This is a genomic window from Xanthomonas rydalmerensis (assembly GCF_033170385.1).
In the GTDB taxonomy this organism is placed as follows: domain Bacteria; phylum Pseudomonadota; class Gammaproteobacteria; order Xanthomonadales; family Xanthomonadaceae; genus Xanthomonas_A; species Xanthomonas_A rydalmerensis.
Map to the genome: position 1 here is coordinate 1,324,256 of NZ_CP126170.1, position 461,373 is coordinate 1,785,628.

At 68.9% G+C, this 461,373-nt stretch carries 361 protein-coding genes, 1 tRNA gene, 1 other RNA gene, 5 pseudogenes and 1 riboswitch (2 of these 369 only partly in view); of the genes and pseudogenes, 174 read left to right on the forward strand and 194 right to left on the reverse strand.

What is annotated here, in order from left to right; all coding sequences use genetic code 11:
- A protein-coding gene (locus QN245_RS05530; protein ID WP_184645461.1) for a sensor histidine kinase crosses the window boundary here: on the forward strand, window positions 1-117 show its 3' portion. Its footprint begins 1,218 nt before the window's first position; 117 of the gene's 1,335 nt are visible here — the last part of the coding sequence; its start codon lies off the left edge, out of view; its stop codon occupies window positions 115-117.
- A gap of 218 nt (window positions 118-335) precedes the next feature.
- On the opposite strand, the gene coaE is transcribed toward QN245_RS05530, so the two are convergent.
- The 3 genes from coaE to QN245_RS05545 are packed head-to-tail and all read right to left on the reverse strand — an operon-like array spanning window position 336 to window position 3,102.
- Complete coding sequence (gene coaE / locus QN245_RS05535; protein WP_317844762.1) at window positions 336-959, reverse strand: dephospho-CoA kinase; 624 nt, start codon at window positions 957-959, stop codon at window positions 336-338.
- A gap of 13 nt (window positions 960-972) precedes the next feature.
- Window positions 973-1,836: a prepilin peptidase gene (locus tag QN245_RS05540; protein ID WP_317844763.1), complete on the reverse strand. Its 864-nt coding sequence runs from the start codon at window positions 1,834-1,836 to the stop codon at window positions 973-975.
- A 6-nt stretch (window positions 1,837-1,842) separates the two neighbouring features.
- Window positions 1,843-3,102: a type II secretion system F family protein gene (locus QN245_RS05545; protein ID WP_184447443.1), complete on the reverse strand. Its 1,260-nt coding sequence runs from the start codon at window positions 3,100-3,102 to the stop codon at window positions 1,843-1,845.
- A 360-nt stretch (window positions 3,103-3,462) separates the two neighbouring features.
- Between QN245_RS05545 and QN245_RS05550 the strand changes: the two genes are divergently transcribed.
- Both QN245_RS05550 and pilB read left to right on the forward strand, forming a co-directional pair.
- A complete protein-coding gene (locus tag QN245_RS05550) occupies window positions 3,463-3,870 on the forward strand; it encodes a pilin (RefSeq protein ID WP_184447007.1) in 408 nt (135 codons plus the stop codon).
- Window positions 3,871-4,065: 195 nt separating this feature from the next.
- Entirely contained in the window at window positions 4,066-5,796 is a 1,731-nt protein-coding gene (pilB, locus tag QN245_RS05555) for a type IV-A pilus assembly ATPase PilB (protein ID WP_317844764.1), read from the forward strand.
- A gap of 230 nt (window positions 5,797-6,026) precedes the next feature.
- Here the strand turns inward: pilB and QN245_RS05560 are convergent, their stop codons facing one another.
- Window positions 6,027-7,415, reverse strand: coding sequence for a sigma-54-dependent transcriptional regulator (locus QN245_RS05560; RefSeq protein ID WP_160967705.1), 1,389 nt, complete (start codon window positions 7,413-7,415; stop codon window positions 6,027-6,029).
- A gap of 75 nt (window positions 7,416-7,490) precedes the next feature.
- Window positions 7,491-9,110 (reverse strand): sensor histidine kinase, encoded by a 1,620-nt coding sequence (locus QN245_RS05565; RefSeq protein WP_317844765.1) that lies wholly within the window; start codon window positions 9,108-9,110, stop codon window positions 7,491-7,493.
- Between the two features lie 401 nt (window positions 9,111-9,511).
- Here QN245_RS05565 and sucC point away from each other — a divergent pair, with 401 nt between their 5' ends.
- The 4 genes from sucC (at window position 9,512) to QN245_RS05585 (ending at window position 16,005) form a co-directional block, all read left to right on the forward strand.
- Window positions 9,512-10,681 (forward strand): ADP-forming succinate--CoA ligase subunit beta, encoded by a 1,170-nt coding sequence (gene sucC / locus QN245_RS05570; protein ID WP_160967709.1) that lies wholly within the window; start codon window positions 9,512-9,514, stop codon window positions 10,679-10,681.
- A 22-nt stretch (window positions 10,682-10,703) separates the two neighbouring features.
- Window positions 10,704-11,579, forward strand: coding sequence for a succinate--CoA ligase subunit alpha (gene sucD / locus QN245_RS05575; RefSeq protein WP_184447004.1), 876 nt, complete (start codon window positions 10,704-10,706; stop codon window positions 11,577-11,579).
- A gap of 377 nt (window positions 11,580-11,956) precedes the next feature.
- A complete protein-coding gene (locus tag QN245_RS05580; RefSeq protein ID WP_184447003.1) occupies window positions 11,957-14,014 on the forward strand; it encodes a pyrroloquinoline quinone-dependent dehydrogenase in 2,058 nt (685 codons plus the stop codon).
- Between the two features lie 353 nt (window positions 14,015-14,367).
- A complete protein-coding gene (locus QN245_RS05585; RefSeq protein ID WP_184447002.1) occupies window positions 14,368-16,005 on the forward strand; it encodes an NAD+ synthase in 1,638 nt (545 codons plus the stop codon).
- A gap of 174 nt (window positions 16,006-16,179) precedes the next feature.
- Here the strand turns inward: QN245_RS05585 and egtD are convergent, their stop codons facing one another.
- Window positions 16,180-17,163 (reverse strand): L-histidine N(alpha)-methyltransferase, encoded by a 984-nt coding sequence (gene egtD / locus QN245_RS05590; protein ID WP_317844766.1) that lies wholly within the window; start codon window positions 17,161-17,163, stop codon window positions 16,180-16,182.
- Complete coding sequence (egtB, locus tag QN245_RS05595; RefSeq protein ID WP_160967720.1) at window positions 17,160-18,449, reverse strand: ergothioneine biosynthesis protein EgtB; 1,290 nt, start codon at window positions 18,447-18,449, stop codon at window positions 17,160-17,162. Before egtB ends, egtD begins: the two co-directional genes overlap by 4 nt.
- Window positions 18,450-18,519: 70 nt before the next feature.
- Here egtB and QN245_RS05600 point away from each other — a divergent pair, with 70 nt between their 5' ends.
- On the forward strand, window positions 18,520-19,728 hold the full coding sequence (locus QN245_RS05600) for an aminotransferase class V-fold PLP-dependent enzyme (protein WP_317844767.1): 1,209 nt from the start codon (window positions 18,520-18,522) through the stop codon (window positions 19,726-19,728).
- A gap of 241 nt (window positions 19,729-19,969) precedes the next feature.
- Here QN245_RS05600 and QN245_RS05605 read toward each other — a convergent pair whose 3' ends face one another.
- The 4 genes from QN245_RS05605 to QN245_RS05620 form a co-directional block, all read right to left on the reverse strand.
- A complete protein-coding gene (locus QN245_RS05605; protein WP_425612945.1) occupies window positions 19,970-21,427 on the reverse strand; it encodes an ABC transporter permease/substrate-binding protein in 1,458 nt (485 codons plus the stop codon).
- Window positions 21,428-21,468: 41 nt separating this feature from the next.
- Window positions 21,469-22,206, reverse strand: a complete 738-nt coding sequence (locus tag QN245_RS05610) for an ATP-binding cassette domain-containing protein (protein WP_317844768.1) — start codon at window positions 22,204-22,206, stop codon at window positions 21,469-21,471.
- Between the two features lie 55 nt (window positions 22,207-22,261).
- Window positions 22,262-23,212, reverse strand: a complete 951-nt coding sequence (locus QN245_RS05615; protein WP_317844769.1) for a glycoside hydrolase family protein — start codon at window positions 23,210-23,212, stop codon at window positions 22,262-22,264.
- Between the two features lie 324 nt (window positions 23,213-23,536).
- Window positions 23,537-24,412: an outer membrane protein assembly factor BamD gene (locus QN245_RS05620; RefSeq protein ID WP_160970943.1), complete on the reverse strand. Its 876-nt coding sequence runs from the start codon at window positions 24,410-24,412 to the stop codon at window positions 23,537-23,539.
- Between the two features lie 116 nt (window positions 24,413-24,528).
- Here QN245_RS05620 and rluD point away from each other — a divergent pair, with 116 nt between their 5' ends.
- The 4 genes from rluD to QN245_RS05640 all read left to right on the forward strand — a co-directional run bounded on the left by rluD (window position 24,529) and on the right by QN245_RS05640 (window position 27,382).
- Window positions 24,529-25,536 carry a 23S rRNA pseudouridine(1911/1915/1917) synthase RluD gene (gene rluD / locus QN245_RS05625; protein WP_160970941.1) on the forward strand — a complete coding sequence of 336 codons (1,008 nt, stop codon included), beginning with the start codon at window positions 24,529-24,531 and terminating at the stop codon, window positions 25,534-25,536.
- Between the two features lie 112 nt (window positions 25,537-25,648).
- Window positions 25,649-26,425 carry a peptidoglycan editing factor PgeF gene (pgeF, locus tag QN245_RS05630; protein WP_317844770.1) on the forward strand — a complete coding sequence of 259 codons (777 nt, stop codon included), beginning with the start codon at window positions 25,649-25,651 and terminating at the stop codon, window positions 26,423-26,425.
- Window positions 26,410-26,952, forward strand: a complete 543-nt coding sequence (locus tag QN245_RS05635; RefSeq protein ID WP_317844771.1) for a DUF4166 domain-containing protein — start codon at window positions 26,410-26,412, stop codon at window positions 26,950-26,952. The genes pgeF and QN245_RS05635 overlap by 16 nt, the downstream gene beginning before the upstream one ends.
- Window positions 26,939-27,382 carry a thiol-disulfide oxidoreductase DCC family protein gene (locus QN245_RS05640; protein WP_317844772.1) on the forward strand — a complete coding sequence of 148 codons (444 nt, stop codon included), beginning with the start codon at window positions 26,939-26,941 and terminating at the stop codon, window positions 27,380-27,382. Before QN245_RS05635 ends, QN245_RS05640 begins: the two co-directional genes overlap by 14 nt.
- Before the next feature lie 19 nt (window positions 27,383-27,401).
- Here the strand turns inward: QN245_RS05640 and QN245_RS05645 are convergent, their stop codons facing one another.
- From QN245_RS05645 to QN245_RS05670, 6 genes are all read right to left on the reverse strand, one after another.
- Window positions 27,402-29,264: a methyl-accepting chemotaxis protein gene (locus QN245_RS05645; protein ID WP_317844773.1), complete on the reverse strand. Its 1,863-nt coding sequence runs from the start codon at window positions 29,262-29,264 to the stop codon at window positions 27,402-27,404.
- 314 nt (window positions 29,265-29,578) lie between these two features.
- Window positions 29,579-32,011, reverse strand: coding sequence for a membrane-bound PQQ-dependent dehydrogenase, glucose/quinate/shikimate family (locus QN245_RS05650; protein WP_184447442.1), 2,433 nt, complete (start codon window positions 32,009-32,011; stop codon window positions 29,579-29,581).
- A 355-nt stretch (window positions 32,012-32,366) separates the two neighbouring features.
- Window positions 32,367-33,737 carry an alpha,alpha-trehalose-phosphate synthase (UDP-forming) gene (gene otsA / locus QN245_RS05655; RefSeq protein ID WP_160970931.1) on the reverse strand — a complete coding sequence of 457 codons (1,371 nt, stop codon included), beginning with the start codon at window positions 33,735-33,737 and terminating at the stop codon, window positions 32,367-32,369.
- Window positions 33,734-35,515 carry a glycoside hydrolase family 15 protein gene (locus QN245_RS05660; protein WP_184446990.1) on the reverse strand — a complete coding sequence of 594 codons (1,782 nt, stop codon included), beginning with the start codon at window positions 35,513-35,515 and terminating at the stop codon, window positions 33,734-33,736. Before QN245_RS05660 ends, otsA begins: the two co-directional genes overlap by 4 nt.
- A 76-nt stretch (window positions 35,516-35,591) precedes the next feature.
- Window positions 35,592-36,344 (reverse strand): trehalose-phosphatase, encoded by a 753-nt coding sequence (otsB, locus tag QN245_RS05665; protein ID WP_184446989.1) that lies wholly within the window; start codon window positions 36,342-36,344, stop codon window positions 35,592-35,594.
- 299 nt (window positions 36,345-36,643) lie between these two features.
- The gene (locus tag QN245_RS05670) at window positions 36,644-39,082 is read right to left on the reverse strand and encodes a TonB-dependent receptor plug domain-containing protein (RefSeq protein ID WP_317844774.1); all 2,439 of its coding nucleotides are present in this window, start codon (window positions 39,080-39,082) and stop codon (window positions 36,644-36,646) included.
- 243 nt (window positions 39,083-39,325) lie between these two features.
- Here QN245_RS05670 and QN245_RS05675 point away from each other — a divergent pair, with 243 nt between their 5' ends.
- The 4 genes from QN245_RS05675 (at window position 39,326) to QN245_RS05690 (ending at window position 43,207) form a co-directional block, all read left to right on the forward strand.
- Window positions 39,326-39,805, forward strand: a complete 480-nt coding sequence (locus QN245_RS05675; protein ID WP_184645885.1) for a DUF3574 domain-containing protein — start codon at window positions 39,326-39,328, stop codon at window positions 39,803-39,805.
- 70 nt (window positions 39,806-39,875) lie between these two features.
- Window positions 39,876-40,334, forward strand: coding sequence for a GNAT family N-acetyltransferase (locus QN245_RS05680; protein ID WP_317844775.1), 459 nt, complete (start codon window positions 39,876-39,878; stop codon window positions 40,332-40,334).
- 99 nt (window positions 40,335-40,433) lie between these two features.
- On the forward strand, window positions 40,434-42,032 hold the full coding sequence (locus QN245_RS05685; protein ID WP_317844776.1) for a hypothetical protein: 1,599 nt from the start codon (window positions 40,434-40,436) through the stop codon (window positions 42,030-42,032).
- 341 nt (window positions 42,033-42,373) lie between these two features.
- Complete coding sequence (locus tag QN245_RS05690; RefSeq protein WP_317844777.1) at window positions 42,374-43,207, forward strand: DUF3014 domain-containing protein; 834 nt, start codon at window positions 42,374-42,376, stop codon at window positions 43,205-43,207.
- 310 nt (window positions 43,208-43,517) lie between these two features.
- On the opposite strand, the gene QN245_RS05695 is transcribed toward QN245_RS05690, so the two are convergent.
- Window positions 43,518-44,222 carry a glutathione S-transferase gene (locus tag QN245_RS05695; RefSeq protein ID WP_317844778.1) on the reverse strand — a complete coding sequence of 235 codons (705 nt, stop codon included), beginning with the start codon at window positions 44,220-44,222 and terminating at the stop codon, window positions 43,518-43,520.
- 215 nt (window positions 44,223-44,437) lie between these two features.
- On the opposite strand from QN245_RS05695, the gene clpB reads away from it, so the two are divergent.
- Both clpB and QN245_RS05705 read left to right on the forward strand, forming a co-directional pair.
- A complete protein-coding gene (gene clpB / locus QN245_RS05700) occupies window positions 44,438-47,023 on the forward strand; it encodes an ATP-dependent chaperone ClpB (protein WP_160969132.1) in 2,586 nt (861 codons plus the stop codon).
- A 68-nt stretch (window positions 47,024-47,091) separates the two neighbouring features.
- Entirely contained in the window at window positions 47,092-47,682 is a 591-nt protein-coding gene (locus tag QN245_RS05705) for an HAD-IA family hydrolase (protein ID WP_317844779.1), read from the forward strand.
- A gap of 215 nt (window positions 47,683-47,897) precedes the next feature.
- Here QN245_RS05705 and QN245_RS05710 read toward each other — a convergent pair whose 3' ends face one another.
- Window positions 47,898-48,647 carry a hypothetical protein gene (locus tag QN245_RS05710; RefSeq protein ID WP_317844780.1) on the reverse strand — a complete coding sequence of 250 codons (750 nt, stop codon included), beginning with the start codon at window positions 48,645-48,647 and terminating at the stop codon, window positions 47,898-47,900.
- Window positions 48,648-48,831: 184 nt separating this feature from the next.
- On the opposite strand from QN245_RS05710, the gene QN245_RS05715 reads away from it, so the two are divergent.
- A complete protein-coding gene (locus tag QN245_RS05715) occupies window positions 48,832-50,118 on the forward strand; it encodes an O-acetylhomoserine aminocarboxypropyltransferase/cysteine synthase family protein (RefSeq protein WP_317844781.1) in 1,287 nt (428 codons plus the stop codon).
- Window positions 50,119-50,322: 204 nt separating this feature from the next.
- Here QN245_RS05715 and QN245_RS05720 read toward each other — a convergent pair whose 3' ends face one another.
- Window positions 50,323-51,261 (reverse strand): LysR family transcriptional regulator, encoded by a 939-nt coding sequence (locus QN245_RS05720; RefSeq protein WP_317844782.1) that lies wholly within the window; start codon window positions 51,259-51,261, stop codon window positions 50,323-50,325.
- 59 nt (window positions 51,262-51,320) lie between these two features.
- Between QN245_RS05720 and QN245_RS05725 the strand changes: the two genes are divergently transcribed.
- Entirely contained in the window at window positions 51,321-53,357 is a 2,037-nt protein-coding gene (locus tag QN245_RS05725) for an FUSC family protein (protein WP_317844783.1), read from the forward strand.
- A gap of 66 nt (window positions 53,358-53,423) precedes the next feature.
- On the opposite strand, the gene QN245_RS05730 is transcribed toward QN245_RS05725, so the two are convergent.
- Window positions 53,424-54,173 (reverse strand): SDR family NAD(P)-dependent oxidoreductase, encoded by a 750-nt coding sequence (locus QN245_RS05730; RefSeq protein ID WP_160969100.1) that lies wholly within the window; start codon window positions 54,171-54,173, stop codon window positions 53,424-53,426.
- 96 nt (window positions 54,174-54,269) lie between these two features.
- Here QN245_RS05730 and QN245_RS05735 point away from each other — a divergent pair, with 96 nt between their 5' ends.
- The gene (locus tag QN245_RS05735) at window positions 54,270-54,641 is read left to right on the forward strand and encodes a winged helix-turn-helix transcriptional regulator (protein WP_167087993.1); all 372 of its coding nucleotides are present in this window, start codon (window positions 54,270-54,272) and stop codon (window positions 54,639-54,641) included.
- A 135-nt stretch (window positions 54,642-54,776) separates the two neighbouring features.
- Here the strand turns inward: QN245_RS05735 and QN245_RS05740 are convergent, their stop codons facing one another.
- Window positions 54,777-55,607, reverse strand: a complete 831-nt coding sequence (locus QN245_RS05740; RefSeq protein WP_255421549.1) for an AraC family transcriptional regulator — start codon at window positions 55,605-55,607, stop codon at window positions 54,777-54,779.
- 30 nt (window positions 55,608-55,637) lie between these two features.
- Between QN245_RS05740 and QN245_RS05745 the strand changes: the two genes are divergently transcribed.
- Entirely contained in the window at window positions 55,638-56,876 is a 1,239-nt protein-coding gene (locus QN245_RS05745; RefSeq protein WP_317844784.1) for an MFS transporter, read from the forward strand.
- 101 nt (window positions 56,877-56,977) lie between these two features.
- A complete protein-coding gene (locus QN245_RS05750) occupies window positions 56,978-58,069 on the forward strand; it encodes a sterol desaturase family protein (RefSeq protein ID WP_317844785.1) in 1,092 nt (363 codons plus the stop codon).
- 36 nt (window positions 58,070-58,105) lie between these two features.
- Here the strand turns inward: QN245_RS05750 and QN245_RS05755 are convergent, their stop codons facing one another.
- The 12 genes from QN245_RS05755 to ybaL form a co-directional block, all read right to left on the reverse strand.
- The gene (locus tag QN245_RS05755; protein ID WP_317844786.1) at window positions 58,106-59,704 is read right to left on the reverse strand and encodes a hypothetical protein; all 1,599 of its coding nucleotides are present in this window, start codon (window positions 59,702-59,704) and stop codon (window positions 58,106-58,108) included.
- Between the two features lie 80 nt (window positions 59,705-59,784).
- Entirely contained in the window at window positions 59,785-61,476 is a 1,692-nt protein-coding gene (locus QN245_RS05760; RefSeq protein WP_184446978.1) for a molecular chaperone HscC, read from the reverse strand.
- 36 nt (window positions 61,477-61,512) lie between these two features.
- Window positions 61,513-63,207 (reverse strand): J domain-containing protein, encoded by a 1,695-nt coding sequence (locus QN245_RS05765; protein ID WP_255421547.1) that lies wholly within the window; start codon window positions 63,205-63,207, stop codon window positions 61,513-61,515.
- A 426-nt stretch (window positions 63,208-63,633) separates the two neighbouring features.
- The gene (locus QN245_RS05770) at window positions 63,634-63,948 is read right to left on the reverse strand and encodes a PsiF family protein (RefSeq protein WP_160969092.1); all 315 of its coding nucleotides are present in this window, start codon (window positions 63,946-63,948) and stop codon (window positions 63,634-63,636) included.
- 54 nt (window positions 63,949-64,002) lie between these two features.
- Window positions 64,003-65,256, reverse strand: coding sequence for a type III PLP-dependent enzyme (locus tag QN245_RS05775; protein ID WP_317844787.1), 1,254 nt, complete (start codon window positions 65,254-65,256; stop codon window positions 64,003-64,005).
- The gene (locus QN245_RS05780; RefSeq protein ID WP_317844788.1) at window positions 65,253-67,010 is read right to left on the reverse strand and encodes an IucA/IucC family protein; all 1,758 of its coding nucleotides are present in this window, start codon (window positions 67,008-67,010) and stop codon (window positions 65,253-65,255) included. The genes QN245_RS05775 and QN245_RS05780 overlap by 4 nt, the downstream gene beginning before the upstream one ends.
- Window positions 66,988-68,160: an MFS transporter gene (locus tag QN245_RS05785; protein WP_317844789.1), complete on the reverse strand. Its 1,173-nt coding sequence runs from the start codon at window positions 68,158-68,160 to the stop codon at window positions 66,988-66,990. Before QN245_RS05785 ends, QN245_RS05780 begins: the two co-directional genes overlap by 23 nt.
- Window positions 68,157-69,953 carry an IucA/IucC family protein gene (locus QN245_RS05790; protein WP_317844790.1) on the reverse strand — a complete coding sequence of 599 codons (1,797 nt, stop codon included), beginning with the start codon at window positions 69,951-69,953 and terminating at the stop codon, window positions 68,157-68,159. The genes QN245_RS05785 and QN245_RS05790 overlap by 4 nt, the downstream gene beginning before the upstream one ends.
- Window positions 69,950-71,176 (reverse strand): ATP-grasp domain-containing protein, encoded by a 1,227-nt coding sequence (locus QN245_RS05795; RefSeq protein WP_317844791.1) that lies wholly within the window; start codon window positions 71,174-71,176, stop codon window positions 69,950-69,952. The genes QN245_RS05790 and QN245_RS05795 overlap by 4 nt, the downstream gene beginning before the upstream one ends.
- Before the next feature lie 249 nt (window positions 71,177-71,425).
- The gene (locus QN245_RS05800) at window positions 71,426-73,504 is read right to left on the reverse strand and encodes a TonB-dependent receptor family protein (RefSeq protein ID WP_317845310.1); all 2,079 of its coding nucleotides are present in this window, start codon (window positions 73,502-73,504) and stop codon (window positions 71,426-71,428) included.
- Between the two features lie 79 nt (window positions 73,505-73,583).
- Window positions 73,584-74,315, reverse strand: coding sequence for an HpcH/HpaI aldolase family protein (locus QN245_RS05805; RefSeq protein WP_317844792.1), 732 nt, complete (start codon window positions 74,313-74,315; stop codon window positions 73,584-73,586).
- Between the two features lie 205 nt (window positions 74,316-74,520).
- The gene (gene ybaL, locus QN245_RS05810) at window positions 74,521-76,200 is read right to left on the reverse strand and encodes a YbaL family putative K(+) efflux transporter (RefSeq protein ID WP_160969078.1); all 1,680 of its coding nucleotides are present in this window, start codon (window positions 76,198-76,200) and stop codon (window positions 74,521-74,523) included.
- 530 nt (window positions 76,201-76,730) lie between these two features.
- On the opposite strand from ybaL, the gene QN245_RS05815 reads away from it, so the two are divergent.
- On the forward strand, window positions 76,731-78,242 hold the full coding sequence (locus QN245_RS05815; RefSeq protein ID WP_184447438.1) for an MASE1 domain-containing protein: 1,512 nt from the start codon (window positions 76,731-76,733) through the stop codon (window positions 78,240-78,242).
- Here QN245_RS05815 and QN245_RS05820 read toward each other — a convergent pair.
- The 4 genes from QN245_RS05820 to QN245_RS05835 form a co-directional block, all read right to left on the reverse strand.
- Window positions 78,232-78,663, reverse strand: coding sequence for a hypothetical protein (locus QN245_RS05820; RefSeq protein WP_184446971.1), 432 nt, complete (start codon window positions 78,661-78,663; stop codon window positions 78,232-78,234). The genes QN245_RS05815 and QN245_RS05820 overlap by 11 nt on opposite strands.
- A gap of 819 nt (window positions 78,664-79,482) precedes the next feature.
- Window positions 79,483-81,867, reverse strand: a complete 2,385-nt coding sequence (locus QN245_RS05825; protein WP_317844793.1) for a TonB-dependent receptor plug domain-containing protein — start codon at window positions 81,865-81,867, stop codon at window positions 79,483-79,485.
- A gap of 599 nt (window positions 81,868-82,466) precedes the next feature.
- Window positions 82,467-84,857 carry a TonB-dependent receptor plug domain-containing protein gene (locus QN245_RS05830; protein WP_317844794.1) on the reverse strand — a complete coding sequence of 797 codons (2,391 nt, stop codon included), beginning with the start codon at window positions 84,855-84,857 and terminating at the stop codon, window positions 82,467-82,469.
- 331 nt (window positions 84,858-85,188) lie between these two features.
- Complete coding sequence (locus QN245_RS05835; RefSeq protein ID WP_317844795.1) at window positions 85,189-87,579, reverse strand: TonB-dependent receptor plug domain-containing protein; 2,391 nt, start codon at window positions 87,577-87,579, stop codon at window positions 85,189-85,191.
- 254 nt (window positions 87,580-87,833) lie between these two features.
- Here QN245_RS05835 and QN245_RS05840 point away from each other — a divergent pair, with 254 nt between their 5' ends.
- Window positions 87,834-89,693, forward strand: a complete 1,860-nt coding sequence (locus tag QN245_RS05840; protein ID WP_160969073.1) for an ABC-F family ATP-binding cassette domain-containing protein — start codon at window positions 87,834-87,836, stop codon at window positions 89,691-89,693.
- A 168-nt stretch (window positions 89,694-89,861) separates the two neighbouring features.
- On the forward strand, window positions 89,862-90,296 hold the full coding sequence (locus QN245_RS05845) for a YcxB family protein (RefSeq protein ID WP_317844796.1): 435 nt from the start codon (window positions 89,862-89,864) through the stop codon (window positions 90,294-90,296).
- Between the two features lie 312 nt (window positions 90,297-90,608).
- Here QN245_RS05845 and QN245_RS05850 read toward each other — a convergent pair whose 3' ends face one another.
- A complete protein-coding gene (locus tag QN245_RS05850; RefSeq protein WP_260302979.1) occupies window positions 90,609-90,899 on the reverse strand; it encodes a hypothetical protein in 291 nt (96 codons plus the stop codon).
- A 206-nt stretch (window positions 90,900-91,105) separates the two neighbouring features.
- A complete protein-coding gene (locus QN245_RS05855) occupies window positions 91,106-91,984 on the reverse strand; it encodes a LysR substrate-binding domain-containing protein (RefSeq protein WP_317844797.1) in 879 nt (292 codons plus the stop codon).
- A 98-nt stretch (window positions 91,985-92,082) separates the two neighbouring features.
- Between QN245_RS05855 and bla the strand changes: the two genes are divergently transcribed.
- Genes bla through QN245_RS05870 form a run of 3 tightly spaced genes read left to right on the forward strand, consistent with a single transcriptional unit; the run spans window position 92,083 to window position 94,176 of the window.
- Window positions 92,083-92,991 (forward strand): class A beta-lactamase, encoded by a 909-nt coding sequence (bla, locus tag QN245_RS05860; RefSeq protein ID WP_317844798.1) that lies wholly within the window; start codon window positions 92,083-92,085, stop codon window positions 92,989-92,991.
- Between the two features lie 55 nt (window positions 92,992-93,046).
- On the forward strand, window positions 93,047-93,187 hold the full coding sequence (locus tag QN245_RS05865; protein WP_317844799.1) for a hypothetical protein: 141 nt from the start codon (window positions 93,047-93,049) through the stop codon (window positions 93,185-93,187).
- Window positions 93,188-93,228: 41 nt separating this feature from the next.
- The gene (locus tag QN245_RS05870; protein WP_317844800.1) at window positions 93,229-94,176 is read left to right on the forward strand and encodes an alpha/beta hydrolase; all 948 of its coding nucleotides are present in this window, start codon (window positions 93,229-93,231) and stop codon (window positions 94,174-94,176) included.
- Between the two features lie 146 nt (window positions 94,177-94,322).
- Here the strand turns inward: QN245_RS05870 and QN245_RS05875 are convergent, their stop codons facing one another.
- Together QN245_RS05875 and QN245_RS05880 are read right to left on the reverse strand one after the other, a co-directional pair.
- A complete protein-coding gene (locus QN245_RS05875; RefSeq protein ID WP_317844801.1) occupies window positions 94,323-96,479 on the reverse strand; it encodes a phosphocholine-specific phospholipase C in 2,157 nt (718 codons plus the stop codon).
- A 70-nt stretch (window positions 96,480-96,549) separates the two neighbouring features.
- Entirely contained in the window at window positions 96,550-98,946 is a 2,397-nt protein-coding gene (locus tag QN245_RS05880; protein WP_317844802.1) for a TonB-dependent receptor, read from the reverse strand.
- A gap of 494 nt (window positions 98,947-99,440) precedes the next feature.
- Between QN245_RS05880 and QN245_RS05885 the strand changes: the two genes are divergently transcribed.
- Entirely contained in the window at window positions 99,441-100,715 is a 1,275-nt protein-coding gene (locus tag QN245_RS05885) for a cation:proton antiporter (protein WP_317844803.1), read from the forward strand.
- A 71-nt stretch (window positions 100,716-100,786) separates the two neighbouring features.
- Window positions 100,787-101,128, forward strand: a complete 342-nt coding sequence (locus QN245_RS05890; RefSeq protein WP_317844804.1) for an FmdB family zinc ribbon protein — start codon at window positions 100,787-100,789, stop codon at window positions 101,126-101,128.
- Window positions 101,129-101,296: 168 nt separating this feature from the next.
- On the opposite strand, the gene QN245_RS05895 is transcribed toward QN245_RS05890, so the two are convergent.
- On the reverse strand, window positions 101,297-102,244 hold the full coding sequence (locus QN245_RS05895) for a DUF3011 domain-containing protein (RefSeq protein ID WP_160969057.1): 948 nt from the start codon (window positions 102,242-102,244) through the stop codon (window positions 101,297-101,299).
- A gap of 157 nt (window positions 102,245-102,401) precedes the next feature.
- On the opposite strand from QN245_RS05895, the gene aspS reads away from it, so the two are divergent.
- The 5 genes from aspS (at window position 102,402) to QN245_RS05920 (ending at window position 106,060) form a co-directional block, all read left to right on the forward strand.
- Entirely contained in the window at window positions 102,402-104,153 is a 1,752-nt protein-coding gene (gene aspS / locus QN245_RS05900) for an aspartate--tRNA ligase (protein ID WP_184446960.1), read from the forward strand.
- Window positions 104,154-104,186: 33 nt separating this feature from the next.
- Entirely contained in the window at window positions 104,187-104,492 is a 306-nt protein-coding gene (locus QN245_RS05905) for a DNA primase (protein WP_184645560.1), read from the forward strand.
- A gap of 3 nt (window positions 104,493-104,495) precedes the next feature.
- Complete coding sequence (locus QN245_RS05910) at window positions 104,496-105,014, forward strand: GNAT family N-acetyltransferase (RefSeq protein WP_160969054.1); 519 nt, start codon at window positions 104,496-104,498, stop codon at window positions 105,012-105,014.
- 100 nt (window positions 105,015-105,114) lie between these two features.
- Window positions 105,115-105,426, forward strand: a complete 312-nt coding sequence (locus QN245_RS05915; protein WP_317844805.1) for an I78 family peptidase inhibitor — start codon at window positions 105,115-105,117, stop codon at window positions 105,424-105,426.
- A 7-nt stretch (window positions 105,427-105,433) separates the two neighbouring features.
- Window positions 105,434-106,060, forward strand: coding sequence for an esterase/lipase family protein (locus QN245_RS05920; protein ID WP_184645562.1), 627 nt, complete (start codon window positions 105,434-105,436; stop codon window positions 106,058-106,060).
- 94 nt (window positions 106,061-106,154) lie between these two features.
- On the opposite strand, the gene QN245_RS05925 is transcribed toward QN245_RS05920, so the two are convergent.
- Entirely contained in the window at window positions 106,155-107,057 is a 903-nt protein-coding gene (locus QN245_RS05925) for a hypothetical protein (protein ID WP_317844806.1), read from the reverse strand.
- Between the two features lie 282 nt (window positions 107,058-107,339).
- On the opposite strand from QN245_RS05925, the gene QN245_RS05930 reads away from it, so the two are divergent.
- The 16 genes from QN245_RS05930 (at window position 107,340) to QN245_RS06005 (ending at window position 120,606) form a co-directional block, all read left to right on the forward strand.
- Window positions 107,340-108,074, forward strand: a complete 735-nt coding sequence (locus tag QN245_RS05930) for a YebC/PmpR family DNA-binding transcriptional regulator (protein ID WP_160969051.1) — start codon at window positions 107,340-107,342, stop codon at window positions 108,072-108,074.
- Window positions 108,075-108,156: 82 nt separating this feature from the next.
- Entirely contained in the window at window positions 108,157-108,759 is a 603-nt protein-coding gene (gene ruvC / locus QN245_RS05935) for a crossover junction endodeoxyribonuclease RuvC (RefSeq protein ID WP_317845312.1), read from the forward strand.
- A 124-nt stretch (window positions 108,760-108,883) separates the two neighbouring features.
- Window positions 108,884-109,468: a Holliday junction branch migration protein RuvA gene (gene ruvA, locus QN245_RS05940; RefSeq protein WP_160969820.1), complete on the forward strand. Its 585-nt coding sequence runs from the start codon at window positions 108,884-108,886 to the stop codon at window positions 109,466-109,468.
- A 59-nt stretch (window positions 109,469-109,527) separates the two neighbouring features.
- Window positions 109,528-111,441, forward strand: coding sequence for a potassium transporter Kup (locus QN245_RS05945; protein ID WP_160969818.1), 1,914 nt, complete (start codon window positions 109,528-109,530; stop codon window positions 111,439-111,441).
- A 131-nt stretch (window positions 111,442-111,572) separates the two neighbouring features.
- Complete coding sequence (gene ruvB / locus QN245_RS05950; protein ID WP_184645566.1) at window positions 111,573-112,607, forward strand: Holliday junction branch migration DNA helicase RuvB; 1,035 nt, start codon at window positions 111,573-111,575, stop codon at window positions 112,605-112,607.
- The gene (gene ybgC / locus QN245_RS05955; RefSeq protein WP_425612916.1) at window positions 112,604-113,107 is read left to right on the forward strand and encodes a tol-pal system-associated acyl-CoA thioesterase; all 504 of its coding nucleotides are present in this window, start codon (window positions 112,604-112,606) and stop codon (window positions 113,105-113,107) included. The genes ruvB and ybgC overlap by 4 nt, the downstream gene beginning before the upstream one ends.
- Window positions 113,104-113,880, forward strand: coding sequence for a protein TolQ (gene tolQ, locus QN245_RS05960; RefSeq protein ID WP_160969814.1), 777 nt, complete (start codon window positions 113,104-113,106; stop codon window positions 113,878-113,880). The genes ybgC and tolQ overlap by 4 nt, the downstream gene beginning before the upstream one ends.
- A 37-nt stretch (window positions 113,881-113,917) precedes the next feature.
- Window positions 113,918-114,355 (forward strand): protein TolR, encoded by a 438-nt coding sequence (gene tolR, locus QN245_RS05965; RefSeq protein ID WP_160969813.1) that lies wholly within the window; start codon window positions 113,918-113,920, stop codon window positions 114,353-114,355.
- A complete protein-coding gene (gene tolA / locus QN245_RS05970) occupies window positions 114,345-115,346 on the forward strand; it encodes a cell envelope integrity protein TolA (protein WP_160969812.1) in 1,002 nt (333 codons plus the stop codon). The genes tolR and tolA overlap by 11 nt, the downstream gene beginning before the upstream one ends.
- A gap of 175 nt (window positions 115,347-115,521) precedes the next feature.
- Complete coding sequence (gene tolB, locus QN245_RS05975; protein ID WP_048491897.1) at window positions 115,522-116,841, forward strand: Tol-Pal system beta propeller repeat protein TolB; 1,320 nt, start codon at window positions 115,522-115,524, stop codon at window positions 116,839-116,841.
- A gap of 68 nt (window positions 116,842-116,909) precedes the next feature.
- Window positions 116,910-117,428, forward strand: coding sequence for a peptidoglycan-associated lipoprotein Pal (gene pal / locus QN245_RS05980; RefSeq protein ID WP_048491898.1), 519 nt, complete (start codon window positions 116,910-116,912; stop codon window positions 117,426-117,428).
- A gap of 6 nt (window positions 117,429-117,434) precedes the next feature.
- Entirely contained in the window at window positions 117,435-118,262 is an 828-nt protein-coding gene (gene ybgF / locus QN245_RS05985; RefSeq protein ID WP_317844807.1) for a tol-pal system protein YbgF, read from the forward strand.
- Window positions 118,263-118,308: 46 nt separating this feature from the next.
- Window positions 118,309-118,986 (forward strand): 7-carboxy-7-deazaguanine synthase QueE, encoded by a 678-nt coding sequence (gene queE, locus QN245_RS05990; protein ID WP_317844808.1) that lies wholly within the window; start codon window positions 118,309-118,311, stop codon window positions 118,984-118,986.
- 113 nt (window positions 118,987-119,099) lie between these two features.
- Window positions 119,100-119,765: a 7-cyano-7-deazaguanine synthase QueC gene (gene queC, locus QN245_RS05995; RefSeq protein ID WP_317844809.1), complete on the forward strand. Its 666-nt coding sequence runs from the start codon at window positions 119,100-119,102 to the stop codon at window positions 119,763-119,765.
- Window positions 119,766-119,829: 64 nt separating this feature from the next.
- Window positions 119,830-119,905 (forward strand) — tRNA-Lys (locus QN245_RS06000).
- Window positions 119,906-120,225: 320 nt separating this feature from the next.
- Window positions 120,226-120,606, forward strand: a complete 381-nt coding sequence (locus tag QN245_RS06005; protein WP_184645574.1) for a hypothetical protein — start codon at window positions 120,226-120,228, stop codon at window positions 120,604-120,606.
- A gap of 233 nt (window positions 120,607-120,839) precedes the next feature.
- Here QN245_RS06005 and QN245_RS06010 read toward each other — a convergent pair whose 3' ends face one another.
- A complete protein-coding gene (locus QN245_RS06010; protein ID WP_160969809.1) occupies window positions 120,840-121,457 on the reverse strand; it encodes a LysE/ArgO family amino acid transporter in 618 nt (205 codons plus the stop codon).
- A 105-nt stretch (window positions 121,458-121,562) separates the two neighbouring features.
- On the opposite strand from QN245_RS06010, the gene QN245_RS06015 reads away from it, so the two are divergent.
- Complete coding sequence (locus QN245_RS06015; RefSeq protein ID WP_317844810.1) at window positions 121,563-122,471, forward strand: LysR family transcriptional regulator ArgP; 909 nt, start codon at window positions 121,563-121,565, stop codon at window positions 122,469-122,471.
- 298 nt (window positions 122,472-122,769) lie between these two features.
- On the opposite strand, the gene QN245_RS06020 is transcribed toward QN245_RS06015, so the two are convergent.
- The 4 genes from QN245_RS06020 to QN245_RS06035 all read right to left on the reverse strand — a co-directional run bounded on the left by QN245_RS06020 (window position 122,770) and on the right by QN245_RS06035 (window position 127,256).
- The gene (locus tag QN245_RS06020; RefSeq protein WP_317844811.1) at window positions 122,770-123,396 is read right to left on the reverse strand and encodes a TetR/AcrR family transcriptional regulator; all 627 of its coding nucleotides are present in this window, start codon (window positions 123,394-123,396) and stop codon (window positions 122,770-122,772) included.
- Window positions 123,397-123,821: 425 nt separating this feature from the next.
- On the reverse strand, window positions 123,822-124,316 hold the full coding sequence (locus QN245_RS06025) for a hypothetical protein (protein ID WP_184446946.1): 495 nt from the start codon (window positions 124,314-124,316) through the stop codon (window positions 123,822-123,824).
- A gap of 154 nt (window positions 124,317-124,470) precedes the next feature.
- The gene (recQ, locus tag QN245_RS06030) at window positions 124,471-126,279 is read right to left on the reverse strand and encodes a DNA helicase RecQ (protein ID WP_160969805.1); all 1,809 of its coding nucleotides are present in this window, start codon (window positions 126,277-126,279) and stop codon (window positions 124,471-124,473) included.
- Window positions 126,280-126,689: 410 nt separating this feature from the next.
- Window positions 126,690-127,256, reverse strand: a complete 567-nt coding sequence (locus QN245_RS06035; RefSeq protein WP_160969804.1) for a Dps family protein — start codon at window positions 127,254-127,256, stop codon at window positions 126,690-126,692.
- A gap of 92 nt (window positions 127,257-127,348) precedes the next feature.
- Between QN245_RS06035 and hrpA the strand changes: the two genes are divergently transcribed.
- A complete protein-coding gene (gene hrpA, locus QN245_RS06040) occupies window positions 127,349-131,539 on the forward strand; it encodes an ATP-dependent RNA helicase HrpA (protein WP_317844812.1) in 4,191 nt (1,396 codons plus the stop codon).
- Window positions 131,540-131,970: 431 nt separating this feature from the next.
- Here the strand turns inward: hrpA and QN245_RS06045 are convergent, their stop codons facing one another.
- Both QN245_RS06045 and QN245_RS06050 read right to left on the reverse strand, forming a co-directional pair.
- Window positions 131,971-133,746 (reverse strand): chloride channel protein, encoded by a 1,776-nt coding sequence (locus QN245_RS06045; protein WP_317844813.1) that lies wholly within the window; start codon window positions 133,744-133,746, stop codon window positions 131,971-131,973.
- A gap of 11 nt (window positions 133,747-133,757) precedes the next feature.
- Window positions 133,758-134,270, reverse strand: coding sequence for a hypothetical protein (locus tag QN245_RS06050; RefSeq protein WP_184645586.1), 513 nt, complete (start codon window positions 134,268-134,270; stop codon window positions 133,758-133,760).
- 279 nt (window positions 134,271-134,549) lie between these two features.
- Here QN245_RS06050 and QN245_RS06055 point away from each other — a divergent pair, with 279 nt between their 5' ends.
- The 3 genes from QN245_RS06055 (at window position 134,550) to QN245_RS06065 (ending at window position 137,579) form a co-directional block, all read left to right on the forward strand.
- Window positions 134,550-135,605, forward strand: a complete 1,056-nt coding sequence (locus tag QN245_RS06055) for a sensor histidine kinase (RefSeq protein WP_317844814.1) — start codon at window positions 134,550-134,552, stop codon at window positions 135,603-135,605.
- Window positions 135,602-136,342 carry a LytR/AlgR family response regulator transcription factor gene (locus QN245_RS06060; RefSeq protein ID WP_184446940.1) on the forward strand — a complete coding sequence of 247 codons (741 nt, stop codon included), beginning with the start codon at window positions 135,602-135,604 and terminating at the stop codon, window positions 136,340-136,342. Before QN245_RS06055 ends, QN245_RS06060 begins: the two co-directional genes overlap by 4 nt.
- Window positions 136,343-136,445: 103 nt before the next feature.
- The gene (locus QN245_RS06065) at window positions 136,446-137,579 is read left to right on the forward strand and encodes an acyltransferase family protein (protein WP_317844815.1); all 1,134 of its coding nucleotides are present in this window, start codon (window positions 136,446-136,448) and stop codon (window positions 137,577-137,579) included.
- A gap of 191 nt (window positions 137,580-137,770) precedes the next feature.
- Here the strand turns inward: QN245_RS06065 and pqqE are convergent, their stop codons facing one another.
- The 5 genes from pqqE to pqqA form a co-directional block, all read right to left on the reverse strand.
- Window positions 137,771-138,892: a pyrroloquinoline quinone biosynthesis protein PqqE gene (gene pqqE / locus QN245_RS06070; RefSeq protein ID WP_317844816.1), complete on the reverse strand. Its 1,122-nt coding sequence runs from the start codon at window positions 138,890-138,892 to the stop codon at window positions 137,771-137,773.
- Entirely contained in the window at window positions 138,889-139,167 is a 279-nt protein-coding gene (pqqD, locus tag QN245_RS06075; RefSeq protein WP_160969795.1) for a pyrroloquinoline quinone biosynthesis peptide chaperone PqqD, read from the reverse strand. The genes pqqE and pqqD overlap by 4 nt, the downstream gene beginning before the upstream one ends.
- Complete coding sequence (gene pqqC, locus QN245_RS06080; RefSeq protein WP_317844817.1) at window positions 139,164-139,910, reverse strand: pyrroloquinoline-quinone synthase PqqC; 747 nt, start codon at window positions 139,908-139,910, stop codon at window positions 139,164-139,166. Before pqqC ends, pqqD begins: the two co-directional genes overlap by 4 nt.
- Before the next feature lie 34 nt (window positions 139,911-139,944).
- The gene (gene pqqB / locus QN245_RS06085; protein ID WP_317844818.1) at window positions 139,945-140,844 is read right to left on the reverse strand and encodes a pyrroloquinoline quinone biosynthesis protein PqqB; all 900 of its coding nucleotides are present in this window, start codon (window positions 140,842-140,844) and stop codon (window positions 139,945-139,947) included.
- Window positions 140,845-140,908: 64 nt separating this feature from the next.
- Window positions 140,909-140,989 carry a pyrroloquinoline quinone precursor peptide PqqA gene (gene pqqA, locus QN245_RS21500; protein WP_010344287.1) on the reverse strand — a complete coding sequence of 27 codons (81 nt, stop codon included), beginning with the start codon at window positions 140,987-140,989 and terminating at the stop codon, window positions 140,909-140,911.
- A 264-nt stretch (window positions 140,990-141,253) separates the two neighbouring features.
- Between pqqA and QN245_RS06090 the strand changes: the two genes are divergently transcribed.
- Window positions 141,254-143,407, forward strand: a complete 2,154-nt coding sequence (locus QN245_RS06090; RefSeq protein ID WP_317844819.1) for a RelA/SpoT family protein — start codon at window positions 141,254-141,256, stop codon at window positions 143,405-143,407.
- A 114-nt stretch (window positions 143,408-143,521) separates the two neighbouring features.
- Complete coding sequence (locus QN245_RS06095) at window positions 143,522-145,045, forward strand: hypothetical protein (protein WP_425612946.1); 1,524 nt, start codon at window positions 143,522-143,524, stop codon at window positions 145,043-145,045.
- Window positions 145,046-145,342: 297 nt separating this feature from the next.
- On the opposite strand, the gene QN245_RS06100 is transcribed toward QN245_RS06095, so the two are convergent.
- Complete coding sequence (locus tag QN245_RS06100) at window positions 145,343-147,439, reverse strand: glycosyltransferase (RefSeq protein ID WP_317844821.1); 2,097 nt, start codon at window positions 147,437-147,439, stop codon at window positions 145,343-145,345.
- A gap of 93 nt (window positions 147,440-147,532) precedes the next feature.
- Between QN245_RS06100 and mrcB the strand changes: the two genes are divergently transcribed.
- The 5 genes from mrcB (at window position 147,533) to QN245_RS06125 (ending at window position 154,379) form a co-directional block, all read left to right on the forward strand.
- Entirely contained in the window at window positions 147,533-149,965 is a 2,433-nt protein-coding gene (gene mrcB / locus QN245_RS06105) for a penicillin-binding protein 1B (protein WP_317844822.1), read from the forward strand.
- A gap of 23 nt (window positions 149,966-149,988) precedes the next feature.
- The gene (locus QN245_RS06110; protein WP_317844823.1) at window positions 149,989-150,510 is read left to right on the forward strand and encodes a tetratricopeptide repeat protein; all 522 of its coding nucleotides are present in this window, start codon (window positions 149,989-149,991) and stop codon (window positions 150,508-150,510) included.
- A gap of 179 nt (window positions 150,511-150,689) precedes the next feature.
- A complete protein-coding gene (gene yoaA, locus QN245_RS06115) occupies window positions 150,690-152,696 on the forward strand; it encodes a DNA repair helicase YoaA (protein WP_317844824.1) in 2,007 nt (668 codons plus the stop codon).
- Between the two features lie 61 nt (window positions 152,697-152,757).
- On the forward strand, window positions 152,758-153,462 hold the full coding sequence (tsaB, locus tag QN245_RS06120) for a tRNA (adenosine(37)-N6)-threonylcarbamoyltransferase complex dimerization subunit type 1 TsaB (RefSeq protein WP_317844825.1): 705 nt from the start codon (window positions 152,758-152,760) through the stop codon (window positions 153,460-153,462).
- A complete protein-coding gene (locus QN245_RS06125; protein ID WP_317844826.1) occupies window positions 153,459-154,379 on the forward strand; it encodes an ADP-ribosylglycohydrolase family protein in 921 nt (306 codons plus the stop codon). The genes tsaB and QN245_RS06125 overlap by 4 nt, the downstream gene beginning before the upstream one ends.
- A gap of 148 nt (window positions 154,380-154,527) precedes the next feature.
- On the opposite strand, the gene QN245_RS06130 is transcribed toward QN245_RS06125, so the two are convergent.
- The 3 genes from QN245_RS06130 to gshB all read right to left on the reverse strand — a co-directional run bounded on the left by QN245_RS06130 (window position 154,528) and on the right by gshB (window position 160,324).
- Window positions 154,528-157,527, reverse strand: a complete 3,000-nt coding sequence (locus QN245_RS06130) for a TonB-dependent receptor (protein ID WP_317844827.1) — start codon at window positions 157,525-157,527, stop codon at window positions 154,528-154,530.
- A 968-nt stretch (window positions 157,528-158,495) separates the two neighbouring features.
- Entirely contained in the window at window positions 158,496-159,377 is an 882-nt protein-coding gene (locus QN245_RS06135; protein ID WP_167087983.1) for an energy transducer TonB family protein, read from the reverse strand.
- On the reverse strand, window positions 159,374-160,324 hold the full coding sequence (gshB, locus tag QN245_RS06140) for a glutathione synthase (RefSeq protein WP_184446929.1): 951 nt from the start codon (window positions 160,322-160,324) through the stop codon (window positions 159,374-159,376). Before gshB ends, QN245_RS06135 begins: the two co-directional genes overlap by 4 nt.
- 241 nt (window positions 160,325-160,565) lie before the next feature.
- Between gshB and pilG the strand changes: the two genes are divergently transcribed.
- From pilG to QN245_RS06235, 19 genes and pseudogenes are all read left to right on the forward strand, one after another.
- Window positions 160,566-160,967 (forward strand): twitching motility response regulator PilG, encoded by a 402-nt coding sequence (pilG, locus tag QN245_RS06145; RefSeq protein ID WP_003472648.1) that lies wholly within the window; start codon window positions 160,566-160,568, stop codon window positions 160,965-160,967.
- 18 nt (window positions 160,968-160,985) lie between these two features.
- The gene (locus QN245_RS06150; RefSeq protein WP_026144622.1) at window positions 160,986-161,348 is read left to right on the forward strand and encodes a response regulator; all 363 of its coding nucleotides are present in this window, start codon (window positions 160,986-160,988) and stop codon (window positions 161,346-161,348) included.
- Between the two features lies 1 nt (window position 161,349).
- A complete protein-coding gene (locus QN245_RS06155; RefSeq protein ID WP_160965644.1) occupies window positions 161,350-161,880 on the forward strand; it encodes a chemotaxis protein CheW in 531 nt (176 codons plus the stop codon).
- A gap of 40 nt (window positions 161,881-161,920) precedes the next feature.
- On the forward strand, window positions 161,921-163,957 hold the full coding sequence (locus QN245_RS06160; protein WP_317844828.1) for a methyl-accepting chemotaxis protein: 2,037 nt from the start codon (window positions 161,921-161,923) through the stop codon (window positions 163,955-163,957).
- A 111-nt stretch (window positions 163,958-164,068) separates the two neighbouring features.
- Window positions 164,069-171,331: an Hpt domain-containing protein gene (locus QN245_RS06165; RefSeq protein ID WP_317844829.1), complete on the forward strand. Its 7,263-nt coding sequence runs from the start codon at window positions 164,069-164,071 to the stop codon at window positions 171,329-171,331.
- Window positions 171,318-172,655, forward strand: a complete 1,338-nt coding sequence (locus QN245_RS06170) for a chemotaxis protein CheB (RefSeq protein ID WP_317844830.1) — start codon at window positions 171,318-171,320, stop codon at window positions 172,653-172,655. Before QN245_RS06165 ends, QN245_RS06170 begins: the two co-directional genes overlap by 14 nt.
- 73 nt (window positions 172,656-172,728) lie before the next feature.
- On the forward strand, window positions 172,729-173,205 hold the full coding sequence (locus QN245_RS06175; RefSeq protein ID WP_317844831.1) for a chemotaxis protein CheW: 477 nt from the start codon (window positions 172,729-172,731) through the stop codon (window positions 173,203-173,205).
- Between the two features lie 515 nt (window positions 173,206-173,720).
- A complete protein-coding gene (locus tag QN245_RS06180) occupies window positions 173,721-178,217 on the forward strand; it encodes an RHS repeat-associated core domain-containing protein (RefSeq protein ID WP_317844832.1) in 4,497 nt (1,498 codons plus the stop codon).
- 2 nt (window positions 178,218-178,219) lie between these two features.
- Window positions 178,220-178,588: a hypothetical protein gene (locus QN245_RS06185; RefSeq protein WP_317844833.1), complete on the forward strand. Its 369-nt coding sequence runs from the start codon at window positions 178,220-178,222 to the stop codon at window positions 178,586-178,588.
- Between the two features lie 93 nt (window positions 178,589-178,681).
- A complete protein-coding gene (locus QN245_RS06190; RefSeq protein ID WP_317844834.1) occupies window positions 178,682-179,047 on the forward strand; it encodes a hypothetical protein in 366 nt (121 codons plus the stop codon).
- 59 nt (window positions 179,048-179,106) lie between these two features.
- Window positions 179,107-179,490, forward strand: a complete 384-nt coding sequence (locus QN245_RS06195; RefSeq protein ID WP_317844835.1) for an ankyrin repeat domain-containing protein — start codon at window positions 179,107-179,109, stop codon at window positions 179,488-179,490.
- 96 nt (window positions 179,491-179,586) lie between these two features.
- Window positions 179,587-180,036: pseudogene (locus QN245_RS06200) on the forward strand (isoaspartyl peptidase/L-asparaginase); the annotation flags it as partial.
- Window positions 180,037-180,042: 6 nt separating this feature from the next.
- Window positions 180,043-180,297, forward strand: a pseudogene (locus tag QN245_RS21505) (type IV secretion protein Rhs); the annotation flags it as partial.
- Window positions 180,298-180,375: 78 nt separating this feature from the next.
- Window positions 180,376-180,549 (forward strand): annotated as a pseudogene (locus QN245_RS06210) (N(4)-(beta-N-acetylglucosaminyl)-L-asparaginase); the annotation flags it as partial.
- Window positions 180,547-180,771 (forward strand): annotated as a pseudogene (locus tag QN245_RS06215) (chemotaxis protein CheW); the annotation flags it as partial. The pseudogenes QN245_RS06210 and QN245_RS06215, both read left to right, overlap by 3 nt.
- A 167-nt stretch (window positions 180,772-180,938) precedes the next feature.
- A complete protein-coding gene (locus tag QN245_RS06220; RefSeq protein WP_317844837.1) occupies window positions 180,939-185,696 on the forward strand; it encodes an RHS repeat-associated core domain-containing protein in 4,758 nt (1,585 codons plus the stop codon).
- Window positions 185,693-186,004, forward strand: coding sequence for a hypothetical protein (locus QN245_RS06225; RefSeq protein WP_317844838.1), 312 nt, complete (start codon window positions 185,693-185,695; stop codon window positions 186,002-186,004). The genes QN245_RS06220 and QN245_RS06225 overlap by 4 nt, the downstream gene beginning before the upstream one ends.
- A gap of 515 nt (window positions 186,005-186,519) precedes the next feature.
- Complete coding sequence (locus tag QN245_RS06230; RefSeq protein ID WP_317844839.1) at window positions 186,520-187,581, forward strand: glycosylasparaginase; 1,062 nt, start codon at window positions 186,520-186,522, stop codon at window positions 187,579-187,581.
- Window positions 187,582-187,595: 14 nt separating this feature from the next.
- A complete protein-coding gene (locus tag QN245_RS06235) occupies window positions 187,596-188,315 on the forward strand; it encodes a copper homeostasis protein CutC (RefSeq protein WP_317845314.1) in 720 nt (239 codons plus the stop codon).
- A gap of 361 nt (window positions 188,316-188,676) precedes the next feature.
- Here the strand turns inward: QN245_RS06235 and QN245_RS06240 are convergent, their stop codons facing one another.
- Complete coding sequence (locus QN245_RS06240; RefSeq protein ID WP_317844840.1) at window positions 188,677-189,783, reverse strand: sialidase family protein; 1,107 nt, start codon at window positions 189,781-189,783, stop codon at window positions 188,677-188,679.
- A 112-nt stretch (window positions 189,784-189,895) separates the two neighbouring features.
- Between QN245_RS06240 and QN245_RS06245 the strand changes: the two genes are divergently transcribed.
- From QN245_RS06245 to QN245_RS06260, 4 genes are all read left to right on the forward strand, one after another.
- Window positions 189,896-191,272, forward strand: coding sequence for an alpha-L-fucosidase (locus tag QN245_RS06245; RefSeq protein ID WP_317844841.1), 1,377 nt, complete (start codon window positions 189,896-189,898; stop codon window positions 191,270-191,272).
- A gap of 786 nt (window positions 191,273-192,058) precedes the next feature.
- Window positions 192,059-192,706 (forward strand): hypothetical protein, encoded by a 648-nt coding sequence (locus QN245_RS06250; RefSeq protein WP_317844842.1) that lies wholly within the window; start codon window positions 192,059-192,061, stop codon window positions 192,704-192,706.
- 43 nt (window positions 192,707-192,749) lie between these two features.
- Window positions 192,750-193,319 (forward strand): hypothetical protein, encoded by a 570-nt coding sequence (locus QN245_RS06255; RefSeq protein ID WP_317844843.1) that lies wholly within the window; start codon window positions 192,750-192,752, stop codon window positions 193,317-193,319.
- A 242-nt stretch (window positions 193,320-193,561) separates the two neighbouring features.
- A complete protein-coding gene (locus QN245_RS06260) occupies window positions 193,562-193,888 on the forward strand; it encodes a RebB family R body protein (RefSeq protein ID WP_317844844.1) in 327 nt (108 codons plus the stop codon).
- Between the two features lie 636 nt (window positions 193,889-194,524).
- Here the strand turns inward: QN245_RS06260 and QN245_RS06265 are convergent.
- On the reverse strand, window positions 194,525-194,911 hold the full coding sequence (locus QN245_RS06265; RefSeq protein WP_317844845.1) for a winged helix-turn-helix transcriptional regulator: 387 nt from the start codon (window positions 194,909-194,911) through the stop codon (window positions 194,525-194,527).
- A gap of 150 nt (window positions 194,912-195,061) precedes the next feature.
- Here QN245_RS06265 and QN245_RS06270 point away from each other — a divergent pair, with 150 nt between their 5' ends.
- A complete protein-coding gene (locus QN245_RS06270) occupies window positions 195,062-196,069 on the forward strand; it encodes a zinc-dependent alcohol dehydrogenase family protein (RefSeq protein ID WP_317844846.1) in 1,008 nt (335 codons plus the stop codon).
- Between the two features lie 118 nt (window positions 196,070-196,187).
- Here QN245_RS06270 and QN245_RS06275 read toward each other — a convergent pair whose 3' ends face one another.
- From QN245_RS06275 to QN245_RS06360, 18 genes are all read right to left on the reverse strand, one after another.
- The gene (locus QN245_RS06275; protein WP_317844847.1) at window positions 196,188-196,523 is read right to left on the reverse strand and encodes a hypothetical protein; all 336 of its coding nucleotides are present in this window, start codon (window positions 196,521-196,523) and stop codon (window positions 196,188-196,190) included.
- On the reverse strand, window positions 196,520-196,966 hold the full coding sequence (locus QN245_RS06280) for a hypothetical protein (protein ID WP_317844848.1): 447 nt from the start codon (window positions 196,964-196,966) through the stop codon (window positions 196,520-196,522). The genes QN245_RS06275 and QN245_RS06280 overlap by 4 nt, the downstream gene beginning before the upstream one ends.
- Before the next feature lie 265 nt (window positions 196,967-197,231).
- Window positions 197,232-199,472, reverse strand: a complete 2,241-nt coding sequence (locus QN245_RS06285) for an AAA family ATPase (protein ID WP_317844849.1) — start codon at window positions 199,470-199,472, stop codon at window positions 197,232-197,234.
- 183 nt (window positions 199,473-199,655) lie between these two features.
- A complete protein-coding gene (locus tag QN245_RS06290) occupies window positions 199,656-200,435 on the reverse strand; it encodes a DUF6988 family protein (RefSeq protein WP_317844850.1) in 780 nt (259 codons plus the stop codon).
- Between the two features lie 1,248 nt (window positions 200,436-201,683).
- The gene (locus QN245_RS06295; RefSeq protein ID WP_317844851.1) at window positions 201,684-203,534 is read right to left on the reverse strand and encodes a glycoside hydrolase family 35 protein; all 1,851 of its coding nucleotides are present in this window, start codon (window positions 203,532-203,534) and stop codon (window positions 201,684-201,686) included.
- A 137-nt stretch (window positions 203,535-203,671) separates the two neighbouring features.
- Window positions 203,672-206,014, reverse strand: coding sequence for a GH92 family glycosyl hydrolase (locus QN245_RS06300; RefSeq protein WP_317844852.1), 2,343 nt, complete (start codon window positions 206,012-206,014; stop codon window positions 203,672-203,674).
- Between the two features lie 113 nt (window positions 206,015-206,127).
- A complete protein-coding gene (locus QN245_RS06305) occupies window positions 206,128-207,567 on the reverse strand; it encodes a glycoside hydrolase family 125 protein (protein WP_317844853.1) in 1,440 nt (479 codons plus the stop codon).
- 171 nt (window positions 207,568-207,738) lie between these two features.
- Window positions 207,739-209,181, reverse strand: coding sequence for a 6-phospho-beta-glucosidase (locus QN245_RS06310; RefSeq protein WP_317844854.1), 1,443 nt, complete (start codon window positions 209,179-209,181; stop codon window positions 207,739-207,741).
- Window positions 209,156-210,091, reverse strand: coding sequence for a carbohydrate kinase family protein (locus QN245_RS06315; protein WP_317844855.1), 936 nt, complete (start codon window positions 210,089-210,091; stop codon window positions 209,156-209,158). Before QN245_RS06315 ends, QN245_RS06310 begins: the two co-directional genes overlap by 26 nt.
- The gene (locus tag QN245_RS06320; protein ID WP_317844856.1) at window positions 210,088-211,464 is read right to left on the reverse strand and encodes an APC family permease; all 1,377 of its coding nucleotides are present in this window, start codon (window positions 211,462-211,464) and stop codon (window positions 210,088-210,090) included. The genes QN245_RS06315 and QN245_RS06320 overlap by 4 nt, the downstream gene beginning before the upstream one ends.
- Window positions 211,461-213,380 carry a beta-galactosidase gene (locus QN245_RS06325; protein WP_317844857.1) on the reverse strand — a complete coding sequence of 640 codons (1,920 nt, stop codon included), beginning with the start codon at window positions 213,378-213,380 and terminating at the stop codon, window positions 211,461-211,463. Before QN245_RS06325 ends, QN245_RS06320 begins: the two co-directional genes overlap by 4 nt.
- A gap of 726 nt (window positions 213,381-214,106) precedes the next feature.
- Window positions 214,107-217,088, reverse strand: a complete 2,982-nt coding sequence (locus QN245_RS06330; RefSeq protein WP_317844858.1) for a TonB-dependent receptor — start codon at window positions 217,086-217,088, stop codon at window positions 214,107-214,109.
- A gap of 630 nt (window positions 217,089-217,718) precedes the next feature.
- Window positions 217,719-220,394, reverse strand: a complete 2,676-nt coding sequence (locus QN245_RS06335) for a glycoside hydrolase family 3 C-terminal domain-containing protein (protein WP_317844859.1) — start codon at window positions 220,392-220,394, stop codon at window positions 217,719-217,721.
- 11 nt (window positions 220,395-220,405) lie between these two features.
- On the reverse strand, window positions 220,406-223,105 hold the full coding sequence (locus QN245_RS06340; RefSeq protein ID WP_317844860.1) for a beta-mannosidase: 2,700 nt from the start codon (window positions 223,103-223,105) through the stop codon (window positions 220,406-220,408).
- Window positions 223,106-223,121: 16 nt separating this feature from the next.
- The gene (locus tag QN245_RS06345) at window positions 223,122-225,614 is read right to left on the reverse strand and encodes a family 20 glycosylhydrolase (RefSeq protein WP_317844861.1); all 2,493 of its coding nucleotides are present in this window, start codon (window positions 225,612-225,614) and stop codon (window positions 223,122-223,124) included.
- Window positions 225,615-225,733: 119 nt separating this feature from the next.
- On the reverse strand, window positions 225,734-226,789 hold the full coding sequence (locus QN245_RS06350; protein ID WP_184446903.1) for a glycosyl hydrolase family 18 protein: 1,056 nt from the start codon (window positions 226,787-226,789) through the stop codon (window positions 225,734-225,736).
- Window positions 226,786-228,480 carry an alpha-L-fucosidase gene (locus QN245_RS06355; protein ID WP_184446902.1) on the reverse strand — a complete coding sequence of 565 codons (1,695 nt, stop codon included), beginning with the start codon at window positions 228,478-228,480 and terminating at the stop codon, window positions 226,786-226,788. The genes QN245_RS06350 and QN245_RS06355 overlap by 4 nt, the downstream gene beginning before the upstream one ends.
- A 99-nt stretch (window positions 228,481-228,579) precedes the next feature.
- Window positions 228,580-231,264 carry a TonB-dependent receptor gene (locus QN245_RS06360; protein WP_317844862.1) on the reverse strand — a complete coding sequence of 895 codons (2,685 nt, stop codon included), beginning with the start codon at window positions 231,262-231,264 and terminating at the stop codon, window positions 228,580-228,582.
- Window positions 231,265-232,137: 873 nt separating this feature from the next.
- Here QN245_RS06360 and QN245_RS06365 point away from each other — a divergent pair.
- Complete coding sequence (locus tag QN245_RS06365; protein WP_317845315.1) at window positions 232,138-233,160, forward strand: glucokinase family protein; 1,023 nt, start codon at window positions 232,138-232,140, stop codon at window positions 233,158-233,160.
- Between the two features lie 277 nt (window positions 233,161-233,437).
- On the opposite strand, the gene QN245_RS06370 is transcribed toward QN245_RS06365, so the two are convergent.
- Window positions 233,438-234,169: a 16S rRNA (uracil(1498)-N(3))-methyltransferase gene (locus tag QN245_RS06370; protein WP_317844863.1), complete on the reverse strand. Its 732-nt coding sequence runs from the start codon at window positions 234,167-234,169 to the stop codon at window positions 233,438-233,440.
- Entirely contained in the window at window positions 234,160-235,551 is a 1,392-nt protein-coding gene (gene bioA / locus QN245_RS06375) for an adenosylmethionine--8-amino-7-oxononanoate transaminase (RefSeq protein WP_160965568.1), read from the reverse strand. Before bioA ends, QN245_RS06370 begins: the two co-directional genes overlap by 10 nt.
- An 86-nt stretch (window positions 235,552-235,637) precedes the next feature.
- Between bioA and nudE the strand changes: the two genes are divergently transcribed.
- The 11 genes from nudE to QN245_RS06430 all read left to right on the forward strand — a co-directional run bounded on the left by nudE (window position 235,638) and on the right by QN245_RS06430 (window position 244,187).
- Window positions 235,638-236,180 (forward strand): ADP compounds hydrolase NudE, encoded by a 543-nt coding sequence (gene nudE / locus QN245_RS06380; protein ID WP_202394582.1) that lies wholly within the window; start codon window positions 235,638-235,640, stop codon window positions 236,178-236,180.
- Window positions 236,177-236,977 carry a 3'(2'),5'-bisphosphate nucleotidase CysQ gene (cysQ, locus tag QN245_RS06385; protein WP_160965564.1) on the forward strand — a complete coding sequence of 267 codons (801 nt, stop codon included), beginning with the start codon at window positions 236,177-236,179 and terminating at the stop codon, window positions 236,975-236,977. Before nudE ends, cysQ begins: the two co-directional genes overlap by 4 nt.
- Window positions 236,978-237,106: 129 nt before the next feature.
- The gene (gene mazG, locus QN245_RS06390; protein WP_260302993.1) at window positions 237,107-237,883 is read left to right on the forward strand and encodes a nucleoside triphosphate pyrophosphohydrolase; all 777 of its coding nucleotides are present in this window, start codon (window positions 237,107-237,109) and stop codon (window positions 237,881-237,883) included.
- Complete coding sequence (locus QN245_RS06395; protein WP_160965562.1) at window positions 237,880-238,203, forward strand: YnfA family protein; 324 nt, start codon at window positions 237,880-237,882, stop codon at window positions 238,201-238,203. Before mazG ends, QN245_RS06395 begins: the two co-directional genes overlap by 4 nt.
- 500 nt (window positions 238,204-238,703) lie before the next feature.
- A complete protein-coding gene (locus tag QN245_RS06400) occupies window positions 238,704-239,006 on the forward strand; it encodes an Mpo1-like protein (protein WP_160965560.1) in 303 nt (100 codons plus the stop codon).
- Window positions 239,007-239,074: 68 nt separating this feature from the next.
- On the forward strand, window positions 239,075-240,037 hold the full coding sequence (locus QN245_RS06405; protein WP_160965558.1) for an SPFH domain-containing protein: 963 nt from the start codon (window positions 239,075-239,077) through the stop codon (window positions 240,035-240,037).
- Between the two features lie 3 nt (window positions 240,038-240,040).
- Window positions 240,041-240,472: an NfeD family protein gene (locus tag QN245_RS06410; RefSeq protein ID WP_160965556.1), complete on the forward strand. Its 432-nt coding sequence runs from the start codon at window positions 240,041-240,043 to the stop codon at window positions 240,470-240,472.
- 428 nt (window positions 240,473-240,900) lie between these two features.
- Window positions 240,901-242,007: a glycine cleavage system aminomethyltransferase GcvT gene (gene gcvT, locus QN245_RS06415; protein ID WP_317844864.1), complete on the forward strand. Its 1,107-nt coding sequence runs from the start codon at window positions 240,901-240,903 to the stop codon at window positions 242,005-242,007.
- 100 nt (window positions 242,008-242,107) lie between these two features.
- Window positions 242,108-242,503, forward strand: coding sequence for a glycine cleavage system protein GcvH (gcvH, locus tag QN245_RS06420; RefSeq protein ID WP_010344201.1), 396 nt, complete (start codon window positions 242,108-242,110; stop codon window positions 242,501-242,503).
- Between the two features lie 530 nt (window positions 242,504-243,033).
- The gene (locus tag QN245_RS06425) at window positions 243,034-243,417 is read left to right on the forward strand and encodes a hypothetical protein (RefSeq protein ID WP_317844865.1); all 384 of its coding nucleotides are present in this window, start codon (window positions 243,034-243,036) and stop codon (window positions 243,415-243,417) included.
- 314 nt (window positions 243,418-243,731) lie between these two features.
- Window positions 243,732-244,187 carry a hypothetical protein gene (locus QN245_RS06430; RefSeq protein WP_010344200.1) on the forward strand — a complete coding sequence of 152 codons (456 nt, stop codon included), beginning with the start codon at window positions 243,732-243,734 and terminating at the stop codon, window positions 244,185-244,187.
- Between the two features lie 1,603 nt (window positions 244,188-245,790).
- Here the strand turns inward: QN245_RS06430 and QN245_RS06435 are convergent.
- Window positions 245,791-247,179 carry a serine hydrolase domain-containing protein gene (locus tag QN245_RS06435; protein WP_160965548.1) on the reverse strand — a complete coding sequence of 463 codons (1,389 nt, stop codon included), beginning with the start codon at window positions 247,177-247,179 and terminating at the stop codon, window positions 245,791-245,793.
- A 370-nt stretch (window positions 247,180-247,549) separates the two neighbouring features.
- Complete coding sequence (locus QN245_RS06440) at window positions 247,550-249,148, reverse strand: GMC family oxidoreductase (RefSeq protein ID WP_317844866.1); 1,599 nt, start codon at window positions 249,146-249,148, stop codon at window positions 247,550-247,552.
- Window positions 249,149-249,355: 207 nt separating this feature from the next.
- Between QN245_RS06440 and QN245_RS06445 the strand changes: the two genes are divergently transcribed.
- Window positions 249,356-250,702 carry an NTP/NDP exchange transporter gene (locus QN245_RS06445; RefSeq protein WP_160965544.1) on the forward strand — a complete coding sequence of 449 codons (1,347 nt, stop codon included), beginning with the start codon at window positions 249,356-249,358 and terminating at the stop codon, window positions 250,700-250,702.
- Window positions 250,703-250,780: 78 nt separating this feature from the next.
- Window positions 250,781-251,134, forward strand: a complete 354-nt coding sequence (locus QN245_RS06450; protein WP_010344196.1) for a DUF1304 domain-containing protein — start codon at window positions 250,781-250,783, stop codon at window positions 251,132-251,134.
- 40 nt (window positions 251,135-251,174) lie between these two features.
- Here QN245_RS06450 and QN245_RS06455 read toward each other — a convergent pair whose 3' ends face one another.
- The 3 genes from QN245_RS06455 to QN245_RS06465 all read right to left on the reverse strand — a co-directional run bounded on the left by QN245_RS06455 (window position 251,175) and on the right by QN245_RS06465 (window position 255,123).
- A complete protein-coding gene (locus tag QN245_RS06455; protein ID WP_237475259.1) occupies window positions 251,175-251,594 on the reverse strand; it encodes a hotdog fold domain-containing protein in 420 nt (139 codons plus the stop codon).
- Window positions 251,595-251,719: 125 nt separating this feature from the next.
- Window positions 251,720-254,206: an acyl-CoA dehydrogenase gene (locus QN245_RS06460; protein WP_160965542.1), complete on the reverse strand. Its 2,487-nt coding sequence runs from the start codon at window positions 254,204-254,206 to the stop codon at window positions 251,720-251,722.
- Complete coding sequence (locus tag QN245_RS06465) at window positions 254,203-255,123, reverse strand: alpha/beta fold hydrolase (protein WP_317844867.1); 921 nt, start codon at window positions 255,121-255,123, stop codon at window positions 254,203-254,205. Before QN245_RS06465 ends, QN245_RS06460 begins: the two co-directional genes overlap by 4 nt.
- 139 nt (window positions 255,124-255,262) lie before the next feature.
- Here QN245_RS06465 and QN245_RS06470 point away from each other — a divergent pair, with 139 nt between their 5' ends.
- Window positions 255,263-255,874, forward strand: a complete 612-nt coding sequence (locus QN245_RS06470) for a TetR/AcrR family transcriptional regulator (RefSeq protein ID WP_160965538.1) — start codon at window positions 255,263-255,265, stop codon at window positions 255,872-255,874.
- 121 nt (window positions 255,875-255,995) lie between these two features.
- Here QN245_RS06470 and QN245_RS06475 read toward each other — a convergent pair whose 3' ends face one another.
- The 3 genes from QN245_RS06475 to hslO form a co-directional block, all read right to left on the reverse strand.
- A complete protein-coding gene (locus tag QN245_RS06475; RefSeq protein ID WP_317844868.1) occupies window positions 255,996-258,872 on the reverse strand; it encodes a TonB-dependent receptor plug domain-containing protein in 2,877 nt (958 codons plus the stop codon).
- A gap of 220 nt (window positions 258,873-259,092) precedes the next feature.
- Window positions 259,093-259,953, reverse strand: a complete 861-nt coding sequence (locus QN245_RS06480) for an XOO1806 family protein (protein ID WP_184447427.1) — start codon at window positions 259,951-259,953, stop codon at window positions 259,093-259,095.
- Between the two features lie 115 nt (window positions 259,954-260,068).
- On the reverse strand, window positions 260,069-260,962 hold the full coding sequence (gene hslO, locus QN245_RS06485; protein ID WP_160965532.1) for an Hsp33 family molecular chaperone HslO: 894 nt from the start codon (window positions 260,960-260,962) through the stop codon (window positions 260,069-260,071).
- 81 nt (window positions 260,963-261,043) lie between these two features.
- Here hslO and mtgA point away from each other — a divergent pair, with 81 nt between their 5' ends.
- From mtgA to QN245_RS06500, 3 genes are all read left to right on the forward strand, one after another.
- A complete protein-coding gene (gene mtgA, locus QN245_RS06490) occupies window positions 261,044-261,787 on the forward strand; it encodes a monofunctional biosynthetic peptidoglycan transglycosylase (RefSeq protein ID WP_317845316.1) in 744 nt (247 codons plus the stop codon).
- 524 nt (window positions 261,788-262,311) lie between these two features.
- The gene (locus QN245_RS06495) at window positions 262,312-263,334 is read left to right on the forward strand and encodes a glycosyltransferase family 2 protein (RefSeq protein ID WP_317844869.1); all 1,023 of its coding nucleotides are present in this window, start codon (window positions 262,312-262,314) and stop codon (window positions 263,332-263,334) included.
- Window positions 263,294-263,722 (forward strand): CBS domain-containing protein, encoded by a 429-nt coding sequence (locus tag QN245_RS06500; RefSeq protein WP_317844870.1) that lies wholly within the window; start codon window positions 263,294-263,296, stop codon window positions 263,720-263,722. Before QN245_RS06495 ends, QN245_RS06500 begins: the two co-directional genes overlap by 41 nt.
- 141 nt (window positions 263,723-263,863) lie before the next feature.
- On the opposite strand, the gene QN245_RS06505 is transcribed toward QN245_RS06500, so the two are convergent.
- The 4 genes from QN245_RS06505 to QN245_RS06520 form a co-directional block, all read right to left on the reverse strand.
- Window positions 263,864-265,825, reverse strand: coding sequence for an AsmA family protein (locus tag QN245_RS06505; protein WP_317844871.1), 1,962 nt, complete (start codon window positions 265,823-265,825; stop codon window positions 263,864-263,866).
- Window positions 265,826-265,878: 53 nt separating this feature from the next.
- Window positions 265,879-266,550 carry a PAQR family membrane homeostasis protein TrhA gene (trhA, locus tag QN245_RS06510; protein WP_160965524.1) on the reverse strand — a complete coding sequence of 224 codons (672 nt, stop codon included), beginning with the start codon at window positions 266,548-266,550 and terminating at the stop codon, window positions 265,879-265,881.
- 109 nt (window positions 266,551-266,659) lie between these two features.
- Window positions 266,660-268,264, reverse strand: coding sequence for a peptide chain release factor 3 (locus QN245_RS06515; protein ID WP_160965522.1), 1,605 nt, complete (start codon window positions 268,262-268,264; stop codon window positions 266,660-266,662).
- Window positions 268,265-268,418: 154 nt separating this feature from the next.
- Complete coding sequence (locus QN245_RS06520; RefSeq protein ID WP_425612917.1) at window positions 268,419-269,249, reverse strand: M23 family metallopeptidase; 831 nt, start codon at window positions 269,247-269,249, stop codon at window positions 268,419-268,421.
- A 148-nt stretch (window positions 269,250-269,397) separates the two neighbouring features.
- Window positions 269,398-269,516: riboswitch (SAM riboswitch) on the forward strand.
- Window positions 269,517-269,586: 70 nt separating this feature from the next.
- Here QN245_RS06520 and metX point away from each other — a divergent pair.
- Genes metX through QN245_RS06535 form a run of 3 tightly spaced genes read left to right on the forward strand, consistent with a single transcriptional unit; the run spans window position 269,587 to window position 272,920 of the window.
- Window positions 269,587-270,624 (forward strand): homoserine O-succinyltransferase MetX, encoded by a 1,038-nt coding sequence (gene metX / locus QN245_RS06525; protein WP_184446884.1) that lies wholly within the window; start codon window positions 269,587-269,589, stop codon window positions 270,622-270,624.
- The gene (locus tag QN245_RS06530) at window positions 270,621-271,838 is read left to right on the forward strand and encodes an O-succinylhomoserine (thiol)-lyase (protein WP_160965516.1); all 1,218 of its coding nucleotides are present in this window, start codon (window positions 270,621-270,623) and stop codon (window positions 271,836-271,838) included. The genes metX and QN245_RS06530 overlap by 4 nt, the downstream gene beginning before the upstream one ends.
- A gap of 32 nt (window positions 271,839-271,870) precedes the next feature.
- Window positions 271,871-272,920, forward strand: a complete 1,050-nt coding sequence (locus QN245_RS06535; protein WP_425612947.1) for a homoserine dehydrogenase — start codon at window positions 271,871-271,873, stop codon at window positions 272,918-272,920.
- Between the two features lie 133 nt (window positions 272,921-273,053).
- Here QN245_RS06535 and QN245_RS06540 read toward each other — a convergent pair whose 3' ends face one another.
- From QN245_RS06540 to QN245_RS06560, 5 genes and pseudogenes are all read right to left on the reverse strand, one after another.
- Entirely contained in the window at window positions 273,054-274,298 is a 1,245-nt protein-coding gene (locus QN245_RS06540; protein ID WP_317845318.1) for a glycoside hydrolase family 18 protein, read from the reverse strand.
- Between the two features lie 393 nt (window positions 274,299-274,691).
- Window positions 274,692-275,105 (reverse strand): annotated as a pseudogene (locus QN245_RS06545) (Ig-like domain-containing protein); the annotation flags it as partial.
- A gap of 444 nt (window positions 275,106-275,549) precedes the next feature.
- A complete protein-coding gene (locus tag QN245_RS06550; RefSeq protein ID WP_317844873.1) occupies window positions 275,550-276,560 on the reverse strand; it encodes an alpha/beta fold hydrolase in 1,011 nt (336 codons plus the stop codon).
- A gap of 68 nt (window positions 276,561-276,628) precedes the next feature.
- The gene (locus tag QN245_RS06555) at window positions 276,629-279,634 is read right to left on the reverse strand and encodes a ligand-binding sensor domain-containing diguanylate cyclase (RefSeq protein WP_317844874.1); all 3,006 of its coding nucleotides are present in this window, start codon (window positions 279,632-279,634) and stop codon (window positions 276,629-276,631) included.
- A gap of 195 nt (window positions 279,635-279,829) precedes the next feature.
- Entirely contained in the window at window positions 279,830-281,212 is a 1,383-nt protein-coding gene (locus QN245_RS06560) for an L-serine ammonia-lyase (RefSeq protein WP_048490425.1), read from the reverse strand.
- A gap of 86 nt (window positions 281,213-281,298) precedes the next feature.
- On the opposite strand from QN245_RS06560, the gene QN245_RS06565 reads away from it, so the two are divergent.
- Window positions 281,299-281,538, forward strand: a complete 240-nt coding sequence (locus tag QN245_RS06565) for a glutaredoxin family protein (RefSeq protein WP_317844875.1) — start codon at window positions 281,299-281,301, stop codon at window positions 281,536-281,538.
- Between the two features lie 76 nt (window positions 281,539-281,614).
- On the opposite strand, the gene QN245_RS06570 is transcribed toward QN245_RS06565, so the two are convergent.
- From QN245_RS06570 to QN245_RS06580, 3 genes are read right to left on the reverse strand one after another with little or no spacing between them, the layout of a single operon-like run.
- Window positions 281,615-282,184 carry a YceI family protein gene (locus QN245_RS06570; protein ID WP_317844876.1) on the reverse strand — a complete coding sequence of 190 codons (570 nt, stop codon included), beginning with the start codon at window positions 282,182-282,184 and terminating at the stop codon, window positions 281,615-281,617.
- Window positions 282,185-282,196: 12 nt separating this feature from the next.
- Entirely contained in the window at window positions 282,197-282,763 is a 567-nt protein-coding gene (locus QN245_RS06575) for a cytochrome b (protein WP_317844877.1), read from the reverse strand.
- A complete protein-coding gene (locus tag QN245_RS06580; RefSeq protein ID WP_317844878.1) occupies window positions 282,760-283,425 on the reverse strand; it encodes a YceI family protein in 666 nt (221 codons plus the stop codon). The genes QN245_RS06575 and QN245_RS06580 overlap by 4 nt, the downstream gene beginning before the upstream one ends.
- Before the next feature lie 231 nt (window positions 283,426-283,656).
- Between QN245_RS06580 and QN245_RS06585 the strand changes: the two genes are divergently transcribed.
- Together QN245_RS06585 and QN245_RS06590 are read left to right on the forward strand one after the other, a co-directional pair.
- Window positions 283,657-287,223, forward strand: coding sequence for a hybrid sensor histidine kinase/response regulator (locus tag QN245_RS06585; RefSeq protein ID WP_317844879.1), 3,567 nt, complete (start codon window positions 283,657-283,659; stop codon window positions 287,221-287,223).
- A gap of 109 nt (window positions 287,224-287,332) precedes the next feature.
- Window positions 287,333-290,893 (forward strand): hybrid sensor histidine kinase/response regulator, encoded by a 3,561-nt coding sequence (locus QN245_RS06590; RefSeq protein WP_425612918.1) that lies wholly within the window; start codon window positions 287,333-287,335, stop codon window positions 290,891-290,893.
- 164 nt (window positions 290,894-291,057) lie between these two features.
- Here QN245_RS06590 and mdtD read toward each other — a convergent pair whose 3' ends face one another.
- Together mdtD and QN245_RS06600 are read right to left on the reverse strand one after the other, a co-directional pair.
- The gene (gene mdtD / locus QN245_RS06595) at window positions 291,058-292,488 is read right to left on the reverse strand and encodes a multidrug transporter subunit MdtD (RefSeq protein WP_160965498.1); all 1,431 of its coding nucleotides are present in this window, start codon (window positions 292,486-292,488) and stop codon (window positions 291,058-291,060) included.
- Between the two features lie 211 nt (window positions 292,489-292,699).
- Window positions 292,700-293,374, reverse strand: a complete 675-nt coding sequence (locus tag QN245_RS06600; RefSeq protein WP_317844881.1) for an FMN-dependent NADH-azoreductase — start codon at window positions 293,372-293,374, stop codon at window positions 292,700-292,702.
- A gap of 124 nt (window positions 293,375-293,498) precedes the next feature.
- On the opposite strand from QN245_RS06600, the gene QN245_RS06605 reads away from it, so the two are divergent.
- Window positions 293,499-294,401, forward strand: a complete 903-nt coding sequence (locus tag QN245_RS06605; protein WP_317844882.1) for a LysR substrate-binding domain-containing protein — start codon at window positions 293,499-293,501, stop codon at window positions 294,399-294,401.
- Window positions 294,402-294,566: 165 nt separating this feature from the next.
- Here QN245_RS06605 and hemE read toward each other — a convergent pair whose 3' ends face one another.
- The 3 genes from hemE to QN245_RS06620 all read right to left on the reverse strand — a co-directional run bounded on the left by hemE (window position 294,567) and on the right by QN245_RS06620 (window position 296,918).
- Complete coding sequence (gene hemE / locus QN245_RS06610) at window positions 294,567-295,634, reverse strand: uroporphyrinogen decarboxylase (RefSeq protein WP_184446875.1); 1,068 nt, start codon at window positions 295,632-295,634, stop codon at window positions 294,567-294,569.
- Window positions 295,635-295,643: 9 nt separating this feature from the next.
- On the reverse strand, window positions 295,644-295,898 hold the full coding sequence (locus QN245_RS06615; RefSeq protein WP_160959941.1) for a WGR domain-containing protein: 255 nt from the start codon (window positions 295,896-295,898) through the stop codon (window positions 295,644-295,646).
- A gap of 66 nt (window positions 295,899-295,964) precedes the next feature.
- Window positions 295,965-296,918, reverse strand: coding sequence for a GlxA family transcriptional regulator (locus QN245_RS06620; protein WP_184446874.1), 954 nt, complete (start codon window positions 296,916-296,918; stop codon window positions 295,965-295,967).
- Window positions 296,919-297,010: 92 nt separating this feature from the next.
- On the opposite strand from QN245_RS06620, the gene QN245_RS06625 reads away from it, so the two are divergent.
- The 5 genes from QN245_RS06625 to QN245_RS06645 all read left to right on the forward strand — a co-directional run bounded on the left by QN245_RS06625 (window position 297,011) and on the right by QN245_RS06645 (window position 304,147).
- Window positions 297,011-297,634 carry a cysteine hydrolase family protein gene (locus QN245_RS06625; RefSeq protein ID WP_317844883.1) on the forward strand — a complete coding sequence of 208 codons (624 nt, stop codon included), beginning with the start codon at window positions 297,011-297,013 and terminating at the stop codon, window positions 297,632-297,634.
- Window positions 297,631-297,954: a cupin domain-containing protein gene (locus tag QN245_RS06630; RefSeq protein WP_317844884.1), complete on the forward strand. Its 324-nt coding sequence runs from the start codon at window positions 297,631-297,633 to the stop codon at window positions 297,952-297,954. The genes QN245_RS06625 and QN245_RS06630 overlap by 4 nt, the downstream gene beginning before the upstream one ends.
- Before the next feature lie 375 nt (window positions 297,955-298,329).
- A complete protein-coding gene (locus tag QN245_RS06635) occupies window positions 298,330-299,505 on the forward strand; it encodes an efflux RND transporter periplasmic adaptor subunit (protein ID WP_317844885.1) in 1,176 nt (391 codons plus the stop codon).
- Window positions 299,502-302,702 (forward strand): efflux RND transporter permease subunit, encoded by a 3,201-nt coding sequence (locus QN245_RS06640; protein ID WP_317844886.1) that lies wholly within the window; start codon window positions 299,502-299,504, stop codon window positions 302,700-302,702. The genes QN245_RS06635 and QN245_RS06640 overlap by 4 nt, the downstream gene beginning before the upstream one ends.
- Complete coding sequence (locus QN245_RS06645) at window positions 302,702-304,147, forward strand: efflux transporter outer membrane subunit (protein ID WP_317844887.1); 1,446 nt, start codon at window positions 302,702-302,704, stop codon at window positions 304,145-304,147. The genes QN245_RS06640 and QN245_RS06645 overlap by 1 nt, the downstream gene beginning before the upstream one ends.
- A 69-nt stretch (window positions 304,148-304,216) precedes the next feature.
- Here QN245_RS06645 and QN245_RS06650 read toward each other — a convergent pair whose 3' ends face one another.
- Complete coding sequence (locus QN245_RS06650; RefSeq protein WP_317844888.1) at window positions 304,217-305,242, reverse strand: alpha/beta hydrolase; 1,026 nt, start codon at window positions 305,240-305,242, stop codon at window positions 304,217-304,219.
- A 110-nt stretch (window positions 305,243-305,352) separates the two neighbouring features.
- Here QN245_RS06650 and QN245_RS06655 point away from each other — a divergent pair, with 110 nt between their 5' ends.
- Window positions 305,353-306,171, forward strand: coding sequence for an AraC family transcriptional regulator (locus QN245_RS06655; protein WP_184446868.1), 819 nt, complete (start codon window positions 305,353-305,355; stop codon window positions 306,169-306,171).
- Between the two features lie 76 nt (window positions 306,172-306,247).
- On the opposite strand, the gene aroB is transcribed toward QN245_RS06655, so the two are convergent.
- Complete coding sequence (aroB, locus tag QN245_RS06660; RefSeq protein WP_317844889.1) at window positions 306,248-307,357, reverse strand: 3-dehydroquinate synthase; 1,110 nt, start codon at window positions 307,355-307,357, stop codon at window positions 306,248-306,250.
- Window positions 307,354-307,896 carry a shikimate kinase gene (locus tag QN245_RS06665; protein WP_017910873.1) on the reverse strand — a complete coding sequence of 181 codons (543 nt, stop codon included), beginning with the start codon at window positions 307,894-307,896 and terminating at the stop codon, window positions 307,354-307,356. The genes aroB and QN245_RS06665 overlap by 4 nt, the downstream gene beginning before the upstream one ends.
- A gap of 134 nt (window positions 307,897-308,030) precedes the next feature.
- On the opposite strand from QN245_RS06665, the gene pdxH reads away from it, so the two are divergent.
- Window positions 308,031-308,630, forward strand: a complete 600-nt coding sequence (gene pdxH / locus QN245_RS06670; RefSeq protein WP_160965474.1) for a pyridoxamine 5'-phosphate oxidase — start codon at window positions 308,031-308,033, stop codon at window positions 308,628-308,630.
- 67 nt (window positions 308,631-308,697) lie between these two features.
- Entirely contained in the window at window positions 308,698-309,498 is an 801-nt protein-coding gene (locus tag QN245_RS06675; protein ID WP_317845319.1) for a cobalamin-binding protein, read from the forward strand.
- Window positions 309,499-309,690: 192 nt separating this feature from the next.
- Here QN245_RS06675 and QN245_RS06680 read toward each other — a convergent pair whose 3' ends face one another.
- On the reverse strand, window positions 309,691-311,076 hold the full coding sequence (locus QN245_RS06680) for an MFS transporter (protein WP_317844890.1): 1,386 nt from the start codon (window positions 311,074-311,076) through the stop codon (window positions 309,691-309,693).
- A 101-nt stretch (window positions 311,077-311,177) separates the two neighbouring features.
- Between QN245_RS06680 and soxR the strand changes: the two genes are divergently transcribed.
- Window positions 311,178-311,615, forward strand: a complete 438-nt coding sequence (gene soxR / locus QN245_RS06685; protein WP_160965470.1) for a redox-sensitive transcriptional activator SoxR — start codon at window positions 311,178-311,180, stop codon at window positions 311,613-311,615.
- Window positions 311,616-312,325: 710 nt separating this feature from the next.
- Here the strand turns inward: soxR and QN245_RS06690 are convergent.
- From QN245_RS06690 to QN245_RS06710, 5 genes are all read right to left on the reverse strand, one after another.
- Window positions 312,326-312,778 (reverse strand): DUF4426 domain-containing protein, encoded by a 453-nt coding sequence (locus QN245_RS06690; protein ID WP_184645712.1) that lies wholly within the window; start codon window positions 312,776-312,778, stop codon window positions 312,326-312,328.
- Window positions 312,779-312,799: 21 nt separating this feature from the next.
- Window positions 312,800-312,875, reverse strand: a non-coding RNA gene (locus QN245_RS06695) — sX9 sRNA.
- Between the two features lie 43 nt (window positions 312,876-312,918).
- Window positions 312,919-313,764 (reverse strand): pyrroline-5-carboxylate reductase, encoded by an 846-nt coding sequence (proC, locus tag QN245_RS06700; protein ID WP_184645714.1) that lies wholly within the window; start codon window positions 313,762-313,764, stop codon window positions 312,919-312,921.
- 129 nt (window positions 313,765-313,893) lie between these two features.
- Window positions 313,894-314,922, reverse strand: coding sequence for a hypothetical protein (locus QN245_RS06705; protein WP_160971027.1), 1,029 nt, complete (start codon window positions 314,920-314,922; stop codon window positions 313,894-313,896).
- Window positions 314,923-315,238: 316 nt separating this feature from the next.
- The gene (locus QN245_RS06710; RefSeq protein WP_317845320.1) at window positions 315,239-315,889 is read right to left on the reverse strand and encodes a YggS family pyridoxal phosphate-dependent enzyme; all 651 of its coding nucleotides are present in this window, start codon (window positions 315,887-315,889) and stop codon (window positions 315,239-315,241) included.
- Between the two features lie 121 nt (window positions 315,890-316,010).
- Here QN245_RS06710 and QN245_RS06715 point away from each other — a divergent pair, with 121 nt between their 5' ends.
- The 6 genes from QN245_RS06715 (at window position 316,011) to QN245_RS06740 (ending at window position 322,989) form a co-directional block, all read left to right on the forward strand.
- Window positions 316,011-317,048: a type IV pilus twitching motility protein PilT gene (locus tag QN245_RS06715; protein ID WP_160971019.1), complete on the forward strand. Its 1,038-nt coding sequence runs from the start codon at window positions 316,011-316,013 to the stop codon at window positions 317,046-317,048.
- Window positions 317,049-317,166: 118 nt separating this feature from the next.
- Window positions 317,167-318,297 carry a PilT/PilU family type 4a pilus ATPase gene (locus QN245_RS06720; RefSeq protein ID WP_160971017.1) on the forward strand — a complete coding sequence of 377 codons (1,131 nt, stop codon included), beginning with the start codon at window positions 317,167-317,169 and terminating at the stop codon, window positions 318,295-318,297.
- Between the two features lie 157 nt (window positions 318,298-318,454).
- Window positions 318,455-319,738 (forward strand): WD40 repeat domain-containing protein, encoded by a 1,284-nt coding sequence (locus QN245_RS06725; RefSeq protein WP_317844891.1) that lies wholly within the window; start codon window positions 318,455-318,457, stop codon window positions 319,736-319,738.
- The gene (locus QN245_RS06730) at window positions 319,735-321,234 is read left to right on the forward strand and encodes a GGDEF domain-containing protein (protein ID WP_317844892.1); all 1,500 of its coding nucleotides are present in this window, start codon (window positions 319,735-319,737) and stop codon (window positions 321,232-321,234) included. The genes QN245_RS06725 and QN245_RS06730 overlap by 4 nt, the downstream gene beginning before the upstream one ends.
- Before the next feature lie 365 nt (window positions 321,235-321,599).
- Window positions 321,600-322,139 carry an MFS transporter permease gene (locus QN245_RS06735; RefSeq protein WP_237475476.1) on the forward strand — a complete coding sequence of 180 codons (540 nt, stop codon included), beginning with the start codon at window positions 321,600-321,602 and terminating at the stop codon, window positions 322,137-322,139.
- A gap of 175 nt (window positions 322,140-322,314) precedes the next feature.
- On the forward strand, window positions 322,315-322,989 hold the full coding sequence (locus QN245_RS06740) for a YitT family protein (RefSeq protein ID WP_221236182.1): 675 nt from the start codon (window positions 322,315-322,317) through the stop codon (window positions 322,987-322,989).
- Window positions 322,990-323,070: 81 nt separating this feature from the next.
- Here QN245_RS06740 and QN245_RS06745 read toward each other — a convergent pair whose 3' ends face one another.
- The 3 genes from QN245_RS06745 to QN245_RS06755 form a co-directional block, all read right to left on the reverse strand.
- Window positions 323,071-323,973: a DUF72 domain-containing protein gene (locus QN245_RS06745; RefSeq protein ID WP_317844893.1), complete on the reverse strand. Its 903-nt coding sequence runs from the start codon at window positions 323,971-323,973 to the stop codon at window positions 323,071-323,073.
- Window positions 323,974-324,058: 85 nt separating this feature from the next.
- Entirely contained in the window at window positions 324,059-324,598 is a 540-nt protein-coding gene (locus QN245_RS06750) for a DNA-3-methyladenine glycosylase I (protein WP_317844894.1), read from the reverse strand.
- A gap of 14 nt (window positions 324,599-324,612) precedes the next feature.
- Entirely contained in the window at window positions 324,613-326,406 is a 1,794-nt protein-coding gene (locus QN245_RS06755; protein ID WP_317844895.1) for a DUF4153 domain-containing protein, read from the reverse strand.
- Between the two features lie 106 nt (window positions 326,407-326,512).
- Between QN245_RS06755 and QN245_RS06760 the strand changes: the two genes are divergently transcribed.
- From QN245_RS06760 to QN245_RS06790, 7 genes are all read left to right on the forward strand, one after another.
- Complete coding sequence (locus QN245_RS06760; RefSeq protein ID WP_184645727.1) at window positions 326,513-327,079, forward strand: YqgE/AlgH family protein; 567 nt, start codon at window positions 326,513-326,515, stop codon at window positions 327,077-327,079.
- A gap of 7 nt (window positions 327,080-327,086) precedes the next feature.
- On the forward strand, window positions 327,087-327,584 hold the full coding sequence (gene ruvX, locus QN245_RS06765; RefSeq protein WP_317845321.1) for a Holliday junction resolvase RuvX: 498 nt from the start codon (window positions 327,087-327,089) through the stop codon (window positions 327,582-327,584).
- Window positions 327,585-327,603: 19 nt separating this feature from the next.
- Window positions 327,604-328,551, forward strand: coding sequence for an aspartate carbamoyltransferase catalytic subunit (locus QN245_RS06770; RefSeq protein ID WP_184446855.1), 948 nt, complete (start codon window positions 327,604-327,606; stop codon window positions 328,549-328,551).
- Window positions 328,552-328,772: 221 nt separating this feature from the next.
- Window positions 328,773-330,773, forward strand: coding sequence for a M1 family metallopeptidase (locus QN245_RS06775; protein WP_160970786.1), 2,001 nt, complete (start codon window positions 328,773-328,775; stop codon window positions 330,771-330,773).
- A 420-nt stretch (window positions 330,774-331,193) separates the two neighbouring features.
- Window positions 331,194-332,258: a pectate lyase family protein gene (locus tag QN245_RS06780; protein ID WP_160970784.1), complete on the forward strand. Its 1,065-nt coding sequence runs from the start codon at window positions 331,194-331,196 to the stop codon at window positions 332,256-332,258.
- 453 nt (window positions 332,259-332,711) lie between these two features.
- Complete coding sequence (locus tag QN245_RS06785; RefSeq protein WP_317844896.1) at window positions 332,712-334,976, forward strand: methyl-accepting chemotaxis protein; 2,265 nt, start codon at window positions 332,712-332,714, stop codon at window positions 334,974-334,976.
- A gap of 802 nt (window positions 334,977-335,778) precedes the next feature.
- A complete protein-coding gene (locus tag QN245_RS06790; RefSeq protein ID WP_317844897.1) occupies window positions 335,779-338,049 on the forward strand; it encodes a methyl-accepting chemotaxis protein in 2,271 nt (756 codons plus the stop codon).
- 160 nt (window positions 338,050-338,209) lie between these two features.
- Here QN245_RS06790 and QN245_RS06795 read toward each other — a convergent pair whose 3' ends face one another.
- Entirely contained in the window at window positions 338,210-338,692 is a 483-nt protein-coding gene (locus QN245_RS06795; RefSeq protein ID WP_160970778.1) for a hypothetical protein, read from the reverse strand.
- A gap of 518 nt (window positions 338,693-339,210) precedes the next feature.
- On the opposite strand from QN245_RS06795, the gene QN245_RS06800 reads away from it, so the two are divergent.
- The gene (locus tag QN245_RS06800) at window positions 339,211-340,587 is read left to right on the forward strand and encodes an amino acid permease (RefSeq protein WP_317844898.1); all 1,377 of its coding nucleotides are present in this window, start codon (window positions 339,211-339,213) and stop codon (window positions 340,585-340,587) included.
- 473 nt (window positions 340,588-341,060) lie between these two features.
- Here the strand turns inward: QN245_RS06800 and QN245_RS06805 are convergent, their stop codons facing one another.
- From QN245_RS06805 to QN245_RS06885, 17 genes are all read right to left on the reverse strand, one after another.
- Window positions 341,061-342,329, reverse strand: coding sequence for an arsenic transporter (locus tag QN245_RS06805; protein WP_317844899.1), 1,269 nt, complete (start codon window positions 342,327-342,329; stop codon window positions 341,061-341,063).
- Between the two features lie 489 nt (window positions 342,330-342,818).
- A complete protein-coding gene (locus QN245_RS06810; RefSeq protein WP_317844900.1) occupies window positions 342,819-343,268 on the reverse strand; it encodes a hypothetical protein in 450 nt (149 codons plus the stop codon).
- A 337-nt stretch (window positions 343,269-343,605) separates the two neighbouring features.
- The gene (locus QN245_RS06815) at window positions 343,606-344,424 is read right to left on the reverse strand and encodes a carboxylesterase family protein (protein WP_160970896.1); all 819 of its coding nucleotides are present in this window, start codon (window positions 344,422-344,424) and stop codon (window positions 343,606-343,608) included.
- A 223-nt stretch (window positions 344,425-344,647) separates the two neighbouring features.
- Window positions 344,648-346,006: a magnesium transporter gene (gene mgtE / locus QN245_RS06820; RefSeq protein ID WP_160970894.1), complete on the reverse strand. Its 1,359-nt coding sequence runs from the start codon at window positions 346,004-346,006 to the stop codon at window positions 344,648-344,650.
- A gap of 375 nt (window positions 346,007-346,381) precedes the next feature.
- The gene (ptsP, locus tag QN245_RS06825; RefSeq protein ID WP_317844901.1) at window positions 346,382-348,088 is read right to left on the reverse strand and encodes a phosphoenolpyruvate--protein phosphotransferase; all 1,707 of its coding nucleotides are present in this window, start codon (window positions 348,086-348,088) and stop codon (window positions 346,382-346,384) included.
- 58 nt (window positions 348,089-348,146) lie between these two features.
- Entirely contained in the window at window positions 348,147-348,416 is a 270-nt protein-coding gene (locus QN245_RS06830) for an HPr family phosphocarrier protein (protein WP_010344110.1), read from the reverse strand.
- Window positions 348,409-348,801 carry a PTS sugar transporter subunit IIA gene (locus QN245_RS06835; protein ID WP_317844902.1) on the reverse strand — a complete coding sequence of 131 codons (393 nt, stop codon included), beginning with the start codon at window positions 348,799-348,801 and terminating at the stop codon, window positions 348,409-348,411. Before QN245_RS06835 ends, QN245_RS06830 begins: the two co-directional genes overlap by 8 nt.
- A gap of 147 nt (window positions 348,802-348,948) precedes the next feature.
- Window positions 348,949-349,827 (reverse strand): RNase adapter RapZ, encoded by an 879-nt coding sequence (rapZ, locus tag QN245_RS06840; RefSeq protein WP_317844903.1) that lies wholly within the window; start codon window positions 349,825-349,827, stop codon window positions 348,949-348,951.
- Window positions 349,824-350,774: an HPr(Ser) kinase/phosphatase gene (hprK, locus tag QN245_RS06845; RefSeq protein WP_160970886.1), complete on the reverse strand. Its 951-nt coding sequence runs from the start codon at window positions 350,772-350,774 to the stop codon at window positions 349,824-349,826. The genes rapZ and hprK overlap by 4 nt, the downstream gene beginning before the upstream one ends.
- A complete protein-coding gene (locus QN245_RS06850; RefSeq protein ID WP_160970884.1) occupies window positions 350,771-351,223 on the reverse strand; it encodes a PTS sugar transporter subunit IIA in 453 nt (150 codons plus the stop codon). Before QN245_RS06850 ends, hprK begins: the two co-directional genes overlap by 4 nt.
- Window positions 351,224-351,244: 21 nt before the next feature.
- On the reverse strand, window positions 351,245-351,562 hold the full coding sequence (gene hpf, locus QN245_RS06855) for a ribosome hibernation-promoting factor, HPF/YfiA family (protein ID WP_010344105.1): 318 nt from the start codon (window positions 351,560-351,562) through the stop codon (window positions 351,245-351,247).
- Window positions 351,563-351,610: 48 nt separating this feature from the next.
- Entirely contained in the window at window positions 351,611-353,056 is a 1,446-nt protein-coding gene (locus QN245_RS06860; protein WP_317844904.1) for an RNA polymerase factor sigma-54, read from the reverse strand.
- Between the two features lie 43 nt (window positions 353,057-353,099).
- Complete coding sequence (lptB, locus tag QN245_RS06865; RefSeq protein ID WP_160970880.1) at window positions 353,100-353,819, reverse strand: LPS export ABC transporter ATP-binding protein; 720 nt, start codon at window positions 353,817-353,819, stop codon at window positions 353,100-353,102.
- Window positions 353,819-354,412, reverse strand: a complete 594-nt coding sequence (lptA, locus tag QN245_RS06870) for a lipopolysaccharide transport periplasmic protein LptA (RefSeq protein ID WP_317844905.1) — start codon at window positions 354,410-354,412, stop codon at window positions 353,819-353,821. Before lptA ends, lptB begins: the two co-directional genes overlap by 1 nt.
- Window positions 354,390-354,956, reverse strand: coding sequence for an LPS export ABC transporter periplasmic protein LptC (gene lptC / locus QN245_RS06875; protein ID WP_184446842.1), 567 nt, complete (start codon window positions 354,954-354,956; stop codon window positions 354,390-354,392). The genes lptA and lptC overlap by 23 nt, the downstream gene beginning before the upstream one ends.
- On the reverse strand, window positions 354,953-355,501 hold the full coding sequence (locus tag QN245_RS06880) for a KdsC family phosphatase (RefSeq protein ID WP_017910666.1): 549 nt from the start codon (window positions 355,499-355,501) through the stop codon (window positions 354,953-354,955). Before QN245_RS06880 ends, lptC begins: the two co-directional genes overlap by 4 nt.
- 90 nt (window positions 355,502-355,591) lie before the next feature.
- The gene (locus tag QN245_RS06885; RefSeq protein WP_317844906.1) at window positions 355,592-356,593 is read right to left on the reverse strand and encodes a KpsF/GutQ family sugar-phosphate isomerase; all 1,002 of its coding nucleotides are present in this window, start codon (window positions 356,591-356,593) and stop codon (window positions 355,592-355,594) included.
- Window positions 356,594-356,645: 52 nt separating this feature from the next.
- Here QN245_RS06885 and QN245_RS06890 point away from each other — a divergent pair, with 52 nt between their 5' ends.
- The 3 genes from QN245_RS06890 to QN245_RS06900 are packed head-to-tail and all read left to right on the forward strand — an operon-like array spanning window position 356,646 to window position 358,522.
- Window positions 356,646-356,888: a BolA family protein gene (locus QN245_RS06890; protein WP_160970872.1), complete on the forward strand. Its 243-nt coding sequence runs from the start codon at window positions 356,646-356,648 to the stop codon at window positions 356,886-356,888.
- A 48-nt stretch (window positions 356,889-356,936) separates the two neighbouring features.
- Window positions 356,937-358,211: a UDP-N-acetylglucosamine 1-carboxyvinyltransferase gene (murA, locus tag QN245_RS06895; RefSeq protein WP_160970870.1), complete on the forward strand. Its 1,275-nt coding sequence runs from the start codon at window positions 356,937-356,939 to the stop codon at window positions 358,209-358,211.
- Window positions 358,208-358,522 (forward strand): EF-hand domain-containing protein, encoded by a 315-nt coding sequence (locus QN245_RS06900; protein WP_160970868.1) that lies wholly within the window; start codon window positions 358,208-358,210, stop codon window positions 358,520-358,522. The genes murA and QN245_RS06900 overlap by 4 nt, the downstream gene beginning before the upstream one ends.
- A 388-nt stretch (window positions 358,523-358,910) precedes the next feature.
- Here the strand turns inward: QN245_RS06900 and QN245_RS06905 are convergent, their stop codons facing one another.
- From QN245_RS06905 to purM, 6 genes are all read right to left on the reverse strand, one after another.
- Window positions 358,911-359,594 (reverse strand): DUF3108 domain-containing protein, encoded by a 684-nt coding sequence (locus QN245_RS06905; RefSeq protein ID WP_184446838.1) that lies wholly within the window; start codon window positions 359,592-359,594, stop codon window positions 358,911-358,913.
- A 2-nt stretch (window positions 359,595-359,596) separates the two neighbouring features.
- A complete protein-coding gene (locus QN245_RS06910) occupies window positions 359,597-360,451 on the reverse strand; it encodes a DUF3108 domain-containing protein (protein WP_317844907.1) in 855 nt (284 codons plus the stop codon).
- A gap of 62 nt (window positions 360,452-360,513) precedes the next feature.
- Window positions 360,514-361,167: a phosphoribosylglycinamide formyltransferase gene (gene purN, locus QN245_RS06915; RefSeq protein ID WP_317844908.1), complete on the reverse strand. Its 654-nt coding sequence runs from the start codon at window positions 361,165-361,167 to the stop codon at window positions 360,514-360,516.
- Window positions 361,164-361,610, reverse strand: coding sequence for a hypothetical protein (locus QN245_RS06920; protein ID WP_317844909.1), 447 nt, complete (start codon window positions 361,608-361,610; stop codon window positions 361,164-361,166). The genes purN and QN245_RS06920 overlap by 4 nt, the downstream gene beginning before the upstream one ends.
- An 8-nt stretch (window positions 361,611-361,618) precedes the next feature.
- Window positions 361,619-362,248 (reverse strand): DUF2238 domain-containing protein, encoded by a 630-nt coding sequence (locus QN245_RS06925; protein WP_317844910.1) that lies wholly within the window; start codon window positions 362,246-362,248, stop codon window positions 361,619-361,621.
- 6 nt (window positions 362,249-362,254) lie between these two features.
- Complete coding sequence (gene purM, locus QN245_RS06930) at window positions 362,255-363,277, reverse strand: phosphoribosylformylglycinamidine cyclo-ligase (protein ID WP_160971115.1); 1,023 nt, start codon at window positions 363,275-363,277, stop codon at window positions 362,255-362,257.
- Window positions 363,278-363,417: 140 nt separating this feature from the next.
- On the opposite strand from purM, the gene QN245_RS06935 reads away from it, so the two are divergent.
- Genes QN245_RS06935 through hda form a run of 3 tightly spaced genes read left to right on the forward strand, consistent with a single transcriptional unit; the run spans window position 363,418 to window position 366,415 of the window.
- The gene (locus QN245_RS06935; protein ID WP_317844911.1) at window positions 363,418-364,521 is read left to right on the forward strand and encodes a DUF2066 domain-containing protein; all 1,104 of its coding nucleotides are present in this window, start codon (window positions 363,418-363,420) and stop codon (window positions 364,519-364,521) included.
- The gene (locus tag QN245_RS06940) at window positions 364,518-365,687 is read left to right on the forward strand and encodes an AI-2E family transporter (protein WP_160970000.1); all 1,170 of its coding nucleotides are present in this window, start codon (window positions 364,518-364,520) and stop codon (window positions 365,685-365,687) included. The genes QN245_RS06935 and QN245_RS06940 overlap by 4 nt, the downstream gene beginning before the upstream one ends.
- On the forward strand, window positions 365,684-366,415 hold the full coding sequence (gene hda, locus QN245_RS06945) for a DnaA regulatory inactivator Hda (RefSeq protein ID WP_317844912.1): 732 nt from the start codon (window positions 365,684-365,686) through the stop codon (window positions 366,413-366,415). Before QN245_RS06940 ends, hda begins: the two co-directional genes overlap by 4 nt.
- Before the next feature lie 59 nt (window positions 366,416-366,474).
- Here the strand turns inward: hda and murU are convergent, their stop codons facing one another.
- The 4 genes from murU to QN245_RS06965 form a co-directional block, all read right to left on the reverse strand.
- Window positions 366,475-367,206 (reverse strand): N-acetylmuramate alpha-1-phosphate uridylyltransferase MurU, encoded by a 732-nt coding sequence (murU, locus tag QN245_RS06950; RefSeq protein WP_317844913.1) that lies wholly within the window; start codon window positions 367,204-367,206, stop codon window positions 366,475-366,477.
- Complete coding sequence (locus QN245_RS06955) at window positions 367,203-368,231, reverse strand: aminoglycoside phosphotransferase family protein (RefSeq protein ID WP_317844914.1); 1,029 nt, start codon at window positions 368,229-368,231, stop codon at window positions 367,203-367,205. The genes murU and QN245_RS06955 overlap by 4 nt, the downstream gene beginning before the upstream one ends.
- A gap of 73 nt (window positions 368,232-368,304) precedes the next feature.
- Window positions 368,305-368,574, reverse strand: coding sequence for a GlsB/YeaQ/YmgE family stress response membrane protein (locus tag QN245_RS06960; RefSeq protein WP_010344083.1), 270 nt, complete (start codon window positions 368,572-368,574; stop codon window positions 368,305-368,307).
- Window positions 368,575-368,825: 251 nt separating this feature from the next.
- Complete coding sequence (locus QN245_RS06965) at window positions 368,826-370,316, reverse strand: M20 family metallopeptidase (protein ID WP_160969992.1); 1,491 nt, start codon at window positions 370,314-370,316, stop codon at window positions 368,826-368,828.
- Window positions 370,317-370,520: 204 nt separating this feature from the next.
- Here QN245_RS06965 and QN245_RS06970 point away from each other — a divergent pair, with 204 nt between their 5' ends.
- The 3 genes from QN245_RS06970 (at window position 370,521) to QN245_RS06980 (ending at window position 372,518) form a co-directional block, all read left to right on the forward strand.
- On the forward strand, window positions 370,521-370,853 hold the full coding sequence (locus tag QN245_RS06970; protein WP_160969990.1) for a ComEA family DNA-binding protein: 333 nt from the start codon (window positions 370,521-370,523) through the stop codon (window positions 370,851-370,853).
- 210 nt (window positions 370,854-371,063) lie between these two features.
- Window positions 371,064-371,693 carry a HutD/Ves family protein gene (locus QN245_RS06975; protein WP_317844915.1) on the forward strand — a complete coding sequence of 210 codons (630 nt, stop codon included), beginning with the start codon at window positions 371,064-371,066 and terminating at the stop codon, window positions 371,691-371,693.
- 132 nt (window positions 371,694-371,825) lie between these two features.
- On the forward strand, window positions 371,826-372,518 hold the full coding sequence (locus QN245_RS06980) for a response regulator transcription factor (RefSeq protein WP_160970010.1): 693 nt from the start codon (window positions 371,826-371,828) through the stop codon (window positions 372,516-372,518).
- Window positions 372,519-372,885: 367 nt separating this feature from the next.
- Here the strand turns inward: QN245_RS06980 and QN245_RS06985 are convergent, their stop codons facing one another.
- The 5 genes from QN245_RS06985 to QN245_RS07005 all read right to left on the reverse strand — a co-directional run bounded on the left by QN245_RS06985 (window position 372,886) and on the right by QN245_RS07005 (window position 380,354).
- Complete coding sequence (locus QN245_RS06985) at window positions 372,886-373,806, reverse strand: FAD:protein FMN transferase (protein ID WP_317845322.1); 921 nt, start codon at window positions 373,804-373,806, stop codon at window positions 372,886-372,888.
- A 169-nt stretch (window positions 373,807-373,975) separates the two neighbouring features.
- Window positions 373,976-374,668: a Fe2+-dependent dioxygenase gene (locus QN245_RS06990; protein WP_317844916.1), complete on the reverse strand. Its 693-nt coding sequence runs from the start codon at window positions 374,666-374,668 to the stop codon at window positions 373,976-373,978.
- A 63-nt stretch (window positions 374,669-374,731) separates the two neighbouring features.
- Window positions 374,732-377,026 (reverse strand): catecholate siderophore receptor Fiu, encoded by a 2,295-nt coding sequence (locus QN245_RS06995; RefSeq protein ID WP_317844917.1) that lies wholly within the window; start codon window positions 377,024-377,026, stop codon window positions 374,732-374,734.
- 561 nt (window positions 377,027-377,587) lie between these two features.
- Window positions 377,588-378,631 carry a glycoside hydrolase family protein gene (locus tag QN245_RS07000; protein WP_317844918.1) on the reverse strand — a complete coding sequence of 348 codons (1,044 nt, stop codon included), beginning with the start codon at window positions 378,629-378,631 and terminating at the stop codon, window positions 377,588-377,590.
- 226 nt (window positions 378,632-378,857) lie between these two features.
- Window positions 378,858-380,354 (reverse strand): aminotransferase class III-fold pyridoxal phosphate-dependent enzyme, encoded by a 1,497-nt coding sequence (locus tag QN245_RS07005; RefSeq protein ID WP_317844919.1) that lies wholly within the window; start codon window positions 380,352-380,354, stop codon window positions 378,858-378,860.
- 128 nt (window positions 380,355-380,482) lie between these two features.
- On the opposite strand from QN245_RS07005, the gene QN245_RS07010 reads away from it, so the two are divergent.
- The 3 genes from QN245_RS07010 (at window position 380,483) to QN245_RS07020 (ending at window position 384,259) form a co-directional block, all read left to right on the forward strand.
- Window positions 380,483-380,914: an Lrp/AsnC family transcriptional regulator gene (locus QN245_RS07010; RefSeq protein ID WP_160969980.1), complete on the forward strand. Its 432-nt coding sequence runs from the start codon at window positions 380,483-380,485 to the stop codon at window positions 380,912-380,914.
- 133 nt (window positions 380,915-381,047) lie between these two features.
- Window positions 381,048-382,097, forward strand: coding sequence for a tRNA preQ1(34) S-adenosylmethionine ribosyltransferase-isomerase QueA (queA, locus tag QN245_RS07015; protein WP_317844920.1), 1,050 nt, complete (start codon window positions 381,048-381,050; stop codon window positions 382,095-382,097).
- Between the two features lie 314 nt (window positions 382,098-382,411).
- Window positions 382,412-384,259, forward strand: coding sequence for a S8/S53 family peptidase (locus tag QN245_RS07020; protein WP_317844921.1), 1,848 nt, complete (start codon window positions 382,412-382,414; stop codon window positions 384,257-384,259).
- A gap of 255 nt (window positions 384,260-384,514) precedes the next feature.
- Here the strand turns inward: QN245_RS07020 and QN245_RS07025 are convergent, their stop codons facing one another.
- On the reverse strand, window positions 384,515-386,329 hold the full coding sequence (locus QN245_RS07025) for a DUF885 domain-containing protein (protein WP_317844922.1): 1,815 nt from the start codon (window positions 386,327-386,329) through the stop codon (window positions 384,515-384,517).
- 281 nt (window positions 386,330-386,610) lie between these two features.
- On the opposite strand from QN245_RS07025, the gene QN245_RS07030 reads away from it, so the two are divergent.
- Window positions 386,611-387,423, forward strand: a complete 813-nt coding sequence (locus QN245_RS07030) for a DUF4349 domain-containing protein (RefSeq protein ID WP_317844923.1) — start codon at window positions 386,611-386,613, stop codon at window positions 387,421-387,423.
- Window positions 387,424-387,758: 335 nt separating this feature from the next.
- Here the strand turns inward: QN245_RS07030 and QN245_RS07035 are convergent, their stop codons facing one another.
- The 5 genes from QN245_RS07035 to QN245_RS07055 all read right to left on the reverse strand — a co-directional run bounded on the left by QN245_RS07035 (window position 387,759) and on the right by QN245_RS07055 (window position 392,130).
- Entirely contained in the window at window positions 387,759-388,052 is a 294-nt protein-coding gene (locus QN245_RS07035) for a hypothetical protein (RefSeq protein ID WP_317844924.1), read from the reverse strand.
- A gap of 66 nt (window positions 388,053-388,118) precedes the next feature.
- The gene (locus QN245_RS07040) at window positions 388,119-389,552 is read right to left on the reverse strand and encodes a DUF2867 domain-containing protein (RefSeq protein ID WP_317844925.1); all 1,434 of its coding nucleotides are present in this window, start codon (window positions 389,550-389,552) and stop codon (window positions 388,119-388,121) included.
- A 30-nt stretch (window positions 389,553-389,582) separates the two neighbouring features.
- Entirely contained in the window at window positions 389,583-389,897 is a 315-nt protein-coding gene (locus QN245_RS07045) for a metalloregulator ArsR/SmtB family transcription factor (protein WP_017909067.1), read from the reverse strand.
- A 161-nt stretch (window positions 389,898-390,058) separates the two neighbouring features.
- Window positions 390,059-390,838: a LytR/AlgR family response regulator transcription factor gene (locus tag QN245_RS07050; protein WP_317844926.1), complete on the reverse strand. Its 780-nt coding sequence runs from the start codon at window positions 390,836-390,838 to the stop codon at window positions 390,059-390,061.
- Window positions 390,835-392,130, reverse strand: a complete 1,296-nt coding sequence (locus QN245_RS07055) for a sensor histidine kinase (protein WP_237475437.1) — start codon at window positions 392,128-392,130, stop codon at window positions 390,835-390,837. Before QN245_RS07055 ends, QN245_RS07050 begins: the two co-directional genes overlap by 4 nt.
- A 21-nt stretch (window positions 392,131-392,151) precedes the next feature.
- On the opposite strand from QN245_RS07055, the gene QN245_RS07060 reads away from it, so the two are divergent.
- Entirely contained in the window at window positions 392,152-392,538 is a 387-nt protein-coding gene (locus tag QN245_RS07060) for a hypothetical protein (RefSeq protein ID WP_317844927.1), read from the forward strand.
- A 335-nt stretch (window positions 392,539-392,873) separates the two neighbouring features.
- Here QN245_RS07060 and QN245_RS07065 read toward each other — a convergent pair whose 3' ends face one another.
- Window positions 392,874-393,815 (reverse strand): LysR substrate-binding domain-containing protein, encoded by a 942-nt coding sequence (locus QN245_RS07065; RefSeq protein ID WP_317844928.1) that lies wholly within the window; start codon window positions 393,813-393,815, stop codon window positions 392,874-392,876.
- Window positions 393,816-394,031: 216 nt separating this feature from the next.
- Between QN245_RS07065 and QN245_RS07070 the strand changes: the two genes are divergently transcribed.
- Together QN245_RS07070 and QN245_RS07075 are read left to right on the forward strand one after the other, a co-directional pair.
- A complete protein-coding gene (locus tag QN245_RS07070; protein ID WP_425612919.1) occupies window positions 394,032-394,955 on the forward strand; it encodes a DMT family transporter in 924 nt (307 codons plus the stop codon).
- Window positions 394,956-395,055: 100 nt separating this feature from the next.
- Window positions 395,056-395,568: a DinB family protein gene (locus QN245_RS07075; RefSeq protein ID WP_317844929.1), complete on the forward strand. Its 513-nt coding sequence runs from the start codon at window positions 395,056-395,058 to the stop codon at window positions 395,566-395,568.
- Window positions 395,569-395,592: 24 nt separating this feature from the next.
- On the opposite strand, the gene QN245_RS07080 is transcribed toward QN245_RS07075, so the two are convergent.
- The gene (locus QN245_RS07080; protein WP_184446812.1) at window positions 395,593-396,513 is read right to left on the reverse strand and encodes a peptidylprolyl isomerase; all 921 of its coding nucleotides are present in this window, start codon (window positions 396,511-396,513) and stop codon (window positions 395,593-395,595) included.
- 101 nt (window positions 396,514-396,614) lie between these two features.
- Window positions 396,615-398,393 (reverse strand): XVIPCD domain-containing protein, encoded by a 1,779-nt coding sequence (locus QN245_RS07085; RefSeq protein ID WP_317844930.1) that lies wholly within the window; start codon window positions 398,391-398,393, stop codon window positions 396,615-396,617.
- A 170-nt stretch (window positions 398,394-398,563) separates the two neighbouring features.
- On the opposite strand from QN245_RS07085, the gene QN245_RS07090 reads away from it, so the two are divergent.
- Entirely contained in the window at window positions 398,564-398,929 is a 366-nt protein-coding gene (locus QN245_RS07090) for a PadR family transcriptional regulator (RefSeq protein WP_048492168.1), read from the forward strand.
- On the forward strand, window positions 398,926-399,846 hold the full coding sequence (locus tag QN245_RS07095; RefSeq protein WP_317844931.1) for a sensor domain-containing protein: 921 nt from the start codon (window positions 398,926-398,928) through the stop codon (window positions 399,844-399,846). The genes QN245_RS07090 and QN245_RS07095 overlap by 4 nt, the downstream gene beginning before the upstream one ends.
- A gap of 44 nt (window positions 399,847-399,890) precedes the next feature.
- Here the strand turns inward: QN245_RS07095 and QN245_RS07100 are convergent, their stop codons facing one another.
- Window positions 399,891-401,201, reverse strand: a complete 1,311-nt coding sequence (locus QN245_RS07100) for a polyhydroxyalkanoate depolymerase (protein ID WP_184446808.1) — start codon at window positions 401,199-401,201, stop codon at window positions 399,891-399,893.
- A gap of 63 nt (window positions 401,202-401,264) precedes the next feature.
- Window positions 401,265-401,870, reverse strand: coding sequence for a class I SAM-dependent DNA methyltransferase (locus QN245_RS07105; RefSeq protein WP_160969950.1), 606 nt, complete (start codon window positions 401,868-401,870; stop codon window positions 401,265-401,267).
- Window positions 401,871-401,951: 81 nt separating this feature from the next.
- Here QN245_RS07105 and QN245_RS07110 point away from each other — a divergent pair, with 81 nt between their 5' ends.
- Window positions 401,952-402,407 (forward strand): HemJ family protein, encoded by a 456-nt coding sequence (locus QN245_RS07110; RefSeq protein ID WP_317844932.1) that lies wholly within the window; start codon window positions 401,952-401,954, stop codon window positions 402,405-402,407.
- 155 nt (window positions 402,408-402,562) lie between these two features.
- Here QN245_RS07110 and QN245_RS07115 read toward each other — a convergent pair whose 3' ends face one another.
- The 24 genes from QN245_RS07115 to QN245_RS07230 form a co-directional block, all read right to left on the reverse strand.
- On the reverse strand, window positions 402,563-403,522 hold the full coding sequence (locus QN245_RS07115) for an acetyl-CoA carboxylase carboxyltransferase subunit alpha (protein WP_160969946.1): 960 nt from the start codon (window positions 403,520-403,522) through the stop codon (window positions 402,563-402,565).
- An 83-nt stretch (window positions 403,523-403,605) separates the two neighbouring features.
- The gene (locus tag QN245_RS07120) at window positions 403,606-404,469 is read right to left on the reverse strand and encodes a hypothetical protein (protein ID WP_317844933.1); all 864 of its coding nucleotides are present in this window, start codon (window positions 404,467-404,469) and stop codon (window positions 403,606-403,608) included.
- A 56-nt stretch (window positions 404,470-404,525) separates the two neighbouring features.
- Window positions 404,526-408,116: a DNA polymerase III subunit alpha gene (gene dnaE / locus QN245_RS07125; RefSeq protein ID WP_317844934.1), complete on the reverse strand. Its 3,591-nt coding sequence runs from the start codon at window positions 408,114-408,116 to the stop codon at window positions 404,526-404,528.
- Window positions 408,117-408,273: 157 nt separating this feature from the next.
- Complete coding sequence (locus QN245_RS07130) at window positions 408,274-408,966, reverse strand: ribonuclease HII (RefSeq protein WP_317844935.1); 693 nt, start codon at window positions 408,964-408,966, stop codon at window positions 408,274-408,276.
- Window positions 408,963-410,273: a lipid-A-disaccharide synthase gene (lpxB, locus tag QN245_RS07135; RefSeq protein ID WP_317844936.1), complete on the reverse strand. Its 1,311-nt coding sequence runs from the start codon at window positions 410,271-410,273 to the stop codon at window positions 408,963-408,965. Before lpxB ends, QN245_RS07130 begins: the two co-directional genes overlap by 4 nt.
- The gene (gene lpxA / locus QN245_RS07140; protein ID WP_160963990.1) at window positions 410,270-411,061 is read right to left on the reverse strand and encodes an acyl-ACP--UDP-N-acetylglucosamine O-acyltransferase; all 792 of its coding nucleotides are present in this window, start codon (window positions 411,059-411,061) and stop codon (window positions 410,270-410,272) included. Before lpxA ends, lpxB begins: the two co-directional genes overlap by 4 nt.
- A 19-nt stretch (window positions 411,062-411,080) precedes the next feature.
- Window positions 411,081-411,536, reverse strand: coding sequence for a 3-hydroxyacyl-ACP dehydratase FabZ (fabZ, locus tag QN245_RS07145; protein ID WP_160970832.1), 456 nt, complete (start codon window positions 411,534-411,536; stop codon window positions 411,081-411,083).
- Window positions 411,533-412,555, reverse strand: a complete 1,023-nt coding sequence (gene lpxD / locus QN245_RS07150) for a UDP-3-O-(3-hydroxymyristoyl)glucosamine N-acyltransferase (RefSeq protein ID WP_317844937.1) — start codon at window positions 412,553-412,555, stop codon at window positions 411,533-411,535. The genes fabZ and lpxD overlap by 4 nt, the downstream gene beginning before the upstream one ends.
- Window positions 412,556-412,908: 353 nt before the next feature.
- The gene (gene bamA / locus QN245_RS07155) at window positions 412,909-415,329 is read right to left on the reverse strand and encodes an outer membrane protein assembly factor BamA (protein WP_317844938.1); all 2,421 of its coding nucleotides are present in this window, start codon (window positions 415,327-415,329) and stop codon (window positions 412,909-412,911) included.
- Between the two features lie 80 nt (window positions 415,330-415,409).
- Window positions 415,410-416,768 (reverse strand): RIP metalloprotease RseP, encoded by a 1,359-nt coding sequence (gene rseP / locus QN245_RS07160; RefSeq protein WP_317844939.1) that lies wholly within the window; start codon window positions 416,766-416,768, stop codon window positions 415,410-415,412.
- Between the two features lie 26 nt (window positions 416,769-416,794).
- Window positions 416,795-418,000: a 1-deoxy-D-xylulose-5-phosphate reductoisomerase gene (locus QN245_RS07165; RefSeq protein WP_160970840.1), complete on the reverse strand. Its 1,206-nt coding sequence runs from the start codon at window positions 417,998-418,000 to the stop codon at window positions 416,795-416,797.
- 5 nt (window positions 418,001-418,005) lie between these two features.
- Window positions 418,006-418,830: a phosphatidate cytidylyltransferase gene (locus QN245_RS07170; RefSeq protein WP_317844940.1), complete on the reverse strand. Its 825-nt coding sequence runs from the start codon at window positions 418,828-418,830 to the stop codon at window positions 418,006-418,008.
- Window positions 418,827-419,567: a polyprenyl diphosphate synthase gene (gene uppS, locus QN245_RS07175; protein ID WP_160970844.1), complete on the reverse strand. Its 741-nt coding sequence runs from the start codon at window positions 419,565-419,567 to the stop codon at window positions 418,827-418,829. Before uppS ends, QN245_RS07170 begins: the two co-directional genes overlap by 4 nt.
- Window positions 419,568-419,605: 38 nt before the next feature.
- Complete coding sequence (gene frr / locus QN245_RS07180; protein ID WP_317844941.1) at window positions 419,606-420,163, reverse strand: ribosome recycling factor; 558 nt, start codon at window positions 420,161-420,163, stop codon at window positions 419,606-419,608.
- A gap of 203 nt (window positions 420,164-420,366) precedes the next feature.
- Window positions 420,367-421,089: a UMP kinase gene (gene pyrH / locus QN245_RS07185; RefSeq protein WP_160970848.1), complete on the reverse strand. Its 723-nt coding sequence runs from the start codon at window positions 421,087-421,089 to the stop codon at window positions 420,367-420,369.
- A gap of 81 nt (window positions 421,090-421,170) precedes the next feature.
- Window positions 421,171-422,664 carry a GGDEF domain-containing protein gene (locus tag QN245_RS07190; RefSeq protein ID WP_317844942.1) on the reverse strand — a complete coding sequence of 498 codons (1,494 nt, stop codon included), beginning with the start codon at window positions 422,662-422,664 and terminating at the stop codon, window positions 421,171-421,173.
- Between the two features lie 119 nt (window positions 422,665-422,783).
- Window positions 422,784-423,662, reverse strand: coding sequence for a translation elongation factor Ts (gene tsf, locus QN245_RS07195; RefSeq protein WP_160970852.1), 879 nt, complete (start codon window positions 423,660-423,662; stop codon window positions 422,784-422,786).
- A 151-nt stretch (window positions 423,663-423,813) separates the two neighbouring features.
- Window positions 423,814-424,611 carry a 30S ribosomal protein S2 gene (gene rpsB / locus QN245_RS07200; RefSeq protein ID WP_017908839.1) on the reverse strand — a complete coding sequence of 266 codons (798 nt, stop codon included), beginning with the start codon at window positions 424,609-424,611 and terminating at the stop codon, window positions 423,814-423,816.
- A 278-nt stretch (window positions 424,612-424,889) separates the two neighbouring features.
- The gene (locus QN245_RS07205) at window positions 424,890-425,594 is read right to left on the reverse strand and encodes a fimbrial biogenesis chaperone (RefSeq protein WP_317844943.1); all 705 of its coding nucleotides are present in this window, start codon (window positions 425,592-425,594) and stop codon (window positions 424,890-424,892) included.
- A gap of 23 nt (window positions 425,595-425,617) precedes the next feature.
- The gene (locus tag QN245_RS07210) at window positions 425,618-425,938 is read right to left on the reverse strand and encodes a hypothetical protein (protein WP_160970854.1); all 321 of its coding nucleotides are present in this window, start codon (window positions 425,936-425,938) and stop codon (window positions 425,618-425,620) included.
- 81 nt (window positions 425,939-426,019) lie between these two features.
- Window positions 426,020-427,042, reverse strand: a complete 1,023-nt coding sequence (locus QN245_RS07215) for a Csu type fimbrial protein (RefSeq protein ID WP_317844944.1) — start codon at window positions 427,040-427,042, stop codon at window positions 426,020-426,022.
- Window positions 427,039-429,408 (reverse strand): fimbria/pilus outer membrane usher protein, encoded by a 2,370-nt coding sequence (locus QN245_RS07220; protein ID WP_317844945.1) that lies wholly within the window; start codon window positions 429,406-429,408, stop codon window positions 427,039-427,041. The genes QN245_RS07215 and QN245_RS07220 overlap by 4 nt, the downstream gene beginning before the upstream one ends.
- Window positions 429,359-430,099: a fimbrial biogenesis chaperone gene (locus QN245_RS07225; protein ID WP_160965668.1), complete on the reverse strand. Its 741-nt coding sequence runs from the start codon at window positions 430,097-430,099 to the stop codon at window positions 429,359-429,361. Before QN245_RS07225 ends, QN245_RS07220 begins: the two co-directional genes overlap by 50 nt.
- A gap of 14 nt (window positions 430,100-430,113) precedes the next feature.
- Complete coding sequence (locus tag QN245_RS07230; protein WP_160965670.1) at window positions 430,114-430,617, reverse strand: Csu type fimbrial protein; 504 nt, start codon at window positions 430,615-430,617, stop codon at window positions 430,114-430,116.
- Window positions 430,618-430,843: 226 nt separating this feature from the next.
- Between QN245_RS07230 and map the strand changes: the two genes are divergently transcribed.
- From map to dapD, 3 genes are read left to right on the forward strand one after another with little or no spacing between them, the layout of a single operon-like run.
- Complete coding sequence (map, locus tag QN245_RS07235) at window positions 430,844-431,620, forward strand: type I methionyl aminopeptidase (RefSeq protein ID WP_237474207.1); 777 nt, start codon at window positions 430,844-430,846, stop codon at window positions 431,618-431,620.
- 29 nt (window positions 431,621-431,649) lie between these two features.
- On the forward strand, window positions 431,650-434,250 hold the full coding sequence (locus QN245_RS07240) for a [protein-PII] uridylyltransferase (protein ID WP_317845324.1): 2,601 nt from the start codon (window positions 431,650-431,652) through the stop codon (window positions 434,248-434,250).
- Window positions 434,250-435,254, forward strand: a complete 1,005-nt coding sequence (gene dapD / locus QN245_RS07245) for a 2,3,4,5-tetrahydropyridine-2,6-dicarboxylate N-succinyltransferase (protein ID WP_160965672.1) — start codon at window positions 434,250-434,252, stop codon at window positions 435,252-435,254. The genes QN245_RS07240 and dapD overlap by 1 nt, the downstream gene beginning before the upstream one ends.
- Window positions 435,255-436,224: 970 nt before the next feature.
- Here the strand turns inward: dapD and QN245_RS07250 are convergent.
- Window positions 436,225-436,446 carry a hypothetical protein gene (locus QN245_RS07250; RefSeq protein ID WP_317844946.1) on the reverse strand — a complete coding sequence of 74 codons (222 nt, stop codon included), beginning with the start codon at window positions 436,444-436,446 and terminating at the stop codon, window positions 436,225-436,227.
- Between QN245_RS07250 and QN245_RS07255 the strand changes: the two genes are divergently transcribed.
- From QN245_RS07255 to asnB, 5 genes are all read left to right on the forward strand, one after another.
- Entirely contained in the window at window positions 436,445-436,900 is a 456-nt protein-coding gene (locus QN245_RS07255) for a hypothetical protein (protein WP_317844947.1), read from the forward strand. The genes QN245_RS07250 and QN245_RS07255 overlap by 2 nt on opposite strands.
- 171 nt (window positions 436,901-437,071) lie before the next feature.
- Window positions 437,072-437,428 (forward strand): arsenate reductase, encoded by a 357-nt coding sequence (locus tag QN245_RS07260; RefSeq protein ID WP_160965674.1) that lies wholly within the window; start codon window positions 437,072-437,074, stop codon window positions 437,426-437,428.
- Entirely contained in the window at window positions 437,425-437,883 is a 459-nt protein-coding gene (locus QN245_RS07265; RefSeq protein ID WP_317844948.1) for a GNAT family N-acetyltransferase, read from the forward strand. The genes QN245_RS07260 and QN245_RS07265 overlap by 4 nt, the downstream gene beginning before the upstream one ends.
- 162 nt (window positions 437,884-438,045) lie before the next feature.
- Window positions 438,046-439,176 carry a succinyl-diaminopimelate desuccinylase gene (gene dapE / locus QN245_RS07270; protein WP_317844949.1) on the forward strand — a complete coding sequence of 377 codons (1,131 nt, stop codon included), beginning with the start codon at window positions 438,046-438,048 and terminating at the stop codon, window positions 439,174-439,176.
- 253 nt (window positions 439,177-439,429) lie between these two features.
- Window positions 439,430-441,124, forward strand: a complete 1,695-nt coding sequence (asnB, locus tag QN245_RS07275) for an asparagine synthase B (RefSeq protein WP_184645836.1) — start codon at window positions 439,430-439,432, stop codon at window positions 441,122-441,124.
- Window positions 441,125-441,250: 126 nt separating this feature from the next.
- On the opposite strand, the gene QN245_RS07280 is transcribed toward asnB, so the two are convergent.
- Window positions 441,251-442,297, reverse strand: a complete 1,047-nt coding sequence (locus QN245_RS07280; protein WP_184446785.1) for a right-handed parallel beta-helix repeat-containing protein — start codon at window positions 442,295-442,297, stop codon at window positions 441,251-441,253.
- 79 nt (window positions 442,298-442,376) lie between these two features.
- Entirely contained in the window at window positions 442,377-444,761 is a 2,385-nt protein-coding gene (locus tag QN245_RS07285; protein ID WP_317844950.1) for a penicillin acylase family protein, read from the reverse strand.
- A 192-nt stretch (window positions 444,762-444,953) separates the two neighbouring features.
- Between QN245_RS07285 and bfr the strand changes: the two genes are divergently transcribed.
- From bfr to QN245_RS07335, 10 genes are all read left to right on the forward strand, one after another.
- Window positions 444,954-445,445, forward strand: coding sequence for a bacterioferritin (gene bfr, locus QN245_RS07290; RefSeq protein ID WP_160965686.1), 492 nt, complete (start codon window positions 444,954-444,956; stop codon window positions 445,443-445,445).
- 584 nt (window positions 445,446-446,029) lie between these two features.
- Window positions 446,030-446,455, forward strand: a complete 426-nt coding sequence (locus QN245_RS07295) for a DUF2147 domain-containing protein (RefSeq protein WP_184645840.1) — start codon at window positions 446,030-446,032, stop codon at window positions 446,453-446,455.
- Window positions 446,456-446,573: 118 nt separating this feature from the next.
- Complete coding sequence (locus tag QN245_RS07300; protein WP_317844951.1) at window positions 446,574-447,467, forward strand: TorF family putative porin; 894 nt, start codon at window positions 446,574-446,576, stop codon at window positions 447,465-447,467.
- 3 nt (window positions 447,468-447,470) lie between these two features.
- Window positions 447,471-449,114, forward strand: a complete 1,644-nt coding sequence (locus tag QN245_RS07305) for a xylulokinase (protein WP_184645844.1) — start codon at window positions 447,471-447,473, stop codon at window positions 449,112-449,114.
- Window positions 449,101-449,742: a class II aldolase/adducin family protein gene (locus QN245_RS07310; protein ID WP_317844952.1), complete on the forward strand. Its 642-nt coding sequence runs from the start codon at window positions 449,101-449,103 to the stop codon at window positions 449,740-449,742. The genes QN245_RS07305 and QN245_RS07310 overlap by 14 nt, the downstream gene beginning before the upstream one ends.
- Window positions 449,743-449,791: 49 nt before the next feature.
- Entirely contained in the window at window positions 449,792-451,240 is a 1,449-nt protein-coding gene (locus QN245_RS07315) for an aspartate aminotransferase family protein (protein WP_317844953.1), read from the forward strand.
- Between the two features lie 3 nt (window positions 451,241-451,243).
- Window positions 451,244-451,882 carry a hypothetical protein gene (locus QN245_RS07320; protein WP_317844954.1) on the forward strand — a complete coding sequence of 213 codons (639 nt, stop codon included), beginning with the start codon at window positions 451,244-451,246 and terminating at the stop codon, window positions 451,880-451,882.
- Window positions 451,883-451,966: 84 nt separating this feature from the next.
- Complete coding sequence (locus QN245_RS07325; RefSeq protein ID WP_317845325.1) at window positions 451,967-453,118, forward strand: MFS transporter; 1,152 nt, start codon at window positions 451,967-451,969, stop codon at window positions 453,116-453,118.
- Between the two features lie 122 nt (window positions 453,119-453,240).
- Window positions 453,241-454,683 (forward strand): aldehyde dehydrogenase family protein, encoded by a 1,443-nt coding sequence (locus QN245_RS07330; RefSeq protein WP_317844955.1) that lies wholly within the window; start codon window positions 453,241-453,243, stop codon window positions 454,681-454,683.
- Window positions 454,684-454,848: 165 nt separating this feature from the next.
- Entirely contained in the window at window positions 454,849-455,520 is a 672-nt protein-coding gene (locus tag QN245_RS07335; RefSeq protein ID WP_317844956.1) for a TetR/AcrR family transcriptional regulator, read from the forward strand.
- 181 nt (window positions 455,521-455,701) lie between these two features.
- Here the strand turns inward: QN245_RS07335 and QN245_RS07340 are convergent, their stop codons facing one another.
- Window positions 455,702-456,598, reverse strand: a complete 897-nt coding sequence (locus tag QN245_RS07340) for an SDR family oxidoreductase (protein WP_184446776.1) — start codon at window positions 456,596-456,598, stop codon at window positions 455,702-455,704.
- Between the two features lie 97 nt (window positions 456,599-456,695).
- Between QN245_RS07340 and QN245_RS07345 the strand changes: the two genes are divergently transcribed.
- The gene (locus QN245_RS07345; RefSeq protein WP_317844957.1) at window positions 456,696-457,589 is read left to right on the forward strand and encodes a helix-turn-helix transcriptional regulator; all 894 of its coding nucleotides are present in this window, start codon (window positions 456,696-456,698) and stop codon (window positions 457,587-457,589) included.
- Between the two features lie 105 nt (window positions 457,590-457,694).
- Here the strand turns inward: QN245_RS07345 and QN245_RS07350 are convergent, their stop codons facing one another.
- The 3 genes from QN245_RS07350 to QN245_RS07360 all read right to left on the reverse strand — a co-directional run.
- Window positions 457,695-458,588: a hypothetical protein gene (locus tag QN245_RS07350; RefSeq protein ID WP_184446774.1), complete on the reverse strand. Its 894-nt coding sequence runs from the start codon at window positions 458,586-458,588 to the stop codon at window positions 457,695-457,697.
- A gap of 65 nt (window positions 458,589-458,653) precedes the next feature.
- Complete coding sequence (parC, locus tag QN245_RS07355) at window positions 458,654-460,897, reverse strand: DNA topoisomerase IV subunit A (RefSeq protein WP_317844958.1); 2,244 nt, start codon at window positions 460,895-460,897, stop codon at window positions 458,654-458,656.
- 57 nt (window positions 460,898-460,954) lie between these two features.
- A protein-coding gene (locus QN245_RS07360; protein WP_425612920.1) for an AraC family transcriptional regulator crosses the window boundary here: on the reverse strand, window positions 460,955-461,373 show its 3' end. It continues 466 nt past the right edge of the window; only the last 419 of its 885 coding nucleotides appear in the window; the start codon falls outside the window, past its right edge — the gene reads right to left on this strand; the stop codon is at window positions 460,955-460,957.

Below are 461,373 nucleotides of genomic sequence, written 5' to 3' on the forward strand. Positions count from 1 at the left end.
GGCGGCATCGGCCTGTCGATCGTCAGCCGGCTATGCGATCTCTATGGTTGGCAGGTCAACGTGCGTCCGGGCGCCACCAAGGGCGTGGTGGCGACGCTATGGTTCAAGCCGGCTTGAGGTGCTGGCGGGACGGTGCGTCTAAGCTTCCTTGTAGGATCGGCTTCAGCCGCGACCAAGCTTTCCGGGCAAGCCCGTCCCGTCGGGACTGAAGTCCCTCCCGCAGTGCAGTCGCAACCGCACTGCATTCGCTAAACATCCCTGATCTCATGCCCCGGCTTTTGTGGGAGCGGCTTCAGCCACGACGTCTTCGCAACGGATCGCGCTTGAGCGCGCTCCTAAAGGAGACGCTTGGCCGCCGCCAGCGCGCGGTACTGCCGATCCAGCGTTTCCACGGCTTCCTGGAGCTCTGCTGCGGCGCCGTCGTTGACCACCACATCGTCGGCAATGGCCAGGCGCGCGGCGCGGGTGGCCTGCGCCGCCAGCATGCGCTGCGCCAGGTCGGCGGTGATGCCGTCGCGCTGCATCAGGCGTGCGTGTTGCAGCGCCTCGGGGGCGTCGATCACCAGGATCCGGTCGAGCCAGGGATAGGCGGCGCGTGCGCCGACCTCGGTCAACAGCGGAATGGCCGCGATCGCATACGGCCCTAAGGCTTCGCGGCAGCGTTCCTGTAGCAACTGGCGGATGGCGGGGTGGGTGATCGCTTCGAGGTCGCGGCGTGCCGTCACGTCCTCGAAGACGCGCTGGCGCAAGGCGGCGCGGTCGAGCTGTCCATCGTCTTGCAGGATCTGCGGTCCGAAGCGGGCCACGATCTGCGCCAGGGCCGGATGGCCGGGCGCAACGACCGCGCGTGCGGCGAGGTCGGCATCGGCGACGACGATGTCCTTGGCCTCGAAGCGGCGACTCAGTTCGCTCTTGCCGGAAGCCACGCCTCCGGTCAGGCCGACGACGAAATCAGTCAAGCCGGGGACTCCGTCAGCGCAGTCCAGACCAGTGCATGTAGGTCTCCACGATCTCCGTGCCCCAGAAGAAGGTGATCCAGCCGGCGATGGCCAGATAGGGGCCGAACGGGATCGGCGTGGCGCGGTCGCGGCCCTTGGCAGCCAGCCACAGCGAACCCAGGATCGCACCGACCAGGGAGGAGATCAGGATGGTCGGCAGGATGCCCTTCAAACCGCACCAGGCGCCGATCGCGGCCAGCAGCTTGAAATCGCCATGGCCCATGCCTTCCTTGCCGGTGATCTGCTTGAACAGCCACCACACTGACCACAGCGAGAAATAGCCGACCGCCGCGCCAAGCAGGGCGGGTTTGGCCGGCATGTACAGGTTGTCCATGCTGCCGATCAGGCCGAGCCACATCAGCGGCAAGGTCAACTGGTCCGGCAGCAGGCGGGTGCGCAGGTCGATGCCGGACAGCGCCACCAGGAAACAACTGAACACGATCGCACCGAAGCCCTGCCAGCCGAAGCCGAAGCGCCACACGCTGGCGACCACCAGCAGGCTGGTGAGCAGTTCCACCAGTGGGTACTGCGGCGAGATCGGCGCATGGCAGTAGCGGCACTTGCCGCGCAGCGCCAGCCAACTGAACAGCGGGATGTTCTCGAACCAGGCCAGCTTGTGCTTGCAGTGCGGGCAGTGCGACGGCTCCACCACGATGCCGGGCGGCGGCGGATCGTAGATGTCCGGCAGCTCAAGGATCTCGCGCGAATCGCGCTTCCACTGCCACTCCATGCGCTTGGGCATGCGCAGGATCACGACGTTGAGGAAGCTGCCCACCAGCAGGCCAAGTCCGGCCGCGGCCGGGAAGCCGAGGCCGGGGTGTTGATCGAGAAATGCCATTAATGCTTATCCAACGACGGAGGCCAGCTTGAAGATCGGCAGGTACATGCCGATGACCATGCCACCGACGATGGTGCCGATGAACACCATGATCAACGGTTCCAGCAGGCTGCTCAGTGCATCGACCGCGTTGTTCACTTCCTGCTCGAAATACTCGGCCACCTTGAACAACATCGCGTCCAGCGCGCCTGCCTCCTCGCCGATCGCGGTCATCTGGATCACCATGTGCGGGAACAGATTGGTCTGTTTCATCGCCATATTGACCGGATAACCGACCGCCACATCGTCGCGCATGCGCAGCACGGCTTTTTCGTACACGCTGTTGCCGGTGGCGCCGGCGACGATATCCAGCGCCTCCACCAACGGTACGCCTGCGCGAAAGGTAACCGCCAGTGTCCGGGAGAAGCGGGCCACGGAGCTGTTGTGCATGATTTGGCCGATGATCGGTACCTTCAGAATCAAGCGGTCCATGCCATGTTGCATGGCCGGCGACCGCTTGTAGGCAAACATGAAGCCGCCGATGGTGCCGACCAGGATGAAGAGCACCAACCACCAGTAAGCCACCATGAAGCGCGAGGCGGCCACGATCATCTGGGTGAAGGCCGGCAGTTCCGCGCCAAAACCCTTGAACACGTCTTCGAACTGCGGAACCACGAAGACAAGCAGGATCGAGCTGACGATCAAGGCGACCGCCATCACCATGGCCGGGTAGAACAAGGCCTTCTTGATCTTGCCCTTCAACGCCTCGATGTTCTCTTTATAGGTCGCGACCGTCTCCAACACCGTCTCGAGCACGCCGGCACCTTCGCCGGCCTTGACCAGATTGCGGTAGAGCTCGTCGAACTGCACCGGATGCTTGCTGATCGCTTCATACAGCGACGAGCCACCCTCGATGTCGGTGCGGATCTGGTCCACCATCTTCTTCATGCGCGGGTTCTTATGCCCGCTGGCAATGATTTCCAGCGAACCCACGATGGGGACGCCGGATTTCATCATCGTCGCCATTTGGCGGCTGAAGAAGGCGATGTCCTTTGTGCCGATCTTGCTGCCGCTCGCCCCGAACAGCGGCTTGGGCTTGGGCTTGACTACCGAAGGCGTGATGCCCTGCCGGCGGAGTTCGGCGCGCAGCAAGTTGGCGCTTTTGGCGATCTGCTCGCCCTTCATCTTGACGCCGCGCTTGTCGGTGCCTTCCCAGACAAAGGGCACCTGCTGACTGGTGCTGCGTGCGACCGGCTCTTTCTTGACTGCGCTGCGCGTTGCGGACATCAGGTTGTCTCCCCCGTCCGGCCATCCCCGGGCGGACATACCCAGCATGGTATCGGTTTCCTGGACGTCTGGCATCCGTAGCGACCGTCATCCAGCCAGATCGCGTTCCATGGCGTGACGCAGGACGTCACTTTCTGCCCTGCATGGGCGGATGGCCCATTCTGTCGCAAATTCCTGATTTGCCTGCACCTTGGCCCTGTGGCTGAGGCATGATGCACTTCGGTAGGAGATTGGACATGCGCGAGAAGTTGGCACGCAGTCTGCTTCGCTTACCCGCACGTGGCGCTCAGCCGCGGCGCTCGGGGAGTAGGATCCGCGGGCGAGTGCCCACCACTTACATTCCATCTCTAGGGGTTTGTTATGAAGAAGCAGCAGGGCTTTACCCTGATCGAACTGATGATCGTGATCGCGATCATCGCCATCCTGGCCGCCATCGCGCTGCCGATGTACCGTGACTATGTCGCTAAGTCGCAGCTGGCTGCCGCGCTTGCTGAAGTGAGCCCGGCCAAGACAATGCTGGAATCCAAGCTGCAGGAAGATAGCACCTTCGTTCCGGCTACCGCCGCGGACGTCGGCCTGCAGACCACCTCGCCGCGCTGCACCACCTTCGGTGCCACCGCGACCACTCTTACCTGCAACACCATCAAGGGCAACGATATCGTCGCTGGCGCGACGTTGACGCTGACCCGCGCCAACACCGGCGTCTGGACCTGCACGATCACCGGTGGTTCGGTGCTCGCGAAGCACAAGCCGAGCAATTGCACCTAAGAAGTGCTTTTGGTTTCAAGTAGAAAAGGCCCTCACGGGCCTTTTCTTTTTTGTGTTCCACTGGATACGTACAACGCTATAGTCCTGACTAGGTAGATGTCGGTCCAGGCTTTGAGCCCGATCGCCACAAGTTGTGCGGACCGAGTTTGAACAGCCTGTCTATACATTCAAGTTGAAGCTTCCGAGCAGGTATTCATGAACGCAATGACGAGCAACCTTGTCGGCATCACCGGCATCGCCCGCCGCCTCGTGCAGGACGGTGCGCTGGAGGAAGCCGCGGCGCGGACCGCCATGGCCCAGGCGGCCGAGGCCAAGGTGCCGCTGCCGCAGTGGTTCTCCGAGAAGAAGCTGGTCACCGCCGCGCAGTTGGCCGCCGCGAACGCGGTCGAGTTTGGCATGCCGTTGATGGATGTCTCGGTCTTCGACGCCAGCCAGAATGCGATGAAGCTGGTCAGCGAGGAACTGCTGCAGAAGTACCAGGTGCTGCCGTTGTTCAAGCGCGGCAGCCGCCTGTTCGTCGGCATCAGCAACCCGACCCAGACCCGGGCGCTGGACGACATCAAGTTCCACACCAATCTGACGGTGGAGCCGATCCTGGTCGACGAGGACCAGATCCGCCGGACCCTGGAGCAGTGGCAGGCCAGCAACGACTCGCTCGGCAGCGCCTTGGGCGACGACGAGGGCATGGACAACCTCGATGTCGGCGGCGGCGACGAGGACATGGGCAGCGGTGGCGATACCGGCATCGACGCCAAGGGTGAGGACACCCCCGTCGTCAAATTCGTGAACAAGGTGCTGGTCGATGCGATCCGCCGTGGTGCGTCCGACATCCACTTCGAGCCCTACGAGGACGACTACCGGGTGCGCCTGCGCATCGACGGCCTGCTCAAGAGCGTGGCCAAGGCGCCGGTCAAGCTCAACCAGCGCATCGCCGCGCGCCTGAAGGTGATGGCGCAGCTGGACATCGCCGAGAAGCGGGTCCCGCAGGACGGCCGCATCAAGCTCAACCTGTCCAAGAACAAGCAGATCGACTTCCGCGTCAGCACCCTGCCGACGCTGTTCGGCGAGAAGATAGTGCTGCGTATCCTCGATGGCAGCGCGGCCAAGCTAGGCATCGACAAACTCGGCTACGAGCCGGAGCAGCAGAAGCTGTTCCTGGATGCGATCCACAAGCCGTATGGCATGGTCCTGGTCACCGGCCCCACCGGCTCGGGCAAGACGGTGTCGCTGTACACCGCGCTGGGCATCCTCAACGACGACACCCGCAACATCTCCACCGCCGAGGACCCGGTCGAAATCCGCCTGCCCGGGGTCAACCAGGTGCAGCAGAACAACAAGCGCGGCATGACCTTCGCCGCGGCGCTGCGCTCGTTCCTGCGCCAGGATCCGGACATCATCATGGTCGGCGAAATCCGCGACCTGGAGACCGCCGAGATCGCGATCAAGGCCGCGCAGACCGGTCACATGGTGCTGTCCACCCTCCACACCAACGACGCGCCGCAGACCATCGCGCGCCTGATGAACATGGGCATCGCGCCCTACAACATCACCAGTTCCGTGACCCTGGTCATCGCCCAGCGCCTGGCGCGGCGCCTGTGCAACAACTGCAAGCGCCCGGTCCAGTTGCCGGAGAAGGCCTTGCTCGCCGAGGGCTTCACCGAGGCGGAGATCGCCGCCGGCGTCCAGCTGTACGAGGCGGTCGGCTGCGACGAGTGCACCGAGGGCTACAAGGGCCGCACCGGTATCTATCAGGTGATGCCGATGAACGACGAGATCGCCGCGATCGTGCTGCAGGGCGGCAACGCCATGGACATCGCCAGCGCCGCGCAGAAGATCGGGGTCAAGGACCTGCGCCAGTCGGCCCTGCTCAAGGCCCGCAACGGCATCACCAGCCTGGCCGAGATCAATCGGGTGACGAAGGACTGAGAAGCTGGGATTGGGGAATCGGGATTGGGGAATGGCAAAAGCGGCTTTTCCGTCCCTATTGGTCTTCCGGTAGCCCAAGCCTTGTTCCCAGGCTTCTCGACGTTTAGCGCAGGCGGGCAATGCCGGTTGCGCCCAACGGAATCACCCCACTCAATCGGGCGAAGGACCAAGAGTAGCCAGGAGAGCGGCTCTTCCCATTCCCCAATCCCGATTCCCCAATCCCGGCCCTTCTACTCCATCCCCAGCTTCTTCAGCTTGTAGCGCAACGCGCGAAAGGTGATGCCCAGCTGCGCGGCGGTGCGGGTCTTGTTCCAGCGGTTCTCTTCCAGCGCCTTCTGAATGGCGGCGCGTTCGAGCTGTTCGATGTAGGACGGCAGCGCGGAGGAGGTCGGGTCGATGTCGACCACGCCGCGCGGCAGCGCCGGTGCAGCCTCGGCGGCGCTGCGGGCATGGTTGCCGGGCTGCGGCAGGCGCAGGTCGGCGGCGCTGATCTGGTCGTCCTCGGCCATCGCCAGGGCGCGTTCGAGGATGTTCTCCAGTTCGCGCACGTTGCCGGGGAAGGCGTAGCTGCTCAGGGCATCCAGCGCGGAGGGCGACAGCAGCGGGGTGGGGCGGCCGTGGCTCTTGGCCAGCCGCGCCAGGATCGCCGCGGCCAGTTGCGGCAGGTCGCCGCCGCGCTCGCGCAGCGGCGGCACGCGCAGTTCGATGACGTTGATGCGGTAGTACAGGTCGTGGCGGAAGCGGCCCTCGGCGACCAGGTCGGCCAGGTCCTTGTGCGTGGCCGAGAGGATGCGCACGTCGACCGGCACTTCGGTGGCGGCGCCGACCGGACGCACCGATTTCTCCTGGATCGCGCGCAGCAACTTGACCTGCATCGGCAGCGGCAGTTCGGCGACCTCGTCGAGGAACAGGGTGCCGCCGTGCGCGGCCTGGAACAGGCCGGCCTGGTCGGCGTGGGCGCCGGTGAAGCTGCCCTTCTTGTGGCCGAAGAATTCGCTTTCCATCAGTTCGGCCGGGATCGCGCCGCAGTTCACCGGCACGAAGGGGCCGGCCGCGCGGGCGCCCTGTTCGTGGATGGTGCGTGCGACCAGTTCCTTGCCCACGCCGGATTCGCCGAGGATGTAGACCGGCGCCTGGTTGCGCGCGACCTTGGCGATGGTGCTGCGCAGCGCGTCCATCGCCGCCGACGCGCCGAGCAGGCGGCTGGCCTGTTCCGGGGCCGGCTGCGGCGGCGCGGCGCGGCTTTCGTTGTTGAGTTCCAGCGCATGCTTGACCAGGCCACGCAGCACGTGGATGTCCACCGGCTTGCTGACGAAGTCGAAGGCGCCGGCCTTCAGTGCTTCCACCGCCAGGTCCATGCTGCCGAAGGCGGTGATCATTGCCACCGGCGTGCGCGGGTAGTGCTTGGCGATTTCGCTGACCAGTTCGATGCCGTTGCCGTCGGGCAGGCGCATGTCGGTGATGCACAGGTCGTAGGGATTGCTCGCCAGCAGTTCGCGCGCTTCGGCGAGGTTGGCGGCGGTGCTGATGCGCAGCCCCATCCGGCCCAGGGTCAGGACCAGCAACTCGCGGATGTCGCGCTCGTCGTCGACGACCAGGGCGCTTCGGGTTTCGTTCATGTGCAAAGAAGATAGCGTAGGAACCGGGGCATGTGCCAATTTACCGGCGCCGGCCGCGCGCTGGCGGAGCGATTCTCACCTGTCGCCGCTGAGCATGGTGTGCGGCCCGGGCAGGGCGACCCGGAAGCAGGCGCCGCCGGCCGGCACCGACACGTATTCCAGTCGCGCCTGGTTGGCCCGGCACAGCTCGCGGGCGATGTACAGGCCCAGTCCGGTGCCGTGCTCGGAGGTGGTGAAGAACGGCCGGAACAACTGCGCCGCCACCGCCTCGGGGATGCCGGGGCCACGGTCCATCACGTCGACGACGGCGTTGCGCTCCTGCATCGCCACGCGCAGGCGCACCCGTGCCGGCTCCTCCATCACCCGCCCGTACTTGAGCGCGTTGTGCACCAGCGCGCTGAGGATCTGGTGCAGGTGCTTGGGATCGACCAGCGCGTGCACCGGCTGCGGGGCGAGGATCGCCTCGAGGCTGTCGGTCTCGATCGACAGGGTCTGCCGGTACTCCAGGACGAAGCGGCGCACGAACGCGCCCAGGTCCAGGTTCTCCGGGTTGGAACGTTCGCGCCGGGCCAGGCCGAGCACGCTCTCGACGATGCCGTTGGTGCGCTGGCACTGCTGGTGGATGATCTGCAGCAGGCGGCGGTCGGCATCGCCGATCGCCGGCGATTCCTCCAGCAACTGCGAGGCGTAGTTGATCGCGGCCAGCGGGTTGCGGATCTCGTGGGCCAGGCTGGCCGAGAAGCGGCCCAGCGCCGACAAGGTCAGCGACTCGGCGCGTCGCGAGACCACCGTGGCGTCGTCGAGAAACACCAGGGTCAGGTCGCCCTCGGCCAGCAAACGGGCGAAGCGCGGCTGTACCTCCGGCTGGTCCGGCGACAGCTGCAGCGGGCTTTCGTCCTGGTTCCAGCCGTTGCGCCAGCGCTGCAGGCGCCGGGCCAGTTCCGGCGCGGCGCTGAGCAGGTCGAGCCGGCCGCTGCCGCTGTTGCCGTCGGTGTCGCCGAGCAGCGCCGACGCGGCCTCGTTGGCCAGGGTCACCCGGTTCTGCGCGTCCACCACCAGCACCCCGGTGCGCATGCGGCGGATGATCAGTTCGTTGATTTCGTAGAGATTGGCGACCTCGGCGCCGCGGCGTTCTGCCAGGCGCTGGCTGGTGCGCGCGCGCTGGCCGAGGCCGTTGCAGATGTAGGCCACCGCCAGATAACTGGTGGCGAACATCGCCAGTTCGGCCAGGCTGCGGGTGTTGTCGGCGCCATCCAGCACGCTCCACACGTACTCGGCCAGCGTCGCCGCCGAGGCGATCAGGGCAATGGCGAGGCCGCCGCGCAGGCGCAGCAGCATCGCCGCGGCGGCGACGTTGAACAGCAGCATCATCGCGATACCGGCGCTGGCCGCGGGCAGGGCATGTGCGGCGAGTGTCGCGGCGACGATGTCGGCGACGGCGCTGAAGCCGACGATCGGCGCCAGGTGAGCCTCGTTGCGCCCCCACATCAGCAGCGCCAGCGCCACTGCCAGGTAGGCGGTGGCCAGGGTGCTGGCCAGTTGCGGGTAGCGCGGCTCGCCGACCAGCACGCTGAGCGGGCTGAATACCAGGGCGGCGATCAGCCCGGCCACCAGCACCCGGTACAACGCGAAGAAGTACAGCTCGCGGCGCGGAATGGACTCGATGCGATCGATGAGCGAGGCGCTGGTGGGCAAGCCGGACTCCGGGCGGACAGCGGACGGCGCGAGTATAGGGGGGGCGCCGTCCACGCGGATGGCCGCTCGGGCCGGCGGCGGCCAGCCTGGGGCCGGTCTCACCGCGGTCATCGCGGTCACGACGGCGCAACCGCGATGGCCGCCGTCGGCGGTCCGGCGGCCTGTCTGGACAGGCAGGGGAAGGCGGCGGGATGAGCGCGGCAGGGCGCGCGCGGCCCCGCGTCACCCACCCGGCGACGCCACCGCGGACCTTCCCGGAGGCCGCAGCCGGGCCAGACCGCCGGTGCTTTTGCGCCGCCGCCCTGGGTCGGCGACAATAGGCGTCCCGTCCGTACCGCTCCCGGCCGCCACTCAGGGCCCGGATCGCTGCGGGACGGCCGTTCCTTTTCCCACGGTGACGCATGAATTTCCACGAATATCAGGCAAAACAACTGCTTGCCGAGTACGGCATCCCGGTCCCGGCCGGCAAGGTCGCGGCTACTGCGGAAGAAGCGGTTGAAGCCGCCAAGTCGCTTGGCGCTGGCCCTTGGATGGTCAAGGCGCAGATCCACGCAGGTGGCCGCGGCAAGGCCGGCGGCGTCAAGTTCTGCAAGACCACCGACGATGTGAAGGCCGTTGCCGAGAAGCTGCTCGGCACCAAGATGGCCACCTACCAGACCGCCGGCGTCGAGCTGCCGATCAACCTGGTGCTGGTGACCACCGCCGGCGAGATCGTCAAGGAGCTGTACCTGTCGGTGCTGGTCGACCGCGGCACCCGCACCATCAGCTACATCGCCTCCTCCGAGGGCGGCATGGAGATCGAACAGGTCGCCGCCGAGACCCCGGACAAGATCCACACGCTCAACGTCGACTTCGTCGAGGGCGTGCAGGGTTACCACGGCCGTGACATCGGCTTCAAGATGGGCCTGACCGCCAAGCAGGCCGGCCAGTTCGCCAACATCATGGTCAACCTGTACCGCATCTTCAACGAGAAGGACCTGGCGCTGGTGGAGATCAATCCGCTGGCCATCCTGGACGACGGCAACCTCTACGCGCTGGACGGCAAGTTCAACAGCGACGACAACGCCAACTTCCGCCACAAGGAACTGGTCGCCATGCGCGACAAGTCCCAGGAAGACGAGACCGAAGTGACCGCTTCGGAGCTGGACATCAACTACGTCACCATGGACGGCAACATCGGCTGCATGGTCAACGGCGCCGGTCTGGCCATGGCCACCATGGACGTGATCAAGCTCAACGGCGGCGAGCCGGCGAACTTCCTGGACGTGGGCGGCGGTGCCAACAAGCAGCGCGTGATCGAGGCGTTCAAGCTGATCCTGTCCTCGGACAAGGTCGAAGGCATCTTCGTCAACATCTTCGGCGGCATCGTCCGCTGCGACATGATCGCCGAGGGCATCATCGCGGCGGTCAAGGAAGTGGGCGTCAAGGTTCCGGTCGTGGTGCGCCTGGAAGGCACCAACGTGGAAGAGGGCAAGCAGCTGCTGCGCGACAGCGGCATGGCCATCATCCCGGCCGACAACATCAACGACGGCGCCAAGAAGGTCGTTGAAGCTGTCAAGAACGCCGCCTGATCCACGACACCAAGGAACTCCAATGTCTGTTTTGATTAACAAGAACACCAAGGTGATCGTGCAGGGCTTCACCGGCCAGCAGGGCACCTTCCACGCCACCCAGATGATCGAGTACGGCACCCAGGTCGTCGGCGGTGTCACGCCGGGCAAGGGCGGCACGACCCACATCGACCTGCCGGTGTTCAACACCGTGGCCGATGCCGTGCAGAGCACCGGCGCCGACGCCTCGGTGATCTACGTGCCGCCGCCGTTCGCGGCCGACGCGATCCTGGAAGCGGCCTCCGCCGGCATCAAGGTCATCGTCTGCATCACCGAAGGCATCCCGGTGCTGGACATGCTGCGCGTCAAGAACGTGCTGACCCGCTCCTTCCCGGAGACCGTGCTGATCGGGCCGAACTGCCCCGGCGTGATCACCCCGGGCGAGTGCAAGATCGGCATCATGCCGGGCCACATCCACAAGCCGGGCAAGATCGGCATCGTCTCGCGTTCGGGCACGCTGACCTATGAAGCGGTCAAGCAGACCACGGAAGTCGGCCTGGGCCAGTCCACCTGCATCGGCATCGGCGGCGACCCGATCAACGGCCTGAACTTCGTCGACTGCCTCAAGCTGTTCAACGAGGATCCGCAGACCGAAGGCATCATCATGGTCGGCGAAATCGGCGGCGACGCCGAGGAAGCCGGTGCCGAGTACATCGCCAAGCATGTCAAGAAGCCGGTGGTCGGCTTCATCGCCGGTGCGTCGGCGCCGGCCGGCAAGCGCATGGGCCACGCCGGTGCGATCGCCTCGGGCGGCAAGGGCACGGCCGAGGGCAAGTTCGCGGCGATGGAAGCGGCCGGGGTCAAGACCGTGCGTTCGCCGGGCGACCTGGGTGCGGCGATCGCTTCGCTGATGAAGTAAGCCGTCAGCGCCGCGGCAGCGATCCGCCTTCGGGTGCGTCGTTGTCGCCGCCGCTGTCCGGAAGGGCCTCGCGCGAGCGAGGCCTTTTTCGTTTCGAGGATCCGCTGCGCGGCACTGTGGCAGCTCCCCCGGTGGGACGGGACGGATGGGATGGGCATGCGATGCCCGCAGGCCCGTCCCTGCGCAATCAAGCAGTTGCGCCATCCCAGCGCTCGCCACTCGTCCCTGCCGCCCCGCCATTGGTCCCCTGACGTGGCGGTGCCGTCACTTGTTGCTGACAGGGCGCGGCGCAGTGCCGACACTGGCCCACTTTCTTCGGCAGCAACAGGGGTGGATGCGTGATCAGGCGATGGCGGGCAGCGGTATGCGGGGCGGGCATGGCGATGGGCATCGGTGGCATCTGCGCGGCGGCGCCGGGCGACTGGGCCAGTTATGCCGGCGCGCCCGGCGGCGGGCAGTACTCGCCGCTGACCCAGATCACCCCGGACAACATCGGCCGGCTGCGCATCGCCTGGTCGTTCCGCACCGGCGAACTCGGTGCGGGCCTGCCCGATCCGGAACGGCGGCGCTTCGAAGCCAATCCGCTGGTGCTGGGCGGGCGCATGTACCTCACCACCGGCACCGGCATCGCCTTCGCCCTGGATGCGACCAGCGGCCGCGAACTGTGGTCGTTCGACGCCAAGGTCGCGCGCGACAAGCACTACAGCGACCCGGCCTCGCGCGGGGTGAGTTTCTGGCGCGACACCCAGGCCACTGCAGGTGCGTGCCGCGAGCGCATCGTGTACGGCACCCTGGATGCGCGACTGATCGCGCTGGACGCCGCCGACGGCAAGCCCTGCGCCGGGTTCGGCAAGGACGGCACGATCGACCTGCATGCCGGGGTGGATGTGCACGATACGGCCAGCGATGCCTGGTCCAACTATGCGGTGACCTCGCCGCCGGTGGTGGCCGGCGACGTGCTGGTGGTCGGCAGCTCGATCGGCGACAACCGCGGGCATGCGCTGGAGCAGGGCGTGGTGCGCGGCTACGACGCGCGCAGCGGCCGTGAGCTGTGGCGCTGGGATCCGGTGCCGCGCGATCCGGCCAAGGCCACCGCGGCCGGCTGGCAGCCGGAGCAGGCGGCCACGGTCGGCGGCGGCAACGCGTGGGCGCCGCTGTCGGTGGACCCTGCGCTGGGTCTGGTCTACGTGCCGACCGGCTCGGCCAGTCCCGACTACTACGGTGGCGAGCGTCTCGGCGACAACCGCGATGCCGATTCGCTGGTGGCGTTGGATTTGCACAGCGGCCGCCGGGTATGGGCGCAGCAGTTGCTGCATCACGACCTGTGGGACTACGACCAGGCCTCGCAGCCGGTGCTGACCACGGTGCAGACCGCGCAGGGACCGCGCGCGGCGGTGCTGCAGGCGACCAAGACCGGCTTCCTGTTCGCCTTCGACCGCCGCGACGGCACGCCGCTGTTCCCGATCAGCGAGGTGCCGGTGCCGGCCTCCGACGTTCCGGGCGAACGTGCCTCGCCGACCCAGCCGATGCCCGAACCGGGTCTGCGCCTGGCACGGCATGCGCCGCTGACCGCCGCCGATGCCTGGGGGGCGACGCCGGGCGCGCGCCGCGAATGCGCCGCGCTGATCGCCGGGCTGCGTTCGGAAGGCCTGTTCACCCCGCCCAGCGTGCGCGGCACGATCGCGCTGCCCGGCTGGGCCGGCGGCGTGAACTGGGGCGGCATCGCGGTGGATCCGCAGCGACAGCTGGCGATCATGCCGGTGTCGGACCTGCCGATGCAGGTGGCGCTGATCCCGCGCGAGCAGTTCAGCGAGGCCGAGCGCGCGCGCCATCCGGACCAGCAGTTCAACGACATGGAAGGCACGCCGTACTACATGCGCCGCGGCATGTTGGGCTCGTCACGCGGCGTTCCCTGCGTCAAGCCGCCGTGGGGACGGCTGGTGGCGGTGGACCTGCGTACGCGCAAGATCGCCTGGGAACGCCCGCTCGGCACGCTGGAAGAAAGGCTGCCGTGGCTGCCACTGGACGTGGGCACGCCGCTGCTCGGCGGCGCGGTGACCACCGCCAGCGGTCTGACCTTCATCGCCGCGGCCGCCGATTCGCGCCTGCGCGCGCTCGACAGCGCCACCGGCAAGACCCTGTGGGAGGCCAAGCTGCCGGCCGGCGGCCAGGCCACGCCGTCGGTCTATGCGGTGGGCGGCAAGCAGTACGTGGTGATCGCCGCCGGCGGGCGCGAAGGCATGGGCACGATGGGCGACTACGTGGTCGCCTATACGCTCGACGGCGACGGCAAGGAAGTGGTGTTCCAGCACGGCGTCGGCGTGCGTATGGCGGTGCTGGGCCTCGCCGCGCTCGGGCTGTGTGCGGGATTGGTGTTGCTGGTGCGGCGTTGGCGCCGGCGGCGCCGCGCGCGCGCTGGCGCTGGCGCCCGCTGAAGCACATGGTCGTGGCTGGCCGGCGCTCAGGGATCGATGCAGTCGGGACTGAAGTCCCACAGTGCACCCGTCAGCACACGACATGTTGCTCCTTCTGGAAGCGGCTTCAGTCGCGACGCGGCGTCTGTCAGCGGCTGGCTTCGGAGCCAGTCGGGACCGGGGTCCTTCCAACAGTGCACCCGCCCGGTGACCGGCCCAGCATGAGGTGGGCAGGCTAATCGCCGGCCCCGGTGCGGCGCTACACTGCGCATTGCTGCCGCGCGCATCTCGGTGACGCTGCTGCTGGCAGCATGCTGTGAGCGGCCGCGGCGCGACCGCCGCGCTTTTCCCCTCCCGCTTCTGCAAGGTTGTCCATGTCTTCTTCTCTTCGCCTCGCCATGGCCCAGTTCGATTTCCCGGTCGGCGCCGTCGCCCAGAACACCGACCGGATCATCGCGTTGATCGAGGAGGCGCGCGACGAGTACGGCGCCGACGTGGTGCTGTTCCCGGAGCTGGCGGTCAGCGGCTACCCGCCGGAAGACCTGCTGCTGCGGCCGGGCTTCCTGGCCGATTGCGAGCGCGCGGTGCAGCGCATCGCCGCGCAGGTTCGCGGCATCGTCGCGGTGCTCGGCTGGCCGCAGAGCGCCGGCAGCGTGGTCTACAACGCCGCCAGCGTGCTGCGCGGCGGCCGCATCGAACGCACCTATCGCAAGCGCGAACTGCCCAACTACGCGGTGTTCGACGAGCGCCGTTATTTCGACGTGGATCCGGACGGCGAGAACTGCGTGTTCGAGGTCAACGGCACGTCGGTTGGTTTGGTGATCTGCGAGGACCTGTGGTTCCCGGAGCCGCTGGCGGCGACCGTGCGGGCGGGCGCGGAACTGGTGCTGGTGCCCAATGCCTCGCCCTACGAGCGCGGCAAGCACGCGCAGCGCGATGCCTTGCTGGCCGAGCGCAGCCGCGAGAGTGGTGCGGCACTGGCCTATCTCAACGTGGTCGGCGGCCAGGATGCGCTGGTGTTCGACGGCGCCTCGGTCGTGGCCGACGGCGACGGCACCGTGCATCCGGCCGCGGCCGCGTTCACCGACCAGTGGCTGGTGGTGGAATACGACACCGCCGCACGCCGTTTCGCGCCGCTGCGCTGGACCGACGACGGCGACGAGAGCATGGATGCGCTGGCCTGGCGCGCGGTGGTGCGCGGGTTGCAGGACTATTGCGCCAAGAATCGCTTTTCCAAGGTGTGGCTTGGCCTGTCCGGCGGCATCGATTCGGCGCTGGTGCTGGCGATGGCGGTGGACGCGCTGGGCGTGGACAACGTCACCGCGGTGCGCTTGCCGTCGCGCTACACCGCCGACCTGTCCAACGACCTGGCTGCCGATCAATGCCGTGTCCTCGGCGTGAAGCTGGAGACGGTGGCGATCGAGCCGGCGTTCGAGGGCCTGCTGAGCGCGCTCGGCCCGCTGTTCGCCGGCACCGAGCCCGACGTCACCGAAGAGAACCTGCAGTCGCGCAGCCGTGGCGTGATCCTGATGGCGCTGGCCAACAAGTTCGGCGGCCTGCTGCTGACCACCGGCAACAAGAGCGAGTACGCGGTGGGCTACGCCACCATCTATGGCGACATGTGCGGCGGCTACGCGCCGCTGAAGGACCTGTACAAGACCGAGGTGTTCGGCCTGGCGAAATGGCGCAACACGGTCGGCGGCACGCCGGTGATCCCGCCGGCGGTGATCACGCGGCCGCCCTCCGCGGAGCTGCGCGCCAACCAGACCGACCAGGATTCGCTGCCGCCGTACGACGTGCTCGACGGCATCCTGTATCGCTACGTCGACCAGGAGGAATCGCGCGACGAGATCGTCGCCGCCGGCTACGCCGCCGAGGTGGTCGACCGGGTGGTGCGGCTGGTGCGCATCAGCGAGTGGAAGCGGCACCAGGCCGCGCCGGGGCCGAAGGTGTCGCGCCGCGCGTTCGGACGCGAGCGGCGCTATCCGATCAGCAATGGGTATCAGGCCTGAGGCGGTTTTCGACCTGGCAGATAGTGTAGGAGCGGCTTCAGCCGCGACGCAGTCGATTGGGAAGCGTCGCGGCTGAAGCCGCTCCTATGAGGGAAGTCGTTGACAGGAAGCCGCCGCCGCGCGCGCCGCGCTCGCTTTTGCGAATCCCCAATCCCGACTCCCCAATCCCCACCCTCACACCACCTGCAGCAGTCGCAACCCAAACGCATCGTCCTGCGCATTCCAGCCGTGGCTGACGCGCAGGCCGGCCTCGGCGGCCATCGCCGCGAAGCTCTGGTCGGTGTACTTGTGGCTGTACTCGACCTGCATCGCTTCGCCCTCGGCGAAATCGAAGCGCTGCCCGGCCACGGTCACCTGCTGTGCGCACTGGCTGACCAGGAAGGTCTCGATGCGTTCGCGCGCTTCCGAATACACCGCATGATGGCGGAACTGCGCCAGGTCGAAGTCGCTGCCGATCTCGCGGTTGAGGCGGCGCAGCAAGTTCAGGGTGAACGCGGCGGTGACGCCGGCGGCATCGTTGTAGGCCGCCTCCAGCAATGCCGTGTCTTTGACCAGGTCGATGCCGATCAGCGCACAGCCGTCCGCGCCCATGGTCTGGCGCATCGAGCGCAGCAGGGCGATGCCGTCCTCGCGGGTGAAGTTGCCCAGGGTCGAGCCGGGGAAGAACACCAGGGTACGGCGCGCCCCGCGCTGCGGCGCCGGCAGCGCCACCGGCGCGGTGAAGTCGGCGCACACCGGCAGCATCTGGATGTGCGGGAAGCGCTCGGCCAGCCGCGTGGTGCTGGACATCAGCATGTCGCGGGAAATTTCGATGGGCGTGTAGGCCACCGGCATGCGCAGGCCGTCCAGCAGCAACTGGGTCTTGCGGCCGCTGCCGCTGCCCAGCTCCACCACATGCGCGCCGGTGCCCACCGCCTGCGCGATCGACGGCATCCGCGCTTCCAGCAGATCCAGCTCGGTGCGGGTCAGGTAGTACTCGGGCTGGCGGGTGATCGCCTCGAACAGGCGCGAACCCTCGGCGTCATAGAAATACTTGGACGGCAGCTGCTTGGGGCTGCATGACAGGCCGGCGATCGCATCGGCGGTGATGTCGTCCGCTTGCGGATGCAGGTCGGTCAGGGCGGCTTCGGTCAGGGCACGGGCGGTTGCGGCATTCATGCGGAATCCTTGGCCAGGCGCACGCCGGCGAACTGCCACCGCGCATCGGAGGGGAAGAAGTTGCGGTAGCTGGCGCGGATGTGATCGTGCGGCGTGGCACAACTGCCGCCGCGCAACACCCACTGCGCGTTCATGAACTTGCCGTTGTATTCGCCCAGCGTGCCCGACCATGGGCGGAAGCCGGGGTAGGGCAGGTAGGCGCTGCCGGTCCATTCCCAGACATCGCCGAACAACTGCTGCAGGCCGGTATCGGCCGGCGCCGCCGGCTGCGGGTGCAGCGCATCGCTCTCGACGAAGTTGCCGGCGATGGCGACGCCGGTAGCGGCCTGTTCCCACTCCGCCTCGGTCGGCAGGCGCGCGCCGGCCCAGCGCGCGAAGGCGTCGGCCTCGAACAGGCTGAGATGGCACACCGGCGCATGCGGATCGCGCTCGCGCCAGCCACCGAGGGTGAATTCGCGCACGCCATCGGCATGCCAGTACAGCGGGCGCTGCCAGTCCTCGGCGCAACGCTGCGCCCAGCCGTCGCTGAGCCACAGTCCGACCGTGCGATAGCCGCCATCGGCGATGAACTCGGCGTATTCGGCATTGCTCACCGGGCGGCTGGCCAGCGCGTGTGCCGGCACCAGCACGCGATGCCGCGGCGATTCGTTGTCGTAGGCGAAGGTCGTCTGCGCCGGCCAGGCGGCAGCCCCGATCTCGCTGATCTGTTCGTCGCGCTGCAGCCAGCGCAGCGGCGACGCCGGCGCGTGCTGTGTCGCCAGGTCCGCGCGATACGCCGGACCCAGCGGATTGCGCCAGAACGCGTGCTTGATGTCGGTGAGCAGCAGTTCCTGGTGTTGCTGTTCGTGCTGCAGGCCCAGTTCCAGGATCTGCAGGGTCTGCGGTGCCAGGGTGCCGGCCTGCAACTGCGCCAGCACGCGGGTATCGATCTCGCTGCGATAGTCCAGCACCTGCGCCAGCGATGGCCGCGACAGCAGGCCGCGATGCGGCCGCGCATGCGCCGGGCCGATGCTCTGGTAGTAGCTGTTGAACAGATAGTCCCACTGCGGATCGTGCGCGCGGTACGCCGGATCGGCGCCGAGCACGAAACGCTCGAAGAACCAGGTGGTGTGCGCCAGATGCCATTTGGTCGGGCTGGCGTCGTCCATGCTCTGCACCATCGCGTCTTCTTCGCTCAACGGCGCGGCGAGCTGACGGCTGCGCGCACGCACGCGACGCAGGCGGTCCGCCAGTGTCGCGACGGATGCGATGGGCGAGGGCGGTGACGCCGGAGAGATCGCTTGCATCGATGCAGTCTTAGCGCTACGGCGTGAACGGACCGTCACGCGTCGCGGACCACGGCGTTACCCTAGACACATGTCTACGACCGCCTCGCGCCCTGCTGCCAGTCCGGCTTCTGCGGAAGAGCTGGTCGACCTCGATGCCGCGGCGGATGCGTTCGCGCTGCCGGCCGGCGTGCGCTACCTGGACACCGCCAGCAAGGGCCCGCGGCTGCACCGGGCGCTGGCCGCAGGGCAGGCGGCGCTGGCCGATTCGATTGCGCCGTGGACGCTGTCCTTCGATGCCTGGCGCGCGCAGATCGAAGACCTGCGCACGCTGGCCGCGGCCACGGTGTTCTCGGGCGACAGCGAGGGCGTGGCGATGGTGCCGTCGGCCGCGTACGGCCTGGCCATTGCGGCGCGACAGGTGCCGCTGGCGCCCGGCGATGCGGTACTGCTGCTCGATGGCCAGTTCCCATCGAATTTGCTGGCGTGGCAGCAACGCTGCGCCGAGAGCGGCGCATCCCTGGCGGTGGTGCGGCGTGCACCTGGGCAGGACTGGACCGCGGCGGTGCTGGCGACGCTGGACACCCAGCCGCGCGTCCGCGTGGCGACCCTGCCCAACGCCTACTGGCGCGACGGCAGCTTGCTGGATCTGGACCGGATCGCGCCGCGCGTGCATGCGGCCGGCGCGATGCTGGTGCTGGACCTGAGCCAGAGCCTGGGCGTGCTGCCGGTGCGGCTGGATGCCTGGCGGCCGGATTTCGTGGTCTCGGTCGGGCACAAATGGCTGCTCGGACCGATGGGGCTGGCGTGGCTGTGGGCCTCGCCGCACTGGCGCGTGCATGGCGTTCCGTTCGAGCAGCACTGGCAGGCGCGCGATCCGGGCGGCGATTGGCAGTTTCCGGCCGAAGCGCCGCCGCCGTACCACAGCGGCGCGCGTCGCTTCGATGCCGGCGGTGTCGCCGATCCGCTGCGTCTGGCGATGGCCAGTGCCGCGCTGCAGCAGGTACAGCAGTGGCAGCCGGCGCGCATCGCGCAGCGGCTCGCCGACCTTGGCGGGGCCTTCGACGCGGAATTGCAGGCGCTGGGCGCGGGCGACTGGACCGTGCCCGGGCACGCGCCGCACCTGTACGCGCTGCGTCCACCGGCGTCGGCGATGCCGGCGCTGCTGCCCTGGTTGCAGCAGGCGCACGTCATCTGCACGCATCGTCATGGTGCCCTGCGCATCGCCCCGTACCTGCAGCTGACGCCGGAGGCGATGCGTGGCCTGGCACAAGAGATGGTGGCTGCGGCGCGTGCTTGAACGCACGTGCGTGCGTGCGTTGTCTATCTTCAGTTTCGATGGGGAAGGCAGTCGATTACCGGTCTGCATCGTCGATCCTGTTGGGTGCATGGCTTCGTTGGTCGCGGCTGAAGCCGCTCCTACGAGAAAGCGGCATGCACGCCGTAGGAGCGGCTTCAACCGCGACCGCATGCGGTTGTGATGCGTTTCGTGCGGGCGCCGATGGCCGGCCGCACCTCATGCCCGCGGCGAGGCGCCTGGTTTACCGCCGCGCCGCCAGGCGCAACCCGCGCGGGGTCAGTACCCGCTCCAGCAACTCGAACAGGCCCTGCACCAGCAGCGCCAGCAGCGCGGCCGGCACCGCGCCTTCCAGGATCAGGCCGAGATCGTCCAGGCGGATGCCGGTGAGGATCGGCTGGCCGTAGCCACCGGCGCCGATCAGCGCGCCCAGGGTCGCGGTACCGACGTTGATCACCGCCGCGGTCTTGATGCCGGCGAGGATGGTGCGCAGCGCCAGCGGCAGTTCGATCCGCCACAGCCGGGTGCCCGGCGGCAGGCCGAGCGCGGCGGCGGTCTCGCGCAGTTCGCGGGCGATACCGGTGATGCCGGCATGGGTGTTGCGCACGATTGGCAGCAGGCTGTACAGGAACAGCGCGGCGATCGCCGGTTTGGCGCCGATGCCGAACAGCGGGATCATGAACACGAACACCGCCAGCGACGGCAGCGTCTGCAGCACGCCGGTCAGGGCCAGCACCGCCTGGCCGAGCCGTGGCCGGTGTGCCGCCAGAATACCCAGCGGCAGCGCCACCAGCAGGGCCAGGCCCAGCGACAGCCCGACCAGCGCAAGGTGCTCGCGGGTGCGTTGCAGCAGCCGCTGCAGGCGTCCGTCCTGGGCCGGCGCGGCGATGCCCAACCAGTGCGCGGCGATGGCGCTTTCGGCACGCTTGTCGAGCTTGGCCTCGGCGTTGAGGCGCTGCATGGTCGCCGCGTCGATGCGTCCGCCCAGTCCCTGCAGCGCCTGCACGAAGCGCGGCGCGCGCTGCGCCAGGTCGGCGCGGTACAGGAACACTGCGGCGTAGCGCGGGAAGTAATGCTTGTCGTCCTGCAGCACCAGCAGGTCGTGCGCCGGGATCTCGGCATCGGTGCTGTACAGGTCGGTGAGGTCGATCGCGCCGCTGTCGAGCGCGCGGTAGGCGAGGTCGTGGTCCAGGCCGGTGGGGGTCTGCGGCAGGCGGTAGGCGTCGCGCACGCCGGGCCAGCCGTCGGCACGCGAGACGAATTCGTTGCTCAGCCCGAATTTGAGCGTTGGATGCGCGGCGAGGTCGGACAGGCGTGCGATGCCCAGCGCCTGCGCGCGTTGCCGGCGCATGCCGAACGCATAGGTGTTGTCGAAGCCCAGCGGCGCGCTCATCGCCAGGCCGCGCTGCGCCAGCGCGCGCCGCAGCGCGGCGTCGTCGGCACCCGGCATCTGCAGCAGCTCGGCGGCCAGGGTGCCGGTGTACTCGGCGTAGGCGTCGATCGAGCCCTGCTCCAGCGCACGCCAGAGGATGCGGGTGCCGCCGAGTTGGCGCCGGTGCTCGACCTCGACGCCGGCCTGGCGCCCGGCGCCGGCGGCGATCTCGCCCAGCACCACCGCTTCGGTGAAGTTCTTCGAGCCGACCACCACCTTGGCGTCGGCGGCCGCGGCCGGCGCGCCCAGCAGGTTGGCCAGGCCGCCCAAGGCGACCAGCGCGATCGCGCGCCAGCGCGCGCCCGGCGACGTCACCGCGCATCCTCCAGGGTGCGCTGCGCCTGCAGGAACTGGCCGACGAACGGATCGGCCGGCGTCTCCAGCAAGGTGCGTGCGCTGCCTTCCTGCACCACGCGGCCGCCGCGCATCAGCACCAGGGTATCGCCCAGGTAGGCGGCCTCGGCGACGTCGTGGGTCACCAGCACCACGGTCTTGCCGAGCAGCGCGAACAGCTCGCGCATCTGCGTCTGCAGCTCGTGGCGCACGATCGGGTCGAGCGCGCCCAGCGGTTCGTCCAGCAGCAGCACCGGCGGGTCCAGCAACAGCGCGCGGATCAGCCCAACGCGCTGGCGCTGGCCGCCGGACAGCTCGGCCGGGTAACGCGCCAGCAGCGCTTCCGGCAGGCGGCACAATTCGGCCAGCTCGTGCAGGCGCGCCTCGATGCGCGGCCGTGCCCAGCCCAGCGTGCGCGCCAGCAAGGCGGCGTTGTCGCGCGCGCTCAGGTGCGGGAACAGGCCGCCTTCCTGGATCACGTAGCCGATGCGCCGGCGCTGCGCCAGCAGAGTGGCGCGGCGCAGCGGTTCGCCCTGGAAGCGCACTTCGCCGGCGTCCGGCCATTCCAGCCCCAGCAGCAGGCGCAGCACGCTGGACTTGCCGGCGCCGCTGGGGCCGATCAACGCGGTGGTGCGGCCCGGGGCGATGCGCAGATCGACCCGGTCCAGTGCCAGCGTGTCGCCGTAGCGGCGGGTGACCCGATGCAGTTCGAACATCGCCGCAGCATAGCCGCAGGCGGCGACCACGCCGCGCGAAGACGCCGCCGCGGCCTCAGCGGGCGGCGCCGGTCAGCAGGTCCAATGTCGGTTTCGGCCGGCTCAGGTCGTACATCAGGCCGAAATGGGCTTCCGCGCCCTGCTGGTCCGGCTGGTCGAGCAATTCGTAGAGATTGACCTCGGCGACCACGTCGGCGTAATCGCTGCGCAGTGTCTGCAGGAGGTCCGCCACGCTGTCGTAGCAGGCGCCGTCGCCGGGATGGCCGCCATCGGTGTTGCCGGTGTACACCTCGGCGCAGTTGAGCTCGTTGACGTACACCTTGGTGCCGTACTTCTGCGCGGCGGCGCGCAGTTGTCCGAGATACAGATCCATCCAGTAGCCGCGCTCCCCGTGGAAGGCGTAGTAGTGGAAGCTGATGCGGTCGAAGTCGAAGCCGGCCGCCTTGGCCTGGTCCAGGAACCACAGCGAGCCGTTGCGGTCGCCGGGGCAGCGCGCGTTGGCCGAACGGTCGTCGCTGTTGCAGGCGGTGATGTTGATGGTGAACTGCAGGCCGGCGCCGAGTTCGTCGGATGCCTGCTTCATGCCGCGGTACATCGTGGTCATCGCCGCGATCCGCGCCGGGGCGGCGGCACGGTCCAGATCCTGCTCGTTGCCGATCTCCCAGACCTTGATGTCGTTGGCGTAGCGGCGCGCCAGCGCGTAGCCGATCTCGCGCGACATCGGATACACCATCGGCCGCAGCGCGATGTTGTACTTGCGCGAGAACTGCACCAACTGGTCGAGCACGGTGAAGTTGCGCGGGTCCACGTCGAACCGGTAGCTGCGCAGGTTGCGCTGGTCGAGCAGGCGGAACACCGCCTCGCTCTGGCTGAGCGGGTAGGCCTGGCGGCCGTCGTGGCCGTTGACCCCGTACACGATGGCCGGTGCCGCGGCGGCCGGAAGGGCGGCGGAGGCGAGAACGGCGGCGAACAACCACAGCAGCGGGCGCAGGATGGGCATGGGCATGGGTCCCAGCGGATCGGCACGGAGGAGGCGTGGAGGCAGCCTAGCAAGCGCGGCCGGCGGCGTCGGCACCAATTCCCGGGACTGCGGTGCGGGTCGCACTCCGCAGTGCCTGGTCTGGAAGCGCGCGCACACGGCTGTGCGCCCTGTGGCCAGGGCAGCCCTGCTGCGTAGGCACCGGCCTCTGTGCGCCCTGGCGCGTCGCCACAGTCTTCCGCGGCGGCCGAACACACGCGCCGACCAGTCGGCAGAGGTCCAATCGGCAGCCCTCAAACGCGACAGGGGCCTTGCGGCCCCTGTCGGTGTGCGTGTTGCCGGCGCGGTGGATCAGCGCTGCATCTGCGAGTTGGACTGTCCGGTGGCGGCGGACTTCTCGCCAGCGAACGGGTTGAGCTTGCGGATCATCCACGGGTACTTCGGCCAGTTGCCGGTCAGCCACGGATGCTGCGGGTCGTTGAGCTCGAGCACGCGGCGCGCGTCGGCGGCCAGGGTCTTGTTGCCTAGGTGGGTGTAGGCATCGGCCAGCACCGCCACTGCGTCGTACTGGTACGCGCTCTGCGGGTAGGTCTCCAGCAGGTAGGTGGCGCGCGAGGCGGCCGACACCCAGGCGTCGCGGCGCAGGTAGTACAGCGCGTTGTCCAGCTCGTGCTGGGCGAACACGTTGCGCAGGGCGATCATGCGCTCGCGCGCATCGGCGGCGTAGCGGCTGTTCGGGTAGCGCTCGGCGACGGTGTTGAAGTCGGCATAGGCCTGCTGCGGGGTGGACAGGTCGCGGCGGCTGGCATCCAGCGACCACACCCGGCGCAGGAACACCGTGTCGCGGTTGGAGTTGGACAACCCGCGCAGGTAGTACATGTAGGCGATGTTGCGCTGTGTCGGGTAGGTGCGGATGAAGCGGTCGATGGTGGACACCGCGTCGTCGTGCTTGCCGGCCTTGTACTGGGCGTAGGCGCTCTCGATCATCGCCTGCTCGGTGTAGTTGCCGTACGGGTACTGCGCGATCAGCCGCTTGAAGCTGCTCTCGGCGCCGGCCCAGTTGCCGCTCTCCATCTGCGCATGCGCCTTCTGGTAGAGCTGCTCCACCGGCATCCCCTCTTCGGGGTTCTTCTTCTGACGGTGGCAACCCGTCGCCACGACCAGCGTGACCAGCAGCAGGGCGATGAAACGGACGTGCGCGGACAGCGGGACGGAGCGTCGGATCATGGGTTCGGGCGCGGCAGGGCAGGAATACGAAGGGGCGATGATAGCCTAGTGGCCTGTCCTGCGACTGACTATGGCCGCCGCGACCCCCTTTTTCCGACCCAAGCCGTGCCTCTGCCATGCCCCATACCCCCCCGGATCTCCCCGAGGACGCCGTCAGCGACGGCCCGCGCCAGGCGCGCGTCCCCGATCATGCCGCCGGCCGCCGCTTCGACGCGGTGCTGGCCGAACTGTTCCCCGAGTACTCGCGGTCGCGCCTGGCCGAGTGGATCAAATCCGGCGACGCCCTGCTCGACGGCGCCCCGGCGCGGCCGCGCGATGCGCTGCGCGGCGGCGAGATCGCCAGCCTGCACGCGGTGCTGGACACCCAGACCCACGCCCTGCCCGAGGACATCCCGCTGGAGGTGCTGTACGAGGACGACCAGGTCATCGTGCTGAACAAGCCGGCCGGGCTGGTGGTGCATCCGGGCGCCGGCAACCCCAGCGGCACCCTGGTCAACGCCTTGCTGTACCGCGATCCGGGGCTGTCGGCGCTGCCGCGCGCCGGCATCGTGCACCGCCTGGACAAGGACACCAGCGGCGCCATGGTGGTGGCGCGGACCCTGCAGGCGCACACCTCGCTGGTGGCGCAGCTGTCCGCACGCGATGTGCACCGGCAATACCTGGCGGTGGTGGTCGGGGCGCTGGTCTCCGGCGGCACCGCCAACGCGCCGATCGACCGCCATCCGCGCGACCGCCTGCGCATGGCGGTGCGCGAGGACGGCCGCGACGCGGTCACCCACTACCGGCTGCGCGAGCGCTTCCGTGCCCACACGGCCCTGGAATGCCGCCTGGAGACCGGCCGTACCCACCAGATCCGCGTGCACATGGCGCACCTGAAGCACCCCATCGTCGGCGACCCGCTGTACGGCGGCCCGTTGAAGCTGCCCAAGGGCGCCAGCGAGGAGCTGATCGGCGAGCTGCGCGGCTTCAAGCGCCAGGCACTGCATGCCGAGACCCTGGAGTTCAAGCATCCGTCGAGCGGCGAGCCGGTGCGCGCCACCGCGGCGGTGCCGGCCGACCTGCAGCAGTTGATGGCCTCCTTGCGTGCGGATGCGCAGGCGGCCGCCGAGCGGACGCGGCGCTGAGCATGGCCAGGTCGCCCGTCTCCCGTGCCCTGCTGGCCTGCGGTCCGGCCCTGGCAGATGGCCGGCCGGTCCGCGGCGACGCGGCAGCCGCTGCCGGCCGAGCCCGCCGCCGATGACCGACTTCGCCCTGCACGCCGACTGGCCGGCCCCGCCGCGCGTACGCGCCCTGACCACGCTGCGCCACGGCGCCGGCGCCTCGCGGCCGCCGTTCGACCATTTCAATCTTGGCAACCGCAGCGCCGCCGACGGCGACGACCCGGCCACGGTGCAGCGCAACCGCGACGAGCTGGCGGATCGGCTGACGCTGCCGACGCCGCCGCATTGGCTGCGCCAGGTGCACGGCGTGCAGGTGCTGCGCTTCGACGGGCCGCCGCATGGTACCGGCATCGACGCCGAGCCGACCGCCGATGCCGCAGTCACCGCCGAAGCGGGCGTGGTGCTGGCGATCCTGACCGCCGACTGCCTGCCGGTGGTGTTCGCCGCGCGCGATGGCAGCGAGGTCGGTGCCGCGCACGCCGGCTGGCAGGGGCTGGCCGGCGGCGTGCTGGAGGCCACCGTGGCCGCGCTGCGCACGCCGGCTGCACACCTGCAGGCCTGGCTGGGCCCGGCGGCCGGACCGCAGCATTACGAGATCGGCAGCGAGGTGCGCGAGGCGTTCCTGCGCCACGATCCGGCCGCCGCCGCCGCCGCGTTCGTGGACACCCGGCCCGGACACTGGCGGGTGGACCTGTACGCGCTGGCGCGGCAGCGCCTGGTCGCGGCCGGCATGGCGCCGGAGCAGATCCACGGCGGCGGCCTGTGCACCATCGCCGATGCGCAGCGCTTCTACTCCTATCGGCGCGACCGCCGCAGCGGGCGCATGGCGACCCTGGCGTGGATCGCGCCCTGACCTCGCCGTTGTTCGCGCAGCTACTGGGGCCGGCGTTCGCGCAGTTGCCGCCGGTGCTGCGCGCGCTGCACACCCCGTCGTCTCAGTCGCGCTATGTCGGTCAGGCGGTGGTGCAGCGCGGCCAGCATCCGCTGCTGCCGCTGTGCGCGTGGCTGGTACGGCTGCCGCGCACCGGGCCGGCGACGCCGGTGGAGGTGGTGTTCCGCGCCGATGCGCACGGCGAGCGCTGGGAGCGCCGCTTCGGCACGCATGCCATGCCCTCGCGGCTGTGGTTGCACCGTGGCCGCCTGCGCGAGCGCCTGGGTGCGGTGGTCTTCGAATTCGCCCTGCGGATCGAGGGCGCCGGCATCGAATGGCGCGCGGCGCGGGCCTGGGCCTTCGGCGTGCTGCCGCTGCCACGGCGCTGGCTGGCCGGCGTGCACTGCCGCGAAGACCAGCGCGACGGCCGCTATGCGTTCGTGATCGCGGTGACCCTGCCGTGGATCGGGCCGTTCATCCGCTACGAGGGCTGGCTTGCGCCGGCCTGAGCCGCCGCCGGTCGCGACGCCCACGGCGCCGGAGGACGCGGCCATCGTCGTGTTCGACGGGGTGTGTGCGCTGTGCAGCCGCTGGGTGCGGTTCCTGCTGCGCCATGACCGCCGCGGTCGTTACCGCTTTGCGGCGATGCAGTCGCCGCGCGGCAGCGCCTTGTTGCGCGAACACGGGCTGGATCCGGCCGATCCGCTGTCGTTCCTGCTGCTGACCCGGCATGGCGCATTGACCGATTCGGACGCGGCGATCGCGGTGATTGCCGGGCTCGGTGGGGTGTGGCGCAGCGTCGCGGTGCTGCGCCTGCTGCCGCGGCGCTGGCGCGACGCCGGCTATCGGGTGCTGGCGCGCAATCGTCATCGCTGGTTCGGCACCACCGCGCAGTGTTTCCTGCCGGAGCCGGCGCAGCGGTCGCGGTTTCTGGACTGAGCGCGGCGCGCCGCCCGACTCAGCCGCTGCCGCGCGCGAACGGCACCACCTTGCCGTCGGTACCGCCGGCGCGGCCGCTGTCGAGGCGGAACACGCCGACCGCGGCGGCCAGGCCGCCAGCCTGTTCCTCCATGCTGCGCGCGGCGGCGGTGGCTTCCTCGACCAGGGCGGCGTTGCGCTGGGTCACTTCGTCCAGCTGCGCCACGGTGCGGTTGACCTGTTCGATGCCGCTGGACTGCTCGCCGCTGGCGGCGCTGATCTCGCCGATCAGGCCGGTCACGCGCTGCACCGAGCCGACGATCTCGTGCATGGTGGCGCCGGCGCGGTTGACCAGCGCCGCGCCTTCGCCGACGGTGCGCGTCGATGCCTCGATCAGGTCCTTGATCTCCTTGGCCGCATCGGCCGAGCGCTGCGCCAGCGAGCGCACTTCCGCGGCGACCACGGCGAAGCCGCGGCCCTGTTCGCCGGCGCGCGCCGCCTCCACCGCGGCGTTGAGCGCCAGGATGTTGGTCTGGAAGGCGATCCCGTCGATCACGCCGATGATCTCGCCGATGCGCTGCGAGGAGGCGCTGATCGCGCGCATCGTCGCCACCACCTCGTCCATCACCTGGCCGCCGGAACGGGCGACCTCGCCGGTGTTCTGCACCAGGCCGTTGGCCTGCTGCGCGTTGTCGGCGTTCTGCTTCACCGCCGAGGTCAGTTCCTCCATCGAACTGGCGGTCTCTTCCAGGCTCGCCGCCTGCTGTTCGGTGCGATCGGACAGGTCGGTGTTGCCCGCGGCGATCTCGGAGGCGGCGCGGCGGATGGTCTCGGCCGCGTCCTGGATGCCGACGATGATCTCGGTGAGCTTGGCGACGGTGCGGTTGGTGTCATCGCGCAACCGTGCGAACACGCCCTGCGCCTGGCCGTCGACGCGGTGGGTGAGGTCGCCCTCGGCCAGCGCCGTCAGCGCCCCGGCCAGTTCCGCCAGGTTGCGCTCCACCGCGTCGGCGATCCGGTTGACGCCTTCGGCCAGCGACTTGAGCACCCCGTCCATCGCCGCGGTGTCGATGCGCTGACTGAAATCGCCACGCGCGGCGGCCTCGATCACCGTGGCCAGCGCCTGTTCGGCGGCGACCTGTGCGGTCACTTCCTCCCATTGCGCGATGGTGCCCAGGCGGCGGCCGTCGGCGCCGTTGATCGGGCTGTACACGAAATCGATCTGGCGGCCGAAGAACGGCGCACGTACGCGCTTGGAGCCGGTCAGCGCGCGCATGCGGTCGATCGCCGCCTGACTGTCCGGGTAGATGTCGCCGATGCTGCCGCCGACGAACTGTTCGGCACGAAATTCCGGGCGGAAGCGCTGCACGTCCGGCTCGATGGTGCGCAGCATCTGCAGCAGCTTGCGGTTGGCGAAATGCACGCGGCCATCGTCGTCGGCGATGCGCACCATGGTGTCGAGATCGTCCAGCGCCTGGATGACGAAGCGGCCATGCTGCAGTTCCGCTTCGGTCTGCACCTGGCGCGCGGCCAGCGCCTGCTGCGCGTGCTGCACCGCGCGCAACAGCGCCACCTCGGCGGCGTCGCCGGTCAGGTCCACGCGCTGCTCGAAGCGGCCTTCGCCGAGCGCCTGCAGCGCCTGCGTGGCCCGCTCCAGCGAGCGCGGCGCGCTGCGTCTGCCGGCCCAGGCCAGCGTCGCCGCCACGGCTGCGGCACCCAGCAGTGCTGGCAGCAAGCGCGGTAGCGCCGAGCCGGTGGGCCCGGTCGCGCGACCCACATGTACGGCATAGCCGGCCAGCGCCAGCAGCACCAGCACATGGGCGAGGGCGAGGGCGAGCAGCGCCGAATGCGGGCGCAGCCAGGAAGGGGAGGTCGGGCGGAGAGCGGCAGATGGCGAGGGCATGGTGTGCACCGGTTAGGAAACAACGGGCAACGCCGCGGGGGCGACGCGATCTCGCGGGGGTACACCCAGTATCGGCGCATCGCCAGGCGTGCTTGATCGCAGGCGCCTGCCGTTCGTCGGAAACTTCACATGGCCTGGACACCCATCGCCCGCTGGGCAAGGTGCCATGGTGTGCTGCGCTGCAGCAGGATGGCGTCGCGGGCGGACGTGCAGTCGGCCGGGCGAGCGTGCCGGCCCAGCCATGGCCGGGCAGGCCGTCATCGCCACCGGCCGCATCTGCGCGGCCGGTGGCGGGGTGGTACGGGGCGGGCCGCTTACTTCGCCGGCGTCGCCGCGTCGGGCAGGGTCCAGGCGATCACGCTGTCGCCGGCCTTGGTGTCCATGCGGTCGTGGCCGCCGATCGCGGCGACGATGTACTGCTTGCCACCGACGGTGTAGCTCAGCGGCGCGGCCTGCGGACCGGCCGGCACGCGCACTTCCCACAGCAGCTTGCCGGTCTGGGTGTCGTAGCCGCGCAGGAAGTCGTCCAGCGCCGCGCCGATGAAGGTCACGCCGCCGGCAGTGGCCAGCGAGCCGCTGTTGTTGGGCGTGCCCAGCTCGAACTTCATCTTCGACGGAATGCCCATCGGGCCCTGGTCGTAGCCGGTGCCCAGCGGACGCCGCCAGATCACCTGCTGGGTGCGCAGGTCCACGCCGGAGATATAGCCCCACGGCGGCGCCACGCACGGAGTGTTCAGCGGCGACATCCACGGCTCCTTGCGTGCGCCGTACGGCAGGCCTTCCTGGGCCATGTAGCCGGGCGTCTTGCTCTTGCCGTTGAACACCGACACCACGCCCAGCGCCTGCATTTCCTGGCGCGGATACACGTGTTCGGTGTAGGGCAGGCGATTGCTGTTCATCACCATGATGCCGCGCTGCAGGTCCACCGACACGCCGCCCCAGTTGATGCCGCCGTGGTTGCCGGTGAAGGCCAGCGAGCCGCCCAGGCTGGGCGGGGTGAACATGCCCTCGTAGCGCAGCCGCTTGAACTGGATGCGGCACACCAGTTGGTCGAACGGGGTGATGCCCCAGGCGTCGGATTCGACGAGGGTCTCGTAGTCCTTGCTCGGCGCGCCGACGGTGTTGGGCATACCCGGCGACACCGGCTGGGTCTTGGCGGTCCAGTCGCCGTGGTCGGTGCCCTGCGGCACCGGGAGCTGCTGCACCGGCATGATCGGCGCGCCGGTCTCGCGGTCGAGCACGAACACCTGGCCGGACTTGGTGGCCTGGATCACCGCCGGGCGGGTGCCGCCGCCGGGCACCGGGAAATCCACCAGGTTCGGCTGCGGGCCGATGTCGTAGTCCCACAGGTCGTGGTTGATGGTGCGGAAGTGCCAACGCTCCTTGCCGGTGGCCGCATCCAGCGCGACCAGCGAGGCGGTGTACTCCTCTTCCTGCGGCGTGCGCTGCTTGCCGAAGAAATCGCCGGAGGCGTTGCCGGTGGGCAGATAGACCAGGCCCAACTGGTCGTCGGCGGCCATCAGCGACCACACGTTCGGGGTCGAGCGAGTGTAGGTCTGGCCGGCCGGTGGGGCCGCGTCGATTGCCGGATTGCCGAGGTCCCAGGCCCAGCGCAGCTGCCCGCTGATCGCGTCGAAAGCGCGCACCACGCCGGACGGCGCGTCGCGTTCCTGGCCGTCGCGGATCTGCCCGGTGGGCTGGATCACCACGCCGCGCATCACCACCGGCGGCGAGGTGGGGCCGACGAAGCCGGGCTTGGTGTTGCCGGTGTCCTTGTTCAGGTCGACATAGCCGTGCGTGCCGAAGCTGTCGCACAGCTTGCCGGTGAGTGCGTCGAGCGCGCCCAGGCGGCCATCCACCATCGGCCAGAAGATGCGCTTGGCGCATTCGGCGACCGGGGTGGGCGCTTCGAAATAGGACACGCCGCGGCAGGTGGTGGCGGCGACGCCGGCCATGGCCTTCGGATTGGTCTGCGGATCGAAGCGCCAGCGCTCCTTGCCGGTGGTGGCCTCGACCGCGATCACCTTCTGCGTGGGCGTGCAGATGTAGACCAGGTCGCCGACCTTCAGCGGGGTGTTCTGGAACGCATAGCCGAGCTTGGAGCCGGCCGGCTTGAGGTCGCCGGTGTGGAATTCCCAGGCGACCTTCAGATCCTTGACGTTGTCCGGAGTGATCTGTGCGCCGGGGCTGTAGTGGTTGGACAGGTTGGACCCGGCATAGGCGGTCCAGTTGCCCGCATCGTGGTTGCCGGCGACGTTGCCATCGGGGCTGTTCACCGTGGCGCGGCTGAAGGCGGCCTGCGGGCGCTGCGCGGCGAGGCTGGGATCGGCCAGTTCCACCGTGCGCGGGAACAGCAGCGGCGCGAACACCAGGGCCGCGCCCAGCACCGGCAGCACGCCGGCGACCAGCAGATAGCCGATGCCGGAGACGGGCGCCAGACGCCAGCGTGCGACCTTCCAGAACGGCAACAGCAGCAGGCCGAGCACCGAGATCATCGCCAGGCGCGGGATCAGCGCCCAGCCGTCCAGGCCGACCTCGGCCAGGGCCCAGGCGATGGTCGCGGCCAGGGTCACGCCGAACAGCCACAGGCCGACGCGGCGGCCGAGCGCGAGCAGCAAGCCGGACACGGCGAGTGCCACGCCGGCGAGCAGGTAGTACCAGGAGCCGCCGACGGCGACGAGTTGCCCGCCCATGACGGCGAGCGCGACGCCGATCACGGCGATGAGGACGGCGTAGCCGGCGAACAGCCAGCGACCGGGTCCGTGTGGGGAGGAAGAAGCAGTCATGAGCGAAACATCCGACGAGGATCCCTGGCGCGTGGCGCGAATGGCAGCGGTGCAGGCGGATCGTGGGGGGAGAGGCGAGGGCGGGGCCGCGAGGACGGCGCGCATCGCAAGGCAGCGACCGCGCCGCTGCGTTCTCGGAAAGCATGGAACCGGCGCGGCGCGTGGGGCCTATTTTAGGCTGCGCAGGTCGTCGGGCCGTGATGGCACGCGGAACACTGCGTCATGCGGCGCCGTGGTGGACGCCGCATGGCGATATCTTGAGGGGAGCGCGCGGCGCGCAGGGGCCGGCCGCGCGGCGTGCGAAAGCGCGCCGCCGCTAACGCAGGCTTTCCAGCGCCTGCAGATAGCGCTGGCGCCAGGCATTGATGTCGTGCTTGCGCAGGTGGTCCATCATCGCCTGCCAACGTTCGATGCGCTTGGCCTTGGGCAACGAGGCGCCGGTGGCGATGGCGTCGGCGACGCCGTCCAGGTCGTGCGGATTGACCAGCAGCGCTTCCTTCAGTTCGTCGGCGGCGCCGGCCAGCAGCGACAGCACCAGCACGCCGGGATTCTCCGGATCCTGTGCGGCCACGTACTCCTTGGCCACCAGGTTCATGCCGTCGCGCAGCGGCGTCACCAGGCCGACCTGCGCGGCGCGGTAGAAGCCGGTCAGGGTGGCGTGGGTGAAGTTGCGGTTGACGTAGCGCAGCGGGGTCCAGTCCGGCTCGGCATGCCCGCCGTTGATGTGCCCGGCGATCTGTTCGAGCTGGTTGCGCAGCTGCTTGTATTCGGTGACGTCGCCGCGCGAGACCGGGGCGATCTGCAGGTAGGTGAGGCTGCCGCGCTGGTCGGCATGCCGTTCCAGGTAGCGTTCGAAGCCGAGGAAACGTTCCGGCAGGCCCTTGGAGTAGTCCAGCCGGTCCACGCCGATCGCCAGCTGGCGATCGCGCAGACTGTTGCGCAAATCGCGTACCGCCGGCTTGCTCACTGCCGCGCGCGCCTGCTGCGCGATCAGGTTGGTGTCGATGCCGATCGGGAACATCGCGGCGCGGAAGCGGCGGCCGCCCGGGGCTTCCAGCACGCCGTCCTTGATCACCTTGCCGCCGCCGAACAGGCGCACGTAGGCCTGGAAACGGTCGACGTCGCGGCGGGTCTGGAAGCCGATCAGGTCGTAGGCGTAGAAGCCGGAGAACAGCCGTGCGTGGTCCGGCAGCGCCTGGATCAGGTCGGCCGAAGGGAACGGCACGTGCAGGAAGAACCCGATGCGGCAGCCGATGCCGCGTTCGCGCAGCAGCGAGGCCAGCGGAATCAGGTGATAGTCGTGGATCCACACCGTGTCGTCCTCGCGCAGCATCGGCGCGAGCTTGTCGGCGAACATGGCGTTGACCCGGCGGTAGCCTTCGCGCGTGGCGCGGTCGTAGTCGACCAGGTCCAGGCGGAAGTGCAGCAGCGGCCACAGCGTGCGGTTGGCGAAGCCGTTGTAGTACGCGTCCAGGTCGGCGCGATTCAGGTCCATGGTGACGAAGCGGATGTCGCCCTGGGTCTGCTCGTGCATGGCGCCGCTGTCGCCGCGCACGGTCTTGCCGCTCCAGCCGAACCACACGCCGCCGCGCTCCTTCAGCGCCGCCAGCAAGCCCACCGCCAAGCCGCCGGCACGGTTCTCGCCGGGCAAGGCCACACGGTTGGATACCACCACCAATCTGCTCATGATGCCTCCTGCCAACTGCGTGACAAGCGCATGGCGGCGATGATCAGGCCGACATGCGAATAGGTCTGCGGGAAATTGCCCCAGGCTTCGCCGTTGTCGAAGGCCAGATCCTCCGACAGCAGGCCCAGGTGATTGCGCCGGGCGAGGATGCGCTCGAACAGCTCGCGCGCTTCCTCCTTGCGGCCGATCGCGGCCAGGGCGTCGATGTACCAGAACGTGCAGATGGTGAAGCTGGTCTCCGGTTCGCCGAAATCGTCCGGCGCCACGTAGCGGTACAGCGCATCGCCATGCTTGAGGTCGCGGCCGATCGCCTCGACGGTGGCGATGAAGCGCGGATCGTCCGGGGCGATGAAGCCGATGTCCGCCAGCAACAGCAGCGAGGCGTCCAGCCGGTGGCCGTTGAAGGTGTCGGTGAAGTGCCCCAGCTCCGCGTTCCAGGCCTCGGCCAGCACGCGCGCGTGGATGCGGTCGGCGCGGTCGCGCCAGTGCGCCACGCGCTCGTCCAGGCCCAGCCGTGCGGCGATCTTGGCCAGGCGGTCGCAGGCGGCCCAGCACATCGCGCTGGTGTAGGTGTGCACCTCGGCGCGGCCGCGGAATTCCCACAGGCCGGCGTCGGGCACGTCGTGCAGTTCGAACGCGCGCTCGCCCAGCGGTTCCAGGCGCAGGAAGGTGTGGGTATCGCCGGGATCCTTCAGGCGCAGGTCGAAGAACAGCTGGGTGGAGGCCAGCACCACGCTGCCGTACACGTCGTGCTGCTTCTGGATCCAGGCCAGGTTGCCGCGCCGCACCGGGCCCATGCCGCGGTAGCCGGCCAGCGACTCGACCTCGTGTTCTTCCAGCGCCGCTTCGAAGCCGATGCCGTACAGCGGCTGCAGGCTGCCGTCGGTAGTGGCGATGTTGAAGATGTAGCCGAGGAACTGCTCCATGGTGCGGGTGGCGCCGAGCCGGTTCAGCGCGCGCACCACGAAGGCGGCATCGCGCAGCCAGCAGTAGCGGTAGTCCCAGTTGCGCGGGGTGTCCGGCGCTTCCGGGATGGAGGTGGTCATCGCCGCGATGATCGCGCCGCTGTCCTCGTACTGGCACAGCTTCAGGGTGATCGCGCTGCGGATCACCGCGTCCTGCCAGTCCAGCGGCACCGACAGGTAACGCACCCACTCGCGCCAGTATTCCTCGGTGCGTTCCTGCGCTTCCTGGATGTAGCCGGTCAGCGAGCGGGTCAGCGATTCGTCCACGCCCAGCATCAGGTTGACCGGGTGGTTGAGCACGAACGGCAGCTCGTCGCGGATGAAGCGCACCGGCACGTCGGTGGTCAGGCGCAGGGTGAAGTCCGGCAGCAGCCAGCGCACGTGATTGCTGCCCCAGGTGCGCTCCGGCTGGCGCGCGCCCCAGTCGGCCAGCGGCCTGGCCAGCACGCGGATGCGCGGGTTGCCGGCCAGCGGCCGCACCTGGCGGATGATGCTGACCGGGCGGTAGAAGCGGCCGTGGTTGCGCCAGCGCGGCGCGAAGTCGATCACCTCCACCGCGCCGCCATGGGCGTCGCGCAGCACCGTGCGCAGGATCGCGGTGTTGGCCAGGTAGTGTTGGTCGCTGTCGACGAAATCTTCCAGCTCGATGCTGAAGTCGCCGCCGGGATGCGCACGCGGGGAGAGCAGGGCGCAGAACGCCGGATCGCCGTCGAAGGCCGGCAGGCAGCTCCACACCACACTGGCCCGTTTGTCGATCAGGGCGCCGAAGCTGCCGTTGCCGATGACGCCGAGGTCGAGATTGGGGGAACTCATGGAGCGGACGGGTCCTTGTGCGGAAGCAGTGGGGGAAGCGGCCACGGGGCGCAGGCGGGCGGGCGCGGTGGCGCCCTCATCCAGCGTTATCGCGCAGCCAGGCGTGTACGCCGCGTGGATCGGGCAGCGCATAGGTGGCGACGCTGTCGGCGCGGGTGCCGACCAGCACGCTCCAGCCGCCGGCCTGGTTGGCCGCGGCGAAGCCGAATTCGTCGGTGAGATCGTCGCCGACGAACACCGGGCGGCGCCCGCGGAACGGCGGCTGCTGCAGTAGCGTGGTCAGCGCCACGCCCTTGTCGCTGCCCTCGGGCACGAACTCGACCACGTGGTCGCCGGGCTGCAGGCGGTAGCCGGGCAGGTCGGCGATCTGTTCGTGCGCGAACGCCAGCACCGCGTCGGCCGCGCTCGGTGCCGCACGCCAATGCAGCGCCATGCTGGCGCCCTTGTCTTCGACCAGCACGCCCGGATGCGCCTGGCGCAGGTGTGCGGCGCGCGCATGCAGCGCATGGAGAAACGCCGAGGTATCGGCGGGCATCGCCGCTTGCGCGTCGGCGTCGCTGCGCAACTCGTGGCCGTGCAGGCCGGCGGCGGGCAGCCGCAGCGGTGCGAACAAGGCGTCGAGCTGGGTCAGCGGACGTCCGCTGACCAGCGCCACCGCGCCGCCGAGGCGCTGGTGCAGGCGGCCGATCGCCTCGCGGACCTCGGGCAGCAACTGCACCTGGTCGGGGCGTTCGGCAAAGGCGATGAGGGTGCCGTCCACGTCCAGGAACAATGCGCAGGCATCGTCCAGACGCGGCGGCGGCGGTCGGAGGGGGAGCGCGTCTGCCATCGCCCCATGATGGGGTAACGGGCGTTAGCGTCAGGTGGATTGGGGGCGGGGATTCGGGAGTGGGGATTGGGGATTCGCAACAGCGGGCGCCCAGCGGCTGCGGCTGTCTGCAGATGCCGGGATTGGGAGTGGAGATTCGTGCTTGGTTAGCGCTCCACGAGTGCCGACGCGCCGCTTTTACGAATCCCCAATCCCCACTCCCGAATCCCGGCTGTTTTTACGAATCCCCAATCCCCACTCCCGAATCCCGGCTGTTTTTGCGACTCCCCAATCCCGACTCCCCAATCCCGGCACCTCAGTCAGAAGGTGTACCGCACCCGCCCATAGTAGTAAGCGCCGTTGCTGCCGATCGGCGACAGCACGTCGTAGGGCAGGTTGCCGAAGTAGGCGATGTCCGGTTTGGAGCGGTCGGCGTAGGCGTCGGTGAGATTCTGGCCGCCCACCGCCACGCTCCACTGCGGGGTGAGGTGGTATTCGACCTCGGCGTCGAGTTGCCACTTGGCGCGGTAGGTCTGCTCCGGGGCGAAGCCGTCGCCGAAGTCGAACACGCGGGTGGCGCTGCCGTAGCGGGTGACACGGGTCTGCAACGACCAGCGTGCATCGCTCCAGTTCGCCGCCAGCTGCGCGCGGGTGCGCGGGGTCGCCTCGGTCAGGGTGTTGCGCTCTTCCACGCCGAACAGCACGTAGTCCGGATTCAGCGCCAGCAACTGTGCCGGCGTGGCCACGACGTTCTCCAGCTCGGTCTTGGCGTAGCTCCAGGTGCCGGTCAACTGCAATTGGCCCTGGCCCAGCGCCTGCCGCCAGTTGCTGACCAGCTCGGCGCCGCGGGTGCGGGTGTCGGCGGCGTTGACGAAGAAGCTGGCGCTCTGCAGGCCGGTGATGCCGAAGCGCTGCGCGACGAAGTCGGTCAGGGCGTCGCCGTCGATGCTTTCCGACAGCGCGATGCGCTTGTCGATGTCGATCTGGAACAGGTCCAGCGACAGGTCGAAGTGGCTGCCGACGCGGCTGGTGAAGCCCAGGCTGTAGTTGCGCGACTTTTCCGGCTGCAGCGTGCGGGCGCCCAGCGCCTGCGCGATCGGGTTGTCGACCGAGAGCAGGCGGCCCTGCAGCAACTGCCCGTTGGCGTTGTAGCCGGTGGAACTGGCCTCGTAGCCGATCTGGCTCAAGGACGGTGCGCGGAAGTTGTTGGAGATCGCGCCGCGCAGGGCGAACGCCGGGACGAACTCGTAGCGCGCGGCCAGCTTGCCGGTCAGTTCGCCGCCGAAGTCCTGGTAGTGCTCGTAGCGCGCGGCCAGGTCGGTGGAAAGCTTGTCGCCGAACTGGCTGGACACGCTGGCGTAGACGCTGGCGACGTTGCGCGAGAGGTCGGCCGCATCCTGCGGGGTCAGGCCGCCGCCGGCCTGGGCGCCGGTGGGCCGGTCGGTGTAGGGGCCGGCGGCGTAGCTGGCCGGGTCGCCCGGACGGGTGCGGTAGTGCTCGCGGCGCAGCTCCACGCCGGTGCCCACGGTGTGGGTGGCCCCGGCGGCGTCGAAGCTGCGGCTCAGGTCGAGGTTGGCCACGCCCTGCTCGAAGGCGTAGTCGCCGGTCTTGAAGCGGGTCGGGCTGCCCGGGCCCAGCGAGGCGTTGAGCGAGTGCTTGAGCCGGTAGGTGAAGTCGTTGCGGCCGTAGTCGAGGCTGGCGTCGTAGGCCCATTCGCCCCACTGCCCGCGCGCGCCGAGCACGGCCTGCAGGTCGCGGTTCTCGCCCAGCGACACCGGGCGGTAGCCTTGCGGATACACCTGCGTCCAGTTGGCGGCGCCGTCGGGGTAGCGGAAGTAGTTGGCGCCCTGCGTGTCGCGCTGGTTGTAGGTGCCGAAGGCATAGACGTCGCTGCCCTGGCCGAACGGCAGCTTGCCGTTGATCCAGGCGTTGAGGTCCTTGCTGGCGCCGTCGCCGAGTTCATAGTTGCGCTTGCCGGCCAGCGCCAGGTTGGCCGGGGTCTGTTCCTCGAACGGCGGGATCTGGTCGAAGCCGGCGCGGTTGGTGGCCTCGTGGTTCTTCAGTTCCAGGCCGACCTTGAAGAAGCCGCCGTCCTCGCCCAGGCGCGTGCCGACCTTGCCGCTGGCATAGCCGGTCTGGCCGTCGGTGAGGGTGCGGTGGATCGGCTTGACGTCGGTGTGGTTGGCGCCGTAGCTGGCCTCCAGCGCGCCGCTGTCCGGGTCGTCGTCGAGGATCACGTTGATCACCCCGGCCACCGCGTCGGAGCCGTACTGCGCGCCGGCACCGTCGCGCAGCACTTCGATGCGCTTGATCGCGCTGATCGGAATGGCATTGAAGTCCACCGGCGTGGTGCCCTTGCCGATCTTGCTGTCGGTGTTGACCAGCGCCGAGGTGTGGCGGCGCTTGCCGTTGACCAGCACCAGCACCTGGTCGGGCGAGAGTCCGCGCAGCTGCGCGGCGCGCACGTGGTCGGCGCCGCCGGAGTTGGACTGGCGCGGGAAGTTGAAGGAGGGCAGCAGCGCCTGCAGCGCGCTGCCGAGTTCGCCGTTGACCACGCCGGCCTTGCGGATGTCCTCGGCGCTGAGCACGTCCACCGGGGCGGTGGATTCGAGCACGGTGCGGCCGCTGGCGCGGGTGCCGGTGACGATGACCGTGTCCAGGTTGGTCGCGGTGGCCGGGGCGGCCTCCTGGGCGAACGCGGGGGCCGCCAGGGCCAGGGCGATGGCCAGGCTCAGCGGCCTGACGAACGGGGACGACATGGGGGTTCTCTCCTGAAACGATGACCATCAAGACCGGCCGCGCCGGCCGTGGCGGCGACTGGGGTCGGCAAAGGTTGCTGCATCCATCCGGATGAAGCGATATATTAGCCCGACGTTAAGGCGATGTGCGAGCCGCGTATTCGGTGCTTCGGGCATGAGCTCATGCCCGGCAGTTATCCGGCCTCGCACCGCGCCTGGCCTACGATCGCCTGCTCCCTTTCCGTTCCGACCGAGACCCTGCCGATGCTGCTGCGTGCCCCGTTGATCGCCGTCCTCCTGGCCCTGAGCGCCTGCGCCAGCGTCGCGCCCACCGCGTCCACCGCGCCGAGCAAGGTCAGCGCGACGCTGCAGGGCGATGCGGCGCGGCCGGGGCAGGCCAGTGGTTGGGTGCGCAGCGAGCTGTACTTCGGCGTGGGCGAGGAGAGCGGCCCGGCCGACCGCCCGCAGGCCGAGCCGATCAGCGAGGCGCGCTGGCGCGCGTTCCTGGACCAGGAGGTCACGCCACGCTTTCCCGATGGCCTGACCGTGTTCGACGCCTACGGCCAGTGGCTGTTCCGCGGCGCCAAGGAGCCGAACCGGCTCAACACCAAGGTGCTGGTGATCCTGCACGAGGACACGCCGCAGCGCCGCGCCGACATCGAGGCGATCCGGTTGGCGTGGAAGCAGGCCACCGGCCACCAGTCGGTGCTGTGGGCGCGGTCGCCGGTGGACGTGTCGTTTTGACGGCGGGGATTCGTGAGTGGGGATTGGGGATTCGCAAGGGCGGGGTGCTGCGGTGATGGTGGGGCCGTTCGTGATTCGGCCCGGTGATCTCGACGATCCGGCGGTGCGTGGGTTGCTGGAGTACCACCTGCAGCAGATGCACGCGCAGTCGCCGCCAGGGAGCGTGTATGCGCTGGATGTTTCCGGTCTGCGGCGCACCGACGTACGGGTATGGAGCGTGTGGCGCGACGACGCGCTGGCTGCGGTCGGTGCGCTGCGCGTGCTCGGCGATGGCGGCGGCGAGCTGAAGTCGATGCGCACGCATCCGGCGTTCCTGCGGCAGGGTGCGGCCGCGGCGCTGCTCGAGCATATGATCGCGGTCGCCCGCGCCGAGGGTCTGCAGCGGCTGAGCCTGGAAACCGGCAGCGGCGCGGCGTTCGAGGCGGCGCTGGCGTTGTACCGGCGGCGCGGCTTCCGCAACGGGCCGGCGTTCGGCGACTACGTGCCGAGTGCGTTCAATCAGTTCCTGCATCTGCCGCTGTCGCCGTAGCGGCGCGTCGTCGCCGGAAAACGGCATCCTGCGCGTGCAGCGTTCTTGCGGCACCGCTTCCCCTTACCATCCCTCGACCCCCACGCCGCCACTGCCCGCATGTCCACTCCCGCTCCTGTCTCGCCGCGTCCGCGTTGGTTCGTCGCCGGCGACCTCAACGGCTTCTTCGGCCTGGTGGTCGACAACCTGTCGATCCTCGGTTTCATCACCCTGGCCCTGGTCGGCTTGTTCCAGTTCCCCGCCGAGGTCATCTACACCCGGATGATTCCCGGCACCGCCTTCGGCGTGCTGGTCGGCAATCTGCTGTACACGTGGATGGCGCGGCGGCTGGCCGCGCGCAGCGGGCGCAGCGACGTGACCGCGATGCCGCTGGGCCTGGACGCACCGACCAGCATCGGCATGGCCCTGCTGGTGCTCGGCCCGGCCTTCGTGCGCTACAAGCAGCAGGGCCTGGATCCGCAGGCCGCGGCGCTGGCCACCTGGCACCTGGGCATGGCCGCGCTGGTGGTGATGGGCGTGCTGAAGACGGTGCTGTCGTTCTTCGGCGACGCGGTCACCCGCGCGCTGCCGCGCGCCGCGCTGCTCGGCTCCATCGCCGGCATCGCGATCGTGTTGATGGGCTTCCTGCCGCTGCTGGAGACGCTGCGCACGCCGCTGGTCGGGCTGGTGGTGCTGGGCCTGCTGCTGTACGTGCTGATCGCCAAGGGGCGGCTGCCGTGGCGCCTGCCCGGGGTACCGCTGGCGCTGGCGCTGGGCACCGGCCTGTACTACTGGGCCAATGCGGCCGGCTTCGGCATTCCCGGCCACCAGGCGCCGCAGTGGATCGCGCCGCAGCTGGTGCTGCCGTGGCCGAGCCTGGGCTTCGTCGCAGGCCTGGCCGACACGGTGCCGTTGCTGCCGCTGCTGCTGCCGTTCGGCCTGCTGATGGTGGTCGGCGGCATCAACGTCAGCGAAAGCGCGCGCGCCGCCGGCGACGACTACCGCACCCGCGACATCCTGCTGGTCGAAGCCGGCGCGACCCTGATCGCCGGTGCCTGCGGCGGCGTCGCCCAGACCACGCCGTACATCGGCCAGCCGGCCTACAAGCACATGGGCGCGCGCAGCGGCTACACCCTGCTGACCGGCCTGTTCATCGGCCTGGGCGGCATGTTCGGGCTGGTCGCCGGCCTGGTGCAGTGGCTGCCGATGGCGGTGCTGGCGCCGATCATCGTCTACGTCGCCATCGACATCACCACCCAGGCCTTCCAGGCCACGCCCAAGCGCCATGCCGGGGCGATGGTGCTGGGTTTCCTGCCGTCGGTGGCGTACCTGCTGGCGATCAAGGCGCCGGGCTGGATCGCCCCGGAGCAGCTGGCCAAACTCACCACCACCCTGGATGGCCACGGGCTGCCCGAGCTGGCGGTGATCCTGACCCTGGGCAACGGCTTCATCATCACCGCGATGCTGTGGATCGCCACGGTGGCGGCGATGGTCGACGGCAGGCTGCGCCGCGCTGCGGTGTTCCTGCTGGTGGCGGCGGGACTGACCCTGTTCGGGCTGATCCATTCGGTGGACCCGCGCGGCGGCCTGTACCTGCCGTGGACCCTGAGCGGCGTGCCGAAGCTGATCGCCTGGCAGTTCGTCGGCGGCTACCTGGTGCTGGCCGCACTGCTCGGCCTGCTCTCGCTGCAGAAGCCGCGCGCGGTGCTGGTGGAGTGAGCGGCGCTGCGGCACGCTTTCCGCCTCGCGTGCGGTGGTCGTGCGGCTGCCGTTCGATCGCAAGCCGGCCGTGGTCGCTTCGTTGCTGGTGCGCGCGTCGCTGCGGCCTCCCGGATAGTGCCCAGCCGCCGCGCAGCTAGCGCCCTGCGGCGCGAGGATGCGTCGCAGACCGAATGCTTGAGGTCTGCCAGTCATCACCTCCCATGGCGCGCCGCACCGCGACAACAGTGAAAGCGTTCTTCGATTGATGTGCGCCCAGGCTGAACGCTGGCCGTCCCGCGCTGGAACCGGGGCGCACCGCCGCGGTCACAGCTTCACTGTCCAATGGAGATGTGCATCCCATGCAGCCGCGTCATTCGTTCTGGCCGTGGATCCTGGTCGCCGTGCTGGTGGCCGCCGCCGCGGCGTGGTTGTTCCGCGACAACATCGCGGCGCTGTGGCCCACCGCCGCGCCGGCACCTGCCGCGGTCGCGCCAGCGCCCGCCGCCGTCCCGCCTGCAGCACCCGACGCGCCGGCCGCGGCCGCAACGCCACCGCCGATCCAGCACCCCATCGATGCGGCGGAAGCCGCCGATGCGGCGATTCCGGCCCTGGCCGCCAGCGACGATGCCGCCTGGGCGGCACTGAGCGCGCTGGCCGGCGGCGATGGGACGCTGGCGCTGCTGCTGCGCGACCACCTGATCCAGCGCCTGGTGACCATGGTCGACAACCTGACCCAGCGCCGCGTCACCTCGCGCGCGTTGGCGCTCAAGCCGGTGCCGGGCGAGCTGCAGGTAAGTACCGATGCCAGCGGCGTCAGCGTCATTGCCGATGCCAACGCACAACGCTATGCGCCCTACGTGGAGGCGTTCACCCGCGCCGATCCGGCGACGGCGGTGGCGGCATACCGGCGCTTCTATCCGCTGTTCCAGCAGGCCTACGTGGAACTGGGCTATCCGCAGGGCTACTTCAACGATCGCCTGGTGCAGGTGATCGACCATCTGCTGCAGACCCCGACGCCCAAGGGTCCGCTGGCGGTGGTGGTCGATCCGGTGCGCGGCAAGTACGGCTTCGTCGATCCGGCGCTGGAGTCGCTGTCGATCGGGCAGAAGGCGCTGCTGCGCATGGGCCCGACCCAGGCCGCCGCGGTCAAGGCGCAATTGCGTGCGGTGCGCGAGGCGCTGACGCGGACCTGAGCGACAGGGCGAGCCAGGGGAGGCGCTTGCCGCGCCATGCGGCCGCGTCTGCGGGTTTTTTGTTTTTTGTAGGAGTGGCTTCAGCTGCGATGGGCATTACCGGTAACGCCCGTCGCGGCTGATGGTCCGAGGCCATGTCGAGCCGCTCCGGCGGGAAGTGCATATGGCCACGCCTGAAGCGCCCTTGTGGGAGGGACTTCAGTCCCGACGCGCTACACCATCCCTGTCATTGCCAAGTGGGAGATCACCACGGCATGACGGCTGTTTTTCAACCGGACGTGGCAGGCCGATGCCGGACGTACAGCCCCGCTCAACCATCCAACTCCGGGTAATGCCGGAAGATGCCGTTCTCGTTGAACGGCAGGCGCCGTGGCGAGGCCAGGTAGGTGGCGATGCCCGGACGCTCGCACACGCGCTGCTGCAACGCGCGCAGCCGCGGCAACTTCGGCGAGAGCCGTTTCATCGCCTGCGGGAACGCGTAGTCCAGCCCGCTCATCAGTTGGAACAACGACAGATCCACGTAGGAATGCTCGCGCAGCGCGTGGCGCCCGCCGCCCTGGTCCAGCACCTGCTCGAAATAGCCCAGGAACTTCGGCAGCCGCTGCGTGCGCAGGTCCTCGGCGCGGCGCCGCGCTTCGGCTTGCTGGTCTTCGTAGTAGAGCCCGCTGGCGATGGGGTGGTGGCTGTCGTGGATTTCGGTGACCAGATCGGCGATGGTCAATTGCAGTTGCAGTGCCTGCAGTCGCCGCGATTCGCTGTCCGGCACCAGGCCCAGCGATGGGCCGAGGAAGTGCAGGATGTTGGCGACCTGCGCGATCACCAACCGGCCGGCCTTGAGGAACGGCGGCGCGAACGGGCGCGCACCGGCATGAGCGCCGTCGAGGAAGGGCTGCATCGCCGCGTCGCCCTGCTCGCGGGCCACGTCGCGATAGCCGGCGCCGGCATCCTCCAACGCCAGCCGCACGAACTCGCCGCAGCCCTGGATGCCGGTCCAGTAGTAAAGCTCATAGTGCATGGCGGCTCCTGCGCGTGGGGACGAGAGCGCCGAGGGTAGCCGCCGTTCCGGTAGCGGCGTGTGACCGCCGGGAGGCGGCGGCCGTGGCGGTCCTGGACCGCGGCGATGGCCGTCCGCCGTCTACGGCGATCGCCGCCGGCCTTGAAACAGGGGCGGACAGCCGCATTTTGCTGGCATGCCGGCACGGCCGGCCCTTCATGACAGAGGACTTCCCGATGCGGATGGACAAGCTCACCTCGCGCTTCCAGCAGGCCCTGGCCGACGCGCAGTCGCTGGCCGTGGGCCGCGATCACACCATCATCGAGCCGGTACACGTGTTCGTGGCGCTGCTCGACCAGGCCGGCGGCAGCACCCGGCCGTTGCTGGCGCAGGCCGGCGTCAACGTGCCGGTGCTGCGCGAGCGGCTCGGCGAGGCGCTGGAAAAATTGCCCAAGGTCAGCGGCCAGCCCGGCAACCTGTCGATGGGCAACGACCTCAGCCGCTTGCTCAACCAGACCGACAAGCTGGCACAGCAGCACAACGACCAGTTCATCGCCAGCGAGTGGTTCGTGCTGGCCGCCGCCGACGACAGCGGCGCGCTGGGCCTGGCGCTGCGCGCCGCCGGCGCCGACAAGAAGAAGCTCGAGGCCGCCATCGACAAGCTGCGCGGCGGCGAGACCGTGCAGTCGGAGAACGCCGAGGAACAGCGCCAGGCGCTGGAGAAGTACACCATCGACCTCACCGCGCGCGCCGAGAGCGGCAAGCTCGATCCGGTGATCGGGCGCGACGAGGAAATCCGCCGTACCATCCAGGTGCTGCAGCGGCGCACCAAGAACAACCCGGTGCTGATCGGCGAGCCCGGCGTCGGCAAGACCGCGATCGTCGAGGGCCTGGCCCAGCGTATCGTCAACGGCGAGGTGCCGGAAGGCCTGCGCGGCAAGCGCGTGCTGTCGCTGGACATGGGCGCGCTGATCGCCGGCGCCAAGTTCCGCGGCGAGTTCGAGGAACGGCTCAAGGGCGTGCTCAACGACCTGTCCAAGAACGAAGGCCAGATCATCCTGTTCATCGACGAGCTGCACACCATGGTCGGCGCCGGCAAGGCCGATGGCGCCATGGACGCGGGCAACATGCTCAAGCCGGCGCTGGCGCGCGGCGAGCTGCACTGCATCGGCGCCACCACCCTGGACGAGTACCGCAAGTACATCGAGAAGGACGCGGCGCTGGAGCGGCGCTTCCAGAAGGTGTTCGTCGGCGAGCCGTCGGTGGAGGACACCATCGCCATCCTGCGCGGGCTCAAGGAGCGCTACGCGGTGCACCACGGCGTGGAGATCACCGACCCGGCGATCGTCGCCGCGGCCACGCTGTCCAATCGCTATATCACCGACCGCCAACTGCCGGACAAGGCCATCGACCTGATGGACGAGGCGGCCAGCCGCATCCGCATGGAGATCGACTCCAAGCCGGAGGAACTTGACCGCCTGGAGCGGCGCCTGATCCAGCTCAAGATCCAGCGCGAGATGCTGAAGAAGGAGAAGGACGACGCCTCGCGGCAGCGCCTGGCCGACCTGGAAAGCGACATCGACAAGCTCGAGCGCGAGTTCTCCGACCTGGACGAGGTGTGGAAGTCGGAGAAGGCCGCGCTGCAGGGCGCGACCAAGATCAAGGAGCAGATCGAGCAGGCGCGCGTGGAACTGGAGGCGGCGCAGCGGCGCCAGGACTATGCCAAGATGAGCGAGATCCAGTACGGCCTGCTGCCGAACTTGGAGAAGCAGCTGGCCGCGGCCAACGAGGCCGAGCAGCACGACTTCAAGCTGGTGCAGGACCGCGTCACCGCCGAGGAGATCGCCGAGGTGGTGTCGCGCTGGACCGGTATCCCGGTCAACAAGATGCTTGAGGGCGAGCGCGACAAGCTGCTGCGCATGGAGGACGAACTGCACCAGCGCGTGGTCGGCCAGGAAGAGGCGATCAAGGTGGTGTCCGACGCGGTGCGCCGCTCGCGTGCCGGCCTGTCCGATCCGAACCGGCCCAGCGGCTCGTTCCTGTTCCTGGGCCCCACCGGCGTCGGCAAGACCGAGCTGTGCAAGGCGCTGGCCGAGTTCCTGTTCGACAGCAGCGACGCGATGATCCGCATCGACATGAGCGAGTTCATGGAGAAGCACTCGGTGGCGCGGCTGATCGGCGCGCCTCCGGGCTACGTCGGCTATGAGGAAGGCGGTTACCTCACCGAGGCGGTGCGGCGCAGGCCGTATTCGCTGATCCTGCTCGACGAGGTCGAGAAGGCGCACAGCGACGTGTTCAACATCCTGCTGCAGGTGCTCGACGACGGCCGCCTCACCGACGGCCAGGGCCGCACCGTGGACTTCCGCAACACCGTCATCGTGATGACCTCCAACCTGGGCTCGCACCAGATCCAGGAGCTGAGCGGCGACGGCAGCGCCGAGGCCTACACGCAGATGAAGGCGGCGGTGATGGGCGTGGTGCAGGCGCATTTCCGCCCGGAGTTCATCAACCGCCTGGACGACATCGTGGTGTTCCATCCGCTGGACAAGGCGCAGATCAAGTCGATCGCGCGCATCCAGTTGCACGGCCTGGAGAAGCGCCTGGCCGAGCGCGGGTTGAAGATCGAGCTGGGCGAGCGTGCGCTGGAGTTGCTCGGCAATGTCGGCTTCGATCCGGTGTACGGTGCGCGCCCGCTGAAGCGCGCGATCCAGGCGCAACTGGAGAATCCGCTGGCGCAGCAGATCCTGTCCGGCCAGTTCCTCAGCGGCGACACCATCAAGGTCGAGGCCGAGGGCGGCCGCCTGGTGTTCGAAAAGGCCTGATGGGCCCCGTCGGGCAAGCGCTGCAGGCGCGTTCCGTCGCGTCTGCGGCGCGCGCGCTGCTGGTGGACATGGACGGCGTGCTGCGGCTGTGGCCCGACGACGACGCAGCATTGGAGCGCGCGCACGGCGTGCCGCCAGGCAGCCTGCGCGCGGTGGCGTTCGCGCCGGCGCTGCTGGAGCCGGCGATCCGCGGGGCGACCAGCGACGCGCAATGGCTCGCCGAGGTGGCCGCGCGCATCGCTGCGCTGGCGCCCGAGGCGGACGCCGCTGCGCTGGTCGCCGCATGGTCCGCGCCGACGGCGGCCCGCCTCAATCAGCCCGTGCTGGCGCTGTTGCGGGACGTGCGGCAGCGCATGCCGGTGGTGTTGCTGAGCAACGCCACTTCCCGGCTGCCGCGCGATCTGGACGCACTCGGCATCGCCGATGCATTCGATGCGGTGCTGAATTCGAGCGAGGTCGGCGCCATCAAACCGGAGCCGGCGATCTTCCTGCATGCGCTCGCGCAGCTCGGGATGGGCGCGGACGAGGTGCTGTTCGTCGATGACACCGCTGCCAATATCGAGGCCGCGCGCGCCTTGGGCCTGCGCGCCGAGCGCTACGTCGGCGCCGCGGCATTGCGGGCCTGGTTGCTCGCGCAGGGTGCGCTCGGCGAAGACTGAACCCGCTCGGCTACGGCAGCGACGCATCTTCCCGCACCCGCCGGCGCGGGGTTCGGTGCCGCAACGTCGAGTCTCTGGACCCGCGTGGCGTTGGCGACGCTGACAGCGAGCCGGATGGGCCCGGCCGGGGGCGATCCGCCCTTGCCGCCGCGCAAGACCGTCTCGGCCGTATCCGGCGCTGGCGTTCGTGTCTCGTCAGGTGCCGGCGCGTGCGCCTATTTCGCGAGGGACAGCGTGATCTCCGCGACGCAGGCCGCCTCCGGGTGGGCGCGCTGGTCGACGAACGGCCCCTGCAGCATGGCGCCGACGGCAAGGGCGTCGCGGCGGAAACTGGCGCTGACCCCGAAATCGGAGTCGGCAGCGTCCGGCGCGGGCGGCTCCAGCGCGTAGTACTCCTTGGAGAATCCGGCGGCTGCGAGCCTGTCCGCCAGTTGGCCCAGGCGCAATGGGCAGGCATCGCGCATGTCGCGATAGCGGAAGCCGAGCTCGCTCCCCGAGGCCACGGGCGCGTCCTCTGGCGAACTGATGGAGAGCGAGAGCAACGCCTGCTCCGGCGTATACGTGGCTTCGATCCGTTGCCGAAATGCCGTGCCGGCGGCCTCGGCATACGCGGTGAAGACGTAGCCGACTGGCGGCGGTGGCGAGGGATTCCACGGCTCGGGGCGCGACGGCGGCAGCACGCCGGCAACCAGATCGACATCGAGCCGATCGCACAGATGGGCCAGCTTCAGCGCCGTCGTGTCGCCGCCAACCACCGCGTCGAGCACGTCGAGAAAGCGCTGCATCAAGACCTGCGTGGAGACGTTGTCGGCGTGCGCCGCAGCGTCAAGCCGGCGCTGGTGCTGCGCCTGGCAGATGCCGGGCTGGCTCCAGGGTTCCATCGCGTAGGCCGGCGGCGCGGCTGCTGCAGTCGCGGGCAACGCCAGGAAACCCAGACAGAGCAGGCAGCGGATGGCGTCTTTCATCGCAAACGTCCCGCAGGAAGAGTGGTCCATCATAGGCCGCGCCGGCACTGTCGCGTCGTTGCGGCTGACCAACCGCACAGCCCGTGAGCGCTGACAACCCCACGGCATGGCCTCATAACCGCAGGTTTGCATTCGCTGCCGCGCGCGGCGCTATCGTCTGCGCTCCCGTTGCCGAGACCTGCCCATGTCCGACCCGAACTGGAAGCTGGAAACCATCGCTGTGCACGGCGGCTACCGTCCCGATCCGACCACCCGCGCGGTGGCGGTGCCGATCTACCAGACCGTGGCCTATGCCTTCGACGACACCCAGCACGGCGCCGACCTGTTCGACCTGAAGGTGCAGGGCAACATCTACAGCCGCATCATGAACCCCACCACCGACGTGCTGGAGCAGCGCATCGCCGCGCTGGAAGGCGGCATCGGTGCGCTGGCGGTGGCTTCCGGGCAGGCGGCGGTGACCTACGCCATCCAGACCATCGCCGAGGCCGGCGACAACATCGTCTCCTCCAGCGCGCTGTACGGCGGCACCTACAACCTGTTCGCGCATACGCTGCCGCTGTCCGGGATCCAGACCCGCTTTGCCGACTACCGCGATCCCGACGCGTTCGCCGGGCTGATCGACGACCGTACCAAGGCGATCTTCGTCGAGTCGATCGGCAACCCGCGCGGCAATGTCACCGATCTGGAAGCGGTCGCCGCCATCGCCCACGCGCACGGCGTGCCGCTGATCGTCGACAACACCGTGCCCACGCCGTACCTGCTGCGGCCGTTCGACTTCGGTGCCGACATCGTGGTGCATTCGCTGACCAAGTACCTGGGCGGCCACGGCACCAGCCTGGGCGGGGCGATCGTCGATTCCGGGCGCTTCCCGTGGGCGGCGCACGCACAGCGCTTCCGTCGCCTCAACGAGCCGGACGTGAGCTACCACGGCGTGGTCTACACCGAGGCGCTGGGCGAGGCCGCCTACATCGGCCGCGCGCGGGTGGTGCCGCTGCGCAACACCGGCGCGGCGCTGTCGCCGTTCAATGCCTTCCAACTCCTGCAGGGCATCGAGACGCTGCCGCTGCGCATGGACCGGATCAACCAGAACACGCTGGCGCTGGCGCGGCAGTTGCAGGGCGAAGCCAAGGTGGAGTGGGTCAACTATGTCGGCCTGCCCGACCATCCCGAACACGCGCTGGCGCAGAAGTACCTGCGTGGGCACGGCTCCGGCGTGCTCACCTTCGGCCTGCGCGGCGGCCGTGCCGCCGGCGCGCGCTTCCTCGACGCGCTGCAGTTGTTCACCCGCCTGGTCAACATCGGCGACGCCAAGTCGCTGGCCACGCATCCGGCGTCCACCACGCATCGCCAGCTCTCGCCCGAGGAACTGCAGCGCAGCGGCGTCAGCGAGGACACGGTGCGCCTGTCGGTGGGCATCGAGCACATCGACGACCTGCGCGCCGACCTGCAGCAGGCGCTGGCGCAGGCCTGAGTGCGAGGCCGCATCGCCGCGATGGCAGCTTCTGCAAACTGCTTGACGTCAGGGCACCTCTAATACCCCAAGGAAGTGTCCTGTAGGAGCGGCTTCAGCCGCGACGGGGCGTTGCCGGGAAGGCCCGCCGCCGCTGAAGCCGCTCCTACCGGGCAACTCGCGTCCGGCTCGATGGTGCCGGAGGCAGGTGATGAGAGGCGCCTTTCAATCGGACACGCGCCAATCGGCGAAGATCTCAAGCAGGAAGTCGACGAAGGCGCGGACCTTGCGTTCCTGGGTGGCGCGCCGCGGATACAGCGCGGTGATCTCCAGATCCGGCCAGCGCTGCCAGCTTGGAAGCAGTCGCACCAGCTCGCCTTGGTCCAGCCGTGCCTGGACCAGCGGCTGGGAGAGCAGGGCAATGCCGGCCCCTTGGACGACCTGGCGGATCACCGTGGTCGATTCGTTTGAAATCAGCACCGGCCGCAGGGTCAGCTCGATCGATTCGCCAGCGCTGTGCCGCAATGCCCAGAGGACCAACGGTGCATCCGCGCCCACCGCGAGCACGGCGTGGCCGAGCAGCTCCCTGGGGTGGGTGGGCGTGCCGGCGCGGGCCAGATACTCGGGGCTGCTCACCAGGATCCCGCGCGAGGCGCCCAATGGCCGCGCCACGTAGCTGGCGTGGGCCGGTGGCCCGACATGGACGGCAACGTCCAGGCCATGGCTGAGCAGGTCCAGCGGCTGATCGTCGTAGGTCAGCGCCAGTTGCACGCCTGGGTGGCGCTGGCGGAAGCGCGCCAGTTGCGGCTCCAGCACCAGCAGGCCCAGCGCATAGGGGGCAAGCACGCGCAGGGTGCCGCGCGCCTGAGCGCGCAGGTCGCGCGCGGCCTGCACGGCATCCTGCAGGGTCTGCTCGGCCTCCACGCAGCGCGCGTAGAAGGCGCGCCCGGCCTCGGACACCGCCAGCCGACGGGTGGTGCGGTGGAGGAGTTGCACGCCCAATGCCTGTTCCAGCGCCTTGATGCGACGGCTGACGCTGGTCAGCGGCACGCGTGCCTGGCGCGCGGCGGCGGTCAGGCTGCCTTGTTCGACCACGCGCAGGAACAGCCGCACGCTGTCGAAGTCCACGCTGGCGGCGCGCCTGGTTTCTCCCGTTTCTGGCAAGAGTCTATCCATCTGTGGCGCCATTATCCTGCAGACCGTCTGCTTCTACGATGACGGCCATGCGCCTGCCCTGCTTCGACCCGGTGTCGATGGTCCGTCTCCGTCCTTCGCCCGCGTTGTGGTTCGCGCTGCGGACCACGGCCGCCGCGCTGCTGGCGCTGGCCATCGCGCTGCTGTGTTCGATGGAAGACCCCAAGTGGGCGGCGATGACGGTCTTCATCGTGGCCCAGGCCGACCGCGGCATGAGCGTGGTCAAGGCACGCAACCGCATCGTCGGCACGCTGGCGGGTGCCAGCGTGGCGGTGGTCTTGATGGGCCTGTTCGGCCAGGCGCCCCCCTTGTTCATGATCGCGCTGGCGCTGTGGCTGGGCGCGTGCACCGGCATGGCCAACCTGGTATCGCCCTTCCGCAGCTATGGCGTGGTGCTGGCCGGCTACACGGCGATGATCGTGGGCATGTCCTCCACCGCCGATCCGCAGCAGGTGTTCGACATCGCCGTGGCGCGCGCCACCGAGATCCTGCTCGGCATCGTGGTCGAAGGGGCGATGGCGTCGATCTTCTCGCCGGCGTCGCCGCGCCCGGCACTGGAGTCGCGGCTGGAGGCGTACCTGCGCCAGGGCAGCGCGCTGGCCGCGCGCCTGCTGCGCGGCGAGGCGACAGGCACGCAGATCCATGACTTCTTCGCCAGCGCGTTGGCGCTCAACGATGCGGTCGACTATGCCGCCGCGCGCTCACGCGAGATCGCGCGGCTGGGCGGGCGCCTGCGCCACATCAGTTACCTGATGCTGGCGCAACTGTTGGCGGCGCAATCGTGCCGGATCGGCCTGGATGGACGCGCGCCTTCGCGTGCGTTGCGCGGCGTGCACGACGTCTTGGTCCAGCGTGCCGAGGGCCGGTTGCCCGGCCAGGAAGAACTGGCCGCCGCGCTGGGGTTGCTCGACCGGCGCCATCGCCGCCTGCGCCGGCTGTGTGCGCATCGGCGCGAGGCCTTCGACCGCGCCTTCGCGCTGGAACACGCGCGCAACATCGTGCGCGACATGCAGGCCAGCCAGCGCGAACAGGCGGCGTTCGAACAGGGCCAGCCGTCGCGCCGCCGTTTCGCCACGCGCCGCCATCGGGACCTGCACGAGGCGGTGTACAACGGATGGCGCGCCTTCCTGGCAGTGGGGGTGGCATCGTTGTTCTGGGTCTACAGCGGCTGGAGTGCGGGTTCGGGCATGGTGACCATCGTCGGCGTGGTGTGCGCGCTGTATGCGACCCGACCCGATCCGGTGTTCGGCAGTCTCGACTTCCTCAAGGGCGCCGGGCTGGCGGCACTGGCGGCCTTCGTGTGCATCGTCTGGCTGCTGCCGTGGGTGGAGGATTTCGCCGGGCTGGCGGTGGTGCTGGCGCCGTTCCTGATCCTGGCCGGTGTGGCGATGCGGCGGCCGTCGACCGCCGCGCTGGGCGCCAGTGGCTCGATCTTCTTCCTCGATCTGGTGGGGCCGCTCAATGGCACCAATACCGGGGTGGTGCAATTGTTCAACGGCGCGTTGACGCTCTTGCTGGGGATCGGCATCGGCGTGCTGATGTTCACCGTGCTGCTGCCCAGTGGGGCCGAGCGGTACGTGCGCAGGCTGCGACGTTCGGTCGATGCCGATCTCGCGGCGATCGCGCGTCATCCGGGGCGCATGAAACGACGGGCATGGTTCGGCCTGATGGCCGACCGCATGCGCGCGCGCCTGGGCCTGGCCGCCGCGTTGCCGGAGACGGCGCTGCAGCGCGACCTGGCTGCCTTGCTCGGCGCGCTGGGCGTGGGCAGCGACGCGCTTGATCTGGCGCGGACCGATGGCACGCCGGGGCCCCGCGTGCGTGCGGTGCTGCGCCGGCTCGCGCGCGGCGACCTGCCGGGCGTGGCGCACCAGGCCACGCGCGCGGCGCGCCACCATGCGGCGCTGGCCGGCGACCGCCAGGATGTGCAGGCCCAGGCGCACTGGCACACGGCGATGCTGCTGTGGGACATGGCGCTTTGCGCGCGCGAGTATCTCCAGGCCGGCGCGCAGCAAAGCGTGCAACTCCAGGCGCCGCTGACGCCCTCGGCGCCGCTGCAGTCCTGATCGGCGCGCGATTCGACCGACAGGCCGGGCTGCGCCGATCCAGGCCTGCTCCGGCGCCGGCTGGCGCTAGACCTGGGCGAGGCCGCCGTCCACGAACACTTCGCTGCCGGTCATGAAGCTGCTCTCGTCCGAGGCCAGGAACAGGGCCGTGGCCGCCACTTCCTCCGCACGGCCGATGCGACCCAGCGGCAATTGCGCGGTCATGTCGGCGAGGATCGCGTCCTGCTGGCCGGTGCCGGACAGGGCGGTGTCCAGGCCCGGCGTCGTGATCGGTCCCGGCGACAGCACGTTGACACGGATGCCGGTGCCCTTCAGATCCAGCGCCCAGGTCCTGGCGAAATTGCGCAGCGCGGCCTTGCTGGCGCTGTACACGCTGAAGGCCGGCGTGCCGGTGCTGCCGGCGGTCGAGCCGGTGAGGATCACCGAGCCGCCGGCACGCATCAGCGGCAAGGCCTTTTGCACGGTGAACAGGGTGCCCTTGACGTTGATGCCGAAGGTGCGGTCGAACGATTCCTCGGTGATCGCGCCCAGCGGCAGGAAGTCGCCCAGCCCGGCATTGGCGAACAGCACATCGATGCGGCCCTTTTCGGCCTGGATCTGGGCGAAGACGCGGTCCAGATCGTCCAGCTTCGAAATGTCGCCCTGAATGGCGATGGCGTCGGCGCCGATCAGGCGCAGCGCCTTGTCCAGTTCCTCCTGCCGACGCCCGACGATGACGACCTGTGCGCCTTCGGCCGCGAAGCGAATCGCGCTTGCCAGACCGATGCCGCTGTTGCCGCCGGTGATCACTGCAATCTTGCCGTTGAGCCTGCTCATGCTGCGCTCCAGAGAATGGGGAGGCGCCACTGTAGATCTGAGCTATTATTTTGAATAGTATGCACCATTTGGTAAGTGCCTTCGGAGCGAACGATCATGGCCAACCCCACATTCCGTTGCGGTCTCGAGGCCGCGCTGTCCGTGCTCAGCGGCAAGTGGAAGCCGCTGATTCTCTACAACCTGGCGATGAACGTTCACCGCTACGGCGAGTTGCGGCGTGCCATCGGCGGGGTGACCGACAAGGTGCTGATCCAGCAGCTCAAGGAGCTGGAACGCGACCTGATCGTTGCGCGCATCGATTTCCAGGAGATCCCGCCCAGGGTCGAGTACTCGCTGACGCCGTTCGGGCAGTCCCTGGCGGCGGCGCTGGTAGGGCTGTGCGAGTGGGGCACGCAGCACATGCAGATGGTCGAGCGCATCAGCGAGCGTCGCGCGTCCGCCGTCTCCGAATCCAAAGCTGACGCCTGATCGCCAGCGGCATGGCCGCTAGCGGTGCTCATGGTCTCGACGCATGCGCCTGGCTGCGCGAACAGCGCGGTCGTGTTGGCCCGGTGCTAGCCGTCGCCCTGTCGATGCGCCGTCGCCGCCGCGATGCCTGCGTCGCTAGCGGAAGAACTGGCTCGGCGGCTGCCCGAACTGGCGCTTGAACATGGCGGTGAACGCGCTGGGACTGTCGTAGCCCAGTTCCACCGCCACGTCGATGATGCGGTCGCCGGCGGCCAGCCGCTCCAGCCCGCGCAGCAGGCGCAGCTGCTGCCGCCACTGGCCGAAGCGCATCTGCAGTTCGCGCTGGCACAGGCGCTGGATGGTCTTGACGTCCACGCCCAGTTCCGCGGCCCAGGCGTGCAGGGTGGTGGCATCGGCCGGGTCGGCGTCGAGCGCGGCGGCGATGCGCAGCAGGCGCGGATCGCGCGGCTGCGGCAGGTACAGCGGCAGCGCCGGCAGCGCATGCAGTTCGTCCAGGATCAGCCGCATCAGCCGCCCGTCGCGCGAGTCGGCGGCATGGTCCCAGGGGATCTCCGCGGCGCTGCGGATCAGCGCTTCCAGCAGCGGCTCCACCGCCATCACCGCCGGCGTGTCGGGCATGCCGGCGATGGCGGTGGGACGGATGTACAGGCTGCGCATGTGCAAGCTGCCGATCCAGCGCACGCTGTGCTCGGTGCCGGCGGGGATCCACAGGGCCCGCGTGCTCGGCACCACCCAGTGGCCCTGGCCCGAACGCACCACCATCAGTCCGGACGCCGCGTAGATCAATTGATGGCGCGCATGCCGGTGCGGGGCGATCGCGCTGTCGGGTGCGTAGTCGACGGCCTTGCACACCACATCGGCCGGCGCGTCGTCCGCATTGCGGGTGGAGCGCGGTACCAGCGCGCCCTTTTTGCGATGGTTGCTGGGCATGTCGCGCAAGAAGGTCGGGGCAGGGAAGCCTACCATGCACGCACTTCCGGCAATGCCCGTCCCGCCATGTCCACTCTGCGTCCTGCCGCGCCCGTCGTTTCCTCAGCTACTGGCACCGCCGCCCCGCGCAAGCTCGCCTCCGGCGTCCTGGCCGCGATCACCTCCTCGCACCTGATCAACGACATGATGCAGTCGCTGATCCTGGCGCTGTATCCGGTGCTCAAGGGCCAGTTCCAGCTCAGCTTCGCCCAGGTCGGCCTGATCACCCTCACGTACCAGATCACCGCCTCGCTGTTCCAGCCGCTCATCGGGCTGCGCACCGACCGCCGGCCTGCGCCGTACTCGCTGCCGATGGGCATGGGTTCCACGCTGTGCGGACTGTTGCTGCTGGCCTATGCGCCCAGCTTCGGCATGGTGCTGCTGGCGGCGGCCCTGGTCGGGATCGGCTCGGCGATCTTCCATCCCGAATCCTCGCGCATCGCGCGGTTGGCCTCGGGCGGCCGCCACGGCCTGGCCCAATCGGTGTTCCAGGTCGGCGGCAACACCGGTACCGCGCTGGGGCCGCTGATCGCCGCGGCGGTGATCGTGCCCAACGGCCGCCACAGCGTGGCCTGGTTCGGCGGTGCGGCGCTGCTCGGTATCGCCTTGCTGTCCTACGTCGGCCGCTGGTACGCGCTGCACCTGCAGGCCGCGCGCGCGGCGCCGCGGCCGGTCGCCGCGGTGCCGGCGCTGCCGCGCGCCACGGTGGTGCGGATCGTCGGCATCCTGCTGCTGCTGATCTTCTCCAAGTACTTCTACATCGCCGGGCTGAGCAGCTACTACACGTTCTACCTGATCCAGCGCTTCGGCCTCTCGGTGCAGAGCGCGCAGCTGCACCTGTTCGCGTTCCTGCTGGCCTCGGCGCTGGGCACGCTGATCGGCGGCCCGGTCGGCGACCGCATCGGCCGCAAGCCGGTGATCTGGGTATCGATCCTGGGCGTGGCGCCGTTCGCGCTGGCGCTGCCGCACGTGGGCCTGCATGCGGCCACCGCATTGACCGTGGTGATCGGCTTCGTGCTGTCCTCGGCGTTCTCGGCGATCCTGGTGTACGCGCAGGAGATGATGCCCGGACGTATCGGCACTATCTCCGGGCTGTTCTTCGGCTTCGCCTTCGGCATGGGCGGGCTGGGCGCGGCGGTGCTGGGCCTGCTCGCCGACCAACGCGGCATCGTCTTCGTGTACCAGGTGATGTCGTTCCTGCCGCTGCTGGGCATCGTCGCGGCGTTTCTGCCGAGCCGGCGCCCGGGCGCCGCTGCGGCGCAGTAGCGCGGCGGTCGCGACCGGCCTCCGCCGGCACGGACAGCTTGGCGAAAGCCAGCGGCAGCATGCTGTCGCGCCGGCCGTCGCGCCCCCATCGCAGTCTTCGCATGCCTGTCATCGCCATGGTCTCGTCCATTGCCCACGCCTGGTCCACGCTGGTCGACCTGGTCGCCAGCCACGCCGTCGCGCCGCTGCTGGCGGCGCTGCACCTGACCGGGCTCAGCGACGATCCGCACGACATCGCCGCCTCGCTGCTGGTGGCGGCCCTGCAGCTGTCCATCATCGGCGTGCTGTTCCGGCCGCTGGAGAGCCTGTGGCCGGCCGAGCGCTGGGAACACCGGCGCCTGGCGCGCATCGACTTCCACTACACCTGGCTGATGCTGATCGGGGTGTTCCCGCTGTTCTCGTTCCTGATCCTGACGCCGGTGGTCAACGCACTGGGCGGCGCCGACCCCAATGCCGCGGCGGCGCCGGAGACGGGCCTGCGCCATGCCTGGCCGTGGCTGGACCAGCATCCGCTGGTGCTGTTCGCGCTGTACTACCTGGCCTACGACTTCACCTACTACTGGATGCACCGGGTGCAGCACTGGATGCCGTGGTGGTGGGCGATGCACAGCATGCACCACAGCCAACGCCAGCTCAGTTGCTGGGCCAACGACCGCAGCAACTACCTGGACGGCATGCTGCAGTCGTTCGTGCTTGCTGCGGTGGGCATCGCCTTCGGCATCGAGGCCGACGAGTTCGCCTGGTTGATGCTGCTCGGCGAACTGGTGCAGAACCTTTCGCACGCCAACGTGCGTTTCGGCTTCGGCCCGGTGCTCAACAAACTCCTGGTCGATCCGCCGTTCCATCGCCTGCACCACATGCGCGTGGACCCGGAGCGGCCCGGCCTGCACAACTGCAACTTCGGCCAGGTGTTCGCGTTCTGGGACGTGCTGTTCGGCACCGCGCTGTACGGCGAGCCGGTGCGGCCGACCGGAGTGGGCGATCCGATGGTGGACCGAGACAACGAGCTGGGCCTGGTCGCGTTGCAGTGGGAAGGACTCAAGCGCTTCTGGGGCGCGGTGCGGCGCCGCTCCGGATGGACGCCGGGCGAGGTGGCGTTCGGCGAGGACTACGCGCCGATCCCGGTGGACCATGCGGGGCTGCCGCTGCATGCCGAGGCGCCCGCGGTGCCGGTGTCGGCGCCGCGGGCGTGATTGGCTTGATGGCCGGCTGAGGGGCGCTCGATTCGCTCAGCGCAGCGCCTTCCTGCGCGCGTTTCGTTGCGAAATCAGATCGCTCAGCCACGCAATCGCGGTGGCGCCGAGGGTGGCTTGCGGATAGACGATCAAGACGCCGATGCCCAAGAGGCCGAACTTGAGACCAATGAACCCGAGCCACGCCCAACCCCAGTTCCACTGTAGTTGAAGCCGGAAGCCGGCGCGTCGCGCCCATCGCACAATGGCGATCACCAGCAATGGCAGCGCGATGGCTGCGGCGACATGGGGCTTGCCGGCCATGATCCAGGCGGTGGCCATCGCGGCGGCTACCGGGATGAAGAAGCGCTGCAACAGCGGGCGGCGGACGCATGGGTCGGCTTCGTGCCGCGATTGCCAACGCAGCAGCGAGCTGAAGGCGTCCCAGGCGATCCAGCCGCCGACGATGAGGGCGGCGGCATAGAAGCCGGCCTTCAGTACCGGCGACATTCCGGGTGCCGGGTTGCGGTCGATCATCGCCAACAGCAGGAACAGCAACAGGACGACCGCGGCGGCGATCAGGCTGCGCGCCACGCCGAGCATGGCGGCGATCGGCGTGAACCTGTTGCGTTCGCCGGCCAGATACCAGGCGGCGGCGCGACTGCGATCCAGCGGCCGCGGCGGCTTGCGGCCATCGGGCACGTAGCCGATCAGGTCGAGCAGCAGCCGCGCACTGGTGGGGCGGCCTGGCCGCAGCATGGCCGCCAGCACCGCGCCGTCCGACGGCGCAGACCCCAGCAGCGCCAGCAGTTTGCGCACATGCGGAACCGACGCCGCGCTGTCGCCGCGGCGCCGCAGCGCGTCACTCAGCTCCGCATGCCCGGCCGGTTGCAACAGCCAGCGCCGGTGCATCCGTGCGCAGGCATGCTGCACCAGGTAGGGATCGGGCGCATCCAGCGCGCCCTCCCAGTCGAAGAATTCGGCCAGCACCGCATAGTGGTAGGTGCTGAGCGCTTCCTCATCGTGGTCGAGCAGATGCTGTTGCAGGTCCGCGCCGATCTGCGATTTGCTTTCCAGCGACCACAGCTCCGGTTGCGCGAACAGCCAGGCGCGCAGCGGTTCCGGTTCCAGCCGCTGCGCCTGATGCAGGATGCGCAACTGCATCTGCGCGATGTCGAGGGGCGGCAGGTCCGCCGGGGTTGGCGCGAGCCACTCGGCGGCGACCGTGCGCGGCGCCGCGCGCGCGTCGGAGGCCTGCGGCGGTGGTGAAGGGGCGGCGCCAGGATCGGCGGCAGTGGCGGATGCGGCTTGCTGCGGAAGGGAGCGCGGTGCGGGCGCTTCCGCCACCTGCAGCTCCAGTAGTGCATCGTCGGCAGCGACCGTGCGCGTTGCCGCGTGCGTGTCGGAGACGTGCGGCGGTGGCGATCGGGCGGCGTCGGAATCGGCGACGGCGACGGATGCGGCTTCCTGCGGAAGGGAAGCCGCTGCGGCTGCGTCCGCCGCCTGCATCTGCAGTGCGTCGTCATCGGCGTGCAGCGCGTCGATGGAACGGTCGGCCGCGCGATCGGCGGCGAATTGCCGCGCCCATCCGAGCGCCGCCTGATAGGTCTCGTGCAGTTGCTGGAAGCCGGCTGGGTCATCGTCCGGGCGGGTCACCTTCAGGCGTGCCGCATAGGCGCGCTTGATGGCGCGCTCGTCCGCGTCCTCGGCCAGTCCCAGCGCCGACAATGCCCAGCTCATGCGCGCGCTTCCAGCTCGTCCAGGGCCTGGGCGAGTTCTTCGCGATGGCGTTCGATGCGCGTCAGGTCCTGGCTTTCCAGCACTTCGCGGAACTGATCGAGCCAGCGTTGCACCATCTGGCGTGCGTCGATGTACTCCTCGTACACACGCTCAACGCGCGCCAGCAATGCCAGGTTCTGCTGCTGGTCGCGCGGATGGACCTTGAGTTCGGCCAGCGCCTGCAAGCGCCTGGCGATCTCGTCGCGGTCGAGCAGGCCGGGATTCTGCTCGAGGATCAGTTCGTGGCGTTTGCCGGTGGCTTCCTCGATCACCTCGACCTGCAGCAAGCCGTCCACGTCGTAGGTGAAGCGGGTCAGCACGCTCTGCTCGCTGCGCGGGCGCTTGGGATCCAGGGCGATGCGCAACTCGCCCAGCTTGATGTTGCGCTCGACCATGGGGTTCTCGCCCTGGTACACATCGATGACCAACTGGGTTTGCTGCTCGTGGATGGGGTGGAAGCGGTCCTCGCGGCTCACCGGGACCACGCTGTTGCGCGGAATGATGGGGTGGAAGTAGCCGCTGCGCAGTTGCCCATCGCCGCCCTGGCGCGCCACCTGCGTGCCCAGCGTGTAGGGGCAGACGTCGGTCAGCACCACCTCGCGCAGGCTCTCGTCGCGGCTTTTCAGGCCCGCCGCCACCACCGCGCCCAGGGCGATCGCATGGTCGGGGTTGACATGACGCAGCGGCAGCCGGCCGAGCATGCGCGTGGCTAGCCGGCTGATCATCGGCATGCGCACCGCACCGCCGACCAGCACGATATCGTCCAGCTCCGAGGGCCGCAGCTTGGCATCCCGCAGCGCACGCTCGATCGGCAAGCGCATGCGCTGCAGCAAGGGTTCGGCCAGCTGGGCGAAACGGGACTCGTCGAGCTCCCAGCTGTAGGCCTGTCCGGCGATGTTCAGGCTCACCGCGCCCTGTGGCTGTGTGCTCAGGTCGCGCTTGAGTTGTTCGATGCGGCGCCGCAGTTGGGCGCTGTCCCCCGGCGCGAGCTTGGCGGGATCGAGCCGATGCTCGCTACAGAAGCCGTCGACCAGCACTTGCAGGAAGTCCTCGCCGCCGAGGAAGTTGTCGCCCGCGCTGGCATGGACTTCGACCACGCCGTCGAACATCTCCAGCAGGGAAACGTCGAAGGTGCCGCCACCGAGATCGAGCACCAGCACGCGGCCTTCGCCGCCGCGTTCCTGCAGCCCATAGGCCAGCGCGGCCGCGGTCGGCTCGTTGATCAGCCGTTCGACGCGGATGCCGGCCAACTCGCCGGCCACCCGGGTGGCCTTGCGTTGCGCATCTGAGAAATATGCCGGGACACTGATGACCGCTTCCTCGATCTTGCTGCCCAGCGCGGCTTCGGCATCGGCGATCAGCGAGCGCAAGATCAGCGCCGACAGCTCTTCCGGGCGAAAACTGCGTTGCCCCAACTTGGTCTCGCGCGGGCTTCCCATCCAGCGCTTGAATGCGGCCACGCTGTGGTGCGGATGGCTCACCAGGCGCTCGCGGGCGGGCTGGCCGACCAGCAGGGTGCCATCGTCGTCAATGCTGACCACCGACGGGGTCAGCAGGCTGCCGTGCGGATTGGCGAACAGGCGCCCCCCTTCGGCATCGTGCACGCCGATCAACGAGTGGGTGGTGCCGAGGTCGATACCTACAATCATGTGCGAATCCTTGTGTTCCGTCCGTTGCAAAAAGTGCTATCGCTGCCTTTGCAGCGCCTGACGCTGCGTGTCCTGGATGAACGAAATCGCCCAGAGCAGCAGGGCGAACAGGGTGCCGGGCCAGGCGCCCGCTTGCGCTGCAATTAGGGCAGGCGTGCCAAGTGCGACAAAGGTGAGCATGGGCATGCTCGCTGTTCGTGAATCGGCCTCCATGCGTCCGGTCACACGAAACACAGCGGCATACGCAAGCGCTGCGCTAATGGCAGCCCCATAGGTGCCACTGCGCATCACGGTCAAAACGAAGGCACTGGCTGCCGGCAGCGCCCAGCAGTGCGCTAGACGCTTGCCTGTGCCCGTTAGCGTGGTGCGTGCCTGCCAGCGGGCGGCCATCTGCGCCAGCACCAGCGCACTCCAGATCGCCAGTCCGGTCGCGAGCACAGGGAACGTCAGTGAAATGCTAGCTGTGCCGGCAAACGGCAGCATCAAGATTGCGCAGATGGCAACCAGGGCGGCGACCGCCAACCCGCGGGTCAGGTTGATGGCCAATTGCCAGCCATGCGGACGCTGCGGGTCGCCGAGCTGTTTCCAAAAACGCACGTGGCGCGGCTGCAGTGATGCTGGCAAGCCGTCGGGGAACCATTGCTCGACGATGCCGCAGAAGCGGTACATTCGCATCGGCCGCACCGGCAGCAAGGCGGACAGGAAGCAGCGCCAGCGCGATGGCGACCCCACCACACATGCTCTCAACGCTGCGGCCTGGCGCGGCGTCATCTTCTGCCAATGAGCCGCTTCCAACTCTTCGGCCAGCGCCGCCGAGTCACTGCCAGGGAGCAGCGCGGCCAGCCGTCGCTGCATGCGTTCTTGTATCCGCGCCGCTTTGCAGGCGTCGTGCAGCCATAAGCGATCATGCTGGTCGTAGTCGAACTGGCTCCATCGCAAGGCCTTCGACAGCGCCTTGATGGTCCCCAGTTGCGGCGAGGCCCGCTGTTCGCGCAGCGTGCGTAGCACGAGCGCACCGATCGCCCCATGCTCATCGTCGGAAAGCGTGGTGACCCGCTGCGACAGCCAGTGGTCCAAAAAGTCCGGCGACTGCCCCAGGGCGACCGCCAGCACGCGGCTGGTCCACAGCGCATGGCGGAATTCGCTGTCCTGCTCATCGGAAAAGCAGGTGATCAACGCGTCGAAGAGCGCATCTGACATGATCGTGTCATCGTCCGCGACGCGGCTGAGGATCGCCTGGCCGATGCGCGGACGCAGCTCAAAGGACCACAGCTCCGGCAGCGCGCGCAACCAGGGGCCGAACTTCGCCGCGGGCAGGGTCTGCGCCGCCGCAAGGATGCGCGTGGCCCGCTCCTGCACATAGGCATCGTCCTGCCATTGCGCCAGTTCGGCCTCCAGCGCGGGGTCGCGCACGGCTTCGGCTCGCGGGCGGGACCGTGGTCGCACCTGCGCCTCTTCGACGCGTGGGGTGGAGGCCAGGCGCGGCGCCGTGTCGACGTCCGCGTTTGCGTCTTCGACCCTCGTGCCGGCGCAAGGCGGCAACGTCGTCGTTTCGCTTTCCGCTTCCGTCTGCGCCCAGGCCAATGCTGCCTGATAGGTTTCATACAACTGCTGGAACGCGGCCGGGTCGTCGTCGGGCCGGGTGGTTTTCAGGCGTTTGGCATAAGCGCGCTTGATCGCGCGCGCATCGGCATCGGACGGCAGCCCGAGCGCCTCGGTCGCCCAACTCATCGACGGGACCCCGCTGCAGTGCCGTGTCGTTTGCTTTCCATTCCCGGCTTGCTCGTCGCCCCTGGCGACCGGTTATCGGCCGCGATCGCCGGAGCTTGATGGGGAATGCGTTCTCTCGCCAGCGCGGCCCGCCGCTGCCGATGGGCAGGCGTCCCGTGCAAGAGCCGTCGGGACTGAAGTTTCTCCCCCACCAGGCATTTGCGCTTATCCGGGCAGCCCGCATGTCACAGAGTCGGGAAGCTTCTGGTCTTGGACGCGGCAGGGCGATTCCGATCAGACCCGGCCGCGGCCGGAAGACGGCCGATACCTGCATCGGCGTTGGCCGCATCCGCGGCGGTTGGCGGAGATGCCAATGCTGCCTGTGCTGGCGCTGCGCGCCGTACCCTCACCCCAACCCCTCTCCCGATGGGAGAGGGGCTAGTGGGCTCATTGCTTCTTGAGGCAGCCGCTCATGAAGGTCTTGCGGGCATCGCCCTGCAGTTTCTGCGTGGCCGCCTGGGCGTTGCAGTCTTTCATGCGTTGCTGGGAGGCGTTGCCCGCCGCCGGGGCGGTGCCGCCGCTGAGGCAGGCCTTCTGCGCGCTCTTGTACTCATCGCCTTTCTTGCCCTTGTTCTGGGCCGAGCACTTGGCCATCAAGGTCTGTTGCGCGGTCTGCGGCTTGGTCGCGGCGGTGGCCAGCAGCGGGGCGGCGGTGAAGCTCAGCAGCAAACAGGTAGCGGCGAGACGGGCGCAACGGGTCATGGCGGCAGCTCCGGTTGGGTGTGCCGGCAGGGTGCGCCGGCACGGGTGACCGGATCATGACGCGGCGGCGGCCGGGTCGGCAATGCGGCGCTGCGGCATGGCATCGGGGGCCTGCGCCGGGCCGTCGAGGAACAGCATCTGCGGCGGCGGATGCATCAGGAATTGCTGGTGCGAGATGTTCCAGGCGTAGGCGCCGGCCAGCGGGAATGCCAGGCAGTCGCCCGGCGCCAGCGCGGCCACCGGCTGGTCGCGGGCCAGCACGTCCTTGGGCGTGCACAGCTGCCCCACCAGGGTCACCCGCGCATCGCGCAGCAGCGGCGGCTGCGTGCCGCGCAGCACCAGGAACGGATGATCGTGGCCTTGCGCGGCGGGCGTGCGGAAATGATGGGTGCCGCCGCGGCCGATGGCGAAGTGCGCGCCATGGCTGCGCTTGATGTCCAGCACCTCCATCAGGTACCAGCCGCAGGCGGCGCTGACGTAGCGGCCCGGCTCCAGGCGCAGGCGCAGGCCTTCGCCATGCGTGCGTAGCAGCGCCGGCAATCCCGCGCAGAACGCGGCCCAGTCGAACGAGGCCGCCGGATCGGCATAGTCGACACCGAAGCCGCCACCTGCGTTCACCGTCAGCGGTCCCAGGGCGTAGGCCTGGCGCCAGCCCTGCACGGTCTGCAGGTAGTGCGCGATCAGCCGCAACTGCAGCTGCGCATCGCGCTGGTGCGACAGCAGGTGGAAGTGGAAGCCGTCCAGGCGCAGTCCGGTCCCGCCGCGCAGCACCTGCATGGCCGCGTCCAGGTCGTCCACGTCCAGGCCGAACGGCGAGGGCCGCCCGCCCATCACCAGGCGCGTGTCCTGCATGCCCGGCACCACGATGTTCAGGCGCAGGAACACCGACAGCGGGCGGGGACCCGACGCGGCGATGCGGGCAAGCCGCTGCAGCTCGCCCAGGCTTTCCACGTGCACGCTGCAGTCGGGCAGGCTGGCGGCCAGCTGCAGTTCGGCGTCGAGCTTGCCGGGGCCGCCGAACAGCAGCCGGCGCCCCGGCTGATGCGTGTGCAGCCACTGCAGCTCGCCACCGGAGGCCGCCTCGAAGCCGTCCACCCACGGTGCCAGCGTGCGCAGCACGGGGGGCTCGGCGTTGGCCTTGGCCGCATAGAACAGGTCGCACTCGGCCGGCAGGTGCGCGCGCAGCATCGCCGCGTGCGCCTGCAGCGCCGCCAGGTCGTAGACATAGGCGCAGACCGGGCCGTCTGCCTGCGCGCGCAGCCGCGCCAGCGCCGCCTGCAGTGGGGCAGGATCGATGCGCAGACTCATGCCGCCGCCTGCCGCAGCGCGGCGCTGCCGATCGGGTTGGGCAGGAAGCTGTAGTCGGCATGGCGGTCGGCACGTTGCAGCAGGCGCAGGCGCAGGTTGTTCTTGGCCGGCAGCGGCGCGCCGTCGAGCAGGGCCTGCAGCGCCGGCTGTGCACCGTGGCGCTGCTGCCAGCGGCGGGCGATGTCGCCTACGATCTGCCACAGCTGGTGCTCGCGGCGGTCGTGGCCGTCGGCGAGGTGGAAGATCGCTTCGGCCAGGTTGTTGACCAGCGCGCAGTAGGCGATGCGGTTCCAGCCGCGTTCGGCGCTGTAGTACAGCGATTGCCGCGCGGTCTCGGACATGCCGGGCAGGCGCGCGGCCGGCCAACGCGACGGCAGCAGCTTGGTGCCTTCCAGGTCGCGGATCCACACCTGCGTCGGCAGGCCGTCTTCGCAGCCGATCACGGTGTTCTGCAGATGCGGCTCCAGCACGATGCCGTAGCCGAACCAGGCGCTCCACACCCCGTCCAGCAGCAGCTGTGCGTAGGCACGGAACCAGATCGCGGTGGCCGCGTCCGCGCTGCTGCCGGTGCGCTGCGCCAGGGTCTTCAGCGCAGTGGCGCAAGCCGGCTGGCCGCGCGCATCGTTGGTGAACAGCGCACCGGCCACCTGCGGGCGATAGCGCGCGCGCTGCGCTGCCGGGATCGCCTGCCGGTACAGCACGCCGAAGCTCTCGCCCAACTCGCGGCAGGCCTGCGCATCGGCGTCCAGTGCGGAGAAATCCAGGTCGGTGGCCGCCGGCTCCAGCAGCACGTGGAAGCCGGGCACGCGCTGCGCCAGCGCCTGCCAGTCCGGCGCCAGCAGACGGGTCAGCGCCACCGCGCTCTCCAGTTCGTACCAGGCGTTCTTGCGCACGCAGTTGGTCAGGCGCACGTGCACCGACAGCTTGAGGAAGTAATCCAGGTCGGCGTGGTACAGCGTGCGCACCGACGAGGTCGGGCGCAGCGCCAGGCCGCGTTCGCCCAGCGGTTCGATCCAGCCGCGCGCCTGCGCCTGGCGCAGCAGCGGATGCGCCAGGACGCGCTCGGCTTCCCACGGATGGCAGGGATACAGGTCGGCGCCACCGCCGGCCTGCGCCAGCGCGGCGCGCACGTCATCGCCCTGCGCGCGGTACAGGCGCGGGTCGATGCGGAACCAGAACAGCGGGAACGCGCTGCGCGCTTCCGGCGCGCACGCCAGCACCTGGTCCAGCGGCACGCCCTCGCGGCTCTTGGGCGTGGGATGGAAGGCGTGGCCCCACAGCATCGACTGCTCGGCATCGATCAGCGCCTCACCGGTGGGCGGCGCGGCGTCGGCCTGGCGCAGCAGCTGCGCGGTGATGGCGACGCTGTTGGCGCTCTGCGCCAGCAGTTCCAGGTTGGGCGCCTGCTCGCCTTCGCTGAGTTCCTGCAGCAGCAGGCGCACCAGCGCCTCTGCGTCCAGACAGTGCCACGGACGGCCGTCGGCCTTCAGGTAGGGCGCCGAAGCGAAGCGACAGCGGCCCAGGCGGTCGGCATGGGCCAGGCGCACGCACAGCGTCGCGCCCGAGGGCAGCTGCAGGCGTAGCCAGCGTTCGCCCGCAGCGGCCACACCGGGCCGGTCCCGGCCGCGATAGTCGAAGTCGGCCAGGCCGCGATCGAGCGCGACTTCGCGCAGGTAGCAGTTGAGCCAGCAGGTGATCGCCTGCGCTTGCGCCAGGCTGTCGTACCACGGGTCATGCATCGGCAACGGGGACATGGACGGTTCTCCGAACGGACGTGAGCATCAGGGCCGGCAGCAGTGCCAGCAGGGCAGCCGCGGCGGCGGCGAGGAACGGAACGGCCAGGCCATGGCCTTGCACCAGGGCACCGGCGAGGGCACCGCCGGCGACGCCGGCGTACTTGCCGGCGGCATCGAAGCGGCCGAACAGCTGGCCCGCGCCGCGCCCGCCCGCAACCTCGGCCAGGGTGCGGTTGAGGCCGCGCAACGCCATCCACATGCCCAGGCCGAACAGCAGCCGCGCCGCGATCAGCCAGCCGGGCGCCGGCGGCGCCATCTGCAGCAGGCAGGCCAGTGCGAACAGCGTCAGCCCCGCCGGCAGCGGCGACACGCGGTGGTCGCGACCGCGCCAGCACGGCATCAGCACCAGGTAGACCAGGTGCGGCAGGCTGTACAGCAGGCCGGCGACCGCAGTGCTGCCGATGCCGTGCGCCTGCGCGTACGGCAGGAAATAGGGAAAGGTCACCACCATCGCGAAGCAGAACAGGAACTGCGTGGCCCACAGCGCCCAGCGCTGGCGGCGCTGCGCCGCATCCGCGTGTGGCATGGCGGTTGTGGATGCGGCTGTCGCCGGCGCGCGTGGCGGATCGGCCGGCAACCGCCAGCTCAGCGCGAAGGCGAGCAGCGGCAGCAGCGCCAGATAGCGGTACAGCGATTGCGCCGGCCCCAGCGCGATGGCCAGGCCGAGCAGCGCCGGGGCGGTGACCATCGCCAGCCGCGCCGAGAACTGGGTCCAGTCCAGCGCCCGCGCCAGCGAGCCACTCTGCGCCTGGCTGCTGAGATAGGCGTTGGTCGCGGCCAGCGAGCCGCCGCAGGCGCCCTGCACGACCAGGCCGGCGACCAGCCAGCCCAGGTTCGGCGCGAAGCCGGCCATGAGGAAGCCCAGCGCCAGACCGAGTTGCGCGCGCAGCAGCGAGCGCTTGCGCCCGTAGCGGTCGGCCAGCCGGCCCCAGGCGCTGGCGGTGAGCGCGGTGCACAGGGTCGGCAGCACGTACAACACGCCGCTCCAGCCGATCGCCGCGCCCGGCGCGAGCTGCTGCAGCACCTGCGGCAGGAACAGCGGCATGCCCAGCGCGGTGAAGGCGGCCAGATAATGCGCGGCCAGCACCGGGCCGAGGAGGCGCTTCATCGCGCCGCCCCGGCCGCGACCGCGCGCGCCGCCAGCGCATCCTCGCGCAGCAGGTTGGGCGCGCTGTCGCCGTAGAACTTGTTGATGTCCGCCGCGCCGGTGATCTGCTTGCCGAGCAGGCTGCCGGCGCTGAGCAGGTACTTCACCGGCAGCGTGGGGGCGTCCAGCAGCGCCTGCGCCGGCGCGGTGTCGATGCCGTCCTCGCGCAGCGCGCGCAGGGTGCCGTGCAGGCGCGCGCGCAGCAGTGCGTACAGCGGCGCGCGCAGCCCCGGCTGCCATTCCGTCAGCCCTTCCAGCACCGCCTGCAGATCCAGTTGCAGGATGATGGTGCAGAACATCCGCGCCAGCGCGTCGTCGTCCTGCACCAGGATGCGCGCGTCGCGCGGCGCGCCCAACGCTGCAAGCGCCGGCCGTTGCGCGTGCAGCCGCGACAGCATCACCCGCGCCGCGTCGTTGTCCTTGAGCAGCAGTCGCGGCGCGCGGCCGGCGGCGTAGATCAGCACGCTGTTCTGCTGGTTGGCCTCCAGCGCGATGCCGTAGCGCAGCCACAGCCGCAGGTGCACCTGGCACATCAGCGCCAGGTAGCTATCCCACCAGGCGGTGAGGTCGCCGCCATGGAAGCGCTCGGCCAGGTGCACGGCCAGCGGCCGCCCGTCCGGCAGCGTCGCGCACAGGCCGGCCACCGGCACCAGGGTCGCCTCCGGGAGTGCCGGATAGCGGCGCAGCAGATAGGAGAGATGCCGTGTCTCGCCGACGTGGCCGGCATGCGCCTCGTCCACGTGCAGGTAGCGTTCGCCCAGCGCCGGATCGTGCGCGGCCAGGTCGCATAGCACGCGTTCGAACCAGTGCCCGTCGTACAGCGTGGACGGTTTGATCAGGCGCAGGTTGAGCGCGCCGAGGGTGCGCATCGGTACCGGCAGCTTCAGATGATGATCGGGAAACGCCAGCGGGATCACCGTGCGCAGCGACAGCGACGGGCGCACCTGCAGCCACGGCTGCGGCGCGGCGATCGCGCCGCCCGGCAGGGCGAAGCCGTCCTCGCCCAGCCGCGCGAAGATCAGTGGGTGCACGGGCCAGGCGACGTGGTCGGCGTCCAGCGCCGGGTCCAGGCCGAGCATGCCCGGGCGCGGCCAGAACGCCGGCGGCGGCGTGGTCTGGGTGACCTGCGCGGCCGGCAGCGCCAGCCAGCGCAGCGCGAAGCTGGGGCCGAACTCCGGTGCGTAGCGCGGCAGGTCGGCGTCGTCCAGGCCGAGCTTGGCGCGCGCGCTGGGATAGAACGGGTGGTCGCGGTGGCTGGCCAGCTGTTCGCAGCGGTAGGCGCGTTCGTGCGCGTCGGCGGCGTCCAGCGCGGTGGCCAGCAGCGGACGTTGCTGCGCGTAGGCCTGCCGCGCCAGCGCGCGCTGGCGCACCGCGCAGTCGGCTTCCTCGACATAGGCGCGGTGCAGCGCCTGGGTCTCCGCGTCGAGTCCGGCGCCCAGGCGTGCCAGCCACTGCGCGGCGCCGGATTCGTAGGCGCTGTGCTGCGCGGTGTGCAGGACCCAGCCGTCGCTGCAGGCGCTTACGGTCTGCAGGTAACCGGCGCGGCGCAGCGGCAGCCACAGCTCGCCGTCGGGCAGGTGCGCGATGCGCCACCAGGTGGCGTCCGCGGGCAGCGGCGCTTGCGCCCAGGCGGCGAGCACCGCTGGCGGCGGGGTGGCGGCGGCGCCACGGCTGACGATGCCGCGCAGGTCCTCGCGCAGGCAGGCATCGATCACGCGCAGGTCGATGTAACGGCGGTCGGCGTCCTGGCTCATGCCGCCACTCCGATGGTGGTGTCGATACGCCAGTGCAGCGACGCCTCGGTGCTGGCCAGCGCCTGCTGCAGGTCCGCCTCGGTGTCGGCGAGCACGTCCAGCACGCCCAGGTAATCCTTGTTGGAATGGCTCAGGCGGATCGCGTCGCCGGGTTGCCGCAGGCGCCGGTAGCGCGCTTCCCAATGCGTGTCGCTGCTGCCGTGGTCGGCGCTGGCCACCGCCAGCGTGCCGTCGTGCTCGGCCACGTAGTAGCGCACCAGCGCCTGCGCGCGGCGCGCCTGCAGCGTGGGCAGCGGCCGGCCCAGGTGCAGGCCGAGCACGCTGTCGAACCAGTGCCCGCCGAACAGGCGATCGAGCAGGAACTCGCGGCCGTCGCCGATGCTGCGGTAGTTGATCTCCACCAGCACCGGGCCGTCGGCGGTGAGGATGAACTCGCTGTGGCACACGCCGAAGCCGATGCCGAACGCCTGCAGTTGCGCCAGTGCCTGCTGCAGCACCGGGGTGTCGATGGCGCTACGCCAGCGCGCCTCGCACTCGACGAAATGCGGTGGCGCCGACAGTCGCACGTCGAAGCCGCCGACCGGCTGCAGGGTGCGCCCGTCGCCGAGCGTTTCCAGGGTGAACAGCGGGCCCTCCAGCACGCTCTCCAGCAGCACGCTGCGCTGCGGGTGGCGCTGCCAGAAATCATCGAGGTAAGCCTGCAGCGCCGCCGCGTCGGCGCAGTGGCGCACGTCCAGGCTGGCCACGCCTTCGCGCGGCTTGGCGATCAGCGGCCAGGGTGCCTGCGCCGGCGGCATCGCGCCCGGCGCCAGGCTGCAGAACCACGGCGCCGGCAGGCCGAGCGCGCGCAACCGCTGGCGCATCGCCGCCTTGTTCTTGGCCGCGTAGCAGACCTGCCAATCCTTGCCCGGCACGCCGAGCGCGGCGGCGACCACGGCGGCGCTGGTCTGCAGGTGGTCGCTGTTGCTGAACACCGCGCGCGGCGGCTGCGGCAGGCTGCCGAGCAGGTCGAGCACGCCCAGCGGATTGAACACGTCGCACTCCAGCACCTGCACCGGTGCGGCCGGCGGATGGCGACGGAAGTGGTCGAGGTGGGCGTGGCGATGGTCGGTCAGCAGCAGCACCGGCACGCCCAGGCGCTGCGCGGCGGGGAGGAAACCATCGGTCACCGCCGGGTGGCAGACGTGGCTGAGGATCAGCAGAGGAGCGTCGTGCGAGGTCATATGCGGGTCTCGTCGGGCGCAGGTGCACGCACGCCGCCGGCGCGGCCGCGCGGAGGCGGACACGGGAGGCATGCGCCGCGGCTGCGGCAGGGTCGCGTGGTTGCCTGGCGCATCGCATCGGGCGCGCGCTGGGTGGGAAAGGACGCGGCTGCGTCCGTTGCACTGGCCCGCGTCTCCCGCGGGCGGCGGCGCGCCGTGGTGGCGCGCGGTGGTGCGGCGGCCGGCGTCGTCGTCCGACGCCGGCGTGGATCAGAACGTGTACTCGAGGCCGACGGTGACGCTGCGGCCCGGCGCCGGCTGCCGGCCCCAGGGGCTGGTGTCGATGCCGCGGTACCAGTACTTGCGATCGAACAGGTTGTTGACCGCCAGCGACGCGCTGAGCTTGCCGCTGGCGCCTTCGCTGAGCACCTGGCTCAGCTGCGCGTTCCACACCCAGTAGGCCGGCAGTTCGCCGACCGAGCCGATCGCGTTCTCCTGCACGGTGTTGGCCGCATCGCTGAAGGCGCGACTGAAGTAATAGCTGGAAACGGCGACGGTGGTATGACCGGATTCGGGCTGGTACGACGCACCGAGGGTGAGCTGGTTGCGCGAGGTGTAGGGCACGCGCAGGCCGTCGTACACGCCCGATTTCTGCCGTGCGTCCAGGTAGGCGTAACCGGCGTTGAGGGTCAGCGCGCGCAGTTGCGCGGGGCTCCACTGCAGTTCCACTTCGCCGCCCTGGTGGCGGGTCTTGCCGAGGTTGCGGTAGGTGCGGGTGGTGTTGTCGAGCTGGATCTGCTGGTCGAAGTCGATCAGGTAGCCGCCGAACTGCACGCGCGTGCGCTCATTGGGCTGGTAGCGCGCGCCGGCCTCGTAGTTCCAGGCCAGTTCGGCGTCGAGGTTGTCGCCGAAGATGATCTGGGTGACCTGCGGCGCGCGCAGCGAGCGCTGGCCGTCGGCGTACAGGTACCACTGCGGGTTGGCCTGGACGCCCAGGGTCAGGCCGGGCAGCACGTCGTCGGTCTTGTTGCGCGTGCGTGCGCCGCTGGCCAGGTTGTAGTAGCGCGAATCGACCTGCTCGTAGCGCAGGCCGGGGGTGACGGTGATGCGGCCGTCGGCGAAGGCGATCGCGTCGCTGACGTAGGCGGCGGCGCCGCGGTCCTTGAAGCGCCAGTCGCGCACCAGGGTGTACAGGCCGTCGCTGAGGCGGGTGTTGCCGACCAGGAAGTCGATGTCCTCGTTGATCGCGCGCGCGCCGAGCGTCCATTGCTGGGTCACCGCGCCTGAGCCCATTTTCCAACTCAGTCGCGGCTCGCTGCCGTAGACGCGGAAATCGCGCGGCGCGCTCTGCCGCAGTTGCGGCGGCAGGTCGGGGCGCCAGGTCTCGCTGGCCGAAGAACGCATGCCGACGATGAAGTTGCGGCTGCTGCGAGCGCTGAAATTGCTCCAGTCCAGGCGCAGGTCCTGGAGCGGCCCCACGTCGCCGAAGTCCTGCTGGTAGACCAGCGAGGCGCGGGTGGTGCGGCCGGTGAATTCGTCCAGCGGCCGCGTCGACTGGCGCGGATCGCGCAGGTAGTCGGCGGTGGACAAGGCGCCGGCCATGTCCATGTCGGCGACGTAGCGCTGCACGCTGGCCTTGAGCAGCTTGTCCGGCGCCAGCCACCATTCCGCGCGCAGGCGCAGGTTCTTGATGTCGGTGGCGCTGTGCTCGCGCCAGTAGTCGCCCTTGGTCCAGTTGGCGTCCAGTTGCAGGCCGAAGGTATCGCTGGCATAGCCGCCGGTGCTGATCGCGGTGTCGCCCAGGTAATGCCCGGCGCCGCCGGCGGTGACCTTCTGCCCCAGCGTGGTGGTCCAGGTGGTGGGGATGTCCGGGCTGATCAGGTTGATCACCCCGCCGACGTTGTTGGGGCCGTACTGCACCGCCGCGCCGCCGCGCACGATGTCGATGCGGTCGACCTGGTTCAGGCCGACCGGGAACAGCGACAGGCTGGTCTGCCCGTATGGCGCCAGCGCCAGCGGAATGCCGTCCTCCAGCACCTGCACGCGGCCGCTGCGGCTCTCGTACAGGCCGCGCAGCATGATCTGCGGCAGCGCGCCGGTGCCGGTCTCGTCGAACACCTTGATCCCCGGCACCTTCTGCAGTGCGTCGTCCAGGGAGCGGTTGGCGCCGTTGCGCAGTTGCGCGTTGTCGATCACCTGGCGGCTGCCGGCGTAGTGCTGCACGTCTTCGACAGTGGAGCGGCCGAGCAGGCTGCCCTGCACCTGCACCGCGTCGAGCTGGCGGATCCGCGCCTGTGCGTCGGCGTCGGGCGGGGTGTCCTCGGCGCGCGCGCTGGAGGGGGCGAGCATGGCGGCGACGAGGGCGACGGCCAGCAGCGAAGGGGAAAGCGAAGCGATCAAGACGACGACTCCAAGGGCACGAAAACGGTCAGGGACTGCGCAGGTCGGCCGCGCGTTGGCGCAACGCGGCCTGCAGCAGCGCGCGGTCTTCGCCGGCGAACAGCCACTGCAGGCCCGCCTGCGCCAGCCAGTGCGCGCGTTGCGCGGCGTCGCGGGGATTGGGGCAGAAGGGAACGCCGGCGATGCGGCAGGCCGCGTCGATCGCCAGCAGTTGCTGCCAGACCTGCGGATGGGTGGGGTGCGGGCCGACTCCCAGGTCCAGCGCAAGATCCAGCGCCCCTTCCATCACCAGCGACACGCCGGGCACCTGCAGGATCTGCGGCAGCGCGCGCACGCCGGCAGCACTCTCGATCATCGGGATCACCCGCAGGCGCGCGCGGCTGCGGGCGATGTAGTCGGCCAGGCCCACGCTGCCGAAGCCGGTGACGCGGCCGCCGGTGATGCCGCGGCGGCCATGCGGCGGGAAGTGCGCGGCGGCGACCGCGCGCTCGGCCTGCTCGGCGCTGTCCAGCCCGGCCAGGACTACCCCGCGGGCGCCGGCGTCGAGCACCCGGCCGATCAGCTTGGCATCGACCTCGGGCACGCGCACCCAGGGTTCGCAGCCGCCCAGCTCACAGGCGCGGATGGCGTGTTCCAGCTCGGCCGGCGAGCGCAGCACGTGTTCCAGGTCGAGCACCGCGAAGTCGTAGCCGACATGCCCGAACATCTCGCACAGCAGGGCACTGGGCACGGAGTTGAGCAACCCGATCTTGCAGGCCATGGGGGAGGGCGAGCGGAACTGGGGAAGGGAGCGCAATCCTGCCGCAAACGAGAATGCTTATCAAGAAGATTCGCTGCGGGCCATTACAGCCGCGGTAGACGGTTTCTGTGCGCTACCGCGCTTTTCGCTCTGCGGCTCACCGTCCGAAGAGGAGCCGCTTTTGCGAATCCCCACTCCCCACTCCCCAATCCCTGCCGCCGTGCGCTTAGCGCGCGGCGGCCCGCATCCCCCGGTACGGCGGCGTCGCCATCACCATCTCCGCCAGCGAATAGGCCAGCTCGCGCTCGGCCATCACCGTGCCGTCGGCGCCGTGGTCGAGCAGATGCTTGACCTCGGCATCGCTGTGCGCGCGCGCCAGCAGGGTCAGCGCCGGGTTCAGCGCACGCAGCTTGGCCAGCGCTTCGCCGGCCTCCAGCGGTTGCGGGATTGCCAGGATCGCGATCTTGGCCCTGTCCGGATGCGCCTCGGCCAGCACCCGGTCGGCAGCAGCGCTGCCGCGGATGCCGGGAATGCCGTCGGCATGGGCGCGCTCGACGTGGTCGCGGTTGTCGTCGATCACCAGCACCGGCACGCCGCGCTCGCGCAGCACCGCCGCCAGCGCGCTGCCGACCCGGCCGTAGCCGATCACGATGGCGTGGTCGACCAGGTCCAGCGACGGGCCCGGCGGCAACTCCGGCTCCACGGTCACCGGCGCCTCCACCGCCTGCCGTGCCTGCCAGCGGTCCAGCCAGGTGAACAGCAGCGGGTTGGCGATGATCGACAGCAGTGCGCCGGCCAGGATCAGGTCGCGGCCGGTCTCGGGCAGGATCGCCAGGCTCACGCCCAGGCCGGCGAGGATGAAGGAGAACTCGCCGATCTGCGCCAGGCTGGTGGAGATGGTCAGGGCGATGCCGGTGGGATGGCCGAACGCACGCACGATCACGAACGCGGCCAATGACTTGCCGACGGTGATGGTCAGGAACGTGGCCAGCACCTGCCAGGGATGCTCGAGCAGGATGTGCGGATCGAACAGCATGCCCACCGAGACGAAGAACAGCACCGCGAAGGCGTCGCGCAGCGGCAGCGAGTCGCTGGCGGCCTTGTGGCTGAGCTCCGACTCCTTCAGCAGCATGCCGGCGAAGAACGCGCCCAGCGCAAACGACACGCCGAACAGGGTGGCCGAGCCGAACGCCACGCCCAGCGCGATCGCCAGCACCGACAGCGTGAACAACTCGCGCGAACCGGTCGCGGCCACCTTCTCCAGCGCCCACGGGATGGCGCGGCGGCCGACCACCAGCATCACCGCCACGAACGCGGCCATCTTCAGCAGGGTGATGCCGAGCGCGCCGAGGATCGCGCCGGTGTCGGCGCCCTTGCCGCCGAGCGCGTCGGCCAGCGCCGGCAGCAGCACCAGCGCCAGCACCATCACCAGGTCCTCCACGATCAGCCAGCCGACCGCGATGCGCCCGCGCAGGGTTTCCAGCAGGCGCCGCTCCTCCATCGCCCGCAGCAGCACCACCGTACTGGCCACCGACAGCGCCAGGCCGAACACCAGGCCGTGCAGGGTCGGCCAGCCCATGCTCCAGGCCAGCCCCCAGCCGAGCAGGGTGGCGACCGCGATCTGCGCCAGCGCGCCAGGGATCGCGATCCACTTCACTTCCATCAGGTCTTCGAGCGAGAAGTGCAGCCCCACCCCGAACATCAGCAGCATCACCCCCAGTTCCGACAACTGGTTGGCAAGGGCCTGGTCGGCGACGAAGCCGGGCGTGAACGGGCCCACGCAGATGCCCGCCACCAAGTAGCCGACCAGCGGCGAGAGTTTGAGACGGTGGGCGAGCGTGCCGAGGATGAAGGCGAGCGCGAGCCCGACCGCGATGATGTCGATGAGACTGGTGTCGTGATGCATTCAGGATCGCAGAACAAGTAGGCCCCGAGTGTCGCCGATCGGGGCTTTTGTCGGCAAATCGGTGTGGCGGGGTGGAGCGGCGGCAGTGGCTGCCCGCGCCTGGTGCGCGCGCGTCTGGGGCGTTGCGCGCGGGGCGGGTGGTTCGACTGACAGCGAGCGGCCAGCGTCCGGTGCCCGGCCAGGCTCAACCTGTCATGGCCTGAACGGATCAGTTGAGGCTGGCTGGAGGGTCTGGCCCGTCCCCGTGACGGGCCCGGGCGGTCCGGATCAGGCAGGGAAGGAGGGGCGGCCAGGCGTCCGTCGCTGCGCAGTTGGCCCGTGGCGGTCCCGCACCATGCCCCTGCAGGCCTGCTCCCTGACACCCTGAATGGGATGGAGGTCGCAGCGATCGGGGGGCGCACGCAACTCCCTGTCAGGAAAGGCATTACACCGCATGATGGACGTTAACTGTCTACTGTTTCGGCCCATTCCCTGGTGTATGTTTGCGCCACTTGTTGCGCCCCATCGGGCGTCCTGCAGGACAGGGTGGCATGGCTAGATTGACTACTTTCGCGAAGGGACTCCTCCTGAGCGCCGTGTACTGCGCCGGCTATCTGGTGGCGTGGCGGTTGTCTTTGGACCAATGGTTCTTGCCGGCCGGCCTGCGTGCGGCCGTGTTGCTGTTCATGCCGCTGCGGCTTTGGCCTTATCTGTTGCTCGGTGATGCCGCAGCGCTACTGGCGTTGCGTGTGCCGCTGATTGACGAGGGCCAGAGTGCGACCTGGGCATATCTGAGTCCGCTGCTGCTGATGCCGTTGTCGGCGCTAGTGCCGCTGTGGTTCCGACGCCGCGTGCCCGATGTGATGGTCTGGCAGCAGCGGTTGCTGCCGGTGGTGCTCGGCATGGCGCTGTGGGGCGTGCTGATCAACAAGGTGCTGAACTGGTTGCTGGATGGGCCGGTGACCGACATCAACGTCGAGAACGCGCTGAAGTTCTGGGTCGGTAATTATCTCGGCATCCTGGTGTTCGTGTTGCCGGCGCTACTGTGGGTACGTCGCGAAGGCACGGCGCTGATGTCGCGCGGCCTGATGCACGACAGCCTGCGCGCTGCGCTGATGGTGGGGGCCCTGTTCGCGGCGGCGATGAACGTACCGGACGGGGTCGCGCGGCAGTTCCTGCTGGTGATGATGATCGTACCGGGCTTCTGGCTGACCCTTGGCCACGAGTGGCGCGGTGCGGCCGTCGGCATCGTCATGGCCGACATCGCGGTGGCGATGGCGCTGGCGAAGTCGCATCAAGCCGGTGCGTTCGACCTTGAAATGTTCTACGTGCAGATGCTGGTGTCGTTCGCCGCCACTACGCTGTTCGTGCTTGGCACCCGTATCGCCGGGGTGATGGAGCAGGCCCGACGCCTGGGCTTCGCCGAACAGGAAGCGCTGCAGGTCGCCCAGGCAAGCTACATGTCGGCCGAGCGTACCCTCCGCAACCGGGTGATCGAGTACACCGACATCCACGTACACATCAACAAGCTGCGCCGCGACATCGCCACCACACTGAAGCAGCACGGCCATTATGCCGCGGCGATGGAAATGAATCGCACCGGGGTGATCCAGGCGCAACTGCTGGACGATTATGTTGCCGCCCTGTATCCGCTGGATATCGAAACCCATGGCCTGTACGGCGCGCTGAATTCGGTCGCCTTCGCCAACGCCTGCGATACCGAGGTCGAGGCGCGCCTGCACGGTGATTCGCGGCGGCTGTCGATCGGGCTACAGTTGGCGGCGTATCGCTGCGTGCTCAATGCCATGGAAATCCTGCCCGACGCGGGCCGGCATACGATCACGGCACGGGTCTGGTCGGCGCGTGGCAAGCGTGGCGTAGTGGTGACCCTGGAAGCCGATGCGGCGATGCCGGGTGCCGGCCGCAAGCACCACAACGCCGACGAGATGGACTGGGAGCTGGCCAGCCGGTTGAAGGCTCATGACGGCACCTGCCGGCGCCGTCATGAGCGAAAGATCAGTTTCCTGATCTCCGAACCGCTGGAAAGGACCGTTACTTCTTGACGGTCACCGTCCAGACGTCGCCGTTGGCGCTGCTGGCCAGCTGCACGGTGAAGTAGCGCGCGTCGTAGACCACGGTGCCGCGGCTGCTGTCGAAGGTATCGACGGTGCTCACGCGATCCACGTCCTTGCCCATCGGCGTCACCCATGCGGTGTCGCCGACCCGGCCGACCGCACCACGCACCTGGCCGGTGCTGTCGTTGATCTGCAGGTAGGTCACGCCGTTACGCTCGAACTGATAGATGCGCGCCGACGCATTGGTGGACAGATTGGTCGCCGCCGGCGCGCTTTCACCCAGGCCGCGGATGGCGATCGGACTACCGTTGCCGCCGCTCGGACAACAGCTTTGTGCATAGGCGCTCGACGCAAGCGCCGAACACGCCACGATGCCTGATAGCACCGCTATTTTCGAAGTTTTCCACATGACACGATCCTTCCCCTGTTGGGGTTTTTTTGCCTGCCGTTCAGGCGATTCCACATTACGCGAATCGCAACAGGCCACTGTTGACAAATAATCAATCGATTCATACTTGTGATGCGTATCACTTTTATATATTCGGGAATGAGTCCTGAAAAAGTGCGCCGCATCGACTGCTCAGGTATGGCCCCAAGGTCACGCACCATCGCGTGGGACCAGTCCGGCATCGCCGGGGGCGTCGGGCGCTGTGCTCACTGCAGTTTCCATGCCACTCAGGGCGGTCACGCCTGCGCGGCATAGCCGCCGGGTGCGGCCTGTCGCCTTGTCGCGCATGTGCGCATAGGCGGTCTTTGTTGGCGGTGCGCCGGATCGAATGCCGCCGTCTATCGCCTGCGTTCTATAGCGCTGGGAAAACAATCGCCGCCACAGGGAGTTTCTCGAACGCGGCACGGCGTCCCCGTGCCGGGCATCGCGCTGATTGAATGTGGCGAAGTGACTGTTACTCAATAACCTGATGTATTTCTATCGTGCGACGAATGCTTGACGCATTTACGTCGTGCTGCCGTGATCGGTCGAGGCGGCGGTTTAAAACGCAATGGGCATGGCGATGGCCAAGGTGCGCCGCGCGCTGCCGAACCGCGTCTGCCATGCCGGCGTACATGTGGCCTGCCGAATCTTCCTCGCCACGGCATTGCTGCGCATCCCAATTCCCAAGGCATGGCAGTGGCCTCGCCTGCCATCGCACACCGGCATCCCGCCGGTGCGGTCGCTATGTTGCCGGTGGCGAAGACGGCGGCGGTGCCGGAACACTGCCGCCGCATGCGCTTACCAACTGTAGTTGACGTTGGCGTAGGCGAACGCGCCGTTGAAGCCGAATGGCGAGGACGTGCTGTACGGCAGATAGGTGCGGGTGCCCGCGCCGGCGCGAGAGCGGTCGGGATATTCGTTGAGCACGTTGTCGCCGCCGACGGTCACGCGCCAGCGGCCCAGCGTGTAGGCGGCCGACAGATCCAGGGTCCATTTGGCCGCGTAGGTCTGGTCGGCGGCGGGCGTGGTGCCGAAGTCGGTGAACTCGCCCCAGCGCGTCGCGGTGGCGGTGAAGGCCCAGGCGCCGGGCGACCACACGCTGCTCAGGAAGAACTTGTCGCGCGGCGAACCGCGGGTGATGCGGCCGATCTCGGCGCGGCCGATGCGCACCGCGGTCGGGTCGATCGCTTCCAGCACCGCCGGGTTGCCGGCGATCTTCTCGATGTCGGTCTTGTTGTAGTTGTAGCCGGCGGTGAGGTCGAGGCTGCTGGCGGGCAGCGCGAGCTTGTAGGTGCCGATCGCGTCCACGCCCTGGGTCTTGGTGTCGATGGCATTGGTGAAGTAGCGGCCGCCGCCGATGCCGGCGTAGCCGTTGCCCTGCAGGTAGTTGCGCACGGCCGTGGAGGTGAGGTTCTCCGAGAGCACGATGCGGTCGTCGATGTCGATGCGGTAGGCATCGAGGGTGATGTACAGCGCGTCCACCGGCTGCAACACCAGGCCCAGGCCGTAGTTCTTGGATTTCTCGGCCTTCAGCGGTTCGGCGCCGAGCGCGATCGCCGCCGGGTTGTCGGTGCGGAAGGTGCCGATCTCGAACGGCGTGGCGGCGATGCTGCCGTCGGGCTGGGCGACGTTGATGAAGTTGGTGGCGACCGACTGGAAATACTGCTGCTGCAACGAAGGCGCGCGGAAGCCGGTGGAGGCGGTGGCGCGCAGCGCGACCTTGGGGCTGAAGGCGTAGCGCAGCGACAGCTTGCCGGTGGCGGTGTCGCCGAAGTCGCTGTAGTTCTCGTAGCGCCCGGCCAGGCCGGCGGAGAACTTGTCGGTGATGTCGCCTTCCAGATCGAGGTAGGTCGAATAGCTGTTGCGGTCGTAGTGGCCGGAATCGCTGGGCTTGAAGCCGGCGAACACCTGCGCGCCAGGCAGCAGGGTGCCGTTGGCCGAGGGGATGCCGCCGTTGACGTAGGACGCCGGCGCGCCCGGCGATTCGTTGAATTTCTCGCCGCGCCATTCGGCGCCGAAGGCCAGGGTCACCGGATAGGCCAGGCCGACCTCCAGCGATTTGCTGAAATCGGCGTTGAGCACGTTCTGCGTGACCTGCAGCGCGCCGGCATAGAACTCGGTGGGACTGGCCAGGCCCAGGCTGTTGTTGAGGCTGTGGCGCACGTCGAAACTCAGGTCGTTGCGGCCGTAGTTGTAGCTGAGGTCGATGGCCAGGCCGCCGGCGGTGCTGGACTTGACCCCGCCGACCCAGGACACGTCCTTGCTGACGTTGTAGATCTGCGGCAGGAAGCCGTCGGGATAGATCTCCGGGCGGTTGCGGTTGTCGCCGGACCAGCGGAAGTAGCCGTTGGACAGCACTTCGCGGCGGCTGAGCATCGCGTAGGAATAGAAGGTGATGTAGTCGGCCGGGCTGTACTGGCCGTTGTAGGAGAACGCGCCCTGGTCCACGTCCGGGTCGCCGTAGCGCTGCTGCACCTGGCCCTGGTACGGCGTGGCGCGGTCGGTCTGGTCCTGGTGTCCGGCCTGCGCGGCGAAGTGCACGCTGCCGGTCTCGGCGAAGGTGAGGCCGGCATCGCCGGAGAGCTGGTACTGCTCGCCGTCGCCGGCGCTGTACTTGCCGTAGCGCCCGGCCAGGCTGCCGCCCGTGCCGCTGCCCTTGAGCACGATGTTGATGACGCCGGCGATGGCATCGGAACCGTATTGCGCGGAGGCGCCGTCGCGCAGCACTTCGATGCGCTCGACCGCGGCGATGGGGATGGTGTTGAGATCGGCCGGCGAGGAGCCGCGGCCCTGCGCGCCGTTGAGGTTGACCAGGGCCGTGGTGTGGTAGCGCTTGCCATTGACCAGCACCAGCACCTGGTCCGGCGAGAGCCCGCGCAACTGCGCCGGGCGCACGGCATCGGAGCCATCGGTGATCGCCGGGCGCGGGAAGTTCAGCGAGGGCACGGCGCGCGACAGCGCGGTGGCCAGTTCGGTGGTGCCGGTGGACTGCAATGTTTCCGGCGAGATGATGTCGATCGGCGAGGCCGATTCGGCCACGGTGCGGTCGGCCACGCGGGTGCCGGTGACGATGACCGTGTCCAGCGTTTGCGCGTTGCCGGCGTTCTGTGCGTGGACGGAAACGGCGGACGTCGCCAGGCACAGGGCGACGGCATGGGCGAGCGGAGTGAGCGTGCGCGTCATGGGGGAGGCGGCTCCAGAAGTGGGGAAGGGCGCCGCTGCATGCGCACTCCCCTGTCCCCTGGCGGATGCGGCGACGCTCCTTAGGGATTACCGGTTGATGTCAGTGGAGTCAATATTCCGTTAAGGGCAGTGCTGAGGTTGCAATTGCAACCACCGCTGCAGGCGTTGCGGCAGCGCGAATCCCCGGATTTTCAGTCCTCGTAGACAAAATGCCGGCGCTGCGCGCGGACGTGGTGCACGCGGTCGTGCCTGCGCGCGGGCGCTGTGGCGTTTTTGCATCGCGATGCGCAGGAGGCTGGCTGCGCGGCACAGGGCAGAGCACGGTGTCGCGCGCGCGTGGTTGTACGGGCACCGCATGTCGCGAGCATGCCCCTGGTACCCCATAGGAACGGCTTCAGCCGCGACGCGGACTGCGCAGGGTCGCGGCTGAAGCCGCTCCTACAAGAAGCCACGGGCCGCCACAGCACGGCACGCTGCGAACAATCCCCAATCCCCAATCCCCAATCCCCAATCCCGAATCCCGAACACAACAACGGCCCGGAAACCCGGGCCGTCGTCATGCCGCTCAACGTAGGCGCGATCGACGCCCACTCATGCGATCACCAGCGGTAATTGATCCGCCCGTACACGTAGGCGCCGTTGAAGCCGTACGGCGAGTAGTTGCTGTACGGCAGCATGCCGTAGGTGGAGTTGATCAGGTTGTCGGTCTTGTCCGGGTACTGGTCGAACACGTTGTCCGCGCCCAGCGTCAGCGTCCAGTTCGTGCTCGGCTTGAAGCTGGCCGAGGCGTCGACCACCCAGTCCGCGCCGTAGGTCTGGTCGCGGGTGGCGGTGGCCGAATTGCGCACGGTGAACTCGCCGTAGCGGGTGGCGGCCAGGCTCAGGTCCCACTTCGGCAGCTTCCAGGTGCCGCTGAAGATCAGCTTGTCCTTCGGGTAGCTGTCCTCCAGGCGGCCGATCTCGTCGCGGCCCAGGGTGGTCTGGGTCGAGCCGATGGCGGCCAGCGCCTGCGGCTGGGTCACCGCATGGGTGATGTCGGTCTTGCTGTAGCCGTAGCTGGCGGTGAGGTCCAGCGTGCTGGCCGCCAACGGGATGCTGTAGGTGCCGACCACGTCGACGCCGCGGGTGCGGGTGTCGGCGGCGTTGCTGAAGTAACGCACGCTGGTGACGTTGCTGTAGCCGAGCTCGCGCAGTTGTCCCAGCACCGCCGCGTCGTTGAGGTTGGACGACAGCAGGATGCGGTCGTCGATCTCGATCTGGTACGCGTCCACGGTCAGGTACAGGCGCTCGACCGGCTGCAGCACCAGGCCCAGGCTGTAGGACAGCGAGGTCTCGGCCTTCAGCGGCGCGGCGCCCAGCGCCTGGGCCACGGCGCTGTTCACCGGGAAGGTGCCGGATTCGAAGAAGCTGCCGTTGATGTAGCTGCTGGTCACCGCCTGGTACTGCTGCTGCGCCAGCGACGGCGCGCGGAAGCCGCTGGCGACAGTGCCGCGCAGCGCCACCTTGTCGGTGAACGCGTAGCGCGCCGACAGCTTGCCGGAGGTCTTGCTGCCGAAATCCGAGTAGTCCTCGTAGCGGCCGGTGAGGCCGGCGGAGAACTTGTCGGTGAGGTCGGCTTCCAGTCCCGCATACACCGCGTAGTTGTGGCGGTCCGAATGCACGGCGTTGAGCGGCGCGAAGCCGGCGAAACCCTGCGCGCCGCCGGTGGTGCCGGTGTACGAAGCCGGCTCGCCCGGCGACTGGTTCCACTTCTCCTGGCGGTATTCGGCGCCGAAGGATAGCGTCACCGGATAGGCCAGGCCCCACTCCAGCGGCTGGGTGAAGTCGGCATTGACTGCGTTCTGGGTGTACTCCAGCGCGCCGTCGTAGAAGCGACTCGGGCTGTCGACGCCGAGGCTGTAGTTGATGCTGTTGGCGGTGTGGAAGTCGACCTTGTTGTAGCCGTAGTTGTAGCTGACGTCCCAGGTGAAGCCGCCGGCGATGCTGCCCTTCAGGCCGGCGACCAGCGAGCGGTCCTTGGAGTACTGCTCGATCTGCGGCACGTAGCCGTCGGGATAGACCTGCGCCAGCAGCGCGGTCTGGCCGTTGTGGTTGGGCGAGCGGTAGAACGCGAACGAGGTGATGTCGCGGTTGCTGGCGATCGCGGTAGCGTAGCCGGTGAGGTTGTCGCTGAAGCGGAACTCGCTGTTGGCCGAGACCGCGGTGGCGTCGACCTTGGGGTCGCCGTAGACGAAGGTGGTCTGGCCGATGCCGGGGTAGTTGCCGGTGTTCGGCGCGGTGCCCTGGTAGGGGCCGGCGCGGTTGGTGGCGTCCTGCTGGCTGATCTGCCCGGCCACGTGCAGGCTGCCGCGGCCGTCGCCGAAGCCGACACCGGCGTCGCCGGAGAGTTGCGACTTGGCGCCGTCGCCGGCCGAGTACTGGCCGTGCTCCACGGCCAGGCTGCCGCCTTCGCCGGCGCCCTTGAGCACGATGTTGACCACGCCGGCGATGGCGTCGGAGCCGTACTGCGCCGAGGCGCCGTCGCGCAGCACTTCCACCCGCTCGATCGCGGCGATCGGGATCGCGTTGAGATCCACCGCCGAGGAACCGCGGCCGATGGTGCCGTTGACGTTGATCATCGCCGAGGTGTGGCGGCGCTTGCCGTTGACCAGCACCAGCACCTGGTCGGGCGAGAGCCCGCGCAGCTGCGCCGGGCGGATGCCGCTGGTGCCGTCGGTCAAGGCCGGGCGCGGGAAGTTCAGCGAGGGCAGCGCGCGCGACAGCGCGGTCGCCAATTCCGAGGTGCCGGTGGCCTGCAGCGCCTCGGGAGTGATGATGTCGATCGGCGATTGCGACTCGGCGACGGTGCGGTCGCTGACGCGGGTGCCGGTGACGATCACCGTGTCCAGCGTGCTGGGCGTGCTGGGTGCGTCGGACGCGGTCTGGGCGAAGGAGGGGGCGGCGAGGGCGGCGAGCACGGCGCTCGTCAGCAGCGACAACGGACGGTTCATGGAAACTCCAGCAGGTGCCGAAACGGCAGGTGAAGCCGCGGCGGCCGGCAAGGCCGGCGGGCCGCGTCCTCAGGGATGTCTAATTATTTTTTAACATGCGTGCTGCGTCGCAGGATGCAAGCGCATGTTCTTATTCCATTACGTTCTAAGGGTCGGCAGAACGCCGTGTGCCGCCGCCGAGAGTGGACGGCAGTCGCAATGGCGAGGCGGCTATGCAGGCCGAGCAGCGCCCGCGCCCCATCGGGACAGCTGCGGCATCGGCCTGTTGGCCGCGCGAAGTCACGCGTGGCAAGGCGTCGCCGCTTGTCGCGGCGACGCCCGCCAGGTTCGCTCAGAAGCGGTAGCTCACCCGTCCGTACCAATAGCGCCCGTTGAAGCCGAACGGCGACAGCGGCGAGTACTGCAGGCCGTTGGGCCGGTCGTCGTAGATGTTGTTGAGCGCGGTCCGGGTCGGGTACTGGTTGGTGACGTTGTCGGCGCCGACGGTGAAGGTCAGGTCGTGCCAGGCATAGCTGGTGGACAGGTTCAGCAGCCAGCGTGCGGCGAAGCCCTGGTCCTGGCTGCCGTCGGCCTCGTCGCCGCGGCGGGTGATGGCGCCGTAGCGGGTGGCGTCGCCGTGCAGGGTCCAGCCGGCCAGGCTCCAGTCGCCGCTGAGCACGTACTTGGTGCGCGGCGTGGCATCGGTCAGCAGGCCCTGGCTGGCGCGGCCGAAGTTCGGATCGGAGATCTCCAGGATCTCGATCTTGTTGTAGTTGGCGCTGAAACTGAGGTTGAGCGTGCCGGCGCGGTCGAGGTCGAGCAGGTAATTGTTCACCCAGTCCACGCCGCGGGTGCGGGTGGTGGCGCCGTTGACGAAGAACTGTGCGGCGCTGACCTGGCCGATCGGCTCGGCCAGCGAGATCTGGTCCGAATACAGGATCTGGTCCCAGATGCGGATCTGGTACAGGTCCAGGGTGGCGTTGAAGCCGCCGCCCGGTTGCCAGACCGCACCGATGCTGTAGTTGGTGGATTTCTCCGGCGACAGCGGCTTGGCGCCGAGGGCGATGGCCACCGGATCGGAGGTGCGGTAGGTGCCGATCTGGCTGAGGACGCCGTCCACCGGCAGGGTCACCACCGAGGCGTAGTTCTGTTGCGCCAGCGAGGGCGCGCGGAAGCCGTTGGAGATGGTGCCGCGGATGGCGAAGGCGTCGTTGAGCTGGTAGCGCGCCGACAGCTTGCCCGAGCGGGTGGTGCCGGCATCGCTGTAGTCCTCGTAGCGCGCGGCCACGCCGCCGGACAGGCGCTCGGTCAGGTCCGCTTCCAGGTCGGCGTACACCGCCTTGCTGTGGCGCTGGAATTGCCCGGCCACGGTCGGCGACAGGCCGGGGAACACTTGCGAGCCGCCGGGGTAGGGCGCGCCGGTCTCGGGGTTGATGGCGTTCGGATCGAAGTAGATCGAGGTGGGTGAGCCGGCCACCACGGCGTACTTGTCCTGCCGGTATTCGGCGCCGAAGGCGAGGTTCACCGGGTAGGCCAGGCCCCAGTCCAGCGACTTGCTGAAGTCGGCGTTGAGCGCGTTCTGCTCGTTGCGGAAGCCGCCGGCGTTGAAGCGCGTCGGCGAGGCGCCGGTGCTCCAGTACAGGTTGGTGTTGATGGTGTTGCGCAGGTCGAAGGTGACGTCGTTCTTGCCGTAGTCGGCGGAGACGTCCCAGGTCCAGCCGTTGTCGGTGCTGCCCTTGACGCCGAGCACCGCGGCGCGGTCGTTGGAAGGGTTGTAGATCTGCGGCAGGTAGCCGTTGGGATAGACCGCCTGCACGTTGCGGTCGCTGTTGTCCCAGGCGCGGTAGTAGCCGTTGGACAGCACCTCGCGGCGGCTGAAGTTGGCGTAGCCGTACAGGTCGACGTGCGGGGTGAGCGCGTAGCCGAAATTGACCAAGCCCTGGTAGGTCTTGACCGCCGGGTCGCCGTAGCGCTCGTAGGGCACGCCGCTGGGGTTGGCGGCGCCGGCGAGGGTGGTGGCCTTGTCGGTGTTCTCGGCGCGATTGGTGTTCATCGCGTTCTGGTAGTTCCACGACACTCGCACCCAGCCCGGCGCCTCGCCGCCCGGCGCGCCGCCGAAGGCCAGACCGTAGGAGCCGTCGATACCGTTCTGCGCGCCGTCGCCCTTGTCCATGATGCCGCCGTTGACCGCGACGCTGTTGCTGCCGGCCTTGGCGCCATGTTTGAGGACGATGTTGATGACGCCGGCGATGGCGTCGGAGCCGTATTGCGCGGAGGCGCCGTCGCGCAGTACCTCGATGCGCGCGATCGCCGACATTGGGATCGAGTTGAGGTCGGCCGGCGCCGAGCCGCGCCCGACCGAGGGGTTGTAGTTGACCAGCGAGGTGGTGTGGTAGCGCTTGCCGTCCAGCAGCACCAGCACCGCATCCGGCGACAGGCCGCGCAGGGTCGCCGGGCGCAGCGCGTCGTTGCCGTCGTTGATCGCCGGGCGCGGGAAGTTCAGCGACGGCAACAACTTGCCGAGGGCGCTGGCGAGGTCGCTGGCGCCGGTGGCCTGCAGCGCCTCGGGCGCGATGATGTCGATCGGCGACTGCGATTCGGCCACCGTGCGGTCGGAGATGCGGGTGCCGGTGACGATGATGTTGTCCAGCGTGGTCGGTGCCTGCTGGGACTGGGCGAGGCTGTTGGCGGAGGCGAGCGCGAGCAGGACGGCACTGACGAGGTGGAGGCGGCGTTGCGTCATCGGGCGGAGACTCCAGTGGCTGGGAGGATTGGCGTGGGTCTGGCGATTTCCGGTGTGGGCGGGGCAATGCTGCGGTGCAGCGATTGCCATCGGATTGAAATCCGTTTTTCACGCCGGCGCGTATACAAAAACGGACCTGGGTCGGATTTTCTCGGTGCCCCGGGTGCCGCCCCGGACGCCGCCGCGTCGCCGCCCGGGTGGGCCGGCGTCGGCGAAGCGGCTACACTTCCGCCTCGCTAGCCGAGTGCCCTGCCTTGATTTCCCTACGTAATTTCGCCTTGCGCCGCGGCGAGCGGCTGTTGCTGTCCAATGTCGACCTCACCCTGCATGCCGGCTACCGGGTGGGCGTGGTCGGCCGCAACGGGGCCGGCAAGTCCAGCCTGTTCGCGGCGGTGAAGGGCGAACTGGAGGCCGACAAGGGCGACGTCGACCTGCCCGGCAAGGTGCGCATCGCCAGCGTCGCCCAGGAAACCCCGTCGCTGCCGGACCCGGCACTGAGCTTCGTGCTCGGTGGCGACACCGCGGTGGCCGCGGTGCTGAGCGAAGAGGCCGAGGCGACCGCGCGCGAGGACTGGGAGGCGGTCGCCGCCGCGCACACCAAGATGGCCGAGATGGGCGCCTACGACGCCGATGCGCGTGCCGGCAAGCTGCTGCATGGCCTCGGCTTCCCGGCCGAGACCCATCACCGCGCGGTGTCCTCGTTCTCCGGCGGCTGGCGCGTGCGCCTGAACCTGGCGCGCGCGCTGATGATGCCCAGCGACCTGCTGCTGCTCGACGAACCGACCAATCACCTCGACCTGGACGCGGTGTACTGGCTGGAGCAGTGGCTGCTGAAGTACCCGGGCACGCTGCTGCTGATCTCGCACGACCGCGAGTTCCTCGACAACGTCGCCACCCACACCCTGCACCTGCACGGTGGCGGCGCCAAGCTCTATCCGGGCGGCTATACCGATTTCGAACGTCAGCGCGCCGAACAACTGCGCCAGCAGCAGATCGCGCACGAGAAGGAACAGGCCGAGCGCGCCCACCTGCAGAGCTTCATCGACCGCTTCAAGGCCCAGGCCAGCAAGGCCGCGCAGGCGCAGAGCCGGATGAAGCGTCTGGCCAAGCTGGCCGGTACCGAAGCGGTGCGCGCCGAGCGCGAGTTCCGCATCGAATTCGCGCCGCCGGCCAAACTGCCGTTCTCGCTGATCCGCCTGAACCATGTCGAGGCCGGCTACGGCAGCGACGCGGTCATTCTGCACAACGTGGGCTTTGGCCTGGAAGCCGGCCAGCGCATCGGCCTGCTCGGCCCCAACGGTGCCGGTAAGACCACGCTGGTGAAGACCCTGGTGGGCGAGCTGGCGCCGCTTGCAGGGGAACGCGCCGCCCATCCGGACCTGCGCATCGGCTACTTCGCCCAGCACACGGTGGAGTCGCTGCATGAAGGCCAGTCGCCGATGGAACACTTCCGCGACCTGGCCCCGGATGCGCCGAACCAGGCGTTCCGCGACTTCCTCGGCAAGTGGAATTTCCCGGGTGACCGTGCGTTCGAGCCGGTGGACGGCTTCTCCGGCGGCGAGCGCGCGCGCCTGGCGCTGGCGCTGATCGCCTGGCAGCAGCCGAACGTGCTGCTGCTGGACGAACCGACCAACCATCTCGATCTGGAAATGCGCGAGGCGCTGGCCGAGGCGCTGGCCGATTTCGACGGCGCCATCGTCATGGTCTCGCACGACCGCCACCTGATCGGCCTGGTCTGCGATACCTTCTGGCGCGTGGCCGACGGCGTGGTGGAGCCGTTCGACGGCGACCTCGACGCCTACGCCGCGTGGCTACGCACCCGGCCGGCCGCGCAGGGCACCAAGCAGAAACTGGCCGAGGCCGCGCCGACCCCGCCGCCGCCGGTCAAGCCGCTGCCGGCGAAGAAGCCGCCGAACCCGCACAAGCTGGCCGCCGCAGAGAAGCGCGTGGGCGAACTGGAAGCCACCCTGGCCGAGCTCGATCGCCAGCTCGCCGACCCGCGCAGCTATGCCGATGCGGAGAAGATGGCGGTGCTGGGCCGCGACCGCGAAGCGACCGCGCGCGATCTGGCGCAGGCCGAGCAGGCGTGGATGGAGTTGATCGACGGCGCCTGATGGCGTCGCACAGGCCGGCCGCGCGCAACGCGGCCGACGCCCCATCCCGCAGGCCCGGCCGGCGCGGTCATGCCTTCATGGAGCGACGACGATGATCAGCGGCACCATCCGCCTGGACGATTTCCTGCGCAACGCCTGCATCATCGATACAAGCTGCGCCGCGCACTGATGCGGATGGGCGGTGCGTTCCTGCTCGGCGTATTGCTGTTGTTGTCTGACGCGCGCGGTGGCTGGGCGAGCGTCCTGGGCGAGGCGCTGGTCTTCTTCAGTTGCGGTGCTCCGATCTGGCTGGCCTTGTGGTACGGCTGGGTCGTGCCGAGCAAGCTGCTGTTCCTCTACACGCAGCAGGAGTCGCTGCGGCATCGCTTCACCTATGCATGGGACCAGGTGGGCATCCGCATCACCTGGCCGAACGGCGAGGTACACCGCCGCTGGCGCGATTACGTCCGGTATCGCGAGAGTCCGCGGGTGTTGCTGCTGTACCACAACGACGGCATGTTCGACGTGGTGCCGACGGCATGGTTTGCCGACGCCGCACAGCGCGACGCGTTCCGGCGGCTGGCGGCGCGGGTGGGAACCGGAACTGGCAAGTCCACCGTGTAGCAGGCGCTCAGGTTGCGGCGTGCGCTGGACATGCATGCGATGTGGATGTCCGCGCTTGGTCCAGGCACGCCGGAGCGCGAGTGGGCACACCCCCTGTGGGAGGGGCTTCAGCCCCGACGCCTCACTGTCCCAGCCGACGGAAAGCCCCACCCGCAAGGCATGCGCAAGCGCCCAGGGCCCGGGCGCTGCGCGTGGCCAGCGCGGACGCTCTGGCGGCAGTGACACACGTGCCCCAGCGCCATGGTCGCGATGGGTGTGTCGGCTAGAAGAGGACGGTCGGTTCGGCCGGCGCGTTGCGCCGGCCTGCGGTGCTCAGGCAGCGGCGCTGGCCACGACCAGCAAGCCGCCGGCGATCGCTGCCCAGTCCAGCGGCGTGCGCGAGCGCAGGCTCTTCAGTGAGGGGCGGGCGGTCGGCGTGGGTCGCAGGCCGGCCTTGAGCGCCATCAGCGCCAGGCCCGCGGCACTGAGCGCCCAATGCCATTCGCTGGCGCCACCGCGCAGGAAATAGGCCAGATGCAGCACACACAGACAGGCCAGTACGGCGGCCAGCACGACGTCACGCGAGACCAGGCCCGGACGGGTGGTCAGGACACCACGGTTCATCAACATGTTTCCCCCTGGACGATAGGCGCCTTCCCCGGCGCACACTGCGACTGCGACCGGGATCATATTTCGGGCTTGCACGGCCGCCAAGCGGCAGTGCACAAAATCTTCACATGGCTGTCAAAGCCTGCTGGTAGGCGTAGCAAGGCACGTGCCGGATGTGCGCAGGTGGCGTGGAAGGCGACGTGCAGCACTGGCCCTGCCGCTCAGTCGGGATGTGCGGCCTGCTCGGCCAGCAACCATTCGCGCAGCCGCCGCCCCGCGTCGCTTTCCGCCCGCGAGCGCAATCGGGTCAGCCAATAGCGGCCCAGGTCGATGCGGGTCGGAAACGGGCATACCAGGCGCCCGGCATCCAGGTCCTGGGCGAACAGCCGCAGCGGCAGCAAGGCCACGCCGTGGCCGGTCGCGGCGATGCTGGCCAGAGTCAGCGAGGCATCGCAGATCGGGCCGCCGGCCTGCACTTCGGGCGCGCCGGCGGCCTGCAGCCAGCGCGGCCATTCGTCCAGCCGGTAGGAGCGCAGCAGCGTGGTCCTGGCGAGGTCGGCGGGTGTGCGCAGCCGTGGCGCCAGCGCCGGCGCGCACACCGGCGCGAACGGCGCATCCAGGATCGGCGTGGCGTACTGGCCCTGCCAGTCGCCGTCGCCGAAGCGGATCGCCAGATCCAGGCCTTCGCCGGCCAGGTCGACCCGGTTGTTGTGGGTGTACACGCGCAGTTCGATGCCCGGGTGCGCGGCGTGGAAGGCGTCCAGCCGTGGCAGCAGCCAGCCCACCGCGAAGGTGCCGACCACGCCCACGCTCAGCGTCTCGCGATAGCGGCCGCCGGCGAAGCGCTGCAGGGTGGAGGCGATGCGGTCGAAGGCCTCGGTCAGCACCGGATGCAGGCGCAGGCCTTCGTCGGTCAGGGCCACGCCGCGCGGCAGGCGCTGGAACAGCACCACGCCCAGGCGCGCCTCCAGTTGCTTGATCTGGTGGCTCAGTGCGGCCTGGGTCACGCACAGCTCGGCCGCGGCGCGGGTGAGGTTCTGGTGCCGCGCTGCGGCCTCGAAGGCGCGCAGGGCGTTCAGCGGCAGGTGCGGACGGATCATTGCCAGGTATCAATTGGGCTCATGGGTGCGATTGAATAACCTCGCTGGTGGGGGCAGGTCAATGCGGCCATCATCCTGGCTCCCGACGGAGATGGACGATGCTGACGAGACGACGGTTCCTGCAGGGCGTGGGCATGGGCGCGAGCCTGCTGGCGGTGGCTGCAGTGCAGGCAAGAACGCCGCAAAACAAGGCGCCAACGCTACAGCAGCGACTGGCCGAGATCGAGCGGCGCAGCGGTGGCCGGCTCGGCGTGAGCCTGCTCGACGGCAGCGGCGCGGTGCTCGGCGGACAGCGCCAGGACGAGCGCTTCCCGCTGTGCAGTACCTTCAAATTTCTATTGGCAGGGGCGGTGCTGCAGCGGGTCGATCGTGGCGAGTTGACCCTGGAGCGGCGCCTGCCGGTGCGCAAGGCGGATCTGCTGGGGAATTCGCCGGTGTCCGAGCGCCATGTGGGCGGCACGCTCAGCGTGGCCGAGCTGTGCCGTGCGGCGATGATCTACAGCGACAACGCCGCGGCCAACCTGCTGCTGCCGCTGGTCGGCGACCCGCCCGGCGTGACCCGCTTCCTGCGTGCGCTGGGCGATACGCAGACCCAACTGGATCGCAACGAGCCGGGCATGAACGATTTTGTCGCCGGCGATCCGCGCGACACCACCACGCCGGCGGCGATGGCGGCGACGATGCGCACCCTGTTGCTCGGGGAGGCGCTGCAACCCGTCTCGCGGCAGCGCCTGATCGGCTGGATGCGCGACAACCGCACCGGCAAGGATTGCCTGCGCGCCGGCCTGCCGGCGGGCTGGCAGATCGGCGACAAGACCGGCAGCAACGGCACCGATACCCGCAACGACATCGCCATCGTGTGGGCGCCAGGACGGCCCACGCCGCTGCTGCTGACCGCTTATCTCAATGGCGCCACGGTCGACAGCGCCGCGCGCGATGCGGCGCTGAAGGCGGTGGCGCAGGCGGTGGTGGCCACGCTGCCGGCGCAGGCGCCGCGCGCCGGCTAGTCGCTCTCCGTAGGGCCGACTTCAATCGCGACGGGCTTTACCGGGAAGGTCCGTCGTGGCTGATCCCACAAAAGGCGACAACAGCGGTTCCTACCCGACGCCGCTCGCGATCATCGGCGTCGCCATTCTGTCCATGTCGCGCGCGATCGCCTGCGTTGTACCCAACGGCCACAGCCGCCGCGGCCGTGCCACCTGATCGTGCGGTCCCTTCCAGTCCCTTCCTGTTTGGAGCGTCCCATGCGTCGATTCGTATGCTGTTCGTTCGCCATCGCCCTCGGGCTGTTCGCCCACGCCGTGCACGCCCGGGTCTGGGAACCCACGCCGGGCCACGTGCAGGTGCCGATCTGGCCCCGCGCGGTGCCGTACGCCTTGCCGCATCCGAAGCCGGAAACAGGCGGTCCGGGGGCCAGGATCGACAACGTCAGCCGGCCGACCATGACGGTGTATCCGGCGCAGGGCCACAACACCGGCGCCGCGGTGGTGGTGTTTCCCGGCGGCGGTTATCAAATGCTGGCGATGGACCTGGAGGGCACGGAGATCTGCGACTGGCTGACCTCGCGCGGCATCACCTGCGTGCTGTTGAAGTACCGCGTGCCGAACTCGGGCCCGACCTGGGTCGATGGCCATCGTTACTACCCGAAGGTGCAGACCGCACTGCAGGACGCGCAGCGCACGCTGGGCCTGGTGCGCCAGCAGGCCGCGACCTGGGGCGTGGACCCGCACAAGATCGGGGTGATGGGCTTTTCCGCTGGCGGCCACCTGGTGGCCGCGGCGAGCACGCACTTCGCTCAGCGCACCTATCCGCTGGTGGATGCCGCCGATCGCGTCAGCTGCCGCCCGGACTTCGCCATCGCTGTGTATCCAGGCCACCTGTGGGCGCACGAGGACGAAGATGACGACACCCGCGATCCCACCGATCTGGCCTTGCGTCCGGACATCCGCGTCGTCGCCGACACTCCGCCCACCTTCCTGCTGCAGGCCCAGGACGACCACGTGGACGGCGTCTCGCAGGTGCTGGCGTATTACGTCGCCCTCAACCACGCCGACGTGCCGACGGAAATGCATATCTATGCCAAGGGCGGCCACGCTTTCGGCCTGCGTGCAAAGAACCTCCCGATCGCGCAGTGGCCGCAGCTGGTGGAGACCTGGCTGCGGACGATCGGGGTGCTTGAGAGCCGGGATTAGATTAGGGAGTCGGGATTGGGGATTCGTAAAAGCGGCTTCCGCGGGAGTCGGAGTTAGGTCGCACCATTCGGGATTGGCGGAAACGCATCAGCGTGCAGGCGCCGCCCTTGCCAATCCCCAATCCCGACTCCCCAATCCCGCCCGCCTCAGACGGGTCCCGGTCCTTGATAGTTGGGCGGGCCCTCCTGATACAGCCGCGCCGGCCCGCCCATCGCCGGATCGCTGATGCCGGGCTTGCCGGTTTCCATGCGGCCGGCCAGGCGCTGACGCGCGTGGTCCTGGACCAGCCACAGGTCGTACCAGCCGCCGCTCGGCTTGGCGCTCCAGCGCATGCGCTGCTCGGCACCAGGCGCCAGCGTCACCTGCTGGCGCGGCTGTGCCTGCGCATAGGCGGCCGGTTCCAGGGACACGCTGAGCGGGTCGGGGCCGGGATTGCGCAGCACCAGGCACAGCGTCTGCGCGTCGTCCGGGTCCTGGACGATGTCTGCCTGCAGCAGCGGAGCGCTCAGATCGCCGCGGTAGTGGCGATGGAAGCCGTTGGGGCCGAGCAGCCACAGGTCGTAGTCGCCGTCGTAGGTGGTCCAGGTGCCGTTCAGGCTTGCACCGGCGCCCACCGTGTAGCGGCGCGGGATCGACTCCAGCAGGTAGCGGTCGTAGACGTGCAGCACCGTCGCGGCGCCGGTGTTGGTCATGCGCAACTGCACTTCGCCGCGCTCGAGCACGTACTGCAACTGCACCGTCGGCCGATACGGTAGCGCGCGTGCGCGGCGCACGCCGAATGCCTGTCGTGGCGCCTGCAGCTGCGTCGGCAGCGGCGGCAGCGCATGCTCGCGCAGCGCCGCGGCGCGTGCCGCCGCCTCGCGCACGTCCGGCAGGTCGGCGACGAAAGGGCGCGTATCGATCTGGCGGAAATCGAAGGCGTCGAGCAGGTCGCCACAGACCGCGCGGCGCCACGGGGTCAGGCCGGTGGCGGCGACGCCGAAGCGGCGCTCCAGCAGGCGCAGCACCGAGGTGTGGTCGTAGACCTGCGAATCGACCCAGCCGCCACGGCTCCATGGCGAGATCACGTACAGCGGCACGCGCGGGCCGAGGCCGTAGGGCCGCCCGCGCAGCTCCGGCGGGTCGACCTTGGCATCGCCCGGTGCCGGGTGCAGGTGGTATTCGCCGTCGGTGGGGATGCTGGAGGCGCCGGCCCAGCCGCCGGCCGCGGACGGGTCGGGCGAGGGCGGGGCCGGCGGCGGCACGTGGTCGAAGAAGCCGTCGTTCTCGTCGAACATCAGCAGCAGCGCGGTGCGCGCCCACACCTTGGGATCGGCGGTCAGCGCGTCGAGCACGCGCGCGGTGTAGGCCGCGCCCTGCGCCGGGCTGGACGGATCGGGATGCTCGCTGCCGGCGGCGTCGGCGATGATGAAGCTCACCGACGGCAGCCGCGCGGCCAGCACGTCCTCGCGCAACTGCGCCAGGCTGCGGCTGGAGACGCCGCGTGCGCGCAACTGCGGATCGTGCCCGGGCGCACCGCGCCAGGCCGCGCGGAACGGCGCGAAGCCGGCCAGCGGGTTGTCGGTGAAGTTGTCCGCCATGTCCTGGTAGATCTGCCAGGACACGCCGGCCTGCTGCAGCGCCTCGACGTAGCTGGGCCAGCGGTAGTCGTCCGGGGCGCCGCCCAGTTCCGGGAAGTTGTCGTGCGAGTTGGCGATGATCGGGCCGCCGGCGCGGGCGTGCGGATCGTTCTGCCCGGTCCACAGGAACACGCGGTTGGGATTGGTGCCGGCCTGGATCGCGCAGTGGTAGGCGTCGCACACGGTGAAGGCTTCGGCCAGGGCGAACTGGAACGGCAGGTCGTCGCGTTCGTAGTAGGCCAGAGCGTGGTCGCGCTTGGCCGCCGGCCATTGGCCCATGCGGCCGTGGTCCCAGGCCTGCTGTGCGTTCGGCCAGGTATGCGGGGTGCCTTGCACGCGCATGGTGGCGAAGTTGTGCGCGGTGCGCAGCGGGAACGGTGCCAACGGGCGGCTGCCGTCGGCGCTGGGCTGCAGCCACACCGTGCGCGCGGCGATGCCGGGCAGCGTCGGTGCGGGGATCGGGAAGCGGTCGCCGAAGCCGCGCACGCCGGCCAGGCTGCCGAAGTAATGGTCGAAGGCGCGGTTCTCCTGCATCAGGATCACCACGTGCTGCAGATCGTCGAGGGTGCCGCTGCGCACGTCCGGGGCGATCGCCGCGGCGCGGGCGATGCTCGGCGGCAGCAGTCCGGCGGCGCTGGCGGTGAGGCCGGCGCGGAGCAGCCGGCGGCGGGTCTGGTCGGTCATGGCGGTCCGGGGAAACACAAAACGGCGGCAGCCGCGATCGGCTGCCGCCGCGAGACTGCCACGGCGCCGGTTACAGGTCGACCATGAAGGTCAGGCCGACCGTGCGCGGCGGCGCGATGAAGGCGCTGTCGCTGCCGTCCACGCCGTTGAGGTAGCGCTTGTCGGTGAGGTTGCTGATCACCAGGTCCAGCCTGGCCTGCTGCAGCTGCGGGCTCAGCCCGCCCAAGGCGATGCCGAGATTGGCGTCGAAGGTGGTCACCGCATCCAGCGACGCGCTGTTGGCCGCGTCCAGGTAGCGCCGGCCCAGGTAGCGGCCGGACAGGCCGCCGTGCCAGCGCTGGCCCTGCCAGTCGGCCGACAGCACCAGGGTCTGCCGCGGCTGGCCGATCACCTGCGAGCCCGGTGCGATCTCCAGTGCCTGGTCACGCGCGGCGTTGCCGCTGCCCAGGTAGGTCGCCTTGTTGTAGGTGTAGGCGCCGTTGAGCCGCCAGCCGTTGTCCCAGGCGTAGCCCAGCGCCAGTTCCACGCCGCGCGCGTGCACGCCGCCGAAGTTCTCGTAGACGCCGTCGGTCTCGCCCAGGTAGTCGATGCCGGTGACGAAGTTGGCCGGCACGTAGACGATGCGGTTGTCGAAGCGGATGTCGTACAGGGTGATGCTGCCGGTCAGCGGCCAGCGGCTCATGCGCAGGCCCACCTCGACGTTGTCGGCGGTTTCCGGCTTGACCTTGCTCAGCACCAGCGGATCGGTCTCGCCGAGCACGCCGGAGGGAATCGCGGCGAAGTTCTGCGAGAAGCCGGCGAAGGCCTCCACGCCCTTGAGCGGCGTGGTCCAGGTCAGGCCGGCGGAGAACAGCGGATCGGAGTGCGAATCCGATTCGATGTGCGCGGCGTCGCCGATGTGGCGGTCGCGGGTCTGGTCGACGAAGAACTGCTTCAAGCCCACGCGCCAGGCGAAGTCGCCATAGCGCATCACGTCCTCGGCGTAGTACATCTGCTCGTCGGTGCGGTAGTCGTCCTTGAACTGCACCCAGTACGGCACGTGGTCGAAGGCGATGTTGGTGCCGACGTCGAGCAGGCGGTGCCAGTCGCGGGTGACGCTGCGGTCGTAGCGTTCCAGCCACAGGCCGCCGCGCACGGTGTTGTGCAGCCCGCCGACGTCCTGCGCCCACTCCACGTCGGCGGTGACGCCGCCGCGCTGGTTGTCGTAGTGGCTGTGGCGGTAGGACTGCACTGGCAGCGAGCCTGTCGGGTAGCAGGCCGGGTTGGACTCGGCCGGCAGGGTCGCGGTGTCGGCGCAGCCCGGCAGCATGCTCGCGGCCGCGCCGCTGGGGGTGACGAAGTAGAGCTTGCCCAGGGCATTGCCGCCGTACACGGTGCGGCCGCCGGTGTATTCGGATTCCGGACGCCCGGCGCCGTCGTTGGTGACGTCCACCAGGTAGGGCGGGATCCAGTCGCCGCGGCCCTGCAGGCCGTGCCCATAGCCGGTCAGGGTGGCCTTGAAGCCGTTGCCGCCGTCGAACTGGCCGCGCAGGTAGCCGAAGGTGTTCTTGCGCAGCGCGCGCGAACCGGAGCGGTAGTTCTGGTCGTAGTAGGGGATGCCGGTGAGCCTGCCGGTGAGCAGGTCGTGGTCCGGATCGGTGGCGAACTGCGCCGGGGTGACGCTGCTGTATTCCGATTCGTTGGCGTCGTCGTAGGACAGGTACCCGCTGAGTGTCCATGCGCCGAGGTCGCTGACGAACTTGCCGGCCAGGTGGTCGCGGTTGGTGTGGCCGCTGCCGTCGATCCAGTCGTCGTTGCTGGCGTGCGAGCCACTGACCCAGGCGCGGGTGCCGCCGAGGTCGCCGCTGTCGTAGCGCGCGTAGTACTTGCGCGCCTGGTTGTCGCCGATGCCGAAGGCCATGCGCACGCGCTGCTGGTCCAGCGGCTCGCTGGTGAGGAAGTTGAGGGTGCCGCCCAGCGCTTCGTTGGAGCGCGAGGCGATGTCGGCGGTGCCCTGGCTGACCTCCACCGTCTCCAGGTCCAGCGTGTCGATGAAGCGGTTGGCCTTGGCGCCGCCGCCGTAGGCCGAGCCGCCGTTGGGCACGCCGTCGATGGTGGTGCCGATCTGCTGGTCGTCGCGGTTGGTGACGAAGCCGCGCATGCTGATCTGCGTGCCCCAGTCGGAGGAGCCGAACGCATCGGCCTCGGTGGCGATCACGCCGGGCAGCTCGTTGAGCGCATCGTTGACGCTGCTCATCGCGAACTGGCGGTCCAGCGCCTCCTTGCTGACGTTGATCTTGGCGTAGGTGGTGGCCTGGCCGAGCACCTGCACCTGGTCCAGGGTCGAGACCCGGTCGCTGCTGTCGGACGGGGCCGTGCCGTCGGCGCCGTCGCTGGCCTCGGCGGCGTGGGCGCAGCCGAGGCTGGTGGCCAGCGCCAGGGCCAGCAGGGTCGGGGCAGGGGTGCGGAAATACGCCGAAACGGTCATCGGGTGCGTGGCTTGCGTGAGGGGCGCTCATGGTCCGATCGAGCGGTTTCGTGCGTGTGACCGCGATCTTGCGAATTCATGCATCATGCGCAAATCGGCATGAAAGACGAGCCTGGCACGATGCGGCGGCATGCGCCGCGGCAACTGGCGGCCGGTAGCTGAAGCGGCGTGGCGGCGCTTGTGCCGCCTTCCGGGAGTGGGGCGTTGGCGCGCGCCACCCAGATGGTGGACGGCTGGCCGCTAGGATTGCGCTCCAGCGAGATCGCTGCGTGTGTGACGCCGCCGTTGGTGCCCGCGTCAGGCACGGCTGCCGGCATGCGCGATGGTTTCTTCGCAGCGAGGCCGTGTCCTCGCGTAGACGTGCAGCCGCACTCCGGCGCCGCACGGGCGCGCGACCGTGCCCGGGGTCCGGCCGTGATGGCGTACCACACGAGCAAACCGGCATCATCGCCCGCTGCCGCCGCCGGCGGGCCCGCACTGGAACCTCCTGCCCGATGAGTCACGAACTGATCTACCTGCTGCTGATCTTCGCCCTGCTGGTGATCCCGCGCGCGTTGCAGCGCTTCAAGATGCCGGCGCCGCTGACCTGCCTGCTGTTCGGCATCATCGCGATGCTGGCGATGGGGCCGCGTGCGCACGACCCGGTGGTGACCCTGCTGGCCACGCTCGGCATTTCCTCGCTGTTCCTGTTCGCCGGCCTGGAAGTGGACCCGAAGGCGCTGCGCCGCGGCTTGTGGCCGCTGCTGCTGCACCTGGTGGTGCGCGGCGCCACCCTGTTCGGTGTCGGCTGGCTGGCCTGGCGCCACGCCGGGTTGTCGTGGCAGGCGGCCGGATTGCTGGCGCTGGCCCTGCTGACGCCTTCCACCGGTTTCATCATCGAGTCGCTGGGGCGGCTGGGGCTGGACGAGGAAGAGCGGTTCTGGGTCACCAGCAAGGCCATCGCCGGCGAGTTGCTGGCGCTGGCGGCGCTGTTCGTGATCCTGCAGGCCGGCGATCCCTGGCAGATGGGCCTGTCCAGCCTGGCGCTGGTGGCGATGCTGGTCGGCCTGCCCCTGCTGTTCGTGGCCCTGGGGCGCTGGGTGGCGCCGCAGGCGCCGGGGTCGGAGTTCTCGCTGCTGGTGATGGTCGGCCTGATCGCTGCCTACATCACCTACTCGCTGGGCGTGTACTACCTGGTCGGCGCGTTCATCGCCGGGCTGGTGGCGCGGCTGCTGCGTCAGCGCATGCCGCTGCTGGCCTCCGACGAGAACCTGCAGGCGGTGCGCCTGTTCGCCTCGTTCTTCGTGCCGTTCTACTTCTTCAATGCCGGCACCAAGGTGCCGAGCGGGGCGCTGAGCCTGCAGGCGCTGGGCCTGGGCCTGGCCCTGACCGCCTGCGTGCTGCCGCTGCGCATCGGCATCCTCTGGCTGCAGCGGCGGGTGCTGTTCGGCGAGGGCGCGCGCAGCAGCCTGCGGGTGTCGCTGGCCCTGTCGCCGACGCTGATCTTCACCCTCGTCCTGGCCGGGATCCTGCGCGACCGCTTCGCCATCGCCGACGCGCTGTTCGGCGCATTGCTGCTGTACGCGGCCCTGACCACGTTGCTGCCGGCGCTGCTGCTGCGCATGCCCTTCGACGTCAGCCCGCTGGAAGCGGCGCCGCCTGCACCGGCGGATGCCGCGTCTGCGCAGGCGCCGGCCGAGCCGGTGGTGGAGGCGCCCGAGACGCCTGCGCCGACGCTGCCCGCGGGCGTGCCGGAGACGGCGCCGCGGCCCCAGCCCGGGCCGGCGTGAGCGAAGACGCTTGAAAGCCGGCGTGCGGCCCCCATACTGGCCGCCTCCGTTGCTCTCGCGTTTTTGCCGCCATGCCGATCTACGCTTTCCAATGTGCCGCATGCGGTCACAGCTTCGACCGCCTGCAGAAACTGTCCGATCCCGATCCGGAGACCTGTCCGTCCTGCGCCGCCTCGGCGGTCAAGCGCCAGCTCACAGCACCGGCGTTCCGCCTGTCCGGCAGCGGCTGGTACGAGACCGACTTCAAGAAGGACGGCGACAAGAAGCGCAACCTCGCCGAGTCGGGCAGCACCGGCGGTAGCGGGGACAGCAAGCCCGCAGCCGCAGCTGCGGCGTCCGACGCGCCGGCCAAGCCCGCGGCGGCGGCCACGCCCGCCGCGGCGCCCGCCGCAGCCAAGCCTGCGGCGACCTGAGTCTCGCCTCGGCCAACTGCCCGGTCGCTTAGCTCTTCGTAGGAGCGGCTTCAGCCGCGACCAGGCGTTACCCGGTCGCGGCTAATCCAAAAGAGCGGCAAGCGCCGCCCCTAACTCGACATATCACGCCATGCATCGGGCCGCGCGGGGCCCGGCGTTCGCCCTGGCTCAGCGCGCGCCGAAGCGTGCCCGGCAGCCGCCGTTGACCCACACCGTATTGCCTTCGTAGCCCCAGCTGCGGCCTTCCGCGCAGGTGGTGCCGGACAGTTGTTCGAGCAGCACCGGGCGGCCCTGGCGGCGATCCCAGGCGCAGGTGCGCAGGCGCTTGTCGTCGCTGCTGCAGGTCACCGTGTAACCGTTGTCCAGCGGCGGCCGGCCCGGTCCCCAGCCACCGCCGCCGCGGCCCTCGGCGAATTCGCCGCGACAGCCGTCGTCGACCCACACCGCGCCGTCGCGCGACCCCCAGGTGCGGCCCTCGATGCAGCGGGTGTCGGATAGCTGCCGCACCAGCGTGGCGTTGCGCCAGCCGGTCGGGCACACGCGCTGGCGCTGGTCCTGGCTTTCGCAGCGCACGGTGCCGGCCACGCCGCCACCACCACCGCCCCAGTTGCCGCCCGGTGCGCCGCGGCCTTCGACGAAGCGGCCGCGGCAGCCCTGGTCCACCCACACCACGCCGGGTGCCGAGCCCCAGGTGCGGCCTTCGATGCAGGGCGAATCGGACAGGGTGCCGACCAGCCGGGCTGGCCCGCGGAACGGCGTCGCGCATTGCTGGCGGCGGCGGTCGTTGCTGGAACAGGCGACGGTGCGGCCGTCGAAGCCCGGTTCCTGCCGCCAGCCATCGCCGCGGCCGCGCAGCGAAGTGGCGATGTCCTGCTGGATGTTGCCGAAGCCCCAGCCGCGGTCGATCTGGTCCAGGTAGAACTCGAGCTGATCGTCGGGGATCTGCCGGCCGCGCGACTGGTCGGCGTACTCGCGTTCGATCACCCGGACCCGGCCGGGGACCGACAGTTGCCGCAGGTCCTGCGGGGCGTAGGCGCGGGCGCTCTGGGCCGCCGCAGGTGCGCTGGTGAGGGCCAGTGCGGCGATCACCAGCCAACCGCCAAGGTGCTTCAACATGGGTTCTCTCCTCCCCGTGAATGGTGCGCGGACTATAGCCGCAGGCCAACTTAAGCCAGGATGAGCCATGCGCGATTTGCCCGCGCCGACGCGCCGCCGCAGAATACCGGGCTTGCTGGCGCCTTCTGCGCCGGCCGCCCCCTGTTTGGAGCTAGCGATGCGTACCCACTTCTGCGGCCTGGTCGACGAGACCCTGATCGGCCAAACCGTCACCCTGGCCGGCTGGACCGACGTGGCCCGCAATCTCGGCGGCGTGTGCTTCATCGACCTGCGCGACCACGAAGGCATCGTGCAGGTGATGGTGGAGCCGGAGAACGCGGAGGTGTTCAAGGTCGCCGCCAGCCTCGGCTACGAGGACGTGCTGCAGGTCGAGGGCGTGGTGCGTGCGCGGCATGCGGTCAACGACAAGCTGCGCAGCGGCAAGGTCGAAGTGATCGCCACGTCCATCACCGTGCTCAACAAGGCCGCGCCGCTGCCGTTCCATGCGCACGAGAACCCGGGCGAGGAAACCCGCCTGAAGTACCGCTACCTGGACCTGCGCCGTCCGGAGATGCAGCGCATGCAGCGCACCCGCATCAAGCTGGTGCAGGCGCTGCGCCGCTACCTGGACGAGCGCGGCTTCCAGGACATCGAGACCCCGATCCTGACCAAGGCCACCCCGGAAGGCGCGCGCGACTTCCTGGTGCCGGCGCGCATGCATCCGGGCGAGTTCTACGCGCTGCCGCAGTCGCCGCAGCTGTTCAAGCAGATCCTGATGGTGGCCGGCTTCGACCGCTACTACCAGATCGCGCGCTGCTTCCGCGACGAGGCGCTGCGCGCCGACCGCCAGCTCGAGTTCACCCAGCTCGACATGGAGTTCGCCTTCGTCCGCGAGCGCGACGTGCAGGACTTCGTCGAAGCCATGGTCCGCGCCATCTTCAAGGAGGTGGTCGACGTCGAACTGGCCGCCGAATTCCCGCGCATGACCTGGGCCGAGGCCATGCGCCGCTACGGCTCGGACAAGCCGGACCTGCGCATCGCGCTGGAGCTGACCGACGTGGCCGATCTGGTCAAGGACAGCGACTTCGCGGTGTTCAGCGCCGCGGCCGCCGATCCCGACGGCCGCGTCGCCGCGCTGCGCATTCCCGGCGGCGCCAGCCTCTCGCGCAAGCAGATCGACGAGTACGCCGCGCATGCCGCCAAGTACGGCGCCAAGGGCCTGGCCTACGTCAAGATCGCCGACAGCGGTGAGATCAGCTCGCCGATCCAGAAGTTCTTCGGCGAGGCCGCGTTCGCCGCGCTGCTCGCCCACGTCGGCGCCGGCAACGGCGACATCGTGTTCTTCGGCGCCGGCGCCTACGGCAAGGTCTCCGACTTCATGGGCGCGCTGCGCCTGAAGGCCGGCAAGGACTTCAACCTGGTCGCCGACGGCTGGCGGCCGCTGTGGGTCACCGACTTCCCGATGTTCGAGTGGGACGAGGAGGCGCAGCGCTACGTCGCCCTGCACCACCCGTTCACCGCGCCGGCGGTGGACGACATCGCCGAGTTGCGCACGCATGCCAAGACCGCGGTGTCGCGCGGCTACGACATGGTGCTCAACGGCAACGAGATCGGCGGCGGTTCGATCCGCATCCATCGCCCGGACATGCAGAGCGCGGTGTTCGAGCTGCTCGGCATCGGTGCCGAGGAAGCACGCGCCAAGTTCGGCTTCCTGCTGGATGCGCTGAACTACGGCGCGCCGCCGCATGGCGGCATCGCCTTCGGCATCGACCGCATCGCCGCGCTGATGGCCGGTACCGAGTCGATCCGCGACGTGATCCCGTTCCCCAAGACCACCGGCGCGCAGGACCTGATGACCGACGCGCCGTCGCCGATCGCCGACGCGCAGCTGGCCGAAGTGCACGTGCAGGTGCGCCCGCGGACGCAGTGACTCCTTTCCTCCAACCGTAGCGCAGGCCGACACATGAGCGAGACCGCATTCAATCTGGAGTGGGAAACCCTCGGCAACGAGGGCGCAATGGAGGCCATCGTCACCCAGCGCGCGCGCGTGTTCGGCGGCTGGCTGGTGCGCGCCGGCAGCGGCGCCAACGCGCCGCTGGCGTTCGTGCCGGATCCGGAGGGCCGTTGGGACGGCGAGGACTTCGGCGAGGACGATTACGAGTACGAGGAAGACGAAGAGGGAGAGGAAGAAGAGGACGAGGACGAGGAAGGCGACGACGAAGACGAGGACGACGTCGAGGACGCCGACCCCGCGCACCCGGCGCGCTGAGCCGTGCGCATCCGTCGCGCCACGCCGGACGATGCCGCGGCGGTGACCCGCATCGCCACGGCCACCTTCTGCGAAACCTTCGGCCATCTGTATCCCGCGCAGGACCTGCAGGCCTTCCTCGACGAGGCCTATTCGCTGGAGCGTGCCCAGGTCGTGCTGGCGCATCCGGACTACGCGATCTGGCTGGTCGAGCACGACGGCGCGGTGGTCGGGCACGCCGCAGCCGGCCCCTGTGGCCTGCCGCACGCCGAGGTGCGCCCCGGCGACGGCGAACTGAAGCGGCTGTACCTGCTGCGCGCACACCAGAACGGCGGTTGGGGCGCGCGGCTGTTCGATACCGCCCTGGCCTGGCTGGAACGCGACGGCCCGCGCACGCTGTGGGTGGGCGTGTGGTCGGAGAACCTGGGGGCGCAGCGTTTCTATGCGCGCTACGGCTTCGAGAAGGTCGGCACCTACGAATTCCCGGTGGGGCAGGTGCGCGATCTCGAATTCATCCTGCGCCGGCCGCCGCGCGCGGCCTGACGCCGTGCGGCCGGGCCAGGTCCCGGCACCGCCGCGTCGACATCGCGGCAACGAGGGCGCGTTAGAGTGCAGGCCTGTCCAGCCTGCAGGAGAACGCGCCATGTTCCGACCGTGGATGGGAATCGCCGCCGTGCTGCCGCTGCTGGCCGCGTGCGCGCCGCCGGCGGCGTTGCAGCCGGCCAGTGCCGGCCCCGCCGTGCAGGGCGATGGCCGCTGCAATGTCGACGCGGTGGCCTGGGCCGTCGGCCAGGAAGCCACCCAGGCGACCATGAGCCGGGTCTGGAAGGAGAGCGGAGCCGGCGTGGTGCGGCCGATCGCGCCGGGCCAGGCGGTGACTCGCGACCTGCGCCTTGACCGGCTCAATGTGTTCCTGGATGGCAGCAATCACATCGTCCGCACCACCTGCGGTTGAGCCGCCGATGGCCGCCGCGCCGCAGGTGCTGTTGCTGCACGGCATCTGGAACGCGCGGCCGTGGCTGCTGCCGCTGGCGCTACGCCTGCGCCGCGCCGGCTGGCGGGTCGCCAGTTTCGGCTATTCGACCGCCGTCGGCGGCGCCGAGGCCGCGCTGCCGCGGCTGCACGCGCGCATCGAGCGCCTGGCCGTTGCCGGCCCGGTGGCCCTGGTCGGGCATAGCCTCGGCGGCCTGATCGCGTTGCAGGCCTTGCGGCAGGCGCCCTCGTTGCCGGTGACCCGCGTGGTGTGCCTGGGCAGTCCGTTGGCGGGCAGTGCCGCCGCGCGCGCCCTGGCGCAGCGGCGGCTCGGCGTGGCGCTGGGCCGCAGCGCAGCGCTGTTGCAGCAGGGCGTGGCGCGTTGGGACGGGCCGGCCGAGGTCGGCATGATCGCCGGCACCGTGGCGCGCGGGCTGGGCGCTCGCTTCGCCGCGCTGGGGCCCGAGTCCGACGGCAGCGTGGCCCTGGCCGAGACCCGCGTGCCCGGTCTTGGCGATCACTGCCAGGTCCGCGCCAGCCACAGCGGCCTGCTGTTCTCGGCGGACGCCGCGCGGCAGACCGCCGCCTTCCTGCGCGACGGACGCTTCGCTGCCTGAGTCGATTTGTCGGAACCGACCATCCCGCGGCAGCGGCCGGCGCCGCGTCGGGGTGTCCGCCACGACGCGGCGCCAGCCGGGGCGATGCCGTCCCTCAGGGCGTCACGAAGGTCTTCAACCAGTCCAGCGTCGGGTTGAGCGCCCAGGCGGCGGTGCCGCTGCGGTAGTTGCCGTCGACCAGAATGCCCGTGCACTGGGTGCCGGGATAGCCGCCGAAGCCCATGAAGCAATGGTCGGCGTACAGGTCCTGCACCTCCCGGTCCTTGACGACGTACCAGCCGCTGCCGTTGCTGCGGAAGCACGACTGCTGCCCGTCGCAGCGCAGGCCGGTGACCAGTTGCGCCTGCGTGCGGGCGATGTTCTCGGTGCCGCCGACGAACATGTCGCGCTCGCCGTTGATGATGCGCAGGCGATCGGAGGGCAGGCTGTGGTTGCCGTCGGCGATGCAGGACGCCAGGTTGTAGTAGGCGGTGTAGGTCGTGCCGGTGCCCTGGCCGAACGAGGCGGCGACCCGGGGATCGTAGTCGTGCGCCAGCACCGAGATGATCGAGCCCTGGCTGAGGCCGCCGGTCACCACACCCTTGGAGCAGTCGGCCTTGCCGCGGGCGCAGAGTTGGGCGATGGCGCTGTTGAGATTCTGCGCATCGAAGATGGCCTTGGCGCGGTTGCCGATGACGCCACAGCTGCCGAAGCTGGCGTTGTCGTATTCCACCGAGGCGGCCACGAAGCCCTTGGCCGCCGCGGCATTTACTGCGGCCATCGCCCAATTGCTCTGGTAGTTCTCGCCGGTCCCGCCGATATGCACATAGACCGGGTACTTGCCCGCCGCGCGGGGTTCCTGGCCGCTGATCGAATAGGTGGTGAAGCCGGCCCTGTAGCTGCCCCTGAAGGCATCGGTCTGGGCGCTGGCGAGGCCTGGGGCGGCGAGGGCGAGCAGGCCCAGGCAGCGCAGGGCCAGCGACAGGAGCGGGGTGGGGGCGGAGGGGGTGCGGAACATGTGGGATCTCCTTTGGTGCGAAGGAACGCGGGCGCGATTTGCGCGTTCAGCCTCCAGGTGGGGCCTTACAGTTCTGGCAGCGATGTGGCGCGCACGGGTAGACAGTCCGCCAAGGATTGATGGGCAGCACGGGGCCGCGCGCGCTGGAGCGGGCGCCGCCGGGGGAACGGGCTACATGCGCCGGTCGCATGCGCGGTCGGTCGTCGGCGCGGCCGGACCCCGGGATGCCTGCGGCATCAGGTAAAATCCGCGCCTTGTCCTTACAACTGTCCGGAACGCCCCATGGGTAGAGGCCCCTCGATCGAAGCCCGCAAGAACGCATCCGATGCGAAGCGTGGCAAGATTTTCACCAAGATCATCCGCGAGATCGGCGTCGCCGCGCGCGCCGGCGGCGGCGATCCGTCCAACAACCCGCGGCTGCGCGTGGCGATGGACAAGGGGCTGGCCTCGAACATGTCCAAGGACGTCATCGAGCGTGCGATCAAGAAGGCCACCGGCGAGCTGGAAGGCGTGGAGTACGAGGAAGTGCGCTACGAGGGCTATGCCCCGGGCGGGGTGGCGGTGATCGTCGACTGCCTGACCGACAACCGCGTGCGCACCGTGGCCGACGTCCGCCACGCCTTCAGCAAGTGCGGCGGCAACATGGGCACCGACGGCTCGGTGGCCTTCATGTTCAAGCGCCTGGGCGTGCTCAGCTTCGCCGCCGGCGCCGACGAGGAGAAGATCACCGAGGCCGCGATCGAGGCCGGTGCCGACGACATCGTGGTCTACCCCGAGGACGGCGCGATCGACGTGCTGACCGCGCCGGAGGCGTTCCAGGCGGTCAAGGACGCCATGGACGCGGCCGGCCTGTCCCCCGACCACGCCGACATCACCTTCCGCGCCGACAACGACATCGCCGTGGACGGCGACACCGCGGTGCAGGTGCGCAAGCTGCTGGACATGCTGGAAGACCTGGACGACGTGCAGAACGTCTATTCCAACGTGGACCAGGCCGCGCTGAGTGACGGTGGCTGACACCATGAAACCCGGGGCCCGGGGCCCGGGACCCCGGACCCGGAAGGCCGCTGTGCCGATGCCGGAGGCATTGCAGACGTCGATGGCGGCCGCGGGCATCGCTGCCCGCACGGGCGCTGCTTTCCCGAATCCCGAATCCCGAATCCCGAATCCCGGCACCACCACCACCCGCATCCTCGGCATCGACCCCGGCTCGCAGCGCACCGGCGTCGGCATCATCGACGTGGACGCGGCCGGCCGCACCCGCCACGTGCACCACGCCCCGCTGCTGCTGCTGGGCGAGGGCGATTTCTCGCTGCGGCTCAAGCGCCTGCTGTACGGGCTGGATGCGCTGATCGAGGAATACCGGCCGCAGGAAGTGGCGATCGAGCGGGTGTTCATGGGCAAGAGCGCCGACGCGGCGCTGAAACTCGGCCATGCCCGCGGCGCGGCGATCTGCGCGGCGGTGCTGCGCGAGCTGCCCGTGCACGAGTACGCCGCCAAGGAGATCAAGCTCGCCGTGGTCGGCAAGGGCGCGGCGGAGAAGCAACAGGTGCAACACATGGTCGGTCTCATGCTGAGCCTGACCGGCAAACTTCAGGCCGACGCCGCCGACGCGCTGGCCGTCGCCATCACCCATGCCCACGTGCGCGCCACCGCGCAGCGCCTGGGCGTCAGCACGCAGCAGGCTTGGAGTAGAAAATGAGTGGAGCCGGGATTCGGGATTCGGGATTGGGGATTCGCCAAAGCGGAGCCGGCGCCTGCGCGCCCGGCTGTTGCCAATCCCCAATCCCCAATCCCCAATCCCGGCGCCTCCAAGGAGGCGCCCAATGATCGGCCGTCTGCGCGGGATCCTGGCCTACAAGCAGCCGCCGTGGCTGGTGATCGATGTGGGCGGGGTGGGCTATGAGCTGGAGGCGCCCATGAGCACCTTCTACGACCTGCCCGACGTCGGTCGCGACGTGATCCTGTTCACCCACTATGCGCAGAAGGAGGACAGCGTGTCGCTGTACGGCTTCCTGCGCGAGGGCGAGCGGCGCCTGTTCCGCGATGTGCAGCGGGTCAGCGGGATCGGCGCGAAGATCGCGCTGGCGGTGCTGTCCGGCGTCAGCGTCGACGAATTCGCGCGGTTGATCACTGCCGGCGACGTCACCGCGCTGACCCGCATCCCCGGCATCGGCAAGAAGACCGCCGAGCGCATGGTGGTGGAACTGCGCGACCGTGCGGCCGACTTCAGCGGCGGCGCGCCGGTGACCGGGCAACTGGGCCCCGACGCGGTCTCCGAGGCCACGGTGGCGCTGCAGCAGCTCGGCTACAAGCCGGCCGAGGCGGCGAAGATGGCGCGCGACGCCGCCGCCGACGGCGACGAGGTCGCCACGGTGATCCGCAAGGCCCTGCAAGCGGCCCTGCGCTGACCGCCCGGTCGGCTCGGCCTCCCGCTCTTTCTTCACGTTCTGGCGCTACTCTTCCCACCATGTCCAGCTCCTCCAGTTCCGCCGCCCGCCCGGGCAGCCACGATCCGCATGCCAAAACGGGCCTGGGGGTAATGCTGACCGCCATCGGCGTGGTCTTCGGCGACATCGGCACCAGTCCGCTGTACACGCTCAAGGAGGCGTTCTCGCCGCACTACGGCTTGTCCCCGGACCACGACACCGTGCTGGGCATCCTGTCGCTGGTGTTCTGGGCGCTGATGCTGGTGGTCACGCTCAAGTACGTCACCGTGATCATGCGCGCCGACAACGATGGCGAGGGCGGCATCATGGCGCTGACCGCGCTGGCGCAGCGCACCCTGCCGGGCGGCTCGCGCTCGATGTATGTGGTCGGCATCCTCGGCATCTTCGGCGCCTCGCTGTTCTTCGGCGACGGCGTGATCACCCCGGCCATCTCGGTGCTGTCGGCGGTGGAAGGCCTGGAGGTGGCCGCGCCCAAGCTGGAACCGTTCGTGGTGCCGATCACCCTGGTGGTGCTGGGGATGCTGTTCATGGCCCAGCGCTACGGCACCGAGCGGGTGGGCAAGGCGTTCGGGCCGATCACCCTGGTCTGGTTCGTGGCGCTGGGCGCGATCGGCGTCTACAACATGGCGCGGGCGCCGGAAGTGCTGCAGGCGCTGAACCCCTGGTGGGGCGTGCGTTTCTTCGCCGAACACAACTGGCACGCGGTGTTCGTGCTCGGCGCGGTGGTGCTGGCGGTGACCGGCGGCGAGGCGCTGTACGCGGACATGGGCCATTTCGGCGCCAAGGCGATCCGGCGCTCGTGGAATTTCCTGGTGCTGCCGATGCTGACCCTGACCTACCTGGGGCAGGGCGCGCTGGTGCTGCGCGACCCGGCCGCGGTCAGCAACCCGTTCTACGAGGCGGTGCCGGAGTGGGCGCTGTATCCGATGATCGTGCTGGCCACCGCGGCCACGGTGATCGCCTCGCAGGCGCTGATCACCGGCGCCTATTCGGTGGCCAGCCAGGCCATGCAGCTGGGCTACATCCCGCGCATGCACATCCGCCACACCTCGCATTCCACCATCGGCCAGATCTACGTGCCGGCGGTGAACTGGTGCCTGCTGGCGCTGGTGGTGGTGGCGGTGATCGGCTTTGGCGACTCGACCTCGCTGGCCACCGCCTACGGCGTCTCGGTCACCGGCACCATGCTGATCACCACCGTGCTGATGATCATCTACGCGCGCGCCAACCCGCGCGTGCCGGCGCCGCTGCTGTGGCTGTTCGGGCTGGTGTTCCTGGCGGTGGACTGCGCGTTCTTCTACGCCAACATCATCAAGTTCCTGGACGGCGCCTGGTTCCCGCTGCTGCTGGGCCTGATCCTGTTCACCCTGATGCGCACCTGGCGCCGCGGCCGCAAGCTGCTGCACGACGAGATCCGCAAGGACGGCATCAAGCTCGACACCTTCCTGCCCGGGCTGATGCTGGCGCCGCCGGTGCGCGTGCCCGGCACCGCGGTGTTCCTGACCGCCGACCCGATGGTGGTGCCGCACGCCCTGATGCACAACCTCAAGCACAACAAGGTCCTGCACGAGCGCAACGTGTTCCTGACCGTCGAAACCCTGCAGGTGCCGTACGCGGCCGCCGGGCAGCGGCTGAAGATCGACGCGATCGGCGACGAGTTCTACCGGGTCTACGTGCGCTTCGGTTTCATGGAGACCCCGGACGTGCCGTTGGCGCTGATGCGCTCCTGCGACCAGGGCGGGATCTACTTCGACCCGATGGACACCACCTATTTCGCCAGCCGCGAGACCATCGTGGCCAGCGCCAACCGCGGCATGCCGATCTGGCGCGACAAGCTGTTCGCGGTCATGCACCGCAACGCCGCCCCCGCCACCGGTTTCTTCCGCATCCCCGGCAACCGCCTGGTGGAGTTGGGCGCGCAGGTGGAGATCTGAGGCCGCCTGCGGCGGCCGGGATTGGGGAGTCGGGATTCGGGATTGGTCAAGGCCATGGCGCCGATACCGTCCCACAGCCGATACTATTGCGCTACCAATCCCGAATCCCCACTCCCCAATCCCGGCTTTAAATGGACCGCATCATCGCCAGCAGCGCCACCCGCGAGGATGAGGTCGCCGAGGCCAGCATCCGCCCCAAGCGACTGGACGACTACCTCGGCCAGCAGCCGGTGCGCGAGCAGCTGTCGATCTATATCGAAGCGGCCAAGGCGCGCGGCGAGGCGATGGACCATGTGCTGATCTTCGGGCCGCCCGGCCTGGGCAAGACCACGCTGAGCCATGTCATCGCCAACGAGCTCGGGGTCAACCTGCGGGTCACGTCCGGCCCGGTGATCGAGAAGGCCGGCGACCTGGCCGCGCTGCTGACCAACCTGCAGCCGCACGACGTGCTGTTCATCGACGAGATCCACCGGCTGTCGCCGGTGGTCGAGGAAGTGCTGTACCCGGCGATGGAAGACTTCCAGATCGACATCATGATCGGCGAGGGCCCGGCCGCGCGTTCGATCAAGATCGACCTGCCGCCGTTCACCCTGATCGGCGCCACCACCCGCGCCGGCCTGCTGACCGCGCCCTTGCGCGACCGCTTCGGCATCGTCCAGCGCCTGGCCTTCTACACCCCGGACGAGCTGGCGCAGATCGTGCGCCGCTCCGCCAGCATCCTCGGCATCGCCTGCAACGCCGACGGCTGCGCCGAGATCGCGCGCCGCGCGCGCGGCACCCCGCGTATCGCCAACCGCCTGCTGCGGCGGGTCCGCGACTTCGCCCAGGTGCGCGCCGGCGGGCAGATCGACCTGGCGGTGGCGCAGGCCGCCACGCAGATGCTCAAGGTCGACGCCGAGGGCTTCGACGAGCTGGACCGGCGCATGCTGCGCACCATCATCGAGTACTTCGACGGCGGACCGGTCGGCGTCGAGTCGCTGGCCGCCTCGCTGTCGGAGGAGCGCGGGACCCTGGAGGACGTGATCGAGCCCTTCCTGATCCAGCAGGGCTACCTGATCCGCACTGCCCGCGGGCGCATGGCCACCAACAAGGCGTATCTGCACTTGGGCTTGCAGCCCAAGCGGGATTCGGGATTGGGGATTGGCGATACAGGAGCGCTGTTTTGACCGCGATCGACCCGAACGCGCCTCTGCGCGGCGAATCCCCACTCCCGAATCCCCAATCCCCGCGGCTATTCAGTTGGCCGACACGCGTCTACTGGGAAGATACCGACGCCGGTGGCGTGGTCTACCACGCGCGCTACGTGGCCTTCCTGGAGCGGGCGCGCACGGAGTGGTTGCGGGCGTTGGGGTATGGTCAGGAGCGTCTGCGCCTGCAACACGATCTGGTGTTCGCAGTGCGCGCGATGCAGCTCGACTTCCTGCGCCCGGCACGCCTGGACGATTCCCTGCAGGTCGGCGTCGCGCTGTCGCAATGCAAGCGCGCCAGCCTGGTGTTCGCGCAGTCGATCCACCGCGACGACGGGGAGCTGCTGTTGCGCGCGCAGGTGCGGGTGGCGGCGCTCAGCGCCGGCAACTTCCGCCCGCGCGGCATGGACGACGCGCTGCACGATGTATTGAAAGTTCTTGAAATCACTGAAGCCGAATTACTGAGGAACGACGGATGATCGCATTGCTCCTGGCCCTGCAGGACACGGTGGTGGAGGCGCTGCCGCAGGACGTGACCCAGACCGCCACCCAGGCCGTCGCCAACACCGCCGCCCACGGCGGCATCAATTACCTGGACCTGATGGTCAAGGCCAGCCTGCCGGTCAAGGTGATCGTGCTGCTGCTGCTGCTCGGCTCGCTGATCAGTTGGGTCATCATCTTCCGCAAGGGCAAGGTGTTCAAGGACGCCAACCGCGAGGCCGACGACTTCGAGAACCGCTTCTGGTCCGGCACCGATCTCAGCAAGCTCTACGCCGGCGCCACCGACCGCAACCGCGTGGTCGGCGGGCTGGAGGCGATCTTCGAGGCCGGTTTCCGCGAGTTCGCCCGCCTGCGCGACAAGCGCCGGCTGGATGCGCGCATCCAGCTGGAAGGCGCGCAGCGGGCGATGCGCGCGACCTATGCGCGCGAGGTCGACCGCCTCGAGCGCAACCTGGAACTGCTCGCCAACATCGGCTCCACCGCGCCCTACGTGGGCCTGGTCGGCACCGTGTTCGGCATCATGGTGACCATGCACGACATGATCAACAGCGGCCAGCAGGCGGGCATCGCCGCGGTCGCGCCAGGCATCTCCGAGGCGCTGTTCGCCACCGCCATCGGCCTGTTCGTGGCGATCCCGGCGGTGTGGGCCTACAACCGCTTCACCACCCGCGTCGAGCGGCTGGCGGTGCGCTTTGAGACCTTCTCCGAAGAGTTCAGCTCCATCCTGCAGCGCCAGGCCAGCGGCGACTGAGCGTCGCCCGCCTGTCCCCGACTCCCAGGATTCCCGCATGACTGCCGCCATTTCCCGCCGCAAGCGCCGCAAGCTCAAGTCCGAGATCAACGTCGTGCCGTACATCGACGTGATGCTGGTGCTGCTGATCATCTTCATGGTCACCGCACCCTTGCTCAGCCTGAGCGTGGACGTGGACCTGCCCGATTCCACCGCGCGCTCGGTGGAAAGCAAGAAGGATCCGGTGATCGTCACCGTCGATGCCCAGGGCCACTACACGCTGACCCTGCAGGACGGCAAGCCGGAGAAGATCGCCGCGCCGGAACTGAAGGCGAAGATCCAGGCCTTCGTCGGCCAGAACAAGGACGTGCCGGTGTTCGTCGCCGCGCCCGGCAGTTCCAACTATCAACTGGTCATGGACACCATGGTCATGCTGCAGCAGGCCGGCGTTCCCAAGGTCGGCCTGATGAGTCAGCCCGGAAACAATGCACGCTGAAGCCGATTCCCGCCCGCCGCAGCACCGCGGCGACGACAAGGGGCTGATCTTCGGGGTCGCCCTGGCGTTGCTGGTGCATGTGCTGATCGCACTGCTGTTCTTCCTGGCCTGGTGGTGGTCGCCGGTGCGCCAGGTCGAACCGGCCGCCGGTTCGCCGATGGTCGAGGCCTCGCTGGTGGTCTCGGCCGCCGACGTGCGCTCGGCGCAGAAGGCGGTCAAGGACGCGCCCAAGCCCTTGCCCGAGCCGCTGCCCGAGCCGGTCAAGGACGTCGCCGAGGAAGACACGGTGCCGCCGCCGCAGCCGCTCCCCACGCCCAAGCCGCAGCAGGCGCCGACGCCGCAGCAGCAGAAGGCGCAGGACTTCGTCCCGGTGCCCGACAAGGTCGACCAGGACCGCGCCACCCGTACCGCGATCTCCCAGGAAAAGGAGAAGCAGGAGCAGGAGGCCAAGCGCCGCCAGGAACAGATCGACCTGACCGAGCAGAAGCGCCAGCAGGAGGCCGAGCAGAAGCAGCGCCTGGCCGCGCAGCAGGAAGAGGAGCGGCAGAAGAAGATCGCCGACATCCGCAAGCAGCGCGAGCAGGCCCAGCGCGAGGCCAAGCTGGCCGAGCAGAAACTGCAGCAGATCGCCGACCTGAACGCCAAGAAGGCGTCGGCGGCCGCGGCCACCACGCCGCAGCAGGCGCCGGGCCAGAACGGCACCAACACTGATCTGCTGGCGAAGTACAGCGCGGCGATCCAGCAGGCGGTGCTGAGCCAGTGGGTGCGCCCGGATTCGGTGCCGCTGGGGCAGAAGTGCAAGATCGTGATCACGCAGATTCCCGGTGGTCAGGTGATGGAGGCCAAGGTCAGCCCCGACTGTCCCTACGACGAGGCCGGCCGGCGCTCGATCGAAGCGGCGGTGTTGCGTGCGCAGCCACTGCCTTATCGGGGCTTCGAGACCGTTTTCTCGCGCACTCTGACCTTCAACTTCACCGCCCAGGACAAATGACCCCGGCGGGCGGCCGCCGCCGCGTTCGCGCGCGGCCGGCCATCCGCCGGACACGCGATGGGCGATAATGGAGCGCGTCCTGCCATCGGCTTCACATGGCGATGGTTCATGATTGCGAATACGTTCACCCGCGCATTGCTATCTCTTGCGCCTTTCCGATCCTGCTGAGCGACCCATGAAGAAACTGCCGCGCTGGCTTGCCGTTCTCACCGCCCTGTTGTTGCCGCTTGCCGCGTCCGCGCAGGACAAGGGCCTGGAAATCGACATCGTCGGCGGCAATGCCTCGGCGACCCCGATCGCCGTGGTCCCGATGCCTTACCAGGGCTCGGCGACCCCGCCCAGCACCGACGTCGCCGCGGTGGTCCGCGCCGACCTGGATCGCTCCGGCCAGTTCCGCAACCTGCCCGAGTCGCAGATCGTCGAGCGTCCGACCCGCGGGAGCGAGGTGCAGTTCGCCACCTGGCGCGCGCTCAAGCAGAGCTATCTGGTCGTCGGTCGGGTGATGGATGCCGGCGAAGGCGCTTACCGCGTCGAGTACGAACTGTTCGACGTGGGCAAGGGCGAGCGCATGCTCGGCCTGGCGATGACCGCCCGTGCCAACGCCATGCGCGACGTCGCCCACCAGATGGCCGATGCCATCTACGAGAAGATCACCGGTGTGCGCGGCGCGTTCTGGACCCGCATCGCCTACGTCACCGCCAGCGGCAAGGGCGGGGCGATGCGCTATGCGCTGATGGTCGCCGACTCCGACGGCTACAACCCGCAGACGATCGTCCGCTCGGCCGAGCCGCTGCTGTCGCCGAACTGGAGCCCGGACGGCAAGAAGCTGGCCTACGTGAGCTTCGAGCGCGGCAACTCCTCCATCTATATCCAGGACATCGCCACCGGCGCCCGCCAGCTGGTGTCCAGCTTCCGCGGCATCAACGGCGCCCCGTCGTTCTCGCCGGACGGCAAGAAGCTGGCGCTGGCGTTGTCGCGCAGCGGCAACCCGGAGATCTACGTGATGGATCTGGGCAGCAAGCAGCTGACCCAGCTGACCAACCACTTCGGCATCGACACCGAGCCGACCTGGGCGCCGGACGGCAACAGCATCTACTTCACCTCCGACCGCGGCGGCCGCCCGCAGATCTACCAGGTGCCGGCGACCGGCGGCAGCGCCACCCGCATCACCTTCCAGGGCAACTACAACGCCACCCCGAGCGTGTCATTCGACGGCAACAAGCTGGTCGTGGCCCAGGGCAGCGGCAACACCTACAAGATCGCGATGATGGACCGCAGCCTGGGTTCGCCGCGCTGGAGCACCCTGTCGACCGGTTCGCTGGACGAGTCGCCGAGCTTCGCCCCCAACGCCAGCATGGTGCTGTATGCGGCGCGTGAAGGCGGCCGTGGCGTGCTGTACGCGGTCTCGGCCGATGCCCGCGTGCGGCAGCGCCTGGTGCTCGCCGATGGCGACGTGCGCGAGCCGTCCTGGTCGCCGTATCGCACTGCACGTTGACATGTAAGTTTGGTGTTAATATTTCGCTGTTGAACCCCTCATCGGCCCAGGAGCCACAAGGTATCCCCATGAACAAGACCACCCGCGTTCTGCTTGTTTCGCTGTTGTCCGTTGCAGCTCTGGCCGGCTGCGCCAAGAAGGTCAAGGAACAGCCCCAGACCGACACCACCGGCACCACCGGCACCACCGCCCCGACCGGCCCGTCGACCTCCGGTCTGTACGGCCCGGGCGATCTGGAGACCGATTCCTGCCTGCGTCAGCGCGTGGTCTACTTCGATCTGGACAAGGATGCCGTGAAGCCGGAATTCCAGGCGATCATGGCGTGCCACGCCAAGTACCTGCGTGACCGTCCGTCCTCGCGCATCACCCTGCAGGGCAACACCGACGAGCGCGGTTCGCGCGAGTACAACATGGGCCTGGGCGAGCGTCGTGCCAACGCCGTGTCCTCGGCGCTGCAGGCCAACGGCGGCTCGGCTGCGCAGCTGACCGTGGTCAGCTACGGCGAAGAGCGTCCGGTCTGCACCGAGTCGAACGAGTCCTGCTGGTCGCAGAACCGTCGCGTCGAGATCGTCTACACGGCGCAGTAAGAAAAGATGCGTATCGGTGTCCTTACATCGATGATCGTCGCGGCGGCCCTCGTGGCCGCCGCGCCGGCTCATGCGCAGCGCGCGAGCCTGGCCGACCGCGTTTCCGCGCTCGAGCAGCAGGCCATGAATTCCCAGGCCAACACCGACATCCTGAACCAGCTCAACCAGCTGCGGACGCAGATGCAGTCGATGGAGGCCACGATCGAACAACTGCAGCACAACAACGACCAGCTCAAGCAGCAGATCAAGGACCAGTATCTGGACCTGGATGGCCGCGTGGGCCGGCTCGAAAGTGGTGCGGGGGCAGGGGCGACGCCGCCGTTGCCGCCGGCCAATGGCGCTGCACCGGCTGCCGCACCCGCCGCGCCTGCGGGCAAGCCGGCCGCCGCCGCCGAGCCGCCGCCGTCCGTGCACGGCGACGCCGGCACCCTGGCGGCCGCCGGCGACGAGCGGGCGGCCTACAACGTCGCCTTCGATGCGTTGAAGGCCGGCAAGTATGCCGACTCGGCAAACCTGTTCCAGAGCTTCCTGCAGTCCTACCCGAACGGCGTGTATGCGCCGAACGCGCTGTACTGGCTGGGCGAGAGCTATTACGCCACCAAGAACTTCCAGTTGGCCGAGGCCCAGTTCCAGGACCTGATCGGCCGCTACCCGACCCACGACAAGGCGCCGGGCGCCCTGCTGAAGCTGGGCCTGTCCCAGTACGGCGAAGGTCGCGTCCAGGACGCCGAGCAGACCCTGCAACAGGTCGGCGCGAAGTATCCTGGGTCCGATGCCGCGCGGACCGCGCAGGACCGTCTGCAGTCGATCCGTATCGGCCAGCAGTTGCGCTGAGCCCCTTACGCTGCCGCCGCTGTCGCGGGAGCACTCTTCTCCCGCCATGGCCGCCGTTCCCAGCGATATCGTCCAAAGCCCGCTGCCCCGCCTGAAGCTGACGGAGATCTTCCTGTCGCTGCAGGGCGAGGCCGAGAGCGCCGGCTGGCCCACCGTGTTCGTGCGCCTGACCGGTTGCCCGCTGCGCTGCAGCTACTGCGACACCGCCTATGCCTTCCACGGCGGGCAATGGTGGGACATCGACGCGATCCTCGAAGAGGTGGCGCGCCACGGCGTGCGCCACGTCTGCGTGACCGGCGGCGAGCCGCTGGCGCAGAAGCGCTGCCTGCAACTGCTGCAGCGTCTGTGCGACGCCGGCTACGACGTGTCGCTGGAGACCTCCGGCGCGCTGGACATCGCCCAGGTCGACCCACGCGTGTCGCGTGTCGTCGACATCAAGACCCCGGCGTCGCAGGAAGCGCATCGCAACCGCTGGGAGAACCTGCCGTTGCTGACCGCGCGCGACCAGATCAAGTTCGTCCTGTGCGGTCGCGCCGACTACGACTGGGCGCGTGGCGTGGTCGCCGAACATCGGCTCGATACGCGCTGCACCGTCTGGTTCTCGCCGAGCAAGAGCGAACTGACCGCGCGCGACCTGGCCGACTGGATCGTCGCCGATCGCCTGCCGGTGCGGTTCCAGATGCAGTTGCACAAGCTGCTGTGGAACGACGAGCCGGGCCGTTGAGAAGCCGGGATTGGGGATCGGGGATTCGGGATTCGTAGAAGCCCTCCCGGTCACCTGTCACGTGCTGTAGCTTTGCGAATCCCCAATCCCCAATCTCCAATCCCGGCCTCCCAATGAAAAATGCCGTTGTCCTGCTGTCCGGTGGCATGGACTCCGCCGTCGTCGTCGCCATCGCCCGTGCGCAGGGTTTCGCCGTGCATGCCCTGAGCGTGCGTTACGGCCAGCGCCATACGTCCGAACTGGAGGCGGCCGCGCGTGTCGCCACGGCGCTCGGCGCGGTGGCGCACAAGACCGTCAACGTCGACCTGCGCAGCATTGGCGGCTCCGCGCTGACCGACGACATCGAGGTGCCGGACGCTGGTGGCGACGGCATCCCGGTCACCTACGTGCCGGCGCGCAACACCATCATGCTGTCGGTGGCGCTGGGCTGGGCCGAGGTGTTGGGCGCGGCCGACATCTTCTGCGGGGTCAACGCAGTGGACTACTCCGGTTATCCCGACTGCCGCCCCGAGTTCATCGAGGCATTCCAGACCCTGGCCAACCTGGCGACCAAGGCCGGGGTGGAGGGCGCCGGACTACGCGTGCATGCGCCGTTGCAGCACATGAGCAAGGCCGACATCGTGCGCGAGGGCGTGCGCCTGGGCGTGGATTTCGGCCTGACCGTGTCCTGCTACCGCGCCGACGACGCCGGCCGTGCCTGCGGCCACTGCGACGCCTGCCGCCTGCGCGCGGCCGGCTTCGCCGATGCCGGCGTCGCCGACCCGACCCGCTACGCCTGATTTCGCGAAACGCCCCGCCCTGGGGTAGACTACGCGCCCCGGTGCAACGCCGGGGTCTTGTTTTGGGCCGTTAGCTCAGTCGGTAGAGCAGAAGACTTTTAATCTTTTGGTCGATGGTTCGAATCCATCACGGCCCACCACTCCTCTCAGCGGGTTAGGTATCGCCTTTGGCGGTTTTTTCACCACCTCCTGAAAATCCTCCTGAAAACTCCGGCAGTTTCGCTGGTTCCACGCTCGGCATCGCGTGTTCGTCGCGTTGCCGCATCGACTTGATTTTGGGCCGCCTGGGCCCTCGTCCTCCGAACCCATGGTGGCTTCGATGCGTCGGGGCCGTGCGCCGCAACGCGATGACCAGCGGCGATGACGCCGTCCTTGGCCGCACTTGGCGAAGCGCTTTTGCAGAAGCTGCCGATGCCATACGCATGTCCCCGCATCTGAACGCTGCGATGAAGCTGCTACCATGGGTTTTGTCTACAGGGGGCTTGCTATGCGATCGAAGGCCGTTGTTTTCACCGCCGTCCTGGCGGTTTTTTCCGTGTCCGTCCACGCCGCCCAATCTGACCGCTATATGGTCGTGCGCAAACAACTCACGATTGCCAGCATGCCGGACGACGACATGCGCCCACAGATCGTCGGGACCGTCGTTGAAGTCGGCGCGGGAAGCACCACCCTGAAAGGTGGTGCTCGCGTCCCTGCGACGGGTGCCAAGCTCGGCGACCTAGCGCGCTTCGTCTGTGCTTCGATCGACACGGGCAACCCGCCGGTCTCGACCAACTGCGAACTGGTCAGCTCCCAGGCACCAGACAAGAAGGCGCGCGACTACAACAACTTCTGGGACTGACCCGGCGGCGCGGCACGCGCCACCCCTCAGCACCTTCCGAACCCCGGCCACGCGCCGGGGTTTTTGTTGCGCGCTTCTCATCTGCGCGCAGGCGGACAGCGGAGAGCATGCAACCACGCCATCATCGGTCGGTATGAGCGTTTTGAATCGGGGAGCAATCCAGGGTAGGGCAGGCACGGCCTCGGACGTCGGCGTGGAAGCCATCGTATCGACCGCCGACGCCTCCCGGTCGCTCACCCCAAAGGCTGCAGCAGCAACGAGACGCACAGCCCCAGCATGAACAGTGCGACCGCCGCATCCAGCAGCCGCCATGCAGCGGGTTTGCGGAACACCGGCTGCAGTAGCCGCGCGCCATAGCCCAGGCTGCAGAACCAGGTCACGCTGGCCAGGCAGGCGCCAAGGGCGAAGGCCCAGCGCAAGTGTCCTGGGTAGCGGGTGGAGAGGCTGCCCAGCAGCACCATGGTGTCCAGGTAGACATGTGGATTGAGGAAGGTGAAGGCCAGGCAGGTCAGCAGGACGCGCTGCCAACTCCGCTGATCCTGGCCTTGCGCCAGCAGGCCGCCACTGCCGCGCCAGGCACGTCGCGCCGCCAGCAACGCGTACGCGCCGAGGAAGGCCGCGCCGCCGAAGCGCAATGCCTGCAGCACGCCCGGCCAGGCATCCACCACGGCCCCGATGCCGGATACGCCGAGGACGATCAGCGCAATGTCGCTGGCGGCGCAGACGGCTACGACCAGGCCGACATGCCGACGCTGCAGCCCCTGGCGCAGCACGAAGGCATTCTGCGCGCCGATCGCGACGATCAGGCCGGCGCCGGCGACGAGGCCGGCCAACAGTGCGTGCAGCCACATGCGCGATGTCCTGGTGGGTGGGGCGAGCATGCTGCACGCCACGCCATGATTAGCCAAACTCATTTTTCTGTAGGCTGTGAAGAATCCCTAATCTGTATCGCTGCCATGGACCTGCTCCACCCCCAGTTGTCCGCCTTCGCCGCCGTGCTGGAAGAAGGGAGTTTCGAGGCCGCCGCGCGCCGCCTGGCGCTGACCCCGTCGGCGGTGTCGCAGCGGATCAAGGCGCTGGAGGACCGGCTCGGCCAGGTGCTGATCGTGCGCCTGGCCCCATGCCGGCCTACGCCCGCCGGCGAGCGCCTGTTGCGTAGCGTGCGACCGATGCAGGTCTTGGAGACCGAGGCAGTGGCCGACCTGCTGCCCGCGCCCGCCGGCAGCGCCGCCGCGCGCAGCATCGCGATCGCGGTCAACGACGACTCGTTGCAGACCTGGTTCCTGGATGCGCTGGCGGTCCTGCACGACGCGCACGGGTTCCTGTTCGACATCCGCGTGGATGACCAGGACCACACGCTGGAGCTGCTGCGCAGTGGCGCGGTGCTCGGTGCCGTTACTTCCGTCGGTCAGGCCTTGCAGGGCTGCAATGTGCTGCCGCTGGGCGCGATGCGCTACCGCGCGATCGCCTCGCCGGCCTTTTTCGACCGCTATTTCGCCGACGGCCTGGATGCGGCGGCGCTGGCCCGCGCCCCGATGATCGTCTACAACCGCAAGGACGCGCTGCAGGCGCGCTTCGTGCGCCGCATCACCCGCTCGCGGCTGAGCCCGCCGATGCACTACCTGCCAACCTCCGTCGGTTTCGTCGAAGCGGCCGCGCGTGGGCTGGGCTGGTGCCTGGCGCCGGAACAGATGCTTGCGGCCGCCTTGCGCCAACGGCAGATCGTCGTCGTCGACCCGCAGCGCTGGCTCGACGTGCCGCTGTACTGGCAGCACGTCGCGGTCCGTTCCAGGACCCTGCAACAGATCGGCCAGGCCATACGCAGTGCGGCGCAGCGCATGCATGGGCACGTGCAGCCGGTCTGAACGGTTCTGCGCAATGCCGTGCGGCGGTGATGCGGGTTGAGCGCTTACGCGGTTGCGTTCTGGGATCGCGGAGATCGGGGATCGGATGCCGCTGTGGATCAACCGACATGCTTCCTTGACCGCTCATCGCGTCTCGGCAGCTCACCCACTTCGCCCACCACGCATGTATCGGCGGCGATCGACCATGCGCGATACACGCAATCAACCCGAACGTCGCGCTGGCTGGCACGCGGGTGGTTCATCGATGTCCCGCGCCGTAGACGCCCGAGGCTCGAGCGTCGAGCGGACCCAAACCGCGCTACCCGCGCGCGGTACTGAAGATCCCGGCCAGGCTTTCGCTGAGGATCAACTGCAGGTGCATGCGGTTGAGCTCCACGCCAGTGGTCATCATCATGTGCAGGCCGCCGCACATCGCCGCGACCGCGTAGACGCGGGCCTGGAACTCCGCTTCGCTGCCGCTCCAGCCATGGTCGCGCAGCATGCGCCGCAGCAGGTCGCCCAGGTTCTGCACCAGGGACACGTTGAGCCGGCGCGCGTACTGCGCCAGTTCGGGATCGCGCGCGGCGGCCAGGTCCATTTCCAGGTCCAGGCGGCGGCGCCGCTGGTTGGCGTCGGTCACCAGCCAGTCTTCGAGGGCACCGGCGATGAAGGCGGTCGCGTCCTGGTGCGGCGGCGGTTGCAGCAGCCACATCGTGCGGATCGCGCGCTCGTAGCCGCGTTCCATCAACGCCTGGACCAGGCTGCGCTTGTCGTTGAATTGTCGGCGCACCGCGCTGCACGAAACGTCGGCACTACCGGCGATCAGTTCGAAGGTGGTGGCGCCGAGGCCGTTCTCGACGATGCAGCGCTCGGCTGCATCGAGGACGTCATCGTGCAGGCGCTGCTCGCGTTCGCGGGCGCTGTGCAGCCGGACTACGTTGGACATGGCGTGAGCTCGGGGGGAAGCGGTGCCAATGAAGGGGGACATCTGCCCGGAGCCTGCCGCCGAGTACATGTGACCATCGCGCGCGGAACGCCGGTGCAGCGCGATTGTAGACGCGATGCGGCGTGGTCGCGCGTGCGGTGGCAAGTCGGTCGATCCCGTAGCCATGAGCGTGACCACCGGCACGCTTGTGCGACTTCTCGCGTCGCGCCTGCAATGAGAGCGGCAGGCATTGCGGCACGATCGGGCGCGTCGACTTGCGAAACAGCGTAGGCAGGGACGTGGCTGGATGCAGCGCTGCCGGCAACACATAAGGAGCTGCAGGGTGTGAAGACTGCGGACGGGAACAGGAAAGACTCGCTGCCGAAGCTTCCTGGCAGCGTTCGCACCCGCTTGGTGACGCGGTATCGCGCTGCGGTTGGCCGCGCTTACCAGCCGAACGGCGGCGGGCCGTAGGCGCCGGGGTAGTATCCGCGTCCGAATACCGGGCCATCGCCGCGGCCGACGCTGATGCTGATGCCCATCTGCCGCGGCTTGCCGTCGTCGGTATAGGAGGTCTTGCACAGGTTCAGATTGGCGGCCTGGTAGTTGCTGTTGCCGCCATGCGTGGAATAACCGATGCCGGTGGCGACGCTGCCGTGCACGTCGCCGTTGCAGCGGTCGGCCTGCGCCTGCAGGGCCTGGGCGCGCGCCTGCGCTGCCGCGGCCTTCTGTGCCGAGGCCGAGGTGCCGCTGGTATCGCCGTAGTAGGCGCCCGGCGGATCGGCCTTGGTGCCGGGATCGGCATAGGTGATCGGCTGCTGCGGCACGCTGAGGTCGAGCTTGCGCTTGGCCGCCTCGCTGTCGCTGGTGGCATCGGCGGTCTGGGCCAGGGCCGGGCCGGCAAGCAGGGTGCAGGCGAGGAGAAGGAGGCTGCGGTTCATCGGGCATCTGCCAGAAGAGAGGGGCCGGGCGGGGCCGGTTGCACGCTCCGCCATGACGCTGACGCTATCAATACCACGTTGAACCCGGCCTGTCGGCGCCGCGGGCGCTCTGCGCAGGGTCGACGGCCGGCGATGCAGGCGCCGGTGCCGCGCCTCAGCCCTGCGCGTGCACCACGTCGAGCAACTGCTGGCCATAGCGGGCCAGCTTGCTGCCGCCGATGCCGCCGACCCGCGCCAGTTCGTCCAGGCTGGTCGGGCGCTGCTCGGCGATGTTGCGCAGGGTGCTGTCGTGGAAGATCACGAAGGCCGGCACGTTCTGCTCCTTGGCCAGGCCGGCGCGCAGGTCGCGCAAGGCGTTGAACAGCGGCAGGTCCTGCGCCTGCACCGGCACGCCGGTACGTGGACTGCCGCTGCGGTCGCCGCGCTCGCGGCCGCGGCTGGGCAGTTCGCGGCGCATCATGATCTTGCGTTCGCCCTTGAGCACCTGGCGGCTGGCGTCGGTGAGGCGCAGGCCGCCGTAGGCGTCGCTGTCCACTTCCAGCAGGCCGGTGGCGACCAGTTGCCGGAACACGCCGCGCCAGGCGCGCGCGTCCAGGTCCTTGCCGATGCCATAGGTGCTGAGCTGGTCGTGGCCGAACTGCTTGATCTTCTCGCCCTCGTTGCCGCGCAGGATGTCGATCAGGTGGCCGACGCCGAACCGCTGGCCACTGCGGTAGACGCAACTCAGCGCCTTCTGCACCGCCACGGTGGCGTCCCAGGCATCGGCCGGCTGCAGGCAGTTGTCGCAGTTGCCGCAGGGCTGCGGATAGGTCTCGCCGAAGCTGGCCAACAGCACCTGGCGGCGGCACTGCATCGATTCGCAATAGCCCAGCAACTGGTCGAGCTTGCGTCGTTCCACGCGCTTGCGCTCTTCGCCGGCCTCGCCCTGCTCGATCATCTGCTTGAGCAGCACCACGTCGCCCAGCCCGTAGCACAGCCAGGCTTCGGCGGCCTCGCCGTCGCGGCCGGCGCGGCCGGTCTCTTGGTAGTAACCCTCCAGCGACTTGGGCAGGTCGGTGTGGGCGACAAAACGCACGTCGGGCTTGTCGATGCCCATGCCGAAGGCGATGGTGGCGCACATCACGATGCCGTCCTCGCGCAGGAAGCGGCGCTGGTTGTCGGCGCGCACCTCGGCCGGCAGGCCGGCGTGGTAGGGCAGGGCGTTCAGGCCTTCGCGGGCCAGGAATTCGGCGGTCTCCTCGACCTTGCGCCGCGACATGCAATAGACGATGCCGGCGCTGCCGCGGTGCGCGCGCAGGAAGTCCAGCAGCTGGCGCCGCGCATTGTCCTTCTGCACCACGGTGTAGCGGATGTTGGGGCGGTCGAAGGAGCTGACGAAGTGGCGGGCCTGCGCCAGGTCCAGGCGCTCGGCGATCTCGCGCTGGGTCGGCGGGTCGGCGGTGGCGGTGAGGGCGATGCGCGGGGTCTGCGGCCAGCGCTCGTGAAGCACGGTGAGCTGCCGGTACTCGGGCCGGAAGTCGTGGCCCCATTGCGATACGCAGTGCGCCTCGTCGATCGCGAACAGGGCGATGCGGCTGCGCTCGATCAGCGACAGGAAGCGCGGGGTCAGCAGCCGTTCCGGGGCGACGTACAGCAGGTCCAGCTCGCCGGCCAGCAGGGCACGCTCGACCCGCTGCGCGGTCTCGCCGTCCAGGGTGGAGTTGAGGTACTCGGCGCGCACGCCGAGCTGGCGCAGCGCCTCGACCTGGTCCTGCATCAGCGCGATCAGCGGCGAGATGACGATACCGGTGCCGTCGCGCAGCAGCGACGGGATCTGGTAGCACAGCGACTTGCCGCCGCCGGTGGGCATCAGCACCAGCGCGTCGTGGCCGGCAGCGACGTGTTCGACGATGTCCTGTTGCGGGCCGCGGAACTGGTCGTAGCCGAAGACGCGGCTGAGCAAGGCATGGGCGGGGGAAGACATCCGTCTAGGATACCTTGCCGCGCAAGGGCGGTTGGCTTCCGGATTTGCGCAAGCGGGTATCAGGCGAAGGTGCGGCTTTTTGTAGGATTCAACTGCCCTGCGGCCGTGACGAACCAAGTCTGCCTGGCCCGACCTTGCAAGGCGTCGGGACTGAAGTCCCTCCCACAGTGCACCCAGCTAGCGCCCTGCAGGTTCCGGTTGGAGCGGCGCTTGGCTCCTTTGAGGATCGGCCGCGACGGGGCCTGGTCACGCGCGCCGGTCGCGGCTGAAGCCGCTCCTACAAGGGAGCCAGGTGTGACGAGGCAGCGATCGGCATGCATTGCCGCCCAATCCGGGCGACGGAGCGAGCGCAGCGTCGCCTGGGCCCAGCTCGGCGTGCCCTGCCTGCCGAGCAGGCAGGGCGATACCCCTTACTGCAGCAGCGAGCGCAGCATCCAGGCGTACTTCTCGTGGGTCTGCAGGCGCTGGGTCAGCATGTCCACCGACGGGTCGTCGCCGGCGTCGTCGGCGGTCTTGAGCACCTTGCGCGCGGTGCGGCACACCGCCTCGTTGCCGACCACCAGCTGGCGCACCATCTCGCGCCAGTCGGCGCTGTCGCTGAGGCCTTCCTCTTCCGGGATCGAGGTCAGCGCGGCGTACTCCTTGTACGACCCCGGGGCGTTGAAGCCCAGGGCGCGGATGCGCTCGGCGACGTCGTCCAGCGCCGCCCACTGTTCGGTGTACTGGGTCTCGAACATCAGGTGCAGCGAGTTGAACATCGACCCGGTCACGTTCCAGTGGAAGTTGTGGGTCTTCAGGTACAGGGTGAAGGCGTCGGCCATGTAGTGCGACAGGCCGTCGGCGATCTTCTTGCGATCGCCGCCGCCGATCCCGATATCGATATTGGGCGCGGACGGCGCCAGCCCGGCCAGCGGCTGGCCGGCGAGGGCCTTGCTGGCGGAGTTCTTGGTCTTGCCGGGGGTCTTGCTCTTGGCCATTGGAGTTCCTCCTGGGGGTTACGGACGAGATGGCGTCACAATAGACAGACTAAAGCATGTGCTGTGATTCAACGTTCAATGGCATCCGATTGATGAACGCTATCGAAAAACCTTCCGTGCCGGCACGCCTGCGCGAACGCCGCGCCGCGATCGACGGCGCGCTGACCCGCGACCGCGGCCGCTTGCTGGGCCTATGGTCGCGCTGGCAGGCCGCGCCCGGCAATGCCGCGCTGGAGACGGCGTTCGAGCAGGCGCTGCAGACGTCGCAGGCGCGCTGTGCCGCGCGCGCGGCGCAACATCCGGCGATCACCCTCGACCCGCAGTTGCCGATCGCGCGCGAGGCCGAGCGCATCGTCGCGCTGATCCGCGAGCACCAGGTGGTGGTGATCGCCGGCGAGACCGGCTCGGGCAAGACCACGCAGTTGCCGAAGCTGTGCCTGGCCGCCGGTCGCGGCGCCGCCGGCATGATCGGCTGCACCCAGCCGCGGCGCATCGCCGCGCGTGCGGTGGCCAGCCGCGTGGCCGAGGAGCTGCGCACGCCGGTGGGCGAGACGGTGGGCTTCCAGGTGCGCTTCAACGACCGGGTTGGCGAGCAGACCCGGATCAAGTTCATGACCGACGGCATCCTGCTGGCCGAGATCGCCAGCGACCGCTGGCTGTCCAGCTACGACACGATCATCGTCGACGAGGCGCACGAGCGCAGCCTCAACATCGATTTCCTGCTCGGCTATCTGAAGCAGTTGCTGCACAAACGCCCGGACCTGAAGGTCATCGTGACCTCGGCGACGATCGACACTGCACGCTTCGCCGCGCATTTCGACGATGCGCCGGTGATCAGCGTGGAAGGCCGCACCTATCCGGTGGAGGTGCGTTACCGGCCGCTTGAGGAGCCGGGATTGGGGAGTGGGGATTTGGGATTGGAAGAAGCGCGCGAGCCCCAACGTTCGCCGCGAACCGCCTCAGCGAATCCCGAATCCCGAATCCCCACTCCCGGCCTCTCAGTCAACGACGCGATCGTGGCGGCGGTGGACGAGATCACCCGGCTGGATCCGCGCGGCGACGTGCTGGTGTTCCTGCCCGGCGAGCGCGAGATCCGCGATGCGCACCATGCGCTGGAACGGCGCAAGTACCGCGAGACCGAGGTACTGCCGCTGTACGCGCGTCTCTCCAACGCCGACCAGGACCGGGTGTTCAACCCCGGCCCGCGGCGGCGCCTGGTGCTGGCCACCAACGTTGCCGAAACCTCGCTGACGGTGCCGCGAATCCGCTACGTGATCGACCCAGGCTATGCGCGGGTCAAGCGCTACAGCCCGCGGCAGAAGCTCGACCGGCTGCACATCGAACCGATCTCGCAGGCCAGCGCCAACCAGCGCAAGGGCCGCTGCGGCCGCATCGCCGAGGGCATCTGCTACCGGTTGTATGCCGAGGCGGATTTCCAGGCGCGGCCGGCGTTCACCGATCCGGAAATCCGCCGCTCCAGCCTGGCCGGGGTGATCCTGCGCATGCTGCAGCTGGGGCTGGGCCGGATCGAGGATTTCCCGTTCCTGGAGCCGCCGGACGAGCGCGCGGTGGCCGATGGCTGGCAGCAGCTGGTGGAACTGGGTGCGGTCGGCGAGCCGGACCGGCATGGCCTGCGCAAGCTCACCGAGATCGGCCGCAAGATGGCGCGGCTGCCGGTGGACGTGAAGCTGGCGCGGATGCTGGTGGCGGCGCAGCAGCACGGCTGCCTGCGGCCGATGCTGGTGATCGCCGCGTTCCTGGGCATCCAGGACCCGCGCGAGCGCCCGCCCGAGGCGCGCGAGGCCGCCGACAACGCGCACGCCAAGTTCGCCGATGCGCGCTCGGAATTCGTCGGCATCCTGCGCCTGTGGGACGGCTACCGGCAGGCGCACGAGGACCTGACCCAATCCAAGCTGCGCGACTGGTGCGGGCGGCATTTCCTCGGCTTCCTGCGCATGCGCGAGTGGCGCGAACTGCACCGCCAGTTGCATCTGTTGTGCGCGGAGCTGGGCTGGGCCGAGGAACCGGCGGCGGCCTCGCTGCAACCGTTGCTGGCCGGCGCCGCCGCGCCGGCGCCGGCGCGCGATGCCGAGACCGCGGCGCGCGCCACCCGCGGGCAACTGCACCGTGCCGCGCGTCTGGCCCGCGAAGGGCGCAGCGCGCCCAACACGCCCGTGTCGGCGGCGGCCCCGACCCCAGCGCCGGCGCCCGCCGATGCGGGCGAGGCGCCGCGTGCCAGCGAACGCGAGCGCGCCGCGGCCTACCAGGCGTTGCACCGCGCCTTGCTGGCCGGCCTGCCGACCCAGGTCGGCCACCGCACCGAAAAGGGCGATTTCCTGGCGCCGCGGCAGCGTCGCTTCCTGCTGTTCCCCGGTTCGGCGCTTGCCCGCAAGCCGCCGCCGTGGGTGCTGCCGGCGACATTGCTGGATACGCAGAAGGTGTGGGGCCTGACCAACGCCGCGATCGAGCCGGATTGGGTGATCGCCGAGCTGCCGCACCTGCTGGCGCGCAAGCATTTCGATCCGCACTGGTCGCGCGCGCAGGGGCAGGTGCTGGCCTCCGAGCAGATCAGCCTGTTCGGGCTGGTGCTGGCGCCGAAGAAGCCGGTGCATTACGGCCGCATCGATCCGCCCGGTGCGCACGAGCTGTTCGTGCGGCAGGGCCTGGTGCCGGGCGAGATCAACACCCGCGCCAGCTTCGTCGCCGACAACCAGAAGGTGCTGGCGCAGGCGCACGAGGAAGAAGCCAAGCTGCGCCGTGCCGGCATCGTCGCCGACGAGGACTGGCAGGCGCGCTGGTACCTGGACCGGATTCCCGGCGAGATCCACTCCGCCTCCGGCCTGGACGCCTGGTGGAAGGCGCTGGCGCCGGAGCAGCGGCGCACGCTGCACTGGTCGCTGGCCGACCTGCTGCCGGGCGAGGGCAGCGAGGCCGAGCGTTATCCCAAGTACTTCCCACTGGGCGATGCGCGGCTGCCGCTGCGCTACCGGTTTGAACCGGGCGCGGCCGACGACGGCGTGACCCTGGAGGTGCCGGTGCATCTGCTCAACGCGCTGGACCCGACGCGGCTGTCGTGGTTGGCGCCGGGCTTCGTCACCGACAAGGCGGCGGCGCTGATCCGCAGCCTGACCAAGGCGCTGCGGCGCAACTACGTGCCGGCGCCGGACTTCGCCCGTGCGTTCTCCGAGGCGTTCCCGCAGCCCAGCGCCGACGATCTCCGCGGCGAGCTGGCGCGTTTCCTGCAGCGTGCCACCGGCGCGCCGCTGAGCGCGCTGGAGTTCGACGAGAGCACGCTGGAGCCGCATCTGCGCATGAACCTGCGCCTGCGCGACGATGCCGGCAAGGTGCTGGCCGAATCGCGCGACCTGGACGCGCTGCGTGCGCGCTTCGGCGAACGCGCCGGACAAGCCTTCGCCGCGCGGGCCGGCCGCGCCATGGCCGCGACCGGGCTGCGCGAGTTCCCGGCGACGCCGATCCCGCTGCAGGTCCCCGGCGAAGCCGGGGTGCCGGCCTATCCGGCCCTGGTGGACGAGGGCGACAGCGCCGCGCTACGCATCTTCGCCGATCGCGCGCAAGCCGAGGCCGCGCATCCGCGTGGCGTCCGCCGGCTGCTGGAGATCGCCCTGGCTGACAAGGTCAAGCAGGCGCGCAAGCAGTTGCCGGTGTCGCCCAAGACCGGGCTGCTGTATGCGGCGATCGAGTCGCAGGAACGCCTGCGCGGGGATCTGGTGGAGGCGGCATTGAACGCACTGCTGGAGCAGGGGCTGGAAGCGATCCGCGACGCGGACAGTTTCGCCCAGCGTCGCGACGCCGCCGCCAAGCAGCTGTTCGGCGAGGCGATGGAGCGGCTGAAGCTGGCCGAGGCGATCATGGGCGCGGCTGCGGAACTGAAACCGCAGCTGGAATCGCCGCTGATGGGCTGGGCCAGCGGCAACCTCGACGATCTGCGCGCGCAACTGGCGGCGCTGCTGCATGCGGGCTTCCTGCGCGAGACCCCGGCCACCGCGCTGGCGCAGTTCCCGCGCTATCTGCGGGCAATGATCCTGCGCGCCGAACGCGCCAAGCGCGATCCGGCTCGCGACCAGGCGCGCATGCTGGAGCTGAAGCCCTTCGTCGACGCACTGGCCGACGCGGCCGCGGCCGGCCGCAGCGGCGATCCACAGTGGCAGGCGCTGCGTTGGGACCTGGAAGAACTGCGCGTGTCGCTGTTCGCGCAGGAGCTGGGTGCCCGCGCGGGCATTTCGGCCAAGAAGCTGGCGCAGCGGGTGGCTGGACTGCGATGATGACCAGCCGTTCGGCTGTGGAAAGCCGGGAGTGGGGATTGGGGATTGGTGGCGGGGTTTCCGCGCTGTTTTCGGGCTGTCCGTGATGACCGCGCTGCCGGCGTTGGCAGCTTTCTTGTGGGAAGGACCGCAGCCCCGACGCTAAGGCGGTAATGCGTCGGGACTGAAGTCCCTCCCACAAAGAATATAGGCCGCATGGTTGTGGTGAAGGCCAACTGCCCTGCAACGATTCGTCGTTCTCGCTTCTGCGAATGCAGCAGATCGCCGTGGAGTCGTGCCGATACCGTCGTAGGAGCGGCTTCAGCCGCGACGCATGGCACCAACATGGTCGCGGCTGAAGCCGCTCTTACGGGATGCGGTGGCTGCGCTTCGACACTGCAGCTTGCAGGAATGCTGCGAATCCCCACTCCCGCATCCCCAATCCCCGCCCCTCAGTCATCCACCCGCTCGCCCATCAGCTCGCGCTGGCGCTTGTCCAGTTCCTCGGCGTAGCGCTTGCGCACGAAGCTTTCGCTGAGCACGCCCAGGACCTTGCCCTGGTCGTCGACCACAGCCAGTTCGTCGCTCTGGGTCAGGTCGAACTGGCGCATGGCGGTGACCACGTCGGTGTCGGCGGGCAGGGCCACGTCGCGGTTGCCGGCGTAGTCGACGATGGCTGCGTCGGCGTTGACGCCGTCGGCATAGGCGGCAGCCAGGGTGACCAGGCCGGCGTAGTGGCCGCTCTCGTCCTCCAGCACCACGCGGGTGCCCGAGCCGAGCGGGAAGCGGCGGCGGAACTCGGCCACGCTGGTGGTGGCGGCCAGCGGATGCACGTCCTTCTGCATCATCCGCCCGGCACTGAGGTGCTTGACCCAGCCCACGTCGCGCGCGCTCCTGATGGTCTCGCCGCGCAGGTGCAGGCGCCAGGTGGAGAACGAGTAGCCGAAGATCTGGCGGACGATGGTGTTGGCCACCAGCACCGCCACCATCACCGCGCTGGCCAGCACGAAATCGTGGGTGCCCTCCAGCACCAGCATCGCCATCGTCATCGGCGCGCCGATCACCGCGGCGGCCATCGCCGCCATGCCGGCCAGCGAAGCGGCAGTGCCGTCGACCAGGGCCATGCCGCTGCCGAGATTCAGCACGCCGGCGAACAGCCCGCCGACCAGCGAACCCATAAACAGCGAGGCGAAGAACAGGCCGCCGCGGAAGCCGAAGCCCAGCGAGATGGCCGAGCCCAGGCACTTGAGCAGCAACAGGATGCCCAGCCAGCGCAATGAGGTCGGGCTGGTCAGGTCCAGGTGCAGTGCGCCGTGGCCGGAGGACAGCACCTGCGGGGTGATCAGCGCCAGCGGGATCAGCAGCAGGCCGCCGGCGACCGGGCGCGCCCAGCGCGGCAGCGGGCTGCGGTTGATGGCCTGTTCGATCGCGCCGATCAGGCGCATCACCGCGACCGCCAGCAGGGCGCAGAGCACGCCCAGCAGCGCGTACAGCACGTAGTCGCGCGCCTCCAGCGCCGAGGCCGCCGAGGCCGGCAGCAGGTACGGCTGCACCCCGGCCAGTTGCGACACGAACACCGCGCCCAGCGAGGCCACCGCCACCGGCGCCAGTGCCGACGGCGAGTACGCGCCGATCACGATCTCGAAGGCATAGAACGCCCCGGCCAGCGGCGCACCGAAGGCGGCGGCAATGGCCGCGCCGGCACCGGCGCCGACCAGGGTGCGGATGTCGGCACGGCGCAGTCGCAGTACCCGGCCCAGATGCGAGCCGCTGCCGGCGCCCATCTGCGTATACGCCGCTTCCAGGCCGACCGAGGCGCCGACGCCGTTGGAGAACAGGGTCTGCACGGAGACGATCAGATTGTCGCGCATCGACATGCGTCCGCCGTACAGCGCGTTGGCTTCGACGGCGTCGACCAGTTGGCGCTTGCGCGCGCGCGCGGCCATGCCGAGCAGGCCCACCAGCAGCCCGCCCAGCGGCAGCACCAGCAACTGCTGCACGCTCAGGTCCGACATGGCGCTGAGCCGCTCGTCGGCCTCCAGGCCATACAGCCAGGCCTGCGCACCATGCGCCAGGCTGCTCTGCAGCAGGGTCAGCAGGCCGGCGATCACCCCGACCAGCAGGGCCAGGGCGATGAACCACACATCGCTGGCGCGCAGGCGCCGGCGCAGCGCATCGGCGAGGCTGTGCGAGGCGTCGGCCAGGCCCGGCCGCGGACGCAGGTTCACGACACGCGTTCCTATTTGACGCGACGAACTTTGGCGCGGGTGTTGTAGTTGTCGATCTGCATGTACCACACGCCCATGATCCCGGGGGTGATCTTCACCTTGGGCGCGCTGCGGTGCACGCCGGGCAGGCTCGCCGCTTCGGTCTGCTCCCACTCCTGGCCATTGGCCAGTACGTACTTGCGGCCCTTGGCGAAGCCGGAGAACTCGCCAACCAGGGTGCTCTCGATCGGCTCGGCGCTGCCGAAGTCGAAGAAGCCGCGGTTCTTGGTGATCACCTCGCGGCGGCCTTCCTCCTTGGCCTTTTCCAGCGCCACCGCGGTTTCCTTGGCGACCTTGCCCTGCAGCCAGTCGTTCAGCGCGGCCAGTTCCTGCGGGGAAAGCTTGTCCAGCCCGGCAGCCTTGAATTCCTGCGGCGACATCTGCGTCTGCAGATCGCCGGAGACGGTGCGCTGGGCGAGTGCCGGGGTTGCGGACACGGCGAGCGCCGCGCACAGGGCCAGGGGGGCGAGACGCGCAAGGGACATGGCGGGGATCCGGGCAGTGGGATGCGCCGTAGTGTAGTCGCAAGCGCGCGGTGTCTGACGCCCGCGGCGGCCAATCGGCCCAGCCCCGGGTCCGTTCGCGTCGCCAGCTGCCGGTCGATGGGTGCCACGGCGCTTGTCCACGCAATCGGCCCTTTCGCCCCGCATATGTCCCGCTCGCCCCACAGGGCACGCCCGCCTGGAACGCCGTGGGTACACTTGCCGATCATGAACCCGCCCTCTTGTCCGCCACGGGCAGGCGCCCTCGCTGCCGGCGGTGCGATGTCCACTCCGAAAGCGCTGACCGGGTTGTGGGTGGCGTTCTGGCTGCTCATGATCGGCGTGTCCGTGCAGGAGCGCCTGAGCAACCCGCAGACCCACTGGTGGGAAGGGGTGCTGTCGGAGGGAAGTTCCGCGGTGGTCGCGACCGGCTGGATCTGGCTCGCCGTGCGCGTGCGCGGACGTTATGCGGCCTATCTGGACCGGCCGCTGATCTGGTTCGGCAGCTACCTGCGCTGGTTGCCGGTGATCGCCGTCACCTTCATCGTGGCGGTGTATGCGCTGCGGCACGGGATCTATGCCGCAATGGGCTTCACCTACGAGCATCCGGGCTGGCGCTCCCTGTTCGTGTACGAGACCACCAAGCTGAGCGTCTTTGTCGGCCTGTGGCTGGGGATTCTGTTCGGGCTCGAGTCCCATGACCAGTGGCAACTGCAGCGGAACCGTCTGCTGCAGACGCAGAAGGCGCTGGCCGAGGCACAGCTGGCGCAGCTTCAGGGGCAGCTGCGGCCGCATTTCCTGTTCAACGCGCTCAACACGGTCTCCTCCGTGATGCACAGCGACGTGGAACGCGCCGACCGCCTGTTGGCCGCACTCGGCGACCTGCTGCGCACCAGCCTTGGCACCATCGAGAACGAGATGACGCCGCTGTCCGCGGAACTGCGCACACTCGAGCGCTATGCGGACATCATGCGAGAGAGGTTCCGCGATCGGGTGACGCTGACATGGCAGGTGGACCCCACACTGCTCGATGCCAGTGTCCCTGCGCTCCTGCTGCAGCCCTTACTGGAGAACGCGTTCAAACATGCCGTCGAGCCCACGTTGGTGCCCGTCGCCATTGCGGTCAGTGCGCGACACGCAGGCGGCTCGCTGGAGATCGTGGTCCACAATTCCTGCTCCGCCCTGCCGGCGCCGGGGACGCAGGACGGGGTGGGGTTGCGCACCTGCCGGGCGCGCCTGGGCATCCTCTACGGCGCTGCCGCCTCCTTGATTGTGCGTAACGAAGGCGACGGCGTTGCCGCGCGCGTCTCGATCCCGCTGGCGGAGCCCAGGCGATGATCCGCGCCGTGATCGCCGACGACGAAGCGCCCGCGCGCGAAAAGCTCGAGCGCTGGTTGGCGGAGCAGCCCGGCATCGCGGTGGTCGGATCGGCCGAGGACGGATTGTCCGCGGCCCTGTGCATCAAGCAGCAGCGCCCGCACGTGGCCTTTCTCGACATCCAGATGCCCACGCTGTCTGGGCTGCAGGTCGCGGCGCAGCTCGAGCCGTCGAGCGCGCCGCTGATCGTGTTCGTGACCGCCTTCGATGCGCATGCCGTGAAGGCGTTCGACCTCAATGCGATCGACTACCTGCTCAAGCCTTACGACCGCGACCGGCTCGCGCTGACCGTGCAGCGTGTGCGCGAGCGGCTCAGCGCGCACGAGTCCGGGGCCGCGGCGGTGGCGATGGGACGCGCGCGCACCCCTGCATGCGAGCGCCTGCTGGTGCCCGATGGCGAGCGGCTACAGTTGATCGATGCGACCTCGATCGAATGGCTGGAGGCAGACGGCAACTACGTGCATGTGCATACCGCCGCGCGCACCTATCTGATGCGCAGGACGCTGCAGGACCTACTGGCGCAGCTGGGCGAACAGCGCTTCGTCCGCATCCACCGGTCGGCCGCGGCGAACCTCGCCTGCATTGGATCGCTGACGCCGCTGTTCAAGGGCGACTACGACCTCCATCTCCGCAACGGCCGCACCCTGCGGCTCAGCCGGCGCTATCGCGACGCCTTGTTCGCGCGCATGGGCGGGTAGCGTCCGCCTCGCCCCGGCGGGCCTCCTTTCACCCCAAATCCGCTGCTGGCCGGCTGCCGTTCGCTCAGGCTCCCCGGTATCGCGGAGAACAGGGGCCCAATCGATGCTTGCCACCACACGCCCGCAGGAGCGTTACGATTTCCTGGACTGGTTGCGCGTCATCGCCATTTTCGTCCTGTTCTTCTTCCATACCGGGATGATCTTCGTCGGCTGGGGCTGGCATATCGTCAACAGCCAGACCATTCCGTCGCTGCAATGGCCGATGGATATCGCCCACCGCTTGCGCATGCCGTTGCTGTTCGTCGTCGCAGGGGCCGGCATGTGGTTCGCGCTGCAGCGGCGCAGTACCGGGCAGTTCCTGCAGGAACGGACGAAGAAGCTGCTTTTGCCACTGATCGTCGGCATGTTCCTGGTCGTGCCGCCGCAGATCTACTACGAGCGGCTGCTGCATGGACAATGGAGCGGACGCTATCTGGATTTCTACCTGACACGCGTTCTGCAATTGAAGTTCTACCCGGCCGGGGATTTCGGCTGGCACCACCTGTGGTTCATCCTGTACCTCTACGCGTACGTCCTGTTGCTGCTTCCCGGGATGCTGTGGTGGAGGCGAGCCGCAAGGCGGATCGCGCCAGGAACGTGGCTGTTCCTGCTGGGAATTCCGCTCGGCATCAACGAAGCCCTGCTGAAGCCGCGGTTCCCGGAGACGCACAATTTCGTCAGCGATTGGTACATCTTCGGCCAATACCTGCTGCTGACGGCATATGGATACTTCATGGCATCCATGCCCGGTGTCTGGAAGTGGCTCTCCGATATGCGCAGGTGGTCGCTGGTCCTGGGGCTGGCGGCGTTCTTCTTGTTGATCTCGCTGTTCAGTCTGGGGGTCATCGAGCACGACTCCCTGATCGATCAGGTGGGCGCCAATGTCTTCACCTGGCTGTGGATGATGGTGTTTCTCGGTTACGGCTACCGCTATCTCTCGCGGACGAACCGGGTGCTTGCCTGGGCGAAAGACGCAAGCTATCCCGTTTACATCCTGCACCAGACGATCATTGTCATCCTCGGCTACTACGTCATCCAGTGTTCGTGGGGGCCCTGGATCAAATACGTCGTCATCCTGCTCCTCAGCATGGCCGCGTGCCTTGTGCTCTACGAGGGAGGCCTGCGCAGGTTTGCATGGCTGCGCCTTGTTTTCGGGATGAGGGAAAAGCTTCCGCGCCCCGGTCGTCTTTCGAAATGACGGTTGCTTTTGGCCGCCTGTACTTTCCATCGTGGGTGCCGGCGCCGAAGAAGCCGTGGTTCTTCAACTTGGAAGCCAGGCGCGCAATGGCCGTGACGGCAATCCGGGCAGCGGAATGCGCTGCAATGTAGCCGCACGTCGTGACGGCGCGTGGCCGGCAAGATTGCCGCCGGCCACGCCGGCTCGACAGCTCAGTCGTCGGCGGCCGCGGCTGTGGCCGGCGCGCGCGGCGGCCGCCGGTATACGAAGGCCGGCGCCGGCGCGGCGGCCTCGCGCTGCGCCAGCGCCTGCAGCGCGGCGTGCGCCGGGGCGCGTTCGCAGACCGGGTCCAGCGTGGCGGCGTCGCCGCTCAGCGCCAGCGCCTGGCAGCGGCAGCCGCCCCAGTCGACCTCGCGCTTCGGGCAGCCCTGGCACACCTCCGGCATCCACGCGCTGCCGCGGAAGCGCACGAAGGCCTCGCCGTCTTCCCAGATCGCCGCCAGCGGCCGTGTGCGCAGGTTCTCGAACACCATGTCCGGCATGGTCTCGGCGGCATGGCAGGGCAGCACGTCGCCGCGCGGGGAGATGTTGACGAAGCGCTGGCCCCAGCCGCCCATGCAGGCCTTGGGCCGGTGCGCGTAGTAGTCGGGGGTGACGAAATCGATGTGCAGGCGGTCCTGCAGCCGCAGGCGGGCGGCGTCCACCGCGGCCACGGTGGCGTCGATCTGCGCGCGGCTGGGCATCAGCGCGGCGCGATTGCGCAGGCCCCAGCCGTAGTATTGGGTATGGGCCACTTCCAGGCGTTCGGCGCCGAGGTCCAGCGCCAGCTCGATCATCGCCGGCACGCGTTCGGCGTTGTGGCGGTGGATCACCGCATTGATCGTCAGCGGCAGGTCGAGGGCGCGCACTGCCTTGGCGAACGCGCGCTTCTTCGCCAGGCTGTCGCGGTAGCCGGCGATGCGGTCGGCACCGGCGGCGTCGGCGTCCTGGATGCTCAGCTGCACGTGTTCCAGCCCGGCCGCGGCCAGGGCGGCCAGCATCGGCGCGCCGCCGGCCACGCCGGAGGTGATCAGGTTGCTGTACAGGCCCAGCGCGCGCGCATGCGCGACCAGCGCGGGCAGATCCTTGCGCAGCATCGGTTCGCCGCCGGAGAAATGCGCCTGCAGCACGCCCATCGCCGCGGCCTGGTCCAGCGCCGAGCGCCAGCCGGCGGTGTCCAGTTCCTCGCGCAGGCCGGCCAGTTCGATGGGGTTGGAGCAGTACGGGCAGGCCAGCGGGCAGCGGTGGGTCAGCTCCAGCAGGATCGACAGCGGCGGCGGCACCGGCGCGCTCATGCGCGCAGCAACCGCTTGGCGTGCAACTGCTGCGCCAGCTCGCACACGTCGCGTGCGACCTCGTCCGGCTCGGCCTCGAATTCGGCGGCCAGTTCCGCGGCGATCGTCGCCAGGCTGCGATTGCCATCGCAGCGCGAGACGATGGCGTGGGCGATCTCGTCCAGTTCGATCACCCGCTCCGGCGCCAGCAGCACCCATTGCGCGCGGGCGCGGTCGTGCTGCAGGCGCACGCCGGCGGCGAGCCGTGGCTGGCTGCTGGCGTCCAGTACGCTCATGCCGGGGCCTGCGCCGGGTCCGGGGCGAACGCGTCCGGCCAGGCCACGCCCGGCTGCACGTAGGCGAAGTGCAGCGCGTCCAGTTGCGACCACAGCACGCCGCACTTGAAGCGCAACGCGTCCTGCACCAGTTGCTGCTTCTCCACGGTGTCGGCGTGGTGCTTGACGTAGTCGAGGGCGAAGTCCGAATCGCGCGGCGCCTCGTGCAGGCGATGCTCGAAATACGCCAGCGCCTCGCGCGAGACGAAATCGTAGTGCTGCAGCATGCCGGCGACGCGGTGGCTGATGATGCCCGGCGCGAACAGTTCGGTGAGCGACGACGCGATGGCCTCGAGCAGGCTCTTCTCGCGCACGAAGTGCAGGTAGCCCTGCACCGCGAAGCGGGTGCCGGGCAGCAGGCCGCGGCCGGACTGCACCAACTCGCGATCCAATCCCAGCGCGTCGGTCAGGTGCAGCCAGCGGGCGATGCCGCCTTCGCCGTCGGCGCTGCCGTCGTGGTCGACGATGCGCTGGCGCCAGATCCGGCGCAGCGCCGGGTCGTCCATGCGCGCCAGGATCGCCGCGTCCTTGAGCGGGATGCAGCGCTGGTACTCGTAGCGGTTCAGCGCCCAGGCCTGGACCTGGCCGCGGTTCAGGCGCCCGCTGTGCAGCAGGGCGTGGAAGGGATGCTGGTCGTGGTACAGCCGCGCGCCGATCGCGCGCAGCGCGGTTTCCAGCTGCTCGGGGCTGAGCAATGTGGTCACGGGCTCGGTCTCGCAGGGGCTGTGTGGTGCGGGATCACAGTGCGATCTCCATGCCGTCGTGGGCCACGTCCCAGCCGTGCGCGGCGACCGTGGCGCGCTCGGGGGAGGCGGCGTCGAGGATCGGGTTGGTGGTGTTGATGTGGATGAAGACCTTGCGTGCCACCTGCAGGTCGGCGAAGGCGCGCAGGGTGCCCGCCTCGCCATCGATGCTCATGTGGCCCATGCGCTGGCCGGTCTTGGCGCTGACGCCAAGCTGCACCAGTTCGTCGTCGCGCCACAGGGTGCCGTCGAAGAACACCAGCTCGGCGCCGCGCAGGCGCTCGCGCAGGGCATCGGTCAATACGGCGCAGCCGGGGATGTAGTGCACGCGGTGCCGGCCGTCGTCGATGGTCAGGCCCAGCGTCTCCTCGGCGGAGCCGGCCAGGTCGCCGCTGTGGCGGCTTTCCATGAACAGCGGCACCTTGCCCGGCACCGCGAACGGCGTGACCTGCAGCCCCAGCAGCGACAGCGGCGTGTCCAGGGAGAAGGGGTGGCGATGCACATAGGCAGGGTGCAGCGCGTCGAACACCGGGTTCTGCGCCAGCAGCTCGAGTACACGGCCACTGGCGTACAGGTCGAAGCGCTGGCTTTCGCGCATCGACAGCAGGCCGGCAATGTGGTCGATCTCGCCGCTGGTCAGCAGCACCGCCTCGATCGGCGAATGGCGCTGCTCGCGTTGCGGCCACAGCGCTGGGGTGGCCAGCACCTGCTGGCGGAAATCGGGCGAGGCGTTGATCAGCAGCCAGCGCTGGCGGTCGACGCTGACCGCGATGCTGGCCTGGGTACGGCGTTGGGCACCCGGATGTTGCTGCCACGCGCGTTGGCTCGCGGGCGTGTGGCAGTTCCACTGCGGGTGCCCTCCGCCTGCCGCCGATCCCAATACGATGAGGTGCATCCGGTCTCCGTCTTTAGCGCATGGCCGGTCGCGCGTCGGTCGCGGGAAGGGAGGAGCGCGCGGGTCAGAGCTCGCCGGAGGCGTAGCAGTTGATTTCCGCGCCGACGCAGATCTCGCGGATCACAGGCTTGTTCCACTTCTTCATGTGCGTTCCTCTTCGAGTCGGTCTAGGGGTCGACGGCCGCGGCGCATGCAGGACAGAAGCGGGTGGCCGTCGCGTTCGAGCATAGGCGCGGGGGTCGGGGCGGTTGTGAAATTCCGGTAAAAGCGCCGCAAGTCGCAACCGGGTCACAGTGAGCTGGCGGTGCGTATCTGCGCCGCACGCCGCGGGCGCGCCGTCGGCGCAATTGTGAGAACGCGCACAAGCGCGCTAGTGTAGGCGGCACCGTTTCGTCGACTGCGTCCGTCCTTGAACCACACCGCCCACTCCGGCCTGGAGGCGTTGCTGCAGCGCCCGGCGGCCGCGACCCTGGCGCCCGCCCTTCGCGCGGCGCTGTTGCAAGCCTGGCAGGACCAGCCCGAGCCACCGCGGCTGCCGTGGCCGGTGCTGGCCGATACCCTGGACGCGCTGGCGCTGCTGTCCGCCGACGAGGCCGCGCTGCTGGCCGCGCTGCTGTTCGACCTGCCGGGCCTGCGCGCACAGTTGCCGCAGCTGCCGGTGGAACCGCCGGCACGGGCGCAGGCGGTCACCGGGTTGCTGGACGCGCAGGACGCCGCCGACCAGGTGTGGGCGCTGCACGCCGGGCGCGAGGCCGGGCGCAACAGCGAGGGCCTGCGCCGGCTGCTGCTGTCGATCGTGCAGGACCTGCGGGTGGTGCCGATCCTGCTAGCGCGGCAATTGGCGCAGATGCGCGTGGCCGACAAGGCACCGGAGGCGCAGCGCCGCGCACTTGCCCAGCTGACCCGCGACATCCACGCGCCGCTGGCCAACCGCCTGGGTATCTGGCAGCTGAAATGGGAGCTGGAGGACCTGGCGTTCCGGCACCTGGAGCCGGACACCTACCGGCGCATCGCCCGCGAGGTCGACGAGAGCCGGGTGGCGCGCGAGCGCTACATCGAGGCGGTCAAGAAGATCCTGTCCAAGGCGCTGGCCGAGCAGGGCCTGCGCGCGGAGATCAGCGGGCGGCCCAAGCACATCTACAGCATCTGGCGGAAGATGCAGAAGAAGCGGCTGGCCTTCGACCAGCTCTACGACCTGCGCGCGGTGCGGGTGATGGTCGACGATGTCGCCGCCTGCTATGCGGCACTGGGCGTGGTGCACGCGCTGTGGGCGCCGGTGCCCAGCGAGTTCGACGACTATATCGCCCGGCCCAAGGCCAACGACTACCGCTCGCTGCACACCGCGGTGGTCGGCCCGGAAGGGCGCACGATCGAGGTGCAGATCCGCACCCACGACATGCACGCGCAGGCCGAGCTGGGCGTGGCCGCGCACTGGAAATACAAGGAAGGCGGCAAGGGCGCGGAGAAGGCCTTCGACCGCAAGATCACCTGGATGCGGCAGCTGCTGGAGCAGTCGCAGGACGGCGAGCAGGGTGGGCTGGCCGGCGCGCTGGACGCCGAACTGGTCGAGGACCGGGTCTATGCGTTGACCCCGATGGGCGAGGTGATCGACCTGCCGCAGGGCGCCACCCCGCTGGATTTCGCCTACCACGTGCACACCATGGTCGGGCACCGCTGCCGCGGCGCCAAGGTCAACAACCGCATCGTGCCGCTGACCCACAAGTTGCGCAGCGGCGACCGCGTGGAGATCCTCACCGGCAAGGAGGCCGAACCGCGCCGCGACTGGCTGCTGCCGGCCAACGGCTACCTGGCCAGCGGACGCTCGCGCGACAAGGTGCGCGCCTGGTTCCACAAGCTCGACCGCGCGCGCAACGTGCAGGCCGGCAAGGAACTGCTGGAACGCGAACTCAAGCGCCTGGGACTGCAGCAGGCCGACCTGCTGCCGGCGGCGAAGAAGTTCCATGCCGATGGCGTGGAGGAGCTGTACATCCAGGTCGCGCTGGGCGACGTCGGCCCCAGTCAGGTCGGGCGCGCCCTGCACGAGGCCGAGCGTGCCGCGGCGCAGCCGGCCGTGCCGGCCATGCCACGGCCGACCGCCCGCCGCACCGGGCTGGGCAAGTCCAAGTTCACCGTGCAGGGCGTGGGCAATCTGCTGGTGCAGCTGGCGCGCTGCTGCCAGCCGGTGGCCGGCGAGCCGATCGCCGGCTACCTGACCCGTACCCGCGGCGTCACCGTGCACCGCAGCGACTGTGCCGCATTCGCGCGGCTCGCCGCGGGCAACCCGCAGCGCGTGCTGCCGGTGGAGTGGGGCCAGGCCGGCGGCGGCTACGAGGTCGACGTGCTGGTGCGCGCGGTGGACCGGCGCTGGCTGCTGAAGGACATCACCAACCTGATCGCCCAGGAAGAGGCGCACGTGCTGGAGATCAACAGCGACAACGTGCGCGACAGCGGCCTGGCGCAACTGCGGTTGCGGCTGAAGGTCGGCGATTACGGGCAACTCTCCACCTTGCTCGGCAAGCTCGATGCGCTGCCGGGCGTGCACGAGGCGCGGCGGCTGGGCTGAGGCGGCTGCGGGGCGGCCTCAGGCGTGCCCGCGGCCGGTCCGCCACCCAGGCGGGTGGCTGGCGCCACGCACAGCTGTTCGTCATCGGCGCACCGCTAAGCTTGCGCGGTGAGCATGCCGCCAGATCAGGTCAGGGACGAACCCGAGCGCAGGCAGCGGCCAGTGCCGCCGTGGCGCGATCGGCGTGTCTGGCGCTGGGCGCTGGCGGTGCTGCTGGTGCTGGGCATGGCCGTGGTGGTGTTCCGCCGCCCGCTGGCCGACCTGATCTGGCCGGAGACGCGCATCCAGCAATTGCTCGACCAGGGCCACGCGGCACTGCGCGCGGGCCGGCTCAGCGCCGCCGACGGCAGCGGCGCGCGCGAGCGTTTCGAGGCCGCGCTGGCGCTGGACAGCGACCGCATGCAGGCGCGCGTCGGGCTGGCCGCGACCGGGCGCGCGGCGCTCGGGCAGGCGCGCGCGGCGCTGGCCGCCGGCCGCTACCCGCAGGCGCACGCGGCGCTGGCCCTGGCGCGCGCGCTGCAGGTGCCGCGCGCCGATGCCGATCGCATCGAGGCGGCGTTGCGCACGCGCGAGGCCGCGCACGCCGGCATCGATCAACTGCTGCAGCGGGCGGCGCAGGCGCGCCGCGACGGGCATCTGGACGATGGCCCGGACGCGGCGCTGCCGCTGTACCAGCGGGTGCTCGAGTTCGCCCCGGAGCGCACCGCGGCGCTGGAAGGCCGCGAGGATGCGCTGTCGGAACTGCTGCAGCACGCGCGTACTGCGCTGGTGCGCGGCGACCTGGCAGGCGCCGCGGCGCTGGTGGAGCGCGCGCGCGGCTACGACGCCGGCCATGTCGACCTGCCCGAGACCCAGGCGGAGCTGAATCGGGCGCTGGAGCGCCTGCAGCGCGAGGCCGAACAGGCCCTGCGCCGGCAGCGCCTGGACACGGCGGCGCGCGCCTTCGCGCAGTGGCGCGCGGCGGTGCCGGATGCGGCCGGCGCCAACGACGGCCTGGAGCGGGTGGCCGCGGCCTATGCCCTGCAGGCGAGCCGTGCCGCCGCCGATTTCCGTTTCGGCGAGGCCGAGCGCGCGCTGCGCAAGGGCCAGGCGCTGGCACCCGACAGTCGCGCTCTGGCCGATGCCAGGCAGGCGCTGCAGCGCGCCCGTCAGAGCCAGGCGACGCCGCAATCGCGGATATCGCCGGCCGAGCGCGAGCGGCGCCTGCAGCGCCTGCTGGCCGATCTGCAGGCCGCCGAGGCGCGAAGCGACTGGTTGACCCCGCCTGGCGCCAGCGCCTACGACAGCTTGCTGGCGGCGCAGATCCTGGCGCCGCGCGATGCGCGGGTGCGCGCGGCCGAGCAGCGCGTGCTGGCGGCGCTGCGGCGCTGTTTCGACGATGCCATGCGCGGCAACCGGGTGCTGGCGGCCAGCGCCTGCTACGACGCCTGGCGCGCATTGGCGCCGGGCGGCAACGGCCTGGCCAGCGCCCGCCGGCGCCTGGCGCAGCGCTGGCTGGCGGTCGGCGACGAGCGCCTGAGCGGCGGCGATGCCGCCTTCGCGCGGCAGGCGCTGCAGCGCGCCCGCGCGATCGATCCGGCCACCCCGGAACTCGCCGCGTTCGAGCGTCGCCTGCGCAGCCTCAGTCCGGGGCGCTAGCGTGTGCGATGCAGGTGAGGTCTTGCGTTGGCCGAGGCGGTGAGGCGTCGGGGCTGAAGCCCCTCCCGCAGGGAGCGCTCGGATGTTCCTGCGAGCGTCGCGTGTGTGGAGACGCCGCCTGCCTCGTTGCCTGTATCGTCGTTCGTATCGTCCGTAGGAGCGGCTTCAGCCGCGACGAAGCGTTACCGGAACACCTGTTCTGTGCGGCGCGCGCGTGCAGCTGCGCAGCACGGCCCGAGCAGCGGCGATGCGAGGGACTTCAGTCCCGACCCGATAGACCGCAACGCCCGTCGGGGCTCAGTCCAGGAACGCCTCGCGCACGGTGGCGCGGGCGGCGTCCAGCGAGAAGTGGGTCTCGATGTTGCGCAGGCCGTTGTCGGCCAGCCGCTGCCACAGCACCGGATCGGCGTAGAGCCGCGCGATGGCGTCCGCGAACGCCGCGGCGTCGTCGGCGATGAGCACGTCCTCACCGTCGCGCAGGTGCATGCCTTCCACCGCGCACGCGGTGGCCACCACCGGCTGGCCGTGGGCCATGCTCAGGTTGACCTTGCCCTTGACCCCCGCGCCGAAACGCAGCGGCGCCACGGCGATGCGCATGCCATCCATGTAGGCGGCGATGTCGGGCACGTGGCCGAGCAGTTCGACACCGGCGGTGGCCTCGCCGAGGCGGCGGATGTCCTCCGGCATGTCCGCGCCGATGCAGTGGAAGCGCACCTCCGGCAGGCGCATGCGCACCGCCGGGAACACCTCCTGCAGGAACCAGCGCACTGCGTCCACGTTGGGCGCATGGCGGAAGCCGCCGACGAACACCAGGTCGCGACGCTGCGCCCACGGCAGGCCGGGGCCGGCGACCTCGTGCAGGTTGGAGATCAGCGCCGTGCGCACCTGCGGCGCCTCGCGCTGCAGCTGTTCGCGTTCGACCGCGCTGACCAGCACGGTCACATCGACCTGCGCCATCACCTCCAGCTCGCGCATGCGGGTGCGCTCGGCCTCGCGCAACAGGCGCGCATCGCCGGCGAGTTCGGCGCCGCGGCGCTCGCGCAGGTAGTGCAGGTCCACGGTGTCGAACAGCCGCCGCGCCTGCGGGGCGAACCGGCGCAGCAGCGGCAGGCAGGCGTGGGCGACGTGGTGGCGCACCAGCAGCACGCTGTGGAACCGCGTGCCGTGCTGCTGCAGGAACCAGGTGAGGTTCTTCAAATAGGGCGCGTACCACACCTCCACGCCGAGCCGCTGCAGCGCCTCGCTGTGGCGGCTGGCATAGCTGCGCTCGCTGGGCACGAACACCACGTGCGCGCCTTCCTGCAGCAGCAGGCGGATCAGGTTGAGCTGGCGCAGCGAAGCGGAGTCGCGGTCCGGCTGCGGCAGCGCTTCGTCCAGGATCAGCACCTGGCGCTGCTGCCGGTGCAACAGGGCCGGCGTCGGCACCTCGCCGGGCGCGAGGTGTTGCGGCAGCACCTCGGCCCACTTGGCGGCGAAGATCGCGCGGTTGCGCACCTGGTAGGCCTTGACCCCGCTGCTGGTGTCGGTGCCGTTGCTGGTGCCTTCGTCGTGCACCACGCGGCTGGCCGGCTGCACCAGTGTGCGCAAGCCGGCGGCGCGCACCGCGAAGGCGAGGTCGGTGTCTTCGTAGTAGGCCGGCATGTAGCGGGTGTCGAAGCCGCCCAGTGCCAGGAAGCGCGCGCGTTCGATCGCCAGTGCCGCGCCGCTGCCGTAGTCGACGTCGCGCAGGTAGGCGTAGCGCGGATCGTCGGGCGATTCGAAGCGGCCGTAGCTCCACGCGCTGCCGTCGGCGAAGACCGTGCCGCCGGCGTCCTGCAGGCGGCCGTCGGGATACAGCAGTTGCGCGCTGACCAGGCCGGCCTCCGGCACCTGCGCGAAGGTGTCCAGCAGCGCGTCCAGCCAGCCCGGCTGCGGCACCGTGTCGTTGTTGAGGAACACCAGGTAGCGGCCCTGCGCGCGCGCGGCGCCGTCGTTGCAGGTGGCGATGAAGCCGCCGTTGCGCTCGCGCACGTGGTAGTGCAGGCCGACCACCTGCGGCAAAAACTGCGCGGTGGCGTCGCTGCTGCCGTCGTCGATCACCAGGATCTCGCAGGGCGCGGCCGGCGGGTGCGCGGCCAGCGCGCGCAGGCAGGTGAGAGTATGGTCGACGTGGTTGTAGACCGGGATCACGATGCTGACCAGCGGCGCCGGACTGTTCGGCACCGCGAACGGCGCGAACGGTGCAGGCGCCACCGTGAACAGCGCGCGCTGCGGCGGCGGCAGCGGTTGCGCATGCACGCGCAGGCGTTGCCAGGTGCTGCGCCAGCCGCGCGTGCGCAGGCTGGTCAGGCCGCGCCGGACCAGGCCGGCCAGGCGGTTCAGGGCGTAGCGCGCATTCGCCCACGACATCGACATCCGGTACCACTCCAACTTAAACGAAGAGGCCCCCGCGCCGCGCTGCCCGCTGGGCTGCGCTAGACTCGGCGGAATTTACATTCTCGCATTCCCGTGCCCCGACGCTACGACGATCACGACACCGACGATCAGGACGACGCCCTGGACAGCCCCGCCGCAGTATGGCGCCGGCGTCTGCTCACCTGGGGCCTGGCCGCCGCCGCACTCGGCCTGGGCTTCCTGATTCCGTATACGGTCTATCTGAACAAACAGGTCACCCAGCGTTTCGGCGAACTGCGCTGGCAGATTCCCACCCGCGTGTACGCGCGGCCGCTGGTGCTGGCGCCGGACACGGCGATGGACCCGCAAACGCTGAAGACCGAACTGGATGCGGCCAGCTATCGCGCCGACGCCGGCGCCGAGCGTCCCGGCAGCTACCAGCAGGACGGCAGCCGCTTCGTCATCGCCAGTCGCGGCTACGTCGACGTCGACGGCCGGGTCGCGCCGCGCCGCATCGAGGTCGGCCTGGGCGGCGGTCGCGTGGTGGCGCTGCGCGATGCGCAGACGCGCAAGTCGCTCAAGGCCGCGCGCCTGGATCCGGCGCGCATCGCCACGCTGTACGGACAGAAGCAGGAAGAGCGGCGCCTGGTGCGCGTGGACGAGGTGCCGGAACTGCTGGTCACCGGCCTGCAGGCGGTGGAAGACCGCGACTTCAACTCGCACCACGGCATCGACCTCAGCGGCATGGTCCGCGCGGCCTGGGTGATGGTGCGTTCCGGCGGCAAGAGCCGGCAGGGCGCCAGCACCCTGACCCAGCAGCTGGCGCGCAGCGGCCTACTCGGCATCGGCAAGGAACAGACCGTCACCCGCAAGTTCAACGAGATCCTGTACGCGCTGATCATGGAGGCGCGCTACGACAAGCGCACCATCCTGGAGGCGTACCTCAACCAGGTGTACCTGGGCCAGCGCGGCAGCCAGGCGGTGCATGGCGTGGCCTCGGGCGCGGAGTTCTGGTTCGGCCGCGAACTCGACGCGCTGGCGCCGGAACAGGTGGCGCTGCTGATCGGCCTGGTCAAGGGGCCGTCCTACTACGACCCGCGGCGCTATCCCGAGCGCGCGCTGGATCGGCGCAACTTCGTGCTGGGCAAGCTGCGCGAGAGCGAGCTGATCGACGAGCCGACCTATCGCAAGGCGCTGGCCGCGCCGCTAGGCGTGCCGGCCAATCCCGGCCTGGTCGCCGCCAACCGCTTCCCGGCCTATGTCGACCTGGTGCGGCGCCAGCTGGCGCGCGATTACCCGGAAAGCGCGCTGCAGGGCGCCGGCCTGAGCGTGCTCACCGGCATGTCGCCGTCGGCGCAGGCCTATGCCGAGGGCGCGGTGACCCGCACCATCACGTCGTTGGAAACCAACAAGAAGCGCCCGCCGCTGCAGGCCGGGCTGGTGCTCACCGACACCCACAACGGCGAGGTGCTGGCGGTGGTCGGCAGCCGCGATGTGGCCCAGCCCGGCTTCAACCGCGCGATCGAGGCGCAGCGCCAGGTCGGTTCGCTGCTCAAGCCGTTCGTGTACCTGCTGGCGCTGGCGCAGCCGGACCGCTATTCGCTGGCCAGCTGGGTCGACGACACCCCGGTCACCGTGCAATTGGGCCGCGGCCGCAACTGGAGTCCGGGCAATTCCGATGGCCGCAGCCATGGCACGGTGCGCGTGGTCGATGCGCTGGCGCACTCCTACAACCAGGCCACGGTGCGCATCGGCATGCAGGTCGGGCCGGAGCGCGTGGCGCAGCTGGTGAAGGTGCTGGCCGGCATCGAGGCCGAGGTCAATCCCTCGCTGATTCTCGGCGCGACCGACCAGAGCCCGTACGCGATGGCGCAGCTGTACCAGTTCCTGGCCTCCGGCGGCGAGATCCAGCCGCTGCATGCGGTGCGCGGCGTGCTCGATCCGCAGGGCAAGCTGCTCAAGCGCTACGACAAGACCCCGGCGCCGGCGCAGGAGGGCGACTCCATCGCCGCCAACCTGGTCGGCATGGCGCTGCAGCAGGTGGTCAGCAACGGCACCGCGCGGCAGTTGCTCAGCGATGGCCTGGGCAAGCTGTCGCCGGCCGGCAAGACCGGCACCAGTAACGACGGCGTGGACAGCTGGTACGCCGGCTACACCGGCGATCACCTGGCGGTGATCTGGATCGGCAACGACCAGAACAAGCAGACCGGCCTGTACGGCGCCACCGGCGCGATGCGGGTGTGGTCGGGCATCTTCTCGCGGCTGCCGAGCGCGCCGTTGCAGGTGCAGGGCAAGGGCATCGACTGGCAGTGGATGGATCCGGTGGGGTACAACAGCACCGACCCGAGCTGCCCCGGCGCGCGCCAGTTCCCGTTCGTGGTCGGTTTCGTGCCCGCGTATGCCGCCTGCACGCCGCCGCAGGCGCTGCCGGACGAGGCCGCGCCCGCCGAGGGCGAGCGCCAAGGCGGCGGCTGGCGTAGCTGGTTCGGCCTGGACAAGAAGAAAGACCCGCCTGCCGACGCGGCCGCGCCGCCGCCGGCGCATTGATTCCCGGATTCCGGATACCGCTCATGACCCCACGTATTCCCGCCATCGCCGCCCTCAGCCTGCTGCTCGCCTCCTGCGTCAGCGCGCCGCCGCCGCCGCCCCCGGCCGCGCCGGTGGACACCACCACGCCGGCGCAGCGCATCGCCGCGATCGACGCCAGCGGCGGCGCCGACGACACCGAACTGAGCGTGCAGCCGCTGCGCGATCCGGAAGTCGAGGACCTGCGCGAGAGCGCCAAGCGCAAGCGCACCGCCGGCGATTTGGCCGGTGCCGCCGCAGCGTTGGACCAGGCGCTGAAGCTGGTGCCGGAGGACCCGGCGCTGCTGCAGGACCGCGCCGAAGTGGCGCTGCTGCAGAAGGACGATGCGCAGGCCGAAGCCTTCGCCAAGCGCGCCATCGACCTTGGTTCGCAGACCGGCCCGCTGTGCCGCCGCCACTGGGCGACCATCGAACAGGCGCGCCTGGCCCGCGGCCAGAAGGAAAACGCCGCCTCGGCGCATGCGCAGATCGCGGGGTGCACGGTGCCGGGGATCAAGAGGTACTGAGGGCGGGGATTGGGGAGTTGGGATTGGGGATTGGCAGGAGCGCATTTCCGCGCGTGCAGGCTGAAGTCCCTCGTTGGCGTGTCCTGCGGCTTGTTGGGCGAACGCACTGATCCGCGACGCACGCGCCTTCTGCTTTTACCAATCCCCAATCCCGACTCCCCAATCCCGGCAGCACCCCCATGTCCTTAGCCCATGCCAGCACCGAAGCGCTCAGCGAAGGCGGTGCGCTTGCGCGCCAGCTCGATGCCTTCGTGCCGCGGCCGGCGCAGTTGCGGTTGACCGCGGCGATCGCCGAGGCGTTCGAGCAGCGCGACGTGCTGCTCGCCGAGGCCGGTACCGGCACCGGCAAGACCTATGCGTATCTGGTGCCGGCGCTGCTGTCGGGGCTGAAGACCATCGTCTCCACCGGCACCCGCGCGCTGCAGGACCAGCTCTATCACCGCGATCTGCCGCGGGTGCGGGCGGCGCTGGGCGTGGGCCTCAGCAGCGCGCTGCTGAAGGGGCGCGCCAATTACCTGTGCAAGTACCGCCTGGAGCAGGCCCGCGGCGAGCCGCGGTTCACTGCGCGCGAGCAGGTCGCGCAGTTCCAGCGCATCGTCGCCTGGAGCGGGCGTACCCGCTTCGGCGACATCGCCGAACTGGACGCGCTGGCCGACGATTCGCCGCTGCTGCCGCTGGTCACCTCCACCGTGGACAACTGCCTGGGCACCGAGTGTCCGTTCTGGGGCGAGTGCTTCGTGGTGCAGGCGCGGCAGCGCGCGCAGGCCGCCGACCTGGTGGTGGTCAACCACCACCTGCTGCTGGCCGACCTGGCATTGAAGCAGGAGGGCTTCGGCGAGATCCTGCCCGGCGCGCAGGCCTTCGTGATCGATGAAGCGCACCAGTTGCCGGAATTGGCGGCGAACTTCTTCGGCGAAGGCTTCGGCATGCGCCCGCTGCAGGAACTGGCGCGCGATTGCGTGGCCGAGAGCCTCCATGTCGCCGGCGCGCTGGCCAGCCTGCAGCCGCCGGTGCAGGCGATCGAGCAGACCCTGCGCGAACTGCGCGCGGCGATGGAGGGCCTGCCGGCGCGCGGCACGCAGTGGCGACTGCTGGCCAAGCCGCAGGTGCGCGACGGTTTCGATGCGCTGCTGGCCGATCTGGCGCGGCTGCAGGAGCCGCTGGCGGTGCTGCGCGAGGCCTCGCCCGGTTTCGACGCCTGCGCGGCGCGCGCGCGCGAACTGCGCACGCGGCTGGGCCGCTGGCTCGGCGAGGATGCGCCGATTCCGGATTTCGAGGCCGAGCCGGAAGCGGACGCGCCGTCCAACGACGTGCTGTGGTACGAGCTGACCCCGCGCGGCTTCCGCTGCCAGCGCACGCCGCTGGATGTGTCCGGGCCGCTGCGCGCGCATCGCGAGGCCTCGCGCGCGGCCTGGGTGTTCACCTCGGCGACGCTGGCGGTGAAGGGCGAGTTCGAGCACATCGCCACGCGCCTGGGCCTGAGCGACCCGATGACCTTGCTGCAGCCCAGCCCGTTCGACTGGGCGCGGCAGGCATTGTGCTACCTGCCGGCGCTGCCCGATCCCGCCGCGCGCGGCTTCGGCACGGCGCTGATCGCCGCGCTGCAGCCGGTGCTGGAGGCCTCGCAGGGCCGTGCCTTCCTGCTGTTCGCCTCGCACCGCGCGCTGCGCGAGGCGGCCGAGGCACTGCGCGACGGCCCCTGGCCGCTGTTCGTGCAGGGCGAGGCGCCGCGCGCGACCTTGCTGCAACGCTTCCGCGCCTCCGGCAACGGCGTGCTGCTCGGCTCGGCCAGCTTCCGCGAGGGCGTGGACGTGGTCGGCGATGCGTTGAGCGTGGTGGTGATCGACAAGCTGCCGTTCGCCGCCCCCGACGATCCGGTGTTCGAGGCGCGCCTGGACGCGATCCGCCGCGACGGCGGCAACCCGTTCCGCGACGAACAGTTGCCGCAGGCGGTGATCGCGCTCAAGCAGGGCGTGGGCCGGCTGATCCGCAGCGAGCGCGATCGCGGCGTGCTGGTGCTGTGCGACCCGCGCCTGCTGAGCAAGTCCTACGGCCGCACCTTCCTGGAGTCGCTACCGCCGTTCGCCCGCACCCGCGACGTGGAGGACGTCCGCCAGTTCTTCGCCGCCGAATCCCCGACGCTGGGCGATAATCCCGACACGGGCACGTCGCCGCCATCCGACTAGCCGACGCGCCGCTCTTGCTTTTGCGAATCCCCAATCCCGAATCCCCAATCCCGGCTTCTCAATGAATCTCCTCGCCTTCGAAACCTCCACCGAAGCCTGCTCCGTCGCCGTGCTGGTCGGCGGCCGCGTGCTGGAGCGCTTCGAACTGGCGCCGCGGCGGCATGCCGAGTTGGCGCTGCCCTGGGCCGAGCAATTGCTGGCCGAGGCCGGCATCGGCCGCCGCCAGCTCGATGCGGTGGCCTTCAGCCGCGGCCCTGGCGCGTTCACTGGGGTGCGGCTGGCGATCGCGGTCGCGCAGGGCATCGCCCTGGCCCTGGACCTGCCGGTGCTGCCGGTGTCCACGCTGCAGGTGCTGGCGCTGCGCGCGCCAGCGGATGCGCCGCGGGTGCTGGTGGCGATCGATGCGCGCATGGGCGAGGTCTACGCCGCTGCCTACGCGCGGCAGGCAGATGGCAGCCTGCAGGCCCTGACCGCGGAGCAGGTGCTGAATCCGGAAGCTTTCGTGTTGCCGGAGCCGGAGGCGGCCTGGGCCGCGGTGGGTACCGGGCTGGCGGCGGTCGATGGCAGCTTGCAGCGCCGCTTCGGCACGCATTGGCGCAGCGCCGATGCGCAGGCGCTGCCGCACGCCGCCGACCTGCTGACCCTCGCCGCGGCCGCGTACGCGCGCGGCGACGGGATCGCGCCGGAACGCGCCGAGCCGGCCTACCTGCGCGACAACGTCGCCCTGACCCTGGCCGAGCAACAGGCGCAGCGGGCCGCACGATGACCGGTGGCGTTGCGCCTGGCGGCCGCTTCCGCGGCTGTCTGCTGGGGCTGGCGGTGGGCGACGCGCTGGGGACCACGCTGGAATTCAAGGCGCCCGGCAGCTTCGCGCCGATCGACGACATGGTCGGCGGCGGCCCGTTCGAGCTGCAGCCGGGGCAGTGGACCGACGACACCTCGATGGCGCTGTGCCTGGCCCACAGCCTGTTGTACCGGCAGGGCTTCGACGCCGCCGACCAGATGAACCGCTACTGCAACTGGTACCGGCACGGCTACCTGAGCAGCACCGGCACGTGTTTCGACATCGGCAACACCGTGCGCGCGGCGCTGGAGCGCTACCTGCAGGGCGGGCCGGCGTTCAGCGGCAGCGACGATCCGCGCGCGGCCGGCAACGGCGCGCTGATGCGGCTGGCGCCGGTGGCGATGTTCTATGCGCAGCGCCCCGACGAACTGGCCGAGCGCGCCGCCGACAGTTCCCGCACCACCCATGCCGCGGCCGAGGTGCTGGATGCCAGCCGGCTGTTCGCCTTCCAGCTGCGTGCCGCGCTGCGCGGCGACGCTCGTGCGCACGTTCTGCAGCCGGCGGACGCACCACCGATGCAGACCCCGGCGCTGCGTGCGCTGGCCGTGCGCGACCACGCGGCGGTGCCGGCAACGCAGATCCGCGGCACCGGCTACGTGGTCGATGCCCTGTCGGCGGCGCTGTGGTGTTTCGCCACCACCGAGTGCTTCGCCGACGCGGTGCTGCGCGCGGCCAACCTGGGCGACGACGCCGACACCACCGCGGCGATCTGCGGACAGTTGGCCGGCGCCTTCTACGGCCTCGATGGGATCCCCGCGGCCTGGCGCACGCGCGTGCAGGATGCCGCCGAGATCGTGGCCTTGGCCGATCGCCTGCACGCGGCCAGCCTCGCACCCTGAGGCCTTGCACGGTGCCGACCGCCAGCGGCCGGCACCCGTGCGTACCGCCAGCGCGCCTCGGAGCGGCCAACAAAACGACTGCGCAGCCGTCAGGCCGGCGCGGACGCCACCGACCTGGCGACTGCTCGCGACGTTTTGTCAGCCACGCTTAGTAGTCGTAGCTGACGCTCAACCGCAGCGAGCGCGGCGCCTGGCGCAGCAGGGCCGCGCCATACACCGGGTCCGGGTTCCCCGGGCCCGTCTCCGAGTACGGATACTTCCACAATGTGGCCTGGCCGTTGAAGACGTTGAACACGTCCAGGGTAAAGGCCAGTTTGCGCTCGGCGTAGGCCGGCCGCCACGACACGCCGAGATCCAGTTGCTGCAGCCACGGCAGGCGACCCTGGCTGCCTGGAGGCGCCGGTTGACCATCGTAGTAGTGATAGGCAATGCCATAGCCGGAGGGGTCGCTGTGGTCGGGGCCGTAGGAACCCAGTGCACTGAACGGCGAACCGGAGATCAGCTTGAGGTTGGCCGACACCAGCCATGCGGGGTTGATCTGGTAGTAGCCGTAGAACTTGAATTGATGGGTGTGGTCGTTGCTCTGCGGGCCGTTGGTGTGCTCCATCAGCTGCGCATAGTCCCAGGCCTGGGTGGTGGATACCGCGGTCTGGCCGATGCCCGACAGCAACTGGCCCTCGGTGGTGCCGTAGCTGCGCGACCAGGTGTAGTCGAAGCGGCCGTACCAGCGCTGGTCGAACGGATGCTCCAGCGACAGGTTGAGTCCGTAGTAGTTGCGCTTGAACGCGGGGAAGCCGAACTGCGCGTTGCTCAGCGGCACCTTGACGTAGTTGCCCGAGGTGTCGACCAGGGTGAAGGTGTTGGCCCGGCCCGGGTTGATCAGCCAGCAACTGACCGGATTGCTGTCCAGGGTCACCGTGTGCCCTTGCGCCGCGGCGGCGGCGAACACGGTCTCGCTGTCGCAGTAGTCGTCCACGCCGCTGCGCAGGACGCGGTAGGTACCCTTGGCGCCGTAGACCCAGCTGTCGCCCCACGCCTTGGTGAAGCCGAGGATGAACTCGTCCTGGAACGAGGGCTTGATGCCCTGCGTGGCGACGGTCTTGGGATCGGGCAGGATCCCGTAATAGTTGTTGGACGAGACCGCGCCGGAGATCTGGGTCAGGCCGGTCGGGTAGCCGTTGGCGTCGATGCCGCCGTAGGTGTAGTAGGTGGAAGTGGCCAGGGTGGCGCCAGCGGCGTTGAACGCCGGATTCAGTGGCAACGCCAGGTAGTAGCGGCCGGCGTTGCCGTACACCTTGAAGCGCGCATCGCCGTCGACATCCCAGCTGAAGCCTAGTCGTGGCGCCCATTGCCCGCTGGTCTGCTTGATGTACGGCGCGCCGTCGCGGTTGTAGTTGGTGAATTGGTCCAGGCGCAGGCCGAGGCTGAGCAGCAGCCGGTCGTTGACCTGCCAGTTGTCCTCCACGTACTGCGCGCGCTGCGCCGAGCGCACCGAGGCCAGTGCGCTGTAGATGTACTTGCGCACGTAATAGCCGTCCTGGCCGTTGGGGTAGCCGCCGGTGGCCGGGACGCCGAGCCCGGTGTTGATCGGCACGTTGGGACTGGCCTGGCCGTAGATCCAGTAATAGCCGTCGCCGGAGGCCACCGACCCGCGGTTGAGCGCGCGTGCGTTCTGGTTGTCGATGCCGATGGTGATGCTGTGCGCGCCGATGGCGTAGTTGAGGTCCAGGCGCAGGTTGTCCGTGCGGTTGCCGCGCGCGGGGTCGACCAGCAGCGAGGTGGTCTGTGCGTTGGTGATCGGGGTGCCGCCGGTGTAGGCCGGGTTCTGGAAGCCGGGGCTGGAGAGATAGGTCAGCGTGTCGTTGTAGCTGGGGTTGCGGCTGTAGTCGTCGGTGCGCTGCTGGCCGTACAGCGCGCTGAAGGTCAGGCGGTCGGTGAGGTAGCCGGTGTACTTGGCGCTCCACAGGTCGCCGCCGGTCTTGGTGGTGTCGGCATCCCCGCGCAGGGCGCCGATGTCGCGGCCGCTGTACTGGGAGTACGTGCCGCGCGTGATGTAGCGGCTGGAGGCGCCGGTGATCTCCAGCAGTTGGCTGTCGCTGATGTTCCAGTCGAGCTTGGCGTACCAGCTTGGCCGGCGGTACTGGTAGTCGTAGTAGTACGGCCCTGGGATGGTCTCGCGCGCACCGTAGAAGCGATCGCCGTCCTGGCGCTGCAGTTCGTAGGCGCCGAAGAAGAACAACCGGTCCTGGATCAGCGGGCCGCCGGCGTAGAGGCTCTGGCTGCTGAGCGTGGAGCCGCTCTTGCTGTCCGGCCGATACAGCGCGCCGTTGCCGGGCGCATACACGTCCTTCTGCGCGGAGCGCAGGCCGTCCGGTTCCCAGGTCGCCTGGCCACCGAAATGCCATTCGTTGCTGCCGCGCTTGCCGACGGCGTTGAGCACGCCGCCGTCGGAACGGCCGTACTTGGCGCTGTAGCCGCCGGTGTAGACCTCCAACTGATCGATGCTGCCGTAGGGCAGGGTCAGCCCGCCCAGCCCGCGCAGCGGGTCGGTGGTGTTGAAGCCATTGATGTAATACGCGTTCTCCGCCGACGAGGCACCGCCGAAGCTGAGCAATTGCGCGCCGGTCGGGCCGATGTAGGTACCGCTGCCGCTGTTGCCGGCCACGCCGGGCGCCAGTTGCGCGATGGCCTCTGCCGAGCGGCCCAGCGGCAGGCGCTGCAGTTGTTTGGCGTTGATCACCGTGCGCGAGTCCACGCTGCTGACGTCGATCGCGGCGGCGGCGCGGTCGGCGCTGACCTGCACGCCGGCCAGGCTGGTGGTGGCGGGGCTGAAGGAGACGTCGGTGACGGCACCGACGGTGAGGCTGACGCCGTCGCGGCTGCCCAACACACTGCCGTCGGCGCCCTTGGCGATGATGGTGTAGGTGCCCAGCGGCAACTGGCCGATGTTGTAGCGGCCGCGCGCGTCGACAGCGACCTCGCGACTGAGGCCGCTGTCGCTGCGCACCAGGATGCGCTGGGCATCGGCGGGCGCCTGGCCGGCGACGGCGCCGGTGGTGGACTGGGCCTGGGCCGGCGGAAGGGCGAGGGCGGCACTCAGTGCCAGAGCGAGCAGGGCGGGCCTGCGGAGGGAGCGGTGGTGGTGCATGCGGGGGCGGCTCGGATGGTAGTGGTGGGGCGGGGACCGCCGCGCCGACTCGAATCCGCCCGTCCTGGATGATGCGGTGTGCGCGGTAACGTTCCCCCGCTCCATTAACCTTAATGGGACGCCATCACAGAAATGCCGCGTCGTTATGTCGGCGGCAGCAATGGTTATGTCGCTCCCCCGCCGGGTGTTCCGGGCGGCCGTACCCTCACCCCAACCCCTCTCCCGGTGGGAGAGGGGCAGCGCTTCCCTTCTCCCCTCGGGAGAAGGTGCCCCGAAGGGGCGGATGAGGGTACGTGCGAAGCCTCGATCTGTTTACGACCGCCAGGCGTTGCGGGCGGCCGTACCCTCACCCCAACCCCTCTCCCGAGGGGAGAGGGGCGGCGCTTTCCTTCTCCCCCTCCGGAGAAGGTGCCCCGAAGGGGCGGATGAGGGTACGTGCGAAGCCTCGACCTGTTTGCGACCACGAGGCTTTGCGGGCGGCCGTACCCTCACCCCAACCCCTCTCCCGAGGGGAGAGGGGCAGCGCTTCTCCTTCTCCCCTCGGGAGAAGGTGCCCCGAAGGGGCGGATGAGGGTACGGGCGAAGCCTCGACCTGTTTGCGATCACCAGGCGTTGCGGGCGGCCGTACCCTCACCCCAACCCCTCTCCCGGTGGGAGAGGGGCTAGCGCATCTCCTTCTCCCCTCGGGAGAAGGTGCCCCGAAGGGGCGGATGAGGGTACGGGCGAAGCCTCGACCTGTTTGCGATCACCAGGCGTTGCGGGCGGCCGTACTCTCACCCCAACCCCTCTCCCGGTGGGAGAGGGGCTAGCGCTTCTCCTTCTCCCCTCGGGAGAAGGTGCCCCGAAGGGGCGGATGAGGGTACGGGGCGAAGCCTCGACCTGTTTGCGACCGCCAGGCTTTGCGGGCGGCCGGACCCTCACCCCAACCCTCTCCCCGCGGGAGAGGGGCTACTGCCTGTACTCGCAACTCAGCGGTCGTCGACCAGGCTGCCGCCGGGCAGGAACACCCAGGTGCGGGTGACCTGCAGGATGTCGATGTTGTCGTCGGTGCGCGGCAGCGGCGGGAACGGCTGCGCCAGCTGCACGATCCGCAGTGCGGCGGCATCGAGCATCGGCACGCCGCTGGAGCGCAGGATGCGGCTGCTTTCCAGGCTGCCGTCGCGGCGCACGCCGACGCTGATCACCACCTGGCCGCCGAGCCGGCGTCGCCGCGCTTCGTCGGGATAGTTGAGGTTGCCGACGCGCTCGGCGCGGTCGACCCAGGCGCGCAGGTAGTTGGCGTAGGCGTATTCGCGGGTGCTGGCGGAGACGAACTTGCGGTTCGGGCGCTTGGCGTACTGCTCCGAGCGCAGGTGCACTTCGGCCGCCAGTCGCGCCATTTCGGCATCGCGCTGTTCGCGCTGCGCGTCCACCGGCCGCTGCGGCTCATCGGTGCGCGGCTGGGTCTGGGCCGCCGGCAGCCGTTGCTCGCCGCGCGCGCTGCTGACCACGCGCGGGGTCGGCTCCGGTGCGGCGGCCGCGGTCTGCGCGCGCAGCGCTTGCGGCGCCAGACCGTCCTGGCGCTGCGGCACCACGCCCGGCTGGCTGTCGCGTGGGCGCTGGGGTTTGTCGTGGTCGCCGCCGCCCTGCTGGTTGGCCTGGGCCAGGAAGTCGGCCTGTTTCGGCGTCAGCGGCGTGCTGGTCTGGCTGAAGATCACGTCCAGGGTCGGCACCAGCGGTGCGTCGTCGTCGATCGCAAAGCCCACGCCGAGGATCAGCAGCCCGTGCACGATCAGCGACAGCACCAGGGTGGCGCTGAGCCGTTCGCGCTCGCCGATGCGCGGCGCGGGCGTCGCGGCGGCCGCGCTCATCGCGCCGGGTAGGCCTCGATGGCGTCGAACAGCAGCCCGGCGATGTTGAGTCCGAACTGCGCGTCCAGCTCGCGCACGCAGGTGGGGCTGGTGACGTTGACCTCGGTGAGGTAATCGCCGATCACGTCCAGGCCGACGAAGCGCATGCCGCGCCGCTTCATCTCCGGGCCGACCTGGGCAGCGATCCAGCGATCGCGCTCGCTCAGCGGGCGGCCTTCGCCGCGGCCGCCGGCGGCCAGGTTGCCGCGGAACTCGTCACCCTGCGGAATCCGCGCCAGGCAGTAGTCCACCGCCACGCCGTCGACCAGCAGGATGCGCTTGTCGCCGGCGCTGATGTCCGGGATGAAGCGCTGCGCCAGGGCCAGCTTGCGGCCGCCGTCGGTCAGCGTCTCCAGGATCACGTTGAGGTTGGGGTCGCCGGTGCCGCTGCGGAAGATCGAGCGCCCGCCCATGCCGTCCAGCGGCTTCAGCACCGCCTGGCCGTGCTCGAGCACGAAGGCCTTCAGCGTGGCGGCGTCGCGGCTGACCAGGGTCGGCGGGCAGCATTGCGGGAACAGCAGGGCGGCCAACTTCTCGTTGAAGTCGCGCAGGCCCTGCGGGTCGTTGACCACCTGCGCGCCGGCGCGCTGGGCCACGCTCAGCACGTGGGTGTCGTAGAGGAACTCCGCATCGAACGGCGGGTCCTTGCGCATCAGTACCACCTGGCCGGGGCCGAACGTCAGTTCGGCGAACGCGTCCAGCTCGAACCAGCCGGCCTTGTCGTCGCGCACCCGTAGCGGCGCGGCCTGGGCCAGCGCGCGGCCGTCGCGCAGGGTCAACCCGCCCGGCCGAACGTAGTGCAGTCGATGCCCGCGGCGCTGCGCTTCCAGCAGCATCGCGAAGGTCGTGTCTTTGGCGATCTTGATGCTGGCGATGGGGTCCATCACCACGATGACATCGAACGGCATGGGGGCACCTGAGAGACTGAGCGGAAGATGGTAGCGGGTCGGCGGGGGCGCCGCGCACCGGGTGTCGGGCGCGGCCGCGCGGTGTCGCACGTTATCCGCCAAACTGTGACATAGTTTGTGCTGTTACGTGGTTCAACGCAGACCGGCAGCGGCGGCCTTGACAGTCGCAGCGGGTCTTGGGATACATGGCGTTTCGCAGCGAAGCCGGATCCGATGAAGCGTCGCGCGCTGGGGGCAAGTGATGAGTGAAAACACGACTGCGGGTGGGGAACTCGCAGGCTTGCGGGTGATGGTGATCGACGATTCGAAAACAATCCGTCGTACCGCCGAAACATTGCTGAAGCGCGAAGGGTGCGAAGTGGTGACGGCCACCGACGGCTTCGAGGCCTTGGCCAAGATCGCCGACCAGCAGCCGCAGATCATTTTCGTGGACATCATGATGCCGCGGCTGGACGGCTATCAGACCTGCGCGCTGATCAAGGGCAACCAGCTGTTCAAGGCCACGCCGGTGATCATGCTGTCCTCCAAGGACGGCCTGTTCGACAAGGCGCGCGGGCGCATCGTCGGGTCCGAGCAGTACCTCACCAAACCCTTTACACGCGAAGAGCTGCTGGGCGCGATCCGTACATACGTCAACGCCTGACCAGGGGGAAAGGCAGCAATGGCCCGTATCTTGTTGATCGAGGACTCACCGACCGACCGGGCGGTGTTCACGCAATGGCTGGAAAAAGCCGGGCACCAGGTGCTGTCCACCGACAACGCGGAGGACGGGATCAAGCTGGTCCGCGAGCAGGCGCCGAACCTGGTGCTGATGGACGTGGTGCTGCCGGGCATGAGCGGCTTCCAGGCCACCCGTGCGCTGTCGCGCGACGAGGCCACCCGGCACATCCCGGTGCTGATCATCAGCACCAAGAGCATGGAGACCGACAAGGTCTGGGGCATGCGCCAGGGCGCCACCGACTACATCGTCAAGCCGCCGCGGGAAGACGAGCTGATCGCCCGCATCAAGCAATTGGTGGGCTGACATGCGCTCGCCCTTCGACATCCTCGAGGCCTACGAGCGGCGCAGCCTGGCGCACGCCGTGCAGATGCCCGAACGCGCCTTCGACGACGACGTCTGGCGCGGGGTCGGCTACCGCGTCGGCAAGCGCCACCTGGTGTCGGATTTCCGCGAAGTGGTGGAGATCGTGCGCATGCCGCCGGTCACCCCGGTGCCGGGCGCGCAGCCGTGGCTGCTCGGCGTGGGCAACCTGCGCGGCAACCTGTTCCCGGTGGTCGACCTGAAGCAATTCCTGGAAGGCGAGCGCACCACGCTGCAGGAAGGCCAGCGCGTGCTGATCATGCGCCAGAGCGGCGGCGACGTGGCCCTGACCATCGACGAACTGTTCGGCCAGCGCAGTTTCACCGAGGCGCAGGCGGTGGAGCCGGGCGATCTGGCCCAGGGCCGCTACGCGCATTTCATCGACCGCGCCTTCCGCGGCGACGCCCAGGACTGGGGCGTGTTCTCCCTGTCGCTGCTGTCGCGCACCCCCGAATTCCGGCAAGCCGCCGCCTGAGCGCGCGCGCTGCCTCCGCATCGAAGACCGAGGTCGCATCATGAGTACTGCTCCGGACGCCCGCAAGGCCAGCAAGCTCGGCAGCGTGGGCACGAGTTTCTGGCTGGGCCTGCTGGCGTTGTCGCTGGTCGTGTTCGGCGCCAACACCGGCGTGGCCACCTGGCAGGGCAACCGCCTGGCCGGCGCCAGCACCGGCGCGGCCGACCTGCAGGTGCTGTCGCAGCAGCTGGCCAATCAGGCCCGCGACGCGGTGTCCGGCAACGCCGAGACCTTCAAGCAGTTCAAGCAGACCAAGGCGAAGGTGGAAACCACCGTCGCCGAGCTCAACGCGCGCTACGCCAACGAGACCGGCGTATCCGGGCCGTTGCAGACCCTCACCGGCACCTGGGCGCCGCTGGCCAAGAACGCGCAGCAGGTGGTGGACAGCGAGCCGGCGGTGCTGGCGCTGGCCGGCAATGCCGACCGCTTCGTCGGCGGCGTGCCGCAGCTGCAGGCGCAGTTGAACGAGGTGGTGCGCGCGATGACCGTGGGCGGCGCCCCCGCCGCGCAGATCTACAACACCCTGCAGCAGGTGGTGGTGGCCGGCACCATGGCCCGCCGCGTCACCGAAATGCGCGCAGGCGGCCGCGGCGCGGCCAGCGCAGGCGACGCGCTGGCGCGCGACGCGGTGGTGTTCGGGCAGATGCTCGAGGGCCTGCGCAACGGCAACGAGGAACTGGGCATCGTCCCGGTGCGCAACCCCGCCGCGCTGGCCGCGCTGGAGCAGTCGCAGGCGCAGTGGGCGGAGATGAAGAAGGACCTGGACGCGCTGCAGGCCAGCTCGCGCAGCCTGTTCGCCGCGCAGTCCGCCGCCGCGGCGCTGACCGCCGGCTCGGGCAAGATGCTGGAGGACAGCAAGAAACTGTTCGACGCGTTCTCCGCGTTCGGCTCCACCCGCGACACCCGCCTGTTCCCGAACTTCTGGCTGGGCGTGATCTCCGGCCTGCTGGCGCTGCTGTCGATCGTCGGCTTCGTCTGGACCACGGTGCGCAGCCGCAGCCGCGAGCAGGAAATCCGCCTGCAGACCCAGGTCGAATACAACAGCCGCAACCAGCAGGCGATCATGCGCCTGCTCGACGAAATCAGCTCGCTCGGCGAAGGCGACCTGACCGTCAAGGCCTCGGTCACCGAGGACATGACCGGCGCCATCGCCGACGCGATCAACTACGCCGTCGACGAACTGCGCCACCTGGTGACCACCATCAACGACACCTCGGCCAAGGTCGCCGTGTCCACCGAGGAAACCCAGGCCACCGCGCGGCAGCTGGCCGAGGCGGCGGGGCACCAGGCCGAGCAGATCGGTTCGGCCTCCGAGCGCATCAACGAAATCGCCGCCAGCATCGAGCAGGTCTCGCGCAACTCCACCGAATCGGCGGAAGTGGCGCAGCGTTCGGTGGTGATCGCGGCCGAGGGCGCCGGCGTGGTCCGCGAGACCATCCAGGGCATGGACCAGATCCGCGACCAGATCCAGGAGACCTCCAAGCGCATCAAGCGCCTGGGCGAATCGACCCAGGAGATCGGCTCGATCGTGGAACTGATCAACGACATTTCCGAGCAGACCAACATCCTGGCGCTCAACGCCGCGGTGCAGGCCGCCTCGGCCGGCGAGGCCGGTCGCGGTTTCGCCCTGGTCGCCGACGAAGTGCAGCGCCTGGCCGAACGCACCTCCGGCGCCACCCGCCGCATCGAAGGCCTGGTGCAGACCATTCAGGCCGATACCAATGAAGCGGTCAGCTCGATGGAGCAGACCACCTCCGAAGTGGTGTCCGGCGCGCGCCTGGCCGAGGATGCCGGCACCGCGCTGACCGAGATCGAGCGCGTGTCCAACGCGCTCAACACCCTCATCAAGAACATCTCCATCGCCGCGCACCAGCAGTCGGCGGCGGCGATCGACATCACCCAGACGATGGACGTGATCCGGCAGATCACCGGACAGACCTCGCAAGGCGCGGGACAGACCGCCGAATCGATCGGCCGCCTGGCGCAACTGGCGGCGGACCTGCGGCGCTCGGTCGCCGACTTCAAGCTGCCGGCGTAAGCGGGCCGGAACCGGGTGGAAGGAAGCGCACATGACGTACCGTGAACAACTCCCGCATCCCGTCGCCGCGCTCGCGCGGCACGGCGCGTGCCCGGCCGTGGAGACGCGGCGATGAGCGCGCTGCGCGATGCGATGAGCCATGCCGCACTGGGCTGGGTCAAGCCGGAACTGGACGAGACCCTGCGCCAGGTGCGCGGCGAGATCGAAGCCTTCGTCGAGGAACCGGCCGACACCGGCCGCATGCGCTTCTGCGCCGGCTACCTGCACCAGGTGCAGGGCACCTTGCGCATGGTCGAGCTGTACGCGCCGGCGATGGTCGCCGAGGAGCTGGAACTGCTGGCGATCGCGGTGCAGAACGGCCAGGCGGCCGACCGCGACGAGGCGTGCGCCACGCTGATGCGCGGCACCGTGCTGCTGCCCGACTACCTGGAGCGCCTGCAGGACGGCCATCGCGACATTCCGATCGTGTTGCTGCCCTTGCTCAACGAGATCCGCGCCGCGCGCGGCGAAGCCGGCCTCAGCGAAGGCGCGCTGTTCGCGCTGGCGCCCGACGCGGCCGCCGCCACCGAGGCCGAGTTGGACCATGCGCGCGGCAGCCTCGCCGGGCGCAACCGCGAGCTGCTCGACACCGTCGGCACCGCGATCAAGGAAGAGCTGCTGCGCGTCAAGGACGCGCTGGACCTGCACCTGCGCACCGGCGGCGATGTCGCCGCGCTGCAGACCCAGGTCGATGAGCTGGGCAGCGTCGCCGATACCCTGGGCGTGATGGGCCTGGGCGTGGCACGCAGCGTGGTGGTGCAGCAGCGCGACGCGCTGCGCAGCATCGTCGACGGCACCCGCGCCGCCGACGAAGGCCTGTTGCTGGATATCGCCGGCGCGCTGCTGTACGTGGACGCCTCGCTCGACGACCAGGTCGCCTACCTGGGCGCCGGCGGCGACGTGCACGACGACGCCAGCGCCGCCGAGGCGCGGCGCACGGTGGAAGTGCTGGCGCACGAGGCCATCGCCAATTTCGGCAGCGCCCGCGAGCATTTCGTCGCCTTCATCGAGACCAACTGGGACCATGCGCGCCTGGACGAGGTGCCGCGCCTGCTCGGCGAGGTCGCCGGAGCCTTGCGCATGCTGGAACTGCCGCAGCCGGCCGACTACCTGGAAGGCGTGCGCCGTTACGTCGCCACCGAACTGATCGGCAAGCGCCGCGTGCCCAGCGGCCGCCAGCTCGACACCCTGGCCGACGCGATGGCCAGCCTCGAGTACTACCTGGAGGCGCTGCGCGAGCGTCGCCCCGGGCGCGAGGAGATCCTCGACATCACGCGCAGCAGCCTGGAAGCGCTGCGCTACTGGCCGTTGCCCGAGACCGCACCGGCCGCGCCCGGCGTGTTGCCGACCGGAAGCGAAGCCACCGAGGCGGGCGAGCAGGCGCGGTCGACGTCGGCCGAGCCGATCGTCGAACCCGATGCCGCGACCATCGCCGCGCCGACCGTGCCGGCCTGGGATCTGGCATCGGCCGAGGACACGCCGGACTTGGCGACGCGCGCACCCGACGCCACGCCGTCCGCACCGCAGGCGCCGCAGTGGACCCTGGCGACGGACGAAGCCGATACCGCGGCAGAACCCGTTTCCGTGCCGGCCGATGATGGCACTGCGCGCGACGAGCACGAGCGCGAGTCCACGGCACCGTCGCAGGCGCTCAGTTTCGATCCGGTCGCGGCCGAACAGGACAGCTGGACCGGCACCGCCGAGCCGCTGCACATCAGCCTCGATTCGCTGGTGCTGGAACAGGACGCGCTGCGGCCGGAAACGCCGCCCGCGTTCGCGCAGGAGGACGATGCTGCAGCTGTACCTACGGTCTCCGTCTCCGATGTCGCCAGCTTCGATCCGGTGGCCGCCGAATACACCGAGGAGGCGCAGACTGAGACGCCGGCCACGGTGGCGGGCCTGGACGAACGCGACGATCCGAACCTGATCATCGTCGACGCGCCGGTTGCGGCAGAAGACACCGATGTGCTGGTCATCGAGCTGGAAGACGCGCCGGCGTTCGCCGACGCGCCGACCGCCGCGGCCGACGAGGTTCACGAGCTCGACTGGCACGCGTCGTCGGCGGTACAGGACGACGACACGACGCCTGCGCTGCCGTCGGATCCGGTCGTCCTGGTCGACACCGAGGCGCATGACGCGCCTGCGCTTGCAGCCTCCCACGACGACGCCCATCGCGATGCGCCGGCCGATGTGCCGTCGACGCCCGAACACGCCGAGTCGCTGTCGTCGACACCGCAGGACTCCGAAGCGGCACCGCAGCACGTCGTGCCCGAGGCCGAGACCGGCACCTCCGATGCTCATGCGCCTGCCGTGTCGGACGCCGAAGCCGCCTTCCTCGCCGACCTGGAAGCCGCGGCCGCGCAGTTCGATGTCACCTCTGCCGCGAGCAGCGGCGAGCATGCCGCCGCACCCGCCAGCGCGGAGGCGAGCGCCGCGCCCAGCACCGCGCCCGCGGCTGCAACGCCTGCCCTCGAGGCCGGCTTCATCGACGGCGATGGCGAGATCGACGACGAAATTCGCGCGGTGTTCCTCGAGGAGTTCGACGAGGAACTGGTCAATCTCGGCACGCTGCTGCCGGCTTGGCGCGCCGCGCCCGGCCACACGGAAAGCCTGCGGCCGATCCGCCGCGTGTTCCACACCTTGAAGGGCAGTGGCCGCCTGGTCGGCGCGCGCGTGCTCGGCGAGTTCAGCTGGAAGATCGAGAGCATGCTCAACCGCGTGCTCGATGGGTCGCGCCCGGCCAGCCCGGCGGTGGTGGCCATGGTCGACCAGGCCTACGCCGTGCTGCCGCAGCTCAATGCCGCGTTGCGCGGCGAAGGCGCGGTGCAGGCCGATCTGGATGCGATCCAGGCCGTGGCCGAGCGCATCGCCGCCGGCGAGGAGGCCTTCTATTTCGCCACCCCGCAGGCTCCGGCCGCGCCGCGCGCGGGCACGCCGGCGTCGGTGGACAGCGTGCTGCGCGAGATCCTCGAAGCCGAGGTCGCCACCCACCTGGAGACCGTGCACGCCTGGCTGCAGCACGCGCCGCAACCGGCGACCGAAGCGCTGCTGCGCGCGATGCACACCATGAGCGGCGCGTTCGCGATGACCGACGTGCCGGAGATCACCGCGGTCACCGGCCCGGCCGAGAGCTACATCAAGCGCGCACTGGCCGGCGGCAGCGTGCCGAGCGCCGAGGGCGTGCGTGCGCTCGAGGAGTCGGCGCGTGCCATCGCCGCCACCATTGCGGAACTGCAGGCGCCGTCGCCGGTGATTCCGCCGTTCACCGACCTGTCGCAGCGCCTGCGCGCATTGATGGAGACGCTGCCGGAAGTGCAGTGGCCGCCGATCGCGTACGATGAGGACGACGAAGACCTGTCCGCGTCCGCACCGGCCGAGGCCGGCCTGGATGCGCAGGCCCTACAGGCAGTGGAACTCACCGCGGCCGACGACCTGTCGGCGTTCGTGGGCGATGCCGCGCATCTGCACGAAACGCTGCCGGCGGACGAAGCGGCCGCGCAGGCCGACGAGACTGATGCCGATGAGCGTACCGCTGACGTCCACGCGGACATGTCGTCCGCCCCGTCCTCGGACGCGGCACCGGAGACCATGCGGGCCGATGCCGAGCCTGCCATCGACGCTGATGCTGATGCGGCCATGCCGGCATCGGCGAGCGAGGACACGGCGCCTGCAACGGATGTTTCCACGCAGGACCACCCGCCGACCGAGCACGCGACACCGGTCGAAGTGGCGGCGACACACGACGCGCGCGAGGCAGACGAACAGGCGGCATTGGCGCAGGACGGCCAGCTCGACGAACTGACGGTCGAGGCGCCGCTAAGCGTGGAGCAGGTGCCGGCCGAGCCGGCGCCGGAAGCGCTGGAGCCGGGCGCTGAGCAAGGCGCGACAGTGGACGCGGTCGTTGCCGATGCTGCGACCGATACGCCGATGGATGCGCAGGAACTGCAGGCCCCAGAGCACGATGGTGAGGCGCACGATTCCGCAGATCGCGAGGCCGACGCGCAGGACGGGGAAACCCAGGGTGCATCGGTGCACGCGCAGGATGCGCAGTCGCCGGATCATTCGGAAGCGGACCGCGACGCCGAGGCTCAGGTGACCGACGCGCAAGCCGAGGAAACCCGGGAGGTATTCGCGCACGGGCAGGATGCGCAAGCATCGGATCATTCGGCAGTGGACCGCGACGCCGAGGCGCACGCGACCGAAACGCAGGATGAGGCAACGCAGGAGACGCCCGCGCAAGCACAGGAGTCCGATCACACTGCAGCGGACCATGATGCCGACGAGCATGCGACCGACGCACAGGCGAGCGACATCCAGGATGCGTCTGCTGACGGGCAGGATGCGCATGCATCGGATCATGATGATGCGCACCACGACGCCGACGCGCCCGCAGGCGACGCCGACCAAGCGCACGAGCAGCAGCTCAACGAAGACGCGCCTGCGATCGGCTTGCGCCAGCAGCCGTTGGCGCCGTCGAGCGGCTGGCGCCACGACGGCGCGGCCTCGGCCAACGACGACACCGAGGCCGCCGCCGAGCATGGCGACGCCGCCCCGGATGCCGCGTCGCACGCGGACGAGCTGACAGGCGAGGGCGGTGCCGCCTCCGGCACCATCGACGCGGTGGGCGAGCACACCGAGGCCGACGCGGATGCGGCGCACGTCGAGCCGGTCGATGTGGCGGCGGAAAGCGCACCGCACGACGTTGGCGCCGAAGTGGATGACGCCGCGCACGCACCCCCGTCCGACGACGCAGCCGCGACTGACCCGCATCACGCGACCGCCGACGCGGCGCATGATGCGCCCGAGGACGACGCGACTCGGAACGACACGACCACGTCGGCGGATGCCGACAGAGCGGGCTCTGCCGACAGCACGCAGCACGACCCTCACACCGACGCGGAAACAGCCGATTTCTCGCAGGCCCCGGCCGACAGCGCGCCTGCCGATCTGCCAGCGGCCGATCTCGGTCCGTTGGATTTCGCCGACCTCGACCGCGAGCTGGTCGATATCTTCGTCGACGAAGGCAAGGACCTGCTCGACCATTGCGATCGCCTGGTCGCCCAGCTGCGCGCCGCGCCGCAGGATCGCGACGTGCTCGGCGGCCTGCAGCGCGACCTGCACACGCTCAAGGGCGGCGCGCGCATGGCTGGGATCAACGCCATCGGCGACCTCGGCCATGGCATCGAGTCCTTGCTGGAGGCGGTCGCCGCCCATCGCACCGAACTCGACCGCCAGGACGTGCAGTTGCTGGAACGCGGTTTCGATCGCCTGCACCAGTTGCTGACCCTGACCGGCAACCACCGTGCGGTGGCGATGCCGCAGGAGCTGATCGGCGCGTTCGACGCGCGCACGCACGGGCGGGCGCACACCGCCGTCGGCGACACCGAGCGCGTTGCTGCGGCGCCGGCGACGGTGGCCGACGCCGCCCCGGCCGACACCGCTCTGGCGGCCGTGCCGGCGCCACTGTCGGCACCGCTGCCGGTGGAGGGCACGCTCGACGACGAGTCGATGCTCGCGCGGCCGATGCAGGAACAGGTGCGCGTGCGCGCCGACCTGCTCGACCGCCTGGTCAACAATGCCGGCGAAGTGGCGATCTATCGCTCGCGACTGGAGCAGCAGTTGGGCGCGTTCCGCGGCGCGATGGCCGAACTGGACCGCACCAATGCGCGTCTGCGCGACCAGTTGCGGCGTCTTGATCTGGAAACCGAGGCGCAGATCGTCGCCCGCTACCAGCGCGAACAGGACCAGGCCGAGCAGAGTTTCGACCCGCTGGAGCTGGACCGCTTCTCCACGCTGCAGCAGCTCAGCCGCGCGCTCAACGAGTCCGCGGCCGACCTGGGTGGCCTGCAGGGCGTACTCGACGACCTGGCGCGACAGTACGACGGCCTGCTGCAGCAGCAGTCGCGCGTCAGTTCCGAGCTGCAGGATGGGCTGATGCGCGCGCGCATGGTGCCGTTCGATGGCCTGGTGCCGCGGCTGCGGCGCGTGGTACGCCAGGCCGCCAGCGAAACCGGCAAGCAGGTGCACCTGAGCCTGGAAGGCACCCACGGCGAACTCGATCGCAACGTGCTCGATCGCATGGTCGCGCCGCTGGAACACATGCTGCGCAACTCGGTCGCGCACGGCCTGGAAGCGCCGGAACAGCGGCGTGATGCGGGCAAGGCGGAGGAGGGCAACATCGCCATCCGCCTGCGCCGCGAAGGTTCGGAAATCGTGCTGGAAGTGGCCGACGACGGCGCCGGGCTCGACCGCGAGGCGATCCGCCGCCGTGCCGAGCAGCGCGGGCTGATCGCCGCCGACGCGGCGCTGTCCGACGACGAACTGGATGCGCTGATCTTCGCGCCTGGGTTCAGCACCTACGACCAGGTCAGCCAGCTGGCCGGACGTGGCGTGGGCATGGACGTGGTGCGCAACGAAGTGCGCCAGCTCGGCGGCTCGGTGGACATCCACTCGGTGCGCGGCCAGGGCGTCACCTTCACCCTGCGCCTGCCGCAGACCCTGGCGGTGACCCAGGCGGTGTTCGTGCAGATCGGCGACACCACCTTCGCGGTGCCGGTGGCGTCGGTCAGCGGCATCGGCCGCATCGGCCGCGAACGCTTCGAGGCCGGCACTGGCGGCTACCGCTACAGCGGCGAGGAATACGCGCTGTACGACCTCGGTTCGCTGGTCGGGCAGGCGCCGGCACGGGCCGAAGGCCAGGCACAGGTGCCGTTGCTGCTGGTGCGCGCCGGCGACCTGCGCGCGGCGGTGGCGATCGACCAGGTGCTCGGCAACCGCGAAATCGTGGTCAAGCCGGTCGGACTGCAGATCGCGTCGGTGCCCGGCATCTACGGTGCCACCATCACCGGCGATGGCCGCGTGGTGGTGATCCTCGACATCGCCCCGCTGGTGCGCCGCTACCTGGCGCAGCCGCTGCGGCCGGTGGTGGAGGCCGCGCCGACCGAACAGCGCCGCGTGCCGCTGGTGATGGTGGTCGACGACTCGCTGACCATGCGCAAGGTCACCGGCCGCGTGCTGGAACGGCACAACTTCGACGTGGTGTCCGCGCGCGACGGTGTCGAGGCGCTGGAACGCCTGGAAGAGCGCGTGCCCGACCTGATGCTGCTGGACATCGAGATGCCGCGCATGGACGGCTACGAACTGGCGACCGCGATGCGCGCCGACCCGCGTTACGCCGCCGTGCCGATCGTGATGATCACTTCGCGCAGCGGCGAAAAGCACCGCCAGCGCGCCTTCGAACTGGGCGTGCAGCGCTATCTCGGCAAGCCTTACCAAGAGTTGGATCTGATGCGCAACGTCTACGACCTGCTGGGGATCGCCCGTGTTCGCGAATGACGGCGACGCCACCTCCACGCCGGTCGCGTTGCTGGCCCGTCCCGGCAAGGCGCGTGAGCGCCTGCGCGAAGCGTTGCACTTGGTCGGCGCGGCGATCGTGCTGGAAGACGACCCGGGCGCGATCGATGCGCAGACCCTGGCCGATGCCGGCCCAAGTGCGGTGCTGATCGCGCTGGAGCCGGCGATCGAGGATGCGCTGGAGCGGCTGGATGCGGCGCTGGCGCTGCCCGGCATCACCGTGATCTTCGACGAGGCCGAACTGGCCGCGCGCCGCGAGGGCTGGGAAGCGCAGCGCTGGGCGCGGCATCTGGCCGCCAAGCTGCAAGGCCATCAGGACGTGCTGCCGCCCGGCCGCGAGACCGAGACCGGCCTGCAGCCCGAGCCGGGCCTGCCGGCGACGCCGGCGCAGCTGCACGACGCCGCGCCGATCGGCGTGCACGTCGACGAAGCCGCCAGCTTCGCGGAGGCCGCGCCGGAAGATGGCATGTACACCTGGCAGCCGCCGGCCGATGTCGCGCCCGGTTTCGAGGAACTGCAGTTCGCGCGCGCCGAGGCCGCTGCCAGCGAAGCGCCTGTGGTGCCAGCTGCGCCGCATGCCGATGCCACACCGGCTGCGCCCACAGTCGCACCCGCGGCGCTGCCGGCCAGTGCCTGGTCGCTGGTCGACGACGAGGCGCCCTTGCTCGTCGCTGCGCCGCGCGCGTCGCAACCCATCCCGCAGTTCTCCACCGAAGGCCTGTCGCTGGTCGCGCTGGAGTCGGAAGAGCCCGCGTCCACGACCGGTGCCGCTGCAGGCGCTGCCGCGCGCGGTGCGGTGCTGGTGATGGCCGGCATCGGCGGCCCCGACGCGATCCGTCGCCTGCTCGCCGCACTGCCGGAACGCTTCCCGCTGCCGCTGCTGGTGCAGTTGCGCCTGGATGGCGGCCGCTACGGCAACCTGGTCAAGCAGATCGCGCGCGTGTCCGCGTTGCCGGTGCTGCTGGCCGAGGCCGGCGAGCCGGTCGCCCCCGGCAACGTCTACATCCTGCCCGACGACGTCGGCGTGCACGGCATCGCCGGCCTGCGCTTCGTCGCCCAGGACGCCGGTGCTTCGGTAGTCGCCGGCCTGCCGGCCGCGCACAGCGCAGTGCTGCTGCTCAGCGGCAGCGATCCGCAGCAGGTGGAGGCCGTGCTGGCGCTGGCCGCGCAGGGCGCCTGGGTGGCCGGGCAATCCGGCGACGGCTGCTACGACCCCGCCGCCGGCGCGCAACTGATCCTGCAGGGCCATCCCGGCGGCGATCCGGCGCAACTGGCCCAGGCCTTGACGGCGCGGTGGAGCGGCTGAACGAGGCGGCACACGCCATTTGCCGCTGCGCCCGCATCGCGCGTTTTTTCCGCTTTCAGGACGAAGTCACTCCATGAGCAGTTACGCCAGCAACGACGAAATCCGCGGTGTCCTCATCCTGGCCGGCAGCGAGCGCGTGCTGCTGCCCAACGCCACCATCGCCGAAGTGATGTCGCGCGTGCCGGTCGAACCGCTGCCCGACGCCCCGCACTGGCTGCTCGGCCAGATCGCCTGGTACGGCTGGAAAGTGCCGCTGGTCTCCTTCGCCCGCCTGACCGGCCTGGGCGCCGAAACCGTGGCCGCCAACAACAAGATCGTCGTGCTCAAGGCCCTGGGCGGCAATCCCGACCTGCCGTACGTGGCGCTGCTCACCCAGTCCTTCCCGCAACTGATCTCCGTCCCCCGCGACGGCCTGCTCGCCGACGCCTCCGAAGAAACCCTCCCGCCCGGCGTGCACATGCGCGTGCTGCTGGGCGAGCAGAGCGCGTTGCTTCCGGATCTGGAAGCGATCGAGGGGATGGTGGTGGAGCGGTTTGCGGCTGCGGGATGAATTTGTGTTCTTAATAAAGTATCAGATTGAAATTTGATTTGATCCAGGCTTGATAGGTCTGGAGTTCGGCGTGGAAAAATTGGGCTAATCTGACCGGCGCATGCTGATCTTATTGAATGAAAGGAATTGTGACTATGAAATCAAGTGCTTCTATTCTGACTTTATTTTTAGGAGCGCTAAGTCTATGGTTTATTCCTTCGATGAATCTGCACGCACAAGCCTCTCAGTATTGCTATGGTGAATCGTGCTTTGCCAGCCTTACAGAGGCTGAGTCCTACATGCGCGGTCAAGCGGACCATGGGGCCTATTTGGAGCGATCGGGTTCCAGTGTAAAAAACCCCGGTAGTAACTCTCCCTCTCTTGTTATTTCTTATGCGGTGAAAGATCGTCCTCCTATTCGATTTTACGCCCCGGGCTATAGTAATGGAGCGAGCTCGCCAGGTGGTGCTCCGTTTTGTTCAAAAGCGGATGATCCCTATTTTGGATATGGAGGCATGTGCGCAAGTGAGGAGGAGATGAATGCAGAATTTATGGCCTACATGCGTCGGTCTTATCCGGACTGCTCATTAAGTAACGAAAGCTACCAGGGCTCTTATGCTGAGCCTTTTGTTTTCAGTAGTGCAGTGGGTGGGCATGGCCAGATAACCTTCGACACTCCGCAAGGAAGGTGGTTTCATTACGACATTCAATGTCCAAGTTGGCCGGCTAGTGATCCGCGCAAAAACCAATTGCAGAAATTTCAGAATTTTGATTGTGAGGCGGGATTTTGGCCGGTGTGGGGGTATAGTCCAGAGTACAATAACTCCGGGAATCCTGACTATATTGCGATTTGGCCAAATTTATGCACTGCAGGCCAAATTTATGCTTATATCGAGGTGCGGTCACCTCTAGGTATCACGCAGACATCATCGTGCGCTGCAAATTTGCATCCTTGTTTCCCAGCAACAGGCGACAAGTTGCGGGTAGAAGAGGATTTCGATTTTGCGGGTCGTCCCTTTGCGCGTTATTACCATTCTCTGCAGCAGATCCAGATCTCCGACACTATGGCCCAAGGCTGGGGTCATTCTTATTTGGAAAAAATTGGCTACGACGGTGTCCCTTATCTGATGTCAGCAGAGGGCTACTTCGAAAAATTCGTACTGTTGTCCGGCAATGCCTACCGCGGTTCTCGTAATGAATCCGACCTGTTGATCCGTCAGGGTAATACCTGGCTGCTTAAACGGCCTGGTGGAGAGCAAAGGACTTACAATACTGATGGACTATTGACGAACATCTTTTTCCCGGCGGCGCCTGACCGGAGTGTAAGTCTGTCATACCAAAAGGGACGCTTGCTCCAAGTAATGGATGGCTTGGGCCGCACGTTGTCGTTCTATTACGAAAACGGCTTGCTTTCTGCCCTAGCATTGAGCGACGGGAGCACGGTGCACTACGAGTACGATGCAGAGCGTAACCTCGCTGCTGTCGTGCGCCAGGATGGCAGTCGCCGTGAGTACGTCTACAACGAGTCTGGCGCTGCACCGGCGTCGATACGTCATTTGTTGACCGGAATAGTAGAGGATGGCGTGCGCTATGCCTCTTTCACTTATGTCGATGACGGCAAGGTCGCTTCGAGCGGATTGCATGTCGATGCCGGGATGGTAGAGAAGACGACGTTGAACTACGTCGACAACGGTGCCGTGTTGGTTACTCAGCCTAATGGAACTAGCTATCAGTACACCATCGGCGCGGGAGCGTTTAGGCAAGTCACTGGTATCGTGGGGCCTAATTTATCTCTTTCGCGGACGTTTACCGATGATGGGCGTTTGGCGGCATCCGTCGATGGGAATGGCGTACGTAATACCTGGTCCTATGACGAATCCCTGAGTGGCGGCGGTTCGTCTATTACCGAAGTTGAGGCGGCAGGTAAAGCGGAGCAACGTACACGTACGCGGATACGTGACGCCGATAATCAGATTGTCCAGTTGCAGTCCTCCACATCGCAGGGTGTCAGTTCCATCACCAACTATGTGTACTCGGCGAACGGTGCCTTGTCTGCTCAGTGCACGATTGACCCAAGTAGCGCGAGCGCTTTGGCTTACAACTGTGGTTCCGCATCTGCACCGCAAGCCGGTGTTCGTCAGCAGTTGCTCAAGTATTGCTCAGCGGACGACGTCACTGGGAATGCTTGCCCAATGGCAGGGCTGCTGACGCAAAAGAGCGGTCCGCGGACAGACGTCAACGATGTCACCGGTTTTACCTACTACGCCACAGACGACAGCACCTGCGCCACGTCCCCAACCACCTGCCCGCACCGCAAGGGCGACCTTTGGAAGGCGACCAATGCGCTCGGCCAGGTCACCGAGTACCTGGCCTACGACGGCGCAGGCCGCGTGCTGTCGACGAAGGACGCCAATGGCGTAGTCACCGACTACACCTATCACCCGCGTGGCTGGCTGACTGCCAGCAAGGTACGCGGAGCCGACGACAGCAGCGAGAGCGATGATCGCATCACCGCGATCGACTACTGGCCGACCGGGCTGGTCAAGCAGGTGACCCAGCCCGATGGCGCGTTCACCCGCTTCACCTACGACGCAGCGCACCGGCTGACCGATATCGCCGACAACGCCGGCAACACCATCCACTACACCCTGGACAATGCCGGCAACAGGCTCAAGGAAGACACCAAGGACGCCTCGGGCGCGCTCAAGCGCACGCTCTCGCGGGTGTACAACCAGCTAGGCCAACTGGCCACGCAGGCCACCGCGCAGGGCGACCCGACCGACTTCGGCTATGACGGTAGCGGCAACATCAAGACCGTCACTGACGCGCTCGGTCATGTCACCCAGAACGACTACGACCCGCTCAACCGCCTGGCGCGCACCCTGCAGGACGTGGGCGGCATCGCCGCCGAGACCACCTTCGGCTATGACGCCCTGGACAATCTGACCAAGGTCACCGATCCCAAGGGGTTGGACACCACCTACGTCTACAACGGCCTGGGCGACCTGACCAAGCTCACCAGCCCGGACACCGGCAGCACGACCTACACCTACGACAGCGCCGGCAACCGCGCCACCCAGACCGATGCGCGCAACATCAAGACGACCTACGGCTACGACGCGCTGAACCGGCTGTCCCAGGTCACCTATCCGACCACCAGCCTCAACGTCAGCTATACCTACGACGTCAGCCAGAGCACCTGCGCCAGCGGCGAGACCTACGCCGTGGGCCGCCTGACCCGGATGCAGGACGGCAGCGGTAGCACCGATTACTGCTACGACCGCTTCGGCGATCTGGTGCGCAAGGTGCAGACCACCAACGGCAAGGTGTTCGTGGTCCGCTATGCCTACACCAAGGCCGGGCAGCTGAGCCGCCTGACCTACCCGGATGGGGCGGTGGTGGACTACGTGCGCAATGCCCAGGGCCAGACCACTGAGGTCGGCGTGACCCCGCCTGGCGGCACAAGACAGGTCCTGCTGAACCAAGCCACCTACTATCCGTTCGGCCCGGTCGCTGGGTGGACCTATGGCAACGGCCGGCCGATGCAGCGCGTGCTGGACCAGGACTACCGCCCGCTGGCGGTGAACGACACGCGTAGTGATGGCCTGGCGGTGGGCTTCGCCTTCGACCCGGTCGGCAATCTCAGCGCGTTGACCGCGCCGGGCAACACCGCACCGGTGGTCAAACTGGACTACGACCCGCTGGGCCGGCTGACCGCGTTCAAGGACGGCCCGACCGATACGGTGATCGACGGCTATACCTACGACGCCACCGGCAACCGCCTCAGCGCCAAGGTCAACACCAGCACGCAGACCTACAGCTATCCGACCACCAGCCACCGCCTGAGCAGCGTGGCCGGAACTGCACGCAGCTATGACGCGGCAGGCAACACCACGGCGATCGGCGGCACGGCCGTGCAGTACGTGTACGGCGCCAATGGCCGGCTATCCCAGGTCAATCGCAATGGCACCAAGGTGGTGAACTACGCCTACAACGGCCGCGGCGAGCAAGTGCGGCGTGTGGGCAAGACCAATACCTACACCCTCTATGACGAGAGCGGCCACTGGCTGGGCGACTACGACAACAACGGCGCGGCCGTGCAGCAGGCGATCTGGCTGGACGATCTGCCGGTCGGTGTGCTCGCCAAGACCGCGTTGCGCTATGTGCAGCCGGATCACCTGGGTACCGCGCGCGCCGTGATCGACCCGGCCCGCGACGTGGCGATTTGGCGCTGGGACCTGAAGGGCGAAGCCTTCGGCACCACCGCACCGGACCAGGACCCGGACAAGGACGGCACCGCCTTCGTGTTCGACATGCGCTTCCCGGGGCAGCGCTATGACGCGCTGAGCGGACTGAACCAGAACTACTTCCGTGACTATGAGCCCGGTACGGGGCGCTATGTGCAGAGTGATCCGATTGGGTTCGCTGGTGGGATTTCTACTTACGGCTACATCGGCTCAAGGCCGATGGCCTCTATGGATCCCATGGGGCTAGCTTGTAGCTCAGCAAACGGTACCACGCGTTGTGATTATCCTGGTGGTCCTTCGTTTAGCTTGCCAACTCCCCCTGGTTGGAAAGATTTTAACGGTAGCGAGTGGATGTACCATCATTATGACGTCAGGCGCAAAATAGGATGCGCAAATGCCAACGGCGTAATGCAGGACCTCATAAATCATCCGACTCCATCACCTAACGCTAGGCCTGCTACATCATCTGGGACAAAGAGGAACGACGCTGGAGTTCCTTACTTGCCTATTTCTAATTTTGTAACTAGCTATTTGACGATCGATTTGCAGACCGGCGGGCCGGTAGTTGTGAACATTACTGCTCCAGGTAGTTTTTTTGACCCTGGTTACGTTGCGCGTACGGTCACCAACGGAGTTGCTCACACCTATGGGGAAGGTACGAGCTCTGTTCAGCATGACAAAAGTATGCAGGGTGCAATGATCAATTGGGTCGTAAATGAGCTCGTGTGGGGCGATCAAATGCAAGGATTTATTGACGAAAATTCATCTCATTGCGGATGTTCCTAGTTATGCATGTAGGTAGAGCGACTTTATCGCTTCTCATTGCCGCCCTCATGCCGGGGGGAGTTGCACTTGCTGTAACTCCTGGGCAGTCTGAAAGTTTTCTTCACGCTGTTGTTATTTTTGGTATTTGGTACTTTTTGTCATTGCCTGTAGTTTTAGTATTAGGTCTTCTTACTTTGCATTTTGCGATGAAGATGAAGTATGGACCAGTTCTTTTGCCGCCATTGATTGGTTGTTTATCTGGAGGGGCCATTGCCAAGATGATGTACGCGAGCGGAACGCCTCTTCATGACATGTGGTTGCTTGTGCTTGATGGATTACTTGTGGCAGTAGTCGCGGCCTTTATATATTTTAGACCTTGGGCTAGAATGTGAAGAGGGCAATAGGGGTTTTAATTTTTGGGTTGCCATGAAATGCGTGCTTAAATATAAATTGATTGAGGCGGACTTCTGCAGCAAGTGACCGCAATGCGAACTGAGTTTCGGGACGATTTCAAAAGTGACAATGTATTGATCGTTATAGGTTCTGCGTTGGATATGCGGGCATTTAGTGCAGGCCTGCGTGCCTGGATCGCATACTCAGATCAAACATCTTTGTTCTCGATAATTCCGGAATACGAGGGCGTCGAAATCATGTTGCAGCGACACAGCTCACCGCATGCCTTAACAGCGAGTGATTTGCCCGCTGGCGTCCTATGGCACATCGGCAAGGATGCCGCCCGTCGTCTTGCCGACCTCGTCGGTCAACTCTCCCGGCATCCACGGCCAGCGCATCTCTATCTTCATTTCGAGGGCTACGCGCGGGCTATCATCATTTCGATGGATGAGTATTGATCGCCCCGCTGTACATTGACCAGTGGAAAATTTTTTCGTTATGGGTGTGGGGATAGTAAATGAATGGCTCAGAGGATGTGCAGGCTGTGCTTTCTGCCTTCAGACAACTGGCAATGTTTGAGGGTCACGAGGTAAGCGAGCCTGAAAGCCCTGGGATGGATGGCGATACGCCGTTGCACATTGCGGCAATGGATGGAGATATTCAGGCGGTCGAGCTTTTTATCCCGTTTGTGAGAAATATCGACATCAAGGGTGGGATTGGTTCTTCGCCTCTTCATTATGCTGCGAGGTGGGGCCATCCTGAGGTTGCGAAGCTTCTTTTGAGGCATGGCGCTGATATCAATTTGCAGGACGACTATGGGGACACGCCGCTGAGCTTTATGAAAGGCCAGGCATGCTTCGACGCAATCCTGCTGGAGCAGGCGGCCAAGCCCGTTCTGTAACACCCAGCAGGCCGTTTAATCCCCTCGCACTCTGCCGCATGATGTAAGGCAACGCGCACATCATCCCGCGCGCCCTCCCAACGCCGGAGCCTTCCCATGCCGCAACGCCGCCACTTCCTGAAAACCACTGCCTTCGGCGCCCTGGCCGCCGTGTTGGGCGGTGTGCTTCTTGGCGCACGCGCCGCCGTGCCCAAGGCGCAAGCCAAGACTGGTGTGGGGCCGCTGCCAAACGGCGCGGCGCGGGTGATCTCGACCTGGGACTTTGGGGTCGCGGCCAACCAGGCGGCGTGGCAGGTACTGTCGCGCGGCGGCGCGGCGCTGGATGCGGTGGAGGCCGGGGTGCGGGTGCCGGAGGCGGATCCGGACAATCACACGGTGGGGCTGGGCGGGTATCCCGACCGGGATGGGCGGGTCACGCTGGACGCCTGCATCATGGATCACACCGGCGGCTGCGGGTCGGTCGCGGCACTGGAGGATATCGTGCATGCGATCTCGGTGGCGCGGCGGGTGATGGAGAAGACCCCGCATGTGATGCTGGTCGGCGAGCGCAGCGGCACCACCGTGGCGAACTACGCCTACAACGGCCGTGGCGAGCAGGTGCGGCGGGTGGGCAAGACCAACACCTATACGCTGTACGACGAGAGCGGCCATTAGCTGGGCGACTACGACGCCAACGGTGCGGTCGTGCAGCAGGCGATCTGGCTGGACGACCTGCCGGTCGGAGTGCTTGCCAAGACCACGCTGCGCTACGTGCAGCCTGATCACCTGGGCACGCCGCGCGCGGTGATCGTCCCAGTCCAAGCGGTTTAATCCCATCCCGCCCTGCCGCATGATGTAAGGCCACGCGCACACGTCCCGCGCGCCCTCCCAACGCTGGAGCCTTCCATGCCTCAACGCCGCCATTTCCTGAAAACCGCCGCCTTCGGCGCCCTGGCCGCCGGGTTGGGCGTTGCGCTGCCGGGTGCGCGCGCCGCGGCGGCCAAGGCACGGGCCAAGACCGGTGTGGGGCCGCTGCCAAACGGCGCGGCGCGAGTGATCTCCACCTGGGATTTCGGCGTCCTCAAGGCCGGCAACCCCGATCTGCCGTACGTGGCACTGCTCACCCAATCCTTCCCGCAACTGATCTCCGTCCCCCGCGACAGCCTGCTCGCCGACGCCTCCGAAGAGACGCTGCCGGCGGGCGTGCACATGCGCGTGCTGCTGGGCGAGCAGAGCGCGTTGCTGCCGGATCTGGAGGCGATCGAGGGGATGGTGGTGGAGCGGTTTGCCGTGGTTTCATAACTCTAGAAACCGCAAGCTACACAACGCTATTGAGGTTTTGTCGTCGACTTCTCTGAAGTCTGAAGTCTGAAGTCTGAAGTCGGTTGGCTGATTGCTGCGAGAATATCTTTCGCTTCAGGCGATCACTGAGCAGGCCTCTTGAACTGATGTTCTAATGGAGCTAGATCATGCGTGGATTTTTGCCTCTTCTGTTCGGTATTTTCTTGGGCGGGATATGCTGTTTTGTACCATTCACGGCCGAGGCGCAGGCAGCGGGGCAATATTGTTATCAATCCTGTTTTGGCTCGCTTGACGAGGCCGAGGCGGAGATGCGTTCGATGTTGCCTTACGGCGCTTATCTTGTGCGTGAAAGAACTCTGATTACCGAGGGGGTCTCGGCAACTCCCTCTTATCAAATTTATTACAAGGTAAAACGTCAGCCACCCAGCTACATCAGCTCGCCTGGTTATTTAATTGGTGGCACGGGCAGTGAAGGCATTAATCCTAGCATTTGTAGCGCCAATAGCGAGCCTTTATTGAAAGGGATGTGTGCTGATGAAGGTGAGATGATCAATGGATATCTCAGCTTTTATCGTCATCAATGGCCTGACTGCACGATTTCTGACACTCGGATAGAAGGCGCTTATGGCGAGCCTTACGTTAAGAGTGAGCCTTACTATAGTGGTATGGGGTTGCTTAGTTTCGATGCGCCCGGCGGTAAGTGGTTCAAATTTAATATGTCTTGCCCGGGTTGGAGCGATCCCACTCCTTCTCCTAGTGAGTTGATGCTTGTTAAAAGTCGGGTCTATTCATGTCCCGCTGGTCTTGCGCCGGTCAGTGCATTCAATGCTGCTTACAACAATACCGGGAATCCAGATTTTGTAGCCGAGTATCCTTATCTCTGTCAGAACGGAGATATGCCGATAATTTATGCTAAAGGCATCGATCAGACTAAATCTTGCGCTGCAAATGCAAATCCTTGCCTCCCCGCCACTGGCGACAAGTTCAGGCGTGAAGATGATCTGGTTTTCGCCGGCAAGCCATTCCAGCGCTTCTACCATTCGATCCAACAACTCCAGTCGGGATTGGGAATGGCGCCAGGTTGGAGCCATTCGTTCTCTGATCTCCTTGGCTATCAGGGGACTTACCTGACGACCCATGAGGGATTTTTCGAGCAATTCAAAGAAGTGGGGGAGGGAAAGTATCGAGGGCGGCGTAACGCCAGCGATATGATGTTGCGTTCGCAAAGCGGGAATTGGACACTAGTAACCGCGGATGGTGAGCGGCGCATCTATAACTCCGAAGGTCGTCTTGCCTCGATCAAGTCTGGCGTTTCCTCTGCGTTTGATATTGACTTCATATATTCAAGTGGACGTCTGGTCAAAGCGGTCGACGGGCTTGGATACACGCTTTCATTTATCTATCGCAACGAACTCCTCGATACGGTGGCCTTGGATGATGGAAGTTACGTCAAATATGACTATGACGACGCCCAGAATCTAGTGAGTGTCACCCGTTCTGACGGGAGTGTGCGTACTTACCGCTATGGAGAGTCGGGGCATGCGCCCGCGGGGCGTGCGCACCTGCTTACTGGAATTGAAGAGGATGGTGTTCGATACGCGACCTTCAGTTATGCAACTGATGGGCGCGTGGCGGGCAGCAGTTTGCATGCAAACGGGGCGGAGGTGGAAACGACTTCCATTACATACTCGGGCGCTAGTAGCGCTCAAGTTTCGCAGCCTAATGGTGCGAGCTATACGTATCAGTTCGGCCAAGGCCTTTTCCGTCAGATCGAAGCCATCAGCGGCCCTGATGGTACTAAGTCAATGAGCTTTGATGCGGGGCGGCCCATCTCTATCACGGATAGGTTGGGGAACTCTGAGAAATTCAGTTATCAAGATTCCCTGGACGGTCAAGGGGCCTCGTCCAGCACTGTGACGGAAGGTGTTGGGACCTCTTACCAGAGATCGGAGACGCTTACACGGGACCCGGAAAATCAGGTTGTGGCGCAGCAAGCGAGCGATGGGAGCGGAACGACGTCTCTTTCTCGAGCCGTTTACGCCGCAGGGAAAGTCACCTTCCGCTGTCAGTACGATGTGTCTGTTTCTGCTGCTTCCGCCTATGTCTGTGGTGCGATGGCCAGTGCGCCCGCTGGTGTCCGGCAGGTTGCCTATACCTATTGCGCTGATGGCGATCTCGCTGATAGTTCGAGCAATTGCCCGATGCTGGGACTTCTAAAGCAGGTCGATGGCGCTCGCACCGATCTCAACGACGTCGCGACGTACACCTACTACCCCACCGACGACAGTACCTGCTCCACATCTTCGGCCACCTGTTCGCACCGCAAGGGCGACCTGTGGAAGGTGACCAACGCGCTGGGCCAAGTCACCGAATATCTGTCGTACGACGGTGCCGGCCGCGTGCTGTCGGCGAAGGACGCCAACGGTGTGGTCACCAACTACACCTATCACCCGCGTGGCTGGCTGGCCGCCAGCAAGGTGCGCGGGGGCGACGACAGCAGCGAGAGCGACGATCGCATCACCGCGATCGACTATTGGCCGACCGGCCTGGTCAAGCAGGTGACGCAGCCCGATGGTGCGTTCACCCGCTTCACCTACGATGCCGCGCACCGGCTGACCGATATCGCCGACAACGCCGGAAATACCATCCATTACACCTTGGACAATGCCGGCAACCGTTCCAAGGAGGACACCAAGGACGCGTCGGGCACGCTCAAACGCACGCTCTCGCGGGTGTACAACCAGCTCGGCCAACTGGCGACGCAGGCCACAGCGCAGGGCGATCCGACCGACTTCGGCTACGACGGCAACGGCAACACCAAGACCGTCACAGATGCGCTCGGTCATGTCACCCAGAACGACTACGACCCGCTCAACCGCCTGGCGCGGACCCTGCAGGACGTGGGCGGCATCGCCGCTGAGACCAAGTTCAGCTACGACGCGCTGGACAATCTGACCAAGGTCACCGACCCCAAGGGTCTGGACACCACCTACACCTACAACGGCCTGGGCGACCTGACCAAGCTCACCAGTCCGGATACCGGCAGCACGACCTACACCTACGACAGCGCCGGTAATCGCGCCACCCAGACCGATGCGCGCAACATCAAGACGACCTACGGCTACGACGCGCTGAACCGGCTGACCCGGGTCACCTATCCGACCACCAGCCTCAATGTCAGCTACACGTACGACGTCAGCCAGAGCACCTGCGCCAGCGGCGAGACCTATGGTGTTGGTCGCCTGACCCGGATGCAGGATGGTAGCGGCAGCACCGACTACTGCTACAACCGCTTCGGTGAGGTGGTCCGCAAGGTGCAGACCACCAACGGAAAGGTGTTCGTGGTCCGCTATGCCTACACCAAGGCCGGGCAGCTGAGCCGGCTGACCTATCCCGATGGGGCGGTGGTGGACTACGTGCGCAATGCCCAGGGCCGGACCACCGAGGTCGGGGTGACCCCGCCTGGCGGCAGCCGCCAGGTGCTGCTGAACCAAGCCACCTACTATCCGTTCGGCCCGGTCGCCGGCTGGACCTACGGCAACGGCCGGCCGATGCAGCGCGTGCTGGACCAGGACTATCGCCCGCTGGCGGTCAACGACACCCGCAGTGACGGTCTGGCGGTGGGCTTCACCTTCGACCCGGTCGGCAACCTCAGCGCGCTGACCGCACCGGGCAACACCGCGCCGGTCATCAAACTGGACTACGACCCGCTGGGCCGGCTGACCGCCTTCAAGGACGGCCCAACCGATATGGTGATCGACGGCTATACCTACGACGCCACCGGCAACCGCCTCAGCGCCAAGGTCAACACCAGCACGCAGACCTACAGCTATCCGACCACCAGCCACCGCCTGAGCAGCGTGGCCGGTACCGCACGCAGCTATGACGCGGCCGGCAACACGACGGCCATCGGTGGCACGGCCGTGCAGTACGTATATGGAGCAAATGGACGGCTGACACAGGTCAAGCGCAGCGGCACGGTCGTGGCGAACTACGCCTACAACGGCCGCGGCGAGCAGGTGCGGCAGGTGGGCAAGACCAACATCTACACACTGTTCGACGAGAGTGGTCACTGGCTGGGCGATTACGACAACAACGGCGCGGTCGTGCAGCAGGCGATCTGGCTGGATGACCTACCGGTCGGCGTGCTGGCCAAGACCACGCTGCGGTACGTTCAGCCGGATCACCTTGGCACGCCGCGCGCGGTGATCGATCCGGTCCGTGATGTCGCAATCTGGCGTTGGGACCTGAAGGGCGAGGCCTTCGGCGCCACCGCTCCGGACCAAGACCCCGACAAGGATGGCGCTGCCTTCGTGTTCGATATGCGCTTCCCTGGGCAGCGTTACGACGCGCTGAGCGGGCTTAACCAGAACTACTTCCGTGACTATGAGCCAGGAACCGGGCGGTATGGGCAGAGTGATCCGATTGGGCTGAAGGGCGGATTCGGGACGTATTCATATGTGCTGTCAAATCCGCTAGCTTCGGTAGACAAAAATGGTCTCGAAAGTGCGATTTTCTATGCGGATCCTGCTTACCGTATGCCCATGCCCTCGATGTTTGACCAGTGTAGGTTAAGTTCAAAGGAGCGGAAGTGCATGGCTAAAGTCTTCAATGTGACAGAGCATGATGTGGATGAAGTTGCACTGAGAGGTAATAGTCTTTATGCCGCCTCATTTCCAATGTTCTGGTTCGCTGAGGGGGCTACTACTTTGCCAGGGCAAATTAATTACACGGGGGGGTGTAATAACTTTAATGGTGCCCATTTCATGCTTCATGAGTATTTTCATGTATTTGAGCAATGGGGGAAGGGGATGTCTATAATCTCTTACCTTCGGGGCTGGAAAAGTGTTGAGGCTCAGGCTGATGCATTCGCCTATGCTAATAAGGAAAGGTTCGAAAAATGCATGAGTGGAGAGTGCGAGTGAGATGGGTCAAGTGGTTGGCAGTTTTTGGTTCGTCTATTTTTATTTCTGGTTGTATCGGTGATGCGCAAGTGACTGTGTCAGGCAGTGCAAAAAAAGAGATGTCGTGCACCTTCAAAGCATACAGTGATGGAAGGCTTGTGGAGAACTTTCCCGTCTCTGGAAAGTTCAGGGAGGTTTATGCAGTTTCAATTGTTTCTGATAAGAGGATTGAGATAGTTTGCAGGGGGGGTGTTGTAGTGAGAAGGGATCTAAGTTTTTTTAGCGGTAATATAAACGTTGGTGAATTATCTGTGGTATCGGAGAATTGAATATTTTACTTTTTAATTGCGCCGACATTATGTGGCTGTGGCGTTGTAACGGGTTCGCTCGCCATAGTGCAAAAATTTGCGGCGATGCTATTCTTGATAGTTAATATTTTTTTTGGTTTTTAGTTCCATGGGTGGCTTTTGTGGAATATAGTAATTTGCGTTGACTTATTCGGGTTTGGTTATTGGTGCGCGAAATTTCACAAACTGTGTGATAGGGGTGCGAATTATTAGTTATTAGCTGTGCCTGATATGTTCTTCAGTCTGTTGGGGGAGTGTTTTTTAGATGGGATTTAAGAGAATTCTGGTGTGGTAGTGACATTCATCTGGGAAATTTTCGCTGCTGCATGCCGATGATTGTCATGAAAAGCCTTGTGCGCTTCAATGCGGTTCTGCGAGAGCATGTCGGATCAAGATGTTCTGTAAGTCCTAGCCGCTGTTTAATCTCTCCACACTCTGCCGCATGATGTAAGGCTAAGCGCACGCCCCCGCGCGCCCTCCCAACGCCGGAGCCTCCCATGCCGCAACGCCGCCACTTCCTGAAGACCGCCGCCTTCGGCGCCCTGGCCGCCGGGTTGGGCGGTGTGCTGCCGGGCGCACGTGCTGCGGCCAAGACACAGGCCACGACCGGTGTCGGGCCGCTGCCACACGGCGCAGCTCGGGTGATCTCCACCTGGGACTTCGGGGTCGCAGCCAACCAGGCGGCCTGGCAGGTGCTGTCGCGCGGCGGCGCGGCGCTGGATGCGGTGGAGGCCGGGGTGCGGGTGCCGGAGGCGGATCCGGACAATCACACGGTCGGGCTGGGCGGTTATCCGGACCGCGATGGGCGGGTCACGCTGGATGCCTGCATCATGGACCACACCGGCGGCTGCGGGTCGGTCGCGGCGCTGGAGGACATCGTGCATGCGATCTCGGTGGCGCGGCGGGTGATGGAGAAGACGCCGCACGTGATGCTGGTCGGCGACGGCGCGCTGCAGTTCGCGCTGGCGCAGGGCTTCGAGCGCACCAAGCTGCTCACGCCCGAATCGGAGCAGGCGTGGAAGAAGTGGCTGAAGACCTCTCACTACGCGCCCGAGGCCAATATCGAGAACCGCGCCTATCGTCGCGGCACGCTGCCCGGCGGCAAGGACAATCACGACACCATCGGCATGTTGGCGCTGGATGCGCACGGCAATCTGTCCGGCGCCTGCACCACCAGTGGCATGGCCTGGAAGATGCACGGGCGGGTCGGCGACAGCCCGATCATCGGGGCGGGGTTGTACGTGGACAACGAGGTGGGTGGGGCGACCTCCACCGGCGTCGGCGAAGAGGTGATCCGCAACGTCGGCAGTTTCGCGGTGGTGGAGATGATGCGGCAGGGCAAGAGCCCGGCCGAGGCCTGCCGCGAGGTGGTGATGCGGATCGTGCGGCGCAAGCCGCAGCTCACCCGCGATCTGCAGGTGGGCTTCCTGGCAATGAACAAGCGCGGTGAGGTCGGTGCGTTCGCGATCCAGCCCGGTTTCAGTTACGCGGTCTGCGATGCGCAGCGGCAGGATCTGCTGCTGCCCGGGCAGAGCCATTTCGCGGCGCCGGCGGCATGAGCGGGACGGTGAAGATGGGGCTGGAAGTGGCCGCCGATGCGATCGGCTCGGCGCTCGCTGCGCAGGACGGCGGGGCGATGCGGGTGGAGCTGTGCGGCGGCCTGGATGGCGGCGGGCTGACGCCGTCGTTCGGCACGCTGGCGGCGGTGCGCGATCGGTTGCGCATTCCGCTGTACGTGCTGATCCGTCCACGTGTCGGTGATTTTGTGTTCGACGCCGCGGAGGTGGAGGCAATGCGTCGCGACGTGGAGCAGTGCGTGCGGTTGGGTTGCGACGGCGTGGTGCTCGGTGCGCTGACCGCGGACGGCGAGGTGGATAGGGTGACGATGCGCGAGTTGATCGCTGCGGCCGGTTCGCTCGGCGTCACCTTCCATCGCGCCTTCGATGTCAGTACCGATCCGCGGCGTGCCTTGGAAGACGTGATCGCGCTGGGTTGCGAGCGCGTGCTGACCTCCGGTGCACGCGAGACCGCGGAAGAGGGCGCCGACCTGATCGCCGCGTTGGTGCAGCAGGCCGGCGCGCGCTTGAGCGTGATGCCGGGGTCTGGCGTCACCGAGGCCAACCTGGCGCAGTTGCGTGCGCGGACCGGAGCGCGCGAGTTCCATGGGTCGGCGCGTGGGCCGCTGGCGTCGCGGGCGCTGGCGCCGAATCCGCACGTGCGCAGCCTGGGCGGCGACCGCATGCAGACCGATGTGGCGCGGGTGCGGCGGATGGTGGCGTTGTTGGCGGAGTAGGGTGTCGCCGCTGCACTGATAGCGCTGCAGTGGTGTTGGCGCATGCTGGTGCCGCCTCCGGTGACAGGCTTCGTTCGTCGCGACGGACGTCGCTCCCCAGGAAGAATGAGCGCGCGGCGACCAGAGGCGCCGCGCTCCAGCAAGGCGGCGCTGCTGGGGTATCGGGCGCTGTGGCGGTCGTGGTTGAAACCGCTTGGGTGGAACATCGGGCCCAGGGGCGAACCGCGTCCGGGCATTGCCGTTGCCTACGGGGCTTTGCTCACGGCGCGGTGCCCGACGAAAGTTTCGCGATCCGCGATCAGGCATTGCGTGACCGTGGCGCCGCGACGGCAACGCCGACGCGCGACGCGCCGAATCGCTGTCAGCGCAACGCTGCCCTGGTCTTCCCGGTTGCCTCCGCCTCTCCGCTGCCCAGCCGCTTCGGATCCAGCACCACATGCTTGATGCGCGTGCGCTTCCAGGTGTAGCTGATGTGCACTTGGCCGTCGCGGGTCTGGATCACCGCGGGGTAGGAGAACTCGTCCTTGGGGCTGTCTTCCAGGGTCAGTACGCGGGTCCAGTGCAGGCCGTCGTCGGACAGGGCGACGGCGAGCACGCCGCGGCCGTCCCACCAGTCCTTGCCTGCCTCGGTGGGGTTGTAGACGAGCAGGGAGCGGCCGTCGGCCAGCACCACCGCGTCGGTGCCGGAATTGGGGTTGGCGAGGTCCAGCAGGGTCATCGGTTCCCAGGTGCGGCCCTGGTCGCGCGACCAGGTGCTGAACACGTGGTTCTGCTGGCTGCGGCCCACCGCCTGCAGGCGGCCGTCCTTGTGCAGCAACACGCTGGGCTGGATGGCACCGATCCTGGCCGGGTCGTTCATCGCCGGGCCGCGGGTCCAGTGCGCGCCGTTGTCGTCGGACCATTCCATGTGCGCGACCCAACCGGCGTCCTCGCTGCTGCTGGGGCTGAGGATGCGGCCGCCGGGCAACTGCACCGGCTTGTTCTTGATCGGGCCGAGGATGCCGGCGGGCAGGCGCTCGGGTGTGGACCAGTGATGGCCGCCGTCGCTGGAAGTGGTCTGCATGCCCCACCAGCGCTTCGGGTCGGGGCCCACCTTGTAGAACAGCCGCAGCGGCCCTTGCGCGGGCTGGAACAGCACCGGATTCCAGGTCGGCAATGGCTTGCCTTGCGGCTGCGTGCCGTCGGCCACGCGCTGCGCCGGTTGCCAGCCCTTTGCGCCACGGCGCGCCACCCAGATGGCGACGTCGTCGGCGCCCTCGTGGCGGCCGCCGAACCAGGCTGCGAGCAGGCCGTCGCGGGTTTCCACCAGGGTGGAGGCGTGGCATTGCGCGGTCGGCGCCTGCGCGTTGACGAATTCGCTGTAGACGATGGGCGAGGGCGGCACCGGCGGCGGGGCGGCGGCGGCCGGGCCGGCGATGGCGCGCACGGCGAACAATGACAGCAGCGGAAACAGCGAAGGCGACATCATGTGGTACGGTCCTGTCCCGCTAACGGGGATACCTATTTATCATCAATTAAATACCATATGCTGACACCACCGGCAGCGCCGCCTGCCCGACAGACGATTGCGAGGATCCGCCATGCCGAACCGCCCGCTCTCTCCGCTCCGCTGGCTGGGCGTGCTCGGCCTGACCGCCTTGGCCGCGCCGCCGCTGCTCGCCGAGAACTTCGCCGAGGTCAAACCTTCGCCGCAGCAGGTGGCCTGGCAGGACCTGGAATTCGGCGTGATCGTGCATTTCGGCACCAATACCTTCCTGGACCGCGAGTGGGGCGACGGCACCGCCAGCCCGAAAGTGTTCGCACCGGACCAAGTGGACCCGGCGCAGTGGGCCCGCGCCTCCAAGGCGGCCGGCGCCAAGTACCTGATCCTGGTCGCCAAGCACCATGACGGCTTCGCGCTGTGGCCGACCGAAGAAAGCGCCTACTCGGTGAAGAACAGCCCGTGGCTCGACGGCAAGGGCGACCTGGTGAAGATGACCAGCGAGGCCGTGCGCAAGGAAGGCATGGGCTTCGGCATCTACCTGTCGCCGTGGGACCGCCACGAGCCCAAGTACGCCGATCCCAAGGCCTACGACAAGTTCTACGCCGCGCAACTGGTGGACCTGGCCTCGCACTACGGCCCGCTCACCGAGTGGTGGCTGGACGGCGCCGGCAGCGCCGGCCACGTGTACAACTTCGACAAGTACATGGAAGAGCTGCGCACCTACCAGGCCAATGCCATGGTCTTCGCCGATACCGCACTGTTCGAGTACGGCGACGTGCGCTGGGTCGGCAACGAGGCCGGGGTGATCGAGGGCGAGAACTGGAACACCATCGATCGCCACGGCTACCTGCGCTGGCGCCCGGTCGAGGTGGACACGCCGCTGCACAAGCTGCAGTGGTTCTGGCACCCGAACAGCGACCAGACGCTGAAGAGCGTCGACGAGCTGGTGCAGATCTGGGAAGACAGCGTCGGCCGCGGTGGCCAGTTGGTGCTGGGCATCGCCCCGGACAAGCGCGGCCTGCTGCCCGAGGCCGACGTCAAGCGGCTGGAGGAAATGGGCCAGGCGCTGCAGGCGCGCTACGGCGCCGACCGCAACCTGGTACGCGGCCGGCTCAAGAGCGACGACAGCATCGCCGCGGCGGTGGACGGCGACCGCGACACCTTCTGGAGCGCGCCGGACGGCTCGCACCACGCCACGCTGGAGCTGCAGTTCAAGCAGCCGGTGACCTTCGACACCGCGTTGTCGATGGAATGGCTCAACGACGGCCAACTGGTGCAGAAGTACGCGGTGGAAGTGTTCCGCGACGGCGCCTGGGTCAAGGTGGCGCAGGCGCAGGCGATCGGTCACATGAAGATCGACCACTTCCCCGCGGTCACCGCCTCGCGCGTGCGCCTGAACATCCTGTCCAGCGTCGACGCCGCGCATATCCGCGAGTTCCAGTTGTTCAACGTGGGTGCGTCCGCCACGCGTTGAATCCTGCTCGCGGAGCAAGACCGAAGCCGTACCCGGCGCGCTGCCGGGTGCGGCTTTTTTCGTTGGAGTTGTACGCGGCGTTTGTGGCGAGGGCGCCGTCGTGCAGGCGCAGAGATTTCGGAGTGGCTGCGACGACGAAGGACGCGATGCCTAGGGCACACTCCCCTCTCCCCCCGGGAGAGGGGTCGGGGGTGAGGGTACGGCGCGAGCGCAGTCCCTCCACGCGATTCGTGATCGGCGGTCGATGGCGCAGGCGTCCGCCCACTGACTCTGCAAGGCATGCCCGTGTTTTGCCGGCGCCGCGATGCAAGCGCCGGGAGCGTTTCTAGAGCCGGAATCTTTTGCGACATCGTCCTCGATGCTTGGAGCGCGCGTTGTCCGAGCCGAGCGCCGTAACGTGTGCGCCGGAGCAGGCGGTGACATACCGCCAGACTGTGGTGTGTTGCCATTGCCCGAACGCGGGGGCGAGGATTGCCTGGAGGGTGTCTACGAATGTGGACAAAGCCTGCAGCCTGCTGCAAGGGCTATGCAGGAAGTACGCATTGCAGCCGATCACGAGAGGAGTGCGTCGCAACGCCGCGTGGCACAAGCAAAGTATCTGGGGGCGTCGCTATGTAGTGCACTGCAGCGCAGCCTTGGTTGCCGCCGTCTGGTGGCGTTGCCTCCCGATGGTGCCGGCCCGCTCGGCTTCTACGGTCGTCGTTGCAGGTCGCGATACCGTCCTCGGCCGCCTGATCCGATGCGCAGGGCTTACGGCATCGGCCATCCCTCTCTCAGCAGCGAACCATGACAGTTCCCAACGGCGCCAATGCACAGATCACCAAAGCGGCGACGGTGTCTACGCCACCGGCGGCGTCCACCGGGGCCTCCGCCGCGACACCTTCTGCAACGGCAACCGATCACGGCGAGGTCGGCGAGCCGGCCGGCGCGGCAGCCGCCGCATCGCCGCCCGTGTCGCCAACGCCGCCACCCACGCTGAAGATGCTCGACACACACAGGCTCGCGCAGCCCGAGGCGACAAGGCCGGCCTGCGACACGCTCGACAGCCCGCTCGCGCGGGGCGTACAGCGCAGCGATGCTGAAACCATGGCCTATGCACAGTCGCAGGTTGAAGTCGGCTCGAACATGCTGATCAGACAGGCGCCGGGCCTGGTTGCGCAATCAGCGGCGGTCTATTTCGACGGCGTCAGCAAGACGGCGCTGGCCAGCCAGGGCGTGCTGCTCAAGAACCTGGCCGAGAACAAGCCGGAGCAGGCCGCCGACGACGTTCTGGACGTACTGGTGAGCGATGCGCTGGTTGGTGCTGCCGCGGCGGTCGCGACTGTCGCCAGCGCGCTGGAGGACGAATCGGCCGGCTTTGCCATCGACACGATCGACCAGAGCATTGCCAAGCACGCGGACCTGATGCACTGCCGCAAGTTCGTGTCCACCTAGGCGGTTCGTGCCACCGATTTCACCATGCTCACAGGGGAGCATCATGCAAGACAACCAAGCAACCGATTTCGCCACGCTGCGCCAGTTCGCCGAGAGCTGGTTGCGTCGCCCGCTACGTCCTCTCGAGGAGGAGCAACTGCGGCGCTTCGCGTCAGAATCGTCCGCACCGCCGGCAGTGCCTGCCGCCGAAACGGCCGGCGCCTCGCCGTCTTTGATCGATGCCGAGCGCGAGCGCGTGAAAGGATTGATCCAGCAGATGCAGCAGATGCAGCAGATGCAGAACAGCCGCGGGGCACTGTCCGGCGCCACCGTGGCCAGCGAAGCAGCGGTGCTCAAGGCAGTCCAATCGGCCAATGTGCTGGACCAGCTGAGGTCGGGCCAGTTGCGTCCGCCGCAGAATGGCGAGGGCGGCGGCAATCACCTGGTGATGGCGCAGATCGACGATCGCCTGGCCAAGCTGGTACAGACCGAAGTGCAGGCGTGCTTCGATCGCGAGTTCGGCACCCTGACCCAGCAGATGCAGGCCGTGCTCGAGGCGGCGCGCGCCCAGGGACTCATCGCGGATGCGCCGGCCACGGAGCCGGGAGCGCCATCGCCGCCTCCCGCTGCTTGAGCCGTGCTGGGCGTGTGTTTTTCACGCGCACGCGTGCGTGGTGCGCTGGTGCACGCAGAGTGTGCTTTGCGGCGTGCATCAAAGCTTTGCGCCACGGTGCCGCGATGTAAATGGCTGCGTGCGATCAGCGATCCAGCCTGGTGCCACGTCGCGGACAGTCGCTCGCTCGCTCGCCTGCTCTGCACTGTTCTGTTTTCAGAGATCGTACGGCGTTGGCCGTACCTCAACCCAGGAGCGAACACATGGCATTTCCCACCGCGGTCAACAACCAGATCACCGATGCGGTCACCCAGTCCAACGTGAAGGTCATCGGCGAAGCGCCGGCCTTCGCGATGGCGTCGATCTACCAGAGCATGGCGCACTCGACCGGCATCCTGTTCGGGAATGCCGTCTCCGCGCAGCAGCAGCGGAACACCCTGGCGCAGGCGGCGGCCAAGCAGGGCGGCATGCAGATCTACAGTCTGGACACCACCGCCGCCGCCGGCGCCACCGAGACGATCGCGCAGACCGGCGTCTCCGACAACCTCACCAGCCTGCTGACCGTGCTCAACGCGTTCAAGCAGCCGTGAGCCATGCGCGCTAACGCCGCCGCAAGACGGCGCTGGCGATGCAATCGCCTTCCTGACGCGGGCCGTTCCATGCTCCATCCCACCGCAGTCAACAACCGGATCACCGACGTCGTCACCTAGTCCAACGCAAAGGTCTCGGCGAAGCCCCGGACCAGGCGATGACGTCCCGGCAATCTGGCCAACTTGCTGGTGGTGCTGCAGTCGTTCGAGGACAACACGCCGACGGAGTCTTGAGGGGCATCGCGGAAGACATGCTTTGCCCGGCGCAGCGCGGCACGTCGTTGTGTTTGTGAGAGCGACTTCAGTCGCAACAGGGCATTCCTGCTAACGCGCGTCGCGGCGGAAGCCGCTCCTCAGAACTTGCGATGCTTTGACCAGGCCCACTGTGGGAGGGACTTCAGTCCCGACGCCTACCAAGGTCGGGTAACCGGGAGGCCTCGTTGATCGAGGCGCATGATCGTTGACGCCTGCAAGTGGGCGTCCCTTCGCGATTGAAGGCTCCCTTGCCTCGTCGGACCTCGCATCTGCAGCGGTGTCACTTACGACGATCGGTGTTCCGATGCCACGTCGTGCTTCCTGCCACGCTGACGTCGCCTTGCGACGCGTGCGCCCGTTTTTTTCAAGCGCTTGCCTGAATCAAGTAGCCGTCGCTGCACCGCGCACGCATTCCGGGGCATCGGCCGGCGCGCGCGCCATCTCGCTGCTGCGATACGACTCGCCCCATTCGCGCAGGCTGATCAGGACCGGCGCGAGGGAGTGGCCAAGCGGCGTCAGCGCATATTCGACCTTGGGCGGCACCTGCGGATAGACATGCCGCACGATCACGCCGTCCTCCTCGAGCTCGCGCAACTGCAGCGTCAGCATGCGCTGCGTGGCATTGGGAACCAGGCGCGTCAGCTCCATGAAGCGCTTCTTTCCGGACAGCAGGTGGAACAGGATCACTGGCTTCCACACCCCGCCGATCACCGAAAGCGTGACTTCGACCGCGCAGCCACTCTTGCCATCCAGACGTTTCAGACGCATGGTCTTTATGCCTACAAAATTGATAGTACCTGCGAAAATTGTACGTTCTTGCGATGCAGGAAGTACATCCCGACAATGCCTGCAACACGGTCGCGCTGCAACCGGTGCAGCACTGCCCCTCGCCACTTTTTCGCTAAGGATGTCGTGCCCATGAAAGCCATCACCCTGCGCCAGCCCGCTGGCCTCGAGAACCTCCGCCTCGTCGATCTGCCCGATCCCGGCCAGCCGGGCGCCGGCGAAATCCGCGTCCGCGTGCATGCGAGCTCGCTCAACTTTCACGACCTGGGCGTGGTGACCGGCCGCATGCCCAGCGCCGACGGCCGCATCCCGATGTCCGACGGCGCCGGCGTGGTCGAGGCGGTGGGCGAAGGCGTGGACGAGTTCGCCGTGGGTGACGCGGTCGTCTCGACGTTCTTCCCGACCTGGCTGGATGGCGGACCGACCATCGCCGATTTCGCGACCGTGCCCGGCGACGGCGTCGACGGCTACGCCCGCGACACCGTGGTGCGCCCCGCGCACTGGTTCACCCATGCGCCGCGCGGCTACAGCCACGCCGAAGCGGCGACGCTGACCACGGCAGGACTCACCGCATGGCGGGCGCTGGTGGTGGACGCGCGGCTAAAGGCCGGCGACACCGTGCTGGTGCTCGGCACCGGCGGCGTGTCGATCTTCGCCCTGCAGTTCGCCAAGCACATGGGCGCCACCGTGATCGCCACCTCGTCGTCCGACGAGAAGCTGGCGCGTGCGCAGGCGCTGGGTGCCGACTTCACCATCAACTACCGCCGTGACACAGACTGGGCGTCCAAGGTGCTCGACTACACGAACGGCCGCGGCGTCGACGTCGTGATCGAAGTGGGCGGCCCCGACACGCTGGGGCAATCCATCCAGGCCTGCCGCATCGGCGGCCACATCGCCCTGATCGGCGTGCTGACCGGCATTGCCGGCCAGGTGCCGACGGTGGCGCTGATGCAACGTCACCAGACCCTGCAGGGCCTGATCGTCGGCAGCCGCAGCCACCAGCGCGACATGGTCCGCGCCCTCGACGCCACCGGCATCAAACCGGTGGTCGACCAGACCTTCGCGCTGGAAGACATCGCCGATGCGTTTGCGCATCAGGCGGCGGGGAAGCATTTTGGGAAGCTGTGCTTGTCGATTTGACGGGGATGCCTGAGCGGTCGGTGCTGTTGCACCGACCGCGGTGGCTGGTGGCGCAGACACCCTGCAGGGACGCTTGCAACAGGGTAGAAACATGCTCGTTCCTGATCAGCGCGGTGTGTTACGACGGCAAGTGTTCACTGGCCAGTTCTCTGGCGGAAAGCAATGCCGACAATACCTGGTCACGGTTGTGGCGGTTGTTGATCCCGGCAGGCAATCTGCTTTGCCACGGCTGGAACTCCCAGTGATCTCCGCCTTGCGCGGCGAGCCGTGTGGAGCCGGACGATGAAAGAAAATAGCTGATTGCTGCCTCCAGTTGGGCCCGGGACAGGAACTCGAGTCTGAATTTCCCGGATGAGACAACCAATACATGCCGCACGCAATTTGGTGAAGATATTTCCGGCATGTGGTTGCGATGAACCAGTGGGTCGAATGTCTCAACGGAAATCCTGCTCATCTGCGCGATCGTGCGAGTGACGTGTCACGGGCGGCATACGGTGGTGGCAATTGCTTGCAAACCGTTACCTCGTCTGTCCACCATTTGCCCCGCTCTAATGAGCAAAGCAGGAGACGGCCGGTTGCCGATGAAACCTCTAGAACCTGGTTATCGGGTGCCGCGAACTGGAGCAATACCTCATGCCGTATCAGGTCGGCCCACATGGCGGAATCGGACACGTCGAAATCCGTCAGTGACGCGTCTGGCAGGAAGTGCGATGTGTCCTTGCTGCCGATGGCGTACTGCACGGGCTCTCCATCCCACGAAACAAACAGCTTTTTACCATCGTCGAAGGTTAGAGCGACTTCGCCGCCAAAGTTGTGAGTCTCACCTCTCGCCGCAGCATCCACGGCAGACTCGTCAAATTCAAAAATCCTGTAGTGAATTGAGGCGAGCTTAGGCATGATGATTAAAATAAAATTGGGGCAGAGTGCACTTTCCCTGCGCAGAGTCTAGACGTTGCCCGATGTGGGAGGATCGTTCCAATGCACGAAGCTAATCCCATTTCAATGCGAAGGGACCGCATTGCCACGTCGTCCCCGATTGATCTTCGACTAGCGGGGTCAGGTTCACTTATCGAATGTGTTGGATCCTTTGCCCGGGTGGCATGCGGGCCTATGCCTACAAAGCACGGGGACTTGGCTTGGAACGCGTGTTTCACTTAGGAAGTCAACCTGACCCCGTTTTTGCTTCGACAGTCTCTTTGTAGTTATCACCCATCATCAGCTTATAGTGGCTCGAGTGGTTGAGGTTGTCGAAGATGCGTCGGAAAACATCGAGGTAAAAACCGTCATCCGCATCACTAGGGGCCATGTAGATGTCGTCATGGACCGCGTGTGAGCCATCATTGGCCCAGGCCAGCAGTGAGTGAGCAGCCAGGCGTTCGTCGCCCTCGAAGTCCTTAGCAGCCTTGTCGACATCGACGCCGCCAAGAAGCTTGAAGTAGCTTTCGAAAATTCGGCGCATGGTGTTGGGCAGGGTCACCGAATGACCGTCTGGTTTGCGGATGTCATGCCAGAGCAGTTGGTAGGTGCTTTTAACCGGGTTAACGTTTAGGTATGGGACGAACTCCGTCACACCTCCCTTTTTTCGGCAAACCCAGTGGGCGGTCTTCGGAAGCTGTCCGCCGCCCTTTGCGAAAGTCACTTCCTTGTGGAAGTAGACATTGTGGGTGAGAACCACAACCTGTTTGACAGGACTTTTCCCCTCGCGTGCCAGGTCGGCCATCTCCCGTACCAGAGCCGACACAATGAACAACACATCACTGTCGAGGCTGGAGATTGGATCATCGAGGACAACGACCCGGTCTTCTTCAACGCCAGAGGCTGAGTCACCTGCCAGAGCGAGATGATAGAAATAAAGAAAGGTGATGAAGGTCTTCTCTCCCTCACTCAAGCTGTGCTGAGCTTCATCTCCGTTTGCGCGAACGAGGCGGTACGTGTGGGATTCTTCCCCGGCTGTAAGCTCGAAGTTGGTGAAATTGAACGACCTCAACGTCTTGTTTATTTTCTCGACAGTGGGCGCGGTGCTGGTCGATTTTTCCTCTAGCTCGTCGAGCTCCTTCTTCATGGTCGCCTGGGCGTCTTTCGACTTCCGGATTTGGGCCTCCAACGACTCAATGGCCCGACCGACGGTATTGTTGACCTTGTCATACGTGGCCGCATCTTCCTTGAGCTCGACATCGATCAGGTATCGCCAGAAGTCTGCTATCAGCCGGTTTTTCTCGTTGGCAAAGTCATCGACTCGGGCGTTGTGCTCGGCAATCCTCGCGTTGACCGTCGCAAGGTACATCCCGATGTCCGTCACTGATGCCGCAACCCCGGCAATGTCCACAGAGATACTGGGGGCTTCGGTTTTCCTGGTTATCAGTACTCTGGCCGTTGCTAGGCGCGCATCGACGATGTCACTCAACCGGGTGATTTCTTGCGGGTCATGGTAAGCCGCTGGCTCGTTTGAAAGCGCTTCAAGTGCCATCTCGATGGCGGATGCCTGCTCGGTGTAATCCAGGATCTTCCGGTCAAGGTAAACCTTGTCAGTGGTAAACGACTCATCGAAGAAAGCGTCAAGTTCCCGTTCCAATGTGTCAGGAACCTTCTGTTGGCAAAACGGACAATGCGGGCGGCTCTCTTTAAGGAATCCGACGCCCTTGGATACCCAATCCGAATTCTTCAAACGGGCTATGAGTCCCGCGATGTTCACGTCCCCCCTGCCGACGATTGACTTTTTGAAGATAGGGTCGTCTTCGAGAGCTTTTATTCTGGATCCGTCCGGAACCTTGAGTGAGGTGGCCTTCACAGGGGCGCCGGTGAAGACGGATTTTGCCCGTGCCTGGAGATCTTTGAAGTCGCACAGGGCAGCCTTGTTTTCCCGACGTTGGTCAAGAAAGCGGCTCATGAAGACTGCACCGCTGGCCCTTGCGCCAGTCATAGCAGGCTCGAACTCCTTTTCGTGTTTGCGTGTCTGTTTCAGGCACGCCTTTTTCAATATCTCCTTGGCTGCTTCGAGTTCTCCCCGCTTGCCACCCGTGCCGTCCTCACCGCCAAGGGTTTTGCTGTATTGCTCCTCGCTTTTTTTCTCGCCGGCGATCTTGCTGGCCAGCTCTTCAATTCGTTTTTTAAGTGCGTTGTCATCACTGCCAAGGGTAAAAACGCCTTTGACCCGGCCGTGTTCAGCGAATGTCGCGTCCAAGAAGTCCCGGTTGTAAACGGCCACCCGAAGCTGACGCCCCGCATCCCACATCGCCGAGCACGAAAGAAAGGCTTTTGGGTCTTTATTCGCCAGGTAACGCGACAGCGTGGTCTTCCCCGAGCCGTTTGGGCCGTAGACGAAGTTGCAGGCTGCCATGTTCTCAATGGCGACGCCGGCAGCCGGGTACGTGGCGACAGATGCCAGCTTTAGTGATTTGAGCATTGGTTTTTTAGACTAACGGGGGTCAGGTTCACTTATCGATGGGTGGATGCTTTGCGCGGGCGGAATGCGGGCTTGATGCCTGAAGCACTGGGTCTCGGCTTGGACCGTGTAACGAACCAGGTTTACTTAAGAAGTCAACCTGACCCCGTTTCTGGGTTTGGCTTAAATGATTGTTAGGTGCCGTCACGATTCGTTGGTCCTGAGCGCCTGTTGAAGCTTAACAAAATGTTCAAATGAGACGCTAAATGGGTGGGCTACAGGAACTCCCGGGAGCTCATGGATGTGACTAATAACGACCATAAAAGCAAAATTTGTAATCGCAAAGCAGTTGCTTACGCATTGCACTAACGCAGATAGCGGAATATCGCTCCCGATCTCTCCTTGGCCATCACGGTAGAGGGCATGGACTGCGCGGCCGCCATGCACGAATCCACACAGCGGAGTCCAAGTGTTCTCAACCATCCTAGAAAACTTCAGAGCATCATCTAGTTCGCTACCTGACAGGCCGTTGATGAATAATTCGACGCGCCTTGCTAGCTCGACGGTCCCTATATTCTGCCATTTATTGTTGTGATTTAATTCTCTAACTCCAAGATCATTGTCGAGGAAGTCTTTGACCTGTTCTTTTGTTGCAAGAAATCCGAGAAATACAGCTCTTAGGAAGTTTTCGATTTGTGATCTATGTAGCGCTAACGCAGGTGCCCCCATGTCAACAGGATTTGCCTGTATCAAGAAGAGGAGCCCACGGGCATGGTCAAACGCAGCGCGAAATAGCTGGAGAGCAATGTAATGGTGCTCTGTCCGTACGGGAGGAAGATTGCTTAAAAATGACAGAGCATCTTCATTGACCTTGCGCGCGCTAGTCGCCAACTCGTTCAACTGCTTCTCAGAGACAGAATTTTCGTCAGGATTCTGGACGAGCGCTTCGCGGGTGGCGATGGTTAGGATATTTTCGTCAGACATCTCGTAATAGCCTCATCAGACATTGAAGCCTGAATTAATCTGGCCCGTGGAGCGAGTTTGGCTTAAATAATGATTATGTTGGAGCCTGCGTTACCTAGAACTCTTGCTTGCTAAGTTGCTTTGATATTGGTCCATTAGTCTCTGGTGTATCAGCTCGAAATCTGAGTAGTCAGAGCGAGTCTCTGTAAGTGCATCAAAGTACTCGCGATGCAAAGTCCCTGACTTTTGCTCCCACATTTGATATCGGATTCTGCGCCCTATGTGTGTGTCGGCTAACACCGTAACAGTTACCTCAAGTGACACAGGTCGTTGAGTCTCGTAGATGAACATCTTTATGGCCGCTTCAATGTTGGCCATGTGGCCGTTACAAGCGGATGTACCAGCGAACAGATTTCTCCTAACTTGGCACCGGTGCTCTGGAAGCATTGTAAATGCGACCAAATGGCACCAGTGCCATTGAACAGATGAGTCGCGGGGTACTATTAGACTGCCATTGTCTATCAAGCGCTGGACATGGCTTTTTGCACTCTCACCCATCACTTGCGACTGACGTAGATTCCTTGGTCTTAAACGAAGCGGTTTATCAAAGTCAGCCAACATTTCGGGTGTAATACGCGCTCTGACGATTTTTGCGCGCTCTGAAAGAAAGCCATGGGGCGCGACAAGTCTGATTCGGTAGTCCGGAGCCTGCCTGGAGTGATACCAGACGATGCCTTTGCTGAATTCATACTTGGATGGGAAATATGGGATGCTGGCGATAGAGATGAATTGCGGGATATTGAACGCGGTTGACTCAGAGATCTCTGCGTCATCCACTGAAATGTCAGGAATTCCAATAACCTCCTCAACGCTATTCGAATCCGAGTCGAACTTGATGCGTACAGCGGTATTTGTACGTAGTCCGTACAGGGTTTTATTGCCGGAGAAGCGAGATGCTCGCTGGTGCGACATAACTATTATCCGGTTACAAATGTTTTGTAAAACAGGTGTGTAGCGAGGGCATGTCACTACTTTTCGGCAGTACGCACCCAGAAATCGATCTTCCGCCATCCCCGCTGCCGCATAATCCTAGCCCCTGACCCTACTGCCATTCCCAGTACATTCCCGCACCAGGCCGACGCTATCACTTGTTGACGGCCGTCACAAGTCGAAGGCCGCTCAGCGAAACCGCCGGCGGCCTTAATTTGTAGACAAGTTGTTTAATCCCGTGCCAGCCGGAATTACCGGATGGCTCGCTCCGCGAGTAACTCAGTTACCGGGCGTACTCCAAACCTGCCCCTTAACTCCCCGCACACTCGCCGCAGGCGTGCCCTCCAAATCAAACACGATCACACTGTTCTCGCCCTTCCGCTGCCAAGGTGCCGGAAAATACAACGTCCGCTGCGGCCCAATCTTCCAGTGCCTTCCCAGGTTATGGCCATTGGCCCAAGCGAACCCTTTGCCGAAGGCACGCATATCCAGGAACGTATCGGTGGGCGTGCCGACCTTGACGGTGCCGCGGTGGAAGGCGGGGCCGTCGATCTTGGCGGTGGTCCAGCCGGTGAGTTTGCTCGGGTCGTCCATCGGTAGGGGGAAGGTCTGCCAGCCGGTGATGGGCTTGCCGTCGAGCAGCACGGGGTCGACCAGGCCGGCGTGGCCGTCGGGGAGGTGGGCGCCGTAGTTGATGCGGCCGGTGTTCTCCACCAGCACGTCGAGAGTGTGGGGGCCGGCGGGGATGTCCACGTCTACCGCCACTTGCTGCAGGCGGCGCTCGGCGCTGCCTGCCAGTGTGCGATCGACGTAGACGCGGGCGTAGTCGCGCACCTCGCCCAGGTACAGGCTGCCCTTGCGCGGGCCGGTGACGGTGGTGCGGTACAGGATGTAGCCGTAGGCCTGGCCGTAGCGCTCCATCGGCTGCGGGGTGTCGGTGGTGGCGGCCGCGGCGGGCAGGTTGTCCCAGAGCGAGGCGGATTCGCGCAGCGGCGTGGCCGGGAGGTCGGCGAAGCGGATCGGCTTGGGCAGCGCTGGCGGGGCGATGCCGGTGACGCGCTGGATGGCGTCGCGGAACAGGGTGAACTTGGGGGTGGGGCGGCCGGCTTCGTCGAGCACGGCGTCGTAATCGTAGCTGGTGGTCTGCGGGGCGTAGTGGTCGCTGGGGTTCTTCTGGAAGTTGGCGCCATTCATGAAGCCGAAACTGGTGCCACCGACGAACATGTAGAGGTTCGCGGAGTGGCCCTGGCGCAGGATCCATTCGAATTCGCTGGCCTGCTTGGCGCCATCGGTGACGGCGTGCTGGCTGCCCCACTGGTCGAACCAGCCGGCCCAGTATTCGCCGACCATCTGCGGTTGCCCGGGGCGGAACTTGGCCAGGGTGTCGAAGGCGTTCTTGGCGTCGCCGGGGGCGAAGTTCACCACGGCCAGGGTATCGGGCAGGGTGCCGTTGGCGAGCACGTCGGGGCCGTCGGCGGTGAACAGCAGCGCCTTGTCGAAGCCGGCCCGGACGAACATGGCGCGGTTGCGGCGCATGTAGGCGTGGTCGTCGCCGTAGGAGCCGTATTCGTTCTCCACCTGCACCGCGACGATCGGGCCGCCGTTGCCGTTGAGCCGCGGTTTGACCTGGGCGGCGAGGGCGTCGAGGTAGGCCTGGCTGGCGGCGAGGAAGCGCGGGTCCTGGCTGCGCACGCGCATGCCCGGCTCGGCGAACAGCCATGCCGGGTAGCCGCCGGCTTCCCACTCGGCGCACACGTACGGGCCGGGGCGCAGGATCACGTTGAGACCTTGTGCGGCGGCTTCGTCGACGAAGGCTGCGATGTCGTTGTTGCCAGTGAAGTCGAACTGTCCCGGCCGCGGTTCCACCAGGTTCCAGAACACGTAGGTCTCCACCGTGTTCAGGCCCATTGCGCGCGCTTTCTGCAGGCGGTCCTTCCAGTAGGCGCGCGGGATGCGCTGGAAGTGGATGGCGCCGGAAATGACCTGGTACGGCTTGCCGTCGCGGATGAAGTGATCGCCCTGGGTGGCGAAGGCGGGCCAGGCGGTGCTGCTGTCGGCAGCGCGCACGTGGGTGGCGGGCAGGGCGAACGCCAGGGCGAGGGCGAGAGCGGCGAGGGTCGTGCGTGGCATGGGGGATCTCGAAAGAGGCGATGCGGATGCAACGAAACAGACAACACGAAGCGCGCGCCGCAAGCAGCCGGTCGCACGCAATAACGCGGATGTGAGGAATCAACCAATCCCGATTCCCCAATCCCGATTCCCGGCCGTCAGGCGAAAGACGGCGGCAGATCGTCCTTGCCCGCACCGAACGCGGTGTTGGGCTTGGGGCCCATCTCCAGCTCCAGCGTGCCGCCGGCGGCGAGGTCGGCATGGCGCAGCCAGCTGCGGGTGTACGGCTTGCCGTTCCAGCGTGTGCGCTGGATGTAGACGTTGGCCGGACTGTTGCCGTGGGCGACGATGCGCAGGGTGCGGCCGTTGCCCACGTCCAGTTCGGCACGCTTGAACAGCGGGCTGCCCAGCACGTAGTTGGCGCTGACCGGGTCCACCGCATACAGGCCCAGCGCGCTGAGCACGAACCAGGCGCTCATCTGCCCGCAGTCCTCGTTGCCGGACAGGCCGTTGCGCGCGTCGTGGTACTGCTCGCGCAGCAGCCGCCGCACCATCGCCTGGGTCTTGTAGGGTTGCCCGGCGTAGGCGTAGAGGTAGGCGACGTGGTGGCTGGGTTCGTTGCCGTGCGCGTACTGGCCGACCATGCCGTCGATGTCCGGCGGTGCGTCCGCCGGCAGTTCGGAGCTGGTGGTGAACAGTTCGTCGAGCTTGGCGACGAAGTGGTCGCGGCCGCCGAACAGGTCCATGTAGCCGTACAGGTCGTGCTGGTTGAGGAAGGTGGCCTGCCAGGCGTTGGACTCGGTGAAGTCGCGCCACTGCGCGCTGTGGCCCATCGCGCGCGGATCGAACGGGGTGGCCCACTGGCCGTCGCTCAGGCGCGGCTGCACGAACCTGCTTTCGCGGTTGAACACGTTGCGGTACTGGCGCGAGCGGTCGCGCAGGTGCTTGGCATCGGCGTCTGCGCCGACCGCTTGCGCCAGGTGCGCCACCGCCCAGTCGTCGTAGGCGAATTCCAGGGTGCGGCTGACCGATTCGTCGACCTTGTCGCAGGGGATGTAGCCCATCTTCCGGTACAGCGCCAGGCCGTGCACGTCGTCGTCCATCGCGCGCTTGCGCCAGGCCGGGTATGCCGCCTTCCAGTCGATGCCGGTGAAGCCCTTGGCATGCGCCTCGGCCAGCACCACCGCGGAGTGGTAGCCGATCATGCAATCGGTCTCCACGCCCTGCAGCGGCCAGATGGCGACGCCCTGCGGCGATTCGTGGGCGCCGCGCACCAGGCACTGCACCAGGTCGGGCACGCGCTCGGGCTGCACCAGGGTCAGCAAGGGATGCAGGGCGCGGTAGGTGTCCCACAGCGAGTAGGTGCTGTAGTTGTGGTAGCCGGCCGGCGCCTGGTGCACCTGCAGGTCCATGCCGCGGTAGCGGCCGTCGGTGTCGCTGAACAGGGTCGGCGCGATCAGGCTGTGGTACAGCGCGGTGTAGAAGATGCGGCGCTGCGCCTCGTCGTCGCTGTCGATGCGCACCCGCCCCAGTTCCTTTTCCCATTCGGCGACGGCGGCGGCATGCACGCGGGCGAAGTCGAAGTCGGGCAGTTCCGCGTCGAGGTTGGCCAGGGCGTTCTCGGCGCTGACCGCGGAAATGCCGACCTTGACCAGCAGCGGCGCGTCGGCGGCATCGGGATAGTGCAGGGCCAGTTTCAGCCGATTGCCGTCGGCGCTGCGCGCGCTCGCGGCCAACGGTTGGTCGTCGGCATACAGCTGCGCGCTGGCGAACGGCCGCGACAGGCGCATCGCGAAGTAGATGTAGCGGCCCTTGGCCCATTGGTAGACGCGGCGACCGCCGGTGACGGTCTGCGCGTCGACCAGACGCAGGCTTGCTTCTTCCACGCGGGTGGGGATCTCGGGCTTGTCCTGCATGCCGTGGCACAGGTCCAGCAGCAGGTGCGCCGGCTTGCCCTTGGGGAAGTGGTAGCGGTGCAGGCCGGCGCGCGCGGTAGCGGTGAGTTCGGCATGCACGCCGCTGTCCTTCAGGCGCACGCGGTAGTAGCCGGGCGAGGCGGCTTCGTCGGCGTGGTCGAAGCGTGAGCGGTAGCCGGCGTCGGGATCGTCGAGCGGGCCGGGCTGCAGTTTCACTTCGCCGACGGCCGGCACCACCAGGAAATCGAGCATGTCGCCGACGCCGGTGCCGGACAGGTGGGTGTGCGAGAAGCCCATGATCGAGCCGTTGTCGGCGTGGTAGCCGGAGCAGGCGTCCCAATCGGCGTTGGAGGTGTCCGGACTCAGTTGCACCATGCCGAACGGCAGCGTGGCGCCGGGGAAGGTGTGGCCATGGCCGCCGGTGCCGATGAACACGTCGACGTTGCGGGTGAGCTCGGCCTTGGCGCGCGCATCGGCCGGCAGCGCATAGCTGCCGGCGCGTGCCTGCGCCAGGCGCGCGATGCCGCTGCTGCCGAACAGGGCCAGGGCGATGGCGCCCTGCAGGAAACCGCGTCGTGTGGCCATGGTGCTGTCCTCGGGGTGTGCGGCGGTGCGGTGGGGGTTTGGTTTTTCTGTAGGAGCGGCTTCAGCCGCGATGGGGCATTACCGGTAAAGCCCGGTCGCGGCTGAAGCCGCTCCTACGACAGCAACTGCGGCTTGCGCTGGTGCAGGTCGATGATCAACTCGCCGAACAAGGTGTTGGCCCAGGCGAACCAGGAGCGGGTGAAGGTGCTCGGGTTGTCCTTGTCGAAGGCTTCGTGCATGAAGCCGGTGTCGGCGTCGGTGCTCTTGAGCCACTGCAGGCACTGACGGATCTGCGCGTCGTCGTCGCTGGCCAGGGCGTACTGCATCAGCGACATCGGCCAGATCGTGCCCAGGCCGCTGTGCGGGCTGCCCACGCCTTCGGCCGCGCGACCGCGGGAGAAGTACGGGTTGCGCTCGCTCCAGGCCAGTTGCCGGGTGCGCAGGAACAGCGGATCGCGGCGATCGCAGCAGCCCAGGTAGGCCAGGCTCAGCAGGCCGGGTGCGTTGGCGTCGTCGATGAACAACTGGTTGCCGTAGCCGTCCACCTCGTAGGCCCAGAACGGCTGGCCGTCGGCGTCGCGCATCTGCCCGAACTGACGCGTGGCGGTCTCGACCTCGTCGGCAAGCGCACGGCACTCGCCGGCGAAGGCGGCGTCGTGGTGCAGCGCTTCGCTCATCGTCGCCAGTTGCCGCAGCGAGGTCACCGCGAACAGGTTGGCGGGGACGAACAGCGGGTACAGGCAGGCGTCGTCGGACGGGCGGAACATCGAATGGATCATGCCGTTGGGCCGCGTCGGTTGCCCGTAGCCGTCCAGCACCAGGGTTTCGGTGGCCAAGGGCGAGGGCCGCTGGAAACTGTACGGGCCGCGGCCGTGCAGGCGCTGCTGCTCGCGGAAGGTGCGCACCACCACGTGCATCGCTTCGCGCCAGTCGTCGTCGAACGGCGCGGCGTCGACGCTGGCGCGCCAGTACTCGTGCGCCAGGCGGATCGGGTAGCACAGCGAATCCACTTCCCATTTGCGCTCGCCGACGCCGGGCTTCATCTCGGTGATGTCGGCCACCGACCACTTCAGGCGCTGGCTGGTGCCGTCGGGCAGGAACGCGTTGGCGTAGGGATCCAGGCGGATGCAGGCGGCCTGGCGCTGGATCAGCCCGTGGTACATGCGGCGCAGCGCGGGGTCGCGCTTGGCCAGCGGCACGTAGGGGTGCACCTGCGCGGAGGAATCGCGCAGCCACATCGCCTCGATGTCGCCGGTGATGACGAAGGTGTCCGGCTTGCCGTTGCGGGTGCCGGTCTCGACCGTGGTGTCGAGGGTGTTGGGGTAGCAGTTCTCGAACAGCCAGGCCAGGCGCGGATCGGCGATGCCGGCCTTGACCGTGCGCAACTGGCGCTCGACCGCGGCGCTGACGAAGCGGCGCTTGCCCGGTGGCGGCCGCTTGCTGGGCAGGGCGGCGGAGGCCGACGCCGCAGCGGCGGCCGGCAGCGCCCCGCTCAGCAGCGCGGCGCCGGCGCTGGCGCCGAGGAAGTGGAGGATGTCGCGGCGGGTGGGCATGGCCTGGAACGCTCCGTGGATCGACAAACAGTCCCGGCGCGGGCTGGCACCGGGGGGAGGCGCCGGCCGCGGCCGGGAGGACAGGTTGATGGTACCTATAACGGACCAATTTGCGACGACCTTACAACGTGTGGCCGTCCGATGCATCCTGCGACTGCACAACCGACAGGCTCAGTGGGCGTGATGCGCGCCGTGCCAGTGCATCGGTCCCGAGCACATGCACTCGCCGTCGTCGTCGCCGTTGCCGGCATGGCCGAACAGGGCCTCCAGCAGCCGCCGCGACGGGCTCCATTCGCCGATGGCCGGGTGGATCAGCATGGCCTTGCAGGCGTCCAGGTGGCTGCCGCTGAGCGCGGCCTCGATGGCGGCGTGCTCGTAGGACTTGACCGTGCGCACCAGGCCCTGGATCGCCTCGGGCAGCGGCCGTGCCGGCAGCGGGGTGATGCGGTCGCGCTCGATGGTGGAGGAGATCTCGACGATGTCGTCGTCGGCCAGTTCCGGCATGCAGCCCTGGTTGCGCACGTTGACCACGTGCCGCCCGGGGAGCGCGCCGGTCAGCGCGCTTATCACGTCCACGGCGATGCGGTGATAGCCGGTGCTGGCGCGGAACGGGTCCGGCTGCGGTGCGAGATCGTCGGCGAAGGCCGAGCCGGCCTCGGCTTCCAGCCGCATGTACGAGCCGGAGCGCTGCTGCAGGTAGGCGGCGTAGGTCTGCACCGCGCCGCTGCCGTCGCCGGCGTTGAGGCGGCTGCGCAGATCGGCGATGAGAGTGTGGTTGAGCCGTTCGATCTCGCTGCCGCGGCTGGCGCCGCTGGCGCGCTGGTTCTCCAGGGCGCGACTACGCTCGTAGTAGAAGTACAGGTACTCGGTGGGAATCAGCCGCAGCGTGCGCAGCATGTCGAAGTCGAACAGCGGCGCCAGATACAACTGGCGCAGGATCGCATCGTCGGCCAGGATGCGGTCGAGCACGTCCTCGCCGCGCACGCGCACCGCGCGGATCCAGCCCAGGTGGTTGAGGCCGACGTACTCGCAGTCCACGTCCGCGGGCGGCTCGCCGAGTGCGCGGGCGATGTTGTGGAACAGCTCCACCGGCGTGTCGCAGATGCCGACCACGCGCGCGCGGGTGTGGCGGCTGATGGCCTGGGTGATCAGCCCGGCCGGGTTGGTGAAGCTGACCAGCCACGCGTCGGGGCTGAGCCGCTCCACCATCCGCGCCTGCTCGATCGCCACCGGCACCGTGCGCAGCGCCTTGGCGACGCCGCCGGGGCCGGTGGTCTCCTGCCCGGCGTAGCCATGGCGGATGATGGTGTGTTCGTCGGTGGCGCGCTGGCGGATGCCGCCGATGCGGATGCTGTTGAGCACGAAGTGCGCGCCGTCGATCGCCGCTTCCGCGGAACTGGCGGCGGTGACCTGCAGCTCGCCGCCGAACTCGGCGACCACCGCGCGGCCCAGCGCGACCATCAGCGCCAGCCGCTCCTGGTCCGGATCGTAGAGCACGATCTCGCGCGCACCGAGCGCTTCGGCGGCATCGTTGACGCCGTACACCACCAGCGGCGCACGCACGCCGCCGCCGCCGATCAGGGCGAGTTTACGGTTGGGAAAGGAACTGCTCATGGAGACTCCTGAGACGTGGGGGATTGGGGAGGCCGTCGAGCGCGCCGAGCGCGGTGCAACAGGCGGCGCCGCACAGGCAGCCGCGCTGCGCGCAGGCATCGAGGGAAGCGTGGTCCAGCAGCGCGTCGATGAAGCCGGCATCGAAGGCGTCGCCGGCGCCGGTGGTGTCCTGCACGGCGACGACGGGCGCGGCGACCAATCGCGCGCCGGCCGGATCCACCACGCAGGCGCCGGCGCCACCGAGCTTGATCGTCACCTGCGCCAGGCCCAGCGCCTGCGCCCAGGTGGCGTAGGACGCGGCATCGTCGCCAGTGCAGCCGGCCAGCGCCGCCTCTTTCTGGTTGGGCAGGAAGTGGTCGACCGCGCGGCAGGTGGCGTGGTTGTCCGGGTCGGCCAGCCATGCAGGGTTGAAGCCCACGTCCAGCGAGGTGCTGCAGCCGGCCGCGCGCAACGCCGGCAGCAGCGTGCGCGCCAGCGTCGCCGGCAGCGGCAGCGCGAAGTGCACGTGGCGCGCGGCGCACATCGCCTCCAGCGCGGCCGCGCTGCCCAGCAGCGGTTCCAGCGCGGCATTGGCGCCGAGATAGGTGAAGAACGAACGGTCGTCGTGCAGCGACACGCTGGCGGTGACGCCGGTGCCGGCGGGGTGGTCGACCAGGCCCTCGGTGCCGACGCCGAATTCGCCCAGGCGCTGTGCGAACCAGGCGCGGTCGCCGGCGCCGATCGCGCCGATCAGCGTCACCCGCCGCCCGAGCCGCGCCAGCCCGCAGGCGGTGTTGACGGTGCCGCCGCCGAGATCGCGGTGGTAGTGCCGCGCCATCGCTTCCTCGCCCGGCCCGGGCCAGCTGGCGAAGCCGCTGAAGATGTGGTCGAGATAGACCTCGCCGACCACCGCGACGTCATGGGTTTTCATTGCTGGAAGGGCCATGCTGCCTCGCGTTTGGCCTGGATGAGATAGAGCGCGGTGCCCGCGCACAGCGCCAGCACCGCCGCCAGCAGCCGCGGCAGCGGGCTGGTGGCCAGCAGCGCCAGCCAGCCGCAGACGCTGATCAGCAGCGGCCACGGATACAGCGGCATGGCGAAGCTGGCGCGGCGCCGTGGCTGCCGCCGCAGCAGCACCACGGCCAGGCATTGCGCCAGGAACTGGAACAGGATCTGGATGATCATCAGCGTGGCGATCAGGTCGTCCAGCGACAGCGGACAGGCCAGCGCCGAGGTGAGGCCGACGAACAGCAGCGACACGGTGGGGAAGCGCCCGCGCGGATGCAGCCGCGCGAACACGCCGAAGAACTGGCCGGCCGCCGCCGCGGCGTACGGCACCCGCGAATAGCCCAGCAGCACCACCAGCGCCGAGCCCCAACTGGCGAGCACGATCAGCGCCACCGCGACGGTGCTGCCCACCGGGCCATAGATGGCCTGCATGAAGTCGGCCACCACCGCCTTGGACTGCGCGGCCTGCCGCCACGGCAGCACGCCGAGCAGGGTCACGTTCAAGCCCAGGTACAGCACCGCCACGATCGGGATCGACCACAGCACCGCGCGTGGAATCGTGCGGCGCGGCTTGCGGATCTCACCGCCGAGCATGCACACGTTGTTGTAGCCGCCGTAGTCGTACACCGCGATCAGCGCCACCGCGCCGAACCCCAGCCAGAAGCCGTGCGGCGAGGCCGGCCGCGCGTGCAGGAACTCGCGCGCCAGCGCCATGTCGAAATGCAGCGCGCCGCTGAGCACGATCCACAGGCAGGCGGCGATCACCACCGCGCTGACCAGCAGCGACAGCACCTGCACCGAGCGCACCTGCCGGTACAGCAGCGCGGTGTTGAACAGGCACAGCGCCATGGCGATGCCGGTGAGCGCGGTGTGGCTCAATCCAGGCATCAGGTAGGCCAGGTACTGCGCGCAGCCGACCGCGGCGGCAGCCACCGACAGCGGCGCGGTCAGCAGCGTCTGCCACAGGTACAGGAAGCCGAACAGGCGCCCGGCGCGGTCGCGGCCATAGGCCTCGCGCAGGTAGTGATACGGCCCACCCGAGCGCGGGATCGCCGAGCCGAGTTCGGCCCACACCAGGCCGTCGCACAGGCACAGCAGCGCGCCGACCACCCAGCCCAGCAGCACCGCCGGCCCGGCCAGCGCCGACAGCGCCAGCGGGATGGTGATGAACGGGCCGATGCCGATCATGTTGAGCAGGTTGGCCGACAGCGCGCTCCAGAACCCCAGCGTGCGCGGCGGCGCGCCCTGGTCCGCGGCGGACGAAGAGGACGCGACGGGGGCGGCGAGCGACGTCATGTGCATGCGCGATCCTGCGGGGAGGGAAGGGAAGCGAAGGCCTGCGTTGCAGGCGCGGGCACCAGGCCGTCGGCGCAGCGCACCAGGCCCGGCTGCAGGCGATGCAGATCGAGGATCAGGACCTGGTTGGCGCCGGCGCGCAGCCAGGCGCCGGGGCAGTACAGGCACTGCTGCGGGCCGATGTCCCAGTAGCGGCCGAGCAGACGCCCGTTGACCCACAGATAGCCTTTGCGCCAGTCGCGCATGTCCAGGTGCACGTCGCCTGGCTGGTCCAGGGTGAATTCGGTGGCGAAGAACAGGCCAGGGCGCTGCGGCGGCGCCTGCAGCGGGCGCAGCGACGGCGTCGGGTCTGCTTCCAGAGCCAGCCCGCGCACCTCCCAGTCGTGCAGGTCCTGGCCATCGAGCCGTACCGGACCGAGCAGGCCCTTGCGATCGCCCAGCGCCGGACCGAAGTTGATGTGGCCGAAGCTGTCGACCAGCACCTCGAGATCGCGCGTGTCCTTTGCTGCATCCGGCAAACGCAGGTGCAGCGCGCTGTGCAGGCGCGGATGCCGCATCCGCGACACGTGGTCCAGCTCGCGCCCGTCGACATGCACCACCGCGTAGTCGTGGACCTGTCCCAGGTGCAGCGCCTGGCCCGCTCCGATCCGCCGCCGATACAGCACCAGGCCCTGGTCCTGGCCGAGCAGGCGCTGGTTGTCGGTGGGGGTGTCGGTCTGCAGCGCGGGGCCGAGGTTGTCCCACAGCGTGGCCACGGGTGTGGCCTGCACCGCATCGAAGTGCGCGCGGAGCGGTGCGGCCGGCACCGGCGGCAGTGGCGCGTCGGCTTGTGCGGCGATGATCTTGCGCAGCGCGAAATACGCCGGCGTGGCGCGGCCGGCCTCGTCGATCGGTGCGCCGTAGTCGTAGCTGGTCAGCGCCGGCTGGAACTGCGAGCCGTCGTCCTCGGCATTGGCGCCGGCGCTGAGGCCGAAGTTGGTGCCGCCGTGCACCACGTACAGATTGAACGAATAGCCGGCGGCGGCGATGCGGCGCAGCAGCGGCGCGTAGTCGCGGTGCGCGAACTGCGGCTCGCCCCAGTGCGTGAGCCAGCCGGGATAGCCCTCGGACATCCACACCGGCGCCTGCCCGGCGAAGGCCTTGGCTGCCTGCAGATCGTGCAGATCGGGACCATCCAGGCCGAGCGCGGCGCCGGGCAGCATGGCCTGACGCCGGCGCAGATCCTTGAGCCCTTCGGCCAGCGAGAATGGCCCGTCGACCCCATGCGCCCGCCACAGCGCGGCCAGCGCCTGCAGATAGCCGACGTCGCTGCCGTGCATCGAATACTCGTTCTCGATCTGCAGCATCAGCACCGGCCCGCCGGCACTGGCCATCAACGGCGCGATGCGCGGCGCGATCGCGCCGATGTAGCGCTCCACCGCTGCCATGTAGCGCGCATCGTGGCGATCGCGCAGGCGGATGTTCGTATCGCGCAGCAGATATGGCGGCAACCCGCCCAGCGTCCATTCCGCGCAGACGTAGGGTCCAGGCCGCAGATACACCCACAGCCCCTCCTGCTGGCACAGCCGGATGAAACCGACGAAATCGCGCTCGCCACTGTCCAGATCGAACTGCCCCGGCGCCGTTTCCAGCGCATTCCACATCAGGTACAGCGCGATGGTGTTCAGCCCCATCGCCTTGGCCATGCGGATGCGATGCAACCAGTCCGCACGTGCGATCCGCAGCGGATGCAGTTCGCCACTGCGGATCTGCCACGGCTGGCCGTCGAGCGTGAAGCGTCCTTGCGCGAAGCCGAAGGTGTGGGGGCGCCCGTCCGGTACCGATGCGGGTGCTGGCGCAGCCGCGCGCAATACCGGCATCGCCGCCAATCCCAACGGCGCGAGCAACCCGAACCGGCAGAAGGTGCGGCGTTTCATTGCGGGTTCCAGCCGGAGCGTTGCCGTTGCTGTTGCTGTTGCTCTTCGGCTTTTGCCTTTCCCGGGTCCCCTCCGCAGCGGCGGAGCTGGCGGGCAAAACCCCCCGCAGGGGGGCGGCGCACAAGGACGTGCGCCGTTTTCGGCCGGGGCAGGATGCCCCGGCCGAAAATCCCGCTAGCGGAGCGGACCCGCGTAGCGGGCGCTGCGGCGGAGTGTGCTTGATCAGCCATTCGGCTGCTGTAAAGCGGCTTCTTTTGGTTACTTTTCTTTGCACAAGCAAAGAAAAGTGACTCGCCGTCAGGCGAAAGCTTTTGCTTTTGCTTGCCTACCCAGGCAGTACCGGTAAAGCCCGTCGGGACTGAAGTCCCTCCCACAAAAGGCGTGGTCCAGGCTGTGTCGGGAAGGCCTGTCGCGGCTGAAGCCGCTCCTACAACAGCCGTAGTGTGCGTCACCCGAGCGGACCGCTGATGCAGCATGCTGCAGGTAGCACCGGTAAAGCCCGTCGGGACTGAAGTCCCTCCCACAAGAGGCACGGTCCAGGTTGTGTCGGTAGAGCTTGTCGCGGCTGAAGCCGCTCCTACAGCAGCCGTAGTGTGCGTCGCCCGAGCGGATTGCCGATGCAGCCTGATCCAGGCCGCACCGGTAAAGCCCGTCGGGACTGACGCCCCTCCCACAGAAAGCGTGGTAACGCTCCGCAATGGCATCCCAGTGCGCACGCCGCGCGGCCTAGAACGCGTACTTGACGGTCAACAGCGTCATCATGCCGGCATCGACGATGTCCGACACCGCCAGATTGTGCCGGCCCACGTGGCCCCAGTAACTGTATTCCTTGGTGAGATTGGAGATCGACAGATCCACATTCACCCCATTGTCGAACCGATAGCCCGCATGCAGATCCACCCGCCGCGTCGGCCGCGCCCACAGGTCGTCCCACGGCGCGTTCTGGTGCAGGAAGTCGTAGTTCAGCAGATAGGAACTGCTGAAGTGATAGCTCAGGTTCACCGAGAACTTCGAGCGCTCGTAGAACAGCTCCAGATTGGCCATCGCATTCGGTGCCGACTGCATCTGCTCGTCTTCGAAGCCGGCCATGCCCAGGTCGGCGTGCGCATGCTGGCGCGTGGCATTGGCACTGACGCCCAGCCCATCGAACGGCGCCGGCAGATCCTGGAAGCGCTGCCGCGCGCTGACCTCCACGCCGTAGACGCGGCCGTCGCCGCCGTTGGTCGGCATCTGGTAGAACACCGTGCCGCTGCCGCTGGTGTCCGAATTGGCCTGGCCGGAACCGGCGTCGTAGATGTAGTGGTGCAGGCGCTTGTAGAAGCCGGCCACCGAGAAGAACCCGCCGTGGTCGGTGGCCCACTCGCCCGACAGATCCAGGTTGGTCGAGGTGATCGCCTTCAGGTCCGGATTGCCCTGGGTGATGGTGGTGATCGGTGGCACGGCGTTGGACACGCTGATCTGGCTGCCGCCACCCAACTGCACGAACGCCGGACGCGTATAGCTGGTCCACAGCGCGGCGCGATAGGTGCTGGCGCTGTCCGGGCGCCAGGTCAGGAACACGCTCGGCAGCGGCTGGTCGTAGTGCGTGCTATTGGCGGCGAAATAGCCGACCTGCTCGTTGCCATTGCTGTCGGTGGGCGTGGTCCAGAAGGTGTTGTGGATGCTGGTGTGCTCGAAGCGCACCCCGGGTACCACTTCCAGGCTGCCGAAGTTGAAGGTCGCCATCGCGTAGGCGGCGCTGACCGCCTCGGTGCCGCGCATGGTGTTGCAGTTGTAGTTATTGACGTAGAACGCGCTGCCGCAGGTATCCAGGTCGTCGTCGGTGAGGTGGTTGGCGATCACCTGCGCCACCGCGCCTTCGCTGACCCGCGGCGTGGCCCAGTGGTACTTGCCGGGGAAGATCGCCGCATAGCCGCCGTTGAAGATGCCCAGGTCGCCCAGCGTGCTGGCGTCGGGCACCGGGCCGGTCCACCAGTCGCGGTTGCTGTAGTGGCGGCTGCTCTTGCTGTACTTCACGCCGAACTGCAGCGCGGTCAGCGCGCCGTCGCTGAAGTCGTAGTGCGCGTCGAACTTGGCGCCGCCCTTCTTCTGCCCGGAGTAGATCTTGGTCGATTCGCCGTAGCTGCTGGCGTACAGCGAAGGGATGTTGTTGACCTGCGCCAGCAGCGCCGGGGTCAGCTGCGGGTAGGGGAAGGCGCCGCTGCCGTAGCGCATCAGGCTGCTGCCGGAGTAGGCGAAGTTGGCCTGGCTGAACTTGTCCTCGCGCCCGTCGATCTCGATGTGGTCGGGACGGTCGTTGTCGCCGAAGCTGTAGAACAGGTTCGGCGACAGCGTCCAGTTGCCCACGGTCTTGCGCGCGCCCACCTGGAAGGTGGCCAGGTCGGCGATTTCCGGGTTGGTCTCGTACCAGAAGCGCGCGGCGATGCGGTTGATGTTGGGCGAATACACGCCGGGCGTGGCGCTCGGCACGAAGCTGACGTCCTGCGGCAGCAACTGCACGAAGGTGGTGCCCTGGTCGGTCTTGGCGTAGGCGTAGGTGGCGCGCGCGTACACCGACAGGGTATCGTCCACGTTCCAGTCGAAGGCCGCGTTGCCGCCGTAGCGGCGCTCCCAGCCGGCGACCACGCCGACGTTCATGCCGGTGCTGGTCAGGTTGTCCTGCGGCGCGTAGCCGGCGGCGTTGCTGCCGTCGGCATTGGCGTGCAGGAATTTCCATGAGCCGTCGTTGAGCGCGCTGGTGGCCGCGGCCACCTCGCTGTTGGTCGAGGTGCGGTAGTCGTAGTAGGCGCTGGCGTAGACGCCGAACTGCTGCTCGTCGCCGAACTTGTGCTGGAACTCGCCGGCCAGGCCGCCGCCGAGGCCGTCGCCGCCGTAGTCGCGGGCGCGGCTCTCGACGCGGCCGCTGACGGTGACGCTGCCGCTGCTGGGATCCTTGTAGTCGTAGGCGGTGGGCGTGCGGAAATCCAGGGTGCCGCCGATCGCGTCGCCGTCCATATCGGCAGTGGAGGTCTTGTTGGCGACGATGGTCTGCAGGCCCGAGGGCGGCAACAGGCTCAGCTGCACGCTGCGGCTGTACGGCATGCCCTGGGCGACGGTGACGCCGTCGATCAGGTTGACGTTGTATTCGGAGGGCAGGCCACGCACCGAGGCGAACATGCCTTCGCCGCGTGCGGCGCCATCGACGCCGCCGAAGTAGCCCGAGCCGCTGTAGGTGATGTTGATGCCGGCGATCAGGCCCAGCGCCTCGGCGACGTTGTGCACGGCGGTGTGCTCGAGATCGTTGGCCGACAGCACGTCCACGGTATTCGAGGCATTCATCTTCAGCGTGCTGGCGTCGTAGCGGTTGGCCGCCACGCTGATCGTCTGCAACTGCTTGGCCTCGTCCAGCGCGATCGACACATTGGCGGCGCCGCTGTCGGCGACCTGTACGGTGGTTTCCGGCGCGCTGAAGCCGGGGTAGTCCAGCTGCAGCGCGTACTGCCCGGCCGGCACGTCGGCGATGACGAAGCGGCCCTGTGCGTCGGTGACGGCACTGAGCGCAGTGCCGGCGATGGCGACCTTCGCATGCGCGGCGGGCTTGCCGCTGCTGCGCTCCTTGAGTTCGCCCTGTACGGTGCCGGCCAGCGCCGGTGCGGCGGCGGCAAGGCCGGTGATGGCCAGAATGGCGGCGCACAGCGCCTTGCGCTTGCAATAGGGATGGGTTGCCACGTGACACCTCGCTGATCGTGATCGGTGCGGGCACGCGCCGAAGGCGACGCGCCGCTGCGTTCCTGGGAGGCAGACACGGTGGACGGACGGCGCGCGCGCTCGGACCGCACGCCGGACGGCGTGCAAGCAGGACAAAGCGAACGGCGACCGACGCGAGGCGTCTGCCGGCTGGGCGGACCGTTAAACGGCGATCAGTGGCGTGGCGGCGAGTAGCCGGCGATGCACTTGGAGCGCGAACGCAGCGCGCTCAGTTTGTAGCGACGGGTCATGCGCAGCGGCTCCCGTGCGTGCCCGCGCGGTGCGCGGACAACAGGCAGGGCGCCGGAACTCCGGCGAGGCATCGATCCTGGCTGCGACGACTGCATGACATGGCACATCACCCCTGGAACTGCCCTGGAGAACGCCGCAGGTGCTGCGGCGTCCGGCGCGTCTGGCATCGTCGATGCGGGGCACCGACGTGTTATCGATACCTCTGTCCCGGAAGGCTGTCAATAGGTCGTGAAAAATAAATCGGCAGGACGCTTCAACAGGGGATCGTGGTGCGCGACGGCAGAAGGGCGGCGGGCATTTGCGCTGCACCGCCGCATGCGCTGGCGCATTTCGTAGACGGGCCACAGGCGGCCCCGTCGCTCACTTCGGCAGCACCACCCTGCCGCTGATCGAGAACGCGGCGCTGTCGCCGGGCGCGCCGGTGCCGGGCTGGCCGCCGCCGACGAACAGCCGGTAGTCGCCGGCTTCGACCGCGCGCTGGCCGCTGCGGTCCACGTCGCTGAGTTGGCGCGCGTCGAGCGCGAAGCTCAGCGTGCGCGCCTCGCCCGGCTGCAGGTGTACGCGCTGGAAGCCGACCAGGTTGCGCAGCGGTGACTGCGCGCGCTGCGGGTACTGCAGGTACACCTGCACCACCTCGTCGCCGGCGCGCGCGCCGGTGTTGCGCACGGTGGTGGTGACGCGCAAGGCGTCGCCCGCCTGCAGCGTCGCGGCCGACAGCTGCGGCGCGTCGTAGGCGAACTGGGTGTAGCTCAGCCCATAACCGAACGGGAACAGCGGCTCGCCCTTGAAGTAGCGGTAGGTGCGGCCCTTCATGTCGTAGCTGACGTAGGGCGGCAGGTCCTTGGTCGAGCGGTAGAAGGTCACCGGCAGGCGACCGCCGGGGTTGATGTCGCCGGCCAGCGCCTGGGCGATCGCGGTACCACCGGACTGGCCCGGATACCATGCGGCGATGATCGCGTCGGCATGTTGCTTGGCCCAGTTCAGCGCCACCGCGCTGCCGCTCATCAGCACCACGACCAGCGGCTTGCCGCTGGCCTTGGCCCGTTCCAGCAGTGCCTGCTGCGCCGCCGGCAGCGCCAGGTCGTTGCGGTCGCCGCCGTCGAAGCCGGGCACATCGATGCGCAGTTCCTCGCCTTCCACGTCCGGCGACAGGCCGACGAAGGCCACCACCGCGTCGGCCTGCGCCACCGCGCGTTCGGCTTCGGCCAGTTGCAGCGCCGGCGGCGCCAGCCACTCCAGGCGCAAGCCCTGGTCCTGGCCGCGGTGTTCCAGCTCCAGGCGGATGCGCCGCGGTTTCGCGTCGTCGAAATGCAGCACGGCCTCGACGTTGCGGCCGTCGGCGTTGTGCATGCCGGCCGGCAGGTGCTTGTCCTCGGCGTTGCCGGCGATCACCAACTGGTCGTCGATGTACAGGCGCACCGGGTCGTGGCCGGTGCAATCGAAGCAGCGCGCCACCCTCACCGCCAGGGTGTAGTCGCCGGGGCCGGGCGGCAGCAGTTCGCCGCTCCAGCGCACCGAATAGCGGTCCTTGTCCACGTCCTTGGCCGGGGCCACGTGATCCCAGTTGAAGCCGACCACGCGGTCCTGGCGCTGCACGCGCGGCCTACCGGCCAGGTCCAGGTTGTCGAAGTACTCGCCGCGCAGCCCGGGCTTGCCGTCGCTGCGCAGCGCGGTTTCGGGGATCATGCCGGGCACGCCGGCGGCCAGCGGCGCGCCTTGCGCATAGGTGACCTGGGCGGCACCGAAGCGCGTGCGCAGCCCTTGCAGCGGCGTCACCGGCTGCACCGAGGTGCCCTGGTAGTTGGCTTCCAGCACGGCCAGCGCGTCGGCGTTGGGGCCGAGCACGGACAGGCGCAGGCCCGGGCGCAGCGGCAGGGTGGCGTTGGCGTTCTTCAGCAGCACCAGCGATTGCTGCGCGGCCTGCAGCGCCAGCGCGCGGTGCGCGGCGCTGTCGATGTCCTTGGCGCCCAATCGCGCATACGGATCGTTGCGCCGCGGCTGCAGTTCGCCGAGCCGGTAGCGCGCGGCGAACAGGCGCACCAGCGAGCGGTCGAGCAGGGCTTCGTCGGCTTCGCCGCGGTCGAAGGCCAGGCCGAGTTCGCGATAGGCGTAGCCGCAATTCAGATCGTGACCGGCCTTGAGCGCGGCCGCGGACGAGCCGGCGTTGTCGGCGCGGTAGTAGTGGAACTGGGTCATGTCGTCGATCGCATCGCAATCGGACACGACGAAGCCCTTGAAGCCCCAGTCGCCGCGCACGCGGCCGTCGAGCAGCCAGTCGGCGGCGCAGGCGGGCGTGCCGTGCAGCGCGTTGTACGCGCACATCACCGAGCCGGCCTGGCCGTCAACGATGGCGGCGCGGAATGCCGGCGAGTAGGTGGCCTCGAAATCGTGCGGCGACACGTCCACGTCGAAGCCGTGGCGGCCCGGCTCCGGCCCGCTGTGCACGGCCAGGTGCTTGGGCGTGGCGATGGTGCGCGGGTGCGCCGGATCGTCGCCCTGCAGGCCGTGGATGAAGCCGACCGCCAGCCGTCCGGTGAGGTAGGGATCCTCGCCGTAGGTCTCCATGCCGCGGCCCCAGCGCGGGTCGCGGAAGATGTTGATGTTGGGCGACCAGATGGTCAGCCCGGCGTAGCGCGGATGGTCCTTGCCGGGGCCGCCGGCGAGGTTGAACTTGGCCCGCGCCTCGGTCGAGGTGACGGTGCCGACCTCGTGCAGCAGCTCGGGGTTCCAGGTCGCGGCCAGGCCGATCGCCTGCGGGAACACCGTGGCCTCGCCGTTGCGGGCGATGCCGTGCAGGCCCTCGCTCCACCACTCGTAGGCGGGCACGCCCAGGCGCGGAATCGCCGGCGCAGCGTTCATCGCCTGCGCGATCTTCTCGGCGCGGGTCATCTTCGCCACCAGCGCGGCGGCGCGGTCCTCGGCCTCGTCGGCATGGGCGAGCGGGGCGGCGAGCAGGGCGATCGCGCACAGCGCGTGTGCCAGCGGCTGTAGGAGCGGCTTCAGCCGCGACCCCGCACCGGCCGATGCATGCGACATCTCCCCGCCCATCACTTCGCCTCCGCCGGCTCGGCCGGGGCGCCAGCCAGGGTCCCGCCCAGGTCGCGCACCTGCAGCGCGGCGCGCAGCTGCTCCAGGGTGGCGCTGCTGTGCACGCGCACGCTCAGCGGCTCGCCCGGCAGCAGGTCGAAGGCATTGTCGGACAGCGTCACGTCGAGGTCGCCGAAGCTCAGCCACACCTGCGCGGCGAGGGTGGCGCTGCTCAAGGTCAGCGCATAGCCGTCGCCGTCCGCGCGCAGCTCGGTGCGGATGTCGGCCTGCGGCCACTGCAGGCGCTTGACCGCGTCGAAGTACACCAGGTTGCGCGACAGCACGCGCTCGCCGTCGAGCAGCTCGAACACCGCCACGCTGCGGCGCGGATCGGCGCGGCGCAGCAGCTGCGCATCGCTGAAGTTGCCCACGCGCACGCTGGACAGCGGCGCCAGCGTCACCGGCTTCTCGGTCTTGCTCAGCACCTTGCCGGACAGATCCATCACCCGCATGCGCCAGCGCGCGGCCAGCGGCGTGGTGCGGTCGGAGACCAGCGACACCTGGGTCTGGCCCTTGTCGTTGCGCAGCGCGGCGATCAGTTCCGGCGCGTAGAAGCGGCGCGCGTGGTACTGCAGCGCCTTCCAGCGGCCGAAGTAGTCCAGGCTCGACCACGACGCGCCGGGCCACACGTCGTTGAGTTGCCAGTACAGCGAACCCATCGATTGCGGCCGCGACGCGCGCAGGTGCTCGGCGGCGAGAGTGATGCCCTCGGCCTGCATGATCTGGCTCAGGTAGACGAAGCTGGCGAAATCCTTGGGCTCGCCGAACGCACGGCGGATGTACAGCAGCAGACGCTTGTTGCCGTTGCCCTTGTCGAACTTCTGGTGCGCGCGCATCACCGGCGATTCCGGCTGCAGATCGCTGGGTTCGGCGAAGGCGCGGATGGTGCGCATCTCGGGGAACGACTGCAGGCCGTACTCGGACATGAAGCGCGGGGTCACGTTGAGGTATTCGGTGACCGGCAGCGCCGGGCCGCCCCAGACCTTCCAGTAGTGCATGTCGCCGTCGTCGGGCTGGTCGGCGGCGCCGTCGAAATCGGTGCCCGGCGAGGTCGCCCAGTACGGGGTGTCGCTGTCGTACTTCTGTACCGCTTCGCGCAGCACCGTGCCGAACAGCGTGGTCATGCCGCGCACGATGCGCTCGCGCTCCTCCGGGTCGATCGACTGCTTGAACTTGACCCGGTCGCCCCAGTTCTCCCAGCCGGTCTGCACTTCGTTGTTGCCGCACCAGATGACGATGCTGGGATGGTCGCCGAGGCGCCGGACCTGCTCCTCGGCCTCGGAGCGGGTGTTCTCGCGGAAGGCCACGTCGTAGGGCGGGATGGCGCCGCCGAACATGAAGTCCTGCCAGATCATGATGCCCAGGCGGTCGGCGTCCTCGTAGAAGCTGTCCGGCTGGTAATGGCCGCCGCCCCACATGCGCAGCATGTTCATGTTGGCGTCGCGCGCGGATTGCAGGAAGCCGCGCATGTGCGCGGCGTCGACGCGGGTGGGGAAGCTGTCGAACGGGATCAGGTTGGCGCCCTTGGCGAACACCGGGATGCCGTTGACCACCAGGGCGAAGCTCTTGCCCCACTGGTCCTTCTCGCGACGCAACTCGACGCTGCGCAGGCCGGTGACGCGCTGTGCCTCCAGGCGTTCGCCTGCGGCGTCGCGCAACTGCGCCTTGAACGTGTACAGGTCCTGGCGGCCGTAGCCGGCCGGGAACCAGCGCTGCGGCTTGGCGATGCGCACCGGCACGGTCAGGGTATTGGCGCCCGGATCGACGATGGCATGCTGGCTGAACTGGCCGACGCGCTGGCCGTCGGGGCCGAGCACGTCGAGATCCAGTTGCACCTCGCCGCTGCGTCCGGCCTGCACCTGCACCTGCGCCAGCAATTGCGCCGCGTCGGCGTCGACGCGCTGCTGGGCGATGCGCAGGCCGTCCACGCGCAGGTCGTCCCAGGCTTCCAGGCGCACGCCCTGCCAGATGCCGGCGGTGACGATGCGCGGACCCCAGTCCCAGCCGAAGTTGTACGGCGCCTTGCGCACGTAGGTGGAGCTGTGCCGTGCCACCGGCTCGTCGCCGAACGCCGAGTCGTAGGCGCCGGGCAGCGCATACGGCTGCTTGGACAGCCACGGCTGGATCTTCTTGATCGGCGAGGCGATGCGTACTTCCAGCACGTTGTCGCCGCGCTTGAGCAGCGGTTTGGCGTCGACCCGCCACTGCCGGAACATGTTGTCGGCGGCCAGCAGCTTCTTGCCGTTGAGGTAGACCTCGGCGAAGGTGTCCAGGCCGTCGAACACCAGTTCCAGGTGCGGGCGCGCCAGCAGGGCCGCATCGACCTGGAACCGGGTCTGGTACTGCCAGTCGCTGAGCCCGGCCCACTGGATCTGCGCTTCGTTGTCGCGATAGAACGGATCGGGCACCACCCCGGCGGCGAACAGGTCGGTCTGCACCGTGCCCGGCACCTGCGCCGGCAGCCACTGCGCCGCCTTCGGGTGCGCCTTGGCGTTGGCATCGCCCGGCGCCAGCCGCACCTGCCAGCCCTGTTGCAGCGACAGCGTCGCCGGCGCCGCCGCCTGTCCCAGCGCCGGCAAGGCCAGCGCCAGCAACAGCCCGAGGCGGGCAGGAAGGCGCGTGCGCGACGCGGAACGGGAGCGGCGGGGCGGCTGGGTCATGCGAGGGTCTCCGTGGTCAGTGCGCGGCGGCGGGGGGCGCCTGCGCCGCGGTGTCGATCAGATGGACGGCGCCGATGGCGTAGTACGGGCCGGCGATGGGCGCGGTGGAGCGCAGGCACAGGTCGTGCACGCCGGTCTGCTTGGGCAGCCGTGCTTCCAGCGCGAACTGGTCGCCCAGGGTCTTGCCGGCCGGCAGCGGCAGCCGCGCCAGCAGCTTGCCCTTGCAGTCGCCCAGCCGCACTTCGAACTCGCCGCGCGCGCTGTGCGCCGGATAGCGCTTGACCTTGGCCTGGTCGTGCGCCAGCCCGTAGTTGCGCGCCAGCCGTGCGGCGTCGATGCGGATGCGGTCGATGCCGTCCAGGCGCGCGTCGGCGTAGCGCCAGCAACTGGTGAACAGGTCGATGTTGAACACCGGCGTGTCCTGGTCGGCCAGATCCGGCAGCAGCGGCACGCGCAGGCCCAGCTCGCCGCCCTCGCACGAGGCCAGGCCCTGGGTATCGCGGCCGAGCAGATTGGCGCGGTCGAGGATGCGGCTGCGCGGTGCGGCCAGCAGGCGGCCGTCGTCGGCGAAGGTGGCTGCGCGCACGGTGACCGGCAGGGTCACCGCGAACGGCGCCGTGTAGCGCGGCGAGTCGGCCTTGGGCTCGCTGCCGTCGGTGGTGTAGCGGAAGCTGCCGAACTTGGCCTGGTTGCCCAGCACCACGGTGGCCTTGCCACTGTCCAGCGCCGCGTTGTCGCCGCCCTGCAGCGCGATGTCCGGAGCGAAGGCGCCGTCGCCGTAGGCGATGCCCTGCGTGCGGTAGCGATCCAGCTGCGCCGGCAGGCGCTGCAGGAAGCCGTTCCAGTCGCGCGCGGCCATCGGCGACCAGCCGGCCTCGGCCACCGCGCTCAGCCGCGGGAACAGCGCATGGTCGATATGCCAGGCGGAGGGGATGTACTCGCTCCACAGCGCCGCCTGCACGCCGAGCACGTGCTTGCTCTCCTCGGCGTTGAGCGCGGCCGGCACCGGGTCGAAGCCGTAGACCTTCTGCAGCGGCAGCGTCGCCAGGCGGCCGTTGGGCTCGTCGTTGCGCGCGCTCTGCAGGTTGTCCAGGTACATCCAGCCGGCCGGCGCCAGCACCACGTCGTGGCCCTGCTTGGCGGCGGCAACCGCGCCGTCCACGCCGCGCCAGGACATCACCGACGCGCTGGCCGGCAGCCCGCCTTCCAGGATCTCGTCCCAGCCGATCAGGCGCCGCTGGTGCTGGGTCAGGTAGTCGGCCAGCTGCTGGTTGAACCAGCCCTGCAGCGCATGCGCGTCCTTGATGCCGAGCTTGCGCATCTGCGCGCGCACCGCCGGCGAGCGCTCCCACTGGTCCTTGACCGCTTCGTCGCCGCCGATGTGGATATACGGCGAGGGGAACAACTGCAGCACTTCGTCCAGCACGCCCTGGATGAAGGTCATGCTCTTGGCGTTGGTGTTGAACAGGTACGGATTGACGCCCCAATCCACCGACACCTTGGGCCGCTGCCGGGTCACCCCGACCAGTTCCGGGTACGCCGCCACCGCGGACTGGGCGTGGCCGGGCATGTCCAGCTCCGGCACGATGGTGATGTGGCGTTCGGCGGCGTAGGCCACCAGGTCGCGGATCTGGTCCTGAGTGTAGAAGCCGCCGTAGCGATCGGGCAGGCCGTGGCTGCCGGCACCGGGCGGGGTGCGCCAGGCACCGATCTCGGTGAGCTTGGGATAGCGCTTGATCTCGATGCGCCAGCCCTGGTCGTCGGTCAGGTGCAGGTGCAGCACGTTGAGCTTGTGCTGGGCCATCGCGTCGAGCAGGCGCTTGACCGTGTCCGGGCCGTGGAAATGCCGCGCCACGTCGAGCAGCACGCCGCGCCAGCCGAAGCGCGGCCAGTCGCGGATGTGCACCTGCGGCACGTCCACCTCGCCCTTGCCGGCGTCGGGGGTCATCAACTGCCAGGCGCTGATCGCGCCGTAGAACAGGCCACGTTCGTCGCGCGCCTGGATCAGGATGGTGTGCGGGTCCACGTCCAGCGTGTAGCCCTCGAACTGCGCAACCTCGGTATTGGGATTGAGCTGCAGGCGGATGCTGCCGTTGGCGGGAATGGTCTCCGCGCGCACTTCCAGGTTCAGGCCGCGGGTCTTGCTCAGCAATTGCGACAGTTGCTCGGCCACGCGCTGCGCGCCGGGATCGTCGTTGGGCACCGACAGCACGCTGCCGGTGCCGATGGTGAGGGTGCCGCCGTCGCGCTCGGCCTTGACCGGCGCCGGGATCAGCGGCAGCGGGGTCTTGTCGTCGTCGTCATCGTGTTTCGGGGCAGGCGGCGGGGCCACGGCGGGCTTGGCCGCGGGCGTCGGCGCCGGCGGCGGGGCGCGGTCGCAGCCGCCGAGCAGGCTGCCACAGGCGAGCAGGGACAACCCCAGCCAGGCGTTGCGGGAGGCCGCCGCGATGCGCGCGCTGGCGGGCATCGGGCGGTGCGGCAATCGGGGGTGTGCACCCACTTCAGTCATCGGTCTACCTCAAGCGATCGAGATGCGTATCGTAGAGGCTGTGGGGTAGCCTGGGGTGAGCGCGGCGCTTTCGCTGCGCGCCGCATGGCCTCGTCCCGCATCTCGATCGTGACCGCCGCTCAGCGCGCCGCGGTCGGCAGTTCGTCCCAGACCTTGGGATCTTCGGCGCCAAGCACCCAGCAGCTGAAGCCTTCCAGGCCGTACTGCTTGGTCAGCTCGTAACGCGCGCGGAAGCTGCGCGCGTCCGGGCGGAACACCCACTCGCGCATGTCGTCGCGGTAGAAGTAGAACCACGACTCCTGCTCCACCGGGTCCCATTGCACGGTGGCATGCTGCTCTTCCGCCAGCGGGAACGACTCGTCGGCGTCGATGTAGTCGGCGGTGATGTTCGAGGCTTCGGTGCCGTCGGCCTTGACCGGACTGCCGGTGTACCAGCGGTAGCCGTAGGTGGCGATGCCCAGCGACAGCTTGTCCTTCGGCACCTGGGTCAGCGCGTAGTCCAGGTGCTTCTTCATCCACACCATGCCGTCCACCGGGCCGGGCGTGGTCCAGCGGGTGTGCTGGTCGTAGGTCATCAGGCTGATCAGGTCGGCCGAGGCGCCCAGCGCCTTGAGGTCGTAGGCGCCGCGCCAGTATTCCCACATCCACTTGGAGAACGCCCCGCCTTCGGCATAGCCCGGCGCGTTCGGCACCACCGCCACCGACAGCTTGAAGCCGGCCTTGTGCAGCGCCTCGGCGGTCTGCTTGACCATCAGCGAATAGGCGTCGCGGTCGGTCCAGGCGATGCTCTCGAAATCGAACTGGAAGCCGTAGTAGCCGTGCTTGCGGCCGTGGATCAGCAGCGCCGCGATCATGCGCTGCTTGGCGTCCTCGTCGTGCAGCAGCTTGTGGAAGCCGTCGCGGCCGGCGGTCATCGACAGGATCGGCATCACCCGCAGCTTGTGCTGCTTGGCGATCTCGTACAGGTACAGGTTCGGGGTGCCGTTGACCAGGCCATTCTGATCCACGCCGTACCAGGTCGGCACCACCACGTCGATCTTGTCGACGTGGGCCAGGAACGCGTTCGTCGATTTCTGCGTGTTCATCAGATAGAACAGCGCGGTCGGGTTCTTGGCCATGGCCGGCCCGCAGGCCAGGGCGAGGGCGAACAGCAGCCCTGCGAAACGCTTCATCATCGGGAGGGATCCGTTGGCGGGGTGGGGGAGGACAGGTCGATGCGGAACACGTAGGCGTGTTCGCCCACCGGCTTGGCCGGCAGGCGCAGGTGCAGGCCGTCGGCGCGCTGCTCGAACGGCACCGGCTTGCCGTTGGCGAGCAGGGTGACGCCGCGCACGCCATCGGCCGGCTTCAGCGAGCGGATCAGCGCCTTGCCGTCGGCCGGCCAGCCGAGCTCGATCGCGTACAGCGCGCCGTGGCCGGTGGTGAAGCGGAAATCCTCGGGCGTGTACGGCTTGGTCTTGGTGTCCTGGAAGGTGCCGCCGACCACTTCGGTGGGGCCTTCGCCGTAGGTGCGCCATGGCGTGCTGTCGTAGATCGCCTCGCCGTTGGTCTTGAGCCACTTGCCGATCGACAACAGGATCGCGCGTTCGGTGTCCGGGATTGAGCCGTCGGCGCGCGGCCCGATGTTGAGCATCAGGTTGCCGTTCTTGCTGACCACGTCCACCAGCATGTGGATGATGAAGGTCGGGGTCTTGTAGGTGTCGTTCTCGACATAGCCCCAGGAGGCGTTGCTGACCGAGGTGTCGGTCTGCCAGTGCGTGGGATGGATGCCGGTGAGCTGGCCGCGTTCGATGTCCAACGTGCCGGCGCCCTCGGGGAAGGCGCCGAGCTTGTAGTTCACCACCACGCCGCCCTTGGCCGCGCCGTGGTTGTAGTAGTACGACAGCATCGTCGGCAGCGTGCCGCGGAAGGTCGGGTGCGCGATCCACCAATCGAAATAGATCAGGTCCGGGTCGTAGCGGTCGATCAATTCGGTGGTGCGCGCCAGCCAGTCGTCCAGCCAGGCCTGCGAGACCGGGGTCCAGTCGTTGTGCACGTCGGCGTCGTCCTTGCCTGGCAGCCGCACCTGCGCCGGGCCGTACAGGCCGGCGTAGCGCGGGTCGTTGACGTCCGAGTCGAACTGGCGGCCGCCGTCGAAGAACCAGTCGTGCTCGGCGCGGTGCGAGGACAGGCCGAAATGCAGGCCCTGCGCGCGGATCGCCTTGGACAGCTCGCCGATCACGTCGCGCTTGGGGCCCATCTTCACCGCGGTCCAGTCCGACAGCTGCGAGTCGTACATCGCGAAGCCGTCGTGGTGCTCGGCCACCGGCACCACGTAGCGGGCGCCGGAGTCGCGGAACAGCGTGGCCCAGGCCTGCGGATCGAACTTGGGCGCGGTGAACAGCGGGATCAGGTCCTTGTAGCCGAAGCGCGACTGCGGGCCGTAGGTCTGGCGGTGATGCAGGTAGTCCTTGCTGCCCTGCTGGTACATGTTGCGCGAGTACCACTCGTTGCCGAAGGCCGGCACCGAGAACACGCCCCAGTGGATGAAGATGCCGAACTTGGCGTTGTCGTACCAGGACGGCGAGCGGTACTGCTTGAGCGAGGTCCAGTCGGGCCGGAACGGTCCGCCGCGCGCGCCGTCGTTGGCTTCGCGCACCAGACGCGCGCGTTCGGGCGCGTACTTGGCGGTGGCCTGCAGCCACTGCTGGTCGATCTGTTCCGGACTGAGCGTGGTGGCGGTGGGCGCTGTCGGCGACGGCGCGTCCGCGGCGCCGGCGGGCAGGGCCGTCAGCGCGAGCATGAGGGCCAGCGCGCTGGCCAGGGTCTGGCGTGCGGCTCCGGCGTGGCGGGATCGGTCCGCACGGGGGCGGGTCTCGGTCGTCATGGAACGGCACTCCTTGTTGCAGAAGACGATGCCGGCGCAGCCGCGCCGGACACGAAAAAGCGCGCCACCGTGGAGGGACGGTGGCGCGCCGGTGCTACATCAGAACTTGAAGTTCAGCTGCGCCTGGTAGCCGCGGCCGTTTTTGTACATGCCGATCGGCGCGTACTTGACCTCGTTGTACCAGTAGTAGGTCGAGTCGAGCAGGTTGGTCGCGCTGAAGCTCACGCTCATCCAGTCGTTGATCTGATACGACGCGGTCAGATCCAGCTGCTTGTACTCGTCGGTGAACACCTGCGAATCCAGTCGGCCGATCTGAGTGAAGTACTTGGAGCGGTAGCTGTAGTTGACGCGCACCATCCACGGACCGTTTTCCCAGTAGGGGATCACGTTGTAGGTGTTCTTCGACAGGTACGGCAGGTTCAGGCCGGGACTGGTGTCGGCGGTGGCGTAGGTGTAGTTCGCCTGCAGACCGAAGCCGTAGCCGAAGGCCTGCTGGTAGTTCAGCGAGGCGCCCTTGACCTTGGCGTCGGAAGCGTTGATCGGCGAGTTCACCGTGAACAGGCCGCTCACTCCATTCACCGCATCGGTCAGCTGCTGCTGCGAGGTGGTGGTGACGATGTACGAGCTGATGTCGCGGTAGAACGCTTCCGCCGACAGCATGCTGGACGGGGCGAAGTACCACTCGGCGGCCAGATCGTAGTTGGTCGACTCGTAGGGCTTCAGGTCCGGGTTGCCGCCACTGGCGGTCAGGTTGCCGTTGCTGCTGTTGATGGTGAACGAGCCGGCCAGATCGCCGTAGCGCGGGCGTGCCATCACCTTGGCCACGGAGAAGCGCAGCACCTTGTCGGTGTCCAGATCGTAGGCCAGGTTGAAGCTCGGCAGCGGCTTGTAGTACTGCTTGCTCACCGTGGTCTGGTTGTAGGTGGCACCGCCGTCGTTGCTCTGCCAGAACTGCGACTTGTCCTTGGTGTCGACATAGCGCACACCCAGGTTGCCGCGCCAGGCACCGGACTCGAAGTTCAGCTGCGCGTACAGGTCGCTGGTGATTTCCTTGACGTCGAACGAGGAGCCGTAATCGGGCTTGTACGGCCCCTGCGGCTGCGAGCGCAGGTAGTTGATCACCGAGTTGAGGTTGGCGGTCGGCCAGTTGGTCAGGTCGCCGCTGGCGCCCAGGCCGTCGTACAGGCCGCTCGGGGTGCTGCCGGGGCTGAAGTCGGTCAGCGAGATCGCGTTGGTGGTGTTGATGCGGTTGCCGCGAGCATCGACGCCGTTGTCGTGGTTGATGTACTTGTAGCCTACCTGCAGCTTGTTCAGCGGGCCCCAATCCAGGTCGCGAGCGGCATCGAACTGGAAGTACTTCTCCTTGTCCGTGCTCTTGGCGTAATAGATGCCGCCGGCCTGCATCGCCGACTTGTCGGTGGAGCCGGGCGCCAGACCAGCCGGCGAACCGACCAGGCCCCAGTTGGAGGCGCTGCCGTTGTCGTAGGTGACGCCGGTGTTGCTGCCGTCGTAGTTGAAGTTATAGCCGCCCTTCTGCAGCAGGTACTTCATCAGGTACTCGGGGTTCTTGCCGCCGGTGGCCTCGGTGGTGCCGACCTGCGAGGTGAACACCCACTTCTCGCCGTAGAAGTCGTGGCGCAGGTTCAGGCTCTTGGTGGTGACGGTGCTTTCGCGGTAGTTGGTGTCGAGCTGCGCGTACGGCTGGCCATTGCCAGTCGCATCGGACAGCTTGCCTTCGACGATGTAGCCATTGTTGAGCGTGGCTTCGGTGAACTTGTCGCGGTCACCGCAGCCAGGGCAGACGTAGCGCGATTCGCTGAAGTTGTTGTACTTGCCCTTGATGTAGATGCCGGTCAGGTTCAACTCGTTCTGCTCGTTCGGCTTCCACTGCAGCGCGCCCTGCAGGCCGTTGCGCTCGCGGGTCTGCTGGAAGAAGGCGCTATTGATGCCGACCGGGAACTTGGCCGTATTGATGTCGCCGCTGCCATTGATCGTCGCGTTCGGATTAATCCGCGAGGAAACCGTGCCGTCGGCGTTGTAGGTGGTGCCGAGGCCGTAGCCGAAGAACTCGATGCCGGCGCGCGACAGGTCCTGCTTGTCGTGGGTGGCGGAGATCAACGCACCGAAGGTCTCGTCGTCGTTCTTCCAGCTCCACAGCGCCGAGCCGCGCGGATTGCCTTCTTCCGAGCGGTCGTTGTAGTTGTAGCCGATCGAGCCGCGGATGGTGTTCTTCGGCAGGTCCAGCGGCTTGCGGGTGTGCACGATCACGGTGCCGCCGATCGAGCCTTCGTCGATGCGCGCTTCCGGGGTCTTGTAGACCTCCATCAGGCCGATGATTTCCGGCGACAGCAGGGTGTAGTTGAAGGTACGGCCGCTGGTGTCGGTCGGGTTGCCGCCCCAGTCGCCCGAGGCGATGGTCTGGCCATTGAGCAGCACGCGGTTCAGCGCCGGATCGGTGCCGTTGATGCTGACCTTCTCGCCTTCGCCGAACTGGCGGTCCACGCTGATGCCCGGCAGGTGCGCCAGCGACTCGGCGGCATTGGTGTCCGGGAACTTGCCGATGTCCTCGGCGCTGATCGCATCGACGATGGAGTTGGCCGAGCGCTTCACCGCCTGGCTCTTCTCCAGCGAGGCGCGGTAGCCGGTGACGGTGATGGCATCCAGCTGCTGGACGTTCTTGGAATCCGCGTTGGCGGAAGCGGGCGCTTCCTGCGCGGCGGCGTTACCGGACAGGTACAGCGCGGCCATGATGCTGATGGCTAAGGTCGTGGTGCGGCTATTCATTGGCTAAACCTCTGGGTGAGTACTTGGGCATGAGGTGCAACCGATGTTCCGGCGTGCTGGCCGCTGCCCGGCCTTGTGGATGGCGCCGCGCCTGGTGGCGCTGCGCGGATCGCATCTCGATGCGCGTCGTCCGGTCGCTGACGCGGAAGTAGCCAACCGGCGGCATCGAGGGCGCCAGTCCTTCCTGTGTTCCTGCAGGTAACAACCAAGTCCAGCAATGAAGCAGTGCACCTGCTGCCTGGTCCGGGCGCGCTGCGTCCGTGCCCGGCATCGGGCGTGGTCTCGTCGGTTCGGGGGATGCCGCCCGCAGCGTCAGCGCGCGTCCTGCCACTTGGCGCGGGAGGAGCGGCGATGCGTCGCTGTGTCTGAATCCCCTGAACGTGGCATGTCTTGAAGTTGTAAAACTTGTGTGAGCCGAGTCTGTCGTAGCGCTGACAGCGTTGTCAACACCCGTTTCACGCGGTTTTGACGATTGCAAGCGAGGCTCGCTGCGGCATCTTTCCAGAGGCTTTCACGGGGTGTCCGGCGCCCGCTCTAGGTGCTTGTCTACAAAAGAAAACATGGCCGAACACGTGTGCGACACCGGCATCGCGGCCGACGGGCCCATGCGTGGCAAGGGCCGCCGGGGTGTCGGACAGGTCGCAGAAATTTGTGCAATGCGGCGAAGTTTTGCGACGGATGTTCACCCATGCAACGGATGGCGACCAGCGGCCATCCACATCACAAGGCGATCGGCCGCATGAAGTCGAGGCGATGAAGACAAAACGACAAGGCTGTGAAATTCATCTTGACAACGTTGTCAGGGTGATCGGACACTCGATCGATCAATCGGCCGAATCGGCGTGCGCCTGCTCTGGCGCAACGGGAGAAGACGTGTCCGCAAGCAGTTCATCAGTGGCAGCGGCCGTGCCGCGCGCCGAGCCCTTCATTGCTGCCGATGTAGGCGGAACCCATGTCCGGATCGGCCTGGTCGCGCGCGCTGCCGATGCCAGCCCGGCGCCGTCCGTCGATGTGCTGGATTACCGCAAGTACCGCTGCGCCGACTATCCCGGTCTGGCCGAGATCATCGGCGAGTTTCTGGACCAGGTGCAGGGCCCGAAGCCGACCCGCGGGGTGATCGCCAGCGCCGGTTATGCGCTCGAGGATGGCCGCGTCATCACCACCAATCTGCCGTGGACGCTGTCGCCCCCGGAGATCCGCGAACGCCTGGGTTTGAAGGCGCTGCATCTGGTCAACGATTTCGAAGCGGTGGCGTATGCGGCGGCGTCGATGGACGCCAGCGAAGTGCTGCATCTGACCGGGCCGCGCAAGGCGCAGCGCGGGCCGGCGTTGGTGATCGGTCCGGGCACCGGTCTTGGCGCCGCAGTGTGGATTCCCACCCATGGCGGCGCCGTGGTGCTGCCCACCGAAGCCGGCCATGCCGCGCTGCCGATCGGCAACGATCTGGAACTGGCGCTGGCGCAGCGCCTGTTGCGCGATCGCCCCTATGTGCCGATGGAGCATTTCCTGTCCGGCCCGGGCCTGCTCAATCTCTATCGCGTGTTGTGCGACCTGCGTGGCGCCACGCCCGCGCATGCCGCACCGGGCGACATCACCGCGGCCGCCCTGGCCGGCGGCGATCCACTGGCGCACGAGGCGCTGTCGGCGTTCTGCGGCCTGCTCGGCAGCGTGATCGGCGACATGGCGCTGCTGTACGGCGTGCAGGGCGGCATCTACCTGGCCGGCGGTTTCCTGCCGCAGATCGGCGCGTTCCTGTCCGCCAGCAGTTTCGTCGAGCGCTACTTGAACAAGGGCGCGATGCGTCCGGCGCTGGAGCAGATCCCCGTGAAGCTGGTCGAACACGGCCAGCTCGGGGTGATCGGCGCGGCGAACTGGTTCCTGCAGCAGCGTCACTGAGCCTGGCGCGGCGATGGCCGCGCCGATGGATGCGCGCCCTGCGGTTGAGCGCGTCGCGCAGACACTTATATATGTCCTCCACGCCAGCAGCGCCTGTTGCCGCTGCGATCGCGCCTGCGGGGTGACGTGCAGGCCGAGTAGGGAGCCACGTCCGTTCCTGTGCAGGTCACGGGTCGGGCGCTGTCGAATTCCCTGGGATTCCTCTCGCTTCCAGCGGCGCGAGCGCCCGCGGTGCCACCGGCGTGGCGTCGCTGGTTACGTCATCGCGTATGCGAACTCACAGGTCGCCGTGGTGCGCCTGCAGCGCCGCGATCGCGGCCAGGCCGGCGGTCTCGGTGCGCAGGATGCGCGGGCCCAGGCGCAGGCCGACGAAACCTGCCGTCTCCAGCGTGGTGCGGTCGCGCGGCGACCAGCCGCCTTCCGGGCCGATCGCGATCGTCGCCGCGTCGCCGCCGATGTCCAGCGAGCGCAGCCGGTGTTCGCCCTGCGGATCCAGGATCAGCCGGCACGGGCTGTCCGCCGCGGCGCGCGCGGCGTCGGCCAGCGCCAGCGGCGGGCTCAACTGCGGCACGCGCGCGCGGCCGGACTGTTCGCAGGCCGAGATCACCACGCTGCGCCAGTGCGCCACGCGCTTGTCCACCCGCGCCGCATCCAGCTTCACTTCGGTGCGCTCGGCCCACACCGGCACGATCGCGGCGACGCCGAGCTCGGTGGCCTTCTGCAGGATCAGGTCCATCTTCTCGCCGCGCGCCACGCCCTGCAGCAGGGTGATCGCCAGCGGCGACTCGTTGTCGGCCGGCCGCGCTGCGCCGATGCGCACGCTGGCGTTGCGCTTGCCGGCCTGCAGCAGTTCGGCGTCGTAATCGCAGCCGTCGCCGTTGAACAGCACGCAGGGATCGCCTTCGCGCAGCCGCAGCACGCGCAGCAGGTGATTGGCGACGTCCTCCGGCAGGCTCAGTTCGGCGCCGGCGTGCAGCGGCAGGTCCACGTGGCAGCGGGTCAGGCGCATGCCACCGCCTCGTCGATCGCCGCCAGGGTGGTTTCGGCCAGCAGCGCCAGTTGCGCGGCGTCCACGCAGTACGGCGGCATCCAGTACAGCACGTCGCCGAGCGGACGCAGCACCACCCCGCGCTCCAGCGCGGCGCGGTAGGCGTGCAGGCCGACGCGCGCGGACGCAGGGAAAGGTGTGCGCTTGTCGCCGTTGCGGGTGAGTTCGAACGCCACCACCATGCCGGCCTGGCGCACGTCGGCCACGTGCGCATGCTCGGCGAACGGGGCCGACAGCGCGCGCATGGTTTCGGCGGTGCTGCGGTTGCGCGCGATCACGTCGTCCTCCTGCAGGATCCGCAGCGACGCCAGCGCCGCCGCGCAGGCCAGCGGATTGCCGGTGTAGCTGTGCGAATGCAGGAAGGCGCGCTCGCGGCTGTCGTCGAGGAAGGCGTCGTACAGATGCTGGGTGGCCAGCACCGCCGACAGCGGCAGGAAGCCGCCGGTGAGGCCCTTGGACAGGCACAGCAGGTCCGGCATCACCCCGGCCTGCTCGCAGGCGAACAGGGTGCCGGTGCGGCCGAAACCGGTGGCGATCTCGTCGGCGATCAGGAAGGCGCCGTTGGCGTCGCACAGTTCGCGCGCCCGGCGCAGATAGGCCGGATCGTGCATGCGCATGCCGCCGGCGCACTGCAGGCGCGGTTCCAGGATCACCGCGCAGATCTCGCCGGGATGGCGGTCGAACAGGTCGGCCAGCGCATCGGCGGCGGCTTCGGCGCGTTCGCGCGCGCTCTGCCCGGGCGCGGCCTGGTAGGCGTCGGGCGAGGGCGCGAACAGCGCCTCGGCCAGCAGCGGCGCGTACACCCGCCGGTACAGCGGGATGTCGCCGACCGACAGCGCACCGATGGTCTCGCCGTGGTAGCCGTTCTCCAGCGCGACGAAGCGGGTGCGCCCCGGCTCGCCGCGGTTCTGGAAATAGTGGAAGGCCATCTTCAGCGCCACTTCCACGCCGGCCGAGCCGTTGTCGGCATAGAACACCTTGGCCAATGGCGCGCGCCCCTCCTGGCGCGGCGCCAGCGCCAGCAGCTGTTCGGCCAGCAGCACCGCCGGTTCGTGGCTGAAGCCGGCCAGCATCACCTGCTCCAGTTGCGTGGCCTGGGCGGCGATGGCGGCGGCGATGCGCGGCTCGCCGTGGCCGAACAGGTTGGTCCACCAGCTGCTCACCGCATCCAGGTAGCGGCGGCCGCCGTGGTCGATCAGCCAGGCGCCTTCGCCACGTGCGATCGGCACCAGGGGCAGGGTATCGGGGTGCTCGCGCATCTGCGTGCACGGGTGCCAAAGCACGGCCAGATCACGCGTGCGCCACGCGTCGGCCATCTGTGCTGCGGTCAGGTCTGATAGCATTTCGCGCTCATGAACAGGTTCTTCGCTCAGCGCATTCTATCGATCGACGCCGCCCGGCGCCGCAGGGTGCCGGCGTGACCCGGCCGTTGCCGGTCATCCACGCCGTGCGCGCGCGCAGCGAAACCGCTGCCGAGCGCCAGGTCGAGGAGCTGGACCTGGAATTCAGCAACGGCGAACGCCGCGTGTTCCACCGGCTCAAGGCGCCGGGCCACGGCGCGGTGGTGGTGGTGCCGATGCTGGATGCGCAGACCGTGCTGCTGGTGCGCGAATACGCCGCCGGCGTGCACCGCTACGAGCTGGGCCTGGTCAAGGGCCGCATCGATGCCGGCGAGACCCCGCTGCAGGCGGCCGACCGCGAGCTCAAGGAAGAGGCCGGCTACGGCGCGCGGCAACTGCGCGTGCTGCGCGCGATGACCCTGGCGCCGACCTACATGAGCCACCAGTCGTGGCTGGTGCTCGCGCAAGATCTCTATCCCGAACGACTAGCCGGCGACGAGCCGGAGGAATTGGAAGTGGTGCCCTGGAAATTGGCTGAACTGGATCAACTGATGTTGCGTGAAGATTTTTCCGAGGGGCGTTCGCTGGCGGCGCTGTTCATTGCCCGCGAGTGGCTGGGTCGCGCCGAATGATCCGTCTGACCAGTGATTTGCGCGAAACCGTGATCGCCATCGCCATCGATGCCGCCGCGGCGATCATGTCCGTCTACGCCACCGGCTTCGAGGTGGAGCACAAGGCCGATGCCAGTCCGTTGACCCAGGCCGACCTGGCCGCGCACCAGATCATCGTCGAAGGCCTGGAACGGCTCACCCCGGACCTGCCGGTGCTGTCCGAGGAATCGGCGCAGATTCCGTGGGAGGTGCGTGAGCACTGGACCACCTATTGGCTGGTCGATCCGCTCGACGGCACCCGCGAGTTCGTCAAGCGCAATGGCGAGTTCAGCGTCAACATCGCCCTGATCCACCAGGGTGCGCCGGTGTTCGGCGTGGTCCAGGCACCGGTGGACGGCCGCGTCTGGCATGCGGTGCGTGGCGAGCAGGCGTACCGTCGCGAAGGCTTTCGCGATACCGCGTTGAACACCCGCCGGCCGGCCACCGCGCCGCTGCGCGTGGCGGCGAGCCGTTCGCACCGCGACGCGCGCACCGACGCGCTGCTGCAGCGCATGGGCGAGATCGAACTCGTCGCGCAGGGTTCCTCGCTGAAGTTCTGCCGGATCGCCGACGGCGACCTGGACGTGTACCCGCGCTTCGGCCCGACCTCGGAGTGGGACACCGCCGCCGGGCAGTGCGTGCTGCAGGCCGCCGGCGGTGCGCTGCTGGCCGCCGCGACCGGCAAGCCGTTCCGCTACAACCGCCGCGAATCGCTGCTCAACGGCGACTTCGTGGCGCTGGGCGATCCGGCGCTGCCCTGGCGCGACTGGCTGGGCTGAGCCGCGCCGCGAGCGCGCGCTGCATGGCGCGCGCTCTGCCACACTAGGCGGCAGGCGGCAGCGGTGCCGTCGCATCGGAACCTGCCCGTGACTCCAGCCCGCTACGACCTTCCCGCCCTGCTCGACATCATGGCGCGCCTGCGCGATCCCGCGCGGGGCTGCCCCTGGGATCTGGAGCAGGATTTCGCCAGCATCGCCGCGTACACGATCGAAGAGGCCTACGAAGTGGCCGACGCGATCGACCGCCAGGATCTGGCCGGGCTGAAGGACGAACTCGGCGATCTGCTGCTGCAGGTGGTGTTCCATGCGCAGATGGCGCGCGAGCAGGGGGCGTTCGGCTTCGACGATGTGGTCGCGGCGATCTGCGACAAGATGGTGCGCCGCCACCCGCACGTGTTCGGCGACAGCCAGGTCGCCGATGCCCAGCAGCAGACGCTGAAGTGGGAAGAGATCAAGCGCGCCGAGCGCGCCGCCGCCGGCGAGCGAGACGGCTCGGCGCTGGCCGGCATCGCGCGCGGGCTGCCGGAATGGCAGCGTGCGCTGAAGCTGCAGTCGCGCGCGGCGCGGGTCGGCTTCGACTGGCCCGGCCCGGCGCCGGTGCTGGACAAGGTGCAGGAAGAACTCGAGGAAGTGCGCGCGGAACTGGCACAGGGCGCCGCGGCCGATCCGGCACGGCTGCAGGACGAGATCGGCGACCTGCTGTTCGTCTGCGCCAACCTGGCGCGGCACGCCGAGGTCGATGTCGGCGCCGCGCTGCGCCACGCCAACCTCAAGTTCGAGCGCCGCTTCCGCGCGATGGAGCGGCTGGCGCAGCAGGACGGTGGTGCGCTGGACGGCCTGGCCCTGATGGAGCAGGAGGCGTACTGGCAGCGCGCCAAGGACGAAGAGCGCGCCGCAGCCGGATGAAGACGCTGCTGCTGTTCGTGCTGACCGCCGTCGCGGAAATCGTCGGCTGCTACCTGCCTTATCTCTGGCTGCGCGAACAGCGCAGCGCCTGGCTGCTGTTGCCGGCCGCAGGCAGCCTGGCGGCCTTCGTCTGGCTGCTGACCCTGCATCCGGCCGCCAGCGGCCGCGTCTACGCGGCCTACGGCGGCGTCTATGTCGCCGTCGCCTTGCTGTGGTTGTGGACGGTGCAGGGGATGCGCCCCACGCGCTGGGACCTGCTCGGCGCCGGGCTGTGCCTGCTCGGCATGGCGGTGATCATGTTCGCGCCACGCCAGGGCTGAGGTCTGCGCGGCAGGCTGTCTTGCGACAACGAGAGGCCGGCCAGCGCGTAGGAGCGGCTTCAGCCGCGACGGGCGTTCCCGGTAAAGCCCTTCGCGGCTGAAGCCGCTCCTACAGGACACATTTCGTTGCGATTGGCGGTGCTCTGCAGCGGCGCAACGTGCCATCGGCGAGTCGTGTAGCGGCTGAACCCGTTCCTGCGAAACTCACCGCACGTCCCGCTGCGTTGGCGCTGCGCAGCGCGTGAATGGAGATGACCCGACGCCTTGCCCGCAACGCGATGACGTGTCCCGCTTCCGAGGCGTTGTGCCCTGCAGCAGTTCTTTGCAGGTGGGCGGTTTCCATGCGGTCACCGAATCGTAGACATGCCTGGTGCGGCGCTGCGGTCTCTTGCGTGAGCACATCCGGCGACCGCACCTGCGCGTCGCATCCGTGCGCTGCGAGCGACACCCGCGCTCCCGGCGTATGCTGGACGCCTGCGTTGCCTCGGGAGGGCCATCGCATGCGCCGCTTCGCCAGCTTCCGTGAGTTCTATCCGTTCTATCTGAGCGAGCACCGGCATCGGGTGTCGCGACGGCTGCATTTCGTCGGCAGCCTCGGCGTGCTGGCGAGCCTGCTGCTGGCACTGTGCACCGGCCAGCCGCGCTGGCTGTGGGCGGCGCCGGTCTGCGGCTACGGCTGCGCCTGGATCGGCCATTTCGTGTTCGAGAAGAACCGGCCAGCCACCTTCAAGCACCCGCTGTACTCGCTCGCCGGCGACTGGGTGATGTTCAAGGACATGCTGCTGGGCCGCATCCGCTGGTGACCGGCACGTGCGCCTGCGCTGGCTATACTGCCGATTCGATTCCTTATTCTGGTTAATGGAGCAACCTGATGCCGTCTACCTTCTTCCTCACGCTGGTGATCCTGTTCTTCGGCGTGGTGGTGCTGTTCAAGACCGTGCGCATGGTGCCGCAGGGCTTCCAGTGGACGGTGGAGCGCTTCGGCCGCTACACCCACACGCTCTCGCCCGGCCTGCACTTCCTGATCCCGTGGATGTATGGCGTGGGCCGCAAGGTCAACATGATGGAACAGGTGCTGGACGTGCCCAGCCAGGACGTCATCACCAAGGACAACGCGGTGGTGCGGGTGGACGGCGTGGTGTTCTTCCAGGTGCTGGATGCCGCCAAGGCGGCGTATGAAGTGTCCAACCTGGAGATCGCCACCATCGCGCTGGTGCAGACCAACATCCGTACCGTGATCGGCTCGATGGACCTGGACGAGTCGCTGAGCCAGCGCGAGACCATCAACGCGCAGCTGTTGAACGTGGTCGACCATGCCACCAATCCGTGGGGCATCAAGGTCACCCGCATCGAGATCCGCGATATCCAGCCGCCGCGCGACCTGATCGACTCGATGGCCCGGCAGATGAAGGCCGAGCGCGAGAAGCGCGCGCAGATCCTCGAAGCGGAGGGCTCGCGGCAGTCGGAGATCCTGCGCGCCGACGGCGAGAAGCAGGCGGCGGTGCTGGAGGCCGAAGGCCGCAAGGAAGCCGCGTTCCGCGACGCCGAGGCGCGCGAGCGCCTGGCCGAAGCCGAAGCGCGGGCGACGGCGATGGTGTCCAAGGCGATCGCCGAGGGCGACGTGCAGGCGATCAACTACTTCATCGCGCAGAAGTACGTGGAGGCGTTCAAGGAACTGGCCACCGCGCCGAACCAGAAGTTCGTGCTGATGCCGATGGAGTCCAGCGGCATCATCGGTTCGATCGCCGGCATCGCCGAACTGGCACGCGAGGCGCTGAACAAGCAGACCACCCCGCCGGCGGTGCCGCGCGTGCCGCCGCGCAACGGAGTCTGAGCCATGCGCATTGAGGTGGTGGCCTGGGGTGCCCTGACCTTGCTGCTGTTCGCGGCCGAATCGCTGGCGCCGGGCGCCTTCATGCTGTGGATGGGCTTCGCCGCCGCAGCGGTGTTTCTTGCGGTACTGGTGTTCCCGGACATCTCCCTGCTGCTGCAGGTCGGCGCGTTCGTGGTGCTGAGCTTCGTCTCGATCCAGGTGTATCGCACCTGGTTCCGCAACCGCGGCCGGGCCAGTGACCAGCCGCTGCTCAACCGCCGCGCCGAGCAATTGATCGGCCGCGTGGTGATCCTGGATCAGCCGATCCACGGTGGCCGCGGCCGCGCCAAGGTCGACGATGCGTTCTGGGTGGTCGGCGGCCCCGACCTGCCCGCGGGCAGCGCGGTGCGTATCGTCGGCGTGGACGGCATGACGCTGCTCGTCCAGGCTGCTTGAAAGCCGGGATTGGGGAGTCGGGATTGGGGATTCGCAGGAGCGGCTTCAGCCGCGACCCGAGATCGATGGCAGGTCGCGGCTGAACCTGTTCCTGCGTAGTGCGTTATCGGGCGCCAGTCCTTCGGATCGGGACGGCCGCCCCTACGAATCCCCAATCCCGAATCCCCAATCCCAGCCTTCGCTGAAGCCGCTCCTGCGGCGCTGCGCGATCGAGCGCCAGTCCTTCGGGTCCAGGAAGGCCGCTCTTGCGAATCCCAAATCCCGACTCCCCAATCCCAGCCTTCGCTGAAGCCGCTCCTACGGCACTGCGTGATCGAGCGCCAGTCCTTCGGATCCAGGACAGCCGCTCTTACGAATCCCCAATCCCGACTCCCCACTCCCGGCTCCACGCCAGCGATAATGGGGGACTTTTCTCACGGACCCGCGCCATGACCCAGAAGACCATCCTCAACGACAGCCATCGCGCCCTCGGCGCCAAGATGGTCGACTTCGGCGGCTGGGACATGCCGATCCACTACGGCTCGCAGATCGACGAACACCACCAGGTGCGCGGCGACGCCGGCATGTTCGACGTCAGCCACATGACCGTGGTCGATCTGCACGGCGAGCAGGTCCGCGCGTTCCTGCGCCATCTGCTGGCCAATTCGGTGGACAAGCTGAAGGCGCCGGGCAAGGCGCTGTACACCTGCATGCTCAACCCGCAGGGCGGGGTGATCGACGATCTGATCGTCTATTACATGTCCGATGCGTTCTTCCGCCTGGTGGTCAACGCCGCCACCCGCGCCAAGGACTTGGCGTGGATCGGCGAGCAGGCGCAGGCGTTCGGCGTGCAGGTCCGCGAGCGCGACGACTTCGCGATGATCGCGGTGCAGGGGCCGAACGCGCGCGCCAAGGCGATCGGCCTGTTGCGCGAGCAGGACCGTGCCGCGGCGCAGAAGCTCGGCCGCTTCGCCGCGATCGAGGCGACCTCGATCGACGGCGTGCCGCTGTTCGTCGCGCGCACCGGCTACACCGGCGAGGACGGCTTCGAGATCGTGCTGCCGCAAGAGCAGGCGCCTGCGTTCTGGGATGCGCTGATCGCTGCCGGGGTCAAGCCGGCTGGCCTGGGCGCGCGCGACACGCTGCGCCTGGAAGCGGGCATGAACCTCTACGGCCAGGACATGGACGACAGCGTCTCGCCCTACGAGGCCGCGCTGGCCTGGACCGTCACCCTCGACGAGGGCCGCGACTTCATCGGCCGCGCCGTGCTCGAGGCGCAGAAGGCCGGCGGCGCGCCGCGGCAGATGATCGGCCTGGTGATGGACGAGAAGGGCGTGCTGCGCCACGGGCAGAAGGTGCTGACCGCCAACGGCGACGGCGAGATCCTGTCCGGCACCTTCTCGCCGACGCTGGGCAAGGCGATCGCCTTCGCGCGGGTGCCGGCCGGTGAGCCGGGCGCGGTGCGCGTGGACATCCGCGGCAAGGAAGTGCCGGTGCGCGTGGTCAAGTTCCCGTTCGTGCGCGAAGGCCAGGTCCAGCCCGGCGTGCTCGGCTGAGTCCGGGCCGCGACCGCGGCGCGCGCGCCATCGTTCCCGCGCGCGCGGTTCGCTACACTAGCCTCCCATCCTCGATACCGTCTTCTTCCGGAGCAGCCCCATGAGCGAGATCCCTGGCGACCTCAAATTCCTCAAGTCCCACGAGTGGGCCCGCGTCGAAGGTAACGGTCGCGTGACCATCGGCATCTCCGACCATGCCCAGGGCCTGCTCGGCGATCTGGTCTATGTCGAACTGCCGAACGTCGGCGATCACGTCGAAGCCGGCAACGGCGTGGCCGTGGTCGAGTCGGTCAAGGCCGCCTCGGACGTGTACAGCCCGCTGAGCGGCAAGGTGGTCGAGGTCAACACCGCGCTGAGCGACAAGCCGGAAACGATCAACGAAGACGCCTACGGCGAAGGCTGGATCCTGGTGCTGGAAGCGGACGATGCCGAGCAGTTGAACGAACTGCTGTCGCCGGACGAGTACGCCGAACTGCTCGAGGAAGACGGCCACTGAGCCGACTGCCCGTCGCGACACCCGAACCGGCCGCCCAGTGCGGCCGGTTTCTTTTTGGGCGCCGCGCGGTGCGGTCTCCACCGTCCGCGCGTCGGCGGCGCCATTCTTTGCATGGCTATCCCGGAACCCGCGTCGCCGGCGTCGCCGCGTGCGTCGCTGCGAAGACGATGTGAGGTCGTCGCCGGGCAGCACCGCGAGGGCAACGCGTTCGACCTGGCTGTAGGTAGCTGATGCATGCGATCCACGCTTCGGTCGGTGCCGGTTTTCCGACGCGGCGCAGATGCAGCACGGCATGCAGGGCGCGACGTGGGGTAGCGACGCGGGCAGTGGCGACGTGGCGCGCGCTTCGCACGTCGCCGATGTGCGACGGCGCGGTGTGTGCCGGCGTCAGCCGGTGACCTGTGCGATCCGCGCCGGTCGACACACCCATGCGACGGCATCGGTGGAAGCACGAGTGGAAGTGGACGAGGGCAGTCGCATGCGTGGCGGTGTGTCGGCGACGTGTGTGCAGGGCGTGCCGCGGTGGTGCGATGTGTCGCGTCTCGGCGACGCGGTACGCGACGCATCGCGCGCGTCGAGGTCGCCGCACGACGCAAAAAAGTTTGCGCACTTTTGCGCATTTGCACTTGTGCGATGCCGGAACCGCACGCGGTCGCGAAATTTTTTTTCAGCTAGCGGACAGGCTGGCGCGCACCGTCGCAGTTGCCGCCGACGCGTCGCCGATGCCTGTCCGCAACGCGATGGCGGCAGTGCGTCGTTGCAGAAAACACGGAAATTTCCCTGCTTTTTTTGCATGCGCCGATTTCCTTGCGGTATCGGCAGCGACGCTCGGCGGCATCGGCGAGGCGGCCGGCGTGGCGTGCGGCGGACGCGGCGCGCGCGCCAGCGAAAAAAAATTTGCGCAGAAGTGTTGACAGTAAAAAAAACCGTGATTAGGTTTCGCCCAGCAGACGTTGCTGCGCAAGCGAGTGAATCGGATCGACATCAAAACGCGAAGCACAACTTGGACATCCGCCAGGAACCCGAAGATGGTGGAGTTGGAGTCGCTTCCCTCCGAGAAACGCAACGTCTCCCCTGGCATCGCACCCGTATCGACATTCGGTACGGGTGTTTCTGTATCCGATCCGGCCCGCAGCGCGCGCCGGCGGTTCCCGCAGGCGGAGCATCGCCGCGAGGTTGCTTTAACTGGGCATTTTCAATCCATAGTTCACTGACGAGGAGCCATCCCATGGCGACGAAAAAAGCTGCGAAAAAGCCGGCCGCTAAGAAGGCGGTCAAGAAGACTGCCGCCAAGAAGCCGGCAGCGAAGAAGGTTTCGGTAAAGAAGGCGGTCAAGAAGGTCGCCAAGAAGGTGGCCAAGAAGGTCGCCAAGGTGAAGAAGGCGGTCAAGAAGGCCGTTGCCAAGAAGGCAGTGAAGAAGACGGCAAAGAAGGCCGCCACCAAGAAGACCGCGAAGAAGGCCGTCGCCAAGAAGGCGGTGAAGAAGACCGCGAAGAAGGCTGCGACCAAGAAGACCGCGGCGAAGAAGACGGTGAAGAAGTCGGCTGCCAAGAAGCCGGCCGCGAAGAAGGCAACTGCGAAGAAGGCCACCGCCAAGAAGACCGTGGCGAAGAAGAAGCCGGCCGCTCGCAAGAAGAAGGCCGCTCCGGTCGCGCTGCCGGCAACGCCCGCGCCGCTGATCTGATCCATCCCGATCGCTGTTCCTAGACTCTCTCCCCGGTGCCCAGCGGGGAGGGAGTTTTTTATTTGCGGTGGCTTGCCGTGCGCGATCGCAGCCTACGTCTGGACCCGGCCGCATCCGCGGCGCCGCCTGTCCCAATCCACGCCGACCGTCCTCTGCGCCCCGATTGCAGGTCGCGATGTGGACAGTGTCTTTGCGACTCGCACTGAGCGCGGCTGACTAGCGACGCCTGGACGTCCCGCCTGTCTCAACCACGCAGGCTGTCCTCTGCGCCCCGCCCCGCATGCCAGGTCGCGACGTGGACACCGTGCCTGTGCGTTTCTACCCGCGTACCGCTGACTGGCGGCGCCTGCCGCGTCCCTCTGCCTCAACCCACGCCGAGCGCCCTCTGTGCCTTGCCTGCAAGGTCGCGACGTCGGCGTTGTGCCGTGCGTCTCGTACCGCGCATCGCTGACTGGCAGCACCTGCTGCGTGCGCCCGTCTCAACTCACTTCGACGGTCCCCTGTGCGCTGATTCGTCAGTCGCCATAGGTGTTCTGCCTGTGCACCTCCCATCCAGATCGCGACTGCACGTCGTGCCATCGCTGCGTTGTCGGACGCCTGTGGCGATGGTGGTACATCCGTCGGGCGTCGGGACTTCCCGACGTGCGCGTGCCGCCTCGGCAACCACGTGCGCACCACGCGTGAGCAGGCGGGGAGCGGGAGCGACCTCCGCCACAGCGATAAGCATTCCGCCTATGTGTCTCGTATCGGGAGCGAACCTGCACGTCGGGCCGCCGCTTCGGGTCGGGTGCCAGTTGATGGCGCGCATCCATCAGGTCTTCCCGACGTGCGCGTACCGCCTCGGCGAACGCGCGAGCAGGCGGGTGCGGTGAGCGACTGCGTCACGGCGACACGCCTGTCACGCCACGCCGGTGGGCGGCAGGCAAGGGGAGGCGCACCCAAGTGAATGCACACACCCTGACGAAGACCACCTGACCGCCGCGATGCGCGGCTGCGGGAGGAATCGAGAATGCCTGGCGTCCGCGGATCCGTCGAGGCATCGTGCGCCGTGCGTGCTCTGCGTGCTGTTCGTAGCGTGCGCCGCGGCGCGCCAGTGCGCCACGCCGAACGCTCGATAGGTCATTGGTCTTCGCCGGTTGCATGGACGGCAGGCGCGATGCGCGCTGCCCATTGCTTGCGTGCGGTGCTACATCTAGCCGCCAGCATGCCGGCGGCGGCAGCGGGACGGCGCCGCAGGGCGCGTGCTGTCCGCCAGATGCGGGATCGCGGACGACGCAGCGAAGCGCAGCGTGCGTCTTGCGTGGTTGTGGAGAGGGATGGCGCACGGCTGGAGCGGCCGCATGCAGGCGCCCTCCACCCTGTTCCGCTGTGGCTGTGGCTGTGGCTGTGGCCGTCGCCGATCGTTCGTCGTGGATTGCCGTCGGCCGTTGCGACGCCGCGCTGCCGCGACGTGACCGTGCCGCCCCATGGCCGCATCGCCGCAACTGGAACAGCGCACATCCGGCGATGGCGGGGCACGAGCTGTCTGCAGCGCATCCACACCTGCAGACAGCAGAAAGGCGGCTTGCGCCGCCTTCTGCGAGGATGCTGCGGGACACCGCGCTCAGTGCGGCGAGGCCACCGACTTGGACGAGGACGCGCCCTTCTTGTCCTTCGGGTCCGGACGCTCGGCCATCAGGTTGTCGCTGCCGAAGTCGGTGTCCACGTCCAGCCAGCGCTGCGCCGGCAGGCCGATCGCGCGGTCGAGGACGGTCGGCAGCAGGCCCGAGGGCAGGCCGCTTTCGCCGTTCCACAGGATCGCCACAGCGAAGTCGCGTTCCGGCACCAGCGCGATCAGGCCCCGGTAGCCCTGCACCGCGCCGGCATGGAAGATCACCTGGTGGCCGGAGTAGTCGAACACGCGCCAGCCCAGCGCGTAGCTGGCCGAGTTGACCCGCGCGCGGCGCCAGCCCGAGCGCATCTCGCCCGGGGTGAGGATCAGCGGTGCGTGCAGGGTCGCCAGCAGCGGCTCCGGCAGCACGTCCGGGCGATGCCCGGTCTGCGCGATCAGCCACTGCGCCATGTCGCTGATGCTGGCGTTGACGCCGGCGGCGGGCGCCAGGCGGTAGTAGGTCGGCTTGGGCGTCAGCGAGACCCAGCCGTTGCGGCTGCGCACGTGCGGGCGCGCCCAGCGCGGGCTGGCCTGGATGCCGGCCAGGCCCATGCTGGCGTCGTTCATGCCCAGCGGCTTGAAGATGCGGCGCTCCACCGACTGCTCGTAGAAGCTGCCGGACGCGGCGAACACCACGTCGCCGATCAGGCTGAAGGCGACGTTCTGGTAGGCGTAGCACTCGCCCGGCGCGCACTTCAGCGGCGCATAGGCCAGCTTGTGGCTGAGCGTGTAGTAGTCGAGGTTGGATTCGACGTCGCGGTCGTAGGCGTTGTAGGTGAGACCGACGCGGTGGCTGAGCAGGTCGGCGACGTTCAACTGGCGCGTGGCCACCGGATCGCTGAGCTGGAAGCCAGGCACGTAGTCGACGACCTTGCTGTCCCAGCGCAGGGTGCCGTCGTTGACCAGCAGGCCGGCCATGGTGCCGGCGAACGCCTTGGACAGCGAGGCCAGGCGGAACACGGTGTGCGCATCGACCGGCTCGGGACGGTTGACGTCGGTGACGCCGTAGCCGCGCGCGCTGAGCACCTGGCCGTTGTGCACGATGGCCATCGCCAGGCCGGGCACGCGCTCGCCATAGGTCAACTGTTCGGCCACAGACTCCAGCGCGGCGACGTCGAAGTCCCTGGCCAGCGGCAGCACCTGGCTCTGGGTGAGCGAGGCGCGGTAGGGCAGCGGCTGGGTCGGCGAGGTGTAGCGCGTGGCTTCGGTGTGCAGCGGCGGCGGCAGCGGTTGCGCGGGCGCCGGCGTCTGTGCGGTGGAGGACATCGCAAAGGGCAGCAATGCCCCGAGCAACCCGGTTGCCACCGGTCGAAGGAGCCGGTGCCTGCTGTTCTGTGTCATTGCGCCTGAGGCCTGTGAGGTGCTGCCGGCCACGATTCTAGCGCCGGATTTCTCGAATGCACAAACTGGGAGAAGATGAATAGGCATCGCCTTGATCCTGCTGGGGATTTCCCGCGTCGGACGGGGTGCGCAGGCCCGCCAGCGAGGGGCGGCGTGGACTGCGGCGGATGCCGATGGACATGCAATCGCCGTGCCGCGCAAGGCCGTCGCGGGGCCATCCATCCGCGGCGGGCGCCGCTTCTAGCCCCTCTCCCCCCGGGAGAGGGGTTGGGGTGAGGGTACGGTGACCCGGGCACTAGCAGAACCACCGTAGCAACGGTTGGCAATCGCCGCCGCCAGCCATTGCGGCACCGCCCCCACAGCAGCCGCCTCACCCCTCCCGCAGGACCATGCGCCCACGGATCAGGTCGGCGGCGCGCTCGGCGATCATCATCGTCGGGCCATTGGTGTTGCCGCTGACCAGGCGCGGCATCACCGAGGCGTCGACCACGCGCAGGCCGTCGAGCCCGCGCAGGCGCAGCTGCGGATCGACCACCGCCTGCGCGTCGCTGCCCATCCGGCAGGTGCCGATCGGGTGATAGATGGTTTCGGCCTTGGCGCGGATGAAGGCGATCAGCCCGGCCTCGTCCAGATCCTCGCGCGCCGGCAGCAGCGGCGCGCCGCGCCAGGCATCGAACGCCGGCTGCTGCAGGATGTGCCGCGCCAGGCGCGCGCATTCCACCAGCATGCGCAGGTCGAAACCGTCGGGGTCGCTCAGGTAGTTGGCCTGGATCCGCGCCGGCGTGCGCGGGTCGGCGTCGTTGAGCGCGATGCGGCCACGGCTGCGCGGCTGCAGGTGGCAGGCGTGCAGGGTGAAGCCGTCGCCGGGCAGGCGATTGCGGCCGTGGTCGTCGAGCATCGCCGGCACGAAGTGCATCTGGATATCGGCGCGCGCGTCCGGCGCCAGCGGCGAGCGGATGAAGGCGCCGGCCTCGGCGATGTTGCTGCTGCCGGCGCCACGGTGCCCGCGCAGGAAATAGTCGAAGGCGATCTTGGCCTGGTTGCGGCGGTCGTAGCTGATGCCCGGGCGGGTGCGATACAGCGTGCACACGTCCAGGTGGTCCTGCAGGTTGGCGCCGACCTGCGGCTGGTCCAACTGCACCGCGATGCCGTGGCGGCGCAGCGCGTCGGCCGGGCCGATGCCCGAGAGCATCAGCACCTGTGGCGAGTTCACCGCGCCGGCGCTGAGCAGCACCTCGCGCGCGGCGCGCGCCTGCACCTCGCGGCCGTCCTGCGCATAGGCGACGCCGACCACGCGTCCGCCCTCGATCAGCAGGCGCAGCACCAGTGCGTCGGTGACCACCTGCAGGTTGTCCCGCATGCGCGCCGGCGCCAGGTAGGCGACCGCGGCCGAGCAGCGCGCGCCATTCTTCTGGGTGACCTGGTACAGGCCCACGCCCTGTTGCTGCGGGCCGTTGAAATCGGGGTTGTGCGGAAAGCCCGCCTCCTGCGCGGCGGCCACGAACACCTCCGAGAGTGGGTTGTGGTAGCGCAGGTCGGAGACGTGCAGCGGGCCGTCGCCGCCATGCAGCGCATCGCCGCCGCGGCTGTTGCATTCGCTGCGGCGGAAGTACGGCAGCACGCCGCGCCAGTCCCAGCCATCGGCGCCGTCGGCCGACCAGTCGTCGTAGTCGGCGGGCACGCCGCGCACGTAGCACATGGCGTTGATCGAACTGGAACCGCCGAGCACCTTGCCGCGCGGCCACCACAGCCGGCGACCGTTCAAGGCCGGCTCGGCCTCGGTCAGGTAGTTCCAGTTGATGCGGCGGTTGTTGGCCAGGCGCGCCAGGCCGGCTGGCATGTGGATGAAGGGATTGCTGTCGCGCGGCCCGGCCTCGATCAGCAGCACCTTGCAGTCGCGGTCCTCGCTCAGGCGGTTGGCGAGCACGCAGCCGGCCGAGCCTGCGCCGATGATGATGAAGTCGTACACCCGCGATGTCCCCTCAGTTCCTGGCGCCGACGCTAGTCGCCGGGGATAGAGCATATGCTCGGCGCGGGCTGCCGCCGGGTGCGATGCAAGCGCGGCGTGGTGTGCGCATGGCGCGCGCGCTGGCGGTGTTGCGGTGCATCAGCTACCGTGCGCGTTTTCCGCTCCGAAAATCGCCATGTCCCGTTCCTGCGCCAGGGTCCGCCGCCGATGAGCGCCGCCCCGCATGCCCCCGGCGCGCTGGCGCGGTTGCGCGGCGCCCTGCGCGATTCGCCGCCGCTGGCGTGGGCGTTCCTGTACTTCTTCTCGCTGCTCAGCGGCTACTACGTGCTGCGGCCGGTGCGCGAGGCGATGGGCGCCTCCGCCGACGTGGCCGCGGTGTTCCCGCCGGCGATGATCGCGTTCTTCGCGGCGCACGGCATGCCACTGAAGGAGTTCGCGCTGCAGGTGCTGTTCACCTGCACCTTCCTGATCATGCTGTTGCTGCAGCCGATCTACGGCGCGCTGGTCAGCCGCTATCCGCGACGGGTGTTCCTGCCGGTGGTGTACGGCTTCTTCATCGCCACGCTGCTGCTGTTCTACGTGCTGTTCGACAGCGGCGTGCCCGGGCGCGGCATGGCCTTCTTCCTGTGGATCTCCGTATTCAACCTGTTCGCGGTGGCGGTGTTCTGGAGCTTCATGGCCGATGTCTTCAACAATGCCGAAGCGCGCGCCTATTACGGCTACATCGGCGCCGCCGGCACGCTTGGCGCGTTCCTGGGGCCGGTGATCGCCAGCAGCCTGGTCGAACGCATCGGCATCGCCAACCTGATGCTGGTGTCGGCCGGCTTCCTGGTGGTCAGCGTGGTGTGCCTGCTGCGCCTGCGGCTGTGGGCGGTCGCCCGCGAACGCGAGCGTGGCGTGGTCGGCGGCGAGGTGCCGATGGGCGGCGACGTGCTGGCCGGGCTGAAGCTGATCGCGCGCGAACCGCTGCTGCGCTGGCTCGCCCTGATGTCGGTGTTCGGCGTGGGCGTGGGCACCCTGCTGTACAACGAACAGGCGGCGATCGTGCGCCGCCTCTACACCGACGCGGCGGCCAGCACCGCCTTCTACGCCAACATCGACCTGGCGGTGAACGCGGTGACCCTGGTGCTGCAGCTGCTGGTCACGCGCGCGCTGCTGTCGCGCTTCGGCATCGGGCCGGCGCTGCTGATTCCCGGCTGCGCGATCCTACTCGGCTACTCGTTGCTGGCGGTGTCGCCGCTGCCGATGCTGGTAGCGGTGGTGCAGGTGGTGACCCGCGCCGGCGAGTTCTCCCTGGCCAAGCCGGCGCGCGAAACCCTGTACACCCGGGTCGGCCGCGAATGGCGCTACAAGGCTGGCGCGGCGATCGATACGGTGATCTATCGTGGCAGCGACCTCAGCTTCGCATGGTTGTACAAGCTGCTGTCGGGGTTCGGCTCGCAGGTGGTGTTCGTCGCGGGCCTGCTGGCCGCCTCCGGCATGACCCTGGGCGCGTGGCGGCTGCTGCGCGAGGCGGCCAAGCTGCCACCGGAACGCACGCCGCCGACGCGGTGAGCCGGCGCAGCGTGGGGACTGGCCGCCCATCGGCACGCTGGCTATGCTGGCGCCCTGTCTCCTGTGCCGGATAGCACGATGATCCTGTTGGCTTCGATCCTGGTGGGCGCGGTCGCGCTGCTGCACCTGTACATCCTGGTACTGGAGATGGTCCTGTGGACGCGTCCGCTGGGCATGAAGGTCTTCCGCAACTCACCGGAGAAGGCCCAGGCCACGCGCGTGCTGGCCGCCAACCAGGGACTCTACAACGGCTTCCTCGCCGCCGGCCTGGCCTGGGGCCTGGTCGCGCAGCGGGTCGACGTGATGCTGTTCTTCCTCGGTTGCGTGGTCGTGGCCGGCCTGTACGGCGGCTGGAGCGTCAGCCGCCGCATCGTGTTCGTGCAGGCGCTGCCGGCGGCGCTGGCGATCGCCGCGGTGTTGCTGGCGTACTGAGCACGGTCGCACGCCGCACACCGCCCAGGCGACGCAGCGGTCAGGCCGTGGTCGGCGCGCGTGGCGACACCCACATCGCGATGCGCGCGACGCACACCACCTTCGCGCGCGGATCGCGGATCTCCACGCTGACCGGCAGGTCGTCACCGCGCTCGGCGGCGATGATCGCCACGTCCGGCGTGGCCATCGCATGCATCGGGCCCAGCGCCTTGTTGCGGTATTCCACCTGCATGCCCTTGGGAGTCCAGCGCATCGAGGGCAGCAGGCTGGCGTCGACCATGAGTCCGCCGGCCAGCTCCGCCAGGTTGCACAGGGCGATCGCGTGCACGGTGCCGATGTGGTTGTTGACCCGGCGCCGGTGCGCGATGCGCGCCTCGCAGCGGCCCGGCTCCAGGACGGTGATGCGCGGGGCGATGCTGGCGAAGTAGGACGCCTTGAAGCACACCGCACGCGAGGACAGCCAGGATCCCCCGGGTTAGCGTTGCAAGCGGCGATAGAGCGAAAGCAGTCGACGCATCGCAGTTCCCTCAAACGCACGACGGCGGACCGAAGTCCGCCGCCGTGGGTGTTGCATGGCCAGAACGATCAGGCCGCTTCGCGCGAATGCCCGTCGTCGGCCGCGGCGGCGGCACGCTGGTAGTAGCTTGCCGAGCGCAGCTCGTCGGTGTCGAAGTCGTCGACGCTGATCGTGTCCATGGTGATCTCGCGCAGCTCCTCCAGCTGACGGCGCTCGTCGGCCGAGAGCACGCCTTCGCGCACCGCCTCGTCCAACTGCGAGGCGAAGTCCAGCGACTCGATGCCCTTGCTCTTGAGCGCCTTCAGGAACTTGCGCTCCACCGGCTCGGCCAGCACGGCCTTGGTCAGGTAGCTGGCGATGCGCCCGCCGGGGTTGTTCTCGCACGGGGTCAGGAACACGCCCTGGCCCAGGCGATCGCGCGCCTCGTTGGGGGTCATCAGCAGCGCGGCGACGCGGTGACCCAGGCGGTCGCCCGGCGCCTCGGCGCGGCGGCCCCACGGGAAGATCAGCGCCCACATCAGCCAGCCGACCGGACGGATCGGGAAGTTGCGCAGTGCCGCCGACAGCGCCAGTTCGATCTTGTGCACGCTGTCGTGGAAGGCCCACGCCAGCAGCGGCTGGTCGGTGGCCGGCGCGCCGTCGTCGTGGTAGCGCTTGAGCATGGCGCTGGTCATGTAGACATGGCTCAGCACGTCGCCCAGGCGTCCGGACAGCGACTCCTTGAACTTCAGCTTGCCGCCGAGCATCAGCATCGACACGTCGGCCATCAGCGCCAGGTTCGCCGAGTAGCGGTCCAGCTTGCGGAAGTAGCGGCGGGTGTAGGCGTCGCCCGGGGCGGCGCCGATGCGCGCAGCGGTCAGGCCGAACCACAGCGAGCGCACCGCGTTGGAGATGGCGAAGCCGATGTGGCCGAACAGGTTGCGATCGAACTCGTCGACGCCGGCCTTGTGGTCCGGGTTGCCGGCGGCCTTCATCTCCTTCATCACCCACGGATGGCACAGGATTGCGCCCTGGCCGAAGATCAGCAGGCTGCGGGTCATGATGTTGGCGCCTTCCACGGTGATCGCGATCGGCGCGGCCTGCCAGCTGCGGCCGGCGAAGTTGCGCGGGCCCAGGATGATGCCCTTGCCGCCGACCACGTCCATCACGTCGCTGATGACCTCGCGGCTCATCGTGGTGCAGTGGTACTTGGCGATCGCCGACGGCACCGACGGCACGTCGCCGCGGTCCACCGCCGCAGCGGTGGCCTGCGACAGCGCGCTGATCGCATAGGCCTTGCCGCCGATCCGCGCCAGCGCCTCTTCCACGCCTTCGAAGCGGCCGACCGACAGGCCGAACTGCTTGCGGATGCGCGCATACGCACCGGTGACGACCGCGCCGAACTTGGCGCCGCCGCTGGCCGTGGAGGGCAGGGTGATCGAGCGGCCCACGGCCAGGCACTCGTTGAGCATGTTCCAGCCCTTGCCGACCATCTCCACGCCGCCGATCAGCTGGCTCAGCGGGATGAACACTTCGCGGCCGTGGATCGGGCCGTTCTGGAACGGCGAGTTCAGCGGGAAGTGGCGGCGGCCGATCTCGACCCCCGGGGTCTCGCGCGGCAGCAGCGCCAGGGTGATGCCGATGTCCTTGGTATCGCCGATCAGGCCTTCCGGGTCGTACATGCGGAACGCCAGGCCGACCAGGGTCGCCACCGGGGCCAGGGTGATGTAGCGCTTGTCGAAGGTCAGCTTGACGCCGAGCACGTTGGCGCCGTTCCACTCGCCCTTGCAGACGATGCCGTAGTCGGGGATCGAGGTGGCGTCGGAGCCTGCGAACGGACCGGTCAGGCCGAAGCAGGGCACTTCCTGTCCCACCGCCAGACGCGGCAGGTAGTAGTCCTTCTGGTCCTTGGAGCCGTAGTGCAGCAGCAGTTCGCCGGGGCCCAGCGAGTTGGGCACGCCGACGGTGGAACTGACCACGCTGGAGACCGAGGCGATCTTCTGGATCACCTTGTGGTGCGCCAGTGCGGAGAAGCCGAGGCCACCGTATTCCTTCGGGATGATCATGCCGAAGAACTTGTTCTTCTTGATGAAGCCCCAGATCTCCGGCGGCAGGTCGGCATGGACGTGGGTGATTTCCCAGTCGTTGGTCATCCGGCACAGCTCTTCCACCGGTCCATCGAGGAAGGCCTGCTCTTCGGCGGTCAGCTGTGGCTTGGGATAGTTCAGCAGCTTTTGCCAGTCCGGATCGCCGGTGAACAGTTCGCCTTCGAATCCGACCGAGCCGGTTTCCAGGGCGATGCGCTCGGTCTGCGACAGCGGCGGCAGCACCTTGCGGAACACCTTGAGCATCGGTGCGGTGAGCAGCGGCTTGCGCACGAACGGCAACAGCAGTGGCACCGCGACCACCGCCAGTACGACGGCGGCGACGATGGTGGCGACGTGGTTGGCGCCGAGCAGCCAGCACGCGACCAGCAGCGTGGCGCTCAACGCGGCCCAGACGGCGAGCCGCATGCGGTGATAGGCGGCGAACGCGCCGGCCAGCAACAACACGAGGAAGGGGGCAATGATGCTCATGGGCGTGCTCCGGGGAGGTACTCGGTGACGGCGGACGATGCGCCGGCGCAGGCCGGTGGCAGGGCGTCCAGATAGTGCAACACAGTGGCGGTAAATGCGGCGTTGTCGTCGCCGGCCAGCATATGCGTGGCTTCGGGCAAATGCGCATGCTGCGCATGCGGCACCAGCGACAGGAATTCTTCGATGGTCTGCGGCGTGACCAGATCGCTGCGGCCGCCGCTGATCAGCAGCAGTGGGCACCGCACGTGCGCAGCGGCCTGCGCGATCGCGCCCTGGTGCTGATCGCTGTCGCGTGCCAGTTCTTCGACCAGGCGCGGATCCCAGTGCCAGTACCAGCGGCCGTCGGCGTGCTGCCGCAGCACGCTGCGCAAGGCCTCGGGCGACTTGCGCGCGCGCTGCGGCAGATAGGCGGCGATGGCATCGCCGGCCTCGTCCAGGCTGGCGAAACCCTGCGGGTGCGCGGTCATGAAGGCGAGGATGCGTTCGACCCCGGCGGGTTGCCAGCGCGGGGTGATGTCCACCAGCACCATCGCGCGGAACAGACCCGGCCAGCGCGATTCGGCGATCAGCCCGAACAGCCCGCCCATCGAGGCGGCGACCAGCACCGGCGGCGGCGACATCTCGCCGGCGACCACGATCAGGTCGTCGGTGAACTGCTCGCCGCGATAGGGCAGATCCGCCGGGTTGCGTGCGGAATCGCCATGGCCGCGCGCATCGTAGGCGACGCTGCGGTAGCCATGCGCCTGCAGTGCCGCGGCGGTTGCCGACCAGGCATGCCGGGTCTGGCCGAAGCCATGTGCGAACAGCACCGATCCGGCCTCGCCGGGACCGGTGACGGTCGCAGCCAGCGCCAACTCGCCGGCGCCGGACAGGGCGGCCGAGACGGCATGCGGGACAGTGGCGGAAGAGGAAACCATACGAGATAGTATGGTCGCTCTGCCGGGCATGTCAATACGATGCAGTATGGGTGCGAAAAACCAACGCTGCCGGGCATTTGCGCCGGCCGTGCGGAGGCCACATACTGCAACCGACGTCCCCGTATGGTTAAATCCACGGATGAATACCGCGCCCGCTCCTTCCTCCGATGACGGTGCCGCTTCCGGCGGCGGCCGCACCAACCGGCTCAGTGCCGAAGACTGGGCGCAGGCCGCCCTGGACCTGATCGCCGAACAGGGCGTGAGCGCGGTGGCGGTGGAACCGCTGGCGCGGCGCCTGGGCGTCACCAAGGGCAGCTTCTACTGGCACTTCCCTTCTCGCGATGCGCTGCTGCAGGCCGCGCTGGAGCGCTGGGAACTGGTCGAACAGCAACAGGTGTTCGGCAGCCTGGAAGAAGTGCCGGATCCGCGCACGCGGCTGCGAGCGCTGTTCCAACTGGTCGCGCACGAGGTCAAGCCGCACATCATCTACAGCGAATTGCTGAAGGCGCTCGACCATCCGGCAGTGCGGCCGGTGATCGACCGCGTCTCGCAGCGGCGCATGGAGTATCTGATCGCCTCGTTCCGCCAGGCCGGGCTCAGCCGGACCGACGCGCAGCATCGCGCACGCCTGGCCTATGCCGCCTACGTCGGCTTCCTGCAGCTGTCGTTGCAGTTGCACCAGCCCAAGCAGGCGCGTGAGGACTTCGAGGCCTACGTCGAACACGTCATCGTGACCTTGATTCCGGGCTGATCCCTGCGGGGTGACGCGTCGGCATTGAATGCTGACGCATACCGAAGCGGTCGCATAAAAAACCGGCGCAAAAAAACGGCCCCTTTCGGGGCCGTTCTTGTTACCGGAACATCCGGCGGTATCAGAACCGCTGGGTGTATTGCATGAACAGGTAACGGTCGTAGTCCAGCATCGGATCGATGGACGAAGAGCTGTTGTTGGTCAGCGAGTAGGTGATCGGCGGCTGCTTGTTCCACACGTTGCGAGCACCCACGGTGACCGCGCCGTTCCAGGGGGCCGACCAGGTCATCGAGACGTCCTGATAGGTGATGGCTCCCTTCTTGTTGGCGCCCACGCCACCGCCCCAACCAGCGTTGGGCGTCTGGTAGTTCGGATCGTTGCACTCTTCGGCGTACTGGCAGAAATCGCGGTAACCGCCGTAGTAGCGCAGGTTCCAGCTGGCCGACAGGTCGCCCTTGACCCAGTTCACGCCGAGCGTGGCCCGAACGCGCGGGTAGTTCCAGTAGCCCGCGTAGTCGTTCCAGGGGCTGCCATTGTCGCTCTGCTGCCGGAACGCAACCAGGTAGTTGCTGTCCAGTCGCAGCGAGAACTGGCCGACCGCGAATTCCGGCAGGCGATAGTTCGCGACGAAGTTGTAGCCTTCGGTTTCCAGCGCACCCAGGTTGGTGTTGCCGCGGCTCAGGCTGACCACCTGGCCGGTGGCCGCATCGCGGGTGTAGTTACAGAACGAGGTGACGCCGTTGTAGCACTGGTTCAGCACATAGGTCGCGCTGACCGCGGTGATCACGTTGGAGATGCTGATCTTGTACCAGTCGAGCGAGAAGTCCAGGCCCTGCACCCAGTGCGGGCTGAAGACCAGGCCGACCGTGCGGGTCTTGCTGTACTCAGGCTGCAGCGTGGCGTTGCCCACACCCGCCTGGAACGCGGTGTTGCTCTGCGTTTCGCGGGCGCTGACCGGTTGGCCGGCGTTGTCGGTCTGGCGGAAGTTCGTCGAGAGGCCTTCCGACGCGCAGCGCGTTGCCACGGCGGGCGTGGACAGCTGGCCGAAGCGCGCATCGCACGGGTCGGTGAACGGATCGAAGGACTGCGAGCCGCCGCCGAAGGTGTCGTCCAGGGTCGGGGCGCGGAAGCCCTTGCCGTACGTGCCACGCACCAGCAGATCCTCGACCGGCTTCCAGGTCAGGCTGAACTTGCTGTTGGTGGTGTTGCCGAACCGGTCGTAGTCCGAGTAGCGGCTCGCCACGTCGAACGAGAGTTCCTTGGCGAACGGCACGTCCTTCAGGACCGGAATCATCAATTCCAGGTAGGCTTCGTTGGTCTTGTACTTGCCCGTGGTCGGCGCGGCGGCCAGGTCGGTGGTGTAACCGGCGCTGGAGAGCTGATCCGGGTAGTCGTAGCCGCTGACTTCGCGGTGCTCGACACCTGCCGCGAACGCGAATTCGCCTGCCGAACCCGGCATGTCGAACAGGCCGCCGGTGATGTTGGCGAAGTACTGCTTGCTCACGCTCTGCTGGGTGGCCTGGCCGAGGGTGCTGACGTACTTCAACGCGTCGGCGGTGGACGCGGACGGGCCGCCGAGGATGTTGAACGGCGTGCACTGCCCGGCAGCCAGGTTGGTGCCCAGCGCGATCGGGTTCGCCGCGGTGCCGCACTGGACCACGCCCTGGGCATTCAGGAACGACGGACCCAGGGCCTTCTGCAGCGCCAGCAGGTTGATGTTGCCGGTGCTGATCTGGGTGACGTCGTACTTGTTGTAGTTCATGCCGACGTCCCAGTTCCAGCCATGGGTGCCGACATCGAACGCGCCTTCCAGGGCGGCGTCGAAGTGGAAGCTCTTGACGTCGTTTTCCGACACGCGCGGAATTTCGGTGATGCGACGGAACCACGAAGTGATGTCCTGGCCCACCGGGTTGTAGTAGCTCTGGCCGCTGATGGAGACCGGGAACGTGCGCTGCGAGGTCGCATTCAGCGGGTAGCCTCCGACCTGGCGCGTGGAATCGCGTTCGGAGTACATCGCCGTCGACTTGAAGGTGATGTTCTCGTTGATATCGAAGCTGCCGGAGGTGAAGACCGACTTCGTCTCATTGCCCTGCGCCAGCATCATCTGCTGGGTGACGTTGAAGCGATCGTCGGTGGTCAGGCCATTGTGGTAGTTGGCGAGGTTGCGCGAATCGGCGCCGACGCCGTTGCCGTCCCACGAACCGGTGTGGTTCAGAACGTAGGTGTTGCCGTTGGAGTTGAAGCGGCCCCACGGACCGGTGGCGCTCAGGCCGTCCAGCGGGTGATTCGGCCCAAAGGTGGTGCGGGTCAGGTCGCGGTCCTTGGCGAACACCGGATCTTCCTTGGTGTAGCTGGCGCCGAAGATGAGCGAGGAGTGGTCGCCGCTGGCGCCCAGGGTGATCGAGTACGACTGCTTCTGGCCGTCGCCGCGGCCGTTCTGGCCGAACAGCGCCGAGGCTTCGGCACCTTCGAAATTCTTGCGCAGGATGATGTTGACCACGCCGGCAACGGCGTCGGAGCCGTAGATCGCCGAGGCGCCGTCCTTCAGCACTTCGATGCGATCGATCAGGGCGCTCGGGATGGTCGACAGGTCGGTGTAGCCGGCCAGGCTGGAGGTCCAACGCTTGCCGTTCACCAGCACCAGGGTGCGCTGCTCGCCCAGGTTGTACAGGTTGACGTACTGGCCACCCTGTTCCGCGTTCGAGGTCAGCACCGCTGCCTTGCTGAACGTCTGGGTGCCGGAGACAGTGAGGTTCTGCAGGATGTCGCCGACGCTCACCAGGCCGGACTTCTTGATCTCCTCAGAGGAGACGGTGAAGACCGGCTGGGCGGTCTCGACGTCGACCGAACGGATGCGCGAACCGGTGACTTCGATGCGATCCAGGTTGGTGGCGCTGCCGCTTGCGTCCTGAGCGATGGCTGCGCCCGCGGTGCCACCGGCGCCCACGACCAGCGCGAGCACGACTGCATCACGCAGTGTGTTGGTCTTGCAATTCATTAGCTCTCTCTCCGAAAGATTGGGTAAAGCCCAAGGTTTGCCTGTGGGCGGAATCGAAAATGCGATTCCAAGTCCCTTCAGGGTGCCTGGATGGTATCCCGGCCGGAGGAAGAATTAAAGTCCCGTTAACAAAGCGATGTTTTGACGTGAATTCAAGTAAAAATCACGTATCCATCACAAAATGCATTGTGATGGGGCGGCGCGTGCCGCAAGTGGGTGGCTACAGATCCTGCTCGTAGCGCACGTAGGGGATGGTCCCCTCTTCGGTGCTGATGTTGTTCGGCGAGAACGGATTCTTGCCGCGGGTGATGACGTTCTCGGCGCCGACGGTGAGCTGGCCGCTCCACGGAGTGCGCCAGGTCAGGCCCACGCCGAGGCCGGTCCACTTGCCGGGCTGGCCGGGGGCATCGACGACGCGGCCGATGACGTTGGCGCTGAACGAGCCGTAGCCGCCGCCGATGCTCAGGCTCTTGCTGTCCCAGCGGTCGAGCATTGCCGGGGTGGCGTCGGCGATCGGCACCAGGCGCGCCTTGGCGTAGGTGCCGCCGATCGAAACGAAGCCCTCGCGGCCGATGTTCTGCTGCGCGAAGACGGTCAGGTCGTTCTGCTCCATCCGCATCGACGGCGTCTTGTTGGCGCCAGCCAGCCAGGCGGGAAGATTCTCGCGGCCGGTGCCGGCCGACAGCGACAGGTGCCCGCCGGGGCGGTTGAAGGTGGTGGTGGCGGCGACATGGTGGCCGTTGGTGCCGTCGTCGTCGCCCAGGCTGGCCAGCATGCAGTGGCTGGCCAGGCCGCTGATGCTGCTGCCGCTGGCGCTGTTGCACAGCAGGCCCAGCGAGTCGCCGGAGGACAGGCCGAACGCGGCATCCAGGGAGTTGCGACCGAAATGCCAGCGTGCGCCGACCGCCTGCTCGCCGGTGGGCTCCAGGTACAGCAGTGCCTCGACCTTGCCGCTGCCCTTGTTCCAGACCGGCAGCACGGTGCGGTCCTGGCCGTTGGCGGGCTTGTTCTGCGCATGCACGCCCGTGCTCGCCGCAAGGGCGATCAGCAGGGCGAGCGGTAGGCGCAGGAAGGGTCGCATCAGCAGTCTGAGACTTGGGGCAGGAACGAAAGTTCCCGCCGGACAGGGTGGTTGATGCTAGTGGGTTTATGTTTCTTTAACAAGTCGGACTCCCCGGTCGCGACGCGTGTTCCCGCTAGTGCAAGCGCTCCGAGGAGGTCGGTTCAGCTTGCGTTACGGCAAACAATACTCCGAATTCCGTCAAGGGGAAGTCATAGTGACGGCCGCAGAATTCGCAGCGGATCTCAACTTGGCCGGTTGCCTCGGCCGCCGCCCGGGCTTCCTCCTCGCCCAGCGAGCGCAGCATCGCCGCGACCCGCTCGCGCGAGCACGAACAGCCGAAGCGCAGCGGGCGATCGCCCAGCAGGTCCGGGGTCTCCTCGTGGAACAGCCGGTGCAGCAGGGTCTCGGCCGGCGTCGCCAGCAGTTCGGCCTCGCCGACGGTCTCGAACAGGGCGCCGGCGCGGTTCCAGCCGTCCTCGTCACCGGCGTCGCCGGGCAGCTTCTGCAGCAGCAGGCCGGCGGCGTGGGTGCCGTCGGCGGCCAGGATCAGCCGCGTCGGCAACTGCTCGGACTGGCGGAAGTAGTCTTCGAAGGCTTCGTCCAGCTCGGCCGAGGACATCGCCACCAGGCTCTGGTAGCGCTGCGGTTCGCGCGGGTCCAGGCCGGGGTTCTCGATGGTGATCGCCAGCAGGGCGTCGTCGCCGAGCGCACGCAGGTCGCGCGGGGCGTCCTGGCCTTCGCTCAGCTGGACGATGCCGCGCAGCGTGCCGGCCGCGGTGCACTCGGCGAACAGGGTGCGCAGCGCGCCCTGGCTGCGCAGTTGCACCGACAGGCGCCCGTCGACCTTGGTATGTCCGGTGAACAGCGCCGCGGCGACGCAGGCCTCGCCCAGCAGCTCGGTGGCCGCGGCGGGGTAGCTGGCCGGCGCCAGGATCTCGCGCCAGGTGTCGTGCAGACGCACGTGCACGCCGCGCACGCCGGCGCCGGGCAGCAGGAAGCGGGTCAGACGATCGTCGGAAGAATGCATTGCGGCCTCGCTGCGCATGGGAAGATGGCGACCGCACGAGAGTGGATCGTCACGGTGGACCAGATCGAAGAGAGCATAGGAATGGGGGCGGCGCGCCGCGATGCAAGTGGCGCTGCGCCGGCGCGTCCGCGCACCAGGCGCTGGCGCCGCTGGGTGCTGCTGGCGCCGCTGATCTTCGTGCTGGCGAGCGTGTCGCAGGTGCTGCTGCTGCGCTTCATCGATCCGCCGTTCTCGGCGATGATGCTGGAGCACCAGTTCGGCGCCTGGGCAAGTGGTGACTGGTCGTATCGCATCGCCTACGACTGGCGCGACACCGCGCAGATCGCGCCGAGCCTGCCGATCTCGCTGGTCGCCGCGGAGGATCAACGCTTCCCCAGCCATCACGGCTTCGACCTGGACGCGATCGAGAAGGCCCGCGACCACAACGCGCGCGGCGGGCGCCTGCGCGGCGCCAGCACGATCAGCCAGCAGGTCGCCAAGAACGTGTTCCTGTGGCAGGGCCGCAGTTGGCTGCGCAAGGGGCTGGAGGCCTGGTACACGGTGCTGATCGAGGCGCTGTGGTCGAAACAGCGCATTCTCGAGGTGTACGCCAACGTCGCCGAGTTCGGCGACGGCGTCTACGGCGCGCAGGCGGCCGCGCGCAGCTTCTGGAACAAGGACGCAGCGCAACTGACGCCGGCGCAGAGCGCGCTGCTGGCAGCGGTGCTGCCGGCGCCGCAACGCTATGACGCCACCCGTCCCGGCCCCTACGTGCAGGGCCGCGCCAACTGGATCCAGCGCCAGACCCGGCAACTGGGCGGGCCGGCGTACCTGCAGGCCCCGTAGGCTAGGAGCCCTCTCCCCTCCGGAGAGGTGGTGGGGTGAGGGTGCGGCAGCGCGCGCGTGGGTCCGGCGGCAGACGCACCCTCATCCGCCCCTTCGGGGCACCTTCTCCCGGAGGGAGAAGGGGAGGCGCTGGATCTTGCGCTGTAGGTTGAGGTGTCCTGACTCAGCCCCTCTCCCACCGGGAGAGGGGTTGGGGTGAGGGTACGGCCGCACGTGGGCATTGAGGTTCGGCGGTAGGCGACCCTCATCCGCCCCTGCGGGGCACCTTCTCCCGGTGGGAGAAGGGAGGCGCGGGATCTTGCGCTGTAGATTGAGGTGTCCGGACTCAGCCCCTCTACCATGGGGAGAGGGGTTGGGGTGAGGGTGCGGCCCGCACGCGGGCATTGAGGTTGGCCGGCAGGCGAACTCTCGTCCGCCCCTTCGGGGCACCTTACTCCTGACGTGAGAGGGGAGTGGACTCTGGATCTTGTCGGGTACGGCGCCCGCCGCTGGTGAACGCGCAGGCGGCTCCGTACCATCCGCCGATGGAATCCGAACGCCTCACCGTCGTCGTCACTGCGTTCAACGAGGCGCAGACCCTGCCGCTGTTGCATCCGCGCATCCTCGCCGCGCTCGATGACGTGCCGGGGCTGGTGGGGCGCGTGCTGTACGTGGACGACGGCAGCCGCGATGCCACCTGGGAGACGATCCAGGCGCTGGCCGCGTCCGATCCGCGGGTCGGGGCGTTGCGCCTGTCGCGCAATTTCGGCAAGGAACTGGCGCTGACCGCGGGGCTGGACTGCGTCGATCGCGGCGCGGCGATGCTGCTGGACGCTGACGGCCAGGATCCGCCGGAACTGATCGGGCAGTTCGTGGCGCACTGGCGCGACGGCTACGACGACATCTACGGCACGCGCCTGGTGCGCGAAGGCGAGGGCTGGCTCAAGCGCGGCACCGCGGCGCTGTTCTACCGGGTGATCGGGCGTCTGTCGAAGACGCCGATCCCCGCCGATACCGGCGATTTCCGCCTGCTGTCGCCGCGCGCGCTGGCCGCACTGCGGCAGTTGCGCGAGCGCCACCGCTTCATGAAGGGATTGTTCGGCTGGATCGGCTTCCGCCGTCTGGCGGTACCGTACAAACGCGCGCCGCGGCTGGCCGGGCGCAGCAAGTTCAGCCTGTGGCGGCTGTGGAACTTCGCCCTGGACGGCATCACCGGCTTCTCCACTGCGCCGCTGCGGGTGGCCACTTACCTGGGGCTGGCGACGGCGGTCGGCGCCTTCGTGTTCGCGATCTGGGTGGTGGTCAAGGCGGCGCTGTGGGGCGACCCGGTGGCGGGCTGGCCGACGATGATGGCGGTCATCCTGTTCCTGGGCGGCGTGCAACTGATCGCGCTGGGCCTGATCGGCGAATACCTGGGCCGGCTGTACGAGGAATCCAAACAACGTCCGCTGTATCTGGTGGAGACCTGGCGTGCACCGGGCGAAGGAGTATGCTCGGCCGGGCGATCCAGCGAACCGGGAGGCAGCGATGCGGACGGTACGGCAGGTCTTGAGCGAAAAGGGCAATGAGATCCACGCGGTCGCGCCGGACACGGCGGTGATCGAGGCGCTGCGGCTGATGGCGGCCAAGGGCATCGGCGCAGTGTTGGTGATGCAGGACGGACAGCTGTCCGGCATCCTGTCCGAGCGCGATTACGCACGCAAGGTGGTCCTGCAGGACCGCTCCTCGGCGACCACGCCGGTGCGCGACATCATGAGCAGCCGGGTGCACACCGTGGACCCGGCGCAGAGCGTGCAGCAGTGCATGGAACTGATGACCGGGCAACGCATCCGCCATCTGCCGGTGGTGGACGCCGGCGCCGTGATCGGCGTGATCTCGATCGGCGACCTGGTCAAGGCGGTGATCGAGGAGCAGCGCGAGGAACTGGATCAGTTGCAGGAGTACATTCGGAGCTGAGATTCGGGAGTGGGGATTGGGGATTCGCAAGAGCGGCGGTGGTGTATGTGGCAGGTTCGCCGAGCCCGTCATGCATCTGCATTTGGCCGGCTCAGGTCGCCGCTTTTGCGAATCCCCAATCCCTAATCTCCAATCCCGCGGCTACTTGTCGCCGCACTGAATATCCTTGCCCGGCCCGGTCTCGATGGTCGCGAGCAGGGCGGCCGGCGGGGCGATGCTGCCCAGGGCCACGGCGATCGCGCCGCGCACGCCCAGGGCCTTGAAGTCGGGGCGGAAGCTCGGGTCCTTGAAGGTGCCACCGACGCGCAGCGGCGAACGCAGGGCGAGGATGCTGTGGTCCTTGGGCTTCGCCTTCAGCAGCAGGTCCAGGCGCTCCTGGCCCAGGTCGATGGTGCCGCTGCCGACCAGCAAGGTGTCGGTGCTGTCGAAGGCCAGCGCGCGCGAGGTCATCACCCCGTGCTGCACGCCGAAGTCGCCGAACGCGCAGCGCACCGGGATCTCGCGGTCCTTGGTCACCAGGTACTTCAGCGACTCGGCGATATCCAGGCCGGCCAGTTCCATCACCAGGTTGCTGATGCGGCCTTTGCCCATGCCGACGGCGACGCTGCCGTCGGCGCTGCCCAGCATCTGCGCGATCGAGTTGCCGCTGCCGGCCAGCGCGACCTCGCCGCCGATCGCGCCGGCGGCCTCCTTGGCCAGCTTGCCGTCGGGGAACAACTTGCCCAGCTGGATGCCGCGGATCGACAGCTGCGCGCGGGTGAACAGGGTGGGCTTGCGCGCATCCATGCGGATGTCCGAGCGGATGTCGCCGCCGGCCACGCCGAAGTTCAGCGGTTGCAGCAGCAGGACGCCGTCGTCGAGCTTCAGATGCGCGTCCATGTCCTCCAGCGGCAGCGACGGCGCGTTGATGCGCTGCGCCTTCCAGCGCACGTCGGCATCCATCGCGCGCAGCTTGCCGAGGTCGTACGGGGTGGACGGCAGCACCTTGTCGGTAGCGGCGAGCTTGGCTGCCTGCGCCTTCTGCTCGGCATTGGCGGTCTCGCCGGCGCCGGTGCGCGGCGGCGCGCCGACGAAGCCGGCCAGATCGTCGAAATCCAGCCGTTGCGAGCGCAGGTCGGCGCGCAGGAACGGGCGCTGCCCGGCGGTGTCGATCTGCACGGTGCCGGCCAGGTCGCTGTCGCCGGCACGGCCACGGAAATCCTGGTAGCGCCAGCGATCGCCGTCGCGCTGCAGACGTCCGTCCAGTTGGTAGGGAGGGGTGGAAGGGATGGCGATGCCCAGCAGCGGATACAGGTGGGCCATGTCGGTGCCGGCCAGTTGCAGTTGCAGGTCGAAGACGCGCAACTGGAACGGGTTGGTCAGGGTGCCGCGCATGTGCGCACGCGTGCTGCCGGCGCTGCCGCGCAGATCGACGCGGAACGGATGGTCGCTCTCGCTCAGTTCCAACGGTGAGGCGGTATTGCCCTTCAGGGTGAAGGGATTGCCACGCCAGCGGCCGTCGCCGCTGACCGTGATCGGCGGCGCCGCATCGCCACGGCGGCGCTGCCCGACCTGGCTGTCGACGGCGATGTCGATCTCGGTGCGCCCGGCCGGGTCCTGGAAACGAAGATGTCCCTGCTGCACCAGCAAGGCGCCCAGGACCACTGGCCTGCCGCCGTCGTCGGACTGGTCGAAGGCCCAGTTGCCCGGCTGCCCGGCAAGCCCGGTCTCTAGCAGCAGGTCGGGTTTGGTCAGGCGGATCTCGGGGATGCGCACGCGGCCGCGCAGCAGCGGCCACAGCGCGATATCCAGTTCGGCGCGGTCGGCGCTGGCCATCTGCGGCTGCTTCGACCAGTCGGCGTTGGCGAAGCGCAGGCGATCGCCGCGCACGGTGATGATGCGGCCCAGATCCACGTCCAGGTTGCCGTCGATATGGAAGGCGCGGCCGGTGCGCGCCTGTACCGCGCGTTCCACCGGCGCCTTGAACCAGTTCCAGTCGAAGATCAGGATGATGACGAGCAGGAGCAGCACCAGCGCGCCGAGCACGAACGGCCAGCGCCGCAGGCGGCCGTCGTTGCGCCGCCAGGGCCAGGAGCGGGATGCGGAAGCGGGGTCTTGAGCCATGCGGCCATCCTAGGCAGCCGCCGTGCACGGGGCGCGAAAGCGATCGGGTCGCTTCAGAGCACCTGGCTGGTCACCGCCACGAAGTGGCAGACGCTGCCGGCGAGCACGAACAAATGCCAGATGGCGTGGAAGTAGCGCACGGTATCGCGCTGGTAGAAGTAGGTGCCCAGGGTGTAGAACAGGCCGCCAGCCAGTAGCCAGCACAGGGTGGGAACATCGACCGAGCGCAGCAGTGGCTCGATCGCCACGACGATCAGCCAACCCATGGCGAGGTAGAGGATGGTCGACAGCAGGCGGAAGCGGCCGGTAAAGAAGAGCTTGAACACCACCCCGGCCACGGCGATGGTCCAGATCGCGGCGAACAGGCCCCAGCCCCAGGGGCCGCGCAGGCCGATCAGGGTGAACGGAGTGTAGGTGCCGGCGATCAGCACGTAGATCGCGCAATGGTCCAGTACCTGCAGCCGCGCTTTGGCGCCCGGATGCGGGATGGCGTGGTACAGCGTGGAGGCGGTGTACAGCAACAGCAAAGCGACCCCGAACACGATCGCACCGGCCAGCTGCCAGCCATCGCCGTAGATCGCGGCGAGGGTGATCAGCACCGAGCTGCCGGCCAGTGCGGCGATCGCGCCGAGGCCGTGGGTCAGCGCGCTGGCCAGTTCGTCGCGCCAGTCGGTGGAAGGCGGCGCGTCGGCGTTCGAGTAGGCGGGCGAACGGTCTGCATCCATGGGACCGCAAGGTACCGCAATTGCGAGCGGTTCGCATCCGCTGTGGCGCCAGCGGGTGGCGCCGGTTGGGCGTGCGCTCAGCCGGCGCGCGCCCACGCTCGGCGCAGGCTCAGTCCACCGCGACGCTGTACGCGTGTTCGCGGGTGGCGGCGAAACGCACGTCCGGCGCGCGTTCCTGCGCCAGTTGCAGGTTGACCCGGGTCGGCGCCAGGTAGACCAGTTCGCCGGCGGCATCGATGCCCAGGTTCATCGCGTTCTTCTCGCGGAACTCTTCCAGCTTCTTGGGGTTGTCGCAGTGCACCCAGCGTGCGGTGACCACGCCGACCGGCTCGAAGCTGGCGTCCACGCCGTATTCGTCCTTCAGCCGGTAGGCGACCACGTCGAACTGCAGGGTACCGACCGCGCCCAGGATCAGGTCGTTGCTCATCAGCGGACGGAAGAACTGGGTGGCGCCTTCCTCGGACAGCTGCGCCAGACCCTTCTGCAGCTGCTTGAGCTTGAGCGGGTCGCGCAGGCGCGCGCGGCGGAACAGTTCCGGGGCGAAGTTGGGGATGCCGGTGAACGACAGCGACTCGCCCTCGGTGAAGGTGTCGCCGATGGAAATGGTGCCGTGGTTGTGGATGCCGATGACGTCGCCGGGGTAGGCCTCGGCGGCGATCTCGCGGTCGCTGGCCATGAAGGTCAGCGCGTTGGCCAGCTTGACCTCCTTGCCGGTACGCACGTGCAGGGTCTTCATGCCGGCGGCGAAGCGGCCCGAGCAGATGCGCATGAAGGCGACGCGGTCGCGGTGCTGCGGGTCCATGTTGGCCTGGATCTTGAACACGAAGCCGGTCAGCTTGTCCTCGCCGGCCTGCACCTGGCGGCCGGTGGTGGCGCGCGCCTGCGGCGGCGGCGCGTGCTCGGCGAAGAAGTCCAGCAGCGGCTGCACGCCGAAGTTGTTCACGCCGGAGCCGAAGAACACCGGGGTCTGCTTGCCGGCGCGGTAGGCGTCCAGGTCGAAGGCGTGGCTGGCGCCCTGCACCAACTCCAGTTCGTCGCGCAGGTCGGCCAGCATCTGCGCGCCGATCTTCTCGGCCAGGCCGGGCGCGTCCAGCGACGGGAAGATGGTCGAATCCTGGCGGGTGAAGTTGCGGCCGGGCTCGTACAGGTGCACCTCGCCGGTGACCAGGTGCACCACGCCCTTGAGGCGCTGGCCCATGCCAATCGGCCAGGTCACCGGCGCGCATTCGATGCCCAGCACCGTCTCCACCTCGTCGAGCAGATCGATCGGGTCCTTGCCCTCGCGGTCGAGCTTGTTGATGAAGGTCATGATCGGCGTGTCGCGCAGCCGGCAGACTTCCATCAGCTTGATGGTGCGCTCCTCCACGCCCTTGGCCACGTCGATCACCATCAGCGCCGAGTCCACCGCGGTGAGCACACGGTAGGTGTCCTCGCCGAAGTCGGCGTGGCCGGGGGTGTCGAGCAGGTTGATGATCTTGCCTTCGTACGGGAACTGCATCACCGACGAGGTCACCGAGATGCCGCGCTCCTTTTCCAGCGCCATCCAGTCCGAGGTGGCGTGGCGCGCGGCCTTGCGGCCCTTCACCGAGCCGGCCATCTGGATCGCCCCGCCGAACAGCAGCAGCTTTTCGGTCAGCGTGGTCTTGCCGGCGTCGGGGTGGGAAATGATGGCGAAGGTGCGGCGGCGCGCAGCTTCGGTGGCGACTTCGGACATGGGCGGCACGCCCGCAAAGGGCGTCATCGGCAAAGGAGGAAGCCGGCGATTATAGCGGGCTTCCCGCAAGGCCCGTTCAGTTCGGCAGCCAGGGATGCGGGCGCTTGCTGGACTGGCGATGCGCGGTGAGCGAACTCGGCGAGTAGGGACGTGCTCAGAGCGGATCGGGATGGGCGAAGCGCAGCTCGCCCAGCGGGCCGGCCATCCGGAACGGCACCGATTCCAGGCGCAGGCCGCGGTTGAGCTGGAGTGCGAAGTGCAGGTGCGGGCCGCTGCTGAGGCCGGTGTTGCCGGACAGGCCGAGGCGTTCGCCGCGCCGCACGGCCTGGCCGACCCGTACCTGCACGCCGCCGGCGGCCAGGTGCGCGTAGATCGCCATGCTGCCGTCGGCGTGCAGCACCCGCACCAGGTTGGCGGCCTGGCCCAGGCGCGGGTCGGTGCCGGACTCGCGGAAGTCGTCGCGGACCTCCATCACCACGCCCTCGCGTGCGGCCAGCACCGGCGTGCCTTCGGCCAGGGCGAAATCCAGCGCATAGGCGTTGGCCGGATCGCGATGGCTGAAGGCGCCGCCGAAGCCCTGGTCGATGCGCACCGGGCGATCGGCGAAGGGCAGGGCATACACCACCGCGTCGGCATGGGCGCGCGGCGAACCGGGCACGGCTTCGATGCGCAGTCGGGCAGCATCGCCACCGGTCTCGGCCAGGTCGCCGGGCGGATACAGGCGGGCGACCACGCGGCGTTCGCCAGCGGCCAGCTCCACGGTCAGCGGCAGCGTAGGCACGGCGGTGAAGCCGGCGCTGTCGCCCAGCAGGCGGATCTGCACCGGGCCGCCGAGTGGGTTGCCCAGCGCGACCTCGCGCAGGCCGCTGTCGCGGGCGGTCACCTCCAGCCATGCGGGTGCCGCTTGCGCCACCGGCCGCGGCGCATTCCAGCGCAGCAGCGGCTGCGCGGACGCGGCGGTCGCCGCCGCCAGCGACAGGACCACGGCAAGCCAGCGGCGGGGACGGCGTCGGCGCACGGAGAAGAGGCGTGATGGGGGAAGCGGAGTATGGCCGAGGCCAAGGATCGAAAAATCATATCGCTTCATCCGAATAAAGAGATTGACATGACCGAAAATCGCTGGCATCGTGGCTCCACCATCGAGACCGGCGGAGGGACAGGCCCTTTGATGCCGGGGCAGCCAGCGGACGCGCAAGCGACCGTGTAGGTGCCAAATCCTGCGGGGACCACCGCGTCCGCCGAAAGATGGTTCGATCCATGCCCTCTGCATGGCGAACGCGAGCTCCGCGAAGCTCGATGGCCGTTCCTCTCCGGATACCGCCATGCGCCTCGTGAACTCACCTGATCGCCCCACCTCCGCCATTCCGTCCCACGACCGCATTGCCGCGCCGGCCGACGGCGTGCACGCGATGCGTGGCGAGATCGCGGTCGCGCTGCCGCTGCGTCATGCCGGCGTGCAGCTGCTGCGCCTGCGCTACGAGTTGAGCGGTCCCGTGGACGCGCCGGTGGTGTTCGTCGCCGGCGGCATCTCCGCGCACCGTCACCTCGCCGCCAACGCCAGCTTTTCCGAGAAAGGCTGGGCCGAAGGCCTGGTCGGGCCGGGGCGGGCGCTGGATCCCACCCAGCGGCGGCTGCTGGCGTTCGATTTCGTCGGCGCCGACGGCAGCCTGGACGCGCCGATCGACAGCGCCGACCAGGCCGATGCCATCGCCGCGCTGCTGGACACGCTGGACATCGCGCAATTGCACGGCTTCGTCGGCTACTCCTACGGCGCGCTGGTCGGCCTGCAACTGGCGGTGCGGCATCCGCAGCGCCTGCAGAAGCTCATTGCGGTCAGCGGCGCGCACCGCGCGCATCCGTATGCGGCGGCCTGGCGCGCGCTGCAGCGCCGTGCGGTGGCGCTGGGCCAGCTGCAGTGCGCCGAGAGCCACGGGCTGTCGCTGGCGCGGCAGTTCGCGATGCTCAGCTACCGCACCCCCGAGGAATTCGGCGAGCGCTTCGACGCGGCGCCGGAAGTGATCAACGGCCGCGTCCGCGTCGCCGCCGAAGACTACCTGGACGCCGCCGGCGCGCAGTACGTGGCGCGCACCCAGGTCAACGCTTACCTGCGCCTGTCCGAATCCATCGACCTGCACCGCATCGAGCCGGCCGCCGTCGCCGTGCCCACGGTGGTGGTGGCGGTCGAAGGCGACCGCCTGGTGCCGCTGTCGGACCTGGTCACCCTGGTCGAAGGACTCGGCCCGCGCGGCAGCCTGCGCGTGCTGCGCTCGCCCTACGGCCACGATGCCTTCCTGAAAGAAACCGATCGCATCGACGCGATTCTCGCCACCGCCCTTCGCCCCACCGGAGTTGCCGCATGAGCACTGCCCACGACACCGATCTGCCCTGTAGTGCCGCCACCGCCGCCGTCCGCGCCGGCATCGATCGCGATACCGCCTACGGCGCGGTGACGCCGCCGATCGTGCTGTCGTCGAACTTCAGCTTCGACGGCTTCGGCAACAAGCGCCAGTACGACTACACCCGCAGCGGCAACCCCACCCGCGACCTGCTCGGCGAAGCGCTGGCGGAACTGGAGGGCGGCGCCGGCGGCGTGATCACCGCCACCGGCATGGGCGCGATCAACCTGGTGCTCAACGCGCTGCTGCAGCCCGGCGACAAGCTGGTGGTGCCGCACGATGCGTACGGCGGCAGCTGGCGGCTGTTCAACGCGCTGGCCAAGAAGGGCCATTTCGAATTGATCACCGCCGACCTGACCGATCCGCGCTCGCTGGCCGATGCGCTGGCGCAGGCGCCGCGGCTGGTGCTGATCGAGACCCCGTCCAACCCGCTGCTGCGCATCACCGACCTGCGCTTCGTCATCGACGCCGCGCACAAGGCCGGCGCGCTGGCGGTGGTCGACAACACCTTCCTGTCGCCGGCGCTGCAGACCCCGATCGCCTTCGGCGCCGACCTGGTGATCCACTCCACCACCAAGTACGTCAACGGCCACAGCGACGTGGTCGGCGGTGCGGTGATCGCCGCCGATGCCGAACTGCACCAGCAACTGGTGTGGTGGGCCAATGCGCTGGGCCTGACCGGCTCGCCGTTCGATGCGTTCCTGACCCTGCGCGGCCTGCGCACGCTGGATGCGCGCCTGCGTGCGCACCAGGAAAACGCACAGGCGGTGGTGGAACTGCTGACCACGCACGCCGCGGTGCGTCAGGTGTACTACCCCGGCCTGGCCTCGCATCCGGGCCACGCGGTGGCGGCGCGGCAGCAGCGCGGCTTCGGCGCGATGATCAGTTTCGAACTGGCCGGCGGCGAGGCCGAGGTGCGCGCGTTCGTCGACGGCCTGCGCTACTTCACCCTGGCCGAATCGCTGGGCGGCGTGGAGAGCCTGATCGCGCATCCGGCGACCATGACGCATGCGGCGATGACCGCCGAGGCGCGCGCCAAGGCCGGGATTTCCGACGGCCTGCTGCGCTTGTCGGTGGGCATCGAATCCAGCGCGGACCTGGTCGCCGACCTGCAGGCCGGCCTGCAGCGCGCCCAGCACGCCGGCGAGGCGCTGGCACGCAAACGGGTGGACGCGTGAGCAGCGGCCTGGCCGATGCACCGTCGGCGCCGCTGCGCACCACGCCCACCGTGGCAGTTCCGCGGCTGGGTCTGCTCGGTACCGGCACCGTGGGCCGCGCCTTCGTCGCGCGCTACCAGGCGCTGCAGCAGCGCCGGCCCGGCCTGCCGACCTTCGCCTGGCTGGCCAATTCGCGCACCGTCGCCGATTGCGCGCTGACGCCGGCGCAGGCGCTGGCCGCGGCCAATGCCGCCGCGCGCGGCACGCAGGCGGTGACGCTGCCGGACGACCTGGGCAGGGGCGACATCGTGGTCGATGCCACCGCCAGCGAGGCGGTGGCGCAGCGCCATGCCGAGTGGCTGCGGCGTGGCGTGCACGTGGTCACCGCCAACAAGCTCGGCCAGGGCGCCGCGCTGTCGCGTGCCGAACAGATCCATGCCGCGCGGCATGCCGCCAATACCCACTACGGCGACAGCGCCACGGTTGGCGCCGGGCTGCCGTTGCTGAGCAGCCTGCGTGCGCTGGTCGCCGGCGGCGACCATATCCACGCGGTGGAAGGCGTGCTGTCCGGCTCGCTGGCCTGGCTGCTGCATCGCTACGACGGCCGCCGCGCCTTCTCCGACTGCGTGCGCGAGGCGGCGGCCGCCGGCTACACCGAACCCGATCCGCGCGAGGACCTGTCCGGCGAGGACGTGCGGCGCAAGCTGCTGATCCTGGCCCGTGCCGCCGGCCTGCCGTTGCGCGCCGAGCAGGTGCAGGTGGAGTCGTTGGTGCCGGCCGCGCTGGCCGCGGTGCCGTTGTCGCAGCTGGATGCCGCATTGGCGCAACTGGACGCGCCGCTGGCGGCGCGCCTGGCGCAGGCGCAGGCCGAAGGCGCCTGCCTGCGCTTCGTCGGCCGCTTCGATGCGCATGGCGCCTCGGTGGGCCTGCGCGCGCTGCCGTCGACGCATCCGCTGGCCAGCGGCGCCGGCACCGACAACCGCGTCGCCATCCACAGCGACCGTTATCTGCAGCAGCCGCTGCTGATCCAGGGGCCGGGCGCGGGCGCCGACGTCACTGCGGCGGCCTTGCTCGACGACGTGCTGCGGATCGCGGTGCGCTGAGCGACGCACGCGACGCCCGCAACCGTTGCGGGCGTCGCGATTCGGTACCGACGGCCAGCCGGCGCAGTGCCGGCATTGCCAGCACCGCCGATGCCGATGCGGGCAAGCCATGCACTGCGGCTGTCGCCTCAGCTCATTGCAGCCCCTGGCCCATGGTCTTCAGCAATTCGCCCTGGTAGTCGCCGCTGAACTCCCAGAAGAACGCGCCGCCCAGGCCCTGGGTCTTGACGTAATTCATCTTCTCGGTGACCAGCGCCGGATCGTCGTAGCTCCAGAAACTGCTGCCGTCGTACTTCCAGTGCGCATGCGCCTGCGCGTCGACATAGTTGGCGCCGGCGCGGCCGCGCAGCACCTTGTAGTCCTCGATTCCCGCCTCGTAGGTGCCCGGTGCGGCGCTGCCGCTCTGGTACAGGCCGTGGTTGACGTTGGGCACGTTGGTCCAGCCGCGCCCGTAGAAGCCGATGCCGAGGTTGAGCTTAGCGGCGGGCACGCCGCGGTCGAGGAAGGCCTGGATGGCGTCGTTGCTGTTGTAGTAGCGCTGGTCGCCGCTGGACGGATCTGCCGGCGACTCGAACAACGCCGAGTGGTGATTGGTCTGCGGATCCCAGGCGCCATGGAAGTCGTAGGTCATCACGTTGAGGTAGTCCAGGTACGGCGCGTACAGGTTCGGGTCGGTGACGCGGATCTTGTCGATGCCGGCGCCGACCGCCACGGTCAGCAGCAGCCCCGGCCGCACCTGGTCGAGCTGGCGGCGGAATTCGGCCAGCAGCGCGGTGAAGTTCTGCCGGTCCTCGGCGCTGCCGCAGGCGATGCCGCAGGCCACCGGATACTCCCAGTCGATGTCGATGCCGTCGAACACGCCGGCCGCGGCCGCGGTGCCGCCGGCGCCGTCGGTGACCGGCAGGTTGCCGCGGATGTAGGCGTCGATGCACGAGGCGACGAAGGCCTGGCGGTTCTCGGCGCGCGCGGCGCTGGAGAAGCCACGCGACCAGGTCCAGCCGCCCAGCGAGATCAGCACCTTCAGCCCCGGGTGCGCGGCCTTGAGCTTCTTCAACTGGTTCCAGTTGCCGCGCAGCGGCTGGTCCCAGGTGTCGCCCACGCCGTCCATGCTCTGCGCGGCGGAGAACGCCTTGGTGTAGTCGGCGAAGGCGTCGCCGCCGGCGCCGGTGCTGCTGTCGGAGGGTTGGGTGACGCCGACTTCGCAGCGGTTGTTGCGGACGTTGCCGAAGGCGTAGTTGAGGTGGGTCAGGTAGCCGGCCGCGCCGCTGGCCTGGATGTCGCGGACCTGGTAGTTGCGGCCGTAGATGCCCCATTGGGTGAAGTAGCCGATCACGCGCTTGCCGCCGCCGGCGCTGGCGGGCAGGGTGCGTACGCTCAGCGTGGCGCTGTTGGCCGAGACGTTGCCGACATTGTCGCGGGCACGGACCGCGTAGGTGTACGCGGTGTCGGCGGTCAGTGCCGAATCGGTGTAGCCGGTGGTGGTGGACGTGCCCACGCGAGTGCCGTCGCGGACGATGTCGTAGCCGGCCAGGCCGCTGCCGCCGGCATTGTCGGAGGCGGCGGCCCAGGTCAGGGTGATGGCATTGCTGGCGCGCGTGGCCGCGGCCAGGCCGATGGGCACGCTCGGCGCGGTGGTGTCGGTCGACGGTGCCGCGACGGTGATTGCGACCGCGGCCGAGGTGGTGCGGGCGCCGGCGTTGTCGGTCGCCACGGCGGTCAGGCTGTAGCTGCCTGCCGCCGCGCCGCTCCAGGCGAGCGTGTAGGGCGCACCGTTCACGCTGCCCAGCGAGGTGCCGCCGCGGAAGAATTCGACGCGCGCGACGCTGCCGTCCGGATCTCTGGCCGACGCCTGCAGAGTGATGGTGTTGCCGACCACGAAGCGGGTGCCGGTGGCGGGTGCGGTCAGGGCCACGCTCGGTGGCTGGTTGGTGGAATTGCCGTCGCAGCTGCCCAAGTCCTGGTACCAGCCGCAACTGGTGCAGTAGGTCGGCGCGGTGTTCCAGATCGGGCTGTTGGCGCGGTACAGGTGGCCGGCGTAGGTCAGGGTATCGCCGGCGGCGTAGATCGTGGCCGGATTCCAGGCGGCGACGCCGCTACACGCGGCGGCCCAGGTCTGGCCGGGCACGAGGCCGGCCAGGACGAGACAGCAGAACAGCAACCACGATCCAGCGGATTTCGTGTTCATGGTGACGCCTCCGATGCGGTGTGTCGCGCGACTGAGGAGCGGCGGTCGGCCGCTGTCTGGTTCCTTGAATCCGATCACCCGGAGCTTGGGGCGCGTGGCGCCGACGTCGTTAGGCGTTTGTGCGCGGACCGGGCAGGCGCAGGGTTCGCGTCAGGAGACAACGTTGTCAACCGACAATTCCGGTGAATGCGAGACAGATCCAGGATTGCTGCGATGACAACGTTTTCATGGTCGCGCCGGATGCTGCAGCGCAGTGTCGGTGTGTCGAACCCGTCGAGCGAGGGCGTGCAGAGCTGACAAGGCGCGTCGCCGGCCAGGATGTGTGCGGCGCGCTCGCTGCTTGCTGTCGCCGCCAGCTGCCGCGACGAGACTTCCGATTGCGCGGCAAGGCGCGCTCGCGTCGCCGCGCAGGGATCAGTAGTTGGGCTAACGGCGGGTGTGTGTTCAGGGCGCCGTGCCCAGTGCCTCGAGCAAGGCCGCATTGAACCGCTGCGGCGCTTCCACCTGCGGCGAATGGCCGATGTCGTCGAAGGCGACCAGGTGCGCGCCGGGAATCGCCGCGGCCGCGCGCTTGCCCAGCGCCGGATAGTCGCCCAGGGTCGCCGCCAGCGCCGGCGGCGCCAGGTCCTTGCCGATCGCGGTCCGGTCGCGCTGGCCGATGAACAGCGTGGTCGGCACGCGCAGTTGCGCGAAGCGCTGCACCACCGGCTGATTGAACACCATGTCCGAGGTCAGTGCCTGGTTCCAGGCCACGCGGTCGCCGCCGGGGCCGGCGTACAGGCCGGCCTGCATGCTCACCCAGCGGTCGTACTCGGGCTTCCACTGTCCGCCGTAGTAGACGGTCCGCTGGTACTGCTTGATCGAGGCCGCGTCGGTCTTGCGCTCCTTGGCGTACCAGTCGTCGACACTGCGCCAGGGCACGCCGGCGGCCTTCCAGTCCTCCAGCCCGATCGGGTTCACCAGCAGCAGCTGGCTCACGTCCTGCGGATATTGCAGCGCGTAGTGCGCGGCGAGCATGCCGCCCATCGAATGGCCGACGAACGCGGCACGGGTCACGCCGGCCTGTTGCAGCAACGCATGGGTATTGGCCGCCAATTGCGCGAAGGTGAACTGGTAGGCCTGCGGCTTGCTCGACTTGCAGAAGCCGATCTGGTCCGGCGCCAGCACCCGATAGCCCTGTGCGACCAGGGCGGCGATCGTCGATTCCCAGGTCGCCGCGCAGAAATTCTTGCCGTGCAGCAGCACTACCGTGCGGCCGTTCGGCGTGCCGGTCGGGGCCACGTCCATGTACGCCATCTGCAGCGGCTGGCGCTGCGAATCGAAGCGGTACCAATGCACCGGATAGGGATAGGCGAAACCTTCCAGTTGCGCGCCGTAGCGCGGCGGTGCGTCGGTGGCCGCGGAGGCGACGAGCGGCGACAGGGCGAGGGCGGCGAGCAGCAGGCAGTGGCGCATGGCAGCGGGGTGGCAGGCGTGATGGACCACGACCTTAGCCCGGCCTGCGCTTGCGAGGCGTCAACGCCTCACACCGGCGGCAGGCTGCCGCCGTTGTGCACCAGGGTCAGGCAGGCGTGGCGCTGCATCTGCGCCAGCGGCTCCTGCAACGCGGCCAGCACCTGCTCGGCCTGCGCGCCGAGCACCGGCCGGTACGCCGCCCAGCCGTTGCGGCCCTTGGCCTTGGCCTGGTACAGCGCGCGGTCGGCCAGCACCAGCAGTTGTTCCCAGCCGAGCAGGTTGTCCGGGTCGTGCACGAACGGGAATTCGGCCAGCCCGATCGAGCAGGTGACCCGGCCCTGGCGGCCGTGCTCGAGCACGAACGGGTGCGCGGCCACCGAGCGGCACAGCCGTTCGGCAGCCATGGTGAGGTTTTCGCGCGGCGCCGAGCGCAGCACCAGCAGGAATTCTTCGCCGCCCCAGCGCACTACGTAGTCGCTTTCGCGGGTCAGCCGCACCAGCAACTGCGCCATCTGCTGCAGCACGGCATCGCCGGTGTGGTGGCCGCCGCTGTCGTTGATCGACTTGAAATGGTCGATGTCGATCAGCGCGAACAGCATGCCCGAGGACAGCATGTCCTCGTCGTTGGCGGCCATGCGCCGGTACAGCGCGATGTCGCTGGGGATGTGCAGCGACAGGTAGCGGCGGTTGCGCAATTGGGTCAGCTCGTCGGTGAAGCTGGCTTCCTGCAGGCGCTGGTTGGCCGCCTGCAGCGCCTGGGTGCGCTCATGCACCTGGCGTTCCAGGGCGTCGCGCTGGCGCCGGTTGTGCAGCCGCGCCAGGGCCAAGGCGCTCAGCAACAGGGCGAACGCGCCCAGCGCCAGCAACAGCCGGTAGAGCAGCGTTTCCTGGAAGCGCAGTGCGATCCGCAGCGGCAGCCGCGCCGGCGCTGCCGCCCAGACGCCGGCGTTGTTGCTGCCGGTCACCTCGAACACGTAGTCGCCGCCGGGCAGATTGGTGTAGCTGACCGCACGTTGGCGGATGTCGTCGAGAGTGCGCCAGTCGCGGTCGTAACCGAGCAGGCGGTAGCGTAGCTCGACGTTCTGCGGCGCCTGGAACGAGGCGGCGGTGAACTCGAAGTCGAGGTCGCGCGCGCCTTCCGGCAGCGGCGCCGGCAGCGCCTGCGGCGTCAGCCACTGCCCCAGGGCGCGCACCCGCTCCACTACCGGCTGTGGTGCCACCGGATTCTTGACGATGCCGGCGGTGTCCAGTGCGACCACGCCGTCGCGGCTGGGCAGCCACAGCGCGCCGTGCTCGATGAAACCCTTGCCGTTGCCGGCGCCGTTGCAGCACATGCCTTGCACGCCGCCATGGCGCTGCGCGCGCTCGGTCAACATCAGTTCGGCGTTCAGCGGCGCCTGCGGCGATGCCGCGTGGCGCTGCAGGTTGGCCAGGCGCACGCGGTAGACCCCGCGCAGGCCGGCCACCCAGATCGCGCCGTGGCCGTCGTCGGCGATGAAGAACGCGGCGTTGACCGGCAACCCGTCCTGCTCGCCGAATGCATACCAGTGCCTGCCGTCGAACAGCCACAACTGCTCGTTGAGGGTGCCGACCAGCCACTGCCCGCCGGGCAGTTCGTGGATGGCGGTGATGTCGGCGCTGGCCAGCGCCGAGCCCGGCGGGGCCAGCGCGATCAGGCGCTCGCCGCGCAGTTCGTACAGGCCCGACTGCGCGCCGACCAGCAGGCGCCCGTCGCGGGTCTCGTGGACCAGGCGGATGCGCGGATCGCGCAGGCCCTCGGCCGTGCCGTAGCGGCGCAGCCGCGCGCCGTCGGCGCGGAACAGGCCGTCGTCGCTGGCGAACCACAGCCGCTGCGCGCGGTCGCGGGCGATGCCGCTGATCTGCAGGTCGCGCAGCGGGGCCAGCCAGGCGGGCTGACTGAGCCGGCCGTCGCGGAACAGGGCGGCGCCATGGCGGGTGCCGATCCACAGCTGCCCGGGTTCGGCCAGCAAGGTGTAGGGCGCCTCGTTGCGCAACTCCGCCAGACTCACGCGCTGCTGGTAGCGGCTATCGCGCAACTGCGACAGGCCGCTGTCGGTGCCGACCCACAGCGATCCATCCGGATCGCGCGCCAGGGTCCACACCAGCGCGTCGTCCAGCCCTTCGTGGGTGCTGTAGCGACGGGTCCAGCCGTTCCACAGCCGGGTCGCGCCGTTCCAGCTGCTGCCCAGCCACAGGTTGCGTTCGCGGTCCTCGAAGATGGCGTTGACGCCGATGTTCGGCTTGCTCTCCGGGTTGCGTTCGACGATGGCGCCATCGCGCACGCGCAGCAGCGCGCCGGGCAGCCCCACCCACAGGTTGTGGTCGCTGTCCTCGAACAAGGCCTGCACTGCGCGCCGGCTCAGGTCGGCGGCATCGGGCAGCCATTGCCAGCGTCCGTCGCGGCGCACCAGCAGGCCGTCGCGGGTGCCGGCCCAGATCGTGCCTTGCGCCTCCAGCAGGTGCTGCACCGGCGTGGCGCCGGCCTCTTGCGGTAACGGCAGCGACACCGGCGCGTCCTGGCCGGCGACGAAGCGCAGTACCGCGCCGCGCGTGCCCACCCACAGCGCGTCGGCGCGCGGCAACAGCGTGTAGGCGCCGCCGGCGATGCGGTAGCGCAGTTGCAGGCGATCGCCCTGTACGGCGTACACGCCATCCTGCGCGGCGACCAGCACGGTGCCGCGCGCGTCGGTGGCGATCGCCTCGATGTTGAGCAGCGGCGCCTGCGGATCCTGCGGCAGCAGCGTGGTAAAGCGACCGTCGCGGTAGCGGGACAGGCCGCGGTAGGTGCCGATCCACAGCGTGCCGGCGGCATCCACGTGCAGCGCCTTGATCAGGTTGCCGGGCAGGTGCGCCGGCGCGCCCTCGTTGAACGAGGTCATGCGCACACCGTCGAAGCGGGTCAGTCCGCCCATCGTGCCAATCCACAGATAGCCCTGATGGTCCTGCGCGAACGCCTGCACGCTCAGCTGCGGCAGGCCCTGGTCCAGGCCCCAGCCTTCGCGTTCGTAGTGATTGAACTGCTTGTCCGGTTGCAGGGCCCGCGCCTGCGGCACACACGCGCTCCACGCTGTCGAGAGCATGGCCAGCTGTAGCGCCAGCAGGCGCCAGGAGGCGTATGGGAACCGCAAGAGCATGCCAATGCCGGATCGGCTGACGTCTCTTGCGTTAGCGGCACCGCCGCGCGGATCTTTATCCGCGCAGCGGCGGGGACGCTGGCGATCGCGAGGGCCAGCGTCCATTGGGATGGTTCAGCACTCGATGACGTTCACCGCCAGCCCGCCGCGGCTGGTTTCCTTGTACTTGTCCTGCATGTCGCGGCCAGTGTCGCGCATGGTGCGGATCACCTTGTCCAGCGACACCTTGTGCTTGCCGTCGCCGCGCATCGCCATGCGGCTGGCGTTGATCGCCTTGACCGCGCCCATCGCGTTGCGCTCGATGCAGGGAATCTGCACCAGGCCGCCGATCGGATCGCAGGTCAGGCCGAGGTTGTGCTCCATGCCGATCTCGGCCGCGTTCTCGATCTGCCCCGGCTTGCCGCCGAGCGCGGCGACCAGGCCGCCGGCGGCCATCGAGCAGGCCACGCCGACCTCGCCCTGGCAACCGACCTCGGCGCCGGAGATGGAGGCGTTTTCCTTGTACAGGATGCCGATCGCCGCGGCGGTGAGCAGGAAGTCGAACACGCGCTGTTCGTCGGCGCCGGGGCAGAACCGGTCGAAGTAGTGCAGTACCGCCGGGATGATGCCGGCCGCGCCGTTGGTGGGCGCGGTGACCACGCGGCCGCCGGCGGCGTTCTCTTCGTTGACCGCCAGCGCGTACAGGTTGACCCAGTCCAGCGTGGTCAGCGGATCGCGCATCGCCGCTTCCGGCTTGGACGACAGCTCGCGGTACAGCGCCGGCGCGCGCCGCGACACGTGCAGGCCGCCGGGCAGGGTGCCTTCCTCGCGGATACCGCGCGTCACGCAGGCCTGCATCGCGCCCCAGATCTCGCGCAGACCGGCGCGGATCTCGTCCTCGCTGCGCCAGCACTTCTCGTTCTCGAACATCAGCGCGGCGATGCTCAGGCCGCTGCGCGCGGCCTGCGCCAGCAGTTCGTCGCCGCTCTTGAACGGGTACGGCAGTGGCGTCTCGTCGGCCACGATGCGGTCGTCGGCAGCATCGTCCTGGTTGACCACGAAACCGCCGCCGACCGAGTAGTAGTCGCGCGTGGCGATGACTTCGTCGTTGGCGGCGTAGGCGGTGAAGCGCATGCCGTTGGTGTGGTACGGCAGCTTCTGCCGCTTGTTCATCGCCAGGTCGCGCTTTTCGTCGAAGGCGATCTCGTGCTGGCCGAGCAGGTTGATGCGCTTGCTGCCGCGGATGCGCTCCAGCGCGCCAGGGATGATGTCCGGGTCGATCAGGTTCGGGCGCTGGCCTTCCAGGCCCAGCAGCACCGCCTTGTCGGTGCCGTGGCCGCGCCCGGTCAGGGCCAGCGAGCCGAACACTTCGGCGCGCACGCGCACCACGTCCTGCAGACGGCCCTGGTCGAACAGCCATCGGTGCACGAAGCGCTCGGCGGCGCGCATCGGTCCCACGGTGTGCGAGGAACTCGGCCCGATGCCGATCTTGAACAGGTCGAAGGTACTGACAGCCATGCGCGTGCCGAAGGGGTGGCGAAAGACCGTCTATTCTATGCTTCCGGCGCGCGGCACAGGTCCGCAGCGCAGCATTGGACGCGAGCATGTCCCTGACCCTATACCAGCGCGACGACTGCCATCTGTGCGACCAGGCCCTGCAGGTGCTGGCGCAGGCGCGCGTGGCCGAGCCGCACAGCGTGTTCATCGACGACGACGCGGCGCTGGAGGCGCGCTACGGCGTGCGCGTGCCAGTGCTGCGTGCCGCCGACGGGCGCGAACTGGATTGGCCATTCGATACCGCCGGCGTGCGCGCCTGGCTGGCGGCCTCGGCCGAACGCGCCTGAGCCGCGCATAAAAAAAGCGGCGGACCCGACGAGGAAATCCGCCGCTCAGCGGCCGCGCGCCGCGGCCTGTGGCGAATCACTTCGCCTTGAACACCACCTTGGTGCTGATCGCGGTTTCGTTGGGGATGGTCTTGGTGTCGGACCAGTCGCCGCCGCCCACGCCGAAGTCCAGGCGCTTGACCGTGGCCTTGCCGGCCAGCACCGGCTGCGCGCCCGGGGTCCAGGTGAAGGTCAGGGTGACCGGCTTGGACACGCCGCGCAGCTCCAGGGTGCCGTCGGCGGCGAACTGATTGTTGCCCAGCGCGCGGAACTTGTCGGCGCGGTAGTGCGCGGTGGCGAACTTGGCGACGTCGAAGAAGTCCGCGCCCTGCAGGGTGGAGTCGCGGTCGGTGTTGCCGCTCTTGGCGCCGGCCAGCGGGATGGTCACGTCGAGCTTGGCGCCGGCCAGGTTGGCCGGGTCGAAGCTGAGCTTTGTGTCGAAGCCGGGGAACTGGCCGGTGAACACTTCGCCGTCGTACTTGCTGGCGAACACCAGGGTGGAGCCGGGGGCCTGCACATAGTCGGCGGCCCGCACCGCGGGGGCAGCGGCGAGCAGGGCCACCAGACTGGCGGCGACGGCGGCGGGGGACGCGAAACGGGTCGACATCGAAACAGCTCCTCAGGATTTGGGGGTGAGCCAACCGCGCGGCAGCATCCGCGCCAGGGTGGCATCGCGTTGGAACAGGTGGTGGTAGAAGGCGGCGCCGGCATGCGCCAGGACCACCGCGATCAGCAGCCAGAAGCCCCACTCGTGCACCGCGTGCGACAGGTCGCGCAGGTGTTCGTTCGGGGCGCTGAGCTTGGGCACCGCGACCAGGCCGAACCAGCGGAGCGGGCGCAGGCCGCTGCTGGAGTCGTACAGCCAGCCGGACAGCGGGATGGCGAAGATCATCACGTACAGCAGCACGTGGGTGGCGCTGGCGATGCGTTCCTGCCAGCCGGGCGTGCCCGGCACCGGCTTGGGCGCGCCGGCGTACAGGCGCCAGCCCAGCCGCACGATCACCAGCGCCAGCACGGTCAGGCCCAGCGACTTGTGCGCGGTGTAGACCCAGAAATACTTGGGCGTCTTCGGCAACTCGCCCATGGTCAGGCCGACCACGCCAAGCAGCAGGATCAGCGCGGCAATCAGCCAGTGCAGGGTCTGGCTGACGCTGCCCCAGCGTTCGGGAGTGTTGCGCGCGCTCATGGCGTGCCGTCCTGCGCTGCCGGCGTGCGGGTGTCGGTGGGGGCGGTTGGCGTGGTACTCGGCGCCGGATCCGGCTCGGCCTTGGCGCCGCCTTCGCGGGTGGCTTCGGCCTCGATGCGCAGCTCCACCGTGCCGCCGATCACCGACGGCCAGGCACTGATGCCGAAGTCGGCGCGCTGCAGCGTGGTGGTGGCGGAGAAGCCGGCGGTGCGGCGGAATGGCGGCAACGGATGGCGCTTCACTGCGTTCAGGGTCACGTCCAGGGTCACCTCGCGGGTGACGCCATGCAGCGTCAGCTGCCCGATCACCTTGGCGTGCTGCGCATCGATCGGCTCGACGCGGGTGGAGATGAACTGCGCCTCCGGGTAGTGCTCGCCGTCGAGCAGGTTGTGCGCCAGCGCGGCGCGGTTCCACTTCTCGTCGCCCAGGTCCAGCCGCTGCAACGGCACCCGCGCCTGCAGCCGCGCGCTGCGCCAGTCGTCCGGATCGAACACCAGGGTGCCGGTGCTGCCGGACACGGTGCCCAGCGCCTTGGAGAACCCGGCGTGCTCGATCGCGAACAGCACCCGCGTGTGCACCGGGTCCAGCGCGTACTGCGCCGGCGCGGCGAGGGCGGCGCCCGGCAAGGCCAGCAGGAGGGCCACGAGAGAGGGTTTGAGCATGGAGCGGGGCCGCGCTGGGAGGTCGCCGGATTCTAGTCACAGTCCGGGCCGGCTGCGTACCTGCGCCGCGTAACGGTTCGTTGCACGCTGCGACAGGTGTGATTTTTAGGCCGCCGCGGGGTATAAGAACGCTGCCGCGGCGAGCGGCACACGGAGCGGGCGCCCTGCGCGTCCGGCCCCGGCAGTGCGCCGGTGTTCATCCGCCGACGTCCTTTGCCGGAGCCGATGTCCATGTCCATCCCGCATCCCCCACGCCGGTGGCGCTGCTGGGGGCTGGCCTGCCTGCTGGCGCTGGCCGGTCTGTGCGCCGATGCCTGGGCCGGGGTGCCGGAGCTGCCGCGCTTCCGGGTGTTCTCCAGCGAGCAGGGGCTGCCGTCCAGCGACATCTCCGCGCTGCAGCTGGACCGCGACGGCTACCTGTGGATCGCCAGCGGCGATGGCCTGGCCCGCTACGACGGGCGCGAGTTCCGGGTCTGGCGGCACGACCCGGCCAATCCCGCCTCGCTGCGCTGCAACTACGTGCAGGACATGCACATCGACGCGCGCGACCGCATCTGGGTGGCCTGCGAGGGCGGCGGGCTGAGCGTGCTCGGCGCGGACCGGCGTGGCTTCCGCCACTTCAACATGGCCACGCAGCCGGCGATGCGCAGCGACGAGGTGTTCGCCATCGCCAGCCGCGGCGGCGCGGTGTTCTTCGGCACCTACCGCGGCGGCCTGTATCGGCTGGGCGGCGATGGCCGGGTGCAGCGCATCCGCGCTGGCGATCCGAAGGTGGACGCGCTGCTCGACAGCGCGGTGCTGACCCTGGCCTTCGACGACGCCGGAGTGCTGTGGGTGGGCACCTTCAAGGGCCTGGTGCGCTACGACGGCCAGCGCGTCAGCGCCTACCGCATCGACGACGGCACGCCGGACAAGGCGCAGGTGATCACCTCGATCACCCCGCTCAGCGACGGCCTGTGGTTCAGCGGCAACACCGGCCTGTTCCGGCGCGACCGCGCCGGGCGCTGGCTGCGCGCGGACTGGGCCGACGCCCTGCACCGCGCGGTCAGCACGATCGCCGAGGACGGCGCCGGCGGCTACTGGCTCGGCAACGGCGAGGGCCTGTGGCACAAGCCGGCCGACGGGCCGGCGCGGCGGGTGGACACCGGCGGCGCGGCGGTGTCCGGCGCCAGCGTGGTGGAGGCGGTGCTGCGCGACCGCGAAGGCGGCCTGTGGGTGCCGCTGCCGACGCGCGGCCTCGGCTATCTGCGTCCGGACTGGCGTCGCCTGGCGGTGCTGGGCACCGCGCAGGGCCTGCCTGCCGACCAGTACGTCGGCCTGGCGCCGGCGCGCGCCGGCGGCGTGTGGCTGCTCGGTTCCGGCGCCAGCGTGTTCCGCCTCGACACCACCAGCGGTGCGCTGAGCGCGCCGCACTGGGCCAACGGCGCGCCCAATGGCCGCATGCTGTCGGTGCTGGACGATCCGCGCGGGGCGTTGTGGATGGGCGGCAGCGCCATGCTGCTGCGCGGTCCGCTCGACGGTGGCCGCCTGCAGCGCTGGACCCGCAGCGCCGGCGAAGCCGATGCGATTCCGGACGGCACGCTCGCCTGGCTGCAACTGGACGCACGCCAGCGGCTGTGGATCGCCGCGCCGGGCTACGGCGTGCAAGTGCGCGATGGCGACGGCCACGTCCTGCAGAACCTCCCCGGCGGCCAGCACGGTCTGGCCGGGACCGACATCGCCGCGTTCGCGATGTCCCCGGACGGCACGCCGTGGGTGGCCGACGAACAGCTCCAGCACTGGGACGACGCGGCCGGGCGGTTCCGCACGCCGCCGGAACTGGCTGGCGAGAAGGTGCAGTCGTTCGCCTTCGCCGACGCTCGCACGCTGTGGGTGCACCGGCTGTCCGGGCTGGAACTGTGGCGGCACGACGGCACGCACTGGCAGCGCAGCCAGCGTTACGCGGTAGCCGAGGGGCTGCCGGCCACCGAGTCCAGCGCGCTGGTCGCCGATCCGCAGGGTCGCGCCTGGCTGGGCATGCGCCGCGGCCTGTTCCGGGTCGATCCGCGGCACACCCCGGCGGTGCGCGCGTTCGGCACCCGCGACGGCCTCGGCAGCCAGGAACTGGCGCGGCGCGGCCTGCTGATGACCGCCGACGGCGTGCTGGTGGCCGCCGCCGCCGACGGCAGCGTGGCGCTGCTGGACACGCGGCAGCCGGATCCGGTGCCGGTGCCGCTGGCCTTGAGTATGGAGAGCGTGCAGGTGCGGCGCGGCCCGCAACTGCTGAGCCTGCCCACGCGCGGCGACTTCACCCTGCGCTCGGACGACCGCGACCTGCGCGTGGCGGTGCGGCTGCTGTCCTACATCGACCCCGAACACATCGTCTACCGGTTCCGCCTGCCGGGCTACGACCGCGACTGGGTCAGTACCGGCGCCAGCGGCGAACGCATCCTGCCGCAGCTGCCCGACGGTGCGCAGGTGCTGGAGATCCAGGCGCGCACCCGCAACGGCGCCTGGTCGCCGACGCTGCGCCTGCCGTTCCAGGTGCAGCCGCCCTGGTGGCGCAGCGTCTGGGGCATCGTCGGGCTGCTCGCCGCGGCCTGCCTGCTGCTGCTGGTGTCGCTGCGCGCCTACCGGCGGCGCCTGGGCCGCCAGCACGCCTGGGAGCTGGCCCTGCACAAACAGGAACTGGCCGAGCAGGCCTCGTTGGCCAAGACCCGCTTCCTGGCCACGCTCGGCCACGAGGTGCGCACGCCGCTGACCGGGGTGCTGGGCATGAGCGAGCTGCTGCTGGCCACGCCGCTGGATCCCAAGCAGCGCGGCTACACCGAGTCGATCCGCCGCGCCGGCACGCACCTGCTGCACCTGGTCAACGACGCGCTGGACCTGGCGCGGATCGAGGCCGGGCGCCTGCGCCTGGAGTCGCAGCCGTTCGCGCTGCAGGCGCTGATCGCCGAGGTGGTCAACCTGATGGCGCCGCTGGCGCAGGCGCGCGGGCTGCGCTTCGATCTGCACGACGCCATGCCCGGCGCGACCACGGTGGAAGGCGATGCGCTGCGCGTGCGGCAGATCCTGCTGAACCTGCTGGGCAACGCGATCAAGTTCACCAGCAGCGGCTCGGTGGCGCTGAAGGTGGCGCCGGCGCAGGATGGCCAAGGGCTGTGCATCGAGGTGGCCGACACCGGCCCGGGCATCGGCGCCGAGCAGCAGGCGCGGTTGTTCCAGCGCTTCGAACAGGGCGACGGCCCGCGCACCGCGGTGCGCCAGGGCGGCAGCGGCCTGGGCCTGGCGATCAGCCAGGAACTGGCGATGGCGATGGGCGGGCGCATCCAGGTCGAGAGCCGGCTCGGGCACGGCGCGCGCTTCCGCGTGGGCCTGCCGCTGTGCTGGCGCCCGGCGCAGGAGCCCGCGGTGGTGCCGGCGGTGGCCCCGCGGGCGCGCACCGCGCTGCGCATCCTGCTGGTCGAGGACGAACCGACCGTGGCTCAGGTGATGGTCGAGCTGCTGCGCGGCCGCGGCCATCAGGTGGCCTGGGCCGCGCACGGCCTGGAGGCGCTGACCGAAGCCAGCCAGGGCAGCTTCGACATCGGCCTGCTCGACCTGGATCTGCCGGCGCTCGACGGCCTGGCGTTGGCACGGCAGTTGCGCGCGCTGGGCCACGGCTTCCCGCTGCTGGCGGTGACCGCGCGCTCCGACGGCGAGGCCGAGTCCGCGGCGCGCGCCGCCGGCTTCGCCGGGTTCGTGCGCAAGCCGGTCACCGGGCAGATGCTGGAGGCCGCCATCGACGCGGTGCTGGACGGCGCGCCGCCCCGGCTCTGAGGCGATGCGGATCCGGTTGCCAGCGCCGGCGCTTATCGCCGACGATGGGGTGGTGGCGCGGGACGGACGCCCGTCAGGGGAGACAGAGGCGATGCGGTCGAGACGGATCTTGGGATGGCTGCTGCTGGCGTGGTCCGCGGTCGCTGGCGCGGCAGTGCCGCCGACGCCGCAGCCGCGCCAGCTGACCGTGGCCGACGGCCTGCCGTCCAACAGCATCAATGGCTTTGCCGAGGACAAGCTCGGCTACCTGTGGCTGGCCAGCAGCGACGGGCTGGCGCGCTTCGACGGACGCGGCTACCGCATCTGGCGCATCGAGGACGGCCTGCACGCCAACAAGATCTGGTCGGTGCACGTCGATGCGCAGAACCGGGTCTGGTTCGGCACCGACGGTGCCGGCCTGGGCATGCTCTCGGCCGACCGCCGGCAATTCCGCTACTACGACAGCAGCACCTATCCGCAGATCGGCGGCACCACGGTGTGGGCGATCGCCTCCACGCCGGACGGCAGCGTCTGGTTCGGCACCGCCACCGGCGGCCTGCACCAACTGCGGCCGGACGGCCGCCTGCGCCGCTTCATGCCGGTGCCCGGCGACGAACGCAGCCTGCCGTCGGCCACGGTCATCCATCTGGCGACCACGTGGGACGGGACCCTGTGGGTCGGTACCCGCGACGGTCTGGCGCGCTGGACCGGGCACGACTTCCAGCGTGTCGACGCGGCCGCGCTGCCGCACCCGGAAGTGCAGGGGCTGACCCCCGAACGCGACGATACGCTGTGGGTCTCCACCCAGGGCGGAGCGCGCCTGCTGCGCGCCGATGCCAGCGTGGTGGAGCCATACTGGCGCAACATGCCCAGCGAGAGCGTGCTGGGGATGCTGGTCCACGACCGCCATGGCACCCGCTGGTTCGACACCATGGACGGACTGGGCCGCGAGAGCGAGTCGGGGGTGATCCGTAACGTGCCGCTGTACAGCAACTCCGCGCACGGACTGGTCAAGCCGAACTGGTCGCTGGCGTTCGAGGACCGCGAGGGCGGCCTGTGGTTCGCCAGCACCAATGCCGGCCTGTGGCACCTGCCGGCCAACTGGCAGCAGTTCTCGGTGCTGTCCCACCGGGTGGACGACCCGGAGTCGATGGGCAATCCCTACGTGCAGGCCACTGCCGCCGCCCGCGACGGCGGCGTGTGGCTGGCCGGCACGCGCGGGGTGCTGGACAAGCTGGACCCGGCCACCGGCGTCGTGCATCGGCACATGCAGGCGATGTTCGGACGCAACTGGTCGCGGGCGATCGCCGAGGACCCGCAGGGGCGGGTGTGGGCGGCGGCCTGGGGCGCGCTGTTGCGCTACGACCCGGTCAGCGGCGAGGTGCGGCGCTGGGGCAGCGACGCCGGTGCCGATGCGGCGATTGCGTCGCAGGTGCAGCGGATCGCCTTCAGCGACGATCGCCACGTCTGGATCTTCAGCGACATCGGCGGCGTGCAGGTGCGTGACCTCGACGGCCACGTCCTGCGCGACATGGCGCCGGGCACCGACGGCCTGCCCGCGGAACTGGTGGTGGACGAGGCCCAGCCCGGGCCGCAGGGCCAGCCCTGGGTGCTGGGCCGTCACGGGCTGCTGGCCTGGAACCCGGCGCGCGTGCGTTTCGAGCCGGTGCCGGGTGCGCCGCGGCGTCCGCTGAGCGCCTTCGCGATCAGCGACGGCAATGTGGTCTGGCTGGCCAGCGTCGGTTGCCTGGAGCGTTATCTGTGGGATGGCAGCCGGCTGAGCCTGCTCGACCGCATCGATGCCGAACAGGAGTTCCCGGCGCTGGCGCCGAACGGCCTGGTCGTCGATGCCAGCGGCGTGGCCTGGCTGAGCAGCATGCGCGGGCTGATCCGGGTCGATCCGGCGAGCAAGGCGATCCGCTCCTACGGTGTGCACGATGGCCTGCCCAACCAGGAGTTCTACGCGCGCACCCTGGTGCAGGCGCGCAGCGGGCAGATCCTGGGCGGCACCCCGGATGGCGTGGTGCTGTTCGAGCCGTCACAGGTGGTGCCGTCGCGGCGGCAGCCGCCGCTGGTGATCGAGCGCATCGGCGTGCGCCGCGGCGAGCGCGCGCTGGACCTGCTGCACGCCGACCGCATCGTGCTGCAGGAAGGCGACCGCGATCTGCACGTGGTCGCGCGCCTGCTGTCGTTCTCCGACACCGACGCCAACACCTATCGCTTCCGCCTCAGCGGTTACGATCCGGACTGGGTCGATGTCGGCGCCAGCGGCGAGCGTCTGTTCTCGCGGCTGCCGTCGGGCCACTACACCCTGGAGATGCAGGCGCGTACCGCCGACAAGGTGTGGTCGAAGGTGATCACGCTGCGCTTTCGCGTGCTGCCGCCGTGGTGGCGCAGTCCGTGGGGCGTGGCCGGGCTGGCGGTGCTGGCGGTGCTGGCACTGTGGCTGCTCGCCTACCTGTACCGGCGCCGCCTGCGCCGGCGCGCCGCCTGGCAACTGGCGGTGCACAAGCAGGAGGTGGCCGAGCAGGCCTCGCTGGCCAAGACCCGCTTCCTGGCCACGCTCGGCCACGAGGTGCGCACGCCGATGACCGGGGTGCTGGGCATGAGCGAACTGCTGCTGGCGACGCCGCTGGATCCCACGCAGCGCCGCTACACCGAATCGATCCGCGACGCCGGCTCGCATCTGCTGCGCCTGGTCAACGATGCGCTGGACCTGGCGCGGATCGAGGCCGGGCGCCTGGAACTGGAGCAGCAGCCGTTCGACCTGGGCCGGCTGATCGCCGAACTGGAGGCGATGATGGGGCCGATGGCGCGTGGCCGCGGCCTTGCCTTCGCCCTGGACAACGCCATGCCGCCGCAGGTCACCGCGCGCGGCGACGCCACGCGGGTGCGGCAGATCCTGCTGAACCTGCTCAACAACGCCATCAAGTTCACCGAGCACGGCAGCGTGGAGTTGCGGGTGGCGCCGCTGCAGCCGCAGCAGGGCGTGCGCTTCGAGGTCGCCGACACCGGGCCGGGCATCAATGCCGAACAGCAGGCGCGGCTGTTCCAGCGCTTCGAGCAGGCCGACGGGCCGCGCACTGCCGCGCGCTACGGCGGCAGCGGCCTGGGCCTGGCGATCAGCCAGGAGCTGGCGGTGGCGATGGGCGGACGCATCGAACTGCGCAGCCGCCTCGGTGCCGGCACCCGCTTCCTGGTCGAGCTGCCGTTGCCGTGGACGCCCGAGCCGCTGCCGCAGGCGCCGCGCGACCTCCGCGCGTCCACCAGCGCCGCGACGCCGCGGCGGATCCTGCTGGTCGAGGACGATCCGACCGTGGCCGAGGTGGTCGGCGGCCTGCTGCGCGCGCGCGGCCACCAGGTCACCCACGCTGTACACGCATTGGCCGCGCTGACCGAAGCGGCGGCCAGCACGTTCGACATCGCCTTGCTGGACCTGGACCTGCCCGGTCTGGACGGCCTGGCGCTGGCGCGGCAGTTGCGCGCCTTCGGCTACGGCATGCCGCTGATCGCGGTCACTGCCCGCGCCGACGCCGACGCCGAGCCGCAGGCCCGCGCCGCCGGCTTCAGCGGCTTCCTGCGCAAGCCGGTGACCGGCGAGATGCTGGCGGAGGCGGTGGAGGGGAAGCCGGGACCGGGGACTCGGAACCCGGGACCCGGGGAAAGCGACGGTCGCCGTGAAGCCACATAGGCAGTGCGCGGGGCACGGCCTCTGTAGGAGCGGCTTTAGCCGCGACCCGGCGTTCCCGGCCGCGTCGGGTCGCGGCTAAAGCCGCTCCTACGAGAGCCCAGGAATCGTGCGGACCGCATCGCCCTCGCCGTTGCGAATCCCCACTCCCAAATCCCCACTCCCGGCTACTCCGCCACCTCTTCCACCTGCTTCGGATGCGGCCGCGTATCCGGCAACTGCCAGAAGATCAGCGTCGAGGTCAGGGTGATGGCGCCGACGCAGACGAAGGTCGCGTGCAGCGCCGCGGTGGCGCCGTGGGTATCGCCGAGATGGGTGTTGAACGCCGCCAGCAGGCTGCCGGCGGCCGCGGCGCCGAAGCCGGTGGCCAGCATCATCACCATCGACAGCAGACTGTTGCCGGCGCTGGCCTGGTCGCGGTCCAGGTCGCGCAGGGTCACCGTGTTCATGACGGTGAACTGCAACGAGTTGACCGCGCCGAACAGCGCCAGCTGCAGCAGCCGCCAGCCCAGCGGCTGGCCGACGTCGAACAGCAGGAAGCTGGCCATCGCGGTGCCGACCAGCACGGTGTTGGTCATCAGCACGCGGCGGTAGCCGAAGCGCTCCACCAGCTTCACCGCCGCGCGCTTGGAGGCCATGCCGGCCAGCGCCACTGGGATCATCATCAGGCCGGCATTCATCGGGCTCATGCCCAGGCCCACCTGCAGCAGCAGCGGGATCAGGAACGGCATGCTGCCGCTGCCTACGCGCGAGAACAGGTTGCCGAGGATGCCGATGCGGAAGCTGATGACCTTGAACAGGTGCAGCGGGAACAGCGGCGCCGGCGCGTTGGCCGCGTGCAGCCAGTAGCCGATCAGCGCCGCCAGCCCGGCGATGGCCAGCAGCATCACGAAGGCGTGGCGCAGGCCCAGCTCGGAGATGCCGTCCAGCGCCAGCGACAGTGCCACCATGCCGAAGGCCAGCATCGCGTAGCCGATCAGATCGAAGCGGGTACGTTGCTCGCCGTAGAAGTCCGGCATGATCTTCAGCGCGGCGGCGAAGCCGATCGCGCCGATCGGCAGGTTGATCAGGAACACCCAGTGCCAGGACGCCACCTGCACCAGCCAGCCGCCCAGGGTCGGCCCGACCAGCGGCCCGATCAGCGCGGGAATGGCGATGAAGCTCATGGCGCTGAGGAACTGCGCGCGCGACACCGAGCGCATCACCGCCAGCCGGCCGACCGGCAGCAGCATCGCGCCGCCGATGCCCTGCAGCACGCGCGCGGCCACCAGATACGGCAGCCGCGGCGCCGCCGCACACAGCAGCGAGCCGAGGGTGAACAGCACGATCGCGATCAGGAAGGTGCGGCGGGTGCCGTAGCGGTCGGCGATCCAGCCGGAGGCGGGAATGAACATCGCCACCGCCAGCGCATAACTGAACACCACCGACTGCATCTGCAGCGGGCTCTCGCCGAGGCTGCGCGCCATCGCCGGCAGCGCGGTGTTGACGATGGTCGCATCGAGCATCTGCATGAAGATGGCCAGCGACACCAGCCATAACAGCGGACGGAAACTGCGCGCGTTGGGAACGGCGATCGGATCGGAGGAGGGCGCGGACATCGGCATGCAGGGCGACGCGGGGGGCAATAGGATCGCGCAGATCGCGTCGCCGTGCCGTGCAGCCGCCTCCGCCTGCGGGTCGGCGCTGCGCAGCGCGCGGTGGCGGTATGGTGACGCAGCCGCGTCGGGCAGGTTGTGTCTCGGCCGCGGCGAGGTTCGCCCACCGCGGTGGACCCGGCGACCCGACGCTGCCGCCGTCCGTGCGGGAAGGTTATCCGCAGGACGCCGGCATCGCGCCCAAGCGCCGCACCAGGGCATCCACCGCCGTTTCCGCCTGCTGAATCGAGGTGGCCAGACGCTGGTCCGCGAACTCATCGTATTCGATGGCCGCGCCGTATACGTCGGTGACGCCGATGTAAGCGAACGCGGTTCGGATCGACGCCTCCACATGGTTGCTCGCGGCCAGAGCGCCCGCCGGGTCGTAACCGTGATCCCTGCGCGAGGACAACAGCACCAGGCGCTTGCGCGCAGCGGCCAGTAGCGGCCAGTAAGGCGCGCCGCTGCGGCTGCGATCGAAACCGAAGGTACGGCCGACGCGGACGATGTTGTCGATGTAGGCCTTGAACTGCGCGGGTGGGCCGAAGTTGTACATGGGCACGCCGGCCACGATCAGGTCGGCGCGCACCAGTTCGTCGATCAGCCGGTCGCTGACGTGCAGCTCCGCCTGCATCCAGTCCTCGCGCGCATGCGCAGGGGTGAAGGCCGCATGTATCCAACGCCCGGTCACCGGCGGCGGCGGGTCCCGGCCGATGTCGCGGTAGACCACCTGCGTGTCCGGATACAGTGCGGTCCAGCGTTGGACGAAGCGCGCGGTCAGGCGTCGGGTGTGCGAGCCGTGCGCCATGACGGCGGAACTGCCGGGGCGGGCGCTGGCATCGAGGTGCAACAGTGAGGGCATGACGGTGACGCTCCAGGGCGGGATCGACGGGGGTGGCGCAAGTCTCGGCCGCGCCCTCTAGCCCGACAAACGTTATGTTTTCAGCCGACGGGTGAGATGAGATCATCCATGCATGAGCCTGCGGCTTCCCCCTCTCAGTGCCCTGCGCGCGTTCGAAGCCGCCGCGCGTTTGCGCAGCTTCAAGGGCGCCGGCGCGGAACTGGCCGTTACCGCGACCGCCATCAGCCACCGCATCCGCGCGCTGGAGCAGGCGCTTGAGCGCCCGCTGTTCCTGCGCAAGGTGCGTGCAGTGGAACTGACCGCCGATGGAGAGGTGCTGTTCGTGGCGGTGAACAGCGGCCTGCAGACCATCGCGGCGGCGGTGGAGCAGGTGCGTGGTGCGCGGCGGGCCTGCGTGGTGGTTTCGGCCACGCCCGCGTTTGCCAGCAAGTGGCTGGTGCCGAAACTGAGCGCCCTGCAGGCGGCGCATCCGCAGATCGACCTGCATGTGCATGCGTCGGATGCGCCTGCGGACCTGGAGGCCGGTGTCGCGGATCTGGCGATCCGCTACGGCCCCGCCGACCATGCCTGCGCCGGCGCCACCGTGCTGCTGGACGATCACTTCGCCGCGGTGGCCAGTCCTGCGCTGGCCGCAACGCTGGCGGACGATAGCGCGCGCTGGCCGTTGATCCACTTCGACTGGTATCGTGCCCCGCCGCCGGAACTGACCTGGGCCGGTTGGGCGCACCGCGCGGGACACGCGCCGGATTCGATGTCGGCCGGCATCCGCTATTCGCAGGAAAGCCATGCCATTCAGGCCGCGATCGCGGGTCAGGGCGTGGCGCTACTGAGCCTGCGTCTGGTGGAAGAGGAACTGCGGATGGGCGTGTTGCGCATCGTCGCCGGTCCGCGGCTGCCGGGCATGGCTTATCGCCTGCTGATGCCGGAGCGGCGTCGCGCCAGGGCGGCGGCGCTGGCGGTCAGGGACTGGTTGCTGCAGACCGCGTGCCGATACGTCGCGCCTTCCGGCACCTAGGCGGCCAACGCGACGCCTGCGCAGGTATCGGGGTGGCTGAGGAGGCGCGGTTTCCGCACCGGCCGCATTGCGGTCGCCATCGCCGGATCGCGATCCGCCGAAGGGACCGCATGCTGCAATCCCGAATCCCGAATCCCGAATCCCGAATCCCGAATCCCGGCGCGGCTACCCGCGCCGACTATGCCGCTGCACCGCCGCCACTAGCGCGCCGACGTGTTCGGGCTGCATGTCCGGCGACAGGCCGTGGCCGAGGTTGAACACGTGGCCGTCCAGCGAGCCGTTATTGCCGTCGGCATAGCTGCGTAGCACGCGCTGCACTTCGCGTTCGATCGCCTCCGGCGCGCCGTACAGCATCGCCGGGTCCAGATTGCCCTGCAGGGCGACGCGGCCGCCGGTGCGGCGCGCGGCGTCGGCCAGGTCGATGGTCCAGTCCACGCCCACGCCTTCGGCGCCGGAGCCGGCCAGTTCCTCCAGGTAGGGCGCATTGCCCTTGCCGAACAGGATCAGCGGGGTGCGCTCGGCGCCGTCGCCGCGCGCCAGCTCCCGGGCGATGCGCTGCAGGTAGGGCAGGGAGAACTCGCGGTACATCGCCGGGCTCAGCACGCCGCCCCAGGTGTCGAACACCTGCAGCGCCTGCGCGCCGGCCGCGCGCTGCGCCGCCAGGTAGGCGATCACCGCGTCGGTGTTGACCGACAGCAGCTGGTGCAGCGCCGCCGGGTCGTTCAACGCCAGCGCCTTGATCCGCGCGTAGTTGTCGCTGCCGCCGCCCTCGACCATGTAGCAGGCCAGGGTCCAGGGGCTGCCGGAGAAGCCGATCAGCGGCACGCTGCCGTCCAGTTCGCGGCGGATCACCCGCACCGCGTCCATCACGTAGCGCAGTTCGGTCTCCATGTCCGGCACCCCGAGCCGGGCGATCGCCGCGGCGTCGCGCACCGGGTGGCGGAACTTGGGGCCTTCGCCTTCGACGAAGTACAGCTCCAGGCCCATCGCATCGGGAATGGTGAGGATGTCCGAGAACAGGATCGCCGCGTCCAGCGGGAACCGCGCCAGTGGCTGCAGGGTCACTTCGCAGGCCAGTTCCGGGGTCTTGGCCATGGCCAGGAAGCTGCCGGCGCGGGCGCGGGTGGCGCGGTACTCGGGCAGGTAGCGCCCGGCCTGGCGCATCAGCCACACGGGGGTCTGGTCCACGGGCTCGCGGCGCAGCGCGCGCAGCAGGCGGTCGTTCTTGAGCATGGGGATTCCTTAGCGCGGCGCGTCGGCGCCACGGGTGAACATGACCTGGAAGCCGCGCTTGAGTTGCGCGTCGCGGGCTTTCTCGAAGGCGGCGTGGGCGTCGTCCTGCTGCAGGTACAGCTCGCGCCGCAGTTGCGCGCGGCCGCCGATCTGGCCGCTTTCGCGCAACAGTTCCCAACCGCCGAGCAGGTCCGGCTGCAGGGTCAACTGGAGGTAGCGTGGCGGCTCGTTGCCGTCGGGGCGTTGCTGGAGGAAGACGCGCATGCGCTGATTGTAGCGGTTGCCGGTGCGGGCGACGTGGCGCGAGCGCCGGAACGCAGCGGGCCGCTGTCAGCCGGCGCGGAAGCCGCGGCGGTAGGCCGAGGGCGGCACGCCCAGGGCGCGTGCGAACTGCTGGCGCAGCGCGCCGGCGCTGCCGAAGCCACAGGTGGCGGCGATCCGCTCCAGCGCCAGGTCGGTGCTTTCCAGCAGTTGCTGGGCGCGGACCAGGCGCTGGTGCGCCAGCCATTGCACCACGGTGGTCCCGGTCACCTGGCGGAACTGCCGGGTGAAGCTGCGCCGGCTCATCCGCGCGTGTGCGGCCAGTGCGTCCAGGCGCAGCGGCTGCTCCAGCCGCTGCAGCATCCAGTCCAGGGTCGGACCGAGCAGGGCATCGCGGCGGCTGGCCGGCAGCGGCTGTTCGACGTACTGCGCCTGCCCGCCCTGGCGGTGCGGCGCCACCACCAGGCGCCGGGCGATGCGGTTGGCGACCTCGGCGCCGTGGCGGCGGCGGACCAGGTGCAGGCAGCAATCGATGCCGGCCACGGTGCCGGCCGAGGTCAGCACGTCGCCGTCGTCCACGTACAGCACGTCCGGCTGCAGCCGCACCTGCGGGTGGCGCTGCGCGAAGCGGTCCAGTGCCGCCCAGTGGGTGGTGGCGGGGCGGCCGTCGAGCAGGCCGGCGTCGGCCAGCACGAAGGTGCCCAGGCACAGGCCCACCACCTGCGCGCCGGCGGCGTGGGCGCGGCGCAGGGCCTGGCACAGCGCCGCCGGTGCCGGCTCGGCGGCATCGCGCCAGGACGGCACGATCACCGTGTCGGCGCCGTCCAGCGCCTCCAGGCCATGCTGCACCTGGATGGCGAACCCGGCGTCGGTGCGCAGCAGGCCCGGTTCGGCGGCGCACACGCGCAGGTCGAAGGCCGGCAGGTCGGTGTCCGGCCGCGCCTCGAACACCTGGCAAGGCACCGCGAGGTGGAAGGGGCTGATGCGGTCGAAGGCGACCACGGCGATGCGATGCGGCGACATGGCCCGATTTTAGCGAAAACGGTGTTTCGGGCCACTCGTCGCCGCGCACCCGGCCGCCGACACTGGCGGCCTCTCAACCCTGGAGCCACCGCATGTCTTCCCCCCGCCGCGCTTTGCTGGTCATCGATGTCCAGAACGAGTACTTCGACGGCGCGCTGCCCATCGCCCATCCGCCGGTGGCGCAGTCGCTGCCCCACATCCTGCAGGCGATGGATGCGGCACAGGCGCACGGCGTGCCGGTGCTGGTGGTGCAGCACACCGCGCCGGCGCAGTCACCGGTGTTCGCCGACGGCAGCGCCGGCTGGGCCTTGCACCCGCAGGTCGCCGCGCGGCCGCACACCCGGCTGCTGCGCAAGACCCGGCCCAGCGTGTTCGCCGACACCGACCTGGCCGCCTGGCTGCAGGCGCAGGCGATCGACACCCTGACCGTGGTCGGCTACATGACCCACAACTGCAACGCCTCCACCGTGTATGAGGCCTTCCACCGCGGGCTGGCGGTGGAAGTGCTGGGCGACGCCAGCGGCGCGCTGCCCTACGCCAACGCCGCCGGCCAGGCCAGTGCCGAGGAGATCCACCGGGTGTTCGGCGTGGTGTTCCACAGCAACTTCGCCGCGGTCGCCGACACCGCGCAGTGGATCGCAGCGGTGGAGGCGGGGCTGCCGCTGCCGCGCGACAACGTGCTGCAGTCCAACCGCCGCGCGCGCGGCCTGGCATGAGCGCCGCGCCGCGGGTGCTGCGTGCGCGTGACTTCACCGGCAGCCGCGCCTGGGAGGCGCTGCCGGTGGCGTTGCTGGACGGGATCGGCGTGCGCATCCACTGGACCGACCAGCCCTATGTCTGGCACGTCAACGACGGCCAGGAGGTGTTCGTGGTCCTGGATGGGCAGGTGCAGATGCGCTGGCGCGTGCATGGCGTCGAGCAGGCGGCGCTGCTGCAGGCCGGCGACGTGTTCCATGCGCCGGAGGGCACCGAGCACGTGGCGCACCCGCAGGGGCCGGCGCGGGTGCTGGTGGTGGAGCGCGACGGCAGTCCGTGAGCGCCGAGGCGTGGTTCCTGGCCGGCGGGCCCCGCGATCGCGCGCATGCGGTGGCGGGGCGTGCCGCTGTAGATGACGTGTGCCGACGGCGACGCACATTGCGCGTGCTGATGTGCGTTCTATCACGGAGCCATCACTGTCGATGTGGCGTCATTGGGACAGGCTATGCCGCTGCGTGCGCACAGAGATCCTGGTGTCACGGCATGGCCATTCACCACGAGTGCGGACGCGGCCGGCATGCGAAGCCAGAGCGATGGGCGGTTCCCTGGGCAGCACCCTGAGGTCGGCGCGGGACGGGATCCCGCACGGCCTGCTGCCGCCTTCGACGATTTCTCACTGCTGTGCGCGCCACCCTGGCGTGCCGGCGAGCGCGCCATGCCACGCGCCGCGCACGGCATGGGGCGTGTCGCGATCTTCGCCGGACTGGCCGCGCTGTGCCTGCTGATCCTCGGCGGCTGGTATTGGCAGGCACACCGCCAACACCCCGCGCCGGCACCCGAGCCCTTGCGGGTGCAGACCATGACGGTCGTACCGCACCGGGTGCCGGACATCATCGAGACCTCCGGCACGCTGCTGTCGCCGCAGACCGTTGAGGTGCGCGCGCAGGCCGACGGGGTGCTGCAGTCGGTGCTGATCCATGACGGCGAGCAGGTCCACGCCGGGCAACTGCTGTTCACCATCGATCCGCGGCCGCTGCGGGCGGCGTTGACGCAGGCGCGCGCCACCCTGGCCCGCGACCAGGCGCTGGCGGCCGACGCGGCCGATACCGAGGCGCGCTACGCCAAGCTGTCCAGGACGGGCGCGGTCGATCCCAAGACCTACACCACCGCGGCCGACACGTTGCGCTCGCTGCGCGGCACCGTCGCCGCCGACCAGGCGCAGGTCGAGCAGACCCGACTGTCGCTGGCCTACACCGAGGTCCGCGCGCCCATCGACGGCCGCGCCGGCGCCATCGCGGTCAAGCCGGGCAACCTGGTGTCCAGCGGTTCCGGCACGGCGCTGGTGACGCTCAACGTCAGCACGCCGATCGAGGTGCGCTTCGCCCTGGCGCATGTGCAGGTCGACGCGGTGCGCGCGGCGCCGATGGGGCGCCAGGGCCTGGGCTTGCCGGTGCTGGCGCTGGATGCGGTGAAAGGCACGCTGCTGGCTCGCGGCGAGCTGGCGTTCCTCGACAATGCCTTCGACACCAGCAGCGGCACCCTGGAACTGCGCGCGCGCTTCGCCAACGCCGGCGCCACGCTGTGGCCGGGGCAGTTCGTCACCGTGCGGGTGATCCTGGCGGAGGATCCGCAGGCCCTGTCGGTTCCCGAGAGCGCCTTGCAGCAGGGACAGCAGGGGCCGTACGTGTACTGCGTGGTCGCTGGTCGCGCCGTGGCGCGGCCGCTCAGCGTGGCGCGGATGATCGATGGGCAGGCGGTGATCGCCAAGGGCCTGCGCGCGGGCGATCGCGTCATCCTCACCGTGCCCAACGAACTGCGCGACGGCACCGCGGTGCAATCCGGCAACCCGCACGCCACGCCGAACGCGGCGGCGACCGGACGGCATGCGTGAACCTGTCGGCGCTGTTCATCCGCCGCGCGGTGATGACCTCGGTGCTGATGATCGGGCTGGTGCTGGCCGGCGGCATGGCCTACTTCGCGCTGCCGGTGAGCGAGCTGCCCGACGTCAGCTTCCCGACCATCACCGTCAACATGTCGCTGCCCGGCGCCAATCCCGAGACCATGGCCGCGGCGGTGGCGACGCCGCTGGAGCGCCAGTTCAGCGGTCTGCCGGGGCTGGATACGATGAGTTCGACCAGCAGCGTCGGCAGCACCCGCATCGTGTTGCAGTTCGCGTTGAGCCGCAATGTCGATGCCGCCGCGCAGGACGTGCAGAACGCGGTCTCGCAGGCGGCCGGCCTGCTGCCGCGCGAGATCAACCCGGCGCAGATCCAGAAGGAGGATCCCAGCGCCGCGCCGATCATGCACCTGATCCTGCGCTCCAGGACCATCGCGCTGCCGCTGCTCAACCAATTCGCCAAGGATCGCGTGGCGCTGCGCCTGGCCTCGGTGCCGGGCGCGGGCCAGATCGACGTCAACGGCGCGCAGAAGTACGCGGTGCGCCTGTTCGTCAACCCGCACCTGCTCGCCGCCCGCCACCTGGGGTTCGACCAGGTGGTCTCGGCGGTGCAGGCGGGCAACAGCAACGCGCCGGCCGGCACGCTGATGGGGCGCGCGCGGTCCTACACGGTGCGCGCCGACGGCCAGCTCAAGCGCGCGGCCGATTTCGATGCGATGGTGCTGACCTATGCCGACGGCGCGCCGGTGCGCCTGCGCGACGTCGGCCATGCCGAGGACAGCGTCGAGAACCTGCAGACCGCCGCCTCGCTCAACGGCCAGCGCGCGATCGAGATCAACATCCATCGCCAGCCCGGCGCCAACACGCTGTCGGTGACCCAGGGCATCCAGGCGGCGTTGCCGGGGATCCGCGCGCAGCTGCCCGGCGATGCCCAGCTCGATGTGCTCTACGACCGCGGCGACTACATCGGCGCGTCGGTGGAGGACGTGGAGTGGACCCTGGTCGGTTCGCTGGTGCTGGTGATCGTGGTGATCCTGCTGTTCCTGCGCAGCTGGATGGCGACCCTGATCGTGGCGCTGGTGCTGCCGACCTCGCTGATCGGCACCTTCGCGGTGATGCGCCTGCTGCACTTCAGCCTGGACAACATTTCGATGCTGGCGCTGACCCTGTCGGTCGGCTTCGTGGTCGACGATGCCATCGTGGTCATCGAGAACATCGTCCGCCACGCCGAGCAGGGTGCCAGCCGCATGGACGCGGCCATCGCTGCCTCGCGCGAGATCGGCTTCACCGTGCTGTCGATGACGGTATCGCTGTCGGCAGTGTTCCTGCCGATCGTATTCATGGGCGGGCTGGTCGGGCGGCTGTTCTCCGAGTTCGGCATGGTGATCGCGATCGCGGTGATCCTGTCCGGGATCGTCTCGCTGACGCTCACGCCGATGCTCGCCAGCCGCTGGCTCGATCCGAAGAAAAGCGCGGGCTGGGTGTTCGAGCGCTTCGACCGGCTGGTCGACGCCAGCGAACGCGGCTACGCGCGCTCGCTGGCCTGGGCGACCGAGCGCATCGGCCTGATGTGCGTGATCGGTGTGGCCACCCTGGTCGGCACCGCCGGCGTCTACGCCGTGGTCGAGAAGGGCTTCATTCCGCAGGTCGATTCGGGAAAGATCGACGGCGACACCCGCGTGCCCGAGGGCACCGCCTTCGCCGACTTCGTCGCCAAGCAGGCGGCGGTGGTGAAGATCATCCAGCGCAATCCCAACGTGGCCAACGTCGAATCGGTGATCGGCTCGGACGATTCGCTCAGCAACAGCGGGCGCCTGCTGATCGGGCTCAAGCCGCTGTCCGAGCGCAGCGGCAGCGCCGAGGAGGTGATCCAGGACGTGCGCAAGCAGGTCGCCGCGATCCAGGGCATCACCCTCAACATGCGCAATCCGCCGGCGATCGACATGGGGCCGACGGCATCGAACGGATCGCTGCAGTACGTGCTGCAGTCCACCGACCAGAAGGCGCTGTACGCCCAGTCCGACACCATCCTGCAACGCATCCGGCAACTGCGCGACGTGCAGGATCCGCAGAGCGACCTGCAGCTCAAGAACCCGGAGATCGAGGTCGTCCTGCACCGCGAGCAGGCCGCCGCGCTGGGCGTCACCGCCGCCGGCCTGCAGGACACCCTGGCGAGCGCGTATGGCGGCCGCAAGATCAGCACCATCTACGGCGACACCGATCAGTACGAGGTACTGCTGCAGGTCGAGCCATCGGCGCAGGCCGACCTCAACGGCCTGGATGCGCTGTCGTTCAACGGCAACCAGAACCCGGGCATCACCGCGATCGGCACGCAGACCTCCAACAGCAGCTCCGGCACCAGCGCGGTGCTGACCGCGGCCGGCGGCCCGATGGTGCCGCTGCGCGCGGTGGCCGACGTGCGCATGGGCGTGGGACCGGTGGCGATCAACCACTACGCCGGCCTGCCGGCGGTGACGCTGTCGATGAACCTGGCGCCCGGCGTGTCGCTGGGCGATGCCGCCGCGGGCATCGGCAACCTGATGGCGCAGACCCTGGGCAAGGGCGATGCGCGCGCGATCAGCGGCCAGTTCGCCGGCTCGGCACAGGCTTTCGAGAATTCGATGAAGACCCTGCCGATGCTGCTGCTGATCACCGTGCTGCTGATCTACGGCGTGCTGGCGATCCTGTACGAGAACGCGCTGCATCCGATCACCATCCTGACCTCGCTGCCGCTGGCCGGGTTTGGCGCCATCCTCATGCTGGTGCTGTTCCGCCAGGAGCTCAATCTCTTCAGCTTCGTCGGCCTGATCCTGCTGGTCGGGCTGGTCAAGAAGAACGGCATCATGATGGTGGACTACGCGCTGGACCTGGAGCGCTCGGGCGATGCGCGCTGGAAGCAGCCGCGCGCGGCGATGCTGGAGGCGGCGACGGTGCGTTTCCGCCCGATCATGATGACCACCCTGGCGGCCGTGCTGGGCTCGCTGCCGATCGCGTTGGGCGTGGGCGCCGGCGCCGAAGCGCGCCGCCCGCTCGGCATCGCGGTGGTCGGCGGCCTGCTGTTCTCGCAGGCACTGACCCTGTACCTGACCCCGGCGTTCCATATCGCGATGGCCGAGTGGCTGGCGCGCCGTCGCGCGCGCCGCGATGGAGCGGCGCCGCCATCCGCGCCGACGCTGCCGGAGCCGGCCTGATGCGCGTGCTCGCACTCGGTGCCGCGTGCCTGCTGTCGGCGTGCAGCCTGACCCCGGCCTATGTGCGGCCCGCCGCCCCGATCCCGCCGTCGTGGCCGGTGGGCGACGCCTACCTGGCGCAGCACGAGGCCGCGCTGCCGTCGCTGGGCTACCGGCAGGTGTTCGGCGACCCGCGCCTGCAGACGCTGATCGCCCAGGCGCTGGACAGCAACCGCGACCTGCGGATCGCGCTCGCCGATATCGCCCAGGCGCGGGCGCAGTACCGGATCCAGCGCGCCGCCCTGTTGCCCGAGGTCGGCGCCAGCGCCAACTATGCGCGGTCCTATCGCGGCAAGGGCGCGGCGCCGACCAACGACGCCACGCAGGGCGGCAACGCAGCGGCCGCGCCAGCGGCGGGCTACGCGAGCAACTATGACCTGGGCCTGGGCGTCACCGCCTTCGAACTCGACCTGTTCGGCCGTATCCACGCGCTGTCCGCGGCCGCGCAGCAGCGCTACCTGGAACAGGAGGCGGCGGCGCGCGCCACGCGCCTGACCCTGGTCGGCGACATCGCCACGGCGTGGCTGACCTATGCCAGCGACCGCAGCCTGCTGACGATCGCGCAGGACACCGTGCGCAGTGCCGGCGCCAGCGTGGCGCTGACCGCGCAGCGGGTGGACGGCGGCATCGTGCCGCACTCGGCGCTGGACCAGGCAAACCAGGTGCTGCATGCCGCGCAGTCCGACCTGGCCGCGCAGACCACGGCGATGGCGCAGGACGTCAATGCGCTGCAGGTGCTGGTGGGCGCTCCGGTGGATCCGACGCTGTTGCCGGCTTCGATCGCCGATGCCGCGGCGCGCATCGGCGATCCGCCGGCCGGCCTGGACACGACCATCCTGCTGCGCCGGCCCGACGTGGTGCAGGCCGAGTACGAACTGCGCGCGGTCAATGCCGAGATCGGCGCGGCCCGCGCCGCGTTGTTTCCGCGCATCAGCCTGAGCGGCCTGCTGGGCTTGACCAGCACCGCGCTGTCGGACCTGTTCACCCACGACGCGTTCAACGGCTCGATGGGCGCGGGCGCCGCCTACACTTTGTTCGATGGCGGTGCGGCGCGCGCCAACGTGCGCTACACCGAGGCGCAGCGCGACGCCGCCGTGGCCGGCTACGAAAAGACCGTGCAGACCGCCTTCGGCGAAGTGGCCGATGCGCTGGCCCGGCGCGGCACCATCGATGCGCAGTTGCGCGCGCAGCAGGATCTGCTCGCCGATGCCGCCAATACCTACGATGCCAGCGCGCAGCGCTACCGCGTCGGCGTGGAGAGCGCGCTGTCCAACCTGGATGCGCAGCGCAGCTACTACGCGGCGCAGCGCAGTCTGGTCGCGGTGGAACTGACCGCGGCGACCAATCGGGTCACGCTGTATCGCACGCTGGGCGGCGATGCGTCCCTGGAGCCTGCCCAGCCCTGAGTGCGCTGGACGCGGGTGGGCGGCACACTGCAGCCGGGAGCGCTGCATGGCGTGCCGCCGGTGGTGCGCTTACTTCAGGTGTTCGCGCAGCCCGTCGCCGGCCTGCTGGATCGCGGTCCGCACCGCGGGCACGTCGCGCAGGGCATTGAGCAGGCCGAAATCGTGGATCAAGCCGTTGTAGCGGGTCACCGTGACCGTCACCCCGGCCTGGTCCAGCTTGCGGCCGAAGGCTTCGCCCTCGTCGCGCAGTACATCGAGCTCGGCGGTCTGGATCAGCGTCGGCGGCAGGCCGGCCAGTTGCGCCGGGGTCGCGCGCAGCGGCGAGGCGGTGATCTCGGCGCGGGCCTTGGGATCGGTGGTGTAGTTGTCCCAGAACCACGTCATCATGTTGCGGGTGAGGAAGTAGCCGCTCTGGAACTGCTGGTACGACCCGTCGTCGAAGCGGGCGTCGGTCACCGGCCACAGCATCAGGTCGTAGCGCAGCGCCGGCGTTCCGGCCGCCTTGGCCTGCAGCGCCACGGCCGCGACCATGTTGCCGCCGACGCTGTTGCCGGCCAGCGCCAGGCGCTTGCCGTCCACGCCGATCTGCGCGCCGTGCTCGGCGACCCAGCGGGTGGCGGCATAGGCCTGGTGGATGGCGACCGGGTACTGCGCTTCCGGCGACGGCGTGTAGTCCACGTATACGGCCACCGCGCCAGAGGCGTTGACCAGGTCGCGGATCAGGCGTTCGTGGGTCGGGAAGTCGCCCAGCACCCAGCCTCCGCCGTGGAAGAACATGAAGGCCGGCAATACCTGGCCGGTGGTGTGCGGCGGCCGCACGATCACCAGGTTCAGCGGCTTGCCGTCGGCCTGGATGGTGGTGCGGCTGACCTCGGCCGGCGGCAACGGGGTATTGGCCTGGGCATCGACCAGCACCTGGCGCGCCTGCGCCGGGGTGAGCTGCTCGATCGGCTTGCCGCCGCTGCCGTTGAGCGCATCGAGGAACTTCGCGACCGGGCGCAACGGCGCGGGCTGATCGGCGGGCGTTGCGGCGGTGGCGGTGCCGATCGCGCCGGCCAGCAGCGAGGTGGCGAGCAAGGGGAGCAGAGTCTTCATGGCGGTTCCTGGGGCATGCCGGGCGAGATGCCGGCGACAGGAGTGACTTTGCGCGCCAGGGCGGTACGATAGGTCGCGAATCGTCCATAAAACTTTACTTGGAGTCCTGAGTGACCGACCGTCTGGCCGCCTTGTTGACCCACTTTTCGGTCAGCGCCGAGGTCTTCCACGCCGGCACCCTGTGCGGCCTGCACCGGCTCGACGATGGCGACCGCGGGCAACTGCACCTGCTGCGCGAGGGCAGCGTGGTCGTCCACAACGGCGACGGACAGGTGCTGCGGATCGATCGACCCAGTCTGCTGCTGTACCCGCAGGCCATGCCGCATCGCTTCGAGATCGATGCGCAACGCGGTGCGGATTTCGCCTGCGCGCACCTGCGCTTCAGTGGTGGCGCAGCCAATCCGCTGGTGCGCGCCTTGCCGGCCTGCATCTGCCTGCCGCTGGACACGCTGCGCCAGGGCGAGGCGCTGCTGCGGATCCTGTTCGAGGAAGCGTTCGCGCAGCATTGCGGGCGCCAGGCGGTGTTGAACCGGCTGTTCGAGGTGGTGCTGGTGCACGTGATCCGCGAGTTGATGGAGCAGGGGCTCGCCGACGGCGGCATGCTCGCCGGCATGGCGGATGCGCGGCTGCGGCTGGCGCTGACCGGCATCCACGACGCCCCGGCGCAGCCCTGGACGCTGGAGAGCCTGGCGGCCCGTGCCGGCATGTCGCGCAGTGCGTTCGCGCGCAGTTTTCGCGAGACCCTCGGCTGCACGCCGGGCCAGTACCTGCAGGATTGGCGCATCGCTCTGGTGCAACGCGGCCTGCGCGAAGGGCGGCCGCTGAAGCAGCTTGCCGACGAAGTGGGCTACGGCAGCGAGGCCGCGGTGTCGCGCGTGTTCAAGGCGCAGGTCGGGCAGACCCCGCGCGCGTGGCGGCAGGCACGCTGAGTGCGGGTGGGACATGTGCAGGCGCGCCGGCGCGACCGGCGCGCGTGGGCGGCTGTGGCGTAAGCGATGCGCCGGCTCAGCCGGCGGCCAGCACCGCCAGCACCTCGGCCTCGTCCACGTCTGGGACGATCTCGGCGTGGCCGATGCCGCGCCACAGCACCAGCCGCAGGCGTCCGGCCAGGTTCTTCTTGTCCAGGCGCATGCGCGCCAGCAGCGCCTCCGGCGCCAGCCCGGCCGGCAGCGCGGTCGGCAGACCGAAGTCCTGCAGCAGCGCGCGCAGCTGCGCCGTGTCCTGCGCGCCGGCCATGCCCAGCCGGGCCGACAGCTCGGCGGCCAGCACCATGCCCACCGCCACCGCTTCGCCGTGGTTGAGGTTGGCGTTGTCCGGGGCGCCGTAGCCCTGTTCGGTCTCGATGGCGTGGCCGAAGGTGTGGCCAAGGTTGAGCAGGGCGCGCTCGCCCTTCTCCAGTGGATCGCGGGCGACGATCTCGGCCTTGTGTTCGCAGCTGCGCGCGATCGCCTGCGCCAGCGCGGCCGGCTCGCCGGCCAGCAGTGCGCGGCGTTCGGCATGCAGCCATTCGAAGAACAGCGGGTCGCGGATGGCGCCGTACTTGATCACCTCGGCCAACCCGGCGCGCAGTTCGCGCGGCGGCAGGCTGCGCAGCGTGGCGGTGTCGGCCAGCACCGCGCGCGGCGGATGGAAGGCGCCGACCAGGTTCTTGCCCTGCGGGATGTCCACCGCGGTCTTGCCGCCGACCGAGGAGTCGACCATCGCCAGCAGCGTGGTGGGCAGTTGCACGCAATCCACGCCGCGCATCCAGCAGGCGGCGGCGAAACCGGCCAGGTCGCCGACCACGCCGCCGCCCAGCGCCAGCACGCAGGCGTCGCGGGTGGCGCCGAGGGCGGCCAGCGCGGCGATCGCCGCGGCGAAGTGGTCCAGGGTCTTGGAGGCTTCGCCGGCGGGGATCACGAACTCGCCGATCTGCAGCTCCGGGCGTGCCGCCAGCAGCGCGCTGCGGACCTGCGCGGCGTACAGCGGCGCCACCTGGCTGTCGCTGAGCAGCAGCACGTGGCGGCCGCGCACGTGCGCGGCGAGGGCGGCGCCGTCGTCGAGCAGGCCGGGGCCGATGTGGATGGTGTAGGCCGGGTCGCCAGCGACCTGGACCGTGCGCGATGCTGCCGTCATGCAGTGGGTTCCGGAAGTTTCCACGACGCGGCCAGGCGCACGACCAGCTGTGCGGTGGCTTCGGCCGGGGTGAAGTGATCGGTGTCCAGGATCAGGTCGGCGACCTCGCGGTACAGCGGTTCGCGCACCGCGTGCAGGTCGCGCAGCACCTGCTCGCGGTCGCCACGTTGCAACAGCGGGCGGCTGCGGTCGCGGTGCAGGCGCTGCAGTTGCGCGGCCACGCCGACCCGCAGGTACACCACGAAGCCGTGTTCGCGCATTTCGCGGCGGCTGTCGGCATTGAGCACGGCGCCGCCGCCGGTGGAGATCAGGTGGCCGGGCGTGCTCAGGATGCTTTCCAGCACCGCGCGCTCGTGCTCGCGGAAACCGGCTTCGCCGGCGTGCTCGAACAGCGAGGCGATGCTGGCGCCGGTGCGCTCGACGATGGTCTGGTCGCTGTCGACGAAGACCAGGCCGAAGCGCTCGGCCAGGCGGCGGCCGATGACGCTCTTGCCGGCACCCATCGGGCCGACCAGCACCAGGTTGGGGGCGGGATTCATCCGCCGATGCTAGCAGAGACCGGCGCCGCCTCGCGCGCTGCGCAGGCCTCGTGCGCGTGCCGTCGTGCGGCGAGGCGTGCGTCGCGCGGTGCATGGCGCGACAATGGCGCATCGTCCGCCGAGTGCCTGTCGCCATGCCCGATCTCTACGCCGAAGCCCTGTCCACGTTCGCCGACCTGTTCGCCGAGGCGCGCACCAGCGACGAGGCCGAATACAACGCCATGGTCGTGTCCTCGGCCACGCTGGAGGCGCGGCCGTCGTCGCGCGTGGTGCTGCTCAAGGCCTACGACGCGCGCGGCTTCGTGTTCTACACCCACCTGGACAGCCAGAAGGGCCGCGAGCTGCAGGCCAATCCGCAGGCCTCGCTGCTGTTCCTGTGGCGGCGCATGCGCGAGGACGGGGTGCAGGTGCGCATCGACGGCGAGGTACAACTGGTCGCAGCCGCCGAAGCCGACGCCTATTTCGCCTCGCGCCCGCGCATGAGCCAGATCGGCGCCTGGGCCTCGGCGCAGTCGCGCACGTTGGAATCGCGCGAGGAGTTCGAGGAACGCGTGGCCAAGGCCGAGGCCACCTTCGAGGGCCGCGAGGTGCCGCGTCCGGATGGCTGGGGCGGGTTCCGCGTGGTGCCGCGCAATTTCGAGTTCTGGTACGGCGCCAAGTACCGACTGCACGAACGCTGGCGCTACGAAGCCGATGCCGCAGGCCACTGGAGCAAGCGGATGCTGTTCCCGTGAGCGCCGCCGGCCCGGCCTGCCGCGCCGCCGCCGCGGTGCACGCGTGCCCGCACGAGGCGCGCTGAGTATGGGCCCGCAGCGCATCGTCTGCCTGACCGAGGAGCCGACCGAGACGCTGTACGCGCTCGGCGAACAGCAGCGCATCGTCGGCATCAGCGGCTTCACCGTGCGCCCGCCGCAGGCGCGCCGCGACAAGCCCAAGGTCAGCGCCTTCACCAGCGCCAAGATCGGCGAGATCCTCAAGCTGCAGCCGGACCTGGCGATCGGCTTCTCCGACATCCAGGCCGACATCGCCGCCGAACTGGTGCGGCACGGTGTGGAGGTGTGGATCGCCAACCACCGCAGCGTCGACGGCATCCTCGACTACATCCGCCGGCTCGGCGCGCTGGTCGGCGCTGGCCAGCGCGCCATGGACTACGCCGACACGCTGCAGCGCGGCCTCGATGCCATCGCCGCGCAGGCCGCCACGCTGCCGCGGCGGCCGCGGGTATATCTGGAGGAATGGGACGAGCCGATCATCACCGGCATCCGCTGGGTCGCCGAACTGGTGGGCATCGCCGGCGGCGACGACGTGTTTCCGGAGCTGTCGGTGCAGCCGTTGGCCAAGGCGCGGATACTCGCCAATGGCGACGAGGTGGTGCGGCGCGCGCCGGACATCGTCCTCGGCTCCTGGTGCGGCAAGCGCTTCCGCCCCGAGCGCGTCGCCGCGCGGCCGGGCTGGGCGGCGATGCCGGCGGTGCGCGACGGACAACTGTTCGAGATCAAGTCGCCGCTGATCCTGCAGCCGGGGCCGGCCGCGCTCACCGACGGCGTTCGCGCCATCGCCGACATCATCCAGGCCTGGGCCAGGGGCGTGGGCGCGACGTAGCGCTTTTCTCGATCCCCGAGAAGGCGGCGTCGTCTTGCCGGTGCGCCCCGGCCAGTCCCCACCAGAAGCGCCGCAATCCGCGTCCATGGCCGCGTCGTCGTTCGGGTGCGGGCAGAGGATCGTTGCCTCGCTCGTCTCTGCCGCACGTGTGCGCCAGCACGGCGCGACGTGCGCGGGAATGGACGACACGGTCTAGCCTGGCGCCGGCTGGGTCCGGCCGGCGATGCCCAGGCCGAGGAGGGCCATCAGCGCGGCGACGGCGAAGGTCGACAGGTACGCCGCCGCAGCCGAGTAGGTCAGTAGCGCAGAGAACAGCGAGCCGCCGACCGCCAGCGTGGTCGCCACCGCGATCGCTTCGCTCAACTGCAGCGCCGAACTGTTGCGGCCCTGCCGCGCCGGCGGCGACAGGGTCAGGGTCAGCACCGCCAGGGTCGGGTAGATCAGGCCCATGCCGAGGCCGGTGGCGGTCCAGCCGCCGATCGCCAGTGCCGCCGGCACCGACGGCAGCAGCGCCAGGGTCGTGGTCGCGATGCCCAGCGCCATCAGCGTGCAGCCCAGCCGCAGCCGCCGCAGGCGGGTGGCGTCGCGGCCGTAGTGGCCCTGGTACCAGGAGCCGGCGAACCAGCCCAGCGCGCCGGCGCTCAGCGCCACGCCGGCCCACACCGGCGACAGCCCGCGTTCGCGCGACAGCAGCAGCGGCAGGAACGCCTCGCAGCCGAAGAACGCCGAGCCGGCGACGCCGCGCAGCGCGATCACGCTGGGCAGGCCGCGCGCGGCGTGCAGGGTGCCGGCAGGCAGCAATCGCCAGGTGCACAGCACCAACAGCACCAGCGCCGCCGGCAGCAGCAGCGCTGCCCACAGCCCGCGCTGCTGGCCGCCCAGGTACAGCAGGCAGACGCCGGCTGCCGCGCCCAGCGACCACAGCCGCGATGCGCCGCTGGCGCCGTCCGCGCTCGCGGCGGGCGGCAGGCGCCGCAACGCCGGCCACAGCATCGCCGCCGCCGGCAGCGCCAGCAGCGGCACCGCCAGGAACACCCAGCGCCAGCCGACGTGTTCGACGATCAGCCCGCTGATGCTGGGGCCGATCAGCGACGGCACCACCCAGCCGGCTGAGAACGCGGCGAACATGCGCGGGCGGATCGCCTGCGGATACAGCCGCGCGACCAGCACGTACAGCACCACCGAGATCGCGCCGGCACCCAGGCCCTGCACCAGCCGACCGGCCACCAGCAGCGTCATCGACGGGGCGAAGCCGGCCAGCAGCAGGCCGCAGACGAAGCAGGCCAGGCCGGTCCATAGCGGCGCCGCCGGCCCATGCAGATCGCTCCAGCGCCCGGCCACGGTCATGCCGATCACGCTGGTGGCCAGGGTGCCGCCGAAGGCCAGCGCGTACAGCCGCAGGCCCTGCAGTTCGCCGGCCACGGTCGGCATCGCCGCGGCTACCGCCAGCGCCTCGAAGGCGATCAGCGACACCAGCGCGACCATGCCGATGGTGGTGGCGCGATAGGCCGGCGCCAGCACGGAACCGGCAGCGGCAGGAGTGGGCGGGACATCGGCGGCAGCGGCGTGGTCTTGCATCGGAGTACCTGGGAGAACGGATGGACATCTGCCGGCGACGACTTGCGTGGGCGCCTGCAGGCCGTGCAGCATGCAACCTCAACCGGACTCGAGGTCAAGCGATGCAGGAGGAACTGAGCGTGGGGCAGGTGGCCGCGCGCAGCGGCGTGGCCGTGTCGGCGCTGCATTTCTACGAGAGCAAGGGCCTGATCCGCAGCATGCGCACCGCCGGCAACCAGCGCCGCTACACCCGCGACGTGCTGCGCCGGCTGGCGGTGATCCGCGTGGCGCAACGCGTCGGCGTGCCGCTGGACAGCGTCAAGGCCGCCTTCGCGCAGTTGCCCGACGCGCGCACACCGACCCGCGCGGAGTGGGCGCGGATGTCGGCGGCCTGGCGCGAGGAACTGGACGCGCGCATCCTGCAACTGACCCGCCTGCGCCACCAGCTCACCGACTGCATCGGCTGCGGCTGCCTGTCGCTGCGCCGTTGCCGGCTGAGCAACCCGGCCGATACCCTGGCCGCGCACGGCGATGGGCCGCAGCGCTGGGCGGAGGAGTGAGCGGCGCGTCCTGCGTACGGTAACCGCGCGATGTCGCTGCGGTTGCCGCGCCCCTGCGCACAACGGTGCCGCAATGTGGATCGAGGCAATGTGGGAGGGACTCAGTCCCGACGCGATGTCGGTGGCCGTCGCGGTTACCGAGCTTGTCGAGCATGGTGGAGACGTGGCGCTTCACCGCGCCCCGTCAGCGCGAAGAGCGAAGAGGGCAGTTGCCTGACGCGGCATGCAGTCGGGACTGAAGTCCCTCCCACAACGCGCGTCTGTGATCGCCCTGGTATGCATAGGTCGGTTTGTCTGTAGGAGCGGCTTTAGCCGCGACATGCCTTACCGGTAACGCCGGGTCGCGGCTGAAGCAGCTCCTACGGCACGCGACGGCGCCGCCATGTGGGATCGGGACGTGTGGGAGGGACTTCAGTCCCGACGCGATGTCGGTGGCCGTCGCGGTTACCGAGCTTGTCGAGAAGGGTGGAGACTTGGCGCTTCACCGTGCGCTTCAGTCGCGACGAGCGAAGAAGAAAGGTGCCTGATGCTGCATGCAGTCGGGACTGAAGTCCCTCCCACAACGCGCACCTGTGATCACCTTGATCGGTGTCCGTATGTCGGGTTGTCCGTAGCAGCGGCTTTTAGCCGCGACCGGGCTTTCCCGGTAACGCCCGGTCGCGGCTGAAGCCGCTCCTACAGCTGAAGGCGCGCGCGGGACGCTACGCGCGCTAGAAATTACGGGTGAAGCGCACCGTGCCGGCGCCGTCGGCGCTGCGGACCTTCACCACGAAGCGCAGCTGATCGTGGGCGCTGCTGCGCACCGTACCGACGTAGTCGGTGTAGGCATCGGTGCGGACCGCGCGCAGCGCCACCGGCTGGCGTTGTCCGCTGAGGTCGGTCGCCACCACGTCGACCGTGCCGACCGCCGGCGTTTCCTCACCGCCGTGCAGAGTGCGCAGCGCGATCATCACCAGCGCAGTGTCGGCCTCGCGGGCGATGCCGTAGCGATGCGCCACGTCCTCGCTCATCGCCAGCGTGGGCAAGGCGTTGTAGTGCACGCGCAGTGCGCCGAAATCGGCCTGCGCCGGCGTGGCGGCGAGCAGTGTCGCCGGACGTGGGCTGTCCTGGTCCGAGCAGGCGGCCAGGGCCAGGCACAGCAGCGCAGCGGGCAGGACACGCATCGGCGTTCTCCGGGTTGGAGTGGCTAACACATCGTCGCGCGCAGTCGCCAGGTGGGCGCGGACGGCGCGGAGGAACTGCAGTGTACGCGTGGTGGATGAGGATTCCGGGCGCCGTCCGCGCCGCCTGGTGTTCGCTGCGCTCAGTCGTCGTTGGCGGCGGACAGGGCACGGCCGCGTTCCGCCGCCGCGGCGATCGCGGCCGCGGTCAGCGCCTCGAAGCCGCCGCGCTGGAAGGTCTCGATCGCGGCCTGGGTGGTGCCGTTGGGGGAGGTCACCCGGCGGCGCAGTTCGCTCGGCGCCTCGCCGGACTCGGTGAGCATGCGCGCCGCGCCGAGCACGGTCTGCAGGGTCAGGGTGCGCGCGGTGTCGGCGGGCAGGCCCTGGGCGATGCCGGCCGCTTCCATCGCCTCGGCGAGCAGGAAGACATAGGCGGGGCCGCTGCCGGACACGGCGGTGACCGCATCGATCAGCGCCTCGTCCGCGACCCACACGGTGACCCCGGCGGCGGCCAGCACGTGCTCGGCATGGGCGCGCTGCGCGGCGTCGACACCGGCGCTGGCGAATAGGCCGGTGACGCCGGCACCGAGCAGGGCAGGGGTGTTGGGCATCGCGCGCACCAGGGCGTGGCCGCCGCCGAGCCAGCGGTCCAGTTGCGCGGTGGTGATGCCGGCGGCGATGGACACCAGCAGCGGCCGCTGCGCCTGCGCCAGCGCGGCCAGTTCGGTGCAAACCCCGCGCAGCACCTGCGGCTTGACCGCGAACATCCACAGCGCGGCGCCGTCGGCGGCCTCGGCCGCGCTGGCGACGGCGTGGACGGCGTAGTCGGCGACCAGGGCCTCGCGCAGCGCCGCCACCGGCTCGGCCACACGGATGCGGCGCGGGTCGGCACCCTGCCGGACCAGGCCGGCGATCAGGCTGCGCGCCATGTTGCCGCCGCCGATGAAGGCGATGTCGGCGGCGTGGGAATCTGGAAAAGCGGAAGCCATGGCGCAACACCGTCGCGAAGAGGGAGCGCCATGGTAGCGGCTGCGCCGCGCCGCAGTGCTGCGGTGCGGCGCAACCGGATCGTGCAGGAGAGAACGCGCCAGCCGCTGCGTGCGGTCTGGCGCGGGGCCTCAGTTGGACTCGGTGAAGGTGATCGACGGCGTGCTGCCGCCGGCCGTCGAGCAGCTGCCCAGGTTGAGGTTGTTGGTCTCGCCGGTGCTGCCGGCATTGGCCGCGCAGGTCGGGGCGGCGGTGGAGCCGTTGGTGGCGGCCACCTTCACCGTGATCGACGAGCCGGAGTTGAAGTTGGCGCTGGAACCGCCGGCGTTGCCCACCACGTTGAACTCGGCGTCCTTCCACACCGTGGCCAGCTTGACCACGCTGTCCTTGGCGCTGACGCTGTAAGCGGTGCCGTTGTTGGTGAAGGTGATGGTGTCGTTGCCATTGGCGGTGGCCGAACCGGTCAGCTTGACGTTGGCCAGTTGCGTGGCCGGCACGTCCGGCGCGCTGACCGCATTGCTGTTGCGGTAGCAGTCCGAGCCGCCGCCGCTCATCCAGCCGCTCGGGCAACTGCTGCCGTAGCCGATCAACCAGTACTGCATGAACACCGCGGCCTGGCCCTGGGTCTCGTAGTCGGTGGCGTAGACGAACTGCTGCCACACGGTGCAGCCGGAGCGGCCGCCGCAGACGCTGGTGGTGGCGTTGTAGTTGGAGTTGATCTGCAGCGAGTACTCGTTCGGGCCGAGGATGCCGCCGCCGCCGAAGGAGGCCACGCCGACGCCCTGTTCCGAGGTCACGCCGGTGACCTGCGGGAAGCTGCCCACGGCCTTGCTGATGAGGCTGCTGGAACGCAGCGCGTAGTCGTAGCCGTTGCCGGTGGTTTCGGTGGCGCCGAACAGGATCTTGTGCGGGATCGGATGCACACGGCGGGTCAGGGTCTTGCAGACGTCCGTTTGCCACTGCGTATCGGGGAAGTTGGCATGGAAGCAGCCTTCCGCCGGTGTCGGTTGATGCGCCATGGTTTCGCGCCAGGCGGTGCGCGCCTGGACTTCGGCGGGCGACATCATCGCTTCTTCATTGGTCCAGGCCGGCGTCGCCGTCGGCGCGGCCAGTGCCGCGGGGACGTGCAGCAGACCCATGAAGCAGGAGGCGAACAGCAATCGGGTGGATGCTTGCATCTGTGACCTCGTTGGAGCCGAGCGCATTCGGCGATGGACTGCGGATGACCCGCGGTCGCCGCCATGGAAGCCGAAGCGCGCGCATCTGAAACGTGACTGAATTAACGGTTCGCAACCGTGTCGCACGGTTCAGCAAGCACTGTCGGAGCGAACCTTTCATTCATCTCGAAACACTATTTTTTTCAACGAGATGGGCTACGACAGAATTCCGATGTTGGTGAATCGTTTTTGAAGCGGCTGTAGACAAATCATCACAGTGTCACAAGTGATGCGCTGATGCGGCGCGGCAGCAGCCGGTTCAGCCCGCAGCACGCGGACCGCGCGCACCGAACAAGGCGGTGCCGACCCGCACCATGGTGGCGCCGGCGGCGATGGCGTCGGCGAAGTCGTCGCTCATGCCCATCGACAAGGTGTCGACCTGCGGATGGGCGGCACGCAGCCGCTCGAACAGGGCGTGCATGCGCGCGAACGCATCGATGCGGCGTTCGGCCTCCGGCCACGGTGCGGGAATGGCCATCAACCCGCGCAGCGCCAACCTCGGCTGCGCGGCGATGGCTGCGGCCAGCGCGTCCACGGCCTCGGGCTGGCAGCCATGCTTGCTGGCCTCGTCGTCGATGTTGACCTGGATCAGCACGTTCAGCGGCGCGGATGCGGCGGCGCGGCCCTTGGCCAGGGCGGCGACCAGCTTGGGCCGGTCCACGGTCTGCACCCAGTCGAACAGCGTCGCCGCCTGTTCGGCCTTGTTCGACTGCAGGTGGCCGATCAGATGCCATTCCAGACCGGCATTGGCCAACGCGGCGATCTTGGTCGCCGCTTCCTGCACGTAGTTCTCGCCGAAGGCGCGCTGGCCCTGTGCGGCCAGCGCCGCCACGGCCTCGGCCGGCTGGGTCTTGGACACCGCCAGCAACTGCGCGTGCGGCCGCCCTGCGGCGTCGGCGGCGCGGTTCATGTCCAGGCGGATCTGGTGCAGCGGAGAGAGGGGCACGGCGGCGTTCCGGCAAAGGGAAGGGCGCTATACTGCCGGCCGGGGAATCATCCTTCCAGTCGCAGCCCAAGGGGAAAAGCAGCGTATGGATATCGCTGAACTATTGGCGTTCTCGGTCAAGAACAAAGCGTCCGACCTGCACCTGTCCGCGGGCCTGCCGCCGATGATCCGGGTCGATGGCGACGTCCGCCGCATCAACATCCCGGCGCTGGACCACAAGCAGGTGCACGCGCTGGTCTACGACATCATGTCGGACAAGCAGCGCCGCGACTACGAGGAATTCCTCGAGGTCGACTTCTCGTTCGAGATTCCCAGCCTGGCACGCTTCCGCGTCAACGCGTTCAACCAGAACCGCGGCGCCGGCGCGGTGTTTCGCACCATTCCCTCGGAAGTGCTGACCCTGGAAGACCTGGGGTGCCCGCCGATCTTCCGCCAGTTGATCGACCAGCCGCAGGGCCTGATCCTGGTCACCGGGCCGACCGGTTCGGGCAAGTCGACCACGCTCGCCGGCATGATCGACTACATCAACAAGAACGAATACGGCCACATCCTCACCGTCGAGGATCCGATCGAATTCGTGCACACCTCGCAGAAGTGCCTGATCAACCAGCGCGAGGTGCATCGCGACACCCACGGCTTCAACGAGGCGCTGCGCTCGGCGCTGCGCGAAGACCCGGACATCATCCTGGTCGGCGAGCTGCGCGACCTGGAAACCATCCGCCTGGCGCTGACCGCGGCCGAGACCGGCCACCTGGTGTTCGGCACCCTGCACACCAGTTCGGCGGCCAAGACCATCGACCGCATCATCGACGTGTTCCCCGCCGGCGAGAAGCCGATGGTGCGTTCGATGCTGTCCGAATCGCTGCGCGCGGTGATCTCGCAGGCGCTGCTGAAGAAGGTCGGCGGCGGCCGCACCGCAGCCTGGGAGATCATGGTCGGCACCCCCGCCATCCGTAACCTGATCCGCGAGGACAAGGTCGCGCAGATGTACTCGTCGATCCAGACCGGCCAGCAGAACGGCATGCAGACCCTGGACCAGCACCTGCAGGACCTGGTCAAGCGCAGCCTGATCACCCGCAACCAGGCCCGCGAGTACGCCAAGGACAAGCGGTTGTTCGAGTAGCCGGGATTGGGGATTCGGGATTGGGGATTCGCAAAAGCGGGTCTCTCCGATCCCAGGATGCCCGCTGTTACCAATCCCCAATCCCGAATCCCCAATCCCGGTTCCGAAGGAGCACGCCATGAGCACCATCGACTTCACCTCCTTCCTGAAACTGATGGCGCACCAGAAGGCGTCGGACCTGTTCATCACCTCGGGCATGCCGCCGGCGATGAAGGTGCACGGCAAGATCACCCCGATCACGCAGACGCCGCTGACCCCGCAGCAGAGCCGCGACCTGGTGCTGAACGTGATGACGCCGTCGCAGCGCGAGGAGTTCGAGAAGACCCACGAGTGCAATTTCGCCATCGGCGTGTCAGGCGTCGGCCGCTTCCGCGTCAGTTGCTTCTACCAGCGCAACCAGGTGGGCATGGTGCTGCGCCGGATCGAGACGCGCATTCCCAGCGTGGACGAGCTGAATCTGCCGCCGGTGATCAAGACCCTGGCGATGACCAAGCGCGGCATCATCATCTTCGTCGGCGCCACCGGCACCGGCAAGTCGACCTCGCTGGCGGCGATGATCGGCTACCGCAACCAGAACTCCACCGGGCACATCATCACCATCGAGGACCCGATCGAGTTCGTGCACAAGCACGAGGGCTGCATCATCACCCAGCGCGAGGTCGGCATCGACACCGACAGCTGGGAGAACGCGCTGAAGAACACGCTGCGCCAGGCGCCGGACGTGATCATGATCGGCGAGGTGCGCACCCGCGAGGGCATGGACCACGCCATCTCCTTCGCCGAGACCGGCCACCTGGTGCTGTGCACGCTGCACGCCAACAACGCCAACCAGGCGATGGACCGCGTGATCAACTTCTTCCCTGAGGACCGCCGCAGCCAGCTGCTGATGGACCTGTCGCTGAACCTGCGCGGCGTGGTCGCGCAGCAGCTGATCCCGACCCCGGACGGCAAGGGCCGCCGCGTGGCCATGGAGATCATGCTCGGCACGCCGCTGGTGCAGGACTACATCCGCGAAGGCGAGATCCACAAGCTCAAGGACGTGATGAAGGAGTCCACCAACCTGGGCATGAAGACCTTCGACCAGAGCCTGTTCGAGTTGTACCAGGCCGGCGAGATCAGCTACGAGGATGCGCTGCGCCACGCCGATTCGCAGAACGAGGTGCGCCTGCGCATCAAGCTGGCCCAGGGCGGCGACGCGCGCACCCTGGCGCAGGGCCTGGACGGGGTCGAGATCGCCGAGGTGCGCTGAGCCGGTCCTGCACGCGAGCGCGAGGCCGGGCGCTCGCTGCGATGGCCGGCGCCCACGCCGCAGCGGCTGGCTCCGGTGCGTTCACAGGTGTCGTGTTTCAGTCAGCCGTCCGCCGGAAGTCCATCGCGGACGTTTCAGCCGAAGGGAGAGAAGCCGAATGAACGACGCGCCTGAACTGCTCTGGTCGACACAGCCGCATGCCGGCTACTACATCAACTCGGTGGCGGTGTCCGACGATGGCAACGTCATCGTCGCCGGCACCTTTTTCCACCGTTACGGCCCCGCATCGCAGATTCCCGGGATGGACGCGGTGCCGGTCGCGCAACGCAAGATCTTCGAACGCACCGCACCGGCGGCCACGCGGACCGATGTGCGCGACGACCAGGACGGGCATTTCGGCACCTATGCCTGGGATCGGACCGGCAAGCCGCTGCTGACGCAGGAGTTCGACGGCTGGCAGGGCGTGTACTGGGTCGACGTGGCGGGGGACGGGAGCACCGTGGCGAGCTGCGGCTGGAAGAGCAAGGCGCCGTATGCGGGCTTCATCAGCGCCTGGGCGGTTCCCGGCGGCGAGGAACTGCTGTCCTTCGCGCTCCCCGGTCGCGGCAACATGGTGTCGCTGGACGCGTGCGGGCGGACGTTGCTGGCCGGCGCCGAGCAGGGCTATCTGTTCTGCCGCGACGGCGCCGGGGCCTTCGCCGCCACGCCCGCGTGCATTGCGCTGACCGCTGGCGGCGACAGCAACGGCGACAGCGTCATCGCCACCGGCATCGCCGTCGACGGCGCGACCGGGCTGGTGGCCAGCGCGCAGGGCGAGATCATCCTGTTCTCGATCGCCTCCGGACAACCGACGGCGCTGGCGCGCTGGCAGTTGCCCACGCACGTCAGCGTCCATGCCGCGGTGCTGTCCGGCAATGGGCGCCGGGCCTATGTCGGTGCCAGCGACGGTACGCTGTACGCGTTCGACGTGGCGACGTTCCAGCATGCGTCCGCGCCCGCGCCGGCCTGGACCGCGACGGTGCCCGAGGGCGCGACGACCATCTACGGGTTGGCCTGCGACCGTGGCGGCGACAAGGTCGCGATCGCCGGCAACCTCAAGGGCGGCGGCGTCGTTGCCGTGTACGCCGATGCCGGCACCGCGGCGACGCTGCAGTGGACCGCGCACAGCGCGCATTCGCCCAACTGCCTGGCGTTCGACCCGGACGGACAGTGGCTGGGGCTGGCCGATGGCCATCCCGACGCCACGCCTGGCGCGTTCACGCTCTGGAACGCGATCGACGGCACCCTGCAATGGTCCTATGGCACGGACAACATGAGCTGGCCGATCCGTCTGTGCAGCGATGCGACGGTGGTGGTGGGCGGCAGCGACGACAGCACGGTCAGGGCGTTCGCCGGCCCCGGTTCGGCCATCGGCCGTGGCCGGCAGGAGGCCGATGGATGACCGGCTGGGACGCCGAGGCGCCGTCTCGCACGCGCGCCGCGGCGCCGCGCCGTCCCGCCGCGCTGCTGGTGCTGTCGGCCGTGCTGGTGGTGGCGTGGCTGGCGGTCTTCGAGTTGGCGCGGGTGCTGGACTATCAGCCGCATGCGAGCCTGTGGTTTCCGCCGGTGGCGGTGACGTTGGCGACGTTCATGGTGCTGGGCTGGCGCGGCGCGCCGGCGATCGCCATCGCCTGCGTGCTGGCCACGCTGCTCAGCTTCTATCGCACGAGCGCTCATCCCGCCGTCCCCGGCCGAGCGGTCCTGTCGTATGCACTGCTGTTCACCGCGCAACAGTTCTGCGTCTGGGGCGGGCTGGCCTGGCTGCTGCGTCGCGTCGGCCGGGTCGTGTCCTCGAGCAGCCTGCCGCGCGCGGTCACCTGCTTCATCCTCGGGGGCGGGGTAGCCTCGCTGCTGTCCGCCTGCCTGGGCGGTGCGGGGCTGGTGGTCACCGGCGCCATCGACCTGCCGAGCATGCTGGCGCAGTTGATCCCGTGGGCGATCGGCGACTACGCCGGCCTGCTGGCGCTCGGCCCGCTGGCGATCGTCGCGGTGCTGCGTCTGGCCGAGCGGCTGCAGATCGTGCCGCAGCCAGGTATTCCGCGCCTGTCGGGGATGATCGAACCGGCCGGAAGCGTCTCTGCCTACCTGGTCAAGCTCGCGCTGCTGCTCGGCGTCACCCTGGTGGTGATGGCGCTCGCGGCGGTGTTGCCGCGGCAGCCGGCGGTGGTCTTCGCGCTGTTCGTGGTGGTGGTGATCCAGTTGTGGATCGTGCATACCCACGGGATGCTGCAGGCGCTGACGGCAATCGCCGCCTTCAGCCTGCTGATCGCCGTCGCCACGCCGTTGCTACGGCTCGAGGCGCAGGCGCTCGCGCTGCAGTTCGCCATGATCAGCCTGGCGGCGAACAGCTACTTCGGCCTGGCCGTTCCCGGGTTGTACGCCGACAACACGCGGCTGCGCCATGCGCTGGTGCGCGATCCGGTGACCGGGGCGCTGTCGCGGACCGGATTCCTGGAGCAGGTGCTCAACGATCTGCAACTGGCTGCGCAGGATCCGCGTCCACTGGCGGTGATCGTCGCCGACATGGACAACCTCAAGGCGATCAACGACCAGTTCGGACACGCCGCCGGCGATGCGGCCTTGCGCGCCTTCGTCAAGCGCTGCCGCCACTGTCTGCGGCCGGGGCAGTTGCTCGGGCGCCGCGGCGGCGACGAGTTCGCGCTGTACCTGCCGCTGACCACGCCGGAGCGGGCGGACGCGTTGATCGACACGCTGCGCGCGGCGCTTGCCAAGCCTGGCGAGGACGACGGGTTTGCGACCGGGCTGTCGGCCAGCTTCGGCCTGGCCCTGTGCCACCGCCGGGATCTGGACGCGGAGGCGCTGGAGGAACTGCTCGAACGCGCCGACGCGGCGATGTACGCGGACAAACGGCAGCACCGCACCGTGGCCGTTCGCTGATTGTTCCCCTTCTCCCGCGGACCATGGCCCCCTTCTCGGGCGAAGGGGCCCAAAAGGCGGATGAGGGGAGGACGAAGCCTCATGGTCTTGTTTCAGCGACACGCTTCGCGCCGGAGCCTCACCCCAACCCCCGCTCCGCGCCCCGGCCCGCGCTTGCGGCGCGGGCGCGCCAGGGTGCGCGCGCCAGCGGCGCGCAAGCGGCACCCCGTCGCCCCGGAGGGAGAGGGGCTTTGGCTCCCTTCTCCCGTTGGGAGAAGGTGCCCCGCAGGGGCGGATGAGGGTGCGGTCAGCCAGGAATGCCACACATGCCAGTAGATAACCCGTAGGCCGCCCCTGCCGCCGCGCTGCCTGCCGCCGCGCCCGCTGTGTCCCCCATCGATCCCCTGTCCACGCTGTTCGCGCCATCGGCCACCAAGTCGGCCTTGCTGTGCGCGACGAGCTTCGGCTGGTATGCGTTGTACTGGTTCTACCGCAACTGGCGCGCGTTGCGCCTGCTGTCCGGGCGCCGGTGGGTCTCGCCGGTGTGGCGGTCGGTGTTCTCGCTGCTCTGGGTGTTCGCCTGCTTCCGCGGGCTGGAACGCACCATCGGCGCGCAGCGTGGCGCGCTGGTCGGCTGGCTGGGGCCGGCGCTGGCCTATGTCTGCCTGAGCCTGCTGGGCGCGTGGCCCTCGGCGCTGTCGCTGCTGACGCTGTTGAGCTGGACGCCGGTGCTGCTGGTCAACCAGCGTCTGGTCCGCTTCAAGCAATCGCACGGCCTGCCGCGCAACCCGGCCGAACGGTTCAACGCCTGGACCTGGACGTGGCTGGCGATCGCCGGGCCAGTAGCGCTGCTGGTGATGGTGGGGATGGTGGTGGCGATCGCCGGGGTGCAGCACCACATCAAGGTCGACTTGCCGACCCGATAGGCTGGCGTTGGCTGGCGGAGCACGCTGAGCGTTCGCCCATGCAACCGTCGCCATGCACACAGCCATCAAAGTTTCATGTGCAACCACCTCCCGGCTGGTGTCTAATACCGCCCCCCACGCCGTGCCCCCTCCCGTGAGCCTTCCCGATTCCGATCTGCGTCCGGACCTGGACCCGTTGCCCGACGACGGCACCGTCGTCACCGCCGGGCCGCTGACCCCGCCGCCGGATTCGGCCGGCACCGTGCAGGATGCGCGCGCCTTGCGCCATAGCGTGGCCGAGGACGTGCAGGGCATGCTGCTGGCGACCCTGGTGGCCTCGCTGGGCCTGGCGGTGTTCGCCCATGGCGGCTTGATGATCGGCGGCATGGCCGGCGTGGCCTTCCTGCTGCACTACGCGCTGGGCTGGAACTTCGGACTGATGTTCGTGCTGGTCAACCTGCCGTTCTACTGGCTGTCGGTGCGGCGCATGGGCTGGGAGTTCACCCTCAAGACCTTCGCCGCGGTGGCCGCCTGCGGCCTGTTGACCGACCTGCTGCCGCGCTGGGCGCAGTGGGCGACGATGACGCCGCTGTTCTCGGCGCTGGTCGGCGGCGCGTTGGTCGGGCTCGGCATCCTGTTCTTCATCCGTCACCGCGCCAGCCTCGGCGGCGTCGGCATCCTCGCGGTCTACCTGCAGCGCAGCCGCGGCTGGAGCGCGGGCAAGGTGCAGATGAGCTTCGACGCGGCGCTGATGGCGGTGGCGTTCTGGCTGCTGGCGCCGCAGCAGGTGCTGTACTCGGCGATCGGTGCGGTGGTGCTGAGCCTCGTGCTGATGTTCAACCACCGCTCTGGCCGCTACATGGGCGTGTGAGAGCTGCAGCAGATCGTCGTCGCACAAGGCGCTGGTGCGTCCGACCGCATCGCCGCAAACCCGCATGATGCGAAATGACCCTCAACCGTCGCCGTCGCCGCGCGCCGGGCACGGCGTCGGCACGCCCAGCCGTTGCGCCAGGCGCCGTGCGTCGAATGGCGCATGCACCTTCATGTCGTTGTCGAAGTAGCAGTACACGTCGCGCCGTACCCGCGCCGGGGCGCGTGGGCCGACCCGCTGCGCGTCGGCGGGCTCGCTGCCGCGGTGCCAGGCCTCGATGCGCCGGGCCCAGGTGTCGAGGGCCTTGTCGTCGTAGCCGCTGGCATAGAGCTGCGCATCGCCGTGCAGGCGCAGGTACAGGAAGTCGGCGGTCACGTCTTCCAGGTACGGCCACTTGCCGGCGGTATCGGCCTGCACCAGCGCCACGCGGTGCTTGCGCAGCAAGGCCACCGCCTCCGGCGTGGCGAAGCTGGGATGGCGCACTTCCAGCGCATGACGCAGGCGCCGATTGCGGTCGATCTGCAGCAGGCTGCGGTCGCGCATGCGTGCAGCGTCGCGCTTGCGCGCCAGCGCCAGGGCGGCCTCGCTGGTGCGCGGCAGCAGCGCCAGGAAGGTGTCCAGCAGGTCGTGGTCGAAGGCCAGCGACGGCGGCAACTGCCATAGCAGCGGTCCCAGCTTCGGCCCGAGCGCGAGCAGGCCGGAGGCGAAGAAATTGGCCAGCGGCTGCTCGCAGTCGCGCAGCCGCTTCAGGTGGGTGACGAAGCGCGGGCCCTTGACCGCGAACACGAAGTCGCGCGGCGTGGCGTCGTGCCAGGCGGCATAGCTTTTCGGGGTCTGCAGCGAATAGAACGAGCCGTTGAGTTCCACCGAGCGGAAGCACTGCGCGGCGTATTCCAACTCCCGCCGCTGAATCAGGTCGGACGGGTAGAAGACGCCACGCCAGCGCGGATAGCGCCAGCCGGAAATGCCGATGCGCAAGGCCATGCGCCGACCTTGCCGGCGGCCTCGTGCAGCGCCCGTGCAGGCCGCGGCAAGGCGGCATCGTGCCGGTCCGTGCGTCGCGGTGGCCTCAGCCGGCGCGCATCCACGGCGGATCCAGCTGCGCGATGCGCGCGAACGCCGGGCAGTCGTCGCGGTGCGCGCCGGGCAGGTAGCCCAGGCTCATCAGGAACTCGCCGGTGATCTCGCCGCCGGTGAAGCGGAAGGTACGCTTGAACAGCTTGATCCACTCGGCCTTGCTGCGCGGATGCTGCGCGTCCAGCCACGCGGCGAAGCTGCCGTGGCTGGCCCGCAGGCCCTGGATCACCTGCGCGTTGTGGATCGCGGCCTGCACCTTGAGCCGGTTACGGATGATGCCGGCGTCGCCGAGCAGGCGCAGCACGTCGGCCTCGCCGAAGGCCGCCACCGTGTCCACGTCGAACCCGGCGTAGGCGGCGCGGAAGCCTTCGCGCTTCTTCAGCATCAGCTCCCAGCTCAATCCGGCCTGGTTGATCTCCAGCACCAGCCGCTCGAACAGGTCGGCTTCGGCGCGTTGCGGCACGCCGTACTCGTGGTCGTGGTAGTGGCCGTGCACCGGGTGCCCGGGGGCGATATCGCAATAGCTGCTCATGCGGCGGACATCCGTCAATCGGTCTGGTCGTTGGGGTCGGCAGGGTACACCTCGGTACGCCGGGTCCCGGGCAGTTGCAGGTCGGGCCAGCGCCGCGGCAGCAACTGCAGCTTGCCGTCGCGCAACGCCTGGTAGAGCGCATCGGCGTTGTCGCCGCGGCGCGGGAAGAAGTGGGTTCGCGCCACGTCGCTCCAGCCGTTGCCCACGTCGGTGTGGATGCGGCATTCGACGCCGTAGCCGACGCTGGCGTCGCACAGCAGCACGTCGTCGTGGCCATCGCCGTCCAGGTCGCGGCGCAGCGCCACGCACTGCGCGCCCTCGCGTCGGCAGTTGCCGTCCTCGATCTTTCCGGCCAGCAGTGCCTGCCACCACGCGGCGCCGGGGTCGGCGCTGCCCGCGGCCAGCGCGATGCGCTGGCGCACCTGCAGCGGATCGGCGCTGCGCGGTGCATCGTCGTTGTCGCCGCCCCAGCGCTGCTGGCGCTGCAGCATGCGCTGCAGGCGCTCGCGCTGCACCGGGTCGTCGGCGAACGCAGGCACTTCGCGCAGCGATTGCACGGCGCGGTAGCCGCGGCGGCCGCTGTCGAAGCGCAGGTAGGCCAGATCCAGTTGCGCCGCGCTGGTGCGGCCGTCGGCCAGGCGCTGCAGCTGGTTGCCGACGACGATGCGGTAGGGGTCCAGCAGCGGCGAGCAGGCCGCCAGTGCCAGGCCGATCACCACCCATGACAGCGCCCGGTTCACCGGCGCCAGCGGCTGCAGCCAGCGCGCGCCCGGTCGCAGCACCGCCCAGGCATAACCGCATGCGTAGCCGCAGGCGATCACCGCGACCAGCACCCCGGCAAAGCGCTCGGTACTCCAGCCGTACTGCCCGATGCGCAGCCACAACGCGTACAGCGCCAGCCCTGAATACAGCGGCAGGCTCAGCAGCCCGGCGTCGATCACCCGTTGCAGCCAGGCCGGGTAGGGCACGTCGGCCGTGCCGTCCTGGTACACCGCATTGACGAAGACCACCAGCGTGGCCACCACCGCGATCAGGATGCTGGCTGCGGCGCGGGTCTCCCACAGCGGCTGCAGGCCGGTGAACGGCAGGCTCAACGCGAACAGCACCGCCACGAATGCCAGCAGCGGCAGCAGCCCGGTGCAGATCGCGAACAGGATCTGCCGCATCACCTGCACCGCACGCTGTTGGGTGCGGCCGATCAGGATGCCCAGGCCGAACATGGTGCCGGTGGCCAGGTAGATGAAGGCCGTCTGCCGGAACAGGTCGTAGAACAGGGTCAGCTTGACCAGCGCGAACAAGGCGCCCCACAGCCATAGCACCAGCCAGCAGATCCCCACGAACAGCAGCGCCAGCGCCAGGGTCAGCGCGTTCTGCCAGGCGTGTTCGAACAGGTCGCGGTACGGCGCCTGCCAGCGCCCGTGCTGCAGCCGGCACTGCAGCCACGGCAGCAGCACGAACATCGCCAGCGCCACGGTGGCACCGAACGGGCCCAGCACCTGGCCGGGGCGCAGGCCGGGCGCGCCGGTGGCGTTCCAGACCGCCCAGGCGGACAGGGCCGTCACCAGCACCGCCAGCGCGATGGTGTGCTGCCACAGGCGCGGCGCGCCCAGGTGCCGCACCGACAGCAGGGTCATGGTCGGCACGGTCAGCACCAGGGTGTACCAGCACACCTGTCCGCCCAGGGAGCCGAACGGCCACAGGCCGCTCTCGGCGCCGCGCTGCGCCAGGTACAGCAGCGCGCCTTGCAGCAAGGCCACCAGCACGATGAAGGCGCGGGTCTGGCGTGGCAGGTCGGGGGGCGTGTCCATGCGTGCTTGCTCCTGGGCGACCGGTCGGGGCCGCGATCGGGCGGATTATGGCAGCCCGCCGCAGCCCGGCGCGGCGCGCATGCGGGAGGGACGATAGAATGGGGCCATGTCCGCTTTGCCCACGCCTCTGGCCAACCAACTGCTGATCGCGCTGCCGGCGCTGTCCGATCCCAACTTCGCCCGCAGCGTGGCGCTGATCTGCCAGCACGATGAGAACGGCGCGATGGGCGTGGTGGTCAACCGCGCCTCCGAATACACGCTGGGCGAAGTGCTGGAACAGATGGGCATCGAAACCATCGACGCCGTGCTGCGCGAGCAGGTGGTACTCAGCGGCGGGCCGGTGCATCCGGAACGCGGCTTCGTCATTCACGACGGCGCGCACGGCTGGGATTCCAGCCTGGCGTTCGCCGACGGCCTGTTCCTGACCACCTCGCGCGACGTGCTCGAGGCGATGGCGCGCGGCGAAGGGCCGCGCAATGCGGTGGTCGCGCTGGGCTGCGCCGGCTGGGGCGCCGGCCAGCTGGAATACGAACTGGGCGAGAACAGCTGGCTGACCGCGCCGGCCGACGCCGAACTGCTGTTCGAACTGCCGCTGGAGCGGCGCTGGCAGACCGCGGCCGGGCGCATCGGCGTGGACCTGTTCCGCCTCACCGACTACAGCGGGCATGCCTGAGTCCGGCCTGCCCGAGCCTGGCGCGCCGGCGCCCGCCAGCCCCGCGCCCGCGACGATCCGCCGCGACGGCACCGTGCTCGGTTTCGACGTCGGCCACCGCCGCATCGGCGTGGCCGTCGGCAGCCCGTTCGGCAACGGCGCGCGCGCGCTGGCGGTGATCGACGTGCACGCGCAGGGGCCGGACTGGCCGGCGCTGGATCGCCTGCATGCCGAATGGCGGCCGCACGGCCTGGTGGTCGGCGATCCGCTCACCCTCGACGGCGCCGACCAGCCCAACCGCAAGCGCGCGCATGCCTTCGCCCGCGAACTCGGCGCGCGCTACCGCCTGCCGGTGGTGCTGGTCGACGAACGCTCCAGTTCGGTCGAGGCCGCGCAACGCTTCGCGGTGGACCGTGCCGCCGGCCGCAAGCGCCGCCGCGACGCCGCCGCGCTGGACGCGGTGGCCGCCGCGGTGATCGTGGAGCGCTGGCTGGCCGCGCCCGACGACGCCCTTCCCCCTCCCTGATCCACTGCCCGGACCTGCCATGACTGATCCGCAACTCGATTCGAACGGGCGCCTGCGCCACCTGCTGACCCTGGAAGGGCTGCCGCGCGCCACGCTGCTGCAACTGCTGGACCGCGCCGGACAGATCCGCGACGCGGCGGTGGGCCGGGTCGGCAAGCGCAGCGTGCTGGCCGGCACCGCGGTGTGCACGCTGTTCTTCGAACCGTCCACGCGCACCCGCAGTTCGTTCCAGCTGGCCGCGCAGCGGCTCGGTGCCGACGTGCTGAACTTCGACGCCTCCACCTCGTCCACGCGCAAGGGCGAGACCGCGCGCGACACGCTGAAGAACCTGGAAGCGATGGGCGTGCGCGGCTTCGTCGTGCGTCACCCCGAGGACGGTGCGGTGGAACGCCTGGCCGAGGCGGCGGGCGAGGGCACCGCGCTGATCAACGCCGGCGACGGGCGCAGCGCGCATCCCACCCAGGGCCTGCTCGACATGCTGACCCTGCGCCACGCCAAGGGCGGCGACTTCTCCAAGCTCAAGCTGGTCATCGTCGGCGACGTCAAGCATTCGCGGGTGGCGCGCTCGGACCTGCATGCGCTGCGCACCCTCGGTGCCGGCGAAGTGCGGGTCTGCGGCCCGCGCGCGCTGCTGCCCGACGACGACACCCTGGACGGTTGCGTGGTCGGCGAGGACTTCGACGCCATGCTCGACGGCGTGGACGCGGTGATGATGCTGCGCCTGCAGCGCGAGCGCATGGAGGAAGGCCTGGTGACCTCGCTGGAGGATTACCACGGCCGCTACGGTCTGACCGCCGAGCGCCTGCGCCGCGCGTCAAAGGACGCGGTGGTGCTGCACCCGGGTCCGATCAACCGCGGTGTGGAGATCACCGACGAGGTCGCCGACGGCGCGCAGTCGTGCATCCTGCGCCAGGTCGCCAACGGCGTGGCGGTGCGCATGGCGGTGCTGGAAACCTTGCTGGGCTGAGCGCAGGCGCTTCGCACTCTCGTAGGAGCGGCGTCAGCCGCGACGGGCATTCCCGGCTCTCTGTCGCGGCTGAAGCCGCTCCTACAGGACACGTCCGGTCGCGACGGGAAGTGCCCTGGGTCGCCTCTGAGGCGGCATCACGCCCGCAGGTGGCGATCGGCACATCCGCGCCACCCCGAATCGGCCTACCATCGGTGGCGATCCTCCCCACGGACGTCATCATGATCCTTGTCCTGCGCCGCGCTGCGTTCGCCGCGGCCTGTCTTTCCCTTGTCGCCGCCGCTCAGGCCAATGCAGCCACTGCTGCTGCCGCGGATGGCGCCGGCACCTACGATCCGCAGGCGCTGTTCGCGCCGTTGCAGTTGCCGCAGCCGGCCAACGCCTATCGCAGCGGCGGCGGCGTGCCCGGCCCGCAATACTGGCAGAACCGCGCCGACTACGACCTGCACGCCACCCTGGAGCCGGCCACGCATACGCTGCGCGGCCAGGAGACCATCACCTACAGCAACCGCAGCCCGGACACGCTGGACGTGCTGTGGCTGCAGTTGGATCAGAACCTGTACCGCGCCGATGCCCGCGGCCGTACGCTGCGCGCCGCGCGTGCCGACCGACCCGCGCCGCAGAGCACCGATGGCGTCCGTATCGCCAAGGTGGAACTGGAACAGGGCGGCAAGCGCGTGCCGGCGACCTTCCTGATCGACGACACGCGCATGCGCGTGGACCTGCCGCAGCCGCTGGCCAGCGGCAAGGCGCTCAAGCTGCACATCGACTACGCCTACACCGTGCCCGGCACCTGGGGCGGCCGTACCGCGGTCACGCCCACCCCTGATGGCGACATCTACGAGATCGCGCAGTGGTATCCGCGCATGGCGGTGTACGACGACCTGCGCGGCTGGGACACCCAGCCCTACCTGGGCGCGGAGTTCTACCTGGAGTACGGCGATTTCGACTACGCGGTGACGGTGCCGTGGAACTATCTGGTGGCCGGTTCCGGGGAACTGGTGAATCCGGCGCAGGTACTCACCGCCACCCAGCGCCAGCGCCTGGCGCAAGCGGCCGCCAGCGACACGACGGTGACCATTCGCGGTGCCGATGAAGTGGGCAACCCGGCCAGCCGGCCCAGCGCCAGCGGCACCCAGACCTGGCGCTTCCACATGGACCACACCCGCGATGTGGCCTTCGCTGCTTCGCCGGCCTTCGTCTGGGACGCGGCGCGGATCAACCTGCCCGCGGGCAAGCACGCGCTGGCGATGTCGGTGTATCCGCGCAGTGCGGTCGGCAGCGACAAGTGGGGCCGCTCCACCGAGTTCGTGAAGGCTTCGATCGAGCACTTCTCGCAGTGGTATCCGTACCCGTGGCCGGCGGCGGTGAACCTGGGCGGCCACGGCGCCGGCATGGAGTATCCGGGCATCGTCTTCGACGACATGGAGGACGGCGGCAAGCCACTGTTCTGGATCACCGCGCACGAACTGGGCCACGGCTGGTTCCCGATGATCGTCGGCTCCAACGAGCGCCGCCACGCGTTCATGGACGAGGGCTTCAACACCTTCATCGACGTCTATGCCTCCGACGCGATCAACCATGGCGAATTCGCGCCCAAGCGCGATGGCGAGTACGCGCCCGGCGGCGGCAACCCGGTGGACGAGATCCTGCCGCTGCTGGCCGACGCGAAAGCGCCGACCCTGCTCGACCGCGCCGATGCCACCAGCGAGACCTACCGGCATCCGCTGACCTACTTCAAGGGCGCGCTGGGCCTGGTGCTGTTGCGCGAACAGATCCTCGGGCCGGCGCGCTTCGATCCGGCGTTCCGCAAGTACATCGCCATGTGGGCGTACAAGCATCCCACGCCGTCGGATTTCTTCCGGCTGATGGAGAGCGAGTCCGGCGAGGACCTGAGCTGGTGGTGGCGCGGCTGGTACTTCAACAACTGGCAGTTGGACATGGGCGTGCGCGCGGCCGCCTACGTCGACCACGACCCGGCAAAGGGCCTGCTGGTGACCTTGCGCAGCCGCCAGAAGCTGGTGATGCCGGCGACCTTGCGCATCGACTTCGCCGACGGCAGTCATCTGGACCAGCGCGTGCCGGTGGAGACCTGGATGCAGCAGACCCAGCCGCAGATCCGCGTGCCGAGCACGCAGAAGGTGCTGCACGTGACCCTGGATCCGGACCACGTGCTGCCCGACGCCGACCGCAGCGACAACCGCCTCGATACGGTGAGCTGATCGCGCCGCGGCCATCCGCGCCGTCGTCGGCGTCGGATGGCCCGCGCAAACGTGCTGCGGCCGCAACATTCGCCGCTGCGTGCCGCCGGCGTGGGCTTGTCCCCGATGCAGTGCCCCGGCGGCGATGCCGATGCGTGCGATGCGCGTGCGTTCGCCGTCATTGCCGACGCCCTGTGCCCAACGCGGCGCGCGTGTAGACAGCCTGTCCCTGGCTGTCGCTGTCTGTCTCCTGCGGACCGTGGGTGTCCGCTTGTCCTGTCCCACGCGGCGAACGGGGCGGGGGGTTCCAGTTCGGCATCGCGGCGATTGCGTGGGCCACAGCGCGCATTCCAAGAATGCCGCCGGCCCCCACGCCCCGTGCCGGCGCATGCGCGCACTGCCATGCGTCCTGCACTCATCGCGACAGATGGGAGAAACATCATGCAGCAGCAATTCCGCATGGGCGCACTGGCGCTCGCGCTGGCCGTCGCCGCCACCCCGGCCTTCGCCGGCCCGGTCGGCTACGGCGCCAACACCACCGGCGGCGGCACCGCCATTCCGGTGAACGTCGCCACGATGGAGGCGATGCAGGCGGCGATCGACAACTACGCCGGTTCCGGCGGCCTGGTGCTCAACTACACCGGCACCTTCAACTACGCCGGCATCACCGACGTGTGCACGCAATGGAAGCTGCCGGCCAAGACCGTGCAGATCAAGAACAAGCGCGACATCACCATCAAGGGCGCCAACGGGTCCTCGGCCAACTTCGGCGTGCGCGTGGTCGGCAACGCGCACAACGTCATCATCCGCAACATGACCATCGGCCTGCTGCCGGGTGGCGAGGATGCCGATTCGATTTCGCTGGAAGGCAATTCCAGCGGCCAGCCGTCCAACATCTGGGTGGACCACAACACCATCTTCGCCTCGCTGACCAAGTGCCCCGGCGCCGGCGACGCGTCCTTCGATGGCGGCATCGACATGAAGAAGGGCGTCAACCACGTCACCGTGTCGTACAACTACATCCACGACTACCAGAAGGTCGCGCTCAACGGCTACAGCGACAGCGACACCCAGAACGCCGCCGCGCGCACCACCTACCACCACAACCGCTTCGAGAACGTGGAATCGCGCCTGCCGCTGCAGCGGCGCGGGCTGAGCCACATCTACAACAACTACTTCAACAACGTCTTCACCTCCGGCATCAACGTGCGCATGGGTGGGGTGGCGCTGATCGAAGCCAACTACTTCGAGAACATCAAGAACCCGGTCACCTCGCGCGACAGCAGCGAGATCGGCTACTGGGACCTGATCAACAACTACGTCGGCAGCGGCATCAGCTGGACCGCACCGGAGAGCACCAGCAAGCCCTACGCCAACGCCACCACCTGGATCTCGTCCAAGACCTATCCGGAGCCGCTGGGCTATCTGTACACGGCGATCCCCGCCGCGCAGGTCAAGGCCAAGGTCATCGCCACCGCGGGCGCCGGCACCAACCTGGCCGAATGAGACGCGCTGCCTCCGCATGCCGGGGTGCGGAGGCAGTCGTGGTCCTGTTATATATCCGTCACACAATGTGTGCCGTTTGCGGCATTTATAGGCTGCGGCGCGAAAGCCCCAAAACGGTGCGTTCGGCGCTGCGCTCTTAGCCTGGGAGCGCTATGGGTAGATTGTTTCACATGGATTTGACGCTATTGAGCGACTGCGGGTGCTGCCGTACACGCCGCGGTCACGATGCTGAGGGGCTTCAAAAAGTGTGCTCAGTTACGCATCAAGAATCGCGGGCGGCCGCCGCTACATAAAGCGAGTCCCCGCACGTGACATCCCCGAGGCGGTCGGTGCTGGAAGTGTCTTCGTCTTCTTCTCCGTCGCATCGCGTCCCAGGCCTTCCGCCTGGCAGTGTCGTGCGCGATCCCAGGTCGTGACGCGGGGCTCCCCCCATTCTCACTCGGTACCCCATCCATGATCGGTTTCCTGCAGCGCTACAACGTCGGGACGCGGCTCGCGTCCGCCTTCGGCGTCCTTATCCTGCTGTCCTGCGCCCTCGTCGGCGCCGGCCTGCTGACGTTGAAACAGTCACGCGACATGATGGATACCATCGTCAATCGGCGCATGCAGATCCTCGATTACACCGGCGAAATGCGCAACGCCAGCGCGTTGATCGCGATCAATCTGCGCAACATCGTGCTGCCAACCACGCGTGAGGAGAACGAGCGCTTCGCCAAGGTCGTCGACGAGCAGCGCCGCTACTACGGCGAGATCCACGACAAGCTCTACGCGATTCCGGTCACCAATGCTGTCGGCGCGCAGATGCGCAAGGCGATCGACGATGCCTACGCGCGGACGCGGGTCGCCAACCAGGAGGTGCTGGATCTGGGCATGCAGGACAAGGACGCCGAGGCGCTGAAGGTGCTGATTGCCCAGGCCGCGCCGGCCACCCAGCGATGGCAGGAGGCGCTCAACGTCTATGCGAACCGGCAGCGCGAACAGGGCGCTCAGGCATATGCGAGCGCCGAAGCAGCCATGGATCGCGGCCGTGCCTTGTTGATCGCAGGCGGCGCCATCGTGGTGCTCGTCAGCGGCCTGCTGGCCTGGCTGATCACCCGCAGCCTGACCCTGCCGCTGACCCGCGCCACCCGCGTCGCCGAGGCCATCGCCAGCGGCAAGCTGGACAACGACGTGCGCACCGACGCCCGCGACGAGACCGGCCGCCTGCTGGTCGCGATGCAGGGCATGCAGCAGCAGGTCAGTAACCTGATCGGTGCGCAACTGGAGATGGCCAAGCGCCACGACGCCGGCGAAGTCAGCCATCGCATCGACGCAGAGGCGTTCCCCGGCGACTACGGGCGCATGGCGGCCGAGACCAATGCGCTGGTGGCCTCGCACCTGGCGGTCAAGACGCGCCTTGCGCAGATCATGGGCCGCTATGCGATCGGCGACCTGTCGCAGGACATGGACCGCCTGCCCGGCGAGGAAGCGGTGTTGAGCCAGACCATGGACGAGGTCAAGGCCAACCTGTCGGCGATGAACGGGCAGATCAAGCAACTGGCCACCTCGGCCGCCGACGGCGACTTCAGCGCGCGTGGCGACGCCGAGCGCTTCCAGTACGACTTCCGGGTGATGGTGGAGAGCCTGAACCAACTGATGGCCACCGCCGACGGCAACTTGCAGGCGCTGTCCACGCTGCTGCAGGCGATCGCCGCAGGCGACCTGACCGCACGCATGCACGGCGATTTCCGCGGCGTGTTCGCACAGATGCGCGACGACGCCAATGCCACCGCCGAACAACTGGCCGGCATCGTCGGCCGCATCAAGCACTCGGCGGTGTCGATCAATGCCGCGGCCACCGAGATCGCCGCCGGCAACGACGACCTGTCGCGCCGCACCGAGCAGCAGGCCGCCAGCCTGGAAGAGACCGCCGCCTCGATGGAGGAGCTGACCTCCACCGTCCGCCAGAACGCCGAGCACGCGCGCCAGGCCAATCAGCTGGCGGCCGGCGCGGCCTCGGTCGCCGCGCAGGGCGGCAGCGTGGTCGGTGAGGTGGTGACCACCATGAGCGGCATCGAAGCCTCCTCGAAGAAGATCGGCGACATCATCTCTGTGATCGACGGCATCGCCTTCCAGACCAACATCCTCGCGCTCAACGCGGCGGTGGAAGCGGCGCGTGCCGGCGACCAGGGCCGCGGTTTCGCCGTGGTCGCCAGCGAGGTGCGCACCTTGGCGCAGCGCTCGGCCAGTGCCGCCAAGGAGATCAAGAGCCTGATCGACGACTCGGTGAGCCGTGTGGCCGAAGGCTCGGCCCTGGTCGATCAGGCCGGCAAGACCATGACCGAGATCGTGACCTCGGTGCAGCGCGTCACCGACATCATGGGCGAGATCTCGGCTGCGTCGCAGGAGCAGTCGGCCGGCATCGAACAGGTCAACCAGACCGTGACGCAGATGGACGAGAGCACGCAGCAGAACGCGGCCTTGGTGGAAGAGGCCAGTGCGGCGGCGCGTTCGATGGAGCAGCAGGCGGTGGAACTGAGCCAGGCGGTGGCGCTGTTCAAGCTGGACGCCTCGGCGGCCGCGCCGTTGGTGCACGCACCGCGTCATCACGCCAACGCGGCACCCGCAGGCAAGCGCAGTGTCCGTCCGGTGGTGGCGAATGCCGCACCGGCGCGGCGTGCGGCGCAGCCCGCCGCGGCGCTGGCGTTGGCTTCGGACAAGGATTGGCAGGAGTTCTGATCCAGAGGTTGTGCTGCATCGGGCGGCGTGGCGCAACGCGCCGCCCGCTCCACACGGCCGGCAGCCACGCTGCTGCCGGCGCCACGGCGCGCTGATCCAGGCGTTTGCTGTTGCAGTCGATGATGCCGTGCCTGCAGGGGCGCGGCGCCTGCGCTCCTGAGAAAGCCGCACCCCACGTGCGCGCGGCACCGTGTGCCGCCCTCAACACCGCCACGCTCACGCGTACGTATCGCCGCATAGCGTGTTGCTGACCTGCGTCATGTTCGCCGCTGCCGCGTGCGTGCGCTTTCGTGCAAAGGGGCATGTGCCGCTTGCACGACCGTATCCGCGCGTCATTGCATGCCCCATCTCTTCCTGTCGATGCTGCGACGCGACTGCGATCGCACTTCTTGTCGGCGTCGCGCGCGTTTGGCATGCCGCGCACCGCGGCCAACGGAAAGTTTTTCCACCTCTCGCCCTTTCATCGCAAGCAAGTGCCATGCCGGCATTTGTAACCCTGCATGCACGCATCTTTCACGCAAAACGGCCGATCCGGCCGCTGCGCGAATGCGCCTTCGACACATCCGTCATCTGCCTGAGGCTGTTCAATAAATTCTCCGCAATCGCCTCTCAAGTCTCTCCGCGGGAAGCCGTTACACCGCCCGCACATTGAGCGGGACGCGTCATCAAGCGTTTGATTCAAAACGCTTTTTCACGCTCTCTTCATCCCGGTTCCATTCGGGCGCACGCACCGGCGGCTGGTCGGTGCGCGTGGTCCCGGCCGCTCCATTGCCCCAGCCATTCCCCCAAACAGGCCTCTTCCATGATTGCATTCCTTCAGCGCTACAACGTTGGCGCCCGGCTCGCCACCGCATTCGGCATCCTTATCCTGTTGTCCTCGGCGCTGGTCGTCGCCGGGCTGCTGACCCTGTTCCAGGCGCGCGAGCGACTGGACGGCATCGTCAACCGCAACATCGCCGCCATCCGCGCGTCCAGCGACATGCTCAACGCCAGTTCGGTCGTGGCCATCAATGTCCGCAACATCGTGTTGCCGACCTCGCAAGAGGACAACGTCCGCTTCTCCAAGATCGTGGCCGAGCAACGCGCGCGCTACCAGGAGGCACGCAAGCGGGCGGGCGCCATTCCCAGCGGTGCGCAGAGCCAGGCCGTGCTGGAAGAGGTCGATCGCGCCCGGCAGATGACCGTGGACGTCAACAACCGGGTCATGGATCTGGGCATGCACGACAAGTCGGACCAGGCGCTGGCCCTGCTGATGGCCGAGTCCGCGCCGCTGACGCAGAAATGGCAGGACGCCATCGCCAGCTATGCCGATCTGCAGGCCACGCGCAGCAGCGAAGCCTACGCGGACGCGACGGCCGCGATGGCGCGTGGGCGCGCGATGCTCATCGCCGGCGGCTTGGCCGTGGTGCTGGTCAGCAGCCTGCTGGCGTGGATGATCACCCGCAGCCTCACCGTGCCGCTGGCCCGCGCCACCCGCGCCGCCGAGGCCATCGCCGACGGCCGCCTGGACAACGACGTGGTCACCGATGCGCGCGACGAGCCCGGCCGCCTGCTGCTGGCGATGGGCCGCATGCAGCACCAGCTGCAGCGCTTCTCCCGCGAAACCACGCTGATGATCGAGTTGCACGCCGACAAGGACATCAGTCACCGCATGCCGCAGGACTTCCCCGGCGTCTATGGCGAGCTGAGCAAGGGCATCAACACCATGATGTTCGAGCACCTGGACGCCATCGTCGAGGCGGTCGAGATCCTCAACCAATACGCTAACGGCGACCTGCGCCGCGACGCCCGGCGCCTGCCCGGCAGCCGTGCGGTGCTGCACGAATCGATGGACGCGGCCAAGGCCAGCCTGCTGGCGATCAACACCGAGATCAAGCGCCTGGCCGCCGCTGCCGCCGCCGGCGACTTCAGCGCCCGTGGCGATGCCGCGCACTTCCAGTACGACTTCCGGCTGATGGTGCAGGACCTCAACGCGATGATGGAGGTCAGTGACCGCAACTTGGGCAAGCTGTCGGCGTTGCTGCAGGCCATTGCCGCGGGCGACCTGACCGCGCGCATGGACGGCGAGTTCCATGGCGTGTTTGCGACCATGCGCGACGACGCCAACGCCACCGCCGACCAGCTGACCGGCATCGTCGGCCGCATCCAGAACGCCGCCATCAGCATCAATGCTGCCGCCAGCGAGATCGCCACCGGCAACGACGACCTGTCGCGCCGCACCGAGCAGCAGGCCGCCAGCCTGGAGGAAACCGCGGCGTCGATGGAAGAGTTGACCTCCACCGTCAGGCAGAACGCCGAGCATGCGCGCCAGGCCAACCAGCTCGCCAGCGGCGCGGCGTCGGTCGCTTCGCAGGGCGGGGCGGTGGTGGGTCAGGTGGTCGCCACCATGAGCGGCATCGAAGCGTCGTCGAAGAAGATCGCCGACATCATCGGCGTGATCGACGGTATCGCCTTCCAGACCAATATCCTGGCGCTCAACGCCGCAGTGGAAGCGGCACGTGCGGGCGAGCAGGGCCGCGGCTTTGCCGTGGTCGCAAGCGAAGTGCGCACCCTTGCGCAGCGCTCGGCCAATGCCGCCAAGGAGATCAAGGGCCTGATCGACGACTCGGTGAGCCGCGTCGCCGAAGGCTCGGCGCTGGTCGACCAGGCCGGCAGCACCATGCAGGAGATCGTCGCATCGGTGCAGCGCGTCACCGACATCATGGGCGAGATCTCGGCCGCGTCGCAGGAACAGTCCGCCGGCATCGAACAGGTCAACCAGACCGTGACGCAGATGGACGAGAGCACGCAGCAGAACGCGGCGCTGGTGGAAGAAGCCACGGCGGCCGCACGTTCGATGGAGCAGCAATCGGTGGAGCTGACCCAGGCGGTGGCGCTGTTCAAACTGGAGGGCGCGCCCGTGGCAGTGCCGTCGCCAGTGCAGTCGCTACGCGGCAGGAGCGTGGCGCCTGTGGCCACGCGCAGCCCGCGCCCGCTGGCTGCGGCAGCGGCAGCGGCAGCGGCTGCCCCGGCACGACGCGCGCCGTCGTTCGCGGCGGCGGTGGCGCTGGACAAGGATTGGCAGGAGTTCTAAGTCGCAACGGTCCGGGACCCGGACTGCTGTTGCGCTTGCGCGGCCGCCTTCTTTGGAAGGCGGCCGCCTACGTTTGGCGATCGGGCGATCGGCGACGTGGCCCGATTCGGGTACCAGCGGCCAGCGGCCGCCGGCTGCGGCCGCGACGCACAGCTGGCGCTTACTGCGGCGGCTTGGTCTGCGGGCTCTTGATCACGTACGAGGTGATGTACTCGCCGTTGGAGCCGTAGACCACCACGATGGTGGTGTTGGCGTCGCGGTAGACCACCGTGGCGTTGCACGGGCAGCTCGCCGCGGCGGTGACCATGCCCAGCGGCTGGTTCTTCGCATCGTTGACCGCGATCATCTGCTCCTCGGCGGCTGTGCCGATCGGCAGCCGTGCCTCGGTGCCCGGCGTGGCGGTGAGCACGGTGATGACCTCGTCCTTCAACGAGTTGATCTGCACGAAACGCAGGCCGGCCTTCTCGAACGTGTAGACCTTGAACAGCGGCGACAGGCTGACGTTCTGCTTGCCGATGGGCAGGCGTTCGCCCATGCCCTGGATGGCATCGGCGGCGTTCAGCGGTGCGCGCTCGGCGGCCTGCAGGCAGGGCACGGCCAGCGCGGCCGCCAGCATCGTCAGCGTCAGTAGCGGTTTGATCATGGTGTCTCTCCTTGTCTGGATGTACGGACCTGTACGCCATGGGACGAGCGGCAGCCGTGGTCCTTTCCGGCCGGAGCGCCCGCAACGGGCCGTCTCCCGGTCCGTCGTCGCCTGCCGTCCTCCTGGCTCCGCGTGTGCGCCCTCATCGGCAGGTGCGGAGATAGGAGACTTTGCTGGCGTCGAGTTCAGTATTTCTGACGTTAGTATCGCTGTCAATATGCAAAATCAGAGAGATCCGAGAAATTCGCCGTTGCTTCGGATGTAAGGTGATTCCGTACTTTCCGCAGCCTGGTTGGCGCTGGCGTGTTGCCGGGCAAGCCGTAATGCCGGGACCGTGTTCGCCCGCACGCAGCGGGCGGTCTCCCATCGCGGCCGCGTGCGCGGATCCGCGCTGCGTTGCAGCAGCCATTCCGCGGCGGCGGGCCGATCCGCGCTCCCGGGCGGCCAAACACGGGCGCAGCCGCACGCCGCCGCCGTCAGCCTGTATCGTGTCGCGTTTTCCGCACCCGACCGAGCCGATGCCGCATCCGTCCGCGCCTGTCCCGCCCGCCGCCGCACCCGCCTTGCGCCATGCGCTGAAACCGCGGCAACTGATCATGATGGGATTGGGCAGCGCGATCGGCGCCGGCCTGTTCCTGGGTTCCGGCGTCGGCGTGCACGCCGCGGGGCCGGCGGTGCTGATTTCCTACCTGGTCGCCGGCGCGCTGGTGATCATCGTGATGAACGCGCTGGGCGAGATGGCGGCGGCCAAGCCGGCCAGCGGCGCGTTCTCGGTGTACGCCGCCGACGCGATGGGGCCGACCGCCGGCGCCACCGTGGGCTGGCTGTGGTGGCTGCAACTGGTGATCGTGATCGCAGCCGAGGCGGTGGGTGCCGCCGGCCTGCTGGCGACGGTGTGGCCGGGCTTGCCGGTGCCGCTGGCCGCGATCGCGTTCATGGCCGCGTTCACTGCGATCAACCTGCTGGGCGTGCGCAACTTCGGCGAGTTCGAATTCTGGTTCGCCATCCTCAAGGTGGCGGCGATCGTCGGCTTCATCCTGGTCGGCGTGGCCTTGCTGGCCGGCTGGTTGCCCGGGGTGGCCTCGCCGGGCCTGTCCAACGTCACCGGCAACGGCGGCTTCGCGCCGAAGGGCATGGCCGGCATCGGCGCCGCGCTGCTGGTGGTGGTGTTCGCGTTCGGCGGCACCGAGATCGTGGCGGTGGCCGCGGCCGAGACCGCCGACCCGGAGCGCAGCATCGCCCGCGCCATCCGCACCGTCGCTTGGCGCATCCTGGTGTTCTACATCGGCTCGCTGAGCGTGATCATCGCGGTGGTGCCATGGCAGAGCCAGGCGCTGAGTTCGCCGTTCGCGGCGGTGCTGCAGGTGGCCAACATCCCCGGCGCCGCCACCGGCATCACCCTGATCGCGGTGATCGCGCTGCTGTCGGCGCTCAACGCCAATCTGTACGGCGCCTCGCGGATGATCTTCTCGCTGGCCCAGCGCGGCGAAGCGCCGCGCGCACTGGCCGCGTCCAGTCGCCAACAGGTGCCGTGGCTGGCGGTGCTGGCCAGCGTGCTGTTCGGCTTCGTCGCCGCGGTGCTGGAGTTGCTGTATCCCAACCGGGTGCTGCCGGTGCTGCTGAACATCGTCGGCGCCACCTGCCTGTTGGTGTGGACGATCTCGCTGCTGTCGCAGTTGATCCTGCGCGCGCGCGCCGACCGCGCCGGCACCCGCCTGCCGTTCCGCATGCGCGGCTATCCGGTGCTCACCGTGCTGGCGCTGGCGATCCTGGCGCTGATCTTCGGCCTGCTGGTGGCCTCGCCGGACACCCGCGCGCAGTTCCTGTCGATGGCGGCGCTGACTGCGGTCATCGCACTGGTCAGTGGCGTGGCGCGGCGGTTGCGCGCGGGGTAGGGGGCGCTAGCCGTCAGGGCGCCAAGCCATCGTTCGAGGGATGTCGGTCCCGGCAGCTTGCGACGACCGGACGACGCGCGCGTCGCGACGGAGTAACGCGCTTTGCCGCGACCGAACCGGAGACGTCGTGACATCCTCGTAGGAGCGGCTTCAGCCGCGACGGGCTTTACCTGGAATGCTTGTCGCGGCTGAAGCCGCTCTTACTACACGGGCTGCGTGCTGCCGGAGAGGCGGCGCTTGTTTCTCCTGTGGTGGGAGCAACCGTCGCAGGCGTCCGCGGCCGCCTGTCGCGGCTGAAGCCGCTCCTACAGGGGAATTTCGGCGAACTGTCGGGGTTGTCGTAGGAGCGGCTTCAGCCGCGACGCGTTGCGGTAGAGGCCGCCGGGTCCAACCCGTGGTCGCTGCAGGTCAGTGCCTGGGCGACCGTTCCGGGGCTTGGCGCCAGGGCAGTCCACGACGTGGGCGCGCGCCACTCAGCCCAGCAGCAGGCGCGCGCCCAGCGCGCACAGCAGCGCCGGCGGCATCACCAGTGCGCCGACCTTGAGGAAGCGCCAGAAGCCCACGTCCTCGCCTTCGCGGCGGATCGCGGTCAGCCACAGGATGGTCGCCAGCGAGCCGGTGATCGACAGGTTCGGGCCCAGGTCCACGCCGATCAGCAGCGCGTCCACCACCAACTGCGGCGGTTGCGCCTGGGCGACGGTGGTGCTGGCGATCAGGCCGGCCGGCAGGTTGTTCATCAGGTTGGAGCCGAACGCCAGCAGCGTGCCGGCGATGCCAGCGGTGGCCTGCGGCGAGTGCGCAGCGGCGTCGGCCAGGGTGCGCGCGAGCAGGCCGATCACGCCGGTGCGCGACAGTGCTTCCACCAGCACGAACAGCCCGGCCACCAGCGGCAGCACCGACCACGACACCGCCTTGGCCATCGGCAGCGGCGACTGCCGGCCGCCCAGGCAGACCACGCCGAGGGTGGCCAGGCCGGCCAGGCAGGTCGGCAGGCCGAGGTCCAGGCCGAGCGCGGAGACGCCGACCAACAGCACCGCCGTGGCGAGGATGCCGACCAGGGCGAAGGTGCCGCCGCGGGTCAGCGGCACCGTGTCCACGCGCGCGGCGCAGCGGCCGGTCAGGTCCTTGCGTTCGGCCCAGCGCAGCATCACGAAGGTCACGCCGATCGCCAGCAGCGACGGCAGCGCGAACGCGGCCATCCACGCGCCGAGCGTTGGCATCTTCCCGCCGTACAGCACCAAGTTGGCGGGGTTGGAGATCGGCAGCACGAAGCTGGCGGCGTTGGCGATCAGCGCGCAGGCGAACAGCAGCGGCAGCGGCTTGGCCCCGGCCTTGCGTGCGGCCGCGTACACCGCCGGGGTCAGCACAACCGCGGTGGCGTCGTTGGACAGGAACGCGGTGACCACGATGCCGACGCCGAACACCAGCGCGAACAGGCGCTGGGTCGAACCCTTGGCCAGGTTCACCGCATGCATCGCCACCCAGTCGAACAGGCCTTCGGCGCGTGCGGTTTCCGACAGCAGCATCATGCCGATCAGGAACAGATAGACGTCCAGGCCCTTCAGTACCGCTTGCCAGGCCTCGCCGCCGGGCATCAGCCCCAGCGCCATCAGCAGCAGCGCCCCACCGACCGCCCAGCACGCCTCCGGCAGCTTGAACGGCCGCGTGATCACCCCGGCGGTGGCCAGCGCGCAGATGCCCCAGGTGGCGACATTCGCCGTGTTCGCGCCGGGCATGCTCATGCCGCCGCTGCCTTGGCGTGGGCGCGAAGGCGCATGCGCGAAGGTGCCGCGGGAGTGGGGCAGGGGAAGGCAGTGAGGGAGGGCACGGGCATGGGGCGTCGGGCAGCGGAGTCCGAGGGGCGTGCAGGATAGCAGCGGGGCAGGCGCAACCCTGGCCCGTGTGAGCGGCCTGGCGCTCGCGGTTTAGCTTGCGTAGACGCGCACGGCGTGGCGTGTTCGCACATCGGCCTCGCGACGCTATGTGACGCGACGCGACGCGACGCAGTGCGGTCGGCGCGCCCCGCATGCCGCGGAACGGACGGCCGCGTCCTCGGCACGCGCGGCCAACGCGCGTCGCATGCCGGTAGGCGAGTGGCTGGCATCGTCCTTTGCCAGCCGCGATCGTGGCTGATTCCGAATGGCGCGATGCGAGATCTCCTTGACGTTCGCCCGCTTCATCCTCGGTGCGCCGCCCAAGGGACGCCAGACACGCGTCGCACTGCGGTGCGGCTATCCCAGATGGCGCGCAATCCATCCTTGCACGAACGCCACCGGCCCGATCCGTGGCGGCGGCGTCAGCCCGGCGCTGCGCACGAAGCCGGTGGCGGCTTGGGCCAGCGCCTGATTGGCGCGGCGCAGGGCCTGCTGCGCGGCTGCCTGCTGCTGGCGCAACTGCACCAAGTGCAGCGAGGGCCGCCCGGGCGGCGCGAACTTCTGGTCGCGGCGCAGCGCGTCGGCGGACAGGCCGGTGGCCTGGGTGGCGTGGTCCACGGCATCCAGCGCATCCAGCACCTGCAACAGCCAGCGTCCGCTGTCGCTGAGCTGCAGTGCCGCGGGGTCGTCGCGTGCCGGCACCAGCAGCGGTGGAATCGCCGCGCCGGCGATCGCCGCGGCGCTCGGGTCCAGGCCGCGCAGGTGGGCGTGGAAAACGGACTGCGATGAGGAAAGGGCGGTGGCCATGCCTAACCTGTGCACGAAAGCGCGGACTGTACGCGGTTTGGTGGGGTGCTGCGCAGGCAGCGACGACGCGTTGGCGCCAATCGCCGTGGACGCCCCTGTCGGCGAACGCTGAGCCTGGCGTCGATGCAGCCTGGCTTGCACAGCCTGGCGTTGGCCGCGCGCCGCGTCGCATGCCGAGCGCCACGGGTTTTTTTGTGGGAGGGACTTCAGTCCCGACGCGGTTGGGGTCAGACGTCGGGACTGAAATCCCTCCCACAAGGATGCGGCGTAGGACTGAGGGCAAAACGCCGTAAGCGCATGCTTGCTACCCGATCGCGCAGCCTTTCCTGGAAACGGCTTACTTGTCGGCGGTGGTCTCGTTGCCGGTGTCGCTGCGCTTCTGCGCGAACAGCCACTGCCACATCTTCGGATCGCGATAGGTGGCGTCCCAGGCGTTGTGGTTGCCCTGCGGGTACTCGGTGTAGCGCACGTCGGCGTCGAGGTTCTTGAAGGCACGGACGATCTTGCGGTCGTCGTGCGGCAGCACCACGTCGTCCTGGGCGCCATGGAAGATCCAGACCGGCACGTGCCGCAGGCGCTGCGCCAGGGCGCTGTAGGGATCGGCCAGATACGCCACCGGCGTCACCACCAGGTACTCGCGGTCCTCGTGCGGGGACAGGATCGCGCCGCAGATCGGCACCAGCGCGGCGAAGCGTTGCGGCTGCTTCAAGGCGATTTCCCAGGTGCCGTAGCCTCCCATGGACATGCCGGTGAGGTAGGTGCGCTGCGGGTCGCCGTTGAACTCGGCGCTGCTGTCGTCCAGTGCCTGCAGTGCCATGGTCGCGTTGGCGCCGTTCCATTCTTCGCCGTCGGGCGCCTGCGGCATCACCACCAGGGCCGGGAAATCGGCAAGGTGGCGGCGCAGGTACGGACCCAGCCCGGCCGTGGTCTGGTCGCGGCCATCGTCGCCGCGCTCGCCCGACCCGTGCAGGAACAGCACCACCGGCACTGGGCCCTGGCGATGCGCCGGCGCCGGCACGAACACCTGGTAGCGGTAGACGCGCCCGTCGAGGGTGAGCTGGCGGCTGACGAAGTGGCCAGTGGCCGGGTCGCTGGGCAAGCTGCTGCATCCGACCATCGACAGGCACAGCAGAAGCAGCAACGAACGCATCGACATGGCCGGCCCTCGGATGGGAAGGCCGCAGTATCGTGGGCTGGGCGTCTCCACCACAACCCGGGCAGGGGGAGCGGACATGCGCCAGTCAGCCGCCGGCCGCGGCGCGTGCTGGTGCGACAGGCCTGCCGCGTACCGGGCGGATGGCGGGATCTGCGCCGCGCGGATCACCGTTGCTGTGTCGCACGGCGGGCCGGCGGAACCGCCCCCGCCGCACGGACACGCCCTACAGCAGGACCAGGGTGGCCAGGCCGAGGAAGCTGAGGAAGCCCATCACGTCGGTCAGCGTGGTCAGGATCACTCCGCCGGCCAGCGCCGGATCGAAGCCCAGGCGCTTGAGCGTCAACGGCACCAGCACGCCGCCGAGGGCGGCGGTGAGCAGGTTGATGGTCAGCGCCGAACCGATCACCAGCGACAGCAGCGGCTGCTTGAACCACAGCAGCACGATCAGGCCCAGGCCGATGCCCAGAGACAGGCCGTTGATCAGCGCCACCGTCAGCTCCTTGCGCAGCAGCACGCCGACGTTGGACGCGCCGATCTGGCCCAGCGCCAGGCCGCGCACCATCAGCGCCAGCACCTGGGTGCCGGCGTTGCCGCCCATGCCGGCCACGATCGGCATCAACGCGGCCAGCGCCACCAGTTTGGCGATGGTGCCCTCGAACTGGCTGACCACGCTGGAGGCGATGAAGGCGGTGCCCAGGTTGATCGTCAGCCAGATCAGGCGGCGCCGGAACGCGCGCCGCACCGGGCTGAACAGGTCTTCGTCCTCGTCCAGACCGGCGGCGCTCATCGCCTGGTGCTCGGCCTGATCGCGGATGATGTCGACCACGTCGTCGATGGTGATGCGGCCGAGCAGAATGTTGTTGTCGTCCACCACCGGCGCGGAGATCCAGTCGTGGTCGGAGAACTGCCGCGCGACCTCGTCGGCGCCTTCGCCAACGTCGATGGCCGGCTGCTCGTCGTCGATCAGCCGGTTGATCGGGGTGGAGTCCTCGTGGGTCACCAGCGCCGCCAGCGACACCCGCCCCAGGTACTGGTGGCGACGGCTGACCACGAACAGGTGGTCGGTGTGGTCCGGCAGTTCGCCGCGCAGGCGCAGGTAGCGCAGCACCACGTCGACGTTGACGTCGGCGCGCACGGTGACCACGTCCGGGTTCATCAGACGGCCGGCGCTGTCCTCGGGATACGACAGCACCTGCTCCAGCCGCTCGCGGTTCTCGCGGTCCATCGACTTGAGCACTTCGTCGATGACCGTGTCCGGCAGGTCCTCGACCAGGTTGGCGAGGTCGTCGATGTCCAGGTCTTCGACCGCGGCGACGATTTCGTCCGGGTCCATGTCCGCGAGCAGGCTCTCGCGCACTTCCTCGCCGACGTGGACCAACACCTCGCCGTCGTCTTCCGGATCGACCAGGCCCCACACCACCTCGCGCTTGCCCGGCGGCAGCGACTCCAGCAGGTTGCCGATCTCGGCCGGCGCCAGCGTATTGACCAGTCGCCGCACCGGACCCAGGCGCCCGCTGTCCAGCGCATCGGACAGCATGCGCAGCTGCCGCGCGGTCTTGTCGTGGCGGACGGCGTCGGCCATGCGCTGCTCCCTTCGGTAGAGGCCGCGCTCCGGAGAAACGCGGTCGGTCAGATGTTCATCCCAACATTATCGCCTGCATGTTGCGGGAAGCACAGTGGAAGGCCGGGATTGGGGAGGCGGGATTGGGGAGTCGATGCTTCTGCGCGAGCGTGAGGCGCTGCGCTCCTCTGTGGGCGGGGCTGAAGCCCCTGCCACAAAAAAGCGGCGGGGCAGGCGCTGTCGGAACCGTGCGGTTGCTGCCCAGAGGGTTGGCGATTTTTTCATCGAAGCGCGCGGCGCAGGATGCCGCAACCGGCATCCTTCAATCGAATCCCCGCGTTCCGCAGCCGAACGGCTTCATCCCAATCCCCAATCCCGACTCCCCGATCCCGGCTCTCACGCCAACCAGCGCTCGATGCCCTTGCGGTCGCGCGCCTGCAGCAGTTTGGCGCCGCGTTGGCGCAGGGACTGCAGGTCGCTGTCGCGGATCACCTGGCGCACTTCCAGCATCGTCGCCGGATGCAGGCTGAACTCGCGCAGTCCCAGCGCCAGCAGCATGGGGGTCAGCGCCGGGTCGCCGGCGATCTCGCCGCACACCGCCACCGGCTTGCCGTGGGCCTGGCCGGTGGCGATCACTTGCGCGATCAGCCGCAGCACCGCCGGATGCAGCGGCGAATACAACTCGGCCACCGCCTCGTTGTTGCGGTCGGCGGCGAGCAGGTACTGCACCAGGTCGTTGGTGCCGATCGACAGGAAGTCGATGACGTCGATGAAGGTGTCCAGGGCGAGCGCCGCCGCCGGTACCTCGATCATCGCGCCGAGTTGCACCTGCTCGGCGATGGCATGGCCGTCACGGCGCAACTGCGCGCCGATACGCTTGAGATGCCGGCGCATCGCCAGCAGTTCCTCGCGCGCGCTGACCATCGGCACCAGCACCCGCACCGGGCCGTAGGCGGAGGCGCGCAGCAGCGCACGCAACTGCGTATCGGAGACCTTGGGCCGGGCCAGCGACAGGCGCACGCCGCGCAGCCCCAGCGCCGGGTTTTCTTCGTTGCTCATGGTCAGGCCGGTGCGATCGGCCTTGTCCGCGCCCAGGTCCAGCGTGCGGATGGTCACCGGTCGGCCGCTCATGCCCAGCACCGCGTCGCGGTAGGTGTGGAACTGTTCTTCCTCGTCGGGCAGGGCGTCGCGCTGCAGGAACAGGAATTCGGTGCGGTACAGGCCCAGGCCGTCGGCGCCGAGCGCGTGCGCGCGGGTGACGTCGTCGCGCGACTCGGCGTTGGCCAGCAGGGTGATGTCCACGCCGTCGCGGGTCCGGCTGGGCTTGGAGCGCAGCTTCCCCAGGCTGCGCTGCAGCTTGACCTGCTCGCGCACGCGGCTGCGATAGTCGCGCAGGTCGTCCGGGGTCGGATCGACCAGCACCGCGCCCTGGGTGCCGTCGATGATCAGCACGTCGCCGTCGTTGATCTTCTGCAATGCGTCGGCGACACCGACCACCAGCGGCAGGTGCAGGCTGCGGGCCAGGATCGCGCTGTGCGACAGGGTGCTGCCGGCGCTGGTGACGATGCCGACCACGCCCTGCGCCTGCAGTTGCGCCAGCTCCGACGGCGCCACGTTCTCGCACACCAGGATCTCGCCGGCCAGGCCTTCGCTGTCCGGCTGACGCTTCTGCAGGAACGCATGGATCCGCCCGATCACATGGTCCAGATCGTCCATGCGGCTCTTCAGGTAGGCGTCTTCCATGTCGTCGAACACGGTCGCCAGGCGGTCGCGCTGCAGGCGCAGCGCGTAGTCGGCGCTGTAGCGGCCGGTGCGGATCAGTTCGTCCAGGCCGTGCAGCAGTTCCGGGTCGTCGAGCAGCAGCGCGTGCAGGTCGAGGAATTCGCCGACCTCCTTGGCCAGGGCGCCGTGCAGGCGCTGGCGCAGGCCGTGCATCTCCTCGCGCGCGGCGTCCACCGCCCGGTGCAGGCGATCGAGTTCCTCGGGAATCTGCGCGGCGGCGATGCGTTGCTCGGCCACCTCCAGCGCATGCGGCAGGCGCACCCGCGCGCGGCCCAGGGCATTGCCGCGCGAGGCGCCATGGCCGGCGATGCGCACGCTCACCGCGCGTGCCCCGTGCGGCGGCACCGCGTCCCTGCCTGCGGCCGCCGGCGGCGCATGCTCAGCTGTCCTCGTCGAAGCGCCGCTCGAACAGGTCGACCACGGCCTTGAGTGCCTCGGCTTCGTCGGCGCCGTCCACCCGCACCGTCACCGGCGTGCCCTGTGCGGCGGCCAGCAGCATCACGCCCATGATGCTCTTGGCGTTGACCTCGCGGCCCTTGGCCGCCAGCGTGGCATTGCAACGGAACGAAGACAGCGTCTGCACCAGCTTGGCAGTGGCGCGGGCGTGCAGGCCGAGGCGATTGGAGACCAGCAGTTCGCGTTCAAGCATCGTCGATCACCACGCCGTTGCGCGAGCCGGCTGCCGCGGTCGCGGGCAACTGCTCCAGTCCTTGTTCGGGATAATTCATGATCCGTAGCAGCATCGGCAGACTCAACGCCGAAACGCGCCGCACCGGCGTGCCCAGGCGTGCCAGCCGTGCGGCGAGGTTGCTCGGGCTGGCCCCGTACAGATCCGTCACCACCAGCACGCCATCGCCGTCGTCCACCCGCCGCAACGCGGCCGACGCCTGCGGCAGCAGTGTGTCGAGGTCCGCGTCGAACGGCACCTCAAAGGCTTCGGTTTTCAGCGGCAGCTGCCGCAACAGCCGGGTCGCCACGCTTAGCAGCGCGGCGCCGATTCCAGGGTGGGTGATGAGGAGAATGCCACAGGCCATGGGAGAACGTTAACAGGTCAGGCAGGGCGCAGGGAATGGCTGTGGGGAGCGGGGATTGGGAATTTGGGATTGGGGATTCGCAAGAGCCAGAGCAATGCCCCGCGTTTGCCAATCCCGAATCCCCAATCCCCAATCCCGGCGTTTCGATCAATCCTGCTCGCGATGGAAGGTCGCCACTTCCGGCCAGCCTTGTTCGCGGGCATGGCGGGCCAGGCGTTCGGCCAGGTACACCGAGCGGTGCTTGCCGCCGGTGCAGCCGAAGGCGATGGTCACGTAGCTGCGGGTGTCGTTGCGCAGCCGCGGCAGCCAGGTGTCGAGGAAGTCGATCAGTTGCGCGGTGTAGCGCTGCACGTCCGGTTGCGCATCCAGGTACTCGCGCACGCCGCTGTCGCGGCCGGTCATCGGGCGCAGCTCCGGGTCCCAGTGCGGATTCGGCAGCACCCGCGCGTCGAACACGAAATCCGCTTCGGCCGGGACGCCGCGCTTGTAGGCGAAGGACTCGAACAGCAGCGACAGCGTGTTCTCGGCGGACAGCGCGAACTCGGTGGTGACCCGCCGGCGCAGCTGGTGCACGTTGAGCGCGCTGGTGTCGATCACCGCATCGGCCGCTTCGCGCAGCGGCTCGGTCAGGGCACGCTCGCGCTCGATCGCTTCCGGCAGCGACAGGCCCTGGCGCGACAGCGGGTGGCGCCGGCGGGTGTCGGCGTAGCGCTTGATCAGCGCCTCGTCGTTGGCGTCGAAGAACAATAGCCGCGCATCCAGGCCGAACTGCGCCACCGCCTCGCGCCAGCGCGAGAGCTGGCTCAGGTCGCTGTGGCGGCTGCGCACGTCGATGCCCACCGCCAGCTTGCTGGGGCCGGCATCCTCGCGCACCAGGCTCTTGATGAAGGCCGGCAGCAGTTCCACCGGCAGGTTGTCGACGCAGTAGTAGTCCAGGTCCTCAAAGGTCTTCAGCGCCACCGACTTGCCGGAGCCGGACAGGCCGCTGACGATGACCAGCGTGGAGGTGTTGGCGCCGGCGGTCATGGGCTGCGCCGCTCCAGCAGGTTGCTGTGGCGGGCAATGAACATCGCCGCCGGGTCGATGCCCTTGGTGCGCAGGATGTGCAGGCGCGTGGCCGCCTCGGTCAGCACTGCCAGGTTGCGGCCCGGCATCACCGGCAGGGTGATCAGCGGCACGTCCAGGTCCAGCACGTGGCGGGTACCGGAATCGCCGGTGAGGCGCTCGTAGCCGTGGGGCGTGGGCTCGGTCATGGGCCGGGTCAGGTGCACGATGAGCCGAAGGTACTTGTTCTTCTTTACAGCCGTATCGCCGAACATCTCGCGTACGTTGAGCACGCCCAGCCCGCGCACTTCCAGCAGGTCCTGCAGCAGTTCCGGGCAGGTGCCGTCGAGCACGTCGGGGGCGATCTGGGTGAATTCGGGGGCGTCGTCGGCGACCAGGCGGTGGCCGCGGCTGAGCAGTTCCAGCGCCAGCTCGCTCTTGCCCGAGCCGGCCTCGCCGGTGATCAGCACGCCGATCGAGTAGATCTCCATGAACACGCCATGCAGGATCACCCGCGGCGCCAGCGTGCGTGCCAGGTGGTAGGACAGGTGATTGAGCAGTTCGTGGCCGCGCTTGGGCGAGATCCACAGCGGCGTGTCGGATTCGTCGGCGGCCGCGCGCAGGTCTTCCGGGCACGACTGGTTCTTGGTGACCACCAGCGCCAGCGGCCGCACCTGCACGATCTTCTCGATGGTCTCCCAGCGCTGGCGCGCGTCCAGCGAGTCCAGCCAGGCCAGTTCCTCGGTGCCGAGGATCTGCACCTTGTTGGGGTAGATGGTGTTGAGATACCCGGCCAGCGACGGGCGCCGCGAGACCGCATTGCCGGCCTCCAGCACCCGGTGTTCGCCCTTGTGCCCGGCAATCCAGCGCAGGCTCAGGCGGTCGCGTTGCTGGTCGAACAGTTCGCGTGCGTCGATGCTGGTGTTCATGCGGCGGCCCGTGGCGCGCCGCCGAGCAGCGCATACAGCGCGGCGGCGTCCGGCGCGTTGCGCAGGGCGTCGCGGAATTCCTCGATGGAGAACTGCTCGGCCAGTTCGGACAGCAGCATCAGGTGTTGGTGGGTGTAGTGCGCCGGGACGGCCATGGCGAAGATCAGGTCGACCTGGGTGCCCTGGCCGTCGAAATCGATCGGCTGGTGCAGGCGCAGGAGCGCGCCGCGTGGGGCGTCCAGGTCCGGCGCGCGGCCGTGCGGGATGGCGATGCCGTGGCCGATGGCGGTGCTGCCGAGCTGTTCGCGCTCGCGCAGGCTGGCGAAGAGTTCATCGGCGCCGGCCTGCTGGCAGGCCAGCAGACCGGCGGCGGTGTGCAGCAGGGTGTCGCGATCGGCGGCCGGAAGCACCTGGGTGCTGACGGCCGCCATCAGATCGGTCAAGGGCATGGTGGCGCAACGTGGGGAGGATCACGCGAGATTGTCGCGCACCTCGGCCGCATGGTGGTCGTGCTTCTTTTCCTTGTGCTTGATGATCAGCCGGTCCAGCTTGTCGGCGAGCAGGTCGATCGCCGCGTACATGGTCTGTGCGCTGGCGTCGGCGTGCAGGGTGCGGCCGGGGACGTTGACCGTGGCCTCGACGTGATGGTCGGGCTTGCGCAGCGCCAGTTGGGCGCGGACCTCGATGGTTTCCTCGTAGTGCCGCTTCAGCCGTTGCAGCTTGGTCTCCACATACTCGCGCAGGGCGGGGGTGACTTCGATCTGCTGGCCGTAGGTCTCGATACGCATCGGATACTCCTTGGTTCGGGTTTCACCTATGAACCATTGCCGCCGCCGCTAGCCGATCCGGACGCGTTCGTGGGAGGCGGAAATGTTCATGGCCTCACGATACTTCGCCACGGTGCGGCGCGCTACAGGGACGCCGGCACTTTTCAGCAGGTCGGCCAGCTTGGCGTCAGAAAGCGGCTTGCGCGGATTCTCCGCGTCGATCAGCCGACGGATCATCGCCTGGATCGCGGTGCTGGAGGCCTCGCCGCCGCTGTCGGTGTCGATGCCCGAGGCGAAGAAGGCGCGCAGCGGGATGGTGCCGCGCGGGGTGCGCACGTATTTGCGGGCGATGGCGCGGGAGATGGTGCTCTCGTGCAGGCCCAGTTCGCCGGCGATCTCGCGCAGGGTCAGCGGCCGCAGCGCCTGTTCGCCGAACTCCAGGAAACCGGCCTGCTGCTTCAGCAGGCAGCGGGTCACCTTGAGCAGGGTCTCGCCGCGCGCCTCCAGGCTCTTCAGCAGCCAGCGCGCTTCCTGCAGTTGCCCACGCAGGTAGCCGGCGTCGCTTTCGCCGCACTGGCGGATCAGCCGCTCGTAGCCGCGGTGGATGGTGACCTTGGGCTGGGCGTGCGCGGACAGCGCCGCATGCCACACCCCGCGCTGGCGCCAGACCACGCAGTCGGGCACCACGTAGGTGTCGCTGCCCAGCTCGCCGATCCGCTTGCCCGGGCGCGGGTCCAGTGAGCGCAGCAGCGCGACCGCGGTGTCGACCTCCGCCGTCGGGCGCTTGAGTTCGTGCGCCAGGCCGGCCACGCCGCTGCGCGGCAGCCGTTCCAGCGGTCCGGTGGCGATGGTGCGTGCTAGCGCCAGCCCCGGTGTGTCTTCGGGCAGGGTGTCCAGCTGCAGGGTCAGGCACTCGCCCAGGCTGCGCGCGGCGATGCCGGCCGGGTCGAAGCGCTGGATCTGGTGCAGCACGGTGAGGATCTCGTCCTCTTCGGCGGCGATGTCCGGGCGCAGGGTCTCGGCGATCGCGGTCAGCGGCTCGCGCAGGTAACCATCGTCGTCGAGCGCGTCGATCAGCGCCGCGCCGATGCTGCGGTCGCGCGCGGACAGCGGCGACAGGTGCAACTGCCACAGCAGGTGGTCGATCAAGGTGTCCGGTTCGGCCACGCGTTCGGCCGCGCTGCCCAGGTCGTCGTCATCGAACGAGCCGCCGCTGCCGCCGCTCCAGGCCGATTCGGCAGTGGACCATTCGTCGCCGTTGTGCTGCGGAACGTCGTCCAGGGTGTCGCCGGCCGGCGGCGTGACCTCGACCTCGCCCTCGGCGCTGCCGTGGCTAGTCACATCCAGGGTGGGCGCGGCGTCCTCGGACCATTCCAGCAGCGGATTGCTCTCCACCGCCTCGGCGATCTCCACTTCCAGCTCGGCGCTGGACATCTGCAACAGCTTGATCGCCTGCCGCAACTGCGGCGTCATGACCAGGTGCTGTCCCAGCGATGTCTGCAGCCGTGCTTTCATGCCTGTACCGAGCGCGGAAGGAGCGTAGCCGGCGCGTGCGCGGTCAGAGCCTGAAGGTTTCCCCGAGGTAGACGCGGCGCACGTCGCTGTTGGCCAGCAGCGCTTCCGGCGCCCCCTGCGCCAACACGCTGCCCTCGTTGAGGATATACGCCCGGTCGCAGATTCCCAAGGTTTCGCGCACGTTGTGGTCGGTGATCAACACGCCGATGCCGCGCTGCTTGAGGTGGGTGACGATGCGCTGGATTTCGCCGACCGAGATCGGGTCGACGCCGGCGAAGGGCTCGTCGAGCAGCATCAGCCGCGGCTTGGCCGCCAGCGCGCGGGCGATCTCGCAGCGGCGGCGCTCGCCGCCGGAGAGGCTGGCGCCGAGCTGGTCGGCGACATGGCTGATCTGCAGTTCGTCCAGCAGCGCCGCCAGTTCGCGTTCCTGTCCGGCGTTGTCCAGATCCTCGCGCAGTTCAAGCACCAGGCGGATGTTGTCGGCGACGCTGAGCTTGCGGAACACCGACGGTTCCTGCGGCAGGTAGCCGACGCCGAGCTTGGCGCGCTTGTACATCGGCAGCGCGGTGATGTCGTTGCCGTCGAGCACGATGCGCCCAGCATCGGCATCGACCAGGCCGACGATCATGTAGAAGCAGGTGGTCTTGCCGGCACCGTTGGGGCCGAGCAGGCCGACCACTTCGCCGGCCTCCAGGGTCAGCGCGAAGTCGCGCACCACTTCGCGCTGCTTGTAGCGCTTGCGCAGGCCTTCGGCGAGCAGCATCACTGGCCTCCTTGCTTGGTCGGCTTGGCGGGCTTGGCTGGCGTCGCGGCCGGCTTGGCGGCGGGCTTGGCGCCGTTCGCAGGCGTGCCGGCCGGCGCGGCGGCGGCATTCTTCGGCTGGATCACCGTGTGCACGCGGCTGCCATCACCGCCGCCCTGCATGTCGCCGGTCTTGGTGTTGTAGACCATGCGCTGGCCAGCGTTGGTGCCCTTGGGCGAGGTCATGCGGTAGTTGCCGGTGAGGATCACCGTGTCGGTCGGCACCTTGTAGTCGATGTTGTCGGCGACCGCGTCCATCGGCGAGCCATCGTCCAGCTCCTGCTTCAGCGTGGCCTGCTTGCCGGTCAGCACGACGCGGTCGATATCGCCGTTGCTGCGAAACAGGTCGGCGGTATCGGCATGGATTTCCAGCGTGCCCTGGACAATGACCACATTGCCGGAATAACGGATCTTGCCGTTGTCGTCGAGCATGTTGCCGCTCTGGTTGTCGGACTTGATGTCCATCGGCTGGTTGCGGTCGGTGGACTTGGCCAGCGCCAGGGTCGGCAGCAGCAGGGCGAGCAGGGCGAGCTTAGCGGGCAGCATTCGGTTCATAACGGGTCTTGACCTGTGAAAGGAGCTTGTACTGCCGGGATTTCAAGTCGACTTCGAAGCCGACGCCGGACTGCATCATACCGGGCCGGGTCATGGTGACCGGGGCGGCGGTGCGCGCGCTGTTGGTCTGCGGGAAGACGTCCAGGCTCTGCGTACGGAAGGTGGTGGGCGGGATGCTGGGCACCTTTGGGCTGTCGCCGGCGACGTCGTCGCGCAGGCGCAGTTCGTCGCCGTCGGCGCTGACCCAGCCGGTCTTGCTGCGCATCTCCCAGTGCTGGCCGTTGGCGTCGGGCAGCAGGAACAGCGGGGTCACGATCGACATCGTCTGGTCGGCGCGGCTGCGTTCCATCTGCGGCGCGCGCAGGGTCATCGCTTCCTTGCCCTGCTTGTCCAGGCTGACGATCTCGAAGTCGCGGGCGATGTAGTCCACGCTCGCTTCGTCGGAAGGATTGCGGGTGGGCTTGCTGCGCTGGTTCCAGGCCGACCAGCCGCTGATCAGCGCCCCGACCAGCAGCAGCGTGCCAAGGGTGGTGCGCCAGTTCATGCGCCATGCTCCTGCAGCAGGGATGGGACGTGGCCCTGCGCGGCCAGCAGCACGTCGCACAGTTCGCGCGCCGCGCCTTCGCCGCCGCGGGCGCGGGTGGTCCAGTGCACGTGTTCGGCGGTCCAGGGGTGGGCGTTGGCCGGGGCCACCGCCAGGCCGACCACGCGCAGCGGCGCCAGGTCGGGCAGGTCGTCGCCCATGAAGCAGACCTGCTCCAGGCCGATGCCGCGCTCGTCGCACAGCGCCTGCACCCCGGCGCGCTTGTCCTTGACCCCGATCTGCACCAGCAGGCCCAGCTCCTGGCCGCGCTTCTCCGCCGCCAGGCTGGGCCGGGCGGTGATCAGCGCCACGTCGATGCCGTGCCGGCGCAACTGCACCAGGCCCTGGCCGTCGAGCACGTTGAAGGCCTTGCTCTCGTTGCCGTCGCGGTCGTAGTACAGGCGGCCGTCGGTCAGCGTGCCGTCCACGTCGAAGCACGCCAGGCGGATCCGGGCGGCGCGGTCGATCAGGTCGGCGGGGAGGTCGGCCAGCGGGGAATAGGGCATGTTCGGGATATCGGGGCGGGGAGGCCGGCTTTCCAGCGGCCAGGGCCAGCGGCGTGGGGACGCCGGCGGGCGGTGAACGGGTTCAGCCTGTTAAACCACTCTGGCGCGCAACAGGTCGTGAATGTTGAGTGCGCCGACCGCGCGGCCGGCTGCATCGACCACGATCAGGCCGGTGATCTTGTGGGTCTCCATCAGCCGTGCGGCTTCGGCGGCGAGCTGGTCGGCGCCGATGGTACGCGGCTGCCGGGTCATCACCTCGGCGATGCGGGTCTGGCGCACGTCCAGCGCGCTGTCCAGGGTGCGGCGCAGGTCGCCGTCGGTGAACAGCCCGAGCAGGCGGTCGTCGGCATCGACCACCGCGGTCATGCCCAGGCGCTTGCGGCTCATCTCCACCAGCGCCTCGCTGAGGCTGGCGTCCTCGCGCACCTTGGGCAGTTCGTCGCCGCGGTGCATGACGTCGGTGATGTGCAGCAGCAGGCGGCGGCCGAGGCTGCCGGCCGGGTGCGAGCGGGCGAAGTCGTCGGCGGTGAAGCCGCGCGCGTCCAGTAGCGCCACCGCCAGCGCGTCGCCCAGCGCCAGCGAGGCGGTGGTGCTGGAGGTCGGTGCCAGGTCCAGCGGGCAGGCCTCGGCCGGCACGCTGACGTCCAGGTGCAGGTCGGCCTCGCGCGCCAGCGTGGACTGCGCGCGCCCGGTCATCGCGATCACCGCGTTGCCCTGGCGCTTGAGCACCGGCAGCAGCATCAGGATCTCGTCGGATTCGCCGGAGTAGGACAGCGCCAGGACCACGTCGGCATCGGTGATCATGCCCAGGTCGCCGTGCCCGGCCTCGCCCGGGTGCACGAAGAACGCCGGGGTGCCGGTGGAGGCGAGGGTGGCGGCGATCTTGCGCGCCACGTGGCCCGACTTGCCCATGCCGGTGGCGACCACGCGCCCGCGCGAGCCCAGGATCAGCCGGCAGGCGGCGGCGAAATCGGCGCCGATGCGCGCGCCGACCGCCGCCAGCGCGGCCTGCTCGATCTCGACCACACGGCGGCCGCTGGCGACCAGGCCGGCGTCGTCGGGCGTCGTGGGAGACAGGGGCGATACATCCATGCGGGTGCCGGTCGGAGGGTAGAATGGCCGATCATTTTATGAGGAAAGCCCGGTGGACGCCGAAACCATCCGTAAACTCATCGAGGCCGGCCTGCCGGACGCGCAGGTGCAGGTGCAGGGCGACGACGGCGTGCACTTCGAAGCCACCGTGGTCAGCGCGGCCTTTGCCGGCAAGCTGCCGCTGGCCCGCCACCGCATGGTCTACGCCACCCTGGGCGACCTGATGGGCGGCGCGATCCACGCGCTGGCGCTGAACACCCTGACCCCCGAGCAGGCCGGGCGCGCCGCCGGCTGAGCCGCCGCGTGCCCGTCATTCCCCTTTTTTCCTTCCCCCACGAGACCCATGGCCAAAATCGTAGTGACCGGCGGCAACGCGCTGCACGGTGAAGTGAACATTTCCGGCGCCAAGAACGCCGTGCTGCCGATCCTCTGCGCGACCCTGCTGGCCGATGCGCCGGTGGAGATCACCAACGTGCCGCAACTGCACGACGTGATCACCACGGTGAAGCTGCTCGGCGAGCTGGGCGCGGAAGTCACCATCGACGAAGGCACGCTGTCGCGCGGCAGCGCCATCACCGTCGACCCGCGCAAGGTCCACCAGCACGTCGCCCCGTACGAACTGGTGCGCACCATGCGCGCCTCGATCCTGGTGCTGGGCCCGCTGCTGGCCAAGTTCGGCGCGGCCGAAGTGTCGCTGCCCGGCGGCTGCGCGATCGGCTCGCGGCCGGTCGACCAGCACATCAAGGGCCTGCAGGCGCTGGGCGCGGAGATCAGCGTCGAGAACGGCTACATCAAGGCCAGCAGCAACGGCCGGCTCAAGGGCGGCCGCTACGTGTTCGACATGGTCAGCGTCACCGGCACCGAGAACGTGCTGATGGCCGCGGCGCTGGCCGACGGCACCACCGTGCTGGAGAACGCGGCGATGGAGCCGGAGGTCAGCGACCTGGCCGACTGCCTGATCGCGCTGGGCGCGAAGATCGAAGGCGCGGGCACCTCGCGCATCGTCGTGCACGGCGTGGAGCGCCTGTCCGGCGGCCGCCACGCGGTGCTGCCGGACCGCATCGAGACCGGCACCTTCCTGGTCGCCGCGGCGATGACCGGCGGCAGCGTCACCGTGCGCCGCGCGCGCGCCGACACCCTCGACGCGGTGCTGGACAAGCTCACCGAGGCCGGCGCCAGCATCGAGACCGGCGAGGACTGGATCCGCCTGGACATGCACGGCAAGCGCCCGCGTGCGGTCAGCCTGACCACCGCGCCGTATCCCGCGTTTCCCACCGACATGCAGGCGCAGTTCATGGCGCTCAACTGCGTGGCCGACGGCGTCGGCGTGATCAACGAAACGATCTTCGAGAACCGTTTCATGCACGTCAACGAACTGCTGCGCCTGGGCGCGGACATCCAGATCGAAGGGCATACCGCGATCGTGCGCGGCACCGAGCGGCTGAGCGGCGCGCCGGTGATGGCCACCGACCTGCGCGCCTCGGCCTCGCTGATCCTGGCCGGCCTGGTCGCCGACGGCGACACCACCATCGACCGCATCTACCACCTGGATCGGGGGTACGAGAACATCGAGGAGAAGCTGGGGGCGCTGGGCGCGTCCATCCGGCGCGTCGCATGATCCTCAGCGGCCGCTTCACCCGTCGGCGCAAGGTGTTGCTGGCGATCGTCGTGGTGCTGCTGGCCTGGGTCGGCTATGCCTGGTACACCGGCATCGCCATCACCCAGGGCATCGAGGAGCGCGACATGGACTGGAACGGCGACGGCCAGGTCACCCGCGACGAGATCTGGCAATCGTTCTACGCGGTCGGCGTGAGCCGCACCCAGAACGGCCCGCGCGAGTGCAGTACGTTCTACTGGCGCAGCAGCGGCGCCCAGATCCGCGTGGATTGCCGCACCACGTTCAAGGCCGCCCCGGCGGAGAAGAAGTAAGGGCGTGGGGTAGGGCGCTGCATGGACGGCGCCCGCGTTGGGAGTGCATCAGCAACGCGCGTCGGTCGCCATACTTCCATGTTTCATGGAGAGGAATTGACGCGCGCCTTGGCTTTGGGGTCTGCTGCAAATCGCCGGCCGGTTTCCGCAGGATGATGCGCATCTTCGCGTCGGGGCTGAAGCCCCTCCCACATGGGGACACTGTGCGCTAGGGGACTGCTGTTGCGGTTCCCCAATCCCGGCTCACCGGGTCGCGGCTGAAGCCGCTCCTACATGGGAACCGCCACGAGCGGGGAGCCGCTTTTGCGATTCCCCAATCCCAATTCCCCATTCCCACGGCGGAGCCGCCGTTGCGATTCCCCAATCCCGATTCCCCAATCCCAGCCCCTCAGCGCAACGACTTGATGGTCAGGTCCAGCGCGTCCTGGCCGTTCTCGCGCTGCAGGATGCGCACCGGCACCGGCATGTCCGGCACGATCCAGGCCACGATCTCCTTGGAACCGTCGGTGCGGGTGACCTTGGTCGCCTGCTCGGTCTTGCCATTGACGGTCACCGCTTCCTTGCCGGCGACGTGGTAGGTCATCGGCTTGGCGCGGCCCTCGTCGACCATGCGGTAGCTCGGGGTCTTGCCGGCATTGACGTCGCGCGCGATCGCCAGGTTGATCAACAGTGCGTCCATGTCGCCCGGCTGCAGCTTCACCGGGCCGCGGCGGTCGGCCTTGAGGTCGCCGCCCCAGGTCGCCTGGCCGGTGCTCCAGTCATAGTTGGCGGTCACCGCCTTCTTCTTGATCAGGAACACCGAGCGGTCGTCGCTGCTGAGCGGACGCAGCTGTCCGCCCTTTTCCTCGAACACGGTGCTCTGGCTGAGGTCGGCGACCTGGTTCTTGATCGCCAGGCTGTAGCGCCAGCGGTCGCCGCCCTGCTTGGCCAGGGTCATTACGCCATTGGCCTGCATGCCCATGTAGCTGGCCTGATAGTCCGCGGTGAACGGCTCCAGGGCCAGGGCGGGCAGGCTCGCCGTAGCCAGCAGGGCGGCAGCGAGGGCGGTCAGCGGGCGGGCGATGCGGGTCATGGTCAGGCTCCTTGGTATTCGGTCAGGCGCAGGTCGATGCGGTCTTCGCCGTCTTCGCGCTGCAGGATGCGCACCGGCGTCGGCACGCCGTTGGCGATCCACAGGATGGTCTCATTGCGGCCGCCGTTGGTGCGCGACACCCGCAATGCGTCGTAGCTGATGTCGCCCACCTGCACGGTCTCGGTCTGGTCGGCGGCGCGGTAGACATGTTCGCGCACCCGGCCGACGTCGACGAAGCGGTAGGTCATGGTCTTGCCCGGCTGCGCGTCGCGCATCAGCGAGAGGTTGAGCAGCAGCGCGCTCTGGTCGCCGGGCTGCAGCGGGATCGGCGCCTGCCGATCCTTCTTCAGGTCGCCGTCCCAGCGCGCCACGCCCTGTTTCCAGTCGTACACGCCGGTGACCTTCTTGCCGAAGAACACCGCCTTCTTGACCGTGCTCTGGCTCTGCGGGACGTAGCGGCCGTCCTGCACGGTGAACACCGTGCTCTGCTCGATATTCAGGCCGAGGATGCTGGCGAAACCGCTGCGGCCATGCACGCCCAGGTCGACCCGCCACTGGTCGCCGCCGGTATGCACCACGTCCATGCGCGCGTCGCCGGCCGGCTTGCCCTTGTACAGGGCGTCGTAGGTGGCCACGAACGGCTGCAGCGGCGGTGGCGTCCACGCCTCTGCGGGCAGCGCCGGCGACACCGCGGCGGCCGGTGCGGGTGTACCGGTGGCGGGCGTGGTCGGAGCGGGGGCGGTCTGCGGCGCCGGCTGCGCGGCGGGCGCCGGCGCGACCTGCGCAGCGACGATGGACGCCAGCAGGCCGAGGCCGGACGCAACGAGGAGGGCGAACGGACGCGGAGCGAGCTTCATGGGATCGGCTGGCGTGGGCGGGAGGGAAGAGGGGAGGGGCCGCGGAAGGTGCGGCAGCGCATTCAGGGAAGCAGCACGTCGTCGCAATCTAGGCGCAGCGGACTAAACCGGCACTGACCGTCCAGCCAGACCTTGCCGTCCCGTTCAGCCAGACGACCCGCCGCGGCCAGCCGCAGCACCGCGCACAGCAGCCGGTGTTCGCGCGGCAGCAGCCGCTGCGCCAGCTCGTCGGGGCCGTCGCCGGCCTGCACCGGCACCCGCACCTGCGCGATCACCGCGCCGGCGTCCAGCTCCGGCACCACGAAATGCACGCTGGCGCCGTGCTCGGCGTCTCCCGCAGCCAAGGCCTGCGCATGCGTGTGCAGGCCACGGTACTTGGGCAGCAGCGAGGGGTGGATGTTGAGCAGGCGCCCGCCGAAGCGCTGCACGATGGCGGCGCCGAGAATGCGCATGTAGCCGGCGCAGACCACCCAGTCCGGCCGTGCCGCGGCGACCGCGTCGCCTAGCGCCTGCTCGAACGCGGCGCGGTCGGGGAAGGTCTTGGGCCGCGCCGACCAGCGCCGCTCCGGCGCCACCATCGCCAGCGCCGGCGCCTCGGGGCGATCGCTGAACACGCCGACCACCTCAGCATCGAGGGTGCCGGCGGCGATCGCGGCGAGGATGGCCTGCAGGTTGGAACCGCGGCCGGAGGCGAGCACAGCGAGGCGAAGCGTCATCGGGCAGGGTTCCGGAACAGGTCGCCCACCACAGGGCGTTGCAGTGTCAGCAAGGTGGCGATGCCCAGCGCGGTGCCCAGCGGAAAGCCCAGGCAGGTGATCGCGGCGCCGGTGTAGCACAGCCCCAACTGGCGACGCTGGCGCAAGGCGCGCGCAAGCAGCACCTTGATCACCAGCGAAAGCAGGCCGAAGCCGAGCAGCACCGACAGCATCACGATCGCTATGACGCCGCCCTGGGCCTGGTCCGGACTCTGGCCGACGGCGTTGAGCCGCGCTTCCTCGTGCACGCCGTAGCCCAGCACGGCGCCCACCAACAGCACTACGAAGAACTGCAGCCCGGCCATCACCGCGTACAGCCTCGCCAGGTTGTCCAGGTCGGTGGTGGCACGCGCCACTTCGGCGGCACGGCCGCCGGGGACGGGGAGGGGCGGTGGCAGCGACATCGTCGGTCTCAGCGCGGCGCGGAAGGAAGCGGGGGCGCGGCGCGCCGCCTTGGCCAGGCGCTGGCGCAGCCCAGGGTGGCCAGCAGCATGTCCATGTGCGCATCCCAGGGATCGCCCTGCTGGCCGTTGTAGGACTCGGCCTGCTGCGGCGACAGCAGCAGCGCGATCAGCCATTCCAGCCATTCGTAGACCAGGCTGACGCACATGATCGCCATCGTCGCCAGGACGAAGGCCTGGCGCGCCGACAACGCCGGCCAGCGCTGGCGTGCGTGGTCACGTAGCGCCGGCGCGACGCACACGCCGAACAGCAGGTGGATCAGCCGGTCGGTGTGGTTGCGCTGCCAGCCGAAGGCCGCGCTCGGCGACCAACCGCCGGTCAGTGTGCGCAACCATTGGTCGTAGGGCACATTCGAATAGAGCCAGTGCGCGGCGACGTTGTGCACGCTGATGAACATGCAGATGGCGGCGAAGTGGCCGGTGCGCAGCGGCCAGCGGCGGTCGTGCCAGACCAGCCAGGCCAGGCCCAGCACCGCCAGGGAGCTGTGCATGGCCTGTTCCGCCGGCCATAGCGGCCGTATCCAACTGGCGGCGAACACCGCCAGCGCCAGTGCCAGCCAGGCGCGCTTGGCCGCCGCCATGCGCCTTTAGCCGATGTGCACGCGTTCGCCGGCGCCGGCCGCCGTCACCGCGCCGATCTGCCAGTGCGCCAGGCCCAGCGTGTCCAGGCTGCGCTCCAGTGCCGCCACCTGCTCCGGCGCGGCGACCAGCACGAAGCCGATGCCGCAGTTGAAGGTGCGCCACATCTCGCTGTCGGCCACCGCGCCTTCGCGCTGCAGCCACTCGAACACCGGCGGCAGGGTCCAGGCGCTGGCGCGGATATCCAGGCCCAGGCCGTCCGGAATCACCCGGATGATGTTCTCGGTCAGGCCGCCGCCGGTGATGTGCGCCATGGCGTGGATGCCGTCGCCCTGTTCGCGCAGCAGCGACAGGATCGGCTTGACGTACAGCGCGGTCGGCGCCATCAGCGCGTCGGCCAGGGCCACGCCGCCGACCTGCAGCGCGTCCGGGCGCCCGGCGCGGTCGTAGATGCGGCGGATCAGCGAGTAGCCGTTGGAGTGCGGGCCGGAGGAGGCGATGCCGATCAACACGTCGCCCTGGCGCACCTTGGCGCCGTCGAGCAACTGCGACTTCTCCACCGCGCCGACGGTGAAGCCGGCCAGGTCGTATTCGCCCGGCGGGTACATGTCGGGCATTTCCGCGGTCTCGCCGCCGATCAGCGCGCAGCCGGCCAGTTCGCAGCCGCGGGCGATGCCGCCGACCACCGCCACGGTGGTCTCCACGTCGAGCTTGCCGGTGGCGAAGTAGTCCAGGAAGAACAGCGGCTCGGCGCCCTGCACCAGCACGTCGTTGACGCACATGCCGACCAGGTCGATGCCGATGGTGTCGTGGCGGCCGAGCTGCTGCGCCAGCTTCAGCTTGGTGCCGACGCCGTCGGTGCCGGACACCAGCACCGGCTCGCGGTACTTGCCGGACAGGTCGAACAGCGCGCCGAAGCCGCCCAGCCCGCCCATCACCTCGGGGCGGAAACTGCGCTTGACCAGGGGCTTGATGCGTTCGACGACGGCATTGCCGGCATCGATGTCGACGCCGGCGTCGCGGTAGGTCAACGGGGCGGCGGCGGGGGGCTGGGAAGTGGTCACGGGCGGCGGGGTCGGGCGGAAAGGCGGCGATTTTAACAGGCCGCATTGGCGCTAGGCCCGCATTCGGGCAACAATTCGCCCCGGATACGCCGAGTACTGGACCCTTCATGCGCCGCAGCCTTGCCTTCCTCCTGTCTTTCGCACTGTGCCTGCCTGCCGCGAGCGCCCTGGCTCAGGCCGATCTGCGCACCGAGGGCGACGTGGCCGGCGCCACCGGCCCCTACGATGCCGAGGTGCCGGTCAACAGCCAGAGCGAGGGCGACCGCAACGGCGCCCTGGCCCGCGCGCTCGGCGTGGTGCTGGGCAAGATCTCCGGCGACAAGGGCGTGATGTCGCGGCCCGGGGTGAGCCAGGCGCTGCGCAACGCCAAGAATCTGGTCGACACCTTCGACTACCGCCAGGACCAGGGCACCTCGCCGAGCGGCGCCCCGACCTTCCGCACCATCCTGGTGGCGCGCTTCCGCCCGCAGGACGTGGATGGCCTGGCCGCGGCGCTGGGCCTGCCGGTGTGGCCGCAGCCGCGGCCCAAGCCGGTGGTGTGGCTGGCGATCGACGACGGCAGCGGCCCGCGCCTGGTCGGTGTGCAGCAGTCCAATGCCGCACGCAGCCTGCTCGACCGTGCGATCGAGCGCGGCTTCCGCCTCGGCCTGCCGACCGGCAGCGCCGCCGAGCAGGCGCTGGCCGGCGCGATCTGGCGCCAGGACACCGCCGCCGTGGCCAGCGCCTCGTCGCGCTACAGCCCGCCGATGCAGCTGATCGGCAAGCTGTACCGCGGCAAGGCCGGTGGCTGGACCGCGGACTGGACCTTCGTGGACGGCGGCAAGGTGCTGTCGACCTGGTCGTCCAGCGACGCCGACGCGCGTCGCGCCATGGCCAGCGGTGCCGACGGCGCCGCCGATGCCCTGGTCAAGCGCTACGCCAAGGCGGTCAGCGCGGGCCCGGCCGGCATCTACCGGGTGGTGATCACCGGCATCCGCAGCGCCGACGACTACCTGCGCGCCTCCGCCGCGCTGCAGAACGCCTCGGTGGTACGGCGCATCGTGCCGATCCGCGCCGACGGCGATCGCCTGGAACTGGACCTGGACCTGCTCAGCGGCGTGTCCGGGCTGAACCGCATGCTCGGCCCGGACGGCGCGCTGCAGCCGGTGGTGGCGCCGGTCGAGGGTCCGGTGATCCTCAACAGCGAGCCGACGGAGTACCGCCTGAAATGACGTTGTCGCCCGAAGCCGAGATCGCGCTGTTCCTGCGCCGCCTGAAATGGACGGCGGTGATCCTTGGCGTGCTGTGGGTGGTGTGGCTGCTGGCGCCGATCCTGACCCCGTTCGTGCTGGCGTTGCTGCTCGGCTGGCTCGGCGATCCGCTGGTGGACCGCCTGGAGCGCGCCGGGCGCTCGCGCAACATGGCGGTGACCCTGGTGTTCGTGCTGATGGTGCTGCTGCTGGTGCTGGCGCTGGTGATCCTGGTGCCGATGCTGGAGCGGCAGATCGTCACCTTCATCGACGTATTGCCGCAGGCGCGCGACTGGTTCATCGGCACCGCGATCCCGTGGGCCGAGCAGAAGACCGGGCTGGAGCTGATGACCTGGCTGGATCCGGAGCGGCTGATCGACTGGATCCGCGGGCACTGGCAGCAGGCCGGCGGCGTCGCCGCGACCTTCTTCGGCTACCTGTCGCGCTCGGGCTTCGCGATGGTGACCTGGGTGGTCAACCTGGTGCTGCTGCCGATCCTGACCTTCTACTTCCTGCGCGACTGGGACCTGCTGGTCGCGCGCGTGGCGGTCACCATCCCGCGCAACCATGTCGGCACCATCACCCGCCTGGCGCAGCAGTCCAACGAGGTGCTGGGCGCGTTCATCCGCGGCCAGTTCCTGGTGATGCTGGCGCTGGGCGTGATCTACGCCGGCGGCCTGACCCTGGTTGGCCTCAAGCTCGGCCTGTTGATCGGCATCGTCGCCGGCCTGATCAGCTTCATTCCCTACTTGGGCGCGACCACCGGCATCCTGCTGGCGGTGCTGGCCGCGCTGGTGCAGGCCAAGGGTTTCGACCTGCAGCTGCTGGTCCTGGTCGGCGTGGTGTTCACCGTCGGCCAGTTGCTGGAGAGCTACGTGCTGACCCCGCGCATCGTCGGCGACAAGATCGGCCTGCATCCGGTGGCGGTGATCTTCGCGGTGATGGCCGGCGGCCAATTGTTCGGCTTCCTCGGCATGCTGCTGGCGCTGCCGGTGGCGGCGGTGGCCAATGTGCTGCTGCACTACCTGCACGAGCAGTACCGGCAGAGCGACCTGTACGCGGGCGAGAAGTCGGCGATCCTGCTGGATACGGTCACCGAGCGCACCACCATCATCGAACTGCCGCCGCGCAGCCCCGATCAGCCGTGAGCGTGCCGCAACTGCCGCTGGCCCTGCGCTATCCGCCGGAACAGCGCCTGGACCGTTATCTGGGCGCGCCGGACGGGCTGCTGGCGCAGCTGCAGGCAGTCGCCGATGGCACCGCCGACGACTGGGTGTACCTGTCCGGCCCCGCCGGCACCGGCAAGACCCACCTGGCCCTGGCGCTGTGCGCGGCCGCCGAACAGGCCGGGCGCAGCGCCGCCTACCTGCCGCTGCAGGCCGCAGCCGGCCGCCTGCGCGATGCGCTGGAAGCGCTGGAAGGTCGCGATCTGGTCGCGCTCGACGGCCTGGAAGCGATCGCCGGGCAGCGCGAGGACGAGGTGGCGCTGTTCGATTTCCACAACCGTGCGCGCAGCGCCGGGGTGACCTTGCTGTACACCGCGCAGGCCATGCCCGACGGTCTCGCCCTGTCCCTGCCGGATCTGCGCTCGCGGCTCTCGCAGTGCACCCGCATCGCGCTGGCGCCGCTGGACGACGCCGGCCGCGCCGCCGTGCTGCGCGAACGCGCCCAGCGCCGCGGCCTGGTGCTGGAGGATGCGGCGATCGACTGGCTGCTCACCCATGCCGGACGCGACCTGGCCGGCCTGATCGTCCTGCTGGAGCGCCTGGACCGCGAATCGCTGGCGGCGCAGCGGCGGGTGACGGTGCCGTTCTTGCGCAGGGTGTTGGAGGGGCGGGGATTGGCGAGTGGGGATTCGGGATTCGAGAAGAGCTAGGCGGTCGCTCGGCCTGGCTGGCGCACGCGTTTGCGGGATTTGGCAAAGAGTTCGAGCGCTCAGCGCTTGTCCAATCCCGAATCCCCACTCCCCAATCCCAGCACCTCATTCAATTCCGCTAACCGCTGCGGCGTCCCCACGTCGGTCCAGCGGCCACGATGATGCAGGCCGTGCAGCTGGCCGTGTTCGGCCTGGGCACGCAGCAGCGGCACCACCGAAAAGCGTGGCGGCACGCCCGGCGCGGTGGGCGCCGGGGCGGCGATGGTCTGCCAGTCGCGCAGCAGGGCAGGGCGGTACATGCCGATGCCGGCGTAGGTCAGCAGCGGTTCGCCGGTGTTGTGCACGTGTCCGTCGTCCTGCAGGGCGAAATCGCCGTGCGCCGCATAAGCCGGCGGATCCACCAGCACCAGTTGCGCCAGGCCGGGCGGCTCCGGCGCGAGCCGAGCGAAATCGAAGTCGGTCCAGATGTCGCCGTTGACCAGCAGGAACGGCGCCTCGCCGAGCAGCGGCAGCGCGTGCAGCATGCCGCCGCCGGTCTCCAGCGGCGTGGCGCCTTCGTAGGAATAGGCGATGCGCAGGCCGAACGCGCTGCCGTCGCCGAGCGTCTGCGGGAACTGTTCGGCCAGCCACGAGGTATTGATCACCACCTCGCGCACGCCCAATGCGGCGAGCTTGCGCAGGTGCCAGACGATCAGCGGCGTGCCGCCAACCGCCAGCAGTGGCTTGGGCGTGTGCGCAGTCAACGGACGCATGCGCTCGCCGAGGCCGGCGGCGAAGATCAGCGCCTTCATGCGCCGCCCGCCGCGCGCTGCGCCAGGGCCGGCTTGATCCGCGTCTGCAGCAACTGCGCCAACGGCTGCAGGCTGGGGTGCCGCGGCAATGCCTCGTCGAGGTAGGCGATGAAGCGCGGCACGTTGTCCAGGTACCAGGCCTTGCCGTCGCGGTAGTTCAGCCGCGCGAAGATGCCCAGGTTCTTCAGATGGCGCTGCACGCCCATCCATTCGGCGTCGCGCAGGAATTGCGCCAGCGGCGGCAACGGGATCCCAGCCTGCAACGCCCGTGCGTGGTACCCGGCCAGCCAGGCGTCCACCCGCGCCAGCGGCCAACTCACCGTGGTGTCCTTGAACAGGCTCACCGGGTCGTAGGCCACCGGACCCACCACGCAGTCCTGGAAATCCAGCACCGCCGGGCCGTCGGCTGCCGGCATCAGGTTGCGCGGCATGAAGTCGCGGTGCACCAGCACCTGCGGCTGTGCCAGCGCGTTGTCCATGAGCTGGCGCTGCACTCCGTGCAGGGCCGCGCGTTCGTCGTCCTCCAGGGTGATTCCCAGGTGGCGTTGCAGGAACCACTCCTCGAACAGCCCGGCATCGCGCTGCAGCAGCGCCTCGCCGAACACGCCCATGCCCGGCGGCGGCGCGATCGCCTGCAGGCGCAGCAACTGGCCGAGCGCGGCGTCGAAGTGCGCGTCCGCGGTGGTCGTATCGAGGCTTTGCGCCAGCGTCGGTTGCCCCAGGTCTTCCAGCAGCAGGAAGCCGGCCTCCGCGTCCTGCGCCAGGATCGCCGGCACCCGCACGCCGCCGCCGTGCAGCAGGGCGTGCATGCGCAGCCACGGCCGCACGTCTTCCAGGTCGGGCGGCGAATCCATCACGATGCGGCTGATGCCACGGCCGTGGCTGCGCCAGTAGCTGCGCTGGCCGGCGTCCACCGAGGCGCGCTCCAGCGTCGCCTGCGCATCGTCCAGGGCCATGCGCGCCCAGGCCAGGCGGTGCGCGGCGCGTGCCGCAAGGACATCGGGAACGGTCGGGCTGGCGCTCATCGGCAGGCTGCGGCGGAAACGAGCCGCACAGCGTAAACGGGCGCCGCCGCCGTGGCGAGCGGCGCCACGTGCCTCAGCGCTTGCTGGAGAACAGCCGCAACAGCGCGAGCAGGGCGATGGCGCCGAGCAGCGCGCCGAGGAAGCCGGCCGGCTCGCCGCGGCTGTACCAGCCCATGTAGTGGCCGAACCAGCCGGCCAGCAGCGCGCCGGCGATGCCCAGCAACACGGTGAACAGGCAGCCGGAGCGCCCGCTGCTGGGGCCGAGGAACCGCGCCAGCAGGCCGACCACGAAGCCCACCAGGATGATGTAGAGCCAGCTGTCACTGCCGAACAGAGTGTGCATGGAGAGCGTTCCGAGCGCGGAGGGGAGATCAGCGTCGGATCGTGCCAGATCGACCGTCACGGCGTCGATGCTTGCGTGCACGATGCAGGCGGCACAGCCATGGAAGGCCGGCCGCCCGCGCTACCCAGCGATCACGCCCATCGGAAGGCGCCGTGTCGGAGCCGACGCCTCTCCCAGCGCAAACAGGGCGTGAGGCACTCAGGAACCCGGCTTCGCCAATCCCCAATCCCGACTCCCAAATCCCGGCCCCATCAACAGCAGCCGTGCCCGCCATGCTGCTCGCCGCCGGCCACCGCCGCGCTGCCGGTGGTCTCGCCGCGCAGGCTGGCGGCATGATGGGCGGCGATCACCCGCGACACGCAGGCGGTGACCCGCTTGCCCATCGGGATGTGCAGGAACTCGTTCGGACCGTGCGCATTGGAATGCGGGCCGAGCACGCCGGTGATCATGAACTGCGCGCCGGGGAACTTCTCGCCGAGCATGCCCATGAACGGGATCGAGCCGCCTTCGCCCATGTACATCGCCGGCTTGCCGAACGCCGCCTGCGAGGCCGATTCGATCGCGTCGGTCAGCCACGGCGACTGCGCCGGCGCGTTCCAGCCGGAGGAGGACTTCTCCAGCGCCAGCGACACCTCGGCGCCATACGGCGGGTCGCGCAGCAGCACCTCTTTCAGCAGTTCGCCGGCGCGCTTGCCGTCCAGCGTCGGCGGCAGGCGCAGCGACAGCTTCACCGCGGTCTCCGGGCGCAGCACGTTGCCGGCCGAGGCCAGCGGCGGCAGTCCGTCGGCACCGGTCACCGACAGCGCCGGGCGCCAGGTGCGGTTGAGCACCAGCTCGGACAGGTCCTCGTGCATCGGCCGCATGCCGGGCAGGAACGGGAACTTGCTGTAGACCTCGTCGCCCAGCACCTCAGCGACCTTGCGCGCCTGCGCCAGCCGCTCCTCGGGGACGTCGGCATACAGGCCCTCGACCTTGATCTTGCCAGTGGCCTCGTCCTCCAGTCGCGACAGCAGGTCGCGCAGCACGCGGAAGCTCGACGGCACCACGCCGGAGGCGTCGCCCGAATGCACGCCCTCGCTGAGCACCTTGACGCTGAAGTTACCGCCGGCCAGGCCGCGCAGCGAGGTGGTGCACCACAGTTGCTCGTAGTTGCCGCAGCCCGAATCCAGGCACACCACCAGCGACGGCTTGCCGATCCGCGCCGCCAGGTGGTCGACGTAGGCGGGCAGGTCGTAGCTGCCCGATTCCTCGCAGGCCTCGATCAGCACCACGCAGCGCGCGTGCGGGATGCCCTGGTCCTGCAGCGCCTGGATCGCCGCCAGCGAACCGAACAGCGCATAGCCATCGTCGGCGCCACCGCGGCCGTACAGGCGGTCGCCCTTGAGCACCGGCGTCCACGGGCCCAGATCGGCGTCCCAGCCGGTCATTTCCGGCTGCTTGTCCAGGTGCCCATACAGCAGCACGGTGTCCTCGCCGGTCGCCTCGCTGCTGGCCGGCACCTCCAGGTAGATCAACGGGGTGCGGCCTTCCAGTTGCACCACCTCCACCTGCAGGCCGGGGATGGCCTGGGCCCGCGCCCAGCGCTCCATCAGCGCCACCGCATCGGCCATATAGCCGTGTGCGACCCAATCGGCGTCGAACATCGGCGATTTGTTGGGGATGCGGATGTAATCGACCAGTTGCGGGACGATGTCGTCATCCCACTTTTCACTCAGGAAACGGTCGATCTTGGCACTGTCCATGAAAAACTCCGAGGTGATTGCACACGTGTGCATCCATTCTACGCCCCGCTGCCCGTGTAGGGTTTTTCCTACACGGCGACGCGCCGTTTACCTGCTGTTTGTGACGCGCTCCGACGATAGGCTGTACCCATGTGGCGAGCGATGCTGACAACGCCGGCAGGAAAGGCCGGCGAAGTCCCCATCCAAGTCACAAGGAGCGTTGCCATGCAGTCTTTTATCGTGGTCCTGAAGTCGCTGGTCGTTGCCCTGATGCTGTCCGGTTCCGCGCTCGCCGCGGACAAGGTCAACATCAACTCCGCTGGAGCGGAGGAAATCGACCAGGTGTTGGTGAACGTGGGAGCCTCCAAGGCTCAGGCGATCGTCGACTACCGGCAGGCGCACGGACCTTTCAAGAGCGCCGAGGAACTGGCACTGGTGAAAGGCATCGGACTCAAGACGGTCGAACGGAACCGCGACCGGATCGAAGTGGGCGCCACGAAGGCACCCGCGCCGACAGCCGCCAAGCAGGCAGCTGCCAAGCCGGTGGAAAGGCGTTAAAGGGATTTGCAACGAAAGGATAGGGCCGGCGCTGGACGCGCGGCCGCAGCCTCACTGAGCAGGATGCGAGGGGGGAAGGCAGGAAGCCGACAGGGAGGTACATCGTCGCCCGGCGTTGCACAGTGACGTGCAGCCGGGCGATGTTTTTTTTGGGGCCATGGTGCGTCTTGCCTGGCAGCTGCGGGCGCGCCAGGGACAGGTGCCGTTGCCATGATCGTGCAGAATGCGCGCATGGATTTGCACACGCTGCCCGCGCGGGTGATTCCCGCCAACGAGTACCGCCGCGAACGCTGGCGCAACGGCCTGGGCTGGACCCGGGAGATCCTGCGCTTGCCGATGTCCGGCGACGACTGGCTGCTGCGCCTGTCCATCGCCGAGATCGAGCAGGACGCCGCGTTCTCCGCTTTTCCCGGGATCGACCGCGAACTGGTGCTGTTGCGTGGCAACGGTGTGCGTCTGCGTTTCGACGATGGCGAGGAGCAGGTGCTGCAGGACCCGTACGCGCGCCTGCGCTTTGCCGGCGAGCGGCCGCTGCGTGGCGAACTGCTCGATGGGCCGACCTACGATTTCAACCTCATGTGGCGTCGCGACCGGCTGCGCACGCAACTGCTGCACCGGCCACTGGTCGGGCCGATGTTGTTCTTCGCCGAACCGGGTGTCGCCTGGGCCGTTCATCTTCTGGCAGGGCAAGCGCAGTTCGATGCGGCCAGCGGACTGTCGCCATTGGCGGCCGGCGATAGCGCTTGGCTGGCCGCCGATGCCAGACGCCGCTTCGCTTTGAGCGGGGGCGGGGAGTTGTTGGCGATGCGCATCGAGGCCGCACCGACGTCCGCGGACTGAGCCTGCGCGACCGCGCGCGCGGGTCTTGCGGCGTCGGCGCCGACCGCGTCCAATGCGCGAACGCGGCCATCCGGGTCGCACAGCGGAAGCCGACAGGTGGTCTCGGACAACAGGTGGTTGGCGAAAATTCTGGTGGCGGACGCGGACGCGGCCTTGCGCGGCCGGGTTCGCGATTACCTGGCCTGTTTCAACCTGCAGACGCACGACGCCGACAGCGCGCCGCAACTGCAGGCGCAACTGGCGGCCGGGCATTACGACGCGGTGGTACTCGACGCCGGTCTCGACGGCGCCGAGGGCCTGCGCCTGTGCCGGCAGCTGCGCGACCGCGGTGACATCGCCATCGTGATGATGGGCGACCGCGCCGAGCCGGTGGACCGGGTGATCGGCCTGGACCTGGGCGCGGACGATTTCCTGGTGCGGCCGCCCGATCTGCGCGAACTGGTGGCGCGGCTCAACGCGGTGCTGCGCCGGGTGCGTGCGACCCAGCCGCCGCCGGCTGCGCACGGCGGCTGGCAGGTCGATGCCGCGCGTCACCAGGCGGTGGCGCCGGACGGGCGGACGATCCCGCTGTCCCCTGGCGAACTGCGGCTGATGGCGGTGTTCCTCGAACAGCCCGGCGAAGTGCTCAGCCGCGAGGTGCTGCGGACGGCGTTGGGCGACGGCGAGGCCAGCGTGCCGCCGAGCAGCCGCGGCATCGATCTGCAGGTCTCGCGGCTGCGCCAGAAGCTCGGCGACGACCCGCTCGTGCCGCAATGGATCCGCACGGTGCGCGGCAAGGGCTATGTGTTCGAGCTGCAGCGCATGGGGTTGCCGACCGCGCGCTGATGGCGTGACGGTCGGGCGCTCCTGCCATGCCCGTCGCGGCGGACGCCGCGTCCGCATATGCCCGGCCACGCGCGGGATGCAACGCGACGCGTGTGCCCTGTCCGCCGAATGGCTGGTGCGTCCGCACACCGTCGTGTTGCCGAAGACGTCCTCGCAATGTGGCCCTCACCCTGCGACAAGCGTTTGTGCTTGGGCCGATAAGCATTTCCTTGCGTGTCGCACCGTATCGCCGCCGTAGCCGTAGCCGCCGCAGCTGCGGGCGGTCAGCGGTGGCACGCCCGTTCGTCGTCCCGCCCACCGGCGCGTTGTGTCGCCCGGTGCCCTGGCCGGTCTCCGCAACCGCAGATCCTGGAGCAGTGCCCGGCCGTCACGCCTCTGGCAGTTCAGCGAACGCGCGGCTGACCCGTTCCTGCAGGCCGCCGCGCTGGCGCAGCGCGAAGCGCACCGCCAGCCCTTCGCGTTCGGCACAGGCCAGGCCAGCCTCGGCGCCCAGCACGCTGAGCGCGGTGGCCCAGGCATCGGCGCGCATGGTATCGGCGGCCACCACGGTGACCGCAGCCAGCGTTGCCGCTACCGGCCGCCCGCTGCGCGGGTCCAGCAGGTGTCCGTAGCGGTGGCCGTCCTGTTCGAAGTGCTGCCAGCGGTCGCCGGAGGTTGCCACCGCCAAGCCGTCGACCGCGAGCGTGCGCGGGGATGCATCGCCATGCAGGCCGTCCTCCGGGGCCGCCTCGAGCAGCACGCGCCACGCTTGCCCATCCGGCTTGCGGCCATAGCCGTAGAGATCGCCGCCGACCTCGACCAGTGCGCTTTCCACGCCGCGTGCCTGCAATGCTCGGACTGCCAGGTCGACGCCATAACCCTTGGCGATCGCCGACAGATCCAGGTGCAGCCCGCCGGGCTGCTGCCAACGGCCATCGTCATCGACGCGCAGCCGCCGCCAATCGCCGGCAGCGCGCGCCTGGCGCAATGCCCCCGCGTCGGGCACGCGCCGATCTCCTGCCATGGCGCCGAACCCCCACACGCCGACCAGGGCGCCGATGGTGGGATCGAAGGCGCCGCCGCTGCGTTGTGCCACGTCCAGTGCGCAGCGCAGCACGGTGTCGAGCGCGGCGGGCAAGGCGTGCCAGGTGTCGGTATCGGCGCGGTTGTAGCGGCTGAGGTCCGATTGCGCGTCCCAGGTGCTCATCTGTGCGACGACCAGATCGAGCTGCGCCTGGATCGCGTCGCGCAGTGCGTGCAGGTCGCTGCCAAGGGGTGGCAATAGCCTGACGCTCCAGCGCGTGCCCATGCTGCTGCCGTGCAGCGTGGCGATGCCGGCGCTGGAGCGCGATGCGGTGGGTGAAGCAGGGTGGTTCACGCGTCGACTGGGCGCGGCGTTACCACGCCAGGGCGGATGCGTGCGGTGCTACGCGGCCGTGCGTGGGCCGAGTGCTCGGCGCTTTGGTCGCCGAGTCGGTTCATGTCTCCGACCAGTCGCGCAGCAGGTTGTGGTAGACGTTGGTCAGGCGCAGCAACGCCGCTGCGTCGGCACCGCTGGCGGTCAGCGCCTGGATCGCGGTGTCCAGGTCGAGCAGCGTCTGCCGCCGGCCGGCGTCGCGCACCAGGCTCTGCACCCAGAAGAACGAGGCCAGCCGCGCGCCACGGGTCACCGGCGCCACCCGGTGCAGGCTGCTGGACGGATACAGGATCAGATCGCCCGCGGGCAGCTTGACCTCGTGCTCGCCGTAGGTGTCGTGGATCAGCAGTTCGCCGCCGTCGTACTCCTCCGGCGCACTCAGGAACAGGGTGCAGGACAGATCGCTGCGCACGGTCAGCGCCGGCTGTGCGGCGCTGGCCGCCTGGGTCATCACCGCGCCGTCGACGTGCAGGCCATAACTGCCGCCGCCGGCGTAGCGGTTGAAGCGCGGCGGGATGGTGCGCAGCGGCAGCGCCGCGGCGAAGTACAGCGGGCTGCGCGCTAGGGCGCTCAGCACCGCCTGGCCGAGTTCCTGCTTCAGTGGCGACGCGTCGGCCAGCTGCAGGTTGCGCTTGACCTGCGCGCCCTGCACGCCGACGGTTTCGCGGCCGTCCACCCAGTCGGCGGACTGCAGTGCCTGGCGGAACCGCGCGACCTCATCGGCCGTGAGGATGTCGGGAATGTGCAACAGCATCGGGCGCTCCGGCGGTGGACGCCCAGGATAGGGCGTCCACCGCACGTTGGCAGGCTCGGTCGGTCAGAACCGGACCTCGGCGGTCAGCAGCACCGAGCGCGGCGCGCCGGGCGTGTAGCGGAAGCCGCTCTTGTTGATCGCGGCCACGTAGTCCTTGTCGAACAGGTTGTAGGCGTTCAGGCGCAGTGCCACGTGGTCGTTAACCGGGTAGCTCAGCACCGCATCCCACACCGTGTACGACTTCACGAACGCCGGCGTGCCGACCGCGCTGTCGCGGCCGCGCTGCATCTGCCCCGAATAGCGCACGCCACCGCCGACGGTCAGCCCGAACGGCAGGGTATAGGTGCTCCAGGCGGTGAACGCGCTGTCCGGCGTGTAGGCCAGGTCCTGGCTGCCGTCTTGCGAGACCGTCGTGCCTTGCCGCACCCGAGCATCCAGCTTGGTGTAGCCGCTGGACAGCGACCAGCGCTCGGTCAGCTTGCCGACCGCCGACAGTTCGATGCCTTGCACGCGCTTGGCGCCGCTCTGGTAGTACAGCCCGTCGCTGCCCTGCACGATCTCGTTGTTCACGTCGGTGCGGAACAGCGCGAGCGTCGCGAACAGCGCATCGTCGAGGAAGTTCCACTTGGTGCCCACCTCCGCGGTCTTGGCCTTCTGCGGGTCGAAGCGCGGATTGTTGGCGTTGTTGGCCGAACTGCTCAGTTCCAGCGTGCTGCCGCCGGGCGGCTGCTGCGAGGTGGCGAAATTCGCGTACACGCTCACGTCCTCGTTGGCCTTGTAGACCGCACCGAGTTTCCAGCTGAACAGCGTGTCGGCGATATCGGTGTCCAGGCCGACTACGGTGGTGCAGGGCGCGGCGGTGGAGGTGGCGGAGTCGCACACCAGGCTGTCGAAGTCGGTCTTGTAGCGGTCCGCACGCACGCCGGCGGTGACCAGGAAGCTGTCGCCGAACTTCAGCGTGTCGAAGGCATAGGCCGAGTAGGTGGTGGTGGTGCCATGGCTGCGCGCGCCGTTGCGCGCGGTGCGCAGCGGCGTGGTGTTCCAGTCCGGCGCGTACAGGTTGGCCGGATTGGCCGCCAGCCAGGCCGCGCGGTCGACGATGTTGTGGCCCCAGCTGCGCAGTTCCTCGCGCGACGCTTCCACGCCGGTGCTGAGGTTGTGCCGCACCGCGCCGGTGGCGAAGTCCACACGTAGATTCAATTGATCGGCGAGGGTGGTGTACTGCTGGTCCTTGAAGGTCGGCAGGCTGCGCAGCACCGTCCAGGTCGACGGATCCGCCGGATTCGGCGTGCGCAGGTTGGCGGCATTGGGCATGAACGCGAACAGCAGGTAGTCCTGGTCGTTGCGGCCCCAGCGTGCGGTATTGGTCAGCTTGACCGTGTCGGACATGTCGTGCTCGATGCGGAAGGTCGCCATCTTCGCGGTCACGTCGTCGTGGTCGTCGCGGGTGCCGTAGAAATTGGCGCTGTCCACGCGCGCGGCGCCACCGAGCCACGGCCGCGCGGGATCGGGCGAGCTGTAGCCAGGCAGACCGATGGTCGGCACCCCGCCATCCGGCACGTTGTCCTGCTTCACGTACAGCAGGTCGAGCAGGTAACGCGTGTCGGTGCCCAGGCCGAACGCCAGCGACGAGGCCAGGCCCCAGCGCTTGTTGGCGACATGGTCGCGGCCGATGGCGTCGCTGTCCTGGCCCATCACGTTCACCCGCAGCGCGCTGCTGGCGCCCAGGTGCTGGTTCCAGTCCGCGGTCGCGCGGCGCTGGCCATGGTCGCCGCCGGACAGGGTGCCGCTGCTGGCATCCTCCAGGTGCGCCTGCTTGCTCACCAGATTGATCGCGCCGGTCGGCGCGCTGCGGCCGTTGTCGGTGCCGGCCGGGCCCTTCTCGACCTCGATCTGCTCGATGTTGAACACGTCGCGCGAGATCGAGCCGAGGTCGCGCAGCCCGTCGACGAAGATGCTGCTGGAGCTGTCGAAGCCGCGCATGTATAGCGCATCGCCGGTGCTGGTGTTGCCGTTCTCGCCGACATAGAACGTGCCCACGCCCGGGCTGTTGCGCAGCGCTTCGGTGAGGGTGGTGGCGCCCTGCTCGTTGAACAGGTCCTTGCCGATGATGTTGAGGGTCTGCGGAGTGTCGATCAGCGGCTGCGTGAACTTCGGCGAATCCGGCGTTTCCACCAGGTAGCGCTTGGCGCGCTGGGCCTGCACGTCGACCTTGTCCAGGGTGGTCGGCTGGTCCGCCGCCGCCGCGTGCGCGGAGGAGAGCAGGCTCAGCCCACCGAGCAACATGGCCGTGGTGAGGGTCGGTGCGGCGGCCTGGCGGGTGACGGGGTGCTTGCGGCGCTTGATCGGAGAGGTCATGGGCGGTTCGATTTGCAGAATGGATGACGACCCGGCCGCGGACACCGGCCGTCCCTCATCAGGAGCGGGCGCGGCGCCGTGGTCGGGCGGCAGTGCGAAAGGGTGTCTGCCGCGAGTGCGATGCGGGCAGTGCGTTCATTTTCCATGCAAATGCGAATTGTTTGCAATATCTTTGTCGTTTTTTCGGGCCAGCGATGTCACCGTTGCCTAGCGCTGGGTGCCCGAAAGGGGGGGGGCCGCTGTCCAGTCGGTTCGACGGCTACCGGGGTTGGGTTGCTGCGGCAGATGGACGCGCTGCCCGAAAGGGTGAGGCCAGGGATGATGTCGTGGCCACGCCCGCCCTACGCTCGATAGCGGAGGCGGGAAAGTGCGAGCGCCGCGGGATAGCGCGTCACCGCGCGACGGTCGGCGACACCGCCGGCGTCAGAGAACGCAGGCGTGTCGGGGAGAAACCCGTGGCGGCGGCGCAGGGTGGGCGGAAGATGTAGGCATGAGGCGGCCTTGGAATGCGACATCGGGTCGATCACAGCGACCCAGGCGCGGTCTCAAGTCGAGAAAGCGCTAATCGAGTTTCCCCTCAGACCAGCAGATCTCCCACGTGTTCGGATCGCCGGATCCGCTGCATCCATAGCGGATTGAAATCGTGGGCAGGATCCCGTCCAGGCTGCCGTAAATGTTGGTCAGAAAGCCGGGTTCGACCTCCACCGGCTTGATGTGCGCGCTGTCCAACACCTTGGTCCAGGTGCCGGTAAACGCGTCCTCTCCTTCCGCGCGATAAACGCAGACGCCTTTTGCCGTACCCCACTCGGGATAGGCGGGGCCGTAGCTGGAGTCCAGATGGGCCTCGCAGACGCTTGCCATGTAATAAAAATAGTGTCCGTTGTAGGACCCTGGCGCAAAGCCAAGCGCGGGCTTGGCATGCGATATGCCGCTTTGTCCATTCAAGGTGAGGCCTTTCTGGCTGAGCTTTCGCTTCTCGCCGAAGTTGATTGCGTCCGGCGACTCCCGGTAGAAATAAGTGATGTCGCCGTTGCCATCCACATAGGTGTAGATGGTTCTGATGCCGGCTGCGCCGTCCGCGCTCCAGGCAACGGATTGTCCTGTGCCATAGGTGCCGGGGTCGCCGTCATGGATCACGGGTGCGTCGTGCTTTTTCCAGTTGATTCCATCGTTCGAAAACGCCACGGCGATGCGATTGTCGATGCCGTTGCTGCCAGGCCGCTCCGTGGTGTAGTACATCACGTAGCTGTAGTCCTGGCCCTGGTAATTCCACCGTCCACGGGTCACCGTGGGGTCGCAGGTGTGGACGCCCTCCCAGGTAAGCGGGCGTGCGCCGCGCAAGAACTGATTGGCTTGAAGGACGATCACGGGAGCGCTCCAACTGCCCGTTCCCGTGCGCTCGCGGTATTTGACGACATCGTGGCCATTCAGATGGCCGCACCACCAAACCTTTTCCTTTCCATCCAGATCGATGAGCGAGCTGGGGGAGTAGTCCCATCCGGGCTGGTCGAACAGCAGCTCGCCTTCGGAAAAAGCGGCGGCGTACGCCACTGGGTGAGCGGCCGCAAGCAACAGGCCCATGGAAAGCAGAAGAGGGGTGCGCATTCGCTGGACCATCGCTGAATTTGAATCAGTATAGGTGATTCGCCGCACGCGAAGCTGGCGAACTATCCATGCGATACGCGAATCTCTCGCGATTGTCGTGCTTCGAGACGTCGCGAAACAAGCGCATGACGGGCGCGCATGCGCTTATGGTGGGGACGAGCGAATAAATCGCCCGTCCCTCTGCTGCTGGATCATGGTGCCGTGATGCGTGCAGCGTCGAGCGGACTCAGGCCGCAGCAGCCTGCGCCACGCGCGGACCTTCGCGCAGCGCACGGCCGATCAGGCCGACCAGTAGGTCCAGCTCTTCGCCGTCCATCGCGAAGTGCGGGGTGAAGCGCAGCGAGTTCTCGCCGCCGTGGATCACGTTGACGCCGTGCTGGCGCAGCCACTCTTCGGTGGAACCGGCGCCGTAGCACTTGTACTGCGGGGCCAGCGCGCAGGAGAACAGCAGGCCCGTGCCCTGCACCTGGGTGATGGCGCCGCCGAGCTCGGCCTTGAGCTTCTCCAGCTTCTGCACCGCCTCGGCGCCGCGCTCGCGGATGTTGGCGCGCACTTGCGGGGTCAGTTGCGCCAGGGTCGCGGTGGCCACGTCGAGCGCACGCGGGTTGCTGGTCATGGTGTTGCCGTAGGTGCCCTTGCGGTATACCTGCGCCGCATGCTCGGTCACCGCCAGCACCGACAGCGGGTACTGCGCGGCGTTGAGGGCCTTCGAGTAGGTTTCCAGGTCGGGTGCGTCGAGCTGCTCGAAGCCGGGATAGTCGACCACCGACAGCACGCCGTGCGCACGCAGGCCGGCCTGGATCGAGTCGACCAGCAGCAGGCTGCCGTGGCTGCGGGTCAGTTCGCGCGCGGCGGCGTAGAACGCCGGCGGCAGCGCGCGGCCGGGGTCGCCTTCGCCCATCACCGGCTCCAGGAACACTGCCTCGATGAAGCAGCCGTGCTGCTCGGCCTCGGCAAAGGCGCGACGCAGCGCGTCCACGTCGTAGGGCGCGATGGCGATCAGCGCATCGTCGCCGCGGTAGCTGGCCAGGTGCTGCTGATAGGTCTTGCGACTGGAATCGGAATACATGCCCGGCCGGTCGGTACGGCCGTGGAAGCTGCCCTTGACCACCAGGCGCTTGATCTTGGCGCCGGCGTGGCGCGCGCCCGGATCGGTCTGCAGCTTGGCGTTGATGTCGACGATGCGCGCGGCCAGGCCCACCGCTTCGGAACCGGAGTTGAGGCACATGAAGCGGCTGTACGGACAGCCGCCACGGCGGTGGCCGATCTCCGCGCGCAGCGCGCGCTCGAAGCGCAGCTGCGACAGGTTGGGGGTCATCACGTTCGCCATCACCTGCGGCCGCGCCATCGCCTCCAGCACCGCCTCGGGGGTGTGGCCGAAGCCGAGCATGCCGTAGCCGCCGGCGTCGTACAGCACCGCGCCCTTCAGCGTGACCACCCATGGGCCGCGCGCGCTCAGCGCCACGTACGGGGTCACCGCGTCGTCGGCGTAGAAATTGACGAAACCGGCCTGCAGGTGGCAGATCTGCTCGGCTTCGTCGAGGTCGAGCAGGTCGGCGAACTCGGTGGCGATGCGTGCATGTTCCGCACCCGCCGCCTCGATCGCCGCGCGCAACGCGGGGTGCGAGGCGGCCAGGCGCTCGATGCTGGCGTCATCCAGGCCGTGGGTCAGGCGGTCGCCGGCGTGGGCACGGAGCGGGGCGAGGGGGCCGAGTACGGTCATGAGGGATCTCCTGAAGGCGGGCTGTCTGGCGACGATCCTATCTATTATCAGGACAGGATCGTCGAATGGCAGCGTGAATCCGTGCAGGAATTGACGCAATTTCGTCGATTCGACGAAAATCCCCGGCCATGAAGATCACCGCTTCCGACGACGCCCTGCTGTCGCTGCTGCGCGAGGATGCGCGCGCCTCCACCGCCCAGATCGCCCGTCGCCTGGGGGTGTCGCGGACCACCGTGCAGAGCCGGATCGAGCGCCTGGAGCGCGAGGGCGTGATCTGCGGCTACACCGTGCGCACCCGCGACGACTACGAGCAGGGCCATATCCGTGCACACATCCTGATCACCGTGCTGCCGAAGAAGATGACCTCGGTGGTGAAGGCACTGCGCGAGATCGAGGCGGTGCGCGTGCTGCATTCGGTCAGCGGTTCCTTCGACCTAATCGCGCTCGGCGTGGTGCCGGGCGTCAACGACATGGACGAACTGACCGACCGCATCGGTGCGCTGGACGGGGTGGAGCGCACGACCTCGTCGATCATTCTGTCCACCAAGTTCGAGCGCTGAGGGGCCGGGATTGGGGATTGGGGATTCGCAAAGGCAGGAGCGGGTTCCCCGCGCTTGGCCAGTCCCCACTCCCGAATCCCCAATCCCAGCGCCGCTACAATGGCCGGCCCCATTCCCGATCTCTCCCGGCGCCGTGAAAAAGTCCGATTTCCACTACGACCTGCCCGAAGAACTGATCGCGCAGGCGCCGCTGGCAGAGCGTTCGGCCAGCCGGCTGCTGCTCGTGCCGCCGGCGCCGGCGCCCTTCGCCGACCGGCACGTGCGCGATCTGCCGGAGTTGCTGCGTGCCGGCGATCTGCTGATCTTCAACGACACGCGGGTGATTCCGGCGCGGCTGTTCGGGCAGAAGCGCACCGGCGGGCGGGTCGAGATCCTGATCGAACGGCTGCTCGGCGGCCAGCGCGCGCGGGCGCAACTGGGCGTGAGCAAGTCGCCCAAGGCCGGTGTGCGCATCGCCCTGGACGCCGGCGGCGAGGCCGAGGTACTGGGCCGCGATGGCGAGTTCTACCAGTTGCAGTTCCATGTGGACGGCGCGCTGGAGCACTGGCTGCAGCAGGCCGGGCGCTTGCCGTTGCCGCCGTACATCCGCCGCGAGCCGGGCCTGGACGACCGCGAGCGCTACCAGACCGTGTTCGCGCGCGAGTCCGGCGCAGTCGCCGCGCCGACCGCCGGACTGCATTTCGACGCGCCGCTGCTGCAGGCGCTGCAGGACCGCGGGGTCGAGGTGGGGCATGTGACCTTGCACGTGGGCGCCGGCACCTTCCAGCCGGTGCGGGTGGAAGCGCTGGAGCAGCACCAGATGCACCGCGAGTGGCTCAACGTCGGCGCCAGCCTGGTCGAGCAGGTGCGGCGCACGCGCGCGGCCGGCGGCCGCGTGATCGCCGTGGGGACCACCGTGGTGCGCGCGCTGGAGAGCGCGTCCAAGGATGGCGAACTGCATCCGTTCGCCGGCGAGACGCAGATCTTCATCCTGCCGGGCTACCGCATCCGCAGCGTCGACGCGATGGTGACCAATTTCCATCTGCCGGAAAGCACGCTGCTGATGATGGTCTCGGCCTTCGCCGGCCGCGAGCGCATCTTCGCCGCCTATCGCCACGCCATCGCCCAGCGCTATCGCTTCTTCAGCTATGGCGATGCGATGCTGCTGTGGAGCAGCGAGACGCCGGCAGACCGCGTCGCGTGATGCGCCGCGTGCGTGCCCGCACACACGCGGGTGCGGCGGCGCGCGCCTCGGGTTGCGCACTTCGCGCGTTTGCATGAACGCGTGAGTTGCGTCGTTGCACCGCGACATCGGTGCCCACGCCATATCGCCTTGCCGACGCTGCCGCATCGATGCGACGAACGTGCGGACTGTGATGCACAGCGCGCAGCGTCTGCCTGAGTAGACGATGCCGCGCACGCGGTAGGGGAGGCGCATGCGCTCCTCGTCCTTGATGGGTGGAACCCCTGTTCCGGTGCCCCGACGCGCGGGGCATCTCCCAGTCAAAGGATGAGTCCATGAAGAAGACATCGACCGAGTTGCTGCTGGCCGCGCTGCTGGCGAGCCTGGCCGTCGCCTCCGCGCACGCGCAGCCGCAAGCCGCCGGCGGCGGCAAGTTCCCGGCCAAGCGCATGCTGCAGGAAGCGACCATGCCGCGCACCGATACGCAGGGACGGCGCCTGTACGCGATCGACCTCAACCCGTTCGTGCTGCAGGAGACCACGCGCCTGTACGCCAAGTCCCGTCCCTCGGACTACCGCACCCTGGATCCGGCGATCCGCGCGCACGAGAACAGCACCGGCATGGTCCACTACGCCGACCAGATCGCGCAGCTGCCGGGGGTGAAGATCGAGCGGGTGCTGTCCACGGTGTCCAGCACCGTCTATGCCTGGATGCCGGAGCGCACCGCGGCGCAACTGCTCAAGGCCGACTGGGTGGTCTCGGTGCGCGGGGTCGAAGCCACGCACGCCACGTTCTCCGCTGCGGGCGACATCGTCAATGGCGGCGAGATCACGCCCTGGGCGCTGCCGTACACGCAGACCAACGATGGAGTCACCACGTCCAATCCCGCGTATCTGCTCGATGCGGTGCTGGACAATCCGCCGCATCCCGAGCTCAACGTGGTGTATCGCCAGGATTTCCCGACGCTTTCGCCCAACCCCCTGCACAGCACGGCGACGGCAGGGCTGATCGGTGCCAGGCAGAATGGACAACTGGTGCGCGGGGTCAATCCTGGCCAGCCGATCAAGGCGTTCGGCCTTGCCGATCTGAACGAAAGCACCGTGGCCACCGCGCTGGATGCCGCAGTGCGCTACGCCGAAGCGTCGGGCGAATTCGCCGTCCTGAACATGTCGTTCAATCAGAGCCCAGGTGGGACCTACAACCCGTTCAATGCCAGCAATCGTTGGGGCCGTCGGATGCGCGCGGCGAGCAATCGTTTCTTCATCACCCAGTCGGCGGGCAATGCCTACACCGTCGGGCTCTCGCCGCTGGAGCAGGACGCGTGCAAGGTGGCGTTCGGCTACATCGATCCGCAGACCCAGCAGGGGGCCGCACGCGACATGGATGGCATCGTCGTGGTCGGTGGCTTGCAGCGTGACGGCTCGCGCTTTGCCGGCGCACAGAACAGCGATCGCTGGGGCGGCTATGCGAAGGGATCGACCGTCGGCCCTTGCGTCGAGGCGTGGGCGCCGGCGCACGAAATCACCAACCTCATTTACGACGGTGGCACCGAAGCGGTCTCCGGCACCTCGTTCGCCGCGCCGATCGTTGCCGCGATCGCCTCGCGCTACGGCAACACCCAGACCCGGCCGCTCGAGCGAGAGGCCTACATCAAGGCCGGCCTGAGCAACACCGGCTACAGCGAGGCCGGCCTGCCGCTGCGCAAGGTGCAGTACGTGGCGCCGTCGTCGCTCAACCTGATCAAGCGCCTGCCGATCGTCGGCGCGGCGTCGCCGACCAACTCGGACAACCTGGCCTCGCTGTACGACGGCCGCTTCTTCAGCGATACCGACTACTGGAACGCACGCACCAACTGGGGCAGCGTCACCGTGAACCTGGGGCAGACGCGCAAGGTCACCGGCGTGCGCATCACCGTGCGCACCGCGGCCAGCGAAACCGCGGGCGTCGCGCAGCCGATCGACTTCGCGGTCTCCGCCGGCCGGCATGGCGCGGTGTTCGGCGGCAGCACCAATCCCGGGCCGGTGTACTTCGACAACCCGCAGTACTACACCGAGCCCGATCAGTCCGACGTGGCGCCGGTGTACATCGCCTTGAACGGCAGCACCGCCCAGTACCTGAAGATCGAGGCCAACAACCCGTACTCGTGGTTGGCCTACTCGGAAATCGAGGTCTACGGCGAGTGAGTGACGCAGGTGCCGCCGCTGATTGCGGCGGTATCTGCCAATGCCTTCACGCGCAGGTTTCGCCTCGGGCCGATGCGGTCGCGGCCTGACGGCAGCGAGATGGCCGCTGTGCGCTGCGCACCGTCAATTGCAGGCACGCCTTCCGGTTCGCACTTTGTGCCGTCTTCGGCAGCCCCCTCCATCGAGGGGGCTTTTCTCTAGGCGCATCGGCAACGCCGCCGTTGCCAATCCCCAATCCCGACTCCCCAATCCCCGCTACTTGATCGGCTCGTCCAGCATCAGCTCGCGCACGAACCGTACCGGCGGGGCGCCGTAGGACAGCACCTGGTCGTGGTAGGCCTTGAGGTTGAACTTGTCGCCGAGCTTGTCCTGCATCGCCTTGCGCAGGTCCAGGTGTTCCTGCACGCCGACGAAGTAGGTCGGCAACTGGGTCGAGGTCAGCTGCGCGCGCACCCACTTGCCCTCGGCCTCGCTCTGCTGCTGGAAGGTGTCGTGGACCATCAGGTGCAGCGCCTGTTCCTTGCTCCAGCCGTCCACGTGCACGCCCTGATCGAGCAGCGCGTTGGCGATGCTGCGCAGATAGAACTTCAGCTGCACCAGGTGGAACAGCGGATCGTTGTCCAGGTAGCCCTGCTCCTGCATCATCCGCTCGGTGTACACCGCCCAGCCTTCGGCGAACACGCCCGAGCGCAGCACGCCGCGCAGGGTGGACGGGAACTTGGCCGAGTGCCAGCCTTCCACGTAATGCCCGGGCACGCCCTCGTGGATGCTCAGCAGGTGGATCATGCGGCTGTTGTATTCGCGCAGGAACGAGTCGGCCTGCTGCGCGGTCCAGTCGTCGGGAATCGGCGACACCGCGTAGAAGGTCTTCAGGTTCTTGTCGAGCGGACCGGGCGAATCGCAGTACGCCACCGCCACGCCGCGCTGGAACTCGGGCATCAGGATGATGTCCACCGGCGCGTCGGGCAGGGTCACCAGATCCTTCTTGCGCACGAAGTCGGTGGCATCGGCCAGCGAGGCCTTGGCGTCCTCGACCACCTTGTCGCGCGCCGGATGCTGCGCGTAGGCCAGCTCCAGCGCCGCCTCGATCGCCTTCTGCTGCTGCGCGTCGCTGGGCGCGTCGACCAGCGCCGGGGCGCCGGGCTTGTCCTTGAGCACGGTGCGGGCGATGGCGTACATGTCCTGGCGCACGCGCGTGAGCTCGGCTTCGGCGCGCTGCTTGATGTCGGCGCGCGACAGCGAGGAGTTGAGCGCGAACTTCAGCTTCTGGTCGTACTTCTCCGCACCCAGGCGGAAATCGCCCTTGGCGTTGGGCACCAGGGTCTGGTCCAGCCAGGTCTGTTGCTCGGCCACGGCCTTCTTCAGGCCCTCGATCGCCGCCTGCAGGCGTTGCGCGTCGGCCTGCGGCAGTTCCTGGATGTGCGGGACGATGAAGCTGTCGACGATGCTGAGGATGCCGCGGTTCTGCTTGGCCACGGTCTTGGCGCTGATCTCCGACACGCGGGCCGGGTCGAGGTTGGCGCGCGCCTGCGCGAACAACGCCGGGATCTTTTCCATGCGCGCGGTGGCCGACTTCAGCCGCTCCGGCAGCGGCGCGAACTCGCGCGCCATCAGTCCGTAGATCGCGCCGCCGGCCAGGCCGTTGTAGACCTGCGGGTCGGTCGCCCAGCCCTGCGCCACCTCGTTGCTCCAGATGTCGGACTGCAATTGGTTGCGCAGGATCGCCGCGTCCACCTGGTTCTCGCGCGAGAGCTTGGCCACGTCGAGCTTGTCCAGCTCGGCCAGCAACTCCTTGCTCGCCTCCAGGCTCTTCTGCCGGCCGGCGGCGCTGAGGTCGTCCAGTTCGCTGTCGTAGCGGTGGTCGCCGGTCTGGGTGGCGCCGACCGGGGACAGCTGCATCCAGGTGTCGACGGCGCGCTTGGACAGCGCGGCGAAGCTGGCGTCGGCGGCGGCATCGGTGGCGGCCGCGGCCTGGCCGGGAGCGGCGTTGCTGGCGGCGGGCGCATCGGCGGGTTTCTGGCAGCCGGCGAGGGCGGCGAGCAGGGCGGCGGCGAGCAGGTGCTTGCGCATCGGGGTTCCTGGAGTGGGTCGATCCGCCAGGGTAGCCCCGCCGTGCTGCCGGCGCCCCTGCCATTGGATTACCCTTGACGCTTTCGCCACTCAGGAGCATCGAAATGCAGGACAAGGGACGTCGCCATCGCGGCCGCAGTGTGTGCGATTTCGAGGTCGCCACGGACGATGCCGCACTGCCTGCCGCAGCCGGGGCAGGGCGTGCCGAGACTGCGAGCGCTCGACGCGGCCCGCGGCCTGGCAGCCGGCGCTGGCGCGGCTGGGGCGTTTCCCTGGCGTTGATGGCGGCGATTGCGGCCTGCAGCCGTGGCGGCGAGAGCGCTGCGGCGCCGCCCTATGCCGCCGATGCTGCCAGCAGCGCCGCCGAGGCCGCGGCGCAGGCGGCAGATGCGTCCTTCGCCGCGGGTGCGCCTGGCGAAGAGCATCGCGCCATGGCGACACTGGCCTATGAGCACGAGGTCGATGTGGCGCTGCCGGCGGCGCAGATTCCCGCGCGGCTCAAACAACTCCAGGAGGAGTGCCAGCAGTCGCGTTTCGGGGCCTGCACGGTGTTGCAGGTCGAACAGCGTGGCGGCGAGCAGCCACACGGCGAACTCAGCGTGCGGATCGCGCCGGCCGGGGTCGAGCCGTTGATCGCACAGGCAGGCCAGGGTGGCCAGATCGAAAGCCGCACCACCCATGCCGAGGATCTGGCGCAGGAGGTGCAGGACAACGACGCGCAGCGCCAGCGTCTGCAGGCCGAGCAGCGGCGCCTGCAGGAGTTCCAGCAGCGCCGCGATCTCAGCGTGGCCGACATGATCGCGCTGTCGGAGAAACTGGCCGCCGTGGAGACGCAGTTGCTCGCCACCAGCCAGGAAGCCGCGCAGCAGCGCCGTCGCCTGGATACGCAGCGGGTGACGCTGACCTTCGCCGCGCCGACCGCCGAGCGTAGCCGCAGCGACATCGGCGATGCGCTGCGCGACAGTGGCGAAATCTTTGCCGGATCGATCGCCTGGGCGATTCGCGCAGTGGTCGGCCTGGCGCCGTTCGTGCTGCTCGGCTATGCGCTGTGGCGGCTGATCGCCTGGCGTCGACGTCGGCGGCGCGCAGCTTAGGAGACGTGGCTTTCCCGTCCGATGTGGATCGGGCGGGAGCGCCCCAGGCGATACGCCAGCGAGGTGGGGCGGCGCTGCGCTTGCCGCACGCATGCCACGCAGGGTGGCGTGGCATCGAACAGGTCTGGTCGGTCATTGATCCCGGGCCGTGGCTGACGCTGCCCCTGCAAGTACATCGACGATGCGCGTGCTGGCAGCGTGGGAATGCTTCAATCCCGACGCATGGCCGCAACGTACCCAAACCAGGGGACGCGGCTGACCGTACTTCTACGCAAGCAGGCCATGCGGCCTTCCGGGACGCGGCGCCACACGGCGCAACGTCCCATCGGCCGGCGTCAGCCTTCGTCCTGTTCGAACTCGACGATCACGTCCAGCTCGAACGCCAGCGCTTCCACCGCCTCGCGCACCTTCTGTGCGGTGGCGGTGTTGCCGGCTTCCACCTCCACTTCGTGGGTGCCCGGTCCCTGATCGTCGGGCAGACCGGCGGAACTCGAATCGTCGTCGTCCATGTGCGGCATCAGGTCGTCGATTTCCTCGACGTGTTCGATGCCTTCCAGGCTCGACAGCAGGTTGATGATGGCGCGGGCGTCGTCCTCGCTGCCGGTGATGCGGATGCGGAGCTGGGGCATGTGCCTTCCTCTTGGGGGGAAGGCGCAGGCTAGGCAGGCATCGGCTAAGGCGGGGTGATGACGCGCTCAGCGCAGTGGCACGACCGCGTCCGGCCCGGCATGCTCGGCCACCGGCAGCAGCAGCGCCTCGGCGGCCGCGTGCAGCAGCGTCGGTGCGATGTAGCGGCGGTGCGCGGCGGCGATCAGGGCCATGTACAGGTGTCCGAAGCGGTTGCGGCAGGCCACACGCGTCTCCAGGCTCAGCTCGGCGCTGCCGTCGTCGCGCAGCGTCACGCCCACGCAACTGCGGAACACCAGGTGGCGGTCGTCGGCGCCGAGCAGCACCTGCACGCGCCGCGCCTGCGCCGTGGAGGCCTGCGCCAGCACCGGGAAGCGGCCGGCGAACAACTGATCGCGCTGCGGCGACAGCAGCGAGGACACCGGGCAGCCCAGCGGCGAGGTGCGCAGCCGCAGCGGCGCGACCAGCACGTTGCGCAGGCGCATCAGCCAGGTCACGGTACGCGGCGGGTGCCGCAGGAAGCCGTCCAGCAAGGCGGCCATCAGTGCGTGTGCGCCCAGTGGCCGCAGCGCCTGCGCCGGCACCGTCAGCCGCACGCTGTCCTGGTGATGATGCGCGGGCAGCTGCTGTTCGAGCAGCGAGCCGGGCAGCAACTGTCGCGTCACCCGTGCCCGCGGCAAGCGTGGCGCGAGCGCCGCGAAACCGGCTGGATGCCGCCAGGCGCCCAGCCGCTGCCGCAGGCGTCCGCTGAGGGCGCGCAGGCCGGCGCACCAGGCCAGGCGCCGGCTGCCTGGCGACGCCGCCAGCGACAGCCGCACCGTCGGTACGGGCAGCGCCTGCGCCTGCGGCGATGCGAGCAGCGCCGCGACCGGGGCCGGAAGCAGTTCGGTGAGGGTGGCGATGTCGGCGGTGCCGGCCAGGACCTGTGCGCGCACGTCCTCGGCAAGCACGCCGCCGGCTTCGTCGCTGTGGCAGGACAGGGCGAAGAACGCCGGATGCCCGGACTGCGCGCGCAGCGGCGCGAACTGGTGCCAGGTGCCGCCGCCGAAGCGCACGCTGAACAGGCAGTCGGCGGGCAGTTCGACATGCCGCAGCGCGGCGAGGAAATGCTGCGGATCCTCCTGCAGTTGCGCTGGCGAGGCGGTACTGAAACGCAGCAGCGCGCCGCCGCTGCCGGTGATCGCGGTGAACATGCGATGCCCGGCATGGCAATGGAACGGATGGCCGCCGCTGCCGACCGCGAACGAATACAGTGCGGTCGACTCGCCATTGCCGAAATCCGTGCCGGCCAGACGCGCCGAGGGTTCGTCCAGCGCATCGCGGAACTGCGGATGCGCGCGCTGGCGCAGGCAGGCCTGGGCGATCAGCGGATCGCCGGCACCCACGCCGAGCTGGGCGATCAGGATGACCTCCACCGGCAAGCCGCCGCTGTAGGAGGGCAGGCGCACCGAGGGAAATCCGGTTTGCGCGGCGGCGTGTTCGCTGAGCGGTGCGGCGGTCATCGGCGGACTCCTGTTGCCGTGGCGGAAGGATCAGGCGGTGCGCTTGGCCTGCCTGCGCGACTCGCGTTTGAGCGGGCCGGCACTGGGGCAGATCTCGAAGGCGAAACCGCTGAGGGTATTGACCAGGTTGTCCGGGGTGAGCCGGTAGACCACGAACTGGCCGCGGCGCTCGCTCGCCACCAGTCCCGCCGCTTCCAGCACGGACAGATGCCGCGAGATCGCCGGCGCGCTCATCGCGAAGCGCTGCCCGATCTCCCCAGCGGTAAGTTCCTGGGCCGACAGGTAGGCCAGGATCTCGCGGCGTGGCCGCGAAGCGAGGGCTTCGAAAACGCGATCGATGGACATCGGGGTTTAGCTAATTAACGAATTAGTTAATTAATGACGTGTCGCCTGGTCCATGTCAAGTGCCGAATCGACGCGGTGACGCGGTTTCCCCCATGACGTTCGCCAGTCATGAGAAGAGTCGCCTTAGTGAAGAGATGAGCGGCGTATTAAGCGTGTTTCGTTCAACTTTCCTTGCGCGTCGTCACCAGCCGCAGGAAGGCTTCGTGCTGATAGCGGCTCATGCGCAATTGCTGCCCCGTATCCATCGTGACCACATGGTGGCCGTTGAACCAGGGGTGGATCGCCTTGACCCGGCGCAGGTTGATGATCGCGGACCGGTGCACTCGGGCGAAGTGGCGCGGGTCCAGCCGCGCGGCCAGCGTGGCCATGGTCTCACGCAGTTCATGGGTGCGGTCGGCGAGGTGGATCAGCACCGTGTTGCGGCTGGCCTTGATCCAGACGATGTCCTCGACCGCGACCAGCACCACTGCCTCGTCGACGCGCACTGGAATCCGTTGCAGATAGTCGTCGCGCTGGCGCAACGCATCCAGGGTCTGCAGGATGCGCGCCTCGGAAGAGGTGCCCACGCCGATGCGGGCGGACAGGCGCCGTTTCGCACGCTGCAGGGTCTCGGCGAAGCGTTCGCGGCTGAAGGGTTTGACCAGGTAGTCCACCGCGTTGGCCTCGAACGCACGGACCGCGTAGTGCTCGTAGGCGGTGACGAAGATCGTCGCCGGCATGTTGGCCGCACCGATCGTGGCGACGACGTCCATGCCGGTCATCGCCGGCATCTGGATGTCCAGGAACACCAGGTCGGGCGACTGGCTGCGGATTGCGACCACCGCAGAGGCGCCATCGCCGCATTCGCCGAGCAGTTCGATGTCCGGATCGGCGCGCAGCAGCCGCACGATGGCGTGGCGTGCGATCGGCTCGTCGTCGATCACCAGCGCGGTGACGCTCATGCAGGGAGGTGCTCCGGGGCTTCCTCGGCGTCCAGCTCGCGGAACGGCAGCCGGATGCGGCAGGCAACGCCGTGCGGATAGAGCATGTCGAGCCGGATGTCGGCGTTGTCGCCGTAGAGTTCCTGCAGCCGCAGGCGAGTATTGGAGAAGCCGATGCCGTGTCCGCCCGCTTTGCTGTTTTCCTCCAGCGTGCTGTTGCCGTTGCGCACTTCGATGGACAGCGTGTCGCCTTCGCGCCGGCTCTCGATCTCGATGCGGTCGCTGCCGACACGCTGGCCGATGCCATGGCGGATCGCATTCTCCACCAGGGGTTGCAGCAGCAGGCTGGGCACCGCGCAGTGCAGGGTGCCGGGGGCGACATAGATCTTCGCGCTCAGGCGGTCGCCGTACCGCTTGCGCTGGATGCCGAGATACAGGTCGAGCAGGGCCAGTTCGCGTTCCAGGGTGATTTCCTGGCCGTCGTATTCTTCCAGGAACGCGCGCAGCAGTTCGCTCAACCGCAGCAGCATGTCCTCGGCGGCGACGGTGTCTTCGTCCAGCAGGGTGACGATGGCATGCAGCGTGTTGAACAGGAAATGCGGTTGCAGCTGGCTCTTCAGCACTTGCAGGCGCGACTGCGCGAGCTCGGCGGCCAGGCGGCTGGCTTCCACTTCGCGCCGGGTCTTCTCGGCGTGGAAGTGCAGCGCTTGCTGGATCGCGAACAGGGTCCAGTAGGTCAGCAACCCGATGGCGAAGTGCTGCTCCAGGAAATATCCCAGCTGTTCAGCGAAACCACTGGGCTCGAACAGGGTGGAGGCCAGCGCGCCGATGACCATCGCGGCAAACGTCACGCACAGGCTTGCGACTGCCTGCGCGCCAAGCCCGTGGAAGCGCTGAGCGCCACGGACAGGAAAGCGTTCGGCGAGCCGGAAGACGGTGGGCGCCAGGAGGGCCCAGCTGTACCACTGGATCAGCGACCATCGGATGGGCACCTCCAAAGGCCATCTGCTGGCAACCGCACCGTTGTTGACGATGTTCTGGAGCATGAACACCATGGCCACCAGCGTCCACAGCGCGATATAGCGCCCCAGGCTCATTTCGGTATTGCCGAGTCGGACGTTCATCCAGAGGTGGTCGAGGGGTGACGGGCGCATCCTAGGCGCAGCGACACGCCGTGGAAAGCGCCGGCGCGCGCCCACTACGATTGGGAGCGCGAGAACGACGATTCGTCCCGAATCGATTTGCAGCCGCTCGATCACCCGGCCTGATGGGCAGGCCAGCACAGCGGAATCCACCCCGCGTGGCTGGCGCATCCTTCCCATCGGAGATCCGTCATGCCCTCGATCCGCGTCCTTGCCTTGACTCTTGTCCTGTCCGTTGCGACCGCACCGGCTGCCGCGGCCGAGTCGGTGCGCTATCTGGAACTGAGCAACCGCGCCTACGACGCGCTGACGTCGCTGGCCGTCGCTGCACCAAGCAGTGAACAGTTCCGCGAGGTCGCGCTCCACGCGCCGTTGCGGGGCGGCGGCGACGCAGCGACCTTTCCGCTCGCCGGTCATGCCTGCCGCTACGATCTTCGCTTCACCTTTCGCAACGGACGTTCGATGCTGTATCGGGATGTGGACATTTGCGCGCACCGCGTGCGCATTCGGCCGTTGCCGCATTCGCAGTCGGGCGGGCGTGCGCTGCAGGTCGATGAGACGGCTGGAGCCTCACCTTGACCCGCTGTCCCGATCGAAGAGAGGCGACGGCGTGTCTTTCCTCATCGGGATCATGGCCCCCTTTTCGGGGAAGGTGCAGCGCAGGCGCGGACGAGGGGATGGGCGCAGCCTCGTCCATCCAGACTACGCGAGTCGCTTGTGCGTCGGACCCACCCCAACCCCTCCCTCGATGGGAGAGGGGCTTCCGCTCTCTGTGGGAGGGACTTAAGTCCCGACGCGACCCGCCGTGAGACGCAAGATCTCGGTCGCGCCACCATCTCATTGCACACGCACTGCGCACGCACGGCATCGGTCATGGTCGATGCCACCCCCGCGAATGCGTGCGGCCAGGGGCGCTAACCCGCTTTCGGCGGCAACCCCAGCAGTTCCGCCGGCAGCGCCGGCATCGGCGTGCGCTCGTCCAGCGCCTCGCGCTTGAGCCAGTCGACGAAGTGGCTGGCGGCCGGGCTGAGCAGGCGGTGGGTCGGATGCACGATGTAGTAGGAATAGCGCGCGGTCAGCGCCGGGCCGGGCAGGCGCACCAGCTCGTAGCGTTGCAGGTAGGGCTGGGCGATGTGCTTGCGCGCCAGCACCGCGCCCACGCCGTACACCGCCGCGCGCATCGCATCGGTGCTGTCGTTGAAGGTGTGCATCGGCGGCAGCGCCACGCCGCGCACGCCGGCGGCGCGGAACCAGTCGCGCCAGCCCTGCGGCGACATGTCGGTGAGCAGCGGCAACTGCGCGATCTGATCGGGCCGGCGCAGCGTCGCCAGTTGCGGCAGGGCCGGCGAGGCCACCGGGAACAGTTCGTCGTCCATCAGGTGGTGCGAGGTCAGTCCCGGCCAGTCGCCCTGGCCGTAGCGGATGCCGAGTTCCGGGCCGCCGTCTTCGAAGCGCGAGAACGCGGAGTCGGTCTGGATCTCCAGGCGTACGTGCGGGTAGGCCTGGCAGAACCGCGGCAGGCGCGGCAGCAGCCAGCAGTACGAGAGCGAGCGCAGTGTGGTGAGGCGCAGCGGCGCGGTGTCGGCCTGCGGATGCAGGTTGCCGGCGACCGCGGCGATGTCGGCCAGTGCCGCGCTGGCGGCATCGGCCAGTTGCCGGCCTTCGGCGGTCAGCTTGACCCCGCGCGCGTGGCGCTGGAACAGCGTGGCGCCGAGCAGGGCTTCCAGGCGCCGCACATGGTGGCTGACCGCACTGGCGGTGAGGTGCAGTTCCTCCGCGGCATGGGCGAAGTTCTGGTGGCGGGCCGCGGCGGCGAACACGCCAAGCGCGGGCAGCAGGGACGGGCGCAGTTGCATGAGCAGACACGCGGCAGATTTGTGGCTCGCGACGATACTACGCGCTTGTCGGCCCCGTGGCGCAGGATGATGCTGGCAGCCGAACGCGACATGCGCGGCGCGCAGCGGCGAGGCGGGGTCGGCGCGAAGGCGCCGCTCGGCACCCGCAGCCGGCCGCGGATGCGTGGCGCCGCACGATCGCTGCGGCGCGTTTCCGGTCGACCGCGAGCCTCCTCCATGCCTACTTCCGATACCTCCCTGCAGCCGGCCATCTCCGCCCCTGCTGCGTCCGCACCCGACGGCGCTGCGACGCGCGACTGGCGCACGCCGCTGGAACTGGGCTTCCTCGGCATCGTCTGGGGCTGCTCGTTCCTGTTCATGCGCGTGGCCGCGCCGCAGTTCGGCGCCTATGCGCTGGTGGAACTGCGCCTGGCGCTGGGCGCGGCGGTGCTGCTGCCGTTCCTGTGGCTGGCGCGGGCGCGCTTCCCGCTGCGGCGCTGGCCGACCCTGGCGGGGATCGGCTTGCTCAACTCCGCGCTGCCGTTCCTGCTGTTCGCCTGGGGCGCGCAACATGCGCCGGCGGCGATCGGCGCGATCTGCAACGCGATGACCGTGCTGTTCACCGCATTGATCGCGTTCCTGTTCTTCGGCGAGAAGATCGGCACGCGCCGCGCGTTGGCACTGTTGATCGGCTTCGCCGGCATCGTGGTGTTGGCCACCGGCAAGTCGGCCGGCATCAGCGTGGGGCCCGCCGCGCTGGCCGGCACCACCGCTTCGCTGCTGTACGGCATCGGTTACAGCCTGGTGAAGCGGCACATGAGCGATCTGCCGCCGGCCGCGGCCGCCGCGTCCACCCTGGGTTGCAGCGCCTTGCTGCTGGCGCCGCTGGCCTGGACGCATTGGCCGGCCGCCCCGGTGCCGGCCGTCGCCTGGGCCTGCGCCGGCGGTCTGGGCGTGCTGTGTACCGGGCTGGCGTTCCTGTTGTACTACCGGTTGATCCAGCGCATCGGCCCGGCGCGCGCGTCGACGGTGACCTATCTGGTGCCGGTGTTCGGCGCGCTGCTGGCCTGGGCGCTGCTCGGCGAACCGCTGACCTGGACCATGTTGCTGGCCGGCATGCTGATCCTGGGCAGCGTCGCCTTCAGTCAGCGCGCGCGGTAGCAGCGCCGCGGCAACGTGCGCGAAGGTGCCCGAGCTGGCGGCGCACCGGCGCGCCATAATCGCCGTGTGGCACACGCCTTTCGGCCTGGAGAACGACGCAATGACCGATTCCCTGCTTGCATCGCAGTTCGCCTTCAAGGCCTGGGCCAACGCCGAACTGCTGCAGGCGCTGGCGCAGATCGACGGCGATGCGTTTCCGGCGCAGCGGGAGCGCGCGATCCGGCTGTTGAACCACACCTACGTGGTGGACCGGATCTTCGCCGCGCACCTGCAGGGCGGCACGCATGCATTCACCGCGAGCAACACGCCGCAGACGCCGGAACTGGTGGCGCTGGGCGCGGCCGTGACCGAATCGGACCGATGGTATGCCGATTACGTCGCCCGGCTCGACGCGGCCGCCTTGCAGCAGACGCTCGCGTTCCGTTTCACCGATGGCGACGCCGGCAGCATGAGCCGGCAGGAAATGCTGTTCCACGTGCTCGCGCACGGCGCCTTCCACCGCGGCAACATCGCCATGCTGCTGACCGAGTGCGACGTGGAGCAGCCGCGCGAACTGTTCACCCGCTTCCTGCACGCGCAGCAGCCGCAACGGCGCGCTGCCGGCGGCGCCTGAGCGCGCAGCGTCGCGCGGAATACGCTACTGCGGCGGCGTGCGCACCGGCAGCGGCACGTTGCACAGGTCGATGTGCCCGGCCGGGCGCTTGTAGAACGCGTCGCGGCGGTTGCGCCGCGCTTCGGCGACTTCGCGGAAGGTGCGGGTGTCGGTGCGCAACACTTGCAGCGGGGTACGTTCGGCTTCCGGCACGTCGCTGGCCAGGCGGATCGCGCGGATCGGCGTGCGCTGCTCGGGTTTTTCGTAGAAGCCCATCGGGTCCGGCCCGCGCGGGATCACGCTGAGCAGTTCCATGCCCTTGACCACGCGGCCGACCACGGTGATGTTGCGGTCCAGTTGCCGTGGCGACTGTCCGGTGACCACGTACAGTTCGGCGCCGATGCTGCTGTCCTCATCGTTGTTGCGGCCGGCGCCGAGCGTGCCGTAGCAGTGCGCCAGCCAGGCGGTGCCGGCCTTGGGATCGCGCGCCACCGGGAAGCCGTCGACGAAGCCCACCTGCGGCGCCCAGCCATCGCGGTCGGGCAGGGGCTGGAACGCCAGGCCCGCGGCGGGGCGCTGGAATTCGGCCGGCAGATGCGTCTTGGCGCTGCCCAGCGACTTGGCCTTGCCCGGCTCCTCGCCGTCGGGGTCGCCGAACTGCACCACGAAATTGTCCTGCGAGCGGTAGATGCTCAGGCCGTCCCAGAAGTGCTCGTGGGCGAGGGTGCGGATGTTGCCGACGTGCTGCGGCGCGAACGCCGGCGCCAGCTCGATGATCACGCGGCCGGTCTCCAGTTCCAGGTAGAGCGTGTTCGCCGGATCCAGGGTGCGCCAGTCGCTGGGCTTGGAGGCGTCCAGGATCTGTTGCGGGCTGCGGTACGGCACGGCCGGCGGCGGCGCCCCTGCCGCCGCGGCGAAGGTGGACAGCGACAACGCGAGGGCGAGCAGGGAAGTGCGCAGCGGCATGAGGGCGGCCCGGTCGGTGAGCGCTCGATTCTCACCGAAGCGGCGGCCGCTGCCAATGCGCCGGCGGCATGGCGCGACCGCCGTGCCGCCGGCAGTGCCGCCTATGACAGCGCGCGCCGCTGCGGTTCCTGCGCCTCCTGCACCGGCGCCTGGCTTGGGGCCGGCGGCAGCGCGGCCAGTTGCCTGGCGCTTTCGGCGGCCGGGATGGTCGCGGCCTGCGCGGCGTCCACGTAGGCCACCCGCTTGTCGCCGGACATGGGATCGCCCTGCACCGCGAACACGCGTCCGTTGTCGTTGCGCAGGATGTGATCGACCTGGGTCAGGCCGTCGCGCCGTGCCGCCAGCAGCAGGCTGCCGGCGACGTTGGCATCGTAGGGGCTGAGCTTGCTCGCGATCGCCTGCTGCATCGCCTGCTGCTGCGGATCGGCGGCGGCACGTACCTCGGACGCAGCGCCGGTGCTCGGCGCGGAGCGCGCGGGCGCCGACGGTGATGGCTGGTCGGCGCGCTCGACCTGCGCGTCGATGCGCACCAGGTCGCCGCCCGGCGTGCCGCCGGCGCTGCTGGCCACGCGAAACAGGCGCTCGCTCAGGCCGTACTGGGAATTGCCCAGGTTTCGCGCCAGCCCGATCGCGAAGTCCTGCGGACTCTGTTTTTCATACTGGGCGGCCTCGTGCGCGGTCATCGGACTGGCCTGGGCGGCACGCTGGTACTGCTGGCGCAGCGCGTCCATCTGCTGTTCGGAGAAGCGCAGGGTGGCGTTCTGGCCGGCCGCGATCGGCGTATCGGCCGAGGCGGTGTCCTTGCCGGTCAGCGCGGCGTTGAGCAGCTGCGCCTGGTTGTGGTCGACCTTGTCGAAGGTGAACTGGTAGCTGCGCTCGTCCACGCGCTCCTTGCCCGCCGGATCGAACTGACGGGTCAGGGTCATCGGCACGTTGCCGGCGTACTGCGCCTTGCCGACCACGCTGGAACTGCCATCGGCATAGGTGGTGCGCACGTTCTCGCCGCTGTTGCGCTGGCCGCCCAGTTCGGCCTTGAACGGACCCAGGCCGAGCTGGGCGCGGGTCTCCGAACTCATGGTCAGGCTTTCGACCTTCTGCACGTCGCCGACGCCGGGCACGTCGGCGGCGAGTCGGCCGCTGGCCAGGAACGTGCGATAGGCGGCCTGCGCCTGCGGCTCGCGCAGGTCGAAGGTGGCGGTGCGCATGGTCGCCTGACCCAGCGCGTCCTGCCGGCCGAGCATGGCCTGGGCGATGTCGGTCTTCAGCCCCATCGCCTCCAGACGCTCCACCGCCTGGGTCGGGCCGACCGCGACGCGGACGCGGTCGGCGTCCAGGCGCTCCACCGCATAGCTCATGCCGGCCGCGTCGGTGCGTTCGCTGGACGTGGCGAAGCCGCGGAACGCGGCCTCCATCGAGGTCTTGGCGAATACCTGGCCATCGAGCCTGACGCGGCCGCCTTCCGGGATGGTCGTGGGATCGAAGGGATTCACCCGCGCAGCGGCGTCGGCCGTGGCCGCGCCGGGCAGCCTGACCTCGTAGCGGCCGCGCTCGCCGGTGGCCTGGGTCAGGCTGCCGTCGGCCGCCAGGCGCCCGGCTTTGAAGTCGCCCTGGATGCGATGGCCCTGGGTGAACTCCATCTCGACATTGAACGTGGTCTTGCCGTCTTCCTCCTTGCGGCCGGCGCCGACCTTGCCGGTATGCACCACCGCGTATTCCAGCGGGCCGTACTTGGCCTCTGCGGCCGTGCGGCTGTACTCGAGCGAACCCGAGCCGGCCGCCGGGTCGCGCTTGACCCCGCCGACCGAGAACTGGTTGCCGGATCCGGCGAAGCTGGCGTCGGTGGCCTGCCCGGGCTGTGGGGTGGCGGGCGTCGAACTCATGCGTGACCTCCTGGATGGCATGCGAGAAAGAAGTCTTCCGAGTGTAGTCAGCGCGGTGTTGTCGAATCGTTTGTCGCACCGGTGGCGGGCAGGCGAGGCAGGCATGACCAACGGCACAGGGACTATGTCGAACTCGGTACTAGTATCTATCTCAACCTAGCGAGGGCGCCATGGTCGAGCCGGATGCACAACTGAAGAAGTTCCAGAAGGAGCTGAGCGCCGGCACGGTGTCGCTGGCCCTGCTGGCGGTGCTGGCCGCGGCCGAGGCGCCGCTGTACGGCTACCTGATCGCCAAGCGCCTGGAACAGGTGGGCGAGGGCGTGCTCAGCGGCAAGCAGAGCGCGCTGTACCCGGTGCTGCGCAACCTGGAGGCGGCTGGCCTGCTGTCCAGCCATGTCGAGCCGTCGGTGGCCGGGCCGCCGCGGCGTTACTACCACATCACCGCGGCGGGCCTGACCACGCTGCGGCAATGGGCCGCGGCGTGGCGCGCCACCCGCGATTCCGTCGATTCCGTGCTGAAGGGGATTTCAGAATGAGCAGCGCACACACCGCACCGCGGCCCTTGCCGACCACCATTCCCGACTACCTGGCGCAACTGCGCGCGGCGCTGGCCGGCGCCGACCCGGCGCTGGTCCAGGACGCGCTGTACGACGCGGAGGAATACCTGCGTTCGGAGCTGGCCGAGCAGCCGGGCAAGAGCGAGGCCGAGGTCATCGCCGGCGTGGCCGGCAGCTACGGTGCGCCGGATGAGGTGGCCGAGATCTACCGTGAGACGGAGGTGACGGTGAACCGCGCGCTGAAGCCGCCGGCGCCGCCGAAGCGCAAGTCGTTGCTCGGCCGCTTCTTTGGCGTGGCCGCCGACACGCGCGCCTACGGCGCGCTCTTCTACATGCTGCTGTCGCTGGTCACCGGCATCTTCTACTTCACCTGGGTGGTGACCGGGGCCAGCGTGTCGCTGGGCATGCTGGTGCTGATCATCGGCGTGCCGTTGCTGGTGCTGTTCTTCGGCTCGGTGCGCGTGCTGTCGCTGGTGGAAGGGCGCATCGTGGAAGTGCTGCTGGGCGAACGCATGCCGCGGCGGCCGCTGTACAGCGAGCGCGCACAACCCTGGCTGCGGCGCATCGGGCAGATGTTCACCGATGCGCGCACCTGGACCACGATGCTGTACTTCCTGCTGATGCTGCCGCTGGGCACCTTCTACTTCAGCGTGTTCATCACCCTGCTGAGTATTGGGCTGGCGCTCGCGGCGGCGCCGCTGGGGTTCTTCCTGCCGCAGCAGTTCAATGCGATGTTCGTCGACGGGAACGTCATCGAAAGCGCGCCGTGGCTGCTGCCGGTGTGGAGCGCGCTGGGCATCGTGCTGCTGTTCGCTACGCTGCACCTGGCGCGCGCGGTCGGCAAGCTGCATGGCCTGCTGGCAAAGCACCTGCTGGTGCACAGCGCGGGGCAATGACGAGGTGCCGCGGCCGGCGACTGCCGGCCGCGGACGTTACCGGCTCAGCCGGCCTTGCGGCTGCCGCGGCGCTTGAGCGGGGTGACGTTGCCGGTCGCCGGCGCGCGGCTGGCAGCGGCGTTGGCGGCGATGAAGCTGCGCACTTGCGGATACACGATGTCGCGCCAGCGGCGGCCGCTGAAGATGCCGTAATGACCGGCGCCTTGCACTTCCAGGTGCTGGCGGCGCGCGGCGGGAATGCCGGTGCACAGGTCCTGCGCGGCCGCGGTCTGGCCCAGTCCGGAGATGTCGTCCAGCTCGCCTTCGATGCTGAGCAGCGCGGTGTCGCGGATCGCGGCCGGATCGACGCGTTCGCCGTCGATCACCCATTCGCCGCGCGGCAGCAGGAACTCCTGGAACACCACGCGGATGGTGTCCAGGTAGTAGGTGGCCGGCATGTCCAGCACCGCGTTGTACTCGTCGTAGAAGCGGCGGTGCGCCTCGGCGTCCTGCAGGTCGCCCTTGACCAGGTTGGCGTAGAAATCCCAGTGCGACATGAAGTGCCGGCTCGGGTTCATCGCCAGGAAGCCGATGTGCTGCAGGAAGCCCGGATAGACCTCGCGGCCGTGGCCCGGGTATGACGGCGGCACGGTGTGGATGACGTTGTGCTCGAACCAGGACAGCGGATTGCGCGTGGCCAGGTTGTTGACCTCGGTGGGGCTGCGCCGCGCGTCGATCGGGCCGCCCATCATCACCAGCGAACGCGGCGTGGTCTCGCCGCGCCCGGCCATCAGCGACACCGCGGCCAGCACCGGCACGGTCGGCTGGCACACGCTCATCACGTGCAGCGACTCGGCGCCGATGTGGCGGATGAAGTCCTGCACGTAGCGCACGTAGTCGTCCAGCCCGAAGTCGCCTTCGGCCTGCGGCACCATGCGCGCGTCGATCCAGTCGGTGACGTAGACCTTGTGATCGCGCAGCAAGGTGCGCACGGTGTCGCGCAGCAGCGTGGCGTGGTGGCCGGACAGCGGCGCCACCACCAGCACGGCCGGCTGCTTCTTGAGACCGTCCACGACCTTGGCGTCGTCGCTGAAACGCTTGAAGCGCAGCAGGCGGCAGAACGGCTTGCGCAGCACTTCCTGTTCGACGATCGGCAGCGCGTGGCCGTCGACCTCGACATGGTCCAGCGCCCAGGCCGGCTTCTCGTAGTCCTTGCCGAGGCGGTGCATCAGCTCGTTGCTGGCGGCTAGGCGCTCGGCGCCTGGCAGCGTCGACCACAGGCTGTTGGGATCGGAGAAGATCTTGGCGTTGGCTTCGGCCTGGTGCACCCAGGGGGCGAGCAGGTTACGGGTCAGTTCGTGCCACTGGTAGAGCATGCCGGCGTTTCCATCCTGAGCGTATGCTGCCGTGCAGCATAGCGCATCCGCGCTGTTTGCACCTTAATGGGGCACCAGACCAATCGTCTCCAGCGCCGCCGCATCCCCCGCCAACGCTGGCGCCAGCCAGCAATGACTGCCCACCGGGCGCAGCCCGAGCGCACCGAACTGGCGCCGGTACCAACGCGCCGCGCGCGGCTGGAAGCCGGCGTGGTCGCCGTCGAAGTCGTCTTCGGCGGCGAAGGTCTCCAGGAACGCCACGCCGCCGCACAACTCCACCAGGCCGGGCAGGCCCTGACGCAACTCGCGGCTGGGCACGTAATGCAGCACGTCCGAGCACACCAGCAGGTCCACCGGCGCACACGGCCGCAGCCAGGCGAAATCGCCGAAGCGCGCCGGGTGCAGGTTGCGGTGGCGGCCATAGCGGGCGACCGCGTAGTCGCTGCTGTCGAAGCCGAGATAGCGCAGCTTCGGCCGCAACTTCAGCAGCGGCGCGCGCCAGGCGCCTTCGCCGCAGCCGATGTCGAGCACGCTGCGGATCGGCCGTTCCAGGTAGTACTCGGCCTGGGCCACGGCGAGGGCGACCTTGCGCGTCAGGCGCGCGGCATCGCCGATGCCGTCGCGGCGATACCAGCGCTGGAAGTAGTCGGCGTCGTACTGTTTGCTCATGAGCGCGTGTGATCCGTGCGGGCGCCGGACGAATCGGCGAAAATGGCCGCACATCCTACGCCAGCGACCCGGAGCCAGCGCATGCAACTCTATTTGTGGATCAAGTCCCTGCATCTGCTGTTCGTGATCGCATGGATGGCGGCGGTGTTCTACCTGCCGCGGATCCTGGTCAACGTCGCCGAGAGCGCGGGCCAGCCGCAGGTGCAGGAACGCCTGGCGCTGATGGGGCGGCGCCTGTACCGCTTCGGCCACAGCATGTTCGGCCTGGCGCTGCTGCTGGGGCTGACCCTGTGGCTGGGCTACAAGGTGCTGCCGGACTTCCCGACCATGGTCGCGCCCGGCCACAGCGGCTGGCTGCACGCCAAGCTCGGCCTGGTGGCGCTGATGCTGGCCTACTACATCTTCACCGGCCGCTGGCTCAAGCGCGTGGGCCAGGCACAGCCGCTGCCGTCCTCGCGCGCGCTGCGCCTGTTCAACGAACTGCCGGTGCTGGCGCTGCTGGTGGTGATCTGGCTGGTGTTGGCCAAGCCGTTTTGAGCGGGGATTGGGGATTCGGGATTGGGGATTCGTAACAGCGAGTTCCCCGGCGCCGACGTGTTATGGGGTGCCGCGATCAACACTGGAGCGGAAGGCCCCGCTTTTGCGAATCCCGAATCCCGATTCCCCAATCCCGAGGCGCCGCGCGCGGCGCCTCACGCCGTCTCGTAGGCGCCGTAGCCGCGCAGGCGCTCGTAGCGCTTCTGCAGCAGTTGCTCGATCGGCAGCTGTTCCAGCGCGTCCAGTTCGTTGAGCAGGACCGCCTTCAGGCGCTTGGCCATCTGCGTCGGGTTGCGGTGGGCACCGCCGATCGGTTCGCGGATCACCTTGTCGACCAGGCCCAGCGCGGACAGGCGCTTGGCGGTCAGGCCGAGTTGTTCGGCGGCGTCCTTGGCCTTGGACGCGTCCTTCCACAGGATCGAGGCGCAGCCTTCCGGCGAGATCACCGAGTAGGTGCCGTACTCCAGCATCAGGGTGCGGTCGCCCACGCCGATCGCCAGCGCGCCGCCGGAGCCGCCTTCGCCGATCACGGTGCAGATCACCGGCACCTTCAGTTCGGCCATCTCCAGCAGGTTGCGTGCGATCGCCTCGCTCTGGCCGCGCTCCTCGGCGCCGATGCCGGGGTAGGCGCCGGGGGTGTCGATGAAGGTCAGCAGCGGCAGCTTGAAGCGTTCGGCCAGCTTCATCAGGCGCAGCGCCTTGCGGTAGCCCTCCGGACGCGGCATGCCGAAATTGCGTGCGATCTTGCTCTTGGTGTCGCGGCCCTTCTGGTGGCCGATGATCACCACCGCGCGGCCGTCGATGCGGCCGAGGCCGCCGACGATGGCCTTGTCGTCGGCGAAGGCGCGGTCGCCGGCCAGCTCCTGGAATTCGTCGCAGAACACGTTGATGTAGTCCAGCGTGTACGGGCGCTGCGGATGCCGCGCCAGCTGCGAGATCTGCCACGAGGACAGGTCGCGGAAGATCTGCGCGGTACGCACCCGCAGCTTGTCCTCCAGCGCGCCCACCTCGGCGTCGACGTTGACCGCCGGGCCGGTGCTGGCGTTGCGCAGTTCCTGGATCTTGGCTTCCAGATCGGCGATGGGTTGCTCGAAGTCGAGGTAGTTCGGGTTCATTGGACGCCGTGGTGAACGTGAATGTGGTGGAGTTTAGCCGAATGCCGCGTGGCGACCCGTACGCGGCCGTCCGGTGACTCGGCTCAGGGGCCGGTCACCAGCGCGGGGCTGGTCATGATCTGGCTGACGCCCTCGACGAAGGCGTTGACGCGTTTGTTGTCGTCCACCGACAGGCCGCTGAACAGGCGCGCGGTGGCATGGGTGAAGTCGATCTGCGTGGACACGTAGGTCTTGCGCAGGCGCTGTTGCTCGGCAGGATCGGTCGCATGCAGGTAGGCATTGACCAGCGCGCGCAGCGGCCCGGCGTGCGCCTCCATCACTGGCGGCAAGGCCGGCAGGCGTTCGGCCGCGGGCGTGACCCGGCGCTGCGGCGGCTGCCAATCGCGCGGCTGATGCGCCGCGACATAGCCAGGGGCATCGTGGCTGCTCTCGACGTAGGCGACGAAGTCGTCGGGCGCGAAAATCTTGCGCATGCGCCGGCCGCCGCTGCTGTCGACTGCGCCGACGGCGTTCTCGGGGAATGGGGTATGCACGTCGAAGTCCCAGTCCTTGACGATGAACAAGTCGTGGACTTGCCCGTAGCGGCCTTTCAGTGCCACGCCCCGCACCTCGACCACCGCATCGCCCTGGAACTCGCGCGGCTTGGCGGTACTGGTCCAGTAGACCTCGTCGACCCAGTAGTAATCCGACAGGGTGGGATTGACCAGGGCGCCGTCGTGATCGGCGTACACGATGAAGGGCACGCGTCCGAGTTGCGCGGTCTGCAGGGTGTGCGCGCCCGGCGCCAGTTCCAGGGCCAGTTCGGCATGTGCGGGGATGCTGTGCGGCTGTCCATCGACCTGGATCGGCAAGGCCTGCCCGGTCGGATTGTCGAAGCGGAAGGTTTGCGGACCCTTGCCGCAGGCAGTCAACAACAAAATGCAGCAGGACAGAAGCAAAAAGCGCACGCGGATATCCAGAACGTAGGGAAAAAAGAGACGGTAGATTCGGCTTGCAGCGCGGGTCAGTTCGCCCACGGCGGGCTGTATTTGACCTTTACCGCGCGCACCGCCGGGTCGCCGCGCAAGGCGTCCAGCAGCTGCGGATCCACGCGCACCGAATGGCTGCCGTTGAGGTCGAGCATGCCGGCGATGCCGCCCTGCGCCGACTGCAGCAGCAGGTCCAGGCGCAGCGGGGTCTTGCCCGGGCGGTGGCGGGCGAGCAGGCCGTCGATGCGCGGCCAGGCGCTGCGCTGGCGCAGGTCCAGGCGCAGCGACAGGCGCTGCGCGTGGTGCGTGCAGATCTGTTCGTAGTCCCAGCACTGGCGGATGCGCATCGCGTAGCCGCCGTTGAATTCGTCCTCGCGCACGCCGCCCTTGACGATGAGGATGCGGTCGCGGGTCAGCAGGTGGCCGAACTCGGCGATGGCGTCGGAGAACGCGCTGCATTCGATGCGGCCGCGGCCGTCTTCCAGTTGCACGAACACCTGGCTGTCGCCCTTGCGGCGCACGCCGACCACCTGGCCGGCGAGGATCGCGCTGACCTCCGGGCGCCACGCGCGCTTCTCGCCATCGCCGCCGCCACTGCGGCCGCCGCCGGACTGTGCGCAGATCTTCTCCAGCGCGCTCAGGTCGCAGCCGACCAGTTCGCGCATTTCGTCGCGGTACGGGTCGAACGGATGGCCGCTGAGGTAGAAGCCCAACGTCTCGCGCTCGCCGGCCAGCAACTGGCCCAGCGGCCATTCCTTGCTCTCCGGCAGGTCCAGGCGCAGCGCCGGGGCGCTGGTGTCGGCACCGCCGAACAGCGAGTTCTGCCCGGAGGCACGCTCGCGCGCCATCTGCTCGGTGGCCTTCATCACCTCCGGCAACTGCAGCATCAGCGTGGCGCGGTTGCTGCCCAGCCCGTCCATCGCGCCGGCGTTGATCATCGCTTCCAGCGTGCGCTTGTTGAGCTTGGCCGATTCGACGCGGGTGCAGAAATCCAGCAGCGAGGCGTATTCGCCGCCGCGCTCGCGCTCGGCCACGATCGCCTCGCAGGCGCCACGACCCACGCCCTTGATCGCGCCCAGGCCGTACTGGATGGTGTCCGGGGTGGCCGCCTCGAACATGTAGGCCGAGGCGTTGATGCGCGGCGGCAGCACGGTCAGGCCGAGGTTGCGCACCTCGTCGAGGAAGCCGACCACCTTGTCGGTGTTGTCCATGTCCGAGGACAGCGTGGCCGCCATGAACTCGGCCGGGTAATGGCGTTTCAGCCACGCGGTCTGGTAGCTGACCAGCGCGTAGGCGGCGGCGTGCGACTTGTTGAAGCCGTAGCCGGCGAACTTCTCCATCAGGTCGAAGATTTCGTCGGCCTTGGCCTCGCCGACGCCGCCCTTGGCCGCGCCCTCGCGGAAGATCTCGCGGTGCTTGGCCATTTCCGCCGGCACCTTCTTGCCCATCGCGCGGCGCAGCAGGTCGGCGCCGCCCAGCGAGTAGCCGCCGACGATCTGCGCCATCTGCATCACCTGCTCCTGGTACACCATGATGCCGTAGGTGTCCTGCAGGATCGCTTCGGTGCGCGGATCGGGATAGACGATCTCCTGCTGCCCGTGCTTGCGCGCGTTGAAGTCGGGGATCAGGTCCATCGGGCCGGGGCGGTACAGCGACACCAGCGCGATCAGGTCCTCGAAGCGGTCGGGGCGGGCGTCCTTCAGCAGCCGGCGCATGCCCGAGGATTCGAACTGGAACACCGCGCCGGTGTTGCCCGAGGCGAAGATGCCCTTGTAGGTGGGCGCATCGTCGAGCGGGATCGCAGCGATCTCCACCGGCGGGATGCCGGCGCGCGCGTGGCGCACGTTGATCGCCTTCACCGCCCAATCGATGATGGTCAGGGTGCGCAGGCCGAGGAAGTCGAACTTGACCAGGCCGACCTGTTCGACGTCGTCCTTGTCGAACTGGGTGACCGGGTTCTTGCCGAAGTTGTCGACGTCGTGTTCGGCGAACAGCGGGCAGAAGTCCGACAGCGGCGTCGGCGCGATCACCACGCCGCCGGCGTGCTTGCCGGCGTTGCGGGTCAGGTCCTCGAGCTGCCGCGCCAGGTCCATCAGGTCGCGGACGTCGTCCTCGGCCTGGTAGCGCTGGATCAGCTCCGGCGAGGCCATCTCGCTGTCCTTGCCTTCGCCCATCGCATCCTTCAGCGTGATGCCGAGGATGTTGGGGATCAGCTTGGCGACGCCGTCGACCAGGCCGTACGGGAAGCCGAGCACGCGGCCGCAGTCGCGCACCACCGCCTTGGCCGCCATGGTGCCGTAGGTGATGATCTGGCTGACCCGGTCGCGGCCGTACTTGCGCGCCACGTAGTCGATCACCTCGTCGCGGCGATCCATGCAGAAGTCGATGTCGAAGTCGGGCATCGACACGCGTTCCGGGTTGAGGAAGCGCTCGAACAGCAGGTTGTACGGCAGCGGGTCCAGGTCGGTGATCTGCAGCGCCCACGCCACCAGCGAGCCGGCACCGGAACCGCGGCCCGGGCCGATCGGAATGCCCTGGTTCTTGCCCCACTGGATGAAGTCGGCCACGATCAGGAAGTAGCCGGGGAAGCCCATCTTGATGATGGTGTCCAGCTCGAACTCGAGCCGGTCCACGTAGTCCTGGCGGGTCTTGCCGGGCGCCAGCGGATTCTTTTCCAGGCGCGCGGCCAGGCCGTCGCGCGACTGGCTGCGGATCCAGCTGTCCAGCGTCTCGTCGTCGGGCACCGGGTAGGCGGGCAGGAAGTAGGTGCCCAGCTGCATCTCGATGTTGCAGCGTTGCGCCAGCGCCAGCGTGTTGTCGATCGCGTCGGGGATATCGGCGAACAGCGCGGCCATCTCCTCGGCCGATTTCAGGTACTGCTGATCGCTGTAGTCGCGCGGGCGCTTGGGATCGTCGAGCACGCGGCCGGAGGAGATGCACACGCGCGCCTCGTGCGCGGCGAAGTCGCTGGCGTACAGGAAGCGCACGTCGTTGCTGGCGACCACCGGCAGGCCGCGGATGCCGGCCGCGTGCAGGGCGAACTGGTTGAACGCCTCCTCGCCGTCGCGGCCGGTGCGGGTCAGTTCCAGGTGCAGGCCGTCGCCGAAGTTGCGCTGCCAGTCGGCCAGTTGCTGCTCGGCCAGGTCGTGGCGGCCTTCGCTGGCCAGGCGCCCAGCCAGGCTCTCGCGGCCGACCAGGGCGAACAGGTTGTCGCTGCCGGTCTGCAGCCATTCCGGGCGCAGCGCCACGCCGCCTTCGTTGCGGTGGCCTTCCAGCCAGGCGCGGGTCAGCAGCCGCGACAGGCTGAGGTAGCCGTCGCGGTTGCGGCACAGCACGGTCAGCCGCCACGGCGCCTGGGTGCCGTCGGCGATCAGCAGGTCGGCGCCGGCGATCGGCTTGATGCCCACGCCCTCGGCGGCCTTGTAGAACTTGACCAGCGCGAACAGGTTGTTGAGGTCGGTGACCGCCAGCGCGGGCAGGTCCAGCTCCACCGCGCGGCTGAGCAGGTTGGCCTGCTTGGCTTTCTTCGGGTCAGCCTGATCCGGTTTCTCGGGCACACGGATGGTCGAATCCGCCAGCGAGAACTCGGTGTGGATGTGCAGATGGGCGAAGCGGGAAGTGGACATGCGGAACCAGAGCGATGCCCGGGCAGGGTAGCGGCGGGGGCCGAGCCGGGCAAGGCTTGACAGGTGGAGGCGGGGATTCGGGAGTGGGGATTGGGGATTCGTTGCGGTCTCACTGATGCCTGAGCCGCACGCGATGCTGACGGTGCCGTGCGCGCGTCTACGCGAGCTGCAGCGACTCCAACGAATCCCCAATCTCCACTCCCGAATCCCGGCCCTCCAGGGCCAACCGAACGGGCGCGAAGCTGCGCCGGTGGTGGACGCAGGGGCCGTGCGCGGCCAGCGCGGCCAGGTGCGCCGGGGTGGCGTAGCCCTTGTGCAGGTCGAAGCCGTAGTGCGGGTGTTCGTCGTGCAGGCGCTGCATGATCCGGTCGCGGGTGACCTTGGCGACGATCGAGGCGGCCATGATCGCGCGGTCCAGGCCGTCGCCGCCGACCAGCGCCTCGGCGGCGCAGGGCAGACCCTTGGGCACCCGGTTGCCGTCGATGCGGGCGAAGCCGGCCACGTGCGCCACGCCCTCGACCGCGCGGCGCATGCCCAGCATGGTCGCCTGGTAGATGTTCAGGCGGTCGATCTCCTCGGCCTCGATCAGCACCACCTGCCAGGCCAGCGCACGCTCGACGATGCGCGCATAGAGCGTCTCCCGCCGCGCCGCGGTCAACTGTTTGGAATCGTCCAGCCCGTTGATGCGGGTGCGCGCCGGATCGAACACCACCGCCGCTACCGCCACCGGCCCCGCGAGAGGTCCGCGGCCGGCTTCGTCGACGCCGGCGTAAAGCCGGGATTGGGGATTCGGGAGTGGGGATTCGCAGAGCAGTTCCTGCTGCGGCGATGGGGAGTCTGGGCGCTTCATGCCTTTGCTTCTCTCGAATCCCGAATCCCCACTCCCGACTCCCGGCTCTCAAGCAACTCGAGCACCGCATCGGCCGCCCGCGCCGAGGCGTCCTGGCGCAGCAGCAGGTGCAGGCGTTCGTATTCGGGCTGCAGCGCCGCCACCGCTTGTGGATTGCGCAGCCAGTGCAGCAGCGCGGTGGCCAGCGCGTCGGGGGTGCAGGCGTCCTGCATCAGCTCCGGCGCCAGGTCATGGCCGGCGAGGATATTGGGCAGGGCGTAGCGGTCTACCTTCAGCAATCCCAGCGCCTTGACGATGCGGTAGGTGAGCGGGGCGACCTTGTAGCCGACCACCATCGGCCGCTTCACCAGCATCGCTTCCAGGGTCGCGGTGCCGGAGGCCAGCAGTACCGCGTCGGCGGCCAGCAGCGCGGCGCGCGCCTGGCCGTCCAGCACCTGGGTGGCGGCCGGCGGCAAGGCCGAGCGCGCGAGTTGCTCGGCGATCAGCGCCTTGCATGCGGCATTGGCGGCCGGCACCAGCACGCGCGCGTTCGGAAGCTGCTGCAGCACCCGCGCGGCGGCGGCGAAGAAGGTGTCGCCGAGCTTGCCGATCTCGCCCAGGCGGCTGCCCGGCAGCACCGCCAGCACCGGCGCGTCGGCGGGCACGCCGAGGGACGCGCGCGCCGCGCCACGGTCTTCGTGCAGCGCGATCGCGTCGGCCATGGGGTGGCCGACGAAGCGCGCGTCCACGCCGTGCCTGGCGTAGATCGGCGGCTCCATCGGGAACAGGCACAGCACCCGGTCGGCGCTGGCGCCGATCTTGGCCGCGCGCTGCTCGCGCCAGGCCCACACCGACGGACTGACGTAATGCACGGTGCGCAGCCCGCGCTGCTTCAGCCAGCGCTCCACGCCGAGATTGAAATCGGGGGCGTCGATGCCGACGAACACGTCCGGGCGCCAGGCCAGCAGCCGCTCGCGCAGCGCGCGGCGCAGCTTCAGCAGGCGCGGCAGGTGCCGCAGCACTTCCAGCAGGCCCATCACCGCCAGCTCGCTGGCGTCGAACCAGGTCTGGCAACCGGCCTGGCGCATCGCCTCGCCCCCGACCCCGGCGAACTCGGCGTCGGGGTAGCGCGCGCGCAGCGCCTCGATCAGCCCCGCGCCCAGCAGGTCGCCGGAGGCTTCGCCGGCGACCAGGGCGATGCGCAGCGGTGCTGTGCGGGGATTGGGGATTGGGGAGTGGGGATTCGCAAAAGCGGAAGCGGCGCTATCGGCGCCGGCAATGCTGCCGTTGCCAATCCCGAATCCCGAATCCCGAATCCCGGCATTCATCGCAACAACGGCCGCTCGCTGGATTCGATGAATTCCAGCATCGCGCGCACGTCCTCGCTGCCTTCGGCCAGCACCGCCAGCTGGTGCTTGGCCTCGGCCAGCGGCAGGCCGGCCACGTACAGCGCGCGGTAGGCGCGCTTGATCGCGGCCACGCGCTCGGGATCGAAGCCGCGGCGCTTCAGGCCTTCGCTGTTGATGCCGCGCGGGCGCCCCAGCGAATTGCCGCCGACCATGGTGAACGGGGGCACGTCGCCGTTGATCAGCGCGCCCATGCCGAGGAAGGCGTGATCGCCGATCCGGCAGAACTGATGCGCGCCGGCGAAGCCGCTGATGATCACGTGGTCGCCCACTTCCACGTGCCCGGCCAGGGTGGTGTTGTTGGAGAACACGCAGTGGTTGCCGACGATGCAGTCGTGGGCGACGTGGGTGTAGGCCAGGAACCAGTTGTCGCTGCCGACGCGGGTGATGCCGCCGCCGCTGCCGGTGCCGCGGCTGATGGTGACGAACTCGCGGATCACGTTGCGGTCGCCGATCACCAGTTCGGTGCGTTCGCCGGCGAACTTCTTGTCCTGCGGGTCGCCGCCGAGCGCGACGTGGCCGACCAGGCGGTTGTCGCGGCCGAGCCGGGTCGGGCCGACGATGCTGCAATGCGAGCCGATCTCGCAACCTTCGCCGATCTCCACCTCGGCGCCGATCACGGTGAAGGCGCCGACGCGCACGTCGGCCGCCAGCGTCGCCGCAGGGTCGATGACGGCGGACGGGTGGATCAGTGGGGCGTTGGCGCTCATCGCAGATCTCCTGCCAGGGTCATTCGCGGGTGCCGGCGCACAGCACTTCGGCGCAGGCCACGACCTTGCCGTCGACCTTGGCTTCGCCGTAGTACACCGCCATGTTGCGGATCACCCGCTTGATCTCCACGTGCAGCTCCAGCACGTCGCCGGGCACCACCTGGGCGCTGAAGCGGGCGTTGTCGACCTTGACCATGTAGAACAGCTTGGACTGCGCGTCGCGGCCCATCGCCAGTTGGGTCAGGATGCCGCCGGCCTGCGCCAGCGCCTCGATGATCAGCACGCCCGGCATGATCGGCTGGCCCGGGAAATGGCCCTGGAAGTACGGCTCGTTGATGCTCACATTCTTGTGCGCGACGATCCGGCGGTTCTCGAAATCCAGCGAGACCACCTTGTCCACCAGCAGGAACGGGTAGCGGTGCGGAAGCAGTGCGCGGATCTGGGCGATGTCCGGCAGGGGCTGATCGTGGCTCATTCCTTCTCCTTGCTGACAGACAGGATGCGACGGGCCAGGGCATCGAGCTGCTTGAAGCGCGCGGCGTTCTTGCGCCACGTGCGGTTGTCGGTCAATGGGGTGCCGGACGAGTACTCGCCCGGCTCGTGGATGGAGTTGCGCACGACCGACTTGCCGGTGACCACGACCTTGTCGCAGATCTCCAGGTGGCCGACCACGCCGACCGCGCCGCCGAGCATCACGTAGCGGCCGATCTTGGCGCTGCCGGCGATGCCGGTGCAGCCGGCGATGGCGCTGTGCGCGCCGATGTGCACGTTGTGCGCGACCTGCACCAGGTTGTCCAGGCGCACGTCTTCTTCGAGGGTGGTGTCTTCCAGCGCGCCGCGGTCCACGCAGGTGTTGGCGCCGATCTCGCAATCGTCGCCGATGCTGACCCCGCCCAGCTGCGGCACCTTGATCCAGCGGCCGGCGTCCATCGCCAGGCCAAAGCCGTCGGCGCCGAGCACCGCGCCGGGATGCACGCGCACGCGCTGGCCCAGGCGCACCCGGGTGACCAGGGTGACGCGGGCGATCAGTTCGCTGCCGGCGCCGACCTGGCAGTCCTCGCCGATCACGCAGCCGGGGCCGATCACGCAGCCATCGCCGACCACGCTGCGCGCGCCGATGCTGACGAAGGCGCCGATGTGCGCGGTGGGCGCCACCTGTGCGCTGGGATCGATGCTGGCGCTGGGATGGACGCCCGGTGGACGCGCCGGCGCCACATCGAACAGCGCGGCGATCTTGGCGAAGGCGACATACGGATCGCGCGCGATCAGCGCCGTGCCCGGCGCGGCCTCGGCGTCGTCGGCACGCAGCACCACGATCGCCGCGGTGCTGTCGGCCAGTTGTGCGCGATAGCGGGGATTGGCCAGGAAGCTGAGCTGTCCCGGGCCGGCCTGCGCCAGCGTGGCCACGGCATGCACCGCAACGCTGCCGTCGCCATGCACCTGCAGGCCGAAACGCTCGGCGATCTCGTCAGCGGTATAGGTCGAAGTATTCACCGGGGGATTCTACCGTGTGCCATCGACACGGTCATACGTACGGCCGCGTAGGGCGCGTGACCCGCTCGCGCAACACCGTCTCGAACAGCCTCGATCAATCTACAGGTGAGGATCAGCCTGCTGGAGCAAAGCCCCCTTTGGTAAAGGGGGCGCGCCGAAGGCATGGGGGTTCGGAGAGTAATGAGCCGGGGCCCGCGATTCGCAACGCGAATCGTGGGGCGTCAGCGCGAATGCGGTGACGCGCTCGGGGCGCGCCGAAGGCGCGGGGATTAGGCAGGCCACGCCCCAGCAGGTTTTCGCACCGCGAAAACCTGGCTGCCAGGGCAACGCCCTGGCAGCGGGTGGGCAGTTCTTTAGAACTGACCACCAAAGGTGAACTGCAGACGCTCGATCTCGTCGTTGTCTTCCTTCTTCAGCGGAACCGCATAGCTGATCGAGATCGGACCGACCGGCGCGCGCCACAGCAACGCGATGCCGGTGGAGGCACGCAGTTCGTTGGACTTGAAATTGTCCACGCCGTTGAACACGTTGCCGACGTCCACGAACGCCGAAATGCGCGCCGACGGGCTGTCGAACAGCTTCGGGAAGTACATTTCCGCCGAACCCACGGTCTTGAACGAGCCGCCCAGCGGCTGGCCGCGGCTGTACGAGGCGGTGGCCTCCGAGCGCGGGCCGAGGGTGTTGTCCTCGAAGCCGCGGACCGAGTTGGTGCCGCCGGCGTAGAAGTTCTCGTAGAACGGCAGGCCCGAGGCGGTGACGCGGCGGACCAGGTTGGTGCCGTCGCAGGCCTGCGGGTTGTAGACCGGCGTGCCTTGCGCATCGGGCACGGTGACACCGCAGATGTCGCGCGAGACGTCGCTGCCGTAGCTGTCGCCGTAGCCGAACTCCGCGCGGGTATTGAGCACCAGCGCCGGCGAGATCGGCCAGTACTTGGAGATCTGGTAGTTGAGCTTCCAGTACTCCACGGTCGAGCCGGGCAGGGTGGCTTCCAGGCCCACGCGCTGGTACATGCCGCGGGTCGGCATGAAGTAGTCGTTGCGGGTGTCGCGCGCCCAGCCCAGTTCGCTGCGCCAGGCGTGGAAGGTCTTGGTCCCCATCGCGTCGATGTAGTTGATGATCGCCTGCGGGGTGAAGCCGGGATAGGTGGTGATCTGGTTGCTGTCCACGCCGAACATCAGCGAGACGCTGTCGGTTTCGGTGATCGGCACGCCGAAGATCACCTGCGCCGCGCCGTTGGTGCTGTTGTACTGCGCGGTGCCGAAGTCGGAGTAGTCCAGCTTGCGCCACGACAGGTTGTAGCCCAGCGATACGCCGTCGTCGGTGAAGAACGGATTGGTGTAGGAGAACGCGTAGCGCTCCTGGTAGCTGCTGCGCGAGGCGTCCACCGAGACGCGGTTGCCGCCGCCGAGGAAGTTGTTCTGCGACAGCTGCACCGAGGTGGTGACGCCGTAGGTCTGCGAGTAGCCCAGGCCGAAGGTGAAGCTGCCAGAGGTGGTCTCCTTGACGTTGTAGACCACGTCGACCTTGTCGTTGCTGCCCGGCACCGGCGGGGTTTCCACGTCCACCGACTCGAAGTAGCCCAGGCGCTGCAGGCGGATCTTGGAGCGGTCGATCGCCGCCTGCGAGTACCAGGTGTCCTCGAACTGGCGCATTTCGCGACGCAGCACTTCGTCGGAGGTGCGGGTGTTGCCGCGGAACACGATGCGCCGCACCGAAACGCGCGGACCCGGGGTCACCTGCAGGTTCACCGCCACCGTGCGCTTCTCGCGGTCGGTGGTCGGGATCGGGGTGACCTTGGCGAAGGCGTAGCCGATGTTGCTCAGGGTGTTGGTGATCGCGTCGGAGCTGTATTCCAGCAGCGCGCGCGAGAAGGTGTCGCCCGGCTTGGGGATCACCAGCTTCTCGATCTCTTCCTGCGGCAGGATGGTGTCGCCGGTGACCTTGATGTCGGAGATCTTGTACTGCTCGCCTTCGGTGATGCCGGCGGTCAGGTACATGTCGCGCTTGTCGGGGCTGATCGCGACCTGGGTGGAGTCGACGCTGAAGTCGACGTAGCCGCGGTCCAGGTACCAGGAGTTGAGCTTCTCCAGGTCGCCGGACAGCTTTTCCTTGGAGTATTGGTCGTCGCGGCGGTACCAGGACAGCCAGTTGTGCTCGCGCGACTCCCAGTTCTCCATGATGTCCTGGTTGAGGAACTTCTCGGTGCCGATCAGGTTGACGTGGCGGATCTTGGCCGCCTTGCCTTCCTTGATCGCGATGGCCACGTCGACGCGGTTGCGGTCCAGCGGGCTCACCGTCGGGGTGATCTCGACGTTGTACTTGCCGCGGTTGTTGTACTGGCGGGTCAACTCCTGGGTCACCCGGTCCAGGCTCAGCCGGTCGAAGGTGCCGCCCTCGCTGAGGCCGATGTCGGACAGGCCCTTGAGCAGTTCCTCGCTCTTGATGTCCTTGTTGCCGGTGACGGTCAGCTTGTTGATCGCCGGACGCTCCTTGACCGTGACCACCAGGATGTTGCCCTGGCGGTCGACGCGCACGTCCTCGAAGAAGCCGGTGCGGTACAGCGCACGGATCGCCTCGGCGACCTTGGCCTCGTCCACGCTGTCGCCGCGTTCCACCGGCAGGTAGGTGAACACGGTGCCGGACGAAATGCGTTGCAGCCCGTCGACGCGGATGTCGCTGGCGGTGAAGGGCTCCGCTACCTGGGCCATGGCCGGCAGGCTGAGGCTGGCGGCGAGGGTGAGGGCAAGCAGGCGGCGAGTGGGAAATCTCGTCATGTCACGTCCGGTAGAGGTCGATATCGTTGTTGCATGGGCGCCGGCGCAAGACGACAGCGGGTCGAGTGGATCGGCGCGGGTCATCGCAGTGCCTGGCCGAAGAGGTCGTTGTAGAACGCCAACCCCATCAGTCCTGCCAGCAACGTCAGGCCCACGAACTGCCCTGCCGCCATGGCGCGCTCGCTCAGCGGGCTGCCCTTGACCAACTCGATAAGGTAATACAGCAAGTGCCCGCCGTCCAAGATCGGGATCGGCAGCAGGTTCATGATCGCCAGGCTCAGCGACAGCAGGGCCAGGAAATTCAGGAACCAGTCCGGGCCCTGCTTGGCCGAGACGTTGGCGACCTTGGCGATGGTGATCGGGCCGGACACGTTCTTCAGCGAGGCCTCGCCGGTCAGCATGCGGCGCAGGATGCCGAGGGTGTCGCCGGCCAGCCGGCCGGTCTCGCGGAAGGCGACCGGGATCGCCGCCAGCGGGCCGTAGCGCAGGGTGGCGTCGTAGGCCGGCCGGCGCTGCTCGCCGATGCCCACGCCCAGCTTCCAGCTCGGCGCGCCGGGGCCGGCGGTCGGCTTGAGATGAACCTCCAGCGCCAGCCGCTCGCCGTTGCGCTCGACCTCGATCAGGCCGTTGCCGCCGTCGCGGCCCAGCGCCTGCACCCGTGGCGCGACCTGGTCGGCGCTGGTGATCGGGGCGCCGTCCACCGCCAGCACGCGGTCGCCGGGGCGCAGCACGCCGTCGGCGGCCGAGCCGGCGGCGACGTTGGCGATGACCGCCGGCTGCAGGGTGAAGCGCCAGGTCAGGCCGGCCAGGGCCGGCACCTGCTGCTCGTCGAAGCCGACCGGCAGCTGCGACAGGCGCAGGGTATGGGTGCGGCTGGCGCCGTCCTGCGCGTCCTCGGTCTGCACCGGCACGTCCTCGCGGTCCATGGCGGCGACGGTCAACTGCATGGCTGCCTCGCTCCAGGTCGCGACGTCGCGGTCGCCGACGCGGACGATGCGCTCGCCGGGCTGGAACCCGGCCTGCTGGGCCAGGCCCTCGGCGCGGCCGACGATCGGCGCGTAGTCCTGCTTGCCGATCACGAACATGGCCCACAGCAGCGCCACGCACAGGATCAGGTTGGCGATGGGGCCGGCGGCGACGATGGCGATGCGCTGCCATACGCTCTTGTTGTTGAAGGCCTGCGATCGCTCGGCCGGGGCCACCTCGCCCTCGCGCTCGTCGAGCATCTTCACGTAGCCGCCGAGCGGGATCGCGGCGATCGCGAACTCGGTGCCGTGGCGGTCGTAGCGCGACCACAGCGGCTTGCCGAAGCCCACCGAGAAGCGCAGCACCTTGACCCCGCAGCGGCGGGCGACCCAGAAATGGCCGAACTCGTGGAAGGTCACCAGGATGCCCAGGCTGACCAGCATCCACCAGATGGAGCCAAAGAAATTACCCATGCGCGTGGCTCATGGCGGCGTGGGAATCAAGCATGGGCGAATTGGCGGGCAATGGCGAGTTCGGTGATCTTGCGCGATTGCGCATCCGCCGCCAGCAATGCGTCCAGGGAATCGGCCGCGACCGCAGGCAGCTCGGTCAGGGCGTTCTCGACCAGCGCAGGAATCGATAGGAAACCGATCCGGCCCTGAAGAAAGGCTGAAACAGCCACTTCGTTGGCCGCGTTCAGGATCGCCGGGGCGCTGCCGCCGGCCTGCATCGCGCGCCAGGCCAGGCCCAGGCAGGGGAAGGCGTCCAGATCAGGCGCCTCGAAATCCAGCCGGCCCTGCGCCAGCAGGTCCAGCCCGGCGACCCCGGAGGCGATCCGGTCCGGCCAGCCCAGGCCCACCGCCAGGGTGGTGCGCATGTCGGGCAGGCCCATCTGCGCCAGGGTCGAGCCGTCGATGAACTCGACCAGCGAATGCACCAGGCTCTGCGGGTGCACCAGCACCTCGATGCGCTCGGGCGCCAGCGCGAACAGGTGGTGGGCCTCGATCACTTCCAGGCCCTTGTTCATCAACGTCGCCGAATCGACGGAGATCTTCGGCCCCATCGACCACTTCGGGTGCGCAACGGCCTGCGCCGGGGTCACCGCCTGCAGGCGCGCGCGGTCCCAGCCGCGGAACGGACCGCCGGAGGCGGTCAGCAGCACACGCCGTACTTCGGCGCCGGTCTGGCGCGAACGCAGGCACTGGAAGATGGCGTTGTGCTCGCTGTCAATCGGGATGATCTCGGCGCCGGCCGCCGCGGCGGCAGCCGTGACCAGCTCGCCGGCCAGCACCAGGGCCTCCTTGTTCGCCAGCAGTAGACGCTTGCCGGCGCGGGCCGCGGCCAGGGTCGAGGCGAGGCCCGCGGCACCGACGATGGCGGCGACCACGCTGTCGCAGGCGTCGCTGGCCACCAGCTGGTCCAGCGCGGCGTCGCCGGCATGCGCCTGGGTCGCCAGCCCGGCCGCGCGCAGACCGTCGCGCAGCGCCGGGTACAGGTCCGGATCGGCGATCACCGCATGGGCGGGGCGATGCGTGGCGCACAGCGCCAGCAGCGCGTCGACATTGCGCCCGGCCGCCAGCACGCCGGCGCGCAGGCGCTGGGGATGGCGCGCGATCACGTCCAGCGCCGAGGCGCCGATCGAGCCGGTGGCGCCGAGCACGGCGATGGTGCGCACCGTGTCGGCTTTGCTGCGTTGCGTGTTCACTGGCCTCAGAACCCGAAGATGTCCTTGCCCAGCGCGAAGATCGGCAGCGCCGCCAGCACGCCGTCGATCCGGTCCAGCACGCCGCCGTGACCGGGAATCACGTTGCCCGAGTCCTTGGCGCCGACGTGGCGCTTGAGCAGGCTTTCGAACAGGTCGCCGACCACCGAGGCCAGCACGCTGACCGCGGCCACGATCAGCAGCCCGGGCAGGTGCGGCAGGGTCACCCCGGCCAGCCAGCCGAAGCCGGCGGCCACGATCAGGCCGGCCAGCAAGCCGCCGATCAGGCCTTCCAAGGTCTTGTTGGGGCTGATCCGCGGCGCCAGCTTGTGCTTGCCGAACTGGCGGCCGGCGAAATAGGCGCCGGAATCGGCGGCCCACACCGTGGCCAGGGCGGTCAGCAGCCAGCGGTGACCGTTCGGCTCGCTGGCGTGGATCAGGCCCAGCGCGGCCCAGGCCGGGACGATCGCCAGGGTGCCGGCGGCGAGCTTGAACACCCGCGCATAGGTGGCGTGGTCGGAGCCGAAGCGGTAGAAGCCCAGCCACAGCAGCGCCGCGCACCACCAGCCGACGCCGATCAGGGTGGTCAGCTGGAACAGCACCAGCGAGCCGGCCGAGGCCCACACCAGCAGCACCATCAGCAGCAGGTTGAGCATCAGCAGGATGGTGCGCGGCAGGGTGTCGTCGACCTCGGCCAGCTTCAGCCATTCCCACAGGCCGATCAGGAAGATCAACGCGGCCAGCGCGACCAGCCACTGGGTCGGCAGCAGCAGAATGGCGCAGATGGCCAGCGGGGCCATGATCAGCGCGGCGATGACGCGGGTACGGGTCATGCGGAAACGTTCTCCGTCGCCGCTTCGGCGACCTGCGCGCTGGTGAGGCCGAAACGCCGCTCGCGGCGGGCGTAGTCGTCCAGGGCTTGTTGCAGCACCTCCGGTCCGAACTCGGGCCAGAGGGTCTCGGTGAACCACAGTTCGGTATAGGCCAGCTGCCACAGCAGGAAGTTGCTGATGCGCAGGTCGCCGCCGGTGCGGATGAACAGGTCCGGCGGCGGCAGGTCGGCCAGCGCCATGCGCGCCGACAGGGCGTCCTCGTCGATTTGCTCCGGGCGCAGGCGCCCGGCGGCGACGTCCTCGGCCAGCGCGCGTGCGGCCAGGGCGATGTCCTGGCGGCCGCCGTAGCTGGCGGCGATCGACAGGTGCAGGGCCTGGTTGTCGCGGGTGCGCGCCTCGGCCTGGGCCATGCGCTCGCACAGCGACGGCGCGAAGCGCGAACGGTCGCCGATGAAGCGCACGCGCACGCCGCGTCGCTGCAGCTCCTCGACCTCGCGATCGAGTGCGTGCAGGAACAGCTTCATCAGCGCGTCCACTTCCTCCTGCGGGCGCCCCCAGTTCTCGCTGGAAAAGGCGAACAGGGTCAGCGCGCCGATGCCGCGCTCCAGGCAGAAATCGATGGTGCGGTTGACCGCGCGGGCGCCGGCACGGTGGCCGATCACGCGCGGCCGACGGCGGCGCTGCGCCCAGCGGCCGTTGCCATCCATGATGATGGCCAGATGGCGGGGCAGGGACATGGGGACGGGGTCGGAAGGCATGGCCGGCAGGCGCAGGCTCAGACCGCCATCAGTTCCTGTTCCTTGCCCTTGACCACGTCGTCCACGTCCTTGATCGCCTTGTCGGTCAGCTTCTGGATGTCGTCCTCGCTGGCGCGGGCTTCGTCCTCGGTGACCTTCTTGTCCTTCAGCAGATCCTTGACCTGCTGGTTGGCGTCGCGGCGGATGTTGCGGATCGCGACCTTGGTGTCCTCGCCTTCGCCGTGCACGACCTTGGACAGCTCACGGCGGCGTTCCTCGGTGAGGGCGGGGAGGTTGAGGCGGATGGTGGTGCCGGCGGTGTTCGGGGTCAGGCCCAGGTCCGAGGCCAGGATCGCCTTCTCGACCGCGCTGACCATCTGCTTTTCCCACGGGGTGATGGTCAGCGAGCGGGCGTCGGCGACGGCCACGCTGGCGACCTGGCTCAGCGGCATGTCCGAGCCGTAGTAGTTGACCTTCAGGTGCTCGACCAGCGCGGTCGACGCGCGCCCGGTGCGCACCTTGACGAGCGTATGACGCAGCGCGTCGATGCTCTTGGCCATGCGGGTCTGTGCGTCTTGCTTGATTTCGTTGAGCATCGCCGGTGTCCGTGCTGAATCTGAATCGGACGATTATAGCCGGGAAAGGCGTGGGGCCGGGATTGGGGATTCGGGATTGGGGATTCGTAAAAGCCGCGCTTCAGGCGCATGCACCGCGGTGGCTTTTACCGCAGGCGCGATGCTGCAGCGCGCAATGCTCTTGCGAATCCCCAATTCCCAATTGCCAATCCCGGGTCGAGGCGTCAGCCCCGACCCTTCACCAACGTGCCGATCTCGGCACCGCGCAGGATCTTCAGCAGTTCGCCGGGCTGGCCCATGTTGAAGATGCGCAGCGGCAGGTCGCTGTCGCGGGCCAGGGCGAAGGCGGCGGTGTCCATCACCTCGAGGTTGCGGGCGATGACCTCGTCGTAGGTCAGGCTGTCGAAGCGCACTGCGTCGGCGTGCTTCTTCGGGTCCTTGTCGTACACGCCGTCGACCTTGGTCGCCTTCAGCAGCAGGTCGGCGCCGATCTCGATCGCGCGCAGCGCCGCGCCGGAGTCGGTGGTGAAGAAGGGGTTGCCGGTGCCGGCGGCGAAGATCGCGATGCGGCCCTTTTCCAGGTGGCGGATCGCGCGGCGGCGGATGAAGTCCTCGCACACGTCGTTGATCTTGATCGCGCTCATCACCCGCACCTTGGCGCCGAGCTTCTCCAGCGCGTCCTGCATCGCCAGCGCGTTGATGACGGTGGCGAGCATGCCCATGTGGTCGCCGGTGACCCGGTCCATGCCGCCGGCGGCCAGGCCGGCGCCGCGGAAGATGTTGCCGCCGCCGATCACCAGCGCCACTTCCGCGCCGGCCTGCTGCGCCTCGATCACCTCATGGGCCAGGCGATTGATGATCTTGGGATCGATGCCGTAGTCCCCGTCCCCCATCAGCGCTTCGCCGGAAAGTTTCAACAGGATACGGCGATAGGCGAGCTGGGACATGGCGACCTCGTTGGGGGATGACGGGCAAACCACACGATTTTAGCCGATGCGCGCCAGCGCGTCTGTGCAGTCGGCGATGCTTCAGCGTTGCACCTCGCCGCACGAGCGCGCGGTGACGCGGTTGCGGCCGCCGTGCTTGGCGCTGTACAGCATGTCGTCGGCCGCCTGCAGCAGTTCCTGCGCGCTGTTGAAGCGCTCGCGGCCGCCCTGGGTGGCCACGCCCGCGGAGAAGCTGATGCGCAGTGGCCCCTGCTTGGTCTCGGTCATCGGCCGCTGCGCGATCTCGGACAGGATGCGCCGCATGACCCCGAGCGCGGCGTCTTCGCCGGTATTGGGCAACAGCACCAGGAATTCCTCGCCACCGAAGCGCGCCACGATGTCGCTGCTGCGCACCAGCGGCTGCAGGGCCTGGGCGAACGCGCGCAGCACCTGGTCGCCGACCAGGTGGCCGTGGGCGTCGTTGATCTTCTTGAAATCGTCCAGGTCGATGAAGGCCACCGACAGCGGCCAGTCGTGGCGGTTGGCCAGCTCGAACTGCTGCTGCAGCAGGGTGTCCAGTTGGTGCCGGTTGAACACGCCGGTGAGGGCGTCGCGGCTGGCCTGCTCGGCCAGGCGCCGGGCGTGCTGCTCGTATTCGTCGGCGCGCTGGCGCACGCGGTTGGCTTCCTGCACGTCGCGCAGGTTGCGCAGCACCATCAGTTCGCGGGCGTGGCTGATGATCGCGTCGACCCGCTCCGGCTGCGCGATGCGCACGTCGAAGATCGGGCTGACCGCCGGCAGCGCCTCGGCGATGTGGCCGATCACTTCGTCGAAGCGGCGGCTGTCCAGCTGCAGGTCGCGATAGGCGCGCTGCATGGCGTAGGTGCGCGCGGCTTCGGTGTCCTCGCTGAGCCAGATATCGGCAATCGGCCCGGACAGGCGCACGCAGATGTCGAAGGGCTCGCTCGCCGCGGCATCGTTGCCGTTGGCGATGCTGCGCTGCAGGTAGGCGGGCAGCTTCCATTTCTTCGCCAGCCAGGCGCCGACCTCGGCGTGGTCGGCGCCCAGGTGCTCGCGCTCCAGGGCGCTCAGCCGCTGCGGATCGCCGGCGGCTTCGTGCAGCAGTGCGGCGTACTGGTCGTGGCAGACGTGCAGCAGGGCCAGTGCGCCCATGTCCTGCAGCAGGCCGGCCAGCATCAGTTCCTCGTGCTTGCGCAGGCCGACGGCCTGGCCGAGCAGGCGGCTGGCCAGGGCTGCCAGCACGCTGCGCCGCCACAGCCGTTCCTGCGGTGCGCTGGCGTCGCCACGCAGGCTCTGCACCATCGAAAAGCCCAGTGCCAGGCTCAGCGCGGCGTTCAGGCCGAGCATGGTCAGCGCCTGGCCGAGGTTGTCGATGCGTCGCCGGCTGGCGTACAGCGGGGAATTGGCGATGCGCAGCATCCGCGCGCTCAGCGCCATGTCCATGGCGATGGCATCGGCGGTGGCAGCGAGATCCACGTCCGCATCCTGCGCGAGTTCGATGATGCGCAGGGCGATGCCCGGGGGCGAGGGCAGGTCGCGGGAGTGGCTCAGGATCGCTTCGAGTTCAGGATGCATGCACTTCCGATACGGCATGGAATAAGAGGTGGGGCAGCGGCCTGTCCCAGCCCGCGCAGCGTACACCCGCAAAAAAAAAGCCGCGACAATGCGCGGCTCTTTTCTTCCCGGGGGCGGGATCAGGCCAGGCCGGCCTGCTTCATCACTTCGGCGGCGTAGTCTTCCACCACCTTCTCGATGCCTTCGCCCACGGCCAGGCGCTGGAAGCCGACCACATCGGCGCCGGCGGCCTTCACCGCCTGCTCCACGGTCTGGTCGGTGTTCAGCACGTAGGGCTGGCCGTACAGGGTGACTTCGTTGACGATCTTGGCGATCTTGCCGCTGATGATCTTCTCCAGGATGTCGGCCGGCTTGGCCTTGTCCTTCTCCGACATCTTGGCCAGCTCGATTTCCTTTTCCTTGGCCACGAACTCGGCCGGGACGTCGGACGCCTTGATGTGCGGCGGGTTCATCGCCGCGATGTGCATGGCGATGCCACGGGCCAGGTCGGCGTCGCCGCCCTTGACCTCGACCAGCACGCCGATGCGGCCGCCGTGCACGTAGGCGGCGACGTTGTTGGCGCTGTCGATGCGCACCAGGCGGCGCACCTGCACGTTCTCGCCGACCTTGGCGATGACCGCGGCGCGGGCTTCCTCGACGGTCTCGCCGCCGGGCAGCTTGGCGCTCTTCAGCGCTTCGACGTCAGCGGCACCGGAGGTCAGCGCGGCCTGGACCACGGCGTCGGTGAAGGCCAGGAAGTTGTTGTCCTTGGCGACGAAGTCGGTCTCGGAGTTGATTTCGACCAGGACCGCCTTGCCGCCGTCCTGGGCCATCGCGATGCGGCCTTCGGCGGCGACGCGGTCGGCTTTCTTGTCGGCCTTGGCCAGGCCCGACTTGCGCAGCCACTCGGCGGCGTTGTCGATGTTGCCGGCGTTCTCGGTGAGTGCCTTCTTGCACTCCATCATGCCGGCGCCGGTGCGCTCGCGCAGTTCCTTGACCAGGGAAGCAGTGATTTCCACGGGATGTCCTCACGAAAGGTGGGAAAAGGCCGGCTTGCGGCCGGCCGGAAGATCTGGGGGGCGGGCGCCGCAGGCGGCGCTCGCGAAGCCGGGCGCGCCGAACGCGCCGGGCGGCGGCTGCGCATGATCGCGCAGTCGCATGGCGCGCCGGTTACTCGGCGGCGGGAGCGGTCTCTTCGGCCTTCTTGCCGTTCTTGCGCGGGCCGCGGCCCTTGTCGTCGCCGCCCTCGGCGAACTCTTCCTCGCGCACGCTGGCGGCGTTCGGCGCAGCGGCCTTGCCTTCCAGCACGGCGTCGGCGGCGGCACGGGCGTACAGCTGCACGGCGCGGATGGCGTCGTCGTTGCCGGGGATGGCGTAGTCCACCAGGTCCGGGTTGTAGTTGGTGTCGACCACCGCGATCACCGGGATGCCGAGCTTCTTGGCTTCCTTGATGGCGATGTCTTCATGGCCGATGTCGATGACGAACAGGGCGTCGGGCAGGCGGTTCATTTCCTTGATGCCGCCCAGCGAGGCTTCCAGCTTGTCGCGCTCGCGGCGCAGGGTCAGCACTTCGTGCTTGACCAGCTTGTCGAAGGTGCCGTCGGTCTCGGCCGCTTCCAGTTCCTTCAGGCGCGCCACCGACTGCTTGACGGTGCGGAAGTTGGTCAGCGTGCCGCCCAGCCAGCGCTGGGTCATGAACGGCTGGCCGCAACGCTCGGCTTCTTCCTTCACCGCGTCGCGGGCGCTGCGCTTGGTGCCCAGGAACAGGATGGTGCCGCGCTTCTGCGCGACGCTGGAGATGAAGTTCATCGCGTCGTTGAACAGCGGAACCGTCTTCTCGAGGTTGATGATGTGGATCTTGCCGCGCGCGCCGAAGATGTACGGCGCCATCTTGGGGTTCCAGTAGCGGGTCTGGTGGCCGAAGTGGACGCCGGCTTCCAGCATCTGACGCATGGTGACCTGGGGCATTGCAGTGACTCCTGATGGGGAACCGGCCGTGCGCGGGCAGGAATGGGTGAAGCGCGCGCATGACGGTGCGGCCTTGTGGGTCCGCACGACGATTCCGGGGTTGGGCCTCCCTGCTGTCTCCGTGGCCGAACTCCTTGCGGAGCACCCCGGCACGGGCGATGGCAGCAGGTGTGAATTCGCCGGTGCGTCCGGCGTGGACGGTCCATCGGGCTATGACAGGCACGACGAAGCCGCGCACTATACCTGGCGGCGGTGGGCGGCGCAATGCGCCGGGTGGCTCACTCGGCCGGCAGCGGCTGCAGCGCTGACTGCTCGTCGAGCCGTGCCGCGAAGCGGCCGCCCGGTGCGGTCGCGGCGGCCGGCAGCGGCCAGCGCTTGTATTCGCCGGGCAGGACGTAGCCGGCGAGGCTGGGGAACAGGGTCATGGTATGGCCCTCGGCGCCGATGAAGCTCAGGTCGCTGAGCCGGGCGTGGGCGTTGCCGCGGTTGTGCACCACCAGCTCCGGCCCGCCCGCGCCGGCGAGCAGGTGGACGCTGAGGCGCGGCGCCGCCGCGGGGTCCGATGCACTTAGGAACACCGGCGTGGAATAGCGCAGCAGCAGGGGAGGGGGCGTCGCCGCGGGTGCCGATGCAACGTCGGCCGGCGCGGTGCGTTCTTCCACCACCAGCCGGTAGGCACGCTCGGCGGTATCGGCGGGGGCGCTGCGTACCAGGCGCAACAGTTGCCGCCCCTGTGCCGGAATCGTGATCCACTGCGGACTGGCATGGAGGTCGTCGGTACTGTCCAACTGTTCCAGCCCGTTGGTCTGCTGCCAGCGATAGACCTGTACCTGCGCCTGCCAGGTGCGGTCCTGGGTATTGTCGAGCCAGATCTCGGTTCTGGTCTCGTCGGGGGCCAGTTGTACCAGGGTCGGGCTGATCCGCACTCCACCCGCATGGGCGCTGCCGGCCAACGCCAGCAGCAGCGCCGGCAGCAGGCGCATGAGCAAGCCACGGGCACCGCCCACTAGAACGCGACCGTGGCGTAGCGCGCCGGGTCGCGCGGCGCGGCGCCGGTCGTGGACAGGCTCAACGCCAGCGCGGTGCCGGCACTGGGCGCGGGCGCGCCGTCGACGCTGACCTGGTAGGCCATCGGGCGGTTGCAGGCGATCGTCGGCATCGCTCCGGGCTGCGCGCGGACCTCGGTGCCGACCTCGCAACTGCGCTCGATGCGGATGCCGATCCGCAATGCAGCGCTGCCGCTGCCGGCGGTCGGTTGTGCCGCCGCATCGACGCCGGCCACGCACAGGCTCGCCAACAACAGCGGTCGTAGGAACGGCAGGCGCATCGATCGGGACTCCGCGGTAGACACAACTGATAACGGCTCCCATCCCGGCAACTTGACCGGCGCGACGGCGCCGTTCAGCCCTCAGTAGGTCACGGTGACCTTGACCACATCGCTGTAGCTGCCCGGGGCCGGGGTCTGCTGGGCCGGCACTTGGCCGTACAGGGTGAGCGATTGCACGCTGCCGGTCCCGGTGCCGGTCTGGGTATCGGTGTTCAGGGTGCTGCCCCAGCGTTGGGTGCGGGCGGCGTCGCGGTACAGCTCGTAGGTGAGGAACTGGCCGCTGGCGTTGCGCATGCGGCGCACGTTGCCGCTGGCGTTCTGGCCGTTGTCCAGGCTCACCTGCCAGGCGGTGCGGTAGCGGCAGTTCATGCTGAGCGCGGTGGTGTAGTTCAGCGGATTGTCGATCAGGCCCGACTGCGTACCGAAATCCAGGTCGGCGATGCTGGCGATGGTGCAGGTCGGCGAGGCGGTGACGCTGGCCACGAACGGGAACTGCACCGAGGTGCCGCCGCCGGCGCCGCCGGTGGTGCAGGAGGCGGGCATGCTCGCCGGGGTGCCGATCAACGGTTCGTCGTAGCGGTACTGCAGGTTGGTGAACACCCCGCTGAAGTTGTTCTGGTAGAGCCCGGTGGCGATGCCGCTCTGCAGCGGGATGCGTCCATACAGGGTGTAGCTGGCGCTGCCGCTGCCGCCGGTCGCCAGCGAGGAGTAGGTCAGATCGACCTGGAGCGGGGTGGAGCCGGCCAGCGTGCTGCCCCAGATCAGGCTGCGCGCGCTGTCGCGGTAGAGCTGGAAGCCAAGGCTGTCGTTGAGCGGGTTGAGCATGCGCCGCGGCGCGATGCCCAGGCCGCCGCCCTGGGCACCCTCGCCGATGTTCAGGCACATGCGCACATAGATGGTGCCCAGGATGCTCAGCGCGCCGGTCTGGCAAGTGACCACGATCTGAGCGGTGGCGTCGGTGGCGGCGGTGTTGGAGAGGGTGCCGAAGCTCAGCGCCGTGGCCTGCGCGGTGCAGGTGGTGGTGGCCGCGGCGCGCGAGGGCAGCAGCAGTGTGGCCGCCAACAGCAAGGCCGGCAGCAGCATTCGCCAGGCGCGCGCGCTCATGGCGTGGTCTCCGGCAGGCAGCGCAGCGGCTCCAGGCCGGTGGGCCGCGCCTGCGTCGCGCGGTCGATCCGGAATCGACAACGGCTGCCGTGCATGTCCACCTCCAGATCGTTGCGGCCGGGCCCGAGTCCTTCCACATAGGCCTGGCCATCGTAGCCGACCACCGTGTCGACCCCCGGTCCACGTATCCGGCTGCCGACCGGCAGCGGCACGCCGTCGGCATCGCGCAGTTGCACCAGCACGCCGTCGCTGCGGCGGATCGGGAACGCCACCACCACCCCGGTGCGGTCGCGCGGCACCACGATCTGGTCGACCTGCTCCGGCCGCAACTCCGCCGGCAGGCGCATCGGATCGATCGACAGCTGGTTGTGCTGCCAGGCCAGCAGCGGCGTGACCAGCAGGAAGCCACGCGCATCGGTACGGCCGATCGGCCGGTTCTCCAGCAACACCGGCACGTCGGCGACGCCGCCGGTGGAGACCAGGGCGAAGGCCTGGTCGAGATCGCGGCCAGGGAACCAGCCGCCGCCGATCCAGGCCACGCCGCCCGAGGCTTCGGCATAGCCGTAGCTCTGGCCGCCGGCGCTGGCGATGCCGCCGGCGTAGCGGGCGCTGGGGCCGCGCCAGCTGGCTTCGGCCAGGCCGCCGCCGCCGTCCTGCCCGCCGCGCGCCTGCAGCCGCCAGCCGCTGCCGCCGTCGGCAGCCGCTGCCTGACTGAGATCGGCCGTCGCACTGGTGCGTTCGCCGAAACGCTGCAGGGCGACGCCGGCCTGGCGGCGCCCCTCCAGCGCGATCGACCAGCCCAGATACACGCTTCGGTCGCTGGCCTGGTCCAGGTTCTGGTTGATGCTCAGGTTCAACGACGACTGCCGCGGCAGGGCCCGGGTCCAGAACAGGCTGGCGTAGCGCTGGTCGCCGCTGTCCGGATAGGCCAGGCGCACATAGCTCAGGGCGATGCTGCCCAGGCCGTCCCAGGTGCTGCCGAACAGGGCGCGCTCGCTGACCCGCGGCGGCGCGGCGCCGTAACGCGCGGCCACGTCGCGGTAGCCGGATTGCGCGCGCTGGGTATCCAACGCCAGGTTGAAGCGGCCGTTGTTCCAGCGGTAGCTGAGCGCGTACTGCAGGCCTTGCTGGCCGGCATCGCCGCCGTGCGCCAGCGAGGCGCCGAACACGCCGGCGCGCGGCAGCAGCCACAGGGCGCCGACGCCGGCGTTGCGCACGCCGGCCCCGGCCTCGGCGTGCGCCTCGGCGGTGAAGCGCGGGCTGACACCGCGCCGCCAGCTGGCGCTGCCGACCGTGTCGCCGGCATAGGCGAAGTCGGCGACGCCGTAGTCCTCGCGCACCCGGCCCAGCGCCAGCGACCAGTCGGTCAGGCCGCTGGCCAGCAGATCCTGGGTCGCATAGAAAGGAAAGGCCAGCGAGCGGGTGCGACCGTAGGCGTCGGTGATCACCACCTGGGCATTGCCGGCGCCGTCCACGCCCGGCGCGGCGGACAGTTGGAACGGCCCGGCCGGCAGCTGCGCGCCGTACTGGCGGATGCCGTTGACGTACAGGTCCACGCTGGACGGCACCGCCACTTCGCCGAGGAATTCCGGCAACGGGGTGAGCGCGCGGTACGGCTGCAGGCCGAAATCGCTGCCCACCCGTACCCCGCCCAGGCGCAGCGTGCGGCTCCAACTGGTGCTGCTGCTGAAGGTGTCGCCCAGCACCACGCTGGTCATGCGCTCGGGCAACGACCATTGCCACTGCGTGTCCAGGCGGATCGCCTCGGCATGCCAGTCCTGCTGCGGCTCGCGGTACAGCCTGCCGACGAAGGACTGCCGCAGCAGGCCATCGCCCAGGCCGAACACGCGCAGTTCGCCGCTGGCGGTGAGATTGCTGGCGCTGCCCTGGCGGCTGGCATAGAGGTCGTAGTCGAGCAGGGCGCCGGGCGAACTGGTCGCCGGTAGCGACGGCACGCCGCCGCGGGCGTCGATCCGGGTGGTGGCGACGTCGAGCAGCGCCACCGGCGCGTCGATGGCCAGTTGCTGCAGGCTGGCGTCGTAGCGGAAGCGCACGCCGTCCAGATCGCCCAGGGCGATCGCCGCGGTGGCGTCGCTGCCGTCCACGCGCAGACCGAGCTGGCGCAAGGTTGCGGCACTGGCGCGCAGTTGCTCGCCGTCGCGCTGGAACTGGAACAGGCCCGGCTGCCGGGTCTGGTTCAGGGTGACCTCCAGGTACAGGGTCTCCTGCGCCGGCGCAGCGGCCTGGGGCGGGGTGGAGGGCTGAGGCTGGGCGACGGCGAGCGCGGCAGTGCCGGCCCACAGGGCCAGCAACAGCTCAGGGCGCCGCCGCGTCCACGACCAGCGACTGCGCGCGCGGCTCGCCATTGATCCTTGCCTCGAACGTTCCTTGTGGCTGCGCCAGCGCCGCCGGCAGCGGCCAGCGCTTGCGCTGGCCCGGCAGCACATAGCCGGCCAGGCCTTGGGCGATGGCGCTGCGCTGGCCATCGCTGGCGACGAACTGAAGGTCCACCAATTGCGCGTGGCCGTTGCCCTGGTTGAGCACTTCCAGCGCCGTGCCCGCGCCGTCGCGGACCAGCCGCGCGCGCAGTGCCGGCGCAGTGGCCACGGCCGGCTTGAGGAACACCGGCACCGAATAGCGCAGCACGAACTGCAGCCCGGCGCTGGCGTTGCCGCTGGCGTCCTGGCTGGGCAACTCGTCGACCAGGATGCGGTAGGCGTCCTCGCCGGCGCCGGGCGCGGGATCCAGGCGGATCACGCGGACCAACTGCCGCGAATGCGGCGCCAGCTCCAGCATCGGCGGGCTGAGCGCGATGCGGTCGCTGGGGTCGAGCACATCCTCGCCGTCGCGCTGCTGCCAATGGAACACGCGGACCTGCGCACGCAGCGGCACGTCGCCGCTGTTGCTCAGCCACACGCCCTGGGCGGTCTCCTCGGCGCGCAGCGACACCGAGGTCGGCGCCACCTGCAGGCTCGCCGCCACTGCCGCGCCGGCTGCCGCCAGCCACAACGCGGCGAGCGCCGGCAGGCGCAGGAAGGAATGCAGTCGCACATGCATGCAGGCGGCTCCGGTTACCAACTGACGGTGGCGGTGACGATGTCGCTGTATGAACCGGCAGGGTAGTTGGTGTTGGCGACCTGGCCGTAGACGGTGATCGGCTGCACTGCACCATTGCCGGTGCCGGCCTGGGTGTCAGTGCCGATGGTCGAGCCCCAGTTCTGCGTGCGCGCGGCATTGCGATACAGCGAGTAAGGCACCCGCGTGGTGTTGCCGGCGACGGCGCTGCCCATGGTGCGGGTGGTGACCGTGGCGCCGGAGCCGGAACCGGCGTTGAGCGCGATGTTGTACGGCGTGCCGGAGGTGCAACGCACGTTCAAGGTGCCGGTGCTGTTGATCGCCGTCTGGTTGGAATTGACGCTGCCGAAATCCACGTCGGTGGGGGCCGTCTGGATGTCGCAGACGCTGGTGATCTGGATTTTGACGTTGAAGGTACGCGAGTCGGACTGGGCCCAGGCCAGGCCGGTCCCGGCGACGAACAGCACGAGGAAGGCGAGAACGCGATGGAAGAGGTACATGGCAGGGTTCTTCGGTGAGGGCGGACAACCGCCGGTGTCGCCACCAATGCAAACTGCGGGCCAGTTCACATTTTTTTGGATCGTCATCTAGATTTCACATGAGATGGCGACCACAGGACAGCGCGTTCAGTGCGATGAAGACGATGGTGGTCAGGGCAACGCGCCGGAAAACCACCGATGCGCCCGGCGCGTTCAGCCAGCGCCGGGATGAGCGATAATGACGACCATGACCGTCAATCTGAAAACTCCGCAGGACATCGAGAAGATGCGCGTGGCCGGCCGCCTGGCCGCCGAGGTACTGGACCTGATCGGCCCGTACGTGAAGCCCGGCGTCACCACCGCCGAGCTGGACCGCATCTGCCACGACCATATCGTCAAGGTGCAGCAGGCGGTGCCGGCCAACGTCGGCTACCGCGGCTTTCCGAAGACCGTGTGCACGTCGGTGAACAACGTGATCTGCCACGGCATCCCCAGCGAAAGCAAGGTCCTGAAGGACGGCGACATCGTCAACATCGACGTCACCGTGATCAAGGACGGCTGGCATGGCGACACCAGCCGCATGTACTGCGCGGGTACCCCCTCGGTGATGGCGCGGCGCCTGATCGAGGCCACCTACGAGGCGATGTGGCGCGGCATCCGCGCGGTGAAGCCGGGCGCCACGCTCGGCGACATCGGCCATGCCATCCAGCAGTACGCCGAGAGCGAGCGCTTCAGCGTGGTGCGCGAGTACTGCGGCCACGGCATCGGCAAGGTCTACCACGACGAGCCGCAGGTGCTGCACTACGGCCGGCCGGGCGATGGCCTGGTGCTGAAGCCGGGCATGACCTTCACCATCGAGCCGATGATCAACGAGGGCACGCGCTACACCCGCGTGCTGCCGGACGGCTGGACCGTGGTGACCAAGGACCGCAAGCTCTCGGCGCAATGGGAGCACATGGTCGCCGTCACCGAGGATGGGGTGGAGGTACTGACCCTGTCGCCGGGCGGCCTCGGCGAGCCGTGAGCCTGCTGCCGGCCGGTGCCGATGCCGGCATGCCCGACGCCGGCGTCGACGATGCCGGCTGGGCGGCCGCGGTGCGGCAACTGCTGGCGCAGACCGATGCGCGGCTGAGCAAGCGCTTCGACCAGGGCGACGACATCGACCGCCTGCTGGCGCTGCGCGCGCGCGCGCTGGACCAACTGATCCGTCACGCCTGGAGCCGCTGCGTGCCGCGCGAGGCCGGGCTGGCCCTGTTCGCGGTGGGCGGCTACGGTCGTGGCGAACTGTTCCCGCGCTCGGACATCGACCTGCTGGTGTTCGGCGAGCTCGACCCCGTCTACGAACCGGCGCTGGCGCGGCTGTTTCCGCTGCTGTGGGACGCCGGCGTGCCGGTGAGCCACGCGGTGCGCTCGGCCGCGCAGTGCACCGCGGCCTGCGCCGACCAGACCGTGCTGACCGCGTTGATCGAGGCGCGCCCGCTGCAGGCCGACGCCGCCGCCAAGGCGGCGCTGGCGGCGGCCATCGCGCCGCAGCGGGTGTGGCCGCCGCGCGAATTCTTCATGGCCAAGCGCGAGGAGCTGCAGGCCCGCCACCAGCGTTTCGGCGATACCGCCGACAACCTGGAGCCGGACATCAAGGACGGCCCCGGCGGCCTGCGCGACCTGCACACCCTGGGCTGGATGGCGTTGCGCGCGTTCGGCGTGCGCGACCTGGAGCCGTTGATCGGGCTGGGCCATGTCGGCGGCGACGAAGCCGCCGCGCTGCGCCGCGAGCGCCGCGAACTGGCGCGCTTGCGCTACGGCCTGCACCTGGTCGCCAACCGCCCGGAAGAGCGCTTGCGCTTCGATTACCAGAAGACCCTGGCGCAGCGCCTGGGCTTCTCCGACGACGTCGAGAGCCTGGGCGTCGAGAAGATGATGCAGCGCTTCTACCGCAGCGCGGCGATCGTGCGTCGGCTCAGCGATCGGCTGCTGCAGCGCTTCGAGGAACAGTTCGATGGCGAGGCGCAGCCGCAGCCGCTGGCCGGCGGCTTCTCGCTGCGCCGCGGCTACCTGGCCGCCGACGACGAGCACTGGCCGCAGGCCGACCCGGTGCAGGTGTTCGCGCTGTTCGCCACCTGGGCCGCACACGGCGAGATCCGCGGCCTGCATTCGCTGACCGCGCGCGCGCTGGCCGAGGCGCTGCCGCACCTGCCGGCCTACGCCAGCGCCAGCACGGCCGCGCGCGAGCGCTTTTTGGCGCTGTTGCGCGGCCCGCGCGCGGTGCAGACGCTGACCCGGATGGCGCGGCTGGGCGTGCTCGGGCAGTGGATCCCGGCGTTCGCGCAGGTGTCCGGGCGCATGCAGTTCGACCTGTTCCATGTGTACACGGTCGACCAGCACACGCTGATGGTGCTGAAGAACATGGCGGTGTTCGCCAGCGCGCGCACCGACGACCGCTTCTCGATCGCGCATGAGGTCTGGCCGCGGCTGCGCAAGCCGGAACTGCTGCTGCTGGCCGGCCTGTTCCACGACATCGCCAAGGGCCGCGGCGGCGACCATTCGGAGCTGGGCGCGGTGGATGCGCGCGCGTTCTGCGCCGCGCATGCGCTCAGCGCCGCCGACACCGATCTGGTCGCCTGGCTGGTCGAGCAGCACCTGCGCATGTCGGTGACCGCACAGAAGCAGGACATCGCCGATCCGGAGGTGATCCATCGCTTCGCCAGCCTGGTCGGCGACCGCGAGCGGCTGGATCATCTGTATCTGCTGACCTGTGCCGACATCGCCGGCACCAGCCCCAAGCTGTGGAACGCGTGGAAGGACCGGCTGCTGGCCGACCTGTACTTCGCCGCCCGCCGCGCGCTGCGCGAGGGCCTGGAACACCCGCTGCCGGTGGCCGAGCGCCTGCAGGAGGCGCGCGAGGCCACGCGTGCGCTGATGCACCTGCAGGGCCACGACGACGTCACCATCGACCGCCAGTTCGCCGGCATGCCGGACGAGAGTTTCCTGCGCTTCCGTCCCGAGCAACTGGCCTGGCAGGCGACCTCGCTGATGGAGGTGGAACTGGGCGGCACCCTGGTCAAGGTGCGCCCGGTCACCCCCGACGACGCGGCGCTGGAAGTGTTCGTTTACTCGCCGGACCGCGACGGCCTGTTCGCCGCGATCGTGATGACCCTGGACCGGCTCGGCTACGGCATCCATCGCGCGCGGGTGCTCGATGCGCCGCATGAGGCGATCTTCGACACCTTCGAGGTGATGCCGGCCGATGCCTTCGCCAGCGGCGACATCGCGCAGTTGCAGGCCGGACTGCGCGAGGCGCTGGCCGGCGACCTGGCGCGGCTGCGTCCGGCGCGGCGCGTGGTGCCGCGCCAGCTGCGGCATTTCCGCTTCGCCCCGCGCATCGAATTCCGCGAGAGCCTCGACGGCCGCCTGACCCGGCTCAGCCTGGTCGCGCCAGACCGCCCCGGGCTGCTGTCGGACGTGGCCCAGGTGCTGCGCCGGCACCAGCTGCGCGTGCACGACGCGCGCATCGCCACCTTCGGCGAGCGCGCCGAGGATCTGTTCCACATCACCGACGAGCACAACCTGCCGTTGCCCGACGCCTGCCGCCAGGCGCTGCAGGCCGCGCTGCAGGCCTGCCTGGACCCCGATACCCCGCCTGGAGACCCCCGCTGATGGCCACCAAGAAGCCTGCCGCCAAGACGCCCGCTGCGAAGAAGCCGGCCACCAAGAAGACCGCCAAGCCGGCCAAGTCCGCCAAGCCGGTCGCCGCGAAGCCTGCGGCACCGACCGCGGCGGCCAAGCCCGCGCCGAAGCCGCTGCGCGCCAAGCCGGTCGCCATGCCCAGCGCCGACGAACTCAAGTTCACCATCGACAGCGCGTTCGAGCGCCGCGCCACGCTGACCCTGGACGAGATCGAGGGATCGACCCGGCCGGTGGTCAACCGGGTCATCGACGGCCTGGAAAGCGGCGAGTTCCGCGTCGCCGAGCCGGACGGGCACGGCGGCTGGAAGGTCAACGAGTGGCTGAAGAAGGCAGTGCTGCTGTACTTCCGGGTCAACGAGATGGCGGTGGTGGAAGCGCAGCCGGCGCCGTTCTGGGACAAGGTGGAGTCGCGCTTCGCCGGCTACCACGAGGCCGAGTTCCGCAAGGCCGGGGTGCGCGTGGTACCGGGCGCGGTGGCGCGCCGCGGCAGCTACTTCGGCAAGGACGTGGTGCTGATGCCGAGCTTCACCAACATCGGCGCGCACGTCGGCGAGGGCACCATGGTCGACACCTGGGCCACGGTCGGGTCCTGCGCGCAGATCGGCAAGCATTGCCACCTGTCCGGCGGCGCCGGCATCGGCGGCGTGCTCGAGCCGCTGCAGGCCAGCCCCACCATCATCGAGGACCACTGCTTCATCGGCGCGCGCTCGGAAGTGGTGGAGGGCGTGGTGGTCGGCCACCACAGCGTGATCGGCATGGGCGTGTTCCTGGGCCAGAGCACGCGCATCTACAACCGCGCCACCGGCGAGATCTCCTACGGCTACGTGCCGCCGTACAGCGTGGTGGTGTCCGGGCAACTGCCGGCCAAGGACGGTTCGCACTCGCTGTACTGTGCGGTGATCGTCAAGCAGGTCGACGCCAAGACCCGCAGCAAGACCAGCGTCAACGATCTGCTGCGTGGGTTGGCTGACTGAGGATGGTGAGACCGGGCTAAGCCCGGTTTCGCTCTGGTGTGCTGCTTCCTGTCGACTTTATGGTCAGGCGCGGTACTTCTTCGCGCGTTGCGTAGCTATTGCGCGCGTCGGTGTCTGAGTGTCTAGGGCATTGGCATTCGCAAAGGCGCGCTGCGAGGCAACGACAAAAGCTTTCGCCCTTGCGGGCGAGTTACTTTGATCAGCCTTTGGCTGCTGAGAAGCGCTTCTTTGCTCGCGCAAAGAAAAGGTAACCAAAAGAAGCGCTTTACCACAGCCGAAGGCTGGTCAAGCGCGCCCTGCCTTGCGCCCTCCGCGCTGCGCGCTCCGGGTCCGCGGATGCACCGGGGATTCGCGGAAGGGGCTTGGCTGCTTTGCAGCCAAGTCCGGGGCAGGCGCCTCACGGCGCCAGCCCGCCCGCCGGGGCGAAGCAGTGCTTCGCCTTTTTCCGGCGAGCCCTGCCCCTGCCGCGAACGGCGCACATCCATGTGCGCCGCCCTTCGGGTTTTTCCCCGGTCCATCCGCCGCTGCGGAAGGGAACCCGGTAGATCAAAAGCAAACGCAAAGGCGGTAAAGCACGCTTTGGCTTCCGTCGTCATCGGCATGCTGGGCATGCCGAACCGCCGGCGATCCAACGCCAGTGCGCCGTCTGCGGGTAGGCTAAGCACATCATGTGGTCGTCGCATGGTGCGACGCGGTTGTTTCGCAGGACTCGCGATCTCGCGGCCAGGATAGGACGCACACCCGACGTACATCGGTGGCCGGATACGCTGCCACACGCGGGTTCGAGCGCTGCCGCGGCAGTGTGCATCGGACCGACGATGCCCGGTGCAGACTGTTGCCGGGTGCTGCACTGCCCTGACAGGGAGACACCAATGCGGAAGATGAAATGGGCTTGCTGGATGACGGTGGCGTTCGCGCTGTCCGGGTGCGGTCGCGAGGGCGCGCCGACGCCAGCGGCACCTGCGGACGGTCATACGCTCACCGAGACGGGCGCTGCGCCAAACCCCGTGCCTGCTGCGACCGCTGCGCCTGCAAAAGCGCCTGCGACGACGGAGAGCGCCAGCACGGCGAGTGAACCACTGGCCTGCGCTGCCGAGATCGGTGCCGACGCAGCGGCGGCGCGCGTGACGACCTGTCGCTCGGTGTCGCCGGCCACGCATCCGCCCTGCAATGCCGCCAACAGCTGCGCCATGATCGACGACGAGATCGCGCGCAGCTGCGCGCTGCTCGGTCACGACGGACCGGCCACCGCCGGTTGCGGCCCGGCTGCGGACAGCCCGCAGGCCGCTGCCGACGTGGTGCGGCGTTATTACGCGGCGATCAACGCGCGCGATTACGCGGTGGCCTGGCAGCAGTGGGGCGAGGACGGGCGCCCGGGGCAGTCCTACGACGCGTTCAAGGCCGGCTTCGCCCAGACGCGCGCGGTGAAGGTGACGATCGGCGCGCTCGGTGCCAGCGACGGTGCCGCCGGCTCGGTGTATCAGCCAGTGCCGGTCACCGTGGAGGCGACGCTGGCCGACGGCACGCGGCAACGCTTTCAGGGTGATTACGTCCTGCGCCGCGTCAACGGCGTGGACGGCGCCTCGGCGGCGCAGCTGCGCTGGCGGATCGATTCGGCCAAGCTCCAGGAAGTGCTGGCGCAGTGAGGCGCGGTGTGGCCAAGTGCGTTTTCTCGCTGCGCGGGAGAGCCGACGGCGCGTGCGCCGGGTAAGATCAAACACGATATCTGCGCGTGCCATGTCGCCACGGCGCGCCAACCCTCACCCCAACCCCTCTCCCGGTGGGAGAGGGGCTTTATTCGCTTGATGGGACATTCGATGACGACGTTGTACGGATTGAAGAACTGCGACACCTGCAAGAAGGCGACCAAGTGGCTGGACCGCTTCGGTGTGGCCTACACCTTCGTCGACTACCGCGAGCACAAGCCGACCCCGGAAACGCTGCTGGAATGGGCCGGCCAGGCCGGTGGCTTCGACGCGCTGGTGAACAAGTCCTCCACCACCTGGCGGCAACTGCCCGACAACAAGAAAGCGCCTGGCTCCGATGCCGAGTGGAAGCTGCTGCTGCGCGAGTATCCGCAACTGATCCGGCGGCCGGTGGTGGTGACCGACGACGGCCGGCTCAGCCAGGGCTTCTCCGACAACGGCTTCAAGCAGCGATTCGGTATCGAGTGAACATCCGCCCGTACCGGGCAGACGACTGGGCACGCCTGTGCGTCATCCACGACGCCGCGCGCGTGGAGGAACTGCAGGCGGCGGTGTTGGCGGATGCGTTCCTGCCGCTGCCGATCGCGGCCGAGCGTGAACACCTGTTCGACTACCGCGTGCAGGTCGCCGAATGGCAAGGCCAGGTGCTGGGGTTCGTCGCCGACGACGGCGACGAGCTGGCCTGGCTGTACGTGGATCCGGCCGCGCGCCGGCGCGGTGTCGGCCAGGCGCTGGTGACCGCGGTGCAGGACGCCAGCCCGGCTGGCCTGACGCTGGAATTGCTGGATGGCAATGTCGCGGCACTCGCGTTCTACCGTGCCTGCGGCTTCGTCGAAACCGGCGTACAGCATGGGCGCATGCCCGGCAACGAGGCCTTCGCGGTGCGCGTGCGCTGCATGCGCTGGCCGGGTGTCGCGACGTAGCGAAGGCCAGGCTCGCGAACGTGCATCCGCCAGGGCGACCCGGGCCGAGACTTCGAATCCGCCAGTCCCGCTCGTACACTGCACTTGCTGCGTCGCCCGCACGCGACGTTACCGGCCCCGATCATCATCGCGCCCTAGCGCTTTCCCCAACGGTGTCCCTGCATGTCCGATGTCCTTGAACTCGCCCGCGACCTGATCGCCCGCCCGTCGGTCACTCCCGACGATGCCGGGTGCCAGGCACTGATCGCGCAGCGGCTGGAACGCGCCGGTTTCGCCATCGAGCAGTTGCGCTGCGGCCAGGTCGACAACCTGTGGGCGACCCATCGCGGTGGCGATGGCCCGGTGCTGGCGCTGCTCGGCCATACCGACGTGGTGCCGTCGGGGCCGCGCGAGGCCTGGGCCAGCGATCCGTTCGCGCCGCAGATCCGCGACGGCGTGCTGTACGGGCGCGGTGCCGCGGACATGAAAGGCAGCGTGGCCGCTTTCGTGGTCGCCGCCGAACGGTTCGTGGCCGCGCAGCCGCAGCACCCGGGCACGCTGGCGGTGCTGCTGACCAGCGACGAGGAAGGCGATGCGATCGACGGCGTGCGCCACGTGGCGCGATTGTTCGCCGAGCGCGGCGAACGCATCGACTGGTGCGTCACCGGCGAACCCTCGTCCACCGAACGTCTCGGCGACCTGCTGCGGGTCGGCCGCCGCGGCAGCCTCTCCGGCGCGCTGCGCGTGCGCGGCGTGCAGGGGCATGTGGCCTATCCGCACAAGGCGCGCAACCCGATCCACCTGGCCGCGCCGGCGCTGGCCGAACTGGTCGCGCGGCACTGGGACGACGGCTACGAAAGCTTCCCGCCGACCAGCCTGCAGATCTCCAACGTGCATGCCGGCACCGGCGCCAACAACGTGATCCCCGGCGAACTGCAGGTCGCCTTCAACCTGCGCTACACCCCGCACTGGGATGCGCCGCGGCTGGAAGCGGAGATCGCCGCGCTGTTCGATCGCCGCGGCCTGGATTACGACCTGCGCTGGCACCGCAGCGGCGAGCCGTTCTACACCCCGGAAGGCACGCTGCGCCGGGTAGCGCGCGAGGTGCTGGGCGAGGTCGCCGGCGCGCCGCCGGAGGAGAGCACCGGCGGCGGCACCTCCGATGCGCGCTTCATCGCGCCACTGGGCGCGCAGTGCATCGAAGTCGGCCCGGTCAACGCCAGCATCCACCAGGTCGACGAGCACGTGCGCGTGGCCGACCTGGAGGCGCTGCCGGATCTGTACCTGCGCCTGATCGAACGGTTGCTGCGGTAACAGTTGCACCGGCCCGCGCGCCGGGTTACGGTCGCCGCATGACCTCGCTGTCCGTCCTCCGCTCGACCACCGCCAACGGCCGCAACAATGCGCTGGCGAATAATCGTGCGCGGCCGATGCGGGTCTGCGACTAGGCGCTACCAGAAACACCACGCCCAGCCACCAGAAAACCCGCATCGGCCGATGCGGGTTTTTTTGTGCCTGGGCGTGTGGATTCCCTCGCAACCCTTACCCCACGATCAGGAGCTTTCCCATGTGTTCGATCTTCGGCATCTTCGGCCTGCAACCGGGCGACGACCTGCAGGCACTGCGGCGGCAGGCGCTGGACTGCTCGCAGCGGCAGCGCCATCGCGGCCCGGACTGGAGCGGCGTGTATGTCGACGACGGCGCGATCCTGGTCCATGAGCGCCTGGCCATCGTCGACCCGGCCGGCGGTTCGCAGCCGCTGCTCTCCGACGACGGACGCCTGGCGCTGGCGGTCAATGGCGAGATCTACAACCATCGCGAGCTGAAGAAGGAACTCGTCCAGCCCTACGCCTTCCAGACCGGTTCGGACTGCGAGGTGATCAACGCGCTGTACCGCGAAACCACGCCGGACGCGCTGCTGAACCGCCTCAACGGCATCTTCGCTTTCGCACTGTGGGACAAGGCCGCCGGCCGCGTGCTGATCGCGCGCGATCCGATGGGCGTGTGCCCGCTGTACTGGGGCCATGACGCGCAGGGCCGGCTGCGGGTGGCCTCGGAGATGAAATCGCTGGCCGACAGCTGCGCCGACGTCGCCCAGTTCCCACCGGGCCACTACTACGACAGCGCCAGCGGCGAGCTCGTGCAGTACTACCGCAAGCCCTGGCGCGACTATGCGGCGGTGCAGGGCGTGGAGGTCGGCAAGCAGGAACTGCGCGAGGCCTTCGAGCGTGCCGTGCATCGGCAACTGATGACCGACGTGCCGTACGGCGTGCTGCTCTCCGGCGGGCTGGATTCCTCGCTGGTGGCAGCGGTGGCGGCGCGTTTCGCGCGCAAGCGCATCGAAGAGAACGACGAGGCCGAGGCCTGGTGGCCGCGTCTGCACTCGTTCGCGATCGGCCTGAAGGGCTCGCCGGATCTGGCCGCCGCGGCGATCGCGGCCGAGGCCCTGGGAACCGTGCACCACGGCTTCGAATACACCTTCGAGGAAGGCCTGGACGCATTGCCGGAAGTCATCCGGCACATCGAGACCTACGACGTCACCACCATCCGCGCCTCCACGCCGATGTTCCTGCTGGCGCGGCGGATCAAGGCGATGGGAGTGAAGATGGTGCTGTCCGGCGAAGGCAGCGACGAGATCTTCGGCGGCTACCTGTATTTCCACAAGGCGCCGAACGCGCGCGAATTCCACGAGGAACTGATCCGCAAGCTCGACGCGCTCTACAACTACGATTGCCTGCGCGCCAACAAGTCGATGATGGCCTGGGGCGTGGAGCCGCGTGTGCCGTTCCTGGACGTGGAGTTCCTGGACGTGGCCATGCGCATGGACGCCCAGTACAAGATGGCCGGTACCCGCGCCGACGGCAGCAAGCGCATCGAGAAGGCGGTACTGCGCGAGGCCTTCGAGGGCTATCTGCCCGAATCGATCCTGTGGCGGCAGAAGGAGCAGTTCAGCGACGGCGTCGGCTACGGCTGGATCGACGGCCTGAAGGCGCATGCCGAAGCCCAGGTCAGCGACCGCGAACTGGCCGCGGCCGACAAGCGCTTCCCGGTGAACCCGCCGCAGACCAAGGAAGCCTATTACTACCGCAGCCTGTTCGAGCGCGTGTTCCCGACGCCGGCCGCGGCCGAGACCGTGCCCGGAGGCAAGTCGATCGCCTGCTCCTCGCCGGCGGCGATCGCCTGGGACGCCAGCTTCGCGGCCATGGCCGATCCCTCCGGCCGTGCGGTGGCGGGTGTGCACGCGCAGGCGCTGGGAGCCTGAACTCGCACGTCCCGCCGGCGATACGCCGGCGGGACGTGTCGGACTCGGGATCCAAGCAGCGGGAGTCGGCAGTGCTTCGGGTCGCGGCACCGCCTTTCCGGGGGGGGCGCGTCCCGGGTCCCGGCCTTACTCGAAGCGCACGCAGTGGCCGTAGCGTTCGGGCTGGATATCGATGCCGGAGGCGTCGGCCTGGTTGTTCTTGCGCCACAGGTTGGGGCGGAAGTCCGGGCCGGTGCAGTTGGCCGCACTGTCCACGCCGATGGTGTAGGTGTAGGGATTGCCGCGGAAGGTGTTGTTCTCGAAGGTGTTGTCCTGGCTCATGCTGTTGTCCCAGCACAGGATCTGCGGCGTGCGCTGGCGGATCGAGCAGGTCAGGTAAAGCCCGGCGCCCTTGTTGTCGATGAACTGGTTGCCGGCGAACAGGTTGCGCCGCGCGTCGGCCAGGTACACGCCCTGGCTGCCGTTGCGCTCCAGCCGGTTGTCGCGGATCTCGCTGTCTTCCAGGTGCTCGGTGGTGATGCCGGCGGCGACGTTGTCGTGGATCACGTTGTCGATCAGCTTGACCTTGGCGGTGCGGTTGAACGACACCCCATCCCAGGTTGCGCCGGACACGTCGTTGTGCGCGATCAGCAGGTCGCGGCTGTCGAACTCGCTGAGCAGGCAGGCGCTGCGGCACTTGCTCACCCGCAGGTGGGTCAGCTGGATGTCCTGGCCGTTGCGCACCACCACCAGGCTGTTGCTCAGGTACGGGCGCTCGGGCATGAACTCCTTGTCGATGGTGCCGCCGACGATCTGCAACTGCTCCACGCGGACGTCGCGGATCGGCTTCAGCGGGCGCTCGTTCTGGTAATCGCCGATGACGATGGTCGGTTGCTGCACGTGGTCGCGCATGCGCAGCACGGTGCTGTCGCCCTGGCCGCGCAGGCGCAGGCCGTCGCGCTGGATCGAGATCAGCTTGCCGACCGGGAATTCGCCGGCGCTCAGGCACACGGTGGCGGGTTTGCCGTCGTTGGGGACGCGGTCGATGGCGGCTTGCAGATCGTCGCCGGGTTCGGCGCGCACGCTGCAGTCGGAGTTGGCACCGGGCGCGTCGGCGGCCGGCGTGGCACAGGCGGAGAACGACACGGCCGCGGCGAGCGGCAGCAACAGGGCGAGCAGGGGAGGGCGCTTCATCGGTAGGCAGACTCGGCAGTGGGGGGAGGGGAGGCGGCGGACCGGCGCATGGGACGAACGCCGGCGCGGAAACATCGGGTCATTGTGGCGTGGACGGGCTTAATGTCAGCGTGTGCCGGGTTTGACCGGGCAGGAACTTTGTGGCGCGGCCCTGCACCCAGTCGGCGTGGCCGGCGCCCCAGAACGGCGACAGCGGATGGCCGCTCTGGCCGCCCGGCATGTGCACGATGCCGTCGGCCTCGTGGCCCGGCGCCACCACCATGCGCTCGGAGGCGCCGAAGGCCGGGCGCTGCACCCGCGGCATGTCGTCGTCGCCCGCCAGCGGCGTGTCCGGCATGCACAGCCAGCCACGCAGCGGCGCCGGCAGGCCCTGCGCCAGCGGGTGGCAGATCGCCGCACGGTTCTGCTGGCCCCAGCGGCGCGTGTCCAGCGGGCCGTCGGCCTGCAGCGTCGTGCGCACCTCGGCGGCGGCGTCCTCCAGCAGCGCCTGCCAACTGCCGTAGCGGCGCGGCAACAGGTGCAGGGGCTGTTGCTGCAGCAGCGGCCAGGCCACGCCTTCCAGTTGCGGCAGCGGCGGTGGCGCGGCATCGGCGTCCGATCCTGTCCGGGCCGGCGCGATCAGGCCGTCGCGGATCCGGGTCAGTACCGCCAGGCGCCATGCGCGCACCAGGGTGTAGCTGACCGAGCCGGTGCTGGCGCGGCCTTCCCAGTGCGCGGCCGCCTGCGCGACGGCGTGCAGCGCCGGCGTGGCCGCGCCGGCATCGCGTTGCCGTAGCAGTGCCCACCAGCGCTGCAGGAACAACGCGCGGTCGTCGAGCTGGATCGCCAGCAACTGTTGTTCGTCGAGATGCGGGTGCAGGCGCAGGTCGTCGCGGATCTGCTGCGCGCGCGCGCCCAGCGCGTAGCCGCCGTCGCCGATCGGGGCCAGTTCGGCGCCGCCGACCACGCGGGCGTTGGCGGTCCACAGTTGCCCGTCGGCGGGATCGATGCGCTGCGGCGACTGGGTGGTGGACAGCGGCCATGGCGCGCAGCGGGCCTGCGCCGGCACCGTCGCGCGCACGTCGTGCATCACCGCATCGGCCGCGCAGTGCGGGCCGCGCAGCGGCAGCGGGCCGAGTACGCGCCAGCCGATGTGGCCGTCGCGGTCGGCCAGCACCAGGTTCTGCGCCGGCGTGGCGATGGCTTGCGCGTGGGCGAAGGCGCTGCCCAGCGTCTCGGTGCGGGCGAAGTCGGCCAGGCCCAGGTTCAGCGCACCCGGCAACTGCGCGGCCCAGCGCAGCGCCAGCGCGCTGCCGTCCGGCTCGTGCTGCAGGATCGGGCCGTAAGCGGTGTCCTCCACCTGCAGCGTGGTGTCGGGAGCGCCGGAGACGCGGATCAGTTCGCGATGCACGGTGACCGGCGTGCAGCCGGGTTGGGCCACGGCGGCGCATGGGGTCAGTCGGTACCAATCGGCGGTATCGGCATAGCTGTTGGTGAAGCCCCAGGCGATGTGGCCGTTGCTGCCGACGATCACTGCCGGCAGGCCCGGCAGCGAGAACCCCGACACGTCCACGCGGCCGCCCGGTGCCTGCGCATCGGCATAGCGCAGGCGCACCCGGAACCACAGACTGGGCGCGCGCAGGGCCAGGTGCATATCGTTGGCGACGATGGCACGGCCGTCGGCGGTGCGGCTGCCGGCGATGGCCCAGTTGTTGCTGCCGGGCGCGCTGGTGGCGACCGCTTCCGTCGCGGCCGGCGCGGGCGCGTCGGCCAGGCGGCGCAGATCGACCTGGCCGGCATCGGGCAGCACCGCGTCGCCGCGCACGCTGCCGTCCAGTGTCGCGTCCCAACTGCTGCCTTCGTGGCGCAGCAAGGCATACAGCGGCGCCGGCAAGCGCTGCTGCAGGCGGTACAGGTCCAGCTTGCGCTCGAGTTGCTTGCCCTGCAGATCGAAGTACATCGCCTGGCCGGCCAGCGCCGAATCCACCGGCTGCCAGTCGCGCGGCGTGGCGAACAGCATCAGGTACGGCCACGGCCGCACCCGCAATGCGTGAAGGCCCTGGTTGACGCCGGCGCTGTAGGCCTGCAGCGCCGCTGTATGCGTGCCGGCGAACGTGGCCAGTTGCGCGCTGCTGCGGGCGCGCAGGCGCTGCGCGCGCCGCGCCTTGTCCACGCCCAGCGCATGTGGGCCGACCAGCTCGGACAGTTCGCCGGCGGCGGCGCGGCGCAGCAGGTCCATCTCGAAGAAGCGTTCCTGCGCGTGCACGTAGCCGAGCGCGCGCATCGCATCGGCCTCGTCGGCGGCATCGATGGTGACCACGCCCAGCGCGTCGCGCTGGATGCTCGCCGGCGCCCGCAGGCCTTGCAGCGGCGCGGTGCCGTCGAGCGTGGCCAGGCTGCCGCGCAGCAGCAGCCAGACGCCCAGCGCCACGGCCGCCGCCAGCAGCAGCGTCCCCAGCAGCAGGCGTTTCCATCGACCGCGCATCGTCTCTCTCCGGATAGGCAAGTCTCCGATTCTAGACACGAGTGCGTGTCGTTCCCGCGTAGGTGCGGCGCGCTGTGCGCGGGGTCACGCATCGCGGACGTGCGAGTCGGGATGTGAATGATTCCGATTGGAACGCGGCGTGGCGGCATCGGGCACTATGGCGCCCTCAGTCGACCCCACGGAGCCCGCCCCATGAAGGGACACCCCGACGTTGTGCAATGCCTCAAGGAGCTGCTGCGCGGCGAACTGGCCGCGCGCGACCAGTATTTCATCCACTCGCGGCGTTACGAGGACCAGGGCCTGCAGGCGCTGTACGAGCGCATCAACCATGAAATGGAAGAGGAAACCGAGCACGCCGATGCGCTGCTGCGGCGCATCCTGTTCCTGGAGGGCGACCCGGACATGCGTCCGCATGCGTTCGAACCCGGGCGCACGGTCGAGGAGATGCTGGAGAAGGACCTGAAGGTCGAGTACGAAGTGCGCGCCAACCTGGCCGCCGGCATGAAGCTGTGCGAGCAGCACGGCGACTACGTCAGCCGCGACGTGCTGCTGGCCCAGTTGCGCGACACCGAGGAAGACCATGCGTGGTGGTTGGAGCAGCAGCTTGGCCTGATCAAGCGCATCGGCATGGCGCTGTACCAGACCTCGAAGATCGACGGGCACGTGTCCGGCAAGGACGCCTGATCCAGGCGCGCGCCTCCCGCCTGCGGGAGGCGCCGATGCGTTGAGCGGGAGCTTCCCGCCACCGCGGCCGCGCCATCGCCGGCTGCTTGCGACCGGTCGATCGTACCCGTCGCCATCTCTCTCGTTGGCCCGCATCGGCACTGCCGCACTCGCGGGCGATGCGTGTCATCGATGTCGTCGCGTTGGTCGCTGCAGCCAGACTGCAGCGAACGCGGACCAACCTCGCTTCCCTGGTCATTTCGTGCCGTTGCCGACCGTGTTCGGCTGCGCACGCGTGGCTGCGTTGTCCGAGGACGTGCGATCGACGGATTCAGTCGGCCTGAAGGGTTGGGACACGGCCACAAAGCGCACCGAGCCACTTCGAAGCCCCCGCTGGCTGCTGTTGCAATGCCGCAAAAAACGGCCGGCGCCGGCATGGCGCTACGCACGGAATCCCTTGAAATCCAGGCATTTGCGCGCCTCGTCAGGTCCGCGCCAAGCGCCGTACCGGCAATGCTTGCAAAACAGTAGTGATCGCTATACGGTAGTTTTCACTACTGAATTGCGCGATGGCGAGGGGGCGTTCGATGCAGGCGAATCTGGAAATGAAGCGGTACGGCGCGGTCGGTGCGTTCGTCGCGGGATGGCTGCTGGTGCCGGCCGCGGCGGGCGCCGCACCGGCCGCGGCGCAGGGGCTGTGGCTGACCGCGGCCAAGGATGCGGTGGTGGAGTTCGCGCCTTGCGCGGATGCGGCCAGCGCCTTGTGCGGGCGCATCGTCTGGGACAAGGACGCCGGCACCGCCACCGATACCTGCGGCGTGCAGATCGCGCGCCTGGGCCGCGAGGACGGCGACACCTGGCGCGACGGCTGGGCCTTCGATCCGCGCAGCGGCAAGCGCTACAAGGCCACGCTGCGCGCCAGCGGCAAGTCGCTGGACCTGCGCGCCTTCGTCGGCGTGGAAGTGCTCGGCGAGACCGAACGCTTCACCCGCGTGCAGGCGCTGCCCAGCACGCCGGTCTGCGCCAAGTAGTTGACTCGCCGCGCGCGCAACGCGCCGGCGCCATCGACGTGCGGGGCCGACGACGGCCACCGCACGTCCCACCTTCCTCAGCGAACCAGGGGAGATTGAGATGACGGCAGTCCGCTTCATGGCGACCCTCGCGGGCGCACTGGCCCTGCACGGCGCGTGTTGCGCCCAGGCCCACGCCCAGCAGGCCGAGACCGATGGCATGGTCAACTACGAGTTCCAGAACCAGATCAAGCTGATGAGCGAGCAGCGCACGCGCGGCGTGTCCGACTCGCTGATGCGCCCGTCGCTGAAGTGGACCAACCAGTTCGTGCACGCCAGCGGCTTCGTTGCGCTATTGGAGGTGGCCAAGGTCAGCAAGAAGCAGTTCCTCGACGGCGACGGCCTGGGCATCACCGCGGCGGCCGGCTACCGCTTCGGCAATCCCGATGCCTGGCATGCCGGCGTCGGCCTGGCCACCGAGCGCTTCCCCGGCGCCAGCTTCCTGGCCCCGCACCAGATCGATCTGCAGACCGGCACGCCGGAGGACTTCCGCCGCACCGACTACGACAGCAATTTCGGTGTGCTCGAACTCGGCTACGGCGCGGTCGAAGGCCGTGTGCTGTACGTGTTCTCCAAGACCTACCGCGGCGCCGACACCGGCGGCGTGTGCGCGCAGATCCTGCAGTTCGCCGCCGACCCGACGACGGCGCTGCGCTGCTTCGCCCGCGGCGAACATGACTCGCGCGGCACCCTGCTGGGCGATCTCAACTACCAGACCCCGCTGCTGCCGTCGGTGCTGCCGTCGACCACGCTGCGCCTGCACGCCGGCTACCAGAAGCTGCGCAACTTCAGCGAGGGTAGCTTCGCCGACTACCAGATCGGCGTCACCCACAAGCGTTGGGGCCTGGACTGGAATCTGGACTGGGTCAGCACCCGGGTCAACGCGCACGAACTGTACTGGGTGCAGGACGGCGCACGCATCCGCAAGACCGACGGCGACACCCTGGTGGCCTCGATCGGCTACACGTTCTGACCCATGCGCAGCGAACTGCTCGATGCCGACCGTGGCGGCGACCAGCCGTTGGTGCTGGCGGTGGATCTGGGAACCTCCGGTTGCAAGTGCGCGCTGGTCACGCTGGACGGCCAGGTGATCGCCTGGGCGTTCGAACCGGTGCCGCTGCACGTGCACGGGGTCTGTGCCGAGCAGGATCCGCGCGACTGGTGGAACGCGCTGCTGGTCACCGCCGCGGCGGTGCTGCAAGGGGGCGAGGCGCTGCGCCGTCGGGTGACCGCGGTGTGCTGCTCGACCCAGGGCGAGTGCACCGTGTGCGTGGACCACGACGGCCAGGCGCTGGGCAACGCCATGCTGTGGCTGGACATGCGCGGGCAGGCGGCGATCGCGCGGCGCCTGCGCGGGCGCTGGCTCAACGTGCGCGGCTATGCGCCGCTGAAGCTGCTGCGTTGGCTGCGCCTGAGCGGCGGCGCGCCGGCCGGCAGCGGCAAGGATTGCGCCGGCCACATCGCCTATCTGCGCGACCACGAACCGCAGCGCTACCAGCGCACGCACAAGTTCCTCAACGCGCTGGACTATCTCAACCTGCGCCTGACCGGGCGCTTCTGCGCCACTGCCGATTCGGTGCTGACCACCTGGGTCACCGACAACCGCGACCCGATGCGCATCCGCTACGACGATGGCTTGCTGCGGCTGCTCGGCATCGAGCGCGACAAGCTGCCGGACCTGGTGGCCTCCACCGAGGTGCTGGGGCCGCTGCTGCCGCAGGTGGCCGCGCAACTGGGGCTGTCGCCGCAGACCCGGGTGATCGCCGGCGCCATCGACAACTCGGCGGTGGCGGTGGCCGCGGCGGTCGACGACTATGCCGCGCATCTGTACCTGGGCACTTCGTCGTGGCTGGGCGCGCACGTGCCGCGGATGAAGACCGATGTGTTCAGCAACATCGCCGCGGTGCCGTGCGCGGTGAGCGGGCGCTACCTGGCCACCGCGCTGCAGTCCACCGCCGGCGCCAACCTGTCGTTCCTGCGCGACCGCATCCTGTTCCATCCCGACGAATTGCTCCGCGACGAGGATCGTCCGGACGTGTACGAAGTGCTCAACGTCATCGCCGCGCGCGTGCCGCCCGGGGCCAATGGCCTGGTGTACATGCCGTGGCTGTTCGGCGAGCGCACCCCGGTGGAGGACCACAGCCTGCGCGCCGGGCTGGTCAACCTGTCGCTGATGCACACCCGCGAGGACATCATCCGCGCCTTCATGGAAGGGGTGGCGTTGAACACGCGCTGGATGATGGAGCCGTTCGCGCGCCTGCTCGGGCGCGATCCCGGCGTGATCGCCGCGGTCGGCGGCGGCGCGCAGTCGGACCTGTGGTGCCAGATCATCGCCGACGTCGGCGGCCAGCCGATCCGGCAACTGCACAATCCGATCCAGGCCAATGCGATCGGCGCCACCTTCATCGCCGGCGTTGGCCTGGGCCGGCTGCGCTTCGCCGACCTGCCGGCGCTGCAACGCGCGCGCCGGGTATACGAGCCGTCGCCGCGCAACCGCGCGCTGTACGACGACCGCTATGCGACGTTCCGCGAATTGCAGCGCACCCTGGCGCCGATCTACCGGCGCATGAATCCCGCTCCCGAGTGCGTGCCGGAGGTACCCCAGCATGTTTGCCCATGAACAACGTGCGCGCGTGGTCGCGCTGTGCGTGGAGCTGTCGCGGCGCGGCTACCTGGCCGGCACCGGCGGCAACGTCGCGCTGCGCCTGGACGCCGAGCGCTTCGCGGTGACGCCGTCGGCCACCGACTACCTGGCGATGCGCGCCGAGGACATCTGCGTGGTGCGCCTGGCCGACCTGCGGCAACTGGACGGTGCCGCCACGCCGTCGGTGGAGACCGGGCTGCATGCGCAGGTGCTGCGCCGCCGGCCCGACGTGGCCTGCAGCATCCACACCCATCAGCCGGTGGCCAGCGCCTGCGCGCTGCTCGGCGCGGCGCTGCCGGTGGAGGACACCGCGTTGCAGGCGGTAATCGGCGCGCGCGTGCCGATGGTCGGCTACTTCCCGTCCGGCACCGGGCTGCTGGCCTGGCTGCTGGCGCGGCAACTGCGCCCGTCGAGCAACGCTTATCTGATGCGCAACCACGGCGTGCTGTGCTGCGGCCGCAGCCTGGAACAGGCGGTGGCGGCGGTCGATGCGCTGGAGCAGGTGGCGCGCGATCACCTGGCACGCCGCATCGAACGCCGCGCGCTGCACGACGCCGGAATGGCTGCGCCGTTGCGCGCCGTCCTCACCGCACTGGAGGCCTGAATCCATGCACGCCCTTTCCGTTTCCGTTCCCCCGAACCCGGCACCGACCATGAGCCAGACTCCCGCCATTTCGCAATGGCCCGATGTGGACCAGCTGTACGCGCGTTTCCATGCACTGGTGAACCAGCCGATGCGCCCGATCGGCGCCGTCGGCATGGCCAAGGTGATGCGCTATTTCGATGAGCGCTGCCAGGGCTCCAGGCGCCTGGGCGAGGCGGCCAAGCAGGTGATCCCCGGCGGCGTGCAGCACAACCTGGCGTTCAACCATCCGTTCCCGCTGGCGATGCACAGCGCCGAGGGCGCGTACCTGACCGACGTGGACGGCAACCGCTACATCGACTTCCTGCAGGCCGGTGGCCCGACCCTGCTCGGCTCCAATCCGCCGGAACTGCGCGAGCACGTGCAGGCGGTGCTGGACCAGTGCGGCCCGGTGACCGGCCTGCTGCACGAGTACGAGGTCAAGCTGGCCGAACTGGTCTGCGCCAGCATGCCGGCGGTGGAGATGCTGCGCCTGCTCGGCTCCGGCACCGAGGCGGTGATGGGCGCGGTGCGCCTGGCCCGCACCCACACCCGCAAGAAATGGATCATCAAGATCGGCGGCGCCTACCACGGCTGGAGCGATCAGCTGGTGTACGGCATGCGCCTGCCGGGCACCGGGCGCATGGAGGCGATCGGCATCCCGCGCGGCGCCACCGCCTACACCCAGGAATGCCATCCCAACGATCTGGAGGCATTGCGCCGCAAGCTGCAAGTCAATCGCCTGCGCGGCGGCACCGCGGCGGTGCTGCTGGAGCCACTGGGGCCGGAGAGCGGCACGCGGCCGGTGCACCACGACTACAACCGGCAGGTGCGCAAGTTGTGCGACGAGTTCGGCGCGCTGCTGATCTTCGACGAAGTGGTCACCGGCTTCCGGCTCGGCCCGGGCGGTGCGCAGGGCTACTTCGGGGTGCTGCCGGACATCACCGTGCTCGGCAAATGCCTGGCCGGTGGCTATCCGATGGCCGGGGCGATCGGCGGCCGCCGCGAGGTGATGATGAGCCTGGTCGGCGGCATCGGCACCACCGCGCGACGCGCCTTCGTCGGCGGCACGCTGTCGGCCAATCCGCTGTCCTGCGTGGCCGGCTACCACGCCTTGCTGGAGGCGCAGCGCAGCGACGCCGCCGGCCAGGCCGGCCGTGCCGGCGATCGCCTGCGCCATGGCCTGGAGGCGATCATCCGCCGTCTCGGCCTGCCGTACGTGGTCTACAACATGGGCTCGATCGTGCACCTGCAGACCTCCGGCGTGTTGCTGCTGGACACCGGCAACCTGTACAAGCTGTGGCGCGTGCGCAACGAGGCCAAGGAGCGCAAGCACATGATGGAGGAGATGGGCGCGGCGTACTCGGCACACGGGCTGATCACCCTGGCCGGCAGCCGCATCTACACCAGCCGCGCCGATACCGACGCGGTGGTCGACGAGGCGCTGAATCGCTTCGACGACGTGTTCAAGCTGGTGTAGCGCATGCCCACCGTCCCGCAAATCGAAGCGCTGTGGCTGCACACACGCGAGCGGCTCGTGGCCAAGCGCCTGCTCGGCGACGATGCAGCAGCGCTTTCGCTGCGCTGCCCAGGCACCACGGCGATGTGCTGCGGCGCGCTCGACGCGGAGCAGCCGCAGTGGCTGGACTGGCGCGACCCGGCGCTGCCGGCGTCGGCGCAGGTGCACGCGCAGGTCTACCTGCGGCGTCCCGATATCGGGGCCAGCGCCTGGTCGGCCGGCGCGTTCGGCAACCGCCTGGCCGACGTCGGCGGCGTGCTGCCGCAGGTGTTCGACGAGCAGGCCCGGCACATCGGGCCGATGCCGGCGCCGCTGGCGGCCGCGGACGCCTTGGCCGATGCGCCGTCGCAGATCTGCAACGCCCTGCTGCTGGGCGGGCGCCCGCTGTGCCTGGGGACCAGTGCGCAGCGGCTGGCGCTGAACGTGGAACTGTTCGAAAAGTGCGCCAAGGCCTATGTGCTTGCCGCGGCCACCGGCGGGCAGGTGCGGGAACTGCCATGGTGGGTGCGGCGCATCGCCAACGGGCGCTTGCGCAAGGACCAGACGCGTGCCGCCGCGGCCTTTGCCGCAGGCGAACTGCCGGCCGAAACCACGGGGTATTGAGGAATCGCTGCGATGACTGCCATGCCCTCGCCATCGTCCATTCCGCCCGCCGCCGCGCAGGCGGCGCGTCCGCTCGCCGCGGCCTTGTCGATCGGCGCCATCGCCCTGCTGATCCTCGGCGTGCAGCCGATCGTGCTCGGCGCGCTGGTCGAACAGCACCTGATCACCCTGCCCGGGGTGGGCGTGGTGGCGATGGGCGAGATCATCGCGCTGGGCATCGGGGTGGCGCTGGGCGATGCGTTACTGCCGGTGTCCTGGCAGCGCAACACGGCCATCGTGGCGGCGCTGCTGGCGGCGCTGCTGAACCTGGCCACTTTGCAGGCGCAGGGCGATGCGGCCTTCGTCGCGCTGCGCGCCATCGCGGGCCTGGCCGAGGGTCTGCTGGTCTGGGTGGCCACGGTGAGCATCGTGCGCGCGGCCACGCCGGACCGGATCACCGCGGTGTTCATGGTGCTGCAGGCGCTGGCGCAGATCGCGCTGGCGTCGGCGCTGGCGCTGTGGGTGTTGCCGGCGGCCGGCTGGAAGGGCGGTTTCGTCGCGATGGCCGCGACCTGCCTGCTGGTGCTGCCGCTGGCGGCGGCGCTGCCGGCGCCGGCGCGCCTGGCCCCCGCAGCCACTGCCCACTGCGCGGCGACCGCCACCGCCAGGCTGCGCTGGTCGCCGGCGACGCTGGCGCCGTTGTTGGTCGCCTTCCTGCAGATGTCGGCGATCGGCGCGCTGTGGGCCTATCTGGAGCCGCTGGCGCTGCGCGCGGGGCTGGATGCGCACGCGGCGCAGCTGCAGACCTCGTGGGTGTTGGGCATGCAGATCGTCGGCGGGCTGGCGGCGATCTACTGGGTGCGACGGTTGTCGGTGACGGCGACCCTGACCCTGGGCAGCGTGGCGCTGTGCCTGGTCGCCGCGGCGATGTACCGGGTTCCCGGCAATGCGGCGCTGGGCTTTGCCGCCGTGTGCGTGGCGTTCGGCTTCGCCTGGATGTTCCTGATGCCGTTCCATGTGGGTCTGGCGCTGCGCGCCGATGCGCAGGGGCGGGTGGCGGTGCTGGTGCCGGCCGCGCAGTTGATCGGATCGGCCTGCGGGCCGTTGCTGGCCTCGCTGCTGCTGCACGCCGACGATCCGGCGCCGGTGCCGCTGGTCGGCCTGGGATTTGCGCTGGCCGCGGCGCTGCTGGCGCTGTGGATCGGCCGGCGGCAACATCGCCTGGCGGTCGTGGAGGCTGGATCGCATGCGCGGTGATGGTGGCCGTGTGAGCGCGCTGGTCGCCATCGCGACGCGCGCCGGCAGGCCGCGCGTGGTGCAGGGCAGTGTGCTGCCACGCACAGGGCGATGGCCGATGTCCGACAAGCAGGAGCGTGGCGATGTCGCCTGAGCCCGTGCAGGACACCGCGCCGGAGACGATCGCGGCGCTGTTCGCCGCGCAGCAGGCCACCGCGCTGGCCTGGCGCGGCTCCTCGGCGAGCGCGCGGCGCGCACGTCTGCGTGCGCTGCGCGATGCGTTGCTGGCGCGGCGGCAGGCGCTGATCGCGGCCTTCGCCGCCGATTTCGCCAAGCCCGCGCTGGAAGTCGAATTGACCGAGGTGTTGCCGGTGGTCGACGAGATCGCCACCGCCATCGCGCAGCTGCCGCGCTGGATGCGTCCGCGCAAGGTCGCGCCGACCCTGCTGGCCCTGGGCACGCGTGCGCGCATCGCGTTCCAGCCCAAGGGCCGCTGCCTGATCATCGGGCCCTGGAACTACCCGGTGGCCACCGTGCTGGGGCCGCTGGTGTCGGCGCTGGCCGCCGGCAACACGGCGTTGATCAAGCCCTCCGAGTTCACCCCGCAGGTCAATGCGGTGCTGCAGGCGGTGCTGGAGGAAGCGTTCGCGCCGGAGGATGTGGCCCTGGTGCAGGGCGGCGCGGCGACCGCGCAGGCCTTGCTGGCGTGTCCGTTCGACCATGTGTTCTTCACCGGCTCGGCATCGGTCGGCCGGCAGGTGATGGCCGCGGCAGCGCGGCAGTTGACGCCGGTGACGCTGGAGCTGGGCGGCAAGTCGCCGGTGATCGTCGACCGCAGCGCCGACCTGCGCCGTGCCGCCGAGGTGATCGTCTGGGCCAAGCTGGTCAACGCCGGGCAGACCTGCATCGCGCCGGATACCTTGTTCGTGCATCGCGACGTCAGCGCGCGCCTGCTCGACCACTGTCGCGCCCTGCTGGCGCAGCGCTACGGCGCCGATGCGCAGGCGGTCGCCGCCAGTCCGCACCTGGCGCGCATGATCCACCCGGCGCATGCGGCGCGCGTGGCCGCGCTGATCGACGAGGCGCGCGCCGGCGGCGCGCAGCTGCTGGCCGGTGGCGAGCACGACGCGGGGCGGCGCTACGTGGCGCCGACGCTGCTGGCGCAGGTGCCAGCGCAGGCACGGATCGCGCAGGAAGAGATCTTCGGTCCGGTGTTGCCGGTGATCGAGTTCGAACGTCTCGACGACGTGCTCGACCGCCTCGACGCCGCGCCCAAGCCGCTGGCGCTGTATCTGTGGAGCCGCGACCGCGCCGGCATCGCGCGGGTGCTGGCGCGTACCAGTTCCGGCAGCGCGGTCGTCAACCATTGCCTGCAGCAGTTCGTGCACAGCGGTTTGCCGTTCGGCGGCGTTGGCGCCTCGGGGTTCGGCAGCGCGCACGGCGTGCACGGGTTCCGCGCCTTCTCGCACGAACGCGCGCTGCTGCAGGGCGGCCGCCTGCCGATCGTCAAGGCGTTCTTTCCTCCGTACACCACGTTGCAGCAGCGCTTGGCGGCCGGACTCAGCGCGTGGCTGGCGCGGCGCTGAGCATTGCTGCCGGTGTGTCAGGTACGGGCGCGGTAAGATGCGATGTCGGCGCGTGCAACGACGTCGCGGCGCAGTCCGCGCGCCCATTGCCGCGGCGATGCGTGCCGTGAGGCTGGCGTAGTGCCGCCACCGCGGCGCCTGCCGCTTCACCACCATCGAGATCCCATGCCCGCCGACACGCCGCGTCCCTCCGCACCGCACCGCCCGCGCCTGACCGGGAACAAGGTGCCGGCCCAGCATCGCGCCACCGAGACCTACGAACAGATCCTTTCGGTCACCGCGCAACTGCTCGGCGACGTCGGCGTGGAGCGGCTGTCCACCAACCTGGTGTGCGCGCGTGCCGGGCTGACGCCGCCGGCGTTGTACCGCTATTTCCCCAACAAGTACGCGCTGCTGTCGGAACTGGGCCGGAGGCTGATGGAGCGGCAGAACCAGCTCATCCCCAAGTGGATCACCCTGTCGGCGATGAGCGGCACGCGCGAGGACCTGCAGCGTGCGCTGGCCGGATTGGTGCTGGATACCTACCGCGTCACCAAGGCGACCGAGGGCGGGGTGTGGGTGCTGCGCGCCCTGCGCGCGGTGCCGGCGTTGCAGCAGGTGCGCCTGGATTCGCATGCGCAGGTGACCAAGGGCCAGGTGCGCTTCCTCAGCGAGGCCTTTCCCGACGCCGATCCGCGCCAGTTGCGACTGGTCAGCCGCATCGTGGTCGACCTGATCTACGCCACCGTGGAACTGTTGTTCGACACGCGCCTTAGCGCCCGCGCGGTGGCCGACACCGTGGCGGCGATGATCGCCAGCCATATCGAGCAGCTGCGCGATGGAGCATCGGCTGGGTGAGCCGCGGCTGCGGTTCCTGATATGGGCTCCTGCTTGGCGCACGCGGCCAGGGAACCGAACCGCAAGGCGCGGCAGCCGACGACGTCGCGAACCACGCGTCGCCACACGGCCGCCAGCAGGCGAGGCGTCAGCGCACAAGGCGCGGCGCCTGCACTTGGTACGCATGCCGCTGCGGCCGCGATCAGGGCGCGGCGGCGAACGTGCCTTCGTCGAGATCCGCGATCAGCGTGGGGCCGGTCGGCGTCCAGCCGAGCCTGGCCTGCGTCAGCGCGCTCGAGGCCGGCATGTCGAGTTGCACGAACATCGCCATCCAGCCGAAATGCGCGGCCGCCTCGCCCGGCGCGATCGACACCACCGGCAGCTTCAGGCCGCGCCCGAGCGCCTCGGCGATCTCGCGCATGCGCACGCCTTCCTCGCCGACCGCGTGATAGCGCGCGCCGGGCTGCGCCTTCTCGATCGCAAGACGATACAGCTGCACCGCGTCGGACAGATGGCCGGCTGGCCAGCGGTTGCTGCCGTCGCCGACATAGGCGACCACGCCCTTGTCGCGCGCGATCGCCACCAGCGGCGTGATCAGCCCTTGCCGGTACGGGGTATGGACCTGCGGCAGCCGCATCACCGAGACATTGACGCCGGCCTCGAGCAAGGCGTTGCCGGCCTGCTCGGAGGCGATGCGCGGATTCGGGTGCGTGGCGTTGAACACGTCCTCGCTGGCCGGCGCACCGTGTTCGCCGCTGCCCACGCCCGTTCCCGAGGTGATCAACAGCGGGCGATCGGAGCCCTTCAGCGCCGCGCCGAGCGCCGCGATCGCGCGTTTGTCCTTCTCGCAGTTGGCGGCGAAGTTGCTGAAATCATGGTCGAACGCCGCATGGATCACGGCATCGACCTGGGCGGCACCACGCTCCAGGCTGTCCGGATCCTCGAGCGTGCCGTGGTGGACCTCGGCGCCGGCCGCGCGCAGCGCCTGCGCGCCGGCCTCCGATCGGGTCATGCCGAGCACGCGATGGCCGGCCTGGAGCAGTTCGGGAACCAGGGCCGAGCCGATGAAACCAGTCGCGCCTGTCAGAAAGATACGCATCGTGAACTCCATTGGGTCAGTGCGAGCGACTCTCCGGTATTCGCTTATCCCGTTAAAGTAGGGACATCATCGTAGTAAAACGATTAACAGGCTTGCCATGAATTCCGATCCAGCCAATTCCCTGGGCGACTTCCTGCGCAGCCGGCGGACCCGGCTCGACCCCGCGAGCTTCGGCTTCTCCGGTCGTCGGCGCACGCCGGGCCTGCGCCGCGAGGAAGTCGCGCAGCGCGCCAACATCAGCCCGACCTGGTACACCTGGCTCGAACAGGGGCGCGGGGGCGCGCCGTCGGCGCAGGTGCTGGAGCGCATCGCCGGCGCGCTGCTGCTGACCGAGGCCGAACGCGACCACCTGTTCATGGTCGCGCTGGGGCGCCAGCCTGAGGTGCGCTACCGCGCGGTGACGGGCGTCGACCCGCGGCTGCAGCGCGTGCTCGATGCGCTGGAAACGAGTCCGGCCATCGTCAAGACGCCGACCTGGGACGTGGTGGCCTGGAATCGCGCGGCGGCCGTGGTGCTAACCGACTACGGCCAACTGCCGGTCGGCGAGCGCAACATCCTGCGCTTCCTGTTCTGTCATCCCGCCACCCGTGCCAAGCAGCACGATTGGGGCAGGGTGGCACGCTTCGTGGTGGGTGCGTTTCGTGCCGACGTGGTGCGTGCTGGCGTCGCGTCGGACGCGGCAGCCCTGGTGACCGAACTGTGCGCGCTCAGCGCCGAGTTCGCGGCCTTGTGGCACGACCACGAGGTGCTGAGCCACGGCGAGGGCGATGGCGAAAAGCGTCTCAGGCATCCGCTGCTCGGCGAGATCGCGCTGGAGTACTCGGCCTTCGCCGTGGAGGGCCGGCCGGACCTGGGCATGATCGTCTACACGCCGGTCGATGCCGATGTGGCCGTGCGCATTCGCGCACTGGCGACCGCGTATGGTGCAGCCCAGGCGACGCGGACGGACGCGGCGCTTACACGCGGCGCTTACATCGGTGTGAATCAGTGAAACGCGGCTTCAGCCGCGACACGCTGAGCCATCGCGGCTGAAGTTGCTCCTACGATAAAAACGGACCTGCTGGCCGACGCGGACAGTGTCGACCCGCTCAATGCCTCACCAGGAAGCGACGACGCTGCCCTTCTTGACCAGTTCCACCTTTTCGTTCGCACTGTTGTAGCGCAGATACACGCTGCCGTACTTCTCGAGGATGATGCGCTGATTGGCATTCATTCTCAGACTGTTGTCGCCAAGGTCGATGCCCATGTTGTAGGTGGACTGGTCGAAGTTGATGCCGACATTGCCTAGCGCGCCGCTGTCGAAGTGAATGCCGTTCTGCCAGCCGTGCGTGCCTGGCTGGATCTGGATCGCATGCGTGCCGGCAACGCTCGAGCCAGGCGTGTTCAACAGATTGAGGCCGATCGTGGAACCGCCGTTGGTGTAGGAGGTCAGTTCGCCGTTGAACAGGATGCTGGTGCCGTGCGTTGCGACGTTTTGTCCCGCGATCCCGTCGTAGCCGTGGAACAGTTCGCTGTGGAAACCCGCCAGCCACGGCGAACCGGTGCTGCGCTGGAACGCGCGGACCGTGGCGCCCACGCTCTGCGAACTGTCCTGGGTCGCGCTGGGATGGGTGGTCGCATTGAGCTGGATGTAGAGCGGCCAACTATAGGAGTTCTGTTGGTCGGACTCGGAGATCAGCGACAGGATCTCGTTGGTGTAGCCCGGGCCGACATTGGACGCATCGCGCCGGCCCCAGCGCACCGAGGTGTCCAGCGCCGGCGTGGACACCGGCGTGCTGGAGAAATCCATGTACTGGCTCAGTTGTTCGCCGACGCTGGTGATGGCACCGGCACTGGCGACTACCAGGGCGGCGACGCCGAACAGCAGCACCCGGTTGACGGTCACGGCACGGCGCAGGCGTTGATCCTTGGCCTGGAGTTGTTGCTCCAGCCGCTCCACCCTGGCCATCAAGGAAGCGTCATTGTCGGCATTGATCACGTTCTCGTTCATCGTTGCGGTCCTTCGTTGAGATGATTGCCATGCCGGCTCTGGACGTTCGTCCAGCGAAGCCGCGCTTACTCCACCGCCAGATCGTCGACCTTCTGCCAGCCGCGCGGCAGCAGCCCGCCGCGGCTGGCGCGGGCGCCGAGGTAGGCGTCCAGGTCCTTGAACGACAGCGACATGGTGCGCTGGCCGCTCTTCACCAGCAGCGTGTTGCCCGGCGCCACCGCGGCGATCGCCACCACCCGTTCGGTGCTGAGCTTGGCCTTGGGGATGTCGATGATCTTGTTGCCCTTGCCCTTGTCCAGCTCGGGCAGGTCGGCGACCGGAAAGGCCAGCAGGTGGCCGGCGCTGGTGACCGCGACGATGCGGTCGGTGCCGGCGCCGCTCACCGGTGCCGGCGGCAGCACCTTGGCGTTCGGGGTCAGGTTGAGCATGGCCTTGCCGGCCTTGTTGCGGCTGGTCAGGTTCTCGAAGCGGGTGACGAAGCCGTAGCCGTGCGAGGACACCAGCACCAGGCGGGAATCGCTCTCGCCGCTCGCCAGCGCCTGGAACGACGCGCCGGCCGCGGGCGAGAAGCGTCCGGTCAGCGGTTCGCCGTTGCCACGCGCCGAGGGCAGGGTATGCACCAGGGTCGAATAGGCGCGGCCTTCCGAATCCAGGAATGCCACCTGCTGCGTGCTGCGCCCGCGCACCGCGGCCAGCAGGCCGTCGCCGTCGCGGTAGGACAGCGCCGCCGGGTCCACGTCGTGGCCCTTGGCCGCACGGATCCAGCCCTTCTCCGACATCACCACCGTCATCGGCTCGCTCGGCACCAGTTCGGTCTCGTCGATGGCCTGGGCCGCGCCACGCTGCACCAGCGGCGAGCGCCGCGCGTCGCCGAACTTCTTGGCGTCGGCCATCAGTTCGTCCTTGATCAGCTTCTTCAGCTTGGTCTTGCTGGCCAGCACCGCCTGCAACTGCTCGCGTTCCTTGGCCAGCGCGTCCTGCTCGCCGCGGATCTTCATCTCTTCCAGCCGCGCCAGCTGGCGCAGGCGCGTCTCCAGGATGTAGTCGGCCTGTTCCTCGCTGAGCGCGAAGCGCGCGATCAGCGCCGGCTTCGGCTCGTCCTCGCTGCGGATGATGCGGATCACTTCGTCCAGGTTGAGGAACGCGGTCAGCAGGCCTTCCAACAGGTGCAGGCGGCGCTCGACCTTCTCCAGCCGATGGTTGAGGCGGCGCACCACGGTGTCGCTGCGGAAGCGCAGCCATTCCTCCAGCAGGGTCTTGAGGTTCTTGACCTGCGGACGGCCGTCCAGGCCGATCACGTTGAGGTTGACCCGGTAGCTGCGCTCCAGGTCGGTGGTGGCGAACAGGTGGCCCATCAACTGGTCGGCATCGACCCGGTTGGAGCGCGGCACCAGCACCACCCGCACCGGGTTGGCGTGGTCGGACTCGTCGCGGATGTCTTCCAGCCACGGCAGCTTCTTGGCGCGCATCTGCTGCGCGATCTGCTCGATCACCTTGGACGGCGACACCTGGTAGGGCAGCGCCGTGACCACGATGTTGGCGTTTTCCTTCTGGTAGGTGGCGCGGGCGCGCACGCTGCCATGGCCGGTCTCGTAGAGGGTGCGCAGGTCGGCGGCCGGGGTGATGATCTCGGCGGTGGTCGGGTAGTCCGGGCCGCGCACGTGTTCGCACAGGTCGGCGACGCTGGCGTCGGGGTCGTCGAGCAGGCGGATCAGCGCGCTGACGATCTCGTTGAGGTTGTGCGGCGGCACGTCGGTGGCCATACCCACGGCGATGCCGGTGGTGCCGTTGAGCAGCAGGTGCGGCAGCCGCGCCGGCATCCAGGTCGGCTCGTCCATGGTGCCGTCGAAGTTCGGCGACCAGTCCACCGTGCCCTGGCCCAGTTCGCCCAGCAGCACTTCGGCGATCGGGGTCAGCTTGGACTCGGTATAGCGCATCGCCGCGAATGACTTCGGGTCGTCGGTGGAGCCGAAGTTGCCCTGGCCCTCGATCAGCGGGTAGCGGTAGGAGAACGGCTGGGCCATCAGCACCAGCGCTTCGTAGCAGGCGCTGTCGCCGTGCGGGTGGTACTTGCCGATCACGTCGCCGACGGTGCGTGCGGACTTCTTCGGCTTGGCCGTCGCGTTCAGGCCCAGCTCGCTCATCGCATAGATGATGCGCCGCTGCACCGGCTTGAGCCCGTCGCCGAGGAAGGGCAGGGCGCGGTCCAGCACCACGTACATGGAGTAGTCGAGGTAGGCGCGTTCGGCGTATTCGCGCAGCGGCAGCTGTTCGAAGCCATGGAAGGCGGGGCGGGCGAGATCGGTCATGCGCGGGAAGTACCTATAGGGGGACGCGGCGCCAGGCGCCGCAGGTCAGCCGGTCGATTATCCGGATGCGGCCGGCGATGCCAAGCCGCGCGTGCCGCCGGCGCTGGCCAGGTAACGGGCCGGAGGATGGCCGAAACGGCCGCGGAAGGCGGTGACGAAGGCGCTGGGGCTGCTGTAGCCCAGCCGGAAGGCGGTATCGGCGACGCTGGCGCCATCGCTGAGCCGGCGCAGCGCCTCGGCCAGCCGCGCCTGCTGGCGCCAGCCGGCGAAGCCGAAGCCGGTCTCGTCGCGGAAGTGCCGGCTCAGGCTGCGCGGCGACAGCCCGGCCCAGTGCGCCCATTGCGCCAGCGAGCGGTCGTCGGCGGGGGTTTCCAGCAACTGGGTGGCGATGCGCAGCAGGCGCCGGTCGCGCGGCATCGGCAGGTGCAGGTGCTCGACCGGGGCGTTGCGGACCTCGTCCAGCAGCACCGCGCACA

Bases quoted from the DNA above. Each gene is read 5' to 3' on its own strand.
- QN245_RS05830 (WP_317844794.1), bottom strand. From the start codon at position 84,857: ATGAACCGTCCGTTGTCGCTGCTGACGAGCGCCGTGCTCGCCGCCCTC.
- QN245_RS07350 (WP_184446774.1), bottom strand. From the start codon at position 458,588: ATGAACGAGAACGTGATCAATGCCGACAATGACGCTTCCTTGATGGCC.
- QN245_RS07305 (WP_184645844.1), top strand. From the start codon at position 447,471: ATGCGCAGCGAACTGCTCGATGCCGACCGTGGCGGCGACCAGCCGTTG.
- QN245_RS06560 (WP_048490425.1), bottom strand. From the start codon at position 281,212: ATGGCTGTCAGTACCTTCGACCTGTTCAAGATCGGCATCGGGCCGAGT.
- QN245_RS06620 (WP_184446874.1), bottom strand. From the start codon at position 296,918: ATGTCGCCGCATCGCATCGCCGTGGTCGCCTTCGACCGCATCAGCCCC.
- QN245_RS06720 (WP_160971017.1), top strand. From the start codon at position 317,167: ATGAGCACCATCGACTTCACCTCCTTCCTGAAACTGATGGCGCACCAG.
- asnB (WP_184645836.1), top strand. From the start codon at position 439,430: ATGTGTTCGATCTTCGGCATCTTCGGCCTGCAACCGGGCGACGACCTG.
- QN245_RS06295 (WP_317844851.1), bottom strand. From the start codon at position 203,534: ATGCCACGCACGACCCTCGCCGCTCTCGCCCTCGCCCTGGCGTTCGCC.
- QN245_RS06530 (WP_160965516.1), top strand. From the start codon at position 270,621: ATGAGCACTGCCCACGACACCGATCTGCCCTGTAGTGCCGCCACCGCC.
- QN245_RS05885 (WP_317844803.1), top strand. From the start codon at position 99,441: ATGAGTCACGAACTGATCTACCTGCTGCTGATCTTCGCCCTGCTGGTG.
- QN245_RS06425 (WP_317844865.1), top strand. From the start codon at position 243,034: ATGTGTCGCGTCTCGGCGACGCGGTACGCGACGCATCGCGCGCGTCGA.
- QN245_RS05880 (WP_317844802.1), bottom strand. From the start codon at position 98,946: ATGACCGTTTCGGCGTATTTCCGCACCCCTGCCCCGACCCTGCTGGCC.
- lpxB (WP_317844936.1), bottom strand. From the start codon at position 410,273: ATGAATGCCGGGATTCGGGATTCGGGATTCGGGATTGGCAACGGCAGC.
- QN245_RS07045 (WP_017909067.1), bottom strand. From the start codon at position 389,897: ATGTCCATCGATCGCGTTTTCGAAGCCCTCGCTTCGCGGCCACGCCGC.
- QN245_RS07315 (WP_317844953.1), top strand. From the start codon at position 449,792: ATGAGCCAGACTCCCGCCATTTCGCAATGGCCCGATGTGGACCAGCTG.
- dnaE (WP_317844934.1), bottom strand. From the start codon at position 408,116: ATGTCCACTTCCCGCTTCGCCCATCTGCACATCCACACCGAGTTCTCG.
- gcvH (WP_010344201.1), top strand. From the start codon at position 242,108: ATGAGCGAGATCCCTGGCGACCTCAAATTCCTCAAGTCCCACGAGTGG.
- QN245_RS07335 (WP_317844956.1), top strand. From the start codon at position 454,849: ATGCCCGCCGACACGCCGCGTCCCTCCGCACCGCACCGCCCGCGCCTG.
- QN245_RS05645 (WP_317844773.1), bottom strand. From the start codon at position 29,264: ATGCCCTCGCCATCTGCCGCTCTCCGCCCGACCTCCCCTTCCTGGCTG.
- fabZ (WP_160970832.1), bottom strand. From the start codon at position 411,536: ATGAGCCACGATCAGCCCCTGCCGGACATCGCCCAGATCCGCGCACTG.
- QN245_RS05895 (WP_160969057.1), bottom strand. From the start codon at position 102,244: ATGTTGAAGCACCTTGGCGGTTGGCTGGTGATCGCCGCACTGGCCCTC.
- QN245_RS07000 (WP_317844918.1), bottom strand. From the start codon at position 378,631: ATGCGCACCCCTCTTCTGCTTTCCATGGGCCTGTTGCTTGCGGCCGCT.
- QN245_RS05695 (WP_317844778.1), bottom strand. From the start codon at position 44,222: ATGCACTATGAGCTTTACTACTGGACCGGCATCCAGGGCTGCGGCGAG.
- QN245_RS06630 (WP_317844884.1), top strand. From the start codon at position 297,631: ATGAGCGCCGCGCCGCGGGTGCTGCGTGCGCGTGACTTCACCGGCAGC.
- QN245_RS06355 (WP_184446902.1), bottom strand. From the start codon at position 228,480: ATGACGACCGAGACCCGCCCCCGTGCGGACCGATCCCGCCACGCCGGA.
- QN245_RS07340 (WP_184446776.1), bottom strand. From the start codon at position 456,598: ATGCGTATCTTTCTGACAGGCGCGACTGGTTTCATCGGCTCGGCCCTG.
- QN245_RS06020 (WP_317844811.1), bottom strand. From the start codon at position 123,396: ATGTCCAACGTAGTCCGGCTGCACAGCGCCCGCGAACGCGAGCAGCGC.
- QN245_RS06050 (WP_184645586.1), bottom strand. From the start codon at position 134,270: ATGTCCCTTGCGCGTCTCGCCCCCCTGGCCCTGTGCGCGGCGCTCGCC.
- QN245_RS06495 (WP_317844869.1), top strand. From the start codon at position 262,312: ATGGAATCCGAACGCCTCACCGTCGTCGTCACTGCGTTCAACGAGGCG.
- mtgA (WP_317845316.1), top strand. From the start codon at position 261,044: ATGGGGGCGGCGCGCCGCGATGCAAGTGGCGCTGCGCCGGCGCGTCCG.
- mdtD (WP_160965498.1), bottom strand. From the start codon at position 292,488: ATGTCCGCGCCCTCCTCCGATCCGATCGCCGTTCCCAACGCGCGCAGT.
- QN245_RS06195 (WP_317844835.1), top strand. From the start codon at position 179,107: ATGAATGGCTCAGAGGATGTGCAGGCTGTGCTTTCTGCCTTCAGACAA.
- QN245_RS06985 (WP_317845322.1), bottom strand. From the start codon at position 373,806: ATGGGCACGCGCTGGAGCGTCAGGCTATTGCCACCCCTTGGCAGCGAC.
- QN245_RS06370 (WP_317844863.1), bottom strand. From the start codon at position 234,169: ATGCGCCTGACCCGCTGCCACGTGGACCTGCCGCTGCACGCCGGCGCC.
- bamA (WP_317844938.1), bottom strand. From the start codon at position 415,329: ATGACGAGATTTCCCACTCGCCGCCTGCTTGCCCTCACCCTCGCCGCC.
- QN245_RS05560 (WP_160967705.1), bottom strand. From the start codon at position 7,415: ATGAACGAAACCCGAAGCGCCCTGGTCGTCGACGACGAGCGCGACATC.
- queC (WP_317844809.1), top strand. From the start codon at position 119,100: ATGAAAAATGCCGTTGTCCTGCTGTCCGGTGGCATGGACTCCGCCGTC.
- QN245_RS05620 (WP_160970943.1), bottom strand. From the start codon at position 24,412: ATGATCCGACGCTCCGTCCCGCTGTCCGCGCACGTCCGTTTCATCGCC.
- pilB (WP_317844764.1), top strand. From the start codon at position 4,066: ATGAACGCAATGACGAGCAACCTTGTCGGCATCACCGGCATCGCCCGC.
- QN245_RS06095 (WP_425612946.1), top strand. From the start codon at position 143,522: ATGCCGCCAGATCAGGTCAGGGACGAACCCGAGCGCAGGCAGCGGCCA.
- pilG (WP_003472648.1), top strand. From the start codon at position 160,566: ATGAGTGAAAACACGACTGCGGGTGGGGAACTCGCAGGCTTGCGGGTG.
- QN245_RS05925 (WP_317844806.1), bottom strand. From the start codon at position 107,057: ATGTTCCGCACCCCCTCCGCCCCCACCCCGCTCCTGTCGCTGGCCCTG.
- QN245_RS06060 (WP_184446940.1), top strand. From the start codon at position 135,602: ATGATCCGCGCCGTGATCGCCGACGACGAAGCGCCCGCGCGCGAAAAG.
- QN245_RS06110 (WP_317844823.1), top strand. From the start codon at position 149,989: ATGACCCCACGTATTCCCGCCATCGCCGCCCTCAGCCTGCTGCTCGCC.
- QN245_RS06680 (WP_317844890.1), bottom strand. From the start codon at position 311,076: ATGCAAGACCACGCCGCTGCCGCCGATGTCCCGCCCACTCCTGCCGCT.
- QN245_RS05740 (WP_255421549.1), bottom strand. From the start codon at position 55,607: ATGGTAGGCTTCCCTGCCCCGACCTTCTTGCGCGACATGCCCAGCAAC.
- QN245_RS06975 (WP_317844915.1), top strand. From the start codon at position 371,064: ATGATCGTGCAGAATGCGCGCATGGATTTGCACACGCTGCCCGCGCGG.
- QN245_RS06815 (WP_160970896.1), bottom strand. From the start codon at position 344,424: ATGTCGATGCGTTCGTTGCTGCTTCTGCTGTGCCTGTCGATGGTCGGA.
- QN245_RS06180 (WP_317844832.1), top strand. From the start codon at position 173,721: ATGAATGCAGAATTTATGGCCTACATGCGTCGGTCTTATCCGGACTGC.
- dapD (WP_160965672.1), top strand. From the start codon at position 434,250: ATGGCCACCAAGAAGCCTGCCGCCAAGACGCCCGCTGCGAAGAAGCCG.
- QN245_RS07085 (WP_317844930.1), bottom strand. From the start codon at position 398,393: ATGAGTTCGACGCCCGCCACCCCACAGCCCGGGCAGGCCACCGACGCC.
- QN245_RS05715 (WP_317844781.1), top strand. From the start codon at position 48,832: ATGTCCGACCCGAACTGGAAGCTGGAAACCATCGCTGTGCACGGCGGC.
- lptB (WP_160970880.1), bottom strand. From the start codon at position 353,819: ATGCTGCTCGCCGAAGGCCTGCGCAAGCGCTACAAGCAGCGCGAAGTG.
- pqqA (WP_010344287.1), bottom strand. From the start codon at position 140,989: ATGAAGAAGTGGAACAAGCCTGTGATCCGCGAGATCTGCGTCGGCGCG.
- QN245_RS05875 (WP_317844801.1), bottom strand. From the start codon at position 96,479: ATGACCGACCAGACCCGCCGCCGGCTGCTCCGCGCCGGCCTCACCGCC.
- QN245_RS05585 (WP_184447002.1), top strand. From the start codon at position 14,368: ATGTCTTCTTCTCTTCGCCTCGCCATGGCCCAGTTCGATTTCCCGGTC.
- QN245_RS06650 (WP_317844888.1), bottom strand. From the start codon at position 305,242: ATGAAGACTCTGCTCCCCTTGCTCGCCACCTCGCTGCTGGCCGGCGCG.
- QN245_RS06745 (WP_317844893.1), bottom strand. From the start codon at position 323,973: ATGGCCTTGCGCATCGGCATTTCCGGCTGGCGCTATCCGCGCTGGCGT.
- QN245_RS07105 (WP_160969950.1), bottom strand. From the start codon at position 401,870: ATGAGCAAACAGTACGACGCCGACTACTTCCAGCGCTGGTATCGCCGC.
- tolR (WP_160969813.1), top strand. From the start codon at position 113,918: ATGACTGCCGCCATTTCCCGCCGCAAGCGCCGCAAGCTCAAGTCCGAG.
- QN245_RS05675 (WP_184645885.1), top strand. From the start codon at position 39,326: ATGCTGCTGCGTGCCCCGTTGATCGCCGTCCTCCTGGCCCTGAGCGCC.
- QN245_RS05845 (WP_317844796.1), top strand. From the start codon at position 89,862: ATGCGGATGGGCGGTGCGTTCCTGCTCGGCGTATTGCTGTTGTTGTCT.
- QN245_RS06880 (WP_017910666.1), bottom strand. From the start codon at position 355,501: ATGCCCTATTCCCCGCTGGCCGACCTCCCCGCCGACCTGATCGACCGC.
- metX (WP_184446884.1), top strand. From the start codon at position 269,587: ATGCGCCTCGTGAACTCACCTGATCGCCCCACCTCCGCCATTCCGTCC.
- QN245_RS07060 (WP_317844927.1), top strand. From the start codon at position 392,152: ATGCCCTCGATCCGCGTCCTTGCCTTGACTCTTGTCCTGTCCGTTGCG.
- QN245_RS06015 (WP_317844810.1), top strand. From the start codon at position 121,563: ATGGACCTGCTCCACCCCCAGTTGTCCGCCTTCGCCGCCGTGCTGGAA.
- QN245_RS06715 (WP_160971019.1), top strand. From the start codon at position 316,011: ATGGATATCGCTGAACTATTGGCGTTCTCGGTCAAGAACAAAGCGTCC.
- tolB (WP_048491897.1), top strand. From the start codon at position 115,522: ATGAAGAAACTGCCGCGCTGGCTTGCCGTTCTCACCGCCCTGTTGTTG.
- pal (WP_048491898.1), top strand. From the start codon at position 116,910: ATGAACAAGACCACCCGCGTTCTGCTTGTTTCGCTGTTGTCCGTTGCA.
- QN245_RS05745 (WP_317844784.1), top strand. From the start codon at position 55,638: ATGTCCACTCTGCGTCCTGCCGCGCCCGTCGTTTCCTCAGCTACTGGC.
- QN245_RS06265 (WP_317844845.1), bottom strand. From the start codon at position 194,911: ATGCGTCTGAAACGTCTGGATGGCAAGAGTGGCTGCGCGGTCGAAGTC.
- bfr (WP_160965686.1), top strand. From the start codon at position 444,954: ATGAAGGGACACCCCGACGTTGTGCAATGCCTCAAGGAGCTGCTGCGC.
- QN245_RS06285 (WP_317844849.1), bottom strand. From the start codon at position 199,472: ATGCTCAAATCACTAAAGCTGGCATCTGTCGCCACGTACCCGGCTGCC.
- QN245_RS07320 (WP_317844954.1), top strand. From the start codon at position 451,244: ATGCCCACCGTCCCGCAAATCGAAGCGCTGTGGCTGCACACACGCGAG.
- QN245_RS07020 (WP_317844921.1), top strand. From the start codon at position 382,412: ATGAAGAAGACATCGACCGAGTTGCTGCTGGCCGCGCTGCTGGCGAGC.
- QN245_RS07280 (WP_184446785.1), bottom strand. From the start codon at position 442,297: ATGAAGCGCCCTCCCCTGCTCGCCCTGTTGCTGCCGCTCGCCGCGGCC.
- QN245_RS06245 (WP_317844841.1), top strand. From the start codon at position 189,896: ATGCCGAACCGCCCGCTCTCTCCGCTCCGCTGGCTGGGCGTGCTCGGC.
- QN245_RS06585 (WP_317844879.1), top strand. From the start codon at position 283,657: ATGTCCATCCCGCATCCCCCACGCCGGTGGCGCTGCTGGGGGCTGGCC.
- map (WP_237474207.1), top strand. From the start codon at position 430,844: ATGACCGTCAATCTGAAAACTCCGCAGGACATCGAGAAGATGCGCGTG.
- QN245_RS06575 (WP_317844877.1), bottom strand. From the start codon at position 282,763: ATGAGCGCGCGCAACACTCCCGAACGCTGGGGCAGCGTCAGCCAGACC.
- QN245_RS05945 (WP_160969818.1), top strand. From the start codon at position 109,528: ATGTCCAGCTCCTCCAGTTCCGCCGCCCGCCCGGGCAGCCACGATCCG.
- QN245_RS07230 (WP_160965670.1), bottom strand. From the start codon at position 430,617: ATGTACCTCTTCCATCGCGTTCTCGCCTTCCTCGTGCTGTTCGTCGCC.
- QN245_RS05610 (WP_317844768.1), bottom strand. From the start codon at position 22,206: ATGTTCGAACTGCATCGGGTCACCCGCCGCTACGGCGACACGCTGGCA.
- QN245_RS06065 (WP_317844815.1), top strand. From the start codon at position 136,446: ATGCTTGCCACCACACGCCCGCAGGAGCGTTACGATTTCCTGGACTGG.
- QN245_RS06165 (WP_317844829.1), top strand. From the start codon at position 164,069: ATGAGCGCGCTGCGCGATGCGATGAGCCATGCCGCACTGGGCTGGGTC.
- QN245_RS06190 (WP_317844834.1), top strand. From the start codon at position 178,682: ATGCGAACTGAGTTTCGGGACGATTTCAAAAGTGACAATGTATTGATC.
- QN245_RS06965 (WP_160969992.1), bottom strand. From the start codon at position 370,316: ATGGACAGTGCCAAGATCGACCGTTTCCTGAGTGAAAAGTGGGATGAC.
- QN245_RS07285 (WP_317844950.1), bottom strand. From the start codon at position 444,761: ATGCGCGGTCGATGGAAACGCCTGCTGCTGGGGACGCTGCTGCTGGCG.
- QN245_RS05710 (WP_317844780.1), bottom strand. From the start codon at position 48,647: ATGAAAGACGCCATCCGCTGCCTGCTCTGTCTGGGTTTCCTGGCGTTG.
- pqqD (WP_160969795.1), bottom strand. From the start codon at position 139,167: ATGAGCGTACTGGACGCCAGCAGCCAGCCACGGCTCGCCGCCGGCGTG.
- gcvT (WP_317844864.1), top strand. From the start codon at position 240,901: ATGACCCAGAAGACCATCCTCAACGACAGCCATCGCGCCCTCGGCGCC.
- QN245_RS06775 (WP_160970786.1), top strand. From the start codon at position 328,773: ATGATCCTTGTCCTGCGCCGCGCTGCGTTCGCCGCGGCCTGTCTTTCC.
- QN245_RS05545 (WP_184447443.1), bottom strand. From the start codon at position 3,102: ATGTCCGCAACGCGCAGCGCAGTCAAGAAAGAGCCGGTCGCACGCAGC.
- QN245_RS06940 (WP_160970000.1), top strand. From the start codon at position 364,518: ATGACGTTGTCGCCCGAAGCCGAGATCGCGCTGTTCCTGCGCCGCCTG.
- QN245_RS06310 (WP_317844854.1), bottom strand. From the start codon at position 209,181: ATGAGCAGTTCCTTTCCCAACCGTAAACTCGCCCTGATCGGCGGCGGC.
- frr (WP_317844941.1), bottom strand. From the start codon at position 420,163: ATGCTCAACGAAATCAAGCAAGACGCACAGACCCGCATGGCCAAGAGC.
- QN245_RS05855 (WP_317844797.1), bottom strand. From the start codon at position 91,984: ATGATCCGTCCGCACCTGCCGCTGAACGCCCTGCGCGCCTTCGAGGCC.
- QN245_RS06100 (WP_317844821.1), bottom strand. From the start codon at position 147,439: ATGTCGATGTCGTGGGCGAATGCGCGCTACGCCCTGAACCGCCTGGCC.
- QN245_RS06990 (WP_317844916.1), bottom strand. From the start codon at position 374,668: ATGCTGTTGCACATTCCCGACATCCTCACGGCCGATGAGGTCGCGCGG.
- QN245_RS06220 (WP_317844837.1), top strand. From the start codon at position 180,939: ATGCGTGGATTTTTGCCTCTTCTGTTCGGTATTTTCTTGGGCGGGATA.
- QN245_RS07005 (WP_317844919.1), bottom strand. From the start codon at position 380,354: ATGACCGTACTCGGCCCCCTCGCCCCGCTCCGTGCCCACGCCGGCGAC.
- dapE (WP_317844949.1), top strand. From the start codon at position 438,046: ATGTCCGATGTCCTTGAACTCGCCCGCGACCTGATCGCCCGCCCGTCG.
- QN245_RS06410 (WP_160965556.1), top strand. From the start codon at position 240,041: ATGCGCATTGAGGTGGTGGCCTGGGGTGCCCTGACCTTGCTGCTGTTC.
- QN245_RS06900 (WP_160970868.1), top strand. From the start codon at position 358,208: ATGATCCTCAGCGGCCGCTTCACCCGTCGGCGCAAGGTGTTGCTGGCG.
- QN245_RS06305 (WP_317844853.1), bottom strand. From the start codon at position 207,567: ATGCCCACCCGCCGCGACATCCTCCACTTCCTCGGCGCCAGCGCCGGC.
- ybgF (WP_317844807.1), top strand. From the start codon at position 117,435: ATGCGTATCGGTGTCCTTACATCGATGATCGTCGCGGCGGCCCTCGTG.
- QN245_RS07035 (WP_317844924.1), bottom strand. From the start codon at position 388,052: ATGCCCCAGCTCCGCATCCGCATCACCGGCAGCGAGGACGACGCCCGC.
- QN245_RS06345 (WP_317844861.1), bottom strand. From the start codon at position 225,614: ATGACTGAAGTGGGTGCACACCCCCGATTGCCGCACCGCCCGATGCCC.
- hemE (WP_184446875.1), bottom strand. From the start codon at position 295,634: ATGCTCAAGAACGACCGCCTGCTGCGCGCGCTGCGCCGCGAGCCCGTG.
- uppS (WP_160970844.1), bottom strand. From the start codon at position 419,567: ATGTCCCTGCCCCGCCATCTGGCCATCATCATGGATGGCAACGGCCGC.
- rseP (WP_317844939.1), bottom strand. From the start codon at position 416,768: ATGGGTAATTTCTTTGGCTCCATCTGGTGGATGCTGGTCAGCCTGGGC.
- QN245_RS06635 (WP_317844885.1), top strand. From the start codon at position 298,330: ATGCCACGCGCCGCGCACGGCATGGGGCGTGTCGCGATCTTCGCCGGA.
- QN245_RS06905 (WP_184446838.1), bottom strand. From the start codon at position 359,594: ATGACCCGCATCGCCCGCCCGCTGACCGCCCTCGCTGCCGCCCTGCTG.
- QN245_RS06780 (WP_160970784.1), top strand. From the start codon at position 331,194: ATGCAGCAGCAATTCCGCATGGGCGCACTGGCGCTCGCGCTGGCCGTC.
- QN245_RS06665 (WP_017910873.1), bottom strand. From the start codon at position 307,896: ATGAATCCCGCCCCCAACCTGGTGCTGGTCGGCCCGATGGGTGCCGGC.
- QN245_RS06135 (WP_167087983.1), bottom strand. From the start codon at position 159,377: ATGAGCGCGGCCGCCGCGACGCCCGCGCCGCGCATCGGCGAGCGCGAA.
- QN245_RS06830 (WP_010344110.1), bottom strand. From the start codon at position 348,416: ATGCTTGAACGCGAACTGCTGGTCTCCAATCGCCTCGGCCTGCACGCC.
- QN245_RS07110 (WP_317844932.1), top strand. From the start codon at position 401,952: ATGCAACTCTATTTGTGGATCAAGTCCCTGCATCTGCTGTTCGTGATC.
- QN245_RS05905 (WP_184645560.1), top strand. From the start codon at position 104,187: ATGAGCGAGACCGCATTCAATCTGGAGTGGGAAACCCTCGGCAACGAG.
- QN245_RS06445 (WP_160965544.1), top strand. From the start codon at position 249,356: ATGAGCGCCGCCCCGCATGCCCCCGGCGCGCTGGCGCGGTTGCGCGGC.
- QN245_RS05540 (WP_317844763.1), bottom strand. From the start codon at position 1,836: ATGGCATTTCTCGATCAACACCCCGGCCTCGGCTTCCCGGCCGCGGCC.
- QN245_RS06750 (WP_317844894.1), bottom strand. From the start codon at position 324,598: ATGAGCAGCTATTGCGATATCGCCCCCGGGCACCCGGTGCACGGCCAC.
- aroB (WP_317844889.1), bottom strand. From the start codon at position 307,357: ATGACGGCAGCATCGCGCACGGTCCAGGTCGCTGGCGACCCGGCCTAC.
- QN245_RS06405 (WP_160965558.1), top strand. From the start codon at position 239,075: ATGCCGTCTACCTTCTTCCTCACGCTGGTGATCCTGTTCTTCGGCGTG.
- QN245_RS05800 (WP_317845310.1), bottom strand. From the start codon at position 73,504: ATGCTCGCCCCCTCCAGCGCGCGCGCCGAGGACACCCCGCCCGACGCC.
- QN245_RS06570 (WP_317844876.1), bottom strand. From the start codon at position 282,184: ATGTCGACCCGTTTCGCGTCCCCCGCCGCCGTCGCCGCCAGTCTGGTG.
- QN245_RS06250 (WP_317844842.1), top strand. From the start codon at position 192,059: ATGACAGTTCCCAACGGCGCCAATGCACAGATCACCAAAGCGGCGACG.
- pdxH (WP_160965474.1), top strand. From the start codon at position 308,031: ATGCCCGATCTCTACGCCGAAGCCCTGTCCACGTTCGCCGACCTGTTC.
- recQ (WP_160969805.1), bottom strand. From the start codon at position 126,279: ATGTCTTCCCCCGCCCATGCCTTGCTCAGCCGCGTCTTCGGCTACGAC.
- QN245_RS07090 (WP_048492168.1), top strand. From the start codon at position 398,564: ATGGTCGAGCCGGATGCACAACTGAAGAAGTTCCAGAAGGAGCTGAGC.
- QN245_RS06565 (WP_317844875.1), top strand. From the start codon at position 281,299: ATGTCCCTGACCCTATACCAGCGCGACGACTGCCATCTGTGCGACCAG.
- QN245_RS06255 (WP_317844843.1), top strand. From the start codon at position 192,750: ATGCAAGACAACCAAGCAACCGATTTCGCCACGCTGCGCCAGTTCGCC.
- QN245_RS06395 (WP_160965562.1), top strand. From the start codon at position 237,880: ATGAAGACGCTGCTGCTGTTCGTGCTGACCGCCGTCGCGGAAATCGTC.
- QN245_RS06615 (WP_160959941.1), bottom strand. From the start codon at position 295,898: ATGCGCGTCTTCCTCCAGCAACGCCCCGACGGCAACGAGCCGCCACGC.
- QN245_RS05795 (WP_317844791.1), bottom strand. From the start codon at position 71,176: ATGACCTCGCACGACGCTCCTCTGCTGATCCTCAGCCACGTCTGCCAC.
- QN245_RS06185 (WP_317844833.1), top strand. From the start codon at position 178,220: ATGCATGTAGGTAGAGCGACTTTATCGCTTCTCATTGCCGCCCTCATG.
- QN245_RS07050 (WP_317844926.1), bottom strand. From the start codon at position 390,838: ATGAGCGTCACCGCGCTGGTGATCGACGACGAGCCGATCGCACGCCAC.
- QN245_RS06885 (WP_317844906.1), bottom strand. From the start codon at position 356,593: ATGGATGTATCGCCCCTGTCTCCCACGACGCCCGACGACGCCGGCCTG.
- QN245_RS06175 (WP_317844831.1), top strand. From the start codon at position 172,729: ATGAGCAGTTACGCCAGCAACGACGAAATCCGCGGTGTCCTCATCCTG.
- QN245_RS06465 (WP_317844867.1), bottom strand. From the start codon at position 255,123: ATGGTTTCCTCTTCCGCCACTGTCCCGCATGCCGTCTCGGCCGCCCTG.
- hrpA (WP_317844812.1), top strand. From the start codon at position 127,349: ATGAACGCTATCGAAAAACCTTCCGTGCCGGCACGCCTGCGCGAACGC.
- QN245_RS07025 (WP_317844922.1), bottom strand. From the start codon at position 386,329: ATGCGCAAGCACCTGCTCGCCGCCGCCCTGCTCGCCGCCCTCGCCGGC.
- QN245_RS06795 (WP_160970778.1), bottom strand. From the start codon at position 338,692: ATGATCAAACCGCTACTGACGCTGACGATGCTGGCGGCCGCGCTGGCC.
- soxR (WP_160965470.1), top strand. From the start codon at position 311,178: ATGCAGGAGGAACTGAGCGTGGGGCAGGTGGCCGCGCGCAGCGGCGTG.
- QN245_RS06810 (WP_317844900.1), bottom strand. From the start codon at position 343,268: ATGGCCACCGCCCTTTCCTCATCGCAGTCCGTTTTCCACGCCCACCTG.
- pqqE (WP_317844816.1), bottom strand. From the start codon at position 138,892: ATGAGCGCGCCGGTGCCGCCGCCGCTGTCGATCCTGCTGGAGCTGACC.
- QN245_RS05690 (WP_317844777.1), top strand. From the start codon at position 42,374: ATGCAGCCGCGTCATTCGTTCTGGCCGTGGATCCTGGTCGCCGTGCTG.
- QN245_RS06435 (WP_160965548.1), bottom strand. From the start codon at position 247,179: ATGACACAGAACAGCAGGCACCGGCTCCTTCGACCGGTGGCAACCGGG.
- QN245_RS05550 (WP_184447007.1), top strand. From the start codon at position 3,463: ATGAAGAAGCAGCAGGGCTTTACCCTGATCGAACTGATGATCGTGATC.
- ruvC (WP_317845312.1), top strand. From the start codon at position 108,157: ATGGCGGCCGCGGGCATCGCTGCCCGCACGGGCGCTGCTTTCCCGAAT.
- cysQ (WP_160965564.1), top strand. From the start codon at position 236,177: ATGATCCGTCTGACCAGTGATTTGCGCGAAACCGTGATCGCCATCGCC.
- QN245_RS07065 (WP_317844928.1), bottom strand. From the start codon at position 393,815: ATGCAACTGCGCCCGTCCCTGCTGCCCGCGCTTGGCGTGTTCGCCGCC.
- QN245_RS06960 (WP_010344083.1), bottom strand. From the start codon at position 368,574: ATGCACACTCTGTTCGGCAGTGACAGCTGGCTCTACATCATCCTGGTG.
- QN245_RS05850 (WP_260302979.1), bottom strand. From the start codon at position 90,899: ATGAACCGTGGTGTCCTGACCACCCGTCCGGGCCTGGTCTCGCGTGAC.
- rapZ (WP_317844903.1), bottom strand. From the start codon at position 349,827: ATGACCGCCGGCGCCAACACCTCCACGCTGGTCATCGTCAGCGGCCTG.
- QN245_RS05785 (WP_317844789.1), bottom strand. From the start codon at position 68,160: ATGAAGCGCCTCCTCGGCCCGGTGCTGGCCGCGCATTATCTGGCCGCC.
- hpf (WP_010344105.1), bottom strand. From the start codon at position 351,562: ATGCGTATCGAGACCTACGGCCAGCAGATCGAAGTCACCCCCGCCCTG.
- QN245_RS06790 (WP_317844897.1), top strand. From the start codon at position 335,779: ATGATTGCATTCCTTCAGCGCTACAACGTTGGCGCCCGGCTCGCCACC.
- QN245_RS06005 (WP_184645574.1), top strand. From the start codon at position 120,226: ATGGGTTTTGTCTACAGGGGGCTTGCTATGCGATCGAAGGCCGTTGTT.
- QN245_RS06785 (WP_317844896.1), top strand. From the start codon at position 332,712: ATGATCGGTTTCCTGCAGCGCTACAACGTCGGGACGCGGCTCGCGTCC.
- lptA (WP_317844905.1), bottom strand. From the start codon at position 354,412: ATGAACCGAATGCTGCCCGCTAAGCTCGCCCTGCTCGCCCTGCTGCTG.
- QN245_RS06835 (WP_317844902.1), bottom strand. From the start codon at position 348,801: ATGGCCTGTGGCATTCTCCTCATCACCCACCCTGGAATCGGCGCCGCG.
- QN245_RS06995 (WP_317844917.1), bottom strand. From the start codon at position 377,026: ATGACCTCTCCGATCAAGCGCCGCAAGCACCCCGTCACCCGCCAGGCC.
- QN245_RS06260 (WP_317844844.1), top strand. From the start codon at position 193,562: ATGGCATTTCCCACCGCGGTCAACAACCAGATCACCGATGCGGTCACC.
- QN245_RS07075 (WP_317844929.1), top strand. From the start codon at position 395,056: ATGACCGATTCCCTGCTTGCATCGCAGTTCGCCTTCAAGGCCTGGGCC.
- pyrH (WP_160970848.1), bottom strand. From the start codon at position 421,089: ATGTCCCAGCTCGCCTATCGCCGTATCCTGTTGAAACTTTCCGGCGAA.
- queE (WP_317844808.1), top strand. From the start codon at position 118,309: ATGGCCGCCGTTCCCAGCGATATCGTCCAAAGCCCGCTGCCCCGCCTG.
- purN (WP_317844908.1), bottom strand. From the start codon at position 361,167: ATGACGCTTCGCCTCGCTGTGCTCGCCTCCGGCCGCGGTTCCAACCTG.
- QN245_RS06800 (WP_317844898.1), top strand. From the start codon at position 339,211: ATGCCGCATCCGTCCGCGCCTGTCCCGCCCGCCGCCGCACCCGCCTTG.
- QN245_RS07080 (WP_184446812.1), bottom strand. From the start codon at position 396,513: ATGCCGCTGCGCACTTCCCTGCTCGCCCTCGCGTTGTCGCTGTCCACC.
- QN245_RS07225 (WP_160965668.1), bottom strand. From the start codon at position 430,099: ATGCATGTGCGACTGCATTCCTTCCTGCGCCTGCCGGCGCTCGCCGCG.
- otsB (WP_184446989.1), bottom strand. From the start codon at position 36,344: ATGGCAGACGCGCTCCCCCTCCGACCGCCGCCGCCGCGTCTGGACGAT.
- gshB (WP_184446929.1), bottom strand. From the start codon at position 160,324: ATGCCGTTCGATGTCATCGTGGTGATGGACCCCATCGCCAGCATCAAG.
- QN245_RS07220 (WP_317844945.1), bottom strand. From the start codon at position 429,408: ATGGCGAGCCGCGCGCGCAGTCGCTGGTCGTGGACGCGGCGGCGCCCT.
- QN245_RS07330 (WP_317844955.1), top strand. From the start codon at position 453,241: ATGTCGCCTGAGCCCGTGCAGGACACCGCGCCGGAGACGATCGCGGCG.
- QN245_RS06230 (WP_317844839.1), top strand. From the start codon at position 186,520: ATGCCGCAACGCCGCCACTTCCTGAAGACCGCCGCCTTCGGCGCCCTG.
- QN245_RS06335 (WP_317844859.1), bottom strand. From the start codon at position 220,394: ATGTCGCATGCATCGGCCGGTGCGGGGTCGCGGCTGAAGCCGCTCCTA.
- QN245_RS05835 (WP_317844795.1), bottom strand. From the start codon at position 87,579: ATGACGCAACGCCGCCTCCACCTCGTCAGTGCCGTCCTGCTCGCGCTC.
- QN245_RS06475 (WP_317844868.1), bottom strand. From the start codon at position 258,872: ATGAATTGCAAGACCAACACACTGCGTGATGCAGTCGTGCTCGCGCTG.
- QN245_RS06860 (WP_317844904.1), bottom strand. From the start codon at position 353,056: ATGAAAGCACGGCTGCAGACATCGCTGGGACAGCACCTGGTCATGACG.
- QN245_RS07300 (WP_317844951.1), top strand. From the start codon at position 446,574: ATGGCGACCCTCGCGGGCGCACTGGCCCTGCACGGCGCGTGTTGCGCC.
- QN245_RS05890 (WP_317844804.1), top strand. From the start codon at position 100,787: ATGCCGATCTACGCTTTCCAATGTGCCGCATGCGGTCACAGCTTCGAC.
- ruvB (WP_184645566.1), top strand. From the start codon at position 111,573: ATGGACCGCATCATCGCCAGCAGCGCCACCCGCGAGGATGAGGTCGCC.
- QN245_RS06315 (WP_317844855.1), bottom strand. From the start codon at position 210,091: ATGAAAACCCATGACGTCGCGGTGGTCGGCGAGGTCTATCTCGACCAC.
- QN245_RS06130 (WP_317844827.1), bottom strand. From the start codon at position 157,527: ATGCACCACCACCGCTCCCTCCGCAGGCCCGCCCTGCTCGCTCTGGCA.
- QN245_RS06235 (WP_317845314.1), top strand. From the start codon at position 187,596: ATGGGGCTGGAAGTGGCCGCCGATGCGATCGGCTCGGCGCTCGCTGCG.
- QN245_RS06850 (WP_160970884.1), bottom strand. From the start codon at position 351,223: ATGCCCTTGACCGATCTGATGGCGGCCGTCAGCACCCAGGTGCTTCCG.
- QN245_RS06910 (WP_317844907.1), bottom strand. From the start codon at position 360,451: ATGAAGCTCGCTCCGCGTCCGTTCGCCCTCCTCGTTGCGTCCGGCCTC.
- QN245_RS07190 (WP_317844942.1), bottom strand. From the start codon at position 422,664: ATGCATCCTGAACTCGAAGCGATCCTGAGCCACTCCCGCGACCTGCCC.
- QN245_RS06955 (WP_317844914.1), bottom strand. From the start codon at position 368,231: ATGAGCGCCAGCCCGACCGTTCCCGATGTCCTTGCGGCACGCGCCGCG.
- QN245_RS06470 (WP_160965538.1), top strand. From the start codon at position 255,263: ATGAATACCGCGCCCGCTCCTTCCTCCGATGACGGTGCCGCTTCCGGC.
- QN245_RS06155 (WP_160965644.1), top strand. From the start codon at position 161,350: ATGCGCTCGCCCTTCGACATCCTCGAGGCCTACGAGCGGCGCAGCCTG.
- QN245_RS07055 (WP_237475437.1), bottom strand. From the start codon at position 392,130: ATGCGCCAGCCACGCGGGGTGGATTCCGCTGTGCTGGCCTGCCCATCA.
- QN245_RS05915 (WP_317844805.1), top strand. From the start codon at position 105,115: ATGTTCCGACCGTGGATGGGAATCGCCGCCGTGCTGCCGCTGCTGGCC.
- tsaB (WP_317844825.1), top strand. From the start codon at position 152,758: ATGAATCTCCTCGCCTTCGAAACCTCCACCGAAGCCTGCTCCGTCGCC.
- QN245_RS06275 (WP_317844847.1), bottom strand. From the start codon at position 196,523: ATGAGCAGGATTTCCGTTGAGACATTCGACCCACTGGTTCATCGCAAC.
- QN245_RS06625 (WP_317844883.1), top strand. From the start codon at position 297,011: ATGTCTTCCCCCCGCCGCGCTTTGCTGGTCATCGATGTCCAGAACGAG.
- QN245_RS05580 (WP_184447003.1), top strand. From the start codon at position 11,957: ATGGCGATGGGCATCGGTGGCATCTGCGCGGCGGCGCCGGGCGACTGG.
- QN245_RS06270 (WP_317844846.1), top strand. From the start codon at position 195,062: ATGAAAGCCATCACCCTGCGCCAGCCCGCTGGCCTCGAGAACCTCCGC.
- QN245_RS07255 (WP_317844947.1), top strand. From the start codon at position 436,445: ATGATCGACGACGAGATCGCGCGCAGCTGCGCGCTGCTCGGTCACGAC.
- hslO (WP_160965532.1), bottom strand. From the start codon at position 260,962: ATGCATTCTTCCGACGATCGTCTGACCCGCTTCCTGCTGCCCGGCGCC.
- QN245_RS06645 (WP_317844887.1), top strand. From the start codon at position 302,702: ATGCGCGTGCTCGCACTCGGTGCCGCGTGCCTGCTGTCGGCGTGCAGC.
- QN245_RS05770 (WP_160969092.1), bottom strand. From the start codon at position 63,948: ATGACCCGTTGCGCCCGTCTCGCCGCTACCTGTTTGCTGCTGAGCTTC.
- QN245_RS05780 (WP_317844788.1), bottom strand. From the start codon at position 67,010: ATGTCCCCGTTGCCGATGCATGACCCGTGGTACGACAGCCTGGCGCAA.
- QN245_RS05760 (WP_184446978.1), bottom strand. From the start codon at position 61,476: ATGATTGTAGGTATCGACCTCGGCACCACCCACTCGTTGATCGGCGTG.
- murA (WP_160970870.1), top strand. From the start codon at position 356,937: ATGGCCAAAATCGTAGTGACCGGCGGCAACGCGCTGCACGGTGAAGTG.
- QN245_RS06480 (WP_184447427.1), bottom strand. From the start codon at position 259,953: ATGCGACCCTTCCTGCGCCTACCGCTCGCCCTGCTGATCGCCCTTGCG.
- bioA (WP_160965568.1), bottom strand. From the start codon at position 235,551: ATGCTATCAGACCTGACCGCAGCACAGATGGCCGACGCGTGGCGCACG.
- QN245_RS07210 (WP_160970854.1), bottom strand. From the start codon at position 425,938: ATGCGCCTGCCGTTCCTACGACCGCTGTTGTTGGCGAGCCTGTGCGTG.
- QN245_RS06770 (WP_184446855.1), top strand. From the start codon at position 327,604: ATGACTGATCCGCAACTCGATTCGAACGGGCGCCTGCGCCACCTGCTG.
- QN245_RS06710 (WP_317845320.1), bottom strand. From the start codon at position 315,889: ATGAACCGCGCCGCCGACGCCGCAGGGCGGCCGCACGCGCAGTTGCTG.
- QN245_RS06300 (WP_317844852.1), bottom strand. From the start codon at position 206,014: ATGGCCACACGACGCGGTTTCCTGCAGGGCGCCATCGCCCTGGCCCTG.
- QN245_RS06505 (WP_317844871.1), bottom strand. From the start codon at position 265,825: ATGGCTCAAGACCCCGCTTCCGCATCCCGCTCCTGGCCCTGGCGGCGC.
- QN245_RS06055 (WP_317844814.1), top strand. From the start codon at position 134,550: ATGTCCACTCCGAAAGCGCTGACCGGGTTGTGGGTGGCGTTCTGGCTG.
- mazG (WP_260302993.1), top strand. From the start codon at position 237,107: ATGGCGCGCCTGCGCGATCCCGCGCGGGGCTGCCCCTGGGATCTGGAG.
- QN245_RS06970 (WP_160969990.1), top strand. From the start codon at position 370,521: ATGCAGTCTTTTATCGTGGTCCTGAAGTCGCTGGTCGTTGCCCTGATG.
- QN245_RS05660 (WP_184446990.1), bottom strand. From the start codon at position 35,515: ATGAGTTCCCCCAATCTCGACCTCGGCGTCATCGGCAACGGCAGCTTC.
- mgtE (WP_160970894.1), bottom strand. From the start codon at position 346,006: ATGGCCGACGCCGTCCGCCACGACAAGACCGCGCGGCAGCTGCGCATG.
- QN245_RS06755 (WP_317844895.1), bottom strand. From the start codon at position 326,406: ATGGACACGCCCCCCGACCTGCCACGCCAGACCCGCGCCTTCATCGTG.
- QN245_RS05725 (WP_317844783.1), top strand. From the start codon at position 51,321: ATGCGCCTGCCCTGCTTCGACCCGGTGTCGATGGTCCGTCTCCGTCCT.
- QN245_RS06150 (WP_026144622.1), top strand. From the start codon at position 160,986: ATGGCCCGTATCTTGTTGATCGAGGACTCACCGACCGACCGGGCGGTG.
- QN245_RS05670 (WP_317844774.1), bottom strand. From the start codon at position 39,082: ATGTCGTCCCCGTTCGTCAGGCCGCTGAGCCTGGCCATCGCCCTGGCC.
- QN245_RS06125 (WP_317844826.1), top strand. From the start codon at position 153,459: ATGACCGGTGGCGTTGCGCCTGGCGGCCGCTTCCGCGGCTGTCTGCTG.
- QN245_RS05775 (WP_317844787.1), bottom strand. From the start codon at position 65,256: ATGAGTCTGCGCATCGATCCTGCCCCACTGCAGGCGGCGCTGGCGCGG.
- QN245_RS07260 (WP_160965674.1), top strand. From the start codon at position 437,072: ATGACGACGTTGTACGGATTGAAGAACTGCGACACCTGCAAGAAGGCG.
- trhA (WP_160965524.1), bottom strand. From the start codon at position 266,550: ATGGATGCAGACCGTTCGCCCGCCTACTCGAACGCCGACGCGCCGCCT.
- hprK (WP_160970886.1), bottom strand. From the start codon at position 350,774: ATGAACACCAGCATCGACGCACGCGAACTGTTCGACCAGCAACGCGAC.
- ybaL (WP_160969078.1), bottom strand. From the start codon at position 76,200: ATGCATCACGACACCAGTCTCATCGACATCATCGCGGTCGGGCTCGCG.
- QN245_RS06580 (WP_317844878.1), bottom strand. From the start codon at position 283,425: ATGCTCAAACCCTCTCTCGTGGCCCTCCTGCTGGCCTTGCCGGGCGCC.
- otsA (WP_160970931.1), bottom strand. From the start codon at position 33,737: ATGAGCAGATTGGTGGTGGTATCCAACCGTGTGGCCTTGCCCGGCGAG.
- QN245_RS05685 (WP_317844776.1), top strand. From the start codon at position 40,434: ATGTCCACTCCCGCTCCTGTCTCGCCGCGTCCGCGTTGGTTCGTCGCC.
- QN245_RS07095 (WP_317844931.1), top strand. From the start codon at position 398,926: ATGAGCAGCGCACACACCGCACCGCGGCCCTTGCCGACCACCATTCCC.
- QN245_RS06515 (WP_160965522.1), bottom strand. From the start codon at position 268,264: ATGTCCGAAGTCGCCACCGAAGCTGCGCGCCGCCGCACCTTCGCCATC.
- QN245_RS07030 (WP_317844923.1), top strand. From the start codon at position 386,611: ATGGCGGCGATTGCGGCCTGCAGCCGTGGCGGCGAGAGCGCTGCGGCG.
- QN245_RS06460 (WP_160965542.1), bottom strand. From the start codon at position 254,206: ATGAGCATCATTGCCCCCTTCCTCGTGTTGTTGCTGGCCGGCGCGTTC.
- bla (WP_317844798.1), top strand. From the start codon at position 92,083: ATGCTGACGAGACGACGGTTCCTGCAGGGCGTGGGCATGGGCGCGAGC.
- QN245_RS05765 (WP_255421547.1), bottom strand. From the start codon at position 63,207: ATGAGTTGGGCGACCGAGGCGCTCGGGCTGCCGTCCGATGCCGATGCG.
- QN245_RS06430 (WP_010344200.1), top strand. From the start codon at position 243,732: ATGGCGACGAAAAAAGCTGCGAAAAAGCCGGCCGCTAAGAAGGCGGTC.
- QN245_RS07345 (WP_317844957.1), top strand. From the start codon at position 456,696: ATGAATTCCGATCCAGCCAATTCCCTGGGCGACTTCCTGCGCAGCCGG.
- ruvA (WP_160969820.1), top strand. From the start codon at position 108,884: ATGATCGGCCGTCTGCGCGGGATCCTGGCCTACAAGCAGCCGCCGTGG.
- proC (WP_184645714.1), bottom strand. From the start codon at position 313,764: ATGGCTTCCGCTTTTCCAGATTCCCACGCCGCCGACATCGCCTTCATC.
- QN245_RS06360 (WP_317844862.1), bottom strand. From the start codon at position 231,264: ATGAATAGCCGCACCACGACCTTAGCCATCAGCATCATGGCCGCGCTG.
- QN245_RS06500 (WP_317844870.1), top strand. From the start codon at position 263,294: ATGCGGACGGTACGGCAGGTCTTGAGCGAAAAGGGCAATGAGATCCAC.
- QN245_RS05705 (WP_317844779.1), top strand. From the start codon at position 47,092: ATGGACGGCGTGCTGCGGCTGTGGCCCGACGACGACGCAGCATTGGAG.
- QN245_RS07310 (WP_317844952.1), top strand. From the start codon at position 449,101: ATGTTTGCCCATGAACAACGTGCGCGCGTGGTCGCGCTGTGCGTGGAG.
- clpB (WP_160969132.1), top strand. From the start codon at position 44,438: ATGCGGATGGACAAGCTCACCTCGCGCTTCCAGCAGGCCCTGGCCGAC.
- QN245_RS07240 (WP_317845324.1), top strand. From the start codon at position 431,650: ATGCCCGACGCCGGCGTCGACGATGCCGGCTGGGCGGCCGCGGTGCGG.
- egtD (WP_317844766.1), bottom strand. From the start codon at position 17,163: ATGAATGCCGCAACCGCCCGTGCCCTGACCGAAGCCGCCCTGACCGAC.
- QN245_RS06340 (WP_317844860.1), bottom strand. From the start codon at position 223,105: ATGACCCAGCCGCCCCGCCGCTCCCGTTCCGCGTCGCGCACGCGCCTT.
- QN245_RS05825 (WP_317844793.1), bottom strand. From the start codon at position 81,867: ATGACGCGCACGCTCACTCCGCTCGCCCATGCCGTCGCCCTGTGCCTG.
- tolA (WP_160969812.1), top strand. From the start codon at position 114,345: ATGCACGCTGAAGCCGATTCCCGCCCGCCGCAGCACCGCGGCGACGAC.
- QN245_RS05735 (WP_167087993.1), top strand. From the start codon at position 54,270: ATGGCCAACCCCACATTCCGTTGCGGTCTCGAGGCCGCGCTGTCCGTG.
- QN245_RS07250 (WP_317844946.1), bottom strand. From the start codon at position 436,446: ATGGCGCAGCTGTTGGCGGCATTGCAGGGCGGATGCGTGGCCGGCGAC.
- QN245_RS06925 (WP_317844910.1), bottom strand. From the start codon at position 362,248: ATGGCGGCGGCCAAGCGCGCCTGGCTGGCACTGGCGCTGGCGGTGTTC.
- QN245_RS06035 (WP_160969804.1), bottom strand. From the start codon at position 127,256: ATGGCCAAGAGCAAGACCCCCGGCAAGACCAAGAACTCCGCCAGCAAG.
- murU (WP_317844913.1), bottom strand. From the start codon at position 367,206: ATGAAGGCGCTGATCTTCGCCGCCGGCCTCGGCGAGCGCATGCGTCCG.
- QN245_RS05870 (WP_317844800.1), top strand. From the start codon at position 93,229: ATGCGTCGATTCGTATGCTGTTCGTTCGCCATCGCCCTCGGGCTGTTC.
- QN245_RS06290 (WP_317844850.1), bottom strand. From the start codon at position 200,435: ATGTCTGACGAAAATATCCTAACCATCGCCACCCGCGAAGCGCTCGTC.
- QN245_RS05600 (WP_317844767.1), top strand. From the start codon at position 18,520: ATGTCTACGACCGCCTCGCGCCCTGCTGCCAGTCCGGCTTCTGCGGAA.
- QN245_RS06920 (WP_317844909.1), bottom strand. From the start codon at position 361,610: ATGTCGCTGCCACCGCCCCTCCCCGTCCCCGGCGGCCGTGCCGCCGAA.
- QN245_RS07170 (WP_317844940.1), bottom strand. From the start codon at position 418,830: ATGACCCGTACCCGCGTCATCGCCGCGCTGATCATGGCCCCGCTGGCC.
- tolQ (WP_160969814.1), top strand. From the start codon at position 113,104: ATGATCGCATTGCTCCTGGCCCTGCAGGACACGGTGGTGGAGGCGCTG.
- pgeF (WP_317844770.1), top strand. From the start codon at position 25,649: ATGACCGACTTCGCCCTGCACGCCGACTGGCCGGCCCCGCCGCGCGTA.
- QN245_RS06935 (WP_317844911.1), top strand. From the start codon at position 363,418: ATGCGCCGCAGCCTTGCCTTCCTCCTGTCTTTCGCACTGTGCCTGCCT.
- QN245_RS05750 (WP_317844785.1), top strand. From the start codon at position 56,978: ATGCCTGTCATCGCCATGGTCTCGTCCATTGCCCACGCCTGGTCCACG.
- QN245_RS07130 (WP_317844935.1), bottom strand. From the start codon at position 408,966: ATGAAGCGCCCAGACTCCCCATCGCCGCAGCAGGAACTGCTCTGCGAA.
- QN245_RS07070 (WP_425612919.1), top strand. From the start codon at position 394,032: ATGCCTACTTCCGATACCTCCCTGCAGCCGGCCATCTCCGCCCCTGCT.
- QN245_RS06450 (WP_010344196.1), top strand. From the start codon at position 250,781: ATGATCCTGTTGGCTTCGATCCTGGTGGGCGCGGTCGCGCTGCTGCAC.
- QN245_RS05820 (WP_184446971.1), bottom strand. From the start codon at position 78,663: ATGTGGAAAACTTCGAAAATAGCGGTGCTATCAGGCATCGTGGCGTGT.
- QN245_RS05805 (WP_317844792.1), bottom strand. From the start codon at position 74,315: ATGGCCTGCAAGATCGGGTTGCTCAACTCCGTGCCCAGTGCCCTGCTG.
- QN245_RS06320 (WP_317844856.1), bottom strand. From the start codon at position 211,464: ATGACGTCGCTCGCCGCCCCCGTCGCGTCCTCTTCGTCCGCCGCGGAC.
- pqqB (WP_317844818.1), bottom strand. From the start codon at position 140,844: ATGCACCTCATCGTATTGGGATCGGCGGCAGGCGGAGGGCACCCGCAG.
- sucD (WP_184447004.1), top strand. From the start codon at position 10,704: ATGTCTGTTTTGATTAACAAGAACACCAAGGTGATCGTGCAGGGCTTC.
- lptC (WP_184446842.1), bottom strand. From the start codon at position 354,956: ATGAACTGGCGCACCACCCTTGGCACGCTGCTGCTGGTCGGGGCGCTG.
- egtB (WP_160967720.1), bottom strand. From the start codon at position 18,449: ATGCAAGCGATCTCTCCGGCGTCACCGCCCTCGCCCATCGCATCCGTC.
- sucC (WP_160967709.1), top strand. From the start codon at position 9,512: ATGAATTTCCACGAATATCAGGCAAAACAACTGCTTGCCGAGTACGGC.
- QN245_RS06400 (WP_160965560.1), top strand. From the start codon at position 238,704: ATGCGCCGCTTCGCCAGCTTCCGTGAGTTCTATCCGTTCTATCTGAGC.
- QN245_RS05790 (WP_317844790.1), bottom strand. From the start codon at position 69,953: ATGAGCCAGGACGCCGACCGCCGTTACATCGACCTGCGCGTGATCGAT.
- QN245_RS06240 (WP_317844840.1), bottom strand. From the start codon at position 189,783: ATGATGTCGCCTTCGCTGTTTCCGCTGCTGTCATTGTTCGCCGTGCGC.
- QN245_RS07100 (WP_184446808.1), bottom strand. From the start codon at position 401,201: ATGCTCTACCAGTGGCACGAACTGACCCGTAACCTGCTCGCCCCCTGG.
- aspS (WP_184446960.1), top strand. From the start codon at position 102,402: ATGCGTACCCACTTCTGCGGCCTGGTCGACGAGACCCTGATCGGCCAA.
- lpxA (WP_160963990.1), bottom strand. From the start codon at position 411,061: ATGAGCGCCAACGCCCCACTGATCCACCCGTCCGCCGTCATCGACCCT.
- QN245_RS05730 (WP_160969100.1), bottom strand. From the start codon at position 54,173: ATGAGCAGGCTCAACGGCAAGATTGCAGTGATCACCGGCGGCAACAGC.
- QN245_RS05815 (WP_184447438.1), top strand. From the start codon at position 76,731: ATGGCTAGATTGACTACTTTCGCGAAGGGACTCCTCCTGAGCGCCGTG.
- QN245_RS06160 (WP_317844828.1), top strand. From the start codon at position 161,921: ATGAGTACTGCTCCGGACGCCCGCAAGGCCAGCAAGCTCGGCAGCGTG.
- rluD (WP_160970941.1), top strand. From the start codon at position 24,529: ATGCCCCATACCCCCCCGGATCTCCCCGAGGACGCCGTCAGCGACGGC.
- QN245_RS05930 (WP_160969051.1), top strand. From the start codon at position 107,340: ATGGGTAGAGGCCCCTCGATCGAAGCCCGCAAGAACGCATCCGATGCG.
- QN245_RS07205 (WP_317844943.1), bottom strand. From the start codon at position 425,594: ATGCGCCTGCTGCCGGCGCTGCTGCTGGCGTTGGCCGGCAGCGCCCAT.
- QN245_RS06690 (WP_184645712.1), bottom strand. From the start codon at position 312,778: ATGCGTGTCCTGCCCGCTGCGCTGCTGTGCCTGGCCCTGGCCGCCTGC.
- rpsB (WP_017908839.1), bottom strand. From the start codon at position 424,611: ATGCCCCAGGTCACCATGCGTCAGATGCTGGAAGCCGGCGTCCACTTC.
- QN245_RS06550 (WP_317844873.1), bottom strand. From the start codon at position 276,560: ATGCGCCACTGCCTGCTGCTCGCCGCCCTCGCCCTGTCGCCGCTCGTC.
- QN245_RS06350 (WP_184446903.1), bottom strand. From the start codon at position 226,789: ATGATGAAGCGTTTCGCAGGGCTGCTGTTCGCCCTCGCCCTGGCCTGC.
- QN245_RS06730 (WP_317844892.1), top strand. From the start codon at position 319,735: ATGACCGGCTGGGACGCCGAGGCGCCGTCTCGCACGCGCGCCGCGGCG.
- QN245_RS05920 (WP_184645562.1), top strand. From the start codon at position 105,434: ATGGCCGCCGCGCCGCAGGTGCTGTTGCTGCACGGCATCTGGAACGCG.
- QN245_RS06280 (WP_317844848.1), bottom strand. From the start codon at position 196,966: ATGCCTAAGCTCGCCTCAATTCACTACAGGATTTTTGAATTTGACGAG.
- QN245_RS05615 (WP_317844769.1), bottom strand. From the start codon at position 23,212: ATGCCCATGCCCATCCTGCGCCCGCTGCTGTGGTTGTTCGCCGCCGTT.
- parC (WP_317844958.1), bottom strand. From the start codon at position 460,897: ATGACCGATCTCGCCCGCCCCGCCTTCCATGGCTTCGAACAGCTGCCG.
- QN245_RS06805 (WP_317844899.1), bottom strand. From the start codon at position 342,329: ATGAGCATGCCCGGCGCGAACACGGCGAATGTCGCCACCTGGGGCATC.
- QN245_RS07295 (WP_184645840.1), top strand. From the start codon at position 446,030: ATGAAGCGGTACGGCGCGGTCGGTGCGTTCGTCGCGGGATGGCTGCTG.
- QN245_RS07010 (WP_160969980.1), top strand. From the start codon at position 380,483: ATGAAGATCACCGCTTCCGACGACGCCCTGCTGTCGCTGCTGCGCGAG.
- QN245_RS06010 (WP_160969809.1), bottom strand. From the start codon at position 121,457: ATGTGGCTGCACGCACTGTTGGCCGGCCTCGTCGCCGGCGCCGGCCTG.
- QN245_RS06675 (WP_317845319.1), top strand. From the start codon at position 308,698: ATGGGCCCGCAGCGCATCGTCTGCCTGACCGAGGAGCCGACCGAGACG.
- QN245_RS07040 (WP_317844925.1), bottom strand. From the start codon at position 389,552: ATGACCGCCGCACCGCTCAGCGAACACGCCGCCGCGCAAACCGGATTT.
- QN245_RS07215 (WP_317844944.1), bottom strand. From the start codon at position 427,042: ATGAGCGCGCGCGCCTGGCGAATGCTGCTGCCGGCCTTGCTGTTGGCG.
- QN245_RS06605 (WP_317844882.1), top strand. From the start codon at position 293,499: ATGAGCCTGCGGCTTCCCCCTCTCAGTGCCCTGCGCGCGTTCGAAGCC.
- QN245_RS06760 (WP_184645727.1), top strand. From the start codon at position 326,513: ATGTCCGCTTTGCCCACGCCTCTGGCCAACCAACTGCTGATCGCGCTG.
- QN245_RS07115 (WP_160969946.1), bottom strand. From the start codon at position 403,522: ATGAACCCGAACTACCTCGACTTCGAGCAACCCATCGCCGATCTGGAA.
- QN245_RS06725 (WP_317844891.1), top strand. From the start codon at position 318,455: ATGAACGACGCGCCTGAACTGCTCTGGTCGACACAGCCGCATGCCGGC.
- yoaA (WP_317844824.1), top strand. From the start codon at position 150,690: ATGTCCTTAGCCCATGCCAGCACCGAAGCGCTCAGCGAAGGCGGTGCG.
- QN245_RS06325 (WP_317844857.1), bottom strand. From the start codon at position 213,380: ATGAAACGCCGCACCTTCTGCCGGTTCGGGTTGCTCGCGCCGTTGGGA.
- QN245_RS06025 (WP_184446946.1), bottom strand. From the start codon at position 124,316: ATGAACCGCAGCCTCCTTCTCCTCGCCTGCACCCTGCTTGCCGGCCCG.